Here is a 461,373-nt window from a genome sequence, read left to right on the forward strand (position 1 = left end):
AGCGGGGCATAGGATAATTCCAGACGATCGAAGGTGCGTAGCCCGCGATACAGGAGATAAAATACGATTAACTCACCACCAATCATGAATAACGATGGGTAAGGAGCTAACAGGCTGCCTAGCACAACGGATACAGCTACAGGCAGCATCAGATCACGCCGAAGGAACGTAATGACTGCAAAATAAGCGAGGGCAAAAGGAGAAAGCTCGTCCAAAATAGTGGCGCGTCCCAATAGAACTCCCATAGCTGACAATAGCAGCATCCATCTTTGCGCGGTTACCCATTGCACCATTTTATGTGAATCGAGCCGTTTCTTGAGTCTGGAAGGCCAACCTTCCGTACGCTCTTTGGATTTGGACTTTCTAGATTTTAACCCCGGAAAATGTACCACGTTCCATTTCTCCATCATGCGTCAGGCACCCCATTCATCAATTTGATGTTCCCATCTTAAACCGGAACGATTGAGAAAGTTTGTCAGAACCTCACGTCTTATTCCAAGAAATTTCCGACAAAAAAACGTTCCGCGCGAAAGGACAGAGCATTCCCCTGTACTTCAAGCTACGCCCGTATGGAAGCAGATGGAAGTTGTCTCTCTCTACGCTTTGGACGACCTCTCTATGTCAGTCATCCTGATACCAAATCTAGCGATTTGCACAGAAGATAGACGGAAAACCGTTGGAGTTTGTCGGACGATTATGTCCACACGACAAAAAAAACATCCTACATTTCAGTAGATGCTTCTTCTCTTCTTCATAAAACTACTAATCTTAAAAATGTGCCCGTACAACTCCACCCAAATGTATTGCCTGTAGCCACGGCTTGTCGCATCTCTTGTCGGTAGAACGCAAAAAAAACCGTAGCAGTCTTTCGACTGTACGGTTTTCCGTGTATGGTTGATACGGTTGTCAAAGTGAATTAAACACGCTTCGCGCCGCGTCCTCCGCGTTTACCTTCGGTGTTCTTTTTCAGCGACGAAATGCGTTCCTCACTATCTTTCAGGAAGCGTGACATTTTATCCTCAAATGAAGGTTTACCCGGTGCAGGCTTGAAAGAACGGCCTCCACGATCGCGGTTGAAACCACCACCGCGTCCCTGACTTGGACCTGAACCTCCGCCGCCAAAACGGTCTCCTCCGCCTGGTCCTCCTGTACGCTCCGGTCTTGGAGCTCTTGGGGGACGGGCTTCACTTGCCGGCTTATCAATCGTTTGCTTAATGGAAAGTCCGATTTTGCCATCTTTGTCAACATTAATGACTTTCACCGTCACAACATCATTAATCTTCAGGTGGTCGTTAACATCCTTAACATAATTATCGGCGATTTCCGAGATGTGAACGAGACCCGTGACACCTCCAGACAAATCCACAAATGCTCCAAAATGCGTGATGCCTGTCACTTTGCCCTCTAACTTGGTGCCCACTTCAATTGCCATAGAATAAAATGATCCTCCCTTAAAATATACAACCGATTTTTTTGCAAAAAAATCCCGCTGTGGTGATTTGATTATACAAAATGGCGGAACCAAGGTCAACTAAGCATTGGCCCGATAATACTTCTATTTTTGATCTCCGATGATTGGCGTCTCTTCCGGTTTGTAAAGACCGTACTTGCTTCTAGCAATTTCTCCAATGTACTCAGGGTCCTTGAGACGATTCACTTCGGTTTGAAGCTGTTGTTCCGTTTGTGTAGCAGCTTGCTTCTGTTTTTCCTTCTGGGTGAGCTGTTCATTTCGATCGGCCATGATCATGCCTTGAGAAAAAAAGGTGAATATGGCCCAACTACCAAAGGCGGCAAGCGATAGCAACCAAATCATGATTCGCCTGCGCCCGCCCGCATTGGACTTGGACGTAGGAGATGAATAGCGATCTACAGACGAATTACGCATGATACTACCCCCTTCCAAACCATCGTTTTGCTGTATTTTTCAGTCTGATACCCAGCTTTACGAGCGGATCTGGCGTCTTCCAACGCGCTATAAGCGGACGGATCGACCAAAGAATCGGCTTCCAAACCGGCATCAGGATGTATATCAGCATCCTTCCTAGGAACACAATAAGTGCCCATGTCCATCCGACCAGCTTGCGTAACAGCCGATACAGCGCTAACACCGGAAGAACAATCAGGATGCGCAGTATGCTGTTCACGATCAACGTCAGTCTGCGAACGATCTCTATTAACATTACCACAAAACGTTGGGTTGTAACACTAAAGGCCCAAAAATAGAGCCAAACCCCCAAAAGTAGTCCTAAAAAGACATAAAACCGCAGCTCACCGCGATTACTCGCGTACAGCACACGGAAAATAAACAAAGCCGAGGCCACCCAATACAGCACGTCCAACAAATGAACACTCCAACGGGCAAAATGAAAGCGGATTGACAGCACCCGGTAGCTGTCAAATACCACTCCCATGGTTATGCCCGACAATAGCATCCACGTCAATGTCAGCCATTGTGTGTAAGGGTTCATTTGAAGAGCTTGCCGAATAGGCTTTTTCCGTTTTTGGCCGGGGCCCCAGGCTCCAGGTAGACGAGGGAAGTAATCAGACCTTCAATGGACAGTAGGCCCTCTTCCAGACTGAGGTTTTTGATATGTAAATGTTGTCCGCGAATGGTGAGATGGCCCAGCTCGGTCTGAAGCAAAAACTCTTCACTGTCAAAGCTCTCCACATTGCTGACGCCTGAAATGTCGAGCTGCTTGCGGCTTTGCATGCGCAGATCATGGTGCTTGGACTTCCCTTGTTCAATCATGGCATGTACCCCTCCTTCTGTTCTTAGCTTATGAAGGGGTGGGCATGATTTAGAACCGCTTTGGCTCTTCACGAGCATTTATTAGACAATTAGACAAAAGCTCCTCATATAAAAGAAAAAGCATCCCTTCATACAATATGAAGGAATGCTTCTATGTACAACGTTATGAGAAAATCAGATGTCTGGTTACCAGTTCAAACCGTTGTCCCTGGCAATAGGCTCTTCCTTTACCAAAGTGTACATACTTGCAGCCTCGTCCTTGCGTGTAGTGTCGGCGAGCCGTTCCACTCGCACGGTCACCAGCTTCTGGCCAAATTGGACGGTAATTTCATCGCCTACTTTGACCGCACTGCTCGGCTTGGCTTCGCGTCCATTCACCACGACTCTCCCTTGTTCAGAGACGTCCTTAGCTACTGTACGACGCTTAATCAGCCGCGAGACTTTCAAGAATTTATCAAGACGCATTAGTTAACGGCTTCTTTAAGCTTATTACCAGCTTTAAAAGCAGGAACGGTCGATTCTGGAATTTCAATCGTGTTGCCGGTTTGTGGATTGCGACCTGTACGGCTGGAACGTTTGCGCGTTTCGAAAGTACCAAAGCCGATCAGTTGTACTTTGTCACCACTAGCAAGTGCATCTGTAATTTCACCAAGAACGCCATTCAATACAGCTTCAACGTCACGTTTGCTCAAACCGCTTTTGCTGGAAATATTGTTGATCAGATCTGTCTTGTTCATAAGATAAAAGCCTCCTAAATGTCAAAAAATAATCATCACGCTACATGTCCTTAAATGGAGCATACGTGAGGTCCAACTGTGGCCGAAGCCCTTCCTGAATACCACTGTAACATGTTCAACTATTAGCTACAGTTATTTTCAGAATTACTACAAGTTATTCGGGCTTGTCCTTAAAAATCCTGCAATGACAGGCGTTTTTTATTCGACCCCCAGTTAAGCCAACATCCTACTACAAAACTCTGCCCATTGGCAAGTCTGCTCAAGCTGGGCGTGTTTTCAACCCTGCTTATGTCTCATTTTACTGGCCCATACAGCCAAAGATCAAATCTATGGAATCAATCTCTATCAAGGAGCTTTTTCGCTTCCTGCCAGTAGGTCTCCATTTCATCTACACTGCTGTCTTCAGGACGACGTCCCTGCTCGCGTAATTTCTGCTCAATATACTGGAAACGGCTCACAAATTTGCGATTAGTGGCTGACAGCGCCTCCTCTGGATCTACTTCCATGAACCGGGCTGCATTCACGGCAACAAATAACACATCGCCCAACTCCAGCAACTGAGCTTCCACGGAATGCCCTTCCCGAACCGCTTCCTTCAACTCAGCCACTTCTTCGTCCAGTTTATCAAATACGCCTTCAATGCTATCCCAGTTAAAGCCTACTTTAGCTGCCTTTTTCTGGAGCTTGTACGATTTCATAAGAGCAGGTAGATCACGGGGAATCCCATCCAGCACAGAAGAGTCTGCTGCCGTTGTACCTTTAAGTCGTTTTTCCTCAGCCTTCATCTGTTCCCAGTTTTGCAGCGCCTCTTCCGCATCATTCGCCTGATTATCACCGAACACATGCGGGTGACGGAAAATAAGCTTATCGTTCAGCCCTTGGATCACATCATACACATTGAAGGTTCCGACTTCCTCTTCCATTTGGGCATGCAGCAAAATTTGTAACAACAGATCGCCGAGCTCTTCCTTCATGTGCTCAGGATCATCCTCATCTATAGTTTCAATGACCTCATACGTTTCCTCGATCAGATTTTTGCGGATCGATTGATGTGTCTGTTCGCGATCCCATGGACAGCCTTCTGGACTGCGCAAAATATCGACAATCTCATGTAGACGGTCAAAAGAACGCCGTTTCAGCGCCTCATCCTCACTGCGAGGTATGTACACCAAGGATAGGTTCCCGTAGCCCTCTACTCGATCCAGCTCGTACAGCGGCACCTTGTGGACCGCTTCCTCACCTTCTACCCCAAGCGCGTGGCCGACATACACCTCATAATCGTCAGGATACCGCTCCATCAAGCACAGCTTCACATCGGAAGCCGTAAAGGTGTCATATACCTGTCCGATCAGCGTGTGCAACTGAGGCTGGAGCCAGCTTGCATCCAGTGTACCTGCATCCAACAGCTGGAAACCCTCAATCGGATCAAAACCAAGACGCACAAAAGCCTCATCCAGGAAACTTTCGCCCCCCAAGATGTTTAGTTCAATCCCTTGCGCAGGACAACGCTCCTTGAGCAACTGCACCGCTGCTTCCGCCACCATCGGGTGACCGGGAACCGCATAGACGATTTCGCTTCCGTCTGCCGCCTTAGCAGCTGTTGCCATCAATTGACTGGTAATTTCCTCGTATACCTCTGGAAAAGATTCCCTTGTCTCATATACCGCATCAAATGACTCAAAGGCCACTTCAAACTCATCCAGCACTTGAACCGCCGGATGTTCCTTGGTTCGCAGATATAGCGCTGAAGCCCCCCGCATTTTGTTCAATATCCCTATCGTAAGCTGATCGGGATCTCCCGAGCCCAGACCTACGATCGTTAATGTTACGCTCATATCCAATCCTCCGTTCCGCAAAAGCAGGATTCATGCTCGGAAAAAACACCCGGCGCAATCCAATCCAGCTTCCGCTTCCTTTGCTTTGGCATTTACTATACCACAAAGTTGTATAGGCTCATAAAATGGCTTGCGCAGCTGTCGCGCGGCAAGTCGTATAACCCCGGCTAAGCCAGTACACGCAGTCTGCGCAGCACGGCTGCCAGCGGGCGTCCGAGCTTGGGCACTGCCACAAGCTCAGCTTCCGTGATCAACCTCAAGCGTGCGAGGCCGATCACGAACACCACGGCGCCTGCTGCTACTCCCAGCAGGCTCTCCGCCGCTGCCGTGGCACGACCTCCGGCAGCCCATCCCAAGGCACCCAGCACAGCACTGGTGCCCCACATCGCCGCCCCGGCTACACCAGCCAAGGCGACAAGCAATGCCGCCGGTTTGAGTACACTGGCGGACCAGCTCCCGCGCAGCCCCACCAAGCGGGCCAGCAGCGCGATGTTGATCACTGCCGCCAGCAGATAGGCGACAGCCCCCGCAATGGCGGCACCAGCCGTGCCTAGCTGCGGCACGAGCAGCCAGTTTAGCAGCGCCTTGGCTGCTGCGGCCGCGAGCATCGCCAGAGCTGGCGCACGAACCGCGCCAAGCCCTTGCAGTAGCGCAGCCGAGATGATGCTGAGCGTGCCTCCTACGGCGGTCAGCGCCATCCAGCGCATCACCGTGCTGCCGGTGTCGTCTGCATACAGCATCACATTGACGGGCACGGCCAGCACGATCAAACCTGTCGCAGCGGCTAGTCCCAACAGCCAAAACCAGCGCAGCGATTGCTCGCACTGACGACGTGCCAGCTCCGTACCTCCGGTTACCCGAGCCTCAGCCAGCGAGGGTATGAACAATGCCGACAATGTGGTGGCAAACATCATGACCAGCTGTACTAGCGGAAGCCCCCGGTTATACACGCCGAAGGCCACCATAACCGCCGTATCGTCCAAGCCCTCCTGCTTTAACAAGCGAGGGACGGTAAATGTATCTACCAGGTTAATTAACGGAACGGCTAGCGCTCCAAGGCAAACAGGTAAGGCATAACGTAGCAGCGCCTTTAGCAAAGCGCCGTTGCTTTCCGCTGGGTAAAGCTCACCAGTCTGGGCTTGCACTGTTGTCATTGCCGTCTCTTGCCGCCTAAGTCTCTTTCTGTGACCTCGCCAATACAACAGCATGATCACCAAGCCCGCTGCTCCGCCTGCTGCTGAGCCAAACACTGCTCCAGCGGCTATCATATCCGCCCCTGCTCCTTGTGACAGCATGAACAGCAACAATATGATCATCACGCTTACCCGTATCGCCTGCTCCGTCACTTGGGAGACCGCCGTTGGAATCATATTTTGCAAACCTTGAAAATAGCCTCTCAGTCCCGCCATAACCGGCACGAACAAAAAGGCAACCGCTGCCGCCCTCACCGATGGAATGACGTGAGCATTGTCGATCCACTGGCCGATTAGCGGCGCACACGTATACATCAGCAGCCCCAGAATCAGTCCGAAGATGCCCAATACAAGCGAAGATAGCAGGGCAACACGTTGCCCTGCTGCCCGGTTTCCCACAGCCTCATACTCAGCTACAAATTTGGATACGGCAACCGGGAATCCAGCAGCTGCAATGGTAATAAACAGCGTATAAAAAGGATAAACCGTATTATAAATGCCAAACACGCCGTCGCCGCCAATATTTTGCAGCGGGATTTTTTGCAATGTGCCGATCAGCTTGCTTGCTACCGCTGCCATTGTCAAAATGACAGCACCCCGTAGCAGCCGCGAAGCGGCGCGATTTTCCTGCATTCTCCGTCTCCACTCCCACCTGGATAAGCATTTTTACGAGTCCTATTATACCGTCTCTTCTTCCGGAAAGAAAAAAATCCCTGTACAACGTTGAACGGCTTTATCCGTTCTGTACGTCATACAGGGGTGAAACGGGGTGTTACTGTTCCATTTGTTTGCCCAGGAAGCCAGCGGCTGTTTCAGCCATCTTGACCTCCATTTCGGACATTTTTACATTTTCATCCTTGTTCAACAATATAACAGAGCCGATGGGATCACCACCCGAAACAATGGGAGCCGTCACAAAGGACGAGAGTGTTTCTTCGTGGTCTCGCGTCAGCTCATAAGAGCCGCTGGCTGTCTCCAGCACAGTCTTGCGATTATCCATGCTACCTTCGATAATGCTACCGATTTGCTTGTCCAGAAACTCTTTTTTCGAGCCTCCAGCCACCGTAATAATGGTGTCACGATCGGTAATCATCGTAATATGGCCTGTGCTTTCAAACAGGGACTCAGCATATTCTTTGGCGAAATCACCAAGTTCACCAATAGGTGAATACTTTTTCAAAATGACTTCTCCGTCACGATCCACAAAAATCTCAAGCGGATCTCCTTCACGAATTCTCAAGGTGCGGCGAATCTCCTTTGGAATAACTACCCGCCCAAGATCATCAATACGGCGAACTATACCAGTAGCTTTCATTTCACATGTTGCCCCACTTTCTCAAGAAGAATTTAGTAAACTACTGACGGTATCGAAAGACGCTTCCACTCCCCCAGAAGCGGTCACGAAGAACGTCGCGGTCATGGTGTTTATGGTGATATCTGACCATAGTATTCATCTGTTCCCAATTCCTTATGCATGTTCAGTTATTTACCTTCGTTTGCAACTCCATCTTTGGCTGTTCCAGCCTTGCTATCGCCCGTACCGCTTGTTGTTCCGCTCGGTGTAGTTGTGCTGCCCGCACCGGACGTTGCACCACTTTTCTCTTGCGTAGCAGGTGCCTTCGGCAGATTGATTTTCAAATCAAGCTTCGCCAAATCATTTTCGGTAAAGTTTTGGATACTTTCTCCAGCCAATTTATTTTTCAGGGCAGCCTTCTCGTTGTCCTTCAATTTATCAAATGTTGGATCATTGCGGGACTCCACTTTGATCACGTGATATCCGTATTCTGTTTCCACAGGCTCACCAATTTTGTTAATCGGTTGAGTCTCGGCAGCCTCTTTAAAAGCAGGTACCCATTGTGCTACGGACGCATTCTCATACAGCCCCCCATTAGATGCGGAACCTGGGTCTTCCGAATACTTCTTGGCAATCGTCGCAAAATCCGCTCCACCGTCCAGCTTCGCCTTTACTTCTTTGGCCAGCTTGAGAGTAGCCTCTTTTGTACGCTGTTTCTTTGTTTTTGGATCTTCGAAATTAATCAATACATGGCGCACGGTTGCTGTCGTGAATTGATCTTTATTTTTCTCAAATTCCTGTTTCAGCTGATCATCCGTTACTTTATTGGTTTCGCTATTGATTACCGTCATGACACGCGTGAAGTAATCTTTCACACCTTGTTCGGTCAGCTTCTGATCGCTCAGAAATGTCTTAAACTTATCTTCGCCGACCGACTTTTTATACTGCTCCAACTGCTCGTTTCCTTGTTTGGCGCCCTCTTCCTTGGCTTTATCGTCCGCTTTGGCCGCCAAAAGCTTGTACACTACTTCCTGCTTTACAATTTGCTCACGTACCTGATCAGAAGCTAAAGCAGCCTCATACTCTGGGTACAGAAATTTCATCATGCTGATTTCTTGGTTGAACTCATTTTCGGTAATCGTTCCACCCTTATAGGTCACGACAACCTTGCTGTTGTCTTTCGGCTCATCCTTGACCTTATTCTCATCCGCTTGCTTTGTACATGCTGCCAGCACCGATATAGCTAGCAACGCTGCCATGCCCAAGGAGAGCATTCTCCAAGGTTTTCTTTTATTTAGTTGTGGCATTTTGCAGTTCCTCCTTCAATGTGAATGCTTCTTTCAATGCACTCAAAAATTGCTCCAGCAGTTCTAGCAACTGTGAATCATTTAGACCTTTGCCCTTTATGCGTGCGCTCATAGAAGTGCCCTGTTCAAATTGTACACGTCTTTCAAAGCGATTGCCAATCTCGGCAAGTTTGGCCGTCTGAACCGCGTGCTGACGACCTTCATGGAATTTCAGCACTATATTGTCATCCCGCTGCACAATGGACTCGATTCCATACATCCGTCCATATACTTTAAGACGAGCCACGGCAAGCAAATGACGAACAGCCTCTGGCAGATCGCCAAATCGGTCGACCAGTTCGTCCTCCAGTTCGGAAGCCTCATCAAAGGTACTGACCGCTGCAACCTTCTTATAAATCTCAATCTTCTGGATGCTGTCATAAATATAGTCTCCCGGCAGGTAAGCATCGACACCCAAATCAATCGATGTACTCCAATTCCGGTTGGATTGATCCTCTTCTCCAAGCACACTGACTTTACGTTTGTTGATTTCCTCAGCCAGCATTTGCGAGTAAAGGTCAAAACCAACGGAAGCGATGAATCCGTGCTGCTCGGCGCCAAGTAAGTTACCCGCTCCACGAATGGACAAATCACGCATTGCAATCTTGAACCCAGAACCCAACTCCGTAAATTCTTTGATAGACTGAAGCCGCTTCTCCGCCACCTCTGTAAGCACCTTATCTCGCTGGTACGTGAAATAAGCATAGGCAATCCGATTGGAACGGCCTACACGCCCACGCAGCTGATAAAGCTGGGAGAGCCCCATTTTATCAGCATCATGCACAATGAGTGTATTCACATTGGGGATATCCACACCGGTTTCGATAATGCTCGTGCTAACCAGTACATCATATTCACCATCTAGGAAATCCAAAATGGTTTTCTCCAGTTCCGTTTCAGACATCTGTCCGTGACCTACGCCCACCTTGGCGTCTGGGACAAGTGCATTGATCTCGGCAGCCATCTCCTGAATCCCCTGTACGCGATTATACAGGTAGTACACCTGTCCTCCACGTGCCATCTCGCGTTCAATGGCCTCGCGAACTAGAGTCTGGCTATGCTCAACTACATAGGTCTGCACTGGAAAACGGTTTTCTGGTGGCGTCTCAATAACTGACAAATCACGTACACCCAGCATGGACATATGCAGCGTACGGGGAATAGGTGTAGCCGTTAGTGTCAACACGTCTACATTCGTTTTCAGTTTTTTCAGCTTTTCTTTGTGCGTTACGCCAAAACGTTGCTCTTCATCGACAATAAGCAGCCCCAGATCCTTGAACACCAGATCCTGGGAAAGTAGACGGTGAGTACCAATGACAATATCCACCGTACCTTGTCGAACTCCCTTGGTCGTCTCATTCTGCTCTTTGCGCGAGCGGAAACGGCTCAATACCTGAATATTGAACGGATACCCGGAAAAGCGCTCACGGAAAGTCTCATAGTGCTGTTGTGCCAAAATCGTCGTCGGTACCAACACAGCCACTTGTTTGCCCTCAATAGCAGACTTAAAAGCAGCACGAATAGCCACCTCAGTCTTGCCGTAGCCTACGTCACCGCACAGCAAACGATCCATCGGACGACTCTGCTCCATGTCCTTTTTAATTTCTTCAATAGCCCGAATCTGGTCACGTGTCTCATCATACGGGAACATATCCTCAAATTCCTGCTGTTCTGGTGAATCCTTTTCAAAAGCAAAGCCTGGTGCTGACTGTCTTTCCGCATATAGCTTGATCAAGTCATCTGCGATGTCCTGAACCGAGCTGCGCACCTTACTTTTAACACGTGTCCACTCATTGCCGCCCAGTTTGTAAATCTTGGGTTCTTTGTCCTCTGAGCCCACATACTTCTGAATCAGATCAATTTGTTCAATCGGTACAGACAGCTTATCTCCGCCTGCATAGAGGATATGCATGTAATCCTTATGGATACCGCCAACCTCCAGCGTACCGATTCCCATATACTTCCCGATTCCGTGATTTTGGTGTACGACATAGTCGCCCACCTTCAGCTCGCTATAGCTCTTAATCCGCTCTGCATTGTCTACATGTCGGCCCTGCTTACGTGCTTTCCGCTGCTTCTGGGAGAACATCTCACCCTCGGTAATCACCGCCAGATGAATAGACGGCATCTCAAAACCGCTTTGCAGATTACCAATCGCCATAGTCGGCTCATCAATACCGTAGTCTTGAAGCACTCGCCGCATCCGATCCAGACGTTCATCTCCACTCGCCAGCATCATAACCTGTGTGCCTGCCTTGCGCCAACGATCCATCTCTGCCTTGAGTACATTCATTTGACCGTGGAAATCCTGCATGCCCCGGCAAATGAAGTTCAAAATATTTTGCGGCTGCGTATGCGGAACCTGACGAAGGAAGATCGACAGAAACAGGGTTTGAAATCTCCGATTATACAGCAGATTATCCGAGTTATCCGATAGCTCCAGTTGCGGTAGAGTTTTACCGTTTTGAAGCAAATGCAAATTCCACTCAGACTCATCCCGCTCTAGCTGCCTGGCTGTTTCTAGCATCCGTGCTGGTTCATCAATGATCAGAATCGTATCTGCCGGCATATAATCAGCCAAGGTTTTACGTTCAGGATATAGCAGGGAGATATATTTATAGATTTCGTCAAAATACACATGCTCCCGCAACAGCTCAATTTCACGATGAATTTCCTCTTTCAGATGCTGTTTAGCCTGACGATCTGTCATTTTGTCCAGCTGTTCCTCCAACAACATAGCAGCGGCATCGGCAGCTTGGTCCATACGCTGGTGGCTTGCAATAACTTCCTTACATGGCGTTACAGTAACTTCCTGTACCTTTTCCACCGAACGCTGATCTTGCGGATCAAACATACGGATGGAGTCAATTTCATCGTCAAACAACTCCACACGATAGCCCCAACGGGTTGTCATTGGGTAAAAGTCGATAATTCCCCCGCGTACACTCATCTCCCCGCGGGATTCAACACGTTCTACACGCTGGTATCCCATCTCAACCATATGCAGCAAAAATGCCTCCAGCTGAATCGTTTCTCCCTCTTTCAGCTCAACACGAGCCTCACGCCATGTTTCCGGGATTGGTAGTAGACGCCGGACCCCAGAAAACGGCACGACAACAACCCCACGAAAACCCTGGGCGCATCGTATCAATACATCAATTCGTTGGGATAATGTCTCTGGACTGGATATGGCAGCTTCAGCAGCTACCAACTCGTTGGCTGGATACAACAAAACCTGATCAGGAGAAAGCGCTTCCTGCAAATCATCTGCTATTTTTTGAGCGGCAAACATATTGTGCGTCATGACCATTAACGGTCGTCCAGTATCTTCAGCAAGTGCGGCCATCAGTACCTGTCTTGAAGAGCCTGACAAGCCTGATATCAGCTGTTCCTTCATGCCTGAGGATATACCTGCCGCAATGGATGCATAATCAGCATCCTTCGTAAAAGCCTGAATAAGTGCTTGTAACAAAAAAGGCACCCCTTTATGCTTATAAATAGTTACATGTAAACCGAAAAAGAAGCCTCAGCAATGCTGCCAAGGCTCCATAAGCGGAACTACCGCTTCACCTCTCAAGCTGGTACATCAGACCAGTTGAATACCTGTTATTGGAGCGGGTTTACGAGCAGACTCAACTCCGGATTATTCTCCAGTGCCTGACTGCAATGCTCGCAAATGACTTTAACAGTCACTTCACCACCCGAATTATACGCTATTATATCTCTACGTTCAGCAGGGGTCAAGGAATGGAAGCCCAACCTTTCTTCGGTTATTACAGCGGAGTCAATTCGCCCTAAGAAAGTTCGACAATGTCTGCATACATAATTAACAACCATGTAATGTATATGCCTCCTGAAAGTTTTCTATACCTTTCAGTATGTCCAACAATCTTCCATTTAAGCCCGTCTACCTGCGTCAGAGCTTACTTGTTGAATTCAGCCATCGTCCGCTCAAACGGATGATTCAAGCTGTATTCTAAAGCGTTGCACGTATCTTCTATCATTCCAGTCAATAGTTCCTTTTCCTTCTTTGGAAAGGTGCCCAGAACATAATCGACAATAGCATGTCCAGGCTCTGGACGGGAAATGCCCATACGAATCCGGTTGAAAGACTGCGTCCCTGTATGCTGAATGATCGATTTAATGCCATTATGACCGCCTGCGCTACCTTGATAACGCAGTCTTATTTTACCGACCTCTGTATCCAGATCATCGTACACGACAATCAGATCTTCCATATCGGCCTTATAGTAGTCCATATATGCACGTAGAGACTCGCCTGAGAGATTCATATATGTCATAGGCTTAATCAGTACCGTTTTTACGCCACCAATGTGACCCTCACCAATCAACGCCTTACATTTGCTTTGGGTAATCTGGATATTATGACGTGAGGCAAGTGCATCTAAGGCCATAAATCCGACATTATGTCTCGTTTTCTCGTATTGGGGACCGGGGTTGCCCAATCCTACAATCCACTTCATTAACCTTGACACCCTCTTTCGAAGTCTTGATTTTTTGGTAAAATAGTTGTAGTGAACAGGAAGGTGCGTGCCGATATGCTCAATCAAGGTGATATCCTCTTATATGACAGCCATTTTCTATATCATTTAAAACATTCCGTTCCTGTCCAAATTTATGACGGGAATGTACATGTTCAAATTGGCATCGTTGCACGTTTTAATGAGCATTTCGTCGAAATCGAGGACACACTATACAATCGTCAACGCTTCACATTCATATCTCGGCCAGGCTTTTAGCCTGACATGCTGATAGGGGTTACCTTTTCCATATGGAAAAAGCAACCCCTTTTTTAATGAGCCAGTGCTTATTCGATTTCAAACAATTTGCTGATCGACAATTCTTCATGCACACGGATGATGGCTTCTCCCATTAATGGAGCCACAGACAGTACCTTCAGCTTGCTTGTCGGATTTGGGTGAACGATCGGGATTGTATCCGTCACAACCACCTCTTTTAATGGTGAATTCTCCAGTCTTTCCATCGCAGGACCAGACAGCACGGCATGTGTGCAACATGCATACACATCTTTTACGCCGCCTTCTTTAAGCGCATTTGCACCCAATACAATCGTTCCGGCTGTATCAATGATATCATCAATTAAAATAGCCGTCTTACCCTCAATGTTCCCGATGATATTCATCACTTCACTGACATTCGGCTCTGGACGACGCTTATCAATAATAGCGAGCGGAGCACTCAGGAAGTCCGCCAGCTTGCGCGCGCGAACAACCCCACCATGATCGGGTGAAACAACAATCGGGTTCTCAATTTGCTTGGAACGGAAATATTGGGCCAGAATTGGTGCTCCCAGCATATGATCCACTGGAATATCAAAGAATCCCTGAATCTGCATCGCATGCAAATCCATACTGATTACGCGGTGAGCTCCCGCCTTTTCAATCAAGTTAGCGACAAGTTTCGCTGTAATCGGATCACGTGAACGAGCCTTACGATCCTGACGAGCATAACCGTAATATGGCATAACAACATTGATACTTTTGGCAGAAGCACGTTTAAGTGCATCAATCATAACCAATAACTCCATCAAGTTGTCGTTAACTGGCAGACAAGTGGACTGTACAATATACACATGGCAGCCGCGAACACTTTCCGACAGCTTAACCTGAATTTCACCGTCACTAAACGATGTGGTATGGGATTCCCCCATTGGGATTCCGATGTAGTCCGCAATCTGGTGGGCTAACTTCGGATTGGAGTTACAAGTAAATATTTTGAGTTTGGAATCGCAATAAGTCATTAATAGAAACCCTCCGTGCTGGTTCATTCATTACAGATTCAACAGCTTGCTGATTAAGGTCATTCCGATCTTTTTTTCTTTGCTTTGGCACGCGCGCGGATTTTGTCCGCATATCCGGCTTTGTTCTCTTGACGTGGTCTGGCAATGGCCAGATCGTTATCAGGGACAGCATGTGTTACAGTGGAGCCTGCGACAACATAGGCACCTTTTCCAATCTTAATTGGGGCAATCAGATTCACATTGCTGCCAACAAAGGCATCATCTTCAATTTCTGTAATGGATTTATTATATCCATCATAATTGACCGTTATTGCCCCGCAGCCAATATTTACGTTTGTACCCACCTTGGCATCACCGACATAGCTCAAATGAGACACCTTGGAATGATCTCCAATAGTCGCATTTTTCACCTCTACAAAATCACCAATCTTCACATGTTCGCCAAGCTTCGCGCCTGGACGCAGATAAGCAAACGGCCCTACAGATGTACTGCTTCCCACTTCCGCTTCGTTCAACACCGAATGTTTCACTATCGCTCCTGAGTGGATAACCGTATTCTGGATCTCTGCCTGCGGGCCAATCACACAATCTTCTCCGATTTGTGTTTGACCATGCAGCCATGTATTTGGGTACAATACTGTATCGGAACCAATGACAACATCGCTCCCGATGTAGGTAGAAGACGGATCAATGACGGTGACACCATTCAGCATATGTTTGCGAACAATGCGCTCACGCATATAACCCTCAGCAACTGACAAAGCAACTCTGTCGTTTACACCGATAGATTCCGACACGTCATTGGTCAAATACGCCTCAACCTGCTCACCTTCGCCATGCAAAATACCAATGACATCGGTCAGGTAGTATTCCTGCTGTGCATTGGTGTTCGTTACCTTGTCCAGCGCTGCAAATAACTTGGCATTGTCAAAGCAATACGTGCCTGTGTTAATCTCACGGACAGCATCTTCCTCAGGTGAACAATCCTTCTGTTCCACGATCTTAAGCACGGCCCCGGAAGTATCACGGATAACTCGTCCATATCCTTTCGGGTTGTCCAACTCAGCGGTCAGAATTGTTGCAGCCGCTCCGCGGCTTTCGTGCAGTTGCACCAAACCTTCCAGCGTTTCCGCTGTGATCAACGGAGTATCTCCACAAATGACAATTGTGGTGCCCTGTTCCTGGCCGAGCAGGTCCTTGGCTTGCTTGACAGCATGACCCGTTCCCAGCTGCTCTGCCTGAAGCGCATATTCTGCCGACGGTCCCAAATAAGACTGTACCGCCTCTGCTCCGTGACCCACGACGACTACACTTCGGGACACACCGATTTCACGAACCGTGTCGAGTACATGTCCGACCATCGGTTTTCCGCATACCGGATGCAGAACTTTATATAATTTGGATTTCATACGTTTTCCCTGCCCTGCGGCAAGAATGACTGCCAACCTTTCCAACAAGTCCAACCTCCTATCCTGAAAATAACAGTTACCCCTTGGCTAAAACGTTAATTCCCAGATCAGATTTTGCTTAACTTTTCACAATCCTCCTGAAAAATAACGGCGAACCTTTGGTTAATGGCTATTTTTTCAGGCCAGCTTGTGCTGGACGTTCATCCCCGGGACGCATCGCTGCCTAGTCCCTGTCTTATGAAAAAGCCGCTTCGGCAGCCCGGATGGCTCCAAGTTGCCTTAAAACTGACTGTTAACTCACTAAAGAATATATCTCATTCCAGACAAAAAGAAAAGAGAGCCACAGTTAGTGGCTCTCTTTTTCTTTTGTACCCCAATCCTGCTTTAGGCGAATTAAGCGCCTTCTTCAATAGCAACTTCTTCATCAACAGCTGCACGTTCGTACTCAGTCAATACAGCAGCTTGAATCTTTTCACGGGTTCCTGAAGATATCGGGTGAGCGATATCGCGAAACTCTCCGTCAGGGGTTCGTTTGCTTGGCATAGCTACGAACATCCCGTTATTACCGTCGATAACTCGGATGTCATGGACAACAAACTCGTTATCAATTGTAATGGATGCAATCGCCTTCATTCTTCCTTCTGAGTTCACTCGGCGGAGTCTAACATCCGTAATCTGCATGTGTGTTTCACCACCTTTTTCCAAATAGGACTTGGTGTATACATTCCACACAGCATTTCGAATTCCTTCTTTTTTTGGACAATTCGTATCCTAAATTCAGGTAATTTTTTTGAAAAGATTTCTTTTCGACATATTTAGGTATTTTATGATGAATTGTGACAATTTACTGCCCTGTTAACTCATCAAAATAATTACCCAGCTTGACTGTAATTTGCTTGCTTCGAGAATCGACTGCAGTCAGATTTGCCAGTGAAATATAATCGTGCAACAGGCGCTCTTCATTCTCCACCTCGCCCGACTCTACCAGCACACCGACACCAGCTACCTCAGCATCAAACTCTGCTAACAAGTCGACCATTCCTTGTATCGTGCCGCCAGCCTTCATAAAGTCATCTACGATGAGCACACGCGATTTCTCACGCATTGCACGTCTGGATAAAGACATCGTATGCAGGCTCTTTTGTGATCCAGAAACATAATTAATACTTACAGCTGAGCCTTCTGTCACCTGATGGTCACGCCGTACAAGCACGACTGGCAAATTAAGCTGTGCTCCGGTTGCATATGCGAGCGGAATGCCCTTCGTCTCCACGGTCATAACCACATCAATCTGACGATCGGCAAAAGCGGTCGCAAATATTTTACCCGCTTCGTTCATCATCGCTGGTTGGCCCAGCAAATCGGACAGATACAGGTACCCTCCCGGTAATATGCGATCAGGCTGCTCCAGCTGCGCGCACAAGTCGTTCGCAAACGCAAGCGCATGTTGTTTGGAGAGCCTAGGGATCAGCTTGACGCCCCCTGCCGCTCCCGCCAGTGTCAGAAGCTCGCCAGTACCCTCGTCCTCAAATACTTCTTTGATAATAGCCAGATCCTCGCTTATCGACGACTTAGCTGCCCCGTATCGATCTGCAAAATGAGTAAGAGGCACCAATGTATGCGGCCGTGACAATAAAAATTGCGTCATTTCCACCAATCGTGAGCTTCTTTTAAGTTTTTTCACAACAATTCCTCGCGATCTATTCTCCTGCCGCCCGCTTCGTACAATAAAGCACCGGCGGACTGGCCGGTTGCTGGCGGAATGTAAGTGATATAGTAAAATCCGAATATTTAATAGTAAATATATCATCTTCGTACGTATTTGTACAACAATTGCCACTATAATATGAAGAAAATATCTAAAATCAGGTCAAAAGTCGTACTGCGTAAACATCTTTGCAAAAGCCTCTTAGTCCGTTATAGATCCGTGGCACTTTGGCTTCCTTCGATACCAGTCCGAACACTGTAGGTCCGCTACCTGACATCAGCACCCCATCAGCTCCTAAACGGATCATGGAGTTTTTAAGATGCTCCACCTCTGGATACAGCTTTAATGTCACATCCTCCAGTACATTCCCCAGGGCATTGCATACATCGGTAAAAGAAGCATTACGAATCGCCTGCTCCATCTGCCGGGCAGACGGGTGGTACGTAATCTGATCCGCTTTGACACGACCATACACTTCAGCTGTCGATACATTAATCGGCGGCTTGGCGAGGATCACCCAGCATTGTGGCGGATTCGGCAGTGGCTTAAGCAGTTCTCCACGTCCGCTCGCTAAAGCTGTGCCCCCTGTAATACAGAAAGGTACGTCTGAACCCAATTCAGCACCCAGTACTCTTAATTCCGCATCCGAGATACCAAGTCTCCACAGCTTGTTCAGCCCACGCAATGCTGCGGCAGCATCGCTGCTTCCGCCTGCTAATCCTGCAGCCACCGGGATATGCTTATCCAGATGGATATGGACGCCTGTAGACACGTTATAACGTTCTTTGATCAGACGCGCAGCCTGAAAAGCCAAGTTCTTTTCATCTAACGGTATGTACCCGGCTTGGCTTGAAATAATAATGGTATCACGCGGTAACTCGGACATCGTCAATCGGTCGGATAGATCGACCATAGTCATAATCATTTCGACCTCGTGATAACCATCGTCCCGCTTACGTAGAACATCAAGCATTAAATTAATTTTCGCCGGTGCTTTTTCATATATTTTCAAGGCGTTCACCCACCTTCAACTTTTCCCTCAAGACAGCTTAACATATTATATCAGACTCAGCCTGTCAAGTCATGAGGTTCAAAAAAGCGGAGATGCCCCGGTATGACCCCGGATATCCCCGCTTTTTATCAGCACCACCGATGGCTACGATTTGCGAGAAGCCGCCTGCTCTGCAAGCTGAATGGCCCGCTTGACCATATTGCCCGCATCCTTGGCTTTAATGCCTCCCCAGCCTTCTTCCTTAACCGTGTCGTAAAACCCAAGATCTTTGGCCAGTTCATACTTCAGCTCTTCCGACATAACACTCCGTCTTCTTCGGCTCATGCATACGCCTCCTTCGGCAATGGAATAAGGAAGATCATTCCCGCCTTAGTATGTGCAGAGATATCATGCTTCATCCTGCTCTGTAAATACAAAACGACCCCGCCATTAAAAATGACGAGGTCGCCGTTAAACCTGCAAAGCTGGTATAAATCACGTAAAAAAGAATTAAGGTGTTTCGAAATATTCGACTACACTTGTGTGGGAGTCGGGATCATATACACTGACCTCCACCGACTCGGTAAGAATGTCAGCATAGCTGTAGGAGACACGTTTAAACGTCTGTTGCTCCTGATCCAGCTTGACAATAAAAACAGAAGGGTACGTTTCTTCCAAGACACCAGTTCGTTCGACGGTCTTACGGCGTCCGCCGTTAGCCCGCAGCAAAATTTTTTGCCCTACATGTGCGTCGAGACTGCGTTTGATTTCCAACAGCGTATTTTTAGCCATTGCCTAACGACCACCTCTTTCCTTGTCCATTATAACGAATTTTAGAGGGATTGTCAATTCAAGCTAAATATTATAACAACACGAAAAATAAGTTGTCAATTTAATTTTTTGCGAACAGGAATAATATGCATAAAAAATGACAAAAAGCCTCTAAAAAGAGGCTTTTGTTCAGATATATCCTATCAGGCACATTTGAATTTCAGATCGCTGAAGGCGTTACTTTAAGCGTTGACAAATTTTCAAGCTTCGGCAAACCGATGCGGTAGCTTCCCCTTGTTTCAATTCCACCCACTCCGCGGCTGCCACTGATGGTCTGATGAAACAAGTCTCCCATATTGACTGTATCACGGATTGAAGTAAATGCGGCCTTGGCAGCCACGTAAACGGGGTCCAGAGCATGAATCAGGATACGCCCTGGGGAGCTGGCAAAATTGGCTCCCGCACGTAGCAGCGCCTCAAAATGGGACTGGCACGCCCCCGCTACAATTGTCAGTGAATCCAGATGACGCTCATATTGTCTGGCTACCTGAATCGCTGCCACAAAATTTTGCGAATTCTTGTAGCTTTTCAAGCTGTACAAATCGTAAGGTTGCGGCTGCTTCAGCACACCATCATGTCCAGTGATGACTACAATATCAGGACGAATGCGGGGAAGCAGTCGATATAACGTATCCGCCATTGCCGATTCGTGAACGTGATGTCCCTCAGCGGGAACACGGAGCTGTTCATATAAACTGAGACATTTTCTTAAATAGCCAGGATCTCCATCCAGATGAAGAACCTTTCCTGGCATTTCAAAATACGTCGACTCTACCGGATCACTCCACTCTCCAATCAGAGCCGCCTGGCTACGGGCAGCTTGCTGCTGGCGTGCCCGTTGCAAAAGATTAAGCGACTCCCCGGCCTTAATGTGGGCCTGTTGAGTCTTACCGCTAATCTGGTCTGCAGGCACTCTGACCAGATCGTTCACCGGGGAATCGGCCAGTAGCCGAAATTCCGTCCCCTTAATGATCGCTTTATCCCGCTGGATGTCTTCAACGCGAAACGTGACATCACCGCCGTACGATTTCCGAACGACCAAGTCTCCTAAACTCATCACACTGTATCACCCCTCCTATATCGTATGGGTGAATGCACAGTTTGGTTCCAACTTAGGATATACCGGCCTCCAACAGCACGGCGCTCAGACGCGCAAATTCCTCGATACTCAGCGTTTCCCCTCGACGGGAGGGCTCAATATCAGCTTGTTGCAACAACGGCTCCAGCGTGTCCCTGTTCTCTTTGGTGAAGAAGCGGCTTTTTAGGTTATTTGAAATGGTTTTACGGCGTTGGGCAAAAGCGGCATGAACCACTTCAAAAAAGTGCTTCTCGTCCACCACTTCCACCGGAGGGACTTCTCGTACACGCAGCCGAATAACTGCCGAATCAACATTCGGCTGAGGAATAAATACTGTATTCGGCACCGTACAGACTAACTCAGGCTCGCTGTAATATTGCACGGCTATGCTTAAGCTGCCGTAATCCTTCGTACCAGGAGACGCAGCCATGCGCTCAGCCACCTCTTTTTGAATCATAACGACGATATTCTCCAAAGGAAGCTTGTCCTCCAGTAGACGCATCAGAATCGGTGTAGTGACGTAATACGGCAGATTAGCGACGACACTCACTTTGCTCACGTCTGCAAAGTCAGCTGCAAACACTTCACGCAAATCCAGCTTTAACACGTCTCCATGGCGAACCTTTACATGCTCGTAAGGGGCCAGCACTTCTTCAAGAATGGGCAACAGCCGCTGGTCAATCTCAACAGCGGTAACTGCCTTAGCGGATTGCGCCAACTTCTCGGTCAAAGCTCCAATGCCCGGACCGATCTCAAGCGCGCCCTTTGTATCATCCAATCCGGCAGCATTTACGATCTTGCTCAGAATATTTTGATCAATTAGAAAGTTTTGTCCCAGACTCTTTTTGAACGAAAAACCGTGCCTTTGAATAATTTCCTTCGTACGCCGCGGTGTTGCTATATCTTGAATCCCTGTCATACGGATATCACAATCCTTCACTTTCGATTTGTGCCAGCGCACTGGCAAATTCCTCACGACTGATCTGAAATACAGAGAGCCGCTTATGTAGCTGCTTTCCGTTACAATAGCCAATACCCAGTACATTCCCCAAGGCCATACGGCGTGCAGCAGCATTGGGGTGGGTAATAAGTCCAGCGTCAATCAGGTCCGCCATTTCAATCAGCGGTTCGGCGCCTTCCACTGTCGTATGTACCCGCGCGAGAGCGTGTCTGATGGCTTCCGGGGAGGCATTCTCCACGCCAATATCCCCTTTGCGTGTCGCCTCTGCCTCAGGTATAAAAGCCTGCTTGCAGCCGGGGACCTTGGAGGCGATAATTTTACGGATACGCTCCCCTGCATGATCGGGATCAGTTAAAATAATGACCCCCCGCCGTTCCTGTGCCAATGCAATTTTCCGCAGCGTCATTTTATTAATGGCTGAACCACCAGTTTCTATCGTATCTGCTTCGACAGCACGGCGAATGGCTACTGTATCATCCCGGCCTTCCACCACGATCACTTCCTTGATCATCTTCGTTTCCCTCCACTGCTACACAGCAACATATATTATCTTTCCCTGCTTTTGAAAACAAAATAAGAAGAGGATATCCTCTTCTTAGCATGGCATTACTATGTTGTTAATACTATCGCATTGTCCTCAACATACACAACCTGTTTTAGTTGATTTCCGGCTTTACAGGTCCGATAACATATACGGTTTTACCGTGCTTACGACCAAATTGGTTAGCCCGGCTTAAACTCTCATAATACACATCGATTTTGTGGCCTTTAATCGCGCCACCGGTATCCTCCGCACGGCGGAAGCCTACCCCTTCAATATACACCCACCATCCGATTGGAATTACACTCGGATCGACAGCGATGGTGCGTCCTTCCGTGACACGCGTGCCGGAGGCGGTACGTGTACCGATACCTGGCTCCTGGGCGGAGTACGCCGTCATGGAGACATTTTGTAAAACTTTTTTATAATTAAAATTAATACCTGCTTTACGGACAGCACTGCCCGAACTAACCTTTGTAGCCTTAACCGCATCTTTAGGGCTGATGGAAGCAGCTAGAACGACCGGTTTTTTCTTCGTTCCTACCGCAATTACCTTATCCACACGATTTTGTGCGACTTCCTTGTTGACCAGCTGTTTGGACACCAATTTTCCATCATGGTATACCTTTTGAACATGCTGGACTACCACACCCGATTTGCCACTTTGAATGACTCGATTATCGCCTTTATAGAGACTTGGATCTGCCGTTTTGATGACCTGATAAGGCACTTGTTTTTTCTGTTCGACCTGCTGTTTCTTCACACGGACGATTTTTATGTCCATGTTAGCTGAAACAGAGGCATCCAACGCAGGGTAAACTTTATCCGTTGATGATAATTTATAGCCCGAAGTGCGAATGGCACCCTCTACTGTATTTTCTGTTGTGTACAGCTTTTTCGTCTCATTGCCTGAGGATACTTTAACCTGATTGGCACGTTTAATGACTACGCGATCCCCATCCTGTACTGCCCCGTTTAGCGGCATGGAAATTGTATCATGCGGCTGAAGTGAAATAGAATGCTCATTGAGCAAATCTTGGAGCTTGGATTCCCGGGTTTCTACCGCAGATGCCTTACCATCGATGACAAAAAAGACTTGTTTTTTAGATTGCGTGTACATCAGAATTGAAATCATAATCGTTAGTGCGATTAGAAAAATAGCAACCAAAGCAGCCTGGCGCACATTCTCTTGCTTCCAACGTAATACGTAAGACATGCTGGATGAGCGTGACTCATGGGTCTCCTCTTTTCGGAAAATGCCCATTTCCTCCGTCCTCCTTACATAGCCCGCCGTCTGGAGTAAGACATAGTTGATCGTTGACGTGACTATAACAGATTTTCTACAAGACAAGCCCGTACTGCGACTGTCCTGCACCATGTACCCGTCTTCGCGGCATGCTGTCCTCCCCTGTTTAACCACAGTATGATGACAGATTTTCTTTTATTCACAACAAAAAAAGCCAAAGAAAGAGACTAGAGAGCTCTTTCGTGGCTTCCGACATGTGTGAATATGCGGGAAAACTCATGCACGAGATGGCTTCTCTCTTGTTACGCTTACGGGGTTAGCTGTCGGGTTCGGACGTAGAGAGTCGCCCTAGCTTAGGTCAACCGCTCATGGCGGTCGCCTTCACATTCACCCCGAAGACCCAGAAAGAAATCGAAATACGGCTTCTCTACCTGTTCAATCCCATCCAGGAAATGAATTTCGGTCGAGCCGGCTACTGAAGAGATAATATCTCTTGCACATACGCCGGACGTACTGTAAGCCATATCGGTTCCCCCGTTCCCTGTAAAAGGGACTCAGCGAGACTGGTTCATGAAATGATTTGTTGATGTTTACACTCAACAACAATTCACTGAAAAGATGATATCCTGTTTCCATGCATGTTGTAAAGCAGGTTTCAAGTACATTTTTCAAAATATTCGGTTAAAAAATTGTAATATTCTTGAGTTTCCTGCAACAAAATCATAATTAGCTCCGTCTATCTCTTTATTTTGATTGATTTCTTCGCTTTTTCACTGAATGTCAAATCGTTCCAAGGCATTTTGGGTCGTAATGGATACCAATTCCTCCACCGTAATTCCCTTAATTTGGGCGGCTGCCTCTGCCACCAATCTCACATATGCCGACTCATTTCGCTTCCCACGAAACGGATGAGGCGTCAAGTAAGGCGCGTCCGTTTCAATAAGCAGACGGTCCAACGGTACCTGGGCCAGCACCTCTTTTGGCTGCTTGGCATTTTTGAACGTTATGGGCCCGCCGAAGGAAAGGTGGAAACCCATATCCAGCACCATTTTAGCTGTCTCCCAACTCCCAGAAAAGGAGTGCATGACTCCGCCAATCTCGCCCGCCTTTTCCTCACGTAAAATCCTCACAATATCTTCATGTGCATCCCGGTTATGGATAACAATTGGCATGTTGAGCTCACGTGCCAGGCCAATTTGATTTCGAAGTACCCGCTGCTGCACATCCTTTGGTGATGTATCCCAATAATAATCCAGACCGATCTCTCCGATCGCTACAACCTTTTTATGACTGCATAACGATGCAATCCATTCTAAATCACCCTCCTGCATTGTAATGGCATCCTGCGGATGCCATCCAACGGCTGCATAAATAAAATCATACGTCTCAGCCAGCTTCATGGTGGATGGAATGGTCTCACGATTAAATCCGATATTGATCATCCGTGTTACTCCTGATTCGACAGCACGTGCTATAACTTCTTCACGGTCTTCGTCAAATTGTGGCGCATCTAGGTGAGTATGAGTGTCGAATAAATCCAAGGTTTTCATCTCCTTTTCTTACTTACATTTCTATATATTTGTCTATTGTTTGACAAAATAATTCCTTATTTCGGCAGGAAGCCTTTCTTTTACCCCGTTCAATTTATTCTGGGGAAAATACATGTGATATTTTCCTCGGTGAATGCCACTTATTGAGCGTACAATTTCTGAAACTTCGGATATTTCCCGCACCTCGCCCTGACGTCCAAGCAGTAAAATCTGGTTGTCCGTTGAACCGCCCTGCCGAAACACATCATAAGGAAGATCTGTCGGAAAATCAATTTCAAGATCATATTCAGGATGCAAGCCAGCCTTTTCCAAAGCCTCTCGAATATGGTCAACGGTATCTGTATCCATATTTTCAATCTCTACATATTTATACAATCTACGATCCATAAAACGGCTGCTCAAATCACTTAAAATTTCGTCCTTTTCTCGTTTCCATTGGCTAAATACCGTCTGAATCAAAGACTCATCCAGCATCAAATACTGCTCCACTGTTAGCTCTCCTTTTAATAGATCTGGCAGCGGATCTAGCAGAAAACCAAACTCATATCCGTTTTTGAACAATTCCTTAGCTCTCTTGAAAATTTTACGTAACAGGATTTCTGAGCTGCGTGTTACAGGATGGAAATAAATTTGCCAGTACATCTGGTAGCGTGACATTAGATAATCCTCTACTGCATGCATACCCGACTCTTTTACGACAATTCTCCCATTGTGAGGGCGCAGCAAACGTAAAATACGATCCAAATCAATTGTTCCGTAGTTAACACCTGTTGAATGAGCATCCCGCAACAAATAATCCATACGGTCAGCATCCAGCGGGCTTGTTACCAAGTTGACAACAATCGGCTTATCATACGTTTTGGCTATAACCGCCGCGACCTTGTGGGGCAACATCTCATCAACTTGCCGTAGCACAGCGTTGATCTTCGTGTCCCCCAGTACAATGCGGCATGTCCAATCCTCATGGTTCATATGAAAGGCTTCTTCAATTGAATGAGAAAATGGACCGTGCCCCACATCGTGCAACAAAGCGGCACACAGAGCAATCAGTCTTTCTTCCTTGGGCCAGTCGGGAAAATCTCCACGTTCAAATTGAGAAATAATACGTCTCGTAATCTCATATACGCCCAGTGAATGTGAAAACCGGCTGTGCTCCGCTCCATGAAACGTAAGATAAGATGTGCCTAACTGCCGAATGCGTCGTAACCGTTGGAACTCCGGCGTATTGATCAATCGCCATATCACAGTATCCTGAACATGGATGTAATTATGTACCGGGTCCTTAAAAACTTTTTCTTCACTGAGTGGCTGGTGCAAGATATCAGCTCCTTTAATATTCGGAATAATGGATTAAAATACAATAAAATCCTAAACATCTTCCCTTATTCGACATTGTTTGTCGTATTTTGTCGAATTATCACTTTTCGACATTTCCAAATCTACAATAAGGCAAATCATCCGTAAAATAAGGTAAGGTACATGAATAAAGCTCTTTGTTCTAAATACTTTTGCATAATTAGGCTGTTACTACTTTTTTTAGGTTGACTGTTTTGGGAATCGTTGGTATAGTAAATATCAGAAAAGAGAAAATTTTGTCGAATCATGACACTTATATTATTTTAAACGGCGAGAGGAGCCTGATTTATTATGATGAAATCCACTGGTATTGTAAGAAAAGTTGACGAGCTCGGACGTGTTGTTATTCCAATCGAATTGCGCCGTACCCTGGGAATCGGAGAGAAAGACGCTTTGGAAATTTACGTTGATGGCGAGCGCATCATGCTTAAAAAATACGAGCCTGCTTGTATCTTCTGCGGCAATGCTGAGAACGTAATTTACTTCAAAGGGAAAATTGTTTGCCAAGATTGCATTTCTGAAATCCCAACACCTGTGACAAACTGAGAATTTTAGTATATAATAGACTTATCAGAGATTGTTAATTCTAACCTTTTTCATATATACTCCTTGTTGCCTTCCACGGTTTGAACCCAACCGTTGGAAGGCCCTTTTTTGTTTAGACACGTATTCATAAGAGTGCGTTGTACACGTCCCTCTTGGAAATTGAACGGTCTGTGGCTGTACGTTTCATGGCATCCTTGCGAGTAAGCCCCTCTGACTCGTAATGCGCGACATGAGACTCCAAAGATAAGTCCTGCCACCATGCCTGCCGCTCCTGTTCTTCTTCCTCTTCGTTTTTCCCCTCAACGACCAGACAGTATTCACCAAGCGGCGGATTTTCCTCTAATTTTGCAAGACACTGCTCCACCGTTCCACGCACCCATTCCTCATGCAGCTTGGTCAGCTCACGGGCAAGCACCACTTTGCGTGATCCTAATGTTTCCTTTAATACCGTCAATGTCTTTACAATACGGTGAGGCGATTCATAAAAAAGAATTGTGCCATGGGATACCTGAAATGATTGCAATAACTTCTCTAGATCCTTTTTTTCCCTTGGAGGAAAACCAGCGAAGGTAAACCTCTCTGTATCCAGTCCTGAGGCAATTAAAGCCGATAGTGCCGCATTTGCCCCTGGGATAGGAATAACACTGATTTCTGCCTCAAGTGCCAGCTTGACCAGATCCGAACCAGGATCAGAAATGGCCGGTAGACCTGCATCGCTAACCAGTGCCAAATTTTTTCCTTCTATTATATAACGTATCAGTTCAGGCCCACTGGCAGCCTTATTATGTTCATGATAACTGAAGAGCATTTCCGGCGTGATGTCGAAATGTGTGAGCAGTTTGCGTGTCTGTCGCGTATCCTCGGCAGCGATAATATTACATGACTTTAGGGTGTTAATTGCCCTAAAGGTCATATCGTCCAGATTGCCAATCGGTGTGGCAACGAGATATAACTTTCCCCGTTCCTCTTCACGGTTACTAAAGCTTTTTTGTACAGCTGCTGTCACACTGAATCCTCCTTACTTACTTCTCCATAGATTTCTCTTATTTCCTGAGTATAGTTCCCATCTTCCTGATATACAATGAGTGGGGGTAATAGGCGAACCTCCGGTTTGCCGTCACGCATCGCTTCAACAAGTACCATATTCGCTTCCATATGAATCCGTGGGTGAACAAAACGTATCCGCTTGGGTTCCAGGCTATAACTGCGCATCAAGGATATAATCTCAGCCAGCCGCTGTGGGCGGTGAACCATTGATACTTTCCCCCCATTTCGGACAAGCCGAGAACATGCCTGAATGACTTCTTCCAGTGTACAGTTCACTTCATGACGCGCAATGGCCTGGTGAGGGTTCAGCTTGATATCGCTACCATTTAACGGCATATAGGGAGGATTCACGGTAATCGCATCATACACACCATGTCCCGTGATTTGAACCAGTTCACGCAAGTCTCCTTCCCGGATCTCAATCGCTGCTTCTAATCCATTCAAACTGACGCTCCGTCTAGCCATATCTGCCAGGCGTGGTTGAATCTCAATTCCTTCAATAGATGCTTTGGTGCGTGTCGTCAGCAGTATGGGAACAACCCCATTGCCCGTACACAAATCGAGAATCTTCCCACGCTGAAGCGGAATACCTGCAAACCGTGCCAGCAAGACCGCATCCATCGAAAAGCTGAACACTTCATCACTTTGGATAATACGCAGATTATGTGAAAGCAGATCATCAATTCGTTCAGACTTCTTTTCATTTTCGTACATAATGCTCTCCCATCCTATAACCTAAATCGCTTTTTACTCATACTTCCTTACAAAAAAGCCGTAGGCATCTTGCTCCTACGGCTTGTTTTTATTTATTCAAAAATGACAGACAGAAGAGGCAATCGCCTTCTGTTCGCAAATGTCCGTAATACACGTTGCATATATGAAATCCTTCATGATACAGCCTTGCCAGATTGTCGTAGCCTTCGCCCACGACCTCACCCGTTTCCTCTTCATCCTTAACGACGATCGGAGGAGGAAGTTTCGGCTTGCTTGCCGTCTTTTCTTCTCCAGAGGTCTCACGTTTGAGCATCTTGCGCACCTGTTCGTTTTCAATCGTTAGTCGTTGATTTTCCTCCAGCAGCTCTTTTACTGCCAGTTTCAATTCACCCAGATCGCTATGCAACTGTCCCATTTGGGTTTCCATTTCGTGAATACGCGCAAAAACATTTAATTTATCCAAGTTTCCACCCCGAAGCAACCTAATGGTTTACTTGACGACTACATCGTCCATTGGAAGTTCCTTGACCTTACTGATCTCAAACAGTTGAACATGTACCGTACGATGGCCTGCATTGACACCTACCACTTTTCCTTCTCCCAGAGAAGTGATAACCATCTTACCTACCTGAGGTAGCTCTTCTCGCATGCTCTCGTAGTTATCATGTTCAAATTTGAGACAGCACATCAATCTTCCGCACAACCCGGAAATTTTCGTCGGATTCAGCGACAAGCTCTGATCCTTCGCCATCTTAATAGATACCGGGTCAAAATCCCCCAGCCATGAGGAACAACACAGAATACGTCCGCAAGGTCCGATTCCACCAAGCATTTTAGCCTCATCCCGTACTCCGATCTGCCGCAGCTCAATTCGTGTACGAAAAATGCTGGCCAAATCCTTTACAAGCTCTCGAAAATCAACTCGACCCTCTGCCGTAAAATAAAAAATGATCTTATTGCGGTCAAATGTAAATTCCACATCTACCAGCTTCATTTTAAGGTTATGGTCTTTAATTTTATTTAAACACGTACCGAATGCATCCTTGGCCGCCAATTTATTCTCTTCTACAACAAGAGCGTCATCATCTCCGGCAATACGAATGACTTTTTTTAAGGGTAGGACAACATCCGAATCATTTACTTCTTTTTTGCCCACCACAACCTTGCCATATTCAATCCCGCGTGCGGTCTCTACTATGACGCAGTTTTCTTTCTCCACTGGAAGGTCCAGCGGATCAAAATAATAAGTCTTGCCCGCCTTCTTGAAACGGACACCCACTACACTATACAAAAATTAACCCCCTTGTATGCCACTAAACCTCATTTGTAGCCGACATTGTACGAATGGCCGCAATTGAAGTCTCACTGTCGCACAAACCGGGAACCTGGCGTCGCGGATTGTGCAGAGTGGAACAAGCGCGCCTTCCTGTTAGCCGGTGATAGAACCGCTTGTATCGGACAACCCAATCAGAAGCTGCTCCACGCATAATTGTCCGTTGACGTGAAAACGGAGCTTCTTCCTGCAATTCGCGGCCAAATCCATATAAGAGACCCATTGTTCCGTGCTGCGGGTGATTGCCAATTTGGAGACGGACTCCAAATGATCTATGAAAACAATGCTTTCGTGCCTTCCGTAACGGAAATGAAGCATATCTTTGAACCACAAATGAAACAGATGAAACAGAATATCCAGGTGATCAGAAAGTCCAGTTTTAAAAATCTTCTGTTGAGCCAGAATAATTGACGAACTCCCCCGGCTCATGGACTCCTTCACTAATTGTAACACTACGTTTCTAATTTCTGCAAACCAATTCTGCTGGAGAATTTCTCTACATGATTCCAGTCCGGAAGCCATATGAACCACTGACCGGACAAGTCCTGCCGTATAGCCTTCCCCAATTAACGCCTGCATCATCATTTCCGGCTGTAAAGCGTGGAAAGGTACCTGCTGTGTCCGCGATTGAATCGTAGGCAGCAACGCCTGTCCATTTTCAGAAATGAGTATACCGACCACAGGAATCTGAGGCTCCTCCAAAAATTTAAGCAGGCTGTTAGCAGCTTGCACTGTCATGGTATCCGCCTGCCGAATGATATATACCTTAGGGTTGGAGCTTTCAGATTTGTATGAAAATATTCGTTGAAGCCCACGAATCTGATCAATTTTAATCGTTGCCCCATCAGGCTCTACAATGTGCAAGTCCGGGTGATTCCCGTGCTCTACCTTGCGGCATGACAAGCACTCCCCACATGCATCATCCGTCTGTTTCTCACAGAATAAAGCCTTGGCAAAGGTCTGTGCCATGTTCATCTGTCCGCTTCCCTGCGGTCCGCTAAAAACATAAGCATGGCTGACTGTGTGATTCCGCAATGCACTCTGCAGCATTTTTTTGGCTACATCCTGCCCCAATATATGTTGGAAAGACATATTTCCTCACTTTCTCCACTGAAAACAACGATGAACCATCAGCTAACCGTTATTTCCCCGGGCGAGTTTGTTGCTGGTCCGATGATCTCACCCTCAAATCATGGTTCTTCAGTATAACTGTACTGCTGTTTGCATACTACGTTTGCCCACATGTACATAGTCAAAAATAATCTGCCAGCATGATCAGCAAGCAGATTATTTCATCGTGGCAACAGCCCATCTGTATTCATTTATAACATAAGACTGCATTTTAAAATGAAAGATTAATCAACAAACCTCTAATCTCACCGACTCCTTGTAAAAGCTCAATCTTCCCTTGCTCGGTATCAAGCAGCTCATCTGCCATTTTGAGCAATAGCTCATCCACTTCATCAATGAGCTTATAACGCTTGCTGCGTCCCCGACGATCCCATCCCTTTGTGTCCTTCATAGACACGCCACGCCGAACTGTATCTTCCAAAAACCGTTTGACCAGCATCTTATAGGCCTTCAACTCACGAATCGTCATTGAGCGAGCAAGACGATCTCCCTGCATTTGAATTTCCTTAAAGCGCCGGTTTAATTCCTCCTTCGAAGCCTGCTCCCCATTTTGCTGCATAACATCGGAGAAGCTTTTCGGTTGAATTGGCTTAGCACTCGTTTCATTTGTAGACAATGTACTGTGTAAAGGGCGGTAGCCCGGATTTATTTTCATATAAACCTGCTTTCTCCCCGGATGCTTCCCTTTTCCCTCAACGAACAGTTCAATAAAGAACTCGGGAGTCTCTTCGGCTTTCCGGGGGCTGCGCTGTAGCGCTGCCGTTTTAGTGGATCTGCTCCTCATTCCCATCATGAGCGAGAAACAGTCATTTCCACTTTCATATCGGCAAAATAGGTTCTATTGTGTAGATTCAGAAATGCTCGAAACGGTCTACAGGCATCACGAAAACTGTCGCTCCACCCACCTGCACTTCAACAGGCAACGGCAGATAGGAGTCCGTCGTCCCACTCATAGGGGTAACGGGTGTGACCAGCTGTTCACGTACCTTGCAACTGCTGCGAATGACATTCATCAACGAGTCTACCTGATTGTCATCAACACCAATCATAAATGTCGTATTGCCTGCACGCAGAAATCCTCCTGTACTGGCCAATTTGGTAGCACGGAAGTTAGCCTTCACCAGTCCGCTGGATAATCTATTACTGTCCTTATCCTGTACAATCGCAATAATCAGCTTCATCCTGTATTCCTCCTTCAAGTCATACTAGGGACACCTTGTCCCTAGCTCAATTTTACCGTATATCCTTCGACAATTATACGCTAAAATTCTGAATAAACCGCTTTTTCAGCAAATCCTTCAATACTTGCTCTACCTGCTCTGGTGCGGGAGATGCGTCCACAATCGTAATTCGTTCCGGAAATTTGCGAGCCAGCTCCAGATAAGCCTCTCGCACCTTATGGTGAAACGATATGCTCTCCATATCGAGGCGATCCATTTCCTCTCCTCGTGACGCATTAATTCTTGCCAACCCCAATTCGGGCTCAATATCCAGATAGAACGTGGCATCTGGCTCCCAATCATCTACCGCAAAGCGATTAATCGAAGCTACCTCTTCAATTCCGATTCCTCTTGCAAACCCTTGATAGACCAGGCTACTGTCCACAAAACGGTCACACAATACGATAGCTCCTTGTTCAATAGCCGGCTTTACCTTCTCCACCAAATGTTGGCGCCGCGCCGCCGCATATAAAAGTGCCTCTGTTCGGGCATCCATACTGGTATGAGTAGGGTCCAGAATGATAGAACGAATCTTTTCAGAAATCTCGATGCCGCCCGGTTCCCTCGTCGTGACGACTGGATGGCCTTCTTCCTCCATATACTTTGCCAGTCGTTGGATCATGGTTGTTTTACCGGAGCCGTCTCCCCCCTCCAGCGTAATAAAAATGCCTTTGCGATTCATGTTATTCCCTGCTTTCCTGCCTGAAAAATAAAAGTCACCCACAGGCTACGTATGCTTCTTTTATCCAGTCTTCTGTATTTGTTAATTCTCTAGTATTAATCTTTATTGTAAACGGAATACCCGAATCGTAAGCATACTTTCATCTGCTACCCCTTGCCATTTAGCTCCCAGCTCACGTAGACGAACCATCCGCAGAGCAATCGCTTCTGTGATCATTTCCCCTACATATAGCAGTGGGATACCTGGAGGATACGGGATAATCATTTCAGCAGCTGTCCTACCAGCTGATTCCTCTACAGGCACGATCTCCATCTGACCCGGATTAATCGGTTGAAGCCCAAACTGCACCGGACTGGAGTAAGCCTTCACTCCATCATTGTTCCACGTGGAAAAATCTAATTCTGGCCTCTGCTGCTCTTTCCCCGCTAACTCCGGCTCATCAGCCGTCCCCTTAAATCTTATATCATTATTTATATGCACAAGAGCCTGCAACAGGTGACTCGCATCCCTAGCTATAGAGCCTAACGTAAACAATAAAACCACATGTTTCTCGTCACTCATCTCTGGAATACATCCGTAAGTCTCCAACTCACGTTTTAACCCAAACCCATCTAGTACACCCCATGTATCATACAGCACCATTTTAAAAGGGTCCTGAGTTGAGTACCCATTTGTCCTCTCCTCAGCCCTTTCCAGGGCCTCAGAGATCCCCTTCTGAGCGTCACACTCTTCACTTGCCTGCTGTGTAGGCTCTACCAAGCGAAAGCGTGGGAGCTGCGCCAGGCCCTTTCTAAAAGCGTCTGCTGCCGCTAAGCCCTCTGTAAAGGCATCCGTGCCATAAGCATCAATATACCATCTTGCCAAATCCAGCGAGGCCATTAATGGATATGAAGGGCTGGAGCTTTGCACCATAGCCAGCCGCTGACGGAGCAGTTCCCGGTGAATTCTCCGTCCTTGCACATGTAGCACGGCGCCCATAGTCATAGCTGGAAGCATTTTATGTGTCGATTGGACGACTACATCAGCCCCACAGGAAAGAGCAGAGACTGGCAAACGAGGATGCAGCCCATAATGAGCACCATGTGCTTCATCTACCATCAACGGCACATCGGCTGCATGACAAGCTTTAGCTGTAGCAGTCAGATCATGCCCCATCCCATAATAGTTAGGCAACGTAAGTAACACTCCTTTAGCCGAAGGATAGTCCTTGAGTGCAGCCTTTATCGTGTCTGTCGATGGAGCAACCGCCAGCCCGCTTAGTGTATCTATTTCTGGATCTAGGAATACGGCCTTGGCCCCTGATAGCATGAGACCGTTCAGTACAGATTTGTGTACATTTCGCTGTACCAATAGTACATCTCCTGGCTTCGTGCATACGGTCAAAATCATAGCCAAATTACCGACTGTGCTGCCTCCAATAAGCCAAAAACTCTCTTCTGCACCGAAGCACTTCGCAGCCAGCTCCTGACCTTCACGGATTACGTCTTCTGGGTGATGCAAATCGTCCAGTCCGGTAATTTCCGTCGCATCAATAGACATCACCTCTTGCAACAGAGACGCCATATCTTCATGCCTATAGACTTGTCCATTTTTATGACCGGGTACATGGAAAGAAGCATTTCCCTGAGAACTGTAACGTATTAGAGCTTCCACTAATGGTGCATGAACCGCCTTTTTCCCCATCATTCTGCAATCCTTCCAAACAAAGCTTTATATCTACCCTATTTTATCGTAAAATCAAGCGGAATCCTACTTTTACTCACAGAAAAAAAGGCCCGTATCGACAGACCTTGGAATGCCCATCCTTCAAACACTAGCTAGCGAAGGATATTATGCATTTTTCTGTACCCAAATTTGCTTTAGTTGATCAATAAAAAAATGATATTTGGCGTCAGTTGCATCCGTGTGCACCATTTCCGCTTCACACGTATCACAGATAAACTCGGAAACGATAAAAATGCCTTCATGTTTGTGTTGTCCGCATATGATGCAGCGGTGGTCACCTTGATCATGCATATCCATCCCACCTTGTTTCTTTTACTATTAGTATGGGTCACTTTCTACTATTTTAAACCTTTTCATAGCCCAGTTCGACGATATACTCTATATATATTCTCCTTGGGCTATTATGGTGTTTGTACCCCGTATGTTTAAAAAAACAGCCGCATATGCCGATATAATAAGAAAAGCTTCTATGTATGGATGCCCTTTCATCGAAGCCTTTGTAAACTTCATCAGTGAGAGCTTTTCCTGTAATTATAGAATAGGTTAGCTAACGCTAGATGTCGTCGTTCTATACTCTTACAAAAAATAATTGATGCTTATTAAAGCGGCATGAGCGAAGTACCGTCCCTTTTTCCGGCTGTGGACGGGAAGCCACTTGTGATGCAGTAGATTAATGAAAGGACTGTTCGCATGACAGAGGAAACCGGAACCAAAGCTACCTACTATCACTACAAGCTCATCAAAAAAATCAATATACCGCGTCAGCTGATATGGAGTCACCTCACACTGCCTGTTATTATGCTTCTCTTTCTGCTTCTTGCCTTTTCCTGGACTAGTGTATTTTTGTTTGCTCTTGCCTTTTTCCTAACCTTATGGGTACACTTCGTAATCTCGCGATCTGTCCTATATATAGGTGGTGGGACAGCCTTCCGCAAACGCTGGGCATTCCAGCGCAGGTTGCCTTGGCTAGGCTATATGACAGACCAGTACATAGGCTATAGGATTTTTCGTCGTGTGCACATACATACACTCTGGATTGGTATCTGCTTGTCTGCCGTATTCATTCTCTGGTCTCCACCAGCCTTTACCGTATCCTTACTCTTCTGGCACTTATGGCTCATTGCACCGCGTTTATACGTCTTGAGTCGGCTTACAGGGGAGAGAAAAGACGGCATGTTGAAGTTAACCGATGAAGAAGCCTCCTACTATCAACAGTAAATCAATTCACCTCCTATCTGTACAGATCGAAACTTCAACTAATGTATCTCCAACGCTTCAGCCTAAGAATAATAAAAAGGAGCAACCCGACCCGGGTTGCTCCTTTTTTGTAATTTAACAATTATAATCCCTTTATTCTCTCACTAAATAGACTTTATCCACATTATATATGTCGTTAAAGTAGTAAATCAATCTATACACAAATATATAAAAGGAAGCCACTCTCTACACAACGGCAGTTTCAAGTGCTTCCCCATCTTATCATTCATCATTATCCGTACAGCAACCAATACACTATGAGTTAACTATGACCCCACAATACATCTTGTGTTGCATACTTAAGTGAAAATCGCACTCTTAATTAAGGTCTACACTTTTACTCTTCACGGTAGCTTTTCTGTCTTTTGGAACCAATACGGTAAAAGAACCATCATGCACAGACAAATGCACCATGTGTTTATTTTTCTGGAACACCTTCTGATTCGAGGTAGATAAATTCGGTTCCTCAGTCCAGCCCCAGGCTGCAATCTCCTCCAGATAAGGAGCAGGTAGACTATCGCTTTCCTTCAACGCTGGAAGTGCATAGCGTACATAGTCCATATCCGAATTGCTGCTGGCCCGATCAGTTTTACTAGCTTCTTTGGGAACCGGAAACGTCTTCTCGTTAGCAGCGCCCTCAAACGATGTCCAAGAAGGCTCCTCTTCCACGCACCCGGTAAGAATCGCGACAGCGACACTGAATAGCACCAATAGAGCAAGCCATTTATTTCGCCGCATGATCTTCCCTCCTTACCAGCCTGATTGACTATACAAAATCCTATAATGGAGTTTGCATAATTCTGCAATATAGCAGCGTATGTGTATGGGATTCAATACCTATATTATACAGGGTTTGCTCTTACATTCCGTAACAAAAATGTTACCTTCCTTTTGTAAGGATATTTCCAAATTACATCTATATGCAAAAAAAACCATAATCTTAGTAAGATCATGGTTCTCTACTTGTTGCTTGGCAACGTCCTACTCTCCCAGGACCCTGCGGTCCAAGTACCATCGGCGCTGGAGGACTTAACGGTCGTGTTCGGGATGGGTACGTGTGGAACCCCTCCGCTATCGCCACCAAACATGAATTTGCCTCGCAAATTCTAACTTCAAGATTACACCCTGAAAACTGGATCCGAAACTTCCTTGCGTCTTATCTTAGGATAAGCCCTCGACCGATTAGTATTGGTCAGCTCCATGCATTACTGCACTTCCACCCCCAACCTATCTACCTCGTCGTCTTCAAGGGGTCTTACATACTGGGAAATCTCATCTTGAGGGGGGCTTCACGCTTAGATGCTTTCAGCGCTTATCCCTTCCGTACATAGCTACCCAGCGGTGCTCCTGGCGGAACAACTGGTACACCAGCGGTACGTCCATCCCGGTCCTCTCGTACTAAGGACAGCTCCTCTCAAATTTCCTACGCCCACGACAGATAGGGACCGAACTGTCTCACGACGTTCTGAACCCAGCTCGCGTACCGCTTTAATGGGCGAACAGCCCAACCCTTGGGACCTACTTCAGCCCCAGGATGCGATGAGCCGACATCGAGGTGCCAAACCTCCCCGTCGATGTGGACTCTTGGGGGAGATAAGCCTGTTATCCCCAGGGTAGCTTTTATCCGTTGAGCGATGGCCCTTCCATGCGGTACCACCGGATCACTAAGCCCGACTTTCGTCCCTGCTCGACTTGTAGGTCTCGCAGTCAAGCTCCCTTCTGCCTTTGCACTCTTCGAATGATTTCCAACCATTCTGAGGGAACCTTGGGGCGCCTCCGTTACTCTTTAGGAGGCGACCGCCCCAGTCAAACTGCCCACCTGACACTGTCCTCGCACCGGATCACGGTACCAAGTTAGAACCTAGATACGATCAGGGTGGTATCCCAAGGATGCCTCCTCTCAAGCTGGCGCTCAAGATTCAACGGCTCCCACCTATCCTGTACAGATCGTACCCAAATTCAATATCAAGCTGCAGTAAAGCTCCATGGGGTCTTTCCGTCTTGTCGCGGGTAACCTGCATCTTCACAGGTATTAAAATTTCACCGGATCTCTCGTTGAGACAGCGCCCAAGTCGTTACGCCATTCGTGCGGGTCAGAATTTACCTGACAAGGAATTTCGCTACCTTAGGACCGTTATAGTTACGGCCGCCGTTTACTGGGGCTTCGGTTCATAGCTTCGCCCGAAGGCTTACCACTCCCCTTAACCTTCCAGCACCGGGCAGGCGTCAGCCCGTATACTTCGCCTTGCGGCTTCGCACAGACCTGTGTTTTTGCTAAACAGTCGCTTGGGCCTTTTCACTGCGGCCCCCTCGGGCTATTCACCCTACCGAGGCACCCCTTCTCCCGAAGTTACGGGGTCATTTTGCCGAGTTCCTTAACGAGAGTTCTTCCGCGCGCCTTAGAATTCTCTTCTCGCCTACCTGTGTCGGTTTGCGGTACGGGCACCTTCTCCTGGCTAGAGGCTTTTCTTGGCAGTCTGAGATCATGACCTTCGCTACTCCAATTTTCGCTCCCCATCACAGCCCAGCCTTACGATGTGCGGATTTGCCTACACATCAGCCTCACTGCTTAGACGGACATCCATCAGTCCGCGTCACTACCCTACTGCGTCACCCCATCGCTCATAACGGATTACGGTGGTACAGGAATTTCGACCTGTTGTCCTTCGACTACGCCTATCGGCCTCGCCTTAGGTCCCGACTTACCCTGAGCGGACGAACCTTCCTCAGGAACCCTTAGGCTTTCGGCGGATCTGATTCTCACAGATCTTTTCGTTACTCATACCGGCATTCTCACTTGAATGCAGTCCAGCGCTCCTTCCGGTACACCTTCAACCCGCATTCAACGCTCCCCTACCCCTGATGCAAGCATCAAGCCATAGCTTCGGTGGTGTGTTTAGCCCCGTTACATTTTCGGCGCAGAGTCACTCGACCAGTGAGCTATTACGCACTCTTTCAATGGTGGCTGCTTCTAAGCCAACATCCTGGTTGTCTGTGCAACTCCACATCCTTTCCCACTTAACACACACTTGGGGACCTTAGCTGATGGTCTGGGCTGTTTCCCTTTCGACAATGGATCTTAGCACTCACTGTCTGACTCCCGGAACTAAATCTATGGCATTCGGAGTTTGACTGAGCTTGGTAACCCTTGCGGGCCCCGCACCCAATCAGTGCTCTACCTCCACGATTCTTTTTTCCGAGGCTAGCCCTAAAGCTATTTCGGGGAGAACCAGCTATCTCCGGGTTCGATTGGAATTTCTCCGCTACCCCCACCTCATCCCCGCATTTTTCAACATGCGTGGGTTCGGGCCTCCAGTGCGTGTTACCGCACCTTCACCCTGGACAGGGGTAGATCACCCGGTTTCGGGTCTACGTCCACGTACTCATTCGCCCTATTCAGACTCGCTTTCGCTGCGGCTTCAGCTCTTCACCTTAACCTTGCACGGGAACGTAACTCGCCGGTTCATTCTACAAAAGGCACGCCATCACCCATCGATCGGGCTCTGACTTCTTGTAAGCACACGGTTTCAGGATCTATTTCACTCCCCTTCCGGGGTGCTTTTCACCTTTCCCTCACGGTACTGCTTCACTATCGGTCGCCAGGGAGTATTTAGCCTTGGCAGATGGTCCTGCCGGATTCATACGGGGTTTCACGTGCCCCGCACTACTCGGGATCCGTCTCGGAGGGAACAAGTTTTGAACTACAGGGCTTTTACCTTCTCTGGCGGGCCTTTCCAGACCTCTTCATCTAACCGGTTCCTTTGTAACTCCATGTGAGACGTCCCACAACCCCAAGGAGCAAGCTCCTTGGTTTGGGCTAATCCGCGTTCGCTCGCCGCTACTGACGGAATCACTATTGTTTTCTCTTCCTCAGGGTACTTAGATGTTTCAGTTCCCCTGGTCTGCCTCTCACTCACCTATGAATTCAGTGAGTAGCGACTGTCGATGAAGACAGCCGGGTTTCCCCATTCGGACATCCCCGGATCAAAGCTTGCTTACAGCTCCCCGAGGCCTTATCGTTGTTCGCCACGTCCTTCGTCGGCTCCTGGCGCCTAGGCATCCTCCGTGTGCTCTTTGTAGCTTAACCTAGACTTTTCTTTCGCAGAAAGAAAATGTCGATGTTTAATAAGAAAATGATTTTTGCTACAAGCAAAATATCTTTCCTTATTGGCTACCTTTATTTCACTTGTTTACACAAGATCAGCTTAAAGGAATATTCTAAAACGCAATTTCGTTTCGGTATCCAGTTTTCAAGGTGCAATTCGAGAGTTTGAACTCTCAAAACTGAGCAACGAGTGAGTAACAGGCCTAAACCTGAGTTTTGAAGCTTACGCTTCATATTTGAATGTTTCCATCGCAGGAAACGATTCTCCATAGAAAGGAGGTGATCCAGCCGCACCTTCCGATACGGCTACCTTGTTACGACTTCACCCCAATCATCTACCCCACCTTCGGCGGCTGGCTCCTTGCGGTTACCTCACCGACTTCGGGTGTTGTAAACTCTCGTGGTGTGACGGGCGGTGTGTACAAGACCCGGGAACGTATTCACCGCGGCATGCTGATCCGCGATTACTAGCAATTCCGACTTCATGTAGGCGAGTTGCAGCCTACAATCCGAACTGAGACCGGCTTTTCTAGGATTGGCTCCACCTCGCGGCTTCGCTTCCCGTTGTACCGGCCATTGTAGTACGTGTGTAGCCCAGGTCATAAGGGGCATGATGATTTGACGTCATCCCCACCTTCCTCCGGTTTGTCACCGGCAGTCTGCTTAGAGTGCCCAGCTTGACCTGCTGGCAACTAAGCATAAGGGTTGCGCTCGTTGCGGGACTTAACCCAACATCTCACGACACGAGCTGACGACAACCATGCACCACCTGTCTCCTCTGTCCCGAAGGAAAGGTCTATCTCTAGACCGGTCAGAGGGATGTCAAGACCTGGTAAGGTTCTTCGCGTTGCTTCGAATTAAACCACATACTCCACTGCTTGTGCGGGTCCCCGTCAATTCCTTTGAGTTTCAGTCTTGCGACCGTACTCCCCAGGCGGAATGCTTAATGTGTTAACTTCGGCACCAAGGGTATCGAAACCCCTAACACCTAGCATTCATCGTTTACGGCGTGGACTACCAGGGTATCTAATCCTGTTTGCTCCCCACGCTTTCGCGCCTCAGCGTCAGTTACAGCCCAGAGAGTCGCCTTCGCCACTGGTGTTCCTCCACATCTCTACGCATTTCACCGCTACACGTGGAATTCCACTCTCCTCTTCTGCACTCAAGCTCTCCAGTTTCCAGTGCGACCCGAAGTTGAGCCTCGGGATTAAACACCAGACTTAAAGAGCCGCCTGCGCGCGCTTTACGCCCAATAATTCCGGACAACGCTTGCCCCCTACGTATTACCGCGGCTGCTGGCACGTAGTTAGCCGGGGCTTTCTTCTCAGGTACCGTCACTCTTGTAGCAGTTACTCTACAAGACGTTCTTCCCTGGCAACAGAGCTTTACGATCCGAAAACCTTCATCACTCACGCGGCGTTGCTCCGTCAGGCTTTCGCCCATTGCGGAAGATTCCCTACTGCTGCCTCCCGTAGGAGTCTGGGCCGTGTCTCAGTCCCAGTGTGGCCGATCACCCTCTCAGGTCGGCTACGCATCGTCGCCTTGGTAGGCCATTACCCCACCAACTAGCTAATGCGCCGCAGGCCCATCCACAAGTGACAGATTGCTCCGTCTTTCCTCCTTCTCCCATGCAGGAAAAGGATGTATCGGGTATTAGCTACCGTTTCCGGTAGTTATCCCTGTCTTGTGGGCAGGTTGCCTACGTGTTACTCACCCGTCCGCCGCTAGATTATTTAGAAGCAAGCTTCTAAATAATCCCGCTCGACTTGCATGTATTAGGCACGCCGCCAGCGTTCGTCCTGAGCCAGGATCAAACTCTCCATTAAAGACCAACCGAAGTTGGTTTATCGAAAGAGCGATTAGCTCATTTGAAACTGACGAGATAAAACATCTCATTGTTTGATTTTGCGAACAAAATCAGTTTACTCACTCGTTGTTCAGTTTTCAAAGATCAAACATTCTTTGTTTGCTTTAGGATTTCTTTCGTTCCCCTCAGCAACTTTTATAGTATATCATGTTGTTCAGGTTTGTGTCAACACTTTTTTTCAAGAGTGTTTTCTGCTTCTTTTATTTCAACACTTGAAGCGACAAGAAAGAATATATCATAAATCCACTATATTGTGCAACTGTTTTTTTAAAAAAACTCAGTTAAGTAACAATACACTCGATATAAAGCTCTCTTTGAAGCATCAGGTTAATGATCTCGCCATCTACTTGAATCAACGGACGAGTCGGGTGGTCTCGATCAGCAAATATAATTTCCCCTGTACGGTTATCATTGAGACGCACCTTGGTCCCATTATTAAATTGGGTTAGCTTTTGAATGAAGACTTGCACGACACTTGGGTCCAGCTTTCCAAATGATTCTGATTTGATTTGCTCTAGAACCAGATACGGTGATTGGGCAGGTCGGTATGTTTTCTCCAGAGTCATGGCATGGAATACATCAGCCACCCCTACGATTTTAGCGTATATGTGGAGTTGCTCCCCTTTAAGACGCAATGGATATCCAGTACCGTCCACTTTCTCGTGATGCTGAAGAGCTGCCAAACGCACACCTTCGTTAATAGCCTTCACATTTTTAAGCAATTGGTATCCTAGTGATGTATGGCGGCGTACTTCTTCTTGCTCTTCCCGCGTTAGTTGGGAGGGCTTGTACAGAATGGACGGGTCCATCTTAGCATTCCCTATATCATGAAGCAACCCGGCAAAAGCCACCTGCATCCAATCCTTTTGAGGCAACCCAATCCATTGTGCAATGGAGTAAGAGGTAAGGGAGGTTAGCACGGCATTGTGAAAAATATAGTCCACTTCGATCATACCAGGCGGAGTATAGGTCATTACATTATAGCGTTGGATATGCGCCAGCAAGGAATCTAGTTGTCCCCGCAACTCATATATAGATAAATTAGAGACGAGCACTGATTGAAACGCATTCTTAACAAGCATCACCATTTTGTCATACTCATCCTGGAATTGTTCAGATTCATCTCGCCCATCTAACGAAGCTCCCTGCGATTCAGCTGTCCCAGATCGAACAGTGGTAGGCTCGCTACCGGATTTTGCAATATCATCCGTCCCTACCTCTACTTGTTGAATCAGGAACGCCTCTAAAATCTCTAAGTCACGTGGTAGCAGAATTCGCCCTTTCGGTAGTAGCAAGCTGCCCATTTCAGTAAAAACGTCGCTTTGCAATTTAAGTCCTGCTTTTAATTCGGATACGGGTACAGTTGTCATGGTCAACCTCTCTGTTCTCACAACAGCTGCTCCAGCTGCCAGTTATGATGTCATTATATTACTTGGAAATGATCCTGTACATTCATTTTATGCCATTTAAAACGTACTGGTCTGAATTGATCAGCCTGAACAAGAAAAAAAAGACTCTCTTGACCAAATAGCCAGAGAGTCTCTTCAATCTAAATTTGTTGTTTCTATATTCAGGGCTTATTCGTTCTCAAGATTCTGAATCGTTACCTTCCGTATCTTCTGTATTCACTTCAAGAGTTGGTTCAGCAGATGATAGAGTTGGCTCCTCACCAGTTCCTCCATCCTCTAATAAATCCTCAAGCAGTTCATCTTGCTCCTCATTCTTGTTCGCACGACAAACCGTTGCAACCGAATCATCATCGCGAATATTAATCAGTCTTACCCCTTGCGTATTCCGACCCATCGTGGAGATTTCCCCCATGCTAGTCCGGATCAAGGTGCCACTAGCTGTAATAATCATCAAGTCCTCTTCGGCTTTTACAACCTTGAGGCCGACAACTGGGCCATTTTTATCGGTAACGTTAATCGTCTTGATCCCCTTGCCTCCGCGGCTCTGGATACGATAATCCACAGCAGGGGTACGTTTGCCATAACCCTTGGCCGTTACGATCAGAATATCCAGGTCGGTATTGACGATATCCATGCCGATTACAGCATCACTTTCATCAAGACTAATCCCTTTAACTCCTGTAGCACTACGTCCCATAGATCGTACATCACTTTCAGGGAAACGGATAGACATCCCTTGTGCTGTGCCGATAATCATTTCCTGCTGTCCATCAGTCAGCTTCACTTCGATCAGGGCGTCATCTTCGCGCAAGTTAATGGCAATCAGGCCGCCTTTGCGGATATTCGCATAGTCATCAAGAGGTGTTTTCTTAATAATCCCATGTTGGGTCGCAAAGAATAGATAACTGTCCTCCACAAATTCCTCAATTGGAATTACCGCATTGATCGACTCACCCTGTTCAATCTGAATCAGGTTAATAATCGGTGTCCCCCGAGCTGTCCGGCTTAAGTCTGGAATCTCATAAGCCTTAATCCGGTAGACCTTGCCCTTGTCCGTAAAGAATAACAAATGATGATGTGAATTCGTAATGAACAGATGCTCTACGAAGTCCTCATCTTTGGTATCCATACCTACTACACCACGACCACCGCGTTTTTGACTGCGATACGTAGTAACAGGAAGGCGTTTGATATATCCAGTATGGGTTACAGTAATAATAACGTCTTCACGCGGAATGAGATCCTCGTCAAGAATACTTTCTTCACCCACTGTAATCTCAGTGCGACGATCATCGGCGAAGCGTCCTTTCAGCTCATTCAGCTCTTCGCTAATGATGTTGAGTACCAGATGCTCATTCGCCAAAATTTCACGGTATTCCATTATCTTTTGAATCAGCTCGTTATATTCGTTCTCGATCTTCTCACGTTCCAAACCGGTTAAGCGTTGCAGACGCATATCGAGAATAGCCTGAGCCTGCTCAAGAGTCAGCGAGAAACGCTCAATCAGTCCTTCACGGGCTGCTTCTGCAGTTTGGGAAGAACGAATCAAGGAAATAACTTCGTCCAGATGGTCAAGAGCAATACGCAAGCCTTCCAGAATGTGTGCTCTAGCTTCGGCTTTTTTCAGATCGAATTCTGTCCGACGACGAATAACCTCAACCTGATGCTTGAGATAATAATACAAGACATCTTTCAGGTTCAAAATCTTCGGCTCATTGTTTACAATCGCAAGCATATTGATACCGAAATTGGACTGCATGGCTGTATGTTTAAACAGATTATTCAGAACGACGTTCGGGTTCACATCTCTACGCAACTCGATAACGATACGCATACCCGTACGGTCGGATTCATCTCGAAGATCCGTAATGCCTTCAATACGCTTGTCACGCACTAATTCAGCAATTTTCTCGACCAGACGAGCCTTGTTCACTTGGTAAGGCAGCTCATGCACGATAATCCGTGCTTTATTGCCAATCTCTTCTATGGTGGTCTTCGCACGCATGGTCACAGATCCGCGGCCAGTCTGATACGCCTGGCGAATGCCTGAGCGACCTAAGATATAACCTGCTGTCGGGAAATCCGGCCCTTGAATGTAATCCATAAGTTCCATCGGCGTAATGTCAGGGTTTTCGATCAGCGCTTGTACACCATCGATAACCTCTCCCAAGTTATGCGGAGGAATATTGGTTGCCATACCAACTGCAATCCCGCCGACACCGTTAACCAGCAAGTTAGGATAACGTGCAGGCAATACGACAGGCTCGTTCTCTTCACCATCGTAGTTAGGCATAAAATCAACGGTCTCTTTGTTCAAATCACGGAGCATTTCCATGGCTATCTTGGACAGCCGTGCTTCAGTGTAACGCATTGCTGCTGCCATATCTCCATCCACGGAGCCAAAGTTACCGTGTCCATCCACCAACATATAACGCAAGGAAAAATCCTGCGCCATCCGCACCATCGTATCATACACAGCCGTATCACCATGAGGGTGGTACTTACCGATAACTTCACCGACGATTCTTGCCGATTTTTTATAAGGCTTATCTGGCGACATGCCTAGCTCGGACATCGCGTACAGAATACGACGGTGTACCGGCTTCAGTCCGTCCCGCACATCAGGCAAGGCACGGCTAACAATAATACTCATGGCATAATCCATAAAGGATTCGCGCATTTCCACTCCGATATCCCTATTGATGATTTGCGAGTTATTTTGATCCGCCATGCTGGTCCTCCTTCTCATCCTTCAATACAGCGCTCTCTATGTGAAAAGCCTAACAAGACACTGCCTATATACTCCGCTCCTTGCGCAGGATTTTGGCTGAAATCCTCATCTGTATAATTATATTACTTTCACAAAAAGAGCACAATTAAACGCATTTGTCCTCTTTACAGCGTAAAACCCTCGTCATTCCCCTTCTGCCTGTAGCAGATTGCTATTTTCTTGTACAACTTACAAGCCCTGATTATAACAAATTCCCCTGAACTGGGGATTAGCCCCCACCCTAAGGGCCTTTTCCACATACAATACGTATACGGTCAGGGTTCTACTTAGCAAAATTCCGAAAAACGCCGTATTTCTCTATTATATCATTGTTTTACGCGCTTGTCCTTTAGTTTCCCTTGTTTTGTTAAAGGGTGTGAATTCCAGGTACATGACTCATATTTCGAAAAGAAAGGGATGAGAATACTTGTCTATTCAGCGAGTATCCAGTAAGTGGGCCAAAACAAATGCCATTCTTCCCCATCCGACATTGGCCGCTTATATACCGGAAACACGTTTGTACACGTTTGAGCACCTGAATGAAATGTTGGCGGTGTATGGAACTGTCTATATTAAGCCGGATAATGGTACTTATGGTAAAGGGGTTATGCGCGCAGAAAGGCAGACAGAGCAGCTTCCGCCGACAGAAGAAGGAATCATCGAGGAGAGAACTTGGTATGTGCTTCGCTATGAAGTAGATATCCTCACCTTTGAAAGTCTGGATGAGTTGCATAGGGTGGTTTCTTCTCGTATAAAGAAACGTCAATATCTAATCCAACGCGGAATTCCTCTTCTTCAGCATGAAGCCCGTCCCTTCGATCTGAGGGTATTAACCCAGATGAACTTGAGACATCACTGGGAAACAACGCTTATTGTAGGGCGTGTAGCTGCTCCTGACAAAGTCGTCACCAATCATCACAGCGGTGGGACAACGCGCTTTTTCAATGAACTGGTGGCTCCATATATGGATGTAAAGGAAGCCGTTCGACTGGAGCAAAAATTATCGAAAATGGGCGAGCGAGTAGCTTGGCAGCTACAAAAAAGATACCCTCGTTTAAGGGAAATCGGGTTAGATGTAGGATTGGATCAGCAAAACTATCCGTGGATTTTGGAGGTCAATACAAGACCAGCCATCAAAGTGTTCGCTTCCCTCCCAAACAAAAGCCTCTATCATAAAATATTCAGATATGCAGTAGGCTACGGCCGGTATACGGCATCCACAGGTAAACCTGTACGCTCTAAGAAAAAGGCCTAAAACATTGAAATTAAATATTCAAATCCATCCGGGCTGGTTAATGACAAGAAAAGGGACGCCCCATTTGGGCGCCCCTTGTGCACTCTTTCCTATACAATCCTAAATGAACAGATAACATAGCCATCAGGATGGAATAACACACATTAGAAATCTAGGTTTTTCACGTACTTCGCATGTTCTTGGATAAAGTCACGGCGAGGTTCTACATTGTCACCCATTAAGGTATTGAACAGCGTATCAGCCAGCATCGCGTCACTGACAGTTACCTGCAGCATTGTACGGCTCTCTGGGTCCATCGTGGTTTCCCAAAGTTGGGTCGCATTCATCTCACCCAAACCTTTATAGCGCTGTACATTGTACTTCGCGTTTTCTCCAAATTCCTTAATGATCTCGTCACGTTCCGCCTCAGAGTTCGCATAACGAACAACTTTGTTACGCTCAACTTTGAATAGTGGTGGCTGAGCAATGTATATATAGCCCGCATCAATGATTTTGCGCATGTAGCGATAGAAGAACGTCAGCAACAATGTGCGAATATGAGCACCATCGACATCGGCATCTGTCATGATAATGACCTTGTGGTAACGGGCTTTGGTGATGTCAAAATCATCTCCGATCCCTGTACCCATTGCTGTTACCATCGAACGTATTTCATCACTGGACAAAATACGGTCCAAGCGTGCCTTTTCAACATTCAGGATTTTACCGCGAATTGGCAAAATCGCTTGAAAGTGACGATCACGCCCCTGCTTGGCCGATCCCCCTGCTGAGTCACCTTCGACGATGTACAATTCACTGATCGAAGCGTCCTTAGAGGAGCAATCCGCCAGCTTACCTGGGAGCGAACTAATTTCCAACGCACTTTTGCGACGTGTAAGTTCACGCGCTTTGCGCGCTGCTTCCCGGGCTCGAGCTGCTTGTAATGATTTATCAACCACACGGCGGGAGACGGACGGGTTTTCCTCCAGGAATTCCTGGAGTTTCTCTGCGAACAGAGACTCGACAATTCCTCGCACTTCACTGTTGCCGAGCTTTGTTTTAGTCTGACCCTCAAACTGTGGTTCTGGGATTTTGACGGAGATGATCGCTGTCAAACCTTCACGTACATCGTCACCGGTCAAATTGGCGTTGTTATCCTTAATCAAGCCATTTTTGCGTGCATAATCGTTAATAATCCGGGTTAATGCACTCTTGAAACCTGATTCATGAGTTCCGCCCTCATGGGTGTTGATATTGTTGGCAAAAGAATAAATATTCTCGGTATAGCTGTCGTTATATTGCAATGCAACTTCGACCTGAATCATGTCACGAGAGCCTTCGACATAAATCGGCTGTTCATGCAGTGCTTCTCTTTTTTGATTCAGAAACTGCACATATTCACTGATTCCACCCTCATAGTGGAATGTATCGCTGGCGCCTGTCCGTTCATCGGTCAAGCTAATTGCAATGCCTTTGTTCAGGAAAGCCAGCTCACGAATCCGCGTCTGCAGCGTATCATAGTCATATACGGTCGTTTCGGTAAAGATTTGTTCGTCCGGATAGAAGGTCGTTTGGGTACCTGTCTCTTCTGTATCACCGATGACTCTGACATCATACTGTGGAGCACCACGATGGTATTCCTGCTCATATACATGTCCATCCCGTTTGACATGAACGATCATTTTGCTGGAGAGCGCGTTCACCACGGATACACCAACCCCGTGCAGACCACCAGACACCTTGTACCCTCCGCCTCCGAATTTACCACCTGCGTGAAGTACGGTCATTACGACTTCCAGCGCTGATTTTTTCATTTTGGCGTGTTCACTTACCGGAATACCGCGGCCGTTATCTGTAACGGTAATGCTATTATCTTTGTGAACGACAACTTGAATGCTGTTACAATAACCCGCCAGCGCTTCGTCAATACTGTTGTCCACAACTTCCCAGACCAGATGATGGAGCCCCTTGACGCTCGTGGAGCCAATATACATCCCGGGACGTTTCCGAACCGCTTCCAGGCCTTCGAGGACCTGAATCTCGCCCGCATCATAAGACGGTTGATTCATAGACATGCCTTTCACCTACTTCTATAGATTTCTATGGTTAAGCATTGGCAACAAACTGGTTTGCCCGCTTTTTGAGTGTTGTTGAGGAGATGGGGGAATAATACACCGTATTCTGAGTCACTACGATGGACTTGGCTTCCTCTTCGCCAATCATCTCGACATGCTTTTGCTGTTGGGCGTGGTTCACGTATTGTTTGGAGATTTTAGAGGATTTTTCAATCGAGATATCGAAAATAGCCACAAGCTCTGACGAGCGGATGATCTTTTCTCCACCCAGATGAATATACATACCGGTCACTCACTCCTTAGTGTTCCACATGCCCGTCGTGGACGTGATAAATATGGGCACCCTTAAGTCGTTCTGCGTTCAACGTCTCAATCCCGGTTGCCGTGATAAAGGTCTGTACCTTGCTTTGGAAAGTCTCGATCAGCTGAGTCTGACGATAGGGGTCCAGCTCGGACAACACATCATCCAGCAGCAGGATAGGATACTCCCCAATTTCCTCATGAATTAATTCTATTTCGGCCAGCTTCAAAGACAGGGCCGTCGTTCGCTGCTGCCCCTGAGAGCCATACGTATGCACTTCTCTGCCGTTAATGGCAAAGGCCAAATCATCACGATGGGGTCCCGCCAAAGTCATGCCACGGCGGATTTCCTGTTCCCTCATTTGGGATAACTTTATCATAAATCGCTCCAATAAGACAGCTTCATCTTCTTCCTCTGGCTCACCGAAAGAGGGAACATAGGTTAATTTTAACTCTTCTGTCCCACCTGCAATCCCTTCATGAATGGCCTGGGCCCACTTTTGTAGCTTTGTTATAAATTGTTTCCGCTTTTTTACAATTTTAACACCATGCTCAACAAGTTGCTCATTCCATACCTCCAGCATCAGCTGCACGGACGCCATATCTTTACCCCAAGCTTGCTTGAGCAGGTTATTCCGCTGAACCAGCACTTTCTGATATTGCTGCAAATGATACAAATATCCTGGCGCAACTTGTCCAATTTCCATGTCAAGAAACCGGCGGCGAACCCCCGGTGTTCCTTTGACAATTTCCAGATCCTCGGGCGCAAACATGACCACGTTTAACGAACCGATAAAATCGCTCAGCTTTCGCTGCTCTAGCCCGTTGATCTTTGCTTTTTTGCCTTGTGTGGATAACGAGAGATCCAATCTGATTTTCCCGTATTTCTTATCCACATCGGCAGCTAGATGGGTGGAAGTAGCCCCGAAAGAAATTAATTCCTTGTCGCGGGACGTTCGGTGACTTTTAGTTAAAGCCAATACAAAAATCGCCTCAACCAGATTCGTTTTGCCTTGCGCATTTTGTCCGATCAGCAAATTAACGGGCCCGAATTCATTCAGCTCCAGCTGTTCATAGTTCCGGTACTGCTGCAAAACAATGTTGTTCACAAACACATAGGGTCCCCCTTGTTATTCCGCACCTAAAAGGAGTCCTTGCCGTTCAGGCGATCATGCTCCTGCCGTAACCTCGAAACGTCCAATGTCCTCTACTTCTACGGTATCGCCTGGGTACAATTTTCTTCCGCGACGTTCTTCTGGCTCACCATTAACGCGGACTTGCCCCTCCTGCAGTAGGGCTTTAGCCATGCCTCCTGTGGATACACAATCGGCTAATTTCAAAAATTGATCGAGCTTGATGTATTCGGTCTGTATAGATATTGCTTTCAAGGCCTGTTCATCCTTTCGCTTGTTCGGGTGGGTGACGCTAGTTGGTTGTGCGATATGGCAGGATGATATACAGCGCATTGCTGGAATCTGCCGGTTTTAAAATAATGGGGCTCATAATGCCGGTAAAAGCAATCGTCAGCTGCTCGCTGTCAATTACCTTCAGCACGTCGAGCATATATTTGGAGTTGAACGAGATTTTGAGTGGTTCTCCCTCAAATTTGGATACATTTACTTCCTCACGCACTTTACCAAGTTCAGATGAGCTGGAGGAAATCTCTAGATCACCGTTTTCCAACGATTGCATTTTTACAATATTCGTTTTTTCCTCACGGGACAGCAAATAAGCACGGTCAATAGACTCGCTCAAACTTTTTGTGTCCACAATCAGTTCTGTTTTGTAAGAAGTCGGAATAATTCTAGAAGTATCAGGATAGGTGCCGTCCAAGATGCGGGAGTAAAATAACACGCGATCCACCTTAAATAATACCTGATTGTCCGCTACGACAATATCCACAAGCATATTTTGATCCGGAATAATTCTGCTCAGCTCATTGAGCGTTTTGCCTGCAATGACAACATTGCTAAAACGCAAGCCTTCAGACGTCTCCAAATGAGCGCTACGGGTGGCAAGGCGGTGGCGGTCCGTTGCGACAAATTTCAATTCGCCCTCAGCCAGATTCCACAATACACCAGTCAAAATAGGTGTCGTTTCATGGGTAGAGATGGAGAATACCGTCTGTTTAATCATATTTTTAAGCAAATCACCTGGCACAGAGATCACTTGATTTTCCTCAATGTTGGGAAGCACCGGAAATTCTTCAGGGTCCAAACCAACGATCTGAATTTCAGTAGCACCGGATGAGATAAAGGTTTGGAATTGGTCTTTTACCTCCATACGGATCTCCTGAGACGGCAACTTTTTGATAATTTCAACAAAGAATTTAGCGGGTAGCACTACACTGCCGGGTTGTTCGATCTGAACGACCGTTTGGTCACCATCCTCCATCGGAATAAAGGATTGAATAGAGATATCTGTATCGCTAGCGGTCAGTGTGACTCCCTGGTGATTCACATCCAGCTTAATACCACTCAAAATTGGAATTGTCGTCCGACTGGATATCGCTTTGGATACATGTTGTATGGCCTCGTTCAAAACGTTTTTCAGAATGCTAATCTTCATAAGTTCCTCCTACGGGTTTTAATCCTTCAAGCACGCGTTGACGCGGGCCTTATATAGGTGATGTATATATTTAAAATATATTAGTAATAGTAATAGGCGCACTGAATATGTGGATAACTATCTGTAACCCTAATAAAATCAAGCCTATCCACATGTGTATAAATTGTGTATAGGCTCTGAACTTGTTCAGGTTGGATTTTTGATTTTTTCTATTAGGTTGTTGATAACTTTAAATAGATCCTGATCCACTTGAATGGATTTGGAGATTTTTTCGTGCGCATGAATGACAGTCGTATGATCACGTCCGCCGAAAGCTTCACCGATTTTCGGCAAAGAATAGTCGGTTAGCTCACGGGAAAGATACATGGCAATCTGCCGTGGGAAAGCCACAGCCTTCGTCCGTTTACGCGCTTTGAAATCTTCCAGCCGTAGATTATAAAATTCCCCGACTTGATGCTGTATATCCTGAATCGTGATCATTTTTGGACGGCTGGATGGGATAATATCCTTTAACGCCTCAGCCGCGAGATGGCTTGATACATCCTGATTGGTTAAGGAAGAATAAGCGACAACGCGAATGAGCGCTCCTTCCAGCTCACGGATGTTTGTATCAATTTGATTCGCGATATACATCATGGCCTCATTAGGAATATCCAGGTTTTCCGCCCGCGCCTTTTTCCGAAGAATAGCAATTCTCGTCTCCAGATCCGGCGGTTGAATATCCGTAATCAGTCCCCACTCGAAGCGAGAGCGCAGCCGTTCTTCCAGCGTTGGAATTTCTTTAGGCGGCCGATCGCTTGAGATTATAATCTGCTTGCGTTCCTCATGAAGCGCATTGAACGTATGGAAAAATTCCTCTTGCGTCGATTCCTTGCCCGCAATGAATTGAATATCATCAATGAGCAAAATATCAATGTTGCGATATTTATTCCGGAAACTTTCCCCACGGTTGTCGCGGATGGCATTAATGAATTCGTTCGTAAACTTCTCCGACGATAAATAAACGACCTTGCTGGTCGGATTGTGCTCCAAAATATAGTGTCCGATAGCATGCATCAGATGCGTTTTCCCCAGACCTACACCACCGTATAGAAACAGCGGATTGTAAGCTTTGGCCGGCGCCTCGGCGACGGCCAGCGATGCCGCATGGGCAAAACGGTTCCCCGATCCGATGACAAATGTATCGAATGTATATTTGGGATTCAGCATATGGGACACAGCTTCTTCTTGAACGACCGGCTGCTGCTGAGGTTGTTGCTGAAGGTCGACCTCGGCGGGCTTGTTCTCTTCAATAACGAACTTGACCTCTAAATGCTTGCCCAAAATCTCATAAACCGTTGCTCCGACTAACTTGGTATAGCGGCTTTCAAGCCATTCCACGGCAAAAGTTGTCGGTGCAGAAATCACAATGGAGTGGTCATTTAGTTTCGCTGCCTTGGTAGCCTTAAACCAAGTATCGTAACTCGGCTTACTCAGCTTGGTTTGTATAATGGATAGAATTTGCTGCCATAGTTCAGAGGTATGGCTGTCCACAGACGTCACTCCTTTTAAATCCTGACATTTTACCGAATTAAGCTGCAGAGAGCTGCTCTCGGCGCTTCGGCAAAACGCCTAAAATCACAAAAATATTGTTGAAGGCCATAAAAAGACATACCGCCGCCTAAATCATGCGGCAGTGTAGTGAGAGAACGCAGCACAAAATGCCCTGAAAAATAGTAATGGAAAATTCCACTGCTGATCAGCAGAAGAAGGGCGATATTTCTCAGGAGGGAATGTGCGGCACGATCCGTTCTCTTGATCCCGCAGGCCAAAACGGGACTGCAATATGTCGAAATCAAATGAAAAATGTAGAATATATCCCCAGAATCCCGAATCCGCACAAAAATAAAAAGATGGATAAATTGAACTTGTTCACAACTTTATCCACAGGGTGTTGATAATATGGAGGGTAAAACAACATATTCACATTCAAAAGTAATATCATCATAGCAAAAGAAGCCTTGTATTTCAATGACTCGTGGTTATTTATCCACAAATTCAATCTGTTGTGTACAATTTTTATTCACAACACAAGATATTGTTTATAATTTGTTCAGTTTTCGACAATAACTCTTTTTCACTCTAAAATGTTATGCACAGGTTATGACCATTTAAATCACAATTCCATTCTTTTTGTGGATCTGTGTATAACACCTGTTGCCTTTTGGTTACAGCGGCTTGTTTTTGTGTTGAAAATTTCCGGTAACGTTTCCGACATTATTTTTGGCAAATCAGATGGTGGGGATCTGAAACGATGTGGGTTCAAATGCGGAACTAAATAAATGAAAAAAAGAGCAGTTAAAAGAGCAGTATATGTGAGGGACGAAATTCACAGTAAAATGTTGATGAATCTTGAGCATGGAGAAGAAGCGAAAAAATCAGGAATAAAGGGGAAGAAAAGAGTAGAGTGAATGATGGGGGAAGACGGAGAGGGTTACTGAATGTGAAAAAGAGGGAGAGAATTCAGAAGTACATTGACTTTGGCCGCTATTTGTGGTTAAATGTACAAAGGTGTTTTTTGTGGAGATTGCTATGTTAGGTATATTCCATATAAAACGTATTCCTTGTAAGGAGGTGCAGCACAATGAGACCGACTTTCAGACCGAATGTCAGCAAACGTAAAAAAGTTCACGGCTTCCGTAAAAGAATGAGCACGAAGAATGGCCGTAAAGTTTTGGCAGCTCGTCGCCAAAAAGGTAGAAAAGTATTGAGTGCGTAATGCGTGCATAAAGACCACTACGGTGGTCTTTTTTTTCATAATTGAAGTATTTATGGATCGGATTGCTTCTTCTAATTGTAGAAAGGTAGTGTCAAAAGAGGGACAAGCCCTGCATCCTGCTCTATATTAGATGAAGTTTTTGAAAACGGATATAAAATAAGCGAGATTACCATGTTGGAATATTGTCCATACTTCTTACTATATAAGAGGTAAGGGTTGCTTACCGATATGTGTAAAAGAGATGAGCAAGGAGAAGCGCCGTGCAAAAAAAATTGCGTCTACGAAACCGGGCGGACTTTGGGCGCGTATACCGCCATGGCAAATCTTTTGCCAACCATCAGTTTGTGGTGTACTGGTTCCGCCGCAGAGAGGTAGAGCAGTTCCGCGTCGGAATTTCGGCTAGCAAGAAGATCGGCAATGCAGTTGTCCGCAACCGGATGCGCAGGATCGTTAAGGAAATCGTGCGCCATCATGAGCAGGAATTGGTGGAGCAGATTGACCTGATTTTTATCGTTCGTAAGGGTGCGGTTACAAAGTCGTATCAAGAGCTGGAGAAAAGCGTGCTGCACGTTTTGCGCAAAGCCTCGCTGCTCAAGTCTACGCGCCGATAATCAGTATCTTTGTCCTACAGGATATGGTATGATTTACGTTGGAATGGATTGGTTAAGAAAGGGGTTATGAAGTGTCGCGTTTGAAGACTCAACGGGGAAAATGGTTCCTCCTGATTGCCTTATTGGCACTTGTTGCTGTGCTGTCCGGATGTACCCAGGCGGCTCACAATTCTTACACGACGGCAGACTTGGCCAATGGATCTTGGTGGCAAAGATATGTCGTTTACTGGTTTTCGTATGCGCTGGATACATTTGCCCAATGGTTCTCTGGAGAATATGGCCTGGCCGTACTGATTCTGGTGATCATCGTGCGTACCATTATTTTGCCGCTTACACTCAAGCAAGTACGCAGTTCTAGAGCAATGCAGGCTATTCAGCCGCAATTAAAAGAAATTCAAGCGAAATACAAGGATACACCTGAGCGAGTTCAGCAAGAAACGATGAAATTGTTTCAAGAAAACAAGGTTAACCCAATGGCGGGCTGTCTGCCTTTGTTAGTACAGATGCCCATTTTTATCGCGCTTTATAATGCCATTTATTATAACTCGGCATTGCGGGATCATGACTTTTTGTGGCTCCAGTTAGGTAAACCGGATCACTTCTTTATCCTGCCGATTCTAGCAGCGATTACGACTTTTATCCAAACTTGGATGATGATGAAAATGAATCCGACACCGCAGCAAGGACCAATGCAATTTTTGCTGTATGTCTATCCGGTGCTGATTCTATTCATGTCGTATAACTTCCCGTCTGCTTTGCCGTTGTACTGGTTTTTCAGTAATATTTACACGATTGTTCAAAACTATTTCCTTTATCGGAATAATGATAAGGACGCAGCATTGGCTAATGTGAAAACAGCCAGTCTCACGAAAACAGGTTCCTCTAATGGTAAGAAAAAAAGTGGTAAAAACACGAAGGGGGCTAAAAAGTCGAGATGACCAAAGTCGTGACATCAGGAAAAACCGTTGAAGATGCTGTAAGACAAGGACTCTCCCAGCTGGGAGTAAGCCGTGAACGGGTAACCGTAAACGTGTTGGAACAGCCGTCAAAAGGATTCCTGGGGTGGCTAGGGGTCAAAAAGGCGAAGGTGGAGCTTACGCTGCTTTCTGAGCCGTCTCCTGAAACCACACACACGGCTGAAACTCATGTATCGGCTCAAGCACCTTCTGACGTGGGACAGGCTGTATCACAAGCTGGGTCTGTTGCGCAGGAAGCGCAGAGGAACATGGAAGCATCCAGGGGACATATAGATCCTTATGAAGAGGCGGTGCGTTTCATCCGTGAAACTGCTGCAGGCATGGGACTGGACGTCGAAGTCGATGTCCGTCATCGCAAGGATGAAAGTACTCTGGATATCTCCGGTCCATCGCTCGGTATGCTAATTGGCCGCAGAGGACAGACATTAGATGCCTTGCAGTACCTGACGAATATTGTTGCTAACCGTCATTCTGATAAATTTATCCGAATTGTGCTGGATGCCGAGCAATTTCGTGCACGTCGGCGGAAAACGCTGGAGGATTTGGCGGAACGATTAGCGAACCAAGCTGTTCGCTATGGCAAGGAAGTGGTACTGGAGCCAATGCCGTCCCAGGAGCGGAAGCTGATTCACGCCAAGCTCCAGCAGCATGCGCTGGTTAGAACATACAGCAAGGGGGACGAGCCTAATCGGCGCGTTGTCATTGCCAAGAAATAATCCGACGCAATGGCTCTCTGCAAGCTGCAGAAGCCATTGCTTTTTTTCTTATATTTCACACTGAAACGGGTGCCGTCCTTGATGAAGGGCGGCAATGCCGTTTTTACTTGATAGGAGGTAGAAACGATATGCTGAGCGATACCATAGCTGCCATTGCAACGGCTGTCGGCGAGGGCGGCATTGCAGTTGTGCGGGTCAGCGGTCCAGAAGCGGTCACGGAAGTGGAGGCTTTGTTCCGTAGTAAAACGCCCTTAAGTAAGGTTCCGACGCACACGGTACACTATGGACATATTATAGATCCTCAAAGCCAAGAGAAGGTGGAGGAAGTTTTAGTTACAGTGATGCGGGCACCACGCTCTTTTACAACAGAAGATGTGGTAGAGATCAGCACTCATGGCGGGGTGGTAGCCGTTAAACGAGTGATGGATTTGTTACTGCTGCAAAATATACGTCTGGCTGAGCCAGGTGAATTTACGAAACGTGCTTTTTTGAATGGTCGTATTGATCTGAGTCAAGCGGAGGGCGTCATTGACTTAATTCGCTCCAAATCGGATAAAGCCTTTTCGATGGCTTTGAAGCAGGTGGATGGGCAACTGTCCCAGAATATTCGTCGTTTGCGTCATGTTTTGGTCGAGACACTTGCTCATATCGAAGTAAACATTGATTACCCTGAGCATGATGTAGAATCCTTTACGTCTGAGTTAATCAAGGATAAAAGCAGCCAGGTCATGGCGGAAATTGATCGGCTGTTGCATACAGCGGAGCAGGGGAAAATTTTGCGTGAAGGGCTTACTACAGCGATTGTCGGAAGGCCGAATGTAGGCAAATCGTCACTGCTAAACACATTAGCTCAGGGCGAACGGGCGATTGTGACCGATATTCCGGGTACGACCCGTGACGTTATTGAGGAGTATGTGACGATTAATAATATTCCGCTCAAGTTGCTGGATACAGCTGGAATCCGGGAAACGATGGACGTCGTGGAACGGATCGGGGTAGAGCGTTCGAGAACGGCAGTGAGTGAAGCAGATCTGCTGCTCATCGTCATTAATGCCAACGAACCACTGCACGAGGATGAAATGGCATTAATGGAACAAATCCGCGGTAGACAAGCGATTGTTATTATGAATAAAATGGACTTACCGGCCCAAATAGACCGGGATTTGTTGCTGCGCTATGTTCCTGAAGAGCTTATTGTGCCGATGTCTGTGAAGGAAAATGAGGGAGCAGATCGGCTGGAGCAGGCTATATCGAATTTATTCTTTAGCGGCAAGCTGGAATCAGCGGATATGACGTATGTCAGCAATGTACGGCATATTGCTTTGCTGAAGAAAGCGCGCCAATCATTGGTAGATGCCTATGAAGCCGCTGATCAATTAGTTCCGATTGATATGATCCAGATTGATGTAAGGCTGGCATGGGAGCAGTTGGGTGAGATTGTAGGCGATACTGCGCATGATGCGTTAATAGATCAAATATTTTCACAATTCTGTCTGGGTAAGTAGAACATTCAAGCATGGCTGTTTTAAGCCTGCTATCGTTATAGATACACAAGAACATATTCGGGGTGAAGACTCGAATGTATAAGGAGGTAAGAGAGGTATGGGATATCAAGGAGGCGACTATGATGTGATTATCGTCGGTGCGGGCCATGCGGGCGTAGAATCCGCCTTGGCAGCAGCACGGATGGGCTGTCGTACATTGATGATCACAATTAACCTGGATATGGTCGCATTCATGCCCTGCAACCCGTCTATTGGTGGTCCCGCAAAGGGTCATGTAGTACGGGAAATTGATGCATTGGGCGGCGAAATGGGTCGGAATATCGACAAGACATTTATCCAAATGAGAATGTTAAATACTGGCAAGGGTCCTGCCGTGCATGCCTTGCGTGCGCAAGCAGACAAGTTTTCTTATCAGCATGCGATGAAGGAAACGATGGAGAAGGAACCGAATCTGACCTTACGCCAAGGTATGGTTGAAGAACTGATTATAGAAGACGGTAAATGCGTAGGTGTAATTACGAAGACGGGCACAGAGTATCGTAGTAAAGCAGTTGTCCTGACTACTGGCACCTATCTGCGCGGGAAAATCATTATGGGTGAGCTGATGTATGAGAGTGGTCCGAACAATCAGCAGCCTTCGTTGAGACTTTCTGAACATTTGAGAGAGCTTGGTTTTGATCTAGTTCGGTTTAAGACAGGAACACCACCACGTGTCCATAAGGATACAATTGATTTTAGTAAAACAGAAATACAGCCAGGCGATGATCAGCCGAAGTTCTTCTCCTATGAAACGAAGTCCTCGGATAATGAGCAGCTTCCTTGCTGGCTGACGTATACTTCAGTGGAAACACATCAGATTATTAATGATAATTTGCATCGTGCACCGATGTTCTCTGGTCTGATTGAAGGAACGGGACCACGTTATTGCCCATCTATTGAAGATAAAGTGGTGCGTTTCAGTGATAAGCCGAAGCACCAAATCTTTTTGGAGCCTGAGGGTAAAAACACATCTGAATACTATGTTCAAGGCTTGTCGACAAGCTTGCCAGAGGATGTGCAATTAGCAGTACTGCGTACCATTCCAGGGATGGAAAAGGTAGAAATGATGCGTAATGGTTACGCTATTGAATATGATGCGATGGTACCTACTCAGTTGTGGCCTACTTTGGAAACGAAAAAAGTACCTGGCTTATTCACGGCAGGTCAAATTAACGGGACATCTGGTTATGAAGAAGCTGCGGGTCAAGGAATTATGGCTGGTATTAATGCAGCTCGTAAGGTGCAGGGCAAAGAGCCTGTCGTACTGGATCGTTCTCAAGGCTACATTGGGGTTCTGATTGACGATCTGGTGACGAAGGGTACAAATGAGCCATATCGCTTGCTGACCTCCCGTGCAGAATACCGTCTGTTGCTCCGGCATGATAACGCGGATCTGCGATTGACTCCGATTGGGCATGATATTGGCCTGATTACAGATGAACGATACGAGCGCTTTTTGGATAAAAAACAAAAGGTAGAGCAAGAAATTGAGCGTTTGCGTTTAGCTAAAGTTCGTCCAGTTGATGTAAATGAGATGCTGGAGCAAGGTGGATCTGCACCGATACAGGACGGCAGTAATTTGTTAACGGTACTGCGTCGACCTGAGATTAGCTATGCACAAGTGGCACAAATTTCACCTTCACCTGTAGCCCTTACTGAGGAAGAGCAAGAACAGGTGGAGATCCAAATTAAGTATGCGGGCTACATTGAAAAGCAGTTGATGCATGTAGAACGCCTGCAAAAGATGGAGAAGAAGAAGCTTCCAGAGGATATCGCATACAATGAAGTTCAAGGCTTGGCCATTGAAGCCAAGCAGAAACTTGAGAAGATTCGTCCGATGTCCATTGGTCAGGCATCCCGTATCTCCGGTGTAACTCCTGCAGATATTTCCATTTTGCTGGTTTATCTGGAGCACTATAACCGTGTAACGGCAGCGAGGGGATCTTAATGGACGCGATACAACAGCAGTTCAAGCAGCGGCTGGCAGAGCATAGCATTGTGATTAATGACAGTCAGTTAGAGCAGTTTGAAACATATTACCGTGTGCTGGTTGAATGGAATGAAAAAATGAACCTGACGGGTATTACTGAGCGAGAAGCGGTGTACACCAAGCATTTTTACGATTCTGTTTCACTTGCCTTTTATGTTCCGTTAAATGATGTGGAGAGCCTGGCTGACATTGGGTCAGGCGCAGGTTTCCCTGGTATCCCTTTGAAAATATGTTTTCCACATATTCAATTGACCATTGTAGACTCATTGAACAAACGGATACAATTCTTAGCACATGTTGTAGAGCAGTTGGGACTGGAAAATGTCGAACTGATTCACAGCAGGGCAGAGGAATTGGGACGCAAAGCAGGATATCGTGATAGCTATGATCTGGTCACAGCCCGAGCCGTTGCCCGTCTCGCGGTACTAAATGAATTTTGTCTGCCTTTTGTCCGTGAAGGTGGGCACTTTGCAGCGATGAAGGGTAGCGATCCAACCGAAGAAATCAAGGAAGCTTCCTACAGTTTGAAAGAGCTGAAGGGGAGAATTAAGCATGTTCAGGCCTTCCAGCTACCTGTTGAGGATGCAGCTAGACATATGATTATTATTGAAAAAAGAGCAGCTACACCACGGAAATACCCGCGTAAGCCAGGTACTCCTTTGAAGGCTCCGTTAGTGTAAATGTTTGAAAGAAAGTGAATGTTTCACGTGAAACATTCACTTTTTTTATGGTTTATAGATCTTTGCTTAAGAAGACTCCTTGCGTAATACCCTCTACATAATTTTATTCTTTTATCCTTTCGAAAAGCTGGTAGAGACGATAGGATTATGACTGGAAAAGTGATAGAATAGAGATAATCGTTTTAGTGTAAGTTGGCTGCTTCCCGTACTCATGATTTCAGATATACATATAGGGAAGTGGGACAACAAATGTCAGGGGAGTACGTGGAGTGTACCCGCTTACGGCGCTGTCTCATATAGAAGGGTCTACAATCCCCGTAAGGAACTGTTTTTCACGAAGCGCTGTTTGTATGGTGCTATTATGAAATTAGGTGGTATTATACGGAATGAAAGAACAATTTTCCAAGCTATTTGGTTTGACGGAGCGATCCAATGGGGACGAAATAAAACAAATTCCAGTTCGGGATATTGTCAGCAGTCCTTATCAGCCCCGCACCATATTTGACGACGAGAAGATTGATGAGCTATGCCAAACTATTAAGACGCATGGTGTAATTCAACCGATTGTCGTTCGTTTCCGTAATGGACAATATGAAATTATAGCAGGGGAACGTCGTTGGAGAGCTGTCACCAAGCTGGGTATGGAGACGATTCCAGCCATTGTTCGTGAGTTTAATGATTCACAAGCTGCATCCATCGCGTTGATTGAGAATCTTCAGCGTGAGGGTCTAACTGCGATTGAAGAGGCTGTAGCTTATCAAAAGCTGATTGACCTGCATCAACTTACCCAGGAAAGCCTCGCTCAGCGACTTGGCAAAAGCCAATCCACTATTGCTAATAAAATACGGCTGCTTCATTTGCCGGAGAGAGTGAAAGAGGCCCTAATGGAACGGAAGGTGTCCGAGCGTCACGCCCGTGCATTATTGTCGTTAGAGACCGAAGAACTACAGTACAAGGTTTTAGATGAAGTAATTGCTAAGGAACTCAATGTGAAGCAGACAGAGGCACGAGTTGCCTTTTATAAACAAGTATCCACGATTAAGAAATCAAAGCGGATTTCCTTTACTAAGGATGTCCGGCTTGCGCTGAATACGATTCGTCAATCCATTGATATGGTGTCTGGCTCAGGGTTGGATATCAAAACAAAGGAATCTGATCATGAGGATCACTATGAGATTGTCATTCAAATTCCCAAACGTAAGTAAGGGATGAAGCGTACAGCGGCAGCAATTGCCGCTTTTTCTGTCTAACGCCAACATAAAACCGCAGCATACTCGTATTCTATTTTGAAAATTGCCGTTATCCGTAAGTTAAGGACTAAGTAACGTCTTCATAGAGCTTTTGCAATCATGGAACGTAGCAGGATTCCGATTAAATTATGAGGTGAATGAAGTGTCAAAAATAATAGCCGTAGCCAATCAAAAGGGCGGAGTAGGCAAAACGACTACTTCCGTGAATTTGGGCGCCGGACTTGCTTCCCTCGGCAAAAGGGTATTGCTCGTGGATATCGACCCGCAAGGTAATACAACCAGCGGTGTGGGTATCAATAAGGCGGATGTGGCAAATTGTATTTATGATGTACTCATTAACGAGGTTGACCCTAGCGAGGCGATTATCAGTACACAGGTCGAGGGATTGGATATTATCCCGGCAACCATTCAATTAGCAGGTGCTGAAATCGAACTGGTACCAACTATTTCTCGCGAATTGAGATTAAAAAGATCACTTCAGCTCGTCAAGCATAATTATGATTATATATTAATAGATTGCCCTCCATCGCTGGGTATTTTGACGCTCAATTCATTGACGGCTTCCGATTCAGTCATTATTCCGATCCAGTGTGAATATTACGCGCTGGAAGGATTAAGCCAATTGTTGAATACCGTGCGATTAGTACAAAAACATTTAAATACCTCTTTGCAAATTGAGGGTGTGTTGCTAACCATGTTTGACGCCCGCACGAACTTGGGTATTCAGGTGATTGAAGAAGTGAAAAAATATTTTCAAAGCAAAGTTTATCAGACGATTATTCCACGCAACGTGAGACTCAGCGAAGCACCATCACATGGCCAGTCCATTATTACGTATGATCCCCGGTCTCGTGGGGCAGAGGTATATATTGAGTTGGCAAAGGAAGTGGTATCTTATGAGTAAACGGTTGGGAAAGGGACTGGACGCACTTATTCCCTCCCTTACAGTCAGTGACGAGGATAAGGTTGTTGACATTCCGCTCAGTCAGTTACGGGCGAACCCATACCAGCCTCGGAAAACGTTTGATGAGGAGTCTATTAAGGAATTAGCGGAATCCATTCGTCAGCACGGTGTTATCCAACCCATTATTGCGCGTAGTGTCTTGAGAGGATATGAGATTATAGCCGGGGAAAGGCGGTTTCGGGCATCTCAATTTTGTGGGAATCCGACCATACCTGTGGTTGTTCGCAATTTTACAGATCAGCAGGTAATGGAGATTGCCTTGATTGAGAATTTGCAGCGTGAAAACTTAAATGCAATGGAAGTGGCAGTAGCTTATCAGGGGTTAATGGATCAATTCTCCTTAACTCAGGAAGAGTTGTCCATGAAAGTGGGAAAATCACGTTCACACATTGCCAATTTCCTTCGCTTGCTTGGATTGCCTGAGGAGGTTAAAGATCATGTTTCACGTGGAACATTGTCTATGGGGCATGCTAGAGCAATTGTTGGGCTCAAAGATCCAGACATGGTAAAACAACTAGCCTTGCAATGCATTGAGCAACAGTGGAGTGTTCGTGAACTCGAGGAAGCCGTACAGCAGTTGGATCATAAGCCTGGAGAAACAAAAGCTAAAGCAAAGGTACGAAAAAAGGACCCCTATATTGACCATATGGAAGAGTCCCTACGCGAGCGTTTTAAAACAACTGTGAAGATCAAGCACAATAAAGATAAAGGCAAAATCGAATTGAATTATTACAGCCAGCAGGATTTAGAAAGATTACTGGAGCTATTACAGTAGTCTGTAAAAATATGGACATGTCTCCTTGAGTGAAATGGAAAGTGAGATATGTCTTTGCTTTGTCTGGAATTGCAGGAATCAGAATGGTTTTGATGGATAAACTAATAGCCTTGTGTTATTTGTCTCGCTGTTCTCAAACGTTTAAAATAAAAGGTAAGCAAAGCAGTAACATGATTTTTGAGGTAGAGGGGTAGAAACAAACATATGGCTGAATTGAATGGACTAATCATGGAGCAGCTTGCTGGAATTGTTGCAGGGATCGTGCTTATTTTGCTTATCCTGTTGATTGTTATTATTGTACAGGGATCAAAGCTGAAGAAGATGCGGCGAAAGTATGAAACCATGATGGCAGGCAGCGGGGTTGAGAATTTGGAAACGCTGCTGATTGATTTAAAGGTGCAGATGGATACGATTGAAGATGAGCAGGAAGCCCACCGTGCAAGTATGAAATCACTACGTAGCAAACTGACTGGCTTGAAGGGACATATAGGCATCAAACGTTATAATGCCTTTGGTGAGAGAGGGAGCGATTTAAGCTTCTCCCTGGCTATTGTAGACGATAATCAGGACGGGATAGTATTGACCGGTATTTATAACCGGGATGGCTCATATGTGTATGCCAAGCCTCTGGAAGCGGGACAATCCACTTATTCCTTATCACCTGAAGAGAAAGAAGCTATTACTCTTGCGCAGCAAGTAGGACAGACCGGTAATGCCACTCCCTAATTGCGGAGTATAAGCTACTAGCTATGATATCTGATAATTTCATGACCAAATTTAGTCTCGTATTTTGCAACACAAAGTATTCCATGAAGCCGCCGACGTTAACGATACCAGTCAAATGGATATCGCCGACCGGCGGTAATTCTTTATTTACACCTGCTCCAGGCTTGAGAGGACCCTCTGCAACCTGAATGCATCCAACACTGGAGGTTTGTCCAAGACATGCGTCTATGCCAATGATATAAGGCTGTTCGTATCGGTCATGTATGCCGTTCAGTGTGGTTTGCAGGTTCATAGCATGTACAGGCTCATCTAATGTTCCATACAGATTAAATAGGGGGCTTTTGTAGCGGGACAAATGGGTACCCACAAGCGGGCCAAGGCAATCTCCAGTAGAACGGTCGGTGCCGATGCAAATGATGACGATATTTTGTAGACTCCGTGCCTGATGCAGATGGAACATCAAACGATGGATGATGGCTGATTGGATCCCGGGATCGGTGTGTGATATTTTTAAGCTTAGGGGTTCTTGCCCCGGAATGAAGTCAGATGGATAAGTCATGGAATCTTCCTTTCGTCCTGTAATGGAGTGTGCAGGTTATGCTCGCCTACCTTTAAGAATATACTTGGCCTGCGGGTAACAATTATTCTCAAGATAGTAGCTAGTATATGGATAAACTTGTGCTTTTATACTCGGGAAAAGTAGATTATTCATAGCCATTTGTTTGAAGTCGGGAGATATGCTTATATAGATAGGAAATAGAATGTGGGAAATAGAAAGAGTAGTTCCCTGGTTTGAGGAGGAGTACAGCATGACCTTTATACATTGGTTGGCCGGTAATTTAGACACGGATGACGTAGTGCAAGGTGCGATTCATTGGAAGGATGCTGTATGGAAATGGCTTACAGATAGTGCGATGTGGTCGACCTTTTTGTTTGTGATTTTGAAAATTGTAATTATTTTCATCATTACACGTATCTTTATTCGAGTTATTAATAAAATTATAGATAAGTCGATGGAGCAAAAGGGAGATAACGGCAGATTCCGATTGAATACCAGACGGTTAACGACTGTTGGGGAACTGCTAAAAAATGTAACAAATATTGTATTCAATTTCATCTTAATCATGCTGGTGCTATCGCAAATGGGTATAAATCTAGGCCCTCTGATTGCTGGAGCTGGAGTGCTTGGGTTGGCTGTAGGTTTTGGGGCACAGAGCTTGGTTAAGGATGTAATTACCGGATTCTTCATTATATTTGAGGATCAATTTGCCGTAGGAGACGTCATTCAGACGGGGACTTTCAAGGGGACGGTAGAAATGATTGGGCTACGTACAACCAGGTTGGTGAGCTGGAAAGGTGAGGTGTACATTTTACCGAACGGCTCCATTACGACAGTAACGAACTTCTCCATGTCCAACGCGTTGGCGGTGGTAGATGTGCCAATGAAGGCGGAGCGTAGTCTGGAGGAAGCCGTCAGCTTGGTAAAACAGGCGATCCAAGGCATCGAAGAGTCCAATGCGCAGATACTTAATATGCCGGATGTGTTAGGCGTTCAGTCCATGACTACATCAGAGTATATCGTACGTGTTGTGGCGGAATGTATGCCGAACACAGGGGCCTTGGTAGAGCGTGATATTCAGAATAATATCAAGAGGGCTCTGGAGGACGAGGAACATCGTCAGGCCGCACTGGAAACGGCGATCACCCTTGAAAAAGAAGATGAGCCAGGAAGAAAAGGGGGAGAGAAGGGTGGAGCGTAAGTCGTTTGAACTAGGGGATATTGTGCAGATGAAGAAGCCTCATCCATGTGGGACGAACGAGATGGAAATTATTCGGATGGGGATGGATATTCGAATCAAATGTGTCGGATGCCAGCATAGTGTGCTGATTCCGCGTGCCAAGTTCGAAAAGAACATGAAAAAAGTGCTGCGCTCAAAGTCCAGCGCTGGCGAGCAGAATTCGGAAACCATTTGAGTAGAGAAGGTGGATCATGGTGAACAAGAATCAGCTTGCGTCATGGTAGCAATGATGATATAATTATCCTTGCTGCGGAAAGGTACCCAAGAGGTCCAAGGGGGCTGACTCGAAATCAGTTAGGCGTCGCAAGGCGTGCGTGGGTTCGAATCCCACTCTTTCCGCCACTAACTTCATGAACTAAATCAATCTCTTACGTCTGCTGACGTGGGGGATTTTTTGTTTTATGGCAATAAATAAATCAGATTACTAAAAATGAATGTAACGATATTGAAGAAATGATTAAGAATCTATTGGTGAATGAATAAGGCGTTAGAGCAAAAGAAAGCTCCTAACAGCATTTGAAATAATTGCTGTCAGGAGCTTTCTTTTGTTATAGCTGATTTGGCGGGTAATGATAGCGTTTTGTTCTCTTTGAGCCAGAGATCATCAGAAGGATGGCTGCAATCAAATGGAGTGCCCAGCCAACAAAAGGAATCCAGGCTAGCAAGGAAGTGAGTACTCCCCAGACAGAACCGTAGATCGCTTCCTGATTGCGTAACGACAGGATAAGTGTTACTGCATGTAGGACAAGCATAAACCCTAGAGCTGAGTAGCCAGTCCCCATGACAATAGCTCCTCCCACAATCGGTACAGCCAGCACCAATTCGAATATACCTGATATCCACTTTAATATACGAGAATAGCTCATCTTTAAACCTCCGTAGATAGTAGGTCTTTGTACTTGGATATATTCTAGCAGAAGGAGCTGAATTAATCTGCATTTTACCAGTATATGCAAAAAGTCCGATAATGCAACAAAGGAGGACCACAAAGGTCCTCCATCGTAGGCGATACATTTTTAACAGGATACGATCTGTCCAATCACATCATGAAACTCGGTGTACTGACTAGCAATACCGTGTTGAAAAGACAGTGTCCTTTTACACAAACCTAACGCTTCTAATGCCCGGAATGGATCTCCTAACAGTTTGTAAGGCTACGTCGTCCAACGGAACCACACCTCTCTGTTGTATCGCCTAATCATAATATGGCCAGGATTCCGAAGAAATATACATTAGTGGACACGAGCTTTCGTTTTTTTCTTCCACTTGCGATTATGGTTGGTGGTCTTCGGAAAAGAATCGCCTCTTTCCAGCGTTATTTGCTGCGGGTTTTGGATTTCAGTATGAAAGCTTTTTTCTCCTACCTCCATATATACGCCGTCGTTTGGGACCTTATCCCCGGGTACGAACTCAGTCTTTTCACCCATACGGTTGTGCCTCCTTAGAAATGAATTTGGACTGCAACGGTTATTGTGCGCTGTCTTAAGCAGAAACATGCGAAATCAGGGCATACAGATAGTAGTTAATCAAAAATGATTTCCTTTATATATGCAAAAATTTGTAGTGTGATATAAAATTGTATAAAACCAGTGATATGATGTGTGTGAGCAGTTTTTAGCCTTATGCTCGAAATTGCAGGTTGCATTCAGGTGCTCGATTTGGTAAACTGTTTTAGTGCGAGTTTAGGCTCGTTCCTTGCTCTCAACTGAGATTGAGGGCCTTATGTCCATAAGGAGGTGTAAAGAATGCGCAAATATGAAGTGATGTACATTATTCGTCCTGACATTGAACAAGAAGCTGTTCAAGCGACAGTCGACAAATTCCAAGGTATCATCTCTAACGGCGGTGGCGAAATTACGAATCACGATGTAACTAAACGCCGTCTTGCGTATGAGATCAAGAAATTCCGTGATGGTTCTTTCGTTCTGGTAAACTTCACAGCAGAACCTGCTGTTGTTACTGAGCTTGAGCGTATCATGAAAATTTCTGACGAAGTAATTCGTTATCTCATTACGAACGACGTAGCTTAATTATTGTACGTGATTATGTAATGAACAACGCTCAAAGGAGGGGATTGGATTGTTGAACCGTGTCATTCTGATCGGTCGTTTGACCAAAGATCCAGAGCTGCGCTATACACCGTCTGGTGTAGCAGTAACCCAGTTCACCCTGGCTGTAGACCGTCCGTTTACAAGTCAAGGCGGCGAACGGGAAGCGGATTTCTTGCCGATCGTAACCTGGCGTCAGCTTGCTGAAACATGCGCTAACTATCTTCGTAAAGGTCGTTTGACGGCTGTTGAAGGCCGTGTACAAGTGCGTAATTATGAGAACAATGAAGGAAAACGTGTATACGTGACTGAAATTGTTGCTGATAATGTACGTTTCTTGGAATCTAACCGCGATAGCGGCAACGGTGGCGGCAATAGCGGTGGAGGTATGCGTGAGGAGTCTCCTTTCGGAGGCGGTAACAGCAATAGTGGGCGCGGGAATAATAACTCGCGAAACAATCAGGATCCTTTTTCCGATGACGGAAAACCGATCGATATTTCGGATGATGATCTACCATTTTAATTGGGAAAGGACTGACAAAGAATGGGCTTCAGACAAAGAGAAGGCGGAGACGATAACAAAAGACCAGCTCGTCGTGGTGGTCGCAACAAACGTCGTAAAGTATGTTTCTTCACTGTGAACAAAATTACTCACATTGACTATAAAGATACAGACCTGCTTAAAAAATTCATCAGCGAACGTGGAAAAATTCTTCCTCGTCGTGTGACTGGAACAAGCGCGAAATATCAACGTATGTTGACAATCGCTGTTAAACGTTCCCGTCAAATCGCATTGCTTCCTTACACTACTGAATAGTAGTGGGTGGAAAAAAAGGATGTCCCAATTCTGGGGACATCCTTTTTTATGATTTTTTTTATTGACAACAAGTGCCATCTATTGTAACTTACTAATAATACAATCCATGTTTACCCATTAAGTATAAATCACCTTTTAGTGGCTTAAGAAATTACAAGCTCCCCAACTCGCCAGAGTACACATTTCGGTCATTCGAAATGTTATTTTATATTACATAACACTCAGTTTTCTGTCATTTTCCACAAGTAAATTTCATAAACTTTACAAAAATAGATGTTTTGCAATTGCATTTTACATAAAAAAAGATATTGACGTGATATTATTTTACACTTAAGATAAACCTTAATAAAAATGTAATGGTTGTCAGTGCACAAAATTGACCAAGGGTCTAAAACCTGTGTTCTACACTATCATTAGGAACAGTAAGGAGGGTGTGCAAAACTTCATTTTTGAACCTCAAGCTTTAACGAATCACCGCAGGAATGAGACAGGCTGTTAAATAAAGAACCGACAAGGGGGATTAACAGGATGGTGCAAACGAAGAAATGGGTTTCTTTGCTTATGGTGCTTACGATCGTTGGTGTTCTGTTTGCAGGATGTAGTGGAGGTGCTAATGAGGCACAGCCGCAGCAAGGCAATGCGGATAATAAAACAGAGGGAAATGAAGCAAGCGCACCAGTTACAGAGGGTGTTATTAAAGCGACAGATTTGTCGCAAAATCCTCCAGGAGCAACGAATCGGAAAGATAACATTGTAGTAGGTATGACGTCACCTAAAGGGGTATTTAACCCGCTATTCTGGCAAACAACTTACGATTTATATGTAGTCAGAACAGTATTTGATTCCTTCTTACAGGTGAAGGCAGATGGTACATATGAAAATAGTTTGGCTGAAAAGGTTGATGTATCGCCGGATGGTCTAAAATACACATTCCATCTGAAACCAGGTGTGAAGTATAGTGACGGCACTCCAGTAACCGTAAAGGATTATGCTTTTGTTCTCAAAGTGCTGCATGATCCGAATTATGATGGAGAAAGCGATATATTATCTTTTAAGATTAAAGGCGGTAAGGAATACCACGATGGCAAGGCGAATGATATCTCGGGTATCAAGGTCATTGATGATAACACAGTAGAGGTAACCGTTACAGAAGCAACAGCTTATACGAAGGATTATCTGGGTGAGCAATACTTCATGCCAGAAGCTTATTACGGAAAAGGGTTCAAGAAGGGTAACCTGGACAGCATCAAGGCGCTTAATAATAAACCAATCGGCTCCGGGCAGTATGTGCTGAAGAGCTTTTCCCCAGGTCAACAAGTCGTACTTGAAGCGAATCCAAACTACTTCAAAGGTGCACCAAAGGTGAAATCAGTTATTTTCAAAACGACAACAGAAGAAACAAACCTGTCTATGCTGCAAACAGGCGAAACGGACATGGACAATATCACAGTTACGGAAGACAATGTAGAGGAATTAAAGGCTTTAGGCTTCTTGGACGTGAATATTATGCCGACCAATGGCTATGGATATATTGCGTTTAATCACAAGGAAAAGAAATTCCAGGACCCTAAAGTACGTCAAGCTTTAACTATTGGTTTAAACCGTAAAGAGATTGTGCAGGGCGTGTATGGGCCATATGCGAATGTCATTAATATTCCACAGTCTACAGAATCTTGGTCTTACACGGATGAAGGTATCAATAAATATGAGTTTGATACAGCGAAGGCGAAGGCTTTGCTGGATGAGGCAGGCTGGAAGGTTGGGGCTGACGGAATTCGCGAAAAGGACGGCGAAAAGCTGACCATTAACTTCTCTGCGACTGCTGATAATCCAGTAGTAGAGGCCTTGCTACCGATCATGTCCAATAACTATAAGGAGCTAGGCATCAAGCTGACTTCCGAAACTTTAGATTTTAACGCTATTATGGATAAAAAGGATACAGGCAAGTTTGATATGTTCTTCGCGGCTTGGGGCTTAACTCCAGACCCGGACACAACGACTTTTATTACGAATGGTGCACAAAATGATATCGGCTATTCCAATAAAAAGGTTGATGAATTAACACTTGCTGGTAAGCATGAACTGGATCAAGAAAAACGCAAACAGATTTACAAACAGCTCTATCAAGAGCTGAACAAAGATCTGCCAACTATCTTTTTGTACCAACGCAGAGATATGTGGCCAGTGAATGGACGTGTATCCGGCTTAGAAATTACACCATACAAAGATTTTGAGTTCACTCTGCATAACGCTCAAATCGCTCAATAAGGGTTGCCAATTGTATGCTCAGCTCTCACGAGCTGGGCATATCACTTTATTCGTCTGGAGGAATGAATATGAAGCAGTACATTATTCGAAGACTGCTGCAACTCATCCCCACACTTATTGGCATTTCCATTATCGTTTTTGCGATTTCAGCCATGGTGCCGGGTGATTATATTACAGCCAAGCAGAACCCGAATATGACCGCCGAGAAGGCGCAGCAGCTACGACATATCTACGGGCTGGATAAACCGGAATACCAACGTTATTTTATATGGGCCGGTAATATGTTAAAGGGAAATATGGGGGATTCATTGCAGCATAAGCAGCCAGTAACGAAGGTCATTGGCAATTATGTATGGAACTCTTTTATTATCGCTTTTTTTAGTCTTATTTTTAGCTGGCTAATTGCAGTTGTTGCAGGGGTATTTTCAGCTAAGTTTCAATATTCGTTATTCGATAAGTTCGTTACGTTATTCATTTTCTTATGTATGTCGCTGCCTTCATTTTTTATTGGTTTATTGGTCATCAAAATATTTGCCCTTGAATGGGGGATTCTTCCGGTTGGGGGCATGACCACAGCAGGGATGGAAGCAGGCTCGTGGGCTTATATGGTGGATGTCCTCAAGCATATGTTTTTGCCGACACTCGTACTTACGATGCTGAGTACAGGAAGCCTGACTCGTTATTTCCGTACAGGCATGTTGGAGGTCATCCGTCAGGATTATATCCGTACCGCACGCGCCAAGGGTTTAAAGGAACGGACGGTTATTTTCAAACATGCACTGCGCAATGCTCTGATTCCAGCAATCACACTGCTCGGGTTCGAGCTTCCAGCCTTATTTGGTGGGGCGATGATCCTGGAAAAGGTATTTGTATGGCCAGGTGTGGGGCAGGTTTATCTGGAGTCGATTAGTATGCGGGATTATCCGTTTATGCTGGGCTTCACCATTTTTCTGGCCGTTCTTACGCTCATCGGTAATCTACTGTCTGATGTATTGTATGGCATGGCAGATCCAAGAATTCGCTTGAAGTAGGAGGGATACTATTGTCCGCAGAAACAGTCACGATTGAAACGAATCAAAAGGCGGCGATCCGTCCTGAAGCGTCTCCATGGAGAATCGCCATTCGTCGTTTTAACCAAAACCGCCTGGCTTTGGCAGGTCTCGTTATATTAATTCTCATGGTTATCATTTGTGTATTTGGCCCCATGATTTCACCTTATCATTTAGATGATTACAAGCTATCTGACAAAAATTTATCCCCTAATGCGAAGTACTGGCTTGGTACGGATAAGTTTGGTAGAGATATTTTACTGCGTACGATGCTGGCCGGCCGTATTTCTTTGACAGTGGGACTGGTCGCCACGTTTATTTCGGTCATGATCGGGGCGACGTTGGGTGCGCTGGCAGGGTTTTATCGTAAAGGCGTGGATACGGTTATTATGCGGATTGCCGATATTTTCATGGCGCTGCCTACATTGCCGCTGCTTATTATTTTAGGTGCTGTTCTGTCGGATTTGAAGGTTGATCCGTCGAACCGTATTTATTTTCTGATGCTTATTATCGGAATCCTGAGCTGGACGAGCTTGTCCCGTCTGGTCAGAGGGCAGATTCTTACACTGCGTGAACAGGAGTTCATGCAGGCGACGGAAGCGTTGGGGTTGAGAGACCGCCGTAAAATATTCCGACATCTGCTGCCGAACACGATTCCTACTATTATTGTTACGGCTACACTTGGAGTGGCTGGCGCGATTATTACAGAATCTGCGCTCAGTTACTTGGGGATTGGCGTTGTGCCGCCCACACCTTCGTGGGGGAACATGATATCGGCTGCGAATAACCTGATTGACTTCCGCAAACGGCCCTGGATATGGGTACCACCGGGAATGTGTATTCTAATTACTGTTGTAGCCATTAATCTGATTGGCGACGGTTTACGGGACGCGCTGGACCCTAAAATGAAGAAGTAGGAGACGAACGTTTATGGAAAATGCTTTGATTGAATTTCGTAACCTGAAAACCCACTTTCATACCTCTAACGGAACTGTCAAAGCGGTCAATGACGTCAGTTTTAAAATTCGTGAGGGTGAAACGCTCTGTGTGGTAGGAGAATCTGGCTGTGGTAAGAGTGTAACTGCAATGACGATGATGCGGTTGATTGATTCTCCCCATACCTCAGACGGACAAATCTGGTTTGAGGGCAAAGACCTCTTAAAACTCAATAAAGGTCAAATGCAGCAAATTCGCGGCAATGACATTTCGATTATTTTTCAGGAACCGATGTCTTCGCTGAATCCAGTGCTTACGATTGGGGAACAGATTACGGAGCCGTTGCTAATGCATACATTAATGAGTAAAAAAGAAGCACGCGCCCGGGCAATTGAACTGATTAATTTGGTGGGCATTTCGCGATCGGAGGAAATATTCCATTCTTATCCTCATGAATTGAGTGGCGGTATGCGCCAGCGGATTATGATTGCTATTGCTTTAAGCTGCAATCCGAAGCTGTTGATTGCGGATGAACCGACAACGGCACTGGATGTAACAATTCAGGCGCAGATTCTTGATTTAATGCGGGATTTGAAGGATAAGCTTAAAACGTCCATTATGCTGATTACGCACGACTTGGGTGTCGTGGCAGAAATGGCGGATTATGTGGTGGTTATGTATGCCGGGAACGTTATTGAAGAGGCTCCTGTCATTGAGCTGTTCAAAAATCCGCAGCATCCGTATACTCAAGGGCTATTAAAGGCTAAACCTGTCATTAATCAGAAAATGGATCGGCTGTATTCCATCCCAGGACAGGTGCCAAACCCCATTGAGCTGGGTGAAAATTGCCATTTTCATGATCGGTGCGCACATTGCATGCAAATATGCAAGGATCAGGCTCCTCCCTTGAATGAAAAGGAAAATGGTCATAAGGTTGCCTGCTGGCTATATGAGAAAGAAGGGGGGCAACGGGTATGAGCGAGCCTTTGATTCAAGTGGAAGGGCTGAAAAAGTATTTCCCGATCACAGGCGGGGTGTTTCAGCGTACGGTCGGACATGTAAAGGCGGTCGATGATGTATCCTTTCACATACATAAGGGTGAGTCCTTTGGTCTGGTAGGAGAATCTGGCTGCGGTAAAAGTACGATTGGGCGCACGATTCTCAGATTAATGGATAAGACAGAGGGATCAGTACGGTACAAGGGCGAAGACTTGCACGCGTTAAACAAGGAGCAGATTCGTGCGCTTCGTCCAAAGCTGCAAATCGTCTTTCAGGACCCCTTTAGCTCACTGAACCCGAGAATTAAGGTTGGTGAGGCGATCGGAGAGGCTTTGCTGGATCACGGGTTGATTGATCGTAATGAGCTGCGGCAAAAGGTCAACGAAACGCTGAATATTTGCGGTCTATCCTCGTATCACTATGATCGTTATCCGCATGAGTTCTCTGGCGGTCAGCGGCAGCGGATCGGGATTGCACGGGCCTTGATTTTGAATCCTGATTTTATTGTGGCTGACGAGCCGGTATCTGCCCTGGATGTATCGATTCAGGCCCAGATCATTAACTTGTTAAGCGATTTGCAGCAGGAACGCCAACTGACGTACCTGTTCATCTCACATGATCTGAGTGTGGTCGAGCATCTGTGTAGCCGGATTGGTGTGATGTATCTGGGCTCAATGGTAGAGTTGGCCTCCAAGGAGGAGCTGTTCAGCAATCCGCTTCACCCGTACACCAAGGCTTTGCTATCAGCAGTACCGATTCCAGACCCGACGATCAAAAGACAGCGGATTGTGTTAAAAGGGGACATCCCATCTCCGGCTAATCCGCCGTCAGGATGCAAGTTTCATACACGCTGTCCTATGGCAGAAGCACGCTGTAAAACAGAGGCTCCGGTATATCGAGATGCGGGCGACCAGCATTTTGTAGCCTGTCATTTTGCTTAATACGTCATACTGAAGAAGCAAAATATCCCCCTTCCTGTAACAGGGGTTGGCGGGTATTTTGTTGTGAAATAAAAAAAGGTAAAAAAATTGTATCTTTTTTTCGAAAAATTGCAGACAAAATGGATTTTTCATCGTCTAATAAGGTATGGAGGTTATTACGATGATGAAAAAACATTGGTTACGTTGGGCTATTGTCGTCCCGGTACTTATTATATTGATTTTTATTACACTTGGACCCCGCTTGTTGATCGGAAAGCCGAATGTAGATGCAGACGCTGCGGTGCTAATGGACATGCATACCGGGGAATTACTAATGGATGTGAATGGCGATAAGCCTATGCCCTCCGCAAATATGTCCAAGCTCATGACCGAGCTACTGGTACTGGAGGATATTCGGACCGGACGGTTAGGCTGGAATGATGAGGTGCGCATTAGTCGTTATGCCAGTACGGTGGGTGGTGTGAATCTATCCCTCCGGTATGGAGAAAGAATGACCGTATCTGAATTGTTTCAAAGTATGGTAGTGTATTCAGCGAATGACGCAGCTGTGGCACTGGCGGAACGTTCATCAGGGAATGAGTCCGCTTTTGTAAAGCGCATGAATGAAAAAGCTGCCCAAATTGGGTTGTCGCCCGATAGTCGCTTTAGTAATGCCTCTGGGGCAGGTCAGAGTGAATTAGGGCCGAACCATCCTAAGGACATTCGCGGAGAAACGAAGATGACGGCAAGCGACACTGCAAAGTTGGCCTCTTACTTGATTACATCACATCCTGAGATTCTCAGAACGTCCAGCCGTACACAGATGGAATTGAAGGATAAGGGCATTTACATCAGCAATACGAACTGGATGTTGCCTTCCTTGGCTGGACCGTACTCTTATGCGGGCACGGACGGATTGAAAGCAGGATACACAAGCGATGCTGGATATTGTTTCACGGGTACAGCTGAGCAGCATGGCAAACGGTTAGTTGCTGTAGTACTGGGTGCACCGAGCAAGGAGGAGCGTTTCGAGCAGACACGGAAGTTGTTCGATTATGGTTTTTCTCTGTCCACCTCTTTCCCTGTGCGTTTGCAAAATTTGGTGAAATTGGCTCCGCATTAAAAATAAAAGATAACTTTGAAGGCTACATAGAATACTTATATATACATTACTGAGGGCTTTGACCGTAAGGGCGAAGCCTTTTTTGTCATGAATTGAGGAACTGACCATGCCATGGCACTTTTGACAACAAGGTAGCTGACCTTTTATGCTTTGAGGGGAAGTTTCCGCTTCATGAGGGACCCATCCGGTTTAATGAAGAGATGGGATTTGTGGACGAAAGAAGGAAGGAAGCCATTATGGAGAGAAGACATAAGAGAAGGACCCGTGGAAAGCCCAAAAAGAAAAAGAGGTTTACCGCTCTATATATTTCATGTATTGTCTTGCTTTTAGTTGCAGTGGGAGGCTATCTATTCCGCAAACAGCTGACGCTCGTGGCTTTCGACTGGTTTGTGTCGCCGACGCTGGAAAGCAAACTGGAGAAATCCTACCAGCCTCGTCAATCCGCGGAACAGCAGCCGCAAGAGAAGGTGGCTTACCAAAAGGAGCCTTTTTCGGTGTTGCTACTGGGAACGGATCAAAGGCCAAACGAAAAGGCACGTGGTCGCTCAGATACGGTGATATATGCTGCTGTACGGCCCGCAGAATCGCGTGTGCTCTTGGTCTCCATTCCAAGGGATACGTATGTACAGATTGCCGGACATGACTCCAATCGAGATGGCGAGGATGATTTTGATAAGTTAGGGCATGCTTATGCGTTCGGAGGCGAGGATATGTCCATGGCCACCGTAGAGAAGCTGATGGAGCATAAGGTCGATTATTATGCTACGATTAATTTCCAGGGTATTCAGGATGCCGTGAATGCAGTGGGTGGAGTTGTGCTTCCTATCGATCAGCCCATCGAGAATAAAAACCCGCTGCATATCAAGTTCCGTATTGAGGCGGGCAAGCCGCTTTATAATGGTGAAGAAGCCATGTATTATGTTAGGTATCGGGAAGATAGCGACTTCAACCGTACAAAACGTCAGCAAATTTTTTTGAACGCTATGGCCGATAGGCTGCTGAATATCGATGGAATCACCAAGATCCCGGAGTTGCTCGATATTATGGGGGCCAATTTCACAACGGATATGGAACCTGCCTTTATTACTGGGCTTGGCAAGCAAGCTATTTCACAGGGGAATCCACAAATTTTAAGTTTTACGATTACGGGGGAAGGGTTCAAGAAAAAGGGTCTGTACTATGACCGGGCTAATGAACAGGAGCTTGAATATGCCAGACTTATGATTGCGAACTGGCTAGACTCTGATACAACCCCGCAGACGCTGAGGCTTCCCGACAAGCAGAACATTCAGTGAGTAATCAATTGATTTATATTTGATTTTGAGGGGGATTCGTTTCTCATGAATATCGCTTTTTTCTTGCTTCCCAAACAAGAGGTCGCTTGTGTAACGGCGGATGCTACTCTACGGCAAACATTGGAACGAATGGAATATCACCGGTTCACGGCGGTCCCTATTTTGGATAAGGAAGGTAGATATACGGGTACGGTTACAGAGGGTGACCTATTGTGGCATATGAAAGAGTCTGAGGGGAAAATCACCTTTGAAAACGCTTCTAAGTTTATGCTCAAGGACGTTCCGCTACGGGTTTCGATGAAACCTGTATCCATTGATGCCAACATGGAGGATCTGATTAATTTGGCGAAGGTACAAAACTTTGTGCCTGTCGTGGATGATATGGAGCGGTTTATCGGTATCGTGCGCCGCAGCCAAATTATTGAGTATTGTGAGAAATTTGTGTCTAAGGAATCGCTTAATACTTCAAGCTAAAATAAGCAGCAGAGCTGCTATGAAATAACGATTTACCCTATGGGGTAACAGTTATTTTCAAAATAGGATATGCTATAATGGAGAATAAAGCTTTTTCAGAGGGGTGTGACTCTTCATCATATGCCTAAAGAAATGGATGTAGTTAAACGAGCCAAGGTTATTGAATGGCTTAAAACAGAGGTGCTTGACCAAGTCTCCCGTCTGTTTAAGGCGATGTGGGAAGGCAGTACAGTCCGTATTGGTGACTGTTTGGCCAGCCTGGTGATGAGTAGTTATATTCTGGGGAGGCGTCTTGGGGTGTCTTACCGTGAATTGGATGATCTACTCATCGACAAGCTAAGAAAGCACAGAAAAGAAGGACACCAGTTGGAGGATTGGTACCAAGACATTTCCGCACTGGAAGAACATATGCGTAAGAGGTGAAAACGTTGAAATTCCGCTTGGCCACTGTAGCATGGAGCGTTATTTATTTGCTTCTGCTGCTGACTCTATTGACACCATTTAGAATTATTACCGTATTTTTTCTGATTGTGCCTGGCGCTGTATTGTTTTCATCGCTGCCTTTCAAAGGATTTCTGGTTCACGTCATACCGGTGCTTTTCATTATAGCGCTACTCGATGTGTATTCGCTGCTTCCTGCGATTTACTTTCTGATTCCTTCTATATTGATGGGACGGATATATAAAAAGGGAGGATCTGCTTTTCAGGCGTTGATGACCGGAACGGGCATTATTTTAGCCGAATTGTTGTTTGTACTGTTTATCGCTACGTATTCCTTCGGGTTTGATCTTTCGCAGTCCCTTCGGAATCAGGCTGAGATATCGGCCAGTATTGTACAGCAGATTTTGAGTGCGAATCCGATGTTTGCGAATATGAGCTGGACAGCTGAAGATACGCAGAAACTCGGTACAATGCTGATTGGTAAAGTTCCATATGTGATGATTGTCAGCTCGTTCATACTGGCAGTGATCACACATGCTTTGGCACGTCCAGCGTTGAGTAGTCTCGATGTGCCGGTACGTAAAATGAAGCCTGCCCGCGAGTGGATGCTACCGCGTACGCTGATCTGGTACTATCTGCTGGCAATTGTAATTGGATGGATAGCGGATTCTTCCGATAGCAGCTGGATTCAAACGGTCTCCATTAGTATGCTACCGCTGATCCATGCATGTTTTATTATCCAGACAATTGGTTTTGTATACTTCTGGACGCATAGCCGTAAAAAGAGCCCGGTGATTGCGTTGCTGCTGTCGCTCGTCGTTCTGGTGTTCCAGCCGCTCCGCATTATAGGTATTATTGATTTGGCCTTTCCGCTGCGTGAAGCTATTACAAGATCAAAGAAATAGGGTGAACAGTCATGCCTAAATTTCTACAAAAACGCTGGCACGGCTATCAGACGGTCTGGGCGTTTTTACTGCTGCTGGTGCTTGTCATATGTATTTCCATGTACAACTGGGAACTGGGTGTGATAGGACTGCTGCTATCATTCTTGCTCGGCGGACTGATGCTGAAGACGGAGCTGGATTTTCGTCGGGAACTGAATCAATATATCAGTGGTCTTTCCTTCCGGATTAAGCGGGTGGAGGGAGAAGCGATCAGTACACTGCCGTTCGGTATCATTTTATACAGTGAAAATCGAACCGTAGAATGGCACAATCGCTTTGCCAGTGAGATGTTCGAGGAGCAATCATTGATTGGAGAGCCTCTTCAAGATTTGTTTCCTCAACTCGCAAATGCTCTAAGCACTAAAAAAGAAACGAAAGAACCTGCTCGTGAACTAAAGGTGGAATTACAGCATGATGAGCGTCATTATCAGTTTCTAATCGTGCCTGATGAGCGTCTGATATATTTGTATGAAGTGACGGAGCTTGCGGTATTGCGCAAGCAGTATGAGAACGAGCGGTTGGCGCTTGGTATCGTCATGCTTGATAATATGGACGAGGCTGCTCAGGGAATGGACGATCAGCAACGCACCGCGCTTATTGCGAAGGTTTCCAGCGAGATTACATCTTGGGCCAATCAGTACAATATTTATTTGCGCCGGTTGTCATCTGAGCGTTATCTTATTATGCTGAATCATAAAGCACTCCAGGAGCTGGAGCAAAGTCGATTTGTCATTTTGGATACCGTGAGGGAAATGACGGCGGATTTGAAAGTACCGATGACATTGAGCATTGGCTTGTCTTTTGGCGCAGAGAGTATCAAGGAACTGGGCGAGTTGGCCCAATCCAGTCTAGATATGGCGCTTGGACGTGGGGGAGATCAGGCAGCAGTGAAAGCGGGACAGCGCCTGTCCTTTTACGGAGGCAAGTCCAATGCTGTCGAGAAGCGTACCAGGGTGCGTGCCCGAGTCATTGCACATGCGCTGCGTGATCTGATGCAGGAGAGCGACCGTGTGCTGATTATGGGACACAAAATACCGGACATGGATGCAATCGGAGCAGCTATCGGTGTGTGGAAGGCCGCGGCACTTTACAATGTAGAGGCCCATATCGTACTGGACAAATCCAATCCGTCTATTGACCGAATGATGGAGCAGGTAAACAAGGATGAGAAGCTGTCGCAAGCGCTCATGACACCGGAGCAGTCGCTTCAGGTGATGACCGAGCACAGCCTGCTGGTTGTGGTGGATACGCACAAGGCGTCAATGACGATTGAGCCGCGTCTGGTGCAGACGGCCAGCCGGGTGGTGGTGGTGGATCATCACCGTCGGGGCGAGGAATTTATTAATGATTCTGTTCTGATCTATTTGGAGCCATACGCGTCATCGGCCTGTGAACTGGTGACTGAGCTGCTGCAATATATCCATGAAAAGGTCCAGCTGACACCGCTGGAGGCAACATCATTGCTGGCGGGGATTACGGTGGATACCAAGCATTTCTCCCTGCATACAGGCTCACGCACATTCGAGGCAGCTGGCTTCTTAAGACGTAGTGGAGCGGATACAGTGATGATCCAGCGCATGTTAAAAGAGGACCTGGATGAATATATTGCTAAGGCGGAAATTATTAAGCATGCTAAAATGATATATGGGCATATCGCAATTGCGGTGACCGAGCCCGGACAAAAAATACCGCAGCTCCTGATTGCTCAGGTGGCGGATTCATTACTCAATATGACGGATGTACTGGCCTCCTTTGTGGTCAGTGAACGTCCTGACGGCCTGGTGGGGATCAGCGCCCGTTCACTCGGACGCATGAACGTACAGGTTGTCATGGAACGGCTAGGCGGCGGAGGACATCTGACGAACGCGGCGGTTCAGCTGGAATGCTCGCTGGAGGAAGCTAGACGCAGAGTGGTCGACGTTCTGGCCGAAATTGATGGGGAAGAGGGGTTATTTGAATGAAAGTAATATTCATTAAAGATATGAAGGGCCAAGGTAAGAAGGGGCAGGTTAAGGAAGTATCCGACGGTTATGCAGCGAATTTTTTGTTGCCGCGTGGGATTGCCCGTCCAGCAACGGAAGGAAATATGAAGACGCTGGAAAACCAAAACGCTGCTGAGGAAAAACGCAAACAAGAGGAAAAGGAAGAGGCGCAAGTACTCGGCAAAAAGCTGGAAGAGACTACAATTCAGCTCAAAGCGAAGGCTGGAGAAGGCGGACGTCTGTTCGGTGCGATTACAAGCAAGCAAATCGCAGAGGCTGTTGCTAAAACAGGCATCAAGCTGGACAAACGCAAAATCGAGCTGGAAGAACCGATTCGTACGTTGGGCGTGACTCAAATGACCGTCAAGCTTCATCCTGAGGTCAAAGCTACGCTGAAAGTACAGGTGACTGAAGAATAATTATGGGCGGCGAATTTTTTGATCGGATTCCTCCGCAAAATCTGGAGGCTGAACAGGCGGTTATCGGGTCTATTTTGCTTCAGTCCGAAGCACTGATTACCGCAATGGAGCGGGTGCAGACCGAGGACTTTTACGATAAAGCTCATCAGATGATTTACGAAGCAATGATTGAGCTGGGTGAATCCGGACAGCCGATTGACTTGGTTACGCTGACCTCGAAAATTCAAGACAAGGGACAGCTAGAGGATATCGGTGGTGTCAGTTATCTGGCGAAGTTGGCTCACGGGGTGCCAACAGCGGCTAACGTGGATTACTATGCCCAGATCATTGAAGAAAAAGCGATGCTTCGTCGCTTGATTCGTGCAGCTACACAGATTGTGAGCGAAGGCTATAGCAGTGGCGAGGATGTCGCCGGCATGCTGAGCGATGCCGAGCGCAAGATTATGGAAATCTCCAACGGGCGCTCAGGCAGTGGCTTTATTGCCATCCGCGATGTCGTGATGGAAGTGTTTGACCGCGTTGAATTGCTGCATCAGAACAAGGGCAACACGACCGGAATTCCGTCCGGCTTTGTTGATTTGGATAAGATGACAGCGGGTTTCCAGCGCAATGACTTGATCATTGTGGCTGCTCGTCCATCTGTAGGTAAAACGGCATTTGCCCTGAATATTGCACAAAACGTTGCAGTACGGGCAAAAGAGACGGTTGCCATCTTCAGTCTGGAAATGTCGGCGGCTCAGCTCGTGCAGCGGATGATCTGTGCCGAGGCTAACTTGGACGCGAACGTCATGCGGACAGGTGAATTTAAGGGCGATGACGATTGGGCGAAGCTGACGATGGGCATTGCAGCCTTGTCAGAGGCGGAAATTTATATCGATGATACGCCCGGCATCACTGTGGCTGATATCCGAGCCAAATGCCGCCGTCTCAAGGCGGAAAAGGGACTGGGCATGATCGTTATTGACTACTTGCAGCTCATTCACGGACGCGGCAAAGCGGGCGAGAACCGGCAGCAGGAGGTATCCGAAATTTCACGGACATTGAAACAAATCGCCCGTGAACTTGAAGTGCCTGTAATCGCCCTTTCCCAGCTGAGTCGGGGTGTAGAGCAGCGTCAAGATAAGCGGCCAATGATGAGTGACTTGCGGGAATCGGGTTCCATCGAGCAGGATGCTGACATCGTTGCGTTTCTGTACCGGGATGATTACTATAATCAGGAAACAGAAAAGAAAAATATTATTGAAATTATTATTGCCAAGCAGCGTAACGGCCCGGTCGGTACGGTAGAGTTGGTATTTCTTAAAAATTATAATAAATTCGCTAATTACGAGCGTGCCCATTCGGATGCGTTCGCCGGTTAATATATTAGTATGTTTAGAAAAGGCTCTTTCGACGCGGGTATCGCGGTTTCGAGAGAGTCTTTTTTATAGAATTCATATATTTTCATAGAACGATTGAAACTCTCAATTACGAACAATACTATTTTCATGTAATATAATGTTCGCTTTTTATTTGACTTTGAAAAATGGTACTGGTACACTTATAGTGCTGCTTCAACGTAGCGGGAGATCATTACGCCCGGGGCTTTCCGAACTTGTGGAATGTCTGCGACGGACGTTTTTTCCTGCTGTCCGAGAACGCTTCATATCTGCCCGCTGAGGCGGCTGAAGCCAGATATGTGTTAGCGCGTCAGCTCAAAATCAGAGTGTCTGTGGGCACTCCACGGAGGAATGAAACATGTCAACTGTAGTCGTTGTGGGAACACAATGGGGAGACGAAGGCAAAGGTAAAATCACGGACTATCTGGCGGAAAGCGCTGAAGTGGTGGCCCGTTACCAAGGCGGAAACAATGCTGGTCATACGATTCTCATTGACGGTAAAAAGTATAAGCTGAGCCTGATTCCATCCGGCGTTTTTTATGAAGATAAAAAGTGTGTTATTGGCAACGGCATGGTAGTGAATCCAGCCGCTCTTATTGAAGAAATTACTTATATTCATGATAATGGATTTTCCACAAAAAATTTGGTCATTAGTGACCGCGCACATGTCATTATGCCTTACCATATGACGTTGGATGTGCTGGAAGAAGACCGCAAAGGTCCTAACAAAATTGGTACTACCCGTAAAGGGATCGGTCCTGCTTATATGGATAAAGCTGCACGTAACGGTATTCGTATTGCTGATTTGCTGGATGCAGAGGAATTCGAAAAGAAACTGCGCCATCTAACGAAGGAAAAGAATCAAGTGATTGAGCAAGTATACGGCGGCGAGCCGCTGGATGTTGAAGAAATATTGAAACAGTACCTGGAATATGCTGAGTTTATCCGTCCTTATGTAGCGGACACGTCTGTTGTGCTGAACGATGCAATCGACGCTAATCGTAAGGTGTTGTTTGAAGGTGCGCAAGGCGTTATGCTCGATATCGACCAAGGTACGTATCCATATGTTACGTCCTCTAACCCGTCGGCTGGCGGCGTATGTATCGGTTCCGGTGTAGGCCCGTCCAAAATTCAACAAGTGATCGGTGTAGCTAAATCATACACAACTCGTGTAGGTGATGGACCTTTCCCAACGGAGTTGAACGATGAAGTTGGCGATTACATTCGTGAAACAGGTCATGAGTACGGTACGGTTACAGGACGTGCTCGTCGTGTTGGCTGGTTTGACAGCGTCGTTGTGCGTCATGCCCGTCGTGTCAGTGGATTAACGGGTCTTTCCCTGAACTCGTTGGACGTTTTGACAGGTCTGAAAACAGTCAAAATCTGTACAGGCTACAAATATCGCGGTGAGATCATCACGCATTATCCAGCTAGCTTGAAAATGCTGGCGGAATGCGAAGCGGTATATGAGGAATTGCCAGGTTGGAGCGAAGATATTACTGGCGTAAAAACGTTGGAGGAACTGCCTGAAAATACACGCAATTACGTACAACGCGTATCCGAGCTGACAGGCATTCCAATCGCTATTTTCTCGGTTGGTCGTAACCGCGATCAAACGAACCAAGTGCTTCCAATTTATTTGTAAGACATCTATAGGATTCTATGAAGGCGTCATGCCTGTTCTAAAATATAGCTATTCCTGCACGATTAGGAGAGAGAGGTGGTTAATTCCTTTCTCTCCTTTTTTCTGTGTAGTTGTGTTTGTGCTAGTTTTACATATTCCAAGGGTTAAAAATCGTCATATCTCGTCAATACTGGTCTATATGCACTTCATGATGTACACATGGCAAGATGCGTATAAGGAGGTAACGGGATATGAGGTGGCTTGGATGGCTACTTAAAAAAGGAATGACGGTGGTGCTGGTCAGCGCGCTGACACTGGCAGTGACCGGTGTGGTCGTGAATGCCTATGTTCAATCACTGCTGCGGCAGTTTAACATTCAGCTTGATCACCAGCCGACATGGGGATGGAGTTGGCTAAAAGGCAGCGCTGGTACTGACCAAAGTACAGGCACAGGGAAGAGCAAGACGACAGGGAGCGACTCTGGAGGTGTAACACCGCCTGATAATGCTTTGCCTGTCATGGGACAGGGCTTAGAGGAAAGCGGACGTGAAGCTGGAGGCTCATCCAATGGAACGGTATCCCAGGAAGGGGCCACGTCGGCGGGAACATCAGGCAGCGAGTCGCGTCAGCAGGCAGAAGGTACAGCTACTCCCGAAACGAGTATCGAAGGTCATGATTTGGTCATTACGCCCGACCATCTGACAGAGAAAAAGAACAATTTACCGGCGGCTCAGAAGCAGGAGATTTTTACGATTCTCATGAGTAAACTACCGCCGGAGGAGATGCAGAAAATATCAGCCGCGATGGAAGGCGGCCTCACCGAGCAGGAGCTGCAAGATATTCAGCAGGTGCTTGCGAAGTATTTGACCAAAGAGGAATATAACAAGCTGATGGGTATGCTTAAATAATGCATGAATAAAACACAAGAATGTATGGGCAGTGTTAATGCTCAAAACAGGACTGTAGAATCCGCGCTAGGCGCGGATTTTTTTGCGTTCAAGGAAGTAATTGGGGTGTAGTTGAATTCTTTGTAAAAGCTATGTTAAAGTAAACTGTGTTGTGAAAAGGTTAAATTTTTGAAACCTTTTACGTAACTATGCAATGCTAGATAGCGACTATTATCATAGATAAGCTTGTAAAAGGGCTACTTTTATCATGTAAAAAAACAATAATGAACGCATTTAATAGAGATAGGATATGCTGAAAAGGAGAGAACCATGGAGGTTTCTAAGGGGAAGTTATCACCAGACCACAGGAGTGGAAATTCAAGTGTTGAGGGCAATTCTGCTGATAAAGCAGGGAAAATAGCAACATGGTGGAGCGGACGGAAAAGATGGTTAAGTTGGACGGCAGGCGGCATTGTGATTGTTGGCGGTCTTATTTTTGCTAGCAATCAGTATGTTGGAGCCAATATGGTTCCTTATTATAAAGTGTATGTTAAAGGCGTTGAGGTCGGCGGTATCCTGAATGAGCAGCAGCTTAAGCAGCTGTATTCAACGAAGAGCAAGCAGTATAAAGACAAGTATCCTGACGTGGAAATGGTGCTCAATACGAGCGCGGTCACGACGAGCACGGAAAAGGCATATAAGGCGGATATCGATAGCGCAGCCACGCTGAAGAAGCTGGACGGCATGCTGACTGCCTATGCCAAAGCAGTAGAAGTGAAGGTCAACGGACAGATGGTTGGCATTGTAAAGGATAAAGCGACGGCACAAGCAGCTTTAAAGCAAGTGCAGAAGAAGTACACACCTGCGGGTGAAGGTACGGCTTCTGGCATCAAGGGGCTAGTTCGCAAAACATCCGTGGGGAGTAGTCATGCTAGCGCAAGCACGAAGGCGCCTAAAGCATGGCTGGAGTCTGCTGGTATCCGTGAAAAGATTGCGTATGAGCCTGTGAAAGCAGATCCGAACAAGGTGCTGACGGAGGAAGAAGCGGTTAAAGTATTGACCGAGGGACGTGAAGCTCCTACAACGTATACGGTGCAGGAAGGTGATTCATTGTCGTCGATTGCCACCAAGTTCAATACGACGGCTTGGGAGATTAAGCAAAACAATCCCGGTCTGCGTGAGTTGTATTTGCAAATTGGGGACGAGTTAAAGGTCACGGCTCCCAAGGTACCTGTTACGGTACGAACGGTAGAAAAGGTCGTCGAGCAGATCGCCATCGAGCCTGAAATAGAGATTCGCCAGAGCGATGAATTGAAGGCAGGAGTTACGAAAGTCGTCAGACCGGGACAAGCAGGTCTTAAAGAGATGGACTATCGTTTGACCAAGGAGAACGGTGAGGTCGTGCAAGAGGAATGGCTTGGTCAAAAGGTGTTACAGCCTTCTGTTACCGAGGTGGTTCTGAGAGGGACGAAGGTCGTGGGAGAAGGTTCCGGACAGTTCGCTTGGCCAGTGTCCGGTGCTACGATGTCGAGCAGCTTTGGCGCACGTTGGGGACGTATGCACGAGGGGGTCGACTTAGTCGGCAGTCCTGACATTCACGCATCTGATGAAGGTGTGGTGTCATTTGCAGGTCAGCAGAATGGATACGGCAATGTCATTATGATCGATCATGGCAACGGCTACCAGACGGTGTACGGGCATTTGAGCAGCATTGGCGTTCATGTAGGACAGGTTGTTCAACAAGGCGAGTCGATCGGAGTTATGGGGAGCACAGGACGCTCAACAGGAACGCATCTGCATTTTGAAATTCGCAAAGATAATACGGCACGCAATCCAATGACGTATTTAAGATAGATTTGATGCTTATATCGTTAGCTACATGATTGACGAAGAACAAGGAGAAAGGCCATGTTTTTCTGCATGCTTAACAGCAGGTGCAGGCATGGTTTTTTTCTGCGTAAAGAAAAAAGGGTCTGGAAAAGTAATGGAATAGCGTACGGGTATGATAGAATAGAATAAGCATCTTATGGGCGCTAACAAACGAAAAGTTAATGATAGATGATGATCCGTGAGAAGAGGTGAACGCTGTATGCAGGGGACGATTCTAGTAGTGGATGATGAACAACCTATCGCTGATATTTTGAAATTTAATTTGGAAAAAGAGGGCTACGAGGTCATTTGCGCCTTCGATGGAATCAGTGCAGTGGATATTGCGGTTAAGCAACAGCCAGACCTGATTTTGCTGGACCTGATGCTGCCGGGCATGGATGGTATGGATGTATGCCGCGAGGTACGCGGACATCAGCTTCAGACGCCAATTATTATGCTGACTGCCAAGGACGGGGAAATCGACAAAGTGCTAGGGCTGGAGCTGGGCGCGGACGATTATGTGACGAAGCCGTTCAGCACACGGGAATTGCTGGCACGGGTGAAGGCACAGATGCGTAGACAGCAACGCGGCGTGGCGGGCACGCCGGAAAGCCGCCCACAGGAGGATAAGCAGGGGCTGCGCGTAGGCGATCTCTTTTTTGATGCGGATATGTATACAGCCTATAAAAACGGAACTCCACTTGACCTGACGCATCGCGAGTATGAACTTCTATATTATATGGCGAAAAATGCAGGCAAGGTCATGACTCGCGAGCATTTGCTTCAAGCGGTATGGGGATTTGAATACTACGGGGATGTGCGGACGGTAGACGTGACGATCCGGCGGCTACGCGAGAAGATTGAGGAAAACCCGAGCAAGCCGGAGACCATCCTGACACGCCGTGGCCTCGGATATATCGTTAGCGGGGGCAAAGGTGGCCTGCGGGCATGAGATGGCTGTCTTTCTTTCGCACCATTCATGCCAAGTTGATTATTATCTATGTACTACTTATTTTGGTGGCCATGCAGTTGATTGGAGTCTATTTTGTCAGCTCGATGAAGAACTCTTTGACGAGTAATTTTACGCAGGATTTGCAAGCACGGGCGGAGATGCTGTCCGTGCTGGCGGAGCAGGATCTGAGCGGCAGTGATGGCAAAATGGAAGAAGATAGCGTCGAAAGTCTGCGTGCACGCGTAAATAACTTGTTTGATTTCAGCGGCGCGGAAATTCAGGTGCTGGATGCCAGCGGCAAAGTACTGATTACTTCTCAAGGCTCCCACGCTGACTATGTCGGACGTAAAAATACGCAGACAGTGGTTAGCCGCGCACTTCAAGGAATCCGTGATAACGAGGAATATATGGTGGACGAGGATAACGTGCGCAAGAAGGTCGTCGCCAAGCCTGTCATCAGCCAAGGCAAAATCGTCGGTGCGGTGTACATCGCTGCTTCGATGGCTGAGCTGTACGATACGATGAAACGCATTAACAATGTGTTTCTCTCAGGTATGCTGATTGCGCTCGCATTAACGGCTGTGCTGGGCGTGGTATTGGCCCACACGATTACGCATCCGATCAAAGTGATGACACGTCATGCAACAGAGGTCGCTGAGGGCAAATTTGACCAGCAGATGCCGGTGTTTGGCGAAGATGAAATCGGTAGGCTGAGCGTGGCCTTTAACTATATGACAGGACGTCTGCGTGAGGCATTGTCGCAGAATGAGGAGGAGAAGGAAAAGCTCTCCTCCATCTTGACCAATATGAGCGACGGTGTGGTCGCTACTGACGATCATGGCCGGGTCATTCTGGTCAATCGCCGCGCCAGCGCCATGCTGGGCGTGAACGAGAATGAAATGACTGGCAGACATATTGCGGTACTACTGGGGATCGACCCCGAGGAAACTGAGGCTCTGTACAGCGGCTCGTCCGCTTCTACGCTCTTGCAGCTGGAGCCAGCCGGTCAGGATGAACCCATCGTCATCCGTGTGACCTTTACGCCGATTCATCGGCGTGAATTTGGCATTACGGGTACGATTGCCGTGCTCCAAGACGTGACAGAGCAGGAGGAAATGGAGACGACGCGGCGTGAATTTGTCGCTAATGTATCCCATGAGCTGCGCACACCGCTGACGACGATCCGCAGCTACGCTGAAGCGCTGGATGACGGCGCGATGGCTGAGCCGCAGCTCGCAGAGCGTTTTGTGGGTGTTATACGCAATGAGACGGAGCGTATGATCCGGTTGGTTACAGATTTGCTGCATCTGTCGCGGCTCGATTCCAATGAAGCGCCTTTGCGGATGCAGCCTGCCGATGTGATGGAGATGCTGGACGAGGTCGCGGATCGGTTTTCTTTTCAGATGAAGGAAAATCACATTCGCTCAGGCATGTTCGTAGAGCAGGGGATTGGCAAGGTCGTAATCGACCGCGATCAGATTGATCAGGTGCTGGACAATCTGATGTCCAATGCATTGAAATATACGCCAGAAGGTGGAAGTATTCGGATCGAAGCTCGCCGCAACAATGAGGGCATGCTGGCTATTTCGGTGCAGGATACTGGAATTGGCATACCAAAAAAAGATTTGGACCGGATTTTTGAACGGTTTTATCGTGTGGACAAGGCGAGATCGCGCAATATGGGTGGCACGGGACTGGGGCTGTCGATTGCCCGGGAAATTGTAAAGGCCCATGGAGGTCAGATTTTCCTGGAGTCCGAATATGGTCAGGGAACTTGTACGACTTTTACGCTGCCTATGTCGGGTGAAGGGAGGGAAGCACAGTGAAGGAACGTTTGAAGTCCTGGACGCTTGTTTTGCTGGTGGCTTCCAGCCTGGTTCAGACTTATTTTTTGATCTACCGTCTTCCGGGCAGTGATTCTGTAATCACCTCAGAAACGAACTATGTCAAAACCGAAAGCATGGGGCAGGAGAAAAAGATTGAAAATCTTGTATTCCCTGATAGGATGCTAATTCATCAAGGTGAGAAGAAACATACCGTTTTTTATCCGGGGGTTACTTTTTACGATTTAATTTATACACGGCTGGAAAGCCGAAGTTTTAACAATTTCCAACGTCGGAGTATCCAATCAGCGGACTGGGCACGGATTCGCAGTGAGAATGAGGGGATCGAACTATCATTTTCAGGCGGAGTTCCGGTTTCATTACTGGAACGGGTTATGCGTCTGACGCCGGATTCGGTGTTTCAGGGAGAGACGATTAACCGCATCTGGATCTATATCGACGAAAAGAATGCCAAGCCGCACGCGCTCTTTTTTAGTGCTAGAGGCGATGTGGTGTATGAGGCGAACCAGTTCGATATGACGGTAGAAGACATTCGGCAGCATGTGAATTTTGGGAAAAATGCTCCGTTGTACAAGCTGGTGAATAATCAGTACTACATTCCCGTGAATGACCTGGAGACTGTACAGCCTGTGGTATATGCCGGGTTGTTTACGACGGAACAGATGCAGCGAAATTTATTTTTCGATCCAGGCATTACGCGCAATATTCAGGAAAAAGATGGTTCCCAAATTTATACAGATAGCAAGCGTAGTCTACAGATCAAGCAGGATCAACGTTGGATGAGCTATACCGATCCCAGTGCACCAGGGGCAGATGGAAGCAGTCCGATTAGGGACGTATTGGCCGCAGTTGATTTTGTAAATCAGCATGGCGGTTGGGATGCTTCATATCAGATGAAATTGAGGAGCAGCGATGAAAATCGCACAAGTGTGATGTTCCAGCAGTATTATGGTGCTTACCCGGTGCTGGACACGCCATCGTTCCGCTTTGGTACGATTTCATTGCAAATCCAGCAGGAGACGGCATCTGTCTATGATCGTTCGCTGCTATATCTCAAGGGCGGGGAGCAATCCTCGAGAAAGGTGTTGCTGCCAGGTGGCGAAGCCTTGGAGAAGCAACTGCAAATGGTAGGCGATGGCAAGTCGATTAGGGATCTGACTCCTGTATATCAGCCGGAGCTGATCAATGACGGATTGAAGCTTGTCCCTGAGTGGCGTGTTACGTTCAGCGATGGTTCTGCGGCAGAGATTCATGCTGTTCCTGTAACGACAGCATCCAATACAACACCAACGAAATCAGACCAAGAGACAAAGCGATGATAGGAAGGGGGAACGGGAATGGATTGGAGCCGCGCTAAAAACGTACTGATCTGTACATTTTTGCTGCTCAATGTGGTATTGGGTTATCAACTGTGGCATGATGCGCAGGAAACGGCCGGGCCGAATCTGGATTTTACTTCACTGGATGAAAACACGCAGCGTTTAATGGAAGAGAAAAGCATTCAGGTGTTGGCTCCGATTCCCGGAGATACCCCGCAGCTGCCCAAGCTGTCTTACACCTATGTCCATAGTGGAGAGAAGGATGAACTTGTGCAGTTGCTGAGACCGGTGGACAGCAAGCTGGTATTCACTCATGATGCGCTAGTGGAGGCACTGGAGCCGCAAATCAAGGACATCGATAGCTACCAGTACGATCCGCTGGATGTTCAGGAGGAGCTCGTATCTGGACAGGCAGATGCTTTTGTGCTACATCCGTTGGTACAGGGCAAGTGGCCGCTCTTTAATGTGAAGCTGGCTCTGTTTTACAGCAATCAGAAGATTACAGGGTATCGCAAAATTCAGGTGGAGCTCCAGCCCTCGGATGAGGCAAAGAAAATGCTGCCTGCGTCCAAAGCATTGGCGAGGTTGATCGACGGCTATTTGCCGCGTGACTCCGTAGTGAAGGATATCCGGCTAGGGTATTACGGACAGACCTTTAACTCCGATAGCCAGGTGGCTGCCCCGGTGTGGCGGTTTATGCTGGACAACGGAAAAGGTGTGTATTATGTACAGATGAACGGAGATGTCATTAGTCCAAAGACAGAACATACAGAAGGGTCTTGAACAGATATGGGGATTTCTTTTACCGTGCTGTCGAGCGGTTCGACCGGCAACGCTACCGTTGTGCGGAACGAAGACACGACATTGCTCATCGATGCAGGTCTCAGCGCAAAGCGTATTGACGAATTGCTGAAAGAACGCGATCTGAGCGGAGAAGAGTTGGATGGTATTTTGGTCACACATGAGCATTCCGATCATGTTAAAGGACTAGGCGCCATGGCGCGTAAATATAATTTACCTATATATGCTAACGAGAAGACATGGTTTGCCATTAGCAACGCTGTTGGGCAAATTGCGGATGATAACCGCAGAATATTGGAGACAGGCGCGACAAGGGAATTTGAGTCATTGCGTGTAGAGTCTTTTGGCATCTCCCATGATGCGGCTGAGCCCGTAGGGTACAGCTTTTATGATGGGGCAGAGAAGCTTAGCGTAGCAACCGATCTCGGCTATGTCAGTGATAAGGTAAAACAAGCGATATCAGACGCAGATGTATTGGTGCTGGAGGCTAATCATGATGTAGAAATGCTGCGTATGGGTCGTTATCCTTGGAACATCAAGCGCCGTATTCTCAGTGATATCGGCCATTTATCCAATGAGATGGCAGGAGCGATTCTTAGCGAGCTGTTGACCGGACGGACAAAGCGAACGTATCTGGCACACTTGAGCCGCGACCACAATATGATGGAACTTGCGAAGATGACTGTACGCGATGCGATGGAAGACCGCGGCTGTTTTTACAAGGATAGTGAGTTTCGATTGTGTGATACGTATTATGATCGTCCTACACCTTGGGATAAGGTAAGTGAGCCATAAAGCTGTCCAGCTCGGCGGCTTTGCGCTCGACCTCTTCACGGGTCACTATGCCTTTGTCCACCAGTAGTTCAATCAATGTACTTAGCGCCAGTGTATTCCGGTAGTGCTCGTCTTTCAAATCCGCAAGCTTGGCTGCCATGCGAACTTCATCCATAGCGGAACGATGGGAGTTCATCTTATATTCCTCCTGTAAAAATATTTTTAAAATGGCGTGCAATAAGCTTGGTTCTGCCTGTGGTTTTGCCAGGTGCTGTGATACAATAAAGCTAACAACAGAAAGCTTTCTGAAGGAAGGCTCTCATCGAAAGTATAGGCTGCTTTAAGCGGACGGGAACAAGCCAGAACGTCTCTATGAGACGATCATTTTGTAATAGAATAGAAGACTTGTTACTATTGTAGTCCATTGGTTTGGAAATCATTCCTCTTTTTCCCTCTATTCGGGGTCAAATTTGGCGTGTATGCTAATTTATGAGATTTGGTTGCTTAGGAAAGTGCTATTTGTGGTGATTAATAAGTAGACCGAAACGATTAGTTGCTGAATTCCGATGGTGGGGGATATTCAATCCATTTGTGATGTTCAACGGAGCAGGTTCTCTGTAGCATAGGTTGGCGCAAGCCCGAATAGCCCTAATTTTTTAGTGAGTGTCGGTGCATGACAACGAAGGGGAGAGGATTAGCATGGGCTTGTTTGAAGATGATTTTTATTCAACGAAGGTGTCCACACGTGCGGCTAAAAAAACAGCATTTAAAGCACGTCGCGGAGGACGGGGACGTTGGCCGCACAGGAATCGCCGGGTAAGTCCGGTGCAGGCTGCTGTCATCAGCGGTGCGGTTAGTGCAGTGGTTGCAGTGCTGCTGTTCAGCTTTATTACAGGTCTCCCCTCCACTACAGCAGTAACCGGAGCAAGTCATTATCCCTTGCGGCAAGCAGCGGGCGATCCGTATGACCGGATTGTGCAAGCGGCAGCCAAGATACGCCCAGCTGTCGTCAGCATCGTAAACCTGAAAGGGGAAGACGGTAACAGTACGGAACAATCAGCGCTTGGATCGGGCGTCATTTTCCGTGTGAGCTCAGGCAAAGCCTTTATTATGACGAACAACCATGTCATCGAGGGATCGGATGATCTGGATATTGTAACCGTAGACGGTGTCAGAAAAGAGGCGAAGCTGGTCGGAAAGGATCGCATTAGTGATATCGCTGTACTGGCCGTTGATGATAAAGGCATTAGCACAGTAGCGGATATCGGGGACTCCAGCAAACTTCGTCTGGGCGAGACGGTCATTGCGATTGGCAATCCACTCGGATTGGGAGACACGCTGACCTCTGGCATTGTGAGCTATACGAATCGAATTATTCCGATTTCCATCAATCAGGATGGTGTATATGATTGGGAGCAGCATGTGATTCAGACCGATGCAGCGATTAATGAAGGAAACAGCGGTGGAGCGCTGGTCGATCTGGACGGACGCGTGATTGGCATCAATACGATGAAAATCGCCGATACAGGTGTGGAAGGATTGGGCTTTGCCATTCCCGCCAATGAAGTAATGAAGACGGTGAATGAACTGGTTGAGGACGGCAAGATCACCCGCCCTTATCTGGGGGTGTACACGGTGGATCTTAATAATGAATATGCACCGCTGGATGAAACTCAGCGCAAGGAACTCAAGCTGCCTGACAGCGTGAAAGATGGGGCCGTTGTTCTGGAGGCCCATGGTCCTGCCAAGGAGGGCGGCTTGAAGCTGAACGATGTCATTACGGCGTTTGATGGCGAACCGATTAACTCTACGCTTGATTTGCGTCGCTACCTGTACGATAACAAGAAGATTGGCGATGAGCTGAAAGTTACCTTTTACCGGGCAGGCAAGGAAGAGTCGGTGACGTTAAAATTAACAGATAAGCCGGAAGGCTAAGGTTGAATGATAGGCTTAACTATAAAGAAGGCGCTCTCCGGCTTATTTCCGGGAACGCCTTTTTTCGATTTCTGCTGTGCCTTAGATTAAGACGTCACGCCTGTCACACGGGTTCCGCTCTTGGTGATTTTGTATGTCACCACATCTCCGCTCCAGAAGTGGAACTTCAGTGTGACTTCGCCATCTTTCACACTGTTGAAGAATTCAGGCAGCAGCTTGATGCCATGGGTATCATAGGCAGGGGCAAAAGTATTGCCAAATTCTTTATAAGGTGTCCAATCCTGTGGACCGGCATTTCCACCATTCGTATACACGGCTTCCATCGTCGCAAGCTGGCTACCACGGAAGTCTGTTGAAATGGTAAAGGCTCGAGTTGTCCCTTCGACAGCACTTAATTTTGGTGTATCATACACAACGACTCTAAAATTCCAATCCGCCCCCTTATTAAACTTGGCGGTCATTACGGCATTCTCACCATATTTACCGGAAGTTATTAGGCTGGTGAGCAAGCTGGCTTTGAAGGTTAATGTGTCTTCACTCAGCGTGTAGTCGGTCCCCTGTTTCAGTTGCTTGCTGTTGGCATGGAGTGATTTTAACTGGTTGCCATTCAGGTTTAGAGTGACCTTGGTTTCCTGAACAGGAGAGCCTTTCTTCAAATGAATGAGATCACTAGCTGCATTGGAGGAACGTCCTTTCAGGCTGGCCTTAATAACATTAAAGAGTTCAGGATCAGACCACTTGTACGTTGTCCGGTTTAGGTGCTGGCCGTTATCCCAGAGCATACCTGTTACTTTCTTCTCTTTCATGTAATGGGTCACAAACTCAAAAAATTTTAGCTTTTCGCCCTGTTCAATAACACCTGTATGCTTATCGAAGCCGAGCAGGCCATATTCACCGACAATAACCGGAATTCCCTTGGCTACAAAGGTGTTATAGACATTATCAAATGTTTGAATAATATCATCTTGGGCAACTTTATCAAATGTTGTATTCCCGGCAATGTTTACACTGAAAGGCCAAAAGCCATAATAGTGAACGGTCGCAATCAGATTGGGATCGTTCAGCCCAGTAATTGTGTTGTAAAGCTGGCTAATCTTGGCTTGGGCAGGTGAAGCATCCAGACCGGATAGAACAAGAGGACGAGTGGCATTCTTACCACCGGAGGCACGAACGATTTTGTGGAAGGATACATTTAGCTCATGAAGCATCTGATTCATTTTCGCTTCATCCGTTGTTCCCCCTTCAGAAAACCGGGGCTCGTTAATACTTTCGAACATCAACTTGTGAGGCTGATTTTTAAAGCGGTCGGCAATTTGTGTCCATAATGCGTTATAGCGAGCTAACACTTCATCATGCTTGGGCTCCATACTGCTTACCCACGTCCATGAATCATGATGGACATTAATCATGACATACAGATTGGCATCCAGTGCCCAGCGAACTACCTCTTCCACACGGTTCATGTAGGCAGACTCAACCGTATAGTTTGGTGCGGCTCCAATATGCTTATCCCAGGTGACGGGAATGCGAATACTTTTGTACCCTTGGGCAGCAATTTGCTGAATCAAAGCTTGGGTAATGCGCGGATTGCCCCAGGCGGTCTCGTCCGCCCCGACAGCATCCAGCGAATTTCCTAAATTCCATCCGGGCTGCATGGCTTCCACATATGACTGCATATTGCCGGTGGCAGCGGCTGGCTGTGCTTGTCCGTCCGTTTCAGCAGCAGCAACGGATGCGAACGAGGTTAACAATAAGGTAATGGCAAGCGTCAACGACAGCAATGAAATGGGTCTTCGTTTTAACATAACAGGCCCCTTTACAAAGTTATTTTTGAGAGCGCTTTCCATTAAACACTATCATATTATTTTAATATGGAATACCTGTATAATTCATGTAAAAATCATGTGCTAATTAGATATTTTAATTTTGTAAGCGTTATTATTGAAAAAATACAGAAATGAGTGTAGAATCTATGGCCCCCTCAAATACCAAAAGAAAGAAGGAGATGAATATGAATAAGTGGAACACCGAAGAGGCCATTCGACGCTGGAACATGCATGCAGAAAACTTTACTGCCAAGTACACCGAAGAAGGGGATCGGTCTCGTGAAGTGCTGCTAAATCCTGCTTTGCAAGAGTGTATGGGACTGATCGCAGGTAAAAAAGTGCTTGATGCCGGGTGTGGCGAAGGTTACCTGAGCCGGAAAATGGTTCAGGAGGGCGCGTTGGTGGAAGCTGTCGATTACTCGACAGAGATGCTGAAGCTTGCAAGAGAGCGGACACCGTCAGCAATGGGAATTACATATCACCACGGCAATCTAGAGAGGCTGGAGATGTTCGAAGACCAGAGTTTTGATCTGATCGTATCCAATATGGTCATTCAGGATTTGGCTCATTATGAGCTGGCGATTGCCGAAATGCGGCGGTTATTAGTTCCAGGGGGCAACTTTATTTTTTCTATTCTGCATCCGTGCTTTCTGACACCGCAGAGTGGATGGGTGAAGGATGAGACAGGGAAAAAGCTGTATTGGAAAGTGGATCAGTATTTCAACGAAGGTCCCCTGGAGCAAGCGATTCCTTATGATCAGGAGGAAAAACTTTTGTATTTTCACCGTACGCTGGGCAGCTATGTACAGACCATTGTGGAGGCGGGTTTGTTGTTGGAAGGGATGATCGAACCGAAGCCGTCTGCTGGTATGCTGGAGAAATATCCCCATTTCCGTGAAGACCTGAACGTCAGTAATTTCCTCATTTTTAAGACCAAACGTCAGGGATAGTGGGCAAGCCCTTTCCTTTCCGCGTCAAGTGTGGTAGAACAAAAGAAGGCGGTTTTGACACACCTACAACAGGAAGAGCTTCAAACGGAAAGGGATGCAACTGGAATGTACGTGGTATGTAAAGAGCATGTGGAACTGGCAATTGATATGTTCGTCGATGAATACGAGGATGCACCGGATGTCGTCGATCTCAAAGAAACGAAATTTTCGGATTGGGACCCTCCAGTGAAGTGCAAGGAATGTGAGAAGAAAGCAGAGTTTTTGGTCGTCTAAAAAACAAGCACGGGCGTTTCGGGGAGAAACGTCCTTTTTGTATTTATTCCTACCACATCTGAGACAGGAGTGAACGATGGATGGACCCTTTGCTGCATTCACTGTTTCGTCCGCTTCAAGTCAATGGAAGTGACCCCTATACATATTATATTGAGCAAAAACCGTCTGCTGCGCTGAGAGCCTACGTAGCCTGTTATTGGGAGTCTGGCCCGGTTACTAAAGAAGTCCCTGAAGGGAATATGAGAGTATCGGGTAGAGAGGCAGTGGACCGTGTATTACCTGACGGTTGTACGGATATTCTATTAGAATACGACCCGGTGAGTAAGCATCAGGAACTCTCATATTGCGGGACATTTACGCATCCGTTCGTGTCTACCAGACAAGCAGGGTCCGAGACACGTATTTTTGCAGTAAGATTTTTCCCCGGTGGAGCACATTATTTTCATGGGATGCCGACTCACTTGTTTACAGGCGGTAATTATCGCTTGGAAGAGATATGGCCCGAGAATGTCGAGATCATAGGTGAGCGCATTTTGGAGGCACGAGACTTTAATGAACGGGTGCGCCTAATGGATCAATATCTCAACCAGCTTCTACTGCGTCGTAGGACAAGCGATTGTGACCTGATGAAAAACCTGCTGCATCGCATCTTTGTGAGCGGCGGAAGTGTGGGGGTTAAGGAGCTCGCGGAGCGTGAGGCAATCAGTGAAAGACAGCTCAACCGCAAATTTGGGCAATGGATCGGGATCAGCCCCAAAAAGCTCAGTGAAGTCGTCCGCTTCCAGAGCGTTCTGCACAGTATTCAGAATGGTGATTCTGTCGATTCGATGGAGTTGGCATTGAAGCATAACTTTTTTGACCAAGCGCATCTAATCCGCGATTTTCGCAGATTTTATGGAGATTCCCCGCTTACCGCGGCTAAGGATTTACGGAAGTTGTCCGATTTTTACAATACACGTTCGGAACCCTCGGCTATACTCAAAATATGAATAAGAATGGCAAAGGAGAGATGAGAATATGAGTGGAACGCTGCAAGTTCGCGATCATTTGCTGAATGAGCTGGAGACCGGAGTACGGACGGGGGGAGCTTTGATTCGTAAAATACGCCCAGAGGATTGGAGCTTTCGCCCACAGGACAATTTCCGCTCGTTGCTGGAGTTAGTGCATCATTTTGTGCTTATTCCGGCTTCGGATCTTGCGATTATGCAGGAGAAGTCCGAGGCAGAAGTGGGAAGCATCGAAAATAGCCTGTCTGGAATGGAAGATCCCGAGCGTTTAGCTGCGACCTTCAGGCAGAATTTTGAGGCTTATAAGGCTTACATTCTTTCGCTCAGCGAGGACGATTATCTGAATCGTTCGACGAAGGCCTTTTATATGGAGCATGGGCATTTACAGGTTCAATGGCAGATTGAGACCGTGACCCACGTATTCCATCACCGCTCGCAGATCTACAATTATCTGAAGCAGCTGGGGCATGAAGTGAGCTTTTTTATGTTGTATGCGTGAGTTTTTATATAAAAGGTTTGGAGGGCACCTGTGTGGTGCTCTTTTTGGTTTTATTCAAGGCTTTTTAGGGTGGAATGACTTAGTCGAACGCGCGTGAAACTTCTTTACTAACACGTCTAAGAATCCCGATTTGGTCTTCATTCAATCTGCTGGTGAGCGCAACAAACTCATCTATTGCCTCTTGCCTAATCATTTCGTCTGTAGTCATATGTTCCTTGGAAAACATCAATTCACTGATAGACACGTTTAAGGCGGTTAGCACTTTCTCCAGAGTATCAATCGAAAAGTTCCCTTCGCCACGCTCTACCGATCCGATATATGCATCATCTAATCCTGAAAGTTCTGCAAGTTGTTGCTGTGTTAATCCCTTAGCCTTCCGAATTGCTCTAATTCTTTCTCCAACCGAATTCCGTAATTTTGTCATATTAACCACCTTAACAAGCTTATAGAAGAGGAAGTGTAAAAATTAGAAGGGAATAGTTCAGTTCTTTTTTTGCTGAAGCTCAATTAAACCAACAATATTTTTAGTTATAGTAGTCAGAATTTCGAGTTCAGTTGTTTCTCTTGAATTTATGAGTAACATAAGTTCATTTATAATTTGTTTTCGATCCGTAGTTTCATCGAATTGGAAAAGTTCAAAAGGCGGAACTTTTAACGCTAGAATTATTTTTTCCAACGTCTCCAATGAAATATTTCGATCCCCACGTTCTACTCCACCAATATAACTGTAATGAAGTCCTGCGGCTTCTGCCAGTTGTTCCTGTGTCCATCCTTTAGCCTTTCTTAGCTCCCGTATCCGATTTCCAACACTTTCTGGTAAACTCATGTAATCACCTCCACTTAAGGTTAGAAGAGGAGAGAATATGGTTACAGACCATTTTATGCAAAATAAAAACACGCAAAACTGTACTTTTAAGTACCTTTTATATTGACCTCCTTTTTCACTTTCTATACAATTGGATGTAAATGGAAATATAAGGAGAGGCTACTCTTGGAAACTTCTATCCTGGAATCACTCTCAAACCGGATATCATTGTTGAAATGTTGGAGATGGCTGTGGCTTTTGAAAATTGGAAAAAGGTAATGGAGACGGCGGATATTTTGTACCAATGTGTCCAGCGTATCTACGAAGAACGGCAGTATCATAAAGCAATGAAATTATCCATCCCGCATGTCAATTTAGAACGTCCGTTGGTATATTATTTTGGGCTCAGTCACCTGATGTGTGGAATGGCTCACCAGCACCAGGGTGCATATGAACAGGCAAGGGAGTGCATCTATAAGTATGCTGAGCTAGGGTGGATGGAGGATTTAGAGGAAGAAGACAATCAGGTTGTCGAGGAGTTCAGGTTTTTAGCTAAGACTAATTTATATGCAGTGAATATTTTGTCTGGCAATATAGAGCTGATTGAGGAATATGTAGCCTTTTTGCAGGATAATCTAGAGGAAATATTACCGGCGCTCAATACCATATTACAGGCAGCGCTTATGTATCATTTGGATGTGGCAGATATCTTACATACGTTTGCAGAGCAGATTGATAAATTCGAGAGTTATGAAGACGCAGAGAACATATCTTACTATTATAGCTACTGCTATCACTTGGCTTTGTACTATCGGAAGTACGATAGATTACAGGATGCAGTGGGACTTACTTTACAGGCGATGCAACTAGCTGATCAGTCGGGTAACGATCGTAATTTCAAGAAATGTACAGCATTGTTTGAATCATTACGGGAGTCAGCGACAGCGGAGCAAATCAGCGAATATCGACAGATGCTAATGCAGTGTCTTGATGAATACTGAACTGATAGCATTTCATTGTAAAGAGCGTAAATGTATGATCCGCTATGATCTGGACAAGGGATAGGCTCGTAACGGCGAGGAAATAGATAGGTAAGAGGCGTTTCAGGTGCTAAAATAACTATGTTACAGGTATGTTTTTAAGTTAGGAATCGTAAATACGATTTTACATTATCATTCGATATAGATAGGGGTATGGAATTTGTTTATTCAACTTATAGGTGTTGGCAAGTTAAAAGAGAAGTATTTGGTCATGGGCATTCAGGAATACGCTAAACGACTGGGGCCATACATCAAGTTCCAAATGATCGAAGTAGCCGATGAAAAGGCTCCTGACACACTGAGCGAGGCGGAGGTTCGGCAGGTCAAGGAGCGAGAGGGAGAGCGCATTCTTGCTCACGTGAAAAGTGAAGCACATGTCATTGTACTCGCCATCGACGGAAAATTGTGGAGTTCAGAAGAACTCGCAGAGGAATTGGACAAGCTCGGCACCTACGGTACAAGCCATGTTGTCTTCGTCATTGGCGGCAGCCATGGTCTCTCTGACGAAGTTCTCCGCCGTGCCCAGCAGAAGCTGAGCTTCGGAAGAATGACCTTGCCACATCAGCTGATGCGATTGGTACTGGTGGAACAGATTTATCGGGCGGTGAAGATTAATCGGGGGGAACCGTACCATAAGTAGGGCGAAATTTGGCTGCAGTAATTTAACTGTGCACATCTGAACTATCTGTAAAGTAGTCAATTAAAATGTAGTTATTCAGCATTTCCTGCTCGATATTGGGCGGTGTATCAGGGGTTAGATCGAATCTGAATTATATTCTAAATATTAGGTTGACTGGTTGATGAGAAACAGTTTAGAATAAAAGTAACAATATGGTAAGTGGTTAACTGTATGTCCTTGACGGGACAGAACAACCTACGCTGACTAGAAACGATCGGAAACAGTCTACTATCGACCTTATTTTGGTTGCTGGGTGTATTGTCCGCATTTTTCTACTTAGGTAGGGGTGCGGACTTTTCATGTTGTTAATACAAAATGAGGTGATTTACGAGTGAAAAATTTAAATCTAATGTCTGAAAACGGACTGCTTTTTTTAAGCCCAGATGTGCGAACAATTGAAAAAGTTGGATCAACTGGATCGGGTAAGACTTATGGAGATCTACTATTTACAACTCAAGAAGCATTCAAGGTGCTTTCTTTATCCTCTGGTGAGGGAAGCGCCAGTTTAGGAGATCAAACCAAGGTATATACAGATAGGCTTATTGATCAAATTGTTGTAGCTGCTAAGTTAAGTGACGAAATTTATACATGGGCTCAGTTAATAGAAATGTATTTGAAAGTACTGACTAAAGTCGTAAAGACTTACTACAAGGATAATCATATTGAGAAATCAGAGCAAATGGAAAAGGAACTCGTTGGTGGATTTATTGAAGCCTTGAACAGTACGAGAAATACAGAAGCCCAACCTAGATTATTAAGTGAAGGCCAGCGCAGCGAGATTGCAATGCAAATTACAGCATATTCACTCCCCTTTCTTAATCAAAAAACACAAACTATTTACTATGAGGCAAAAAATTCGCTTAGGGAAATTGAGGCGAAACCGACTTCGCGTAAATTGGACGAGGCGATTAATCAACGGCTACAGATCGCTATTGACTTCGAGACATTGTTAGTCGAAAAGCTTAGGGCTACGCACGGATTTATTAATTCCCTTCTGAAACAGCATTTTTTTGGATATTTTTCTGAAAATGAAATTTCTAATGATGACTATTATTATTACATTATTGACTTAAAACAAACTGAGGAGAGTATTGATTTCATTGAGGCAATGTTCTCAAATAACGACTTGAGTAGCGGGAAAAAACTATCTATTGAAGTGTTATGCTCTGATGTTGTAATCTACGCTCCAATGAATGAAGGGACTAAGCGTCTAATTAGAAGTAACCGGAAGATGGAAATGGTTTTTCAAGGAATGGACGGCTCTCTCTCTTTGGGTAGTAGGGACACAAGAGGAATGTATCATGAAAGCGCAGACCAAAAGAAGGAGTTCGATTATTTACAGGAATTACTATATGATCGGTCTTATGATGCATTAATGTTAGTGTGTCCTGTATTTGGTGACAATAACCATTCAAAGTTGCGTGAGGATATTAAAGCAGGGCTGGGAAATTACAGTAAGCAAACGCCAATAATTATACTTAACAACAAGGTTGATTTGCTAATAGATGATCGATCTAAGGAATCTAATCAGTTAATTGATTTGTTTGAGCTGGATGATTTCCAACGCACGTCAGAGATTTCCTTTGATGAAATAAAAGCTGAAATAAATGAACGTGTAGGTAGCATACACCAAGAGTTTCAATTAGCCCAACAGAAACGTGGTAATAGTCTACTAGTGACAATACCTTGTTACTTAAAACCACCAAGCACAATGAAGATTACTCATGAGATACATGAGGCATATGGCCCTAAAAAGGCACTTCAATTAATCTTAACTGTACTTTCAGACGCCTTGGTGTCATCAAGTGAGAAAGTTGATTTTTCTCTTAATAGTACACTTGAAAGTGGGTTACCTTTTGAGATTAATAGGATGAAAATACGTGAACTAATAATTGAAGCATGGAATAATCCACAAAGTGCTAAAAGAGTACAACAACCGGCTTTGATTAATATTAAAGATAACTTAGGAAAGACACCGCATGGTAGGGGTTATAATGCACTTGGTTATAATTATCTTCCCAAAGGAAATGGTTGGACTTCAAATATCGATGAGAGTTATTTCACTAACTGTCAGTCATTCTCTGTTACGTTTCCTGCTAATCTTAGGAACTTTATTACATCTGAATTGATTGGAAATATTATTGATAAAGCAGTTTCCTATCCCAATGGTAAGTTTAAAACAGTCGAAGGACAAAATAAAATCAAGGATATCGTACAGATGCGAACATTTAGAAGTAATATCTTTGTAGCAAATGTACTCTTTGATAACGCATTTAAAGAAGCAGAAAAAGCTGGGTTTAGTTATTATGTTCGATTTAATAAGTTTCTCGAAATTTGTCACAATTATTTTAAGGAACAAAATACGGCTATTGAAATTTATACAGATGCATTATCAAGAGAGCTTGAGCACGCATTCGGTCTAGCATTCCGATTACACGTATATCTTAAGTGATAATCTGATCAATTTAAACTTCGATGAGAGGGATTCCGCAAGGAGTCTCTTTTTCTTATACCTAATTAAAACTAGGATAAGTGACTCCCTAATCATAGGCTTTTTATACATTGGATTAGCTTATCTGTATGCGGTTAGCCTTTTCTGAAACAGCCCAATCTTTCTTACCCATACGTGATTAGATGAGTTGATCATATAAGTCATAGTCATTTGTAACGTCAAATATGTTAGATGATGAGAATTAGCTTGTTATTAAGTTTTGGGACTTTTCCAGACACAGGAAAAACCCCTTCCGCCATATTGTCAGCAGAAGGGGCCACGCTAAAAAAATGTTTTTCGGTATCCTTATTGAAGGCGAGTTCAACGTTGCCAATACGCTTTTTGTCATCCAGCGTAATCTTCTTTACGATTAAGTGCAGCAGGGTTTTGCGTTGCTGAAACGGAGAATGACGTAGCAGGGCATCGAACTTCGTCATCAGGGAACGCACAAGTTCGTAGGATACGGGATCAGCCTGATCATCCCGAAGCTCTAATTCCAGTTTTGATCTGCGGGTTAGCTCGGTATCCAGCTCCATGTTTAATACACTCAGGCGCTCAGAAAACATATCGCGGTCAATATCGTTTATTTCATACAATTCGAGGTACTTACGTTTTTTATCCTCTAAATTAGTGATGCGTGTCTGTACTGCTGTTAACTCGTCCCGGAGCGGCTTGATGCGACCGGAACGCTTTTCGTTCACACTGCGGACAACCCTTTGCAAAATCTCTGGATTTACCACGGCTTGTCTGATGCGATCAGTTACCGCTTGTTCTGCTTCTACCTTTCGGACGCTGTTGGCGTGGCACACGGCGCTTCCCTGGCTTCGAAATCGTCCGCACGAGTAGTACATCCGAGTGATCTTCTCGTCATCCTTTGACCGATTGACAGTGCGGCTGGCGGTCATTGCTGCGCCACACTCAGGACAACGAATCAGTCCAGTCAGCAGGTATTCCCCCTCGAAGCGCTTCTTCGGCAGCGCCCCTTTCTTCTTTCGTAGTAACTGAACCTTGTCCCACAATTCCTTGCTAATAATCGGTGGATGATGACCGTCAGCTAGAATTGCCTCCGAGCTTTTCCCCTTACGCCGCCTCTCTGCCCAGTTCTCGTAACGATTATAACGAATTTTGCCTACGAACATCGGGTTATCCAGCAAATCACGAATAGCGGTAGTGGAAAAAGGGTTTCCGTTTTGGGTGTTGTACCCTCGATGATTCAAGTCATTGGCAATGGTTTTGAGTCCATGTCCAGCGGCGTACCGCTCAAAAATGTAGCGAACTATAATGGCATCCTCTTCTACAATGACAACTTCGGATTTGTTTTCCCTTGAGTTCCCCTTACCTTCAACGATTTTGTAGCCGAGTGGCACCTTTCCATTATGAAATCCCATCTTGGCTCGCTGACGATGGCCCATCTTCACGTTATCTACGATGGTATTCCGCTCCAGCTCGCCTACGGCACCCATCATTTGCAATGCGAAGCGTCCCATAGGTGTGCTGGTGTCAAAATTTTCAGAGAAGGAACGAAATGCGATGTTGTTTTTCTCCAGCAAGTCTACGATATGAAGTAAGTCGATATTCTTCCGGGCCATACGGTTGAATTTCCACACGATGACCTCGTTAAACTTCGATTCCTCGGCATCTTTCAAAAGCCGTTGAAGCTCATAGCGTCCTTTCATGCTTTTGCCACTGACGCCTCGATCCACATACTCACCGATAATTTCCCCTCCATATAACTCGCAGTATTTTCTCAAGGTGTCGAGCTGAGCATCAATGGAATAGCCGTGTTCGGCCTGCTCCTCTGTACTGACGCGTGCGTAGATGGCGACTTTTCTTGATGATTCTTGATTCATTTCTAACCTTCTCCTTTCTTAATTTGTTGGTATCTCCAGATTGAGCAATGCTGTCGATCCTTGAATGGTCATTCGGGTAATGTCCCTGTCAGCCGGAAGGGTTACTTTAGCAAGCATACTTCTGAACAATGCCTTTTGTTGCGTAGGTGCTGCATGTTGCAGGACTGGCTTAAAGTCAGCAAGCACGCGGCGAATGTGTTCGAGTGGAATAGGCTGCGCTGGTTCCTCAGCTATCTTTTGCTCCAGTTTTTGTCGCTCCTGCTCCAATGAAGCCATCTCTGATTGAAGTCTTCCGAGCTTGATCTTTAACTCCTTGCTATTTATGTGACCATCCTCGAAAAGTTCGTAACAGCGTAGATTCCGCTTCTTTAATGAAGCTATCTGTGTTTCATTTTCTTTCAATTGTTGTCGAAAGGGCTGAAGTTTCTTGTCTCTTCTATCATTGAGCTTCATCACCAACTGTTCAGCAATGACAGGATTAGCAAAGAATCGCTGTACATGCTTCCGTACCCTATTCTCGGCTTGATCTGCCCGAATATGATAAGGCTGACAAGCTGAATATCCTTTAGAAGCGTATAGACTGCATATATAGTAGTAAGAGATGGTTCGAGCCTTGTTTTTCCGCTTGCGTGAGACATGGGATGCAATCATGCTGCTCCCACAGGCTGGACATTTCAGCAAACCAGTGAGCAGAAACGTATGATTAATACGCTTTGAAGGTGGGCGGGAGCGGAGAGCCAACTGCTGCTGTACCTTGTCCCACAACTCTTTTGAAACAATCGGTTCATGCTCACCGTCCACGATTTTCTTGTGTTCCGGGATAACCTTATCGGTGTAGGATATCTTACCGATATAATTAACATTCGTTAGGATGCCTCGCACCGATACGCTTTGAAACATTTTCCCTTTCTTGGTTCGCTGTCCATTTTTGTTTAGGTGATTTGTGATTGCTTTTAGACCGAGACCGCTGGCATACCATGTGAAAATGGTACGAACTAGCTCTGCCTCGTCAGGAATATTCTCAACATAGGAAAGATGACGGTTTACAGGATTTGGAATACAGCGATACCCAAGCACCTGATTGCCGCTATTCCATTTGCCGAGCCGGTTACGGCGCTGCATACCCAGAGAGGTATTCTGTGCGCTCTGCTGGCGTTCATGCTCGGCAATGGAGCCGAGCATCTGAAGCGAAAATTTCCCCATAGGAGAATCGGTTTGAAGATTTTCCGTCAGGCTGTGAAGGGTAATACCATATTGTTCAAATAACTCAGTGATGTGTAATAAGTCATTTAAGTTTCGTGAGAGCCGATTTAAGCGGAGACAGATGACCTGCTGGAAGTGCCCTTTGCGGGCATCCTCCAGCATTTCAGTTAGGGATGGTCTGCCGGAAATGGACTTGCCTGAACGTCCAGCATCGACATAGAGCTTGTAAATGTCCAACTTCCTTATTTGGCAGTAATCATAGAGTGCGGCTTTCTGTGCTTCCAGACTAAACCCTTGTACTTGTTCTTCCGTTGATACGCGAATATATAAAGCAATAACCTGTTTATCAATCATTTGTATCCCCCCTAGGCGGCGTCTGGTTGTGACTGAGGAACGAGCTTGTCCGCTTCATTGGCAGTTTCGCTAGTTTGAAGGTAGCGGTAGATCATGTCGGCCAAGATGTCTATAAAAAGTGAGATATCAGTATTTCTAGTCAAACTCTCCATAGTAGTTCCCCCTTGTAGTGATTGGTTTACAACGGCATATAGAATTGATGATGTAGTTCTTCAGCTGGAATTTGATTGTAGTCATCGGCGATCATGAGCGCAGAGCCAAGATCACCATAATTTATAATCCAGACCTCCAATTCGTTAACTGGTAGATTGAACCCTACAAAGATATGCTCCTCACGCCTTTCAGGGTGACATTGGCTGTGAATCACCTGAATTCGATTAGCATTTATCCGATGAAGCTGAAAAAACTGCCAGTGGTCCATGACCAATCCGAGTTTAATTTGTGAATCAATCAGGTGGAAAAGCTGAAATTGAAGTTCAGGCGATATTAAGTGATTTGCTTCTCTTGTCGTAAATTGCATAGTCATGGTTTATACTCCTTTTTAATGTAAGCCGGGACCTAATCGTTTTGATCCATTGCAATCATCTGTAACGCGAATCTCTGATGGGAACACTTCACATCATTCTCTTTCCCTTCATGCTGATGAAATTTCCTTCACCAAGAATGATGTGATCCAGGAAATCAATGCCGAGCAAGTCTCCGCCGTCTCTCAGGCGCTCCGTCAATTCACATCTTCCTGGCTTGGTTCAGGTCGACCAGAAGGGTGATTGTGACAGGCAATGATCGCTGCCGAATTTGCCAGAATTGCCAGCTTGAACGTCTCGCGAGGATGAACCAAGGAAGCGTTCAGCGACCCCTAAGATACTTAGTACAGCGCTGTGGGTTCATTCTTTGTGTTCAGGCAAAGAATGCAAAAGGGTTCCCTGTCGTAATCACCAATGAACTGTCGAAACAAATCGGCAGCGTCCTTGGGTACTCGAATCACTCGATCAGGGTAGAGTAACGATGTTTTTTCGCGTACCATGCGCAATGTAACGATTTCGATCCTCTTAGCCGGTTTTTTAATATGGTCATCCATTATTCGCTCTCTTTGGGAAGTTATCACTGTTTACTTGGATACGAAGGACCTGAATAGATGTAATGCCGCCGCCCTTTCACCGGGGCGTTCCAAACGCTGCTCGGTAAAAAGCCCTTGCGACTCATGGCATGGGAGGAGCGCCCCCGATGCCCCAGAAAAAGGGGGAGAGATCCGTCTTCTCTCATTTTTTTGTCAAAGGAAATGATGTATTTTTTTCTACGGGGGCAACGGGGGCGCACCCTCCAAAGGTTCTTGTCCAGCCTGGTATTTTTGGGCCCCATCCATGCATTTTTAAGAGGGCTTTGCACCCGGTCAGGGGGCGGAATGCTTACTGCGCCTCTGTAGAAATCTTTTTTGCCGTCAGTGTGATTAAATGGCATCCTGCTCCTGTAGGGCTTCCCTCCTCACCCAGAGCAATCTTTTACGCTGCTTTTTGATTGTCTTTTTCGGTAGCATGTGCCGCCGTTCCTTACTACCCTCTTTTGAGGTTTCGGTGTGAATCATGCCTGCATCGGCCATCTCCTTCCATAGCGTTGAAGTAGAAATCGGAAACTGCTCTCCTTGTCTAGAGAAGAAGAGGTTTACTTGGTTATACAGAACTTCCGGAAGAAAATAATAATAGTCTTGGTCATGCCAGCCGACATGAATGCTGCTTGTCGGTACAGTTTCGGGCAAGGGCTCATGACGGGTAATCTCGGTATGAATGCTCCGGTTAGCCAGCAATTGTGAAACGATAACTGTAAACCGTACGGAGGGTTTGATCTCGGTAACTTTCTCTCCTTGCTCGCTAGCCGTATCCAGAAATATGTTCCAAGCCTCTTTAAGAAGCTGCTGTCTTCTTGGAGATTCAAGCGCTCCGACGCTTACGGCGTACTTCAGCCCGAAATGAAGGCCAAGATAAAGCCAAGTAGATGCTTCAATCAGTCTGCCGTGAACACCCAGGGCGGCGGCCTCATTTCTCTTCTGAATGAAAAGGTCTTTTATAGAGCTATACTCTTTAGATGCGTTCATCATTTGTTCGACCCATCCTATGTAACCTGTCATCGCTTCTCTTAGTCTTTCAGCTTCGTGCTGTGCTTTCGTCAGCAGATTAAGATCAACGTCTGTTTTCAGGAGCTCGGTAGGAAACAAACGTGCAGCACTGGAACCTCCACTCACTAAATCTTCGGCTGTTACAATCGCCATGCCACGTGGAGGATAGTCCTGCCTCAGTGTAGTGTCTTGCTTCATCCTTCCTCGTCCAACTCTGTCGCCGTAGCCTCTCAGAATTTGCTGTGCTAGTTGCTCCATGGCTCGCTTTTCCTGAGGCGAGCTCGTCGGATGGTAATCATCAATTAGAAGGAGTGAGTCCTTGGTATCGAACCCGCGCTTTTCCACGGAGTTTGCCGTGTCTTTGAAGCTAGCGGGAGGATGCTCCAGCAGCTCGCCGAAGTGACTGAGGAACAGCTTCGCAAGGGTTGTTTTACGCGAACCAGTGTACCCGTGAAGCCAAACTAGGAATTTCGGTTCCAGGTTCACTTTTCGCAGTACTTCACATAGAGGTGTAAGAAATGTCAAACTCCACAACACGAGCGTCACACGAGTCGGAGCCAAGTTCAACAGTTTGAGGCTCGTCTTCATTGCTTTAACGGGATCGGGCGATGTTTCGGGAAGTACGTAGTTTTTGAGTCGCGTATCCATTTCAACCTTGACATGGGGCACACCCAAGGCTCCATTTGCATGGAGATATGTCCACTTTCCGTCGATAATTACCCAGCCAAGGTGAGCGAAAATCCGCTCATTTACCACTCCTATCGCCGTCGATTGAATGGCATGGCGAATGGTGTCCCGCATTGTATGGCCAGGAAGAATATTCGGTTCAGGTCCCCACATCGAGGGCCATTTCAGGCTCTCAAAATCACTTGCTGGGACTAGTACGGCCGGCAGTTTTTTTCCTGAATTAATGATAACTCCGTCGATTTCGTACAGAGTCGTCTGTTCTGCGCCATCGTCCTTCGTAATCGTTTTGGATATTCGGGCTACAAAGTTGGCAATCGGTATGTAATCCGCATCACCATCAATTTTGATCTTAACCAGACACAGATTGCCTTTGTGTATGCTGTACCTGGAGGGAAGCAACTTCGAATACGATGCAACTGTCTTTTGGTTCGCAGTACGTTGTGAGCCTGTTGTCGATTTTTTACCAAAACGTTGTTTAGGTCTTGGAAGCTTGGAGCGCTGGGCCATGGCATTTGTGGCTTCGCTGGTTGACATATTATTATCGTCATTTGCCGACGAGGGTTTGTTTATCGGTTTCATAAAGATTCCTCCAATTTACTGAGTTATTTGCGGGCGGGAGTACATCCCACCCAACAAGCAATGGGTTCAGATACTCAATCAGTTGATTAATCTTGATTGAAATCTATGGAAGCAAGGGTATGACCCATGTACTGTACATAGGAGACATTTTGATAGGAGATACATGTTTTTTCTGAGAAATCCAGGTTGAATGCATCGGTTATCTCCTTTACAAGTTGACTAGAATAAATAACCTTTTTATTGGCGGCGTCTTTTAATTGAAAGTAATTTTCTGCAATACTTTGCCCTATAACGATCCCTTTATCGTTTAGAGCCACATGTATTTGAGTTGGGTTGCCCATTCTTTTGATAACATCAGATGCGATTAAGATCCTCTTACCATTTGCTTTTGTATTAACAATAGTGAGTACACCTTTCTGTACGACTGATCTATTGATCTGCTTGCTGTTAGAGGGACGAAAGTCTGCTCCAAAGATGGATTGTAGTTCTTCGTCGATTCCTACGAGTTGTTCATTTTTGATTTCTGTCATGAAGGACTCTCCTGTTCTTTTTAAGGATTTTCGTACGGACATGTAGTAGCTTAACAGAAGTCCATATTTCCTCTTTGCACATGATTCGGCTTTCCGCAGGCATGTGCTCGCGGAAAAGAATATGTTTTTTTAAAAGTCAGTATTCATAAGGCATATCTTAATTATTTCAAAACCAAATAAATATGTCGCAAATTATAAGCAAATAAGCTGAGCACTTTATTTAGCACTCAGCTTTTCGATAATTTCTTTTAGTTTTTCTAGTTCTGCTTGAGTAAGTACTTCTTTGTTGTACTTTTTTCTAATTGCATTGGCATGCTTTCGAACTTTTTGTGAGTTCTTCAACTCATCTATGACCTCATTTTTTACGTCTTGAACGGTATCAAAGTGAGAGAGTCCATGAGGAAGAAAGTCAATAGAGAGGTCTTTCTTACTAGTGTTTCTAAAGCGTGAAACGACGAATTTTGTATATTGTGATTTCGGTAAATAGAAATTCAGCTTTTGCGTTTTAGCTTTTTCCAGCGTTGCCTTAAGCAGATCCTCCCACTCTTCTTTTTTATCTCGGGAAGGGTTAACAAGATGACAAATTGTTCCTAATCCATTGTATTGCTTTGCACATAAAACAATCGCACGCTTTCCTCTGTGTCGTATTAGAACTTTCTCTATTGGTCTGTATCCCACATAGAATTGATCAAATATCCATACATCTGAACCGGAGTTGGAAAGATCCTTGATTACATTTTTGAATTCTTTTCTCGCCTTCTTCAGAGACAAATGGTTCAATGGTTCGCTAGTCGAATCATTCTTAAGGTGATTAATTAGGAAAGTCCTGCACCATTCCATGGACATAGTTAACTCAAACTTTTTTTGTAAATGCATAGCCAAGGTAGGAGGTGACCAGCTTGAAATAGGATATCCGAAGTCTCGGGGGGATTTCTTCAGATCACGAATCACTTCTGCTCTTTGTTTGGTGGTGAGTGAATTGTGATTACCGGGTGATTGTTTGCTGAGGAGACCCTTTATACCTGTTTCCTTATAATCCTTTATGTAACGTTGTATACTCCGTAATGAAATCCCGATCTCGTTGGAGATTTCAGCAGGAGTATATCCTTTAAGGTAGTATTCTATTGTCTTCAAGCGATTTTGCTTGTATTGGGGGATATACTCTTTCAAAAGCTCTTTTTCAATACACTTAGAAACGTCCACTTTTCTATCTCCTTGTTATGTAAACTATACACATCATAATTCAGAATATTTCCTAAATTCAATTTGAAAAACACTTATTGAAGATAATTTTCTAAAAAGAGAGGATGAAACGATCAGCGTAATTTACACATTTGTATGGCTAGTATGAGCATATATTTTGGTACGGACCAGATTTTGCATGTTCCTTTTATGATCCTACGTGCCGCACGCTGAGCGTCTCAGCGTCATACAAGATTATAATATACATTTATTTACAATTTTGTGTCGTGGAAGTATGGATTTTTTTGATCATGACCATGAAATGAAAAAAAGAAGAGCCTTCGGAAATTACCGATAGCTCTTCGTATTTGATTAATAGAACATAGTGGACGAATGGAGTCTCAACTCATACATATATTCAAGAGCGCGACAGTCTCCGAGGGAAATATAGTTTACATTCATTGTGTTCTTTCTAGGCTTACTCCATAAATATTTCTGATTTCCGTGTGGTAGGTAAAGGTGTTATCTTCTCCAGCAACAACCTCAAAGTTCACGATGCTACTTTTGTCGCCTTGTCCTTTGGTCTGAATGCTTTGTACGCCTGGCGAAAGATAGAGATCAGCCGAATTGGTTTGATTATTTTTCACCTTCATCACTTGCTCATCATCAACATAGACCGTAACCTTACCAATTCCATTTAAGAGCCCGCCTGTACGTTTCACGTTTATTACAACAAGTTCTTGATTTTTATCTGTTGTGTTTAAAGTATTGTTGTTGCAACTTGTGAGCAATGATAGCCCAAGTATGAGTAAAATGAGAACACTGAAATCTTTTCCAAGATGTTTCATAGTTAAATCCTTTCAAAATAATTAGATAAAAACAGAACTTGTTAAATGTTTTTTTCTTCATTACTTCCCTCAAAACGGTGTTGTTCTGACTGTTTTCCAAATTTTCTTTTTACAATAATGATTAGTGTGGTCAATAGGATTGCTCCAGCAAGAAACCAACCAAAATGATTAATAATGAAAGTGAGTGCTTGAGCTAGGATAAAAGCAGAAATTGCAGCACAACCAATCCACAAAGCCAGAATACCTTTGAAACCAAAATACACAATATTAAAGATTCGATTTATTACCCAATAGAGAAAGGTTGCTGAAATTAAAACCAAGATTAAGAAAACGATATCCATGTTCCCCTCCTAATAATTTATGCAGTAGTTTAGTCCTATCAAGTGTTACTATTAGTAAAATTGTACCATAAAAATATACTTTAGAATAGATTATATAAAATTTATATCCTATAGACTATTGGTTGTGGTAATTCATGTAGATATGTTTGAAATAAGGTGATTACATTGGATAACATAGTCGTCCTTATTGGACAAACCATAAGAAGCTATCGGAAGAAGCGCGGTTGGAGCCAAGAAGAACTTGGTCATCAAGCAGGTTTGCACACAACCTATATTGGGAAAATTGAAAGAGCTGAGAAAGTGTGCAGTGTAGAGGTTCTTACCAAAATTACAAATGCGTTTCAGATTACTCTTGAAGAGTTTTTTCGGTATATTCAACCTGCTGAGTATGACGAAATGGATGGAAGACTTCTAAAGGTAATCAATGATATTCGGCATCGAGATAAGAATGAGCAGGAGAGAATACTGAAAATCATAGAATTAGTATTGGAAGGTTACTGAACCTTCCAATTTTTTTTGACCTAACAACAGGTAATTTCTGAATTAGATATTCAAGTACCTATCATTTATATGGATTTTTGAGTTAGAAAAACGAAGGTAAAAGTGCATATCCCTTGTCGAACTGTTAGCCTGTTCAGTAAAGGATTTGCTAATGGACTCATCCTCGAAAACAAAGTAGTCTCTCCCTTTCTGATTACCGAACATAGAAATTAGAGCATAGTTATAGCTGGCTGGATTACATATTCCTGCCGTACCTAACGGTATCAAATTCAAAATATCTTGAATGATGAACTTGTCAGGAATATTCGGCATTGTTTCCAATGCGAGCAGGAGGCAGGCGAACAGAATATCAGCGTTTGCTCTTTCAGAAATCAGGTCCAAGTTAAAGCGTTTACTATCAATTGTTTCCCAGTCAAGTGCGGTTACAATCGGCTCAAGATTGTTTGACGTGCGCTCGGCCACTTTGCCCAGAACATCTCGGTATCCGTAAGCAAACAAAAAGCGACTGAGCTTTAAGGAAGCCTGGTCGCCAAGGGTGGATTGTGTCTTGGGCAGGACTTGACGGTAAAATTCGCTGTATTGCTCTACAGAGGCAACAACATCTTCAAGCTCTGCACACTCGTCCGGGAGCTCAGCCTCTTTGAGCAAGTCATTCATGCCTTTGACGCGGCGGGAATCTGCAAGCTCGACCTGCTCGGCACATAGAAGATGGGCGAGAAAGGTGACAGTATTGTATACGTATTCTCCTTTTCCAAGCAACTCCATCCAGTAGGAGATGACGAGGGACGGTTCAGGTTTATATTGCTCCACAAAGTTTTTCCAGTTGCTAATGACAATCAGATGAAGCTTTTTGTATGGATAGGAAATGCTTTGCTGTTGCCACTTGCCACAAGACCATGACAGGGCAGCACGTAGTGTATGGACTTCGATGGTGGCAGGATCAGTGAATTGCTTCTTCCAGACCTCCAACGGCTCAACGGGATATTTAGCAAAAGGAAATCGGCTAAGATGCTGTTCATGATGTGTCTTGATAAGCGCAGCCAGTAATTTTTTCTTGGCGTCAGTCAATTGCATGGACATTTGAAAGATGCTCCTTTTGGTGATTTAATAGGCTTGATCGGCGTTGGCGAGGAGCCACTGTTCCGCCTCAGTGGAATGAATACCTTGTAACGTAAAAAACGTCATGCTGCATTCGTTGTCCAGCATGACGTAGATTTTATAGAAGGTGTGGCCATTATCAAAAGTATATCGTTCGATGTATTCAGGGTAATACGTACCCGCCGAGCATGAGAAGGCTGTTTGGTCGTGAAGGATTGGAATAAGTTGATCAGCGTTTTCCAGAATGAAGAACCATTGGCCGGGTGGCGGGCAGACTTCGTTTTCAAATGCGCAACGGAGTTGTTGCATGTAATCGTGGATGAATGTAAGGCACTCGTTAGGGAGTGCGCTGTTCTGGAGTAGGGTTGCGAATTGTGCATCAGATGTCAGGTCGATCACTTTTCTGATTCCTCCTGATGGTTATTGACTTGTGGGCATTACCGTAGCGGGGATGGTTGTTAGCTTTTGCTACTGCAAGAGCTTCAGGCGAAACATAGAATGGTTCGGCCAGTTCCGATACCCAGCCCAACGCGAACTCAATGGGACTTCCTTCGATAGCTGGAGGTCCATCTACCCAATCTTTTTCCAGCGTGAATTGGATGTTTTCCTTTCCCATGGTCACGAACAAATCTGTACCGTCATAATAAGGATTTACTGTGTCTCCTTCCTGAAAAGTAAGAGCGACCCGCACTTGGTGTACGGGCCGCTCTTTTTCGTGGACTTGGATTTGTTTTTCTGAGATGGCTAAGAATTGGATGTCGCCCTCGGGGTTGAGGGTTGACTCCAACAGTGCTAAGAGTTTTCTGTGTGTGTTGTTCATTTGTATACCTCCATGAATTGTATTCATAAGTATGATATAAAAATGAAACTTTCTTTATTACATAAAATAAGTTACTAACCTTAATTCACCATTGGACAAGACTTAGAAGCATACCTCATCTACAATTAGGTCAATCATTTGTTGGTCAGGTAAGATATCCGTATATCTTGATCCTAATTCCATTAATTGCTCATACGAAGGATATCTAATCATTCGCAAATCTGTAGCATTTACCTGTGTATTTCCACTAAATTGTCTAAAGTACCTGTCAACAAGCGTAGAGTTTAAATATAGGGAGAGTCCTTTGGCCAAAATAAAATCAAATCCTGCTCCATTTGTGTGATAGAAATTTATTTTATTTTCAAAAGCAATCATCGGAGTAGCATCACTCTCCTGATATACAGCTGCAACCACTCGCCGAAGTTCTTCTTTTGATGTCATCCGCTTTACTACTACATAATTTCCATTTGGTCGTAATCGCCTAAAATTTGCATCTGTGGTTATCAGACAGTTATATTTTTTCACATGTTCTTTGGGCCATTTAACGAAACCTTGGCCTTGACTAAAGTGCTCGGGATATATTAGAGGCACACTGTTGTTACTAGATTCTTTTATTAATGTTTCCTTTGGTTCCCTAAAATCAACAACCGGCCCTGTTGATAAAGTAAGTTGAAGATCATTAAGCGTGGACGGCAGAGAATGCATCTTGGTTTTAATCTCATCGTCTTCATTGTTTCTTACTAGTCTAAAGATAGACAATGGATCATCAGGATGAACTAACTCGCTATAGAGTACCTGATTAACCTGAATATCTTCGAGATTTAGACTTTGACTAAAAGTTAATGTAACTCTATCTTTTACCTTCGGTGGTTGCTTAATCGCATGGTAAATGACACTCTCTTGTAATACTTCCTCCCCTGAGAACACTTTTGTACGGGAATCAAAGAGGTGGAAATGTTTGATTGTTGTATCACTAGTCAAATCACTTCTAAAATTTCTAAAGTATTGTCCGTTGCAAAAGCTCCTTGGTGTAATAGCTACAAATTCTCCTTTTGGTACCAACCAGCGTTTTACCAAAGAAACAAAGGCCGCATATTGATTGGAAACATCTACTCCGATGGAGAGAAGCAAACGATTTTCTTCTGAATCACTGCTAATTTTCTTGTAGGGTGGATTTAGAATTGCTAAATCGAATTTGTTTGCCTTTCGAGCGGCAGGAAGAGCTTGAACACTTGAAGATATAAAATTTTCTCTAATTATTTGGAAATTTAATTTAATTCCGTTTAAAGAACATAGTTGCTCGCATATATATAACGTTTCTTGCAGTGATGCAATGAGACTTTTATCTATTTCATAAGCAACTAAAGTGATTTCTTCAGGTTTGTTTTCCCAAGAGCATATTTCATTAATTACAGCTGCACCTAAAACACCTATTCCGGCTCCAGCATCTAAAAGTTTGATTTTTTTATTTTTACGAGATTTAAATAAACTGGCCATGAAGGTTGCGGTAGATACATCGGTAAAAAATTGTTCGAAAGCTTCCTTATCTTCGGTTTGTATAAGTTTTCTTGTAGCAGTCATGATGTCATTTATTAGTTGAGGAAAACTATTGGGGGATATAGTTTCTTGGTTAAAGACCAGTTCCCCTCCTTGAATTAGGAAAGCCACTTTAGATACAACTCCTTAGAGGATAATATTGACAATGGTAAAGTAGTATGAGATGATACATCTGCAACGTTGCAGACTAAATTTCTCAAGGAGCTCAAATAATGCTAACTATTGGTATCGCAAAAGAGATTCTTCAAAGAGTTGGATTTCCTGAACAAAATTGTACAGACACAACCGCTATATGTGTAATTGCCTTACAGGATAGAAAACCTCGCCAAGGACTTATATTAGGACATCAGTGTCTAGCCGAAGGAGCAAGAATTACAGATATTCTAGAGTTTGCACGAAATGATCTCGGAAAAAATTATGCAGAGAATACACGTGAGACTGTAAGAAAACATAGTTTGAAGTATCTTGTAGATTTTGGTTTGGTCCATGTAAACAAAGATGACCCAACCAGACCTGTTAATTCAGGTAATACTAATTATACACTTGTAGAAGAGTTTGATGGTTTACTAAAAACATATGATGATCCATCTCTATTCTCGAATAAAATACAAGGCTTTGTCAACGAAGCAACTATTAATAGAAAAAAGTACCTTGAGAGCTTGGAAAATCATAAAGTACAAATTGAAGTGCCGTTTAAGTCACATCCACTATTATTATTATCACCCGGTGATCATAATATTATTGAAAAACTAATTGTTGATGAATTATTTATTGAAGAGGGGCGAAGAACATACCTTGTATATTTAGGTGATACGAGAAATAAAAAGAAATATATTGACGAGGAATTAGTTGAGAGAATACGTATTTCCGTAGACGAGCATGCTAAATTGCCAGATGTTATAGGCTTCGATGAATCCAATAATGAAGTTATGATCTTTGAAGCAGTTGCATCATCTGGTCCGGTTGATTTTCTAAGAAAGAAAGAGTTGGAAGTTCTTTTTGCTAGATGTCCATATTCTCTAAGAATGAGCACAGTTTTTTTGAAACGCAGCGTGTTCCAGAAGTTCTCAAACAATATCGCTCCTGGGACAAGCGCTTATATTGCAGAGACAAAAATGAAAGCAGTATACGAGACTTTTTAATTTTTGTATAACACTTAAGGGAGAAACAAAGTATGCGACTAGTAAACGTCACACTAAGCGGAATTAGAAAGTATAATAGGACTGTAAGTTTTGAATTTAATGACAGCACCTCCATTAATACGTTAAGTGGTAGAAATGGTGCTGGAAAGACAACTGTTTTTTCTTCAATTATGCAAATACAAAAGGCTTATTTTATTACTCGAATGCAGCACTTGATTTCAGAAACAGAATATGAAAGATTAGTTACTGATTTTGGAAAAGAGTTGTACAATTCTTCCTTTGAAAAAGGTGCGTATGCAGAGGTTACTTTTGAATTTGATAACAAGGATCGTGCATTACTGCCACCATCTATTAGTCTTTGGGATGAAAAATTCAGTATATACTGGCCAATAAATAAAGAAGGGAATGAAACATTTAAAGTAACGGTCAGGTTGAGAGTGGATGGCGTCAGCAGAGATACGGCACAATGGAACATATTCATTATGGATAGAGATGACACAATTTTAGGTGCCTTTTGGAATGTGGAAACTCCTCGAAACATAGTTGCTTTTATAAATTCAAGTAAAAATATAATAGAGAAAGATGTAATGTTTGATAATGTAAAACTAAGACCTAGTAGAAAAGTGATTGACTCTGTTTCTAGTATCGTCTATTTTGCGATTGAACCAGAAAGCGCATTCGAAAAATTATATGAGTTAATGGTTAACGATTATCTGTATGAAAAAATAAACCCAACTAATCGAAAAGGGAATACACCAAGGAATGACATATATTATCACGTCACAAAAATTCTTTTCGATTATTTATCTCCCCATCTCATGCTTAAAAACTTGTCATTTATTCAAAAGGAAGATCAATTCGTTATCACTGCTCAGCAAAAAGGACCTAATAAGTCAAAGCAATATGATATGCGTGGATTTAGCGCAGGAGAGAAATTGCTTTGGTATTCACTTCTTTTTATAAATTATACAAAAAGCATGGGAATACTTATAATTGATGAACCAGAAAATCACTTACATGAAGAGCTGGCAAGTAAATTAGTCGCACTTTTGCAGAGCCTTGTTGAGTCAGAAGATTATAAAAAATTTGTTAATTCATTAGGTACTGAAAGTAATGCTAAATTGCCAACTTTAGAAAGAGAACTTGAGAAAGAGTATAATTTTTTTAGACTTAGCCAAGTTTTTCTTCTCACACATTCTAAAAGTTTAATTTACCAAAATTTCACTAATGGATCTAACTTCGTCCTACGTGATACCAGAGCAGCTCTCGTCGACTATGAGTCCTGTGAAAAAGTATTAAGAGAGATAGGCTTAAGTTATGTTAACGATAAAGTTCTTTTTGTTGAGGGTAAGACAGATGTGGAGATACTAGAAAAGTCAGTAAGCCAATACAATATCCAAGTTAAGACGCTTGATAACTGCCATGAAGTAATTAGAGTATTTCAGTCTTTGCAAAAGATAAAGAGATATCTTAACGACCCTAAATTTATTTTTTTGATTGACAGAGATACCCGAAGTAACCAAGAAATAGAGGTTTTGCGAAACAATGACCAATCTTATTTTGATGAACACTTTATAGTTCTTGAAAAACATGAGTTGGAGAATTACTTTTTAGAACCATCTGTAATAAGAGTTGCTTTGAAGAATTTTGAAGACTCAAACTATAATGCTCCCCAAAAAGAAGAAATTGAAAAAATCATACGTGAAGAAGCAGATGAACAGCTACCACACACCAAAAGAAAATATATGAATCATGTTCTTAATAACACAATGGGGAAAATGAATGGTCTTATAAAACAAAGTGAGTTACAAGTGGATACTAAAGAAGGTCATGAAGCATATATTAAAGACATATTATCAACAGGGAAGATTAGAGAGTTGGAGAAGGAACTTATTGAACACTTTAACTCTATGGAAGAGAAATTTTCTTCAGCCAACTGGGATAAAAATTGGAAAGAACTAATGGATGGTAAGTCTGTATATAATAAAGTAATGAGCAAATTAGCTTCAGGTGCGGGTGTAAGGAATGACAAATTAAAAACAAAAATGACTGAGATACTATTGTCTTCTCGACCAACGCAGTTCAAGAAGCTTATTAGACAACTTTACAGAATGTTCGAGATCGAAGTGGCTACACTCTCAGATGTCGATCTGAAAAATGGAGCTTCGTAACACAGGAAAACTATACAGGTCAAAACCCAGAGCATCAAACATATCAAAACATATAGCATCCATAGACTGACGTCTGTATCAATAGACGTCAGCTTTATTTATGTTTTTATTTTTACCTAATATAAAATATATACCGAAGAATAAATCTTGGGAGGGTTTCTAATGGAGAAATGGTGGATGGTTAGGGCAGGAGATAATAATGAGTTGGTACCCGAGTGGCTTAAAAAGCAGGTTGCAACAATTGGCTGGAGTTCTCTTGGTAACCCCATGGAATTTCTAAATAGAGATAATCTAATTGAAAAGGCACATGAGGTATACTCTAAGGAAAGGCCTAAAGCACGTATTGGATGGGGACACCAAGTATGGAAGTTCAGCAGAGAGATATCTGTAAATGATAATATAATTACCTATTCAAAAGAAAAACGTGAATACATAATAGGGAAAATAAACAAGCCATACTTTTATGACCCAAAGGTAATCCATGATTACTATCCAAATGTGATTGGAGTTAAATGGGAATCCAAACGCATCTCTCGGGATCAATTAACTCAAGGAGCTAAAAATTCACTTGGGGGAATATCTACAGTGTTTCGTGTTGATACCTGGGGGGATGAGTTTGAGCGTTTATTGTCGAGAGGTGAAGAGAGTCCATCTTTTCCAACAGCTTTACAGAATTCAGTAGATGACGAGAGCGTTGATAATACAGATTTTATCCAACAAGCAATAACCTTGCTAGAAGATGCAATAGATAAACTTGATGAGTGGCAAATTCAAGATTTGATTGGAGGGTTACTTGAGAGTATGGGGTATAAAGTTGCAATTAGCCCTAAGGGCCCGGACGGTGGTGTTGATATTATTGCACACCGAGATGCGTTTGGGTTTGAAAAACCGATAATAAAAGTTCAAGTGAAACATCGTAAGGCCACTGCCGGGAGCCCAGAAATCCAACAGCTATTAGGTTCCAATCCTATGGGAGCAAATTGTTTATTTGTATCTACCGGTGGCTTTACCTCACAAGCTAAGAATGTTGCCAAACAACATGGTGTAAAACTTGTAGACCTATCTGAATTGGTTCAGTTGGTGGAGGAGTGGTATGAAAAAATGCCAGTAGAGCGACAGTCTTTATTATCTTTAAAAAAGGTGTATATCCCAAATGCACAATAATGATGTATTGAAATAGACAAAGAAGTTGGCACCTTCTCTTAAATGGTGAGCGAAGGTACCTATACATAAGAGAATTTTAGCTCGCTTGACATTTTCTTAATTCGGCCATATGATGTATTACAATGTATTTCGTTGTAATACAATGGAGGTGTTTGAGATGAAGTCAATTAGTCTACGAGTTAATGAAGAGATGTTAGAGCAATTGGAAAGCTTAAAAAGCATACTTCCAAAAAATCAAACTGAGGAGTTAAGTACTTCAGAGATAATTCGAGTGTGTGTTAATTTCACAAATTTAAATTACGGTAAGGGCAATATAGAATGGACTGAAGTGATGGAATTGATAAATGCATACGTAAAAACGGCGCTTATAACACAAATGGTTGGTATAGATTTCGATTTCTTGGATCGAATATTAGATGCGATTGAAAAGGTTAATGAAGAAAATTACACAGAGGAAGTTAAAGAAAACAACAGATTGTTCAATGATGAGAACCCAATTACACTAGGAGAATTGTTAAGGTTTGAGTATCGATTGTTGCCAGAGACTTTTTTGGAAGCGATGGGTATTGATGGAGAACATTATAAAGATTTAACGGATAATGAACTTGCGGACTACATTCTTGAACTATTTAAAGATAAAGAGTTTTCAGATAAGGCGGAGTCTCATGTTAGGGTTCAAAATTAGATAATGTTCCTAGTGAGTTGAAAATACTAAGGCACAGTAAAGTATAATTTAAATCAATAAATGTTCTAATAATTAATATTCTGGACGGGAATTTATGAAAATTAGATCAAGACCAATTAATGCTAATAAAGAGGAACAGAATTAATCGTCAAAAAGAACGAATGAATTCCTTGACAAACTTCATTAATACAAACACTGGTAATTTAAATGGTAAAAATGTTAATTATTTACACAACAATCAAGAAGCCATAGACCTGATGTACTAAAAGATTGTTTTAAAGAAGCTGAAAAGAACGGAGTGGCTTCAAAAATGATCAATTGTTTCCAATGTGTCACTTGTATTGATATAGATAAATTGGTAGCAACGGATAGGATTGATATAATGAAAACAGCCCAATCAATGCACAGAGAATTCTGGAATACTGATGAAGTATTCAAATTGAATTCATTAGATCATAGGCAATTATTAGGCTGTAGTCTATCTATTACAGTATTCCCATTTGTTGAGTCACTCATTATCGACATCTTATAGGCACGAAATTTTACATTAGTACAATCAATGTGAGAGAACTAATTAGTTACATGAACAGTAGAGGATGGGAAGTAATTGAAACAACAAAAATTCTTGGAATTGATGAATTAGAAAAGCTGGATTTTCCTGTTTTTGTTTTAAAAAGTGGAAACGATCCACACCAAAATTTCAGATTTCATATTGATTTCATGGTATCATGTATGATGGAATTAATTGAGATGAGATGGTTATATAGAAATAGCCAAAAGTATCGTCAGCTTTGAAGATGAAGAAACTTACTACATACCTTTCTATGAAAAAGAAGAGAAGATTTAGAATTAGGATATACATTAATTTGTATGTTACTTTGATTAGGCATTTTGAAAGGATAAAAGCACCCATTTCTTTGGGTGCTTTTTGATTTCGCTCTACAAATGTTACGGTGAACCGTACCATAAATAAGGGCAAGTTTATGTGGAGGTATTAAGAACGGTTTGTAATCCAAAATAAAAATTAGCTGTTAACGAAAGAAAAGGCGCGCTATGGCGCGTTTTCTTCCTTAAACAGTCTCCAAAATGGTTTAAACTGATTTTTTATATACATCTGCAAAAACCTTTGCAAAGTCTCCAATCTTGACTTTGCCGAGGTGGTAGTCGGTGGCACGGAGGCTGGCGTAGAATTCGTCGGCGCTTTCACCCGCGCGGTACAATTGGGCGAAGCCGTTGGCGGTATTTTCATGGAAGCCGATTTTCTTCATATTTTCAGCGAGAGCTTCGACGGGAATTTGTTGGAATTTGGCTTCGACATCATTTTCAGCAAGAGCATTTAGCCAGTCGTTGCTTGTGGCCCAATCGCTTACTACGAATTTCGTGCTTTTTCCCGCTGGGGTGTGAGAAATCAGAGCGTAAGCGACGTCCGCGATATCAACTGGGCTGACCCACCCTTGCGGGATGTCGGCTGAAATTGGACTGAAGAGGATTCGCTGGGCTTTGAGGCTTTGCATGTCGGCAAAAAGATTGCTGTAAAAGCCGACAGGGCGGATATGAACAACGTTCACGCCTTCGAGCGAGTTGAGCGCGTCTTCTGCAAAATGATAGCTGTAAAGGATGCCGGCGTTGGGGTTGTCAGCGCCGACTGAGCTGAGGTTGATGACGTTTTTCACGCCTGAGTTTAGAACGGCAGTCTTGTAATCTTCAGAAAGCTCGATGGCGGTCTGCCACATATCGGTGCCAGTGGCAAAATTGATGCCAGAAATCATGAGGTAAACGACGTCGCTGCCTGTGAAAGCCTTGGTGAGGAAGTCGACGTCACGGTTTGAGCCGACAGCAGCCTTGGCGCCGAGCGCCTCGATGTCGGCGATCCGATCTTTGGAGCTTGTGATGACGGTGACATCGTGACCATCTGCGATGAGGCGTGGAAGGTAGACACGATTGATATTGCCGAGTGAGCCGAGAACTGTGATTTTCATTGTGTTCTCTCCTTCTTTTTGATAAAGTGGTGTCAGTGACTGACATTGGAGTTCATTATGCGCTTGCTGAATACTGTTGTCAAGAAAAAATGTCAGTTACTGACCTTTTTGATAAGTTGTAAAAAATTACAAAAACGGGAATGGTAAAATGAATAGTAAAGAGAAACTGCAGGCGGCGGCCACGAAATTATTTATGGAAAAAGGCTATGAAAATACGACGGTGCAAGAGATTGCAAGCCTTGTAGGTGTGACGGAGAGAACCTTTTTCCGGCAATTCAAGGACAAGTCTGACGTGCTTTTTGACACAAGAAATGAGATGGGGCAACAAGTCGCGGCTTTTATCACGGACCATTTTGACGTCGAGCAAAAGCCGCTGAAGCTTGCGGTTGATGGCTTTGCCTCGGTTTTTAGTTTCTTTGATGGCGAGCGGGAGAGGGTGCTGGCGCGGAATCAAATTATTCAAAGTAACCCTGATTTGCAGGAGCGTGAGCTGCTAAAAAGCCAGGCGCTGATTGAGTCTGTCACAAACGTCTTGTCTGTCAAATATGATAGCGAGCTGTCAGAGCTTGCCGCACGATTTGCGGTTGAAATTTTTCACATGGCTTTTATCAAATGGATTGAAAGTGCCGAGAAAGGCTTTGTGGAGCAGGTGCTCGCAGTTTATGAGGTGTATCAAAAACTCTGTCAGTACTGACAGAGTTTTTGATTATTGCGGCGCCGAAATTCAGGTGACAAGAACATTGCCCAAATGAAGTCCTCATATCGAAGGCTTTTTAATTATCGAATCAAATTCTTGTCATGTCCGCCGTGCAGCTGGATAACCCCGAGGAATAAGAGAGACAAAAAACTTGCCGTTACAGAGAGTGCGGAGAACCCTATCACAAATGACGCAAATTTGCTTCACATTCGACCTCATACTGTGACGGAGTAGGTTGGTGTGAACTTGGTGAATAAATGGCAGAAAATATGGCTAGCCATAGCCAACCATATTTTTAAAAGCATTTTTTGATTCTAGACACAATCGGGTTTCCTTTAAAGCGAACCTAAATCCCTTCTAGGATCTCTTCCGTTGTGCGAATCCGGCCAATCCTCGGAAAAATAACGTTCCGTACATGCTCATGTTCGGCCTTGGTGAACCCAGTCATGGCGTCAATTGCAAAAATAAGTTGATAGCCGTGCTGGAATGCCTCTCTTGCGGTTGTATCGACTCCGATACCTGAGGATATACCGCATAAAACGATCGTATCAATATTTCGGCGGCGCAGCTGCAGATCAAGGTCTGTTCCATGGAAAGCCCCCCATTGTTTTTTGGAGATGATATGGTCTGTCTCGGTCACTCCGAGCTCGGGAACAAATTCATCCCAGCCCTCTATCAGGTTCAGTCTAGGTACCGTGGTATCGAGCTTGGGAGAAGGTATATCCTTGAAGTCTTTACTGGATACGTGTACAAGATTCACAAAAGCCCCCTTGTTACGAAAAAGATTGGCCAGCTTAGCTGAATTTGCAATGACCATCTCGGCAGAATAAGGAGCATACTGACTGCTAATCCATTTTTGGAGGTCAATGACGACCAGAGAAGTCTTGTTCCAATCCAATAACGGTGCTCGTTCCTCACCCTTCAAATGATTGCCATTTAGTTGATTCATATAGAATCTCCTCCTAACCTTATCTTTTAATAAAATGATGACTACGTCAGTATATAATCGATGATATAGAATAACGAGAGAGGGAATTAACCTAGGAGCGTTACTCCCAGAATACAAAGAAATACTGGAGGGATGAGATGAAATGCAGGAGGAACGCGGAAAGACCGGAGAATTAGCTGAATTTCTCCGTACCCGACGGGCCCGTCTGACTCCGGAGCAGGTAGGTTTGCCTTCCGGTGAAAGACGGCGGACACCTGGTCTTAGAAGGGCAGAGGTTGCCATACTCGCTGGTATCAGTGTGGATTGGTATACATGGCTGGAGCAGGGTAGAGACATTCAGGTATCCATCCAGGTGCTTGATAGCTTGTCCCGTGCGCTGCGAATGAACGACATTGAGCGAAAACATCTCTTCTTGCTCGCTGCAGGACACTTACCCCCGAGTAATCAAGCGCCACAGAACAAGGTAAGCCGGCTACTGCAGGATTTTTTGGACAGACAGGGGGAAAGCCCTGCCTTTGTGGTAAATTCAAGGTGGGATGTCGTAGCCTGGAACCAGGCCGCGATTCTTGTTTTTGGAGATTACGAAGCAATGTCGGCAAGAGACAGAAATTCGATATGGCGCCTATTCACTACGAATAATGCGAAGCGGATGCTGGGTGACAGTTGGGAAGCGAACGCCAAACATCGGTTAGCCCAGTTTCGGGCCAACTATGCAAATACAGTCGGGGATCCTTGGTGGGGAGAGTTTATTGAGGACCTGCACCAGCAAAGTAAGGAGTTCCAGGAATGGTGGCCGTTGCATCAAGTTATAAATGTGCCGGAAGGTGAAAAGCTGCTTAATCATCCTGTTGTCGGTTCCCTTCGTTTTGGTCATCTTTCCTTCCAGGCTATGGACTCCGTTGACCTCCAGGTTACAGTTAATATTCCTTTGGATACCCCAACAATTGAAAGAATGAGAAAACTTCTTTCTGCGGTTAATCGATAATTCAGCATTTGCCACGTCCGTTGAAGTTATTCCATTTTGGCAGGTGACCTTTCTTTAGCGGGATGGAATAATGAACGAACATCGTGATGTTAGTATGATTCCAATTTGTAAAAAAATTCAAGTGGGTGAGTTGGGGATATGGCTAAAATCGTCAGCGCATGGACCTAGCCAAACGTAACGGTCGTCTCATCGTTCGGATTAATGACTCACAGGATTGCTCTAAAGTGGTTGTTTAAGCGAGACACTGTAAAGAGAAACAGTTAGGGCACATTGACCAGCCTTAACTATCCTTTTATTCATGACTCCAAACAGATTGTAGAAATCGTTAGAAATGACGCCAGCCGCTGTTGACAGCGCCTTGCAAAGAGCCAGAGAACGATAGGGCGAAACTCCGTTCAGAAGAATAATGGATACGATAGCTAACCAGAACTTTCATACAACAGGTCTGCACCGGATGGCATACAGGATGTTTATTCGTGCACCTGCGAAATTTTACCAAAGCGATGGAGAGTGAGTTTTTTTGATTTCGCCGTTGAATTCGAAAATAATATTATGGAATGGTTTGAAGGTAAAAAAATATAAAAGTACCGTAATCAGCTCTTGCGTAGTCTGAAATTTCAAATCTCTATGTTTGTCTCCAAAAACTCAAGATATTTTGGGTCGTCTTCCATAAAAATCTCAATACCGGCGCCCATGTAAGCCCGGGTTAACTCGTCAACCGCCTTTTCAAAGTTTTCCTGTTCATAATATAATTGCCCCAGCCGAAGGTGAATATACGGATTACCCAACCCCTTCGGACACTGTACGGCATTAAAAAAGCACTTGAAGGCCTTATCGTAATTCTTCATACGATAGTGGACATCCCCAATAGCTACATATATCCAAGTAGCGGCCTCCCATTCTTGATGATTTTCAGGCAATAAACGGAGGGCGGCAATATAATTTTGCTTGGCGGCATCAAGATCGCCTGCCTTCACTAAGTCATCGCCTTGTTTACATAGAGCCCTAATTGCGGAATAAGTGGAATCTGAGAGCTGCAAAGTGATCTCTCCTGTTCTATTGGATTAAGGAGTTTTAGCCAATGATCGTTTGTTGGCTTTCATCAAAAATGGTGGCGTCCAGTATTGCCGATAAATAGCCTATCGCCCAAATGATATGATCTGTAAATTCTTCTCCATGATCAGGCGGGAATATGAAGCGAATGCGCTCGACACAGTCTTTGACTTCAGGCAATCATATGAAGAGTCTACCAAATTTTTAGGCCTATTCATAGATTGAAAGCGCGTTCTAGTTTATGTGAGTACTATTTTCAAAGGGGCCATGCATGGCATGTAGTATTTTAAATGGCTTGATATAATTTAGAAGAAAGGATGATAGAGATGCCAAATGATAAACAACAGCTTCACAAGGAATCGATTAAGTACCTAACGACTGCCCCCCTTCGCGAAAATGATCCTAAGTTTAGCTGCGTAATAAGTGATGTAGCCTATGAGCTTTTAACCACAGATGAAGTAGGTCTGATAGAGCAACTGTATTTTAAAATGAAGAATATTGCCCTACGAAATAAGATTCTGTATGGTTTAATCCGGTGCAGGAATTTGGAACTGAAGGATTTCTTTCAGAAAGCCTATAAAAAAGAACGATATTTGGATATGAGGCTGCTCGCGATCCATGGATTAGTACAGTATGCGCCAGAAGAAGAGATCGAAAAGGTCACGGACCATTTTCTTAAGATCTTGATAAAGAGGCCGGAGACTACTCCTTATAACTACTATGAATATGAGTTTCTAAGGTCTGCTTTCGGGTTTCCTCTTCTAATTAAAAAATACGGGTATTCCTGTTTTGAAAAGGTATATCAACAAGTCGAGAAACAATATCAGGATATGCCAGAAGCATTTAAGGGGCATTTGACCTTTGATGAAGATGGGAAGCAAGTTTCGTTGAGAACTCCGATGAAAATAAAGCAAATGATAGATCGTTTTTATGAATCACGAAATCTTCGATAAGCTGAGTCCAAGAAGTTGAAAAGCAGCGACGACTATAACAATGATGAGGTTTGTTGAAAGGAGAATAGAGATGACCGTAAAGTTTACTTTGAATTATACGGATGGAGATTTCATCGAAACCATAGAAGTTCCAATTTATAAAGCGTATCGTGAGGGTACTTCTTTTCAACTGTATCATTTAAATCGCAACCCTACTCGTATTGAACACAAGGAATTGTTGGTTATCGATGAATCGGGGATTGCTCCAGAGTGTATGTTTAAAAGTGTTACAGAATTTTGTGAAAAAATTATCCCCTATTTATTGAATAGGAAAAATGAGTCATTGTTTTTATTCGGGGAATATTATGATGCAGAGAAAGATAAGATGATGGACATTGATGATATTGAGATTCCCTGTTTAATAGGCGGGGCAGCCGCCTTACAAGAAGAGAAAAAGTAGTCTGGAACCTACAGAGGTAGTCGCTGAGGAACCTGAATCAATAGATTTATTGAAAAAAATGATTGATAAACGTTTGCAGGAAGATCCGGATTTAGCGGATGAAATCTATGTGATCACCCCATTTAGAAATGTGGCTTATAAGCTTGTTCAGGTTTTAGACGAAATTAAATTCACAAAACGAGAAAACGGGAAGACAACGAATATTGGTACAGTTCATACTTTTCAAGGGAAAGAAGCCAAGGTCGTCTACTTTGTTCTTGGCGCGGACTCTGATAGCAGTGGGGCAGCAAGATGGGCTGTCTCTGATCCCAATATGATGAATGTTGCAGCGACGCGAGCTAAAGAAGAATTTTATGTGATTGGCGATAAGAAATTGTATGCCTCACTCGGTAGTGAAGTGGCAAATAAAACGATGTCAATTATTGACGACTATAACAATAATAAGGTCGGGAATGATGGTTAGGCGAAGTTCTCCAAGTTGGAGTAGATTCGAAGGGTAGTTTCCTTTAATAGTATATTAATTATATTTTAATCTGGAGAAATCGTTCAGTATAAATGCAATTCGTTATTTTTATCTTCCGTCTATGAAAAAAGACCCTATCTCAAAACCAACTCCTACCCACTCTCCCGATTTCTATGCTTTAATAAAATGAGCAGTATCAACAAGAAGCGTTGAAAGTGGGATTCTATGAAGCGACTAACGATTGGCCTGTTCGCCCATGTGGATGCAGGCAAAACAACTTTTGCGGAACAGCTGCTGTACCATACGAACAGTATCCGGTCGCGGGGGCGGGTGGATCATCAGGATGCGTTTCTGGATAGCCACGACATCGAGCGGGCAAGAGGTATTACGGTGTTCGCAGATCAGGCGGTAATAGAATATAAGGGAGATAGCTATTACATAATAGACACGCCCGGACACGTCGATTTCTCCCCGGAGATGGAGCGGGCGATTCAGGTCATTGATTATGCCATCCTGATTGTAAGCGCAGTTGAAGGTGTCCAGGGTCATACGGAGACGGTCTGGCAGCTGCTGCGCAAGCATCGGATTCCGACGTTCTTCTTTATCAACAAGACAGATCGGATCGGCGCGGATGCAGGCAGAACCGAGGCGGATATCCGTCAGCAATTGACGGGGGAAGTATGCTGCATTACACAGAGCTTCGCTGACGGCATAGTCGGCGAGCCGCTGCGGGAGGCCATGGCGGAGCGGGACGAAGCCCTGCTGGAAGCATTCCTGGAGGGGAGAGAGGATTCCGGCTTCTGGTTGGAGGCTTTGCAGAGGATGATAGCGGCGGGTCTTCTCTTCCCCTGTGCTTACGGCTCTGCGCTTCAAGATACGGGCGTCATTGAATTTCTGGATCAACTGCATCTGCTGGCGACAACCACTTATGATGAGAATGCTTCGTTCCAGGGGCGGGTTTATAAAATTCGGCACGATGCAGGCGGAGCGAGACTCACATTCATTAAGGCGCTGGGGGGTCGGCTGAAGGTGAGAGAACAGCTTAGTTACGAGAGCGGCGGGGTTCAGTATGACGAAAAAATTACGCGGCTCTTCTTGTTTAACGGCCTTAAATCGCAGCCGGTGGAACAAGTGGAGGCCGGCGATTTGTTTGCGGTTGCCGGATTGTCCGCCGCCGAGGCCGGACAAGGTCTGGGGTCGATATCAGACAAGTTAGCTTACGATTCGGAGCCGACGTTACAATCTAAGGTATTATTCGACAATTCGATACATGTACAGAAGGTGCTTGGTGCTTTTCGCACACTGGAGGCGGAGGAGCCGTCTCTAAACGTCGTTTGGGATGAGAAATTGCAGGAGATTTCTATCCGCGTCATGGGATTGATTCAACTGGAAGTGCTGGAGCAGCTTGTTAGAGAGCGGTTTGGCCTTGCTATCTCTTTTGGACAACCGGAAATCTTGTATAAGGAAACGATTCAATCGGCTGTGAAAGGGTACGGCCACTTCGAACCGCTCAGGCATTATGCGGAAGTGCATCTGCTGATTGAACCGGGAGAAAGGGGCAGCGGCATTATGTTCGATAGCAGATGTCATGCCGATGATCTGAATGTCAGCTATCAGAATCTGATTCGGAATCATCTCTATGAACGGGAGCATCACGGACTGCTGACCGGCATGCCGGTCACCGACGTGAACATTACGCTGCTGAGGGGGCGCGCGCATAAAGAACATACCCATGGTGGTGATTTTCGTGAGGCTGCCTTTCGAGCACTACGGCAGGGGCTGGAGAAGGCGGACAATGTGCTGCTGGAGCCCTATTACGATTTCAAAATCAAGGTCGCTATCGATGAAATGGGCAGGGTGCTGTCCGATATTCAGCGTGCTTCAGGTATTTTTAATCCGCCGCAGACAATCGGAACGCAATCGGTGGTCACGGGCAGGGTTCCCGTGTCGACTTTCATGAACTACAGTGCCGAATTTGCATCCTTTACGCATGGACGAGGCAGTATCCGTTGCGTGTTCAGCGGCTACGATCGCTGTCATAATACGGAGGAAGTCATAGAACGGATGGGCTACCGCAAAGAGGCAGACCCACTGTATACATCCTCCTCTATCTTTTGCGCCAAAGGGGCGGGTTACTCGGTGCCATGGGATGAGGCGGAAGCCAAGATGCACCTTGAATTAGAACCTTGAATGATCTTTATTAGGAAACTAAGCAACTAAGAAATTATCGTGAGCAGTACATTTAATAATGTACTACTTTTACGCCTCAAACTGGGCAGTTGCCGTTACTAGGACAGGTGTCGCTACATAGAAGTAAGCTGATGAGAAAGGCTTATGTCATGAGCGGGGATGGTGTAAAGTAGATGGCACAAAAGTTGCAAAAGAAAAGTACACGATTAACCGGAAGGATCGTACTTCCGGGCAATTGCTTGGCGGTGCAGAGGAGCTGCGTCGATTGATTAGACCGCTCTTGCGAGCAGGCACTCCGGTGAAGGTGATGGTGAAGACAGTACCTTTTATTGAAGCAACCCATTTTTTTGCCGAATCGGACCTGAATTTAGAACCAAAGTTTAAAATAACCGGGGCCTACGGATTCCAACCTTTGCCGCCTGAAGGAGTACGAATTATACGCGACTTTTTAGCCAAAGCACCCAACCGGCATTCTAGCGTGTGGAGTCAGAGCTTAGGTGGTGCAGGAAGCGCGGTAAGTCGAGTATCGCCTACTGCAACGGCCTATCCTCATCGGAAGGCTGAGATAATCTACGAACTGTCAGCCCGCTGGAGAAACAACGGGGAGCAGGAGCGGAATATTCAGTGGGTGGAAAGGTTCCGCAGAGCGTTGTGTCCCTTTGTTAAAGGGGATTATGTGAATTTCCCCGATCTGCAGATTAAGAACTGGCCCAAGGCGTATTATGGCGAGAACTTTGGCAGATTGAAGCAGGTGAAACGAAAGTACGATCCTCATAATGTGTTTCGTTTTGCTCAGAGTATTCCGGTGGGTAAACAGGTCAGAAAATAACAATACGCACACCAGATCGAATTAAAACAAGGAGCTGCCGGCGGCAGCTCCTTTAGCAATTTAGCTGATAGCGACGATAAGCTGAACCGTTCCTAAGAGACGCCGAAAAAGTTGAACTTTCGCAAGCGATTTTAGACTCCTTTGGTATGTGAAAAAGTAATTTCCCAATACACTTACCAACTTAGAAGGAAGATTACATAGTTTGTATATGATAAATATATTTATGTTTTATTTACAGATTTTTTGAATGAGGACTCTTAGGTCAAGAGTATTACTTTTAGCCAATGAAAGGATCCTTGAACTTAAAAATATTAAATTTTAATTAATAAAAATCCGATAAATAGGAATGGTCAATCTTACCATACGCAGTCTATTAAAAATCTCATAGTACTGGTGGATGCAGCATCAGAGGGAGGTAATATGAGAAATGAAGAAGGGAGGAATCCATGTCTAGCTTACTATGTATAGTTCCTTAGACTTGTATCAAATCGGGTCTAAAGTCTGGCAATTGTTTAGAATTTGTCTAGGTCTCTATATTATAATGATCGGACACGCCATATAAATATGGCGAATTTGGTAACTTTCTGTTGTAAGCGGCGAAGATGACCAAAGATGAAGGGAAAAAGTTACTGGCCGCTCCCAAAAAAATTTAGAAATGGAGGAGATTTTCGTATTGAAACAAAAAAGCAGTTTAGGTAAAACTATGCTATCTTTCTGCCTGGCAGTTTTGCTTGTCTTGCAGACAGTGGTATTCCCTGCTGCTGCATATGCGGATGACGAATCCGGCTCGCAGAATGCGGCTGAATCGCCTTCGGTATCTGAGGCGGTGTACGGCGCGCCAGACCAACCGTCGTCAGCACCTGAGGCGGTGTACGCTCCGCTGTTCACTTTCGCGGCGATGACGGCAAATCTGACGGACAAAACGGCGGTGCTGGCGAACGCCAATCCGACGTTCAAGCTCACAGTGAAGCAGGGTAACCCTGAAGCTGTGGTTCCTGCAGGGGGCGAGATTAACGGCCGGGAGAATTTTACCCTTGAACTGGATAGTATCGCTGTGCCGACCAAGGGCGACGATCTCAATGCTCCGCCCGAAAGTGTGATTCAGCAGGGGGATTATGCCGTCCTGGATAAGGCGACCTACTTCCCTGGTGTGAATTTGGCGCCTACAGCTCCTATGCCAATCAATCAGGGCGGACTGAAAATTGCTACCGTCCAATTTTTTGCCGATTCAATCAAAATTACGTTTGACGGCACAGGAGTATATGACGGCAGTAGACGCGACGTCAAAATCGGCTTTTCCGCTGCTGCTAGAGCAGCAGATCAGACCCCTGGCGGTGGCGGGGATACGACCATTTTCGGAGATGGCTATAAGTTTAAAAACTCTGATTTGGTGCCCGAGTATACCATTACTGTAAGCTCCTTAAGCAACGGCGGCTATGACAGTGGGATTAACAGCCCTTCTTTTCAAGAGGGTACCATTACGTGGCGAGCGGTAGTAACTGCCACTGACACGGACGATAAGACCATCCCCATGCGGCTGGATGGGTTGACTTTCTCTGATGAGCTTGCGAACGTCGGTGTATATGTACCTGGGTCCCTCACTGTGGATGGAAATGTGGCAGATCCTGATTATGCTGCTGATCGTACACTTTTCTACAAGTTCCCAGACGTATCCACTGTAGATAACGTCAAAAGCACGGCGACTATTACTTTCAAAACGTGGATTCCTAAGAGTAGTTATTACTATGAAAAGAACGGCAATTTTGCTGATCAGTATGGATGGAACCGCATTGATAATACCGCAAAGCTTTTGGGTGACGCTACCGATGTGAAGGCTTCATCAAATACCCATCGGATTGCTATACGCCCCAACTGGATTGCGGCGAGCGGCAAGCCGGGCAAGAGTGGAAACGATACGCTCATCACGTGGACGGTTGAGGTCAACAAAAGGATTAACAATAACGGTGTACTGTCCAGAACCGGCTTGCAGAACGTTAAGATTACAGACGTCCTGCCCGACGGGACGGAGTTTGTTTCCGCAACCTATAAGAATGGGGACAGCGGTACGGATACCCCAATTACCCGTAACGCCGCAGGGGAGTACGAGATCGGAACCGCCATCGGCGGGAATCTGGACGGGCCCCTCTATATGACAGTTGTGACGAAGGTGACAGACAGCAGCAAGTCAATCTTCGATTACAAAGCGCGCGCAAACTGGGAATTGGATGTGAAGGATGGAGGAACTGCCATCCAGAACAACGATGCAACCGGCTGGGTCGCTCCTGCTGCCGTTGTGGACACTGCACAGGTTAGAATTGGCGCACATGCCTTCACAAAAAGTGCGACCACAACCACCGCGCTGCACAACGTCGCAGGCACCAAGTGGACGATAAACTTGACGCTGCAGTACAATCTGGATGCTCCAGTCGTCTATGATTTGCTGGTTCACGGCGATTCTCTCGATGTACTGAATAATCTGGATGCCAATCCTAAGGTAACGTCGACAACTCTAGAAGCAATCAAGAGCCAGATCGACACCAAGCAGCTTTGGCAAAAATACCGCGAGAATACGTTGACTGTGAGCAATGGGTTGAATGGTGAAGTGATCCCCTTGACGGTGAACGGCGAGCGGGTGGCGGACCTTATCAAAGTTACCGGGTACAAAGGAGATGTACCAGGGAGCGTTTCCTTTGAGTCTGTCACTACCAACCCGGATAACCTGTTCCGCCAGGATAACGCTGGAAACACATGGAGCAACCGGGGACTGCTCTTCGACGGTGACGATTATGTGAGTCGCGCCGAAGCCAACACCTCGAACCTTGTGCGGATGCTGAACAAGGAGATGCTGTATGCGAACACGGCGGGTTTAGAGGGGGTTGCAGCCGATTGGAACCGAAACTATTCAGGCCAATGGAGCGACAGCATATGGAAAAGAACGCCCGTGGCCAGCGACCCGAATTGGTATATGGACAACTCCCGTCCTGACAATTACGTCCTGGCAGGCTATGACCGCAAGGATAGAACGGTCACCTTCCGACTGGCAGTAAACATGCCAGGCTTCAATACGGAGGAGATGGCCAAGGATGGCGGCACCCGTGTAGCCAGCGACATCAAGCTGGTGGATGTATTGCCGGAAGGCTGGGAGTTTGTAGATTATGCTCCGGGCGAGGCTTATAGACTTTATAAAGGTGGTACCGGCTATAGAACCGATGGTAAAGGCGGAAGTGGTAGATATGCACAGGCCATTTCAGTCATTGCGCCGGGTACGCCTCAGCATGTGGTGAGCTTTACCAAGGATGGCAATGAAGGAACCTTCACCTTTTCCAAGCTGGAGAGCCCCTACGTCATTCTGGTGAAGGCGCGTCCAACCAATGCTGCGCTTGCCTCCTACAAGCTAGGCAACAATAACGCCGGGGAGAATCAGGCTATGTTCTCCATGAAATGGGGAGACAAGCCGTATAGTGCTACCGAAGCTCACAGAATCATTGTACCTGTGCAGTCTCTGAGCAAGACGGTGCAAAAGCCTGTTTCTGGTGTACAGGAATGGACGGTGAATTACACACCTCCGTTCGAGATGAAGCCGGGTGTTTATCTGCTGGATACTCTCGCCAAAGGTCTGAAGCTGCGCCAAAATGCGGAGGGTGGCCTATCCCTCGAACCTTCCGACATCGCTGTCTATCCCGGCAAGTTGAAGCCGGATGGCACTTTAGAGCGTAACGGAGGACCGCTGAATCTTGCGGATCCGAATAGTGAGGTGAAAGTCACCGCAGGCACAGACCCGGCAACCGGGGGATCGACGCTTAGGTTTGATTTTGTCGATCCGAACAAGTTCTATCAGATCGTTTACCAGACCGAATCCCAGGGCATGCAGCCGGGAACGGCTGGGAATTCCATCAAGCTGATGGGTGATGATTCCCTTCCGCCGATCGGAGCGCAGAGCAGTATTATGCTGGACGCGAACGATGTAGCGGGAAGTGCCAATGAAAACGGCCTGCTCTTCCTCAAGAAGGTCGGTCCCGACGGTACAACACCGCTGAAGGATGTAAAGTTTCAGTTGCTCAATCCTGACGGTACACCGGCCAGGGATAAAGAAAATAATGTAATGGTGGAAAAAATGACGGGCACGGACGGCAAGACGAATTTCATTATTCAGGTGCCAGGGGATTATTTGCTCAAACAGACATATATTGATCTCCTCACTTACTTGCCTACGACTACGATATACCGGGTACGTGTCATCGATGCGCCCGGCAAGCCTGTCCTTGTTGATGGACAGAAGGTGGAATCGAACAATCCGCTGATCGTGCCTACACCGGCCGAAGGCAAGCTGACTATCACCAATAAGGTGGAAGGCAACGGCAGCGACCCGGACAAAGAGTTTGAGTACACCGTGACCTTCAACGGCGAAGGCAAGGATGGAGAGTACACCTATAAGAAGCCAGATAATACGTATGACAAGATCAAAAGCGGTGACAAGATTACCCTCAAGCACGGACAAACTGCGATGCTGCCGATATTGCCTGCGGGTCTGGTTTATACCGTAACCGAGGGCGATTATACGACCGTTGACGGTTACACGACTGATCCGGAGACGAGAGAATGGTCCGGAACAATTGTGAATAAAGGCGACCACAAGGCGGACTTTATTAATGAACGAATTGTCAACAAGCTGACCATCAGCAATACGGTCATGGGCAACGGCGGCGACAAGGCAAAAGAGTTCGAATACACCGTCAGCTTTGCGGGTGCAGGTAAGGATGGAAGCTATTCTTACGTGAAGTCGGACGGCGACAAAGGTTCGATCAAGTCCGGCGGTACCCTCCGGCTCAAGGATGGAGAGACACTGGATGTTTTGGACCTGCCTAAGAATCTAAATTACACAGTTACCCAGAAAGACTACACAACCGATGAATACATGACTACTCCTGGGGAGCGGTACTATACCGGAGTCATGAAGGGTAAGGATGAAGTTGCCCCATTCAAAAACATGCGAGTCATGACCGGAAGCCTGCTAATTGGCAACAAGGTTCAAGGTAATGGCGGTAACAAAACGAAGGCGTTCAAGTACAAGGTCACCTTCACAGGCGAGGGAGCGAACGGCTCCTACTCCTATGAGAAGTCGGACGGCAGTAAGGGCACCATCAAAAGTGGGGATACCTTTGAGCTTAAAGATGAGGAACTGTTCATTGTGGAGGGACTTCCTACGTATCTCCAATATACGGTGACCGAAGATAATTACACGGACGACGGTTATGTGACAGATCCTGCTAGTCTCATTCGCACGGGTACCATTCCGGTGAAAAGCGCGGCTGAAGCACACTTTGTGAATACCCGCCAGCTTCCAGTTCTGGAAGGCGTGCTGCGTGACAACAACACAAGAGAAGTCATTCCGAATGCGTCCATCACAGTGACCAATCTGAAGACAGGCGAGAAGCAGACGATTCAGACGAATGAGAAGGGTGAGTATTCGGTCATTGCCGAGGCAGCTACCGACTACACGATCACATTTACGAAGTGGTATCCGGTAGGCGGAAAGGATGTGCCTGTCGAGTTCACGCAAAAAGCAAATGTGGACAGCAGTGTGACGGACGAGACCGTTCCGGCTGATATTACGGCGGTAGGTATTGTGCTTCTGAAGCAGCCTGAAGGGCAGACTTCGCTGCTGGACAGCAAGCTTGCTGGCAAGATGCACATTTACTTGCGGGATGCCAGCAACCAGTATGTAGTGGATAAGAATGGCGCTCCCAAAGCGTTCAACCTAGAGTCGAACGGCGTCTTCTCAGCGGACGGTTTAGCCGCGAAGACTTACAAAATGGAAGTGCGCTACGAAGTGACGCCAGGTCAAGAATTAACGGTCCTTCAAGCGGATCTGGATGTGAAGGCCAACGGGGAATTGAATATTTCCCAGGGGCTCGTTGACCCGTATGGCATCATTACGGATGCAACAACCGGCATGGTGATTGAAGGCGCTGAAGTGACGCTATATTATGCTGATACGCCAGGGAACACAGCGAGCGGCATCGTGCCGGGCACGAAAGTAACGCTGCCAGCGATTCCGGGCTTTGCACCGAATGATAACGCCAGCCCAAGTCAGAACAGTGACGTAAACGGCGCATATGCATACATGGTATTCCCGAACACGGATTACTACCTGGTTGTAACCAAAGCCGGGTATGATGCGTATACAAGCCCAACTATCTCGGTCGGAAGCGACATCGTACGCCACGATATACAGTTGAAGCCGATAAGTTCCGGCGGCGGTGGTGGCGGCAATAGCGGCGGCAGTGGCGGCGGAACTGGGTCCGGCAGTGGCAGTAGCGGTACCGATAACAGCGACGACGGAGCAGGCAACGTGAACAACGGGGCAAGCAACGTGAACAACGGAGCGAGCAACGTCGACAACGGAGCAAGCAACGTCGACAACGGAGCAAGCAACGTGAACAACGGAACAAGCAACGTGAACAACGGAACAAGCAACGTGAACAACGGAGCAAGCAACGTGAACAACGGAGCAAGCAACGTGAACAACGGAGCAAGCGACGTCAACAACGGAACAAGCGACGTTAATAACGGAGCAGGCAACGTGAACAACGAAATCAACAAAGGCAACAACGTAAGCGGTAGCGTCGACAATGAAGTCGCCAATGGCGATTACGAGCTGGACGATGCTCCGAAAACAGGGGATAGCAGTCCATCGCCAATCTTCTATATGGTTTTGGCGCTGATATCCTTGATTACGATTGGTTTCTGTTTACTCAGCGGCAAGAAGAAAAGGCATATTCAGTAACCGGAAAGGCGGTAAGAAAATGAGTAAAACTAAAAAAGTTCTTATCGCCGTTTCCTTCCTTGTATTGGTATTCTCTCTCGCCAATATAGCGAGAATTTTCCTGTGGGGTTATGCCGATCAAGTGAAAATCGAAGAGTTAGCAAAAGTTTGGGAGGAACAATCGGACAAAGGAGGAGGGGAGACGATCCCCTCCCCTTTGATTACGAAAGCGAATGAGCCGGTCATGCTTCCCGAATTTCGAGAGCTTTACGAGAGAAACCCGGACATCGTCGGTTGGCTGAAGATTAACGGCACCCGAATTGAGTACCCGGTTATGCAGAATCCACAAGATGAGCAGTACTATCTCGATCATGATTTCGATAAAAAGAAGAGCAAACTCGGTCTCCCCTTTTTGGACGAGCACAGCCGAATCAACGGTTCCGATATTTTACTGATTCACGGACATCATATGAAAAACGGCTGGATGTTCAAAGATTTGATGAAGTATAAGCAAGAAAGCTTCTATAAGGAGCATGCTACGTTCCAGTTCAGTACACTTTATGAAAAGGAAGAGTATGAGGTTGTTGCCGTTATTCTGTCACAGGTTTATCGCAAATCAGATGATGTATTTAAATACTACCAGATTGAGAAAGTAAGTACGCCCGTCGAGTTCGATTCGTATGTTCAGAACATCCAAAAACTTGCTCTATATGAAACGGGTATAACCCCCCGTTATGGCGACAAGCTTATTGTACTGTCTACGTGTGAGTACTCGACCGAAAACGGTCGGTTAGCGGTGGTTGCCCGAAAGCTTAAATGACGATGTTGAAACATGGAGCCAAGCCTGGTTTATATCGCGTTCTCCCCTGGAGGACGCGATTTTTTTTACGCTTCTTTTGATCCAGTTTAGGTGCCCTTACTTTTTCCGATGGACCCGTTATGCTGAACCTTAGGCAAATTTTTGCTTGAGGTGGGCATAATAGATTCATTGTGTGTGAAAGGAAGGGGCTACACGACAAGGAAATGGATCTTCCCTATGTAATTTTACCTGAAGAACAAGCACCCAATGGTATAGAGCATTGTGAAATTTGCGAGCTATCCAAGCAGCGGAATCGTGTCATCTGGGGTGAAGGAAATCCGAAAGCTCCACTTATGATGATTCTGGATAATCCCGGAGCCCGGGAGGATCGGGAAGGAAATTCGTTTTTATGCGGTACCCGAGAAACACTACAATACGGCATGAGAGAGGCTGGGATAGACGTAAATGATGTTTATGTCACCTATTTGCTAAAATGCCGACCGATGCGTGCCTATAATAAACCCGAGGCTAGAGCGGCGTGTCTCCCTCATCTACAGATACAGCTTTTTCAGAAGCAGCCGCTTGTATTATTTGGATTTGGTAATGTCGTAGCGGGAGCCATATTTACAAATAAGGAGGGTGCCAGTGTCAAGGAGTTACGAGGCAGCTGGTATGAGTTGCAGGGTACGCCCATCAGCTTCACCTATCACCCGCTTGCAGTAAGAAGACGACCCAATTTATTTAGGTTCTTCGTAAAAGATTTAAAAGCTTTGAAGGAGAAGTGGAAAGAGATTCAGCTCAAGCAGGATATAGATTGACGAGAGCATTATAGAAGAGGGGCTGGTTGTGCCAGCCCCTCTTTCATTTCCTTTTCTCCAACTCTGTTTTTAAGCGCTTATTTCTAGGATTCAGGCAAGAAGTAGGTAGATTTAGGACAAACAATTTTTATAATGGAAATAAGATATATATTTTATGGGGCTAAGGGGCGAATGTCATGAAACCGAAGCAAGAGATAGAGGCGCTGACGGCAGAGATTGCCGATGTGGCTAGGACGTCCTTTCGCACTCTGTTTGAAAATGGCGAACGTTACTATTACTGCACGCTATTTACGACTGGAGAGGGACATGCGCCAAGCATCTCCGCCTGGTCATGGGAGGCCTTGGAGAGGGAAGCGGCCAGACAAGGAGAAGAAAGCGGCACGCCGGGATCAACGATTGCGGAACTCATCAAATGGTCCTATGCCGATTCACCCTACTGTTGTTTCAGGGATGAGAACTTCGATGATGTTAAACAATTGTTTATGGAGCGTCCTTCCATTGCGGAACTTGAAGCTGACGAATGGAATCGTGAATTTGATTCGAGGCTGAAGGCCATGGAGTTGGCGATGAAAAGGCTCGATGATGAAGGCATATTTGCCTTGAATCAACCGCGAGAGTCTGTATGCGTCCTTGTCGAGGTCATGCCGCCAGATGAGATCAATACCGAAATCGCCTTACGTTTGAATCGGGCGGAGTCTCCGGCTATGCAAGCATGGCTGGCGGAAGCGGCAGAGTAAGGGTATTCGCATTTAAGCACCTTGTTAAGTTTCTTGAGGGAGAGTTGTAAAATGCCTAATGAAAATCAAATGAATATTTTAGTTGAGAGAACAGACTGTATTCTTTATTATGCGGGATCGGATCTATCGAACGAACATAGTGCAGGCTGGATCGGTGGGAATGCACCTGAATGCTTTGATGATCAAGAAGACCTCATTCACGAAGGTAACCAAAAATATGTTTTTTACTTGAGCCTCGTCCATCCCTTTAAACCTGAGAGCATGATTTCGATCTTCATCCCTGAAGACTATGAGGAGTATTTGGAAAATAACATTTATCCTAATTGCTCGATCAAGGTGATTGAGCATCCCATTTCGACTGAAAGCGTTAAAGATATGTTTACTAACCCGGGACTTATAAAGCATACAATTTCAAACGGGGAACTAAGCCATGACGAAAAATCGATGGATCAGCCTTTTTTGATCAAAGTAGGCGGAAACCCGAGACTTATTCAAAATGAAGACTATTATTTTGCAAAGCTGAAGGAGGAATCATTCTCTTTTTTATTTCAGGTAGATGAAGATGGTTACCCCGAAACGTTGCTTCAAGAGGATTACAATTATCCTTTTGGTTTTGGATCACTATATATTTTCGCCAAAATGGGGATGACTGAGATACAATATCCAGTAGCAGGTTTTTGGCAATTCTCTTGATATAGCGTGGGGACCCTCGGGAGGACTTGAACGGCGGTGAGCCCATCAAACGATTTTCGGCGTGCGTATGCCCCATTCGCACAAGCAGGCAGCCCGCCCCTGGCGTAAACTGGATTATAATCAGTGAGCGAGGTGAACTTCCATGGCACAATCGAAAGAGATGCGTGCACGGGCTAAGAAGTTTCAGGGCCGTCCGGTCTGTGTCACCCTGCACAGCGGAGAGACTTACGTCGGCTACATCACTGACGTTAATCGTGGTGGGTTGGTACTTGCGAGTGCTGGAGCTCCCCCACGTGCTTCTTCCGGAAAGCAAGATTCCCGATCTCTCAAACGCAGAGCTGGTGCGCATGCCCCAGGCATCCGTCTCGGCAATCGGAGAAGCGGCGCAAGCAAACCATCTGGCCGTTCGCGCTCCCGCAAGCCGGATGCCAAGGTGTCGGCATTCCTACCGATGATGGGCTCGCTGTTCGGCGGACTTGGTGGACTTGGCGGTGCAACTGCGGGAGGGCTTGGAGGTATGCTCGGCGGCGGCCTACGGCTGTTCGGTATGATCCAGAAATTTGTCCCGGTTGTGAAGATGGGCTACGGTATGATCAAGTCCATTCGCCCGTTTCTCGGCGCCGTTAAAGGCTTGATGCCCTCGGCTAGTCCGACCACGCCGAATAACGAATAATCGTTAACCTGTGGACTTTAAGCTCCCTTTGAATGGTCAAAGGGGGCTAGTCCACAAACCATTATCACTACCACTGTCTAATCCAAATCGGTTTTAACTCGGAATAGCCCATTTCCTTTAGTGAATCCCAGGCATGATCCAGAACGTGAGGCTTCCCCTGGCCCCAAAGTTCTTGTCGTTTTGCTATCAAGTAAGAGATGATTTCAGCGATATGCTTGGGTTTACCCAGATGAATAACAGTTTCCATTCCATTAATTTGTGCTGAAATGTCATAAAAGGACCAAGAAGTGTGAGGCTCTTCTTCAGGAGGGTCTGCCTGGAAGATTAACGTAATCTTGATGTTTTTATTTTCTTTCGGAGATAGGTTTAAGATGAAGCTAGACCCGCCTGTATACCAATAAACGAATGCATAACCGTCAACCGTAATATTTCTTAATTGGCTTTTCATTATTTTCCCCCTCACTATATGTTGGTTAAAAGATGATCGGCACCTGCGAGCTCACCTTTGATTTAATTATGGCGTGGCAGAGCCTGAACATTACGAAATCGGATTTACGAGGAATCCGAAAAATGTAAAACGCTACTGATGTTCCGTTGTCAGTAGCGTTTTTGTATATTAGGAGTATTATTTTACTTTTTCTATTTAATCTTTTGAATTAGTGACTGATTGGCAACGTATAGTAATTAAATGCTTGATCCAACAAGGCACTGGCTTCTTGACGCTTCAAAAGCTGTTTGGAGCGGAAGTCTATGGAGCCGTCTACATTGATCTTGGTATTCGGGTCCATGATACCTTGGGAAACCAAAGCTGTGACTGCTTTAACTGCCCAAGCATCCGTTTCGCCACTCAATTTAACCTTAATTCCAGGCTCAACCTGTTTCAGGTTCTGGATCATTACCGCCGCCATTTGTCTAGTGATAGGAGAATTAGGCTGATAATTACGTAGTCCGGCCATCATCTGCTTCTTATTCGGTTCAATCATGAAAGGTTGTTTATACCACCCGTGGGCGCGCAGTAGCACTTCTGAGAATTCTCCCTGAGTCATCGTTCCTTTCGGATCGAAGAGGTTGGCTGACTTTCCGCTCATGACTTCCAAAGCATTAAGGTTGTTTATATATGAAATATATTTACTATCCGCAGGTACATCAGAAAATGGTGAATCAATGTTTACTTTTTGCGCATAAGCAACGAGGTCTGGGAGCTGCATGTAATACAAATATGCAATATGGCCTGCTTCATTTTTATTAAACGTCAATTTATTACCTGATTCATCTTCAAATAATAAAGGGTGGATCATTTTTAGTGTATGTTTGCCTGATGTTCCTGTCTCCATTATTAGTTTCCCGTCCGAATACGAAACCTTCGTCCTTAAGGCAGCGATACGCGTGTTTTGGTATAATCCCACGTAGTCTTGGGCCTGCTGCTTACTTAATGTCGCGTAGGTTGACTTTGGAACCTCTGATTTTCTCGGATAATAATGATTCATAAATTCTTCATATACGTCAAGACTCATCATGGAGTCGTTATTGTAGGACATGTACATCGCTGTATTCTTCTCGGGCAGAATAACAATCAAGGAAGAATGCCCTGTAACATTCCCTCCTTTTAGAATCACATGCTGATTATTCATCTTCTCTTTGAAGTAGCCTTCGAATCCAATTGTTGTAACCGGGAACTCCTTGTCAGGGAATAATTGGTATGTGTGCATTTGCTCTATGCTCTTTGGACTCACCACTTCTTTACCTTTGTACTTGCCTTTGTTCAGGTGCATAATGAGGTACTTTGCCATGTCATCTGCGGTTGAGACGATACCGCCTTCAGGTTTTTCCGTTGGTTTAAACCCGTCCAAGGGAATCAGTTCACCTGTTGGTCCATAGTGAGCAGCCATTCTGCTTAACAATTGGGGTGTAAACCGCACACTCGTCGAATTCATGCCTAACGGTTTGAAAATATTCTTTTCCATATATTTGGAATATGACATACCCGTTACGTTTGCTACTGCATATCCCGCTAGCATGAAACCAAAATTGTCATAAGTGTACGCTTCTCCTGGAGGCCTGACCACAGTTGGCATATTTGATGCAATGTACTTCTTCATTGGAAAATATTTGTCCGCGTATTCTGGATGCATCTCCATGAGAATATCTGGTTCATCAAATCCACTTGAATATGTAAGTAGATCAAACATCGTCAGTTTTTTTCCTGTTTTATTCGGAATCTTTATTCCTCCTAAATACTCTTGGATATCGTGTTTTAAATCCATTTTTCCTTTATCAACCAACTGCATAGCTGCCAATGCAGTGAATGACTTTGTAACAGAGCCGATTTGAAAAACGGTATTTTTATCAACAGGGATTTTTTTGCCTTTGTCGGCATACCCGTAACCTTTGCTTAGTATCACTTTCCCACCTGCGACGACCACAAAATTAGAACCCACGGTATTAAACTTTTTCATCTTGTCCGCAAAAACACCATCTGCAAAAGCCTCTAGTTCCTTGGCATCTCGCGGCCCCTCCAAGCTAGCCTTTTCAGATGCAACTGGTATGTTAACGGGTGCGGCAACTGACGCGCCGTTGGGTGCCATACATGCGGTAGTTATCGTAGTAGATAATAGTAGAACCGCGAGAATGGTGTAAATCATTTTTTCCATGAATGGTTTCTCCTTGAAATGTATTTTTGCCTTATTGTCCGGCAAAACCCAGTATGGCAAAGGATTTGTCATACCAACAAGTTACATTTCGTCACCCACCATACCAAATCACTCCAAAGTGTCATATGACAATTAGGCACTAGGTTTAAAGGGGCTATGAACCCCTTCAATTCAGTTTCTTCTTTACTGTCTCTCCTTCGATTAACACGGGCTGGTAATAGGTGTTGTTGCTTAGATCCTTTTTCCCTTGCAGTTTCTTAATTACCCAATCGGCGGCATCACGGCCCATTTGTTCCTGTGGGTGTGTCAATGTCGTGAGTTTGATGTTCGCATTTTTGGAAATATAGGAATTATCTTGACCAATAATGGACAAATCTTCGGGAACGGATATTCCAAGTTGTCTGCATACATGTACAACTTCTAATCCGACCTCGTCGTTATAGCAGACAATTGCGGTTAAATCGTCCCTTTGTTCGGTCAGGAATTTCTTCAAGTTGGTGGATAGGTCCTGCTTTGTCTCTGTATAGAATGAGAGCACTTGCTCTGGGTGAAACCGTAATTTGGCTTCTCCAAGCGCTTTGATATAGCCCTTCATTCGATACTTTCCTTGTAAATCGTCCATTTTGGCAATGATGCCAATCTGTGTGTGTCCGTTAGCGATCAATTCTTTGGTTGCCAGATAGCTGGACTGTACGTCATCAAGACAAAAGAAGGGCACTTCCAACTCTTCATAATAAGCATTAATCATGATGAATGGAACATCCTGTTCCTTGAACGTCAGGTAGTAAGCGATATTGGGATTATATAGATTGCTCTTTGTAGGCTCAATGATCAAACCGTCTACACCAAAGGACAACATCATCTCCAAAGCTTTCTTTTCCTGTGCGACATCATTATTGGTGCTCGCTAATAGTAATGAATAATTATCTTCATTTAATCTGGCTTCAATCCCGCGAATAATAGAGGGGAAGATGTAATCAGAGATGTAAGTCGTGATGACTCCAATGGTTTTATTACTGGAATTCCCACCGGTTTTTGATCGGAATTGGTTGCTGACATAGGTGCCAGATCCCTTTTCACTTCTTAAAAAACCCTCGTTGGATAGTTCTAAAATAGCCTTGCGAACCGTCTGGCGACTAACTTTATACTTATCCTGCAAAGCCAATTCCGTTGGAATTTGTTCTCCTACGCTGTATGCTCCTGAAAGAATGTTGCTTTTTATATCCTCAAGGATAACCTGATACTTTGGTTTCACTTTATTCCTTCTTTCCAAGTTGTTCTAATACTAATTGATGCATCCATAATATTTGTATGTACATATTCTAGCATAATTATGAGTTTATTATAATCTATTGTCCTATCTGTATAAATACTAAAGATAAAATAGAAAAATACTCGGTTCATCATACTATTTGTAGGCATAACTATGTTTTCGTGTTGACAAATGTACGCACAAAAAATATACTAAGGCTGTAAACAAAAGAAAGCGCCTTCTTTCATTATTGCAGTTATAACAGTTGTTCAGAGAGAGGAGTAACGTGAGCATGGATCAAGACATTAAACAAGCGATTACTAAGGGAGAAACCTCACTTGGTATCGAATTTGGATCCACACGTATCAAGGCAGTGCTGATTGATCATCGTTTTGAAACAATCGCATCTGGAAGCTATGAGTGGGAAAACCTCTTGGTAGACGGATATTGGACGTACAACTTAGAGACTATCATTACGGGTCTGCAAGAGGCTTATAGTGAAATGAAACAAGAGGTTGAACAAAAATATGGAGTCACCCTTCATACGGTTGGTTCTATAGGATTCTCTGCAATGATGCACGGATATATGGCTTTTGACAGCAAGGGTGAGTTGCTTGTTCCGTTCCGGACTTGGCGGAATGCGACAACCGGGGCTGCAGCAAAAGCTTTAACTGATAAATTCCAATTCAACATTCCTGAGCGATGGAGTATTGCTCACTTGTATCAAGCGATATTGAACGAAGAACAACACGTTCCTCATATTGATTTTATGACGACGTTGGCTGGATATATCCACTGGCTGCTGACTGGCAACAAAGCAATTGGTATCGGAGACGCTTCGGGTATTTTCCCTATTGATGAGACTACACATGATTATAACGAGTCGATGGTTAAGCAGTTTGATGAACTCATTGCAGCCAAAGGCTACGATTGGAAATTACAAGACATTATTCCTAAAGTTCATATCTCGGGCGAGCAGGCAGGTGTACTAACCGCAGCGGGAGCCAAAATCTTAGATAAATCTGGCGATTTACAACCAGGTATTCCGCTTTGTCCTCCAGAAGGTGATGCGGGAACAGGAATGGTCGCTACGAATAGTGTGAGAAAACGTACTGGCAACGTGTCTGTGGGAACCTCGGTTTTTGCGATGATTGTATTAGAGAAGGACCTTTCAGCGGTATATCCGGAGATTGATCTGGTGACCACACCGAATGGTAATCCAGTCGGAATGGTTCATGCCAACAACTGCTCAAGTGATCTCAATGCTTGGCTGGGCTTGTTCCGTGAATTCTATGAGGCCATGGGGCAAAAGGCAGATCCGAATCAATTATTCAGCGTGTTGCTGAACAAGGCCCTGGAAGCAGATCCAGATGGCGGCGGCTTACTTAGCTACGGCTATTTGTCAGGAGAAAACATCACCGGAATAGAGAAAGGCCGGCCATTGTTTGTCCGTTCTCCTGAGAGCCGTTTCAATTTGGCCAATTTCATGCGCACTCATCTGTTCACTGCGTTTGCTGCTTTGAAAATCGGGATGGATATTTTGACGAAGAAAGAAAATGTCGCAATTGACAGCATTCTGGCCCACGGTGGTTTATTCAAAACCCCTATCGTTGGACAAAAAATTGTCGCGGCAGCTATGGATGTTCCGGTATCCGTGATGGCAACAGCTGGAGAAGGCGGAGCGTGGGGTATGGCTATTCTGGCTTCTTACATGATGAACAAGGATCAGCAAGAAAGTCTGGAAGACTTCCTCGACCAAAAAGTATTCAGAGATGTTGAGGGACAAGAAATTCATCCCAACGGTTCCGATGTTAAGGGATTCGAAACATTCCTAGAACGCTACACACAAGGCCTGGCGATTGAGCAGGCTGCAGTAGATAATCTAGTGGAAAACTGGAGGAATTGACGTGTTAGAGCAGCTGAAAGAAGAAGTATTTCAAGCCAATCTGGATTTGCCTAAACATGGACTCGTGAAATACACCTGGGGTAACGTAAGCGCGGTTGATCGTGAGCGTAGCTTATTCGTTATCAAACCGAGTGGTGTTAGTTATGACACGATGAAACCTAGCGATATGGTAGTTGTTGATTTTGAAGGCAATGTTGTTGAAGGAGAGATGAGACCTTCATCGGATACACCGACTCATGCCGTACTTTACAAGCACTACGCAGAGATCGGCGGTATTGTGCATACGCATTCGACTTGGGCGACGATTTGGGCTCAAGCAGGCCTGGATGTACCTGTAATGGGGACTACTCATGCAGACACCTTCTATGGTTCTGTTCCCTGTGCTCGTTTCCTGACACAAGAGGAGATTGATCGTGGCTATGAAGCCGAAACCGGCCGTGTCATCATCGAAACTTTTGAGCAGCGCGGGCTGGATATTTTAGCAGTGCCAGGTGTCCTGCTTAAGGGTCACGCTCCCTTCACTTGGGGGAAAGATGCGAAATCCGCAGTTATGAATAGTGTCGTGTTGGAAGAAGTTTCGAAAATGAACTTATTCGCACGGGAATTGAATCATTTTGCTGAAGAATTGCCGCAGCGTATTCTAGATAAACACTATTTGCGCAAACATGGGAAAGACGCTTACTACGGACAAAAATGAGACCAACTAAACTAACAAACGAAGAAAAGAGGATGAATGTTATGTCGACAGTAGGTACAAAACAGTTCTGGTTTGTCGTAGGTTCACAACATCTGTATGGAGAAGAAGCATTAGCAGAAGTCAAAGCACACGCACAAGAAATGACCGATGCCCTAAATAGAAGCGGCGTTCTGCCTTATCCGCTAGTATTGCAGGATCTGGCGGTTAGTGCAGACAAAATCACCAGCCTTATGAAAGAAGTCAACTATCGCGACGAGGTTGCTGGTGTCATCACGTGGATGCATACCTTCTCACCTGCAAAAATGTGGATTCGTGGTACTAAATTGCTGCAAAAGCCGCTGCTTCATTTGGCTACACAGTATAATGAAAGCATTCCTTGGGCTACGATTGATATGGACTTCATGAATCTCAATCAGGCAGCTCATGGTGACCGTGAATATGGATTTATCAACGCCCGCTTGAAGAAACAGAATAAAGTGGTTGTAGGTTACTGGGAACGCGCAGAAGTGCAAAAGCAAATCGCAGAGTGGATGGATGTAGCGGTTGCTTATAATGAAAGCTTCAATATCAAAGTTGCCCGCTTCGGCGACAACATGCGTAACGTTGGTGTTACGGAAGGTGATAAGGTTGAAGCCCAAATTCAATTTGGATGGACCGTTGACTATTTCGGAATTGGCGACCTTGTTCAGTACGTCAATGCTGTGAAGGAAGAAGAAATTGATGCTTTGTTCGCGGAATACTCCGAACTCTATGAATTTGATTATGGTACTTATAGCAAGGAAGCTTGGGAATCCAGCGTAAAAGTGCAAGCAAGCTATGAAATTGCTATTAAGCGATTCCTGGATGATGGCGGCTATACTGCCTTCACTACGAACTTTGAAGACCTTTATGGTATGAAACAGCTTCCTGGTCTTGCCGTTCAACGTCTGATGGCACAAGGATACGGATTTGCTGGTGAAGGCGACTGGAAGACTGCAGCGCTCGATCGCTTGCTTAAAGTCATGAGCCATAACCAATCCACTGGCTTTATGGAAGACTACACCTATGAATTAGCAGCTGGTCAGGAATCGATCCTTCAATCCCATATGCTTGAAGTTGACCCAACGTTGGCAAGCAACAAGCCTAAAATCATCGTGTCTCCGTTAGGTATCGGCGATCGTGAAGATCCAGCCCGTCTGGTATTTGACGGTAAGGCAGGAGACGGTGTAGTTGTTTCCATGGCTGACTTTGGCACCCATTATAAACTGCTGATCAATGAGGTTACTGCATTTGAACCAACAGTTCCTGCTCCAAAACTTCCAGTGGCTCGTGTACTGTGGAACGTGAAGCCAAACTTCCAAGATGGAGTTAAAGCATGGATTGAGAACGGTGGCGGTCACCATACCGTGGTTTCCTTGAATCTAACCACAGACCAAATTGTTACTTATGCAAAACTGGTTAACCTGGAATACGTAATAATTAAATAATTATAGTTCATCGATAAAAGCATTGGGTCAGTCCTCAAGACCCAATGCTTTTTATTGTTTCTCAGAGGATTTTTAATTCATAAGGATGTGATACTATGGCGAATTTACCAGCTACGGAAACGAAATTGGTTATCGTTGAAGGCAACCTCACATCCGTGAGACGATTGAGCGAGTGAAAACGATGAGGTCTCCAGAGTGGCTGGATTTTGTGATTTGGTACCATACAGAGCATAATTATGGAAAGAATAAAGGGCTGCACGGATATGAAGGATATATTCAGTTCCTTGAGCATCGACGTGAGCTAGAATTGCGCATTATTGAGCAACTTCCTTTTCAATCCTTTATACTGGATAACTCCAGTTGTGACTGGGAAAATCAACAACAGACCGTTTCAAACATCATGATGAAGTATTTATAATTACGGGAAACGATCGTTTAATTAGAGAGGGCCATCCTATAAGGGATGGCTCTAAACTTGCTATAGGTTTTTCACAACTTCAATCGAACAAAGTAACCATTTGCAGCAATACCGGCACTTATATATAGAATTTGCATACAGAGGAGGTGCAAGAGGTGCAGTGTTGGATTGAGGAAGCTCGGCTAGGCGATCAAAATGCTTGGAAGCAGATCGTGCAGCATTTCAGTGGGATGGCTTTTTCAGTAGCATATACGAGGTTGGGGGACTGGAGTCTGGTAGAGGATACAGTTCAGGAGGCGTTCGCTGAGGCTTTTGCCAATCTCCATAAATTACAGGAGGCAGAGGCGTTCCCTGGATGGTTCAAGATCATTGTCGACCGTCAATGTCATCGTCTTCTGCGCCGCAAGAAGCCCACGATGATGCCGTTGGACGAAACTATAGTAATGGATGTAGAGAAATATGATGTGGAACTCATCGCAGAGAGAAGGGAATGGCATCAAAAGCTCCATCAATCCGTCGAGGGTTTATCTAACAAGTTAAAACTGGCAGTTCAGCTATACTATTTTCAGGGGTATTCGATCGGTGAAATATCAAGCTATCTAAGCGTATCTCCATCCGTGCTGAAAAAACGGTTGTTTGATGCCCGCAATAAGCTGAGAGCTTCGCTACTTGTCACCGACTTTGTATCCATGTTTAACGATATTTATGAAGGAGGAGAGTCAGTGCTACATATAGTTAACGGAGATCATGTCGGTGACAAGCTGAGGAAAGGGAACATTCGTGGAGATATCTTGGTCTGGAGAGAAGTGTATCCGGTAGGTCCAGTTTCCCTTGAAATGAGTGAGCACTCATCGAGAGCAGCTAGAGTGGAATATTTAGAGAAAACTCTCGGTATCCCAGGGGAAGACTATGTGTCCAATTGCAAGACTCAGGAGCAGGTTCTGCATAACTTTCATAAGTATGACGAAGTCGTGCTATGGTTCGAGCACGATTTGTTCGACCAGCTTATGCTAAGCTACTTGCTGTACTGGTTTTCGACGCAGACCTTAGGTCAAACCAAACTAAGCTTGCTGTGTATTGGCAACTACCCAGGTATTGATCCGTTTAGGGGCCTGGGACAGCTTACAACAGAGCAACTAGAAAAATTGTCAGGCACGTGGCAGCAGATCGGTCAGCAGGAGCTTGAGACGGGCAAAAGAATCTGGGAAGCATATGCCTCCCCGGATATAACGCGGCATATTGATATTTTGCATGAAGACACATCTGCGCTGCCTTTTGCTCATGCGGCACTTGAACTGCACCTATCTCGTCTACCTTCCACCATCAATGGGCTGGGTATCGTAGAGCAGACAACTCTGGAACTCATCCAGCAAGGAGTAAATACTCCACAAGAGTTGTTTAAGCAGATCGGAAACCGAATAGGTGATCTAGGAATGGGTGATTTGGAATTTTGGTATCGTTTAAGGAGTATGTCGGAACGACCACATGCACTATTAGAGGTTCAAGGGCCACATTCATTTCCTGATAATCAAAAGAAATTAACGTCTTCCTTTGACCAATGTGTTATTGCCTTAACGAAGGTAGGGAGGAATACAGCGGCGGGAGCACATGACTGGGTGAAGATGAAGGGAATAGACGAGTGGTACGGTGGTCTGTGGCTGCAAGGTGATTTGCCATGGCGCTGGGATTCAGGGAGAAAGCAGTTGGTGTATACGGACACCTTATTGTAAATGACAGCAGGTTCTGGATGTGGAGCGGGCTTAGTTTATATCAAAAGCCCAGCCACATCCTGATACCCCATACTAACCAACAATTCATTACCATTTAGCTCATGCACTTTCTTTACTGTCACATCTAACTCCATACCAAGTATATATTGCAACACTTCAGCAACATACTTAGGTTGGTTAAGATTAATAGAATATTGTTTACCCTCTTTCATCACCCGTAATCCCTCATTCAAAGGGCTACCAGTGACAATTGTATCTTTAGTAGTAAACAGAATTATAAATTTTATATCTTTATTTTCAGAAATAATAGTCAACTTGGATCTACAGTAAATATCTCTGACCGTTCTATAATTCCACAAATACGTATTTCCACTAACTACTATTCTCCTCATAGCACTCTAGTCTCCATTCCTACAAGGATGGCAGAATCATTGCGGATTCTGCTTCTTTAGCATTTCAGTCCGGAAGCCGTTCTACCTGACAAAAAGAAAATGTTTCAAAAATAGTCCAGGTCATGGGGTATCTTCGCCACCTGTCCCTTATTTTACTTGATTTCTACGCATTGTACAGTTGGCGTACGGGTCCTAGATGAATCACGTGTTAATTCTTGAAATCCCACATAACAATTCCTGGTTATTCATATACATAAACTGTTGATTTAATTATTGGGAAGCTGTAATCCACGGGAGTAACAAAAACAGCTAGGTTTCTTATAAAAAAACTGAGTTCAATTCTTATTTTCGCGAAGAAAATTCTCACTTTTTAGCAGAAATGATTTATAATTATCAGATAAAAGTAGATATAATTTTTAAATGATTATATTTAAGTTATAATGGAGATAGAAAAGGTATGTTCCTGAGTGGAGCCTTGCTTCTTGAGTCAGTTAAGCAGGAGGGCCTGCTCTTTTTTGCAAATATAAGAGATAAGGAAGGTTTTTATGAATAGTATTCAGAAAAATACAGACGTTATCTTAATTGGTGCCGGGGTCATGAGCGCGACTCTGGGATCATTGCTGAAAGAGTTAGCACCGGAATGGGAAATTAAAGTGTTTGAGAAACTGGCAAGTGCAGGAGAAGAAAGCTCTAACGAATGGAATAATGCAGGCACGGGTCATGCTGCACTGTGCGAGCTGAACTACACATCCGAAAAATCAGACGGATCTGTAGATATTCGTAAAGCGGTTAATATCAACGAACAGTTTCAGCTCTCAAGACAGTTTTGGTCTTTTCTTGTCAACAGTAATTTGATTCGTAATCCACAGGACTTTATCAGGCCAATACCCCATATGAGTTTGGTAATGGGTGAAAAAAACGTATCTTTTTTAAAAAAGCGCTTTAAAGCGCTTTCAAGTGTTTCCCTGTTTCAAGGCATGGAATTTTCCGATGACCCTGAAAAGCTAAAGGAATGGATTCCGCTGATTATGGAAGGTCGTACATTGAATGAACCAATTGCGGCAACCAAAATCGACTCTGGAACAGATGTCAACTTTGGTGCTTTAACACGCATGTTGTTTGACCATTTAAAAAGCAAAAATGTCGAGATTAAATACAAGCATAGTGTAAAGGATATTAAACGTGCGAGCGACGGCTCGTGGAGAGTCAAAGTGCATAATCTGGATAACGGAAAAATCGAATATCATACTGCCAAATTCGTTTTTATCGGTGGTGGTGGCGGAAGTCTACCTTTACTGCAAAGAACCGGCATTCCTGAGTCCAAATATATCGGGGGATTCCCGGTAAGTGGACTATTTATGGTATGTAACAATCCTAAAGTGGTCGCCCAACATCATGCAAAAGTATACGGTAAAGCGAAGGTTGGTGCTCCTCCCATGTCTGTCCCGCATCTGGATACAAGATACATCGGTAACCAAAAAGCACTGCTGTTTGGACCATTTGCCGGCTTCTCACCAAAGTTCTTGAAAACGGGTTCAAACTTGGACCTGATTGGTTCCGTAAAACCCAATAACCTCATTACGATGTTGGCGGCAGGGGCAAAAGAGATGGCATTGACCAAATACCTGATCCAGCAAGTGATGTTATCGAATGAAAAGCGTTTGGAGGAACTACGCGAGTTTATTCCCAACGCCAAAATCGAGGACTGGGGGATCGTGGTAGCAGGCCAACGTGTGCAGGTGATCAAAGATACGGAGGGCGGTAAAGGAACTCTTCAATTTGGTACGGAAGTGGTTAGTTCCGCTGACGGCTCGGTGGCTGCATTGCTTGGAGCTTCTCCGGGTGCCTCTACTGCTGTTCACGTTATGCTGGAGGTATTAGAGAAATGCTTCCCACAGCATATGGAAGAGTGGGAACCAAAAATAAAAGAGATGATCCCTTCTTATGGGATGTCACTAGCGGAAAACCCAGAGCTTTACCAAGAAATTTATAATACCACAACAGAAGTGCTGGGTCTGGGCGAAAAAGAACCGCTGCATCGTTAATTTTTACATGGCTAGTAAATTCGACCATCCAAATATTTTTAATAAAATACACAGTAATCTTACGATACGTATTCAAGTCGTATAAGCGACAACGCAAGCGGTGGGAAGCTCCCCACCGCTAAAATGATTGTTTACGAGTGCAAAACTTTGTAATGCTTCTGTGTTTATCGGTGTCTGCTATAGTGACTGCAGTAATTATGGAACGGGTTATAAAGGGAAAAACAAATAATTCTTTACCGATCGTTCCCAATATGTTAGGATAAAGCCAGACAGAGAAGAAAAACATATGCGATGACCAATGTAGAACGATCGTTTCCAAAAGGTCGATCCATTTAATCCAGACATATTCTAAGTGGTCAGGGGGTAGATAGAATGGCCAGAAGCAAAGAATTTGAAGAAAACGTTGTTCTGGAAAAGGCGATGAAGCTGTTCTGGGAGCAAGGGTATGAGAAAACCTCGATGAATGATCTTGTCGAACATATGGGGATTCATCGAAGAAGTATCTATGATACCTTTACCGACAAGCATACCTTGTTCCTCAAAGTGATGGACCGATTCGGAGAGCGTATTAACGGTAGGTGGGCAGTAGGCATCAAGCAATCTCGGACGGCTAAGCAGGCACTTCAGTTCATTTTTGACTCCATCATTAACGGTGAAGAGGACGTACCGCCCGGCTGCATGTTCGTGAATTCGGCTGTTGAATTAGCGATTCGGGATGAGGACATTGACGAGATAGCGACGAAGGCCTTTGCAAAATCGGAGAAAATGCTTGCAGAAATCGTAACGTGGGGACAGCAAAACGGCGAGTTTACACAACAGTACGAAGTGAAGGAGTTGGCTGAGTATCTGCAAAATGCCTTAGCGGGGCTCAGGGTTATGGTGCGGACTTCCGTTCCGAAAGAAAAGCTGCAACGGATAGCTGAGTTAAATCTACGCATTTTAGAGACATAGACGATAACCGAAGACAAATTTTTTTTATGGTTTTAGAACGATCGTTCTCATAAACTTTGAAATAACAAAGGAGAGTTAGTATGAAAACATTAATCATTGTTGCACATCCAGATTTGCAAAGTTCCCGAATGAATCGAGCCTGGACGGAAATCATGAGGCAGCAGCCTGAAACGACCGTACATGTGCTGTATGAAGCCTATCCTGACCAGCAGATTAATGTCAGCCGTGAACAAGCTTTGTTGGACAGCCATGATCGAATCATTTTCCAGTACCCGCTCTATTGGTATAGTACGCCGCCATTATTGAAGCAGTGGTTTGATGAAGTGCTGACTTTCGGATGGGCTTTTGGACCCGGCGGGGAGCACTTGAAGGGCAAGGAAATTGGCATCGCCATCTCGACGGCAGGAACTGCAGCCTCGTATCAGCCCGGCGGCTACAACCTGTTCACGATTCGGGACATCGCGAAGCCGATGGAGGCGCTGGCCAACTATGTGAGTGCCCACTATCTGCCGCCTTTTGCTATCCATAATGCGAACCATGTGACGGATGAGCAGATTACCGCGAGCCAGGCTGCATATGTCCAGCATCTGGCGACCGTGCGTCATGTCCAAACATCTGATTTGATCACAATCAATAAATAAAAATCGAGGAGGAAATGAATCGTGACAAATAAAATCGCATTAATTACCGGAGCAAGCAAAGGAATCGGACTGGAGGTTGCTAGACAACTGGGGCAGCAAGGTATAACGGTATTAGTCGCTGCACGTACCAAAACAGCAGCAGATGAAGCAGCCGCCGGGTTGTTGCAAGAAGGCATTCAGGCAGTCGGCGTGAAGCTCGAGGTGACGAATTCTGCACATATCGCAGAATTGGCCCAATTCATCGAAGATACTTACGGACGGCTGGACATATTGGTCAACAATGCGGGCATTTTGGCAGAAAAAGCGGGTTATGACGGGGATGCTTTCAGAGATACTTTTGAGGTGAACACGTTCGCACCCTATTTGATTACAGAAGCACTGTTGCCGTTACTGCTAAAGAGCAAAGCAGGCAGAATAGTCAACCAAAGCAGCGCTATAGGCTCGATTCAGTTCCAGTTGACCAATGAACGGGTGCAGCGTCTTGCTACCCCGGCTTATGCGGCATCTAAAGCAGCTTTGAATATGCTGACGGCCTACTGGGCGCAAAAAAATAGCGGGACACATCTGAAGGTCAATTCCGTACACCCCGGCTTAGTCAAAACACAAATGGGTGGGGAAAAGGCGGAGCTGTCGGTGGAGGATGGAGCAAAAACGGCGGTCCGACTGGCAACCCTGCCGGAAGAGGGTCCAACAGGCGGATTCTATTACATGGATGATCAGCTTCCGTGGTAAAGCTTTATGTATTGAAAGAAAAAGATTTATATGACATCGTAACAGCAATTATCAATTCGTGTATGGTGAGTGCAGACTGATTGGTCATACCGAAAGATTTGCTCTAGAATTATAATTAATGGGAGGTTTCAGGAATTACGAGAACAAAATGATATCCTTTAAGGAGGCTATTTTGGAAACTTTCATTTACATGGTGAGACATGGCGAGTCACCAAAGACGGAAGGAAATGAAAGAACAAGAGGTTTAACGGATAAAGGTAAATCAGATGCTTATCGAATAACTGAATTATTGAAGGGAGAGGGGATCGAGGTTTTCGTTTCAAGTCCATATCAACGAGCAATTCTGACCATTCAAGAGCTGGCTCGGCGTTCAGGACAAGAAGTTTTGGTATTCGAAGATCTTAAAGAAAGGATCTTTTTGAATGAAGACCACCGAATGCCCGATGCGGAATTATTTCCTTTGTTAGATAAGTCATTTTCTGATCCAAACTTTGCTTTACAGGGAGGAGAGTCTAATACGGTTTGTCAGAACCGAAGTATAGCAGTTCTAAAAGAATTGTTAAAAACCTATCGAGGACAGAAAGTTGCATTAGGCACTCATGGGGCTGTAATGGCTTTAATGATGGGGTATTATGACAAGCAGTACGACTTGAAATTTCTACTACACACATCCAAACCAGATGTATACAGAATGAAGTTCAACGGTCAGGAGTTAATAGAAGTTAAAAGATTGTGGTATACGCCGTAATGTTACGAGAGAAATAGGTACGAAAACGTTGCTCAAAGAGAGACCGTCCTTAGTACAGGATAGTCTCTCTTCAAAACCTTTCTGTAACATCTATTACGATGAAGCATTAAGCAAATCCTCAGCTATTTTAACCAAATCATCTTTGGTCAGCGGGCTGTCCTGGTTATCGGATATGTTGTAGTGTAAATGTCTTTTTTCATCGAGCCATCCCAGTCGGTTTTTTCCTGCTTCCAAGGGCCTGCTTGCTTCACTTGCCCTGATGTAATAGACCTTGGTTCCTTTGATTGTCAATTGCTCAGCCGAATCCTGTTCATTTTGCATGATGGTTGTCTTTGTGACTTCAGGAGTGTATTTGGTGACGGTAATGTTTACATAGTCGTTTCCTCTCGCATACCGGGCAAAGGAGGAGTCTGATTTGTTCCATCTCAGCTTTTGAATAAACAGATTTTCACCCTTCGGTGCAGCTTTGGCCTGTTGCATCAGTTTATCGGTTAAAGCTCGATATTCCTTTTTATCCATCATCCCAGGATATGCAGCGATTGGATAGACGTATCCGAATTCAAACTGATAGCCATCCGGTAGATGAGTGAGGTTGCTGAATAATGGAGCCTCAGTACGCTTGATTTCATCTTGTAAGCTGTTGAAACTTGAAAGTTCTGCCGGTTTGTACGCAAACAGGGCCAGATTAGATAGGTTGTTTTGATTCATAGAATCGTCTTTGACGTAATAAGCGGCATACTCTCCTGGTTGCAAACGGTTCTTCACCTCTTCGTTCCACCGTGTGTAGGTGGAGGAATACGTTTTGGAGGCGTCCGTTTCGGCAGGTGTTTTGGCGGTATTTAATACAACGTCGCCCTTACTGTTGCGGAATTCAAGATATTGTGAAGCTGCGTATCCGGTCACAGAGGCACCTACAACAAAAAGCAAAATCATGATGGGGACGGTGATGCGAGGCTGGAAATGGATTTTTCCTATATTCCCCTTTTTGAGCGTCGCCTTTTGGTAGACCTGTTCCATCACTTTGTCAGAGACGTCAAAAGCCTGGATTTTTAAGGCATTCTCTGGCTCGGTTAGCTTGTCCATATTTTTGAATCCCCTGTCTTGCAGATCGGTGTATTTCAGGCTTTGTTTTTGAGTTCTGTTTTGTAACTCACGCATTTGTGATCCTCCTTTAGGGGCTCCATTATTTTTTTGAGCTTTATTTTTGTTCTGCCGTATTTTTTCTTGATAGCCTCCTCGCTTTTGTTCATGATTTCCCCGATTTCTCCAAACGTTCTCTCTTCAAAAATGCGCAGCACCAGCAGGTTACGCTCCTCCGCGCTCAGTTGGTCCAACGCTCGGCTCAGTGGTTCACTGAAAAGCTGACGTTCCATAACCTGTGCTGCACTGTCTGAAGCCATGTTAGTTGAGGTGAACAGGCTAAGTTTAAATTTGCGCTGTAGATTCTTCCTGCGAATCAGGTTCAGGCAGTGATGATAGGCCATTTTATACAGCCAGGAGGAGAAGCCCACTGTCGGCTTGTACCTGCTAATTTTCTCAAAAGCATTGACGAAAATATCCTGCACAGCCTCTTCCGCCTCCTGCTCACTTCCTAATAGCCTCCAGCAGTACACAAAAATCTGACGCTGATACTCCTTTACAATGTAGGCGTAATCCTGGATCTCGCCAGCTTGAACTTGTTTGATTCTGTATTCGATTTCCTCATTCAAAGATGTAGGCACCCCCTCTGATCAAAAAGAAAATTATATCTGTATAACAAACGAAGATGACCGAAAGGGACACTTTGTCTAAAAATTTTTTAAGTGTTCTATCAACTCTCTAAGAGAATACGATAAAGCAGAACAATTATCACCCACGTGGTTAGTTTTATAGAGTTAAAGGTATATTGTGGAAGTGAGGGGATGGTAAAATGAAATTAAGATATTCCAGTAATAGTAGGCCCATCTCGTAAATAAATAGGAGAGGACACAGTTTCTAATGAATGAAAATGCTAAGAAATATAATTTTGATAATGTGATGCTTTACCTTCATGATCAAATGAAGCTGCTACCTAACTTAGAATCAAAATATATTGGATTAACCATGCCATTTCCTCGACAAGCTGCGCTACGAAGTAGGATTATTGAAAGTATTGAGACATTGAAAGCATACGATGAGGACGTTTGTATTGCTGTTCATTTTAATCAATCTGATGCTGGGACTATTGAATATAAGAAAATAGTTTTTATAGGAACGGATTATTTGCATCTAAAGAAAATCGCTGATTTTATGAAAAGACAAGACATTAAACTGGATATCAAAGACACCTGTATACTCTATAGAGAATGTACTGCTGACTTGAATATAAATTTAAAAGGCAATCATTCCAGAATAACAAGTTTAAATGACTTATTTGCTGGAGTTGAAATTCATATTGATCATTTAGAGGCTGGAATGGGATATCAATATGAAAATAAACAAGTGAAAGAAGATATTATTCATTATTGCTGTCATAAAGACGATGAGGAAGGTAAGGAGCTTGGATACCAATTATTTGTAAAATCGTTGAATTACTTCTCCAGGAGATTATTAGCTGAAGGATTTGTATTAGGGTATCCTGCTGTAGATTCAAAAATTAAAATAATGAAGGCCTCTTGTTCAATGTGTTTTTATCGAGATTATTATTACATTAATGGAGCACATGTATCGCTCAAAACCGCTATGCTTGAGGCAGATTGGCAAATATGCGAACCATTGATGCAGGTCCATATGACCTGTAACAAGCTATATTTCGAAGGGAACTCCTTTTTTAGAGAGGTAGAAAATCTATATATACTCAAAGACGAAGATGATTGTAAGCTGTCTTTTAAATCTAGACTTTCCACAATCATAGGTGTTCTAGAAGAGATGTATGATCACAAACAGGATGTTTTGGACTTCCATATGGAATTGGACAGCTATGTGCCAGTTGAAGATGTTACTCAGTTAAAAGAGAAATTCAAAGTGATTAATAATATCGATAAATGGAAAGATGAATTAGAGGAGCAAGAGATGAACTCGGCCATCCCGCCTGTATAGCTTACGAAAGCCATCGGCCGTACTGAACGGGATTGCCTCACTCTTTTTTATACAGCGTACCTTCTACTTATGACCTTTGCGTACCTTTAAAAGCTTGCCCTTTACGGTAGTATTCTTCATAATCTCAAGCACCAGTGGGCCCTTGCCATTCAGAATCTCAACATCTGTCACATTATCCAGAATCGTAATGATCCCGATATCATCTGCCGTTACCCCATCCAGCTTAGCGATGGTGCCCACAAAGTCGACAGCTCTAAGTTTTTTCTTCTTACCGCCATTAAAATTGAGCTTCATAATTTGTTGGTTTAATTGCTCGCGCTTGTCGTTTTTGAGTACAGTTTTTACATGTAGTTTCCGCTCAAAATCTTCTCTGTGAAGATCAACAGCCTCTTCTGAGGGAGCCTTTATTTGCGGAATTGCAAATCCAATATATGCTTCGATATCAGCTAATCGCTTGCTATCTTTAGGAGTGATTAGAGTAATGGCTTTCCCCGTTTTGCCAGCTCGTCCTGTACGTCCTGTACGATGAACATAGCTTTCTTTTTCAAGGGGAATATCGTAGTTGATGACATGGGTGATATTCGTGATATCAATCCCTCTGGCGGCTACATCAGTTGCGATCAAGTAACGGAATTGTCCCCTTCTGAATGCGTTCATTACCTCAAATCGCTCATCTTGCTCCATGCCGCCATGGATGCGATCACATGGATATTCGAGGTCAGCCAATGCTCTGAATAGTGTATCTACATGCTCCTGCGTACGACAGAAAATGATGCAGCTGTCAGGGTTCTCAACAATGAGCAGATCCTGTAGCAGAGCCAGCTTGTCCGCCTCCCGCACCTGAATAAGAGAGTGATCAATCGTGGCTGTGGTTACACCTGTCGCCTTAATCTCAATTTCCACAGGATCGTTCATATATTTACGTGACAGTTTGGCTACATCTTCGGGAAAAGTAGCGGAAAACAACATCGTAACCCGGTCATTAGGCAGTGCCTGAATAATCGACTGAACCTGCTCAATGAAGCCCATATTCAGCATCTCGTCAGCTTCATCAATCACGAGATAGGCAATTCGATTTAAGGATAGCGTGCCTCGTTCAATATGGTCTAGTACACGTCCGGGCGTACCTACAGCCACATGTGTCCTTTGTTTTAGCTCGGCCTTTTGTATATGAAAAGGATGTTTCCCATAAAGAGGCGTTGCTTTTATCCGCTTAAAGCGTCCAATATTCGTGATGTCTTCAGTAACCTGTAATGCGAGTTCACGGGTTGGTGTCAGGATTAAAGCTTGGGGTTTATTCTCATTCCAATCTACTAGCTCACACAGTGGAATACCATATGCTGCTGTTTTGCCGCTGCCTGTTTGCGATTTGGCCACAAGATCCTTCTTCTCAAGCGCAACGGGAATAACCTCCGTTTGGATTTCTGTTGGCGTCTCATAGCCCAGGCTATTCAGAGCCCTCACAATTTCTTCACTTAATGGGTAATCTGCAAAATGCTTCTGACTCATTCTCAACCTCTTCTGCACTGTATTTAAGTACCATTACATATATCATGTCATCGTGTATCGAACTTATACTCAACCAGTATACTCTATTCCAGCTACACTCTAATACATATCAGCGATTAACTTGCTGTTTTCCAGTAAGGCAACTATACTTTTTCTGAGACGAAAAAACACAGTCTGGTTGGTAGTCCAGGCGCATGGACGACTCTATAATTGAAGAGTGCCATGTCAGTAACCTTCCCCCTCGGGATGTCCATCGTTTCGATTTAAAATGAGGGGGATTCAAATGAAGCTTACGATTTATCATGATGGACAGTATTGGGTTGGAGTCGTGGAGGAGCAGGACCAAGGGAAATTGAAGGCAGCCAGGTACATTTTTGGGACAGAGCCTAAAGACGAAGAAATTCTCCATTTTATCCGTGAGGAAATGTGGGAACTTGTTAGTCGGCTTTCACAAGAGGTGGCTATAAAGTGGTCCGAAACGAAGAAGGTCAATCCGAAGCGGCTAGCAAGGCAGGCAGCGTATGAATTAAGGCGGAAGGGAGTCTCTTCCAACGCACAAGAGGCTTTAAAGTTAGAGTATGAGAAGCGCAAGTTGGAGAAACGTACCTACTCTAAACAGCAAAGGGAATCTATGAAGGCACGGATAAGGGAATTAAAGGAGAAAAAAGCGAAGGAAAAACATCGCGGACATTAATAAAACCTCCATCCTTATCCGCAATTGTAACGCATGTTTTATCTCGGCATATGTGAAAACATGTGTTACACACAAAGGGCACCCGACTGGGTGCCCTTTAAACTGTCGTATAGAGATTGGTATCCGCTAAAATGAATGACTCCAAATTACTTAAGCAGTGTCAGTGTTACTTCTATTGTATTATCAATAAATGATCGCTCTGGACGAGACTTTATCATGACGGTCAGACCAATTAACGATACAACTAATGCCTGTGATACAGCCTTTGCATCTAGTCCGATCTCAAGCTCACCTGATTGTATCCCTCGTTCAATGGTTTCTTGAAAAATGACTGCTAGGTACATTTGATGCTCCCTTGTAAGAATTTCAAACTTCTCATCATGGGGCGCAAGTTCAACCATTGTATTAATGCAAAAGCATCCTTTTCTAGGATTTTCCGCATACTCCTCTTCAACCACACCCTCAAAAAAAGTACGAAATGCTTCTTTTACAGATGGAATGCTTTGAAGTTTGGTTCGGATCAGAGAAGCACGGGACATCGTGTATTTGCGTAGCGCGGCTTCGAACAATTCTTTTTTGCCCCCAAAAGTGGAATATATACTGGGGCGTTGAATTTCCATTCTGGAAGTTAAATCACTTAATGAGGTGGCTTCATATCCCTTTTCCCAAAATATTTGCATAGCTGCATCTAAAACTTTCTCTTCGTCAAATTCGCGGATTCGTCCCATAACAATACCTCTCGTTACTCATGATTTTATTCTTAATGGCTCCATGTATCTGATTATAATGTTCAGTGACATTCATTTGATTACCAATTGGTACGTTATTATCTTATAATTAGTCCTTAAAATTGTCAAATGAAGGTTGGTCTTTCCCGAAAAGAGGAGGTGAATATGAAAGAATAATCAAAGTGGATTTACTATGATTGTTGACAGTATTCTTTTTTGTGAGTTATATTAACTGGGGAAAATAACATACCGGTTGGTATGATATTTTATTGTTATTCAATTGGCACACAAAGAAAGCTATTAGAACGGGAGAGATAGACCATGGAGATAGGTATTACCTCGTTTGTAGAGACAAAGCCTGATGTTCAGACAGGCGAAGTGATAAGTCACGCACAGCGGTTGCGTGAAGTTGTCGAGGAAATTATCCTTGCTGATCAAGTGGGACTTGATGTGTTTGGTGTAGGTGAGCATCATCGAAAGGATTATTCGGCATCTTCACCAGCAATGGTGCTGTCCGCGGCTGCAGCGCAGACACAACGGATTCGGCTAACCAGTGCAGTGACGGTGCTTTCTTCAGCTGATCCGGTGCGCGTTTTTCAAGACTTTGCTACGCTGGATGGTATTTCAAATGGACGTGCCGAGATTATGGCGGGTCGGGGTTCTTTTATTGAGTCTTTTCCTCTGTTCGGCTATGACTTGGATGACTATGATGAGCTGTTTGAACAACATTTGGAACTTCTCCTTAAAATACGGGAGTCCGAAAAGGTAATCTGGAAGGGCGGTCATCGGCCAGCCATTAACAATTTGGGCGTGTATCCACGGCCAGTTCAGAACCCTTTACCAATATGGGTAGGCAGCGGGGGAAGGCAGGATTCTGCTATTCGTGCAGGTCTGTTAGGACTGCCCTTGATGCTGGCGATCATTGGAGGAAACCCGATAAATTTTGCACCGCTTGTCCAGCTTTATAAGAAAGCAGCAGCGCACGCTGGTCATGATGAATCGCAGCTTAGGGTTGGGTCGCACTCGATAGGATTTGTCGGAGAGAATAATGAGCAAGCGGCAGATACATATTTCCCTTCTACGATGGCAGGTATGAATAGATTGGGTAGGGAGCGAGGCTGGGCGCATTATGATCGTTCCAGCTACGATGCCGCGCGCAGCTTTGAAGGTGCGCTGTATGTTGGCGATCCCGAGACGGTTGCCCAGAAGATCATTCATCTTCGCAAGCATGTAGGTGTTACACGCTTTATGCTGTATGTTCCGTTAAGCACGATGCCGCATGCCGAGGTGATGAGAGCCATTGAGCTACTTGGAACAGAGGTAGCACCCCGAGTGCGGAAGGAAATAGCCAAGTGGGAAGCGGAGACGGAAAAAAGACTATAAAATAACCTAACATAGGAGTGATTCGCATGGATTTTGAAAATCGTTTATTACCAGAACTAAGGTCAGTAATTGCACAATTCCCCGGTTTCCAACTGGAGGAGAATTTAGAACTGAGCAGAAGTTATTTGTCGAGTCCGCCTATTGAGCAGTCGGAACACGTACGCACGACAAGCCGGATGATTCCGAGCGTTGCAGGCGAGATATTAGTCAAAATCTACGAACCTGCCCAGCGAACTGATGTTAAGCTTCCGGCCATGCTGTGGATTCACGGGGGAGGCTATGTAATGGGGCATCCTGATATGGACGATGCTTTGTGCGAACGCTTCGTGCAGGCGGCTAATTGCGTCGTCGTATCGGTCGATTATCGACTTGCTCCCGAGCACCCCTACCCAGCTGCCATCGATGACTGTTATGCCGCTTTGACGTGGATGACCGATGAAGCTGAGCTGCTGGGCATCGACTTGGACCGGGTCGCAATTGCTGGTGCAAGCGGGGGTGGCGGTCTAACCGCAGCACTTGCTTTAATGGCTCGTGACAAAGGCGGACCAGCCCTTATCTTCCAAATGCCGCTATATCCGATGATCGACGACCGCAATGTTACGGCATCAAGTCATGAAATTACGGCCGATAATGCACCATGGAGCCGGAAGAACAACTTGACGGCCTGGAACATGTACTTGGGTAATCGTACCGAAGATAGCGAGGTTTCCCCATATGCGGTGCCGTCGAGAGCAGAAAGCTTGGCTGGTCTGCCGCCGACCTACACGTGCGTAGGGCAGCTCGATCTATTCCGAGATGAGACGATCGAATATGTGGCACGCCTTGCCCAAGCGGGCGTTGACGTCGAATTTCATCTGTATCCCGGCACATTCCACAATTTTGAAGGGATGGTTCCTCAAGCAGAAGTAAGTCAACGCGCCAGCCAAAGTTATGTAGACGCGATTGCAAGAGCGCTTAATCCTTAAATAATTAAGGAGCGGTCTTCAGGTGATATGCTCCCAAGAAGATAGACAGGTTGAATAATAAAACCTACTACTGTGAAGGGAGTATATCACTTTTCGCAGCAGCCTTTTGTTATCGTTTCAGAGTTGTTTGGGATTCGTGTTGTGGCTGTTCTGCAATGATGTAAGATTTTTCGGGTAAAATCTATACTTTCACATGTAGCAGAAAACAACTATACATTCTTATAATTGGAAATGTAAGCGCTTAAATTATTGAGGAAGAGTATTATCAAATTATACGTGTGAGGAGGAGATTTTATGTTAAGAACTAAAGTGGGCAAGCTGGTGAGCAGTTTGGCGTTGGCGGGTGTGTTGTTATCATCTGTTCTGGTCAACCAGGCTGATGCTGGCCTGGCAAATGGAAGTAAATTTCTGGGGAATATCATTGCGGGCAGTGTCCCTCCTAGTTACGGGACATACTGGAATCAAGTGACGCCGGAGAACTCGACTAAGTGGGAATCGGTTGAAGGCAGTCGTAACAACATGAACTGGTCGCAGGCGGATACCGCCTACAATTATGCCCGTAGCAATGGTTTCCCGTTCAAGTTCCATACGTTGGTATGGGGTGCCCAGGAGCCAGGATGGGTTAAAGGACTGTCGGCTGCTGATCAGAAAGCGGAAGTGACTCAGTGGATTAAAGCAGCAGGTCAGCGCTATCCGAATGCGGCGTTTGTAGATGTGGTGAATGAGCCGTTGCATCAGAAGCCGTCCTACCGCAATGCCATTGGTGGTGACGGGTCGACCGGATGGGATTGGGTCATATGGTCGTTTCAACAGGCTAGACAAGCTTTCCCGAATGCCAAACTGCATATAAATGATTATGGTATTATCAACGACCCTTCTTTAGCCGACCAATATGTCAATATTATTAATCAGCTCAAGAGTAGAGGCCTGATTGACGGTATTGGCATTCAATGCCACCATTTCAGTATGGACAACGTCTCAGTCAACACGATGAATACTGTACTAAATAAGCTGTCGGCGACCGGGTTACCGATCTATGTGTCGGAACTGGATATAACTGGGGATGATAATACTCAACTTGCCAGATACAAAGAGAAGTTTCCAGTCCTTTGGCAAAACCCCTCAGTGAAGGGAGTTACGCTTTGGGGGTATATCCAAGGACAAACTTGGAAAGATGGTACACATCTGCTGAACTCTAACGGCACGGAACGTCCTGCGCTCCAATGGTTGAGACAGTATCTGAAGAGATAAGCTATAGGTGGCACTTAAAACCCAACAGATGCGGACTTTTGCTAAATATCCGGGCTGGGTAGTTGTTTATTTGAAGAAGTCTTGGCTGAAATGTTACACGCCCAAGGCTTCTTTTTATTTAGCTTAAACGTATCTTTTACTTGAAATAAAACCGTCTGGACGGTATAGTAAAATGGGTGGTGATCAGAATGAATACAACTAAAAAAACATTAAAAAGAGAATTAATCCTTAAAGCGGCTTCTATAATTGTACAAGAAGAAGGAGTAGAAAAATTAACATTAGAAGCGGTGGCTAAGAAAGCGGGAATAAGTAAGGGAGGGTTGCTTTACCATTTTCCGAATAAAGATGAATTGATTCTGGGAATGGTTGAACAGCTATCGACCAGCTTTATCACCGAATTTAATGAAAGGGCAGAAAACGATACACATTCCCAAGGTAGATGGACTCGCGCTTATATGAATACGTCATTTTCCGGGGATCAGGATGCAAGTGACCTGTATACCGCTCTCTCGGCAGCACAATTTACGAACCCTCAAATGCTCAAGCTGCTTCAGGATGAGTATGCGAATATCCAAAATAAAATCGAAAACGACGAATTAAATCCGGTTCGTTCTACGATTGTCCGATTAGCTATAGACGGTTTGTGGTTTGCCGAAATGTTCGGACTCGCTCTTCCCAATGAAGAATTGAAGCAAAAAATTATAGAAGAATTAAAGACATATATAAAGGAGAATGAATGATGGCTTATTTTTTCTTGGCAATCTCTATTGCTAGTGAGCTTATTGGTACTTCAATGCTTAAAGCTTCAGAAGGTTTTACGAGACTGTATCCCACTCTATTCACGATTGTCGCGTTTGTAATCTCTTTCTTCTTTATTTCACTAACCCTCAAGACACTTCCTCTTAATATGACCTATGCCATCTGGTCAGGGGTGGGGGCTGTTGCTACAACGGTGATTTCAGTATTGATTTGGAAGGAGAAAATCAATACAGGGAGTATCGTAGGGATTGCTTTAATTGTTATTGGCGTGGTGGTATTGAACCTATTTGGTGCAGGACATGATGAGGCCAAAGGAACAACAGAAGCAACCAGTTCAATCGTCCAAAAATGAAAAAATATAATATCACTCCAGTTTGTAAAGAGGTGGTAGATCCTCACTTATCGACTTAGAGATTCTAAGAAAGATAAGTGGGGGATCTACCGCCCGGAAATCATGGTTTATACGAATAAACTTAGTACTAAGATGAATCCTAATCCGGATACAGAAATAATGGTCTCAAGCAATGTCCATGTGGCAAAGGTTTCTTTCATGCTTAAACCAAAATACTCTTTAAACATCCAGAACCCGGCATCGTTAACATGTGAGGCTATTAAGCTACCCGCTCCTGTGGCAAGCACGACTAAAGCAAGATTAACGTCGGATTGTCCTAACATCGGAATTACTAAACCAGCGGTTGTTAAAGCTGCTACAGTTGCAGAACCCAGGGAAATACGTAAGATTGCAGCGATGATCCAGGCTAGCAGGATGGGTGATAATGTAGTTCCATTGAATAAATCGGCTACATAGTCACCTACGCCGCCATTAATGAGTACTTGTTTGAAGGCTCCGCCTCCCCCAATGATCAAGAGCATCATCCCAATATGAGTAATAGCAGTTGTACAAGATGCCATTACATCTTTGATTGGAATTTTTCTTGCGATTCCCATGGTGTAGACGGCAACCAGTAAGGAAATCAACATGGATGTTGATGCATCACCAATAAAACGGATCGCTGCCAGTAAACTATTATCCTCAAATCCCATTGTTTTTTGAAGCAAAGTAATAATCGTAGCAATCGACATTAAAATGACAGGAAGCATTGCAGTAAATACACTGATTCCGAATCCAGGAGTTTCCTCAGACTTAAATACTTTCTGTTCACCTAAAGAAGCAATATTACCGGTTTTCGTAAATGAAGCAGGTACGAGTTTTTTGGCAAGCTTCGTAAATACAGGACCAGCCAAAATAACGGTTGGGATAGCAATAATGAAGCCATAAAGTAAAACCTCACCAAGGTTCGCGCCATATTCACCAGCAATCACGGTTGGTCCTGGATGTGGAGGTAAGAAACCGTGTGTGACGGATAAAGCAGCGACCATCGGAATACCGAGATATAAGATAGAAACCTTTAATTCTTTTGAAATGGCAAATACGATTGGAATTAACAATACTAATCCTACTTCAAAAAATAAAGCAATTCCGATAATGAATGAAGCGGCTACGACCGCCCATTGAATATTTTTTTTACCAAATTTGTCAACGAGGGTCATGGCAATTCTTTGGGCCCCCCCAGAATCAGCGATTAACTTCCCTAACATCGCCCCAAGTCCAAAGATTAACGCTAAGTGGCCCAGTGTTCCGCCTAATCCGGCTTCAATGGTTTTGACAATTTCCTCTAAGGGCATTCCAAGTGCTAAGGCCACGCCGAACGATACAATGATTAGGGAAATAAAGGTGTTTAATTTGAAGCCCATGATTAAAACAAGTAATGCTAAAATTCCAATCGCTACAACGACTAATGGCATTGTAATTACCCCCTGTATTTATCCTTTTAGTGTTTAATTAAGCTTCTTTGATAATTTGCAATCCGTGTATAATCGTCTTCCAGTACTCTGGATAGGTTAATGAAAATCGGCAGCAACTTCCTATATTCCTTGGTTGCTTCTTCTTTGGGTGCATGTTTGTTGGTACTGCCAATCATTTCAGAGACGACTTCAAATGATTGGATTTTTCCGGTGGCGTACAAGCCTAAAATACAAGCTCCTAGACAAGAACTTTCGTAGCTTTCCGGAACGACGACTTCAGATGCGAATATATCAGACATCATTTGCCGCCAAACATCTGACCTTGCGAAGCCTCCTGTAGCTTGGATTCGGGTTACGGGCCCGTCCATGCATTCGGTTAAGGCCAAAAATACGGTGTATAAATTGTAAATGACTCCTTCTAAGGCTGCGCGAATCATATGTTCCTTTTTATGTGACATCGTTAAACCGAAGAATGAACCACGTACGTCTGGATTCCATAAGGGTGCACGTTCACCAGCGAGGTAGGGGTGGAATAACAATCCATCAGATCCTGGCCTTACGCGTTCAGCAATTTTAGTCAACACATCATATGGATCAATGCCTAGTCGTTTCGCTGTTTCTACTTCAGATGAGGCAAGCTCGTCACGAATCCAGCGAAGAACCATTCCGCCATTGTTTACCGGTCCGCCAATGACCCAGTGTTTTTCGGTTAAGGCATAACAAAATATTCTTCCTTTTTCGTCCGTTTGCGGCTTGTCTATAATGGTTCGTATGGCGCCGCTTGTCCCAATGGTGACGGCAACTTCGCCTTTTTGTATCGCGTTTACACCAAGATTAGAAAGGACTCCATCGCTGGCCCCAATGACAAAGGGTGTTTGTGGATCGATCCCCATCTCTTTTGCTAAAACTGAATTACAGTCGGTAAATATTTTGGTTGTGGGTACGAGCTCAGATAGTTGGGAACGGGTTATCCCCGCAATTTTTAAGGCCTCTTCATCCCAATCCAGCTTTTCGAGATTCATCATGCCCATGGCTGAAGCCAGGGAATAATCAACAACATATAAATCAAAGAGCTTTTTGAAAATATATTCTTTAATCCCGATATATTTTTTAACCTTGATAGCGATTTCAGGAAGATCATTCACAATCCAAGCTATTTTAGTTAAGGGTGACATGGGGTGAATGGGTGTTCCTGTTCGTCTATAGACTTCTTGGCCATTCAACTCATCTTTTATATGATGTGCCCACGCTTCGCTGCGATTATCTGCCCAAGTGATACAAGGTGTAAGTGGACGGTCGTGTTCATCCATTGCAATGACACTATGCATGGCACTGCTAAATGAAACAAACGATAGCTTTTTTTGTGAGTGATGTTTCATGATATTGGAAGTCGCTTGTAGGACTGCCTGAAAAATCTCCTCGGGATTTTGTTCAGCTGTCGCTATATCTGGTGTATAAAGCGGGTACCCGATATTTTCTTGTTGGATAACTTCGCCCTTTTCACTAAATAAAACGGCTTTCGTACTGGTGGTTCCGATATCTATACCTAACATATAGTTAGTCATTTTGTGGCACGACTCCTTTGGACAGCAGTTGTTGGGACATCCATAAGTCTTCTACTTTACCTTGAACATCATCAAAGTTTACATGTAAAGACTTAATCATAAGGTCTCTATCTTTTGCCTGGATTGCTTCAATATAAAGCTCATGATTTTTTACAATCCGCGTAAAGTCTTCATACTTTTCTTTGAAACGCATACGCATCGACAACAGAATAAGGCTTTCCATCACGGGCTTTAAATTATTCCAGATCATCAGGATGTATGAATGATTAACTGCACGAATAATCGTTTCATGGAACAAGACATCTTGATATGAAAATTCATCGGCATCACTGTATTTGACCGCGACTTTCATCATTTCGAGTATTTTACTAAGTTCCTTTGCTAAATCATGAGTGTCCATCTTTATAAGACGTTCAAATACGAAGGATTCTATAAGTAGACGAACATCATAAATTTCTTCTATTTCTTTCTCTGATAGCCCCATAACAACGGCACCCATTCTTTCTAAGCGGATGATATTTTCGGAAGCCAGTATTTTTAACGCTTCACGAATAGGTGAGCGACTTACAGCAAAATCAGCAGCCAATTTATTTTCAGATAATATGGTACCGCTTTCAATTGCACCAGAAATGATGCGCATTCTAAGCTCGGATGTTACACGATCACCAGCAGAGGCTTTTAGAAGCCATTTGGAGGGATATAAGAATTCACTGGACTGAACCATAAATTCACCTTCTCATCAATCAAGTATACTTGTATACAAGTATTATAATCTAAAATTTTAAATTTGCAAGCGTATTCATTAGATTATTTTTGTAAGCCAGTTCGGACTTTTTTGTGCAAATGCACAATCAATTTCGTCTGTTCTTCAATATAATTCACACTCTGCAATCGATATAATGAAAGCGTAATCAAAAATTGCCCGGGGGGTTAGACAGATGGAAGGGTTAACGATCAGTTGGATAGGAGCTCTGGCAGGGCTGGCTATTGCAATTATTTTGATATTGAGAAAGCTGAATCCGGTTTACGCCTTATTTTTGGGAGCTATTGTAGGCGCTTTATTGGGCGGAGCCAATCTGGAGCAAACGATCAGCGTGTTAATTAGTGGTACGCAAAGTGTGATGGGGACGGTCATTCGTGTGCTCGCGGCCGGTGTATTAGCAGGCGTGATGATGGAGTCTGGGGCAGCGGAGACAATTGCACAGGCTATTGTAAAGAAGTTTGGCGGCAGTAAAGCGATCCTTGCCCTAGCGTTAGCGACGATGATTATTACAGCAGTAGGCGTATTTATTCCCGTCGCAGTGCTAATCGTGGCACCTATTGCTTTGTCGGTTGGGAACAAAATGGGGATTTCCAAGCTGGCTCTCCTGCTGGCCTTGTCTGGAGGCGGAAAGGCGGGAAATATTATCTCTCCAAATCCCAATACGATTGCGGCAGCACGCGGGTTTAATCTGGATTTAAGCCACGTTATGTTGGCGGGTGTGGTGCCCGCGATATGCGGATTAATCATGACTGTTCTGGTGGCGTCTATGTTAAAAAACAAGGGCGTGAAGGTATCCGAACAGGATATTATGGATAGTGATGTCGATACGTCGAAGTACCCGGCATTGGGACGGGCGATTGTAGCTCCGGTGGTAGCCGTTATTTTGCTGATGATTAACCCGATTGGTTCCATCTCTGGCATCGAAGCACTGTCGAATTTCAAGGTCGACGCAATGTACATTCTGCCGATTGCCGGGATTGTGGGTATGCTGGCCATGGGACAAGGGCGCAATATTCTGAAGTATTCGGCTTCCGGTTTGAATAAAATGACGGCAACCGTGCTTATCTTGATCGGTGCAGGCGGGATTGCGGGTCTGATCTCTGCCTCCAATTTATCTGCTCAGGTAGTTGGCTTAATTGAAGCTTCGGGAGTTTCTGGCACATTTTTGGCACCGCTTGCAGGGATTCTGATGGCGGCTGCCACAGCATCGACCTCGACGGGCGTTATTTTGGCGACTGGCTCGTTTGGGGAAGCCATTTTGAACATGGGGACTGCCCCGTTAGCCGCCGCTGTAATGGTGCATACAGGAGCTACCGTCATTGATTCCTTACCACAGGGCAACTATTTTCACGTTACGGCAGACAGCATGAAAATGAGCATTAAACAACGTATGGTATTGATCCCTTATGAGGCTATTGTGGGCGGAACTATGGCGATTGTAGCAACAATCATATATGGGTTTATACTTTAATATTCACGATGGGGTGACAAAATGAGAGAGAAAACATTTGTACTGGCACCGGACTCTTTTAAAGAAAGCATGACGGCAAAGGAAGTGTGCATCGCAATGGAGAAAGGGCTGCGCAAGGTCTATCCGACAGCCCATTATGTCCACGTTCCGATGGCAGACGGCGGTGAAGGAACGGTACAATCACTGGTGGATGCGACAGGCGGACAGCTTCGTTACATGGAGGTGACCGGACCGCTTGGAGAACCTGTAAATGCGGCATACGGCTTGCTGGGAGACGGCACCACTGCGGCAATCGAGATGGCATCTGCCAGCGGAATCCATCTGGTTAATAAGGACAACAAAAACCCGTTAAAGACAACAACCTATGGTACAGGCGAGTTAATTCGGGAGTGTCTGAACCAGGGAATTCGAAAAATTATCATTGGCATTGGCGGAAGTGCGACGAATGATGGCGGTACAGGTATGGCAGAAGCGCTGGGCGCTAGATTTCTGGATGCAGCAGGCAATCCTCTTCCACGCGGCGGCGGCAGTCTGGGGGAGCTGGCCAGTATTGATATTTCATCACTGGATGACCGCTTGCAGCAGGTGCAATTAATTGTAGCCTGTGATGTGACAAATCCGCTCTGCGGAGAGCATGGGGCATCCCGTGTATTCGGCCCGCAAAAAGGGGCAACGCCAGAAATGGTGCAGCAATTGGATGCCAATCTTGCCCATTATGCGGATATGGTGAAGCAGCAGCTGGGCAAGGATGTACGCGATCTTCCGGGCGCAGGTGCAGCAGGTGGCTTGGGTGCGGGCTTATTGATTTTTACTCAGGCGACGCTGCAAAAAGGCATTGAAATCGTGATTGAATACACTGGCTTAAAGCAGAAGCTAGCCACGGCCGATATCGTATTGACGGGGGAAGGCGGCATTGATTTTCAGACCAAATTCGGTAAAACTCCGTACGGAGTAGCTCAGGCAGCCAAACAATCCGGCAAAAAGGTCATTGCGGTCGCAGGTTATATCGGGGAAGGGATCGACACGCTGTACAAGGAAGGAATAGATGCAGTGTTTGGCATCGTGCCGGGAGCCTCGGAGCTGGGTAAGCTGCTGGCCGAAGGACCGCAAAATGTAGAGCGTACGTGCGAGAATATCGCAAGAGTACTTCAATTCAATGAGAAATGAACGGATTCTCGCGTGATCCGGCAGTTTATTGATACAGCGCCAATAAGCCGTGCGTAAGCTCAAAAAGCTGAAGGAGATTCCGGGGATCTTTGCCAGTTAAGGTATGGATGCGCTTCAGGCGGTATTGCAGTGTATTTCGGTGAATGTTTAATTCATCTGCGGTGAAGGAGACACTGCCGTTATGGTTAATAAAGCTTCGCAGCGTATCCAGCAAATCCACGGTATCTTCCAGCTTGCTAACCAGATGAATCGTGTTGGTCAGGTTGGTTTGGCTTAATTTGACCAGAAATTCGACTTCAACAAAAGAAACGATCTGCACAGGCGGACGCAGTGCTAGTAAAACATTCATAGCGGACTTGGCTTGCATATAAACATTGGCAATGCTGTGTTCTTGTCTGCTGATGGCAAGCAGCACATCGGGATGGCTGCGTACAAGTGGTTCCAACAGTTTGGCGGTTGGTTCCTGATTTTGTATCAGGATGAGATAACTGTCTTCCTCCATCCGAAAGGATGGGTGCTGCATCAATATATTGGATAACTCGGCCAAATGAGCAGGATCTGAAGGAAGATGCTTTACATATACAGCCGAAGTTTTGAGAAGCAAATCAATGTGATATTGAGCAGCTTCTTTTTTTATTTTTTGGGTGTAGGCTCCCTGATGATTTAACAGCATTTCCAGTACGGATTTTTTACGGTTAGCCTCGTGGGCCAAATGCTCCAAGGAAATGCGCTGTTCAATCAGAAGAGACACCGTAGTTTTAACAATATTGCAAAAAGGACGCACTTCGTCAGGATTGCCTGAAATACCAATGACACCGACTAGTTCATGATGAATGACAATTGGTTCATTGGTTCCCTTTTTCTCGTAATGTCCGTCCTGCCACACTTCAATCATTTTCCCGGTTTCGAGCGCCTGAACAGCCCCCTGGTGAATGGTTCCGATTCGTTCACTCTCGCCGCTGCCAATGATGATGCCTCGTTCATTCATAATATTGATGTTGTATGGAATATCCTTCATCATTTTGTCTACGATGTCTTGGGCTTGTCTTTCGGAGAGCGGAAACAAATCAGGACTCCTCCTTTATCTAGTGATGTAAGGTGTTTTACTATATCGCATTTTTGAAAGGGTTTTCAATTTGTTGTGCATCTGAACAATATAATAGAGCAGGGCGCTGAACGTGTCAGCCTATTTTATCATAGATATCAAGAGTAGTTGTATGCAAAAAAACAGGGCTCCAAGGAGCGCCCGTTTTTTGCGTCGTATTCTCTCATTGCTAGTCATGTTGCCTATGGTCGAACCTCACGAAAGCTATAGGTAATGTCATGAAGTTCTTTCTTTAAACGGCTATATTTTGATGCAGGTGTATAACCGATGATCTGATAGAAATTATTTTCAGTTTCAATAATAGCTACATGGGTGACATAACGGTCTACATCTTTCTGTCCTTTAATCGTGAACTGAGTGGCAGGATATCCTTGAATCGTGGTGTTGGATGAAGGTCCTACCGTAGAGAGATTAAACTCTTTGGTTATATTGTTTTGAATTTTCTTTGTGTAGTACTGGCGCGTTACATTACCCAATTTCTCCTTCGAATTGGATCGTACGATAACAGACTTTTGAATGTAGGGATTGAATATCGCAATATCTGCTTTTCCTTCCCAGTCCGGGTCTGTTGACCAGTCTAACGGGGCTGAGATTTGAAATCTTCCATCTCTACTTACATAGCTCTGTTCCTGCTTGCTTACCGGAGCTTCATTGGACTCGTAACTGTTTGCCAGTACAAAAATAGCATTTACAAACGAGGCTCCCAAAATCACCATTGCGGTAAAAAATATAAAGAGCGACCATCTCATTACCTTTTTGCTAATCGGCTCTAAATCCCGTACCTTTACCACATATGTACCTGCGGCTAAATCACCAATTCGTTGTCTTGATGCAGTTACTAACACGCTGATACCAGCAGGTAGTGAACCCATTAGCAATGGATTGGTATCTATTAACCTGAGCAGCGTGCGAATGAGTGATTTAAGAAAACCAGGAGGGTTTCCTTCTCCGTTAACCACCTTAATACGAAAAACGAATTTGCCAAGCGTATAGCCTGTGTAACCTTCCAAAAGCAAATAATAGCAGAAGAAAGCTATAATCAGAATGCAACGGGAAGCAATCGCTAAAGGCAACAACCATCTGTCTGTTACCTGAATGACCGAGATGAAAAAACAAATATAACCAATTATAAAAAATATGAAATCAAAAATCGTTGCTCCCCAACGTCTAAACAAAATAGACGAACCGTAGGTTTTTGATATTTCGGCCATTCTGTTTGTTTCTCCATAGTTTTGCCCATGCCGAATGTACCTCTCTCTTGCTGTTGCCTGTGAATTCTGTGATATGTGCTGGTCTTCCAAATCGTACACCTCATTTTAATATTCCATAATTTAAGACACACTCCATATATAACGGTCTTTTTATCATCCATGTTTAGGAAAACATTCTATAAACAAAGAACTAATTATAAATATCCCTTTAGAGGTATTCTTTCAATTACTTTATAATTGGAAGAAGAAAGTAATGAAATCGAATATTGAACTAGGAGGCGTAGGTATGAATGGAAAGCTGGCGAAAGTGAACAAGGGGACAGGGGTGAGAATATGAAAGGTGAGTTTCCGGTTATAACAACCGAACGTCTTGTATTACGGAAAATGGTAGCGACGGACAGCAAGGACATGTTGGAATACTTTTCAGATGAGCAGGTGATGAAGTTTTATGGAGTGAGCCCATTTAAGTCTGAAGAAGAGGCACTGGAAGAGATCCGTTGGTATGATCGGATTTTTGAGGAACAGATCAGGGAATTCGCTGGGCTCTTCAAACGAAGGACGGTAAAATCATCGGTTCTTGCGGATTTCATAACTGGGATCAACGTCATCACCGAGCAGAAATGGGTTATGAATTGTCCAGAGCCTGTTGGGGCCAAGGGTTAATGTCAGAGGTACTTGCAGCTGTAATCGACTATGGGTTTAATACCCTCCTCTTGAACCGCATTCAGGCACTAGTAGAGCCGGAGAATACGCAATCCTTGCGTTTGCTTGAAAAAGCAGGCTTTCGGCAGGAAGGAATCCTGTCCCAGTATGAATTTACGTTGGGGAAATATGATGATCTTTGCATGTGCGCACTCGTTAAATCAGAATATATCAATTATCTATGAAGGGGTATATACATTTCATACTGCTCAATAGGGTCCTTAGAGAAGCCTACCTTTTGGATAAAGCCTTCAAGAGAGTTATTGTCGGACAGGCAGATATATACCTTCTCGACCTTTTGGGTTTCTGCCGCTTTATGAAGTAGGGTACGTCCAAGGCCTTGGTTTCGATGTTTGGGATCGACCCAAAGAAAGTTGATTTTACCTTGAGCACCCATAGCAATCATGCCGAGTCGGGTTTGATCGACTGCATAGATGCCGAGAAAAACTTCTTGTGTGCTGTTGGCGTAATAAGGTGCGTCACTTTGCCAATGGATGTGACAGTCGGTGAGGGTTGTACGGAAATCTGCGACATCATCAAACATAAGTTTTTTAAGAGTGTACGAAGATGAAGGAGCGGGAGAGACCGATGGGAGCATAGCGTTATAATATTTTAGCGTATAGCGTGCCTGATAGCCGTGCTTTTTATAGAATTGGAAACGGGGGCTCCATCAATCTCCTGGTTAAAATGGAAATAACCCCTTTGAAAAGGGGTTATTATTATAAGTTTTCCTTCATTGTAGGGTTGCAATTAGTGTCGGTAAGATCAGGGTTGGTAGAGAGGTCACGATAATGATTGAGTTTATATTCAATAATTTTTTGGGTTTCCATCAGTCTGGAGATTTCTCCTTGAATCTTCTGATTATGTTTTTCAAGTAAGGAATGTCTGATCGGGATGGTGCTGTTACCTTGCATCGAAAGTTCTTGATAATGTTTCATTTCTTCTATGGTCATCCCAGTAGCTTTTAATCGGGTTAGAAAGATAATCCCTAGAATCTGATCTCTACTGTAGAACCTGTGTCCGTTAGCCTTTCGTTCTGCATAAGGTAGCAAGCCAATTCGCTCATAGTAACGTATGGTATCCTCTGTTAAACCTGTTAGTTCAGCAGCTTGACTAATAGAGGTTACAGTCTCTGGAATTTCCTGCAAAGTATCCCACTCCTTAATTGTAACAATTACCAAGGTACTTCTCCACTCGCATCGAAAAACCCTCCTGTCGGCCCATCATCGTGTAAAGTTGCTAAACGAACAATGATAGCAGCAGCTTGTTGTACCGAACCCGGTCCTGTAAAGCCGTTTAAGTCGGTGGCGGTAAAGCCGGGGTCAGCCGAATTAATTTTGAGAGGTGAGTCCTTGAATTCCTTGGCAAGTGTGACGGTTAGCATATTAACCGCTGCTTTGCTGCTATTGTAGGCAAGTAAATTAAATTGGGCATGCTCGTGCTCAGGATCGCTATTATAGGTTAACGAACCAAGGCCACTTGATAAGTTAACAATTCTGCCGCGTGGAGCTTTTTTCAATAAAGGAAGTAAGGCTTGAGTCACCGCGACCAAACCGAAAAAGTTGGTTTCATACGTTTCTTTTAAATCGGTTAAAGGGAATTGACTTGGAGGAGTGGCCCCCCCAAGAGATACTCCAGCATTGTTGATGAGTACATCAAGGGAACTGAATTCTTGTTTGATCTGATGGACTGCGGAATCAATCGTACTTTGATTCGTCACGTCTAACAAAATCAATCGGGCTTCTACTCCCTCATTAGCCAACTTAGCCACCGCTTCCCGGCCACTCTGCTCATTCCGTGAGCCAATCAGAACTGTAAAACCTGTGTCCCCCAATTGCTTGGCCGTTTCATATCCGATTCCTTTGTTGGCCCCCGTAATAAGCACTGTTTTTCCAATATTCATGAGCAATCCTCTTTTCATCATTCTTAAATTTGGCGGCCACCATGCTTTAAATGTACTACTTGGAGTATACTTAAAGTCAACACAAAACCAACGAATTATTGCCCGATATGCCTGAACATTCTTTATTTTGGAAGATAGGAGATTGGAATGAACAAAAGGCAAGTAGAAATTTTCCGTAAGTTGTTAATTGAATCGAACCGACTGTGGTTAGTTCAGGATCTGGCCGATCAGACGGATTGCTCAGAAAAGACGATTCGAAACGATCTAAAAGTAATTGAAGAATACCTAGTCAAGCACTCCAATGCCAATCTGGTGAGAAGACCGGGACGCGGTATTTATTTGGAGATAAGTGAAGCGGAGCAGGCTGATTTATTTCACCGCCTGTATGCAGGCGAGAGTACAGCCCAGCATGAATCGGATGAGGAGAGGGTGTTACATCTCGCCTATCGGCTCTTGATGGATGCCAAGCCTGTAACGATACAAGATCTGGCCTCCCAGTATTATGTGAACAAGACGGTGATCCGTAGAGATATGGAAAAGATTGATGACTGGCTGCACAGCTTTGATCTTGCCTTGGTTACCAAGCAGCGCGTAGGCTTGACCATTCAAGGCACAGAGAAAAACAAGCGGATCGCTTTGGCGCGGATGAATCAGCTGATTGATAGTCCTGAGTTAACAGGACAGATGATGCGCAAGCAGTTTGAGCCGCACGAGATTGCAACCATCAATTATGAATTAAAAGCATTTCAAAAGCATCATGAACTCAGCTTTACGGATGAAGCTTTTGAGGGTTTAATGCTCCATATTCTCTTAATGGTCAAACGAACCAAGCTGGGACAGCCCATCTCTCTCTCCGAGAAAGACATTGCCTTTTTGCAGGAGAAGGCCGAATTTACATGGGCTACTTCGTTTTTACGGCAGCTGCAAAAACTGTTTTCCGTACCTTTTTCCAAGGAAGAAACGGCCTATCTAACCCTGCATTTGCTGGGCGGAAAGTTCCGTTACCAGCAAGAGGATAGAAAGGGCAAACAAAGCGATCTGGCAGACAGCCATCCGCTTTTGCCTAAACTGATTGAGCAGTTAGTCCGGCGGATGTCGGAGCTGAATATGATTGACTTTTCCAAGGATAAGATGTTGCTGAAAGGGTTGAAGGTCCATTTATATACGACCCTGAACCGGCTTCAATATGGTTTGACGGTGTCCAATCCTATGCTGACTGAGATTAAGAAGATGTATCCTTACATGTTCGACCGGGTTATTATTACGCTGGAAGAGGTAGGGGATTTGGTCCGGTTATCGTTCCCTGAGGAGGAAGCGGCGTATTTAACGCTACATTTTCAGGCTTCTGTGGAGCGACTTCACCAGAAAGAGAGTCATCCTCAGAGAGCCATCATCGTGTGTCACATGGGTATCGGTATGTCCCAGCTACTGCGCACAAAGGTGGAACGTAAGTTTCCGGCTGTACATGTGGAGACAACCCTTTCGAAGGCTGAAGTTCAGGACTATCTGGCAACCCAAGAGGTAGATCTCATCATTACAACCGTAGCTCTTCCAGAGCTGAGCGTTCCGCACATTCTCGTCTCTCCATTGCTGGATGCCAAGGATGAGCGTCAACTGGAACAAGTGATCAGACGAATGGATGAGCCCGAACCTAGAGTCGCAGATGAATCTGTATTTTTCAAGTATACAACACCTTTTTTAGTCTTTCCCCAGCAAGAAGTGCAGCGTCCGGAACAATTGATTTCCAAGCTGGCGCAAATACTGGAGGACAAAGGATATGCGGAGACAGGATATGTGGACAGCGTATTGGCGCGAGAAAAAATGTCAGCTACGACGATTGGGGGAGGCATAGCCATCCCGCATGGCGGCTCAGAGTGGATAAGGCAGTCCTCCATTGTAGTCGCTACTTTAAAGAAGCCACTTACTTGGGGAACCGAGAAAGTAGAGCTTGTGTTCTTGCTTGCGGTAAAACAGGATGGGCGGGAAGAAATGCGGCAGTTATTTAAGGAATTGTCCCTAATCAGTGAGCAGCCAGCTCTAGTTCATGCTTTATCTAAGGAGACCGATGCGATGAGACTATTAGGGAAGCTAAAGGGATAAACTAAAATTAAAAGCCGTGCTTAGGAGCAGGACTTATCTATAAGTCCTGTTTTTTTGTCCGTATTATTCTATTTTTCCGAAAGTTCCGGTAAAAAGTTCGCCCGATAACAGCAAAAAAGGCGGTTATACTATCAATGTAAGCGGAAACATCAGAGAGAAGGGGAATGACTATGAAGATATTAGCGATTACCTCATGTCCTAACGGAATTGCACATACGTATATGGCAGCTGAGAATCTGCAAAAGGCAGCAGCCAAGCTGGGTATCGAGATGAAGGTCGAGACACAAGGCTCCATTGAAGTAGAAAATCAACTAACGGAGCAGGAGATCCGTGAAGCGGATGGCATTATTATTGCAGCGGATAAGACGGTGGTCAAAGACCGCTTCGTCGGCAAGAAACTGCTGGTCGTTGGAGTACAGGATGGGATTCGCCGTCCGGAAGAATTGATCCAGCGGGTGATGAAGGGGAATGTGCCTATGTACCAGGCAGAGTCACGTGCCTCCGAGGCTAGCTCACAGGAGAATAAACCGAAGCAAAATCCTATCTACCGCCACTTGATGAATGGTGTATCCTATATGGTGCCCTTTATCGTCATTGGGGGATTGCTCATTGCCATTGCGTTGACGATTGGCGGTGAGAAGACACCAGGCGGTCTGGTTATACCGGACGGTTCATTTTGGAAGACGGTTCAGGATATCGGTTCGGCTTCGTTTACCTTTATGATACCAATCCTCGCTGGATTCATCGCGATGAGTATTGCGGATAGACCGGGGCTTGCACCGGGTATGGTTGGCGGATTCATTGCTGCGAACGGCAGTTTTTATGGAAGTGAGGCGGGAGCCGGATTTATCGGCGGAATTATCGCTGGTTTCCTGGCGGGTTATGTTGCACTGGGTATTCGGAAAATGAAGGTTGGGCGAGCGTTACAGCCGATCATGCCTATTATTATTATCCCTGTGTTGTCATCTTTAATTGTAGGATTAATCTTTGTCTTTATAATCGGTTCTCCAGTCGCACAATTGTTTGAAGCCTTGACGGGTTGGCTTGCAGGTATGCAAGGTACAAGTTCAATTCTATTGGCACTGATTTTAGGTGCGATGATCTCCTTCGATATGGGTGGTCCAGTCAATAAAGTAGCATTTTTATTCGGCTCGGCCATGATTGGTGAAGGAAATTACGAAATTATGGGACCGATCGCCGTTGCGATTTGTATTCCACCGATTGGAATGGGACTTGCAGCAATGATCAACAAGCGTAAATTTGCACCAGCAGAACGCGAAGCCGGAAAAGCGACATTCACGATGGGATTATTCGGTATTACTGAAGGAGCGATTCCCTTCGCTGCACAAGATCCATTGCGTGTTATTCCTAGTATCATGGCAGGATCTATGGTCGGTTCAGTCATTGCGATGTTGGGAAATGTAGGGGATAAGGTAGCTCATGGTGGACCGATTGTAGCCATTCTTGGTGCAGTGGACAATGTGTTCATGTTCTTCATTGCTGTTATTGTCGGAGCAGCCGTCTCTGTTATCCTGGTGAGTCTGCTGAAAAGGGATATTGCAACTGCAAATCCGGCTGTTGCTGGAGAAGAGACATCTGGAAATTCTGCCGCAGTAACGGAACAATCTACGATGACTACGACTGCCGCCGAGTCATCAGCTTCAGCGATTGCAAATAACGAGCCCGAAGTATCTTCGCAAGCCATTCACATTGAGAAGTTGACAGATATTGTAACGATGGATCTGATTAATCTGGATCTGGAAGGAACGACACAGGATGCCGTGATTGATGAAATGATCGGAGCACTTGAGAGAAATGGAGCCGTAAGTTCTGCCAGTGGTTTTAAACAGGCTATATTGGACCGAGAGAAGGAAAGCTCCACAGGCATTGGAATGAATATTGCCATTCCTCACGGTAAATCGGAAGCTGTTCTGAAGCCAAGCGTGGTCTTTGGGGTGAAGCGAAGCGGAGTGGATTGGAAAAGTCTGGACGGAAGTGAAGCGAAACTGATCTTCATGATTGCTGTTCCGCGTAATAGTAAGGACAATGCCCATCTGAAGGTGCTGCAAATGCTGTCTCGTAAGCTGATGGACGACCATTTTAGAGAAGCGCTTCTGGCGGTTACGACCAAGAAAGATGCATATCAATTACTGACTCAGGTGCATTAATTCCATGCGCTAAGCAGAACATATTGTTAATCACTAGCGGAACACACTGCAACGATAGTAAACGCAAGAGCAGTCTATCCTCATCTAAGGATAGACTGCTCTTTTATAGTAAAATATTGTTTTTAATCAATTAAGTATTTCTACGAGGATTGAGCTACGCGTACGAGCATATGAGCAAGCGCGTGCTGCTGCTCTTTATCCCCTACCTTCCACAATTCCTGAAGAAGCTTCTCCTCGCTATTGCGCGGTTCTTCCTTGGCTGCCAGATAGCCTGCAATCTTCTCAGCTGCTTTTGCCATCACTTCTTCATTCAAGCCGATTTTTTGAGCCATTTCAATTTTGTCGCTCAAATAACTTTTGAATGAATCAAAGCTGCCCAAAATGTCATCCTTTTTGCTGTCGTCTATCCGATTTAACGCGTCATCTACTTTGTTCAGGGCCACTTCGCCTTCCTTATTTACAACATGATTGTGCTCTGCCATTTCTAACGCCTCCTCAAGATTGTTTTCTAGGATAAGGACTGCTTGCGGTACAGTAGTACTTACCCCGGCTAACTAAAATGAAAACGGCGAGAAGCAAGCAGAGTATCGTGGAGCGATGAAGAAAAACATATTGTTACATAAAGTCGAAAAAATAACGAATCACGTGAAAAAAGACGGGCGAGGTGTAGGTCAAGCTATCCACTCGGCTTAAGTAGCTTTTTTTCAAAGCATCGAACTTATTATCATCGCCGATTAATAAATCTCGTTTCAGCACGGAAACCGTTAAGCTCCCGAAGAAACCGCTCAAGCTAATCAACATGCCCATAATAATCCCAAATTTCAGATCAAACGGCGTCAGGTACGGATAGATTAGATACGAAGCCGCTATGGTTACGGGAAAAGCGAATGCAAAGCCTTCCCAAGTTATATTGGGATTGGATGTCGGGACGATTTTCCGCTTGCCGAAATAGAGTGATGCCAGATAATGTGCGACATCATTGAGCTGTGTCAGTACCACTAGAAAAAGTACAAGTTTTGCTCCGTATTGTGGCGTAGCAAACTGAAAATAAGCCAGGTGACTCAGTCCAAAAACCATCAGCATGAGTCCCCATTGAGTCGAGCTGACACTACGTAGGAAACCCACGGTTCCTTTATTGATCAATCGCGGGAGCGGTAGCAGCAAGAATACATAGATAGGGATAAAGACGATAAACATCCCATACCACCCGATATAAATCCAATAAAACTGTACAGGAATCGCCAAGTATGCCCATAAAAACAACCTGCGGTCAGCTTTTCTGGATCTAATCATGGAGAAGTATTCTTTTAGCGCAAAGAAAGTAAGCACCATCAAGGAAAGCAGTGAAACGATCGGATTGAAAAGTGTTGCCAGGCAAAAGATAAAGAACATGCCCCACCAGGTCTTAATGCGAAGTCCAATAGCTGCATAGTCTTTGTTTGGCTGTGTTTTGACTACCACTATATAAATTAGATGGATGATTAATAAGGCTATACAAATAAGGGTTAACGTTAATAACGAACTGTCCATTGCGACTCACCAACTTATAGCGAAATAGGATTCCCTGAAGGGGGTCCTATGTTATTATGAAGGAATAATTCAAACTTGATAAGGGGAAGTTTCGTAAATGGTAGCTGATCAATCGGTTTTTATCTTGCTTACGAATACGGGAACGTTTCTGACGAGAGTCATTAAAAGCTATACAAGAGCACCATACAATCACGCCTCCATTTCCTTCAACCGAGAACTTTCGGAGTTATACAGCTTCGGGAGAAAGACCCCCAGTAACCCTCTGGATGGTGGTTTCGTGAAAGAGGATATTAAGACAGGTACATACAGCAGATTTCCGAATACAACATGTGTCATCTACGAGCTTCAAGTAACCGACCGTGAAGTCGAGAAAATGAAGAGAGTTTTACATGTATTTATCCGAAGTCGGCAAAAATATATGTATAACTTACTGGGATTAATTGGCGTTGCACTCAAAGAACCAGTTGAGTTCAGTAATTCTTATTTTTGTTCGCAATTCGTCGCGGAAATTTTACAGCGATCCGGCATCAAAATATGGAACAAGTTGCCCGCCCTTATTACACCAGACGATTTTCGGCAAAGTGACCGATTCCATCTGATCTACGAGGGGAAATTGAGCGAGTATGAGCCTCAAGCCTGAGGATAAGCACTTTATTACTTAGACTCCCCAGGCACAATCACCTCGATGTGACGCGCTAGAATACCAAGCTCGATAGGCAAAGAGGGTCCTTCCTCACCATCTACATTCGTACTGACCGGTTCTGCAGAGCTGACACTTACATGCTTTGCAGTAAAGTAAACGATATCACTATGATCTTTCAGGTTGCCTAAAAATAAGCTTATGCTGGCCGTCACCGTGTTCAATATATTAAGGTTTTTGAAAATAAAGCAGTGAAGCAGACCATCATCAACAGCCGCCCCGGGCGCCAGTTTCTCAAATCCGCCAACTGAGTTGGTTAAAGCAGCAAGAAAGAGTGGGGATTCGCCTTCCCAAGTCCTGTCATCATAGCGGACGATAAGCGGATGGACAGGATGATTGATAAGTTCTTTCAAACCTTCTTTAAAGTAGGCAAATGTACCAAACATGGATTTATCGTCTGACGACACAGCGGATAGCGATTCGGCAAGCGAGCCAGTGGCAACAACATTGGCAAACATTCGACCGTTTAAGAGACCCATATCTACGGCTTTCACGCGAGCAGAAGTGAGTGTACGGATCGCCAGTTCAGGACTTAGCGGAATTTGTAAGGCACGGGCAAAATCATTGACGGTCCCAAGCGGGATGACCCCTAGTTTTGGACGATGGGCTTGATCCATGAAACCATTAATGGTTTCGTGAAGCGTGCCATCTCCACCGAGGGAAACGACTAGATCATAAGTCTCCTGACATGCAGTGACGCAAAAACGGGTGGCATCAAGTTCTTGTGCCGTTTCTTCGACTGTAACGGCGTATCCTTGCTCACGTAGAATTTCTTCTACGTTTCTGACATGTTGGAGGGATTCCTCTTTGCCAGAAGAGGGATTTACAATGACCATAGCTTTCTTCATATACATATTCCTCTCTTTGGGGAAAGTCGGGGTTACCAACCCTTACCCGAAAAGCATACCTTTAGACTCTAAATTAGACATGTGTCATATTTTTAGTTACTATATAAAAGTAAATAAAATCTGAATGGAGGATTTCGTATGAAAATCGCATTAACAGGAGCAACGGGGCAACTGGGTTCCATTGTGGTAGATACATTGCTTGCATCCGTCCCGGCAAAAGACCTTATTGTTAGCGTAAGAAATCCGGAAAAAGCAGAGGGGTTACGTAATCGTGGCGTTGACGTTCGTCATGGCGATTTTGACAAGCCAGAAACGCTGGATCAGGCATTTGCTGGTGTAGATCGATTGTTGATTATATCCGCAGACGGGGATAATGATACTAGAATTCGTCAGCATAAAGCGGCTGTTGATGCTGCTGTGCGTGCGGGAGTAGGGTTCATCGCGTATACCAGTGCGGCCAATGCCGCTGACAGCACTCTATTCCTTGCACCCGTACATCGTATTACGGAGGAGTTCATTCGTGAGTCAGGTATTCCTTACTCCTTCTTGCGTAATAATTGGTATCTTGAGAATGAAGCAGGCACGATCCAATCCGTACTCGCGGGAGCTCCATGGTTAACCTCAGCAGGGTCCGGTAGAGTAGGTTGGGCTGCCCGCGCTGATTACGCGCAAGCGGCTGCAGCCGTGTTGTCTGGCGAAGGACATGAGAATACAATCTACGAGCTCTCTGGTAAGCCGATTACCCAAGAAGAGTTGGCAGCGATACTTGCTGAGGTCCTGGGTAAGGACGTTCCTGTACAGCAGGTAGACGATGCTGCGTATGCCGAGATCATGCTCGGTGCGGGAGTACCGGAAGGTGCCATCCCTATTGTGGTAGGCATTCAACAAGCGATTCGTGAAGGAGCTTTGGATGTCGTAAGCAACGATTTTGAGAAGCTGTTGAAGCGTCCCCTGACGCCGCTTAAGCAAGGAATTAGTGAACTGGTCAAACAAATCCAAGCATAATAAATATGTCGTACAAAACGGATGCTGCCTAGGAAGGTTAGCATCCGTTTTAGTTACATTCATAACTGGAACCGCGACTGATTATCCAATATACTTGTAGGGAACTCCAAGGTAGCTTGGAATAGAAATAAAAATGAATGGAGTACATAATACCATGTCTAATTTGCCAAATTGTCCTGAGTGTAATTCAGAGTACACTTATGAGGACCGTAGTCTGTTCATTTGCCCGGAATGCGCCCATGAGTGGTCTGCCGAGTCAGAAACTGAAAGCAGTGAAGACGTAAAAGTCGTCAAAGATGCGAATGGTAACATTCTGAAGGATGGTGACTCTGTAACTGTCATTAAAGACCTTAAAGTGAAGGGAAGCTCTTCCGTCTTGAAAATTGGCACCAAAGTAAAAAACATCCGTCTGGTGGAAGGCGACCACGATATTGATTGCAAAATTGATGGTTTTGGAGCAATGAAGCTAAAATCAGAGTTTGTTAAAAAGAATTAGAGTATATAGCAGAGAAACTGTTCAGTTCCATGAGGATAAAAAGGAGAAGCCGAGGCTTCTCCTTTTTTATTAGCATTGGGCATCATTGGGCTTCCAATGCTCATGCCCATATAGATGTCATAGTGGTGCCAGCCACACGGTTCCTGTTCCCCTGTATACATTAACCAGCCCTTCGCCGGAAGCGGCTGAGCCCATTTTGGTTTTCCCCGATTTTTCAACGGTGAACTGTAGGGTGTTGGACCACATAAGGGCAAAGTTGCCATCCACCTTAAGCACATCATTTTGCAATTCTATAACGACTGCTTCATCAGAAGGGATCGGCGCTTGAAGTGCCAGTACTCCTTTTCCACGGGCGCTTAAATTAAATAACCCTTCTCCGCCCAGTGCAGCAGAGGAAAGATTACTACGTGCAACGACGGATATGTCCAGTGTGGTGTCGCAAGCTAAAAACAATCCGTCTTCGATGGCAATGTCATCATTATCGACATCAATAAGCCAAATATATTGATAGGTAGGCTCCAGCATGATGGTTCCCGTGCCTTTATAGTGCGGCTTAATGGCACCTGTCCCTGTTACAGCACCGGATACCAAGTTTCGCATTAAGCCTCCCACGCCTTTTACACCGGTAGTCATTTCCATGCTACCTACAATATATTGCATGGCACCTGCCCTCATCATAATCTCACTATTATTGATTTCGATCATGAGCTGCTTGCGGCGCATGTTACTTTTGCTCATATAGTAATTGTCTTTCGCAGCCGCAACCGAGGTGCAACTCAAATCTGTTATGTATTCCAGTACCGTAAATCCACCTAATTGGTCAGTGATGGCAACATTGCTGTTATCCTTTAAATTATTAATAACAAAAGCCATAAATGTATGCGCCTCCTTGTTGTTTTCATGGTGTGGGGATGGAAATCTTATTTACTCCATACCATAATTCGACAAAGAGACTGCTTTTCCTGCGCAGATCTCGGCACTTCTCTCGCCTGATTTTCAAACTCAGAAAAGGAGAGCTTGAAAAAGATATAAAAAAGGTTCAATATAAAGATATCGGTTTTTAAAATGATTGCTTCGAAAGCAACCGAATGAAAAATGAAACATACAATAGGGGGTAAGACAAGTGGAGATAGGTATAAGTACGTTTGTAGAAACAACACCGGATCCCCAAACCGGTGAGGTTATCAGTCACGCACAACGGATACGTGAAGTGGTCGAGGAAATTGTACTTGCTGATCAGGTAGGACTGGATGTGTACGGCGTGGGAGAGCATCATCGTAAAGATTATGCGGCATCTGCTCCGGCTGTTATACTGGCTGCTGCTGCGGCACAGACCCAACGAATTCGCCTAACCAGTGCGGTTACGGTGCTTTCATCGGATGATCCGGTGCGTGTGTTTCAGGATTTTGCTACGCTGGACGGTATTTCGAATGGACGAGCTGAAATTATGGCAGGCCGAGGTTCTTTTATCGAATCGTTTCCGTTGTTTGGGTATGACCTGGATAACTACGATGAGTTGTTTGATGAAAAACTGGAACTTCTATTGAAAATACGTGAATCCGAAAAAGTGACCTGGAAAGGCGGACATCGGCCTGCGATCAACAATTTAGGCGTGTATCCGCGTCCGGTGCAAAATCCTTTGCCTGTATGGATCGGGAGTGGAGGCAATCAGGAATCTGTGGTTCGTGCGGGCTTGCTTGGATTGCCGTTGGTGCTTGCCATTATCGGAGGCAGCCCTATGCAGTTTGCACCATTGGTGGAGTTGTACAAAAAGGCAGCTAAGCACGCAGGTCATGATGCATCGCTGCTTCCAGTTGCATCCCACTCGCATGGTTTTATCGCGGAGACCACCGAGCTTGCAGCTGAAAAGTTTTTCCCTTCCACTCAGCAGAGCATGAATGTGCTTGGGCGTGAACGCGGTTGGGGTCCTTATACTCGTTCCAGCTTCGATGCCGCGCGCAGCTTTGAAGGAGCATTGTATGTAGGCGATCCCGATACAGTTGCCAAGAAAATCATTCATCTCCGTAAACAGGTAGGCATTACACGTTTTCTGTTGCATGTGCCCGTCGGCACGATGCCGCATGATGATGTCATGAGAGCTATTGAGTTATTGGGAACAGAGGTAGCGCCACGGGTGCGTGAAGAGATATCCAAGTGGGAATCTGAGAGCAAATAAGCGGATTGACCTCAGTATAGAGAAAAGAGAAAGGAGCAGACCGTGTAAGGAGGTCGCTCCTTTTTGGTTCTAAATAGTCTATATTGTTTCTAATTAATCTGTATAGGTGAGTTCAGATCATTCTTTATTTTGTCCGTTTTTTATGAGTGATGCGTTTCTGTAATTGAAGTTTCCCTTGTTGTAATCTCTTAGGTTTGGCAGGAACTCTGCGCAAGATAGGTTTCTCTTGGGTTGCTTTGGAAGGCAGCGTCATGCGGAGTGTGGTTGAGGCAGGTTTTCTTTGACTGCTGCTTCTTATAAAGTCGATAGTATAGTTCAAGACGAACGGGCTAACCGCAATTCTCCGCAGTCCCACGTTTCTACAAGTGGTACAGCCTGTATCCCAGCACCAATCGAAGGCATTCTCAGGAACTTGAGTGAAGTAAGAACCCTGCCATGTACGTCCAAAATCATCCTCGGCGTAATAGAAAAACGTATTACCTCCGGCGAAGCCGCTCCATACTTGAATAGTTTGACCGGGGTTCACGCGATACCAGCCTGCTTTGGAGTAGTTAACAGGAGTACAGCTGAAGTCCGGATAGGCAAAAACTACAAAGATAGCCGCATTGGTGCTGTTGCGAAAATTGAGACCCATTGTCGCCCCTTCTTTCCTCATATAGTAATCTTACAGTGTAGCTTATGAGTATTTTGAAAGAAGGAAACAGACAAGAGTCTCTTAATTGCTAAAGTTGAACCATTTGCTGATGTCCATTTTGTTATGTTCATTCATAGATCGCCACTCGTTGGATTCCGGTTGATAGGTATAATCTTTTTGCCAGGTTGTTATGTTTTCCACGATAGCCCGTATGGAAGAGACAATATAGGAGACTTCCTGATTGGTCATCATGGGATGAAGCGACAGACGCACCCAGCCCGGCTTTCGAGATAAGTTTCCCGCATGAATCAGGTCTGTCATTTGCTTAGATGCTTGCTGGTCGATGCCCAGCAAATAATGTCCATAGGGGCCTGCACATGAACAGCCGCCCCGGGCCTGAATGCCAAATCGATCATTGAGTAGTTTTACAATCAGGTTATAGTGAATATGACCAACAACGAAAGAAACGATTCCCAGCCGATCTTGGCTGCTCCCTCCCAAAATGTGTAGACCTGGTATGATGCTCAAGCCTTTTAGCAATAATGAGGTCAGCTCCTTTTTACGCTCCCACATGCGGTTGTATCCCATTTGTTCCTTCAACTGAATACAGAGCGCGGTTCGAACAGCCTGTAGAAAAGGAGGAGTGCCTCCATCCTCGCGGGCCTCAATACTATTTTTATACTCGTATCCACCCCAAGGATTGGTCCAACTTACCGTGCCGCCTCCGGGCTGATCGGGAGCACAATGGAGACACAGCCGCGAATCCATAATGAGAACGCCGCTTGTGCCGGGGCCACCAAGAAATTTGTGAGGAGAAAATACAATCCCGTCCAGTTTCTCAAGGGGATCTGTAGGATGCATGTCGATCTCCGCATAAGGTGCGCTTGCCGAAAAATCAATGAAACATACGCCACCATGTTCATGCATTTTGCGGGATAGTTGGTGAATTGGCACTTCGAACCCTGTAACATTGGAGCAGGCGGTAAAAGCGCCAATCTTGATCGGGCGATGCCGAAATTGATGCAGCAGTCGTTCGAGATGAGCTGGATCGACCATTCCTCCGGGGCCCGGAGGGAGACACACAACGTCTCCAATGGTTTCTGCCCAGGAAATATGATTGGAATGATGCTCCATGTGTGTAACAAAAATAACGGGGCGGTCTTTTTCGGCGATGGGGTAGAGAGGCTTTAATTTTTCATGTATTTTTAATCCTAATAGTCGCTGAAGCTTATTCACCGCACCTGTCATCCCAGACCCGGCGAATAGAATGATATCATGTTCGTTGGCATGAACGTGGTTCTTAATGATTTGCTTTGCTTTTTCATAGGCTTGGGTCATCAGAGTTCCTGTCAAATTAGACTCCGTATGCGTGTTCGCCACAAATGGACCTAATTCATTAGCTATTTTCGACTCGATGGGTCCATATAGACGACCGCTGGCTGCCCAATCCGCATAAATCAGCTTTTTAAGCCCATATGGAGATTCAAAGGTCTGGTGATAACCGATTGTATTTTCGCGATACTTTTGGAAATGAGCCTCGTTAGAAGGCTGATACCTACAGTTACTACTTCCGATTCGAGCCATGAGCATACGGCGCCTCCCAAGTCGTTCTGTCTTCTTAGGGTACGTAGGTAGGCGAGGATAGGTTAAAATAATTAGGCGAATGTCATCATTTAGTCAAATTAAAAAGCCTCATCCAATAGCAGGATAAGGCATGAGTATATATTAGATAAAAAGCTGCATATCCGACTCGAGGGCGTCTTTTAGATACGTTTTGGCCTCGATAATTTCCAGTTCAGGGATGAATTCTTCCGGTTTAAAACCCATAATATCCACCGATAGCTTGCAGGCATAGAATTTGACGTTTTTCTTCCGGGCTCCCTTCAGGAAATGGATCAACTTCGGTGCCTCATTATCTTCCAGCATTTCCGTCAGCATCAGCTTGCCCAGACCGCTAAAATTCATATGGGACAGCGGCAAGGCCTCAGGTCCTTTGGGCGTCATCAAATCCATAAGTTTCTCGTAAATGGTCTTGTCCTCAAGCGTCATTTTATCGGGATCACGAACCAATGATAATCCCCAGAATGCAAAAAACATCGTAACTTCGACATCCAGCTCCCGAGCTGTATTGGCCAAAATCAGTCCAGCCATTGCCTTATCATAATCGCCGCTGAACATAAGCAGATTCATCCTTTTGTTCACGATCTTCCGCCTCCATTACCAACAGATATATTCAGTATGGATTTGGAAATGAGAACTATGCCCAGTTCACATATTGATCACAATTGTAGAGGGGATGTAAATATTGAAAACTGGTATTTTATAAAAAACCATTCCAGTTGCTAGTAACCAGTATTAATGTACCCATTTCTCGTCAACAGACGAATGATTTGAGGGCAGGAAGAGAATAATTTAAAGGCAACATTGTTTTCAATCCTAAATGACTATAAAGGTTTTGTTCAATATACAGGTTAAACTTTAAAAAAAACAGAAAAAATCATTTCCTTAAGCTCGAATTTCGATTAAAATGTAGGTATTCTTCATACCTATGAATCGGAGCGATGGATATGGATATGGATAAATTCAAATTTAATTCCAAACACAATAAAATGATTGTTGATGCTATCGTAGATGGATACCGCGATTATATTGAGCATCGTAAAGATCGAAAAGCAAAAATGAAGATCAGTTCAGCTTTTGCCTGGACCAAGGGTAACTTTATCGAAAGTAAGATCGCAGAAGAGTGCGTTGATTACGGTTTTACATATAAAAAATCGAAGGCTGGATTAACGTGGGACTATCTCCAATTTATCCACGGAGATTCTAAAATTCTTTTTCTTATTAAGAATGCGGCTTATTTCAATGAGCAATGCTTTTCACAGGCAAAGCTACCTAACAATTACGGGAGGAAAGGTCCACGTCGTACCTATCTTCATGAACTTTCAAAAATTAACAAAGATTTATTGTTTTCCTCTACTCAGCAATCCTCGAAAACAGGGGAAATACCGGAACAACTTTCCTTTCTGATTTTAGAGAGCCAGGTAAAAGATGAACTCGAAAGCTTTAAATCATCCTATAATGAGTTCCATATACTCACATACGCACTTGATGAGGCATATCAGATATCTGAAGTAATGCATTATTTACCCAATCCCAATGATAATATCGCTTACCTGATAGAAGACCTCTCAAGCCTTATTTCTGGAGCTGATTTAACTGAAGAAGATCGCGAAGTAGTGGCGCCAGAAATGAATGAAGATATTATGGACCCAGCAGCTTTCGATATCGGGATATTGGAAGAAGAGCAACACAACTAGATAAACAAGACGGGGTTAGTCAAAATAAGGGGGGAGCAGCATGTTCATAGGTGAAAATTTGATCAATCTACGGATCATGCATGGGTATTCAAGAAAACAGCTCTCTGAAATGTTGGGTGTTACAGAACAAGCAGTCTGGCAGTACGAGAATGCATATACATCTCCTAAAATGCAAATTGTGAATGAGCTAAAGCGGATTTTTAAGGTGAAAAGCAAATATTTTTATACTAAAGACATGCTCGCACGGAATACGACACCTGCTAACGTAAACGTAATGAACATCGCTTATCGTTCAAAAGTTTTGAATGTTATCTCTAAGACGCAGGCGGAAGCGAAGCATGTTGAATATTTAGATGCTTTTATTAACTATATTACAGCCAGAATTAGCCTTCCTACCCTCAAAATTATTAGTTTAAGGGATGAAGTTATCGAATATCTGAACCATTCAGATGACGATAGATCGACTCAAATCGATAAAGTTGCTCATTTGGCACGTAAAAGACTAGGCCTAGCGCAAGATACAAATGACGATCTTATGTTTCTAGTCGAAAAAAGTGGAGTATTCGCCTTTGAGAAGGCAATGGGTGAGGAGACTGATGCTTATAGTCTCTGGACTCGAAACGATCGTCCTTATATCATATTAGGGAATATGAAACGATCAGCTGTTCGGAGAAATTTTGATATAGCACATGAACTGGGGCATCTACTGCTTCATTATCGTCTTGAATTTGCTAATTTAGATAGAAAAGAACACAAAATTATTGAGAATGAAGCGAATATGTTTGCTGGAGCATTCTTGTTACCTGAAGATGAATTTACACTTGATATGCAAAATGTGACCCATATCACAAATCCGGATAATTACTTGGATTTGAAAAAAAAATGGAAAACTTCACTGCAAGTGTTGGGATACAGGGCAGCCCATTTGGGACATCTTAAACCAAAAGATCATCGAAACTTCTACGCAGCTTTGCATCGAAAAGGTTATTTGAAGATTGAACCGCTCGATGAATTAATTCCGATTCAGAAACCAACGAAAATCAAAACAATTATCGATCTTGTTTCTAAAAAGGGTGTCGTGAACATTCATCAAATGGTTGAGAATGATTGGAAAACTGAAGTATCATTCTTTTATCATATGACCGGAATTGTCCCTGATTTTTTTAATAAATATTTGGCGAAAAGTCTTGATTTCGGTCTGCAAAATGTCACGGATATATCCAAGCGTATCTCAGATGTAGCTAAGCAAGTGTAACTATAATTTTAAAAAACATACATTTAAGGCTTTTAAGACTGTCGAGAAACCTATTTTTTTAGATGCAGGTTTCTTTTTTGTATTAATTCAAAATGTCGGAACTCCATTTTCACCGTTACCAATGTCATATCTACAAACCCCTCTCATTCTGTATAATCTCAAGGGAATTCAAGACACAAGCCTGAGATCGGGAGGATTATAAGAAATTGAGTATAGAGAACAAATATAAAGCACTTGAACTGGAAAAGCCGGGCATCTACGAGCTGGAGGGACTGGAAGTCGGGGTCACCTCTAATTGCAACTTCAAGTGTGATTACTGCTGCGCATATCAGCGGAACGACGGACAATGCATCAGCAGCAAAGAGGTCATAGGTATTATTGATGACATTCCAACGTTAAAACGTGTGCGACTGTCCGGGGGCGAAGTAACCTTAAAGTATGACGATTGTCTGGACATCGTGGCTCACTGTTCGAGCAAGGGAATTGCAACCCAGCTTAATACCAATGCGAGCTTGCTTAGCCCTGAACGAATTGAGAAACTGCGTGACGCAGGGCTTTCCAATATTCATATCTCCTTTAACTTCACGGATGCCGATAAATATGCAGCCTATTATCATGTTCACCCTCGTATGTATGAGAAAATCGTTCAAAATATCTGTTTGTGTACCGAAGCCAAGCTGGAAACGGTGCTGGAGACATTGTTATTTGAAGAGACGCAGAACAACATGCCAGCGATCAGTGAAAAGGTTTACGAACTCGGTGTACGCATCCATGAAATCCAAAACAGCATCGTGATGGATCATACGAATTGGAACGCGATCTCCACCAAGGAAGCACTTGTCCGTTCCGTTCATGACCTGATTGCGCATAAAAAAGACGATACTGTGTTGTATTTTACCTGTATGGACCGTTTTGCTGAGGCGCTGGGCTTCAAGGAGCAACCGGGGGTATACTTTTCCAACTGTGTTGATGGTAAGAAGCAGCTCCATCTACACGGGAACGGGGACATCCTGATCTGTGAACTTTGTCATCCTGTGGTTATCGGTAATATCTATAACGGAACGTCCTTAAAGGATATTTACAAAAATAAGCCCAAGCAGCTTCAGGAGTTTCTCGACAAACTGCCTTGTCCTGCATTTGATGCGCTTTTTCCTGAAGGAAGCATGTAGTAGATATGATTTGAGATGATGAGGCGATAAGCATCTACTACCCTAACAAGTAGGGTGGTAGATGTTCTTCATGTAACTCCACGAGTCCTTTATTATTTGTTTTAATGAAAGGGTTTACATGTTAAGATATATAAAAATGCAAGCTTCTTATGAAAGAAGGAGTAGATATGAGATATAGAAATGTAGGCAACAGCGGTCTTAAAATTAGTGAAATCGGACTGGGGAGCTGGTTAACGTACGGTACGGCCGCCGAACAGGAAGCAGCTCATACCTGTATTGCCAAGGCCTTTGAACTTGGGATTAATTTCTTTGATACCGCGAACGCGTATAACCGTGGAGAAGGCGAGAAGGCTATGGGAGCCGCATTGAAGCCTTATCGGAGAGAGAGCTATGTGCTTTCTACTAAGGTGTTCTTTCCTATGGATTCCGGTCCCAATGACAGAGGGCTGTCACGCAAGCATATTATGGAGCAATGTGAGGCGAGTTTGAAGCGGCTCGGCACGGATTATATCGACATGTACTTCTGCCATCGTTATGATCCAGATACTCCGTTGGAAGAGACACTGCGGGCACTAGATGATCTTCAGGCTCAAGGCAAGATCTTGTATGCTGCGGTCAGTGAATGGAGTGCCGCCCAGCTCACGGATGCCTATGGTATCGGAAAAAGGCTGAATCTGCGGCCGCTGATTGCCAATCAGCCGATCTATAATATGTTCGAGCGTTATATCGAGCATGAGGTCCTTCCCGTATCCGGGCAGGTAGGCATCGGCCAAATTGTATTTTCACCTCTAGCCCAAGGCATCCTCACGGGTAAATACAAACCGGGACAACCTATACCGACGGGTAGCCGCGGGGCTGATGCTTCTGTCAATAATGTCATCAGCAGTTATATGAACGATACCGTTCTCAACTGCGTTCAGGAGCTGGATCAGCTGGCGAAGGACTTGGGTATCACCCTGTCACAACTCGCGCTTGCCTGGATTCTGAGAGAACCGGGGATCAGCGCTGCACTGATTGGGGCTACTAAACCGACACAAATTGAAGAAAATGTGAAGGCAGTCGAGGTGACTTTGCAACCGGAGACCTGCGCGAAAATTGAGCAGATTCTGAAGCAAGCAGAGGGATTTGAGCCTTTGCGCTAAGCATTCACATGAGCCTCTCTAGAGGGAAGCCATCAATAACAAAGTCTCGCTCTTCCTGTTCCTTAACAGAGAAGGGCGAGATTTTTAACTTGCTTCAAGCATCGCATAGATGCCTGAAATCATACTAAGTGCAATCCCGCTCACTAAAACAAGGATTTGCTTCTTACTGAGATCCAGCGGATCAAAAAAGATGGGCAACAGCCATTTTAGACTGATGACAGCCCATAGACCTTCCACCAACCCCAATATCAATACCTTTTGCCCCCAGTGAAGCTTCATCTGCGGTGTTAGCGGACCTTCAAGAAACAGGTCACCTGAAGTATGAATATTCCAAGAAACGATAACTACGAATATCACAAGCGTTAATAATGTTGACATAATATAAGTGATATCTTTTTTAGCCTTTTTCGTGAGTTTGGGCGATTTTTTAAACTCAGGGAAGCCGATCAGGAAAAAGACGATTCCTACGATAATAGCCACCCCTACAGAGGAACCGAGTATAATATTCGCTATAATGCCGATGCCATTGATGAGTAATAATAAAATAGGCTCTCCCCCTTTGGGGCTACGATGATAGTTATTTTATTGTACACGCAGGAACGGAAATGCTCAAATATTTGGAAAAGCCCCGGGCACTTTTTTGCCAGAGACTTTTGGGCGTATGACTGATTATAAAGCTGCTTTAATGACTTTTTTATAGTACAGAATGGATAGAACTCCAAAAATGGAATATAGGGCAGTGTATAGTACCATTACGATGATCATAGGCATCCAAACTTCGGTTCCAAACAAGAACCAGCCGGATTGGACGGCGAAATAGCTGTGTGATAGGCCAATCACTAACGGAATGCCGAAGTTAAAGAGTTGTTTTATTTTAATGCCTCGCAGCAGGTCACTTTGGGTGAAGCCTAACTTTCTCAATACAGTATAATTGGCCTTTTCGTCTTCGCTCTCATCCATCTGCTTAAAATAAAGGATACAGCCTGATGTAATGAGAAAGGTCAGTCCCAAAAAGCCAACAACAAACATGATCACTCCCATATTTCTCTTCTGATTGCTGCTCATTTCAAGGCGAGATGATTGTTGATCATTAAAATTCGCAGCTGCAAAGAGGCGATCAGCTTCTTCAATCTGTGCTCCATTAAGTATATCAATTCCAATATACAAGGATGACTTCTTTTGAATCTCTGGATTTACATCTTTCTTTAACCGCTCAAAGATGGTTTCGTCTACAATGGCAGTGGGTAGTCCCCCGGCTGCAAAATAGTAAGGAATTACATAATCCTTTTTTAGACCCACATATTGTTGAGGTATGACTTCTGTTTTTCCCTTCAAATCCAAGGGTCCAAAGTCTTTCAAGGACATGAATTTCTGTAACATATCATTATAGCCCGTTAAAACCGTTTGGCCTGGAGATACATCCGTACCCTTCACAGATTGGTCGCTTACGACAGGCAGTGTCATGGAATCCGTACCATCATTTAATGGTTCCATAGGAGTCTCCATAATTTGTGCTGTCTTCACACTGACTTGAATCACTTCAATTTTCTTTTCACGATACTGTATATCATGCTGATGAAGTAACGCTTTGAATTTCTCCGCATCCGGCACATTCGTCATGGCAAAATGGGAAGGTACATTGTCCTCAGCTGCTTGATCCGCAGAATAATAGGCGATATAGCTTAAGGATAGTAAACCGATAGCAAGTGCCGATACTGTCGTAATAATGGTTAACAACAAAGCATTGGATTTCATGCGGAACATAATGGATGAGAGGGACAGCACCTCATGGATGTTTAAATATCCGCCTTTGCTTTTTCTAATGATATTGGAAATAAAGCGGATGGATCCTTTATAAAAAAGAAATGTTCCGATGATGACAGAGCCCAAAATAAACACCATCGCCATAAATAGTTCATTTAAGGATGTAAAATCTCCACCAAATAATCTGGAGGAAACATAGTAACCTAAGGCGATAAGCGAGATGCCAATGATCCCGATGATCATCTCAAAGATCGTTATTTTCTTGATTTTCCCTTCGGTGGTTGAGGTCACTCGGAACAAAGACAAAATACTTTGTCTTTTGATAAAAGAATAATTCATGATCATGATCAGTAAGTAGATGACAACAAAAACGATGAGTGTTTGAGTCAGTGCTTGGTTAGAGAAATATAGAGTGGCAATGGCTTCGACACCCGTCGTCTTAAATAAGATCATGATCACTAGTTTGGAAAAGGAGAATCCAACCCCTATTCCGACGAAAAGCGAACCGAAGTATAAAATTAAGTTTTCAGCACTTAGAATGCGAAAAATTTTGTTTTTAGTCATTCCAATCAATTGAAATAAGCCAATTTCTTTACTGCGTCTTTTTATAAAAATATTATTAGCATACATAAGGAAAATGCAGACAATAGCGACCAGTAAAACAGAAGCTGCCCGTATGGAGGCTGCACCTTTAACAGAACCCTTCACTTCGTCCATGGAGGGATCGTACTGTAATGTGACGAAGGAGAAATAGAGCGCAACACTGAAAATGAGAGCAAAAACATAGAGATAATAATTGCTCAGGTTTTTTTTCAGATTTTTTAGAATGAGTAGATTAATGTTCATGTTGAACCCCGCCTAAGACCGCTTGGGTTTTCATGATATCCTGGAAGAAGCTTTGTCTCTCCTGCACGCCTTTATGAAGCTGCGTGTACATTTGCCCATCCTTGATAAAAATAACGCGACTGCAATGGCTGGCTGCAACCGGATCGTGCGTGACCATAATAATGGTTGCCTTGCGCTTTTGGTTCAGCTGACCCAGCTTGTTTAATAGATCGGAAGCTGATTTCGAATCCAGCGCACCCGTAGGTTCATCGGCAAAAATAATCGTAGGCTCATGGATAAACGCTCTAGCCGCAGAGGTACGCTGTTTCTGCCCGCCTGAGATTTCATTGGGGTATTTGTCCTTGAGCTCATAAATCCCCAGTTCTGTAGCGACTTCCTGAAATCTTCGGTTAGCCTCTTTTTTAGGCGTTTTGGTGATAGATAGCGGCAAGAGGATGTTTTCCTTCACGGTGAGCGTATCCAGCAGATTATACTCCTGAAAAATAAAGCCTAAATGCTTTTTGCGGAATTCAGCCAGTTGCTTTTCTTTCATTTTCGTCATTTCGATATCATTGATCTTAATGGAACCGTGGCTCACTTTATCAATGGAGGAGAGGACATTTAGCAGTGTGGTTTTACCTGAACCGGAGGCTCCCATAATACTGACAAATTCACCTTCTTCAATAACGATATCTATTCCCTTCAAAACCTCCTGCATATTTAGCTTATTACCATAGCTTTTGTGAATCTTATGGGCTTCTAAAATATTCACTTCGATGCACTCCTTATTGTTCTTGTAGCCTTATTATAAAAATCGTGCCGATGATTTTCCTTTGATTGGGCGAACAGTATATAAAAGCATGTGACATCTCTGTCACATGCTCAGCATACTTACGAAATCATTTCGTTTGGGGAAAATTAAAGTGAAGGTAGTACCCATGTTCGGTTTGGAGTGCACATCTATATGTATGAGCAGGGACTGCGCTGCCTTTTTCGTTAAATATAACCCCATGCCCGTCGAAGTATGATCAGAATGTTGGGTCGTGGATGTAAAACCTTTCTCGAAAATACGAGGTATATCCTTCGGATCAATACCGCGCCCAAAGTCTTGGACCTCAAGCTGTATTCGATCCCTTTGTTCATAGCTGTGAATGATAATATCGCTGGCATCGCTATATTTGATGGCATTGGTTAAGAGCTGTCTGATGATAAAAGCCAGCCATTTGGCATCACTTAGCACTTCCATTTGCTCAAGTCGGATGTCAAAACCGATCCCTTTTTGGATGCACCATGACTGTAATGCTTTGATTTCTTTAAAAACCAGAGATTTTAAATCCACTTGCTCGACATATAGATCATTTTCAATAAAAGATATGCGTTTGTGATGGAGCTGTTGATCCAGCAGTAAGTGAATTCGTAGCCATTCATAGGTTAACTGAGCTTTTAGGGACTTGTCGTCCAACCGCTCAATCATCAAATGCATGGTGGTTAAAGGTGTTTTTACCTCATGAATCCAGGTTAGTAGTTCATCTTTTTCATGTTCAAGTGTCAGTTGATTTTGCGAGATGATCTGTTGTAACCGTTCGGTCTGGTCAGTGATTTTTTGTTCAATGATTTGCTCAAACGGACTCTCCGGTTGGCCTATACCCGTTAGTTCTAGAGGGCTCTCCCATTCTTCTAATGTGGTATAGAATTTAGTTTCCTTGAGATAGCGAATGATTAAAAAAACCAGGAAAATCATCATAGATAAGAAGACGATATAAAGGATCGGCATTAATGGAATTGCTGCATCCACATAAGCGATGAACAGGATCAGGAATTGCTGACACACAAACAGTAGAATCCAGCTCAACCTTTCCCTCAGATATTTTTTAATCATAGGCAGGTGCCTCTTCTGTAGCCATATAGCCTTGCCCCACTTTCGTTTCAATGAAACGGCCCAAATCCAGCTCGTCCAATTTTTTACGCAGGCGGTTCAAGTTGACGGTCAGGGTATTGTCGCTGACAAAACGTTCATCATCCCAGAGGCTTTTAATTAATTCCTCTCGTGCGACAATTTTATTTTTTTGTTCAATCAGCAGCTTCAAAATAAAAATCTCGTTCTTGGTTAATTCGATGGAGCCAGCCTCATTGGCTACTACATTTTTTTCATAATCGACCGTCGCTCCACGCCATGTTTTCAGGGAAACAGGTTCTGTATTGTAATTGTATACACGGCGAAGTGTGGCCTGTATTTTTGCAATCAGTACGTCAAAATGGAAGGGTTTTTGGATAAAATCATCCGCTCCAAGCTGCATCGACATCACCATATCCGTAGGGTGATCCCGCGATGATAAGAAGATGATCGGGACGTTAGAGTGGGATCGAATCATTCGACACCAATGAAAACCATCAAATTTCGGCAATTGAATATCAATCACGACCAGATCAGGCTTTATCGTTGTGAATTCTTGAATGACTTTACTAAAATCCTGTATACCGTACACATCATAGGCCCATTGAGTTAACCTGTCCTTTATTTCATGGAACAAAGTTTCATCATCTTCAATCAGCAAGATTTTAAACAACGATTTCACCACTTTTTAATTTTTTTATATAAAGTGTATAGCAAAATTTGTTTATGTGCTATATGGGGTTGAATCAACTTGATATTGCGATAATCTGCTGTTAATAGTTGAGGTTTATAGTTGGTTTATATCTACAATCTCATACCGTTAAAAGGATGGATGCATGGATGGGGATTCACACCTATTTTCGATCGCTAAATGAGTTGGAAAGAATTATCCGTTGTCCGGGCAAGTTTAAATTTGAGGAACATAGTGTATCGGCTCATTCCTGGAAAGTAGTACAATATGCCAAAACGCTAGCTGATATTGAAGAGAGAAACGGTGTCTGCATTGACTGGAAAAAGCTATACGAGATTACCAGCAGTCACGATTATGGGGAGATTTTTATTGGAGACATTAAGACGCCTGTTAAGCATTCCTCCAAGGAACTCCGGCTATTAATCCAGCAGGTCGAAGAAGGTATGATTGAGTATTTTATTGAAGAGAATATTCCCGAGGATTTTAAAGCGATTTTCCGCAAACAGCTAAGAGAAGGTAAAGATGATTCTGTTGAAGGTTTAATTTTAGAAGTAGCGGATAAAATGGATCAGGTGTATGAAGCATTTGCCGAGCTTCAGCGGGGAAATACGGAAAAAGAATTTATCGTGATGTATCGCAATGCGCTTGTAAAAATCAAAAATATTAAATTGAAATGCGTTGAATATTTTTTGGAAAATATCCTACCAGATATGGTAAAGGAAGAAACGCCTTCATCCATTGATATCAAAAAGATTACGGAAGAGGCTTTAGCTCTGTAAAAGAATTTCCTTACTATCTTTCAGAGGCTGTGAAGCGCTTCTGTTCATACATAATCATAGGCTTATTTGTAATAAGCAGCTCCTAAGTAAAATTAAAGAGCCAAAGCAGCAGTTGATTGAACTGCTACTTTGGCTTCTTTTAGATTGAGAAGCACGGAAGAGCTATGCTTATTTTGAAAATGGATTCGGGAAGTTGGTTTTAGTGGCTGCATTTTGTTGCTTGGTATTGCCAATTCCCAGTTCACCATTTCTATTAAATCCCCAGGACCAGACCGTCCCATCGGCTGTCAAAGCATGGGAGTGGGTTCCTGCTGCACTGAATGCTACTACATCGGTTAGTGGCGTGTTTGTGTCATCTACAACTTGGGATGGGACTTTAACAGAAAATACATCGGTCCCGTCACCTACCTGTCCTTCATTATTAGTTCCCCAACCCCAAAGAGTTCCGTCATTTTTCAGCGCGAAAGTTTGGGTTTTGCCTGCCTTCAGTCTATTTACGTCGGAAATGTTGATCAATACAGGTGATCTTCTAAAGGTAGAGGTTCCATCCCCCAGCTTACCAGAAGTATTGCTACCCGAAGCGTATACTTCCCCGCTGTTCGTTAATACATAAATACGGTCAGCTCCAGCGGTAAAGGTTTTGATATCATCAATTCGGTATTGAACAGGGGTAAGCTGGTTTTCTTTATCGTCCTGTCCCAGAGCGCCATCATAACCACGCCCCCATACCCATAACTGATTATTTTTGTCTAGAGCTGCGCCAAAACTGTCACCAGCGTCAATGGCTACAATATCTTCTAAGCCTTGTACCTGGACAGGCTTAACGGAAAAGGCGGAAACTCCTTTGGTGCCAATGCCCAGTTGCCCAAAGTTGTTTTCTCCATAAGCCCACACCGTACCGTCATTTTTGAGGGCAAGTGTAAATTGACCTCCTGCTCTCACTTCCTTAACATTATCAATATATTTGTTTTTAACAGGGACTTTTGCCGTATCCCGCTTGTTCCCCGTTCCTAGTTCGCCGTAACTTGCAAACCCCCAAGACCAGATCGTTCCGTCTTTTTTGAGCAAGGTTGAGTGCAAATCACCAGCATCAATCATAGCGATGTCAGATACATCTGCTTGTATCGGGCTTGTTTTATTATTCCCTCCGCCAGCGCCCACGCCGAGCTTGCCATTGCCGTTACTTCCCGTTGCGTAAAATGAAGATCCATCTTCCATAGCCAAGTAAGCGTTAGTGGTCCCTGCTGAAAGCAAATGGTCGTAATTCACGGTAGAATCGGCGCTTGCCGTAATGGAGCTCCCCACTAGAAGTGTTGATGCGGCAAGAGCGGTTAGAGCGAGTTTTTTTAACATATAAACTACACACCTTTCGAAATAGTAATGGATGAATACATGATGAAAGCAACCAAATTGTTCCTGTTACGTCTTATTAGTAATTCGCAAATGATAAACCAGATTAGGGAGGATCACTGATGAAAAAAAGAGTTTCTGTCCTTGTCTTACTTATGGCAACATCATTGTCCGCATGCGCTAAAACCGAATCGGCGCCGCCAGTTAAACAACCTCATAAAAATGAAGTGGTGGTTCAATCCATTTTTGATCTAGAGCGCCTAGAAAGCACAATGGTGTATACGGGGCGTGCTAAAATTAAAAGCATCGAAAAAATGGATAAAGAAATCGAGCAACCATTGGCCGCTCCCAGCATGAACTACTTGATCCGATTTGAACAGCCAGTTCAATTTGCTCAAGAACTACCCCAAAGTGACGATCCAACGGAGAAGCCTATTCAATCGGTCTATATATCCGTTCCAGATACACATATTTATAAGCAGATGGATGGTCAGCGGAGGCAATTAATCCGTCCAGCAAAATTACAGGCAGGGCAATCCATTGAAATCTCCTACGTGTACCCTGCAACACCTGTTTTCCTGGCATTGGAAATTACCGTATTGGATGATTTGTAGAGGAGGCCGGTAGGGCCTCCTTACACCTATGAAAGCACGTCATAAGGCTTAGGTGATATTAATGAGTTTTACCATGTTGTAGATATAACGTGTTTGCTCATATTTGACCATAGTGCCTGCAGAATTTTTGACCTGAATGCCGGACGAGCCTCCACCATCCAGAAGAATGGCTTCGAAACAATCCTGCTTGATAAAATAGTTGCGAAGTTGTTTCAGTGTTGCATTTTCATGAACAACCAGATAGACCTGCCAAATGTTATTGACAACTTTGAAGCCCAAGCCTGTCCGTCCGATGGATTCGGTGTATCGCAGGGTTCCGTTCAAGTCGAAATTTTCAATCTCTTTCAGCTCCTTGAGCCATACATCTTCCTCATTTTTCAGTGATAGACTACCGCCGCTAATAATGGATTTGTACTTAATTGCCGTTCCCATTTGTTTTTTGAGATCCGTCACACTTGAAGTACGGGTAATCCCTATTTTTGTTTTGTTGCTTTCCGTAAAAATAAATGCAGTACCCCGACTATTCTCTTTGGCATTTGCCTTAATATCGTGAGTATTATTAGGTGTCACCGCAATGGATAAACCTTGAGTCGGCGGCGTTGTAGTGCTGATAGGGTAAAAGAAGCCCCCATTAATCCCGTAGTCGGTTTGCTGTGTGATCCGGCTTCGAATATTTTTATTTTGAATATTCGAGGCTGGCGTAATGATCACATGGAAACCATCAGACGTTTTGGTGTAAGAGTAGTTTGCTGGCATGGGAAACCTCCAATTAGATGATTTTGAAACAGAATCTCGCGCGATAATTCGTTTCTCATATATATAGGAAATTTACAGCAGCCTTTTACAACCCTGAAATCAAATTTTTTAAAAAAAATTTGAACATCATATACGACACCACTTGACTTAAAGTTAACTTTAAGTAGTAACATACGGGGTGTAACGTGGTGATTAGGAAATACGTAACTATTCTGACAATTTAGGAGTGATAGAATTGAGAAAGAAACAACTGGGTAACAGCGACCTTCAAGTATCTGCTCTAGGGCTGGGCTGCATGGGGATGTCTGAGTTTTATGGTGAGTTGAATGATCAGGAATCGATCAAAACACTTCATCGTGCGTTAGAGCTGGGGATCAACTTTTGGGATACTGCCGACACCTACGGTGTGGGGAAAAATGAAAAACTGATCAGCCAAATCCTGCGGAGCCACCGGGATGAGGTGGTGTTGGCTACCAAATTCTCCATTATGCGCGGAGAGGATGGGGGATTCCTGGGTGTTAGTGGCCGTCCTGAATATGTAAAACAGGCATGTGATCGCAGCTTGCAAAGATTGGGTGTAGATGTGATTGATTTGTACTACCAGCACCGGGTCGATCCGAATGTGCCTATTGAAGAGACAGTAGGGGCGATGAGTGATCTGGTCCAAGCGGGAAAAGTCCGCTATCTGGGGCTATCTGAAGCGTCTCCTGCACTGATCAGACGTGCTCATAAGGTACACCCGATTACAGCGTTGCAGACAGAATACTCCTTATGGAGCCGGGAAGCAGAAGATGAAGTGATACCGACATGTAAGGAGCTGGGCATCGAATTTGTGGCCTACAGTCCACTGGGACGCGGATTTTTGAGCGGGCAAATTCAGAAGTTTGATGATTTCGCAGAAGATGATTTCCGTCGCACGGTGCCGCGTTTTCAGCCTGAGAATTTCCAAAAGAATCTGGATCTCGTGCAGCATGTTAAGGATCTTGCGGCTCAAAAAGGAGTCAAGCCTTCTCAGCTTGCTTTGGCCTGGCTACTTGCACAAGAGGGAATTGTACCAATCCCCGGCACCAAACGGGTCACGTATTTAGAGGAAAATGCAGGAGCAGTTGATGTGGGCTTGTCCGCAGAAGAAATGGAGACGATTAACGCCATCATCCCTAAAGGAATGGCAGCCGGCCTTCGTTACCCGGCAGAGCGGATGCCAAATTGGCAAGCGGAATAATAAGAATCACGAGATAACCCCTTAAGCCGTCTTTAACACGAATCGGCGTGAAAGACGGCTTAAGGACTTTATATATAAGCAGGAACGTGCTTCGTATAATGCCGAAGGCATCCTTTTACAAAACAGGAGCTTGCAATGCAGTATTGATATTTTGCAGATCCACCGACAGCTGCTCTTTTACGTTCCAGGGGTGATACCAGCCACGTTCGATCATGTACGTTGAAATTTGCTCATGCATATCGATAGCTTCATCCAGTTGTTTTGTAAGCATAGCTTTAATTTCTGGAGTTCCCGCTTCCGTTACGGCCATAGCGTAATTTCTCACACCGCTTTTGGCGGTGTTTAAAAAATCAGCAGCAATCACTTGGTCGGTTAACGTATTGAGTCCGGTCAAATACTCCAAGAGTATATTCATTGCTCCACCTCCTGTGATGACGAGGCTTGATTTAAAACATTACTCAGCTCTTGCAATTGTCGTGTTGTTAGGTCAACGTCCTTTTGCAAAATAGCTTTGAGGGCCGGATCTGAGATCAATGCTTGCATTGTTTTAGATTTAGTAAGACACACTGTTTTGAATGCTGACAATTCATGGACTTCAAGTGTTTCGTGCAGGCCATACACCATATAACATTTGCCTCCAGTCCAATATATAGTTAAGGTTTAAGTACAACTTTGATGCAATTGTCTTGTCTGGTATCGAAAATTTCATATCCGCGCTTGGCATCGCTTAGTGGAATGACGTGTGTGACAACGTCGCCAGGGTCAACCTTACCCGTATCTATCAGCTCATACATGTAAGGCATATAGTGAATAACGGGGGCCTGTCCAGTTCGTAAATTAACATTTCGCTGAAAAATGTCTCCCATCGGAAAACCGTTATATCGACCGCCGTATACCCCGGTAACTTGAATGGTGCCGCCTTTGCGGACAGCCTGTGTAGCTATGACTAAGCCTCCCAAAGCTCCACCGTGAAGTTTAAGACCTGAAGCCAAGGATTCCAGCGGAGACATTTTGCCGCTCATGCCGGAGCAGTCAATAACTACGTCTGCGCCTCCTTTGGTCATCTCCTTCAGATAGTTGCCGACGTTTTCTTGCGATTCCACATTCACGATCTCCACATGATTGGTGCGCTTTGCGTGTTGCAGACGATAATCCAGATAGTCTGCCGCAATGACTCGTTTTGCCCCTTTGAACCAGGCGAATTTTTGCGCTAATAGACCTACTGGTCCACAGCCAATAACAATGACAGTATCCCCAGCCTTCACTCCGGCATTATCGACGCTCCAAAATGCAGTAGTCATAGCATCAGCAATCAGGCAAAGCTTCTCATCAGAATGTTCGCAACTCTCCGGAATTTTGAAATGAGTGAAGTTGGCAAAAGGCACACGTAAATATTCAGCTTGTCCACCTGGATATCCACCGGTTGTTCCGGAATAGCCAAAAAAACCGCCCATCTCTCCATTTTCATTCGAATGATCACATTGGCTTTCCAATTGGTTTTTACAGTAAAAGCATTCACCACACGCGATGTTGAACGGAATGATCACGCGATCTCCCTTTTTCAAGTTAGTCACGCCGCTGCCGACTTCTTCTACAACCCCCATCGGCTCATGCCCAATTACATAATTCTCTTGTAGATTCGGAATCATTCCATGAATGAGATGCAGATCTGAACCGCAAATAGCGGTTGTTGTCAGTCTGACAATCGCATCATCGGCTTTTTGAATACGTGGGTCCGGAACGTCTTTAACGACAACATTTTTGATACCTTGGTAGGTCACTGCCTTCATGCCTGCTTCCCTCCAATATGTTCGTCCGGCGTGCGGTCAAACATACCTTTGCGTGTGGTATCGTCTGGGAACAGTTTCATCTTGCTAATGTCCACCGTCTTATTGGCTGACAGTTGATCCAATTGATATTGCTTTTGCAAATCATAGGGATGAAACCATTTTTTTCGTACCATCAGTTCAGTAATTTCCTGATGAAGCGCGATACCTTGATGCAGTTGATGGCGCAATAGGGTTCTGGCATCGGTAGAGACGGTTTCTGTTAAAGCTACTGCTGTGTTCCGAACCCCTTCCTTGACGCGAACCAGAAAATCCATTGCAAGTGTCGTGTCTGCCATTTCGGGCATATTTAATGAGTTTTTTGGGTCCACATAATCCATTTTGGCGGACTGGGTCTGGCTAGGTGTCACATCATTCACCTCAATTTAAAATTGGTGTTGGACGGGAGTCAGGAACAGGTGCTTGAAACGGTGCTTTAGCGTAGATTGCTTGCAAATCAGCAATAGCCTGAATAGATTGCTGAACATCTTTTTCCATTAAATCCTTTAGCTCTTGATCGAATACTAAGCCCTGCATTAATTTGGACTTGGCTAAACATAACGTTTTGAAGTTAAGCACTTCATGGATCTCTAGGGACTCATGCGCCGCTAATGTAGGCTGTTGGCTTATCATAGGATCACCTTTCTTTTATGATTCTCGAAGGTATGTTGTCCAGCATAACTAGGTTTATTCCGAAAGGATCGTTCTATTCGGCTTCAACCTTGCCAAGTGCTTTTTTAGCGGGTCCCTCAATTACTTCGCCTTGATATGAAAAGCGAGAGCCATGACATGGGCAATCCCATGTTCTTTCCGCCTCGTTCCAGTCAACTTCGCAGCCCATATGGGTGCACGTTGTGTCCACTAGGTGCAGTGTCCCCTGTAAATCTCGGTAAGCGCCTGCCCTTTTGCCATTCAGCCGAATGACTGCCCCTTCGTCTTGCTGGAGTTCTTCGGCTTTTTTGTGGCTGATTCCCAGCTTCCCGGCAATCAAGTGTTTAGCTACATTCGCATTTTGTGTCACAAATGTTTTAATGTCGGGGTCCGCATGAAATCTTGAAGGGGAGAAAAGATCCTGATACGGGCTTTCCTTTCTGGTAATCAGATTCGTATTTAATAAAGCCGCTGCGACACTTGTGGTCATCCCCCATTTTCTATAACCCGTAGCCAAGAGGATGTTAGGAACATCGGCTAATTCCTGCCCGATATAAGGGAGCTTGTCTAACGAATACAGGTCCTGGGCCGACCAGCGATAGACGATTTCCTTTAATCCAAATGTTTGCTCTGCGAACTTTTCTAAGGCTTCATAGTATTGAAATGTGCAGATTCCTTGACCCGTTTTGTGGCCTTCGCCACCGACGATGACCATCGGTTCATCGTTTATTAGTACAGATCGAAGCGAACGTTTGGGGGTTTCTGCACTTAGGTACATACCACCCGGATAGGTTTTGTCCGTCTTGACCGCTAGTACATAAGAACGTTCGGCATGCAATCGCGCAAAATAAAGACTATTGGGATCATTAAACGGAAAATGAGAGGAGGATACGACATGGTTGCAGGTAATTTTATGCCCGTCGCTTGTTTTAATGATGGCAGGGTTTCCTTTATCCACACCCACAACGGTAGTCTGTTCATAGATTTTCCCGCCTTGCCGAATGACTTGATTTGCCAAATACCTTAAGAAAGGAACCGGATTAAACTGAGCCTGGTTTTCCATCATAATAGCTGCTTTAGTTGAGAAAGGCAGAGGTGTTTGTTCGACATAACTTCCCGGGATGCCAAGTTCCTTGTAAGCTTTATATTCATCGGATATTTTTTCCACATGTGTATCTGAACTTGTATAAACATAGGCATCTTCTTTTGTAAATTGACAATCAATATGATACTCTTCTACCGTTTGTCTGATGAATTCAAGAGCATCACGGTTGGCTTCGTAATAGAGCCGGGTTTTCTCCTTGCCAAAATGTGAAAGAAACTCGCTGTAGATCAAATCATGCTGTGCGGTAATTTTGGCGGTCGTATGGCCTGTCGTTCCATGAAGTATCCGCCCTGCGTCGACGACTGCGACGTTTAGTCCTTTTTTGGACAGTAAATAAGCAGTGGTAATACCAGTGATCCCCGCACCTACAATAGCAACATCCACCTGAATATCTTCACTGAGCTTGGGAAAACTGGGGATGTCAGTTGAAGCTAACCAATACGATTCTGGAAATTGCGGAAAGGCGACATGATTTTCATCTTGTTTCATTTTCACAAGCACCCCTTTGACTACAATTATTGTATACATTGTTATCATTGTATGATTTTATATACCCTAAAAAGGGATACTTTCAGCCAGCCTTCATCTTGTTTTCAGCCTGACTGGGTACAATCAAGGCAATTTTCCCGGGGAGGATGCATAACTAATGAAAACAAAGACGAAAAAGACGGTTTGGATTCCGGCAATCATTGCAGTTACGGTAGCGGCTCTACTCGTAATCTACTATTACTACATGTCCTCGGTTTCCGGTGGCAAGCCTGGCATGCGACCTCCGGGAGGCGGCAATGTACCAGGGCACATGGGCGGAAGTCCCGGAGGAAAAGGTGGTGGGGGAAACGGAGAAATATTTAACACCTTGGGAACGATCTCCGTTTTTCTTGGGGCGGCCTCTTTCTGTTGGTTCTGGTTTAAGAAGAAACTGAGATCACCGTCAATGTTGGTTCAAAAGGCCGGAAAGTTGTTTCACTCCTTGCATAAACTGCTGGGTTGGGCGACCTTGATTCTTATTGCCGTTCATGGTGTCTATTTCCTGATTACCAAATTTCAAGATCACAAAACCTACTCCGGCCTAGCAGCCTTTGCTATTATACTGGCTATCTCCGGGTACGGTTTCTATATTAATAAAGTACGTAACAAGTGGATGCGAACCATCCATCGTATACTTGGACTGCTGTGGGTTCCCGTGCTGCTACTGCATGTCGGCGGAACAGCAATTATGGCGGTCATCGCCACTCTTGCCGTGGGGGGACTAGTCTGGACAATCGACAGAATGGCGGAGAAAACGATGAAGCCTGTCGGAGGGGACACTCTATAATTTTATGGGATGGTGTTACCTTCATCCGGGGGAGAACAAGATGCTGGCGGAGGCGGTTGATATATTGGTTGCGGTTACATTCTTTCCATTGTACTAGAAACTCCTACGTTCTTAATAGGACGTAGGAGTTTGTTTTATTTAATGAGTATGAAATAAAACAAGCTAGTTACCTAATTCGAGTGCGAATTGTCCTAGTATATGAAAAGTAGCAGAACAGAAGTTTATGCTCTTCCGTTAACCAGAATAACGTTAGCTTGAGTTCCTGTTTGACGCAGCTTAATTAAGGGCGCGTAGTCATCGGAATAATAGAACTGCTTGGCAGCCTCGTAAGTCGGGAATTCGTGAACTACGACTATTGACGGCTTCCATGTGCCTTCCAGTGTCTCGGGCTGTGGATCTAGCGTAAGGTTGCGGAATCCCGGAACTTCCTGCAGCAGCGCATCTGCTAGCTCTGCGTATTGTTTGAAAACAGCTTCTTCCTCTACTTTTATATCTACGATAACATATGCGCTCATATCCATTCTCCTCTGTATGTCGGACGGTGATCATACGTCCTAGGATTTCGCCGGCGAGCATCTTTAGCTTAATCCGACACGCGGAGATTGTAAATTAGGCACTTTTTTTATCCTCAGTTTCATTTATTACACCGGTTCGTTATTTCAGGTTTGAAAAGTCGGAGAGATGATGCTCGGCCTGAAACCGTTCTCCCCAAGCCTTCATTTGGGTGAGTATTGACTCAAGCGAAGCTCCGAGCGGGGTTAGCGAGTATTCCACTTTAGGCGGAACAAGGTGATGAACTTCACGGAGAATGAGATTGTCTGCTTCTAACTCTCGTAGTTGGAGGGTCAGCATTTTTTGAGTGGCCGTGGGAAGTGCCCGCCGCAGTTCTTGAAACCGCTTAGTTCCACCCAGCAATTCGTACAGAATGATTCCTTTCCACTTTCCGCCGATAATGCTCAAGGTTACTTCCACCGGACAGCCTTTAGTCGGCGTGCAATTAACTCCATTGTTCAGCCGTTTTCTCAACGATATCATCCCCTTTCACTTTGTTATTATACCAATATTATACTTGGCAGTTTAGTTCAGATACAACGATCCAAGGCAGCACTTGACTTCAAGTTAACTTTAATAAGCAGCATCTAGTAGAAAGCCGAGTAATTCCAGCCTTATATCCCCAAAGCCGTCCTTAACGCGGATCGGCGCGAAAGGCGGCTTTGGAGATATACATATGCAACTAAGGACGTGGTTTGAAAATGCCGAATGGCCGTCCTACAGGCAGGAATGTACGGCCAAAATGTGCATTCAGAACAGCAGCTCCTGTACCGTACAGCGAGAGTAGACCAATGCCCATTTCAGCATAAGCAGCGATGGTGTGGAACACCTCTGGGGCGAGGCCGAATGCATCGAAGCTAAGGCCGAGGAACAGAAAATCAATCAACACAAAAATAAAAAATAGAACCTTGTGCGTCTCCATTGCTCCAATGGTCATGAAGAGCGTAAAGATGAGATAGCCGGCAAAGGCAACGCCGAGCTGCCTACCATCCACCGCTGATGCCAGCTCTGAGCCGAATACGCCCATTTTAATCATCCAGCTACTAGCTACGGCTAACCAGAAGAAGGCGTAAGCGCCAAATGCCGTCATGCCAAAGGTGTTGTTATGCTTTGCATCCTGAATGCAGGCAAACAGCTGTGCAAAGGCACCAAGGAAAATAGCCCAAGGAATAATAAAGCTCAAGCCTTCAGTGAGACCAAGCTTTTGGGATGAAGCTACAAGCGTAACAATGGCCAAGCCAAACAGGCCGATCGCGCTCGGATCGGCCGTTATGATTTTTACGTTAGAATGAGATTCATTTTGCATGAAAAAATAGAAGCCTCCAATAATATTTAAGTACGTGTCAATCTGCCGATGCCAGAATCACACTGACATATTGTAATGGAAACCAACCTACTTCGCATAGTAGGGAAATCATAAAATTCCTCCCGATCTGTTAGTAATGGGGCAAGAATTTATGGAATGGTGTTACCTTCATCTTTGTGGTAATATTTACACCTATATAGAATGAGGAAGTGACATAGTGATTAATATAACGATTCCAACTCCGGATATCACAATTACCAAACAGGTTAACCCTGAGCTCAGCCATATTTATGGATTTACAGATTTCCACCTGATTCCTAGAGATAAGGCTGGTATCTTTATGTTCTACAATGCACAGGAGGAATTACTGTTCGTTGGTAAAGCAAGAAAGTTAAGACCCAGAATCAAAAAGCATTTTGAAGATAACGTATCGCCGATCAAGGCTAATCGGAACGAAGTGGCGATTATTGAGGTCTGTATTGTGGAAGATGCGGTAGATCGTGAAATTTATGAAACCTACATCATCAATTCGCAAAAGGCTAAATATAACGTTGAAAAAGTGTTTTTTAAGTAAAGAAGCAACTACGTCTTATAAAAAAAGAGCAATAAGCCGCAGTCGTGCACTGCCCTTATTGCTCTTTTAAATTCGTGCATTTAGATCCTCTCAAGGACGGGGCGATATAGTATGAACAAAACCGACCGCTTGCTGGCTATCTTGCTAGAGTTACAACGTAAGGATATTATACGGGCCGAGGATTTAGCGGCGATTTTCGAAACGAGTGTGAGAACGATCTATCGGGATATTCAGGCTCTCAGCGAATCGGGCGTACCGATTGTAGGAGCACCGGGTATTGGATATTCTTTGATGGAGGGATACTTCCTGCCTCCTGTAAGCTTTACTGTAGAAGAGGCTGTAGCGCTGCTAATCGGAACAGATTTTGTCGAACAAAAATTTGATACAGATTATGGCATGAAGGCGCAAACTTCACGCAGAAAAATCGAAGCTATTTTACCAGAGAGCGTTCGCAGGGAAGTTGCCCAGGTGCGAACGACCATCAGACTGCTGGCGGTGAGTAAAGGGACAAACCATAGAGAGAAAACGTATTTGGAAACGTTGCGCATCGCTGTATTGGCTAAACAGAAGGTTCGGTTTGGTTACTCCAAAAAAATGCCAGAGGCTGACGGGAATCGCCAAAGTGTGCGTGTGGTCGCTCCTTATGGTCTTGTACTGCTGCATGGTTCGTGGGTTTTGATTGGACAATGCGAATTGCGGCAACAGCTGCGCCATTTCCGTTTGTCGCGTATGAACGATCTGATCATGCTGGAGGACGGTTATCAGTTGCCTATTGATTTTAATTTGCAGGATTATAAGCAAACTGATGACCGCCACATAAATGTTCACATACAAATCCGTTCGGATATTGTAGATAAAGTGAAGGAAGCGAACCATTTTTACATGGAGTCCATGGAGGAGCGTGAGGATGGAATCCATGTATTTTTCCGTGTTAGACACCCAGAGGAATTACTATCATGGATACTTGGTTGGGGCGCAGATGTGGTAGTGCTGGAGCCTGAATCGCTTCGCGAGCGTGTCCGGACAGAAGTGGAAAAAATGTTGAAATGCTACTGACATAATGCTGTCAGTAGCATTCTTGTATAGTAAAGCTACTTTGATAGAGAGGGGCATTTACTATATGAATACAAGCGAAACATTACAGCGTTTTGAAGAAACGGTACAGCACTATCTTCTTGAATTGGACAGCTTTAGCCTGGAGCAATTGCAGTACACACCGCAGGAGGGACAATGGTCGCTTGGACAAATGTATCTTCATTTGGTGAACTCTGCTCTTTATATGCATCTTAGGAACATAGATCTTTGTCTACAGTCTAATGGGGAAAAAGGGACTAAAACGGAGGCGGGCACAGCCGCATTTAACTTGGGAAGCTATCCACCCATACGTATCCAAGTCCCACCATCTCCGCAGTATACTCCCCCCCAACCGACGAGCAAAGAAGAGATTGCAGAAGGATTGAATGTGGTGATCCGTAAAATGAGAGAGATTGAGCCGACTGTTGAGAAATCAACAGGATCGTCTACCGTCTCTCATCCTGGATTTGGCGCGTTGAATGCGGGAGAGTGGTTTAGACTCATCGAGATGCATTATCGTCATCATCTTTTGCAGATGGAGCGCTTGAAGCACGCAATAGCCGGTTAATTGTCTCCCGGCGTAGCCCGATGAACTGTCCGATTTCCTCCTGCGTCAGTACGTCTGTTAACGTAGCGGGTGCGATGTAGGAGTGGAACCAGCGTTGAAGCTTCCGAAGCTTCTCGGCAGGCGATACCTCCGTGAGCTGGTCAATTCGTTGCTGCATCATGCGCAGCTTATCCTGTAGCTGCAAAGCGATGGCTCGACATTGAGCCGGGTCCTGCTCCAGCTTCAGGTACCATTCTTTTTGCGACAGAACCTCAATCTCTGAGGTGACCAGCGCCATCGCGGTACCATAATAGGGATTGGGACTGATGAGGGAGTGGTGCGGGATGATTTCATCGGGCACAATTACATTAACTAAAATTTGCGAGCCGTCTTCATGGACTCGGATAATTTTTAACAGGCCGCTTTTTAAGTGATATAAAGGGCCAGTTTCCCCTTGTCGAAATAAGGTCTCGCCTTTGTGTAATATCATGAACGTGTATAGCCTCCATTTCATGTATTCCAGCTTTTAGATGAACCCGCCATTGACGCGGATGGTCTGTCCGGTAACCCACTGCGATTTAGCGCTGACCAGAAACTCAATCACATCAGCGATATCTTCCGGTTCACCGAGACGACCCATAGCATTCATTTTCTTCATGCCTTCGATCTGCTGCTCTGTTTTTCCTGCTTGAAAAAGCTCTGTGTTGACAGGGCCGGGAGCCACGGCATTGATCGTAATTTGCCTGCTTCCGAACTCCTTGGCTAGCTGACGGGTAAATTGCTCCACCGCGCCTTTCGTACCCGCGTATACGCTATAAGCCGGAAACATTTGTCCGATCACGGATGTGGAGAGGTTTACGATTCTCCCGTAATTCTCCATGTATTTCATCGCTTGCTGACAGGCAAAGAAGGTACCTTTTACATTCAGCGCGAATTGTTGGTCAAAATCAGCTTCGGTCACCTCAGCCAGAGGTTTGGTAATCATCAGCCCGGCATTGTTAACCAGAATATCCACTTTGCCGAATTCAGCAATCGTATTGGTAAATAAGGCTTCAATATCGCTCATCTTGCCCAGATCAGCGTGGAGAGCTATGGCTTTTCCGCCTTTTTGAATAATGCCTGCTACAACTTCTTTAGCTCTATCCGGACTGTTGGCATAATTGACAACTACAGCAGCACCTAGATCAGCCAGCTGCTCAGCAATGGCACGTCCAATTCCCCTGGATGAGCCAGTGATAATTGCTATTTTCCCATCCAAATGCTTCATATGTGTTTGGCCTTCTTTCTATATAGTTAAAGATATCCCTTTTTCTAAAAGCATCCACACTTCCGAAAACTCCCGCTCAATCGCCGGACTCTTCCATTCGTAAGCATGTGCGGGATGATGGAAACGGGTTGTGGCATAGAAAAGCGTACGTGCCAGTTGGGTGGGTTGATCCACTGTGATGCCCCCGCGCGCAATAATGTCAGCGAGCTGATCCACAATGTGGGCGATATGCTGGTCGATTAAATCCGCGGCTTGCTCGGTGACCCGAGTATACATCCCGAACATTTCCTCGTCATCGCGGGCATAATACTGCTTAAGCTCGATCAAGGTCTGTATATATCGTTTTAAGTGCGGTATTCCTAGCACAGATGAATCCTGGCATATCTTCGTTAACGGATCGATTATCTTTTCATTTAGCCATTTTTCGGTCACGCCTTCAAGAAGCTCGGCTTTACTTTTAAAGTGTCGGTAAATAGTGCCGTGACTTACTCCTAATACTTTGGCAACATCCGTCACGGAGCTTTTAGCTACACCAAAACGCCTAAGTGTGTCTTCTGTAGCAATGAGAATCTGTTCCTTGGTCAGTATATCTGAGGATTTTTCCATAGAGACACGGTTAACTTACCGTGTGAGTCACCTCCTTGAAGTCAGGATAACACAATGAGTATCAAATGACAAATATTTGTTTTTGTCATTTGATACTCATTTTTTAAAAGAATCCAAAGAAGTGACCAGAAAAACTACAATAGCGATTCGATGACAGGATCAATAGCACAGGGCGCTGTTGTTACTTCAAATCTGCCTTTTACATGGCCATCGCGGTTAATCAGGAATTTGGAAAAATTCCACTTGATACCGTCGCCGACGTATATTTCTGGATATTTATCCCGTAGGAATTCCTCCATCCATTGACCGTCTTTGGTCTGGGTATCGAAGCCCTGAAACGGTGCCTGTTGGGTCAGATATTGAAATAAAGGATGAGCAGATAAGCCTCTTACATCCGTCTTCTCAAATAGCGGGAAGGTTAATCCATGGTTATTTTGGCAGAATGCCTGAACCTCCGAATTGCTACCCGGCTCTTTTTCATTGAATTGGTTACAAGGAAACGCAAGGATTTCAAAACCTTGTTCCCTCCGTCTTTCATAAAGCTTTTGCAGATCAGCGAATTGACTGGAGAAGCTACACATGCTGGCAGTGTTTACAATAAGGAGAACCTTACCTCTATAGTTTGAAAATTCAAACGGTTTCCCGTTAATTAAGGTTGCTTGAAAATCATAAACAGACATGTTAACATTCCTCCTCACGTTACTTTTTAATACATATCGTATATCCAGAATTGCTATTGGTCTAATATATTATTGGAATCAACTTTATAGGTATTTACAATAACCCCGTCATGTAAAGATACATTGTCCATCTATCTTTTGAAATCAAAGAAGGCTCGACATAGAAAATAGGAGATTCGCTTCTTACATAGCAAACTGTGGCATTCGCCGTTACCAAGATAGAATATAGATGCATATTCATGTAGTGTGTGCAAAAACCCAACAGAATCGAGGGATATTCGTGCCCATTGGAAAGATGATTCAATACAAGGAAATGCAACAACATCCCATTTTACGCTCGCACTTGCCCGAAACCCGCTGGATTACGAATGCAAGGACTTTACGGATGCTGGATACCTATCGCACAGTCTTCATCAAGCCTAATTATGGGAGTGGGGGAACCGGCATCATACGCGCGAAAAAGGTAGGGAGGAGATATGAAGTTCGTTGCGGCTCCAGTCGCAGAGTCGTTAGATCCCACGCCGTAAGAAGAGCAATTAGAAGCTACCGAAGACCTCATCGTCGTTATTTGGTACAGCAAGGACTCAAGTTAGCCAAGTACAAAGGTTCAATTTTTGATGCCAGAGTGTATATGCAAAAGCCAGACTCGGAATGGGTTATCTCAGGGGTAACTGGTCGTGTCGCTGCACCCCGAAAAGTGGTTACCAATTATCGGAAGGGAGGACATGCGGCGCCGTTATCCAAAGTGCTTTTAAGGGTTTTTAAAAATGACAGAGCAAAAATGAAAGAGATTTTGGACCAGATCATCGAGCTTTCTAGAATTATTGCCGACACGATTGACAAAAACCATCCGGTTCGCGAGCTGGGCATCGATCTTGCTGTTGAGAAGAGCGGCCAAATCTGGATTATCGAGGCCAATCCGCATCCCGGACATATGTTATTCAGGCAGCTCCCTAATCATAAGATGATTCGCAACATTTTGAGAAACAAACGTCGTATTCATCATCATTAGGATAAAGTGTTTTAAATCATTTATGAATAAGATAAGGAGGAGAACGCCCAAGCAGAGGTGCGGGAGCGTTCTCCTCCTTTTGTTGTATGACTGATCGATCTTAGCCAAAGCTTTTATGTTAAAATGTGCCCGCCATCCACATGGAGGACTGTCCCGGTCACAAACTGATTTTCAATCAAATAAAGTACGCCTCGTGCCACATCCTCCGCAAGTCCAACTCGTTTCACAGGAAGCCTATTCGCCACCGTACCATAGAATTGATTACGCGTGTTTTCAGACATTTTACTGCGGGAAGGTGTATCAATAATGCCAGGGGAGACGACATTCACGCGAATAGGAGCAAGCTCTAACGCCAAAGTCTGACCAAGATTCGAAACTGCTGCATTCACAGCCCCAAGTGCTGAGGACCCGACCATCGGTTTGTATGCCACCACTCCTGAAAATAAGGTAATGGAACCCTGGGTTGAGAGTTGGGAAGACCCATATTTAGCTGCATAATACTGGCCCCAGAACTTATTTTCGAATAGTTTGCGGGCATCTGTCGTTTCCGATTGAAGGAATGATCCACCTGATGTTTCTGCCGCGCTCACTACAAGATGGTCATAGGAGCCCACTTTTTCGAAGAAAGACTTTACCTGCTGCTCATCTGTCGTGTCCAGCACATATATTGTTGCACGAGGGCCCAGCATCTCTTTGGCCTTGTGCAATTTATCTTCAGAGCGGCTGGCAATAATCACTTCTCCTCCTAACGAAATGATTTGCTTAGCTGTTTCTAAACCAATACCTGAACTTCCACCTATAATCACAATCTTTTGGTTTTGCAAATGAATCCCTCCTATAGTTTAGCTGGATTTGTTACTCATGGAATACGTCTTTCAAATGAACTGCGAGATCAGTAATAAACTGATATATATTCGGGTTTTTAATGACGTCGTAGCATGCAAAGCTTTTTAAGGGCTCCATACCGAGAAATGCATGTGCAGAATGCAAATGACGGAGTGCTGCCTCTAGGCCATTGCCCTTAAAAAATTGAGTTGGATCATTAAAGGCTTTTTCTGGAGCATTCCAGGTCGTCGAGAACATATATTTCTTATTGGTTAATAAACCTCCGCCCCCATATGTGCGAGAACCCGTGAAGAATACACCGTAGGCATAGACCTCATCCATATAGGTTTTTAATAATCCAGGAACACTGAACCAATAGATAGGTGTTTGGTAAATGACTACATCCGCCCAGATAAATTTTTCCTGTTCCTCGCTGATGGTATAACCATTCTGAACAGACGTTGTCTTAATTTTGTTCTCTTCGCTTAAGAGACGCACCATATGGTCCATCAATGTTTGGTTCAGATTTCCTTCAGAAGAGTCATACTTTTGGTGACCATTAATGATTAATATATTTTTCAACTCTTCACCTCCTCGTAGTAGAGAAAACATTATTGGCTACGACGATATTGTATATGTAGTAAGTTCATTTATGGAAGTAGTGATATTTAATTCATATAGTTTCCTAAAGGAAACTATTGTGATACCATTGGGTTTAGCAGATTTTTTTGTGGAGGGAGTTCCTATGCATGTCCCAGAACCTATTGAATTGACGAAAGGAATACCAGGCCAGCCGTGCCCTATTGCCCAAACGCTTGATTTAATCGGAACCAAATGGACTTTTTTAATTATTCGTGACCTTCTGATCGAAGGAACACTGAGATTCAGCCAGCTTCAGAAATCCATGAAAGGAATTAGTCCCAAGACGCTTTCTCTGCGCCTAAGGGAACTCGAAGACAACGGTCTATTAGAAAGAAAGGTTTATCCGGAGGTTCCCCCGCGGGTTGAATATTCGTTAACGGAAAAAGGGAAGCGCCTGGAAGGTATTTTTATTGAGCTGAAGAGATTTGGCTTAGATTTAAAAGTAGATCATTGAGGATTTAACTGAAACATGCAAGGTATCGTTGAGATGAACGATGCCTTTTTTGTGTTCTAAAAAAGAGTGTCTATCGAATTGTTCACAAAATGTTCACTTATGTGAGAGTTTCGACTATTTATATAATTAGCAAAGCAAAAGAAGGGATGATGGAATTGCCAACAACGAAGAAAGAAAATTTTTATTTTGGTTTAATGATGTGCTTGGGGATGGTCGTATTCATGACATTGTATAATCTATATACAAATGGCTTGATTGGCACCATGTCTCTAAAGGCAATGCTTCTTCAATTTATTTTATGTTTTATCACTGCTTTCGTATTGGAATTATGTATTGTCGGTCCAGTAGCAAAGAAAATAGCCTTCTCATTACCGTACGACAAATCCAAAAAGCTATTTGTAATTCTATCCCTTTCATGTTGTGTGGTCATTGGCATGGTTCTCTGTATGTCACTTTATGGTTTGGGGACGGCTTACTTTTTTAATAGTCTTTCAGAAGGCTCATTATTTAAAAATTACTTGTCTTTAGTTGTTAAGAATTTTGCGTTTGCTTTTCCTCTACAGCTCTGCATTGTAGGGCCGCTTGTTCGCTATTTATTTGTTAGATTCGTGAAAGGTACAAGTATGGGGATGCCATTAGGCAAAAACGTAGTTAACGACGGTATTCGATAGCTCAACAGCCGCCTTCTGTCTGAGAAGGCGGCTTGTTTTTTTACCCAGAAACTCAGTACCTTATAGCGTTTGTCCGCTGTCTACTGTAATCATCTGGCCTGTCATGGCTTCCTGTTCCAAAGCAGAGCAGACCATGCTGGCAATATCCTCAGGTGTGGAAATGCGCTGTAGCAGCAGATGAGGAGCCAATTGTTTCATTTGTTCTTCCCTACCTGCCCACCATCTTGTCGCCACCGCTCCTGGTACGATGCAATTGACTCGAATATCAGGGGCCAGGGATCGTGCTAACGATTTGGTCAGCCCGTGGACGGCTGCTTTGGATACTGCATAGGGTAGTGAGGAACCTAGCCCTGTTTGTCCAGCTATACTTCCCAGATTGACGATAGCTCCTTGTTGACTATGCTTCATACTAGGAGCTACGGATCTAGCACAGTAAAACATGCCTTTCACATTGACATCCAAGAGATCATTCCACACCTCTTCCGTAACGGCTTCTAGATCTTCCATCAGAATATGATGTGTAATGCTGGCGTTATTCACCAATACATCAATCGTGCCGTATTGCTGAACAATCTGCTCGACCATATCCCGTACTTCCCGATCTTGGGAAACATCTGCCTGTAATGCAATTGCACTTCCTCCCTGTTCAAGTATCATACGTACGGTTTCCTCTGCATCGTCTTTAGAACGGGAATAGTTTACGACTACCGTAGCCTTTCGATCTGCTAATTCTATACATATCGCTCTCCCAATTCCTGTACCGCCGCCTGTAACTAGGGCTACTTTTTGATGTAAATCCATGTATATCCGCTCCTTAGCAAACTCGTTAGTGTTGTGTGAGAAAAGTAATATAATCTGTTATGGATCATTGTAGAGGATGTATTATATTTTGTATAATTGAATTAACTGAACTTTTAATTCAATAAACTTGAATTAAACAAGCGACTTGGGAGTAGGAGAATGGATATTAAAGCACTCAAAACATTTCAGATGATTGTGAATTACGGGAGTTTTATGCGTGCGGCGGAAGCGTTGAATTATGCGCAATCCACTGTGACGATGCAAATACAGAAGCTGGAATCCGATCTAGGAGTTCAACTAATTGAGCGGGGCAAGAAAATAAAGTTAACTGAAGCTGGCAGGATGTTTTATGAGCAAAGTTTGCCCATTGTAAAAGACATGGAGCAACTGCAGGAAAATATGGAGAACCTGCAAAGGGGAACCGCAGGTGACATTCGTATAGGAGTGACTGAACCGACCGCCAGTTACCGACTGCCCGAAATTTTAAAACGATTCTTAAACCATTACCCTCACATTCGGGTTTCTGTTGAGTTTGGTAATACACCTACATTAAGCGAGCGTATTCTCCAAGGGGATGTGGACATCGCATTATGCTCTGCCCCGGATTTGGGTACAGAGCTATATTTTGAACCTTTATTTAAGGAGAATTTTGTAGTTTTGATGCCTGAACATCACCCTCTTGCAGAAAAGGAGTGCATTGGACCCGCAGATTTACAGGGGCATCGCCTACTTATTACGTCGTCCATCTGTCCTTATCGGCGCAAACTTGAAATGGTCATGAAAGAACATGGAATAACTACGTTAGACACGATGGAAATTGGCAGCATGACGGCTCTAAAATCTTATGTGGAATGTGAATTAGGGATTGCCCTTGTGCCCCAGATACTAGTCCATCCTGTCCCGGCAGGAACAGCAGTGAGGCAATTAAGCGGCAGCTTGATCGATATGACCTTTGGTCTTCTTTGTAAAGCAAACGAGGCACCGCTGAAGCTGGCAAGCTCAAGGCTATATTCTGTGTTAAAGCAGGAGCTTGGGCAATTGTCGTGAGCATACGATATCAAACCGACTGCAATAGGCAGCCGGTTCGTTTGGTTATTTTTTCGTAATGGGAATCCATACTTCACTTCGGTATTCCTCAGCATGAGTATCTCCCATGGTATATACTTCTAGCTCAGGCCCGCCTGAGTGCTCATAGTTGCTGGCAGGGAACCATTCCTGGTAAATTCTTTGCCATACCTTCTGGATCGAGTGAGGCATAGGGCCGATGGATGTAAACACGGCCCAGGTTGCAGCCGGGATGGTTCTGGCTTCTAATCCGTTCGAGGCTGCTACGTCTTCACTGCCCTCTGCGGCGATAAGGTAGCTAAACGTTTCCTCACCGTGCTTCATGTCCAGACATATACCGAGGATATCATCGCCTGTCCCCAAGGCATGAATGCGATCCGATGTGCCATCTGCGTTAAGTTGATCCCAGAATTTTGGGATTTCCCGAAGGTTTTCACCATTTTTAGTAGTAACTTGAATGGACTTCCCAATGACCGTAAAGGGCGCCTTCTCTACAATTTTATAATCCATTTCCTGATCTCCCTTCAGTGATAGATGGAAGGTGATGCGCGGAAAGGCCTTCAGGTTCACCCCCGGGTTTCTGGCCTCAGAGGGAGAAATACCGTGTACCTTTCGGAACGCTTTAGAAAAAGATTCGGGGGAATCATATCCGTACTTGAACGCAACATCCAGTACTTTGGTGGTAGAAAGACTCAATTCCTGAGCAGCCAGGGTCAATCGACGTTTGCGCACATATTCTGCTACCGTAACGCCAGTCAGCATATAAAACATCCGTTGAAAATGAAAGGGCGACGAGTAGGCCGCCTTTGCAATTTCATCAATATCGAGGGGCTGCTGCATTCTTTCTTCCATTAGATCGAGTGCGTTCTTGATCCGAAGCAACCATTCCAACCACATCACCTTCCTTGGTTGTAATCATATCATTCACGGTGTCCGTCATCCTGTCTTTGCGTGCTTTTGTCGAACAGGATATCATCAGCCTGCCCCTTGTGTTCATAATTAAAATTTGGGACAATACAAGAAGTGTTTGAATAGCGCAGAGCGCTCAAACATGCTATGATGCAATGATAGTTGAGACGAGTCGTGATGGCTAGGGTTTATATATAGAAATACGAATTTTAACGTTTGAAAAGAGGATCGAACATGAAAAAGGAATCCATTTATGGATTAACGCTAGACCAATTGACAGCATGGCTCTTGGAGCATGGACATAAAAAATTTCGGGCATTGCAGGTATGGGACGCATTGTACCGGAAACGGATTACTGATTTTGCTGCGATGACAGAGGTTCATGAGAATTGTACTCGCCTGTTGGCAGAGAACTTCTCTATTGAAACCCTGGAAGAACATGTGAAGCAACAATCAGCAGACGGGACGGTCAAGTTTTTGTTCCGTTTGCAGGATGGTAATTTGATTGAGACGGTATTAATGCGGCATAAGTTTGGATTATCCGTATGTGTGACGACGCAGGTGGGATGCAACATTGGATGTAGCTTCTGTGCAAGTGGGCTGTTGAAGAAGAGCCGTGACCTTTCCAGTGGTGAAATCGTAGGACAAATTATGAAGGTGCAGTTGTATCTGGACCAGGAACGTCCGGGCGACCGGGTCAGTCACGTTGTGGTAATGGGAATTGGCGAACCGTTTGATAACTTTGTGAACCTGTCCGATTTCATTCGGGTCATTAAGGATCATAAAGGGCTGGCGATTGGGCCGCGGCATATTACCGTGTCCACAAGTGGCCTTGCCGATAAAATCATTGAATTTGCTGATTCCGATCTGCACGTTAATCTTGCGATCTCCCTCCACGCTCCGAATAATGAGATCCGTACCCGCATTATGAAGATCAACCGGGCGATCCCGATTGAGAAGCTCATGCAGGCGATTGATTATTACTTGGACAAAACCAATCGTCGGATTACGCTGGAGTACATCTTGCTGAAGGATGTTAATGACGGTAAGGAGCATGCGCTCGAACTGGCTGAGCTGGTGGGCCATCGTCGCAATCTGGCGAACGTGAACCTGATTCCATACAATCCGGTGGATGAGCATAGTCAATACCAGCGGAGTGAATCGGAGTCGATTACTGGCTTCTATGATGTTCTGAAAAAACAAGGTATTAGCTGTAGTGTTCGGCTGGAGCACGGAGTCGACATTGATGCGGCCTGCGGACAGCTACGCAGCAAGCAAATTCGCAAGGACGCGAGCGGCAGCCGCAATGCGGAGCGCGAAGCGATTAGTTAAAATGTACGAGCGTACTCTCTAACAGGAGTACGCTTTTTTTATACATGAGCCATCGAACAAAACGTCAACTATAAATGTGAAAATAGTCACGTAATAGTTGCTGCTTTTACGTTATAGTGAGTGGTTAGTGGAGGGGTTATATGGCTAACGTAATTTCAAATGTGGCGCTCGTTCCGGGCATTTATGTGATGAAGATAGAGGGGAAATTTAAGGGGAAGATGGGTCAGTTCTACATGCTGCGAAGCGGGAATGGTTACCCACTGCTGCCCAGACCCATCAGCATTTATGATATTGGGGAAGAGAGCATTTCCTTTTTGTACCGGGTTGTTGGAGAGGGGACCCATCTATTTTCCCAATTACAGCCTGGTCAGGAGATTCAATTGGAAGGACCCTTTGGAAACGGGTTTCCGCAGGTTGAGGGCAGTTTGGCTTTAATCGGTGGTGGCATGGGTACAGCACCATTGTTATTGGCTGCAAAATATTACCCGCATGCAGACGTTTATCTGGGGTTTGCACAGCAGGCCTTCGGGGTTGAAGCGTTCGAGGCTGCGGCAGCATTTGTAGAGGTCAAGGTAGGGGGGAGCATCGTCGAGCAGGTCGATCCGGCTTGCTATGCGAATATGTTTTCCTGCGGGCCAACTCCGATGTTGCAAGCACTCGCGCTGAAAACGGCGGGTACAGCGTCCCGCTTATATATTTCAACAGAAAGACATATGGCCTGTGGTATTGGCGCATGTTTGGGCTGCACCATGCGTACCCGTGGAGGCAATCGGAGGGTATGTAAGGAAGGGCCTGTATTCCCGGTGGAGGAGGTGGAGTTCGATGATCTCCATGGCGTGTAATATAGCAGGTGTATCGTTCAAAAACCCGATTATCATGGCATCCGGTACGTTTGGGTTCGGGCGTGAGTATGCGGAATTCTATTCTCCTGAACTACTCGGCGGTATCGTCGGCAAGGGGTTAACCCTTCATCCGAAGGCGGGGAATACAGGGCAACGAATACATGAGACAGCATCAGGCATGCTGAATAGTGTAGGATTGGAAAATCCGGGTGTGGCGGCTTTTTTGAAGGATGAACTGGATGACATGACTCGCTGGAATACAGCTGTTATTGCCAATGTGGGCGGCTCCAATCTGGAGGAATACGTTCAGGCTGTAGCCATGATTACGGAAAACGCGCAAAAACGCCGTACAATGAACCGTAGAGGCGTTGACATGCTGGAATTGAACATTTCATGTCCCAATGTGAAGCAGGGTGGGATGCAATTTGGTATCCAGACAGAGGTAGCGCGGGAGGTGGTGCGTCAGGTGCGCAATGTGACGGCGCTTCCGCTAGTTGTCAAGCTGTCTCCAAATGCAGAGAACATCACGCAGATGGCGATTATGTGCGAGGAAGAAGGCGCCGACGGCGTTTCGCTGATCAATACATTTTCTGCAATGAAAATAGATATACGCCGGCGCCGCAGTGTGTTCGCCAACACGTATGCAGGCCTTTCCGGACCGGCAATCAAGCCGATTGCCTTGCGCATGGTTCACCAGGTGGCGCAGGCGGTATCCATTCCCGTGATCGGGATGGGCGGGATCAGCTCTGTGGAGGACATTATTGAATTCACCATGGCAGGGGCCGCCGCCATTCAGGTGGGAACGTATAATTTTGTCCATTTACATGCAGGAGCTGAGTTGGTATATGGACTAGAACAATGGATGCAGCAGGAAAAGGTGCAGTCGTTGGATGAGATACGAGGAATTTTGTAAATTTAGCACTCATATGTGTATAAACTTGAGCATACAAAACCGGCTTGTCTTCTAAGGCAAGCCGGTTTTGTATTTTATTTTACCGAACCAGCCAGACTTGACTAATGGTTAATATCGCATTTGTTCAAGATGAACGAAATTTGATTTTCCAGCCGGTGAATGGCTTCCTTGGATGCCTGGTCATTGGCACCTTGTGCCTGAAGCGTAGCGAGCTCCTGCTTGAGTTGATGAAGGTCTTCTCCTGCATGAGCGCAGTCGTAATTGCTCTCGAGATTGTCAATCATCCGTTATCCTCCCTTTCGTCAGGTATACGTCCTTATTATGGAGAATTGACCTTTCCTTATTCAGCATATTGTTTTATTTCAGATAAAGGCTGCGTTATCCACTAATGGGGCGCGTAAAGCTTGTAAAATAAGAAGGGATTTTGTCAAACAATGTCGAATAAAAAGGGATTATAGGGGCAAGATAGGCTCTTCTTCCCATTGGAGAGCTTGATAAAGAAGCTGGGTGATAGGGTTGCGGTTAAAAGGTAAGTTGAAACCGAGAAGACAATTCAAAGTTTCGCTACAATTCATGATTATTATTTTGGTTGTTTTAGTTATTATTATTTCCTTGATTATATCCTTGCTTCTCATTCGTAATTTCGTGATTAACAAGCATTTTGATAATACGAAGGAAAAACTTTCAGGTATTGCCAAGGTGGTTGCCAGTGACAACGATGTTATTCGTAATGTTGAGCAGGGAGTCCCTGTGAAGCAGATCCAAGACTATTCGCTTGGAGTAATGCATAACGTTAATGTGGATTTTGTAGTCATACTGAACCACGATTTAATTCGGCTTTCCCATCCGAATGAAACCATGATTGGCAAGCCATTCTCTGATTTGGACGATGCCAGAAAAGCACTATCCGGTCAGGGACATTTTTCTGAAAATATCGGTGTTTTAGGCCAAGGCTACCGTTATTTTACGCCGATATTTAATCAACAGAAAGAGGTCATTGGCATTGTATGTGTAGGACTGACCATGAGAACGCTAAATCATGATTTGATGCAGGCGCAGTATACCATTTTTGGAGGACTGATGCTGGGACTCTTTAGTGGAGTTCTGGGCGCGATCATTCTGGCACAAAAAATCAAAACGATCTTATTTGGTCTGGAACCACAAGAGATAGCAACACGATTACGTGAAAAAGTAATTATTGAAAATGAGGTCGCTGAAGGAATTATAGCCATTTCGGCTGACAAGAAAATTATGCTTATGAACAAGGAAGCTCAGGCCAAGTACCAACTGGCGAATCAAGACAGAAAAGCCCCGATTGGCGAGCAGATCGATACCAACTTTTATAACGCGCTCTTCAAGAAAGTGTTTGATAGTAAGAAGAAGATCAAGGACCGCTCGTTTTATGTGAATGGTATAGAAGTCATTGCGACAGTAACCCCTATACATGTAGAAAATGAGTTTTTTGGGGCAGTTGCTACACTGCGCGACCAATCCGAGATGATTCATCTTAGCAATCAGTTGAGTGGCACAAAATATTATATTAACTCTCTTCGCGGACAGACGCATGAGTTTATGAACAAAATGCACGTGATCTCCGGACTGATTGAGATGAGGAAATATGAAGAAGTCAGTCAGTATATTCAGCAGCTAAATCACCGGTATCAAAATGAAGTAGGCTTTCTAACAGAGAGGATTAAGGTTCCGGCTTTAGCAGGTTTTATTATGGGGAAAATCAACGAAGCACGCGAGCAGAATATTTCAGTGTTACTGGAAGAAAGCTCGAATGTATCCAATCTAGAGATGCAGGACATTGTTCATGATGTCATACACATATTGGGCAATTTTTTTGACAACGCGATAGACTCCATTTTACAAAAAAGGCAACCCGGCAAAATTGAATTGAAATTGAATTATGAGTGTGAGGGAAATGTGTTTATTTTGAAAGTGAAGGATAATGGTATGGGAATTGACTCTGAAATGCAACAAAGAATATTCGAGCATGGCTTCTCAACCAAAGGAGAGGACAGGGGGTACGGTTTGAATCTGGTTAAGACCATGGTGGACAATCACCAGGGCATCATTGAGATTGACAGCCAACCGGGTCTAGGAACAAGTATCTATGTAGAGTTGCCCTGTACATTGGAGGTGACGAGTGAATGAAGGTACTCATTGTTGAGGATGATCCTATGGTTGCTGAGCTCAATCAACAGTTTATTGAGCGTATGGACAACTTGGATGTGGTATGTAAAGCAGATACTGTCCAGAAGGCACAGGATTGTCTTCAGAAGTTCACACCTGATCTGGTATTGCTGGACGTTTATTTACCCGGGAAAAGTGGATTAACCTTGTTATCCCATATGCAGGAGCAGCAGTACCATGCTTCGGTTATTTTAATTACGGCTGCAAAAGATATTCAAACGGTAAAGGAAGCTGTTTTCTATGGAGTGGCAGACTACCTAATTAAGCCTTTTACATTCGAACGCTTTAAGCTGGCTGTTGAGAAAATCCAGCGTTTGGCCACGGTGATGGAGGAAGGGAACGGAATTAATCAAGCTGTCATTGATCAATATTTTAATAAAGAAGAGCCTATGGGTGTAGAAAAGAAAAAACCTGCTGAACAACTTTCCCCAAATCTATCGAAAAATCTGTCTAAAAACTTGTCCAAATTGACCATGACTACCATACTGAAGAGTATCCAAGAGCTGGACGGACCTTTTTCGGTTGAAACATTAGCCAGAGAAGTGGACTTGTCCCGTATTACAGTCAAAAAATATATTCAGTTCCTGGTAGACGATGGCTTCCTGATTGAATCGATAGAATACCACAAGGTTGGAAGGCCGCTAATGCTCTATCAGATCAATTCGGATATAAAAGAACCGCCATTTCCAGTATGATCTGGAGATAGCGGTTCTTTACTGTCCAATGAGTGTGCCAAGCTTCCTACCCTATTTCATAGCGAGAACAGGAAGTGGGACCAGATTGTCCGAAGAATGAGTTGTAATGATATCATGGAAGTTTTCGTAGCTGGTTTCAATCATGTTGGATAACGCAGTAACGGTATTCGAGCCGGCATGAGGTGTGACCAACACTCTTGGATACAGCTCCACAAGCTTCTGGATCGTTGGGTCCGGGAGCATTTGCCATGGGTCAAATGCTTTAAAAAATAGTTCTTCCTCTTTAGGAAAGACATCTGTTCCGAACCCTTCCAAATGATTGCTGAGCAAAGCATCCAGAATGGCTTGGTTATCTTGTAATTCCCCACGTGAGGTATTGATGAGAATAGACCCTTTTTTCATTTTTGCTAAAAAGCTGGCATTAATCATTTGGTCGTTCTGTCCCGGCAGGTAAGGAACATGCACACTGACGATATCACTCTCTGCCAGTAGTTCATCCAAGGTTGTGAATGGAATGACGGCCTTGGCAGCCTCCGATTGGTACACATCATAGCCGATAACAGAAGCTCCTAATCCTTTAAATAATTTGGCTTCCGTCAGGCCGATGCGACCGACCCCGATAATCCCAACTTTACAATTGTGAATCTCTTTGCTGAACGTATGCTCGTCCACAATAAAATTTTTGAAAGAGCTTTTGGTAGTCATGTAAGCAGTGTGACGGAGCAGCATCATAGCAAGCGTTAAGGAAAGCTCTGCAATGGCATTCGGAGAGTAGGATGGCACGCGTGCGACCTTCATTCCAAATTCGCTGCAGGCATCCAAATCAATATGGTTGATTCCGACGGTTCTGGTGAAAATATATTGAATGCCGTACTGATTGAATTTTGCGAGATTTTCCCGATTGGCAGCACAGTTTCCTCTTAACAAAACAGCATCGTGATGCTGGGCCAGTTCTGCATTGCTGGAGGTCAGCAGCTCTTCTACCAGCGTTAGCTGGAAGTTATATTTATTAAGCTCATGGAAATAGGGCTTCTCATATGAACGGGCACCATAGCAGATGATTTTTAACATGTTGTTTTCCCCCTGATTTAGAAAATTCCAATTTTATCGATGACATTAAGCGTAATAATCCACACCGGAATCATGACGACGGAAGTGATAGTTGATAGAAGCGATGCGTTGGAAGTTAGTACAGCTTCCTTATCAAAACTGATGGCATAGGCTGCGGCTACGGTAGCTGTAGGAGTAGCCATCATAATGACAATGGTAGATAAAGCGACAGTATCGACCGACAGAATATGAGATATAGTCAACAAAGCCAGCAAAACGATGTTCACAATAGGTACCAGCCAAACTTTAACAAGGCTGTAATACCATGATGTCTTGTCTGTAGCTGCCGACTTGAAGCTGATTTCACCCAAAGTTGAACCAATCGATAACCAGGCCAATGGAGAAGCTAGTCCGGCAAGGTAGGTCATGGGCTTGAACAACCAGACAGCGGTTTGATCAATTCTTAGAAAAGCAAACTGCTGAATGGTCCCATCCTCTGTAGCCACACTCATTTGCGGTAAATAACCCTGGAACAACCAAACAAACAAGCCTATAAAAGTCGCAATAACAATCGGATTCAAAAACATAGTTTTGAGATTTTTAAGCTCCATTTTTAAGCCGCTCATTTTGATATAGCCATAAGAATATAAGAAAATGCGGTAGCCTATATTAAAAATGGAACTGTACATCACTCCGGTAGGACCGTAAATGGCACCGACAATGGGAATTCCGAAAAAAGTAGTAGAACCGAAAATGGTTAGTACCCGTAAAACATCCTGCTTATCCTTGTTGTAGCTCAGGAAGAACGGCTTGGAGATAAAGATGAGAATGATATAAATGAGAATCCCCCAGATTAAGACATTCATGCCTTGTTTTAATATGGTAGGATTGATATCCTGCATGAAAGAATTAAAGGCTAGTGCCGGTAGAGCCACGGTGAGAACAACCTTAGATAGCATCTTTCCTACGGCTGCGGTAAAAATCCCCTTCTTGCGGCAAAAGAAGCCGAGCAGGATAATAAAAACGGTAGAAGCGATAGAACTGACAATGCTGTTATCTGTTAAGGTCGCTGTAATCATTTCTAGTAAAGACATAGATAAAACCCTCTCTTGTACCTTTTTTCACATAAATGATGATGCAAAATGTGACAATGCAATTCCCTGATCTTTTGGCCAAAGTGTTTGGTTTGCACCTTTATAGTAAAAAAACTTTGTGAAAAAAAGAACAATATCTAATTAATTTAACTTATGAAACTAATTTAAAAAATTTATACGTTACATCAGGATGTAAATGTGAGGTGCTTATCAACATACATGCTATAATATAAAAAATTAATTCCAACCTGGTTAGTGGGTTAAATGGATAAGACAAGCAGGAGGGTCCGCATGAATCCGATACAACGTATACTGAACAAATTTCAGCTAATCGTGCTGGACGGCGCAATGGCGACTGAACTAGAACGTCACGGGCATGATCTAAACGATAGCTTATGGTCAGCCAAAATCCTCTATGAACATCCAGATTCGATCAAGCGTGTACATCGAGATTACTTTGAGGCTGGGGCAGACTGTGCGATTACGGCGAGCTATCAGGCCACTGTGGAAGGCTACGTTCAACGAGGGCTGAGCGAAAATGAGGCGTTGAAGCTGATTCAGTCATCGGTACTGATTGCTGTAAAGGCACGAGATGAGTTTTGGGCCGATGTGACGGCTACTGCAAGTCAGCAGCATCGTCCCAAGCCGCTGGTTGCGGCCTCTGTCGGACCCTATGGAGCTTTTCTGGCTGATGGTTCAGAGTATCGCGGTGATTACAAGCTGAGCGAAGAGCAGCTTATGGAGTTTCACAGGCCGCGCATGAAAGCTCTGATCGAGGCGGGAGCAGACATTTTAGCTTGTGAAACGATACCCTGTCTGGTGGAAGCCAAGGCTATTGCCCGCTTGTTGAAGGAATTCCCTGGTACATATGCCTGGATCAGCTTTAGTGCAAAGGATGAGCAGCATATCAGTAATGGCGAGTCTGTCGCCGCATGTGCAAAGTGGCTGAATGAGCATGAGCAGGTGGCTGCGGTAGGGATCAATTGCACGTTGCCCAAATTCATTCCATCTCTTATTCACGAAATACACAGCCATACGGACAAGCCGGTGGTGGTATATCCCAATCTGGGGGAGGAATATGACCCGGTCACCAAAACATGGCAAGGCCATACTTGTACAGAGACGTTCGGACAGAGTGCCCGTCAGTGGTATGAAGCAGGAGCGCGTATGATTGGTGGCTGTTGTCGGACTCAGCCACAGGATATTAGAGAAATCGTGGCATGGTCGAGAGAGGTATAAACGAGAATAAACTTTCAGGGAAGGTTATCATGGAGTTTTCCTCCATTGCCGCAAAAGAACAAGCAGGCTGAACCGAGTTATACTCCAGTAATGGAGCAACCTGGTTCAGCCTGCTTTTTGTAAAGAATGAATTTCTAAAGCCTCGCTTCGTTCGCTATTTCTCTACCTCTCTACCTCTCTATCTCTTTGCCAATCCAGATCAGCTTTCCACCAAACGTTCCAGCAACGCATCTCCATTGCGGCTGACCCGAATATAGGCGTAACGAGCGTTCTGTTCAACAGTACGCCCGGTTCCTTCAGGGATGAAATAATTCTCAACACCGTACAGAATACGAGAACCATTCCATTGTCCGTTAAGAATGATTTCATGATTGGCAAGCACTTCACCATCTTGATATAGACGATCAGAGATGTATACTCCTTGGCTATCTGGTGTGAGAACGACTTTAACTTTGCCTCGGTTCCAATCCTTCTCCTGAAGAGGGTCCTTGGAAGGAGGGGTAGAAATATCGTAATTCAGTGCCACATAGTCGCCCTGCAACAGGGAACGCGGATCTATAGGAGCCAGCTTGAGCTTAACGGAGGCACCTGTGGCGAGCAGGGTTTCACTTCTCGCCGTCTGATAGCCGATAATCCCCAGCTGTAGTACGATGACGATGGCAATGAGTAACGGGCTTAAGCGCATAAAGCTAAAGCTGCGGTGGTCGGCGTCGAATGCTGCTTTGCCGCTATGAGCCATTCGTCGATCGAACCACCAGGTAATTCCGAGTGTAATGATCCCCAGCAGCGCCAGTGTAAAAGATTTATACAGCAGCGTCCACAATAAATCATAGTATTTGAAGCCGATAAAAATAAACCAGAATACGACGCTCGTAATGGCCTGCGATTTGTGTTTGTGACGAATAAAGGCAAAGACCATCCATGTAACGATAATAAAATAAAAAATATTAATGAACATATAAGAGTGTGGAATGACATCCTCAAAAAACGTCGCCCAAAACAGGAACAATAAGCCGAAGAATAATGAGCTATCCCGAAGATGTTCTTTTAACTCTGTCTTGAGCACAAAGTAGCTTACCCCATATAACACGGCATTGAGCACGAATAGGGCGAAGATGATGAATTCATAGGTCCAGTTCCAACCATACCATTCTTGATACTGCTTTAATAAAACAGTCGCCATATTCAGGTTTACAAAAGTATAGGCAAAAAATTGCTGCCTTTTCCCCTTGGAGCGAAACCATCCGGCGATGGAAACGATCAGAAATAATACTGAAAGTAACGTCTGGTCTGACCATAGAATGGCCGCCAGACCGGTAATATAGCTGATGGTCAGCAGTGTATAACGGACTACAGAATCCAGCTTGGACTCCGGTATGACAATCATCGTAATCATCAGCAGCAAAGACACACTCAGCAGTACATATTCGGTGTGATTTACGTTTGTGCTAATCACAATCAGTCCAATGAGGGATATACTGCCAATCAATACTCCAACCACTTTGATTACACGGGATACGGTTTTGCTGATCCATTCACTACTGCGGTCTTCGGAAACAGTTGTCTGCGCATCGGATTTTGCAATATCTTCTTTGTTCTCATTGGGTATTTCTCCAGCCTCCGGAGACGGTTTTCCCAAACGATTTAAATAACGGAAAAACCATACGTTACCCGTCAGTAGCAGTGCCACAAAAATCAAACCGAAAACAAAGAATAAAGATGAAGAGTACGCCTCTGCCAGCTCTATAAATTTAAAGACAGCAAAAGCCGAGAGCGCCAATGCATTCAAGGTCAATAACGTTTTATTCAGCCGAACCTTGATAAATATATAAAATCCTAAAGCAATCACAGCGATATGCGGTATATTCATGATCAGGCCATACCCATCGAATGCAAAGGAGTTGGTCATCGCCAACATAGCTATATGGAGAACAGTAAAGCTCATATATTGTAGTGGAGCCGAATGTATACGATGAAGGAACGTCAATAGAAATAGCACCAGATTGAATATTGCGAACACTCCAGCGATGGACAACGATTCCAGTTGGCTATAAGACGGGCTTTGCATCGTTGGATAGAAGTAAAGCCATACCCCTAAATGAATCAGTACATAAGACAGCATATATAAAGGATTGTAGCGAGTAATCCAGCTAAGCAGTAAAGCCGGCACTGACCAAATGAAAAACAACCCGTAGCTGTCCGCATGGGAGTTGTAAATTTGACCGAGCAACGCCACGGAAACGCCGAAGGCTACACAGCCAGCCACCAGAAATATATTGGACAGAAAAGCTTGTTGCCCGGGAACAGCACGTATACGTGCAAATACAAAAGATAAGCCATAAAACAAAACAATAAGCGCAACAGCTAGCACAATTTTGACTGTTCGATCCAGTCCGCCCCAATTGGAGGCGAAAAAATAAATAATCGCAGCCAGTATCAGTGAGATGCCCAGCAGATAACCTGTACGTATAGCATTGAATCGCAGCATGGAATTCACGTACCTTTCCTGTTGGTTTGATGCTTATTATAGCGTTGATAGCGCTCAGAACCAAGTACAAATTAGGATCAGGTCATAAAAAAGGGAGAGCCGCCGTATGATGGTGGTTCTCCTGTATCATTACTGGATCCCGACTAAGCGTTGGCAGTGCGGATCTCTTGCCGGGACTGATGCCGGAAGCGATACTCTCGAGGTGGTATTCCTGCTGTTTTCTTAAATGCCTTGGAAAAGGTGGACATATCGGTATATCCGATGGATTGGGCGATAATCGACAAATTGTAAGTAGTCTGTTCCAGCAATCTTTTGGCTTCGTTAATCTTAAGGGTTTGCAAATACTTGGCGGGGGACATGAGAAAGGTGGAATGGAATTTACGTGAAAAATGCGCACGATCCACACCTACATGCTCAGCAATTTGCTCGATTGTAACACGGTCACAATAATGCATTTCGATGTAATCTTTCCCCTGCTGGAGCCAATAATCAGAGCATACAGAGTTGCGCAGCGCGCCAGAAGTGTTGCGGGACAACTCCTCGAAGATCTGGTGTAGTGTAATTAAGCGGGCCAGATCGCTGCCCTGTCTGTTGTGGTCGTTGACGATGGAAAATAGGTTGGAGATCAGTTCGAGGATGTCCTCGCTCACTGCGTTAGCTAAAAATGGCTTAGAAGGGTTAATCCCGATCCGCTCCAGCAGCGCCAGAGATTTTGGTCCCTCAAAGGCGATCCATACCTTTTGTAATGGGTGCTCTTGGTCGGTGTAATATTCATAGGCAAGATGGGGGAAAAAACAGAACAAATCAGACTTTTGAACACGATACTTCTTTTCCTTATAAATGAACTCAGCCTGACCTTCAAGTACAAAAATAAAATAAAAATAAGGGACAGCCTTGGGGCCGACATGACAGCTTGTCTTCGAAATATCCACACCCAGTCTGACTGGCCAAATGGCACTGGATTTTTCCAGTTCGGTTGTTGTGAAATAATGGTCTTCCACGATGTCGAAGTGATCTTCATTCTTTGTTCTTCTCATCATTGTCACCTCTCCTTTGGTGGGGATAAGGGAATTTTGATTTTATTGTATATAAAGGAAAGTACAATTACAAGTTAATTCATTGGAATATGGGGTTATAAAATTAAAACGGTTTATAGAGGATACTGTTTATACCTGCTGTCGGATCGTGTCATGGGTAAAACATTCGAATCCAGTAGCATTCAGATATGCATGATAAAGGCTCCATGGCTGGTTTGAGACGAGCCGTGGAGCTTTATAGAGTCCTGCGCTATACGATTAGCCTGTGTTTATACGTTCAGGATTCCTTCTTTTGGAGTAACATTAAAGGCTTTAGCCAGATCCGACAGCTCCTGATCTGTAATCCGTTGCTGGATATCATGCTTAGCAATCAGCATATAAATTTGCGCTGCTTTTTCAATCGTTTCAATCAGGCCAAATGCTTCATCAATGGAGCTACCTGTTCCGAAAATGCCGTGATGAGGCCATAATACAGCGTGATGATCCTTCATTTTTTTCGCTGTTTCACGGCCGATTTCGCTGGAGCCTGGCACCATCCAAGGGATTACACCGATACCGTCTGGAAAGACTACGATACATTCGGTACACATTTCCCACAGCGTTTTGGTGAATTTGTTTTCGTCCAAACTATGAATAAAGGTCATGGCAATGACATGAGTGGCATGATTATGGATCACAACCCGATGGTTAGGATCGACCTTCAAGCGTTCAATGTGGCTCATAAAATGAGATGGCAATTCGCTGGTAGGAACCGCGTCATGCTTGAGGCCCCACAAAACTTCTAACTGCTCACCATCTTGGGATACACGCAGGACTCCTAAATTGGCTTCCGGATCGGCAATAACGTTTTTGAAGTACTTGCCTGATCCAGTGACAATAAAATATTTGCCTGCCAGTTCATTCACTGGGAAAGCGGGTTTAATCGTTCGAATGACTTTTTGAATATCAATATATTTGGCAACCTCGGCCTCATCCAGAATATAACTTACATTGCCTCCATTGCGTTCATCCCAGCCGAATTTCCACATGTTTTGCGTAATTTCCGCCATCTCGCGAACAAATGGGATATCCAGTCCTGATTTTCGTTCTTTTTGATTCTCCAGCACAGTAGTCATGGATGATCTCTCCCTTTGGATGATATGAATATAAAATGATCAGTGCAATAGTTACCGTTTCAGCAGGACCTGTTGTTCATAGTTTTTAGCTTCGGTTAGCCATTCCTCACGAACGGGAACGCCGTTTTGAGCGCAATAGTAATCCCATACAGCCCCAAACGGATAGGATTTAAACTCTTCGACCAAGGCAAGGCGTGTCGTGAAGTCTCTTTCCTCTTCGGCTTTTTTCAGTTCCTCAATCGGTTCCAGCATGGCGCGAAGCAGCGCTTTGATGGTATTGCGTGTTCCAATGACCCAAGCAGCCACATGGTTAATGCTTCCATCAAAGAAATCAAGGCCGATATGAGTGCGGGAGAGCAGCTCACCGCGAACCAGCTCACGGGCAATGTCCAGCAATTCGTCGTCCATCGTCACGACATGATCGCTATCCCAACGTACAGGTCTGCTGACATGGAGCAATAATTGATCGGTAAACATCAGCACAGAGGACAGTTTGTTCGAAATAACTTCTGTCGGGTGGAAGTGACCGGAATCGAGACAGATAGATTTACCCCGTGTCAGGGCGTAACCCATATAGAACTCATGAGAGCCGACGACATAGCTTTCCGAACCGATGCCGAACAGTTTACTTTCAACTGCATCGATGTTGTAATCTTGACTAATTTCCTCACTGAAAATCTCGTCCAGAGCGTCCCGCAGACGTTCTCTTGGAGCCAAGCGATCCACCGGGGTATCCTTGTAACCATCCGGCATCCAGTGGTTTGTGACACATGGCTGACCGAGTTCTTTACCGAAATGTTCTGCAATCCTGCGTGATTTTTTACAGTGTGTGATCCAGAAATCGCGAATATCCGGATCCTTGTGACTTAGTGTGAAGCCATCCTCCGCTTTGGGGTGGGAGAACAGGGTCGGATTAAAATCAAGTCCAAGCCCTTGCTGTTTGGCCCAGTCTACCCAGTTCTGAAAATGGCGTGGCTCCAGTTGATCCAAATCTACTTGTTCTGTAGTATCCGCATAGATCGCATGCAGATTAACCTTGTGTTTACCGGGGATGAGCGATAGAGCTTTTTCTAAATCCTGACGCAGCTCATTAGGCGTGCCTGCTCTACCTGGGTAGCTGCCTGTTACGGCAATTCCCCCGCTAAGCTGTTTATCTTTGAACAGGAAACCCTGCACATCGTCTCCCTGCCAGCAATGTAGTGATATTTTAATTTGTGAGAGTTTCCGTAAAACGTCATCCACCTGAATACCGTGGCGGGCATACAGCTTTTTCGCTTCGTTATAACTCGCTTCAATGGCTTCGTTCATGACTTTACTCCTTTATTGAGATATGTGAGTAGGGGATGTTGCTTGTATTTTGAGGCGTTCCCAGCGATCCAGAAGCTCTTTCATGCCTTCCACTGATTGCGGCTCATATAGCCGAGTCGGGAAGGAGTTAGCTATGGTTCGGCCAGCAGCTTTCAGATCTCCAAGAGCACCAGAGCTGATTAATTGCACGACAATATTGCCGATGGCCGTCGATTCGGAAGGTCCTGCCTGAACCTCGATTTCTAAAAGGTCGGCTGTTAGCTGACATAGTAATTCGTTGTTTGCGCCTCCGCCGACAATGTGCAATCGGGTAATCGTTTCGTCTGTTAAACGTTGTAGCTCATGTAGGGTATCCCGGTAGCTTAAGGCCAGACTGTCGAAAATACAGCGGGCAAGCGCGCCAGGTGTGTGCGGGATAGGCTGCCCGGTTTCTTCACAGAACCTCTGAATCTCAAGGGTCATACTATCTGGATTTAAGAATGAGGACTGGTTGCAGAGGACGAGACTGACAAATGGTGTCTCTGCTGAAGCCAATTCGGCCAATTCAGCAAAACTATGTGCAGAGCCTCCCTCTCTTCTAACCTCCTGAATCATCCATAAGCCCATAATATTTTTCAAAAAACGGTACGTATCGTAAGCGCCCCACTCATTGGTGTAGTTCGCCTGCATAGCTGTCTTGGTATTCAAGGGTTGGGATCGTTCCATACCCAGTAGCGACCATGTTCCACTGCTAATATAAGCCCAAGACTCTTCCCGCGGTGATGGAACACCTGCAACCGCTGAGGCGGTATCGTGCGTAGGCACAAGGATGAGTTGGCAGTCTGGAAGATCGTACTTCCGAACAAGCTCCGGCAAGATGGGGCCCAGGACGCGTCCAGGCTCAGCCAGCTCCGAAAATTGATTGCGCCGAAGCTGGAGCAGGGAGAGCAGATCCTCATCAAATTCTCGGGTGTTTACGTTGAGAAGCTGCATCGTGGATGCATTGGTCATTTCATTGACCATAATGCCAGTCAAGCGATAGTACAGATAATCGGGAACCATCAATATTTTATCTGCCTGGGCGAGTTGTTCCCGATCATGGACGAACAGCTGATACAAGGTATTAAAGTTTAGTTCCTGGATGCCCGTTTTCTCATATACATCCTCTCGGCTGATGAGCTGGTGCAGCTTATCGGGGGCTTGTAGAGTGCGTGCATCGCGGTATGCGTACACCTCATGTATGCGATGACCTTCCTTATGAAGTAACACGTAATCTACAGCCCATGTATCAATGCCGAGCGTACAGGATTCAATTCCATTTTGCTTAGCCTTTTGCAGTCCTTGAATGATCTCATCAAATAAATTGTCTATATTCCAGTAATTGTGCCCGTGCCTCTCAGTAAAGGAGTTGTTGAAACGATGAAGCTCTTGCAAGTGAATTTGTTCACCTTGTAGAGTTGCACTCACGAGTCTTCCGCTTGAAGCTCCAATATCAACAGCAAGATAGTTGTTCATATCTAATCTCCTTGCATGGTGAAGTCCTGGCAGCCTGCAAGTCTGCCTTTTGTTTCTTAACTAATTCCATACTACTTCCGTTTGTCTGTGTAGTCAACAAAAACGGAAGTAAAAATCTTGGTTTTACCTTTGAAATTAAAAATAAAATTAAAAATAAATATTGTTTTGTATTGTTTTTCGTTTTTTAATATCTGTTTTCTACTATATATATACCTCAAACAGGGATCGGTGTGTTGCTGCGATATTCAAATTGTGGAAGGTTCTCCAAATGCCGCTGTTTGTATGAAAAATAGTCTTGAAACCGCCCGTCAGAGGGTGTAGTATACAAGATATCAATTTCATATGACTCGTATAATATTGGGGATATGGCCCAAAAGTTTCTACCGGATGACCACTGTAATCGTCCGACTATGAGTGATAGCGCATCAGCTTCGGATGAATGCGGGCATTTTATTTGTGCGCCAATCCGTCAGGGATTACGACCCCAAGGACAGGCTTCACTTGAGAAACGACTCAAGGGAGCTTGTCCTTTTTTGGTTTTCGCAGGCTTTATTCTATTTTAAAGTACAGAGGAGCGATATTCGCATAATGAAAGCTTTGGAAGAACGTATTCGTCAAGAGGGACAGATTTTATCCGATACGGTGTTAAAGGTAGATTCATTTTTGAATCATCAGGTGGATACAGCATTAGCATTGGAGATTGGTAAGGAGTTCGCACGCCTGTTCGGCAATGCTCCGATTACCAAGGTACTTACCATTGAAGCTAGTGGCATTCAATTTGCGATGGCTACTGCTATTGCCTTGGGGGTACCGTTCATTTATGCGAAGAAAAAGAAGGCGATCACGCTGAATGAACAGGTATACTTCGCAGAGGTTCATTCATTCACTCGGCAGGAAACCTATCAGGTGAGCATTTCCCAAAAATATCTCGATGCTAGCGACCATGTACTGATCGTGGATGATTTCTTGGCTACTGGTGCAGCTTTGGTCGGACTTACGGATATTGTGAAGGAAGCAGGAGCGGAACTGGCCGGAGTCGGCTGTGTAATTGAAAAGAGCTTTCAGGAAGGCCGCGGGTTGTTGGAGCAAAGGGGCATTGCCGTACGTTCTCTTGCGCGTATCGCTTCCATGGCACCGGGCGAAGTCCATTTTATAGAGGAAGCTGGCATGGTGATTCCTCCCGTTAAGGAGAATGTGGGATGTTAAGTAAACAAAAATTATTTGCGCTGGGCTTCCAGCATGTCATGGCGATGTACGCCGGAGCCATTGCTGTTCCTCTGATTGTAGGGGGAGCACTTCACCTGACGCCAGCCCAGATGGCCTATCTAGTGGCTGCTGATTTATTCACTTGCGGGATTGCTACATTATTACAGATTATGGGCACACGCTTTTTTGGAAGTAGATTGCCTGTCATTTTGGGCTGTACGTTTACGGCAGTAGGACCCATTATCGCAATTGCTTCGACCTCAAATCTGGCGACAGCGTACGGTGCCATCATTTTGTCCGGTATATTTGTGGTGCTTGCGGCACCGCTATATGGCAAACTGTTACGCTTTTTCCCAACAGTGGTTACCGGCTCGGTCGTTACGATTATCGGTCTATCCCTTATTCCGGTGGCGATGAACAATGTAGCGGGTGGTCAGGGCAGCGCGGATTTTGGACAGCCGCGTAATTTGCTGCTGGCACTGGTTACACTACTGGTTATTCTGCTTGTCAATCGAGTAGCTAAGGGCTTTTTACGCTCGATTTCCGTACTTATTGGTCTGTTCGCAGGTACTGTAGTCGCCTATGCGATGGGAATGGTGCATTTTGCTCCCGTAGCGGATGCTTCATGGGTGAGTATTGCGCAGCCGTTTTATTTTGGTAAGCCAGAATTCAGCATTATGGCGGTATGCACGATGATTATCGTCAATATTGTCAGCATGGTCGAGTCTACGGGGGTTTATCTGGCAGTAGGTAAAGCGATTGATCAGAAGGTGGAACAAAAGCAAATCGTCAATGGACTTCGTTCGGAGGGGCTTGCGATTATGCTGGGCGGTATATTTAATGCGTTCCCTTACACAGCCTTCTCGCAAAATGTGGGTCTGATCTCGCTAACTCGCGTCAAATCGCGTAACGTTATTTTTGCTGCGGGCGGCATCATGGTCGTTCTCGGTTTGCTGCCTAAGCTGGCTGCCTTGACGACAGTGATTCCTAACGCTGTGCTGGGCGGGGCAATGATCGTCATGTTTGGCTCGGTTGCTGCATCAGGTATGTCTATTTTGTCAGAAGTAGATCTGCGGAAGGAAAGCAATCTGCTGATCGCAGCATGCAGTATTGCTGTAGGCCTAGGCTCAGCTGTTCTGCCGCAAATGTTTGACCAACTGCCGAGCTTTGCCAAAATGCTGCTGCAAAATGGTATTGTATCGGGCTCGATTACGGCAATTGTCTTGAACATCGTTTTGGCAAGAAAACAAGGTGAATCGGTCAAAGGTGTAAATGTCTCGGAGGTTCCACAGAAGGTTTGATGAATAGGAAATAAACCAAAATAGCCGGAGAAAGGGTGTAGCCTCTTTTCCGGCTGTTTGGCATGGGGTTACCCAGAGCGAGTTATTTATTAAGTAGCATGAAATTATTGATAAAACCCTCTTTCTGTATGAAGATCGGGGTTTGAATTTTCGAAGTGAAGTCATAATAGTACACGCCGCGTCCTTCCTCCTGATTCTTCAGGGAGGTGCTGCCTAAATAATAGACCCCCTTGCCGTCCGGGGACATATAGATGAAGCTGCGGGATGAAATGGGCAGCTCTAGTTTGGTGCGTTTTCCAGTTGTAATATCGACAAGGCTATACTCGGGGTTGCCGTGATTAATGAAACGAGCAGTCACTAGAAGTAGCTGATCATTACTGCTGGACATTGACAAGATTTGTTCATTTTTAAGTGTGATCACAGTCCGCTCTTGTTTAGCATTATTGATCTCTGTAACTTTGTAGTTTGGAGGTCTTGAAAAAGTATTTTTTTTGGAGGCAATGTTGAATTCTTTACGTTGTTCCTTATCTGAATACTGTGTATTATAAATTGCTTTTTTTGCTGGATTATAGGTTATAGACCAGGTGTGTTCATCTTGATTTTCATCGTGCAAAAACTGCATGGTATGAGTCGATTTATCGTAGAAAATTGTTTTAAGTGTACTTTCTCCTTTTTTAACTGCAGCTAGGACAAGTGGACCTTCTAGAGTAGTTGGTACTATGCGATTAATGGCAAATAAATTATTGGATAATTGTTCGGTTTTTTTTGAATTTAAATCGTATGAAAATAGTTGGTCTCCCTTATCATCCACATCAGCAGAGTAATAAATTTTGTGATCAGGTAAGTACACCACAGAAAGTGGGTATTGGGAGGTATAGGGTACGTCGGCCAGCTTGGTCATTTTCTTACTGCTCAAGTCGTAAGTCATAACTCGCATAACCATGCCTTGATCTGTGTTCTTCCCATTCACATACTCTGTATAAGTCATGGATAGATATTGACCTTGTTCGACTGGAGCTGACTTTTTGCCTGATTGGATTTGTTTGGTTGGAGTTGATGGAGTAGAAGCTGGAGAGCAGGAAGGTAACAGAGTTAGAACAACCAAGGAAAGTATAAAAATACGATAGGTGCTTGTTTTCAAAAGGAAACATCCTTTCTAAAGATGAGAGATTTACCAAATCAAATATGATAAATAAAACAGGGAAGGACAGGGCAGTAGCCCTATCCTTGTTTCATCTGAAGATATTAAAACGAATAAAAATATCTTCCGGAAAATGAGAGAGACGAGCTCCATGTTAAGCCTAAATCCTGTACGCCTGTTTTCCAAATATCAATGACTGCATCTGGAAGGCTTCCATTATCGGCCTTAGTGAAATCATGTACATTGTTGTTGTCAATATTTCTTACAGAGATTCTTGTTCCAAACTCCGGGTTATCAATAGCCCCTTTCGTTGCACAATCGCCTCTTTTGAGTGTGTTGGAATTCTCACCTGTAGAGTCCGTAAAGTTTGTTCCTCTTCCCGTGCCTTGAACCTTGCCGCTTGATGTGCCAGTGATGACAATTTCATTATTATGTGCTCCGTATGTATAAGTCCCTGGTGCTTTGCGTGTTCCGCGTGGTAGTGCCTGAAGTGTGACATTATTAGTAGTAATCGTATTTTCCTTTTGATCAGGCAAGATAATATCTTTGATGTAACCTTCACCATCATAAATTACTTTTAAACCAGGCTGGGGGTCAGGGTTGTCAATATGATATACCGGTAGTGACTTGGCTTCTTCTTTGATTTCCTTAATAAGTGCTTCTTCTTTCTCTAGCTCAATTTGTTGTTCAGCAGTAAGTGGGGCAATAGCAGCTAGAGATTTTTGTGGTTCAGGTACTGGGGTTCCCTTTTCTAGTACAACCATATTATTGTTCTCATCATATTGGATGATTGTACCGGCCAACATCTGGTCAGGAATTTTCTCTCCTTTCTCAGCATGAGAGATTGCTGGACTGACGACTCCCCAAGAAATGAGTAACGTTGCAGCCAGAAAAGCTTGTGGTAGAAACTTCACTTTCATACAAAGCGCCTCCTTGAAAAATTTGTAAATCCATAGATAGCATAAATGAGCTTACATACTATGTCAACCTTTTAATGGTATATATGAATATAACTAGCCATATTTGCATTAGCAAAAGTTCATTAGTCTGATATATACGGCATTTAATGACATAACAGCAGAATTGATCGTCCATCAGGAATAAGAAGCGGAGGGATACCTCGAATAAATATTAGAAAATTGATATTGTACTAGATGAATTTGCTAAAGCGGTAGGAAGAGGCATAATATAACCCAGACTATGGATTTTGAATAGTGGTGGATGTTTCGGACCACGGTGCAGCTTCCCGAAAGGGGAGTGAGGCAAATGGTCACCTTGTATCGTGCTACGATGTGCTGGGTCGGAAATTTCGGAACAAGCGAAAACCCACCGCGTAATTAGGTTGGCCCCTAACGGTGGGTTTCGTTCGCATTAACATTCAGTTATGCAGCGCGCCGTGGTGGTGATCCACAGCCTTTCAAATCCTAGGAGTCTTGCCGTTGGCGCGGCGAAGGCTCTTTTTAGTATACGGATACGGTAGATATCTCTATACCTAATTTTAGCACGTGAATTGCGTGCATGCAATGAATAGTCACAGCCTTGATTCTCATCGTATCATTCAAATTTAAAATATTACGCTGCATTTGTTGACAAGCCAGTAGCAACAAAATAAGATAATCCTAATTCGTAATAAAAAGGAATAAAGGAAGAAAACAGGTGTGAGCCGGACAACTCTATATACGAGGTTTTGTTGAGACGATGTAGATAGTTGTTGAGCGTGTTCACTTAAAAGGGAAGTTCGGTAGATTCCGACACGGACCCGCCACTGTATACAGGCATCAGCAGGGTACTGCTGGAGCTTTCAGAATAGCCACTGGAACTGTGAGGAACCGGGAAGGCCTGAAAGATAAGCCTGGAGTCAGGAGACCTGCCTGTTTTGACATCACTGTCAGACCCACGGGATGCTGGGGAGGTGGTTAGGCGTGCTGCATACGGAATGTCTGAAACCGATCTGATCCCTTCTATGTTTTTGGAGTTGGCTTTGAGGTGAGTTTTGACATTTTATAATGAAAGCATTTCTGACTGCTGGTCAAGTGGTTGGGAATGCTTTTTTCGCGCTTTGCGTTAGGTTTATACGATATTTTACAAGATAGAGGAGGAAATGTGGGATGATAGGCAATCGTAATAGGCGTTCATGGTTCATATGTACAGGATTGCTGCTGCTGATGGCAGTTATGGCTCTTTCGGGATGCGGCACAGCCACGAAGACGGAGGATAGCTCAGGCAAGGGTGAGAATACGCCTGCACAACAGACTCCAGCAGGTAAAAAGCTGGTGATGGCGTATACGTGGAAACCGTCAGGCGTCGATCCGCATGGAGACAATAGCTGGGATGTGATGCGTTCCGGTGCCGGTGAGACACTCATTCGTTTGAATGAAAAGTTGGAGCCTGTGGCTTGGCTAGCCAAGGAATGGAAGCACGACAGTCCTAACGTGTGGACGTTCAGCTTGCAGGATAGGGTCACTTTTCATGATGGAAAGAGTATGGATGCAGCAAGCGTAAAAGCATCTTTGCTGCGCTCTATCGAGAAAAGTCACCTGGCGAAGGATTTACTGGATGTGAAGTCCATTGATGTAAATGGCCCGCTGACGCTGAAAATCACGACAAACCAGCCGAATGCAGCGCTGGCATCCAATCTGGCTGATCCGTCAACGATCGTGCTGGATGTGGCATCCATGAAAGATGAGCAGAGCTACCCTGCAATGACAGGTGCTTTTAAAATCAAAGCCTTTAACAAGGATCAATCCTTGGTCGTAGAGCGTTATGACGGATATTGGGGCGAAAAGGCACGACTGGCTGAAGCAACGATGGAATTCATTACGGACGGTAATTCGCGCCTGATGGCGTTACAATCCGGTGAGGTGGATGTAGCGACGGATATTCCGGTAGATAACGCAGAGGTACTAAAAAAGAACGACAAGCTACAAGTGCTGTCGGCTCCGTCCTTGCGTACCCATATGATTGTGTACAACATGGAATCGCCTGTGTTCAAGGATGCGACCAACCGTAAGGTGGTGGACAGTCTGATTCCGCGCGCATCCATTGTGAGCGCCGTCATGAGGGGCTTCGGTACGGAAGCAAGCAGCCCGTTTCCGAGTATTCTTCCCTTCGGTAAGATTGAGCGTAAAGCATTGAACGGAACGACAGAGCAGTTGTTGACGAAGGATGGCTGGCAGAAGGATGCCCAAGGCACATGGTCCAAGCAGGGCAAGCCATTCGAGGTTACGCTGCTGACCTTCCCTCAGCGTCCGGAGCTATCCGTCATGGCTGAGGTGATTCAGAGCCAGTTGCTGAATGAGGGAATCCAGGTCAAGATTCGCAAGGTGGAAAATATCGACGAGGCGTTGACCAAAAACGATTGGGATTTTGCTATGTACAGCATGCTCACGGCCCATACAGGAGAACCGCAGTATTTTATGGACATGTTCTACTCCTCTACAAGTGAAGCTAATGTAAGCCGTTATGCTTCCAAACCGCTGGAGGATATTCTTCACAGCCTGAAGTTGGCAAAGGATACCGCACAGCGTAATGCGGTAACACTGCAAGCGCTGGATATCATCAATACAGACTTGCCGCAGTCGTTCATTGTACACCCTGACAATGTGTTTGGCGTGAAAAAAGGGGTAGATGGCTTTACGCCGCATCCGATCGAGTATTACTACATTACAGCGCAATCTGATATTGCGGAATAACGGGCTACGTATCCTATGATTCGTTTTATACTGGAACGTGTGGCGCAGCTGCCCATCATTGTATTCGTTGTATCCACGCTGACTTTTGTACTGATGAGGCTGGCCCCTGGTGACCCTGCCCTCATTTTGCTCACCGCGCATAATGTTCCTGCTTCTGGGGAGGCGCTGACCGCGCTGCGAAACGAACTGGGCTTGAATGAGCCGCTTCATATTCAATATGTGAACTGGCTGCGGGATGTGTTCACGGGACATTGGGGAACCTCATATGTGTCCAAGGAGTCGGTGCTAAACGAACTGTGGAGCAGACTTCCCGCTACGGTGGAGCTAGCTTTGGCGGGCTTTGCCGTCATGACGGTGCTTACGCTTGGGATGGGGCTGGCTGCCTCGCTAAAAGTCAGCGGTCCACTAGATCGTCTGGGCAGGCTGTTCGCTTTGCTGGGATCGTCGATCCCTTCTTTTTGGCTTGGTTTTCTGCTGATCTATCTATTTTCCGTTCGCTTGGGCTGGCTCCCATCCATGGGAAGGGAGGACTGGACACATTTAGTACTCCCAGCGCTGACGCTTGGTGCAGGATTGGGAACGGTGCAAGCTCGTGTATTGCGTGCTCAAATGCTGGAGCTGAGTGACCGCAATTTTGTGAAAGCAGCGAGGGCTCGTGGTTTTTCCCGTATGCATATTCTCTTTTTTGAGCTATTTAAACATGCCGTTCTGCCAATGATTACGCTGTTAGGTACGAATCTATCATTTATGCTGGCAGGTAACGTCATCGTAGAGACCATTTTTTCATGGCCAGGGTTGGGCAAGTATTTTATAGATGCAATTACGCAGCGGGATTACCCGGTGATTCAGGGATATGTTATGTTTGCCGCATTTTTAATTGTAGGTGTTCAGTGTTTGGTGGATGTGGTCCAGACGGTGATAGATCCAAGGCTGCGTTTGCGTTAAGGGGGAAGCTGAAAATGAAAAAGATACGGCTTTCCTTTAGAGGAAGCTTGCTGACAGGGGGCGCACTGTTTGGCCTGATCGTGCTGCTCGGATTGCTGGCTCCATGGGCCGCCCCTCATGATCCTCTGCATGTGGACCTTCTGAACCGTTTGGCACCACCCAGCCGCAAATATCCTTTCGGTACGGATCATCTGGGTCGGGATGTGCTGTCACGGCTCATTTACGGAATTCGGTCGAGCGTGCTAATCGCGTGTGCGATTACGGTAGCAACGCTGTGTATTAGTCTGCCTACAGGCATGCTCATTGGTTATGTGCGAGGACGCGTGGATCAGCTGATTATGCGGGGAATCGACGGCGTACTGGCTTTTCCTGATATTATTTTAACGGTAGCGATTGTGGGTATTTTGGGGCCGGGTTTCGTCAACATGACCTTAGCGATTATTGCGGTACGGTGGGCGGGCTATGTCCGCTATATCCGTAGTTTGGTTCAAAAAGCTTGCCAGGAGGACTATGTACGGTATGCCCGTTTGTCCGGTAATTCACACGTGCGCATACTAAGGCGTTATGTATTGCCACAAGTATGGCCGCAATTGTTGGTTTATACGGTATGGGATATCGGACGCGTGGTGTTAATGATCGCTGGGCTCTCCTTTCTTGGACTGGGTGTACAGCCGCCCAAGCCAGAGTGGGGTGTGATGCTGCATGATGCAACCTCGTATTTTCAGGTGGCTCCGCATGTTATGATCTTCCCGGGTTTGGCGATTATGCTATTTGTGCTTGCCTGCCAGCTTCTGGGTGATCATTTTTCGGAAAAGGGGGCGGCGAAATAATGGGGGAGCGACCAGTCACGGGGCGAAAGGACATAGAGCAAGCATACATGCAAAAACCGTTGTTACACGTGGAACATTTGGAGATTTGCCGTACAGGTGTAAGAGCCAGCGAAAGCGAAAGCAAACCGCTATTACGGGATGTGAACTTTTCCGTCTACCCAGGGGAAATTGTAGCCTTGACTGGGCCAAGTGGATGCGGCAAAAGTCTGACCGCACACGCAATCGCGGGTATGCTGGACCCAGGTGTTGGTGTTACGCAAGGGTGCATCTACTATAACGGGGAAGACATTATCCCGTTCCATGAACAGCGCTGGCAAAGACTGCGCCGTGGGGAAATTGCCCTGCTCATTCAGCAATCGCTGAGCGGGCTGAATCCGATCCGTACCGTCCGTGCCCAGCTGACGGATACGCTTAGACTGAACGGGCTGCGCCTGATGCACGCCCAGAAGGAGCTGGGGCAAGCTGATGCTGCCCTGTCCCACACTGCATCGCAGCCCCAGGGCGTGCTGTCACGGATGCGGCAGATGTTGAACCGTGTCACGGAGCTGGCTGGAGGCCGTACTATTCCAGGGCAGGAAGCCTATTTGTGTTCTCTGCTCCGCAAGGTCGGTTTTGCCGATCCTGAGCATATTCTCTCATCCTATCCTTTTGAACTAAGCGGAGGTATGTGCCAAAGGGTCCTGCTGGCTGCAATGTTAAGCTCTGGTCCGCGCCTCTTTATTGCCGACGAGCCTACTACGGCGCTGGATGTTATTAACCGCGACAAGGTTCTGGCCTTGTTTCTACAGTTGAGGGAAGATTTCGATCTCACGATTTTGTTAATTTCACATGATCGTCAGGGGATAAGCCGCATAGCAGACCGGGTGCTGGAGATGACCCCGGAAGGAAGGATGCAACCGTGATACTGGAATTGAAGAACGTCACCAAAGCTTACCCTGTCCGCAGACGGAGAAAAGGCTGGTTCAACACGAGACAGAGTCAGCAGCAGGCTATACAGAAAGTGAGTCTGGAATTACGACAGGGAGAATGCCTTGGATTGGTTGGAGAAAGCGGAAGTGGCAAAAGCACGCTGGCGCAGTGTATCCTGGGGCTGGAGTCGTTGACTTCAGGGGAAATCTGGCTGGATCACCAGCCCATACATACTAGAAGGATGAAGGATATTCATCTGTACAAACGAATCCAGTTGGTTGCGCAGGACTCGGCCTCTTCACTGCATCCCCGTATGACCATTCAAGATATTTTGATGGAGCCGATCCGTAACTATTTTCCTAAGCGAAAGGTAAGGGTGCTGGATATCTGCCTTTCCTTACTGGAATCGGTAGGGTTGGAGGCTGACAGTCTGGGAAAATACCCTGCGCAGCTAAGCGGTGGACAAAAACAGCGGGTGTGCATTGCTCGGGCGTTGGCGGTTGAACCAGAAATCATCCTGTTCGATGAATCGGTCGCCAATTTGGATACGACAACCCAGTCTTCCGTGCTAGACATGCTCAAAAGAATGCAGCTCGAACGCCAGCTGTCCTATCTTTTTATCACCCATGATCTTCAGTCCACCCGTACGTTCTGTGATCGTGTTGCCGTCATGGTTCAGGGAGAGATCGTGGAAATATTTGAGGATTGGGATGAAGAACTATTGAAGCATGAATACACGCGTGCCCTATTTCAAACATTGGCGGATTAATCCATAAATTTAATATTATACAAATTCAAAATAAATAATAGCTCTGCTTGCCGAATATTGTTGACAAAATATAATGTGGTACCTATTCTAAATATGATTATGATAATCATTATCACATATATAGAAAAGGGGAAATACATTGATGTCCGTTCGACACCGCAAGACTGCCACCTTTATGTTGGTGACGCTCCTCTTATTATCCGTTATTCTGGGCTGCGCGAAGCAGGAGAACACACCTGCATCTACCTCTACTAACGGAACTGCCAATGAAAAGTCGATCACGCTATCGTGGCCGCGGGACATTGGTACAATGAATCCTCACGTATACAACCCTTCCCAGCTATTTGCACAATCCATGATTTATGAGCCGTTAGTCAGCTACAAGCAAGGAGGCAAGCTAGAGCCTGCTTTGGCTGAATCTTGGACCATATCCAAGGACGGCAAGACATATACGTTTAAGCTGCGTAAAGGTGTGAAATTTTCCGATGGAACGCTGTTTAATGCGGCGATTGTGAAAAAGAACTTTGACGCTATTATGAAAAATGAGAAAACGCATAGCTGGCTTGGTATAGTAGGCGTTCTCGACAAAACTGAAGCAGTAGATGACAGTACGTTCCGAATGACGCTCAAAGAGCCATACTACCCAGTTATTCAGGATCTGTCTGTCGTTCGCCCGTTCCGTTTTTTGGGTGAAGCCGGGTTCCCGGATGATGGAGATACGTCCAAAGGGATTAAGAAACCTGTAGGTACAGGACCTTGGATGCTGGATGAATACAAGCAGGATGAATATGCAACCTTTAAGCGTAATCCGAATTATTGGGGTACTGCACCGAAGGTTGACAAAATTACGGTCAAAATTATTCCCGATGGTGAAACACGTGTAATGGCCTTTGAAAAAGGCGACCTGGATCTGATTTATGGAGAGGGCGTTATTAGCCTGGATGCTTTCAAACAGCTGCGCGACACGAATCAGTATGTTACCACGCTGTCCGAGCCTGTCGGCACAAGAAGCCTGTTGCTCAACTCGTCCAATCCCAAACTGGCAGACCTTCGGGTACGTCTGGCACTCCAGCATGGATTTAACAAGCAGGCGATGGTGGAAGGCGTAACCTCGGGGCTGGAGGAAACAGCGGATACGGTTTTATCCAAAAACTACCCATATACGAATGTCGACTTACAGCCAATAGGCTATGATGTGGAAAAATCCAAAGCATTGTTGGATGAGGCTGGCTGGAAGCTGCCCGCAGGCAGCACAGTACGGGAGAAAGACGGACAACAGCTGGATTTTGAGCTGATTTTCGATAAGACCGATCCGATCCAAAAGGCGATGGCTGAAACCATTCAGGCTGAATGGGGAGAGCTGGGTGTCAAAGTGAATCTGACCGGACTGGAGCTGACGGTTCAAATCAAGCGGCTTAGATCCAACCAGTTTGATCTGTATTTCTGGTACAACTATGGTGCGCCTTATGATCCGCATTCCTTTATTAATGTTATTGCCAAGAAGAGCTTCGGAATTTCTGAGGTGCTGAGCGCCCTTCCCATGAAGAAGGATCTGGATCAGCAAGTACACGAAGCACTTTCATCGACAGATGAAACCAAGCGTCAAGAACTGTATGCTTCGATTTTGAAGACGCTCCAAGAGCAATCTGCCATTGTGCCTATTTCGTATATTAAGAAAACGGCAGTGTATCAGAAAAAGATTACAAACTTTGTATTTCCAGCTAATCGGGATGAAAATCCATTTGAGGGAATTGAAATTGGAAAGTAACTGAAACGGTGAGGTAACGTTAATTTACAGGATAGGAGGACAACTTATGATTAGCTATATCGGGAAGCGAATGGTAGCGGTCATTCCTATTGTTCTCTTTGCCACCCTCGTTACTTTTGCACTCATTCACATTTCACCGGTTGATCCGGCTGAAGCTTACTTGACGGCTGCCCATATTTATCCTACCCCGGAAGTTCTGGAGCAGAAAAGACATGAGTTCGGACTGGATCAGCCATTGCTGACACAGTATATGCATACAATTCAAAGAATCAGTCGGTTGGATTTTGGTACTTCGTATCTGACCAACAAGCCAGTGTGGGATGAGGTGAAGGCTCGATTGCCTGCCACTGTTGAGTTGGCCTTAAGCAGCATGGCACTATCTATACTGGTGAGCACCCCGTTGGGTGTGTTGGCGGCTATGCGTAAAAATGGCTGGATCGACATGCTGAGTCGGGGGATTTCGTATTTCGGGGCGTCTATTCCCCAGTTCTGGCTGGGATATTTGTTAATCTTCTTTTTCTCTGTCCGATTGGACTGGCTACCTGTAGAGGGTCGGGGAACGTGGCAGCATCTGGTGTTACCGACGTTGACTCTGTCGCTGGTTCTGATTGCTTTATATACGCGCCTGCTGCGATCCAGTGTGCTGGAACAGCTTCAGGAAACGTATGTACTGTATGCCAGAACCAGAGGAATACGCGAGCGGGTGATTATGCTCAAGCACATACTCAAAATGGCTATGACTCCGCTAATAACAAGTATGGGCATGAATCTGGGCAAGTTGCTGACTGGAACGATTATTGTGGAGCAGGTGTTTTCATGGCCTGGGTTTGGCCGTTATTTTGTGGAAGCCATTTTTAACCGGGATATTCCCGTCATACAATGCTATGTGTTTCTGGCGGCATGCCTGTTCATCGTATGCAATTTGCTCGTTGATCTGGTGCAGTTGTATATGGACCCCCGAATTTCCTCGAAGGGACGAGCAGAGCAGTGATGATAAGGTTGCGTAAAATGTTCAAGGATCAAAAGGTAATCGTGGTTTGCTCAGTCGTGCTGGCAGCCCTTTTTATCATAATGGCGCTGGCTCCGTGGCTAGCTCCCCATGATCCCGTTAAGGTTAATTTACTGCATAAGCTGGAAGGCCCTTCAAAAGAGTATTGGCTGGGAACGGATCATCTGGGTCGGTGTAATCTATCCCGGCTGCTGTATGGAGCACGAATTTCGCTCGGCTTTGCGACATTAATTTTCCTGTCCTCGCTAAGCATCGGTGTTGTAATCGGATCAATTGCAGGTTATTTGGGCGGTTGGGTCGATAGTGTACTGATGCGGTTTTGCGAAGGCATTATGGCGTTTCCCAACTTGGTGCTTGTGCTCGGCATTGTCGGTATTTTTGGGCCGGGTCTCATGCAGGTGCTGTTTGCCTTGATGCTGGTGCAGTGGGTGTACTATGCCCGAATGTGCCGCAATATGGTCGTCAGTCTGAAAGAGCAGAATTTTATAGCGGCCGCAAGGATTAGCGGCTCCTCCTCAGGGGCCATTATCCGGCGGCACATCATTCCAAATGTGCTGCGGCCGATTATGGTCATTGGTACGCTGGAGATGGGCTGGGCGATTATGGACATCTCCGCGTTGTCATTCCTTGGTCTAGGTATCCAGCCGCCGACTCCTGAATGGGGAGCCATGATTCATGAGGGAACGGGATACATCCGCAGTCATCCGGAATTAATGATTTATCCGGGTATCATGATTCTGGTGGTGGTGATGGCCTTCAATATATTGGGGGAGACGCTGTCCGACCGATACGGGATTGCCAAACGTCAGTAAAACAGGAGTGGGGACAACGATGGATGACACGGCCAAGACGCAGGTGCTGGAGGTCAGCGGCTTGCAGGTAAAGCTCAAAACTGATGCAGGGGCGGTATCTCTACTAGAACCTATCCATTTTGAACTGGAAAAGGGGCAGGTTCTGGGTCTTGTCGGCGAGAGTGGGAGCGGCAAAACAGTAACCTGTAACGCGCTTCTCCAGTTACTGGATCGTCAGACGATGGATGTGGAAGGCAGTGTCCGTCTGAACGGTCGTGAGTTGAACGGAATGGCAGCTGAGGAGATGCGCCGCATTCGGGGCAAGGAAATCGCTTTTATTATGCAAAATCCGATGCGAGCTTTTACGCCAGTGTATACGATTGGGGATCAGTTTATGGAAACGATCCGCACGCATACCGGATTAACCAAACAACAGGCCCGGGATCTTGCCATAACGGCTCTGGAAAATATGAATCTGCCCAATCCAGCCAAGCTAATGAAGCGTTATTCGTTTCAGTTGAGTGGCGGGATGCTGCAACGGGTCATGATCGCCATTTCCATGTGCCTGCGACCAGCAGTGGTTATTGCGGATGAACCGACAACGGCACTCGATGTGGTCAATCAGCTACAGGTGCTGAGAGAGTTGGATCGCTTGCGTACGGAATATGACACGTCTATTTTGCTGATCTCGCATGATCTGGGTGTCATCTCCCAAATGGCGGATGAAGTGGCAGTGATGCAGCGGGGACGTATTGTTGAGCAGGCAGAGGTTTTTCAGTTGTTCGACCAGCCACAGCATGAATATACGAAAATGCTGCTGCAGGCCAGACCTAAGTTGTCCCTTCAGGGCATAAATCAGTAGGGCGATTAGTTGCCTGTTGGATACTTTCAAAAGGGGAGCGAATGCGTGTGCTGCAAGTGAAGGAAGTAACTCATAGCTATAGAAAGCGCAAATGGCTGGGCCGCTCCGAATCACGTCTCCCTGTGCTCACTGATGTGTCGCTTACCATAGAGAGCGGATTTTGTCTGGGACTGCTGGGAACTAGCGGAGCGGGGAAGAGCACGCTGGGCAAGGTTATTCTGGGGCTGGAGAAGCCGCAGGAGGGTCAGGTACTGTTTCAGGGGCAGGACATCTATAATGGGAGTCCTCAAGTACGCAGGGGATTGCGACGGGATATGCAGGTTGTATTCCAGGACTGCTATTCTGCTGTAAACCCTCGCATGACCGCCGGACAGATTATCGGAGAGCCCTTGGACAATTACGAGCGGTTATCAGTGCAGGAACAAAAAAGAACGGTAGAAGGTCTGCTGGAGCGGGTGGGTCTTAAGCCGGAGGATCGGAATAAATATCCGCATCAATTCAGCGGCGGACAATTACAGCGGATTAACATTGCACGGGCGATTGCGCTCAGACCCAAGCTGATCGTGCTGGATGAGTCCGTCAGCAGTCTGGATATGGTTCATCAGATGCGCATTTTATCCCTGTTGGAAGAGCTGAAAACTTCATTTGGATTGTCATATCTGTTTATCACGCATGATATTCGAGCGGCTTACGCCGTCTGTGATGGCATTGCTGTGATGGAACAAGGGAAATTAGTCGAGCACTGTGCTGAGAAAGATCAGATTTTTGAATCTGCTCACCCAGCTGTGCAACGTTTAATTTCGTCCATTTTACCGGAACATCCAGCAGACCGTCTTCCACTTCATAGATAACAACTGACCCGCAAGGGTCTTTTTTTGTGCAATATCTGGTTAGATAATCGAAATGAAATTTGCTAGTTGTATTATTTGAATAACTCGTTATAATATAAAATCATAGTAAATTACTTGGATTTCAAAAGGGGATATCACTTATGAAGAAATCTGCTTTAGTAGCAGCGATTGGCCTATCTCTTGTGTTATTAACGGGTGCTTTGAGTGGATGTTCCTCGAAGGAAGCGGCATCAGGGGATAAGGTACTCTATGTGGGGACACAAAATGACTACCCGCCGTTTGCTTTTACGAATGATAAAAACGAGCTGACCGGATACGATGTGGAAGTAGTCAAGGAGATCGATAAGAAGCTGGACGGCTATAAGATTGAATTTGTACCTTCGGGTTGGGATGCGATATTCCTTGCGCTGGATGCGAATAAAGTTCAGATCATCGCAGATGAAGTTGCCAAAAATCCGGAGCGTGAGAAGAAGTATCTGTTCTCGGATGAGTCCTATTTCTCCGCTCAGTCGGTTATTATTGTGAAAAAGGGTAGAACGGATATCCATTCTCTCAAGGATTTGGAAGGCAAGAAGGTAGCCGCCTCGGTAGGGGATTCCTATACGCAGTTGCTAGAGCAGTATAATGCGAAGAACGGGAACAAAATTATTTTAAAGTATAACGATACAGGCACTTCGTCCGATAACCTCCAAGACGTGCAAAATGGCCGAGTGGATGCTTATGTGAATGATCCAGTGATGGCCGCAGCAACGATCAAGAAGGAAGGCTTGCAGGTGGAAGCTGTGGGCGAGCCTGTGCAAAGCGATAATATCAATCTGGTGTTCAAAAAGGATAAGCAGGGTGAGGAGCTGAAAGCTAAAATCGACCCGATTATTAAAGAGCTTAAAGCGGACGGAACACTGAAAAAATTGTCTGAACAGTGGACAGGTGGAGAATTTATTCCTCAGTAATCACAATGTAAAGAATAGAGTGGGGTTCCTATGGAAAAGCTGTTTGATTTAGATTATATGCTGAAAAGCCTTCCCCAGATCGTGGAGTATCTCCCCGTTACCTTATGGATTGCGTTTGTCTCCATGCTGCTGGGTGCGATCATCGGGTTAGCTACGGCCTTAATCCGGATATACAAGGTGCCTGTCTTGGCACCATTGTCTACTTTGTATGTCTCGTACATCCGGGGAACACCGCTTATTGTGCAGCTGTTTCTCGTATATTACGGAATACCTAAGTTTCTGTATTATTTTCAGAGCGAATATGGCTTCTTGCAACAATTCAATGTCTACGTCATTCCGCCCGAGCTGTTTGCGTTGCTCTCATTTTCGTTGAACCTTGGGGGATATTTGTCGGAGACGTTCCGGGCAGCGATTCATTCAGTCGATCGGGGACAATTTGAGGCTGCCAATTCCATCGGCATGAGCCAAACACAGATTATGCTCAAAATTGTATTGCCGCAGGCGCTAACGGTGGCTTTGCCCAATTTGGGAAACACACTGATCAGTACAGTGAAGGATACATCTTTTATTTTTATGATTGGTGTCGTCGATATGATGGGACAGGCCAAAATTATGGGCGCGCGAGCATTGGCTTTTTTTGAGGTCTATGTTGCGGTGTCTTTGATCTACTGGCTGGTGTGCATCATTATTGAGCGTGGGCTTGTTGTGCTGGAGAAACGTATTCGAATTTACGAAAGAAGTGAGTAAGGGCATGATTCAACTTCATCAAATTCATAAGCATTTTGGGCAGCATCATGTGTTAAAGGGCATAGACCTGACAGTAGGCAAGGGAGAAGTCGTGGTCATTCTGGGGCCAAGCGGATCGGGGAAGTCTACACTGCTGCGCAGCATTAATTTTTTGGAACAGCCGACCAGCGGTACCATTGAAATTGACGGCCTGAGGGTAGATGCGGCCAAGGCCGGAAAAAAGGACATTCTCGGACTGCGGATGGCAACGGCAATGGTATTTCAGCAATATCAGCTGTTTAAAAATTTGAATGCACTCCACAATGTGATGATTGGTCTGACCAGTGTGAAAAAGATGGATCGCAAGCAGGCAAGGGAGATCAGTGAAGGCATTTTGGAAAAGGTCGGGTTAAAGGATCGTATGACCTATTATCCTGCCCAGCTTTCGGGTGGACAACAGCAGCGTGTTGCGATTGCCCGCGCTTTGGCGCTGAATCCGCAGGTGTTGTTGTTCGATGAGCCAACCTCCTCACTCGATCCTGAGCTGGTGGATGAAGTGCTGTCCGTAATTCAAAAGGTGGCGAGTGAAGGCAATACGATGATTATTGTCACGCATGAGCTTGGTTTTGCAAGGGATGTAGCGGATCGGGTCGTGCTGATGGAGCATGGTGCGATTGTAGAACAGGGGCCGGTGGAGCAGTTTTTCAATCATCCGAAGGAAGAACGGACACGGCAATTCCTGGGCAAAGCTTTGGGGCAAAGAACGTTACAGGACCAGCCAGCATCGCCATAAAAGTACGTGAATGGGTTAAAGGTATGTGCAGTGCTGTAGATTCATTGCAACTATCGTAAAAAGCACGCTAAACAAGTCGCGGGAGGCAGGAAAGTCGGCGCTTGTTTTGCCGTGCTTTTTTAGCTTTACATTCGAAATTATTTTCCGTTGCAAAGTAGCTAATCACCCTTATTCATGATAAATTCTAAGAACAATAAAGTGAAGTTGTAATCGGGAAGGAACATTGGCAAATGAAAAGGGTTCTGTTCATTAATACCGGAGGAACAATTTCTTCCTCCTATCAGGAAAACGGCCTGACTCCAACCCAATCGGCTGAAAGTATTTTGGCTGAGATTCCGGAGCTCCAGGAAATTTGCGAGATTGATGCCTACAATCTGATGAGCATTGATAGCACCAATACACAGCCAGAGGATTGGGCTTCCATCGCCCGGATGGTACATCGTTCGCTCGATCAATACGACGGCATTGTTATTGCCCATGGCACAGATACAATGGCTTATACGGCTTCAGCCCTGAGCTTCATGTTGGGGACTGTGGACAAACCCGTTGTGGTGACAGGTTCGCAGGTATCCATATTGGCGGAGCACAGTGATTCCAAAAAAAATGTAATTGACTCATTCCTGACTGCATGTGGCGAGGTGGCAGGGGTTTTTGTCGTGTTTAATGGCAAAATTATCAACGGTAGTCGCAGCTCGAAAATCAGAACACGCAGCTATAACGCTTTTGAGAGTATTAACTATCCGTACATAGGTCTCGTGGAGAACGGGAAGGTGGTCTATACGGAGGGTGTATTTGCAAATCGTGATACCGTTCGTCACCCATACAATGACGGGTATGCTGCTGAAGTATTTCTGCTCAGGCTGATTCCAGGTACGAATCCCGCGATTTTCGATGCTATTCAGAGTTTGGGCTATAAAGGTATCGTCATTGAGGGCTTTGGCATGGGGGGCGTGCCTTTTAAAGAAAGAAGCCTCATTAGCAAAATTGAGGAGCTGATGAAGGACGGTATGAGTATTGTCGTCACAACTCAATGTCCTTATGAGGGCGGGGACCTGACGATTTATGAGGTAGGTCAGAAGGTACTGGAGAAGGGTGTTATTCCGGGGTATGACATGACAACGGAAGCGCTGGTGACGAAAATGATGTGGGCGTTGGGACAGACGACAGACCCGGCCGGGGTAGCCAAGATTATGGCAACGAACTACGCGGACGAAGTGTCCTTGCCTGCGGATACAGCTTCCTGATAGGAAGCCGATTTCCGTAGGTGCCAGCTACATACCGGCTAACGCCGAGCCTGCTCCAGCCTGTTTTTAATCTCAATGGCCATTTCCAGTGCTTGTACGGCCGACTCCAGGGGAATGAGGCATTCCGCATGTCCGCCAAAGCATTCAAGTGCATGATCCCAAATTTTTTCGTATGGATTGGCAGATTCGAGATTGATTTTTTGCTGTCCTGATGCGGTATACTCAAATAATGCGGTGGGTATGGGATCGTTTTCGTCACTCTCATGAAATACCAGCTTGGCTTTTTCGAAATAAGCTTCATAGGCCACCGTGAAAGGATAGCTTTTCGGCATATGGGAAGAAGCGATGACTTCTGTGAAGGCATCCCGGTGCTGAAAATAAGCCCGAACCTGTGCCTGTTCGGGATGGACTACCTCTGTACCCCACACTGTATATGGATCACAGGGACCCCATAACCAGGTGAATAAATCCAGTTCATGAATCATGAACTGCGTAGGGATGGAACTTAGTCCAAGGTCTCCCCACAGGGGAGGAGTTTCTCTTTTCAAGGACAAAGAAATGAGTTTTCCGTATTTTTGTTGGCGATAAGCCTCGTACAGATAGGTATAGGCAGGATCAAACTTAATGAACTGGTTGACCAGAATTTTTTTGCCATATTGCTTCTCAGCTTGTTGCATAAGAAGAGCGTCTTCGAGATGAAAGCAAACCGGTGTTTCACAAAATACATGCTTCCCGTGCTTTAGCGCATCAATGGTATGTGACCTATGCAGGTGGGAGGGCAGGCATAGATCGACGATATCCACGTCCGGATCCAGCAGAATATCCTCTATATTTTGTGTGACTTCTACGTTTAGCTCCTCTTTCAATTTTTGCAGCTTGGTTTCGTTCCTTCCAAATACAATGAGTCTGTTTACCTTGGGATGGTTGTTTAACAGTGAGGCATGATACGCGCCGAATCCCGCCCCCAAAATTCCAATATTCATCATCCATTACACCCCTTTACTTCTATGATACACACCTATTGTTGCCAACAGGGTGTCAACAATCTTTGCATCATCTTTTCATTTCGGGTTAACCATCTATTGTGGAGGTATGATTGTGAGACTGCATCGTTTAATCGCGATTTTATTATGTATCGAATCTAGAGGGAGAATGAAAGCCAGGGAATTGGCGTTGGCATTGGAAACCTCTGTACGCTCCATTTACAGGGATATCGACCTTCTGGCTGAAGCCGGAGTTCCGATTGTTACCGCATCCGGCCCGAAGGGCGGAATTTATTTAATGGACGGTTATACAGCGAATCTGAAACAGTTGAATGGCGGGGATGTCATTCAGTTGTATTTAACGGGGATGGGCATTTATACGGGCGGGTCCACAGAATCGGGTTTGAAGTTAAAGAATACTTTGCTCAAACTGGAACAGACGATGCCGGCCCCATATCAGTCCGATATTCAAAAAGCCAAAGCGCGGTTTTATTTTGATGATACACCGTGGTGGACGGAACGTGTAACGATTCCTTGCCTGGAAGCCGTGAGAGCGGCAGTGTGGGGGTCCTATAAAGTAACTATTCAGTATGAGAAAGCTGACGGCTCTTGTTCTTCTCGCGATGTACATCCCTATGGACTTGTGGTGAAAAAGGGAGATTGGTATCTTATTGCCTTTTGTGAAGTCGGGCAGGAGATTCGGACCTTTAAGTGTGAGCGAATTATAGAGATTCAGCCGTCTGCCGAAGTCTTTGAGGTTCCTGGAGATTTCTCACTGGAACATTATTGGATGAGGCAAGAAAGCACGTTTAAGCAGCTTTGTAGAGAGAAAGAATACTATCCTGTTCTGATCCGAACGACTAAGAAGCAAGCTGGAATATTAGCGAAAAGGATGGAAATCATTCAGTCTGTGCAGGAGGGCAGTCACTTCATTGTAACCGTTAACATGTATAGCTATGAAGCGGCTTGCCGCGATGCGATGGATTGGATCGGCCGGGTTGAAATCGTGGAGCCTGCAATACTCCGACAGTTTGTGAAGGAGGAAATTAGCCGACTCCAGAGGATCTACGGTTAAATCATCAAAAAAACATCTGCCGATAGCAGATGCTTTTGCTTGTTAAGTCCAGGCCCAGAGGAATGCATCACGATCCCAGGCGATTCGGCCACCATGTAGCTTGCGAAATGCCTTTTTGATTTCTTTTTCCAAAGAGACATGACCATGCTCGCTTATAAACACATACTGCTCTCCATATTCAGAGCGTACATATGCAATGGCATCTTCTTGTTTCAAAGTGCCCACTTCACGGATCTGCGCGACCATCCATTGTGCAATTTGTTGTTCTATAGTTGGGGTGTTGTCCATTTGTCGTATCCTTTCCTGCGACCGATTGGGTGTAGCTGTTCAGCTCGCCTCCTGTAGTATACGGCAATTCGGAGAATTATTGAATTTTTTGATATAAATGTACTTATGCAGTTGGCTAAGTGGGCTTTCTTTTGTATAATTAAGGGAATATTCACGGGAATTTTCTTTTTTTGTATTGAAATCATGCAAGTTATCCCTGGGGGTGCCTGATTTGAAGGAAACAACCACTATTCGCGCAGAGCTGGAGCAGTACATCAGACGAGAAGGAATTACGATTAGTAAGTTTGGGGAGAAGACAGGTATTAATGCAGGTACGATTAGTGCCATTATCAACGGTAACCGGCCAATTGCGATGCTGTTGCTGGATCGGATTGCTGCAGGCATGGGGCTTGAAGAGGGGAGCCTCTATGAGCTCTACATTGATGAATTCATACGGAATACGGCGCCGAATTGGCGAAGGGTTCGTCCCTTTTTGCATCGCTGTGCAGAGCTGAATAAATTGGAATGTATTAAGCAAGTCGTGGAGTTTATGATGGACTATCTCATATACGCCCCGGCTTTGTTTGAGACAGCGGAGGAATTATTCAGCGAAGGCAGGTTCGAGGCTGCGGCCATTATTTATAAGAATGTCGCGGAAAGTGAGAAGTATCAACATTCGGAGCGGCTGGCGCTTTGCCAATACCGTTTGTTTACGATTGCCATTGGCGATGATCAGGATGAAAATTTATGGGCAGCCACACATTTTGAAAGCTTTGTGGAGCGGTTGAGTGAGGCAGACCAATTGGATGCCTTAAGAGATTTGGCTAATACGTATGCTTCCTTGCGGCGTTGGGATAAAGTAGAATGGTTTGCTGAAAAAATGGCTCAAAAAGCCAAAGTACAATACGAGCAAAAATACGGAAATACCAGAAAATCAGAGCGTGGCAAGGAACCTAAGGGTCCTTTGTTTATGTATATTGTATACTCTTACGTGCTCCGTGCCGGGGTGTGGGATGAGCGCGGGGATTATCAGAAGGCACTGGAATATGTATCCCTATACTCGGATTTGAGCTGGGTGCAAGAGGATACGGAGGAAGCTCGGCATTTGAAGGCCCTTTGTAGCAACTGGGCTGAGGCCAACGGATATTTGTATCAGTTGATGTCCGGTAGCCTGGATGTGATTCCGCAGTACGTGGATTATTTAGAAAAAAATGAGGGTGAAATTCTGGTCGGGTTACATAAAATAATGGTAGCAGCCAACCGCTATGATTTTAATGTAGATCATGTACTGAAACACTTTGAAAAACAAATTGAGGCATTTGCAGATCAGCATACCAAGGTAGGCACTTATACGGAGCAAATGTCAGCAGATCTTTATGCACGATTTTTGGCAGAGATGGCTTGTTACGATCTCAACAAACATCGGTATTCCAAGGGTATGAAATTTTTGCTCGAAAGCCTTTCCTATTCTGTCGTGCTGAATGGTAATCCTGTCACCATCAAATGTGTAGGACTATTTGAAAAGTATCGGCATACTGCCACTTCTGAGGACAAAGAGGAGTATAAAAACTTACTTGGAGAGGTAGAGTACATCCATGATAAAAAAGATCGTTTTTTCTCTGCTCGCATTTAATGTTTTTATCCTATTGCATTTTCCACCCGTCACCCCTCCTATAGAAGACCCAAGCGATGTCCACAGTCATGGGCTGGGAGGATGGGCATTGTCATCTCCTGAACCATTCGCATAGAGGGTCTAGTATAACATTAAAAAAGGTATTCTCTTATGGGACTGACCCCCGTTTGTGAGACAGGGATCAAAACACCTTCCAAGTTTAAGCAGCCAGTTGTCGGAAATGAACCGGCGACTGGTTGTTTAGTTTTGTTTGAATGCGAATTGAGTTATAGTAAAGGATGTACTCTCGAACGGTCTGCTCGACGATTGCCGTCGTCGTACAGGTTAAACTTTCGAGATAGAACGTTTCAGACTTTAGTGTGGAATGAAACGATTCGATGGGGGCATTATCAGCAGGCGTTCCCTTACGGGACATGCTCATGGTAATGCCTTTTCCTTTTACCGCTTCCTGGTAGGCCAAGGATGTGTAGACGCTGCCTTGATCGCTATGAAGTATTGCACCTGGTAGAGATGGCAACTGACGAAGGGTATCGAGCACAAAGGCGGTGTCCTGCTTGTCAGCTATACTGTATGCCACAATCTCTCCGTTAAACAAGTCTAAAATACTCGACAGATACAACATTCTTCCTCCAAATGGCAAATACGTAATGTCCGTTACAAGTTTTTGCATAGGCGTATCTGCTTCAAACTGTCGCTTTAGTAGATGCTCCGCGATATGAATGGGTTGCCCAGTAGGTTTCCGTTTCTTCGCTTTGACACGACATTGCAGCCCTTCACGCTGCATAATCCGTTGCACGCGTTTGTGGTTTACCGCATACTCCCTCCGAAGCAAGGCGGTGATTTTCCGGTATCCATAACGATATTTATGCTGGATACAGAGTTCACGGATTTTCTCTACCAAGTGATCCTCAAGTTTGCTCGCATACTCCGCCTTCCAGCGATAGTACGTGGCGCGAGAGATTCCTATCCATGCACAAGCTTGCTTCACACTCACTTCCCCTCGGATCGACTCTATCCACTCCATTACGATCTTTGACGATACCTCCTCTCCATTACGCTGTACTTTTTTAGCAACTCTAGTTGTTGTCTCAAAAACCTGTTCTCAGCCTGGACCTTCTCTAATTCCGAAGTGTATTCGGGCCCTTTGCCGTAGCTGTATTGTTTGCCTACAGGCTGCTCTAAACGGTTCTGCTCGCCATTACGGTACCATCTCATCCAAGTTTCCACTTGTGTCTTGTTTCGTATGTTTAATTGCTCCATGATTTCTTTGACCGGTATACCAGCCATTCTCATTTCAATCGCCTTCATTTTAACTTCTAATGGATAACTGACTCTTGTTGCCAACGAAAAAACACCTCCAAGGTTGTCTCCATATCTTACGACATGGTTGCATTCTCTTGAAGGTGTTTTGATTTGTCTCACGTTAAGGGGTCAGTCCCTATGAAGAAGAGGATACCTTTTTTATTTGGAAGTGCATTTGAAGGAGCGTCCTTGCCGTCAAGTGAGAGGAGTTGGGAGCTGGGCAGGCGGAAACCATACATGACGCAGATCTACCCAGCCCTGGCTGTTAAAGGATACGCCGCGTACAGTAGGAAGATATGCCGTCTGAACGGGCTTTTCATATAAGATATGCAGCTGGTGCTCATCCATGAGCCGAGTTTCGATATGTTCAAATTGCTGCGCTCTGACGGTATGATCAGCTTCCCGTGCAATTTCGCGCAGCAGTCTTTCGATATCCACGCGGCTATGCGGCTCCACATGTCCGGATACATTAAGATACAGATCAAACAGGCGCAATTGCTCATCACGGTCACGAAACAGAGAAAAGATGATTAAGTCTGACTCCATACGAATCGATGAACTTTTAAATTCATTCATGGATGCGGCTACGATGTTACAGGTATATCCACAGGATTCGAGCTGGGCCGCGACCCGTTCTGCATCCGCTCTATACTCAGGAATGGTGGCAATTTGCAACGCCGCCAGTGGTTCACATGAATCGTTAGCGTTAGATGAATCCACTGCTGAAGGAAGGGGGCGATGATCCAGACATGCTACAATCCGAGCACGTATTTCCGGGTTGCGCAGCGGTCCGTCCTTGTGTGTGTTACATGTGATAAATTTGCGCACCGAAGCTGCCGAGTGAATCTGGCTCCATGCGGTATCCGTGTCTCTTGCCAGGATAGGATTATGGATAATGTGAAAAGAGGAAGCGGTGTCTTCCATATCCGACGATTCTAGCTTAGTTGCCCACGGGAGTTGGACGATTTCCACCCGATCTAGATGAGCACGACCTTGAAAATAGGGCGAAAAAGCCTCAAGTAGGCACAGGCTTTCGTTCATTTCCGTGACCTTGAAAGCCCCTGTACCGATAGGACGGACGCCAAATGCGGCTTCACCCACCTGATTAAGCTCACGCGGTACAATTGCAGCCCGGCTGGTACACAGGAAGGATAGAAATAGCTCGTTCGGCTCCTTTAGTACAAAGCGTACCATCGTCGGACTCAACGCCTGAACGTGCTGAATTTGCCGGACGATAAAATGGTAAAGTCTCCTTCCCGGCGCCAGGCTCAGTCGCTCAAAGGTATAAACGACGTCTTCCGCGGTCAGTATTTTGCCGTTATGAAACAGCACTTCTTTACGCAGGAAAAAAGTCCACTGCGTACGAGTAGTGTCCACTTCCCAAGCGTGCGCCAGTCCCGGCAAAATCTCGCCGCTCTCGTTCGCCCGGCGGGCCAGCCCGTCAAAAACATGGCTGGATACGAAGGACTCGGCGAGCCAGTTCAAGTACAACGGGTCCAGCGTATAGAGCTGCTGGCGAATAGGCAGACGCAGCGTGTCGATCTGCTGCTGATCACTGCGCACCTCTGCGTGATGCCCGAAATAATTCAGCAGCCAGCCTTGTAAATGCTCCTGCATGGTGGAGGAGCGTGAATGAGCTCGGATTTCATCCAGTGCGCGTTTGATATCATGGCGGTCTATGGCTTGCATCATGGATTGCACGGCAATGTCTTCCGGCTGAATGAGGAAGCGTAGACTGGAACGGCGGCCTCTGCCTCGGCGGGGAGTCCATTGTATCCAGTCGTGCTGCTCCATTTTCTGAATGATCATCAAGGCGTTGCGGTGGGTGCAGTCAAAAATAGCCGCCAGCTCATCCAGCGTAGTCTCTATGGTATGGTTCTCGTCCCTGTCGTCAGCTGCGTGGGAGTGAAGCCGTAAAAATTGGGCGTGAAGTTTCATTCAGGAATGCTCCGTTTCCCCTATCCCTTGAGTAAAAGCGTAACTGCTTTTATAAAATAGGAAATTTTATTTCGATTAATTTCTCTTTATCTTCTTATTTTATCATCTACAATAAGGGTTATAAAGCATAGTTGTGGAGGTATTTACCATGCATGACAAGATGAGTGGATCGTCTTTACCGAAAGCGTCATTGTTGTCCGCCTTTGCTGGCGCTATTGTGTTGGCGCTGGTTCATCAATATCTGTTCTTCGGACATGGGCTGGGCGTGTCTATGCCTATTTTTGTTATTGTATTTTACGTGTATATGTATTCCTTTAATCGAGATCGTTGCCAGCCCCTTTCATGGATAGGACGTCTGTTGTTTGTAGTCATTATGATGCTGGCACTGACATATGTGCTGTTCGATAACCCGATCTTCTATGTGTTAAATGCTCTGGCTATAGCTGCTCTGATTAGCGTGCATATGGTGTTGCTGTTCGGGGAAAAAAGGCATGGCTGGTCGGAAGTCGGTATTATCGGTCAGGCGCTAAGCCATTGGTTTTATCAAAATTTTCGCCATATCGTGACCCCGTTTCGGATGTTTAAGACGGCAGCCTTTCGGAATGTAAAGGATGAGCGTAAGCGTGTATTGGGTAAAGTGATAATCGGTCTACTTATTGCCTTGCCGTTGCTACTCATTATTATATCTTTGCTGGCTTCCGCAGACGGGATGTTCGAAAAGTTGTTATCAGGCATACCCGCATGGATTGGTACATTGACCTTTGGGAGTGGTTTGCCGCGGCTGATTTGGACCTGCTTTTTTACCTTCTGTTTTTTCTGTTACTTGTGGGGATTTGTACAGCCTGCTCCGCGGAATACGGAGAGAGAGGCTCAGCCAGCAGCAGCAGCACCTTACCACGAACCGGTCGCGATCAAGTTTGATCCTGTCATTACCGCTACAGTGCTGATTGTCATGAATCTGGTGTATGTTGTGTTCGTTGTGCTGCAGTTCGGATATCTGTTTGGTGCATGGGAAGGGGCTTTGCCAGAAGGAACCTCGTATGCTGAATATGCGAGAAGAGGATTCGGGGAGCTGGTTATGGTAACAGGTATCAACTTTGTGCTGATGATCAGTGTATTGAAGTGGACTGAATTCGGCTCAGGTATAGTACAAAGATTGAACAGCGGCCTGCTGTACATACTCGTTGGTTGTTCGGGTGTGATGCTGTACTCGGGATATACCCGGCTGGTCATGTACGAAGAAGCATACGGCTATACGTATATCCGCTATCTGGTACACGCATTTATGATTTTTCTAGGCTTGCTGCTGCTCGTTGCAGCTGTGCGCATTCATGTCCGCCAGCTTCCGCTGGCGAAATATTATATTGTACTCACTCTAATCGCCTATGTCGTCGTGAACTATGTGGGCATTGATGTACGGATAGCTGAAAATAATCTCGAACGGTATCGTACAACATCGGTGATAGACAAGGAATACTTGAGTGAGCTGTCAGCGGACGCGATTCCACTGCTGATTGATTTTAGCCGTAAGGAACATGGAGCGCTGGATGAGTTTTTACAAACCCGTTTGATGAGCATGACGAGAGAAGAATCGAATTGGCCAGAATTCAATTGGGCTAAGTATCGAGCGCAACAGGAATTGCACGACTATATTTTGGAATGAGAGGTGTTTGGGAATGATCGGAACAGATACGACACAGGATATGGTATTGGAGCTACAGGATGAAATGTCACAATATCAGTATCAATTTGGTGTAAGGCGGAATGATTTTCTCGTGGAGGCTATGTCCTACGGGATGAGTGAGGAGGAAGCCCGTGCTTATGCTATCCAGCGTATTGGCCCGGTCGTTCCCGTCACCTGCATCCCTACGTTGGCTCTAGGCAAAGTGAGACCGCTCAGTCCAATGTTGGCAGCGCGGTACCAATATGCAGGGGATTGGAAGGACATCCATGAGCATCTGCTCCTTCCTGATGAAGTGCTGCGAATCGTAGGTACACAGCATTTTCGCAGCTGGATCAGCGATATGCGAAATTACTGGGTAGAATCGGCCCCTTACCGATTCGGGGATGATCGTCTTTCGCTGCTGTCGGTTGCAAGCGAGAAAGAAGGTCACTTTTCCATGCTCGTCTGGAGGGAACCTGGTGAAGAGCCAGAGGTATGGACGTATGCTTCCCAGCATGAATACCGATTCAGTCATTTGCTCCACTGGTTCAAGTGGCTGAACGGGCGCAGTGAAGAATGAGAGGTACAGATGATGAAAAAGAATCGTAATTGGATCGTCCTGTTTATTGGCATTGCTGTAATGGTGGGGGTTGCAGACTATTTTACACCCGCTAAGCCTGCGACTACTTCTGAGCTTATCGTTCCAACCGTAATCAGTGAAGAAAGTCTTCAACTAAGTGATGATTAATCAAGCAAAAGCCCTGGTTATCACTGTGAATGGAATCTGAATAGGAAATATAAAAAGAGTTCATTTTCTGTGGTATTGCGTTGTTAAAGTAAGCCGGAAATCACCCTAATAGTTGAGAGGGAATTGAAGCCAACATCAATTGAATGTGGAGCCATTCAGATGTTCAAGCGACTCCGTCATTTCCTCTACAACTTATATTCAGGGGGAATTTTCAATGGCTAGAAGTGCAAGCACATACGCATCTGTAATCGATGGCTTTAAGGTAGAAACGAACAAAAAGTATTCACCAGTAGGTGGAACAAAATGTAATATTTTCGCGCAAGATGTGATGGCTGCGATGTCGGCTTCCTTGCCAGGTGGCTTAGCCAATCAAATGGCTGATGCTTTACTGAATAAAAAGGCGCCAGGCTGGTCCTCTGTAACTTTTCAGGATGCTCAAAAAAGAGCAAATCTCGGGTACCCTACGATTGGGATCAAAAAAGCGGACGGACATGGTCATGTCGTAGTCGTCAGACCGAAGGGATCATCGATTACGATCTTGAAGGAAGTACAGATCGCTCAGGCGGGGACCAAAAATTACAACAGTAATACTATTAATTATTCTTGGGTGGCAGCTGATCTGCCTGGCGTAAAATTCTATACACACGACTAAGTGGTTTGAGATATTGGCAATCTAAACAACCCTGGAAGCAGATCCATTCGATCTGCCTCCAGGGTTGTTTTTTATTTTGAAACAGAATGTTTAGATACAATGAAGGCTTTGCCTGGCTTGATAAAAGCAACAGCATAACCATTAGAGAAGGAAGAAGATTCCGATCTGTATTCAAGCTTGGTCAGCAGTTGACCTTGGCGATTGATGTATCCGAATTTTCCGTCCGAAACGGATGAGTTTGCTTGTTTACCGACTAAAGCAATGCCTTCCTTGAATGGAGATGTAACGTCATATTTTTGTTGATATTTAATGACCAATGTTCCGGTTCTATCAATAAACCCAACCTCATTTTTCGCATTTTTCACACTGGCCAGGCCCTCGCTAAAATCCTGTGCATCCGTAAATTTAAAGGGAATCACGACTTTTCCCTGTTTATTGATGAATCCCCATTTACCCTTGGCATTTTGTACTGGAGCTAATCCTTCCGAGAAGTCTCCGCCGGATTTGTATTGAGGTGGAATGACTTCTTTGCCTGCCGTATTGATATAACCGTATAGCCCCTTGCTATTTTGAACAATAGCCAAGCCATTCGAGAAACTACGGCTGTATTTATATTGATAAGGAATCGCTAGTTTACCGGAAGCATTCACAAAACCAATCTTCCCAGTGTTAGGGGCATAGGCAAGAGCCAGACCGTCTGTAAATACATATTCTGAATCCACATTTTCTTTAAAATGAGAAAGGATTTTCCCCGTTCGATCTATAATTGCATTTTCTTTGGTGTCTGCTATTGTGACCTTGGCTTTGCCTTCGGAAAAGACATTGGCTTCGGTATATTGGCAAGGAATAACCAGTGTCCCTTTGGTATTAATGTATCCATAGAGATTGGTTTTTGTATTTTTGACTACAGCTCGTTGCTCTTGAAAATCACCAATAGGTTTAAGCTCGGCGGGAAGAGAGAAAGCTTTTTGTCCTTTGGTATTGTAATACACAAGGTTTCCGGCAGATGTTTCAGCGGCCAATAAGCCATCATGGAAAGCACCATCGCTTGAAGGACGAGCAATGTTGTAATCTACAGCGGTTTTAGAGACTTCAATGGTTGTTGTACTGGATGCGGCCCAACCTGTTCCCATAACGGAGAGGCTAGTCACCAGAATCAATGCAGCTAATCCTAACTTTTTCAACATGCATAAGCTCCTTTGTGAGTTGATTTTAACTTCGGGCTTCAAAGAATTCTGCCCTCATACGTAAGGCCTTCCATAATATAGACGATAAAAATGTAGGAATGTTTCTTGATATTCAAATTTTTTCTAATTTTCAGTGTGTGAAAGCTCTAAACCTGACCTACATCTTTCGGATGCTCAACAGAGAGTTGCCGTTACGCATAAACTCATACGGGACCTTGGCCTCCGTCACCCGTAAGCCTTCTGCCTCCAGCTCAAGAATCAAACGATCTAGCAGATCGTAACGAGTGCCTGTTAAATCGGTCAGAGGAAAAATGCGGACTTCCTCTGAAGCCACTCTTAGCAGTTCGTGTACCGTATTTTTATGAAACTCATAGTCGAGTCGATCACTATACCTAAACAGAAAATGGGCAGACAGCACGATATTAAACTGTTCATCCTCAAAGCGAAGCTCCGGTAGTACCGCAGCAACGTAGCGTTCTGGGTGCTTCCTCATATATCCTGCGTGCAATCCTGAAGTGCTTGATGCCGCTGCTCGCTAAGCCTCGCACATCTCTTATAGTGAGAATCGATTATTATTGAGAGATTTAAGATAATATCAGTTCATTTTTCAAAAAAAGAAGAAAATGTGTCATTTTAAAAAAAGTCTATACATATATGTTAAATGTATAGACAAATGCGAAAAGCGGATTTATAATTACGCTGTAAACGTTTTCTAGTAGTTATCATCCAATCAGACCTTGAAGGGAAGGAATAATCATGAAGAAAATTTTACTGGCGTGCAGCTCAGGTATGTCTACAAGTTTGCTGGTTACCAAGATGCAGGAATATGCTAAGTCCATTGGAGATGAGGCTGAAATTTGGGCAGTAGGTCAAGATCAGGCGGCAGAAGATATGGCTAAGGCTGACGCGGTATTGATTGGCCCGCAAATGAGTTTTCTTAAAGGACAACTGGAAAAGGAAGCATCTCAATATGGTATTCATGTAGAAGTGATCGACATGATGGCCTACGGAATGGTTGACGGTAAGAAAGCCTATGAACAGGCCGTAAAGCTGGTGGAACGCAAAAATGGATAAGATCAATATAGCTGAACTGACGGAAGAGCAAATTAGTTTCCAACTTATTCTTCACAGTGGAAGCGCTCGCAGTAAAGTAATTCAAGCGCTGACTGAATACCGAAATGAAAATGTAGAAGGTGCGGACGAACTGCTCAAAGAAGCCAAGCAAGATTTACGTGCTGCACATGATATCCATTTTCAAATGGTTAAGAAGGAAGCGGGAGGTACTCAAACTCCCTTCTCGCTCCTTCTGATGCATGCCGAGGATCATCTGATGTCCACGGTTACCATGAAGGATCTGGTTAAAGAACTGCTGGAGCTGTTCAAATCCAGAAGTTTATAGCAGGACCTGTAAAATTGTGAATTTTGGGACATGAAATGCTTGCAACTCTATTGATGCAAGTCACTTCGCGGGGAGGAATAGGCTTTGTTTGAGAAATTAAGCCGGATACTGATACCTATTGCCGGTAAACTGAACAACAACCGCTATCTTACTGTACTGCGTGATGCATTTATGTTGTCATTTCCATTAACAGTTTTTGGCTCCATCATTGTCGTTATTATCAATCTGCCGTTTCTCAAAGGTTGGATGGGTGACGGTAATTATGCGACTTTTAACAGTCTGCTGAACATTGCGCCGAGTGCCACCCTGAACATCATGACCTTATTCGTAGTTGTCGGGATCGGCTATTATTTATCCCGAAGTTATAAGGTCGAGCCCATATTCGGCGGCATGATCGCGTTGGTCAGCTTCTTGATGCTCACCCCATTTGTGCTGACACAAGAAAGCGGTGCCACGATTGCTGGTGTCATTCCGTTGGATCGAATTGGGGCCAAAGGCATGTTCCTTGGCATGATCGTTGCTTTTATAGCTGCTGAAATTTATCGAAGAGTGACACAGCGGAACATTGTTATCAAAATGCCTCCAGGCGTTCCGCCAGCTGTTGCCAAATCGTTTGCCGCTTTGCTTCCAGCGTGTATCACATTGGGCATATTTTTGATCATTAATGTTGTAGTTACACTGACTCTTCATAATAACTTGCATGATCTGATATATCATGCTGTACAGGCACCTCTGGTGCATTTGGGCAGTGGTATTGTACCTACATTAATTGCTATTTTCTTTGTTCAGCTTTTATGGTTCTTTGGGCTTCATGGTCAGATTATTATCAACTCAGTCATGGAACCGATCTGGAATACGCTGGCACTTGAAAACTACGAAGCGTACTCCAAAGGAGCAGAACTGCCGCATATTATCACCAAGCAGTTTGTGGATATTTATACCGTAGGTATCGGTGGTACAGGTATGACATTGGCAGTCGTGCTCACGATTCTGATCTTCCTAAAGAGCAAGCAATTGAAGCAGGTCAGTAAGTTGGCCATTGGACCAGGTCTATTCAATGTCAATGAACCCGTCATTTTCGGTTTGCCGATTGTGATGAATCCGCTTATTTTTGTCCCATGGGTCATTGCTCCAATGATCGTTACGCTGATTACTTACTTCGCGATGTCCACCGGGCTTGTACCACCGCCTAACGGAATACAGGTCCCTTGGACGATGCCGTTGTTCTTTAGTGGAATGATGGCTACGGGATCTCTAATGGGAGGCGTACTGCAGTTGTTTAATATGGCTGTCGTTTTTGTCATTTGGTTCCCATTCCTGAAATTTATTGATCGAATGAACGTCCGTAAAGAGCAGGAAGAGGAGATTAACCAAGCAGCCATTGCAGGTAAGGATCAAACTGTTGGAATGTAGTGTGAATGAGCCTGAACTAGCGGCTTATTCATTGCAAAAGAGAGAGGAGTAGAGCTGTGAATCATACCGAAATGAAAGATACAGAGCAGCAAGCCATTCAATACTGTTTTCCATCCGACTTCTGGTGGGGGTCATCAGCCTCGGCGACCCAGACAGAAGGAACCGTGGAGGGAGACGGCAAAGGACCGAACATCTGGGATTATTGGTTTGAACAGGAGCCAAACCGTTTTTATGACGGGGTGGGACCTGGCGATACATCCCGCTTCTATACTCGTTACAAAGAAGATATTGCACTCATGAAAGAGCTTGGCCATAACTCCTTCCGGTTCTCCATTTCCTGGTCACGCCTGTTTCCAGCAGGAAGAGGTGAATTGAACCAGAAGGCGGTTCAATTCTATAATGCCGTCATTGCAGAGTTGCATGAGGCGGGGATTGAGCCGTTTGTGAATCTGTATCATTTTGATTTGCCGATGGCTTTACAGGAAAAAGGAGGCTGGGTAAACCGGGAGACGGTCGAAGCTTACGTGGATTACACTAACACTTGCTTTGAGCTATTCGGGGATCGTGTAGCCAAATGGTTTACACATAACGAGCCGATTGTCCCGGTGGAAGGCGGCTATCTGTACGATTTCCACTATCCAAATGAAGTGGATTTCGGGAAAGCTGTACAGGTGGGATATCATACCTTGCTATCGAGCGCGAGTGCCATTAAGGCTTACAGAGAAGGCGGTTACAAGGGCAAAATTGGTATTATTTTGAACCTGACGCCAACTTATCCGCGTAGCCAGCACCCGGCAGACGTGCAGGCTGCTGAAATATGCGACGCATTCTTTAACCGTTCCTTTTTAGACCCATCTGTGACGGGAGAATTTAATCCTTTGCTCGTGGAGTTGTTACGCCAAGAGGGATTCGTACCAAACATGGAAGACGGAGACCGGGAGATTATACGTCAAGGCACTGTGGACCTGCTGGGGATTAACTATTATCAGCCGCGCAGAGTCAAGGCTCGCGAAAGTCTTCCGAATCCAGATGCGCCTTTTGTGCCGGAACGATTCTTCGATTATTACGCCATGCCTGGTCGTAAGATGAATGAGATGCGAGGCTGGGAGATTTATGAGAAGGGCATTTACGACATTCTGACCAACGTCAGGGAGAATTATGGAAACATTGAATGCTTCATATCAGAAAACGGAATGGGTGTTCAAGGCGAGGAAAAATTCAGGGATGAGAACGGCATGATCCATGATGACTATCGCATTGATTTTATCCGTGAGCATCTCAAATGGGTCCAACGTGCCATCTCAGAAGGCTCCAATGTGAAAGGCTATCACTTATGGACATTTATGGACAACTGGTCCTGGACGAACGCTTATAAAAATCGTTATGGCTTCGTATCTGTCGACCTTCAGAACGAAGGCAAAAGATCCGTTAAACAGAGTGGGCACTGGTTCAAACAAGTGATCGAAAATAACGGATTCTAAGGTGGTGGGTGGTCCTCTGGACCACCTTTTTTTATCACCAAGCCAAGTTACCCTGTATACTGCTGGTGAGAAAGTATATTGTTCGGTATACTTACTTATACCATAATACCTCGATGTCCCCGCCTGCAGAACCAAAAGAACCAGCGCTACCGATATTTTTGGTAAAATGCTGACATAAAACAAATTTTAGTACAGGTGGTAGACAGATGAATAAATACCAACGGATTGCACAAGAGGTCAAGAAGCGCATTATAGATAAGACCTATAGCAGTGATGATCCGATCCCCGACGAAATTTCACTGGCCAGTGAGTTCCGGGTAAGTCGGATGACGATTAAGAGGGCATTGGATACGTTGGTGTCGGAAGGGCTGTTGAATCGTAAAAGAGGGCACGGAACCTTTATCGTCAAATCGGTCTATAATGGTCCGGTTAATGTCGTTGTGAATGAAATGCTGGGGCTGACCAACGTACTGCGCGGGAAAGAAATCAAAAGTAAAATCATAGCCTTTGACGTTCAATTTCCATCTGAAGAGGTAGCGGCGCATCTATTTATTGATGCCAATTCTCCTGTGTATCATGTAGTCCGTCTGCGTATTGTAGAAGGAGAGCCGTATGTGATAGAGCGCACATACATGCCTACCAAGCTGATCAGCGGTATTACCGAGCAGGTGTTGCACGGCTCAGTGTACAAACATATTAAGGAGGAGCTGGGCCTTAATATTGTCAGTTCACATCGTACCATCCGTGCGTCCAAGTCGACCGAGCTAGATTGGGAACATTTGGATTGCGGTGCGGATGATCCAGTTTTAGAAATTGAGCAGGTAGGTTATCTGGATACGGGTATACCGTTTGAATACTCATTCTCACGGCATCGGTATGATAAATTTGTGTTTACCACAGTAAATCGGATACGTTGAGCGAATGAGTACGAAACAGGTGGTAAAGCAAACATGGCAGAAGAAGCCTATCTAATATGGGATTCTCCTGCCTGTTCTTTTTTAATGAAGCAAGTTAATGACCAAGCAACCTGACTTCATGCACCGTTGGGGTGTACCAGTTGTTTGGATTATTAAATAACACCGCATTAACAAGATTGATGCGCACGTAACGGGCTTGGAAGTTAACTTTGTCACTGGTAAAGCCATATGTGGTATTGCTTGTGCGGTCAATGGTGGAATAATGAACACCATCCGTACTATATTCGATTTTATACTTGTAATATGCCTCAGATCCTTTGTACATAAACCATGAAATATCCACTTCGCTAATCGTCTTGGTACTGCCCAAATCGACCTGCCACCATGCAGGCCAGGATGCAGATGTAGCCTTCCATGAAGTTTGAGGGTTACCATCGTTCGCCAGTGAAGCCGGAGAAGCGGAGGCGGCTGAGCTGGCAGTTGCTGTTTTGCCTTGCGCGTGATTCACAAGAGAAGGCAGGATGACTGTGCCTGTGGCAGCATCCAAATCCCAACTACTGTACCAATTGAGGGTTGCCGTTTTATTAGCATCATTCAAGGTCAGTGGCAACCAAATAAATTTGTGATCGCTCAGATTGAGCGGGTTCCAGCGGTCGCCCATATAGATGTAGCTGGTTCCAGCGTTGCCTGTAATTGTGGCGATGGAGTGGATTTGTGAGCCATAAGCCGCCGGATCGCCGAAAGGCGACAAAGCAGACCAGCTTCCAGTCATGGAGCTGGCGGTTGCATAAGCACCCTGATTCGGATACCAGCCGGATGCCTGTGAGGTAAACAGGTAGTAGGTGTTATTCTTTTTCACAACAGCGGGGGCTTCACGATAGCCATTTTCAAAAATCCAGCCAACGAACGACTGCACACCTGTATAATCGGCCGTCAGCTTGAAGATTGCCATCGTATCGTTGGCGCCGCCATTTTTACGGGAAGCTGTAATGAGGTAGCCGCTACCGTCAGTATCCGTAAATACCGTCATATCACGAGACTCATAATTCAGCGGGCGGAAGCTGCCTTGGTAAGTAAAATTCCCGTCGGGTGTATCGCTGGTAGCGACAGCTACGCGACCGAGTGAGTAGTCCGTGCCATTTTCATAGTGTGCCCATAATACATATTTTCCGGTGGATTTGTTGTAAATGACTTTGGGACGCTCAATTTTGCTTGAATTCAGCTCAGGGGCGGAATCTTTGGTGAGAATACTACTGCGGAAGGACCAATTTTTCAAATCGGTCGAGGTGTATACGTTCACTTTTTCAAATTTCCAGTTTTCGGCATGCTCGCCGTACCAATAATAAGTGGAGCCTACTTTTAGGATATTTCCGCTGTTTGCCTGAATCGGGTTACCTGCGGTGTCTTTCCAATCTGTTCCGTTCGTAATGGCTGTGCTTGCTATTGCACTCAAGGAAAGTTCTGCATTAGCGGCGTCTATACCATTCAGCGATGGGTTCATCTCGCTCCCATAGGTTGCTTGCGTAACGCCTGTAGTATTGGCATGTACCGCATTAGGTTGAAGACCTGCACCGACCACTGCGAGTATAATACAAATCCATGCGGCTAACGATTTGCTGTTGCTGATCCACTTCACGATATCATCTGCCTCCTTTAACACGGATAGGATGGGCCAGAAGGGCTTGTCCGGCACCTCATCTTTGATTTTATCTTAACTGGAAGCGTTTACAAGTGGAATAAATTGAAGTCTTTAGAATGGTAAACTGCTGTTAGAAGAAAGAGCAAATTTGATCATTACATACGAAATAGGTATATAGGGAAGCTCGTCACTTATATCAGAATTGTTTGTGATTGTGCGCTTTGTCATTGACACGTTCATGAATTATTTCAAATTTAAAGTGACTGGAATCACATAAACGATTGCTTTATGTGGGTATACTTGCTTTAATTAAGGGTTAACAAAAGGGAACTATGTTAATAACAACTATTGTTCATCTTATTTTGGAGAGAAGAGGGATACTACGATGTTAAGTGAGCAAACCATTGCAACGATTAAATCGACTGTACCTGTTTTGGAGGTACACGGAACTACGATCACCAAGCGTTTTTACCAGATGATGTTCGAGGCCCATCCCGAGCTTCTCAATATATTTAATCACGCGAATCAGAAGCAAGGACGTCAACAAGGTGCGTTGGCCAATGCTGTATATGCGGCCGCACAGCACATTGACCGTCTGGAGGAAATTCTTCCGGTGGTACGTCAGATTGCACATAAGCATCGTAGTTTGGGGATTAAGCCAGAGCATTATCCTATCGTCGGGAAATATCTGCTCGCTGCGATCAAGGACGTGCTAGGGGATGCAGCAACAGATGAGATCATCAACGCATGGGCCGAAGCCTATGGTGTGATTGCGAATGTATTTATAGATGTGGAAGCTGAAATGTACAAGAACGCTGAACAGCAGCAGGGAGGCTGGTCAGACTTTAAGAACTTTGTTGTGCAGAAAAAGGTTAAGGAAAGCGACCAGATTACGTCCTTTTATCTGGTGCCGCAGGATGGACAGGTGCTGCCTGCATTCGAGCCTGGGCAATATATCAGTCTGCAGATGCAGATTCCGGGTGAACATAACACCCACATCCGTCAATATAGCCTTTCAGATGCACCGGGCCAACCTTACTACCGGATATCCGTAAAACGCGAGGACGCCGTCGGGTCTCGCCCAGCGGGTAAAGTATCTGTGTATCTGCATGAGCAGGTGCAGGAGGGCGATGTGCTGCGGGTGTCTGCACCTGCGGGTGATTTTACGCTGGATCAGACAGATCGCAGACCTGTTGTATTGATTAGCGGTGGAGTCGGGCTAACCCCGATGGTCAGTATGTTGGCTTCCTTGGTGAAGTCTACTCCAGGTCGGCCCGTCACCTTTGTCCACGCAGCGGTCAACGGAGATAACCATGCTCTGCGTAATGAGGTGGAAAAGTTGGTCGCCACACATGCACAGGCGGACGTTCGGTGGTGCTACAGCAGACCAACCGAGCAGGATCGTCTAGCCCAGGCTTTTCACAAGGAAGGACGTTTGGATCTGGCTTGGCTGCAATCCGTAATACCGGAACGTAATGCCCAATATTACTTTTGCGGCCCTGTGGGATTCATGCAATCGGTATACGGCCTGTTGAAGGAGTGGAATATCCCTGCATCGGATATCCACTATGAATTTTTTGGTCCTGCCAGTGCATGGGAAGCAGAAGCGCAGTGAGACATTAAAAAAGACGAAGGATCGTTGTCCTTCGTCTTTTTTGTGTTTATTACTGTGAGGAAATCCTACTCATTTGTCTCTACGCTTCTTCAGAGTGTGCCCATATTTTCATGACGTGGGCACACGCAAAAAATCCATATGCTGCGGCATATACTGGCGTAAAGCTTCTGGAATGCGGATCGAACCGTCCTCTTGTTGGTGATGCTCTAGCAGCGGGATCAAGATCCGAGGCGAAGCGACCGCTGTATTGTTGAGTGTGTAACAATATTGAAGCTTGCCGTCCGCGTTACGGTACCGGATGTTGGAACGACGCGCCTGAAAATCAAGCAGCTGGGACGACGAGTGTGTTTCGCCGTAAGCCTGTCGACTAGGCATCCATGTCTCAATGTCCACCTGCTTGTAGGTTTTTTGCGACATATCGCCTGTACAGACAGCCATCTTGCGGTAAGGCAGCTCCAACAGTTGAAGCAGATCTTCCGCATTACGCGTAATTTCCTGAAACATCTGCTCTGAAGCGTCCAAGCTCGCCTCACAGATGATGACCTGCTCCACCTTGGCAAACTGGTGCACACGATACAGTCCGTGAACGTCCCTTCCGGCCGAGCCGACCTCGTTGCGGAAGCATACGGATACCGCCGCCAGCCGAATCGGGTCTGTAACGTCCACAATTTCTCCGCTGTAATACGAGACCAGCGGAACTTCCGAGGTGCCTACAAGCCATTGATCCTCCCCTGCGATACGGTACGTCTGATCCAATCCAAGCGGGAAAAAGCCAGTGCTGCGCATTGCCTCGGAGCGTACCATTAATGGAACGTCCAGCAGCTGAAATCCTCGTTTGCTTAGCAGATCAACAGCAAGCTGCTGCACAGCCCGGTGCAACGCCACCCCAGCTCCCGTCAGATAGTAGTTACGGGTACCGGCTGTTTTGACACCGCGAGGCACGTCGATCAGGTTGTGAAGCTGGCCGAGCGTCATGTGATCCTTGGGTTCAAATCCAAAGTCAGGTATCGCCCCGACCCTCTCCAATTCTATATTATCTTGATCCGACTGGCCTCGCGGCGTATCTGGGGATACGATATTAGGCATTAGAAGCAAAAGCTGTTGAAATTGTTCCTCTACTTCCTGTTGCGGAACTTCCAGAAGATCTAGTCGTCCGTTAATTTCTTTAACCTGCCGCTTAGCCCGTTCCGCCTGTTCATTCTTTCCGGCATGAATCAGTGCCCCAATATCCTGACTGCACTGATTGCGTGTCTGACGAAGCTGTTCTACTTCCTGAAGCAACTGCTTTCTCCGATCATCCAGGGTTAACAATTCTGCGACCGATACCTGTATTCCTTTGTCGTCTGCTGCTCTCTGAACTTGCTCTTGATGCTCTCTGATCCATTTGATATCCAACATGACACCGCACTCCTTCTTTGGATAAAAATACAAAAAGCGCCCTCATCCACATGGGACGAGGAGCGCTTTGATCTCGCGGTGCCACCCAAATTGACCGGACAGCATGACTGATGTCATGACTCTCCAATCCACTTTGCTCCGCTTTAACGGGCGGGTCCGGTTTACTTAGGAACATATCGCCATATCGTACACTAACGTATAATCCTTGGCGTAAACGCCTCCGAGTTGGATGCTCTTCATAGGCATAATGTCGTTTGCTTTTTTGTTAGTATACGGATTTTTGGCAAGTTAATCAAGGGCGTGAGTCTGTACATTGGATTACTTCCGTTTTTCAACATGATCTTTCCAATAAAAATAAATACACAGTGTAAATAATTCGGATTTCATGTTTGCGAAGAGGAAAGGTAGGCTTTATTTCTTATGTATATCCATTCTGCTTCATCTGCGATGATGAAACTGGAAGAATATTTAAGTAATAGCCTCAATTCAGCGTCCAAAATGGGCTATAGTCTCTATAATGCTATTTTAATTTCATGTAAAATGTATTGATTACCAAAACGAACAGCGATGGAGGAGAACATGGAGGATTTTAAAGATCGTTTACATACGATCCGCCAAGAACAGAATAAGCTGCTCAAGGAGTATCAAACATTAATTACAGATTACGAAGCTTCAGATATCATTCTGGAGAATGAGGTGCTGCAAAAAAAGTTCGAGGATTATCAGGCTCGCTGCATTCATTTGGAAGAGCGGGTACGACATATTGAGCAGGAAAATGGTAAGCTGCGTACTGCGCTGACAGAGCAAATGCTGAGCGAAAAGGCGAATATGATTCGCATTTCGCGGGAAAAGCTGGAGACCTATTTTGCTTCCAGAACCGCAGAAGGGGAAAATCGGCTGACATCCATTGAGTATGGGGCTAAAAACCGGGTGGACCAGCTTATTCAGCAAACCACTCATGAGCTTAAAGAGGATCAGGACGAGATCGTCGCTAGACTGAGACTATTCTCAGAGGAGATTCGTGACCGGATCATGGAGCAACGCAGGCGGTTTCAGGAGGCAGAGCGCAAATTGCTTCATCAGACGGCACACGAGCTCCATCAACTCGGGGAAGAAGAGATCAGCGAAGAAACGATGCAGAAGCGTATGAAGCAGAATCAGTTTGAAATGATGCTGGGATTGAACTGGATTAACAAGCTAGGGATTTTGCTCATTATCTTGGGTGTGGGAGCCGCTTTTAAATACTCATACTCAAACTGGTTTACAGGAAATATGAAGGGCGTTGCCTTCTTTTTGCTAGGAGCGCTAATGCTGGGCGGCGGCGAGTGGTTGTATCGCAAGCAGAAGCAGACCTTTGCGCTCGGTATTTTGGGCGGCGGTATTTCTGTACTGTACGGGTCCATATTTTATAGCTACTTTTTGCTAGAAATCATAGGAATGTACACAGGCATAGGCTTGTCTGTTCTCGTTACGGTGACCGCTGTGCTGTTGTCATTAAGATATGAATCTCGAACAATATGTTCTTTTGGTTTAGTAGGGGGCTATCTCCCGTTATTCTCTTATATGGCAGCAAACGGGCTGGAAGGAAACTCTGTGTATATTGCGATGGGTTATCTATTCCTGCTGAACCTGTTGATCCTGCTCGTATCCTTCCGCAAACGGTGGGTCATCGTGCAATATATCAGCTTTCTACTCAATACCCCATTAATGGTTGTACTCACGTGGTTATCAGACAGCACCATAGCCAGCATGCTGTATGCAATCATTACATTTGCAATGTATCTCGGGATGACACTGTGGGTGCCGTTCCGATTCAAAACAAAACTATCATGGCTGGATTTCTCTCTGTTGGCTCTGAATACAGTCGTGAGCTGTTCCGTTCTGTATTCTCTGTTCGGTGATGCAGGCCTGGATGATTACAAAGGATTGCTGGCACTCGTCTTTTGCTTGGTGTATGGGGGCTTGGGCCAATGGGTTCGTCGATATATTCCAGAGGAGAAACAAACCAAAATACTATTTTATGCGACATCATTGACCTTTGCCATTCTCATGATTCCGTTCCAGTTTGGAGTCAGATGGTTGTCCATGGGCTGGTTAATCGAGGCAGTGCTCCTCACATTATATGGACATCGCTATCGCTTGAAGGAATTAGAGCGTGCAGGCTGGGGCATTCTAGGACTGTGTCTGGGCGCATTCTTTTTCATCGATTTCCCTATATATCTGTTATCAGGCTTTGAGACGGATTATTTTGGGCTCAAATATACGCTCATTACATTGGGAATGTTGATCGTTACTGTCTTTTATGCGATTGAATTTAGCCGTCCGAATGCTTTCAAAAACAATCGTTTGTACGAAATGCATATCATGCAAGGATTTAAGTATGTAGCTTTGGTGAACGTGTACTTCTATCTTTTGTATGAAGCTGGTCATTGGTATAACATCGTCGTATCCGATGAGTTTGCACATTACACCTTGTACAAGGTGTTGTTGTTCACCTGCGTATCTCTGGTGTTAGCTTATTTCCTGCCTAAAGTGAAGCTACTGTACGATCGGGTGATTAAATACTATAGCTTGACATTGTACGTCATAGGCTACGCTCTGGCATTGGTGGTTACCGTAGCGATTCCAACCCTGCATGAGGATTACGCGCAGAATACGGCTGCTGATTACGTGGCGTTAATTGTACTGGCAGCCTTTAATGTACTGGTATTCTTCAGCAGCAGGGACTTCCTAAACGCACTGATGACTCGACAGTATAGAAGTAATGAGCTGTATCCGGTCATTATAGGAGTATATTTGTTGGGTATCATTACCGCCTTTCTCGGAGTTCAGTTCCGTCTGGGAGACGCAGGTCTTGTGTTCAGTCTGGTGTATCTGCTGCTGGCTATTTTGTATATTGTATACGGCTTCCTCAAACGAGTGGTCTACATCCGCCGATTTGGATTGGGTTTGACCCTGCTATCGACAGGTAAGCTGCTTTTGTACGATCTACATTTGTTAACGTCAGGAAGCACTATTGTAGCCTATTTCTCCTTTGGGGTTGTATTGCTGGCCATTTCGTATATTTACCAAAAAGTATCCAATCGTATGGGAGAGACCATTATTAAGAAGGATACTGAAGAAAAAATGTAGTTTTTTGTTGTATTGTGTAGATACCGAACATTATGAAAATAAATCCGGTAATAGTGAAAAATTATGCATGACCTTACATCCTACTTACGCTATAATGAGAAAAAATTATTTATGTACGCATGCTCAAGTTTATGCGTAAGTAGAGAGAATGAGGGGGATACCATGAATTTGGGCAAGGGGAAGAATAACCTGTCTGATAAGAATGAACGCTTCTCGTCGGCTGGATTCATTTTGGCAGCGATCGGGAGTGCGGCAGGACTAGGTAACATCTGGAAATTTCCGTATATTACCGGACAATATGGCGGAGCTGCATTTTTCTTGTTGTTTATTGTCTGCTTGTTGCTTGTTGGTTTGCCTGTGCTTTTAGCAGAGCTTGCGCTTGGTCGTGCAGGTCGAGGAAGTGCTGCCTCTGCAATGGTGAAAGTAGGCGGACATCCAATTTGGGGCAAGATGAGCATTATGTTTGTTATCGTGCCGTTTGTTATTTTGTCGTTCTATGCCATTGTAGGAGGATGGACACTGCATTATGCTGTAGAGGCATTTAGCGGAAGTCTGTTTTCTAATAATGATTTTGCTGGCCAGTTCGCTTCATTTTCTTCCGGCTATGCACCGTTGGTGTGGTTGTTAATTGTTTTTGCATTTACAGCAGTCGTGGTTACCCTTGGGGTATCGAACGGAATTGAAAAGTTCAATAAAATTTTGATTCCTGCTAAGGTCATCCTGTTGCTCGTGCTGATGATTAACGCTCTCATGCTGCCAGGCTCTGGTGCGGGTGTATCCTTCTTTTTGAATCCTGATTTTTCTAAGTTAAGTATAGAGTCTGCATTGGTTGCTTTGGGACATGCCTTCTTCTCCCTCTCACTGGGGATGGGGATCATGGTCACTTATGGTGCTTATGTGGATCGTCGACAATCGCTGGGTGGAGCCATGCTGGCAGTTGGTGGCGGGGATTTAATTTATGCGTTTATCGCAGGTATGATCATTTTCCCTACAACCTTTTCCTTTGGTATTAACCCTGCCCAAGGACCGTCTTTGGTCTTTATTGCTTTACCGGCTGCATTCTCTGCCATGCCTTTCGGAGCTTTCTTCGGCGGTTTGTTCTTCGTATTGCTGGCGGTCGCAGCATTAGGCTCTATGGTATCCCTGCTGGAGGTACCCGTAGCTTATGTTATGGAGCGGTTCCGTTGGGGCCGGGTTCGCTCGGTTGTCATCGTATCGATCCTGTGTCTGTTGCTGGGTGTCCCTTCTGCATTGTCTATGGGGTTGGTTCCAGAGTTAAAGGTGGGCGACAAATCCTTCTTTGACTTTGTTGACTTCACAGCGTCCAACATCTTCTTGCCACTTGGTGGCTTACTGATTGTTATATTCACAGGGTACTACTGGAAAACTGCTGGCGAGCATGCCAATCTCAAGCCTATCTGGTTCCGTGTATGGTTGTTCGGCCTTCGCTATGTTGCACCGATCCTGATGTTGTTGGTATTCCTTCATACCTCAGGGATCATCAAATTTTAATAGATACGAATTTAAAAAAAAGGTATTTTCTTCCTAAGGGAAGAGATGCCTTTTTTTGTATATCTATCAGCAGTTACCTAACTGTGGAAAGAAATGATATAATAAAAACATTGTCATTAATTTTAACTTCAATGAAATCATTACGATTATGAAGTTTTATATAATGAATGAAAAGGCTACAGGGCATCGCACAGACGATGTGCAGGAGAGGGAAAGGGCAGAAGAGCATTGAAACAGACAGAGAGTTCGAATTTGCAAGAAGGACGGCGGCTGAAATGAAGTCTAATCGGTTGTCGTCACAACGTCGTTATATGCCAGGTTTGGATGGATTAAGAGCACTGGCGGTCATCGCAGTCATTGTGTATCATCTGAATCCGGATTGGTTGCCGGGTGGTTTGTTGGGTGTAGGCGTCTTTTTTACTTTGTCGGGGTATCTGATTACAGATATTCTAGTCAGTCAGTGGGATACATATCATAGTTTTAAAATGAAAGATTTCTGGGTGCGTCGTGCCAGAAGGTTGCTGCCTGCCATGCTGACGGTTGTGGCTGTCATTGTCCTGTGCTCGTTGCTTTTCGATCCGTCACGGCTTACGGCCTTGCGCGGAGATGTACCTGCCGCATTGGTGTATATGAGCAATTGGTGGTTTATTTTCCATCAGGTTTCGTATTTTGAAACTTTCGGCCCTCCTTCTCCCCTTGGGCATCTGTGGTCGCTTGCGGTGGAGGAGCAGTTTTATATCCTGTGGCCTTTACTGCTGGCGCTTGGGCTAAAGTACATGCCCAAGCGTATTGTACTGGCCGGATGGGTGATTTGTCTGGCGTTAATATCCGCGCTCCTCATGGCCGTGATTTACGTACCGGGAAGCGATCCGAGCCGGGTATATTATGGCACGGATACACGTGGCTTCGCTCTATTGATAGGTGCGGCGCTGGCCTTGGTATGGCCAAGCGGCAAGCTGAAAGAGCATGCTTCTGCGAAGGCGCGCCTGCTTCTCGATGGCATCGGTGCAATCAGCTTGCTGCTGCTATGCCACTGGGCGTGGGCCTCGAATGAATATGATCCATCTCTGTACCGCGGCGGCTTGCTGGGGATTGCTGTGGTCACTGCTATTGTGGTCGCAGCGTTGGCACACCCAGTGAGCCATCTCGGTCGCCTGCTTGGACGCAAGCCGCTACGCTGGATAGGCGCCCGTTCCTACGGATTGTATCTATGGCATTTTCCAGTTATCACGCTAACTACACCTCAGGTGGACACCGATGGTGTGCATGTGATGCGTATCGTTATACAATTGCTAGCTACCATACTGCTGGCGTCTCTCTCGTTTAAATATGTCGAGGAACCGATTCGGCACGATGGATTCCGGCACTGGATTGCAGGAATTCGTTCAGCGGTTCGTCGACAGGTGCGGTGGAGATGGATCTCTACAACCGCAACAGCAATGTTTTGTATAGGTATTGGTGTGGGTACAGTTCACCTGTACGTGGTATCTCCTGACGCAACATTGCAGGCAGCATCTAGTGATGAGAAGCCAATTGCAAAGGCAAAGGCGATGCCGCCTCTTCACGGAACGGTGTCCGTAGCTTCCAAGGAGCCTACAGCCATCAAGCCACAAGGAGTCCAGGACAGTAAAGCTCCGTCTCAAGCCCAGACGCCTAAAAACACGACAGTCAAGGCTGGTACTGCGGATGGCGTTACGACGAAGACGGAACCTTCGACTACATCCAAACAGGCTAAGTCTATGACAGGCGATGGTTCGAGCGTGACCGCCATTGGAGACTCTGTCATGCTCGATGTACAGTCGTACATTGAGGAATACTTCCCGGGGGCCGTTGTGGATGGACGGATCGGCCGTCAAATGACGGAAGCGCCTGCTGTACTGGAGCAACTGAGACAAAACGGACAGCTGGGTAAGACGGTGATTATTGAACTGGGTACGAACGGCGCTTTTACCAAGGACCAGTTATCTGATCTGCTCGCCAGCCTGAAGGATACGAAGCGTATTATACTTGTGAATACCCGTGTACCACGGCCCTGGGAGAGCATTGTGAACAAGCATCTTGCCGAAGCTGCATCCCAAGATCCGCGAATTACAATGATTGACTGGTATGCAGCAAGTTCTGGTAAAAACTCATATTTTGAGCATGATGGAGTACATTTAAAACCTAAAGGCGCTAAAGCCTATGCATCTTTGCTGGCTGAGGCCCTAACGAAGCAATCTTAATGAGCAGAACCGCAATGATATTCATAAATTATGCAAATGCAAGATAAGAAACCACCGGGAAGTAGGTTGTCCGTCCCCTGGTTGAAGTGCACCCTTAAACTTTCATTGGCTAAACCTCAGAGTTTTGCAATGTTCGTTGTAAGGTGCCCTTTCACCCTGCTCCGGTGGTTTTTCTTATTTTGGTGTGGAGGTACATAATCTAATGGAAAAGGGTTATTCACATAGTAGAACAAGTGAGCACCGCTTGAAGAGGAACAGAAGAAGGCTGATACTGATTGCTATTATATTATTTGTGGCAGGCTGTATTACTTTTATTGCGATAAAGGTCTCGGATAGCAAGCCACACGCGCCGACCCAGGAGCTTGCTAAAAAAATGGATTCCGGCTCATCAAATATTAAATCCAGCGCAGGGGCAAAGGGTAAAGCGGCCTCTCCAAAAAACGATCCCGATGTAGAAGACGGTGCCTTTGTCGAAAAATATTTAAATCAGCAAATGCTAGGACAAATGCCCGATGGAGCTGATGGTAAAAAAGTGGCTTACTTATCCTTTGATGACGGACCATCCGTGACGGTCACACCTCAGATATTAGATATTCTGAAAAAGCAGAAGGTCAAGGCAACCTTTTTTATTGTAGGTAAAGAAGCCAATGAAAATGAGCATACCAGGAACCTTATCAAAAGAATTGCCAAAGAGGGTCACGCGATAGGGAACCATACGTACTCACATAATTATAAATATTTATATCCGAACAGACGAGTAAATACGGATCATGTTATGCAGGAGATCGAGAAGAACAATCAGGTTCTAAAAAGCATTCTGGGGCCAGAATTCTCCACCAGAATGATCCGCTTCCCTGGGGGCCACATGACATGGAACAGAAGAGATCCACAGGGAATGGCTGCTCTGGATAAGGTTTTGCGTCAAAAGGATTACCATCAGGTGGACTGGAATGTATTAACGAAGGATGCAGAGGGAAGATCCAAGAAAGCACCGGCACTAATCAACCAGTTTATAAGGTCAGTCAAAGGTCGAGAAAAAGCAATCATACTCATGCATGACACCTATGGTAAAGAAGAAACGGCCAAAGCATTGCCACAAATCATAGAATATCTGAAGAAACAGGGATATGAATTTAAAGTTATGAAGTAAGTAAGGTAGGCATAAATGAGGAAAGGACGGGGCTGATCGCCACCGTCCTTTGTGCTATCTAAGAGTATATAGTCCGCATCGTTTAGATGCGCTCCGCTTCACCCATCGCCTGAATGAAAGCGCCAATACCTTTGGGATCGTTAGTTATAATCGGCTCACTGATATAGTAAGCGAAGGTACCATCCCGGCGATCCTTACCTCCCAGACCGCTTACTTGTACTGTTTTGTTCAGATTCACAAGTCCTTCTTCAGTAATCGTGATAAACTCATCAATAATACCTTTACGGATGATTTCCGCTTCTTGACGATAATGCTCTGGCAGATAGCCTTTGCGAACACCTTTAGCAATAGCATATAGAATCATGCAGGAAGCAGATGCTTCCAGATAGTTGCCTTTCACATGGCCCAGATTGAGCACCTGATAAAAGACGCCGCTTTCCTTATCACGCACTTTCAGCAAGGCCTCCAGTGTTTCGTTCAGCATATCGATCAAGACGGGACGATCTGCATGATCTTCTGGGATGTAGTCCAGCACGTCGACGAGTGCCATGACAAACCAGCCCATTGAGCGGCCCCAGAAATTTTTGGAACAGCCTGTTTCCGGGTTGCACCAAGGCTGCTCCAGCTTCTCATCCCAAGCGTGATAGAGCAGACCTGTTTCAGGATCACGCGTATGCTTGTAGCATAGCTTGAATTGCAGGGTCACATCGTCAAACTCTGATGGATCTCCGAATTCGCGAATAAACTCAGCATAGAACGGGGCACCCATGTACAAGCCGTCAAGCCAAATTTGATACGGATAAATTTGCTTATGCCAGAATGCGCCCTCGCTTGTGCGTGGATGTTTTTCCAGCTGACTGCGTAATTGGAAGGCTGCCTTTTTATAGCGTTCATCTCCTGTGGCACGATACAGAGTGAAGAGCAGCTTACCGTTATTTACGTGGTCAATATTGTACTCATCTACTTTATAGCGCTGAATCACGCCATTTTCGTCAACAAAGTGATCCATATGTTTTTTTATATATTCCATATACTTGGGATCACCTGTCAGTTCGCCAACCCATTCCAGACCTCTGTAAATCACGCCATGGTCATATTCCCATTTCTCATAACGTTCTGGACTCCGTTTAAGCACGGATTCGCTCATACGTACAGCCCAGGATTCTGTTTTTGTAGGATTGGTTGTTGGTTGCGAAGTTGAATTTGCCATGATACAGTCACCTCTTCAGTAAAGTTTAATCTGTAATTGTTATTGCTGATTACATAGACGGAGTGTGTGTCTTAGGGTCAACGGGTCTGCTCTTGAAGCCCACATTGTTGTTGCCCCAGCACCGCTCGTAGCTGAAGCCTGTCAGCTGTTCGAACACTTTGCGAGCCTCTGGCTTGGCTGATTTCATCGAGCCGCCGTTTTTGAGGCGGTCAATCTCGGCGATTAGCTTCTTGTGGCTGTCAATATCCAGCTTCATTACGACAGAAGCAATCATCCCGATGATCGCGAGAACGATCGTACCCACCACGAGTACATAAAAGATAGCGTGCTGAGCAGAGACTGGCTGACTTTCAGCTCCGGATACAAAGCCAAAGTGCTGTAACACCCAGCCGAGAATGAAAACGACAACGGCCCGCACCATTTTTCCGGCAAAAGTCATCATACCCGCATAAATACCTTCCCGGCGACGACCAGTTAACGCTTCATCCACATCGGCAAGGAACGTGTATTGATTCCAAGGGATGTAGTAGACGCCACCCGTACCAAGTCCCATGAACAGTGTGATGACATATAGCCACATCATTGTATTAGAGGCTCCCGTCATATAGAGCAGGCCATAACCTGCTACGCTAAAGCAAACGACGACGAGTGCGGCGATGAAAGGCATACGAAACCCTTTACGCACACAGAATTGGATGAAGAAATAGGTAGAAATTAATTGAATGACAGAGTTAAAGCTGTTCAGATTGGATACCATCTCCGAGCTTTGGAACAAGGAGAAGACAATAAAGTACGTAAAAGCTGAAGTAAACAGCCACTCAGCTGAAAATCCGCCCAGGTACATCCCAAGATGATGACGGAACGTCTTGACCCGAAAAGTAGAGGAAATGTCGATAAACAACTTTTTCATGGAATCTATAAAGGAAAGCGGAGCTTCACCTTCCAGTTCCTTTTGCAGTTCTTCACTTGGACGTTCCCAAGAGTTTTTGTACAAGAAAGCCATGGCAATCAGCAGAATTGCTGCAAAAACGAGACCGGTATACAAGAAAGGCAATGGAGAGTCTTTGCCGTAAGCAGCAATAAAGCGACCAGGGATAAAAGCGGCAGCAAAATTGGCGATTTTACCAAACATGGCCTTCCATCCAGTCAATCTGGAGCGTGCGCCGAAGTCTCGGGTCATCTCGGACGCTAGTGCTTCATACGGCACCATGACAGAGGTGTACACCAGTTCAAACAGCACGTACGTACTCAGGTAATACCAGAAGCCCAGCCCATCTATCCAAAGCATCGGATACACGAGCATCAGCGGGATACCCATCATGATGAAAAAACGGCGTCTGCCGAATTTACGGCCTAAGCGGGTTCGGTGAAAGTTATCGCTGATAAAGCCCATGATCGGATTGCTGACCGCATCTATGATGCTGGCAACAGAGAAAATGGCTGCGGCCTGAACAGGAGACAGTCCGCAAAAGGTTGTATAAAAGTACATTAACCATGCACCGCTAATAGCAAGTGCGCCACTTCCCAGCATGTTACCGCTTCCATAGGCAAGTGTATGTTTCAGTGTGATTTTTCGTTCCATGATCTGTTCACCTCATATTTTGTCTGGTTATGAGGACAATCACCGGTCGCTATATTATGCAGAATTGTCTAGGTTGGTAGATGGGCCAGGCGTCCTGATTAGGTAGAGCTTTTACCGTGCCCCTATATTTCCGCTCGGAGTACCCGAGCCAATCAGATCGCTTCCTTTGGCCAGCTTAAGGAAATCACCCAGCTGGATGGAACCGTCTGCGCCTCGAGTGATGGAAGGCACGAGACTGACAAAGTCGTCTGCACTGGCTGCGAGACCTTTGGCATTCGTCGTTTTTTTGTTTTTCCACCAAACGTTTGAGTTATCTTGATCTGTGCCACTTGTTTTATCACTTGCTGTTCCTTCAAAAGAGAGATTGTTAATGAACACGTGTTCACCCTTATCAAAGGCGAAATTGCTTTGTCCATTGTCCCATGAAGTATTGTTGGTCAAAGTAATTGTGCCAGGGTTGCTATTGTAGGTGAATCCGTGTTTTTTGTTCTGGAAAGCAATACTGTTTTTTACAATATGGTTGACTTTGATTTTGTCTCCACCCAGCTTAAAGCCGTTGCCGTCACTGTTCGCAGTAGACGTTCCATCAGAGGTTTGCCCGTTGTGATGGGCCACACTGTTCAAAATGGTTACGGCACCGATAGGGCCTGTTTCCGTTTTGCTGTACAGATCCCAGCCATCGTCTACGTTGTACGCTGCCAAGCAGTTATCGAACACATTGCCTGATCCTACAGTCAGCTTGGCTGCGAAGCCATCGGCATCCTCACCATTATCGGGATCGGCATTATCGTGAGAGTAGGAATTCAAGATCAAATTGTTCGCAGGCCACTCACTGGTGGAAGCGTTAGGGGAATAACGCCCGAGTTGAAGTCCGGTGTCCCGATTGTGGTGGGTTTCCACATTTTCAATTCGGTTATTACTGCCGCCGATATAGATACCGTTATCTCCGGCACCTTTGACTTCAAGACCTTTGACCAGCCAGAAGTCTCCGTTAAGCTGAAGTCCCCGATTGGCTGAACCAAAGGCCTGAGCAGAAAAATCAAGTACAGGCTTTTCGCTACCGTAAGCGACTAACCCCTTGAGTGAGCCGTTACTGCCGTTATTTCCACGCTGAATTGTAATCGTTGAAGAGTAGGCGTAGTTACCACCGCGCAGGTAGATGGTTTTACCAGGAGCAATTTGTGTCAGTGCTGCTTCGAGGGTGGTAGGACTAGATATCGTGCCTGGATTGGACACGTTACCATTAGGATCCACATACAAATCACCTGCCGCTAACGTGGTGGAAACAGCTGCTGAATCGGTTGCGCTGACGGCCTCCTCTGTGAGTGTGGTAGAGGGGAGGTTGTTGGATGGAACATCTGCGTAAGCGGTTCCAATAAAGAAAGAAGAAGCAAAAACAAAAGAAACACCGAGTCTTAGAGCGTTAAAGCCGTTTTTTGAACGATCATTCCGTTTAAACATGTAAATTCCTCCTTATCTGAGCTCATATTTTAAAAGAAGATAGCACATATAAAAGTGGATCATGCTGTCTTTCCATTAAAAAACAGGACACCTCCTGGGGGGACAGATTGATCTATCATAAGTCCAAAACGCTCTAAGAAGTATATGCACAGTGTAATATATGTTAACGTTTGCATCAACAGTTTTTTGTTGTTTTTTTGATATTGTGAAAAAAAGTTCACACTTTTGTTTCAACTAAAAATATGGTTTTGCAAGGCTGGGAAAATTTGATTATACTTAAACATTATACATATAATAGAAATGAAAACTGTTGAAAAGGTGGGTTTAGCGCATGGAGAGCGGGAAGCATTTGACGAGTTCAACTTCCGAACCATTGCAGGAAAAGCGACCGCGAATGAACAATGAGATGATCGATTGGCTTAAGGCAATTATTGTTGCCATTGTGCTCGTGTTCATTATACGTTGGCTGTTATTTGCGCCATTTATTGTTGAGGGAGCATCCATGGAACCGAATTTCAAAACAGATGAACGAGTGGTCGTGAATAAGGTAATTTACGATTTTCGTGACCCCAAGGCAAGCGAGGTTGTTGTATTCCATGTAAAAAAGGAACAAAAGGACTTTATTAAGCGTGTTATTGGAGTGGCTGGAGATACCATTCAGTATCAAGGTGATCATCTTTATGTGAACGGTAAGAAAGTAGAGGAGCCATACATTCAAGGAGCTATCCAAGATGCTCACGCCAAGGGAGAATTATATAATAATGTGGACTTCCCAAACGGATCCATAACCGATTCCAAGGTTCCTGAGGGGTATATTTTTGTGATGGGTGACCACCGCAATAATAGTAGGGATAGCCGTGCTATTGGTTTTGTTTCCATCAAGGACATTGTTGGACGTGCGGATGTGATCTTTTGGCCGATGGATAGCGCGCAATGGGTTAAGCATAAATAATGTCAGAGTACGGGCATGGACATCACGAAGACAAGAGGACTTGCGTAAACTTTACGCAAGTCCTCTTTGGGCCATCTGTAAGGGATAGTTGTCTCAGCCTTTGACGGCCCCGGCCACTACGCCCTTAACAATATATTTTTGCAGAAAGATAAATACGATAATGGAGGGCAGCACAGCCATTACCATCGCGGTCATGGCATATTGCCAGTCTGATGTATATTGCCCAACGAAGGTATAGGCAGCCAGCGTAAGTGTTTTGGTGCTGGGTGAGCCGTTAACCATGAGAAGTGGAAGTAGAAAATCGTTCCATATCCACATCACGTCGATAATAACAATAGTGGCGGTGACCGATTTCAGCAGAGGAAAGATGACGGAAAAGAAAAGCCGAAAGCCTGAGGCTCCATCAATCTTGGCGCTTTCGTCAATCTCGACCGGAATGCCTTTCACGAAGCCGTGATAGATAAACACTGCCAACGGGGCTCCAAAACCCCAGTACAGCAGGCCAAGCCCCCAAGTGCTGTCTGCCAAATTCAAGTCTTTCGCCAGGCGCAAGACGGTCAGCATAATAGACTGAAATGGGATCAGCATCGGCATAATGCATAGCATGTAAATCACGGAGCTCCATTTGCTTTTGGTTCTTGCCAGCTTGTAGGCCGCGATGGAGGATATCAGTACGATACCTGCCAGGCCGACGACGGTGATAATCGTGTTATTCAGAAATAAGCGTGGATAGTCAATGAACTTCCATACATATACGTAGTTATCCAGCGAAAGCTGCTTAGGCAGCGCAATGACGTCGGTCATGACCTCAGCGAAGCTTTTGAACGAATTGTTAATGGCGAGAAACAGCGGATACAAGAATAACAGCGATAATACAATCATGCCCGCTTCCAGCAAAATACGTCCTGTACGGCTGCGTTGCATCAGGCTTCAACCTCCCTGCGTTTGAAAATAGACAATTGAATAATCGTAATGATCAGTACTGCAACGAATAAAATCAAGGCTTTGGCTGTTCCGTAGCCATACAGATTGTTCTGGAACGTATCTCGGTAAATATCATACGCAATGCTGTATGTCGTACCTCCTGGTCCACCGCCAGTCAGAGATAAAATGACGTCAAACACCTTGATCGAGTTGGTCAGTGCCATGAAGACCGAGATCGTAATCGAGGGTGCGAGCATTGGCAAAATAATACTGAAAAATCTCCGGATCGGCCCTGCTCCGTCAACGATGGCAGCCTCTTTTAGATCCTCAGGTACAGATTGCAAACCTGCAATATAAATGACCATGTAAAAGCCAATGGATTGCCAGATGGATACCGCCAAAATGGAAATAAACGCGAGCCCTTCCTCGCCTAGCCAACTGAGCTGGAAGATGCCCCAGCCTGTACTGTGGTCCAGTGACTCAAAGCCTTGCATAAAGATGAATTTCCATATAAAGCCGACAATAACGAGGCTGAGGATATAAGGTATAAAGAAAGCCGCGCGTAGCCAGGCCGAGCTTTTGAGCTTCATGTCGAGGACGAGTGCCAGCAAAATGGCCAGCACGTTTACCAGCACAATGTACAAAATGGCGTATTTGATTGTAAACCAGGCTGCATGTGCAAAGTTAGCGTCTCCGAGCAGGATTTGCTTGAAGTTATCTAGACCCACGAATTTCGGATGTTTGGATATGCCGTTCCACTTGGTCAGGGAATAGCGTATCGTCATCAAAAACGGAATATAAAATGCAATTGTAATGCACAAGATTACGGGCAGTGTGAATAAACCAAATTCCAGCTTGCTGCCCTTGTCGCCCCATGTTCCCCTTTTTTTCAGCATAACGCACCTCTTTTTCTCAGCATTTTCCGGTCTTTCGCTCCAAGCTGTTTAAGATATAATGAAAGTATAGGATAGCCCCTAGGGCCGGACCAATGGATTTAAGAAAACAGTTGAGGGTAAAAATGTGTACGCTTTCAAAAGGGGCGGTTATCATGATGTCAGGGCGTGTAGGGACAATTCTTCGATCCATGTGGAAGCGGATTACGCAAAAATTAGTGAACAAGCTCATTCTGCTTTTTACGTCGGTCATTATTCTGGTGGTGGGCTCACTCACGATTATTTCCTATCAGATGATTGAAAAGGAGTCAGTCAACCATAGCATCGCCAGCACGACGAATAATCTGCTGCTGGTCAATCAGAATTTGGAGGATTACTTGGAGGGGATGCAGCAGCTGGCTCTGCCACAGCTTCGCTATAACGATATCATGAACGCGATTGCTAATGAGAATCGGGACTATGCTGCACGAATGGTCATTGAAAATTACTTGCGCAACATGTTTTATTCCCGCAATGATCTGGAAGCGATCTATCTATATGTGGCGGACCGCCATCAATACTACGTAGTGACTAGGGAGACGTATAACATAACGGTACGCAAAGGAATAAACACGGATCTTCCCAAGCTTCCCTGGTATAAAGAGGCGATGGCCAGCACTGCAAACGAATCTTTTCAATCTTTTGTGGAATCCCGCTCTGATATGGGCTATGTGGCGCCGCAAGCCAGTTTTATGGCTTACCATCGAGTGCTGAGATCGATTGCATCCCGTCACCCGCAGGCAGTGTTGTCCTTTTATTACAACACGAGCGCTGTAGATGAAATCATGCGGAATATTCCACTGGGTAAAGGGGATCAACTGATGCTGATCAGCCCCGAACGGGTTCCCTTTTATGTGAACAGTCTTCCGCTGTATGAACGAATGCGTGATTCTGGAGTATTAGCTCAGATCGGAGAGGGAGGAAGCGGACAAGTAACGTGGTCAGACAGCAACAGCAACCAGGAGTATTTGGTCGTTTATGATGCAGGCCAAAAGGACGGGTGGCAGCTCATCAAGCCGATTCCATACCGCCAAATTTATGAAGCCGCTACGACCACACGGAATTGGAGTTATGTCATCGGGGCTTTATTTTTAGGTGTGTCTATTATTTTGGTGACATTGACCTCGAACGCGATTACCCGACCTTTACATAAGCTATCTACCCAGATGAAACGGTTCAGCACCGGAGATTTTGAGGCAAGGGCTCCTGTGAAGGGGCACGATGAGATTGCCTATTTGTCGCTGCATTTTAACGAAATGGTCCAAAGAACCGAAGAACTTATTAATGAGCGCTATCGTATGAAGCTGGTCGAAAAGAATGCCATACTCAAGGCGCTGGAGGCTGAGATTAATCCCCATTTTCTGTACAATGCCTTACAAGCCATATCCACACAGGCATTAAAGCGGGAGATGTTCGACATGGCGGATATGGTGGATGCATTGGCCCAAACTCTGCGCTATTCCATCAACGGCAAGGATATTGTAGCTGCCCGCGAGGAGCTCAGGCATATTGAACGGTATATAGGTCTGCAAAAGGCAAGATTCGGGGCGAGACTCCGAGTCGAAGTGGTATGGGAGGACACGCTGATGGAACTGCCGATTCCGAGGTTATCCGTGCAGACGTTGGTAGAAAACTCTATCAAGCATGCGTTGGAAAAAGTATCAAGCGACATTCTGATCGACATTTCGGCCGAATCAGGTGCTACAGACGCTACAATTGCAGTCAGGGACAACGGACCTGGAATTTCAGAGGACAAGCTGAAAGTAGTGCTGGATTCGTTCGATGAAAAATGGGAAGACCGGGAGAGCGAGCATATTGGCCTGAAAAATCTGAACACACGGTTGAAGCTTTTGTATGGAGATCAGGCAGGGTTATTCATACTTACGGATGAAACAGGAACAGAAATGAGAATGCAAATTCCCCGGGGAGGAGTCAGCCATGTATAACGTATTGATTATTGACGATGAAGAACCGTTACGCGAAGCCATTCGTATTGTTGGAGACTGGGATCGTCTGGGTATCGAACATATTTATGAGGCGACGAATGGAAAGTTGGGAATGGAGCTGCTGGGTCAGCACCCTATCGATGTGGTGATGGTCGATATGAAAATGCCGGAGATGAATGGCATCGAATTTCTTCGTGTTATCGAGAAGGCGTATCCCCATCTGCTGACGATTGTCATTAGTGGCTACAACGACTTTGAATTTACACGACAAGCGATTCAATCGCGGGTGGTAGATTATCTGCTTAAACCTATCAACCGCCAGGATCTGAATCAGGCACTGCGCAAGGCGGTGGACATTCTGGAAAGCCGTAAGCAAAGCCAAGACGAGTTCATTAATCAGAGCATTACGCTAAATATGTCACTACCGAAGCTGAAAGAAAAGCTCTATATGTCCATTTTGGACGGTAGCTTTAAAAAGCAGGCCAATACCGCGTTGCTGCCATTGATTGGAGCAGATCAGCAGGAGAACCGCTTTGGCGTGATCGTGCTGCGGCTGCTGAACAGGGATGAGATTCGCAGGACACGTTTTCATGGCGATGCCGATCTGATGGATTTTGCTGTAACGAATGTATTAGCGCAGACATCAGATGAACGGTTGCGTTGTTTTAGCTTCCCCCATCCGCGAAGAGAGCGTGAGGTCGTTTCTATCTGTACCCTGGCCTCAGGACAACAAGAACATATGTCCCTCCTACTGGCACAGGTGGCACAGAAGGCGGTTGCGAACCTGCATGGGCTGTTCAATATGGTGGTAGCAGCCGGCGTGGGCAAGCTCTGTACAGACGTGGTGGAGTTGGCTTCTGCTTATAGGGATGCCAAGACGCTCATTCGCAGCACGGATGTGTTGAAGTTGGAAGGAGAATCTATTCTCCATACGGTGCCCCGGCAAGTGGGTGCGTCAGAGGAAGTGCCATGGACGGATCGACTGTTGTCGATCCAAAAGGATGCTCAGACCGGTCAAGCAAACCGGGCAAAGGTACTACTGAGCGATCTGTTGAAGCAATTGGCAGCAGGCTCTGTTTTCCGTTTGCAGGATGCGGACCGATTGCTGCGGGAGTTCCATTTTTTACTGAGAGAAGCAACGATTGAGCTGGGTACGCCTGTGTCTGCGCCTAATCAGGAGGAAACCTTAGGAGAACTGGGGCGCGTGGTTGAAGGCAATCTGTCTGCTGATTTTACGAGCCTTGCCGACTATAGTCAGAGATTACACCGCATGCTGGAGCTTTACATTGCCGGGGTCCAACATGCACAAGCGGGAAACCAGCCCTTTGATATTACAGAAATCAAAAGGTATATCGACCGTTACTATTTTGAAGATATCAAAATCTCATTTTTTGCCGAAACCTATTTTTTGAGCCGGGAATATCTGATGAAATTGTTCAAACAGCAGTTTGGTTACGGCATTCACGAATATGTACAGAAGGTCAGAATGGACAAGGCAAAGGAACTGCTGGGTGATTCCAGTCTGAAAATTCAGGAAATTTCCGATATGCTCGGTTACAAGGATAAAAACTATTTCAGTAAGGCTTTTCGCAATTATTATCAGGTGTCACCGTCGGAGTATCGCGTGAGCCTGCAATAAACCACTTTTTTACCCTTAACGCTTCACTAATCTGCCTTTTTAAATTGGACTATATTTTTTAGAATGAGCGCATGGACGTTGATCACAAACAAATGGGGGAGTATCCATGTTAAAGAAGATGATGGCGTTATCCGGCAGTTTGCTTTTGACGGTCGGTTTGTTGAGCGGATGTGGAGGCAGCGGCGGCACAGATGCGGCTAAAGAAAGCACTGGCGGCAAAGGAGATTTGAAAACGGTTACAATAAATATGTTTACAGCCTCACCGGAGTATACCGATGCTTTTAACGCGTATATCGAGGAGTATAAGAAGGTCAAACCTAATGTGAAGATCAATCTGGAGATCATGCAGGCAGACTACAACACCATTCTCAAGTCAAAAATAGCTTCAGGTAGTACACCGGATGTGTTCCAGACCACAGCCGGAGGCGACATCGACACCTATGCTGATTATAGTGCCGATCTGACCAATGAACCGCTGGCAGCAGCCATGACGGATGCTGTCCGGGCGAATATGAGTTCCAGTGACGGCAAAGTGTTGGGATTCCCAGTCAAGGGGAACCTGTTTGCGTTGATTTACAACAAAGATTTGCTTACCAAGGCTGGGATAACCTCCCCACCGAAGACAATTGCGGAGATGCAGGATGCTGTTACTAAGCTAGAGGCGAAAGGTATTACTCCATTTGCTAATGCGTATAAAGAGTGGTGGGTATGGAAGCATATCTTCCAACACTATGTAGATGCTGCTGCGCAGGATGCTGGCGTAGAGCCGAAGCAACTTGTTAATGATTTTATTGCAGGTAAAGCGAAAATCAAGGACTACCCCGTGCTGTACAACAACTTCTTTAGCTTCATCGATCTGACGGTGAAGCATGGTACAGATAAGCCGCTGGAACGGGACAGCAATGCAGAAGTGAGCGATTTTGCCTCTGGTAAAGCTGCGTTTATGACGGGCAAAGGTGCATGGGACGAGGAAGCAATCAAGAAAATTAATCCTGATCTCAAGATAGGCATCATGGGATATCCGGTGAGTGACAAAGCGGATCAATCAGTCATCATTACGGGTGCGGATCAGGCGCTGCGTATCAACAAGGATTCCGAAGTATCCAAGGAAACGATTGAATTCTTCAACTGGCTGTACACTTCGGAATACGGTAAGAACTGGTTCTCCCAAGTAGCGAAGGTAATCCCTCCAATCAAGGATGCGCCGCTTCCTGATCTGGAAATGCCTAAGGAAATGGAGAGCATTTTGAAAACATCCAAGTCTGGTGATCTGTCTGTCAACTACTCGCTGGATACATTCCACCAAAAGTTTGGCGAGCTGATGCAAGCTTATATTAGCGGCAACATGAACAAGGATCAGGCGGTTGCAGAGATTGAGAAGGCATGGGTTCAATTAGGCTCAGCGCAATAAGACTAGTTTTCGCAGAGGTGCCCGTAAGGGCGCCTTTTTGTGTTATGGCTAAGAGTCTGGAAAAATGCAGACAAAAAAATACTTAATAATATTTAAATATTTACTTGCAAAAAGTTATTAAGTTGTGGATAATAGATTGTGTGCAATATATCTACAACATACGATATACATAATGACTGCACGGTGCAAATATGAGGGATACTCCAGTTGGGGAATCTCTTTGTTTCGTTTGGACTGTGCCGATTATGCTTATAATAGACCGTGTAATTTGGAACGTATTTTCATTTATGTGGTAGAGATAAAAAGGAGATGAACGCTTTGAATAATTCGTTGTTTACACCGTACACTCTGAAGGATTTGGAATTGAAAAACCGGGTGGTTATGGCGCCGATGTGTCAATACTCGGTGACAGACAAGGACGGAATTCCGAATGATTGGCATCATGTCCACTACCTGAGTCGGGCTATTGGAGGCACGGGCCTGATTATTATAGAAATGACGGACGTGGAACCGGATGGACGGATTACGGATTACGATCTGGGGCTTTGGTCAGATGAACATATTCCGGCGTATAAAAAGCTGGTTGACGGTATTCATGCGCACGGGGCCAAGGTTGGCATACAGCTTGCCCATGCAGGCCGTAAAGCTGAGGATGCAGCAGAGCCGGTGGCTCCTTCGGCCATTGCATATCCGGATGTGAATTATAAACAGCCGCGTGCATTGACCACGGAGGAAGTGCGTGGCATGGTGCAAAAATTCGCAGACGCCGCCCGTCGGGCAGTTCAAGCAGGCGTGGATACGATTGAGCTTCACGGTGCACACGGTTACCTGATTCACCAATTCCATTCGCCAGTTACGAACAAGCGAGATGACGAGTATGGAAAGGATCTATCCCGTTTCGGCGTAGAAGTCATTCAGGCTGTGCGCAAGGAAATGCCTGCGGGTATGCCGTTAATCTTACGCATCAGTGCGGTGGAATACGTAGATGGTGGATACGATGTGGATCATGCCATTGAGCTGAGCCGAGCATATCAGGCTGCAGGCGTAGATATGATCCATGTCAGCTCGGGCGGAGAAGGCCCGGCTGGAGCCAGAAAGCCAGGCAACTATCCGGGCTATCAAGTGCCGTTTGCTCGCCAAATCCGCGAGGCGCTGAACATCCCAGTAATCGCCGTCGGCGTACTGGATGACCCAGCCTTGGCGCAGTCTGTAATCGGCAATGAGGATGCCGATCTGGTCGCTGTGGGACGCGGATTGCTGCGCGATCCTTATTGGGCGATTCATGCAGCGGTGGCGCTGCGTGGCGAAAAGCCTTCCGTACCTGAACAATATCAACGTGGCTACTGAGGCCTAAGTAATCCCACGTTGTTTATATATAAACAGGCACCTGCAACGAAGTGTACGCTTCGTCGGGTGCCTGTTTTGTTTTTATCGGGATAATGATTGGTAAATGAATAATTGTGATGTTTTTTACATTTTGTGGATAGTACAGTCTGTATAATAATTATATTTGGTGTGTATAGGAGTAGGAGGAAGAAAAAAATGCAGTATGTTATAGAAACAAAAAAGCTTCGCAAACAGTTTGGGATGTCGATAGCTGTAGACGATATTTCCTTACATGTAGAACAGGGCAGTATCTACGGTTTTCTAGGTGAAAATGGAGCTGGAAAGACGACAACCATCCGCATGCTGATGAGGCTGGTTGAGCCTACAAATGGGGAGGTTTTTTTATTTGGCGAGCGGTTGGAGAAAAGCTATCCTTCTATTTTCTCAAAAATAGGTACGATTATCGAAACACCAGGTTTATACGAAAATCTGAGTGCACGAGATAATCTGAGAATCTGCTGTACGTACATGGGGGTGAAGGATGATGGGAGAATTGAACGAACCTTAACTACGGTGGGGTTAGAGCATACGGGGAAGAAGAAGTTTAAGGATTTTTCCCTAGGAATGAAGCAACGATTAGGAATTGCCAGGGCACTTGTTCATGATCCTGAGTTGCTTATATTGGATGAGCCGACGAACGGACTGGACCCATCTGGAATTAAGGAAATTCGCCAGCTATTGAAGCGATTGTGCGAGGAAGAAGGAAAAACGATTCTTATCTCCAGCCACATCTTGAGCGAAATTCAGCAGTTAGCTACACACATCGGGATTATACATAATGGAAAACTGTTAGCGGAAGATCGACTGAGTCAGTTGGAGGAAGGTTTTGAGCAATATACAGATCTAAAGGTAGAGGATGCAAAAGCAGTACAAGCGTTTCTACAAGAGCACATAAAGCAGCTTCAATCTAATGTGATATCCCCACAACAACTAAGAATTCATAGTCAGATTGAGAATACAGCTGCGTTGAATAGACAGTTAATAGATCATCAGTTTTCAGTCTATGAGATACACACCACAAAGCAGACGCTAGAGGAATATTTTTTGACTCTCATTTCAGGAGAGGGTGGGCGACGTGATTAGAGCTGAACTTATTAAGCTTAAAGGCTCTAAAGCTTTGTTGTTAAGTTTTATAATATTGTTGGCTGTTGTACTGTTGGAATTCGCTTTAAGCGCTGTTTTTTATAGATATTCAATTGATAAAAGGGGTTGGACCTACTATTTCGAGGGCATAGTTCTCTTCGTCAATGTCGCAGCTGGATTTATCAGCTATTACATTTTAACTGGTTATATTTTTGCAAGAGAGTATCAGGAAAATACGCATCTGTTTATGTTTACCACGCCTGTCACTAGGGTTAAATTTTATTTTAGTAAATTGACCGTTGTTTATGGATTTATTATTGTATCCTTATTTTTCGTTCTGTTTTTATCCGCCTTATTAGGCATGTGCATTACAGATCGACCTTTAACGATGGCTATCTGGGTATACCAAATCCAAGTATTTGCTAAAATGTGTGTGATGCATGTGATGTTAATCCCGATCGCCTCTTTTTTTGCTATACGTTGGAAGAGCATCATGGTGGTTGTGCTCGTAGTTTGTACTGCTATATTTTTGAATTTTATATACAAAAGTGAATGGTACCCTTGGATTGTGCCCTATCTTTTGTCGCCCAATGAAGGAAGTGCGATCATACACGTCAATACTCTCATAGCGTGGTTGAGTTTATCCTTAACTTTTCTTCTTGGATTGTTTCTATCTATATGGACATATCAAAGAAAAGACTAATGGAGAATTTTTTGAAAGGAGGGTTAATATGCTTGCCCTGTTCAAAGCAGAATGCTTGAAGCTGAAAGGAACCAAAATTCTTTTTCTAAGTGTGTTTATCTTAATTGTAACCGTATCTTTAACTTTTAGTACTTTCGCTGTAAGTCCCAAGTTTTCCTTGGAGCGTAACGGGTGGAATGATTACTTTATGGATTTGGTATCCTCCATTAATTTAATAACTGGGTATATGAGTTACTACATTTTGACCTGCTATATCTATGCGAGAGAATATCAAGAGAAGACCCATATTGCCCTGTTCGCAAACCCGGTTCGACGAACTCGGATTTACTTCAGTAAGTTGCTCGTTATTTACATGTATATCGCTGTTAGCCTGTTGTTGGCATTTGTACTATCTGCTCTATTGGGTATGTTAATTACGACCAGACCGCTAACCTTTGAAATCGTTATGTATCAGCTTGGAATCTTCACTAAAATGATTATTATGCATGCTATGCTCATTCCGACCATCACGTTCTTCGCCATTCGCTGGAAAAAATTTGTGCCTGCTATTATGGGAATGTGTACGGTTATGTGTTTAAACTTTGTTTTGGTTAATACACCGGGGAATACCTTTTATCCATGGACCGTACCCGTATTGTTTTCTCCGCATGGCACGCTTGGGAGAACATACACGAATGTCTCTGGAGGGCTCATCAGTATTTGTTTCATTTTTGTGCTGGGACTTTTTTTGGCGTTGAGAAGCTATACCCGTATAGAGACACAGTAGAATGTGTAAGCAGCAAAGAACGATGAGTGTCCATATAAGATTAGCTGGATGAAGCTGTAAAATGTTGTCGCTTAAGGACGGATTTACGTGCTATAATTCCAGTAACAACAGAATGGCTTAGGTGGGCGGTCGGCTAAGTCTCCCGGAAGGGAGGTGATGCCTGTGGAGGTTAAGGATGCTCTGACATTAATGATGATGTTCGGCACGCTACTAGTAGCGTTGATCGGATTAATCGTTACCATTGTTATTGCGCTGAACCAAAACAAAAAGAAATAGACCGCCCTGGAGAGGGGAACACGGTCTATTTCTAATAGCTAGCCCTTTTCAGCCGACCGCTCTTCAAAGCGGCTGTTGCCAAAGAGTAGGGATGTTACCAGCATCCTTGCTCTTTTTTAGTATATCCTTCTATAAAATATTTTAGCACATCTGAATAACCAATGTAACTGAATGCCACTGTTTACTTGGTGAAAATTTTAACTTCCTTTGGAGCAAGAGTCACAGTTATCGAACCGTTGTTAATCTGAACGGAGTCGTTGCTCAGCTGGTTAGTCAGGCGGGTTCCGTTGGACAGATTATCGAAGTTGCCAATCGTGCGGGTTTGACTATTCCAGGAGTTGTTGATAAATACGATGGCCTCGTCGCCATTTTTAGAGCGCTGAAAACTGTAAAAGGAGTCGTCGACCCATTTTTCCTTTTGGCTGCCGTTTTGTAGAGCAGGGTGGTTGTTGCGCACAGAGTTCAGCTTAGCGATGTACTGATACAGGTCATGGTTGGCGTTGAAATTCATATTCTCCCGATTGGCGGGATCATCTCCGCCATTAAAGCCTTGCTCAGTGCCTTGGTAGATGATTGGAATTCCGCGTGACGTCAGAGTAAAGCCCAAAGCAGTTTTGAGCTGTGGCCATTTGTCATAGTTAGCACCCGGCTTGCCAGAGGCGTCATTCAGGAAACGTTTTACATCATGATTGTCGATAAATACACCGTTGGTCTGAGCATCGCGATAGTAACGATCATCGGAGTAGCGATCCTTGATTTTTCTCATGGATTGATCGTGTCCGAACACGTCCTTGATTGTATAATACATCGGAAAATCTAATGCGGCATCGAGATATCGGGTATAATCCCCCACATAAGCAGGTTCGCCATGGAAAATTTCACCCATGGTGAAGGTATTGGCGGCTTGGTCAAAATCCTTTAGAAAACCCTTCGGTACATGCTTGGCGGTATCCAACCGCAGTCCGTCAATGCCTGTCTCATTAAGCAGCCATTTGATCCAGTTTTTAAGCTCATTTGCGGTAGCGGGGTTTTCATGATTTAGGTCATCCAGTCCAGCCACATCACCATTTTCAATTTTCCATTGGTTGTTGGAGTTGTAGTCCCCCCCTGTAATGTCACCATTGTGATGGTACCAATCTGCTTTGTCAAAAGGAGCCTTGGCGAACCCGTTCCCCGGCTGAAAATCACCTGTGTGATTCACTACTACGTCTAGCATCACAGCAATATTTTTGTCATGTGCCTTGCGAACCAGCTCTTGGAGCTTGTCCATGTCTCCGAGATGTCCGTCAACCGCATAAAAATCATACGTATGATAGCCGTGGTAAGCGTATTCACTCTTTTGCATCGTTACCGGGGTAATCCAGATTGCGGTAAACCCCATATTTTTAATGTAATCGAGTTTATCAATAATACCTTGAAAATCGCCACCATGCCACTTGCGTTGATCGCTGTTGTTGGAATTGAAGCCACCGTAGTTATCGTTGGATGGGTCTCCGTTGCTGAAGCGGTCTGTCATGATAAAATAAATGCTTTGTTTGCTCCAGTCTGTGCCAAGGGGAGTGGGCTTGGAGAGGGTACCCATATCTGTAGAGGTGAAGGCGCTCGAAAGCGCCTCCGTTTGATCAGTTACTTCAAGTCCGTTGACGTTGGGTGTGTAGGTAGAAGTGCTTACGTTTAAGGATACACCCGAAAGTTTTTCGGTTTGGATAGGTCCTGCCACTTCGTTGAGGTTGGTTGCATAGGTGGAAGTCACTACGCTGATTGTACTTCCTGAAGGTGCCCCCGTTCGGATAGATCCTGCAGCTCCGTTCAAGCCGGGTGTGTAGGTAGAAGTTCCAGTGCTGAATAAGTAGTTTTTAGTATTGTTGCTATCCCAGTTGTTATTGCCGTCATTAAAAGCAGCTTCCAATTGGGAGGCAGTGCCGATATCGACGGTAATTTTAGCATAGCCGCTAATCTCGGCGTCTTGCATCTTCACGCCAGGCACAGCCGTCCAGTTACCTCCAGTCGGACGGTAGTGAATGTAAGGTGAGTTGAAGCCTTTTTTGTAGTATACCGTTACTTTGTTAGTTGTACCGCCGCCATCCCCAGGATTCGCGCCCGATGGAGCGCCTGAAGTGATTGTTCCTGCGTTGCCGCTATTACCAGGCGTGTACGTAGAAGTGCCCGTGCTGAACGAGTAGTTTTTGGTGTTGTTGCTGTCCCAGTTGTTATTGCCGTCATTAAAGGCGGCTTCCAATTGGGAAGCAGAACCGATGTCGACAGTAATTTTAGCATAGCCGCTAATTTCGGCATCCTGCATTTTCACACCGGGTGCAGCAGTCCAGTTACTGCCAGCCGGACGATAGTGAATGTAAGGCGAGTTGAAGCCTTTTTTATAGTATATCGTTACTTTGTTGCCTATACCGCCATTGTTGTCAGGCTTGGCTTTGCTGATGATATATTGTTTGAATCCACTCAACTCACCGGTTGGTGAGCCGTCATTGTTGACGAGATTGTTGATGCGTAATAACGTAAACCCGTGATAACCGAACTTCGTGATTTTCTCCTCGATTTTTTGGAAGCCGCTGCCGCCTGTCGGGAGTGCATTTTCACCATTCAGGCGAACACCCTTGGCATTCGCGATGGAGGAGACGGTATCAACCAGGGTGGACGGCAACGAATAATTCGGTGCTGTGCCACTGTCACTCATCTCTAGGCAAGTAAATGTCAAGTCTAGATCGGCATCCTTGAATTTCTGAATGAGACGGTTGTAATCATAATATCCACCCGCTTGTTCTGTGCTGTGCGGCATGGCAGGATTGTTCATTTGCCAGTGCAAACCGGAAACTTTGGCCCCGATCCGGACACCGAACACAGAATCGAAGTTTTTATGGGCAGCTGCCCCGATGACACCTAGATGCTTCTCAAGTACGCTTTGGTACCACGACAGAAAATCCTTTCCATACACGGAATTATACCCGCCATTCGTGTAAAATCCATCCCCGTCGGTCGGTGGATTGATTTGGCTAAGGCTGGTAATTTTGGTGCCCCAAGCAGCATTAATCTTGTCCAATGATCCGTACTTGTCATTCATAGCTGTGCGGAATGCATTTTTGGCTGTTTCAGTATAAGCTTGGAACTTGCCTCGTCCCGGGTAGCTCCACCCTGCTGCTGGATAGTAGGACGGATAGCGTAGTTCCCCAGAAGGACCGCCGCTCAAATAAATTTTGGGAATGATACTTTTATACCCGGCAAAGTTTTCAGCGAATGAGGCATACAGTTCGTCATATTGTTTACCGGTTCCGCTCCACAATGGGGAAAGGGCTTCGCTATTGGAATAGCCGTTTTCGTCCTTGAACTGCATTTCATCTGCACTGCCCTTGCTCGACAGCCAGCTTGGCAGTGGGATGTTGCAGTCATCTCCCACATTTCCTCCACACTTATGCGTTGAGATGATAGGGACCCACTTCAGCCCCGCTTCTTTCACGGCATTTGCATAGGTCTTGTAGTAGCTCCAATCGAACTGGTTATCTCCTGCGCTTTCTACATAGCCCCACCAGACGTCAGTAGTGATGGCATACACGCCATTGTTTTTCAATGTTTGTAGCTGTTTTTTGAAGGAACCCCAGTCGTTAATTTTCGCCAGCGGTCCCATGACGGAAGCCTGAAAATCCTCTGCAACCGCAGCGCTCGCCGTATTAGAGGGTGAGCCAATGAAGGCGGTCAGAGACAGCACAAGGCTTAGTAGAAGCATACACCCTTTTTTCCATAGACTTCGATACAAGGTCAAACCGATCATCCTCCCCAAAGCATAGTCTAATTCGACAACATTTTGTAAACGTCTACAAAAATAGTATAAAGCAAGCGGTTGCACAAAATAGAAGAATTTATTGCACATTAAAGGTGGACAAATATGACATTTATCGTTAGCAACCGTGTGCATAAATTAGGCCGTGCAAAAAAAGACACGGATCTGAGTAAGACTTGTGTCTTTTATGGATTGCTATAATAGGGAAGGCAAATCCCGGTGTGTATACAAGCAAACATGAACTACCTGCTTAATAGATAGGGCGATTTTTTTCGTCAGGAATACCACTTTTGCGATAAAAATACGTATTGATTCGATCCCGCCATTCCTCGGCGTGCTCAGCCTGATGTTCAAGCCGTGTCAGCACCTGTTCGTAGATTGTCTCATGTAGTTGCTCTCGCAGACTAACCCATGTGTCTCGGAGATGGGCCGCACGTTCTGCACCTTCAAAATGAGTATCATAAATATGCTGTATGACCGTTTGGCCAGAGTGGAGCATGTGCGTATAAGGGACGTGATGAAAGAATAAGAGCAGTTCATCCGGACAGGTGTCTGTAGATTCGTAGATCTCGGCAACAGGAGGAAAATATTGTCCTGCATAGCCCGTTCCAGTTGCAGTCGTCCGATCTACCCCGATCCCCCAGCAATCGGCAAAATGGTAGGTGCCCCACATCGAATATTCATATCCATCAACATCCGGCCCATAGTGGTGATTGGGACTGACCATCCAGCCGACCCCCAGAGGGGCGGTGTAGGACTCATAGATATTCCATGAATTGAGCAGCATCTGCTTAATGGTATGAATCAACTCAGGATCACCGTCATCTTTGCCTTGATTGCTAAATGTCAGCCGAACCCATTCATCTGCGATTTCATCTGCGGATAGATCCGGGTCCCATGCCAACCGGCCGTAGCCGTAAAGATTGGACTGGGCGAGCAAATGTCCGGTCCAATTGGTGTCTGCACCAATATTGGAAACAGCGGCTATTCCAAAGTTGGTGGGCTTGGGAACATGATTCGTTGGCCCCTCCTGGAAACTGCCGCTGCCTGCATGGACAGTAGCCTTCCTGCGACGAGAACCAGATTCGCTGTTGCTATGCAAAGCGCCACTCATGATGCGCTTGATGGCGGAGCCTTTTCCCTGTGCGTAGGTGTCAAAGTCGAGCATTTCCTTCCATTGCGGAACCAGGTAGCATAGATGCTTTTGTTGTCCGGTATACTCCTGCGCAATTTGAAATTCCAGCAGTACCTGAGTGGCTTCCAGCGCGCCGAACAGGGGGGAGACAGGCTCGCGCACCTGAAAATCCATAGGGCCATTTTTAATCTGTAAAATGACATTATCCCGGAACAGTCCATCCAGCGGTTTGAAATGGTCGAAGGCCGCGCGAGCCCGATCCGTCTTGCGGTCACGCCAGTCCTGTTTGCAGTCGTAGACAAAGCAACGCCAAATCACACGTCCGCCATAGGGCCGTAGTGCATCCGCCAGCATATTGGCTCCATCGGCGTGATGGCGTCCATAGCTGAAGGGCCCGGGCCGATTTTCAGAGTCGGCCTTGACCACAAAACCACCCAGATCGGGAACGGCTGCGTAAATCTCCCGGGCCTTGGTCTGCCACCATTCAGCGACATCCGGGTCTAGAGGATCGGCTGTGGTTAACCCGCCAAGCTGAATGGGGCTGGCATAGTTAATGCTCAAGTAGATTTGGATACCATAGGCGCGAAAGATGGCAGCTACCTTGGCCACATCGGGTAAAAACCGATCCGTAATCAGCTCGGTTTCTACCTGATGGACATTCACATTATTAATGGATAGCGCCTGAATGCCTACAGAAGCGAGTAGACGGGCATAGTCTCGGAGGCGCTCCATATTTGTAGTAAAGGCATTGTTGTTGTAGAAAATAGAAGCCCCGGCATATCCACGTTCAACACTCCCATCCATGTTATCCCAGTGGTTAATCATGCGTATGGGATTAGCTGGATTGGACAATAGGTCTAAACTGGGAGCATGCAATGATTGTCTGGCAGTGGACTTCAGCGTGCCGTCTAGTCCGCCTTGCAGATAGCGCAGCAAATGAAAGACTCCGTACAATACCCCTTTGGAGGTCTGACCCGCGACTGTAACGCACCGTCCTTTGATATCAGCGTGATCTTGCCCAGTTAAACCTGCAAGCTCCGACACCTCTACCCCGCGAATCCGGTAGCCTTCTGCGCTCACTTCTGCCTGTTCCTCTGCGCTAAAACGTTCTGCTACGCATGGGTGATCCTGGAACGTACCCAGCGCAACAAAGGGTTCATGGGCAGGAACGGTACTCATCTTCGGCTGCTGTCCGAACATGGAGGCCAATCCTTGCTGAAGCTCACTCGCAGCCGTCTGGAGCACTTCATCATCTGTTTCATGAACCACGATGACTCTGCACCAAGCCGGTATGTGTTCTACATGACGATCGCGGTGGTAGTGCAGCCAGGCGTCATAGCCGCTCCCTTTGGGCATATCCATACGCTTGCTCATATTATTTGAGCCTCCTTTGGGCGAGTGAGGTTCATTCGTCTTAGGCATGCTGCTTCTCATCTTGACTCATATGCTGAGGGAGGATCAGTCGATTCCCTTTGCCTTCATACAGCCACAAAATAGCGGTAACCCCGCGTGGGTAATATTTGCTGCCGTGGGCAATGCCGGAGAGCATTTGGTCGCTCCAGCACCAATAGGATTCTTCAGGATGGAGGAGCCATGAAACATGGGCTGCGTCAGCCGCCTGCCCAGTTTCCTGCCAAGGCAGTTCCAGCAGCTCACGGGCAATAAACTGAGACAGATAGATTTTGCTCAACCAGGAGTTGTTACTGGTCGAGGATAGCTTCCAGCCTCCGTCTTCAAATAGACAAACTCCTGGTACCAGTACGGTTTGCAAATGGCGTCGAAGTGCTTGGATATATTCACCGAACCGCCCATCAGGCTCAAGCGCATCCTCGCATCCTGTAAAATAGGGGAAGATCAGCCCTTCAATGGCAGGAATAATCTGTGAGTCGTTGCCTTCCTTAATGACTGCAGGGATATAGCCCTTGTCTGTCATGTGAGCGGTGATCGATGCTGCGCATTTGTCTGCCTGTGAGCCAGCTTCCTGTGAAAGGGAGTTAAGCCCCTTTGAGGCAAATATCTTTTCAAGCGCAACATATACCGCCCAGCATTTGCTGCCTAAATAAATGTTATTGCGGGACTGACCCAAGGATACATCTAGACTATCGTAAGTCGTAATTTCTGCGCCTCCCTGGGTTCTTGAGCTATCCAGGCCCATTAAGCCGTTTCGTTGTGCCGGATCTGGATGATCCCGCCGCAGCATGCTTTCGAAGCAGTCGCACAAGACAGGCAGCATACGTGTCGTAAATGACTGATCCTGTGTCTGCTCGATATATACCGTGGCGCAGCAAAGCCAGTTCACCAGTTCCTCGTGGCTCATGTAAGAGAAGCAGTCGTCAATCCCTGCCAGTTCATAACAGGAGTACCCCTGCCGGGAGAACACATTGGCCACGCCCATATCATGCGTAAACGTGATCCCCCCCGGATAGTATTGTTCCTCTCCCGGGAAGCGCACCTCATCCCGATAGCTGTACCTTTGGACAAACCATTCCAGTTCGTTGCGTACCGTCCATGGATTCAAAATCAATTCATAATAAAGCTGATCCGCCGTCAGATCGAGTGTATTCATCATCCGGTACTCGCCTTCATTCACGATCCAGATCGGTTCGCCATCCTCTTGCTGACTGAGCAATTGGGTACTGCCGTAATAGCTGTGGATCGCCTGAGCGAGCATAAACTCCTGATCTGGGCTCAGGCTGGCTGATTCGATCCAGTCATTCCCCTGAACACAGGCTGCGGTCAGGTCGTTAAAATGCTTCAACGCATAGCTTCCCACGTCTTCAATATCCTTGAACAGCCGGGTATAGTAATACGATGCTTCGATGCCTGTTGTCACAATGCCGCCGCGATAAAAGCATATGGCGAAGGTATATGTGCGCTTCTCTCCTGCGGGAACGTCCATCAGAAGTGCACCCGTTGTGCCCAGGCCAAAGGATAAGTTATCGACCATGGCCTCCCCAAGCAGCTTCTCCATTGCAAATCCGCTGGCAGGTACCGCCTCGCTGCTGTTGGTCACAATAGCTGTGCTTCGTCCTTGACCGATGCCTGTGAGTCTTTCCTCCAATGGAGGAGAATCCATAGTGTCTCTGCGTGGGTCTTCCCCTATAATGCGTATGCCACTATACGGATCACTGCCCTGATAGCCGAAAAAGGCTCTCCGTGCAGCAGCACCCTGTGTATTATCGATCGTTAGCTCGGCAAATACGGCCGGAACCAATGCTGCCCGCAGCTCATCTATGCCTGCAATTCCCGGTTCGGGCACCGGGCGAACGGGAGAGTACAGCCGGAACGTCAAATCACCTGCCTGCCATGTATCTGTACCTGCTTTTAGCTCACGGGTGATGTCCTGATCGGCAAAGGCAACGAGCAAAGGCTCTGTTTTTTTATCCTTTTTCTCCACATCGTAGCGAGTACTTTCGTCCTGTATGGATGCGAAAAAGGGAAGTGCCTCATACGATCCGCCATCCCTGGATTGCAGCCCGATGTATACATTTTCATCAGCAGGCTTGCCCAGCTCCAAGCCAAGTCCGCCGCGATTCCCCTTAAACCCCAGTGTAAAGCTGGAGAATGAACCGATAGGTGCATGCTGCGTGTTATAAAATATGTTTTTCGACATATATTGAAACCCCTTTCACGATAAAATATAACGTTGACTAACTTCAATTAGAGCCTAGCATGTCATGTGCCGAGGAACCATTGTCAAATCGCTCAACTATTTATCCAAATCGCGCTGAAAGCGATATACTGGAGATATCGATGTAAATGAGCCAGGAGGGAAAACATGTCGTCACCACGTTTACCGAAGCTTCCCCATGATCCAGACCTTACGGTCGCCGGAGAGGAATTCTTTTTTCCCGATGTACGGACTACGGTCAATCTATTTGCCATCCATACACGAAGTGTCGGAAGAGACTGGAATTATCCGCCACATGAACATCCGCAATATGAAATTAACATCGTGCTTGCGGGAGAGCAGGTCATGGTTGTGGATGGTCACAGCTTTATTCAGCGACAGGATGATCTGATGCTTTTGCGCCCGGGAATGGTCCACTCCAGCCGCAGTAGCGGGCAGGGGTTTACGTATTTTTGCATGCATTTCGATATTGATGATAAATTGTTTCTTTCGCTCCTGAGTCGTTTGGAGCAAGTACTTTTTCCAGCTGATGGCGCGGTGGCGAAGCAGATGGGGTCAGCGCTGAGTAAGCTGCTTGACCTTTCCGCGCTTGAAGACATGGGGATAAATGGTGATTCGGTGGCAAAGCGTATGCGGATTCAATCTGCTGTATTTGAACTGTTCGCAACGCTGTGGGAGGCGGTATCCAGTGAAGCTGCTCATCTACCAGGGCGTGGATATGTGCAGGCAGAGCTTGCCCATCAGATTGCCAGTCGGCTTCAGGGCAGGGTCAATCAGCCATATAGGCAGGCTGGCTCGGTGGAAAAACAGGATGGGATTGAGGGAATTTCATCCGAACTTGGTATTAGCGTGTCCCATTGCAATCGTGTATTCCGTAGTGTTTTCGGCGTATCTCCGCGAGTGTATCTCTCCGAGCTTGTCTTGCATGAGGCCAAGCTGCTGCTGGCTGATCCGCAATGGTCCGTGCAGCAAATTGCTGAACTGCTCGGCTATGGGGATATTGCACACTTTAGCAGGCAATTTAAACGCTGGTCCGGTCAGTCGCCGACATCCTACCGTAAGAGCGTAGCTCCTGAAAGCTCATCTGAATAAACGTGCTGTTCCCAGATGGCAGTTATACGCTGATCTAATTGCTGGAAGCTGACGTGTGCATATCCACCAGTCCAATACACACTTACAATGTGTTGAACTAGTTTTCTTTTTACAGAAGATGTAGCGAGATGCAAAAAAACATCGTATTTATCGGAATAATACTCCAGGAAAGTGTCGCATTTCGTTTTACAATTTGTATTGAAAAAATTTTAGGAGGAAACAGCATGTTGGGAATCGATATAAAAAAGGAGAGTAATAATTTAGTTATTACTTGGCAGTTATCTAGGATAGAAGTATCTCTTGAGGATATTGAAGATGTTTCGTTCGATAATACTTATGCTGGACAAGAGAAAGATGCAATAAGAATAGGTACTCCTTATGCAACAACGGACAGAATTGTAATTAAAACCAATTCAAAGACATATATTTTGTTTACTACAAATGGTCAAAATATTCTTAAAAAAATACAGTCCTATCTTTAATTAGCTATCCATAAAGATACAGCATGATGTACACGGAGAATGATATTGCATTACTTCATGGACATATATGATCTGAATTGTACCCCATTGCTCAAAATGAGGAATGGGGTATGTACCGTGTTTGTACAGCTTATTTATTTTTAGCGAGTTTCAATTTCTTAATCAAACGATCGATAACATATCCTATGAGATACCAGAAACTTATTGTAGTGAAGTAAACAAGGGATATAGGGATATGTGTTTTTTGCGCACAAATTGAAAAGATTCATGCATCCAAACCAACGGGCTAATCATAGCCAAAAGTATATTATAGTCGTCATATCCCGTAATATTTACAGCAGTAACTATACATGAGACTAGGAATAACCAAAAGCGAAAGGACTTCATGGTCTACACCTCCATTCCTTTTAAAAAAGAAGCCGCGAGACGATTACCAGCATCCTGAGATCGTGGCGGCTTCTAGGGATTTTTTTATTACACTTTTTTCACAGGACGTAACACTGCGTAGCCGTATCCTTCAGGGAAATGCCGTTGATAATCCTGCTTCGTTTCCTCATCCCATTCATACCCCATACTGTGTGGGTCGAAGTTCCAGGCTTTTTCCTCCACCACTCTCATAACATCTCCATTGTTTTTTAAATAGTTAAAGGGTGGATGGAAAAACACTAGATAATCTGATTCGGGGATGTTTCGGCACTCCATACCTGCTGGAATCTCTCCAGTGTAGTCAGCAGCAACCGGTATTCCATACAGATAGCCCTTCTGACCATTCTGATAGAACCAGCCTGCGGTTTGACCCAATTGTCCGGGAAGCTTAAGGTGAGACATGCTTTCCAGAGTTCCACAAATTTCATCACAATTATGACCGTTTCTCCAGAAATCACCGTAGTTTCGAGAAGAGATATCCCAGATCCCAATAAATTTGTGTGCTGGTATATGCTCGATTTTGACTTCAGCTTCTTGTAAATGCTCCTTAACCATCTTATCCCGCTCCTTCAAATGGTAATGGTAAGGAGAGAACACCTCAGCGTGAATGGCTAATGGAATAGGCCGGGGGTTCTTCCGGTATACAGCCGGGGATACCTCGAACGCTTTTACAAATGCTCGTGTAAAAGCTTCCTGTGAAGAAAACCCATACTTTACGGCAACATCGAGGATGCGGACATTGCTGTCCCGGAGTTCAAGGGCTGCCCGGCTAATCCTGCGCATCCATACATAATCCCTTAACGTCATTCCTGTCAGAGAATGAAATTGCTTTGTACAGTAATAAGGTGAATAGCCTAGCTGGTCGGACATTCTCAACAACGATGGCGCTGAGGTAAGATTATTATCAATCCAATCAATCATAAGCTGGACCATTTCGTTCCATTCGTACACGAGGGTCCCCTCCTTTCGACTCCATCTTAACAGCCGGAATGCAGGAATATTTGACTTGAGTTGCATGAACAACACTTTTGTTTTGTTCTGTTTACTCCTCTACATAACAGATATATGGGTGTTGAAAGTACTTTTGATCAGACACAAAATAATATTGTTTTCCTACAACCAGAGGAGGGATTATAGACTGTGAGGAAATATATAATTCTTTATATCCGCCTCCGTTAGAAGCATCTCTCTGTACAACTAAGTAATCGTCTGTAATTTTAACTAATTTGGCAGTTTCAGCATGGTGAACTCCTGAATAAAAATAAAGCCAGCTAAAAATCAGTGAAAAAAATATAACACTTAAAATAGATGCAGCTATTTTATTCTTTGTAATCAACATTCGTGCACCCCCATAATTCATGTATAAGTCAGGTGACATAAGAAAAAGAATCTACATTATTCCGTTCTTTCATCCGCAATAAAATATGTATGATTGGTTATTTATCCTGTATATGTATATTGTAAGATGTATGGTCGGATGAAGAAAGTAGTTTTCACACAAAAAGCCTACCTACCGGAACACCGGCAGATAGGCTTTTATAACATAAACATTCACTATACTTCATAACCGTATGCAGTCTGTGCCTTACATTGCAATCGCACCGACAGCATATTTTTGGTCTATCGTTAGTTATTTTTACGCTGACGGGCGCGGGCCTCGCCGCCTTTGCGGCCTGCTTCTTCTCTGCTCATTTTCCCGTCGCTATCACTTTGGTCTGAATTGCCACGGGCTTCACCGCCCTTGCGACCGATTTCCTGATAGAACTCCTTGCCATGGTTTTTGGAAGTGGCTTCGCCGCCTTTTTCACCAATCTCCTGATAGAAGTCCTTGCCATGACTTTTGGAAGTGGCCTCGCCACCTTTTTCGCCGATCTCTTGGTAAAATTCTTTGTCGTGATTTTTAGCAGTAGCTTCTCCACCTAAACGTCCTGCCTCTTCGCGACTCATTTTGCCATTTTGGTTGTTGTTAGCCATGTTCAATCACTCCTCATCGAATTTTAGTAAAGCGTCTACGTGTATCTATTAACCCTCGTGTCAGGAATTAAACATGTCTATTTAATTTTGATAAATGGAAATTGGTTGGTAAATAACTGGGTATACCCGTCTCTATCAGACTTCCCAGGACTCTGTACGCAGTTGTTGCTGGCGGGTAAATAATGTCGGGTAAATGAACAGGCTGAGCAGCACGCTGGTCAAAATGGCAGAGGTCATGGTAGTGAATACGATGAGCAATTGCAAACGCACGGCGACAATTGGATTGGCGCCTGCAATGATTTGTCCGGTCATCATGCCGGGAAGCTGAACAAGCCCGAGTGTTTTCTGCCCCTCAATGGTTGGAATCATACTGGAACGTATGCAATTTTTCAGTATAGGGAAGATGGCTTGTCTCGGGGTTCCCCCTAGTGCGAGAATGAGCATGATTTCAGGCTTGCGCAGCAGGACTTCCGACTTGAGCCGTGATACCAGCAGGCTGGACAAAATCATGGAGCTGCCAATGATCATGCCGCTAATCGGAATCATGTACCGGGCTGTCGCCGGAATGATATGCAGGCCAATCAGGAATGCCTGTGTAACGATTTCCACACACAGCAACGTCAGGAATGACTTCCACATGAGACGAGGGATAAACCGTCCTTTGCGTGCAACATTTTGAGAAGCTACAGTGATCATGAGCAGAATGAATAATACGATAAATCCGTAGCTTTGCATCCCGAAAATCAAATGCAATACATATCCAATCGCCAGTAGCTGAACGGATGCTCTGATCGTGGCAATAATAATGTCTCGGTCCAAACCGAGTTTGAAGGACTTGGACATGACGATGGCGATAAATACAAAACCGAGAGAGAGAATCAAGGCAACAATCGTCATACCCATTCTCCTGCTACAAACCTGCGGGTTTCACTATGCTGTGGAGCATTAAAAAATGTCTCTGTATCTGCTTGCTCTACCAGTCTTCCGTTGATCATCAGCCATGTTTCGTGGCCTACTCGGCGGGCTTGTTCCATATGATGTGTAATCCAGATCATTGTTGTTCCCTCTTCTTTGTTCATTTGAAGCAACAGTTCCTCAACCTCTTTGACTGAGGCGGGGTCCAGTGCAGAAGTAATCTCATCCAGTAGTAAAATATCCGGGCGGTTCGCGAGCGTCCGTGCCAGGGCCAAGCGCTGTCTTTGTCCACCTGACAGCTCCTGCGCCTTCTGTTCCAGCAGGTCACGGGTGAGTCCTACGCGCTCTAACAGGCCAACCGGATCTTCCAGTACCGTACCATGCAGCCGCTCTACCGTCTGGAGATTGTAGAGGACCGTCCCCTGAAGCATGGGGGCATCTTGAAAAACCAATGCTACTTTCCGTCTCAGTTCAGGGATTTCCCACTCGGTTATAGGCTTGCCGAGGACGTTGATTTCTCCTTCATCCGATGCTAGCAAAAGATTGCATAGTGAAAGCAGTGTGCTTTTACCAGATCCTGACGGACCGACCAGTGTCGTGATTTTTCCGCGCGGGACCTTTGCCGTAACTCCGTTCAGGACAGCACGTTGTTGTCCCGACCCGGTGAAATATTTAGTGACACGATTAAACTCAATAGCTGGAAGTGGATTGGGTTCCATAGATATAGCTAGCTCCTTTGCAGGGAATCGGAAAAGATATCGAATCTGCTCTATAATCTCTTTGTATTATAGCAGTAATATCCTAACGGCTCTTCTTCTAAAAAAGAGTTAGTGTATGGAGCTGTTGCAAACGGTACTTTCTTTGTATAAACTAACGGGATTAGTTAAGATGAAATAAGAATTTAGTCTGTATATGTATACGAAATTAACCTTACATAGGAATTTAACGAAAGGGGACCGGATGATGTCACCTAGAAATGGAGTAAAGCTACAAGATATCCTGGAGGCTGCCGAGGATGTTGCCAATGAACGAGGGATGGGAGAGGTCACGCTCACTACATTGGCGCAAAAGCTACATATTCGCCCCCCATCCTTGTACAACCATGTGGACGGATTGAACGGATTGCGTCAAGCGCTGGCATTACATAGCCTCGAAAAATTAGAGGAAGCATTGATGAGTGCAGCCATAGGCCGAGCAGGCGAAGATGCGCTGACTGCTATGGGGAGAGCGTATATGCAGTATGCACGCGAGCGGCCTGGTTTGTATGAAGCGATGGTGTATGCAACCGACCGAAATGATACCGAGCTGGGACAAGCTGCAGATCGCGTAGCGGAGCTCGTCATTACCGTGCTATCCAGTGGCTACGGCTTCAACGAAGCAGATTGCATTCATGCAGCGAGAGGATTCCGCAGTCTTCTTCATGGTTTTGCCTCGCTTGAACAAAAGGGCGGTTTTGGATTACCTGTAGATGTGGATCAGAGTGTTGAAGTGATGATGGACACCTTTTGCGCAGGTCTTCGCGTGTTGCAGCAAAAGCGAGGGGGAGAGCCTTCAGTTAAAAACTGAGTTCAACCTGATTAGCCATGTGATTGTGTCCTAGACTCAAAGGGTAAAATATAACAGTACACTGTAGACGAGGGAGCGTAAATACAGGAGGGATTTGAGTGAACGTACTGGTGATTGGTGCTAATGGAAAAGTAGGCAAACATCTCGTTCGCCTACTGGGGCAACATGCAGCACATCGCGTAAAGGCACTGATCCGCAAACCGGATCAGGCCGAAGCGCTTGAACGTTTGGGTGCAGAAACGGTAGTAGCTGACCTTGAAGGGACGGTAGGTGAAATTGCCGCAGCTATACAAGGCAGCGACGCTGTCGTGTTTACGGCAGGCTCCGGTGGCAACACAGGAGCGGATAAAACGCTGCTCATCGACCTTGATGGAGCAGTCAAGGCGATGGAAGCCGCTGAACAAGCGGGTATCCGGCGCTTCATTATGGTCAGCGCTCTATATGCGGAGAACCGGGAGCAATGGCCTGAATCGATTAAGCCATATTACGTGGCAAAGCATTATGCAGATCGCTTGCTGGAAGCGAGCAATCTGGATTACACGATTCTTCGTCCGGGCGGGTTGACAGATGATGCGGGTACTGGCAAGGTTGCTACCGGTGAAGATCTCACCAGCCATACTATCTCACGTGAAGATGTAGCGGCAACGGTGGTAGCAGCACTAGAGGAAAAGCAGACGTATCATCGAGCGATTGATTTGGTGTCCGGCAGTACGCCTATTGCTGAGGCCATCCGGTAGAGCTGATGAATTGAAAGACATATGCATAAATATGGATAAAGGCAGACCCAGAGGCAGGATTCCGGGTCTGCTTTTTGCTTTTTGTATAACGTTCCGACAGGTATTTACGAAAAAATTTGCTTAAAACTAATTATATTATTTATAATACTAACATAATTAGTTTATGATCAAGACAAGGAGATGAGATAAAATGCGTATCGTTCAGGTGCAGCATGTGTATCAATTAACGTTTATGCCCCGGCTGTTCCCAGTGAACTGTTATTTGGTGGAGGAGAAAGAGGGGCTTACCCTGATCGATGCCGGATTGCCATACAGTGCTCAGCGTATTGAACAGGCTGCGGCGCGGATTGGGCAGCCGATTATACGAATTGTACTTACCCATGCGCATGGAGATCATGTGGGTGCGTTGGATAAGCTGAAGGCAAAGTATCCTGAGGCGCAAGTATTCATTTCAAGGCGGGATGCTCGGCTACTGAAGGGTGATGTATCGTTGGAGGCAGGCGAACCAGACACTCCTATTCGGGGCAGCGTGCCGAAGAATATCCTTACCCAGCCTGACGTTTTACTGGAGGATGGAGATAACGTGGGTTCGCTGCTGGCGATCAGCGCACCGGGACATACGCCGGGCTCGATGGGATTTTTGGATACCCGTACCCATGCATTGATTGCAGGCGATGCCTTCCAGACTCGGGGTGGTGTTGCGGTGGCGGGAAGGCTCAAGCCACTGTTTCCTTTTCCAGCACTAGCTACATGGAACAAGGAAATTTCGCTGCAAAGCGCCAAAAAACTGGCATCTTACAATCCGTCTCTATTAGCAGCCGGTCATGGCAACATGCTGAAGCATCCACAATTTCAGCTAGAAAGAGCGATTATGGAGTTGGAACAGCAATGTTCAGTGTGATGATTACGTATTCAGCCAACATTCAGCCAGAACTCACAAAGTCCTAAGCTAAGGCAGATACAATATGAGGAAAATAGAAACAGAGAGAGGTGCATCGGATTTGAACGTTTGGAAAGCGAACGGTCTGAAATATATACTTCTATTTAGTCTCATATTGTGTGCTGCCGTTAGTATCGTTTCGTTATGGAGTTATTCAGGTAGTTCCGCGTCTCAGTCTGCGGCTGTTAGGCAGGGGCCATCCGGCGGGTTCGGAGGGGGAGCAGGCGGAGGCATGGGAGGGCCGGGGCAACGTCCCTCTGACGGTCAGACCGCAGGGAACCTGGGAACAGGAAGTGTAGGACAAGATCAGCAGAATTCTCCCCCAACATCTACGGATGCGGCGAGCAGCTCTGACAGCAAGAATCAGGGGACGACGGGCCAGACGACCAACTCCTCTAGTGAGAATTCGTCGACATCGGGTGACAAAGGTACAACGGCCGGGAATGATACGTCTGCCTCGGACGGCAGTGGTGTTGCTAGAGACGGACAGCACAGAGGCCCCGGTGGCATGTCTGGTAACGGATCTGGAATGGGCATGGGCGGTCCTGGCGGTGGTATGGGTGGGGGGAGAAATGGAAATTCTTCATCTGCTTATGCTACTCCGATGGCGATTTTCGCTGCTTTGTTCTTCGGTGTGTTCGTGTTTATTGCGTATCGTTTTCGGGCTCAAGAATGGAAGCTCGGGGAACGTAACCGGGGACTGATGCTGTGGACTGTGCTGGGTGTGGGATTCTTTTTAAGAATGGCGATCGCCCCATGGATCTCGGGCCACATGGATTTAATGCTATTTCGAAACTGGGCTACGACAGCAGCGGATAGCTTGTCAGGCTTTTACACGAATGGTTCCAGTGATTATCCACCGTTCTATATTTATATTTTATATGTAATCGGTAAAATCGGCTCTACGGATGCTTTCAGTCCTTATATGTCCGTATTGCTGCGGCTTCCGAATATTTTAGCTGATATCGTGACAGCGTACATGCTGTACCGGTTGGCAAGCAAACGGGTCGGCTATGGAGTGAGCCTTGGATTGGCTATATTCTATGTGTTTAACCCAGCTGTATTTATCAATTCGACCTTCTGGGGGCAGGTAGATTCATTTTTTACCATGCTGATTGTGGGCATGATTGTGCTGCTGGTGGAAAACCGGATCGGCTGGTCCGCTGTACTGTTTACGATAGCGGTATTGATGAAGCCACAGGGGATTATTTATGCGCCGGTTCTGTTCTTCGAGCTGCTGAGACAGCGCAAAATACAGCCTTGGCTGTTGTCCATTGGTGGTGCCGTTGTGACAACCATTCTGGTCATATTGCCATTTTCATGGGGGCAGGAGCCATTATGGCTGCTTGATTTATACAAGGGGACAGTTGGCGAATATCCATATGCTTCGGTGAACGCGTATAACTTCTTCGCACTAATTGGTGGCAATTATACGCAGGATACTACAACGCTGTTCCTGTTCAGTTACCATACATGGGGGATGATCTGCATTGTGCTGGTGACTCTGTTTACATGGTGGATGTATATCCGTAGTCGGAAACCACAATTTGCAGCAGCAGCTGCACTGGTACTCATTGCAGGTGTATTTACCTTCGCTTCCAGCATGCATGAACGGTATCTGTTCCCTGCGGCGGCGTTAGCTGTACTGGCGTACCTGTATTTGAAAGATCGCAGATTTTTGTGGCTTGCGGGTGGATTCAGTCTTACGATTTTCCTGAACACCTTTGATATTTTCTATAGCTCCAATTCTCAGGATCATTACGGTATTATTTTGTGTGTGACATCATTGCTAAATGTGTTGTTGTTTGGGTATTTGGTCAAAGTAGTGTGGGATTGCTCCAGGCCGGCTACAATTCAGACTGCGCTTCCCAAGGCCACCAATATAGCTCCTTTATCCGCAGAATGAGTGATGGGCGGTCACCACACAGGTGATCGCCCATCTTCCAGTACTCGCTACAGCGCAAGAAGTGGCACATAATTACTGGGTTTTTCTCATTGCCAGCACAAACAATGGTGCCTTCAAACTTTTTTAGCTGTATTTCGCCAAAAGGTCCGCATTCTTCGCGGGCCTTTTTTGCCCATGGCGTCTTATTCCTCTATATTGAGGGCTGACGTGAGCCACGGATTGCGTCACTGGATGAGGGCACAGCCCTAATACGACGCCAATATCCTTCCATTTCACTGCGGCAAGGAAATGTTCCTCTCCACCATAAGAGGGATCAATTTGCGGAATGCTATCGTGCTTGCGTTCATAAACTTTGTATTACTACGCAAAAACAGGCCTACGGTTTCTATTGTTATTTTACAGAATAGCTAATGGCCAAATGCACAGAATAAAAGAAACCGCCCTTTAACAACATGGAAGTGGTTGATAAGTCAACTACAATCCATAAGTTAAAGAAGCGGTTTTCTTGTCCTCATGCCAGAGTAACCTGGTATATATCAATCCATATATTCGTTCAGTTTCTGTACATCGCAGATGGTAATCTCACGTGTACCCTTGATATGAATAATCCCCAGCTGTTCAAACTTTCCGAATTTTCGGCTGATCGTTTCACGTGTGACACCCACATAATTAGCCATTTCTTCGCGTGAAAGGGGGAGATTTATTTTAATATAGGAGCCGTCCGGCTTGCCGTATTTGTGTCCGAGTTCGAGAATCATGTAGGCGATACGAATTTCCGGGTCTTTGGTAGCCAGGCTTTGAGCCAGGTTTTCGGTATGTGCCAAGCGTTTGGTAATCGTTTTGAGCAGCCTCAAAGAGATATCGGGATTGTTGCGGATCAACTCCTCCATATCATCTTTGGTGAGCATACAAATATCAGTATCCTTTAAGGCGTACGCACTAAAATTGCTCAACTCGTCGTTATTAAATATATTCAACTCACCAAAAAAATCGCCAGTTGTCAGAATGTGCAGAATTTGTTCTTTGCCCTGAGGTGTCATCTTCAGCAGCTTAACATGCCCGCTTTTAATAATGTACAGCGTATCGGAAGCCTGTTCCTCGACAATCAAGGCCTCGCCTTTCTGATATTTTCGGTGCCGGATCATAGAGCTAACCTTACACAAATCTTCGCAGGACAAAGAGGAAAAGATAGGCACTTTGCGGGCACAGGGCTCCTGTTCACACTGGCAGGGGCAGGACATCTCATTCACATTCATTCACTCCATTCATCAACCGGAAACTAGAAAGTATAGCGTGTTCTTGTTATTCTGTATCATCTATAGGGGCAAAATGGCTTTGATCCTCACCGCAGACTGGACAAACCCAGTCTTCCGGAAGGTCTTCGAACGCTGTACCTGGCATAACGTCTTCATCAGGGTCACCCATAGCAGGATCATAAACGTATCCACAGGGCTGACATACATATTTTTTCATCTTTAGTTCTCCTTGTCATCCAAAATTTTTGTAAGCTCTGGTGCATCCGGACTGAGTCCTTGGATAATGGCTGCTTTATATGGAAGTGAAGCGAGAGCATCTCCAAAGCCGATCACACCGCAGATAGAGCCGTTTTGTATGAACATACGTGTATAAGAAACTTGATTTTCACGGGTCAGGCTGGTGTCACAGACTTGTTCGTCTACCAGACCGATGGAAAACAAGGGGCTTTCATAGCTGTTGGACAGGGTGACAGGAAGAGGACGCTGGTAAGCTGTGGAGGTACCCGCCATATTAGTGCCTGCTATTTTCCCTTGCTCCATAGCACTTTCCCATAATCCATCTACTCTATTGTGGAACTCGGCTACATCACCTGCCGCATATATATTGGCGGAGCTGGTCTCCATCTGCGCATTTACCAGAATGCCTTGTCCAATATCAAGGCCGATTTGGCGAGCAAGCTCCGTATTAGGTACAATTCCGATAGAGTACACGACATGTTCGCAGGGAATAACAGTGCCGTCCTGCAGTTCTACGCCCTCTACATGATCTGTGCCTGTAATACGCTTTACGCCTTGTCCAAGGCATACCTGGGTACCCTGTTCGATAACTCGGCGGGTCAAAATAGCGGATGCCTTTTCATCTAGCTGGCGGGGCATGAGCCGTTGCGAAGCTTCCAGAATGGTAACGGCATATCCGGCTTGCTGAAAGGACCAGGCAGTTTCTACACCCTGAATACCACCGCCGATGATACATATCCGGTCTCCTTGTCGCAATTCCGTTTTAAGTCTGTCTGCATCTTGTCGAAAACGAATATTGTGAACGTTCCTTAGTGAAGCCCCGTCCAGCACAAGCTTACGGTTGTGGGCTCCTGTACACAGCAGCAGCTTGTCGTAAACAACGGTTTGCCCCTTGGCTGTTTCGATGGTGCAGTCCTCTGCGTGTATTGCCGTGATCTTTACGCCAGAATACACATGAATTCGTTGACTGGCAAACCACTTTTCCTTTTTGATCAGGATTTTGTCGCTGTGCAAGTCAGTGAATAGTGCCTTCGAAAGCTTGACTCTGTTATATGGAAGGGAGGACTCTTCCCCGTAAATAGAAATTTCAGCTAGCTCATCATGATCTCTAATCGCTTTTGCCGCGTTGACAGCGGCCACGCCCCCTCCGATGATAACGTAATGTTGATTATCCATTCGGCATCTCTCCTATTCCCTCTAAGCTTCCTGTGCTCAAATAACACTAAGCAGCAGATCTGAGACGAATTCAGCGGCATTTTTAATTTTTTTCACTTTTTCATCTTCTGTAGGAGAGAAGCGAATGCGTACCGGGAATTCCACATGCGTCATACCTGTTGACTTGATTACATCTGAAGTGCTCTGGACTTTCATATTAGTACCGTTCAAGTAATCCTGTACGACTTCAATGGCTTCACCGCTCCAGCCGTAGGAACCAAAGGCGGCAGCAAGCTTACCTTCCAAATTCATCTTTTGCATTTTTTGCAGCAGATCTTCCAATTTGCCTGTCATGTCGGCATATTTGGTAGAGCTGCCGACGAAAACAGCATCCGCTGAGGTAATACTATTTAATATCTTGGTTTCATCCGCTTTATCTACATCCCATAGCTCCACCTTGATTTGGTTCTCCAAAAAGCAATCTCTCAGGATGTTTGCCATTTTTTTAGTATTATTTTTTAAGGTGGCATAAACAATCGCTACTTTTTTATCATCCTTGGTTTCGGTGCTCATCGATGCGTACAAATCAATAAATTTGGCAATATCATGTCGGATCGCGAAGCCGTGGGAAGGAGCAATCATCTCAATATCCAAGTCAGATACAGCTTCGATTAATGTACGCACATATCTGCGATGAGGATGAATGATAGCCTGATAATATCCGATAAAATCCTCGGTGATATCAAAGCCGGCCTCATCGGCAAATAGATGCTCTACAGCCACGTGTGTGCTGAAAATATCGCAAGGGAACAAGATTTTGTCTTCGATGCAATACGTAATCATAGTTTCTTCTGTATGGAGATAAGGTGTTTCCTTGAACAGCAGTGTCTTGCCTCCAATATCCAGTTGATCCCCGTCCTTGATGACGAGGAAATTCCGATGCTGGAGCTTGTACATCTGCTGAATTTCCGGAACGGCAATCTCCGTGCAGACAATTGTGGCGTTTGCTGCTTTGGAAGCAAGTGCCGCTAACCCGCCGGAGTGATCTGGTTCCGTGTGATTGACGATTATATATTGAATATCCAACGGGTCGATTAATTCCGCTACAGCTTCCGCAAATTCTCTGCCGAACGCCATATCTACGGTATCTATAATGGTTGGTTTTCCAGTTTTCAGTAAGTATGCATTATAGGTTGTACCCTTTGATAATAGAAGACGATGAAAGGGGACCTCACGATTATCAATTTTTCCTACCCAATAAATATCCTTTGCCAGCTTAAATCCTGGTTTCATAGGAATAACCTCCTGCTTTTTTGGTTTGTCTGACACAATTCGATTTTAGTTGGATGGGATAATGAAAAAGATGATTGAAATCAAATTTTTGAATATTTCAAAGTATTTATGACTTAAATTTATGTTTGTGATCGCAATCACAAGACGAGCGTAATAATCAAATACAATAAGACTATATAGGCCCAATCCAATTACAAACAGGAGAGTGAATCTACATGAAAAAATCAAACCTCATTCAATTTCAGGAATATAAAGAAGCTGCATTTACAAAACGAATTGTGCATAAGGAAGCCGACAATGTCATTTTTATTCTCAACTTCACCCCTAATGCTGAGCTACCAACACATAATCATCCAGGAGCGAATGTATATTTGCTTGTTCTGGAAGGAAGCGGTACTGTAACTGTAAATGGTGAAGAAACGGAAGTTGTCCAAGGGGATATGATCCATATGACCGGAGATGAGCACTTTTCCTATCGTGGTAGTGCGGAAGCGAATTCCAGCCTGCATGTGGTGTTGACCAAAACGCCAAGTGAAAGCTATGCACAAAATATATAAAGTATAGAAATTGCAAGAAGAGGAACTGCAGTCCAAACATACAAAAGCCGCTTGGTCATTTAGACCAGGCGGCTTTTGTATTGGAGAGTCACACCCCGGAATACGCTATAAACCGGCTGTCTAGCGGGATTACTGTACCTGTGACAGCGCTGAATGTCTAAGCCACAGTAGGTCACGGTTGTGTTCAGTGAGGAAGAAGCTGGGGGCAATAGTTTTCACGCTTTGGAGCGACCTTATGATGAAATCCCGTCTGTACAAATAGCTTCCGAAGTGCCACAATACGTTTTAAAGGCCATTTTTCTCCAGCTGGAATATCGTGCAAGGCTCGTGAAGTAGTTAACCCCAATAAAATGACGTTTCATCGAAAGGAGGAAGCAGGTTATGAAGCTGCATCGAGCCATTGTAGTGGATGATGAAATTTTCACCCGCAAAGGGCTGATTCAACTTGTCGATTGGGAAATCTGTGGCTTTGAAATCGTGGGTGAAGCTGATAACGGTGAGGATGCGCTGGAGCTAATCAGTCGTCTTCACCCAGACCTGATCATTACCGATATTCGTATGCCTGTGCTGGATGGATTAGAGCTGATTCGATCTGTACTCGAACGGAGTACCCAACATCCTGCTTTTATTATCATGAGCGGCTACAGTGATTTTGCTTATGCGCAGCAGGCACTCCGCTATGGAGTTCATGATTTTATACTTAAGCCGGTTGATGATGAGGACTTTTCGGCTACACTGCGCAAGCTGAGTGAAAGATTGCACCGAGAACAACAGAACGCGCAGCGATATCAGAACCACCTTACAGGCGGGCTGCTAGAGACGATGATGATGAACCCAGTGGATGATGCAGTGGTGACACATTGGGAGCAACAGTTGCGGCTTGGAGAAGCCACGTATATGTACTATGTACTCGTCGAGCTGAACGATCAGCATCCTTGGCACTCCGGTGACGATGGCGTCATGCTATCACTTTTCCAGTTCAGGGAGCTTATAGAGCAAGCGCTTCATCGTTTAATGGACGGCAAGTACCCTCTCTATGTCCATGAGCATCGTAACCGGATTGGTCTTATCGTACCGGACTTCTTTTTAGAGTGTTTTGAAGCCAAGGTGGAAGTTTTTATGAAAGCGCTACAACAGGAGATAGAGGGGATGGAGTCACTAAAAGACCGGTTGGGAAGTCGGGTGTTCGTTTATGCGGGAAGTCCTGTGAATCAGTTGCGAGATATCCAGCAGTCCTATGCCAGTGCAAAAGAAGCAGTGCTCCATAAATACATTCATGACCATAGTGGTATTGTTGTCTATCTGCCGGGGGAAATGCCACCCCTCCACTATAGGACCATTCGTCAGGACGTGCTGGATGGCTTGACAGAGCAGGTCGAGGAACTCCAATTGGAAGAGCTGCGTGCGACTATAGGTTATTTATTTAGCAGCTTTCGGGAAGAGCATTATGCTCCTGAGGCTATGAAAATGAGTCTGCATCAATGCGTTCTTAGTATCGTGCGGGTCATTCAAAACATGCAGGGAAATGAGCGCTCAATTCAGTCGCTGGAACCGATGATCAACTGGCAGGATATGAATTTGTCGCTGGGTGAACTCCAGCGATTGTTTACAGCCTTTGCCGAGGAAAGTGGAAAATATATTGGGACGCTGCGCAAGGAATGTCAGCAGGGAGGAATCCAGCATATCCGTGCTTACATTGAGCAGCATGCTGACGAGAATATAAGTCTGAAAAGTATTGCGGCCCGCTTTTACATGAATCCGGTATACCTCGGTCAATTGTTCAGAAAAACATACGGTGTGTACTTTAACGAATTCCTGCTGAAATTACGCATTCAGGAGGCGAAACGCCTGCTACGGCAGACGGATCTGCGTATATATGAAATTGCGGAGCGCGTGGGCTTCGGCAGTTCAGACTATTTTGTGACTCAGTTTGAAAAGCTGGCGCACGTCACGCCAAGTGAATACCGCAATAGCCTGAGTGTTGGGTACGAGCCAGAGAGGTCCGGCGAATGAAGAGGCTGAGAACTATCCTGGATCATATACGGCTGCGAGATAAAATGCTGCTGCTTTATTTCCTCTGTGTTTTTACACCTATAGTGCTGACCAATCTGATCTTTTACCATGTTACCTCGCAAAATGTGAAGGAACAGCGTATTCAGGATATTACGCGCGCACTGGAACAAATTAAAATTGAATTTCACCGGGAATTTGAAGATGCGATGGAAATCTCGTCTATCTTTTATACCGATTATCGACTCAATGAGGTGTTGGAAGAAACATATCCCCACCCTGCTGACTATATTGCTGTTTATGACTCTTATTTACGTCGTATCTTAAACAATACGTACAGCCCTGTGTACCAATCCGTAGGTGGAATTACGATCTACACTGATAATTCAACGCTGCTGAATTCCGGGGGAATCAGCTTTATAGATGAGAGGGTCAAAAGCTTCCCCTGGTATACCCAAATCCCGCCTGGACGCCAGTCCAAGCCTATATTTGTCCGTACCGACGACAGTACCGACGAGCAGACACACCCCTTCAGCCTGATTCGACGGATGAACTACTTTTATTCCCCAAGTGGTCGTGAAAAAATACTAAAAATAGAGCTGCGAATGTCGTCCATTCGGGAGATTTTCAATAACCTGAATTTACAGGGGAGTCTCTTCCTGCTTAACGAACGGGGAGAAATTGAATACACAAATGATCCCAAGGTGGATATAAACCATAAAAGCGTTGCCTATAGTACCCTCAAGCTGCCCGAGAACACCATGGAGTTCAAGACTAGTTATGTGCTTACAAATAATCTGAACGGTTGGAGCATTGTGGCCGCAGTATCAAGGGATGAAGTGCTGTATGAAATGCAGGAACCTCGCAATTTTGCGCTCTTGTTAACCTGTGTGAATATGCTGCTGCCCACCTTGATCATTATTTGGATTACACGTTCGCTGAACGTGCGGCTTCATCGCATTTTGAAACATGTGAAAAAGGTGAAAAATCAGCATTTTGAACTCATTCCAGGTATGGAGTCGAGTGATGAAATCGGACAGCTAACAGGTGAATTTAATCGGATGACGCTGAGAATCAAACGACTGATTAACGATGTTTATATGGCCGATATTCAGCGAAAAAATCTGGAGATTCAGCGTAGACATGCCCAGCTGAATGCACTTCACAGCCAGATCAACCCCCATTTTCTGTTCAATGCGCTGGAGACGATTCGCATGCGAAGCCTGATGAAGCATGAGGATGAGACAGCCCGCATTATTCATAACATGGCACGGATTTTCCGCAATTCGCTGGTGTGGAACAAGGATCGAGTTACTTTGCGGGACGAGTTGGAGTTGATCCGTTGTTTTCTGGAAATCCAACAATATCGCTTTGGTGAGCGAATACAGTACGATGTACAGGCGCGCTCTGAAGACTTGGATAATCTGATTCCCAAAATGGTCGTACTGACGCTGGTTGAAAATGCAAGTATCCACGGCATTGAGCCGCTAAAGCATGGGGGACGAATTGAGATTCTTTTTGAGCATGAGGAAGGACGACTGATTCTAACGGTTCGGGATGATGGGGTTGGCATGTCTGCGGAACAGGTGCAGCGCTTATATGGTTACATGCAAAGGCAGGAAGAAATGGGTGAGCGTATAGGTCTGCAAAATGTCATCTATCGTCTAAAACTTTACTACGGGAAACGCTTTGAGCTCGCCATTCGCAGTGCACCCGGCGAAGGTACGGAGATTCGTATAATGATTCCTGCGGATCGGGACCTATAGTTTCCTAAGTAACACCTTTAGATTGACAGGTGAACAAACTGAACGGCATTTTATAAAATGAAAGTGCTTACAATTTAGGGTGCGCGGGATTCTCGTTGTTCAAGGGGCGTGCGCATGATATTCACACATAATTGACAAAAGAGGCCGAAAGGGGAAGGTCTGGCATGACAAGCAAAAGGTTCGGAATCATCAGTCTGGTAATGGTTATGATGGCATCTATGATCGCTGCTTGCTCAGGGAGCTCGGATAAGGAGCCTGCGTCGGGAGATAGCAAGGAGAAGGTCACATTCACGTATTTTAATGCCACGGCGGGAAGAGACATTAATACCAATGAAACGCGGATCGGAAAAGTTTTGGAAGATCAGACCGGCGTGAACTGGAAGCTGGAGCATTTGGTAGGGGATTCGAATACGAAGATTGGCACGTTTATTGCAAGCAACGATTACCCGGACGTAATTGTACCGGATGGGACGATTGATAAACTGCTGGATGCCGGGGCTTTTATTCCCCTGAATGATTTGATCGACAAATATGGGCCAAATATCAAGCGTGTATACGGACCCTACTACAACCTGATGAAAGCGGAGGATGGGAATATCTATTTCCTGCCGTTTAGCGCGGTGGTCGGCGATTATTTGTCTGCTCCTAACATAGAGCAGGGAGCTTTTTGGATACAGCGCAGAGTGTTGAAGGAGGCGGGATATCCAAAAATAAAAACGTTAGATGAGTACTTGACTCTGATTCGGAACTATACGAAAAAGCATGCAGACGAGGGATTAACCGGGTACTTGGCGCTAACCACGCAGGATAGGTTTTATGCGCTTACGAATGCGCCGATGCATCTGGCAGGCTATCCCAACGATGGCGGCACAATTATTGATATGAAAACACACCAGGCGACGGATTATGGAGATAAGGACATCACTAAACGGTACCTGAAAGAGCTAAATCAGCTTAACGCAGAGGGCCTGTTCGATAAATCGTCCTTTGTGGACAATTACGATCAATATTTGGCGAAGCTGACCTCGGGCAAGGTGCTGGGCTTTTTCGATTACCGCTGGCAGGCAGGGCAGGCTCTAAATAACCTGCAGGAGGCTTCCAAGCGATCGGGTAATGATGATCTGGAATATGTAGGGCTGCCTGTTGTATACGACCGGAATATAAAGGATCAGTATCTTGATCCGTCGTCATTTGTTAATAACCGAGGCATTGGAATTACGGTCAGTGCCAAGGACCCGGTACGTATCATCAAATTTTTCAACAATCTGCTGACCGACGAAAACCAAGTGTTATCCAACTGGGGGATCAAAGGTGAAACCTATGATGTAGATAAAAATGGGCGCTTTTATCGGACCAAGGAGCAAATTAAAAAGACGGGTGAGGATGCGTTCCGTGACTCATTTGGGTTCAAATATTTTGAATACAGCTGGCCGCGATACGGTAACGGTTCTTCCTTGCCTGACGGCAACTCGGCTAGCCCCGGACGGCAGCCTGAGGTTGCACGTATGTCGTATACCGAAGGTGATAAAAAGCTGCTAAAAGCAAACGGTGTAGAGTCCTTCTCGCAGATGTTTTCCGCACCTGACGAACGTCCATGGTTCCCAGCCTGGAGCATTCAGGTTGCCCAAGGCTCACCAGCGCAGATCTTTCAGCAAAAGAAAGGTGACCTGCAGCGCAAATATTTCCCGCGCTTGGTGCTGTCTGCACCGGCACAGTTTGATGCCATTTGGAATGAATACACCACCGAGTTTAACAAGCTGGATGTGAAGGCTTTTGAGGAACTGATCACGAAGGAGGTTGCCAAAAAAGTCAAGACGGTCGGGAAAAAATAAAGGAGGAAACAGCTATGAGCTACACGTCACCGCCACCTGTTACGACCTCCTCGGGTCGTTTGCCGTCCTCACGGCGGACCGGTTTTAGGGGATTTATACACAAGCTGAACCAGCAGCGTGCACTCGTATGGATGTCCGTCCCTTTTTTAATCTGGCTGTTTATTTTTAAATATTTACCTCTGTGGGGCTGGACGATTGCTTTCCAGGATTTTAAGCCTGCCCGCAAGCTGCTTGACCAGCATTGGGTCGGGTTGAAGCATTTCCGTTTTCTGTTTCAGGATGAACACTTTCTGCGGGTGATGCGCAATACGCTGGCGATGAGCTTTATTAACCTGGTGCTGGGCTTTGTCACCGCTATAGCATTGGCGATTTTGCTGAATGAGCTTCGCCAGCTCGTATTTAAACGGGTGGTTCAGACGATCAGCTATTTGCCACACTTTATTTCTTGGGTGGTCGCGGCCAGCATCATTAGTACTGCACTGTCTGCGGACGGCGGTATCATCAATGAGGTGCTGATGTGGCTTGGGCTGATTAAGGAACCTATTCTGTGGTTAGGTGAGGGAAGCTACTTTTGGGGCATTCTCGGTGCGTCGGAGGTATGGAAAAATGTCGGCTGGAATACCATCATTTATTTGGCCGCGATGACGATGATTGATCCCTCGCAGTATGAAGCGGCCGAGATGGACGGAGCAGGGCGGTTTCAGCGGATTTGGCATGTGACATTACCAGGATTAAAGCCTGTATTTATCATCCTGCTCATTATGAACATTGGCAACCTGCTCGAATCAGGCTTTGAACCTCAATATTTACTGGGCAACGGCATGAACGTGGATTACTCGGAAAATTTGGATATTTTCGTACTGAAATATGGTATCCAGATGGGGAACTTTTCGCTTTCCATTGCTGCCGGAATGTTCAAAACGGTGGTTAGCTTCATTCTGTTGTTTAGCGCCAATTATATTGCGAAGCGGTTAGGGGAGGAGAGGTTGTTCTAAAAAAAGAGTGAGTTTCTGGGGAGGGTTCGTTGTCGCTTCGCGTGCGGATTGTTTTTCCGATCGCTGTTATCCCCGGATTCCTTTTTTGGTAAAGATTAGAGGTTGGAATCCGGGGATAAAGGCGAACGCTCCGCTTCTTCAGAACAATTCCACCCGCTCCGCTACTACCCGCCGTAAAGTCACTTTTTTTAAAAACTGAGGGTAGTGGCAGGGAAGAGCTTAAGAAAGGCGCGTGACTCGCGCCTCCTTGTAATAACTGCGTCATGATGGTTGGCTCAGCTTCGCTATCGCCATTAGAGGATGTCTTTGGGAATGGGCTATTCGAGGCGATAGCAGGAGTGCGTGCTTATGCATACTACAGGTGCAAGTCTGTGGATTTTTAACAGGCCGCTTCGCGGACCTCAACAAGACCCCATCAAACAGCTAAAATATGACTTCTTATATTACTAATAATAATCCACATAATTCACTCCAATTGCCACTGATATAAACACTCAAAATGACTGTTCCAAGCAACAGCACCAACAAGATAAGAATAATCAATCGGATTTAAGTGCTGGGCTAGGCGATGTTTTAGAAAGGAGAGGAAGTCATGGGCAAAGGGAAGGCCGTACATGGGCGATTTCGGGCGCCCTCGGATCGGATTTTTGATGCGTGCAATGTTGTGTTTATGCTATGCCTAATGGTGTTCACGCTGTATCCATTTTTAAATACGTTGGCGGTTTCATTAAATGAAGCGAATGACTCCATTCGGGGTGGAATTTATTTGTGGCCGCGTGAATTTACGTGGAGTAATTATGAATTTGTATTCAAGGAAGCGACGATTTTCCATGCTACGTTGATTTCTGTATTACGTACGGTCGCGGGTACAGTGACCTCGGTGTTTTGCTGCGCGATGGTGGCGTATACGATCAGCCGGCCGGAATATGTGCTGCGCAAATTTGTTTCGATTGCCTTTATTTTGACGATGTATTTTAGCGGTGGCTTGATCCCCAATTTTCTCTTAATTCGTGAGCTTGGGATGTTGGGGACCTTTTGGGTGTATATCGTGCCGGGGTTGATCGGGGTGTTTAATGTCATAGTCATTCGCTCCTTTATTGAGGGCTTGCCAGAGGGGATTTTGGAGTCGGCGCGTATTGACGGTGCTGGGGAGTTTGCTACTTTTATGCGTATCGTTTTGCCACTGTGTGTGCCGGTGCTGGCAACGGTGTCGTTGTTCACGGCGGTCTCGCAATGGAATTCATGGTTCGATGTATTTTTGTACAATTCGTCGTATGAGCAGTGGAGCACACTCCAATATGAGCTGATGAAAATTTTGCAAAATTCCAATACGTCCGTTAACGCTCAGGATTATGCCAGCCAGTTTTCAGGGTCAGAAAATCTGGCGAAGGCGGTTACGCCTACCTCTATTCGTGCCACGATGACGATTGTCGCCTCAGTTCCTATTATTTTAGTCTATCCGTTTTTACAAAAATACTTTGTGAAGGGTATGACCTTGGGAGGCGTGAAAGGATAGTAGACATTTTACATTTATTCTAGGAGCCACTTTTAATCCGCAAGTAACTGAAATCCAAGGGTGCCAAATACGAATTCAAAAATTTGAGTGCAGGAGGGATTGCTTTGCGGTCAGGTTGGTATACGCCTTTTTGTCTGGTGCTGGCTGGAGTGCTGTTGTTATCGCCTATCGGATGGTGGGGAATGTCTGTAGCGAAGGCAGCTCCATCTGTGGAACATTCTCCGTCGGTTTCGAACACGGTACTATCGGCAGGGAAGATCATTGGAGCGTATGGATTTGAGCAAGGAAACAGTGACGGCTGGAAGCCACGGGGAGCTTATACCCAAATTGCATCCGTCACGGAAGCGGCATATGGCGGCACGCACAGTCTGAAGGCAACCGCTCGTACGGCGGCTTGGAATGGAGCAGAGTTAGATGTGAAGCCACTGTTGCTGCCGGATGTGGAGTATGAAATTAGCGGATATGTGAAACTGGACGGCAATGCAGCAATTCCAAGCGTGCTTAAGTTTACGATGGAGCAGCAGCCGACAGGCGGGACTACAGAATGGAAGACCGTAGCTCAGACGGAGACAACAGATACATCGTGGATCAAACTCCAGGGGAGATATACGTTTACCGGGGAGATGAATGCATTGAAGCTGTATGTGGAGAACTCGAATTCTGCTCAGGCTTACTACGTGGATGAGGTGGAAATCAGGCAGGTTTCAGTAACACCAACAAATCCTACAAGTGGGGTCGTATCCGGATTCGAAGACGGTACAGCCCAAGGATGGGTATCCCGTTTGGGAGACGAGACCGTGCAGGTCTCGAATGCCGATGCACGGACCGGCTCATACAGTCTGCTGACAACGGGCAGACAAAAGGCATATGCCGGACCCAAGCTGGACGTGACTGCCACAATGCAAAAAGGCAACCGATATACGGTCAGTGCCTGGGTGAAGCTGGCTCCGGGTGAGCAGCCTGCTAAGGTGAGGCTCAGTGCACAGCGTGATTACCAAGGCCAAAGTGCATATGAAACGGTTGTAGGCGATACGGCTGTCACGACAGGGGGATGGGTGCATTTGTCTGGTACGTATACGCTCGCACATGATGCAGATACCGTTTCTATGTACCTGGAATCGCCAGAAGGGACGTCTTCCTTTTATATGGATGATTTCGAATTGTCGCTGGTGCCGCCGCTGGCAATTGAGAAGGACATACCTGCTTTGCATGGATTATATCAGGGACAGTTCAGCATCGGCACAGCGATTGAGGCTTTCCAGACCGAAGGGGCTTACGGAGAACTGGTACAAAAGCATTTTAACAGCGTCGTTGCAGGGAATGCGATGAAGCCTGTCTCCTTGCAACCATCTGAGGGGCAGTTTCATTGGGAGGAAGCAGATCAAATTGTGCAATTTGCCAGACAGCACGGATTGGAAATTCGTTTCCATACCTTAGTGTGGCATAACCAGACCGGAGATTGGATGTTTAAGGACAAAAATGGACAGCCGATGACGCCGACTGCTGAGAATAAAAAGCTTTTGCTGGACCGCCTGGAGACGCATATTCGCGCCGTTGCGGCCCGGTATAAAAATGTCATTACCGATTGGGATGTGGTAAATGAGGTCATTGATCCTGATCAGCCGGACGGCATGCGCCGCAGCAAGTGGTATCAGATTACAGGAACCGATTATATTGAAAAAGCGTTCCGTGTCACGAGGGAAGTGGCAGGGCCGAACGCGCGATTGTTCATTAACGATTACAATACCCATGAACCGAAGAAACGCGATTTTCTGTACAATCTGGTGCGTGATTTGCTTGCCAAAGGCGTACCGATTGACGGCGTAGGTCACCAATCGCATATCCGCTTGGAGTTTCCTACCATAGTCGAAATTGAGCAATCCATCGAAAAGTTTGCTTCACTTGGGCTGGATAATCAGATCACGGAGCTGGATATGGGCCTTTACTCTAATGATACGGATCGCTACGAAACGATTCCTGAAGCCATGCTGATTCGGCAGGCTCATCGTTATCAGGCGCTGTTCGATATGTTTACACGACAGCAGGACCATATCAGCAATGTGACCATTTGGGGGACAGATGATGGCAATACGTGGCTCAGTACGTTCCCGATTGCCCGGTTGGATAAGCCGCTGCTGTTCGATGAACGGTTAAAGGCCAAATATGCATATTGGGCGCTGGTGGATCCATCCAAAGTGCCGCCGCTACCAGCAGGGAGTAACGAATAAATGATTTGAGACAGAGGAGTAGAGCTGTTCAAAAGGAGAGCTGAAGCTATGGCTACCTTGCGCTATACGAATCCGGTTGTCCCCGGATTTTATCCTGATCCGAGCGTGATACGTGTCGGAGAGGATTATTACATGGCGACAAGCTCATTTGAATACATGCCGGGGTTGCCGATTTTTCATAGCCGAAACCTGACCGATTGGCGGCAGATCGGGCATGCATTAAATCGGCGCAGTCAGATTGATTTGTCCACACGGAAGAGCTCAGAAGGTATATATGCGCCCACATTGCGCTATCATCAGGGTGTATTCTACCTGATTACGACAGATGTGATGGGGATAGGCAATTTTTATATTACGTCTGTGAACCCTGTGGGACCTTGGTCTGATCCGATCCGTATTCCTTACGGAAATATAGATCCGTCCCTGCTATTTGATGACGACGGGAAAGTGTATGTTACCGTACAATCCGGGGCAGATGCCGAGTCGCATATTATTCAGTATGAGCTGGATATTGCTACAGGCCAGGCATTGACCGAGCCTGTGGCTATTGCTCATGGAGATGGCGGCGTATGGACCGAAGGGCCGCATCTGTATCACATCGGCAGTCGTTATTACCTGCTGTGCGCCTGTGGCGGCACGGGGCGTGATCATCGTACGATCGTGTATCGGGCCAATAGCCCGTATGGTCCGTTTGAACGGATGAAAGAGCCCATGCTCACGCATAATGCTCTCCCTGCGCATCCGATTCAGAACACAGGCCATGCCGAACTGGTTGAGGACACTCGGGGGGACTGGTGGGCTTTTTTCCTGGGCGTCCGTCCGGTGGTGGATGCCCGGCCTGTGGATGATCGCATAGAGGTCATGCTTCAGACCGAAACAGCTGCTCAGTCGTATAGCGTGCTCGGACGCGAAACCTTTCTGGCACCTGTCCGCTGGACAACGGACGGGTGGCCTATGGCTGACAACAATGCAGGCATGGTGCAATTGCACATGTCTGTAGACCGTCAGCCGTTCGGTCTAGCGGAGCAGGCTTGCTCGCCTGCTTCTACGCTGCTCGCGTCTGCCAAGCGTCATAGCTGGCGCGATGACTTTGATGGTCAGCGGCTGGACTGCCGCTGGGCTGCTCCGCGCAGGCTGTGCGAAGCCTGCATCAGCTTGGAGGCACGTCCCGGCTGGCTGACGCTCGCCGGCAATCGCCATACGCTGCTGGACGAGGCGCCGAGCGTCTTCCTCGGTACCCGGCTGCGGCATCATCAGGTGGCCGTCCGCAGTCGGCTTTATTTTCAACCACAGCAGAAAGATGAAGAAGCCGGCCTTGCAGTACGGCTTAATGAGCGCGGTCACTTTACGCTGGGTATTCGCCGGGCTGGCGAAGGCGATTTGCTTACTGTAGTGGTCTCGGTCGTAGATCAGGGGAAATCAACTGAATGGGCCTCCGTGCCTCTGTTGGCAGCTCCAGATATACAAAGCGGTGAAGGTGTGGAGCTTCGAATCCTATCCGATACGTATCATTTTGCCTTATCCTATGCAGTACGTCCCGGCAATTGGGTATCACTCGCCAGGATTCCGGCCTATGTGGTTTCACCTGAACGCAATGGCGGATTTACTGGAGCTTTGGTCGGCATGTATGCTACATCGAATGGGGCCGTGAAGGAAGCAGCATCCTTTGCCGCGACTCCCGCATACTTTCAATATTTCTGCTACGATGGCCTATAAGCCGAACTTGAAGAATAAATATCCAAACTTGTGCAGACAAGAGAATCACCTCATTTAATACAAAAAAAAGCAGGCTGCTTACATGCTCGGACATGTAAGCAGCCTGCCTTGTTATCGCAAAGGAAAAAGCAGTTTTATTCCAAGTTGGCGTGTTGACCATACATGGATTCGGAGGTCAGCTTGCGCAGCTGCATCGTTCTGAGCACCAACGCATCGCCATACAGCAGCAGAGTTTGCTCAAACAGTGAGCCCATGGGCTGAATGGTCTGGTAATCCTTGCTGGACGGGTCCTTGGGCGCGCCGGGCAGCTTGACGATGATATCGGCCAGTTTGCCGATGGTAGACTCGGGGGCAGTGGTAAGCACCGCCAGTGAGGCCCCGAGTTTCTTCGCTTTGTCTGCCATGGAGACTAAGCTTTTGGTTTCACCAGAGCCTGAACCGATAATCAGCAGATCTCCCTCGCTCAAGCCAGGGGTTACGGTTTCCCCAACTACGTAAGCTTGAACCCCCATATGCATCAACCGCATGGCCAGCGAGCGAATCATGAACCCTGAGCGCCCCGCTCCTGCTACGAATACCTTATTCGCAGCAGCGATGGAGTGGATCAACTGTTCTGATTCGGTATCGCTGATTAGCTGTGGAACGAATTGCAGCTCCTTGATGACCTCAGATAAATATTGAGAGGTTTCCATTGGATTAACCTTGTTTGATGAGCTGCTGCATTTGCGAAGCTACAGCCTTTTTGTCGTCTTCGCCAGTGATACCGCCGCCTACGATAACCAGATCCGGTTGAGCTTTTACCACTTCAGCCAATGTACTCAGCTTGATGCCGCCAGCTACGGCTGTTTTGGAGTTTTTTACGACTTTTTTGACGGTTTGCAGTGCTTCGAACGGACTTTGACCTTCCGCTTGCAGATCGTAGCCTGTATGCACACAGATGTAGTCAACGCCTAAAGCGTCGATTTCTTTTGCACGTTGCTCCAGGTTTTTAACACCGATCATGTCCACCAGGATTTTTTTGCCGCCTTGTTTCTTAGCTTCTTCTACAGCACCTTTGATCGTTGCATCTTCAGCTACAGCCAAAATCGTCACGATATCTGCACCAGCCTCGGAAGCTTTTAGCACTTCATAGCCCCCTGCGTCCATAACTTTCAGGTCAGCCAGTACTTTTAGATTGGGAAATGCTTCTTTCATTGCTTTTACAGCATGAAGTCCTTCATTGATGACAATCGGCGTACCGATTTCTACGATATCAATATACGATTCTACTTCTTTTACCAATGCGATACCTTGCGGGATATCTACCAAGTCTAAAGCCAATTGAAGTTCCATGTTATTAACTTCACTCCTTAAGTGAATTTGTATTTTAGTGAACAGGTACATGCTTTGTTGAGTCGTACTTATACTTTGTTTTCATGCACAGGTTTGATTGTAAGGCCCCGGTATTCGGTTGAAAAGTACGCACTAATTCGTAACGTAGTTACCCTGACGATACTATAGACCATGAAAACCACCCATATGAGAGCCAATATTTTGTCTTCTTTAGCATTATTTCGATAATGAAAATCATCTATTCATAACCAGTAAAATATACACATCCATGTCAGGTTGCAAAAGTATGAATGTACCGATGATTGAATTGACTTCAAGTTAGGTTTTGACTATATTTGTAATATACTGGTATGCAAAAAAAGGGAGTCTAACAGCATAACTACCCTGAAGAATAGCCACTAGGCTAGGGGTGACTTTAATTTTCAGGATAGGGAGGCGGGGTTTAGTGGAAGAGGTCCTGAACCAAAGGGAAGCTATTTATTTGTTGTCGGACAGCCACGCGCTCGATAAAGCTTGCGAGTTGTTTAGAATCAGCTATACGTGTAATGATTGGGATGAAGCGAACAAGGTTGCGGATTATCTGCATTCGTTGGCTGAAAGCCTGTATCACACCCAACTGAGAAATGCTGCGGACGGCAAGTACGAGACATTGAACACCAAACACCCGCTGGTGTTTTATTATGCTTACAGCTATCTGGCAAAATCAATTTATTATCAGAATATGGGCCAGTATGAGGAAGCCAGAGATTATATTATGAAGTATAGCGAAATGGGTTGGTTTATGGGGCTGGATCAAAGCGGTCACGAAGAAGTAGAGAGATTCCGTTTTCTCGCCAAGGCCAATTTATATACGATTGATTTACTTTCGGGGAAGAAGGAACTTTTACCAGAATATGTTCAGTTTCTTCACGACAATGACGAGGAGCTACTCCCGGGATTGGTTGGTATTGCTGAAGCAGCTAACTTGAACAATTGGGACATTGACGACCTGCTGAACGAGTTTGCCGATGATATTGAGATATTTGAAGGTTATGAAGATAGAGCCAACCGCGTATATTATTTAAAACTGGTCAACCAATTAGCTATTTACCAGTTGAAAAAGAAACAGTACATCGTTGCCTTGAATTATATCCTTGTTTCCCTGCAATTCTCTATTGGTGTAGAAGCCAATACTGATTTTAGGACACTGGTTGCACTGTTCGAGACTTATCGAGATTTGGCAACCCTGTCGCAGCAAGAGCAATACCAAACCATTTTATTAAGGGGGCTTCATAATGAAAAAGGCATTAATCTCGATAACTATGGTCTTAGCGTTTCTTAGTGTTGCTCTTCCGGTAGGAAATACATTGGGACAGTTAGACCCCGTGTATCCTTCGAATCATGGTGTTTTTTCTTATACTGCTTGAGTTTAGATTTGGATTGTTAGACCCAGTAGGGATTTTGTAAATAAGGGGAACGCACTTTTACGCCATTTGCGGATCAGTGCGCTCCCCTTTCTCATGCCAATAAACAATATTAATTATTTTACAATATAGGAAGTCAGGTTATCGGCCAGATGTTGCATCGTTTCGCTCGCCTTTCGCATACGCTCCATGACTTCGGTGAAAGAGCCTACCAGAGTCGCCTGCTCTTGAGAAGAAGCAACAATTTGCTCTATTTCCTGCTCCATCTGACGAATGGAGTTCTGTACATCCTTAAGGGCTCCCTCAATATCGACTGTCGCTTTTTTGGACTCTACAGATAGCTTGCGTACTTCTTGAGCAACGACACCAAAGCCTGCTCCTGCTTCTCCGACACGTGCGGCTTCAATCGCGGCATTCAATCCAAGCAGGTTGGTTTGGTCGGAAATTTCCTTGATAAATACAGCGACCTGATTAATTTTACCCGAGTTTTGTACGGCAAATTGGGTGTTCTTTAAAATGTGTTCACTGGTAGCTTGTAGCTCCTCTGAATGTGCTGTTACATGCTGCACCATTTCAATGAGCTGCTCGGTAATGGAGTGGTTTTCAGATACGATTTGATCCAGCTGATTTCTGTTGGTCAAATTATAGGAAGCGGCAAACGCTGCAATGACGTTCCCATTATCATCAAACACAGGAATACTGATCATATCGAGAGGATATCCCAGCAATTCAGCCGGAATGTGGGTCAAGCTGGCCTCGCATCCATTTTTAAGCATGGCGAAATTTTTGTAGTCCTCAAGCAGCTCCGAGCCGGTTTCAAAGCCAAGATTCATATCCTCTGATTGGGTATAAGCCAGAACGTGAGTACGGTCGAAAAGAGCAAGGGTTACTTTCTCCCGCATAATCTGTTGTATGTAGGGAATGGCTGCAATTAATGCATCTATTGTATTCAAGTGGATTGCCTACCTTTCTTTACTAAATATATTTTTTATAGTCCTATATAATTGTCGGTCTAAAGACGGATAAAAGTTATAAAAGTATTGAGAATTTAAAGAAAATTCAGAAAAAAAGGCATATCGTTTCGTAATAGAAACGATATGCCTTCGGATTTAATTTGAACGTGTCAGTGCTGTGTATAAGCGGCTTACTTGCCACGCTGCTCGAACAATTGTGCAATCCCCACAATAACCTTGGTTGCAAGCACCATGTTATCCACCGACACATACTCGTACTTACCGTGGTAGTTCTCCCCGCCTGTGAAAATATTCGGTGTAGGCAGTCCCATGTAAGACAGCTGTGAACCGTCTGTGCCTCCACGAATCGGCTTGATAATGGGTTCAATATTCAGCTTCGTCATTGCTTCATGAGCGATATCGACGATATGCTTGACAGGCTCAATTTTCTCTTTCATGTTGTAATACTGGTCTCTCAGCTCCAGCGTAATACGGTTGTCTCCATAGGCAGCCTGGAGCTCTTTTACGATATTTGTCAAATAAGCTTTCCGGTTCTCAAAGCTCTCACGATCAAAATCGCGGATAATATAGTATAGTTTGGCTTGTTCTGCTGTGCCAGTAGACTCCAACAGATGATAGAAGCCATCGTACCCGTCTGTATATTCCGGGGCTTCATTCACAGGTAATCTACTGTGCAGTTCCATAGCGATTTTGGCAGCGTGGATCATTTTGTTTTTAGCCGTACCGGGATGTACATTTACACCATGAATGGTAATATGAGCAGCCGCGGCGTTGAAGCTCTCATACTCCAGCTCTCCGAGCGGTCCGCCGTCTACCGTATAAGCATATTCAGCGCCAAAGGCGGCTACATCAAAGCGCTCAGGTCCTCTTCCAATCTCTTCATCCGGTGTAAAAGCAACACGAATTTTGCCATGTTGAATTTCGGGATGATCAATCAGATAGTGAATCGCTGTCATGATTTCTGCGATACCGGCTTTGTTGTCTGCACCGAGCAGAGTGGTGCCATCTGTTGTGATCAGGGTGTGGCCTTTATATTGAGTCAATTCGGGAAACTCACGTGGAGAAAGGACTACACCAAGCGAGGCATTCAGCGTGATATCGCCTCCATCATAGTTTTCCGTCAACTGTGGCTTCACTCCTGCGCCAGTTAGCTCAGTAGCCGTATCGAGGTGTGCCAGAAAACCAATGACGGGCACTTCTTTATCCGTATTAGAGGGAAGGGTTGCCATCACATAACCATCATCATCAATGGTTACGTCTGTCATACCGATGGCTTTCAGTTCGTCTACCAGGAGGTTGCCCAATGTGAGCTGTCCGGGTGTGGTGGGGCATGTGTGGCTGCTTTCGTCGGATTGGGTATCTACCTGTACATATGTAGTCAGGCGGTCAATCAGTTCCTGTTTCATGTGGTTATCCTCCTTGGGTCATTTCCATTATGGTACGTATTTTATCATGATTAGGCTTACGATATGAAAAAAATGGTTTAACCTTTCAGAATGACAGGTTGTTTGTAGCACATATAGAGAAATGTTAATCTATGAGTCTTTTAAATTGTGTCTTATTACTGAGTCACTTAACGTTACGTTCATAGATTGGAAGCATAGAATACACTATCAAATGCAAGGGAGGTGAGTTCTATGGCGATCCTTTTACCTTCGCAAATTTACAATCTTGCTGCTGGTGTAGGTAAGTCCTTTTTTGAAAACCTGAGAGGCGGTAGTGATGCTACAATTACCGTTAATAATTTCGGTGCCAATCCGGTGAATCTTGTGGTTACCCGTGTCAATGCTCCTGTGATCACTTATGTAATTCCGGCGGCTAACAGTCTGACGCTAGAAGTTGCTTTGTTGCTGGTAGCCGCTCTCCAAGCTACTCCAGCTGGAGCAGCAACAGGTAGCATCCAAATTGCTACTGCAGATTTTTAATCTGTAACGACTTGACCCTCTAACTCTAGCTTTGCCGAAAGGCAAGGTTAGAGTTTTTTTATTGTTTGAAATTTTCTGAAACTTTTCTCAGGTTGTACCGATATATACATATGGCATCGTAAATAACACATCGAAAAGGAGTACCCTGTATGAGCTTTAGCAACCCGGTTTTACGTGATGACATCTTTTTGCGTGAAGATGAAAGAGAAGCTAGCGAACAACGTATGACTATCGGAGGAACGGTGAACAAAACGTTGCTTCTGCTAGTCCTGCTCATCGTCTCTGCCAGTATTACCTGGTATATGACCTATCAAGGAACCATAGAGGTGCTATCGTTGATGACGGCAGGCTTTATTGGGATGGCAGGCATAGCACTTTCGATATCCTTTTTTCCCAAAACGGCTCCATTGCTCTCTCCTGTATATGCGATTCTGAGTGGCTTTGCTTTGGGTGGCGTTTCCGCTTTTATGGAATATGAGTACCCTGGAATTGTAGTTAATGCCATTTTGCTGACAGTGGGTATCTTGTTCTTGATGCTCTTTATGTATACACAACGAATCATCAAGGTGACACGTGGCTTTATCTCATTTGTTGTCCTATGTACGATGGCGATTTTTCTAGTGACGTTGGTTGATTTTATTTTGAATTTTTTCGGTATGAATGTTCCGTACATCCATGAAACGGGCTGGGTGGGTATTGGTATTAGTTTATTTATCGTCATCATTGCCGCTTTGAATCTGCTCGTAGATTTTAATTTCGTTGAGGAACAAGCTGATCAAGGTGCACCCAAATATATGGAATGGTATGGCGCTTTTGCATTGCTGGTAACGTTAGTGTGGCTATATGTACGAATATTGGATTTGTTAGCTAAGCTTAGCAATAGGGACTAAGGTCTGCGACTATTTCATATGGTTCAAGTAGGACGAAGACAAGGACGGCTGAATGTCGTCCTTTTTTGTATGAAAGAGGCGGTTTAAAAAGTGCATTTTACGTTAAATACATAGAAGTTGGGTAAAACATAGAGGATAGATAGGTGAGGAGTGAGGTATATGTATCAAGTGGTGCTGGTGAGGCATGGAGAAAGCGTATATAACCGCCAAAACTTGTTCACAGGCTGGACGGATGTCGATCTGACTGAACAGGGAACTCATGAGGCTATCGAGGCAGGACGTATCCTCAAGGAGGCTGGGTATACGTTTGATCTGGCATTTGCTTCTGTGCTCAAACGTTCTATCCGCACGTTGTATCATATCTTGGATGAGCTGGATCATCTGTGGATACCCGTGCAGAAGTCATGGAAGCTGAATGAACGCCACTATGGTGCGCTTCAGGGGCTTAGCAAACTAGATTCCGCCGTGCAATACGGAGAGGAACAGGTTCATATTTGGCGACGTAGCTTGACGGTGCGACCTCCTATGTTGGATGCGCAGGATGAACGGAGTCCACATCGGGAAGAGCGTTATCGCCATATTAAGCCGGAGGAGCTACCGCTTGGGGAGAGTCTGGAAGACACGGTGCATCGGGTTGGTGAGTTTTGGAAGCAACGGATCGTGCCGTTGATTCTTAAAAAGGAGCGGGTTATCATTTCCGCACACGGTAATACCTTAAGGGCCCTGATCAAGTATATGGAAAATTTGGATGAAGCTACTCTGCTGGATTTAAACATTCCGACGGGCATTCCACTGGTGTATGAGCTGGATGAGCATATCGATCCTATTCGGCGCTTCTATCTTGGTGATCCGAGTCATGTAGAGGCAAAGAAACAGGCTGTGGCCAACCAAAGCAAGGTGACGGAATGACTTTCCATACAACAAAGAGGACAGGGCGCCTTCTTGCATCCTGTCCTCTTTGTGTTGATATACATTAAGCGTTCGCAGTATCCTCTGCATCCAGGCTGTCTTCCTCAGTAGGAAGTGCCCATACCGATACACTGCCAGCACGAACGGGAAATATGCCATAGCCATCCTGTTCGATCTTTACGGTATGATCGTGATGCCCGGTCAAATCGGTCCATTTTTCTCCTGCACGTTGTTTACCCACGAACATGCGCTTTTCCCCGTCATTTGCGTTAGTGATCACCACAGCACATCCAGAGCCGTGTAGCTCAGGAATGCCCTGACGAACCCATCCAATCGTATGGGGATCATCAAAATAATCTTTTTGCTCACCATAAGCTTTGTGGTACCGGGCATATAAGAGCGGGTCTAGCTCAGCCTGCTTGCCTTTCACAGGCGTTTGTCCCTGGATACCGTAGTAATCACCGTAGAATACGCAGGGATAACCATCTTTGCGCAGTAGGATGAGTGCATAGGCACTTGGCTTAAACCAGTCCTCTACCCAAGATTCGAGCGCTTCGTGCGGCTGGGAATCATGATTATCGACAAAAGTAACCGAGTTCAGGGGATGGGTATGAACCAGCGTATCCTCGAAAATGGTGCTTAAATCGAAATCCTTACCACCCAAGGAAGCGCTATGTAGTTTGTAGTGGAGGGATACGTCAAACAGGTCGATTTTATAATCGATGGTATCCAGAAACTTTTGGCAAGATTCTAGATCCGGTTTCCAAAATTCTCCTACCATATAAAAATCCTGCCCACGCTTTTTAATCATTTCTGTAGCAAACTCTCGTACAAATTCATGATTAATATGCTTGATCGCATCCAGACGGAATCCGTTGCATTGTAGAGTATCCACCAGCCATTTGCCCCAGCGGATCATTTCCTTGCGCACATCCTGATGATTATAGTCAATATTGGCGAACATTAAATAATCATAATTGCCGAATTCATCATCTACATTATCGCTCCAGTTTTTGTTTTTACCTAAAATACGATAGATTCCTGTCCGGTCCTGACTTGCATCGTAATCCGTTCCATTAAAATGTTCGAAGTTCCATTGAAATGTGGAATATTTACCTTGTCGGCCGGGGAATGTAAATTTAGTCCAGCCTTCGATATCAAAGGGCTCGGAAATGACCTCATTACGATTATCCGGGTTGACCTCGACGACTTTGAATACTTCGGTTTCATCCGCACCAGCCTTATGGTTCATGACCAGATCGACATAGACGGCTACGCCGTGGCGAACGCAGGATGCGACAGCTTCCAGCAGGTCTTCCCTGGTTCCGTATTTGGTGCGCACTGCACCTTTTTGGTCAAATTCGCCCAGATCGTAAAGGTCATAGACGCCGTAACCCGTATCCTCAGGAGATTGGCCTTTGGTGACAGGTGGAATCCATATCGCGTCAATTCCTTTGGCCTTCAGTTCCGGTGCCAGGCGGGCAAGCTTTTTCCAGTGTGAACCGTCAGCTTTGACATTCCACTCGAAAAATTGCATCATCGTATGGTTCCTTTTCATGTGCGTCCCTCCTTCATATATAACAAGTTACCCACCAAGTGAGGGGGGCTAAACGTCTGATGGCCAATATGATGTTGATGAAGAACATGGATCGCTGTATAACGTATGCTAAATCATTAAAATTTGTTATACATGAGTGATCACAACGACTCGATGGCTAGAAAAGGAAACGTGAAAACGGTAAAATGAATCTAACTTAGCAATAGTTCGGATTTCGGGCAAACCATAAGCTCGACCAAGAGAGGGGAGGAGGGATGAACGTGACAGACCCGCAGCAGGATAAGGATGAAGCGAGAGAACCGCTGATGAAAAAATGTACGTATTGTCAGGAGACAAAACCATTAACGGACTTTCAGCGCAGAACCGGTCGCCGGGCTGGGCCTTATTCCCGGCGTGGTCCTTGCCGTTCCTGCCGGGGGTTAGCCCCGCAAGAACGGGTGGTTACGTCCGCTCCTTCCCATGAGGAAACGAAGCCCTTGGCTGCTCCTGTAGAGCGGCATGGCTCCGAAGCAGATACGGCTGCGTATCGTCTGGAAGCGTCCGCGCAGCCTTCTAATGATTCTCAACGCCCCCGTAGGAAGCACGTCACGGACAAAGCGCGTGAGCGCCATCGGCAACGGGTTCGCCATTTGCTTAGCAGGCTGAAGCCTGCGGATACCCGTGCGTTGCGGCTTAATCGCAATGGCATGATTCGGCTAAGAGGCAAAACCGACCAAGGGAGACGCTGGCATCAGGAGATTGAGCTTGATTTGGCGATGACTCTGGTCAGAGAACGCATGGCGGTGATTGTAAATCCGTACACGGTCCGCAGACTTTATAGCAACAAGGAATTCCGCCAATATGTGCTTAAACGTGACCGCTATACCTGCTTTTTTTGCGGTGGCTATGGTGACACGATTGATCATTTACTTCCTCGGGCTAAAGGTGGACACACCACGCCAGTAAATTGTGTATGCGCCTGCAACGAGTGCAATCAAGTTAAAGCTGCCCGTGATGTAGAGGAGTTCATCGAGTCTGGTGTGCCATTGCCGATTCCGAATGATTTTGAACCTCCCGATACTTCTGAGGACACCTTACGTACCTAGGACGATCTGGGGAGTCGGCAACATTCCCTTAGTACAGTTCTACTTCAAAGCCGGATTCCTTCCAGGCTGTTGTACCGCCTTTGATAAAGGCTACATTGGTAAAGCCCATCTGTTGGAGTATATAAGCTGCCAGTGCGGCTTGTCCGCCTGCCCCGCAGGTGGTGATAATCGGGCGGTTGCGGTCACGTAAGCGTTCATCACGCAAATCTTGTGGCACGTCCAGGTCAGCGCGGATGGGCAGCATGCCTAGTGAAATATTGGCACTTCCGCGAATTAGGCCGCAAGCACCTGCATCATGAGAATCCTGTACGTCGATAACGAATGTATCTGGATTTGATTCAATTCGCTGACGTCCCTCCTGTGAAGTAATGCCCTGAACGTGCTGCCTCGCTTCTTGAACCATATCTGCAAATGTTTTAGCCATCGTTCAACCCTCCGTAGGAATATGTTTTGTATTGGTTTTCATATTAATGAACAGAAACTCACTCTCTGTATTACCCATCTCTAGTATAAAATGCCCCTCTTTTAAGGTAAAATTAGACAAAAATCGTGCTTATTCTAATTTTTATCTAAAATAACAATAAAAAATTTGCAGAAATTTGTGCAAATTTAAAATTTCTTCGACGATTGGGTTGTGAAAGGTGTAATATAGAGGTATAGGGTTCCGTTTCGTCCTGTTGTAGTCACGAGGGAGCGCTTCGTGAGATATTCCGCAGCAGTAACAACAACAGAATAACGTCCAAGCAATATACAATTGGCATCTGCGATCATCAGTCTTGCCCTTTAGGGTATAGGCCGGTTTAAGCTGTGCTTCTTGCATGTTTAAGGGCGAATTCATTGAACGTTTTATTGCTAGAGTTTATGATACAGGTTACGAGAAAGGAATGGACTTCTATTTTCACAGTAAAGGAGGACGTTCACGCATGTCTGAAAACCAACAAGAGGTGGCCGTAACACAAGAAGCTACCAAAGAGTCTCGGGATGTATTGGACCAATTGATGAAACCGGAGGTTCAGCAATCGCTGACCGTACTGGTAGAGAATCTGCCAAAGTTGACTGAGATGGTTACTTTTATGACCGATGCTTATGATGTAGCACGCAGTCTGGCAACTGACCCTGTCTTTATCGGAGATATGAAAAACTCCATGGGAGAGTTTGTGAAGCCTGTTACAGATTCGGCTAAAGGATTGGCTTCTGCTGCAATTGAAGCAAATGACCGTGTACAAACTACGGACGGCAGTGTAGGTCTGTTTGGCCTGCTCAAAATGCTTAAAGATCCTAATGTACAAAAAACGCTGCGTTTCAGCCAGGCTTTCCTGGATATTCTGAATGAGCGCCAACGCGAAAGCAAATAATTACCTGATCGAGAACGGAGGATGGACATGTCGAAGCAAATTTTGATCTTGGGCGGCGGATACGGCGGATTGCTGGCCGCTCTCACAGCACGCCAGCATATGGACGCTAGCCAAGCAACCATTACAGTGGTAAACCGCTTTGCGTCGCACCAAATTATTACGGAACTGCACCGTTTGGCGGCAGGTACTATTGCCGAAAAAGCTGTGGCGCTTCCTTTGGAAAAACTGCTGCGCAACAAAGATATTATCCTGAAAGTGGATACAGTTTCCGAAATCAAGCCGGACGATAAGAAAGTAACCTTGGCCAGTGGTGCTACGTTGAGCTATGACGCTCTCGTTATTTCCCTGGGCAGTGAAACGGCATACTTCGGTATTCCAGGGCTGCAAGAGCATAGCTTCACGCTGAAATCAGTAGCAGAAGCTAATCGCATCCGCGCACATGTGGAAGCTCGTCTGGATGCTTACAAGCAATCCGGTAACAAAGCGGACGCTACAATCGTTATCGGTGGTGGCGGTCTGACTGGTGTTGAGCTGGTGGGCGAATATGCCGACAAACTGCCTGCAGTTTGCCGTGAAAAAGGCATCAACTACGAAGATATCAACTTGTATTGCGTAGAAGCTGGACCATCTATTTTGGCAGGCTTCCCTCAACCATTGGTTGATCGTGCAGTAACAAGCCTTGAAAAACGTGGCGTTCAAATCGTAGCGGGTGTTCCGATTACAGAAATGAAAGCTGACGAAGTTCTCCTGAAAGACGGACGTTCGATCAAAACGAACACACTGATCTGGACAGGCGGCGTACAAGGTAATGCACTGGTTGGCGCATCTGGTATCGAAGTAAACCGTGGTCGCGCAACTGTGAATAGTGCACTGCAATCGACTTCTCACGAAGACATCTTCCTCGCTGGCGACAGCGCAGTGGTGTTCCCGGCTGAAGGCGAGCGTCCATACCCTCCAACTGCACAGTTGGCTTGGCAAATGGGCGAATTAGTTGGTTACAACATCTTCGCTTATTTCAACGGAGCGAAAATGGAAAGCTTTACACCAGTATTCTCCGGTACACTGGGCAGCTTGGGCAGAACAGACGCGATCGGTACTGTAGGCGCGAATGGCACCCAACTGAAAGGCGCTGTAGCCACCTTGATGAAGGAAGGCAGTAACATCCGTTACTTGTCCCACATCAAAGGACTTTTTGCATTGGCCTACTAATATTTATTGGTTTATTAAAAGAGAGCGCTGTTCAGCGCTCTCTTTTTTCATTCTTTGACACTAGTGATGCTCACCATTCACAGATAGTTTTAATTCACTTCATCTGGGCTAACTCTTCCACCTGTGCAGGAGGGAGCGCGCCTTCAAAAATACTCAGCTCATCCATAGAACCATTGAACGCAGGGTCCCACCAGTTGACCCCTAAGCTGAATGTTCCAGCTTTAGAGGTAAAGACATCCGGAAACCCTGACCCTGTAAACTGAATTTTCCCATTCACATACACCTCTAGCACTCCATGATCTACAGTAAAGGCGAGATGTGTCCATTCATTGGCTTTGATCTTCCGGCCAGTACTGCCGGTATACCAAGTTGAGCTGCCGGACCAGACCATGGTGTTATCCTTCTCAGGTCCTCTGGGCAGAAGGCTAACCCAGTGGTTGCTATCCATAGCTCCAAAAAAAGTTGGTGTATGCACAGTCAATTCGCTAGGTTTCACCCACAGTGACACAGAATAGGCTGAACTGGATATGAGTCCTTCAGGCAGAGCAATACCTGACTGTCCATCAAGGACTACAGCTTGGCCTCTTACGCCTTCAGCGTAGGATATACTTCCTCCCTGACGATCGATTCGGTCACCAATAACCTTACCATTGGCAAAAGCATCATTCTGATCCTTTAGATTATTTTCAAATGGGTATGAAGCAGTCAATGTTGCCTTCTCATAAGGAGCTACCGTAATGTTAAAAGCTTTGTCCCGACTGCTGTCCCCTTTGGTAATGGTAGCTGTCAAAGTGGCGGATACAGCCTTTTCTCCGATCCCGGGGCGCTTGATTTCACCAGTATCGGAAATGACGCCTGGGTCTGAAGTTTTCCAGGTAATGGAAGATTGCCGACTGCCTTCCTTTGGAAGCGTCAGATTAGCCGTCACCCGGCTCGTATCGCCAAGATCTAATTCACGATATACACTGTCAACGACTGTCGTATCCGTCATATCAGGGAGCTTACTGCCCCAGGCCATTTCACCTTTATTCGATAGAACTGTAAACGCAAGGATGTATTGATTTGTAACCTGGTCCCATTGTCTCAGTAATACTCCATCATATACAGCACCATCCAGTGTTAGTTGGACATTCGCATCCCCCGACTTGCGCCATGTTCCTTGCACATCGCCTTTAATCGTATGGTCTGCTCTCAGCTGAATGAACTGTGTATTTTTGACCGTCGCCGAAGAATCACTGCCATGGTTAATATATTGATAATCACCAATGAATTGTTTCTCATCCAGCTTTGTAAGCGTCTCGCCACCGTAACGGTAAGGAGCTACCACAGGCCAGTCATCCTGATTCATGAACATTTGGTGTACACGCAGCTCATGAGTCTCCCCTTGCTGAGGGAATCGGGTATGAAAGACAACAAACATTTGTCCGGTAGCAGGATCGGTGTATACCGAGTTATGCCCAGGAGATACATAGCCGTAGCCCACACCTGTACCTGGATCGCCTATTTTGCTATCGAACAAGAAGTTACCCATTAATTTGTTGCCATAGGCTACATTTTTGGTGTTTGCTGGTAGAACGGCATTCTGTCCTTTGGCATCCTTATAAGGCCCTGCTGGACTCTTGGAACGGAATAACCTCATGTTATACCCACCGTCCGCTGCAAGTCCGCCATAGGTTACATACAGATAGTAGTAACCTGTCTTTGAGTTGTATTCAATATATGGACCTTCCCCGGACTCACCGTATCCACCTGCGATCTTGGTGCCAAAATAGCGATCAATCAGACGGCCATCCTCTGTAGTTCCATCTTGGCCTGGATAGATCGGTTTGCCAGTTGCTTTATCCAGCTCCAGTAGAAATATTCCTCCGGACCATGACCCGTACGTCATCCATAAGCGCCCGTCTGTATCATAAAAGACTGCTGCATCAATTGCATTCGGGAACACCCGATTCGCATAAGAACCATCGGCGTTAAACCATCCTGCTCTAGGCCCCTTCAGCTTGCCTTCATTAATGAGTTGAGAAATCGGCGTATTTGTCCACTTTTTATCCACTTTGCTATCTTTATCGAATGCAGTCTCCTTTGTAAAACCAGTGTTCACAATAGTATCCACATATTGATAGGGGCCCTCAATGTTGGGTGCAACGGCAATACCGATCGCGGAACGTATATAGGTGGAGGAGGCACTATAATAAATCATGTAGGCCCCTTTTGAGCCATCCTTATTGACATAATGCTCATTCCAAAATACATCCGGCGCCCATACTGAGAATCCTCCCTTGCTATCCGCATCATTCTCGCCCGCCCAAGCGAAAGATCCGGCCAGATTCTTCGATAGATCCCCGTAAAGAGTATTTCCAGGCGTTGTGTAACCGTTTGCAAAAGAAGTCCAGTTTGTGAGATCTTTGGATTTCGCTGCGGAGATATGCGACCCAAACACATAATAAGTGTCACCGTCTTTGACAATCGAAGGATCATGAACCGATACATTAGAGAAGGTCGGCACATTCTGCTTATTATTCTGGTTCGGATCAGCTTCGGCGGCATCCATTGTACCTGAAGGTACGGCTGCAATTGCCAATAATAAAGTCATTGTTAATGCAATGCTCGACCTGGCTCTACGTTTAACAAAACTTCTCATCGTATACATTTACCCCTTTCTAAATTGGAATACAGTGATACATTCTGCTTTCATGCTAAAATACCTTTATGTTTATAAATATTATTAATGTATTTATGAATTAAATGACTGTAGAGAAGGTGCCATATTCTATAATTAGGTAGAGGTTATAAATTATGGTTGACTATATGTATTGGTGGAGGTACGTTATATATGAAAAAAAACAGTTATATTTGTGAGTTGTTTATCAATAAAGGAGGGTATTATGAAAATCAGGTTGCTAGTATGCCTTATAATTTTATTTAGTGTTGCTACTGTACACTCGAATTCGACATCAGCCCAAGCTCAGACCCCTATACACCTGAAGGTAAATAATCATTACGTTTTATACACCTATCCTGCATCACCTTTTATGGATACGAAGGGCAGACTGCTTATACCGCTTCAAGCTGCTGAAGATATACTGGGCGGCAAAGTAACTTATAATGCAGCGAACAAAACGGCTTCTGTTGATTTGCTAGGCCGTAATGTAACGGCTACGATCGGATCACCCGAAATATCGGTTAACGGTGAGCCGGTGACAATGGACACAGTCCCCATCATGAAAAGTAACGCGATGTTTTTACCAGTATCCATTTTGTTGAAAGATACAGATGCGCAGATGGAGTGGGATTCCAAGCGTGGCTTATTGAAGCTAAGACATGATAGCTTTACGGAAAGCCCAGTTCTTATGAGGTTCAAGGGACAAGACTTGGCCCAAGTCATTGATGCAAATGCATTTGATCTTACTTCTTTTAACTGGGATCAAACGCAGGGTGTATTGAATATTCATGCTACGTATAAGAGCGACTTATCGCCCGTATTCAAGCAAATTGACTTTAATCCTATGATTGTGTATAGCAAAGGGACCTATAGTGTAGATCCTTATTCTAAACCCGGTTCATTTCACAAAGTCAAAATAACCAGCGCAGGTCATTTGGTTTATACAAAAAATATCGGTACAACTAATGCGGATAGTGATTATATAAAATACATTACTTCTGTAGGCAGAATGATTCAATAATTGAATGTAGGATGTTTGTACATCATAAAAAAAGCGACAAGGGCTATAAAGCCTTTGTCGCTTTTGTATACTTAGAAGTTAGTAATTAGGTTGCGGTTGTCCTTGTTGCGTACAGTTCCATTGATTCTGTCAATGGACTCTCTGTTTTTAAGGAAATCAATAACGCCATCTGTCAGGTTGCTTCTTTGCAAACTTGAGAGTTTATTCCAGTCATCCAAACCTACATAAACATCCACGTCAGCTGTACTACTGTCGCCTCTTACACTGAAATCAAAGCCGACTCCGGCGTAGTTGCTATATCTGTTGAACAAATCACGTTGGATCGTGTTTGCATCGAAGGATGAAGCTACATCCCTCAAAGAAACCTTGCCTCTGCTGTTGATTGTAAAGGTTGCCATTTTATCTCTATTACTAGAGTTTTTAACCGTACCCTCTATATCGGCATCTTTATACTCTTTCAAAATATCTTCACCGATGTCTTCAAGGAAGGTTTCCTTTCTGCTGCTGGTTAGGTCAGTCCATCTGGATTTCGTCATTTCGATGGTCACTGAAATATCCTTTTTGTTACCATCCAGCGTGATATCCGAGTTGGTGTTGTAGTCATCCCGGTGATCATCATTCAGCTTACGTTGGAGATCTTTCAAAGAGTCTGAACTATTTTTGCTCGCTTCATCTTTCAGCGTCTGATTGTCTTTTTGCAATTGAGCAATGGTAGCATCTTTCGTAGTGTTCGCTGCTTTTGCTGTGTTCAGTTCTTGAGTCAGCGTTGTAATCTGATTGTTCAGTGCTGTAACTGTAGATTGATCAATAGGAACGCCGTTGTCAGCAATGACTACGCGTTTGTTTGTGCCATCCCATGTTACTTTTTTATCCAAAGCAGTACCTGCCAGCTTCAGCGGGATATACGTCACGCCATCCAGCAGAAATGGTTCTGTTTTAGCATCAGCAGGAACCTCAGTTCCGTTATAGATAATTTTAATATTGTTATATACTGCTTGGATCGGCTTAGTTACTTGTGCAGCATATGTAGATTGGCTGAACAGAGCCCCGGAGATGGCCAAGGCCGACACGGCAGTGATGATGACTGGTTTCTTCATGGACTTCAATGATTTCATTCGTTGGTCTACCCCTTTATTTAAGAATTATAGCTTGATACATAGACTAGAGTAACATTAATACATACAAAATCCAACAGGTTGGAAGGGTTGTTATTGGTTGTGCTTATATTAGTTAGACGCAAAAGCGACTGTAAAAGTTGCCCTGTTTGCGTAAATATTTTTCCAAAAGTAACTGAATAAAATAAAACAGTCCGCTGTACAAGACAGCGGACTTGTTTGGAGTACAGTGCGTTAGGGTATCAAAAGTTGGATTATTTGTGGTCCTTCAGTTTGCCTGCTGTTTCCTGAAGATGGCCTTTGGCTTTATCCAATTTACCTTCGGCTTGAAGTGACTTATTATCTGTAGCGTTCCCGATTTGATCCTTGATTTCGCCTTTAGCTTTATTTACATTACCTTTGATTTTATCGCTAATTCCGTTATCCTTCATGGTATAGCCCTCCTCATATAATCAAACTTTCTTTCAGCATGCTGTAGTTACTCATTACCCGAGCGAGGGTAATACGAAACGTGAGGCTGTAGATCACAGACAGGGGCATAATGTTAGATATGGGTTAATTAGATCGTGGAATGGGGAGTGAGCATATGTTCAGAATTTTATTGTTTATTCTCGTTATTCAACTTATCTATGTATCGGCGTATACACTACGCATGATTTTGACGCTGAAAGGACAGAAGTACATTGCTGCACTCATTAGCACCGTGGAAGTTACGGTCTATGTGTTGGGCTTGAATGTCGTGCTTAGATATCTGGATCAAGTGGCAAGTCTTGCGGTATACGCCATCGGCTACGCAGTAGGTATTCTTATTGGGGCATGGATTGAGGAAAAAATAGCGCTCGGTTATGTCACCGTGAAGGTGATCAGTAATGAAATCAATGGAGGGATTGCCAATGCGCTGCGAGACAAAGGCTACGGCGTTACAGCCTGGCTGGGCAGTGGACGTGATGGAGAACGTTTGGTGATGGAGATATTGGCCAAGCGAAAAAACCAGAATAAGCTGTATCAATCCATTCTGGAGCTGGACCCCAAGGCTTTTGTCATTACAGTGGAGCCAAAGCAATTTCACGGCGGTTTCTGGACCAAGGCTATCCGCAAATAAGGATTTTGGTAAAATACGCATATTTTCCGTAGGTTGGAGCATATTAATACCCGCACAGGAGGGAATTAACAGTATGCCGACAGGGGATGTTCCCCTATAACAACCAAGGGGGGATATAGATGTACAGACGCCAGGCCCCGGAAATCATTCCAGAGGAAAATACGGCGATTTGGTCGTGTACCAACGAGGGTTGCAACGGATGGATGAGAACGGATTTTACCTTTTTGAGCGAGCCAGCTTGTCCACTTTGCCAAGCCACGATGGGACAGGAAATGCGGATGCTGCCGATTCTCAATCGGACGGGCAATTCCTTTGTCGCCCAGCGCTCTTAATTGAAGGTAAGCCTATGATTACGCTGCAAAGATTCTAAACGTCAAAAGCCGCTTCAGCGACATGCTGAGCGGCTTTTGGTTGTGGAAAATTCACTGATCATGATCACTCAAGGGGCTGCACGGAATCACGATATACAATATGACCCTGTACAAGGACTCGACCAAAACGACTGCCGGGATGGCTTATTTTTTTCATCATTGAATCCACCGCGGTACGTGCCATTTGCTCAATGTCTACTCCGACCGTGGTCAGTTGCGGAACAATAAGCGTGGCGTATACATCGTTATCAAAGCCGACTACAGAGCAATCCTCGGGTACGCGGTATCCCAGACCAATCAGCTGGTGCACCAGATTGTGAGCAACCTGATCGCAGTTGCATACAAAGGCGGTCGGTAGTGGCTGAGGCAGCTCCATTTCAACATAGGACCCTTCGTCGTCCCGGTCACTGAGTACCCACTCGTTACGGAGGGGCAACCTGTGCTCCAGCAAGGATTTATAGTAGCCGAGGAAACGATCCTGAATACTACTGGTGGAATAGATATTTCCCACATAAGCAATATCCCGGTGCCCCTGGGCGATCAAGTAGTTGGTCAGCTCATAGGCTCCGTAAAAATTATCCGTCACCACAGAGTCGATATCGGCATGCTCATCATAAAAGTCGAGAAACATTTTAGGTTGGTCCATGGTTTGTACCAGCTCAATATATGGCTTGCTCACCTGGCCCAGAAGAATGAAGCCGTCCACCTTACGGTCGTAATAGATACGTGGCAGATTAAGCTGTTCTTCGTCCTCGCGATGGAGGATGTGAAGGATCCCATAGTAGCCGTATGGCTCCAGTGCTCGTGAAATTTGCTGGTAAATATGCAGATAAAACGATTGGCCAGGACCGGTAAAACGTTCAGGGATGACAACACCAATGTTATAGGTGAGCCCTTCCTTCATGGACTTGGCAACGGTATTGAAACGATAACCCATTTCGCCCGCGAGCGTTTTAATACGTTCTTTTAGCTCCTCGCTAACCCCATCCTTGTCATTGAGCGCCTTCGACACGGTCACGCTGCTTATTCCCAGCTTATCTGCAATATCCCGCATCGTTACGTTGCTCTTCATTCCTGTTCCGCCTTCCAATTTTAAAAAGATAAGCATTTTGCCTACATTCAGATAAGAGTTGCAAAATGCTGGGGTGAATATGGATAGCTTATCCGCTTGTAGAAATTCAATTAGCTTAGCGGTGCAGCTGCTCTGTAAAGATACAAGGACTGGCAGCCATAGCTGCCCATAGAACAACAATTAGCCTGCGGGTAACAGTTGTTCTATGGATAGTATACATGGTTCCACAAGCAGGATAAAGCTTACGGCTTAGATCTGCTGGGAAGGACGGTTGCTTGCTTGCAATAGCGCTTCATTGCGATGGATCAGCTCACGGCGGATAGCGGCGCTGCCGAGAGAACGCAATGGGTCGGACGGTGTATTGAAGGTGTAGTCTTCTAGACGGGCAATGGTGGTCGTCGCTACGTGGATACGGGTATCACTGGACGCGTAGTATATGAAGACTTCATCTCGTTCATTAACGACTGCCCCATTGCAGAAAATAACATTCGAAACATCACCCACGCGTTCCTCATCATAAGGAGCCAGAAAATGCCCGCCAGGCTTGGCAATGACACGCGTAGGGTCTTCCAGACTGGTGGCAAAGGTATACAGCACATATCGCAGCCCGGCGGCTGTATTGCGTACCCCGTGAGCGATATGAATCCAGCCGCGACTCGTTTTGATCGGAGCAGGACCTTGCCCGTTCTTGACTTCGTATACCGTATGATAGTAGCGCTCGTCAATGACTGTCTCATGTTCAATCACGGGCTGCGTAATATCTTTGCAGAGACCGAACGCAATGCCTCCGCCTGAGCCGGTGGAAATAAACCCATCTTGGGGACGAGTATAGAAAGCATATTGACCGTCCACAAATTCGGGGTGCAGGACAACGTTGCGTTGCTGCGGGGACTGGGTAGTGATGTTGGGAAGCCGGGTCCATGTGCGGAGATCACGAGTGCGGACCAGTCCAGCCTGAGCGACAGCGCTGGAGGTATCGTGGGCTGGCGCGTCAGGGTCCTTTTTCTCCGAGCAATAAATACCGTAAATCCAGCCGTCCTCATGCTTCACCAGCCGCATATCGTACATATTGGTTTCATCCGGGTCGATATCATCCCATACTAAGGGAGCATCAATGAACCGAAACTGATCAATACCGTTATCGCTCTCTGCCAAGGCAAAAAACGACTTTCGATCCAGTCCCTCGGTGCGTGAAACAAGAATGTATTTTCCTTCATGATAGATCGCTCCAGGATTCAATGCCGCATTCACACCCAGTCGTTCCATGAAAAAGGGGTTGGTTTGTGCATCCAGGTCAAACCGCCAGTGAATGGGAACATGATGGCGTGTGAGCACCGGATAGAGGTAGCGTTCATAGATACCATTGTAAAAGGAGGTTTTAACCTCATTGGGGCGCGTAATCAGTTCTTCTTGCTGCGCTAGCAGCTCATCGTATTTGTTATGAATCATTGTTTATCCATCCTTTCCAGCATTTCAATGCAAAATCGGCTGTTATGATATGGGCACTTCCAAGGGCCTGCAATCTCTCTCGCGTCAGGCTTACCGTCGGCTTGAACCGACCAAAACCATTCGCCTCCGGCGCGCGGGTCGATGATATATTGGCGGGTATAAGTCCATAGATTTCTTACGATTTGCAAAAATCGTTCATCCTGTGTCCGCTGAAACGCATTGTAAAAACCAACCATTGCTTCGGCCTGTACCCACCAGATACGTGAAGTGTCTACCCGCTCTCCCTCCCGCTCGTTGATGAGCGATCCGTCTGGCTGAATAGCCCGCTCAGCTACCGCGCCGGCAATATCCACCACCATGTTCACATACTCGGATGGATGATAACCCAGTACATTCATTGCGTCCTCCATCAACCAGCTGGCTTCGATGTCGTGACCATATGAGGTCAGATCGAGCAGTGAGCGCCATTCGCGGTCGAAGAAGACTCCCAAGCGCCGGGCGGAAGCATCGTAAACACGATGGTATAAAATGTCCAGCACGTTCTTCAGTGCGTCCCGAACCTCTTCGTTTGGGTAGGCACGCAGCAATTGGGTATACGCTTCCAAAACATGAATATGCGTATTCATGGTAATATGCGCGGTAACTCCATTTTCGCTGAGTAGCTCATTAGGCTGCGCGTTCCACGAACGATCATATTGTTCACCGTATGCCTGTAGAGCAGGATCATATCCTTTCTGCTCCACAAGGTGAAACAGTTCCATTGCCAGTGGCAATGCATTCGGGTCATCCGTAGCTCGTGCATATTCTGCCAGCGCATAGATGGCAAATGCCTGCGCGTAGATATGCTTACACGTATCCACAGGTTGCCCGGTGTAGTCCACCATCCAGTACATTCCTCCATGTAACGGGTCAAGCAGGTGATCTTGCAGAAATGTAAAGGCATGTCGTGCCGCGTCTGCATAGGCGCGTTCCCCAGTTACACGGGCTGCTGCTGAGAAAGACCAAAGTAGTCGCGCAGTGGCGATGCCACCTTTGTCCGCTTGTTTATGGATGTGCAGATCCACGTCTACCTCTCCATAAAATCCGCCATGCGTTTCATCTTTCAAGCCTAACCAGAATGGGAGTATGTGTTCCTTCCATTCCTGTCTAATTTCGTGTACTAGTGTTTCCAAGAGACAAAGCCTCCTTCGGAAAATTATTTATTAGTTTATCGTTAACCTTACAGAAGTATCATATCTAGGTGTTTATAAACTGTCAACCATGCTAGATTCGTGTTTTTTACAAGAAGAGGACCACGATATTTTACAAAAAAATATTGTAATTGACACAGTAAGCGCTAACATAATAAAATGATTTTGTTAGTTTAACGATAACCTTATTAAAAACAACAGGAGGGGTCGTCTCATGAAGTTGTCCAAGGTTTTGATGTCATTACTATCCGTGCTTTTGATAGCGGGGCTGTTTACTGGCTGTAGCTCAAAGAAAGATGCGCCAGCTGCCGGTTCTGATCCGAAGGGTCCGGAAGGGGAAATTACGGTGATCACACAGCGGACAGATATTGTGGATACCGTATTTCAGGATTACGCCAAGGAATTTAACAAACTTTATCCGAACGTGAAGGTCAATTTTCAGGCATTGGCCGATTATGATGGTCAAATTAAAATTCGGATGGGAACCCGGGATTACGGAGATGTGTTGCTGATTCCTGGCAGCATTCCGATTGAGGAGCTTCCTAATTTTTTTGAGCCACTAGGTACTTATGACGAGATGAAAAACAAGTATACCGGCATTGAAGAACGTACAGTGGATGGTAACAGCTACGGTATTCCGATTGCGATGGTTTACTCTGGCGTGATTTATAACAAAAAAGTGTTCAAGGAAGCAGGAATCACACAAATTCCTAAAACACCGGATCAATTCCTGAAAGCGTTACAGCAAATTAAGAACAAAACCAAGGCAGTACCGCTGTTTACGAACTATGCCTCTGGTTGGGCACTGACCCAGTGGGAGTCTAGCCTGGCGACAGTAGCGGGTACGAAGGAATACGTGAATGTCACACAACCGAATTCAGATGACAATTTCACGAAGGGTCAGCCCCACTATGAGTTGTACAAGGTCCTGTACGATGCAGCTAAAAATGGTCTGATTGAGAAAGATCCAACGACTACCGATTGGGAGACCTCCAAGGCGGATCTTGCTCAAGGCAAAATCGGTACGATGGTGCTTGGCTCTTGGGCAATTGATCAAATCAAAAGCGTAGCTTCTAACAAGGATGATATCGGTTTTATGCCTTTCCCGACGAATGCTTCCAAGGTACTTGTACCGCTGGCAGGTGACTTTAACCTCGCTATTAACGTAAACAGTGAAAATAAAGAGGCGGCCCGTGCCTGGGTGGATTGGTTTACCGAAAAATCCAACTATGCCGTAGAGCAGGCAGGCAGCATTAGTCCGCTGAAAGGTGCCGAAATGCCTGCCATTTTAAAGCAGTATGAGAAAGAGGGAGTTGTTTTTGAGCCTCTCACTCCGTCTCCGAAGGGGCAGGAAGGAATTGTCGATAAAATCGATAAAACGGGAGAAATCGGCTTGTGGCAGCCTGATTTCAAGAAACGCATTATTGAGGCAGCGGTGGGTAACCGCCCGGAATCGTACGACACCATTATGAAGGATCTGAACGATGCATGGGTGAAGGCGCGTGCTGAAGTGGCAGCCAAGGAAGCAAAATAGCCATCTGAACTGACCATAAGAAGAGATTGAAGTGGCAGTTGATGGACGGATAGCCAGGAGGTGCAGCATGTTTAAATTTTCGAATCTCAGCTACTCCAAACAAAGATTAGCGATTATTGTTGCCTTTTCATTTATTCCGTTGGCGCTGCTGGTCACTTTTGCGTACTTGCCGGTGATCAATATGTTTAAATACAGCTTTTCGGACTGGAACGGCTATAGTAAGCGTCTGGAATATGTGGGCTTTGAAAACTATATCAAAATCTTTACCGACCCCGAGTATTTCTCGGTGTTTAAGGTCAGTCTGTATTACTTTGTAGCCACGTTTGTACAGATGGGTTTGGCCCTTTATTTTGCAACCATTCTCAGCTTTCAAACCTGGTTTAAAAATTTCTTTAAAGGCATTTTGTTCTTTCCTTCCCTGATGAACGGGGTGGCGATTGGTTTTATTTTTCTATTCTTTTTTAAACCGGACGGTACCCTCGATACTCTGCTTCAGGCAGTGGGGCTGGGTTCGTATGTCAAGCTGTGGCTGGGCAACCCGGAGATTATTAATATTTCGCTGGCTGGTACGTCGATCTGGAGATACATGGGCTTTAACTTTATTGTGTTTCTAGGTGCGATTTCTTCTATATCCAGTGATCTGTATGAAGCAGCCGATATCGACGGAGCCAACCGCTGGCATCAGTTCCGCTCTATCATTTTGCCGACTATCAAGCGAATTTTGCAGCTGAACCTGATCCTGGCAATTAGCGGTGCGATCAGTGCATTCGATATTCCTTACATTATGACCGGTGGCTCCAACGGTAGTAAAACGTTCGTCATTCAGACGATTGATGTGGCATTCAAATACAGCAAGGTTGGTTTGGCCTCGGCGATGGCGGTTGTTCTGCTGTTGATCGTAATTGCTGTTACGTTGCTTCAGCGGTTGCTGATTCGGGGGGAGGAGGACTAATCATGTATAAGCTAAAAAGATTGCTGGCAAACAGCATCAAGTATGCCGCGCTATTGCTAGGTGCGTTCATTGCTCTACTGCCGATTGTTGTGATTTTGTTTGCATCTTTGAAGACGAAGGCTGAATATGCGGCAAGCAGTCCTCTGACTCCCCCGGTGAACTGGCTGAACTGGGCGAACTACGCCAAAGCCTTTGTGGATGGAAATATGCTAACCGGATTTTTGAACACAGCCTTTATTTTGCTGATCTCCATCATCGGGGCTACGTTGACCGGTTCCATGATTGCGTATATTTTGAATCGTTTTAAATTTAAAGGTAAAAGTCTCATGCTGGGTGCGTTCTTACTCGCCACGCTCATTCCGGGGGTGACGACACAGGTATCGACATTCCAGATCATTAACAAACTGGAACTGTTTAACACACCTTGGGCAGCCATTTTACTTTATTTGGGGACCGATATTATTGCGGTGTATATTTTCCTTCAGTTTCTGGATTCCATCGCAGTGGCGCTGGATGAGTCGGCCATGTTGGATGGGGCTTCCTATCTGACCATCTACTGGCGCATTATTTTGCCGCTGCTGAAGCCTGCCATTGTGACGGTAATCATCATCAAGGGTGTTAATATTTACAATGATTTTTACACCCCGTTCCTGTATATGCCCAAAACAAGTCTTCAGGTTATATCGACGGCACTGTTTAAGTTTAAAGGGCCATACGGATCGCAATGGGAGGTCATTAGTGCAGGCATCATCATTGCGATTATTCCGACGCTGGTTGCGTTTTTATCATTACAAAAGTATATCTATAACGGATTTGCACAGGGTTCAGTCAAATAGAAAAATTAAAATTTAGTGTCTAGGTGAGAGGAGAGTCAAGTATGAGTAAATTGAATGTGGATTTGGATGTAGGTAACGTACGAATTGTAGGAGATAGCCTGTCGAAAATGCCGTGGCAGGATAAGCCCGAAGGTAGCGAGGCTCCGGTGTGGAGGCATACTGAAAACCCGGTCATTGGACGGAATCCGGTACCCGGCATTGCCCGTATTTTCAACAGTGCAGTAGCTCCGTATGAAGGACGGTTTGTAGGAATATTTCGTGCTGAAACGATTAATGGACGTCCGCATTTGCATCTCGGCTGGAGTGACGATGGGCTGGCTTGGGACATTGAGACAGAGCGTCTGCATTTGGTCGATGAGGAAGGGAATGAGTATCAGCCTAATTATGCTTACGATCCGCGTCTGGTTCGAGTGGAAGATACGTATTATATCATCTGGTGCACAGATTTTTATGGAGCAGCGCTGGGGATCGCACAAACGAAGGATTTCAAAAGCTTTGTGCGATTGGAAAATCCGTTCTTGCCGTTTAATCGCAACGGAGTGCTGTTACCTCGCAAGCTAAATGGAAACTTTATGTTGCTATCCCGTCCGAGCGACAGTGGTCATACGCCATTTGGGGATATTTTCCTTAGCGAAAGTCCTGACTTGGTCTATTGGGGCAAGCACCGTCATGTAATGAGCAAGGGCGGTCAGGGCTGGTGGCAATCGGTGAAGATTGGCGGCGGACCGGCACCGATTGAGACGACAGAGGGCTGGCTGATGTTCTATCACGGGGTGACAGGCACGTGCAATGGACTGGTATACAGCATGGGAGTAGCTGTTCTTGATCTGGATGATCCGTCCAAAGTTAAATATCGTTCCTCCAATTTCGTGTTGACCCCGGAGGAATGGTACGAAGAGCGTGGCTTTGTGCCGAATGTGGTGTTCCCGTGTGCTACACTGCACGATGCGGACACCGGAAGAATTGCAATTTATTATGGAGCCGCTGATACGTATGTAGGTATCGCATACACGACAGTATCTGACATTATGGAGTATGTCATCGCAACGGATGAAGTAGTTGCAGATGACCGTGAGTCAGGCCGGATGTAGGAGGGAATTTACATGCCGGAGGATATGTCTTTACAGCAGCTACAATCCTATATGGGAAGTAATCCAAAGCCGCAGGATTTTGATATGTACTGGGAACGGGCGCTACAGGAGCTGGAACGACAGCCACTGGAATATACACTGGAGCCTGCCGATTTTGTCTCTCCGCTGGTGGAGTGTTACCATCTGTATTTTACTGGAGTGGGCGGGGCAAGGGTACATGGGAAGCTGGCTCGTCCCAAGCATCTTACGGAACAAGGTCCAGCCTTGGCGATGTTCCATGGGTATTCCTGCGATAGTGGCGACTGGTTCGACAAGGTGAGCTATGCGGCACACGGATTCACTGTGCTGGCTATGGATTGCCGAGGACAAGGTGGACTGTCCGAGGACAATTTGCAGGTTCAGGGAACGACGGTTCGCGGCCATATTATCCGCGGGATTGACGACCCGGACCCGGATCGGTTGTATTACCGCAACGTATTTTTGGATACGGTACAGACGGTGCGCATTCTAATGTCTATGGAGCAGGTTGACCCTGAACGGATCGGTGCATTTGGCTGCTCCCAAGGCGGGGCACTAACGGTTGCCTGCGCTGCATTGGAGCCGCGTGTCCGTGTGGCGGTCCCGGTATATCCGTTCCTGTCGGATTATAAAAGAGCTTGGGCGCTGGATGCAACGACATCGGCCTATGAGGAACTGGTTTATTATTTTCGCTGGTTTGATCCCAATCATGTACGTGAGAGCGAAGTGTTTCACCGCTTAGGCTACATCGACATTCAACATTTAGCAGACCGTATTCGAGGACGGGTGCTATTCGTGACAGGGCTATCCGATGTGATTTGCCCACCTTCCACACAGTTCGCAGTGTACAATAAAATCGTATCGGACAAGGAATTGCTTGTGTATCACGAATATGGTCATGAGTATTTACCCTATCTGTCAGATCGTTCCATGAGCGAATTTTTGCGGCTGTAGGGGTTGAACTTAACCAGAGGCTCCTTTATAGTAATAGCTATAACCTTCGTGAAGCGTAATAAATGAATGCCCCATTTGTATAACCTCAATAATATGGTTTGAGGGTCTCTACCAGGAACCGATAAATCCTGATTACAAAAAGTGTACGTCTTGTACATTTCTTGTGGTCAGGATTTTTTTGCGTGATGCGAGGGAATTACATGACAGCAAAGGAGCTAATGTAATGAACTTCAAAGTAGTTATTTTAACCATTGCGACCTTTACGGTAGGTCTGGTGGAGTTGATTATTGGTGGCGTGCTGCCCCAGATTGCACAGGATTTGAATGTCTCTGTAAGCACGGCAGGACAGCTTATCATGATCTATGCGCTTGTGTACGCTATTGCCGGGCCGACTTTGTTGGCGTTGACCGCCAAAATTGAACGAAAACGACTGTATTTGTGGTCGATGTTTATCTTTATCCTGGGAAGTCTGCTGGCTTTCTGGAGTCCGAACTATGCTGTGTTGTTTATATCTCGTATCGTTACTGCTGCAAGTGGGTCGTTGATCGTGACATTGTCACTAACCATTGCGGTTAAAGTGGTGTCCAAAGCTTATCAGGCCCGCGTTCTCGGTGTGATCTCCATGGGGGTCAGCTCCTCTATCGTGCTAGGCATCCCAGCCGGGGTGCTGATTGGAAATGCGTTTGGCTGGCGGGTGCTATTTCTGATTATTGCCTTGCTGACCGTAGTTTCTATGATCATTATGAACTTGTTTATGGAACGGATTCCGACAGAGCATGTTGTGCCTATGCGTGAGCAATTGAAGTCCTTGAAAAATGTTAAAGTGATCAGTGCCCATCTGGTCACTACGCTGACACTGGCGGGACACTACACGTTGTATGCGTACTTCACTCCGTTTTTGGAAAACCTGATGGGCTTGAACGCTTCATGGGTGAGTGTCGCCTATTTTGTCTTTGGATTGGCGGCAGTGAGCGGCGGCTTTATTGGCGGCTCTTTGGCCGACCGATTCGGCACAGCGAAAAGTATTCTCATTGTCGTAGGTGTGTTTATCGCTGTGATGTTCCTGCTGCCGTTCTCGATTCACTCGATGTATGTGTTTGTGCCGCTTCTGATCATCTGGGGAATCCTGAGCTGGGCCTTGTCGCCCCCAATGCAAAGTTATCTTATTGAAAATGCACCCGAATCAGGCAGTATTCAGCAAAGCTTTAATTTCTCTGCACTCCAGGTCGGGATCGCCCTCGGTTCTGCCTTGGGAGGGGTAGTGATTGATAATAGTACTTCTGTTGCCACGAACGCCTGGGTGGGCGGGGCATTTGTGATTGTTGCTTTTGTCTGCGGCGTATTTTCGATTACCAGAGCCGGGACATCGCAGACAGTCAGAGGACACCACTCCGTCTCATAGCCCAGTAGGATATTTCTCCCTTTTATTATTCGAAAAAACATGTTATACTACTTCCAATTATGAAGAAGGGGGTGAGGTAGGTGAATCACGAGATGCTGAACAACCGTATTAGCCAGCTGCCGATTGCTATGGCTGGCATTGTTCATGCTTTTCCATACAACGGGAGAAGTCTGTCCAATTTTAATCATACGGTTGTAAACATCGCGAGAAGACGCCTACCTTAACTCGAACGGATTGCTGTACCTTCCGAAGAGTCGCGGGCTTGCTCCTGCGGCTCTTTTTGTGTTACCTGGGTAAGGGTCTTCCTAAATAAAGGAGAGCCTGAACATGTATATTGTAAACGGTCAACAATTGAAAAAATACCACGCTGCCAATCTGATTTTAGATGGTGTAACGTTTGATATCCATAAGGGAGAAAAGGTGGGGCTCATCGGCCGCAACGGAAGCGGTAAAACCACCCTTTTACGTCTGATTGCACGTTTGTCCCGCCCGGATGAAGGGCAGCTTGTCATTGCCAAAGATACGAAAATCGGCTACTTGCCGCAAATCCCGGCGGAGTTTGAGAGCTTCACCGTATACGAAACGCTGGCTTACGCCTATCGTGAACTGATGGATTGCCGCAATCAGATGAGCACGCTCGAACGGGAAATGTCAGATCCGGTTGTGGCAGCGAATCCGGAGCTGTTGGAGAAGATGCTGCAAACGTATGCTTCCCTACAGGAGCAGTTTGAGCGTAACGGCGGCTATGAAATGGATGCAAATATGGATCAGGTAGCGGATGGGCTAGGTATTCCCAAAGCTATGTATACGCGCAACTTCGGATCACTGTCAGGCGGAGAAAAAACCAAAATAGCGCTGGCATCACAGCTCATTGGTCGGCCGGATTTGCTGCTGCTGGATGAGCCAACCAACCATCTGGATTTGAAAGGGCTGGAATGGCTAGAGCAATTTTTGCAGAGCTACACCGGGGCCTGTGTGGTTGTATCCCATGACCGCTATTTTCTGGATCGAGTTGCTGGCAAGATGATCGAACTGGAGGATGGCGAGGCCTTTACGTACTATACGAATTACAGCGGCTACGTTAAGGAAAAGGAAGAACGTCTGCTGCTGCAATTTGAGGATTATAAGGAACAGCAAAAGCGGATCAAAAAGATGAAGGAGACCATTCGGCGTTTGGAAGAGTGGGGACGCAATGGCGACAACGAAAAGTTTTTCAAAAAGGCAGCCTCAATTCGCAAGGCGCTGGAACGAATGGAACTGGTGAAGCGACCTGTATTGGACCCTCAAGGTGCGGAGTTTCACTTAAAGTTGGAGGATCGCTCCGGTCGCCGGGTGCTTCAATTCGAGGAAATCACCAAAGCCTATGGAGAACGTCAGATCTTAAACGGGGCAACGGGCAGCCTGGAATTCGGTGAAAAGGTAGCTTTGTTAGGCGATAACGGCGCGGGCAAAACGACGCTGCTCAAGCTGTTGCTTGGTCAGGAAAGCGTAGATGCAGGCACGGTCCAATGGGGCGCGCGCGTCGAGTACGGATATTTGGCGCAGCAAGAGAGAGAACGGGATAGCCGGGCGACGGTGCTTGCTTACTTCAAGGAGGAAGCAGGGCTGGAAGAAGGCGAGGCGCGTGGGCTGCTGGCGAAGTATTTATTTTACGGCGCGGATGTGTTTAAGCCCGTGAGAATGCTGTCCGGTGGGGAGTGGTCCCGCCTGCGGCTGGCGCTGCTGGTTATGAAAAAGCCGAATTTGTTGGTGCTGGATGAGCCGACGAACCATCTGGACATCGATTCCCGTGAGGCCTTGGAGGAAGCGCTGGGCACCTACACGGGAACGGTGCTGGCGATTTCACATGACCGCTACTTTGTGAACAAGCTGGCAGGGCGCGTGTGGGAGCTGGAGAACGGGAAGCTGTTCTTTTATCTGGGCGGCTTCGATGAATACCGCGCGAAGAAGCGGGAGCTGGAAAACGCTCGCTTGCAACGTGGGGCGGATGCAGGGGGACGATCGGCATCTGCAAGTAGAGCCGCATCTGGTGGCGGCTCAGGCTCGGGCCTAGCTACGCCTGCTGGCGCAGCAAGCAATGATGCGGGAACGGCTTCGCGGACAGGAGCGACCACCGGAGCCGATGCGAGCCGTGCTCGCTCCGGGTCGGCAGGTCGCTTGGGGGCGCCCGATGCCCGGGGTGGGGCACGCGGAGCGAAGGCGGCGAAGCCATCCCGCTCACCCGCTGCGTCCCGCGAGCGCTTGGAGCGGGCGATTGCCGCCAAGGAAGCAGAATTGGCGGCGACAGATGCCGAGCTGGAGCTGCTCGGTACTGGTAGTGACACGGCGCGCATGGCGGAGCTGTGGGACGTGCGTGAGCAGCTGCAAGCGGAGCTGGACACGTTGCTCGGCGAGTGGATTGAACTAGAGTAAGTGATAGGCTGGTTGTTGGATATGTAGTGTATATTTATATAAAGGATAGCCCTGAGGTAGCACGCCTACTCAGGGCCTATTTTTGTATGGTAAAGAGAATGAGAGAGTGGCAATAGAATAACCATATATTAAAATAAATTGGTATTAATGATTTTTTATATTTTTATTTTACATATAAAGTAATTCGTTTACATTTCGCAACATATGATACTTTCTAATTTGTGTACGCGATGTTAACCAATATTAAATGGGCTTATCCATATTAATATCATGCCTATCAATTATACGATGGAGGGAACGATATGTCGGACTTCTTGCTGGAGGTCAATCAGGTAACAAAAAAAATGGGGAAAAGAAATTTATTAAATAATATTTCATTCAAGCTTCAGAAAGGGAAGATTTATGGATTCATCGGACCCAATGGAGCGGGCAAAACAACAATGATGCGTATTATGACTGGATTAATGAAGCCAACCAGCGGCTCTGTACAGATAGCTTCATATAATGTACATACGGACCGGGAAAAAGCGCTGTCCAAGGTGGGGGCCATTATTGAATCTCCGGTCTTTTTTGATTATATGACGGGCAGGCAGGTTTTACGTAATTTATCACGGCTGCACTCTGAAATTGCATCCTCAGATCGGGAGGCACATATCGAAGAGTTGCTTACAAAGGTGAGATTAGAAACGCGGGGCGACGACAAGGTAAAAACCTATTCGCTTGGAATGAAGCAAAGACTAGGTATTGCACAGTCCATGCTGGGTACTCCGGAGCTTTTGTTGTTGGATGAACCGTCTAATGGTCTTGATCCCATGGGGATGAGAGAACTGCGTGATATTGTGCTTGGTTTGCGTAACTCGGCCAATTATGCCTTTTTTATCTCCAGTCATCTGCTGGACGAATTGCAACAGATGTGCGATGAACTTATCGTAATTAAAGAGGGCAGGCTAGTTTGGCAGGGGCCTACTGATCAGCTGATAAAGGAAGGCCAACGTCTGGAGGATGCCTTTATGGGGTTAATGGGATTATGAAGCGATTGATACACAGTGAATTCGAACGATTGTGGAAGCGAAAGTGGTTCTGGCTTATGGTTTTATGCACACCTGTGCTAGCCTATTCGACAGGATTATACTATTTGCGTACTCGGAATGTTCCAATAGAGGTGCTACACCAGAATTTTATCGTCACCAGTCTGCAGGAGAATTTATATTTATTTTGCAACAGTGCTGTGGCTGCTTTAGCTGCTGCTGTGTTTACTGAGGAATTTCAAAGTGGACGGCTGCGGCTATTATTCATGCGTCGATTTACCCGTGGTCAGATTTTTTGGAGCAAGCTGCTGGTTTTGAATGTTTCTATCTTACTTCTTCTCATGGTATATGCCCTATCTTCACAAGTGATCGCTGAAGTATGGAAATTTTCATATGATTTAAGTGATATAGGTCTGTCTGGAGTTCGATTGCTGCGCATCCTTGAATACTATGGCTGGGCATTTGCTTCACTATTAGCTATAAGTTCCTTGTATTGCTTTTTTGCTATGTATAGCAAGAGTGTTACATATGCTATCGGTATTTGCATGTTATACAATTTGGCTTCTCTGTTATTTGATCCGCTGTATCTAAAATTGGCATCCTTTGTTTCTCATATTCCATACCTATATGATGTGGTCGCATTTATGATTATTCCATATCTGCAGCATACGGGATTGAATAATTCTTTAATCGGAAGTTTATCTGTGAATGGGGCCATCATTACCGTTGTAAGTGTATATCTTGCCTTGTTTACATGGGGTGCATATCGCCGCTTTGTAGCCGATGATTATTTGTGTTAGGGGGATTGCTTGATGCTGGGAATCTGGCACAGTGAAATGGAACGAATTTGGAAGCGGAAGTCCACTTATTCGTTGTACGTAGCCTATATATTAATAATTGTAGCGATTATATGGAGCTATAAAATGACGGGGACAAAGATCTTCCGTTTTGGCGAAGGAAGCATGCTCGTCAATAATTTAAACCTGCCATGGCTAATGATGAGTGAGGTTGCTTTATTTCTAACTTTGGCGATGTTACCTATCCTATATGTGGATCAGTTGAGTGGTGATCTTTATTCAGGGGCGTATAGGCTTTACATGTTGCGTCCGTATCGTCGTTTATGGTTCTGGCTTGCCAAGATGCTCGCACTATCGATCACAACAGTCATTTTCGTTGGGACAGGTTTGTTTATAAGTGTGCTTGCAGGATGGTTTCTTTTCCCGCATAGCTCTACTTTCTTGAAATATGGTGCATCAACACCTTCTACCTTGTCTGATGCCATAACCTACATACTCACATTTTATCTTATACTGCTTATGGTGTGCTTGGTGAAGCTCATGTTGAGCAGCGCTGTATGCTTATTTGTATCTCGACCCCTGTTTGCTTATCTATCAATTCTGGTTTTATCTGTATTCCTGTTTAAATTGGCTAGACCGCTTATTATGTTAATGGACCCGTTTCGCGAAATATTGCTTGCTCTAAGGATTGACAACTCATTTGAATTTTGGATGTGTACAGGGGGAATGTTGGTAGTGGGCATTATTGTTAGTTGTGTACGGTGGCAAAAAAGAGTTTTTTAACATAAATTTTATAGTTAATACTATACAATTAGAAAAGATCCAAGCGACCGTTTGAAGGTTAGCTGGATCTTTTTTTAATACGAACGGTGTTGGACTTCGTGGCGGTAATTGCTTCCACTGTATCGTTTCTTTTCTGCAAGGGACGGGTATTAATTGTCTAGTCCCGCATAGATTGACATAGGGGAAAAGGAGGTATGAGGATGTGGAATGGGGTCAAAAGACTGTCTACACTAACGGCGATTCTGCTGCTAGCGATCATTGTAAGCGCATGCAATAGGAGTGACGATTCAGGCAAGGTGCAAATTGAGTTTTTCCAAAACAAGCCGGAGGCCAAGGGTTCGTTCGATAAGCTGATCGCTCAATTCAATCAGGAACATCCCGGAATTGAAGTGACACAGGTCAATCCGCCAGAGGCAGAAACGGTGTTATTGACCCGGGTTGTCAAAAACGATGTACCTGACATTGTGGGGCTTGGGGCCACAGATACCTACTCCATTTTGGCGCAGAGCGGTATTTTTACGGATCTTGCGAATACAGAATTACCACGTACGGTGGACCCGATTTACCTCAAAATGCTTAAGGATGTGACTGGGGTCGATCCTGTGTATGGAATTCCTTATGCTGCGAATGCGAATGGTGTGATGTATAACAAGACACTTTTTAAGGAAATGGGATTACAGGTGCCCAAAACGTGGGATGAACTGATTGCAACGGCGCAAAAGATCAAGGCTGCTGGTAAAATCCCATTTTATTTTACATATAAAGATGATTGGCAAACGAACCTTCCTTTTAATGCACTGGGTCCGAATTTGGTGGGCATTGATTTTTTCCTGCAAAGGCGTGAGAATCAGGTCACCTTTCAGGACAAGTACCGCGAGGTTGCGGAAAAGCAGCTGGAGCTGCTGAAATACGGACATAGTGATAATTTTGGCAAAAACTATGCTGACGGTAACCGTGCTTTCGCTAACGGGCAGGGACTGATGTACATCCAGGGCTCGTGGGCTATATCTGAAATTCGCAAAGCTAACCCGAAAGTGGAACTCGGATTTTTCCCGTTACCCACAGGGGATGACGCAAAGGCGGTCAAGCTGGTGTCTGGTATAGATACGCTGTTAGCTGTTTCGGAAAGCACGCCGCATAAAAAGGAGGCGGAGGAGTTCATTGCCTTCTTATTAAAACCGGAGAACAGCAAGCAATACATTACGGAACAAACGTTGTTTTCGGCGGTGAAGGGAGTCACGCAGGATGATCCAAGTGTGGCGGAGCTGTTGCCGTATTTTAAATCAGGCCGTGTCATTGATTTTGCCGATCACTATATTCCCAAAGCGGTCCAATTGAATTCAATTGTGCAGGCTTTCCTGCAAAATGGAGACATCGATGCCTATCTAGCCAAGCTCGACCGGGAGTGGAATAAGGTAGCTAACCGCCGATAGGGGAGGAGGACGAGACATGAATAAGCGACTAACGACTTTTTACTGGATGACGGTGCCGGCGGTGCTATTATTTTTTATATTTTTGACCTTACCTGCCTTGCAGGGATTTTATTACTCGCTTACCAATTGGAACGGATTTGGCCATCAGTATCACTTTGTCGGGTTTAAGAACTATATTAATTTGTTTCAGGACGACAATGTGGGCAATGCTTACTGGTTTACTTTCAAATTTGCGATTGTGGTTACCATTGCGATTAATATTTTCAGCTTGCTGATTGCCATGGGGCTGAACGCTAAAATACGTTTTCGTAATTTCTTTCGCGGGATTTATTTCTTACCTAATATTTTGAGCGTGTTGATCGTAGGTTACATATTCAATTACCTGTTCTCGAACGTGTTTACGATCTGGGGACAGAACTTAGGTATTGGCTTACTATCGACGAACATCTTAGGCAGTGAGCAGTTGGCTTGGGTAGGAGTGGTCATTGTAGCTGTATGGCAGGGCATCGCCTTTAATACGATTCTCTATCTGGCAGGGCTACAAACGATTCCGACCAGTCTGTATGAGGCATCCAATCTGGATGGTGCAGGTAAATGGCGTGAATTCTGGAGCATTACCTTTCCGTTGATTGCTCCGTTTTTTACGATCAATATGGTATTGGCGATGAAAAATTCCCTGATGGTATTTGATCAGATCGTGGCCTTGACGAACGGCGGACCGGGACGGGCCACGCAGTCGATTTCCCATCTGATATACACCGGGGGCTTTAGAGGTGGGGAATTTGCATATCAGTCGGCTAACTCTGTGATTTACTTTATTGTGATCGCGATCATTTCCATCTTACAGCTGCGATTCCTCCAGAGAAGGGAGATGGACAACTGATGAAAACAAGCAGACGTACCAACTGGCCTGTGCTGATTCTGGTAGCGTTGGGGACAATATTTATCCTGTTTCCCCTCTATATGACGGTGACGATTGCACTTAAAAATCCCGAGCAGATGGCGCATTCCGCCTTTGCCTTTCCGACGGAGCTGCATTGGGAAAATTTTAGTCGTGCAGTGGAAATGACCAACTTTTTCAGTGCTTTTCAGAATAGTGTGATGGTGACAACATCGACAGTTATCCTCACTTTGCTCACCAATTCCATGGTTGCTTATGCCATTGCTCGTAATATGCAGCGGCATTTCTTCAAGGGGTTATATTTTTACTTTGTGAGCGCCATGTTCATTCCGTTCCCGATCATCATGCTGCCGATTGTGAAGCTGGCCTCGGGCCTCCATATGACCAATCTGTTGGGTCTTATCGTGCTGCATACGGTATATGGCTTGGCGTTTAATGTCTTCGTGTATGTCGGTTATATTCACTCCATACCGGTGGCATTGGAAGAGGCAGCTACGGTAGATGGCGCGACGACATGGGGGACATTTTGGCGCATTATATTTCCGCTGATGGCGCCGATTAGTGCTACGGTGGGGATCCTCACTTGTCTGTCCACATATAATGACTTTTTACTGCCGCTCATTATTATCAGCGATGCGGAACAATATACACTGCCGCTCGTTCAGTATGTATTTCAGGGACAGTTCAATACGGATTTTAATCTGGCCTTTGCCTCGTACCTGATGGCCTTGCTGCCGATGATTATCGTCTACCTGATTGCACAAAAATGGATTATCAATGGTGTTACGCAAGGTTCTGTGAAGTAAAGCGGAGCTACAACAGCTTCACGCAGACTGTGCCTTGTTAGACAAATAAAAAAGGGGGTTCCTATACTGTGAATCACACAGGTATAGAGAACCCTCCTTTTATAGCATTGTTATTTAGATACTTTGCTGTTGCTTGTCAGTGGCTGCAAGGGTACGGTCGTCTCTGCTTCCGGGTCGTCTGTTGTATAGTAGAACATATAAATAGAAGCTTCCTTTCCCTTGAAGTTCTTGTAGACATCCACTGCCTTATTATTGCCATCTCCGGCGAAGTTGGCCGTGATCGGCTTGCCAATAATCCTTTCTTTCCCCAGGCCAATATGCGTCTGGTTAATCCCCCCAAAGTGAGTGTCCTCACTTTCGGTTTCTACGAACAAGTCCGAGCCTTGCTTGTAGTAGGTCCACTTCACAGGATAGCCACCGATTTGCGTCGTTAGCGTCTGTTTTTGCTCAGAAATATCAGCTAAACGCTGTGGCGTTTTGTCATCCGAATGGGTCGTAACCTTGTATTTGCCTGTAAAAGTAATGGGAGTGTCCTTGGTAATCACAAGATTGGCCGGTCGCTCAAAACGGATCGTGTTCAGATCGTGTTCCTGATCAGGTAAAGACCAACGGCTACCCTCTAACGTTGTACCGTTCACAGAAAGAAAATATTTTTGATAAGGTAACATGGCGAATTTCTCCTTGCTTCTGATCGTGACACGGATTTGTGTCGGTGTGACAATCATTTGTTCCAGCATAAAATTCGGATTGCCGTTCTCTAATGGGGTATTCAGCACGCTTTTTATTGTACCGCTCTCCATTTTCTTCTTGCTTAACTGCAGGTCAAAATTTAGGGGCTCATGTATACTTTTCTCGGTTTGTGCATATTGCAGTTTAAAAGTAGTTTGCCCTTCTGGTATATTCTCTTTAGTAAAATACTGCTGGGCTGTGTATTCTCCGTTCTCACCGGGTGTACCAAATGTCCCTCCAGATTGAGGATTCACAGGCTTCCCATCTTTGTAGGCAATAATTTGCGGATTGTCCCATTCCTTTGGTATGGACGAATCGAAGGTAATTGCTGAGGACAGCATCAGCTTGTCCTTACCTTGTTCAAATACTTGTACCTTCATATCTTGTAAGCCGTTACGATCCAGTTTGAACGTCTGTATTTGAGGCGACCGAATATCGAGCGGCAAATCCAGTTCCTGAACGCTGGTGAGCTCTATATGATCTACGGTCAGCCGCACGTTCTCTGTTTCTTGCTGCGGTGTCCAATCACTTTCAAAGTAACCGTTATAGCGTTGATTTTTCTCGTCCCATTGCTGAAAGCTATACTCCCCTTCGCTGCTTTTCCCCGCAGCATTTTTAAGTGATACGCCTTTGACATTCCAAAACTCGTTGTCTGCCCGTTTTCCGACCTCCAAGCTGTACAGAATCACAGTCCGATTCTCATCGACAATAGCGGTATGCAACGTCAGCTTCACTCCGTCTCTGGTGACAGATTGCTCCAGCGGCTGTCCAAGGTCTTGATTTAGTGCCGTCCGAATGCCGCTTCTTCCGTGCAGCAGATTGCCCCAGTTATAATGGATGGCGGCATAGACGGGAACGGCAACGAGAAGTGCGCTCAGGGAAGCAGCGATGGCTATTTTGCGCCAATTACTATGTCGGTGTGGAGTGAATGAATCGGAAGCATCGGTTAGCGTAGGGGCAGTATGCCCTGTCTGTTCCATCCGGTTCCACATCTCATCGAAGTCAGGATAGGCCATTTTCGAATCATCATTTAACTTGTGCTTCAATGCCTTTTCTACGTTGTTCATAGTTCTCTCCTTCCAGCTCGGGAATCTGTGCGCCAGCCTCCCGCAGTATTTGTTCCATTAACTTTAGCCCTTTGTGTGTCCTGGATTTGACGGTTCCCAGCGGAATTTCCAGCAGTTTGGATATTTCTGCCAGCGTGAAATCATGCATATAGCGAAGTGTCAGCACAGCGCGGATTTTGGCCGGTAGGCGATTCATATAAACAGCCCATTCCTCAGCCGACTCGCGCTCTTCCACCTGCCTGTCCACAGGCTTGTTTTCTGTTCCAGTAAAAAGATGGGGATTGGCCGATACTTTCAGATGCAGGCTTTTTCGGCGTTTAAGATGGTTCAGACAATGATTGACCGTAACTTTCATAATCCAGGCTTTTAGTTGCTCGATGTGCTCACGATTGCTGCGAAACAAGGTAATAAACACTTCCTGTGTTAAATCCTCTGCATCCGAGGCGTTATGGACCATGTAGTAGCAGGTTCGATATACATCCCGCTGATACAGATCAAACAGTTCTCGATTACTCTCCAAAGACGGTTCTCCTTTCTCGTGCAGTTTACCTATATAACAACTGGAGTCCCCAAAAGGTTCATTTGGTTGTGAAAAATAGATCGTACGCTCTGAATGTGTCCACTTTTTCTCCAATGTACCACACAAAAAAAGAAGCCTGTAAATCTCAAAACTGCAGATTTACAGGCTTCTTATATAGACCCTACGGGATGAACACACCTTCGCGTAAAAACCCGTCAACGAATAGCTTATGGACAACCTTCCGCTTAATCAGCCAGCCGTACAATCGTTCTACCCTGTGAGCGGGCTGCCAGGATGTCTTCAAGCGCGCTTGGCAGGTCACCCAAGCCAATTTCGCGCTCAACGAGCTGTTCTAGCTGTTTCGGCTTCCAGTCACTGCCGAGGTGTTTCCAGATCGCTACGCGGGTATCATAGGGGCAGAAGACAGAGTCTATGCCCAGTAGATTTACGCCGCGCAAAATAAACGGCAGCACCGTCGTAGGCAGCTTGGTGCCTGCCGTCAGGCCGCTCACGGCAACAGAGCCGTTGTAGGCGATCTGGCTGAGCAGCGAAGCGAGCGGCTTTCCGCCTACAGGGTCTACAGCCGCTTGCCAAAGCTGCTTGGCTAGCGGTCGAATGCTCTCGGCACCGTCGTAAACCTCCTCACGCGAAATAACATCGGCTGCTCCGAGCGCCTTGAGGTAATCATGGGATTCGACTTTGCCACTGCTGGCTACGACATGGTAGCCCCTCTTGTGCAGCAAGGCAATGGCTGCACCGCCTACGCCACCCGTCGCACCGGTGACGAGCACCTTACCCTTCTCCGGCGCAACGTCGTTTTGCTCCAGCCGATATAACGACAGGGCTGCGGTGAATCCGGCTGTCCCAAAAATCATCGCCTCTCTCAGCGTGAGTCCGTCGGGAAGTGGAACCACCCAGTCCGCAGGCACGCGCGCATATTGGCTGAATCCTCCGAATTGAGACACACCCAGCCCGTACCCGGTAACGAGTACCGCTTGTCCTTCGCTAAAACGGCTATCCTCGGAAGAAACGACGGTTCCCGAACAATCTATGCCGGGTACGAACGGATAGGATTTGACAATATTGCCATCCTTGCGGGCGGCAAGCCCGTCTTTATAATTGATGCTGGAATAAGCGACACGAATCAATACTTCTCCAGCAGGTAAACTGTCAGTTTCCAAAGAACGTACTTCTGCTTGAACCTCTCCGTCCTGCGTCTGATCGACGACAAGGGCTTGAAATGATTGAGTCATCTGTAAAAGCCTCCTTTATTACCGTTTAAGTCTATGAATGACCTATATAATCCATTTCTAAATTACAAATTATGCTTGGGAAGCATACAACAATCTGCACGTCCTGTCAGCGGCAATGCTCACAAGCTCTTAATCTATTATACCCTTTAGCTCATCAAGACATCGAGCGGACCGGATTATGGCTATATTCTTGCAACAGCTTGTTTCAATAAAGTTCGATAATCAAATATAAAGAAGGTGATAAATGAATTCTTACGTATTTTTCAAATCATTTTACGTAAACGGGATGTATTTTCCAGAATGACTGTGCTAACATACCCTTTGATCATTAAATATTCTATGAAGAAAGGTGAATGAATGACAACCAGAGCACTAAAAAATGGTTCGGTATTGTCCGAAGCCAAGGAACTGAATTTGTTCCGTTTGACATGGCCTATTTTCCTTGAATTGTTCCTGTTTATGCTAATGGGAAGCGTCGATACATTCATGCTCAGTTCTGTATCTGATAATGCAGTGTCGGGTGTGGGCGCGTCCAATCAAATTATTTCAATCGCTATCCTTGTACTGGAGGTTATCGGCAACGGCGCTGCTATCGTCGTAGCTCAATATATCGGTTCTAAGAAACTTGTCGAAGCGGCTCAGGTGACGGGTACGGCCATTACTCTGAATTTAATGGTAGGTCTTTTGCTAAGCGTGATTTTTCTTGTGTTTGGTACTCATATGTTGCAATGGCTAAATGTCCAGGGGGATATTCTGACTTACGCAGAATCCTATATGAGTATTGTCGGGGGGGCCATTTTCCTTCAGGCATTGATTAACTCGCTGGCGGCGACCATTCGTACGCATGGTTTTACCAAAGAAACGATGTATGTATCGGTTTTTATGAACGTGATCCACGTGGTCGGCAACTATGTTTTGATTTTGGGGCATTGGGGAATGCCTGCACTCGGTGTAGAAGGTGCTGCTATTTCTACAGTAGGTAGCCGCTTTATTTGTCTCTTGATCTTCTTCTGGCTGATGTACCGGGTAACTGAGGTCCGTGTCGAGTGGAAATATTACGTCCATTTATCCAGAAAATTCATCACAAAAATATTGCGTATTGGTGTACCATCCGCGCTGGAGTCCATCATGTATCAGTCGTGTCAGCTCATATTTACACTGTATGTGACTTACCTGGGCGCTGAAGCGATGGCGACACGTCAATATGCCAATAATATTTCGAGCTATATTTATTTGTTCAGTATGGCAGTTGGTATGGGAACGGCTATTGTAGTGGGGAGGCTCGTGGGAGCCAGGGAGAAGGATACGGCTTATAAACGTGTATTGAGCAGTGTGAAATGGGCGCTGCTCGTGACTGTGATCATTGATGCAGTGGTTATCTTTTTCCGTGTACCCTTACTCGGTTTGTTTACGGAAAACCCTGAAATTATTCGTTTGGGTGCGCAGGTTATTTTACTTAGCATTCTGCTAGAAACTGGACGGACGACGAATATCGTCATTATCAACTCGTTGCGTGCTGCTGGAGATGCCAAGTTCCCAGTCTTTATGGGCCTGATCTCCATGGTCTGCATGAGCTTGCCGCTGGGTTATCTGCTGGTGTTCAAGCTGGATATGGGACTCGCTGGTGTGTGGCTGGCGATTGCTGCTGATGAATGGACTCGTGCTGTCATCATGTATGCCCGCTGGAGAAGCCGGTTATGGGAAAAGCATTCGCTGGTCGAGCACGATACACCGGATCAACCTGCAACGCCTGTTCCGGCACACTAATCCAAGTAGTCATTCGGGTTAACTGGAACCTAGCTTTTTGATAGAGTTGTATACGTGGAGGTAGTTCAAGAAAACATCTTGAACTACCTCTTTTTCCTGCATAGAGGGGAAATAGCAGTGAGCCAAAAATTGTATATGAAAATGGAGTTGGCGAAGTGGCACCACAGGTAAGTTTTAAGCTCAGAATATATCATAATGGCATTCATAAATAGAAGTATGGTAAATTTACTAAAAGAAAGATATACTTTTGTTGCACTAACGCAGTACATGAAAGACAAGGAGTGTACCGATGAAGAAGCCAACGATTGAAGATGTTGCCCAGAAGGCGGGAGTGTCTAAAAGCACGGTCTCGCAATTTCTGAACAAACGATATAAATATATGAGCGACCAAACCAAGGACCGGATCGCCGAGGTTATTCAAGAGCTGAACTATCAGCCTAACGGGCTGGCCCGCAGCTTGAAGCAAAACCGGACGTTTATGGTGGGAGTCATTGTGGCCAACATTGATTATACGCTGTCGATTCAGTCTATCCGTGCGATTGAGGAGGAATTGCAGCGCTTTGGCATTCAGGTGATCATTTGCAACGCCGATGAAAACCCTGACAAGGAAAGCCAGTATATTGAGATGCTCAAGGCCCGTCAAGTGGACGGCTTAATCATCTTCCCGACAGGAAAGCATGCAGACATTTACAACCAACTCATTCGGGGAAAATATCCATTGGTGTTTTTGGACCGCCTGGTGGACGGTGTCAATACACGCAGCCTGCTGCTGGATAACGAAATGGCGATTAAGCTGGCGATTCAGGAACTTGTGGCTCACAAGCATGAACGAATTGCGTTGATTACTTTGCCCCTTGGCTTGAATCGGATTACTCCACGAGTGGAGCGGCTCAGCGGATATAAGAAGGCGCTTGAGGAGCATGGCTTGTCATTTCGTGAAGAATATATGCACAGTGTACCAAGAGAAGAAATCCAGCAGACATTGAAGGAACTGTTCCAACTGCCGGAGCCGCCGACTGCACTGTTGGCCGGGAATGATATCGTGTTGGCTGAGGTGTTGAAGTATGTGAATGCCCGCCGTATACGTATTCCGGCAGAATTGTCCATTATCGGGATTGACGATGCGGAGTTTGCCCATATTTACAATCCGCCCATTACGACCATTACACAACCGATTGCGGATATGGGGAAGCAGGCGGCAAAAACGCTGCTGTCCAGCATTGAGGAAGGCGGCGAATCGGTCCCGATTATTTATCGATTTGTGCCGGATATCCATCGGGGAGAATCCGTCAAAACGCTGTAGACGAGTATATGTCATATATATAAAAATAGCCCGTATTCCTTTGTACGACCTAAGTATGCGTATGCTGCTCAGATCGTACAAATGCGAATACGGGCTATTGGAAGTTAAGGCTGACTTAGGATTCGGCCTTGTTGAGCTTGCGCTCATAGCGGTAAAGGTTATGCGGGGAATGAACCCAAACTAATTGGTGCTGGCGCTGAGCAAAAAAGATTCCAATTCGGCTCGCGTCGGATAGCCGTCCATGTCTCCGGCTGACATGACAGCCAGCGCACCAAGTGCATTACCGCGCTTGACTGCTTCAGCCAGGGGTAATCCTTCCAGCAGTGCGCTGATAACACCTGCGGCAAAGCCGTCACCTGCGCCGACGGTATCCACGACATGATCTACGCGGAAACGCTTGACATATCCCTCTGCATCTGCGGATTTGTAATAGGCGCCTTCGGTTCCCAACTTGATGATCACCAGCGAGGTGCCGCGATCGAGGTAGAACGAAGCGATATCTTCAGGCGAAGTATAGCCTGTTAGTATTTTACCTTCATGAATGCCTGGCAGCAGCCAGTCGCAACCCTCGGACGCTTCGTTAATCGCCTCCACCATCGTTTGTGTGTCAGGCCATAACTTGGGTCTGAGGTTGGGATCGAAGGATACGGTTTTGCCTGCCTTTTTCATAAACTGCTTCGCATGTCGGGCGAAGTCGCGGCATTCAGGGGAAAGTGCGACAGAAATACCTGTAAAGTGCAGGTGGCGAGCCCCGGCAAAGTAAGCTTCGTTAAAATCAGCAATGCTCAGTGTGGAAGCGGCGGAATGCCTGCGAAAATATTCGACCTCAGGATCGCCGCTGGTAACTTTGGATTTAATCAGCATCCCGGTAGAGTGGTCTTTGGTAAACATGACATTTTGGGTGTCAATCTTCTCCTGACGCAGTGCATCGGCAATGAACTTGCCGAACGTATCCTCGCCGAGTTTGGTCACGAGTCCGGCTCGTAGTCCCAAACGCGACAAACCGGCCGAAACATTCGTCTCCGCTCCGGCCAGCGCTTTGGTGAATGAACGCACCTCATCCAGAGAGCCTGCTTCATTGGCGTAAAACATGGCCATGGGTTCTCCGAAGGTAACAGCATCCAATGTTGCGGTCATTTGAATTCCTCCTTATGTTTAGTAAACTAAATCTGTAAGCGTATGCACCACTTGAATAAAATGAAATTATCACATAAATCGGTTTTTCACAATGAGTAAGTTGATATATTTGCTAAAAACTTTTTGGGTAATATAGATAAAAAAATATGTTCTTGTTTATCAAAAGGTAAAAAGTATGTAAAAATTCGCGAATATTAAGGCTTTTTCTAGGAATAATGAAGTTTTGGGTTGACACCCTCTTAGATAATTATTACAATTCTAGCTAAGAAGTAGAGTTAGAAACCGCTTTTATAACAATTCCGTTGATAAAAAAGTTTATCTAAACAGGAGGAATGTTTTTATGGAAATGCGTTATTCAACTCATCCCGAACATGCCAAGCATTTTACGACTGAAGAGTTGCGTCAGCACTATCTGATCCAGGAGCTTTTTGTACCTGAGAAAGTAAAGCTGGTCTATACGCATGAAGATCGTGTCATTATCGGGGGCATTCACCCCGTGAATAAATCTGTTGCACTGGAAGGTAACGATCAAATCAAAGCGGAAACTTTCCTGGAGCGCCGTGAACTGGGTGTTTTTAATGTCGGCGGCAGTGGTACGGTCAAGGTGGATGGTGAAACTTACGAGCTGGCCACAAAAGACTGTCTTTACGTAGGTAAAGGTGCCAAGGAGTTGATCTTTGAAAGCGATTCCAGCGAAAAACCTGCGAAGTTCTATATCGTTTCAGCCTTGGCTCATACCACGTATCCGACGACGAAGCAGTCTTTTGCCGATGTGCCGTCTGAAAGTTTGGGTTCGCAGGAAACAGCCAATAACCGCACGTTACGTCGCTTTATCCATGATGAAGGCATTCAAAGTTGCCAACTGGTTATGGGTATGACCACATTAGAGAACGGCAGTGTGTGGAACTCTATGCCAACACATGTTCATGACCGTCGCATGGAAGTGTATTTCTACTTTGAGCTGGATGAGAACGCCAGAATGTTCCATCTGATGGGTGAGCCGAACGAAACGCGCCATCTGGTCATGAAAAATGATGAAGCCGTTATTTCTCCACCTTGGTCTATCCACTGCGGTGCGGCTACGGGTAGCTATACCTTCATTTGGGGCATGGCCGGTGAAAATAAAACATACAAGGACATGGATCAGGTAGCCATGAGCGAGCTGCGTTAATCCGGTCATTGCATTGGAGCGTAGACCTGCAAGCGGCTGAGGAACCATGGTCATCCCATTCGTGGAAAGGATCAGGAACATGACGAAAAAGAAAGTTTTGGAACATATCACTTCGGTTGGTGTTGTCGCAGTCATTCGGGGAAACACAGCGGAGGAAGCGTATCAAATGTCCAAAGCCTGTATTGAAGGCGGCTTGGATAATATTGAGCTTACGTTTACCACACCGGATGCGGATCAGGTCATTCGAAGATTGAGAGACGAATTTAAGGACCGGGCCGTTATTGGTGCAGGAACTGTACTGGAGTCACTGACGGCGAGAATTGCTATTCTGGCCGGAGCAGAATTTGTTGTGAGTCCTTCTTTTGAAGAAGAAACAGCGAAGCTATGCAATTTGTACGCGATTCCTTATATGCCTGGCTGTATGACGCTGAATGAGATCAAGGAAGCCATGAAATTGGGCAGTGATGTCGTGAAGTTGTTCCCAGGCAATACGATGGGGGCGGACTTTGTTAAGGCCGTGAGAGGACCAATGCCTCACGTGCAGATTATGCCAACGGGTGGCGTTGATCTGGATAATATGGAAACCTGGCTGCGTAACGGATGTGTGGCTGTGGGAATTGGAGGCAATTTAACGGCTCCAGCCAAGGAAGGTCGCTACGACTTGATCACAGAAAATGCAGCGCGTTATGTAGCTAAATATAAAGAAGTACGTGCAGCGTTGTAGGCTTCAGGAAATATAGGTTTTTATACTAATTTGTGATGGAGGCGTAGGCATGGGTCTGGACAATTTTTCGTTGGATTTTTTCAGTCTAAAAGGTAAAACGGCGATTGTAACAGGGGGCAACAGTGGATTAGGTCAAGGATATTCCGTGGCTTTAGCCAAAGCAGGCGCAAACCTGTTCATTGTAGCTAACAATGATGATTATGAAGAAACAAGACTTCTGCTGGAGCCAACGGGTGTAAAGTTTGCCTTTTACCAGGCTGACCTGACTGAAAAAGCATCCATTAAAAAACTTGTAGAAGAGTGCGTCAAGGAATTTGGCAAAATTGATATCCTTGTTAATAATGCGGGTACGATCCGCCGCGCTCCTTTGCTGGATTATAAAGATGAAGATTGGGACGCTGTTATGGAAATCAATCTGAATGCTGTATACCATTTGAGCCAGGAAGTGGCGAAGATAATGGTAGAGCAAAAAAGCGGAAAGATTATCAATGTTGCTTCTATGCTTGCTTTCCAAGGCGGCAAGTTCGTTCCGCCGTATACAGCAAGTAAGCATGCAGTGGCTGGCTTGACCAAGGCATTTGCAAACGAGCTGGCGGTTCATAACGTTCAGATTAATGCGATTGCCCCTGGTTATATTGCTACGGCGAACACAGCTCCAATTCGTGCGGATGAAAATCGCAATCAAGAAATATTGTCGCGTATTCCTGCTGGTCGTTGGGGTGATCCGTCTGATCTGATGGGAGTTGTTGTTTTCCTCGCCAGTCAGGGTTCGGACTACATGAACGGCCATATCTTGGCGGTGGATGGCGGCTGGCTGGTACGTTAAGCAGCGCTACTCACATCGAAGTGATGAACTGAAAGCTGCCTCAAAAGGAAATCATCCTTTCAGGCAGCTTTTATTTGTTTGATGAAGCGGTAAGCTGAACTTGAGATTGAGGACGCTGTGTCGATCTGTCCTATGCATATGACACGAATGCCTTTATAATTTAATGAGATAAAAATTGCCTAGGCTCCAGCCGTTACACTTGGTTGGAGCCTTTGAGCATAATACAGAATGGATTGGAGAATGGAGAGATGAGTTCACAGCAACACCAACGAGCTTTGGTATACAAATCTTTGTGGCATGCAGGTCCTTGGGTGCTAGCCGTAGGGATCATCCTGGTAGGTGCCAATTTGCGCGCCGCTATTACTTCGGTAGGACCCCTTATCGGTTTGATTAAGGATTCTTTGCATATTTCAAATACACTAAGTGGTCTGTTAACGACATTACCGCTGCTTGCTTTTGCGCTGTTGTCGCCTTTTGTAGCCCAACTGTCGCGCCGCTTCGGGTCTTCCTTTATTATTTTTGCAGCCTTGCTGCTGTTGACCGCAGGTATTGTGGTGCGCTCGACGCTAGGAGTGACTGCATTATTTGTCGGGACTGCGATGCTGGGACTGGCTATTGCTGTATGCAATGTTTTGCTGCCCAGCCTAATCAAAGAGGAGTTCCCCCGCAACAGCGGACTGATGACCGGCGTATATTCCGTATCCATGAATGTGGTCGCTGCAACAGCATCCGGTCTGAGTATACCGCTGGCTCTGAATGGAGGAATGGGCTGGCGCGGTGCTTTAGGGATTTGGGCGATTATTGGCGTCGTAGGTATTTTACTCTGGGTGCCCCAGCTTCTTAAGGTGCGCCGAACGGCTAATCAAGCAGCGGTGTCTGCCCGAACAGTGAATGTGTATAAATCGTCTTTGGCATGGAAGGTGACGCTGTTCATGGGGCTGCAATCTGCCCTCTTCTATGTTCCTGCTGCCTGGTTTCCCGAAATGATGAGCGGACAGGGAATGGATTCAGAGACTGCGGGATGGATGCTGTCTGTGCTGCAATTTTCACAAATGCCATTTACTTTTATTGTTCCTATTTGGGCGGCGCGAGTGAAGGATCAGCGGCTATTGGTTCTGATTATGGCAGTGCTCTATTTTATCGGTCTGGGTGGATTTCTGCTCGGGGCTACACAGTGGAGTGTAGTTTGGGTTATTTGTATTGGAATAGCAGGTGGTTTTGCTTTCCCGCTAGTCATGATGTTCTTTAATTTGCGGACCCGGACACCGCAGCAGGCCGCAGAACTGTCAGGTATGGCGCAATCCTTTGGTTATTTGCTGGCAGCGACAGGACCGACACTATTCGGTTATTTGCATGATGCGACACAGGGCTGGACAATTCCGCTGCTTTTACTCTTGTGCCTGAGTGTGCTGCTTATGTTTATAGGCCTGGGTGCAGCCAAGAAACGATATGTCGGAGGCGAGGTGGATGATCAGGCTGCAATTTGATGCAGATGGCTATAGCGTGGTCTATAATGCAGATCGTGTTATGTTGTTGGCTAAAGAGTTTGCGTTGCTGCGCTTCCTATACGATAACCGGAATCAGGTGTTCACCCGGGAACAACTGCTGGATCGTGTGTGGCCGCTGGAATATCCAGTGGAGCGTACCGTGGATGATCATATCTACAGATTGCGCAAAAAACTTAAGGCATGGACTGAACTTCGTATTCATACGGTTAGAGGGTATGGCTACAGCTTGACCCTGACTGACGTGCAGCAACAGAACCATCCGTCCTTGCACGATCAGGAGGTGCAAGACGCCGTACATGGACTATTCCGCAAATACCAGCTGTTGGGACAGGGAAATTCCATCGTAGCACTGGCTGCCCAGCAGGAGCAGATGGGTTTTCAAATGTCCTCCTTTTATCAAATGTATACCCGTTTTGTACAGGCAGATGTGGCTTGGTTCTTGAAGCAGGAGGATTTTGCACCCGCGGACCGTTTGTATTGGATGCTGCTGCTATATACGGGCACAGCAGGGGTAACGGATGAGGGGCTTGCTCTATGTGAGCGTGCGCTTGTCAGTGGATTGCTGTCCAGTGACCAAGAGCGCGAATTACGCATCCTCAATATCCTGGAGGCTTATGTGGAAAATGGACAACCTGAACGTGCACAGGAAGGTCTACCACTGACCTTAATGGTAATGGAGCGGGATGATCTCGATAAATTTGTGATGCCGGTTGCGCTCATGGAGATGTACATGCATCTGGTTGCCAATCACATGGAAAAGGCTGCTGAACTTTCTGATCGTCTGGAAGGCATGCTGTCGAAAGCTCCGTATTTGCGTGAACTGGGTCGTTATCGCATGATGCGCGGACTTATGCTGCTGCGTACTGGAGATGTGGACAACGCCGAGCGGCTCATGGATGAGGGGCTAGTTACCCTTGATATGGCGAAACAGGAACTGCTAAAAATCAAGGCGGTTTGCCAAATTCGCGGTTTTTTGAAGCTCTGCGGCTCTTATCCCATGTTGGAAGAGAAATACGCGGCTCAATATAATCGGCTTGATCGGGACAATAATTTAACATTGCATCGTCCGGCGCTAAGACGCTGGCTGGAGCAGATCCTTTCTGGGGCCTGACTTTTTTTTAGCTGTCTGATTTTCCTCTGATATAGGCCCGCTAGAATGTTCTTATTGCTAAAGAAGCAGAAAATGAGAGCAGGGTGAGTAGAAATGAAGGAAAATAAAGAATTGCAATCCACGCCCGGCATTTGGCGTAACAGTCGTTTTCGGCGGATGTTTGCGGCCCATACGGCTGCTTCCTTTGGCGATTGGTTTGATGCTATCGCCATTCAGGTGCTTGTTGCTTACCACTGGGAAGCCGATCCCATGCTGATTGCGCTGATTCCGGTAGTCATGGCACTACCGGGTCTACTACTCGGTTCCATTGCAGGCACGTTAGCCGATCGGGTGCATAAGGCCCGACTGATGATCATCTGCGATGCAGCTATCGCCTTATTGACGCTGGCGATTCTCGCCGTCCCAGGTCCGGCGTGGCTGTTGCCTTTGCTTGGTTTGCGCGCGGCGGCTGGCGTATTTCAAATGCCTTCACAGCAAGGCTTGACCCGCACGGTAGTCGCCAGCGACGACCTGTTTCGGGCGACGTCGCTGAATGGGCTGGTCAATCAGGCCTCCAAAGTGGCGGGGCCATTACTGGGCGCTATGACCTTGACTGTGTTGTCCCCCCAGGCATGCATTATTCTCAATGCATTGCTGCGTCTCTGCTCCGGCCTGCTGCTCTGGCCGCTGCGTGGCATCGGTCCGGCGCTGGCCAGCACAGACCAGCAAGCGGTTGCTGGTGCTGACGCGCAGCTAAGGAAGTCGGCATCGCTTACAGCGGATGAGGCAGATGATGCCAAGATGCAGGGAGGGCCTGCTCACGCATCCCGTTTTTTCAGCCAGTGGCGGGAGGGTTGGGCGTTCCTCTGGCGCAGTCGAATGCTTTTGCATACGCTCATATTCGGCCTGTTCGGTTTGATCGCCATTCTTATGATCGACTACCAGTTCCCTACATTGCTGCGAGTGCTCGCTCCGGGCAACGAATCGCTGCTCGGTTGGCTGGTTTCAGCTATAGGTGCTGGCGCCGTCGGCTGCATGCTTGTGCTTAATCGCTTGAATCGTATAAGCGCAGGCTGGGGGCTCGGTGGAGGGTATGTGCTGGTTGGCGGAGCTATTGCCGCTTTGGGCTGGGCGCAACCCGGGACAGGACTCCCTGTTCTGCTTACGATCGGGGCTATGCTAGGTGTGGGGAATGGCCTGTACATTATCACCCAGAATTACATATTACAAGCCAAAACCCCTGCTGATATGGTGGGGCGTGTCTTTGGTATCCAAAGTACCGTGATTGGAGCGATCATGGTCATTTCACCGCTTGCTGGGGGAGTATTGATCCGAATAGCAGGGGCGGGGACGGCTTTTGTCTGGATCGGGATGACTGTAGGAATCCTAGGTTTGGCAGGACTACTGCTTCAATCCGTAATTTGGCGCGAGTCTCTCGCTAATCCTACCCCTTCTACTGAACAAAATGTTGATCTAGCGTAATCGTTTGCTTCCATTCTAGCAATTTATATTTTTAGCATAGGAGAGATCATGTTGACTCAAAATTCTTCAATTACAACGCCAGTGGCACGACTACTTGAAGGCTTGCGGGTGTACTTGCGCCCCATTAACGTGGAGGACACCGAGCTATACTATAATACATTGTTCCATCAGGAAGTGCGGAGACTGACGGGCACACAGCGAAGCTTTACCAAAGAGCAAATTGCCCGTTACATTGAAGGTAAAGGGCAGGATTCCTCAAGCTTGCTGCTTCTCATTGCACTTCAGGAGGATGATCGTGTCATCGGCGATATTGCATTACAGGATATGGATAGCCTGAATCGCAGCGCCAACATCCGTATTGCGATCAATGAGCAGGGCGATCAAGGCAAAGGCTACGGCACCGAAGCGCTTGTGTTAATGCTGGACTATGGGTTCGGCATTTGTAACCTGCATCGGATTGAGCTGAATGTATTTGATTTTAATGAAAAGGCCATCCGCTGCTATGAAAAAGTAGGCTTTAAGCGTGAAGGTGTGCAGCGGGATGCTTTATTTTACAATCATCAATACCATGATTCGATTTTGATGAGTATGCTGCAGCATGAATATCGCGACAGATATGTGAAACAAGCAGAAAATTAATTTAATACGTTTACACGGGTTTGCAGAAGAGATATAATTAAAAGATAAAGTTACTTGTTTGCGCAAGGATAACCGACAACATCAAATGAATATATGAATTACCGGAGGAGCCTGTCACCAAGGCTCCTTTATGTCTTTTTAGGGGAACCTGTGCTGTATGTTGGGTTTCCCTTTTTATTTTGCGAGTTGTTGGTCTGTTTAAGGTCAGACACATATTTTGGACGATTGTTCTGCATTTTATGATTATCCGTTTTCTTTAATGTTGTAGATGATGCGCAAATGAGGTCAAGGATTAAATAAAAGGAGGTTATTAACCTATGCAATTTATATTGTATCTTCTGTTGATTCTGTTGTTTACAAAAGTAGCCGGTCATCTATCGGTTAAGCTCGGTCAACCAGCGGTATTGGGGAAGCTGATCGCTGGTATCGTACTGGGCCCGGCAGTTTTGGGATGGGTGCAAAATGATTCTCTGATTCATGATATGTCTGAAATCGGCGTGTTGCTGTTGATGTTCATTGCCGGGCTGGAGACGGATCTGGATCAGCTTCGGCGCAACTGGAAGCCTGCGGTAGCAGTGGCGGTCGGGGGGATTATTTTGCCGTTGCTCTGTGGTTTTGCAGTCGGTGAAGCCTTTGGATTTTCAGTACATGAAGGATGGTTTTTGGGGATTGTCTTGAGCGCTACTTCCGTAAGCATTACAGTGCAGGTGCTCAAGGATATGAACAAGCTGAATACTCGAGAAGGCTCGACCATTTTAGGTGCAGCCGTACTGGATGATGTGCTTGTCGTAGTGCTGCTTGCGGTAGTGATGAGTATATTCGGCATGGGTGGGCAAACCTCGCTGGGACTTCTTGTTGGCAAGAAGCTGATCTTCTTCGTGGGGGCTATTCTGGGTGGCTGGTTCGTTGTTCCATGGATTATGAAAATACTTGCCCCCCTCAAAGTGACAGAAGCTGTGATTACTGCTGCTATGGTTATTTGCTTCGGTTTTGCATATTTTGCAGATTTGATGGGTATGGCGGGTATTATCGGAGCTTTTGCTGCCGGGATTGCCATTTCGCAAACAAGTTTTAAGCATGTCGTAGAAGAAAAGGTAGAGCCCATCGCTTATTCCATCTTTGTTCCTGTATTTTTTGTCAGCACTGGCTTAAATGTATCTTTTGAGGGAGTGGGGCAGCAGCTTGGGTTTGTTGTTGTTTTGACACTGATAGCGCTGGTGACGAAGTTAGTCGGAGGAGGCATCGGCGCGCGGCTGACAGGTTTTAATACCCGTTCCTCGCTTGCGATTGGTTCTGGCATGATATCTCGTGGCGAAGTTGCCCTTATTATCGCAGCCACCGGGTTGCAAACGGGTCTGCTGGCACAGCAGTATTTTACCTCAGTTATCATTGCCGTTATTTTGACGACGTTGGCTGCACCTCCAATTCTTAAGCTTTGTTTTAGTGATAGCAAGACTGTAAGCCAGATTGAGAAGTAAGAGGTTGGACAGACTAGACATACAATAAGACCCTTCTGGTTCATTTTCCAAGCAGGATGGAAAGTGACCGAAGGGTCTTTTTATGTTGGAATGTTCGGTTCAGCTGCAGAATTAGGACTCGGATACGACAGTGAAGCGTTGATTCAGATGTTGTGGTTTTTCAATTTCGTCTACTACGGCAACAGCATAATCTTCATAGCTGACATAGCTTGCACCTTTGGAATTAACCAGCAGGGTGTCTTTGCCCACTTGGTAAGAGCCTGTACGTTTGCCGAGAGCAAATTCTGCAGAAGGACTAATGAAAGTCCAGTTTAGGTCACTGGTACCGCGTAGAATTTCAAGGTTTTTCCCCTGGTTATGAGCTGTTGGATATACAAAATCAGGGAAGTCAGGAGTATCCTTTACCAAGAGTGTCTGGGATTCATCCGTAAACAAGCTGCCTGCACCACCTACAACAATCAGGCGAGTACCGGATACATGGCGGAGAGCCTCAATCAATACATTACCTGCATCTACATGCAGATGCTCTTGTCCAAACGGAGCGGCAAAAGCATTAACAACGACGTCAAAACCCTTCAGATCATCTGTTTTCAGGTCAAAAACGTCTTTTTGTACTACAGCAGCACGATTGTCCGTTACTTTAGCTGGGTCACGCACGATGGCGGCTACTTCATGCCCTCTGTCTAATGCTTCTTTTACGATATTACTTCCTGCTTTACCGCCTGCACCAATAACTGCAATTTTCATAATAGAATAGCCTCCTAAAGAATGATTTGGATGATTTAATTGCTTGATTCATGCGTTGCATGATGTTCATACTTGAACTCTAATATGTAACTATTATAGTTACAATACAAATTAAAAGTCAAGCTCTTCTGTTGGGCAAGATAGAGTCCTCCGATTGGAAAGAGAGGAACTCGTTTAAATATAAGATGATACTGGATAAGTAAATGTAAACCATATTGAATGCATGGAGACCGCAGAACAGAAAGGAAGAGTGAAACGATATGAGTAAAAAAGTACAGCTGGAGCCCGCAGCGCAAAAATTTGCAGACGATAATGCCAAGCCTCCGTTTCTGTATGATTTGGGTCCTGAAAAAGGACGTGAAACGGTCAATGAAGTTCAATCCGGTCCAGCAGATAAACCTGCCGCAGACCTGGAGGACCTGTCGATTCCAGGTGGCCCTGGCGGTGAGGTGAAGGTCAAAATTGTTCGTCCACAACAGGCGACAGGCGATCTCCCGGTCATTGTATATATCCACGGAGCAGGCTGGGTATTCGGTAATGCTCATACGCATGACCGTCTGATTCGTGAACTGGCGGTAGGCTCACAGGCAGCCGTTGTATTCCCGGAATACAGCTTGTCGCCTGAAGCCAAATATCCGACGGCGATTGAGGAAATTTACGCGGTCGTTCAATGGGTGGCACAGCATGGGCGCGAGCATGGGCTGAAGCCCGATACGCTGACGATCGCCGGAGATAGTGTCGGTGGTAACATGACTGCAGCTGTAACTCTGCTGGCCAAAGAACGCAGTGGTCCTACCATTCGGCAGCAGTTGCTGTTCTATCCAGTGACGGACGCTTCTTTTGATACGGAGTCGTACCATGAGTTCGCCACAGGATATTTCCTGAGCCGCGAAGGGATGCAATGGTTCTGGGATCAATATACGACAGATCCTAACGAGCGAGCGCAGATCACGGCGTCTCCGTTACGTGCTACCACTGACCAGCTCAAAGGGCTACCGCGTGCGCTGGTTATTACAGGCGAGGCCGATGTGTTGCGTGATGAAGGGGAGGCCTATGCGAACAAGTTGCGTGAAGCTGGGGTAGATGTAACCGCTGCGCGCTTTCAGGGCATCATACACGACTTCGTGATGCTGAACCCATTGTCGGAAACCGCGGCCAAGCGCGGTGCGATCACGCTTGCTACCTCGTGGCTGCGCCAAGGGTTTGAGGGCTAGTTTTATAGACGAGTGAAGGAATACACAGTTAGTATGTAAGGAAGCACCTCCCAGCTCATGGCTGGGAGGCTTCTTTTGGTTCTGTTTATATCATTCTATTTGCGTTTACCATATAGTGGTTTTCTAGTCTTGCCTAGTTTACCTACTTTTCCAGGTGTTTTTATAAAGCTGAACTTCCCTAATTTAAAATTGGTTTTTCTTTTTTTCGCTACTAGAGTACGTCTTGACTTAGATGCACCTTGGGTACTATCTACAAGGTTTAGTGTGTAGTTTTCGAAATTGCCAACATTGATCTCATCGAACCCCACATTTCTACAGCCCTGGCCTTGGCAACCTGCTATCCAGCATCTTGTGAAAGCCTCTCTAGGAACATCTGTGTAGAAATCACCACCCCACCAATTACCGAAACTGTCATGTCCGTAGACATAAAACGTTTGGTTTGCGGCTGACCCAGCTACAAGAAATGCGCGTCTACCGGGTTCTATACGGTACCAGCCTCTCTTAGCATAGGTGATAGGACTACAACCAGAATCATAATATCCAACAGCAACTGAAATAGGGTTAGACGTACTGTTACGAACATAAAAACCCATTCTATTCACTCCATTCTTTGAAAGATTAATATCAATCTATGCGAATTTTTTGAAAAAGTAATAGATATATGGATGATCAAAAAGTACAAAAAAGAACGCAATATCTCAATGTTTTTGTGGTAGGGAAGTAAAAGAGGTGGGAGTAGTCGAGCGCACAATTGGCATATGGGGAGTTCGCGGTTTATAAATAAGAGACCGCTTCACGTTCGTCGAACAGAGTGATAATATAAAATTTGAACGAGTTTGACCGACTTCGGCCTAAGGGGGATATCCATGCCATTTCAGGGACAACGCATTTTACCTGCAGCTAAGCACATGAAGCAGTTGGAGGATATTTTGGACAGCTCTTATGAGTATGCTGTTTTTCTGGATACGCATGTAGCGCAGTTGCGCAACCTATATCAGATGGCAAGGAGCCGCAATAAGCAGATGCTTCTGCATGCCGACCTGGTGCAAGGTTTGAAGAATGACGAGTATGCCGCTGAGTATTTGTGTCAGGAAATTAAGCCATTTGGGATTATCTCGACCCGTTCCGGGGTGATTGCAACTGCTAAAAAAAAGGGGATTCTTGCTGTACAGCGAGTGTTCCTGCTGGATACGATTGCGCTGGAAAAAAGCTACGCACTGGTGGAAAAAACGCGCCCCGATTATATTGAGGTGCTGCCCGGTGTTGTGCCGCCGATGATTGCGGAGGTCAGTGAACGTACGGGTATTCCTATTTTGGCTGGCGGACTTATTCGTACCCCTGAGGATGTGGAAGCGGCGTTGGCAGCAGGAGCTGCAGCAGTTACGACCTCCAATAAACAACTGTTTGAGCACTATAAGCGATAGCTTTTTTTGAATCCAGTGGGCTACCTACATAATAGCAAGGAGCGCGACCTTTGGCTTGGCGCGGGGAACGACCTGCTGTAAATGCAGGCAGATTCCCCTTTTCATCGTGTACTGTGTATGCTACGATATAGATAAGTTAATACTCGTCAGGAGACTTGGAGAGACCATGAACCGCTCGGCATCCGCCGCAGCGATGTTCGTGGTCTTTTTTTGTACCTTTGATGATTCGGTGTCAGATTGATAGCAGACATGTACAAAGTTGGAGGGATAGATGATGGGAGAACAGGGATTTGCTGCACAGGAGAGAACGGCCGTTTTGGAGCGTATGGGGAGTGAGCATTTTGATATTTTAATTATTGGCGGCGGCATTACAGGGGCGGGAATTGCACTGGACGCAGCGGATCGTGGTTTGAAAACGGCTCTGGTGGAAATGCAGGATTTTGCAGCAGGTACATCCAGTCGTTCTACCAAGCTAGTGCATGGTGGTCTTCGTTATTTGAAGCAATTTGAGGTTAAAATGGTAGCCGAGGTCGGGAAGGAACGAGCCATCGTATTCGAAAATGGTCCTCATGTGACCATTCCGGAGCGTATGCTGCTTCCTTTTCACCAAGGTGGCACATTTAATGCTTTCACCACTTCTATCGGGCTATTGGTGTATGATTTCCTCGCTGGCGTGAAGCGTAGTGAGCGCCGCCGCATGCTGGACATCCAGGCTACGCTGGAGCGCGAGCCTTTGCTGAAGAGGGAAGGGCTAAAGGGAAGCGGTAGTTATGTGGAGTACCGCACAGACGATGCTCGCCTAACGATTGAGGTGATGAAGGAAGCCGTTACACGAGGGGCGCTGGCCGTGAACTATGCCAAGGCTGACAAGCTGCTGTATGACAGCGGACGAATAAGCGGCGCTAGTGTAACCGATCGGGTAACGGGAAAGTCATACGAAATCAGGGCTTCGCTGGTCATTAACGCTGCCGGACCATGGGTAGATACGTTGCGGGAAATGGATCGCTCCAAAGAGGGTAAGGTGCTTCGCCTGACGAAGGGTATCCACCTGGTATTCGATGCTGGGCGCTTCCCGCTTCAACAGGCAGTGTACTTCGATACACCGGATGGACGCATGGTATTCGCGATCCCGCGTGACGGCAAAACCTATGCAGGTACAACCGATACGGTGTATGAGGGGGATACGGCGCATCCCCGGATGACCGCCGAAGACCGGGCGTATGTGCTTCAAGCGATCAACGGGATGTTCCCGGATGTGAAGCTGACGGTTACAGACGTGGAATCCAGTTGGGCAGGGGTACGGCCGCTCATTTATGAAGACGGTAAAAGCCCTTCAGAAATCTCACGTAAGGACGAAATTTGGGAATCCCGTTCAGGTCTGATCACGATTGCAGGCGGCAAGCTGACAGGTTACCGGAAAATGTCCGAACTCGTCGTGGATCGTGCGGTACGGGAATTAGGCCGCTTGCATGGGCAGAGCTTTCGGGCATGCCGCACAAGGCATATCCCAATTTCGGGTGGCAGTGTAGGCGGCTCGGCGGGTTGGGACACTTTCGTGAGCAAGCAAGCCATAGCGGGCGCTGCGCTCGGTCTGCCGCCAGAGACCGCCAGAGCATGGGCTGTTCGCTATGGTTCAAATGTGGAGCGACTGTTTGCTATAGCGACACAGAGCATGAAGAACGCCACCGAGACGGAAGCGACGCTACCTGTGGAAGTGCGTGTTCCGCTTCTGTACGCGATGGAACAGGAAATGGCCGTGACACCGTCTGATTTTTTCATACGTCGCACTGGAGCATTGTTCTTCCAAATTGACGAGGTGAAGCGCTGGAAACAGGCTGTCATTGCATGGATGTCCGAGCATGCAGGCTGGAGCGCCGAGCAAGAACGACAATATACGACTGAGCTGAATGCTTACCTGTATGAAGCTGTGACACCTGTAGAGATAGAAGCCGAACCCGGCGCCATTAAAGTCATCTGATACAGTGTGAGGGATGTGTATCCTTGACCGCTCCGCTTCTCTACAATTGTTTCGTTCGCATCACTGCTTTCAGCGAAAAAGGGGCCTACAAAACAAAAGCAGCGATTCTCTATTCATAAGAGAATCGCTGCTTCTTTGTATACAGATGGCTTACAGCATCAAGTGGAACAGGAAGGGCGCAGCCGCCAAGGTAAAGAGAGCGGCGAGCACCATCGAGATGCTGGAAATCGTGCCTGTCAGCGAACTGAATTCGAATGCTTTGGAAGTACCCGTACCATGAGCACCGGTACCGAGCAATACCCCGCGTGAAACTTCATTTTCGATACGGAACAGTTTGACGATCATCGGGCCGATAATAAGACCGCTCAATCCGGTCAGAATAACGAATACCGCCGTGACTGTCGGGTTACCGCCAATCGTTTGCGATACATTCATCGCAATAGGTGTCGTAATCGAGCGAGGAATCAGGCTGCTCAGCAGCGAGGAGTCCAGGTGCATCCACTTGGCGAGCGCCATGGAGGACAGCACGGCTACGACAGATCCAGATAACACGCTAAGCACGATTTGGGCCGCGTGTTTTTTTAACACAGGGAAATATCGGTACAAAGGGACAGCAAATGCAATCGTAGCTGGCTGTAGCAGCATGGATAGAAAATGAGCGCCTGAATTATAAGAACGGTAGTTCACACCCGTCAGCGTCAAAATCAAAATGATAACCACAGGTGTAATGAGCAATGGGGACAAATACACCTTGGGCAATGTGCGGTACATGCGTTTGGCCATCCAGTAAATAGCAAGTGTTAATACAATACATAGAAGACCGGTCATGATGATTTATGCTCCTTTCGTTTACCAAGCAGACTGGCGATCATACCTGTGCAGGCCATCACCAGAAAGGTGCCGAGCAGCACGACCAGCATAATGCTCATGCCATCGTGTTCCAGCATCGGCCAATAATTCATAACGCCAACAGCGGAGGGAATAAAGAATAATAGCAACTCGGCCAGCAACCAGTTTGCGCCAACCTCGATCCAGCTTAGTCGGACCACACGGGTTTGCAGCAGAATAAAGAGAATTAGCATACCGACGATACTACCGGGTATAGGCAGGTGGAGCCAGGAGACCACCGCGTTCAGGATGAGCGAAAAGGCCATCAGGACGGCGATCTGAAGGACACCGCGTATGAAGCTTTTCATATATAAAGTCTCCTATCTTTGAGATCCGTTATTTTCAAACTGTAATGAAATTTTACATCACAAGCTTTCATGAGTAAAATGCATATAAAGAATGAAGTCTATTCCGTTTGTCTATGGAAGAAGGTGTAGCTTTGGATATCCGACATTTGCAATATTTTCTGGAAGTCGCGCGGTTACGCAGCTTTACGAAGGCAGCACAGAGCATGTTTATTACTCAGCCGACGATTAGTAAGACGATTAAAAGCCTGGAAGAAGAACTGGGAGTTACTTTGTTCGATCGTATTGGCAAAAGAATCGAACTGACGGATGCGGGCAAGATCATTGAGCTTCAAGCACAAGCGATTGTGAAGTCCTTTCAGAGCCTGTCCTCGGAGCTGAGTGATTTGATGAACCTGAAAAAAGGACATATCCGCATTGGTCTGCCTCCTATGGTCGGATCGAGCTTTTTTCCGCGTGTCATTGGAGAGTTCCACAAGGCCTTTCCCGATGTGACCATTCAATTGTTCGAGGATGGAGCGAAGAAAGTGGAGCAGGACGTAGAAGCTGGGGCACTGGATATCGGGGTGATTGTGCTGCCTCCGGTTGGAGATATGTTTGAGACATTTCTATTTGTGGAGGAAAAGCTGAATTTGCTCGTTCATCCCACGCATGCATTGGCCGACTGCAAGGAGGTGCCGCTATCTGCGTTAGCAGAGGAGGCGTTTGTGCTGTTCCGTGAGGATTTTACGCTACACGACCGTATCATTGCCGAATGTGTTCGTGCTGGCTTTCAGCCGCGTGTAGTCTATGAAAGCTCTCAATGGGATTTGATCAGCGAAATGGTTGCTGCCAACCTAGGAGTAGCGTTATTGCCGGAGGCGATATGCCGGGATTTGGATTCCGAACGCTTGCGTATTCTTCCATTGGTCGATCCTGTCATTCCTTGGCATTTGGGGATGATCTGGCGGAACGATCGGTATCTGTCCTTTGCTGCCAGAGAGTGGATATCTTTCACACAGCGATTGTTGCGGACAGAATATGGCGGAAGTCGTCGGTGAGAAGGATGGATGTGGCTTACATCATAAAAAAGCTGCCCTGAGGGGCAGCGAAGTAGCTTGCTTCTATGAGTGTGTTTGGTTTATTGCGCGCTTGGTGTGAAGGTACTTGTCCATAATACGGTCAAGCCTGGAGGATTTGTCCAATACACGTTCATCTCTTAATCCGTGTAAGTCAGCCATGCGATTCAGTTCACGGCGTTCTTTTTCCATGAGTTTTTCCAATTGTTCGAGGTTCACAAAGCCCACCCCCCATGTCGATTGTAAGGCATGTCTCCACTAGCGGCAGCAGTTTTTTTGATAACGATGTTATTTCCATTTTACCACTTTTTATTAACATTAATCCAGCTTTCCTGACATTTAGCGACTAGTAATTATGATTTTGCCAACTCTACCCGATTGCGTCCTGATCGTTTAGCTTCATATAACGCTTCGTCTGCCTTTTCCAATAAACGTCTCGATACAATAGCAGGAGAGCTGCCTGCTCCGATGGATACGGTTAAGGAGATTATGGTTCCGTCATTCAAGAGAAAACATTCATTTTCCACAGCTTTTCGAATCTTCTCGGCAAAGCTTGCCGCCTTTTCGGTATCACAATCTCCGAGTAGAATTGCGAATTCCTCTCCGCCTTTACGGGAGGGGTATGCTCTCGTTGTAGATTCCCGATTTAACAAAATCCCCAGTTGGCTTAAGACGGCGTCTCCGTTCAAATGGCCATACGTATCATTAATTTTTTTAAAGTGGTCAATATCTAGCATCACAAGTCCAAAGGGTTTTTTTGTAGTCTTGGAAGCATGAAGTACCTCTTCGAACAGTGCATCAAAAGCACGCGGACTGTATAACCCGGTTAAATGATCGCGGTTCGCAGCTTCTTCCAGCAGATGAATAGCCCGTTCTGTTTTTTTGATATGAGACATCATAAAATAAGTGAACAAGCCGCCAAGCATCTTCACGGTTGTGATTATTATAATAGATTCCGAATTGGGAGGATTAGCTACAAAGAAAGTAGATAACAGCGACACAACGACAGCTCCAAGCACAGCTGACATCCATTTGCTGAGTGTTAGCTTTTTTTCTCGAATAAAGATAAGTGAAACGACTAATGTCATGAAGCAATTGACAGTAGCAGTCAGAGAAACATCTGTCCAACCACCTGTGATGTAAATACGGTACAGACTTATGATCAGGGTGGTCAGTAGTCCGGATACCGATCCTCCCATATAAACAGATATGATAATCGCCAATTGGCGCAGATCCACCACAAAATGCCCATGGATCCATAAACCGGTCATCATTAACAGAATGCCAAACAGGCCCAGCATTAAACCGTTCATTACCTGATGAATGAGTGCGTGGTTTGTCAGGTAACGTTCATATTTCCGGGATAATAAATTTCCAAAGAATAAGAAGCTTGTTAATAACGCAAAATTGTTAATTAATTCTTTTAACATGTCCCTGTCCTTTATGCTGTAATGTGAGTTGTAGTATCGTTGGGAATAAAGTAAAAGGCCTCGTTTCTATATTTCGGTAAAAAGTAGATCTGAATGAATACCAATCGACCACAAACGATGCTTATGTCCCTTACGTTTCGTTGATCTACGTGGTACAGTGTAAGGACTATGACCGGAACGGGTGATCGTATGAAGGAACCAATTCACATTTCGGTGCGTCCACTTGTGGAATATGTACATCGAAGTGGCAGCATTCAGAGCGGCTTTCGTTCGAATAGCAGTATGCAGGAAGGAACTCGCGTGCATCAGGTTATCCAAAAGGGTTACAAGGAGCATGAACGCAAAGAGGTACATTTACGTACAGAAATTTCATATGAGGGCAAATTGTTTATCATCGAAGGCCGCTGTGACGGACTGATTGAGCTGGATGGCGTATGGACGGTTGATGAAATTAAGTCGATCTCTCAGCCCCTCGAAGATATTCAGGGGGACGGCCAACCCGTGCACTGGGCACAAGCATTTCTGTATGCCTATATGATTGCTCGTGAGGAGCAGCATCATTCCGTGCAGATTCAACTTACTTATGTACAAGCACACAGTGAAGACATTCGCCGCTTCAGACGGATGCTATCTTTTGCAGAACTGGAAGCTTTCGCTCAGGAGATGATTGCTGGTTATGCACCGTATGCATTCCTCCTGAGAGCACATGCGGAGAAGAGGGATGCCAGTATTGCTATATTGGACTTTCCTTTTGACACATATCGTTCAGGTCAGCGAACTCTAGCGGGTTCGGTGTACAAGACGATTGCCGAAGGGGTTAACCTGTTTGCCAAAGCACCCACAGGTATCGGTAAAACGGTATCCACCTTATTTCCTGCGATTAAGGCGATCGGCGAAGGACTGGCTAGGCGAGTATATTATGTAACGGCTCGTACCACCACTCGGGCAGCAGCTGAAGAAGCTTATGCCCGAATGAAGGCTCAAGGGCTGCACATGCATGTGGTAACGTTGACGGCGAAGGATAAAATTTGCTTTAAGGATGAACATGATTGTGATGCTGGATCATGCAGCATGTGCGAGGGCTATTACGACCGGATCAACGGTGCAGTATCCGATATTTTGGCGAATGAGACGTTAATGACGCGGGCGGTGATTGAGCATTATGCGCGCAAGCATAAGGTATGTCCCTTTGAATTTTCGCTAGATGTGGCGTATGCCTCGGATGGTATAATCAGTGATTATAATTATGTTTTTGATCCACGGATTTCTTTGAAGAGATTGCTGGAAGAGCACAAGCGAAAAGGTGTTGTGCTGGTGGATGAGGCGCATAATCTGGTGGAACGCGGTCGGGACATGTTTTCGGCGGAAATCCTGAAATCTTCTTTTTTGGAACTGAAAAGAGAATTTAAGTTGCTAAGCCCGGAGGTTGCTACGACTGCGAGTGCAGTGAACGCACATATGATTACGCTGCGCAAGCTGCATGCAGATACAGGAAAAGCAGTGGAAACAGCAGCACCGCAAGAGGTGCTGGAGCTGTTGGTGCCTTTTGTGGAGGCCGCTGAACGTGAACTGGTGACAGGGAGCAGTACAAGCCGCGCAAGCAGTGAAAGTACGGCCTACGCATTGCTTTTGGATACGTATTTTACCGCTCAAAATATGCTGCGAATCGCTGCTTTATACGATGAACGTTACGTTACTTATATTGAAGCAGGGCGCAGTGAGGTGAGGATCAAACTGTTCTGCCTCGATCCTTCGCACTTGCTGGGACAGGCTGTAAAGAACTACCGCTCGACTATTTATTTTTCGGCGACGTTGACACCGCTTGCTTATTACCGGGACATGCTTGGAGCAAGCGAGGAAGACTATACGTTACAGGTCCCTTCCCCTTTCCATCAGGAGCAATGGGATGTACGTCTGCTGCCGCTCTCCATCCGTTATCGGGATCGTGAGCGTTCTAAAGGGGCGATTGCGGATATGCTGGCTGGATTGGTTGCGGAGCGGAAAGGGAACATCCTCGTGTTTTTTCCGTCTTATCCGTATCTGCGAGAGGTATACGAGGAGTTCATGCTTCAGGACGTGTCTGCAGATACATTGGTACAAAGTCCGGGTATGACCGAACCGGAGCGTGATCGGTTCCTAGAGGCCTTCCAACCTGGGCAAGAGCGCACCCTGCTCGGCTTTGCCGTACTAGGTGGTGTCTTTGCTGAAGGTGTCGATTTACCTGGGGATCGCTTGAACGGGGTAGTGGTCGTCGGCGTCGGCTTGCCGCAAATTGGAGCGGAGCGGGATGTGCTGCGGGATTATTTTTCGGAACAGGGACGAAATGGTTTCAACTATGCGTATGTATATCCGGGGATGAACAAGGTTCTTCAGGCAGGTGGCAGACTTATTCGCACAGAGCATGACGAGGGGCTGCTGGTCCTGGTAGATGATCGTTTTGCCAAGGAGCCATATGCCTCTTTGCTGCCAGATGAGTGGAAAAGCTACCGTTTGACGGAACAAGCGGGATTAAGGAAGGAATGGATGGACTATGAATTTTAATTTTCATAATGATTCCATACGCGGGGTGCTGCGTAGCTTTGGACATGAGGATGCCGAAGTAGATAATATAGAGACATTTGTGACATTTGCGCGCTTGGCTAATGGTATTTTCAGAGAAATGGATACAGATTTGACCAAACTGGGGGCTTCTCAGGGTCGGATTATCGTTCTTAGCTTGTTGCATTGCCATGCGCCGCATCGCATGACACCATCGGAGTTAGCGGAAAAAGCGGATGTCACGCGTGGGACCATGACAGGACTGATCGACGGTTTGGAGCGAGATGGAATGATAGAACGTGTGGCTCACGAGAGTGACGGACGGATGGTGACTGTCGGATTAAAAGAGGCAGGACGAGAACTGTTAAGCAAAATAGTTCCTTATTATACGAAGCTGATTCGGTCATGCATGTCTGAGTTTACGCCACAGGATCATAAGATGATGAAGGGTTTACTGGGGAAAATGAAAGGCGGTTTTGAGCGGTCGTTGCCGAAAAGCTGAATCCTTGATGTCGGGAATAAGGAATAGGAGAGAGAACATGTTCTTTTATACAGATGAGGTCTATGAAGGCCGTGATTTTGGCTCAATGGATGCCAGAGAAGGCGAGTGGAGAAATTGCGAGTTTACCCGATGTCGCTTTCGGGGTGTGGAGATGAATGAGTCCCTTGTGGAAGACTGTACTTTTGTGGACTGTGATTTTACCGGAGCCATTCTGAATGCATCTCACTACAAGGAGTCCGCTTTTACCAATTGTCTATTCACCAGCGCGAATCTGTTTGTAGTCCGGTTTGATAACTGTAAGCTGGTAGGCTCAGACTTTGCAGGGGCAAATATGGATGGGATCACGATTACGGGCGGAGACTGGTCTTATACGAACTTACGTCATGCAGATTTAAGAAAACAGGATTTGCGAAAAATACGCTTCAAGGAAGCTGATTTATCCGAATGCCATCTGGAAAAGGCAGATTTGCGCGAGGCGGATCTTACCCGGGTAAGGCTGCACAAAGCCCACCTTCAAGGAACCGACCTGCGCGGTGCGAAGATGGATGGCGTGAATTTTAAAGATCTGGACATTACCGGAGCCAAGTTGGATATCGAACTGGCAGTAGCAGTGGCCCGCTCTTATGGTGCCAAGATAGATGGTTAAAAGCACGGAGATACAGGAGCTGTCTCGACCTGTGTTACCCCGTGCTGGAGAATTGGAGGAATACTAAATCTGAAAGATTAATCTTTATGGGATGCTGGCAGTAGCGGAATCGCTGCTTCTGGATTCTGATTTGGTAACTTATCGACACCTACAGGATCTAGAGGTTGCTGTGGTACCGTCCAGTTGCGTGCCGTATCTGCGGCAGTTTGCTGCTCCAGCAGGCGTTTAGCCACTTCGTAGCACTCATCGATATGCCGATTGCCAATGGTCCGCATCGCAGTAAAGCCAATCGCTGCGGCTAGTCCTTGCCCCAGTAGAGGGACAAACTTGCTAACCTGCTTGGTGGCGATGCGAATGCCCATTTTCTGCAAAATCTTCACGATGGCTTCTCGGGTGATGAGTCGCCCGATCAGCTTGCTGCCAATTGAAGTGATAAAGCCATACACCATCGACTTGGTTTCTGCATCCAGACCATCTAGCTGCTGCTCAGATAATCCGAATTTTTCATTAATGGCAGGCAGCAGCTGCATCAAAATGCCGACATCAGCAAGAACGTCAGCCCCCGGAATCGGGACCAATACAGCTCCTCCCGAAGCTGCAGCCCTTCTCGTTACCATGGATTTGCACTCTTTGCGGATCTGCTCCAACTCTTCTATTGTTCGGGCTGTCATATGCATCTCTCCTTCCTACGCTTCCGATTAGGACCCATGATTCTACCCTGTTATTACACACATTTCTACCTTGATTAAGCACGGAGCAAACAAAAAAATCCCTCATTCAGACGCTATCGCACATTTACTCCTGTGAAGCGATCAGGCATAATGAAGGATGGTTGCTGATAAGAACAAGCCTGTTTTACGGGGATAAAGGAAGGAAGAGACAGATGAGTCAGACAAACGTTTATTTTAATCATGATGGTGGCGTGGATGATTTAGTATCCCTGTTTATGCTGCTTCAGATGGAGCAAGTTCATTTGACCGGAGTATCGGTTATTCCAGCAGATGGTTACCTGGAGCCGGCGACGGATGCCAGCCGAAAAATTATTGATCGTTTTGGACAAAATAAAGGGCCTGTTGAAGTCGCCAAGTCTAATTCACGCGGTAAAAATCCGTTCCCTGCCGCTTGGCGTTTACATTCATTCTATGTAGATGCATTACCTGTGCTGAATGAATCGGGACGAATGGAAGCGCCGCTTTCATCTCTGCCAGCTCATCAGCATCTGATCGAAAAGGTACGCGGAGCTGAAGGTAAAACGCTGTTGCTATTCACTGGACCGCTAACCGATCTGGCACGGGCGCTGGATGAAGCACCGGATATTGAAGCCATGATTGAAAAGCTGGTATGGATGGGCGGCACCTTTGAAAAAGGGAATGTGGAGGAGCCGGAGCATGACGGTACCGCAGAGTGGAATGTGTTCTGGGACCCGGAAGCGGCCTATCGGGTGTGGCAAAGCGGCATCACGATTGATCTGGTGGCGCTGGAAAGCACAAGCAAAGTGCCGTTAACTCCAGCCGTACGCAATCGTTGGGCTGCCGAGCGCCGTTATGAAGGCGTTGATTTCCTGGGCAATTGCTACGCTGGATGTCCTCCGCTCGTGTACAGCGAGACGAACTCTACCTACTACCTGTGGGATGTACTGACCACTGCATCCGTAGGACGCCCGGACATTGTCAAGAAAAAGACGGTGCATTGCAGCGTTATTGCAGAAGGCCCAAGTCAGGGCAGAACGGTGGAACAGGCGGATGGACGCCCTGTGAATCTGGTATATGATACAGACCCGGAAGCTTTCTTTACGTATATGGCGGATTTGGCCAAGCAGGCTGCTCCCAAACGTTACTAAACCCAACTGTGTACAAATGTGTGGCATAAAGTGATCACACTGCCTAGTGCGTATTCATAGCAAAACCCGTGACGTTATCCGTCACGGGTTTTATTACTGTAATTGGCCCCACATGATTGCAAGCCTACCGTTTATTCAGGCTGACTCCTGATATGTTTTTAGGGTAAATTGGAGCGTTATCTCCGTCCCGTTACCAGGTTCGCTAACCCCTGTCATTGTACCATTCATTCGTTTCAACAGCTGTTTGGTAATCTGCCAACCCAAGCCGGGATTGCCATAGGAGGGAGAGGGCCCGAAGTCATGCTCCAGCCACATTTTTAGTTTATTTGGAGATATACCAATCCCCGTATCCTTTACCCTTACTTCCAATTCAGCCTTAGGCGCATTGGTCACGAACTGGGTATTTGCAGATAAGGTGACTGATCCTGTGCTTGTAAATTTCACTGCATTATCTACCAAATTGATCAGCATACGGCGAATTTTAGCCTCATCCCCGATAAAAATAGGCGAGCTTGCAAGATTCCAATCCAACCTCAATTCCAAATTCCGTTGCGCAGCTACCTCTGTGTACAAGCTCAACACATTTTCCATCATCGTTCTCAGATCAAATGGATCTTCAATGTCATCGATTTGCCCGGATTCAATTTTGCTGTAATCCAGAATATTATTCAACAGCATCATAAGCGAGCGACTGCTAGCTTCCATAATACTCATATATTGCTGTTGTTCCTCTGTTAACTCCGTGGTCATCATTAGATCCGTAGCTCCCCATATTTCAGTGAGCGAAAAACGAATTTTGTTACTCAGGGAAGAAATCAAATCCAGCTTGCTCATGGAAGAAGCTTCTGCATCGATCTTGTCTTTTTCCAGTTCAACCACATAACCCAGAAATACAGCCATAGCCTTGAGAGCCTTCATTTCTGTTTCAGTCAATTGTGCAGATGGCGCATCCAAAATACAAATGGTTCCATACCCCTGGCCATTTTTCATACGTATGGGTATTCCCGTAAATGAGTGATTTCCAATGGTTTTAGTCACATCTAAATCACGTGTTTGCGGATGAGTAGACGTTTCCGAAATGGTGAGGTGATCCGCGGAATGGTTCAGCACCAGACTGCAATAGCTAAGCTCAAAAGGAAGCTCCTCTCCATTACGAACCAGCACTTCTTCCCGGTTAAATGAATCTACAATTACATTGGTAACCCCGTCATTAGCGGCAATAAAAATGGTATTAACATGTAGAATATCACTCAACACATCAATGACATGTGCGGTAGCCTCTTGAATACTATTATAAAAACCTGTAGGTGAAGTAGTCATATGTCTCCAATCTTGATGCAAAGTGGTGGTGATCAAAACTCTAATAGTTTGTGTACCCCATTCCTGTTCCTCTGAATGTATTGTTGGAGCGTATCCTTAATTATACATCATTATTTCGTTATAAACCTGAGTCTAACTACTTCCAATTACCTATTCGTTTGCACAAAACTTCATGTCGTAGGCCGAATGCTAGCCTTTCTGGGAAGATTTTTGTTTGTATATTACACATTCACGAAAAAATATGATTATTTTCATTCTGTTTTCATAAATTCATATGTAATCTCATGATATGAAAATTGTGTAATAAAATAGGAGGATGGAACCAGTAATATCATGTAAATATTCTATATAATAGGTTCAGAGGTGGGATTATGAATAGACGGGAAGCCCTAGAACACTTCCATAAGACCTATGCAGAAGATATGTTGCATGAGAAATTATATCAGGTAGCGGTCTTGTATGAGCATAGAAAAGAGGAACTTATCTTCTCTTTTATCCAATCTTTTCAATCGATTTGCTTACAAGCCATTTCTGCAGAAGCGGACAAGACAACAATTGGATACATTACCTATTCTATGAGGCGTACGTATCTAAGGGAGCGCATTTATAACTATGTCATTGAGGTCTATGGTGCGAACTGGTACTTTGATCCTCTACCTTATCGTGGAACCTATGATGCAGGCTGGGCGTTCGGACTGTTGGCAGAACTGGAGGATGAATTGAGTCAGCTTCGAAAACCTTATATGAATAAGGTTATTCAGCCGGATGTCGAGCGATATGTGCTTCAGGCTGCGTGGGAATTTCATCACTACATTTTGAAATTAGCCAAGGACGCTATGCAGCAGGCTGTACAACTGCCTGAGTTCAAGGCGTTGAAATGCGAGGATGATTTGGAAATAAGAATAGGAGAGTACAAAGGGATCAGTGAGGCGGTGTATTCAACGGCTTATGGAGTATTACATGATTCAACACGATAATCGAATAACAGAGTATATGTTTCCAGTGGAGATACATCGTGGACAATTACGGGAATGGGCCGAAGGCTCACTATATACTGATGAAGAGTCTGTTTTGCAATGCTATGTATCGGGCGATGCAGACTATATTGATTTTATAGAGCAACCGGTAGCCATTGTTTCTGAACAACTAAAGGAAATCTTTGATATATATCAAGCCGGATTAAGCTGGAGGCTGATTGTTTTTGCCGATATGCAGCGTATGCAGCAAACGAGGTATTGGCTGGCTCATCCGCCTAGTCTGATGTGTTTATCACCACTTACTGAATATCATAGAGACGGTACACTGAAGAAAATCATTTTAGATGAATATGCAGTGGAGAATCATAAGATATTCAGGGTTCAGCATGGCAGTCAGCATATCATTGTGGATCTAGATGTGGCTGAATGTATTTTGAAGTTTAATCTGGCTGGCTTGAAATTACAAAAGGTCGATACGGAGAGGCCGTCTATATAAAGGAGAGTCCGATCATGAGTGAGAGCTATGTAGTGGATGGGGCGCAGATACACTGTACCTATGGAAGTCATTCGGGCAGGTTTAGTGTTTCAGCTAACAGGGGGATTAGTATTGGTGATAAATTGCAGGGAAATATTCAGGATTTTCACCCGCAGACGCATATCCCATCTTTCGGCATGTGCCGTAGTATGCACAATCCTGCAGTTTCTTCTGCTAGCAAGGGCAATGCTGGGAGAATCATTCCGCAGCCCTGCAAACCGAGCGTATCTATGCCTTGGTTGAATGGAAAGAAGGATGTATACGTAGATCAGTCTCCGGCTCTGATGAGCTGCTCCACGAATCTATGCATGTGGTGCGGGAAAATTTCATTCATGACAGATGGGCAGGAATAGCTAGCAGCTTACAAGGATTTGCATCACGTGAAGAGAAAACGGGGGGAAGAAGATGGGACTGGCTGGAACTGTGCTGACTTATGGAAATATTAGAGTAAATGCACCCTATGAAATTGTCCGGCTGCTGGATATTCAATTGACACAGAAGGTAAATGAGCACGGCAAAGTGTACATCACTGCTCTCATACCGGACGAAGATCATGCGAAATATGATGGTTTAGCGCATGATGAGGATGTGCTAGAGGTATACGAGATGGATGAAGATCGAGGCACAGTAAGCATCTTTAAAGGAATCGTCACCAATATTAGCATTGGATTCAAAAATGGTGTATATCACATGTACATAGAGGCGGCCTCTTTTACATATATACTGGATCGACAACGGAAAAATCGTTCGTTTCAAAACAGCAACTTGACGTATTATCAATTGTTTCGGGAGCTTATAGATAGCTATCCACACGGCGATTTTATTGACATGACGGACAGTAACCAAAAGCTCGGCGGCTTTACTATTCAGTATGGGGAGAGTGATTGGGAGTTTCTGAAAAGAATGGCCTCTCATTTGCACACTGGACTGATTGCCGAGATTACTTCTGTATTTCCAAGACTATGGTTAGGTACCTCGAAAGAACAGGTGAAAGGTGAACTACGCAGCATTAACTTTTCCCTCCAAAAAACAAAGTCAGGCCCCCGGTATACATATGCTGAAGTGGAGGATACGAAACGTTTTGAACTTGGAGATGTGGTCTCGTTTCGACGAAAGCATTGGGTTATTGATCAGGTTCATGCAGAGATGAAGCAAGGTATTATGACCTATGACTATGTTCTCGTTCCTGAAGAGGGTAATCCGAGGGAGGTTATACATAATCAGTTTATTAAAGGTACCTCTATTGAAGGGAAAGTTATTGATTTAAATAGTGAAAACGAATCCGTTAAACTTCACTTGTCCGTGGATTCTATGCAGTCCAAAGTCGAAGGGTGCTGGTTTTCTTATCCCACCATGTATACCGGGGATGGGATCGGTTGGCATTGTATGCCTGAGTTGGGGGATCATGTCCATTTGTATTTTCCATCCAACAATGAAAAGGAAGCCCGTGTAGTTCAATCCCTACGTAAGAGAGACTACAAAGGAGATGAAATCAGCCAGCCGTCAAGAAAGCTGTTTCATACCAAAACACAAAAAGTGGCGAGATTCGATGATAAGGAATTAGCCCTCTCCACCCAGAAAGAAAAAATACTTGTACGCTTAAACCCTGCATCCGGTATTCACGTGTATAGTCACCATGATCTCACCTTTCACGCCGATACAGACTTGGTGCTGCATGGCAAAAAGGTACAGATGAACGCTACTCGCGAAATATCCCTGACGTGCAAAACTAGCTATATCCGAACCGATGGGACACTTCATATCAAGGCTAGTAAGTTCATGAAAAATCAGGTGCCTGATGCGGAACTGAAAGCTTATCAATCCCTGATTCAAGAATTGAAGGGAAAGGGGTACCCGCAATGGGTGCAGGACTTGCTGCTTCAATATAAAACCGACTACTACAAAGCCGTAGCAGCAGGTGACAAAAAGGCTGCCAAGGAAGCAGCGGCCAAGGCCAAGCAATTACGTCAACAGGTGGCAGAAATAGATCGTATGCCTGCCTGGGCCAGAGCGCAAATGCATGAATACACGTCCCAGTGGTGGGAAGCGCACAGCACAAATGACAAGGCCAAGCAGAATCAGATGCATCTGCTCGCCAACCAACTGCGTGACAATGTGCTAATTAACGAGCTGATTCGTGGTCATTCAGCCAAATCCTACCTGGATGCGAATCGGCTGGAGGAGCTTTCCGGGCAATACGCCGATGCGGCTAACAAGCTGACTGTTGCCGATCAAAAGGCTATGGCTAAGGAAGCGGCGGCCCTGCGGAGTAAGTATGGCGTGAACAGTCAGCTTGCCAGAGAGAACTTGAACAAGCTTGCCCAAAAGTATCCGGACAGCTTCTCGTACAAGCTACCAACTACAGGCTATTGGGATCAGGAGCTTAATGCCGCTTTGCATGATTTTGCGAAAAAATACGGCCTGGAAAATAAGGGCTATGGTCGTGATGTGCTGGCCGTATACCTGCATCAAGTAGCCAATGGTATCCTTCCATGGCCTAAGGTTATCAAGGCTGCAACACCAACAGTTTCAACAACCACGACAACAACGAAAACGGAACCGGGTAAGAAGCCACCGACTACTCCTGAAAAGCCAGCGAAGGACAAAGCAAATGAGGAAATAAAGCCCACACCATCCAACAGTTCTGCTGAGCAGAAAAGGAAAGCCATTGTAGAATTCGCTAAGAAGTTTGAAGGTAGAATTCCTTATTGTATTGATACGGTAATTAGAACAATGATACTTGATGTGGATAATCCACCACCGTATATGGATTGCTCAGACTTCACCTCATCTGTCTATTTAACTGTACTTAATGAGCAAATAGGAGGTAACACTAAAGTTCAAATACACAGTGGCAAAGGGGTTAGCCACCAGAGCTTGAGATCCAGTGGAGATCTTAAGAATCTTAAACCAGGAGATCTGATTTTGTATAACTGGGGAAAAGATGACTATCCCAAAGTACAACCAGTACATGTAGGACTTTATATAGGTAATGGACAAGTTATTCATGAATCGGGTAGGAACCCAAATCCCAAAAAAGCAGATAAGAAAAATAAGAAGCAAAATGTGAGAATCAATACTCTTTCATCAAATTGGATAAATTCTAAACCTATGTATTCTTTTGTTATTTCAATTAGACGAATTATCCAAGATTAGTATCCTGAGGTTTAAACCTTAGTTTTTATAGAAAGTGGTGGAGAAGTGAAACTTATAAGATTTTTAATGACTATTGTTCTGGCAGTTATTATATCTTCATGTAGCCAGGTTGGAGAAAAAGGAACTGTTGCCACATTATCTAGGTCCCAAAAACCATCATCAGTCGAAAGTATTACTACGATGCAAAACGAGGCAAAAACTGAAAGAAAAGCACGGTGGCTTTTAAATGGGGAAGAAGATCCGGAACCTACTCAATTTTTGACCAATTTAGATGATCCTACAGGAAAGACCTATATACGAATCGATGATTTGGTAGATGCTATGCAAACTAAGGAAGAACGAATAAAATATCGCGGCTCCCAAGTAACTGTCAATAGAGTGTCTAGTGATGGGAGTCGAATGGCGATCGTAAGGACAATCTCTGATGTGGAAGAAGGGGATCGAAACCACATTCTTGAGGTATATGATCTGAACTCAGGAAGAAAGGAGTCCGAGTTTGAATTGCCTCCAACGTCTTACCCTATAGCCTCCCCTGATTTAAGTAAATATCTTTATGAGCTGAATGGGCAGGTATATTTATATGATGTACTAAAAATGAAAACGACAAAACTAAACCTTGGGAGATATAAACTAGATTTAAGTATGATTAGCTCAGGATTATTTTCTCCAGATGGTACTAGATTCTGTTTTGAAGAACATGACCAACCAGGCATCATTATGATAAATCTATCTGGTATTAGTGGAGCAAAACGTTTACTTGTAGATTCTAAGGCTTCGCTTTTGCAATGGGACCAAGAGGATAAATTGATTTATGAAGTTTCAGAAGAGGACGAAAATTATACACAAGATGTTTATTCACTGGATATAGAGAGCGGAGAAAAAAAGTGGATAACTAAATGCTCGGAACCATTTATACTATCACCTGACCAGAAGTTAGTGCTATCAGCAGAATACGAAGCTCCAAAAATGTATCTGGTTCATGTGAGCGATGGAAGAAAAGAAGATATATCCTCTTTTACCGAGAATCAGGGAGTACTCACTGTTCCAATACAATGGATCGATACAAAAATCAATTATATGAAGTTTGCCAACAAGGTCAAAGTGAAAAAAATTACGGCCTCTTCCACACTTCCTAATCGGAATAATTATTCTTTTAGCGTGAGCAATTTAACGGACGGTAATAATTTAACCCCTTGGTGTGAAGGGACGACGAAGGGAGGCGGAGTAGGAGAAACCGTAACTATAGATTTGGGCTCAATTCAAGAGGTCAGAGGTATAGAGATGATTGATGGAATTATGTGGGTTAACAATAAGTATATAGACATGAATACCATCCAGAGGATGAAACTTGATTTCTCGGATGGACAATCGACAGCGCTTGAGAACAATGACACACGTTTTAAGTTCGATGAACCTATACGAACTTCTTTCGTTAAGATTACCATCCTGAAAGTGAAAAAAGGCGCGGACTTCCCAAATACATGTATAGGTGAGCTGAAGTTATTGTGATGAATTGTAGAAAATGAGGAAAATCTATGATGCAGATAAATAAAATTGCGTTGCTCGTCTTGATCTTTTCTATACTAGGCGGGTGTATACAATCGAATGAGGGTCAAAAAGCGCAGGAGCAGAATGAAAATCATGCTGCTGTCTCTCAGCCCAAGAAACTTCCTCCAGCAAAAAGGCCCATAAATTGGTTGTTGTTTGAAGCGGAAAATGGAAACATGCCTATGGATTTTTTAGCTGACATGGATGATTCTACAGGCAATACCTATATTGATTTAGACGACATTATAGGTAAATTACATGCAAGTGAAGGTGAAACGTATCCTGAATCTGAGTTGTATCTGGATAGGTTCTCGGATGATGGCAGGCGTATTGCCTTGTGTAGAGAGTCAACCGAATTGAATTATTTAGTGATCAAAATCTTTGATCTATCTACCACAAAGAAATTATATGAATTTAAGGTGCCGAATAGGGACTACGCTATTATGTCTCCTGACTTACGCAAATGTGTTTACACAGATGATGATGCCGTTTTTTATTATATGAACCGAGGGCAGAAAACTGAAGCATTGGGGCGTTTAAATGATGGTCACTATCTCCATTTTCCAGTACTTTCACCTGAAGGTAGCCAATTTGCCCTTGTAGATCGTAAACATAATATATTGATCTATGACTTGTCTAAGAAAAAGCAAATTCAACAAATCAAGCTAGGGATAGACGGCATACAGATTGAACAGTGGCTTTATAACGATAGTCTACTGCTCTCTTCTTACGATCTTGATAAGACGTATTTACTCAATATCAGAACAGGAGAGAAGAGGTTATTAATGAAAGCCACAAACTCTCCTGTTATAACCTCGGATAACCACAGGGTTGCTTATTTGAACTCGAAGGGTGAAATGCAACAACGAGACATCCAAACAGATCTGCCTATAGAATACTCCAATGTGTTCCACAGGATAGGCTATAACGTGTCCCCTACACAATGGATACAAACTACAACGGATTTGATGAAATATCGGAAAAGCATTCCGGCACAGAAAATTGTTGCTTCATCTACACTTCCAGATCAGGCAGGGAACTCCTATGCTGCCCGTAATATCATGGATGGAGATGCGAGCACAGCCTGGTGCGAAGGAGTTAAGGGAGACGGGATCGGGGAGTGGATCAAAATTGATTTCGGCTCTATGCAAGAACTGAAGGGGTTTGAACTTATTAATGGTTTAGCTAAGTCATCCAAAGCTTTCCGAGCAAATAATAGAGTTAAACGAATGAAACTGGAGTTTTCAAACGGGCAGACCATGATGATAGATAATGATTTTATAAGCAACCAATTTCTTGATACCCCCATTCATACCTCTTTCGTGAAAATAACGATTGAGGCCGTAGAGAGAGGAAGCAAATATCACGATACCTGTATGTCAGAGATACGATTCTTTTAGTATTCGTAAAAAAGGAGAAGACATATGAAATGGAAAGAGCCAACGTTTGGTGCAACTCCTATGTTGAAAGCTTTAACAACTGCTAATGCACACAGGAAAGCACAGGCATTTGATCTTGCAGCAGAACAGAAAAAACAAAAACTAAATTACCCCGACTGGGCCCAAACCTGGATGCGTAAATACAAAGAAGATTGGTATATTGCTCAAGCCAATGGTGACGAGGTTGGTATGCGTAAAGCGCAAAAGCTGGCAGAGGGGCTGCGAAGCAAATTACGTGAAATAGCTACGTTCCCCAAATGGGCTCAAGAGCAAATGCAAAAAGAAACCGTTCGTTGGATGACTGCGGAGGCAAGCGGAGATATCAGGGAAAGGCTGGCTGCTGAGGGCACGGGACGAGCTATTCGCAAGAAGCTAGGTTTGATCGATACGAGTACTAAAGCGCCATCACCATCTGACGATACTAAGAAGACAGAAGGTGTTAAATCTTTAAATACACAGAAAACGAACGAAATTGAAACAGTAAAAGGTGATAAAAGTAGCTTTTCAACAGTTGCTGAATTCAAAAAAAAGTATGGGGATGTTATTAAGAAAATAGGAGCAGAGTTAAATGTAGATCCCAACATACTTGGAGGAGTAGTTCTTGTTGAGTCAGGAGGTTCTGGTTTTGAAAACGGTAAACTGAAAATAAGATTTGAAGTGCATCATTTTGTGAAACAATCAACATCACTATTTTTATTTGGTAGACCGAGATCCAAAGGGCACAAATATAGAGAAAGTGCTGGATTACCGTGGAAGGAAGTTCACACAAAAAATCAAAGTAGCGAATATGATGCTCTGGACTTGGCTATTACTCAAAATGAAGAAAAGGCGTATAGTGCTATTAGTATGGGCTTAACGCAAATTATGGGCTTTAACCACAAAGCGTTAGGATATAAATCGGCTAAAGAGATGTTTCAAAAATTTAGTACAGGGCACGAGGTACAAATTAGGGGGTTTGTTTCTTTTATAAAACATAAAAATTTAATAAAGGCGCTACAAAAGGAGGATTTTAATGCTTTCGTCTCAGCATACAATGGCAAAGGCAACGTGGAACAATATACAAAAAAACTAAGGAAAAACATTATTTTGTATAGAAATAGCTGAATGCATTTAATAGATATGTACTTAGAGGTTAAATTTGAATTTGAGGTGCTGTAATGAATAGAGTAGTTTTTGTTTTTTTCTTGACCTGCATTCTTCTCGGTATTTCTACAAATAAAAACTTATCTGATATTAAGAACTTCAGCAATTATACAAAAACAACAACTCAGAGTTTATTAGTGAATAATAAAATCAATCATAATCTAAAAAAATTGGATACAGAAAAGTATAACATCGATGAGGGCCAGTCGTTTGAAACCAGCTTTGAAGGGTGGGGGCGTGCCAAGTTTGTTTCAACTGATGCAATGATCGAAGAGACACCAGGGAATTATTTCTTTTTATTAGATGAGCAAAATTACATTTTATACTCTTTCCCTAAATTTTATGGTAATAATTGGTCTGGAAGTAATGGATTGGCAGCTGTAGCTTTTAAGGATGTAAATAAAGATGGACTAAAAGACGTCATTATTATCGCTTACGTCGACGCAGGGGCAGGGCCAAGTATAATTGAGCCTTTCCCCATTGCAGGTATCTACTTCCAGAAGGAAAATAAGACCTTTACTACACTCCCTGAACTTGATCAGGCCATCAATGATAAGGGGCATAATCAAACCATCAAGGATATCATTCAATACGTAAGCAAACAACGGATAAACGTGCGATAGGCAATACGAAAAGGGAGCTTTTTTTGAAATGAACTTTATAAAACAAGATATAATACTACTTTTAATCATGTTAATCGCCCTGCTACTAAATGGATGTTCCGAAAAATCTACGAATGAGAAGCAGCAGGCAGTTGCCCCCACGAAACCAAGCACTCAAGTGATAGGGCAAAAAGTTGAGACTGAGCCAGAGTCTGCTGCTCAAAAACAAGATCGAATTAGCAATAGTGTAAATCCGAAAAATAAAAGAAATGGAAATTACGTCGCAGATTCTAACACATTAGATCAGTTTATAAAGGAAATCCAACCCCCAAATGAGCAGCTTCAGAAAATGTTAAAAGAAGATTTGGACTTTGATGGAAAGCCGGAGTACGTGCTTGCTTTTGGATTAGAAAAAGAAGAAATTTACAATATATTTGTAGTCCGGGAGGAGAAACATGGCTATCACATCATTGATAAACTAGAGGACCCCGTTATAGTTGTGCATCTAAATACTGATGTGAAGATCATGAAACTGGATCAAACAGATCAAAAATTTATCGTTGTATACTCTATAGGCGACGGAGGGGCTTACTCAGAAGGATTCTCCATATATACTTTGGAGAATAATCATATAAAGAGCATAAATTCTGATTTTCCTAATGCTACTGGACAAGGAATTCGAACGTTAAGAGATACCGATCATGACGGTATATTTGAAAGTGTAGATTATTATGAATTTAGCGATACTCAGGAACATACCATCGTGGTCTATCAAAAATATGATGGAACAGGACCGGAAAAAAAGGAGATTTTGTATACAAATAAAAGTAAAAAATTTGTATATCCAACCGATCCTAAGGCTGTGATATTGAACTACTTGGAAGTTGATTATCTTATGAAGTGGTTTGATTTACCTTTTCCTGAAATGGATCAGCTCACCGATCCGGCAGCAAGGCAAACATATGATTTTGAGGATGCCATCGATTTATCCGGTTTAGCATATTTATCTTACCCGGTGTTGGAACTGAGTATTAATGAGGTTAGTAGCGATGATAACCGAAAAATATTTTTGGTAAAAGACGATTCATTAGAAGAAGGAGCGAAAAAGGAAATTACGTTTACGTTAGAAAAGCAGTCAGGCAAGTGGAGAATTATGAGTATAGAGATGAACGATAAATTGTAGAAAGCGTGATCTCCAGCATGAGTTACTTGAAGTATGCGCGAATTTGTTACGTGCTGTTATTACTCATTTCCTGTGTAGTGCTGAATGGATGCATGAAGGGACAGGATTCTCCAGCAACAGAAACAAATCATACACTTTCTCTCCAAAATGACGATAAAACGACTTCCTATTCGAAAAAGCTGGACACGCTTGTGAAAAAACTCCATATAGTCAACGATGAAAATAAGGATTCTGATATCAGACAAAACAAGCTTGAGGAGTTCACACAGGAACTTAATTTGTTGTTAAACGAGCTAGAAAGTGTAGAGATGAAGGATGAAGAATTAGTAGAAAAGTTCGATAACAATCTCACTATCTTAACAAAATCGTTTCAGTTAAAAAGTGGGCAGCTAAACGTTAGGGTTATGAATTATAGAGCACCTAAAACGCTGACAGGTACGATCGGAGATAAATACACATTTATTCAGTGGTGGAGTTCGAAGCAACTTGTACACGCCCAGATGATTGAGGATGGCGGGCCAGAATTGACTACAGACTTTGTGGTTCGAGATTCAGACCAAGGAGTAAAGTTGTGGTTAGGGGGGCATGTCTCCCTATATCATCCAGATCCCGTATTTGTTGATTTGTGGGAGTTGTCTGGACAAAAGTGGACGCAGAAAAGTATAGATGTAGGTAAGATGAAGCTCCCGAATGCGTGGGAACTGAACAAGGATATGAATGAGCCTATTATTATCGAGAATCGACAACATGATAGCATGAGTATCGAAGTTTTAGACCACGGCGATGGTTTCTTAATAAACAGTGATGATTCTGAACAGAACCTTATCATTGAGTTCTCCAAAAGTGGAGAAGTCCGTATTGATTCCGAATATAGCATCGCCTCGGATGCTCATAATGAACCGCAAAGCTATGGGCTCATTCAAGAGAAATATTCAAAAAATGGGATCGTGATTAAATACCCTCAAATTACAAAACTCAAGGATATTGCAAAGCAAAAATCTTTAAACCAAATTCTTAAGACTGATGCTTTAGAAGGATTACAAAACTATGCGGATTCCAATGCTGGAGTCCATGTCGAAATTGATTATGAGATCAAACGACAAAGTGAACGATTCTTGAGTGTTCAATATACGGGTATTCATTATATGAAGGACGCAGCCTATCCTACTCATATGTTTTATACGACGAACCTGGACATGAAGCAGGCTTCAAGAATAAGATTGAGGGATCTGGTAAAGGTCGAGAAACCTTTTATTGAGCTTATAAAAAGCGGGAAGATTACAGCTGTTCAGCCGGAGCAACAAGGATTAATCGGTGATTTCACAAAAGATGATTTGATTCAATTGTTAGCAAACGCGGATGTAACCAAAGGTTCGCTTGCGGAAGTAGAAATGGAATCGTTTAGTTATCTCACAAATGATTCGTTGGGGATGAGTGTACCTATGGCTCATGTAGTAGGGGACCATGCGGAGTATGAAATTCGTTTGGCACAAATTCCAGAGAATATCAGGCAGAATGAGGAACTATGGAGTGAACTAAGTTCTGTTGAAGATCAGTCTGTTTCCACAGTTGGCGGTGAAAAGTTGAATACCGACCAATATGAAATTGAAGAGTCGCAGTCTTTTCAAACTACTCTCGAAGGTTTTGGAAAAGTACGGTTTGTATCGACTAAAACAAGGGAAAATGAAATTCCTAAAAACTACTTTTTCCTATTAGATGACCGAGAACGTATTATATATTCATTTCCAGATATGTATGGAAATGAATGGTGGTATGCTGATGAGGGTATAGAAGCGGTAGCCTTTAGGGATGTAAATAAGGATGGTTTAAAAGACATTATCATTATTGCTTATTATGAAACGGGCACTGGACCAGATGGTGCAAAACCATTCCCTATAGCGGACATATATTTTCAGAAAAAAAATAAAACTTTTACCACAATCCCTGCATTAGATGAGACTCTTAACGATCAGGGACATAATCGAACCATTAAAGATGTCATTCAATACGTAAGCAAACAACGGATAAACGTAAACTAACCGACATAGAGGAGCGGTAACATGGGATATCCAATCATCAAGTATAATGGAACAGTTTTATCTCTTAACAATCCAAAAATTAAAGTTGTACAGAAAATGAATGAGCATGTGAAGGTCTTCTTGACAGGTGTGTTAACGGGTGCTCAAATGGAAGAATATACAGATCATATGGAAGCAGGGGCGAAGTTAGTTGTTTCTTATATGAATGACGGTCATAAACAGAGTGTGCTATTTCGAGGGCCAGTCACGCAGTTCAGAATCAAGATGGTATCCAATGTAGCTCATTTGGTTGTCGAAGCTCTTTCTTATACAAGCCAGATGGATGAAATACCTCATAGACAATCTTTTCAAAATGTAAAGATGAAGCTGCAAGCATTGCTTGAACACGTGCTCAAATCCTATCCCAAAGCCAATTGTACGAGTCGGTTGAAGGATCAACTTTTACAGGAATTTACGATGCAATTTGATGAGACGGACTGGTTGTTTCTGAAACGTATAGCGTCTCGGCTCGGTTGGGGACTAATACCTGATCCGGTTGGTGAAAAACCTCAGTTTTATTTTGGATTACCGGATGGTGTCAATCAGGGTGACCTCAGGCAGTATAACTACTCTATGACCAGAAAAACCAAACCAGGGGCCGGCAAGGACGACAACCTTTTGTATTATAAAGTGCAGACGACAGGGGCCAAAGATGTCCTGCTACAAATTGGGGCTGAGGTTAAATTTAAAGGGAAAGCTTTGTACGTCCTGCAGTCTGTTGCGTTTATACGACATAGTGCTTTGTGGCATGAATATGTGCTGACTACAGCAGATGGAATGAAGCAGGATTTGATTGTAAATGAAAGCATTCGTGGTATCTCGTTAAAATCGAAGGTTATTGGAATCGAGCAGGACCACGTGAAGGTTTTCTTTTATGAAATGGATAAGGTCAAGCCGAATGTCAAGGAAACCTACGCTTTCCCAACGGCTACATTTTATACATCGGAAGGGAATACAGGATGGTACTGCATGCCGGAGCTGTTTGACTTTGTAGACATTTACTTCCCGACCGCTAAGGAAAAGGACGCCATTGTAACTCATTCAATCCGCAAGAGATCCAAAGGGGGCGACTTTATTAAGGACCCGTCCACGAAGATCTTTATGACCAAGTACCGCAAAGCCATTATTTTTGAGAAAAATGAAATTTTAATCACGGGGAACGACGATGAAGTGGTGATTCGACTGCTGGATGACCATGGCATCGAATTGCGGAGTAAAAAGGACATCCGTGTTAAGGCTGATGGAAACCTAGTACTCAATGCGGGTAATACCATACAAGTCACAGCCAAAGATGCCATCGGTTTAAAATGTAAAACGAGTTTGGTCGAAATGGACGGAAACATCAAAATGACTGGAGAAAAGATAAAGACGCAGTAAATAAAACCACCAAGAGAGGGGAGAAAGCATGGCTAAAGTAACTATAGGAGCAATCGTGAATGAGAAACCGTCGACCCAGGAAGATATGGTCCAAGAATGGAAACGTAAAATAAGCAAAGGCGAATATCCTTTTATTCATATAAATCAGCCTCGCACCCAAAGTGAAAAACGGTAAATGTGTCAGGCAACGAGGGAATAAGGCTCCTAAGGAGCCTTATTTGTTCATCTATGCAATTTTCTCCTAACATACAGTTACAAAGACCTATTCCGCCTAAGCTATGTACTATGACCAGAAATACTGAATCCAATGACTTTATACTTATTTTTCCTCTCGGCTATATTGCTCGTAAATAGGATGCACTATAATTATACTACTTCTTAATTTGGGAAAAATTAGACGGTGAAATTTATAATAGCCCTTCTCAGGAAGAAGGGGTCTTGTATTTGGGAACTTCGCTGTCGATAAACCAATCTGGTCCAGAGACGTCGATTACTTCTTTGGTTTTATAACTGTAATAAATGGTAATTTTGCTGTCTTCGTGACCTTTAATGTACCCATACAGATATATTCTTGAGTGGACAGCAGGATCATCCACAGTATAATCCTTTAGTATAAAATCGGCATTATAGTGTTCTTTAATAAACTCCACGCCGATGGGAGTGGCAACGGTTATTAATTCTTTTTCTTGAGATACTGAGGACCCGCATCCTGCTAGAATAAGTGGCCCCATAAAAAGTATTAGACATAACTTAAAAGGTATGTTCATTTATGTAATCTTCTCCTAACATACAGTTACAAAGTCCCAATCGTTATTAGGTATGAACCACGACCAGAAATGCAGTAACCAACGACTTTATACTTATTTTTACTTATAACTATATCACAACTAAATGGGAAGTATTATAATGATTTCACTTCCTTAGATTGGAAAAATATATTCTTGAACTGGAATGAATCATATATGCTTTTTTTTGCATACAAATCTTGATTTTTAAAATGGTGGAACATTCTTTTTAGGGTATCGACTGTCAATGAACCAATCCGGTCCGGTTACACTAAGCACTTCTTTTTTTTCAAAATCGTAAGCAATAGATATCGATTGACCTTCATGTCCTTTTATATAGCCGATTAGATGAACTGTATTATTAACATAGCTACCTATATAGTCATAACTCTTAAATATGAAATCAGCCCTATAGTATTTTTTGATGTATTCTTTTCCAATAGGTATACCTGTTCTAACAGCTTCTTCTTTTTTTACATTTGATGCGTACTGCATGTAATAGAGAGCTCCTACTAGGATGAAGAATAAGATAAGAGCAGTAACCCAAAATTTTTTCTTTTTCAATTTTTAGATGCTCCTTTTTTTAAAGTATCAACTTTTTCTAACTTTATAATATATTAGGTGATTAGACAAGGTGGGGAATTAATTGCAGTATATTAGCGAAAAAACGTACTGGAAGATAGCAGATGAGGCTTACCAATTGGATATTGATCCAAAGACTTATAAGAATGAAGATATTCCTGGTTGGAGGGTTGTTGATTTAGACGAGAAACTAATACATGACACAAATGGTTCTGGATTCGATGCTACCGTTTTTCATAATGAGGATAGCAATCAGGTGATCATAGGGTATAGGGGTACAGAGCCAGGAGGAAGACCACTATGGAGTAGAATGATGGACATAGGAACAGACATCAACGATGTCATGGGTGGACGAGCAAAAAATCTAAATCAACTTCACGATTATTATGTAAATAATCAAGAAGAGATAGAAAAGCTCCCATTACAGGTACAAAGTTCATTTCATCAGTATGAAGCACAGTATCAGGATAATCAATTTACGAAAGCTCAAACACTGTACGACGAAGTGAAGAAGAAGTACCCCGCTGCCGAAATATCTACAACAGGTCATTCTTTAGGCGGTGCAGAAGCAGAATATGTTGCAGTGAAGAATGGTTTATCATCCGTAAGTTTTGCTGCTCCGAGCATTGTACATTTATTACCTGAAGATCTTCAAAAGAGAGTAAAAGCAGGAGAATTCAAGAAGACTAATGTGGCTTTTGCCCATCCCGGAGATAGCGTTGGTGGGGGAGCCACTAAGGCTAACCAACATGTGGGGGAAACGTACCATATTGGGAGTGATTATAAGACTGCCAATGTAGCCAAGTTTACTATTCCTGTTTCAATTCCCTTGGAAAGAAAAACCGAATTGGAAAGACTTTTTCTTGGCCCCAAGTGGACTCCCATTGTTTATGTTCCGATTACATTACCTATGATGCAGCAAGATGCATTCACCAAATTCTATAATTCTGTATTAGGTGGAGAGAAAACTCATGGCATGGAGCATTTCACATTTGATGAGAACGGCAATATCAGCAATCCGCTGTACACTATGGACGGACAATTGGTAGAAGGTAATCCGCGGGTGCAGGCGTACGAGCAAATGCTGGCCGCACAGGCAGAGCTTAAGCAAGTCATGGGCAATTTGGTCGAACGCTACGGGGGACAATTAGGTGCCTTCGGGCAGTTTGCTGCTAATGCACTCGGTGTGAATTTGATGGGAGCAGGCCAAAATGACCGCGCTAATGGTGGAGCTTATTTTGTAGGCAACAAAAATGGGGGCACAATTCAATTAACACCCGAAGAGCTAAAGCATGCGGCAAATCAGATGCGTTCTAGTTTACATGGATTTTCCAGTGATACCCGTGCGTCCATTCAGTTATTTCAGGCTCATATCGGGACAAGTGAAAGTCAGTCTTTGACCCCGCTTGCGCATAGTGCTACGGCGACACTGGATCGAATTAATCGCTGGTATCAGGAGTCGATCACAGAGATAGCAGAGTATATCGATCGTAAGGGCCAGGAATTTACGATGGTGGATCAATAAGAAAGAGCAGCTGGAAGAACACAACAGGAGGCGAAAGAGATGAGCAGAATATCTTTGAGCCTGGGGGATCTGCGGAGAGCTGTACAGCAGTGCGAGCAGCTAAGGCAAAGACTTCAGCATCAGGAGCAGCAGATGAAAAATATATATAGTCGTCTGCAAGACTGGCGAGGCGAATCGGCTGCTGAATTAACACGCAAAATGGAGGCGTTTCTCCAAGGAACCACATTACGGATTCACGAGTTGGATGAGCATAAAGAGCAGTTGAAACGTTATATTCGCAAAATGGAAGAAGCTGATCGACGGGAAGAAAAGCGTAAACGAGCAGCACAATGGTGACAGGCGTATATCATAGCTAACTTTATGCTGTTGTGGCCAGCTACATAACTTACAAGAACCGTACTATCGCTAGGAGACTTCTGCGGGGTACGGTTTAATTGTGTGTACATAAAAACTACATATATACTACATATATAGTAGAAGGAAAAAAATATCTCACGGAATGCGGCGATAGTAATCTTGAAGTCTGCATCTTAAGGTTGCTGTTATTTTGGAGCATTGTTGTACGAGCTACAGTTAATGTAAGTTTCATCTGATCGATTGAAATAGTAAATTGTTTCCTTTCGTTGTTATCGTCCCTTTGGTAGGATGGATCTAAACCGAGATTTTTGAGATCAGTGAGTATAAAAATGTCGCAAAGCTACAAACTTCGACATATTGTTCGCTTTTTCGCGATATACGTTATTGAATCAGGGATTTTTGTTTGCTATTTAGCGTATATTTATGTATAATCTATCGTGTTGAAAGATTGATTGTACGTAATATGCTGATGAGGGTGGGTTCATGACGCTGCTCGACAGTAACGAAAGCAAAAAGCGGATGTGCCAGATTTACAATGAAGTTTCAAAGGAACTGTTCGGCTTCGGGACCACGCTGTTGCGGGCCACCGTTGAGAACAACATTGTTACCTTTGTAGCGAAGCACCGGCGTTCTCCACGCTCGGCGGCATTGGAAGTGGAAGCCCCTGGCTTGAAGCTGGAAGTGGATTTCCGAATGTCCATGCTGTATAAGAAGAGACTTCGCGAGAAGCTGATTGAGGATATGGAGCTCGATATAGAAGCTTTACTGCGCGATTATGATTCAGCAACGCAGTGGGCCATTACGAACATCATACTGAAAGAGTCCTAATAAAATTGGATATTCGGCTTTTCGCTTCGGATCTATCTGAGGGGAGAACCTGTTATAACGCGCAGCGGGATCAACTTATTCTTTGTTTACGAAGAAAAGTATTCTTGTTTTACAAGAGTACTTTTCTTTTTTGTGTCATAAGGTGTGCAGAATAAAAAAACAGGGGGAGTTTCATATGAAAAAGTGGTTTAAAGGATTTATGGCTGTGACCTTGGCATCTGTGGTACTGGCAGGTTGCGGCAGCAATGCTACTAGTGGTCAGACAGATGGAAAAGATGGCTCAGCTGATGGGAAAAAGAAACTAGTTATTTCCACATGGGGCTTCTCCGAGGACTTTTTTAATAAAGAAGTGTACGAGCCTTTTGAAAAGGAACATAACGTTGATATTGTTGTAGAAATCGGAAATAATGCGGAACGATTGAACAAAATCAGTCAAGGCAGCACTGATGTCGATCTGATTTATCTGTCTGATTATTATGCCCAACAGGGAATTCAACAGGGGCTATTCGAGAAGTTGGATCGCAGTAAAGTGCCAAACTTGAACCAAATTTATGATATTGCCAAAGCACCACTGGGTGAGGAATATGGTCCTGCTTATACAGTTGGACGTCTTGGTATTGCCTATAATCCAGAGCTGGTGAAAAAAGATGTGACCTCCTGGGCCGATCTGTGGGACACGGAATTCAAAGGAAACGTGACTCTGCCGAATATTACGGCAACGGCTGGCCCGATGATGGTAGACGCGGCTTCCAAGGTAGCGGGTAGCAAGGAATTTAATGAAGACCAAGCCTTTGGGAAGCTGAAGGAGCTGAGTCCGAATATTGTTAAGTTTTATAGTAAAACGTCCGAGTTCGTAAACATGTTTAGCCAGCAGGAAATTGCAGGCGGTCCGATTATGGAAATGTATTTCAAAGATTTGCAGGCTGCCGTGCCAGGTGCGAAATTTGTAGCTCCTAGTGAGGGTGCTTATGCAGTCATGAACACGATTAATGTAGTGAAAGGCTCCGACCAGAAGGAGCTGGCTGAGGAATTTATCAACTGGCAGCTGAGCAAGGAAGTTCAAGAAAAATCCGCCAAAGCAAAGGTTGATTCTCCGGTGAACACGCAGGTGGTACTGTCCGGTGCGGATACAGAGGGAATTACGTACGGTGCAGATGTAGTGAATAAGCTGACCAAGCTGGATATGAAATTCGTTAACGATCATATCAAGGCATGGACAGATCGCTGGAACCGGGAAGTTGCACAATAATGAAAAAGATCATATTAGATGTAGATACAGGCATTGATGATGCGTTGGGTATTTTACTTGCGGCCAAAAGTGGTCAGCTGGATATCCAAGCGATTACTACGGTATGCGGGAATGTTTCACTTAAACAAGCAACACTGAATACATGCAAAATCCTCAACCTGCTGGATAGACCGGATATTCCGGTCTATCGGGGGGCAGAGGCTCCATTAATACGCAAAGGCCTGCACGAGCACCGTGTTCATGGAGAAGACGGCATCGGAGGTGCATTGAGTGGAATAGTCCCAGCCATCTCTGCATCCGAAGGTTTTGCACCGGATATCATCATTGAGACCGTGATGGCTCACTCGGGGGAAATAACGCTGGTTTGCACCGGACCACTCACCAATCTGGCGTTGGCGCTGTTGAAGTGTCCCGATCTGACGGATCACGTCCATGAGGTCATTTTTATGGGCGGCGTTATTCACGGATGCGGCAATATCACACCTGTAGCGGAGTATAACATGTACGCTGATCCTGAAGCCGCACGGATCGTATTTCACGCGGGGTTTGGTCGATTGATACAAGTGGGGCTGGATGTAACACGCAAGGCGCTGCTGACTGCCGATCATGTTGCTCGTCTGACTCGTCCAGAGATTCGTAATTATGTAGCTGAAAGCACAGCCGTGTATACCAAGCGTTATGAAGAACGCAACGGGGTAAAAGCGTGTGCACTTCATGACCCGCTTGCCGTGGGTGTGGCTTTGAATTCGAGGTTAGTAGATACCTCGTTGTTATATGTCGACGTGGAAACCTCCAGTCGCATATGTGACGGACAAACGGTAGGCGATGTGCAGAACCGCCTCAATCACAGTCCTAATATGAATGTGTGCGAACAGGTGGACAGCGAAGCTTTTCTGGAGCTGTTTATCCAGGTGCTGAACAAGGAATAACATTTTGATAACCGCAAGGAGCTACCCATGAAGAAAACATACTTGTATTGGCTGCTGCTGCCAGGTCTGCTCTTTCTGGCGGTGTTCATGGTCATTCCGATTGTGTTGACGATCGGTTCGACCTTCGTACAGAACAGCTCATTCACCTTAGAAGGCTATCTCCATTTCTTCAAGGACCCTTATTTTCTGAAAATATTGCTGACTACGCTGGAGGTCAGTGTCGTAACGACTCTCGTATGCGTATTGCTCGGTTTTCCGACGGCTTACTATATTTCACGAAAGGCCCCGCGTCATAAAGGGATTTTGCTGGCGCTGGCTATCTTTCCCTTGTTGACGAGTCCGGTGGTGCGGTCATTCAGCTGGATGGTCATTTTGGGTCGCAAGGGGTTATTAAACAACGTGCTAATGAGTTTAGGACTCGTGGATGAGCCGCTAAATATTTTGTACACTCCGGCAGCGATGATTATTGGTCTGGTCCATTTGTTTTTACCGCTGATGATTATTTCATTGATTGGTGTGCTTGAAAATATTGACGGTGATCTTGTCCATGCTGCTCAGAGTCTTGGAGCCTCCAGATTCAGCGCATTTCGTAAAATTGTATTCCCGCTGTCTGTTCCGGGTCTGATCATTGGAAGCATTCTTGTTTTCGTAGGCAGCCTGACAGCTTATACGACCCCAGCACTGCTGGGAGGGAAACAGCGGGTTATCGCTACATTTTTGTACCAAAATGCGATGACGCTTAACGACTGGTTTTTAGCCTCTGTTATCGCAACAATTATGATTGCTATTACATTTATCGTGGTCGGTCTCTTAAATAAGGCGGCCCATAAACTCAATCCGAAGGGGTAGGTGGATATGCGGGAGAAACATTACGGACTAGGCTTCTTTAGCCTGCTGGTCTTCATCTTTCTGCTCGGTCCGCTGTTGATCATATCGGTCACTTCTTTCGAGCCGGGCACGGTATTAAAATTTCCTCCGCAGGGCTTTTCCTTGCGCTGGTATGAAAATATTTTTGAAGTGGATTTGTTTATGTCCACGTTCAAAACGTCGATTGTTGTCTCTCTGCTAGGCAATATCCTGGCGTTGTTAATCGGTATGCCAGCCGCTTATGCGCTTAGTCGGTTTTCGTTTCGCGGGAAGGATGCACTGAATGCCTTGTTCCTTTCCCCGTTGCTTATACCGGGTATTGTGCTTGGATTTACACTGCTGCGTTATCTGATCATTGTGTACCATTTACCGGTATACGCTGGACTTTTGATCGGACATACGGTGATTATGCTGCCGTTCATTATTAGAGTCATTGCATCCAGCTTGTCTAACTTTGATTTTGCGATTGAGGAAGCAGCGCTTAGTTTGGGAGCTGGACGGCTGGAAACCTTTTTCAAGGTGGTTCTACCCAACATCCGCTCAGGCATTATTGCGGCTATCCTGATTGCCTTTCTGGAATCATTCAACAATGTCGACATTTCCGTCTTCATGACAGGACCGGGCTTCAGCACCCTGCCTATTCAAATGCTGACTTACGTCGAAAATTATTTTGATCCGACGATTGCAGCGATTTCGGTTATGCTGATGATTTTAACGGGTATCCTGATGTTCTTGATTGAACGACTGATGGGATTGTCTTACTTCACTAAAAGGTAATGGAGGCTTCAACCTTATGGCACTGCTTACTCTGGATCGCGTTTCGGTCGCTTATGACAACCAACTGATCTTGCAGGATTTCGATTTGCAGCTCGAACGAGGGCAATTGCTTTCGTTGCTCGGACCGAGTGGTTGTGGCAAAACGACTACACTTCGTCTTATTGCAGGATTTCTCGAAGCTAAACAAGGAACATTTTTGTTTGGTGATAAGGATTATACCCGGGTTCCAGTGAATAAACGGAACTTCGGTTTTGTATTCCAAAGTTATGCGCTTTTCCCGCACTTGTCGGTTTTTGATAATGTTGCCTTTGGTTTGCGGTTACGTAAAGTAAAAGAAGATGATGTGAAACGACGCGTTATGACTATGCTGGATACGGTTAGCTTGGGGGGATTCGAAAAACGTTTCCCTGGCGAATTATCAGGCGGGCAGCGTCAACGTGTCGCGATTGCGCGAGCGCTTGTAATTGAACCTGATCTGCTGCTGTTTGATGAACCTCTGAGTAACCTGGATGCTAACCTGCGTGTAAATATGCGCGTAGAAATCCGCCGTATTCAACAGGAGCTAGGCATCACCACCGTGTATGTATCGCACGATCAGGAGGAATGTTTTTCGATTTCTGACCAGGTTGCGATTATGAATAAGGGGAACATCGAGCAATTAGACGCTCCATCGACCATTTTTAAATATCCGACGACCGAATTTGTTGCCCGCTTTATTGGGTTTAATAATTTTCTAAGCTTTGACGAGCGCACTGAAGAAGGAGAACGTATTCGACTGAATACAGGCGACCTTTCGTTTAGCGTAGTGCGTAATCAGGGCACAATCCAGCCAGGGGCTCGCCAAGGCGCTATTCGCCCGGATGATTTGGTCATTCGAACAGAAGGCAACGAGACAGGAGAAAATGAGCTTCCCGGTGTCATTAAGGTAAGTACTTACCTAGGGCGTAGCTATCAGTATGTGGTAGAGACAGCGAAGGGAAACTTTACGGCTAATCAGGAAATGGACACGCCTTACTTGAGTGGTCAACGGGTTACCCTGCATTTTCCGGCAGACAAAATGGTGCTGGTCCAATAATCAGCGGGTTCGATGAAGGAGATACATCATGCGTGCAGACAAAATGATTTTACAAGTTAAGGTGTATAACAGTTACTACAAGACGTTCGAGGTAGGCAATGTTGCTATACTTGACGGCAAGTTTATGTATATCGGTCAGCGTGGTCTGGAATCTTTCGAGGCTGCTGAAATTGTGGAGGGGCACGGGAAATATATGATTCCCGGCCTGATCGATATCCATTTGCATATCGAAAGTACAATGGTGACACCAGCAACCTTTTCCTATGGACTCATTCGCAATGGGGTCACGACGATTGTACCGGAACCGCACGAAATGGCGAATGTTTTCGGATTGGAAGGTATTCAGGAAATGATGGAGGCCAGCAAAGATTGCGTGGCTGATATGTTTTACGGGATTCCTAGCTCTGTCCCAGCGACACCATTGGAAACCTCAGGGGGCGAGATTGACATCCCTGAGATTGATACTTTGTTGCAAACGAGTGAGATGATCTGCCTGGGTGAAATTATGAATTATGTAGATGTCATTCGTGATCCGGAGAGCAAGACGAACCGCATCTTACGCCATGTTCGTGAGCACTACCCAGAGCTGATCATTGAAGGCCATACGCCGCAGTTGCTTGATCTGGATTTGCATCAGTTGATCTATGCAGGAATAGGCTCAGACCATACCCACCAAAGCATTGAAGGTATGAAGGCAAGAATGGCAGCCGGGATGTTTATTGAGATCCAGGAAAAATCCATGACCCCTGAGGTGATGGACTATCTCATTCAGGAGGACGTGGCACAACATTTTTGCTTCGTAACGGATGATGTAATGCCGGATTCTTTCGTAGAGCGGGGACATCTGAACCATATTGTAAGTAAAGCGATCGGAATGGGCATGAAGCCTGAGGATGCGATTTATGCAGCTACGTTTACTCCTGCTGCCCGGATGCGCATGCATGATCGCGGAACCATTGCGCCAGGGAAAATAGCTGACTTTGTGCTACTATCGGATCTGGAGCAGTTTGATGTGGAGCAAGTCTATAAGGACGGTCATAAGGTATTTGATAAATTTGAGGAGTACCATCAGGCACAGGTAAAGTGCCAGTTCCCTGCCCACTTTTATCAAAGTGTAAAGCTCAATCCACTCACAGAGCAGGATTTTACTGTGAAGTTGGATGTAGCTGATGGCACACATCAATGCCGTATTATGATGGTCAAGGATGGATCAACTTTTACAAGCGAACGAATTGCACCTGCCCAAGTAGAGCAGGGTGAACTGGTATGGGAACATGGTGAACATGGACTCATTGCTACGTTTGAGCGGTATGGCAAGAACGGCAAACGTGCTTACGGTTTGATCGGGGGAGATACGATTAAACGCGGGGCCGTGGCAACCACCTATTCGCACGATAACCATAACTTGTTGGTCGTGGGGCATAACAAGCAAGATATGATTTTGGCTGCGAATACGGTTCTATCCAGCCAAGGGGGCTTTTGCGTAGTTGAAAATGGCAAGGTGCTGTCCCATTTACCGTTAACAGTGGGCGGAATTTTAACAGAAGGACCGCTAGAAATGGTTGCTGCCCACGTAAAGGAACTGCGTTCAGCATTACTGTCGCTAGGCTATCGCCATTACAATCCAATCATGTCTTTAAGTACTCATTCTTTGCCAGTCAGCCCAGCTTTGAAAATTACCGATCACGGCTTGATTGATGTAAACGCAGGCAAAGTTGTACCCTTGATTGTAAGCCCTTCGGAAATGCAAGAATAAAAAAAGAGTCGACCCTTTACGGGGCGGCTCTTTTTTGCTGTGTTTAGTTAATGAGGTGGGTTGCGATTTGTATGAAGCGTTTGCCTGTCCATCAATTCACGTAATCTTCATGATTTAACCATAATAAGGCCTTGCAAAACACATAGATAGTGTTATAATTAAAACAGGATTTAGATTAAGTCTAAATTAATTGCTGAATATTTTTTAGTTTCACGCATGGGATTTAGAAGAAAATCAGACACTACTGCTAGCGAGTATCACTCCAACTATATTAATGATAATAACGAGAGGGGATTTTACACATGAGTACATTAAATCATACGAACGCACCTACACAAGAGGCTATTCAAGAGCTGCACAAAGCTTTAAACCGTCACGTGGCTACCTGGTCTGTACTGTACACAAAACTGCATTATTTTCACTGGTATGTAAAAGGACCTAAATTCTTCACACTGCATGCTAAATTCGAGGAGCTTTATAATGAAGCAACAGCTAATCTGGATACGATTGCTGAACGTTTGTTGGCTATTGGCGGTCGTCCTGCTGCGACCTTGAAGGAGCATTTGCAACTGTCAGCTATTCAGGAGTCCGCAGGCGAGCAGACAGCTGAAGATATGGTGAAGGCTGTTGTAGCTGATTTTAAAACGATTACTGTTGAATTGGCTAATGGTATGGAAGCAGCAGAAGCGGCACAGGACAAAGCAACAGAGGATCTTCTGAATGGCTTGAGAGAAGAAATGGATAAACATATCTGGATGCTTACCGCATATTTAGGATAAATTTCCGGGAGTGATTTCCACGGATATGGAGATCAGGTGAACAAGCTATACATTCCGTTGGTTCCAGCCTGCCGCTGGAGTATAATGACGAATAGGCATGGAAGACCATAGGCTCATAAGGAAGTGAGCTACCGGGATGGGGTGTAGGTTGTGGAAGTGAAACAACAGCTTTTGCATGAAGCGGAGCAGTTTATATATACATGTTATGAGGAGCTGGGCCGAAGCCGCGATGATGCGGAAGCCCGGCTTCTTGATATTCGTCACGACATAGAGACTATTGGAACGTACGATCATACTTACGAAGAGCTGGAACACGGGGCGCTTATGGCTTGGCGGAATAGCAATCGTTGTATCGGTCGCTTGTTTTGGGACAAGCTTTTGGTCAGGGATGCACGTGGAGCGTCAGATGCGACGCAAGTAGTACACGAGCTATTGGAGCATATCCGCATAGGGACGAATGGCGGTAAAATTAAGCCTACGCTTACTGTGTTCCGCGCCTCCCAGCCGGGCCAGCCGAATATTCGTATTTGGAACCATCAACTCATTCGTTATGCTGGATATGAAACGGATCAAGGGGTCATCGGGGACCCGATCTCGGTGGATTTTACGAATGCTTGTAGGGATTTGGGGTGGCAAGGAGCAATGACTGCTTTTGATATATTGCCGCTAGTTGTGGAAGCGGGAGGCCAACCTCCCAAGCTCTTTGATATTCCTGAACATTTGGTGATGGAGGTGCCCATTGAGCATCCGGAACTCTCGTATATAGCCTCTCTGGGGTTGCGCTGGTATGCTGTGCCTATGATTTCAGATATGACACTGGAGATTGGCGGTATCATCTATACAGCAGCTCCGTTTAACGGCTGGTATATGGGGACAGAAATCGGTGCCCGTAATTTTGCGGATACCTTCCGTTATAATATGTTGCCACAGGTGGCCAAACTGATGGAGCTGGATACGACGAGTGAAACAACGCTTTGGCGTGATCGGGCGCTGGTCGAGTTGAACATTGCTGTGCTGCATTCTTTTAAAAAAGCGGGGGTTAGCATTGTCGACCATCATACCGCAGCGGCACAATTCAAGTTGTTTGAGGAACGGGAAGCCAAGGCTGGTCGCGCGCTGACAGGTAATTGGACGTGGCTGATCCCACCATTATCCCCAGCAACCACGCATATTTTTCATAGTTCTTATGATAATCGGCTTGTGAAGCCGAATTTCGGAGTTCAGGAAAAACCCTATATGACGAGACAGGCTAAACCAACAACAGATGTACCGCTGCCGCAGAAGCCGCAAGGCTGTCCTTTTCATTCTGGATAATCTAACGGGAGACTGATTGCTGGATCAGGACTCCGGTTTATCCCATACAACGATCAATAGGGTCGCGATCGGCCCTATGAGCAGTGAGAGCATAAACCAGTTAAGCCTGCTCCGATTTTTGGACTGTGCCAAGCCAGCATTAATAAGGGCAAGCGTTGCCCAGCCTAAATAATAATCTTCCGGCATGGTATTCTCCTTTGTAAAAAGGTATAATATCGTACTGTGTATTGTATGAGTACATTCATAATTTCATAAGTTATATCGTAAATATAACTTTATATATCTTGGTTTGAGGAGCGAAGCTAAGTTGGAGAGAGATCAGGCAGAGCGCATTGTCGCTGAGCTTTTGGAACGAGCTGCTATAGGCGTAACAGTTAAGCTGGAGAAACGTTTTCCTGGTGGACGGCTGATTGGGGGCAAATATGCCATGCATGCTCACGCCATTACCATGTATACGGATGTTATCGAAACACAATGTTTACAGATGTTCGGCAGCGCAGATCGAGTTGAGGAATATTTTACGGTTGTGCTTGCGCATGAGATCGGGCACGCCGCCGATACTGAATTAGAGGGCCTCTCCGATGCGATGGAGCAAGAGAACAGGATCGGGACCCGGCAACGGCTTGCGCTGCAAATTGAGGAAAACGCATGGAACTATGCGCTTAGACTGGTGCCTGAAATAGAAGCAACGTTTATTTCTGCCGTAATAGACGAGTCCCTGCTTGCCTATCGAGTCCCGATTATGGAGCAGTCTGACATTGCGTAATGATGAATGATCCAAGAGCCGTTAGGCTCTTTTTTTATTTGTTTTTAACAAACGAGGTGGACAGACAGATTCAAAGGAGCAGCTTTTTAAGCTGTGACACGCGACCTTGAGACAACTCCAGCATTTCGGCTAATTCTTTTTGAGAGACATTAGGGTATTCCTCCATGAGTTGCTTTAGTTTATTCAGGAGCTCATTCTGATTCCTGTAGCTTCTTCTTTTCTTCGGCTGGACAGGACGTGCTTCACTCAAATGACTGGAGGGATTATCGCTCTTCAGGTTTTCAATACAACTCTTGCAGATCAGATGATCTCTGAAATAGCTTAAATGATCAACGGCGCCACAAAAATAACAAGAAACCCCCGTATATTTGCGAATCATCAGTCCCTCTGGTGTAATAAAAAAATCGAGGGCATCTCCAATATTAATATTCATAGAAGTGCGCAGTTCTTTGGGTAGCACAATACGTCCCAAATGGTCTAGTGGTCGTGTCATTCCTGTGTTCTTCATCATTTTTCCCCTTTCTTGGAATGCGCTTATGGTTGCAGGAATTGTATGTTATGTATGCTGGAAGTACAAAGCGCTTATATTAAAGTTTGTTTTGGTATAGCTATCCTAAAAAAAGCTCCGGCATGACGAACAATTACGTCTGCCGGAGCTTGGTGCAGCCAATGAATCTAAGATGTCATGTCGAATTACTGTGGGTTGGTTGTCCAAATGCCGGCTACTTTTAATTGAACCCGTGGCGGCAGCTTCAATGCAGCTAACGTGAGATCGGCCAAATCCTGCGGCTGAAGCATGCGGTCCTCGTCACCAATAGGCAATCCCGCATTTACAGCCAATTCTGTATTGACCGTGCTTGGTGTCAGCGCGGTAACCCGAATGTTGGATTTGCGAACTTCCTGCATCAGTGCTTCCGTGAATCCCATCAAAGCAAATTTGGATGCGCAATATGCAGAGCCTGTTGCAAAACCTCGTTCTCCTGCTGTGGAGGAAATGTTAATAATATTTCCGCTCTGTTGCGCCAGCATGCTTGGAAGAGCGGCGTGTGTCACATAATAGGTTCCCATCAGGTTTACGCGAATAATACGTTCCCACTCTTCGGGGTCCATATCTGCGACTGTGCCGAAGGTGGCGATGCCTGCATTGTTGATCAAAATATCGACGGCCCCCAGCTCATGCTCCAGTGAAGCTACAGCGGCAGCGGCCTGTGTGCGATCGGATATATCCGCAACAGCACTCACCACTTTCACACCGTATGTACTCCCCAGTGAATCCTGCAGCTTTTGTAGGTCGGTCAATGTGCGTGAGATTAACCCCAGATTAACGCCTTCCTTGGCCAAGGTTTCGGCAATTGCCTTACCGATTCCTTTGCTGGCTCCTGTAATAATGGCTGTTTTGTTCTTAAGTTCCATCCAGTCTCCTCCTTATCACTATATAACGTGGTTGTGCATCTGAGCACATGGTTTCATTATACTAGGTTGAACCCCTTGAACCAAACTTCGCCTCTAATGAGGCATTCATTTAGAGGTCTCTATTTGGAAATATCAATATCCCCTGAAGTGGTTTCGACCTTAATCACGTTCACACTACCGGGAACAGATTCGGGAGTATTGATACTCCCAGAGTCAGAGCGGACATTATAAACACCTTTAAAATCGGGAGCTTGCTTAATCTTCACGTCACCAGAATCAGCATTCACTTCCAAGTTGGCTACGGCACGTTGTGTAATATTTGTCTCCCCTGAGGTTAGGGAGAGAAGACCATTACCGCTATAATCGCGAATGGTGACATCTCCTGAAGTAAGCTTTAGCTCCATATCTGCAGTAAGCTGACTGGCTATAAAGTTACCGGACGTTAGATTTGCGATCAGGTGGGTACTTTGGAGGTTTGTAATCTCGGCAGTGCCTGAAGTAGCGGTGATAGAAGTATTTTTCACAGAGGCATCTTGAAGTTTTACATTCCCTGAATGTGCATCTACCTGCAGATCAGTTAGTGTTTCGCCAGAGGGCATCTCTACGGTAATCGTTTGATCCAAATCAGGAGTGATCGAAAAGAATGACAAGGAAGGGGCCGGCTCCGATTGAATGGTAAGCTTACCGTTCTCAATTCGGGCATTATGAATTTGGTCGGCGACTTTTGTCTGAACTTCTCCGCTGATGCGTATCGTACCTTGGTCGCCAGAGCCAGGAGTGAACAAAATAGAAACATCATCAGAACTGTCCACTTTCAGGTTTTGTAGCTGACCACGTGTGAATGTCCACCTTTTATTTATAGCTGTTGTTTCTTTCATTACTTGTTGATTCCATGGAGCACCGTAGGCCACCATTCCGGCTGCACCGATGACAATGCACAGACCTGCTGCAATAAACCACTTTTTATTCATGTTTTTAGTAAGCTCCCCTCAGGGTAGTCTGATTCCATTTCCAGTATCGTACTGTGCTCTTGACCATAAGGAGTAAGAGATAACGTACTCTAGGCAGCAGCAATAGACCTATACCCGTCAACGTAATAGAGAAAAAGAATTTGGCCGGGTAAAAGGTGCTGTTAAGCGCATAATCAGTAACAGCGAGAAGGGGGGCTACAATGAAGCTGATCGATACCACAGCCAATGAAGCCCATACTGCCCATAGGGTAGCCATAATCGGGATGGAGATTAGCAAATTGAGAAACAACAGCCCTAGGAAAGTAAAAATATTGCGAGCAAAGCTGCCCTGGCGAAGCGGAGGAGAAGCGTTCCAGGCTGCATTGGGAACATCCAACGCTTCTCGAGCAATATCTTCTGGGTTACCCAGCTCATGGGCAATCTCACTTTCGCTTTTGCCATTAACCAACCCGTAGTCAAAATGCTGGCTCAAATCACTAAGCAGCTCATGGCGTACCTCTGCAGGGAGAGGAGAAAGACGCTGTTCCACCTCTGTAAGAAACTGTTTTCTATTCATCGGAATTTCCTTCCTCCAGTAGGCTTGCGACATGATGGACAAAATCATTCCATTCCCGTGTAAGTAGTCTTGTATAATGGCTACCGGTATCGGTTAGCCGATAATATTTACGGGGCGGACCCTCGGTCGATTCCTGTAAATACGTCGTGCAGTATCCCTCTGATACCAGACGGCGAAGCAGTGGATATAGGGCTCCCTCTGCTACTTCGATATGACGGGAGACGGCTTGAGCCAATTCGTAGCCATAGCGGTCTCTACGTCCAATTAGAACTAGAACGCATAGTTCCAGTACCCCTTTTTTGAATTGGATGTTCACATTCACGAGCGATGCTCCCTTCCTGATGTAATCATAATTCATAGGTGTCGTTCGGAATAAGGGGAAGAAACGTGTGTTTGTGCATAATTTGTCACGGGTACTGATTATAAATCAGTAGTCAGGTATAATTTAACATCATGTACTGATTAATGCAAGGTACTAAATTTTTAATAATAAAATCTTCGGGTCAAAATGGGCTGGTTTTCTTTCTTGAAGGCTTACATGAATAGCGAATCTTGTAGAATAAAGTAGTTTCATTTGGAAAATTCTCGATTTCTGGCTGGGTGCACCCATAGGATGTTACTTTAATTTCATTCATTAAAATGATAGATTGTAAAGTGTTCAATAGAGTTAAAGATTACCTATGATGAAGAGGTGGATAAAGGATGGACTGGAAACACTGGTATAGGGAATTGGAACAGGATGATGAGACTTGGGATGTGTCGGAGGAGGTTGTACTACGTGGTGTGGTACATCTTGATTTTTGCGGGCAGCCATCGGAGGTAGAAGCTGAATTTATCGTGGGAGCCGACTCTGAAGAACAGGCACAGACTATAGAAGAACCTACAGAGCTGCAAAAAAAGACATGGGAGACGTATATGGCATGTTCGTCAGAGATCCATCCTCAAGTGTTGGAGTCCATACACCATTATTATGTAGACATAGTGGAAAAGTATCGGAAGGCATACAGCTCATGGGGAGAGGACCCTAATGAATATGCGCCTTATGTGGAGCGACCAGAGCAATTGCTGGATCGAATGCAGCTTATATCTATACTGATTTCCGACTCATCGGAAAAGGATGAACTATATTTGAATTTTAGTTGCTCCTGGGATCGAGAGCATGGCTTAGGTGTACATCTGAAGCAGATAAAAATCGAGCATATTCAAGGTGCATATACATTATATGACTTGGAATAAATAAAACCCCCTTCCGGTCTCTAATAGAAAGACCGAAAGGGAATAGGATATGGTGGACATGATGACGCGATTGGATACGGTAAAAATATTAGTTGGATACAGACAGCACGGCACGGGCTGCTTGAGCCGCCTGTACCATTTGCCGCAATGCGGCAACAGATTCTTCCTTGGTACGGGTTTTCAGCCCACAGTCTGGATTAACCCAGAACAAATCTGATGGCAGTACGCGCAAGGTACGCTGAATCATGCTTAGCATTTCTGATACATCAGGAATGCGCGGACTGTGGATATCGTATACACCCAGACCGATGCCTTTGTCGTAAACCTGATCCTCAAAGCTAACAATCAGTTCTCCGTGGCTACGAGAGGTTTCAATAGAAATCACGTCGGCATCCATGTCTGAAATGGACTGGATCATATCCTGGAATTCGGAATAGCACATGTGTGTATGGATTTGGGTCGCAGGCTGAGCGGTGGCCGTGGTCACAAGGAAGGCTTGAACAGCCCAATCCAGATAGGCCTGCTGTTGTTCTTTTTTCAACGGAAGCCCTTCACGAATTGCGGGTTCATCCACCTGAATCATGCTAATACCCGCTTGTTCGAGTGCCTCTACCTCTGCCCGTAATGCCAGAGCTAACTGCAAAGCTACTTGCCTGCGTGGAATATCATTACGTTCAAAGGACCAGTTCAAAATGGTCACAGGGCCTGTAAGCATCCCTTTAACTGGCTTGGAGGTTAACGACTGAGCAAATGCCGTCTCTTCCACGGTCATAGGTTGATCGAACGACACATCTCCGTAAATGATCGGCGGTTTAACACAGCGGGAGCCGTAGGACTGCACCCACCCGTTTTGTGTAAAAGCAAAGCCTTTCAGCTTTTCGCCAAAAAATTCAACCATGTCGGTCCGTTCAAATTCCCCATGTACAAGCACATCTATGCCAATGTCCTCTTGGATATCAATCCATTCCTTGATCTGCTGTTGGATGAATGTCCGATATTGCTCGGCAGACCATTCTCCTTTGCGATAGTGCAGACGGGCCTTGCGGACCTCAGCAGTTTGCGGGAAGCTGCCGATGGTCGTCGTAGGTAGTGGGGGCAACTTCAGCCTATTTTGCTGAATCACCCGGCGCTCGGCGAAAGGAACGCTGCGTGACAGTGGCTCTTTTGCCAGCAGGTCGGCCAAATCGGCAGCTGTCTGTACCCTTGCCGCGGAGCGGTTGAAGCGGGCTACCGCATCCGAACTTTGCTCAAGCTTGGCAAGTGCGGATGGATCGTGCTTGCCAAGTGCAGCCGTCAAGCCTGCGATTTCATCCAGCTTTTCATCGGCAAAGGCTAGTGCATGCACCAGTTCTTGGTCCAGCTTATGCTCTGCGTCCAGACTGACCGGCACATGCAGCAGACTGCACGATGGCTGTACGATAAGCTGTGCGGCAGTGGTCTGTTCTGCTAACTGGTCCAACAGTGCAGCCACGGCATTCAGGTCGCTGCGCCAGATATTGCGTCCGTCAATGACACCAGCACCCAGCGTTTTCCCTTTAGGGAAGCCATGCTGGCATATATGCTGAAGATTTTCGCCATCATCGTATACAAAATCAAGACCCAGTCCCTGTACCGGAAGTTCAGTCAGACGCTCATAATGGTCCAGGCTGCCAAAGTAGGTTTGCAGCATGATGTTCAACGAGGGTGCAGCTTGGGTCAAAGCTTCATAGACCTCCTGAATAATCTCCAGATCCTCTGCCGGGAATGAGGTGGTCAGGACAGGTTCATCGATTTGGACCCATTGAACGCCTTCTGCTGCTAGCTCTGACAAGACTCGGGCGTATAAAGGCTGGAAGGTTCGTATAATAGAAGCGAGATCCTTACGATCATAGCCTTTGGATAAAACAACAAATGAATAGGGACCGATGAGAACCGGTTTACCTTCAATGCCTAGCTCCTGCTTTGCTTCACGATAAGCTAGTAATGGTTTGTTTTCAGTGAGCACCGGAGCCGCGTTCGCCAATTCGGGAACGATGTAGTGGTAATTGGTATTCATCCATTTGGTCATTTCACTGGCAGTAGCTCCCTTCTGCCCACGTGCGATCCCGAAATACACAGATAGAGGAACTGGACCTGTAAAACGATAGTTGAAGCGTTCGGGGACGAGACCAAACATCACGGATGTATCCAGCACGTGATCGTAATAGGAGAAGTCTCCGACAGGAATGCGATCAATCCCTTTGTCACGTTGCTTGCTCAGATGCTCCAGACGCAATCTTTTCATCTCACTATGCAGTTCGCTTTCGTCAATACTACCCTGCCAGAAGCGCTCCAGTGCTTTCTTCCATTCCCGGTTCCCACCAATACGCGGATAACCCAGATTACTGCTAATCAAACCCGACAATGCAGATCGTTCGTTAATGGACATGTAGGTTTCCTCCTAACTGGTAGCCAGTTTATTTTTACGTACCAAAAAAGGCATTCTGTCCCCAAGGCTAAAAATGAGTAGGGGAAAGAATGCCTCCGCGATTAAAATTCAAAAATACGGCGACTGCTCTTAACACCTCCCTATCTTCCGTAGGTACTGCGATGTTGTTAAAATAGGCAGGTCTCCTGACTTGCGGATCATGACGTTCAGCATCCCTTCCCGGTCTTTGGACCAGTGGGTGTATGAGTAGCTGAACATTCCCCGTTTACAGTGGCGGGACCGTCCCGGATTTGCACCGGCTTCCCTTTTAAGTCTGATCTGAATAGAACAGACACCTATTTCCAGGCTATGCGATTAAGGTATGACGAATAATTATGCACTCGTATACTTGTTCACCATCATAAGTGAAACTCACAGGATGTGCAATAGAAACAGTAATAGAAACTGGAGTGGAATCTGTTAGTTATATGCAAAAAAGACAATCCCAACCCATCGTGGGGGACTTGTCTTTTGTATAGCATCTTGCTAAGTAGAACATCGCCTTTAAGTCAATGAAACGGTGTAACCTGCTCGAGTACTGGCTTTGACATCTACCAGGCGCTGATTACGGCTGCCCCGAAAGGGGAGGGTCAGATCTTTTTGCTGTTCAACAAAACGGCCATCTACAATCACGTCACACAAAAGAGCTAGCTCCTGTCGTTCCGGATCCATGAGCAGATCCTCGTAAACAAAGCCTGTATAGGCCCATACGGTTCGGTCGGGACAAGCCGCGCGGAAGTCACGTACAAATTGCGAGCATTCTGCTGCTGAGAAAAAAGGGTCTCCCCCGCAGAGAGTCAGTCCGTCCAACAGCGGGTTATCCATGATATCACGGATAACCTCCTGTTGACGCTCAGGCGTGAATGGCTCCCCTGCGCGGAAGTTCCACGAAGCTGGATTAAAACAGCCGGGACAGGCATGGCGGCAACCGCTAATGAATACGACGGTGCGCAGGCCGTATCCTTCATTCAGAGATTCCGGAATATAGCCGCACAAATTCACTTATGCTTCACCCGGTCGCGAACTTCGGCTTGCTTGGCAGCATTAAAACGAACGGTATAATCTCCTGTCAGATATCCGGTTACCCGACGTAAACGCTGAAAGTGCGTGTGCTCCTCATCTGTGCCGCATTGAGGACAGCTTGTCCCGATAATTCCTTCATAGCCGCATTCCGTACAACGATCTACCGGATGGTTGATGGAAAAGTAGCCGATGTTCTGTTGAAGTGCGTACTGAACAATTTTAAGAAATGCATCCGGGTTATTCCGTGCATTACCGTCCAGCTCAATGTATGAAATTGCACCCGCATTACATAGATTATGGAACGGAGCCTCCAAGCTGATTTTACGTGCAGCGGGAAGCTTGTAATACACCGGAATATGAAAGGAATTCGTGTAATATTCCCGGTCATTTACTTCAGGAATAACTCCGAAGTCACGTTGATCCAGCAATGTGAACTTGCCCGACAGACCTTCGGCAGGCGTCGCGAACAGTGTAATATTTAGATTGTAGTGCTCACTCATTCGATCACAATACATGCGCATGGAAGTGATGATTCGCTGTGCTTCACGGTATACAGCATCATCTTCCCCGTGGTGTTTTCCATATAATGCTTTCATGCACTCAGCCAGCCCGATAAAACCAATCGAAAGTGTACCGTGCTTTAGGAGGCTTCCTACCTTCTCATCAGGTTCCAGTTTTTCTCCGCCTTCCCATACCCCTTCGCGCATCATAAAGTCCGAGGCTTTGGCTGGCTGGCTGGTCTGGATATGATAGCGATGGATTAGACCGTCTACTGCAATTCGCATAACCTCTTCCAATCTCGCGTCAAAGCGATCACGGTCAGGTGTCAGACGCTTGCCTGTGCAAATACCGTATTCAATCCCGAGCCGTACCAGATTAATGGTATTAAATGAGAGATTACCCTTGCCGCTCTGGCGGTTTCTGCCGAAACGGTCAGAAATGGTGCGGGTACGGCAGCCCATCGTGGCAATGATGGTATCGGGGTCATCTGCGCGGTAATAGGGCAGGTTGAAGGTAGCATCCACATTCACAAAATTAGGATACATCCGCTTGCTGGAGCACTCTACCGCCTTTAAGAACAAGTCATAGTTGATATCGCCCTCTGCCTGGTTGACTCCTTTTTTACATTGGAAAATATGTTGTGGAAAAATAGGAGTTTCCCCGCTGCCGAGTCCGCGAATTGTGGCTTCCAGCAGTGATTGCGAAACAAGTCGACCTTCAGCAGACGTACACATCCCGTAATTCAGTGAAGTGAACGGAATTTGCCCCCCTGCCCGACTGCTCATCGTGTTCAGGTTATGAATGAGCGATTCAGCGGCCTGCCGGGTTTCTGTCTCCGTCTCTTCGCGTGCGAATGAGTATGAACGAGGACAGATTTCTTGCAAGTGGGTATTGGCTAGATGCAGTTCTTCGTCAGACCAACGGGAGTCTAGCTCTTCCTCGAACAGCCGGAGTCCTTTGCGCAGATGCTTGCGGAAGGAACGAGCAACGTATGGAGCAAGGTCCCAATCTATTTTATTGGCAGAGACACCACCAAATTGGCTATTTTGTTGAGACTGAAATATGATGGCGACCAGTGCCATCGCAGACATAATTGTTTGCGGTGTGCGTACAGAGCCATTGCCTGTATTGAAACCGTCTTGTAGCAAACGACCAAATGGGATAAAGATACAATTTGTAGTTCCGAGCGCATATTGGTCCAAATCGTGAACATATACATACCCGTGGTCAATGGCGTCTGTCAATTCAGGCGGAAGTACACGCAAGCGCGCATACCATTTGGCATATTCCGAGCCAAGCTTGCTCATTTTGCCACTGAACGATTCTCCATTTAAATTTGCATTCTCCCGCAGCATGTCCAGATCTTGTGCCCCAATGACTCGCTCGCCGATGTCGTATAATTGATGTTCCTCCAGCACCTTCATCGTAAAACCCTCCATATAGTAAAAAATATATATTTTTCACAAAAACAACATATTGATGATATCTAGTGATAACCAATTGTTTCGATCTATATATTGTATATACGTAGACATGGAGAGTATGTGACTATTGTCACATTGATGGGAGCAGGAAGCACAAAAAGGCCAGGTATAGAATAAGAGACACATCCACAGATATGCGCCTTACTCTATACCTGGCCACCGCAGTTGCAACGAAATAAGTAGGTTTGCAAGTACATCGTATATGATATTGGGAAATAAACTTTTAGAAGGTTTAGAGCAGCTTTTTCAGTTGGGACACACGGCCTTGGGAAATATCGAGCATTTCTGCATACACTTTTTGTGGCAGGTTCGGATGTTCCTGAATCAGCTTGCGGAGCTTTTTTACCATTTCACCTTGCTGTACTCTGGATTGCTTGGGCTGCCAGGTTGTGTTGGCTTGGATCGGTTTGGTGCGTTCTTGAGCCTGGATGGCATCATTGCTTGTGGCATGTACATGTTCATCGTTCTTTAATAACTGAATGCAATCAGCGCAAATAAAGCTGTCCCGAAAATAAGTTAAATGATCCACTGCGCCGCAAAATTTGCAGGAGACACCCGTGTATTTCCTTAATACAAATCCTTCTTCATCTACGAAGAATTCAAGCGAATCACCGATATTGATATCCATTGTGGTACGCATTTCCTTTGGGAGTACGATTCGCCCCAACTGGTCCAGAGGCCGTGTCATTCCGGTATTTTTCATCAGCGCTTCCTCCTTCAATGATATATCCTGATTATACCAAAAAATATCATTTTTAGCTTTATATATGAAAGGGAAAATGTAACTTTTTTTCTCGTATGCCGCAGTCTGACTTTCATCCAATTTAGGATGATTTCGGTATTGTTGCCGGTGTACTCCTTTTCCGCTATGATATATTAAAGCGCTTTCGTGAAAGGACTTTTTATCATCTTAATGAAGCTAAGGAGATGACGGATTTGAGTCATGAAACAACGGGTATCGAATATTTATTTCAAGATCCGAAAATTCACCTGGACGAGCGTGTACGGGATCTCGTGTCGCGACTAACCTTAGAGGAAAAGATCGAATCTATGCTGCAATACCAGCCGGCCATTGACCGTTTGGGAGTTGCAGCTTACAAGCACGGTACGGAAGCGGCACACGGAATCGCCTGGTTGGGGGAGGCAACTTCATTTCCTCAGCCTGTGGGATTGGCCTGTACTTGGGATACGGAGTTAATGCGGCAGATCGGCTCTGTTATTGCAGATGAGGCGCGTGTCTACTATCGTCGTGACCCAAAATTGAACGGTCTGACCCTGTGGGCACCTACAGTGGATATGGAGCGTGACCCAAGATGGGGACGTAACGAGGAAGCCTACGGCGAAGACCCGTATTTGACGGGAGAATTGTCGAAGGAGTTAGTCAAGGGGATACAGGGTGATCATCCGGTATATTTGAAAGCGGTTGCGACACTGAAACATTTTCTCGGTAACAATAATGAAGTGGACCGGGGAGTCGGCTCCTCCAGCATAGACCCCCGAAACCTGCGGGAATATTATCTAAGAGCTTTCGAGAAGCCTTTTACGGAAGGCGGAGCCCAGTCGATGATGACTTCCTACAACTTGATTAACGGAACGCCTGCCACGTTGTACCATGGTGTTAACGATATTGTCAGAGGCGAATGGGGAATGGACGGCTTTGTCGTAAGTGATGCGGGTGATGTTATGGGGATTGTAAACGACCATCAATATTACGATTCCCATACGCCGGGCGTGGCTGAATCTATTCGCGCAGGAATTGACAGCATTACGGATGATGCGGAGCTCTCCAAGCAGGCAATTCGAGAAGCTTTGGAGCAAGGATTGCTACAAGAAGAAGACTTGGATCGGGCATTGTTCCATACGTTCCGTGTTCGTTTTCGTTTGGGGGAATTTGATCCGGCGGCAGACAATCCCTATACCTCCATCGGTGAGGAGGCTTTAATGACAGAGCAAGCCCGTGAATTGTCGTTGCGTGCGTCGAGGGAGCAGATCGTACTGCTCAAAAATGAGCAAGAACTTCTGCCATTAAACCCTGCCCAGTGCGGCAAAGTAGCGGTCATTGGTTCGCATGGCAATGAGGTGTTTCGCGACTGGTATTCCGGTACGCTGCCTTACCGGATTACCCCGCTGGAGGCGATTCGTGCCAAGCTGGGAAGCGGGAGCGCGGAAGAACGTGTCGTGTACTCCGATGCCAAAGATCGTGTGACCTTGACGGCGGCGACTGATGGCGCGAAGCTCACAGTTAATTCTTCAGGCGATATGCGCCTGTCCCAGAATGGAGAGCCAACGGTATTGACCATAACAGATTGGGGCTATGGTAGCGTGACGCTGCATGATGAACATCTGGGTACCTATGTGACGAGCGACGAGGAGACGCTTCGCGTGACAGCTGATGAAGCGTATGGCTGGTATGTTAAAGAGGTCTTTGGACTGACTCCTGTGGAACAAGGAGAGCATCTGTGGACCACATGGAACGGTAAGCCGGTGATCGCAGGAACGGAGGGCTTATTAAAGGTGATGGAATCCGCAAGTCCTGCACCTAACGCCTCAGACTTCAACCATACGACTTTCCGTATAGAGACGGTATCGGATGGCTTAGCGGAAGCGATAGCCGCTGCGCAAGCGGCAGATACAGCGATTGTATTCGTTGGAAATCACCCGCTTATTAACGGAAAGGAAGAGAATGATCGCCCAGGCTTGGAACTGGCTGCTTCCCAGCAACGACTTATCGAGGAAGTATATCGTGTCAATCCGAATACGATTGTGGTTCTGACGGGCAGTTATCCATTTGCGATTCCTTGGCTTCAAGAGCATATTCCAGCGATCGTATACACATCTCATGCGGGACAAGAGCATGGTACAGCCATAGCGGATGTATTGTTTGGAGATTACGCACCCGCAGGGCGTCTGAACATGACCTGGGTTCAGAACGAGGATCAATTGGGTGATATCAGGGATTATGATATTATTCGTGGCGGTCGTACCTATCAATATTTTGAAGGTGAACCGTTATATCCATTTGGACACGGGCTAACGTATTCGCCATTTGAATATAGTGATCTGCATACAGACGCCCATAAGGATAACGTTAAATCTATGGCTACACTTGACGCCGCAGATACTATCCAGGTGTGGGTAGATGTGACGAATCGGGGGGAAGCTGCTGGCGAAGAGGTTGTACAACTGTATGTACGCTCTGAAGCCTCGCGTGTAAAGCGACCATTGAAGACGTTGTGTGGATTTCAACGCATTCGCTTGGAGCCAGGTGAGACGCGAACAATTACTTTTAAGGTTCGAGTGAAAGATTGGGCGATTTGGGATGTAACACGGGATGACTATTGCGTGGAATCAGGTGAATATACCCTGCTGGCAGGCGCCTCCTCAGCAGATATTCGATTGGAGCATCCTGTGTACGTTCGGGGTGAAGTTATTCCACCACGACAAGCTGGACCTAGGATTCGAGCTGAAAATTTTGATGATTGCTTCGACATCCTGCTGGATGAAAGCAAGGAGCAAAAGGAGGCCTGTGTACGTCCCCATTCACCGCAACGTTCTGGTTGGATCGCTTTTCATGGCGTAGACATGAATACGGTGAGTGTGGTCGAGCTCCAGTGCCGCGTGTCAGGCAACAGCAGTGATGCAGCAATCGAGTTGCATTTGGATGCGCCGGACAGCCCTGCTGTGGCGCGCATCAACGTGGGCAATACAGGAGGGGCACAAGCATGGGTGACACTCTCGGAAAAGGTACGATCAGCCTCCGGCATCCGTGATGTATATCTGTCGCTCAGTGGGGAAGTGCGACTGGGTCATTTTACTTTGGGCGCTAGGGATCCAGAGGGTTCCGGCTTTCAGGCTTGAACTTACATCTGACATCACGTACAATGCATTCATCGAAGTTTCTACAGCTTAGGGGTGTCATCTCATTTGAATAGTGAAAAAAGACTACGCACCGCAACGCCCAAATGGCTTGGAATTGCGTTAAAGGCGCTTGTCTATTTGGAAAAACACGGGGAGCTTTGTGCCAGCGGTTCTATTGCCCGCTCGATTGATTGCGAGGTTACTTTGGTGCGCAGAGTGCTAACGCGGCTTGTGCAGGCCAATTTGATTGCAGCACGTGAAGGGCGTGAGGGAGGCTATGTGCTTACCCGTTCGGCGGATCATATTACACTTGCTGATATATACCACGCCATTGAAATATGTGATCCCATATTCCCGGGTATGATGCATGAACCGGAGACGAACCCTTTTTGCGGGGAGTTGGCGATAGCCGTATCTGAGATTTTAGCTGAGAGTGAACGTCGTATGCTGGAGGTATGGGAATCTCATACGCTTGCTTCGCTCGCCAAGCGTACATCGCTTGTGGTAGGGAATTGCAATCATACTGAAGATAAGGATGCCAAGTCATCTTCCCAAAGGGAGTAACATCTTTTCATTTAAAAGGATAATAGCCGATACGATCCTCAAGAGAGGGTTGTATCGGCTATTTCCGTGTAAGGGTTATGCCTCAAATTATATTTCATATGAGCAAACCCGGTTACGTCCTGCTTTTTTAGCTTCGTATAGTGCTTTGTCTGCCTGTTCCAGCAGGGCTGCCCCGGACATATCTTCCCCGGTACCAGGAAAGGTGGTCACGCCGATGGACACCGTGACTTTAAGAATAAGCCCGTCCGCTAAAACAAACTCATACTGATTTACTCCGCTAAGAATCTGATTAGCTATGCGTAGTGCTTGCCGAAAAGCACAATTCGGCAAGAGTACGGTGAATTCTTCTCCCCCGCTGCGGGTGACTACATCATTAGCACGGCACTTTTCCATTAAAATCTGTCCAAGCTGACGCAGCACGGCATCGCCTGCAGCATGTCCGTAGGTATCGTTTACTTCCTTGAAGTGGTCAATATCCAACACCAGTACAGATAAGTGCTCATGCCGTTGACGGGCTTGGGGAAGCTCCTCTTCCAATGAAAATTCAAGCTGCCTTCTGTTGCTTAAATTGGTGAGATGGTCCGTATAGGAGGTACGCTCCAGACGGAGTAATAGCTCATTGGAGGTATTGATAGATTCAGCAATGAGGTACAGAAGACATCCGCCGACCATCGAAATGAAGAATTGGAGCGGATACACGTGCAGAACATCATCGAGATTTTTCAAATTAATCATAAGAGGACAGAATATAATGCCCAAAGCAAAAACATTCATAATCATCAGCTTGGGTAAACGTGACCAGGACAAATGTGACAGTACAGTACACCCCAGACCGGCAAGCAGCATAAAAACGGCGCCTACGATAGCTTGATTGTTGATACCAAACAGCAAAAGTCTGCCTAGACATATAAAAAGCGTTGCCATGAGCGCAGCCGGGCCGCCGATATAAGTTGCGGTAGCTACGATAGCCAGATGACGAAGATCAGCAATGGTATTAAATCCTACTGGAATAGAGTAGTACATGATGACAATGCCGTAGCACCCAAAAAGAGCGCCTCCAATCCAGTGCACCTTTCGCGTTAAGGTGTGTAGACGGATTTTATATCTCTGCGAAATAAGACCGGTTATGTACAAAAAGGTGACTAGGATACAGGTGTTTACAAAAAACGTACTGAACAAGATGATAACCCTCCCGAGAGGCATATTCCTTCATTTTATCAAAAAGAACTGACATTAGGCTTAAAAAAGAAAAATTTATTAAAATTTATTACGTTAGGTTGACTTATAATGTTTCGATCCTGTGCTTGGTGCATAACTGGGAATAGATTGAGCATACTCCAAAGATACAATAATTAGGAAATAGGTAGTGTACTGCTACCATTTTGGAGATGAGGTTTGCTCATGATTCGCTATCCCTATCGCAAACATAATAGAAAATCGGGTGTGGATAAGAAGAATGGAAATTCTCCGCGCTTTTTAAAAATAGAGACTTGCTTGGAAACTAATCTGCAGCAAATTAAGGAATTGACGTCAGATAGCCCGGACTTTCTGATTCGCCGCTTTAAAGTGGGGATTAGAGAGGATGTTCCCGCCGCTATTGTGTTTCTGGATAGTATGGCCAAGACGGATACGGTGAATGAACTCATCATGAAATCCATGCTTAGCAGCCCATCTGCTGAAGTGGCTGCTGAGGTCGAGAGCGCAGAAGTGCTGTACACAAAAATACAGAGTCACGCGCTTACGCTGGGAGAAGTGAAGGATTGCGATGATTGGAGTTCCATGATGAAACAACTACTAATGGGGGACACGATCATCCTATTAGAAGGCTGTGAAAAAGCGATTGCATGCGGTACGCGTGGAGGAGAGACACGCGCGGTCAGTGAGCCAACCACCCAGACAGTCGTCAGAGGACCAAAAGATGGTTTTGTGGAATCCCTGTTCACGAATATTTCTCTGGTTCGGCGACGGATTAAAAGCTCCGATCTTACACTGGAGATGTTCCAAGTGGGAAGCACGTCCCTCACAAATGTGGCCATGCTGTACATGAAGAATATTGCAAATCCACGCGTCGTAGATGAGGTTCGTAAACGGGTAGAAAGCATCAATATTGACGCAATTTTTGAGTCTGGCATGGTTGAGGAGATGATACAGGAAAATCATTTCACTCCATTTCCGACGATCTTTAACACGGAAAGACCCGACACCATCAGCAGCAATATTATGGAGGGCCGAGTGGCGCTCATTATAGACGGAAATCCGTTTGTATTGGTGATGCCCACAATATTTGCCCAATTTTTTCAGAATTCTTCGGATTATG

The 461,373-nt window shown here is 45.5% G+C and carries 426 protein-coding genes, 1 tRNA gene, 3 rRNA genes, 5 pseudogenes and 5 riboswitches (2 of these 440 cut by a window edge); of the genes and pseudogenes, 242 read left to right on the forward strand and 193 right to left on the reverse strand.

The features are described 5' to 3' along the window. From spoIIE to pth, 14 genes are all read right to left on the reverse strand, one after another. Window positions 1-410, reverse strand: partial view of a stage II sporulation protein E gene (spoIIE, locus tag ACXHJ2_RS23650; protein ID WP_165083893.1) — the 5' portion only. Its footprint begins 2,098 nt before the window's first position; only the first 410 of its 2,508 coding nucleotides appear in the window; its start codon is at window positions 408-410; its stop codon lies off the left edge, out of view. A 506-nt stretch (window positions 411-916) separates the two neighbouring features. Beyond that, the gene (locus ACXHJ2_RS23655) at window positions 917-1,432 is read right to left on the reverse strand and encodes a S1 domain-containing RNA-binding protein (protein WP_013368688.1); all 516 of its coding nucleotides are present in this window, start codon (window positions 1,430-1,432) and stop codon (window positions 917-919) included. 123 nt (window positions 1,433-1,555) lie between these two features. Next, window positions 1,556-1,885 (reverse strand): FtsB family cell division protein, encoded by a 330-nt coding sequence (locus ACXHJ2_RS23660; RefSeq protein ID WP_165083895.1) that lies wholly within the window; start codon window positions 1,883-1,885, stop codon window positions 1,556-1,558. 4 nt (window positions 1,886-1,889) lie between these two features. Then, window positions 1,890-2,468 (reverse strand): spore cortex biosynthesis protein YabQ, encoded by a 579-nt coding sequence (gene yabQ / locus ACXHJ2_RS23665; protein ID WP_058831394.1) that lies wholly within the window; start codon window positions 2,466-2,468, stop codon window positions 1,890-1,892. Then, window positions 2,465-2,749: a sporulation protein YabP gene (gene yabP / locus ACXHJ2_RS23670; RefSeq protein ID WP_013368685.1), complete on the reverse strand. Its 285-nt coding sequence runs from the start codon at window positions 2,747-2,749 to the stop codon at window positions 2,465-2,467. The genes yabQ and yabP overlap by 4 nt, the downstream gene beginning before the upstream one ends. A gap of 186 nt (window positions 2,750-2,935) precedes the next feature. Continuing rightward, entirely contained in the window at window positions 2,936-3,214 is a 279-nt protein-coding gene (locus ACXHJ2_RS23675) for an RNA-binding S4 domain-containing protein (RefSeq protein WP_014599342.1), read from the reverse strand. Then, a complete protein-coding gene (locus ACXHJ2_RS23680) occupies window positions 3,214-3,486 on the reverse strand; it encodes an HU family DNA-binding protein (RefSeq protein WP_007428028.1) in 273 nt (90 codons plus the stop codon). The genes ACXHJ2_RS23675 and ACXHJ2_RS23680 overlap by 1 nt, the downstream gene beginning before the upstream one ends. Window positions 3,487-3,821: 335 nt before the next feature. Next, complete coding sequence (gene yabN / locus ACXHJ2_RS23685) at window positions 3,822-5,321, reverse strand: bifunctional methyltransferase/pyrophosphohydrolase YabN (RefSeq protein ID WP_165083897.1); 1,500 nt, start codon at window positions 5,319-5,321, stop codon at window positions 3,822-3,824. 167 nt (window positions 5,322-5,488) lie between these two features. Beyond that, window positions 5,489-7,147 (reverse strand): putative polysaccharide biosynthesis protein, encoded by a 1,659-nt coding sequence (locus ACXHJ2_RS23690; protein ID WP_165083899.1) that lies wholly within the window; start codon window positions 7,145-7,147, stop codon window positions 5,489-5,491. Window positions 7,148-7,286: 139 nt separating this feature from the next. Beyond that, complete coding sequence (gene spoVT, locus ACXHJ2_RS23695; protein ID WP_013368681.1) at window positions 7,287-7,829, reverse strand: stage V sporulation protein T; 543 nt, start codon at window positions 7,827-7,829, stop codon at window positions 7,287-7,289. Window positions 7,830-7,996: 167 nt separating this feature from the next. Further along, entirely contained in the window at window positions 7,997-9,115 is a 1,119-nt protein-coding gene (locus ACXHJ2_RS23700) for a peptidylprolyl isomerase (RefSeq protein ID WP_019685736.1), read from the reverse strand. Next, complete coding sequence (gene mfd, locus ACXHJ2_RS23705; protein WP_165083901.1) at window positions 9,099-12,626, reverse strand: transcription-repair coupling factor; 3,528 nt, start codon at window positions 12,624-12,626, stop codon at window positions 9,099-9,101. Before mfd ends, ACXHJ2_RS23700 begins: the two co-directional genes overlap by 17 nt. 134 nt (window positions 12,627-12,760) lie before the next feature. Then, complete coding sequence (locus ACXHJ2_RS23710; RefSeq protein WP_014599341.1) at window positions 12,761-12,991, reverse strand: anti-sigma-F factor Fin family protein; 231 nt, start codon at window positions 12,989-12,991, stop codon at window positions 12,761-12,763. A gap of 86 nt (window positions 12,992-13,077) precedes the next feature. Then, window positions 13,078-13,638, reverse strand: a complete 561-nt coding sequence (gene pth, locus ACXHJ2_RS23715; protein WP_016818918.1) for an aminoacyl-tRNA hydrolase — start codon at window positions 13,636-13,638, stop codon at window positions 13,078-13,080. Between the two features lie 75 nt (window positions 13,639-13,713). Here pth and ACXHJ2_RS23720 point away from each other — a divergent pair, with 75 nt between their 5' ends. Next, the gene (locus ACXHJ2_RS23720) at window positions 13,714-13,914 is read left to right on the forward strand and encodes a hypothetical protein (RefSeq protein ID WP_013368676.1); all 201 of its coding nucleotides are present in this window, start codon (window positions 13,714-13,716) and stop codon (window positions 13,912-13,914) included. 68 nt (window positions 13,915-13,982) lie between these two features. Here the strand turns inward: ACXHJ2_RS23720 and ACXHJ2_RS23725 are convergent, their stop codons facing one another. The 13 genes from ACXHJ2_RS23725 to ACXHJ2_RS23785 form a co-directional block, all read right to left on the reverse strand. After that, window positions 13,983-14,936, reverse strand: a complete 954-nt coding sequence (locus ACXHJ2_RS23725) for a ribose-phosphate diphosphokinase (RefSeq protein ID WP_013308125.1) — start codon at window positions 14,934-14,936, stop codon at window positions 13,983-13,985. A gap of 59 nt (window positions 14,937-14,995) precedes the next feature. Next, the gene (gene glmU / locus ACXHJ2_RS23730) at window positions 14,996-16,393 is read right to left on the reverse strand and encodes a bifunctional UDP-N-acetylglucosamine diphosphorylase/glucosamine-1-phosphate N-acetyltransferase GlmU (protein WP_165083903.1); all 1,398 of its coding nucleotides are present in this window, start codon (window positions 16,391-16,393) and stop codon (window positions 14,996-14,998) included. 345 nt (window positions 16,394-16,738) lie between these two features. Beyond that, window positions 16,739-17,026: a septation regulator SpoVG gene (gene spoVG / locus ACXHJ2_RS23735; protein WP_007428016.1), complete on the reverse strand. Its 288-nt coding sequence runs from the start codon at window positions 17,024-17,026 to the stop codon at window positions 16,739-16,741. Between the two features lie 163 nt (window positions 17,027-17,189). After that, window positions 17,190-18,029, reverse strand: coding sequence for a pur operon repressor (gene purR, locus ACXHJ2_RS23740; RefSeq protein WP_013368673.1), 840 nt, complete (start codon window positions 18,027-18,029; stop codon window positions 17,190-17,192). Between the two features lie 181 nt (window positions 18,030-18,210). Further along, complete coding sequence (ispE, locus tag ACXHJ2_RS23745; protein WP_165083905.1) at window positions 18,211-19,065, reverse strand: 4-(cytidine 5'-diphospho)-2-C-methyl-D-erythritol kinase; 855 nt, start codon at window positions 19,063-19,065, stop codon at window positions 18,211-18,213. Window positions 19,066-19,209: 144 nt separating this feature from the next. Next, on the reverse strand, window positions 19,210-19,389 hold the full coding sequence (locus ACXHJ2_RS23750) for a small, acid-soluble spore protein, alpha/beta type (protein ID WP_007428013.1): 180 nt from the start codon (window positions 19,387-19,389) through the stop codon (window positions 19,210-19,212). Between the two features lie 165 nt (window positions 19,390-19,554). Beyond that, window positions 19,555-19,836, reverse strand: coding sequence for a biofilm formation stimulator Veg (gene veg, locus ACXHJ2_RS23755; protein ID WP_013308120.1), 282 nt, complete (start codon window positions 19,834-19,836; stop codon window positions 19,555-19,557). Between the two features lie 199 nt (window positions 19,837-20,035). After that, window positions 20,036-20,932: a sporulation peptidase YabG gene (gene yabG / locus ACXHJ2_RS23760; RefSeq protein WP_014599339.1), complete on the reverse strand. Its 897-nt coding sequence runs from the start codon at window positions 20,930-20,932 to the stop codon at window positions 20,036-20,038. Between the two features lie 55 nt (window positions 20,933-20,987). Further along, a complete protein-coding gene (gene rsmA / locus ACXHJ2_RS23765) occupies window positions 20,988-21,872 on the reverse strand; it encodes a 16S rRNA (adenine(1518)-N(6)/adenine(1519)-N(6))-dimethyltransferase RsmA (protein WP_013368670.1) in 885 nt (294 codons plus the stop codon). Window positions 21,873-21,879: 7 nt separating this feature from the next. Continuing rightward, the gene (gene rnmV, locus ACXHJ2_RS23770) at window positions 21,880-22,425 is read right to left on the reverse strand and encodes a ribonuclease M5 (protein ID WP_013368669.1); all 546 of its coding nucleotides are present in this window, start codon (window positions 22,423-22,425) and stop codon (window positions 21,880-21,882) included. A 145-nt stretch (window positions 22,426-22,570) separates the two neighbouring features. Continuing rightward, window positions 22,571-23,719, reverse strand: coding sequence for a 3D domain-containing protein (locus tag ACXHJ2_RS23775; RefSeq protein ID WP_165083907.1), 1,149 nt, complete (start codon window positions 23,717-23,719; stop codon window positions 22,571-22,573). Between the two features lie 271 nt (window positions 23,720-23,990). Further along, window positions 23,991-24,271, reverse strand: a riboswitch (cyclic di-AMP (ydaO/yuaA leader). A 200-nt stretch (window positions 24,272-24,471) separates the two neighbouring features. After that, window positions 24,472-25,242 (reverse strand): TatD family hydrolase, encoded by a 771-nt coding sequence (locus ACXHJ2_RS23780; RefSeq protein ID WP_185156553.1) that lies wholly within the window; start codon window positions 25,240-25,242, stop codon window positions 24,472-24,474. Window positions 25,243-25,284: 42 nt separating this feature from the next. Further along, entirely contained in the window at window positions 25,285-26,568 is a 1,284-nt protein-coding gene (locus tag ACXHJ2_RS23785) for an HD domain-containing protein (protein ID WP_025676582.1), read from the reverse strand. Between the two features lie 330 nt (window positions 26,569-26,898). Here ACXHJ2_RS23785 and ACXHJ2_RS23790 point away from each other — a divergent pair, with 330 nt between their 5' ends. Further along, window positions 26,899-27,153: an AbrB/MazE/SpoVT family DNA-binding domain-containing protein gene (locus ACXHJ2_RS23790; RefSeq protein ID WP_007428005.1), complete on the forward strand. Its 255-nt coding sequence runs from the start codon at window positions 26,899-26,901 to the stop codon at window positions 27,151-27,153. 124 nt (window positions 27,154-27,277) lie between these two features. On the opposite strand, the gene rsmI is transcribed toward ACXHJ2_RS23790, so the two are convergent. From rsmI to ACXHJ2_RS23840, 10 genes are all read right to left on the reverse strand, one after another. Then, on the reverse strand, window positions 27,278-28,159 hold the full coding sequence (gene rsmI, locus ACXHJ2_RS23795; protein ID WP_137077551.1) for a 16S rRNA (cytidine(1402)-2'-O)-methyltransferase: 882 nt from the start codon (window positions 28,157-28,159) through the stop codon (window positions 27,278-27,280). Then, window positions 28,156-28,914, reverse strand: a complete 759-nt coding sequence (locus ACXHJ2_RS23800) for a tRNA1(Val) (adenine(37)-N6)-methyltransferase (protein WP_165083911.1) — start codon at window positions 28,912-28,914, stop codon at window positions 28,156-28,158. Before ACXHJ2_RS23800 ends, rsmI begins: the two co-directional genes overlap by 4 nt. An 88-nt stretch (window positions 28,915-29,002) precedes the next feature. Continuing rightward, a complete protein-coding gene (yabA, locus tag ACXHJ2_RS23805) occupies window positions 29,003-29,377 on the reverse strand; it encodes a DNA replication initiation control protein YabA (RefSeq protein WP_013368663.1) in 375 nt (124 codons plus the stop codon). A 27-nt stretch (window positions 29,378-29,404) separates the two neighbouring features. After that, on the reverse strand, window positions 29,405-30,205 hold the full coding sequence (locus ACXHJ2_RS23810) for a PSP1 domain-containing protein (RefSeq protein WP_013368662.1): 801 nt from the start codon (window positions 30,203-30,205) through the stop codon (window positions 29,405-29,407). Window positions 30,206-30,343: 138 nt separating this feature from the next. Then, on the reverse strand, window positions 30,344-31,339 hold the full coding sequence (gene holB / locus ACXHJ2_RS23815) for a DNA polymerase III subunit delta' (protein WP_013368661.1): 996 nt from the start codon (window positions 31,337-31,339) through the stop codon (window positions 30,344-30,346). Between the two features lie 250 nt (window positions 31,340-31,589). Beyond that, window positions 31,590-32,033 (reverse strand): YaaR family protein, encoded by a 444-nt coding sequence (locus ACXHJ2_RS23820; RefSeq protein ID WP_013368659.1) that lies wholly within the window; start codon window positions 32,031-32,033, stop codon window positions 31,590-31,592. A gap of 196 nt (window positions 32,034-32,229) precedes the next feature. Next, window positions 32,230-32,559, reverse strand: a complete 330-nt coding sequence (locus ACXHJ2_RS23825; RefSeq protein WP_007427998.1) for a cyclic-di-AMP receptor — start codon at window positions 32,557-32,559, stop codon at window positions 32,230-32,232. 73 nt (window positions 32,560-32,632) lie between these two features. Further along, complete coding sequence (gene tmk, locus ACXHJ2_RS23830; RefSeq protein ID WP_165083913.1) at window positions 32,633-33,280, reverse strand: dTMP kinase; 648 nt, start codon at window positions 33,278-33,280, stop codon at window positions 32,633-32,635. Between the two features lie 102 nt (window positions 33,281-33,382). After that, complete coding sequence (locus ACXHJ2_RS23835; RefSeq protein ID WP_165083915.1) at window positions 33,383-34,966, reverse strand: aminotransferase class I/II-fold pyridoxal phosphate-dependent enzyme; 1,584 nt, start codon at window positions 34,964-34,966, stop codon at window positions 33,383-33,385. Between the two features lie 144 nt (window positions 34,967-35,110). Then, window positions 35,111-35,296: a sigma factor G inhibitor Gin gene (locus ACXHJ2_RS23840; RefSeq protein ID WP_013368656.1), complete on the reverse strand. Its 186-nt coding sequence runs from the start codon at window positions 35,294-35,296 to the stop codon at window positions 35,111-35,113. A 399-nt stretch (window positions 35,297-35,695) separates the two neighbouring features. Here ACXHJ2_RS23840 and ACXHJ2_RS23845 point away from each other — a divergent pair, with 399 nt between their 5' ends. After that, window positions 35,696-36,223, forward strand: coding sequence for a hypothetical protein (locus tag ACXHJ2_RS23845; RefSeq protein WP_165083917.1), 528 nt, complete (start codon window positions 35,696-35,698; stop codon window positions 36,221-36,223). Between the two features lie 357 nt (window positions 36,224-36,580). On the opposite strand, the gene ACXHJ2_RS23850 is transcribed toward ACXHJ2_RS23845, so the two are convergent. The 6 genes from ACXHJ2_RS23850 to gyrA all read right to left on the reverse strand — a co-directional run bounded on the left by ACXHJ2_RS23850 (window position 36,581) and on the right by gyrA (window position 46,374). Further along, complete coding sequence (locus ACXHJ2_RS23850) at window positions 36,581-37,000, reverse strand: hypothetical protein (protein ID WP_013368653.1); 420 nt, start codon at window positions 36,998-37,000, stop codon at window positions 36,581-36,583. Between the two features lie 230 nt (window positions 37,001-37,230). Next, window positions 37,231-37,347, reverse strand: a 5S ribosomal RNA gene (gene rrf, locus ACXHJ2_RS23855). Between the two features lie 77 nt (window positions 37,348-37,424). Next, a 23S ribosomal RNA gene (locus tag ACXHJ2_RS23860) occupies window positions 37,425-40,349 on the reverse strand. A gap of 290 nt (window positions 40,350-40,639) precedes the next feature. Then, window positions 40,640-42,193, reverse strand: a 16S ribosomal RNA gene (locus tag ACXHJ2_RS23865). Together the 16S, 23S and 5S rRNA genes form the textbook arrangement of a ribosomal RNA operon. A gap of 322 nt (window positions 42,194-42,515) precedes the next feature. After that, window positions 42,516-43,604 (reverse strand): HD-GYP domain-containing protein, encoded by a 1,089-nt coding sequence (locus tag ACXHJ2_RS23870; RefSeq protein ID WP_165082286.1) that lies wholly within the window; start codon window positions 43,602-43,604, stop codon window positions 42,516-42,518. Between the two features lie 217 nt (window positions 43,605-43,821). Then, window positions 43,822-46,374: a DNA gyrase subunit A gene (gene gyrA / locus ACXHJ2_RS23875; protein WP_165082272.1), complete on the reverse strand. Its 2,553-nt coding sequence runs from the start codon at window positions 46,372-46,374 to the stop codon at window positions 43,822-43,824. A gap of 466 nt (window positions 46,375-46,840) precedes the next feature. On the opposite strand from gyrA, the gene ACXHJ2_RS23880 reads away from it, so the two are divergent. After that, window positions 46,841-47,668 carry a YheC/YheD family protein gene (locus tag ACXHJ2_RS23880; RefSeq protein WP_165082270.1) on the forward strand — a complete coding sequence of 276 codons (828 nt, stop codon included), beginning with the start codon at window positions 46,841-46,843 and terminating at the stop codon, window positions 47,666-47,668. 143 nt (window positions 47,669-47,811) lie between these two features. On the opposite strand, the gene gyrB is transcribed toward ACXHJ2_RS23880, so the two are convergent. From gyrB to dnaA, 6 genes are all read right to left on the reverse strand, one after another. Further along, on the reverse strand, window positions 47,812-49,722 hold the full coding sequence (gene gyrB, locus ACXHJ2_RS23885) for a DNA topoisomerase (ATP-hydrolyzing) subunit B (protein ID WP_013368648.1): 1,911 nt from the start codon (window positions 49,720-49,722) through the stop codon (window positions 47,812-47,814). 31 nt (window positions 49,723-49,753) lie between these two features. Next, the gene (gene remB / locus ACXHJ2_RS23890) at window positions 49,754-50,005 is read right to left on the reverse strand and encodes an extracellular matrix regulator RemB (RefSeq protein ID WP_007433255.1); all 252 of its coding nucleotides are present in this window, start codon (window positions 50,003-50,005) and stop codon (window positions 49,754-49,756) included. 16 nt (window positions 50,006-50,021) lie between these two features. Further along, window positions 50,022-51,137 (reverse strand): DNA replication/repair protein RecF, encoded by a 1,116-nt coding sequence (recF, locus tag ACXHJ2_RS23895; RefSeq protein ID WP_013368647.1) that lies wholly within the window; start codon window positions 51,135-51,137, stop codon window positions 50,022-50,024. Window positions 51,138-51,191: 54 nt separating this feature from the next. Beyond that, window positions 51,192-51,410: a S4 domain-containing protein YaaA gene (yaaA, locus tag ACXHJ2_RS23900; RefSeq protein WP_013368646.1), complete on the reverse strand. Its 219-nt coding sequence runs from the start codon at window positions 51,408-51,410 to the stop codon at window positions 51,192-51,194. A gap of 37 nt (window positions 51,411-51,447) precedes the next feature. Next, window positions 51,448-52,590 (reverse strand): DNA polymerase III subunit beta, encoded by a 1,143-nt coding sequence (gene dnaN, locus ACXHJ2_RS23905; RefSeq protein WP_013368645.1) that lies wholly within the window; start codon window positions 52,588-52,590, stop codon window positions 51,448-51,450. A gap of 186 nt (window positions 52,591-52,776) precedes the next feature. Continuing rightward, on the reverse strand, window positions 52,777-54,123 hold the full coding sequence (dnaA, locus tag ACXHJ2_RS23910; protein ID WP_013368644.1) for a chromosomal replication initiator protein DnaA: 1,347 nt from the start codon (window positions 54,121-54,123) through the stop codon (window positions 52,777-52,779). Between the two features lie 788 nt (window positions 54,124-54,911). Between dnaA and ACXHJ2_RS23915 the strand changes: the two genes are divergently transcribed. The 12 genes from ACXHJ2_RS23915 to ACXHJ2_RS23970 all read left to right on the forward strand — a co-directional run bounded on the left by ACXHJ2_RS23915 (window position 54,912) and on the right by ACXHJ2_RS23970 (window position 65,581). After that, window positions 54,912-55,040 (forward strand): hypothetical protein, encoded by a 129-nt coding sequence (locus ACXHJ2_RS23915; RefSeq protein ID WP_274597489.1) that lies wholly within the window; start codon window positions 54,912-54,914, stop codon window positions 55,038-55,040. Window positions 55,041-55,213: 173 nt separating this feature from the next. Next, window positions 55,214-55,348 carry a 50S ribosomal protein L34 gene (rpmH, locus tag ACXHJ2_RS23920; RefSeq protein WP_007433250.1) on the forward strand — a complete coding sequence of 45 codons (135 nt, stop codon included), beginning with the start codon at window positions 55,214-55,216 and terminating at the stop codon, window positions 55,346-55,348. Between the two features lie 260 nt (window positions 55,349-55,608). Next, entirely contained in the window at window positions 55,609-55,959 is a 351-nt protein-coding gene (gene rnpA, locus ACXHJ2_RS23925; protein WP_013373922.1) for a ribonuclease P protein component, read from the forward strand. A 71-nt stretch (window positions 55,960-56,030) separates the two neighbouring features. After that, a complete protein-coding gene (locus ACXHJ2_RS23930; RefSeq protein WP_129548491.1) occupies window positions 56,031-56,897 on the forward strand; it encodes a YidC/Oxa1 family membrane protein insertase in 867 nt (288 codons plus the stop codon). Further along, entirely contained in the window at window positions 56,894-57,652 is a 759-nt protein-coding gene (jag, locus tag ACXHJ2_RS23935) for an RNA-binding cell elongation regulator Jag/EloR (RefSeq protein ID WP_165082268.1), read from the forward strand. Before ACXHJ2_RS23930 ends, jag begins: the two co-directional genes overlap by 4 nt. A gap of 128 nt (window positions 57,653-57,780) precedes the next feature. After that, window positions 57,781-59,157: a tRNA uridine-5-carboxymethylaminomethyl(34) synthesis GTPase MnmE gene (gene mnmE / locus ACXHJ2_RS23940; protein WP_013373919.1), complete on the forward strand. Its 1,377-nt coding sequence runs from the start codon at window positions 57,781-57,783 to the stop codon at window positions 59,155-59,157. A gap of 97 nt (window positions 59,158-59,254) precedes the next feature. Next, entirely contained in the window at window positions 59,255-61,144 is a 1,890-nt protein-coding gene (mnmG, locus tag ACXHJ2_RS23945) for a tRNA uridine-5-carboxymethylaminomethyl(34) synthesis enzyme MnmG (RefSeq protein ID WP_013373918.1), read from the forward strand. Beyond that, entirely contained in the window at window positions 61,144-61,866 is a 723-nt protein-coding gene (gene rsmG / locus ACXHJ2_RS23950; protein WP_040102455.1) for a 16S rRNA (guanine(527)-N(7))-methyltransferase RsmG, read from the forward strand. Before mnmG ends, rsmG begins: the two co-directional genes overlap by 1 nt. Window positions 61,867-62,252: 386 nt before the next feature. Next, window positions 62,253-63,071 (forward strand): nucleoid occlusion protein, encoded by an 819-nt coding sequence (gene noc / locus ACXHJ2_RS23955; protein WP_013373916.1) that lies wholly within the window; start codon window positions 62,253-62,255, stop codon window positions 63,069-63,071. 187 nt (window positions 63,072-63,258) lie between these two features. Beyond that, a complete protein-coding gene (locus tag ACXHJ2_RS23960) occupies window positions 63,259-64,020 on the forward strand; it encodes a ParA family protein (RefSeq protein ID WP_013373915.1) in 762 nt (253 codons plus the stop codon). After that, a complete protein-coding gene (locus ACXHJ2_RS23965; RefSeq protein ID WP_165082266.1) occupies window positions 64,013-64,855 on the forward strand; it encodes a ParB/RepB/Spo0J family partition protein in 843 nt (280 codons plus the stop codon). Before ACXHJ2_RS23960 ends, ACXHJ2_RS23965 begins: the two co-directional genes overlap by 8 nt. Window positions 64,856-65,059: 204 nt before the next feature. Continuing rightward, the gene (locus tag ACXHJ2_RS23970) at window positions 65,060-65,581 is read left to right on the forward strand and encodes a DUF4446 family protein (protein ID WP_165082264.1); all 522 of its coding nucleotides are present in this window, start codon (window positions 65,060-65,062) and stop codon (window positions 65,579-65,581) included. Here the strand turns inward: ACXHJ2_RS23970 and yyaC are convergent. Continuing rightward, a complete protein-coding gene (yyaC, locus tag ACXHJ2_RS23975; RefSeq protein ID WP_165082262.1) occupies window positions 65,535-66,140 on the reverse strand; it encodes a spore protease YyaC in 606 nt (201 codons plus the stop codon). The two genes, ACXHJ2_RS23970 and yyaC, sit on opposite strands and share 47 nt — an antisense overlap. A 250-nt stretch (window positions 66,141-66,390) precedes the next feature. Here yyaC and ACXHJ2_RS23980 point away from each other — a divergent pair, with 250 nt between their 5' ends. The 3 genes from ACXHJ2_RS23980 (at window position 66,391) to ACXHJ2_RS23990 (ending at window position 67,722) form a co-directional block, all read left to right on the forward strand. Then, a complete protein-coding gene (locus ACXHJ2_RS23980) occupies window positions 66,391-67,341 on the forward strand; it encodes a mechanosensitive ion channel family protein (protein WP_013373910.1) in 951 nt (316 codons plus the stop codon). Beyond that, on the forward strand, window positions 67,331-67,555 hold the full coding sequence (locus tag ACXHJ2_RS23985; protein ID WP_016822452.1) for a DUF951 domain-containing protein: 225 nt from the start codon (window positions 67,331-67,333) through the stop codon (window positions 67,553-67,555). Before ACXHJ2_RS23980 ends, ACXHJ2_RS23985 begins: the two co-directional genes overlap by 11 nt. 76 nt (window positions 67,556-67,631) lie before the next feature. Then, window positions 67,632-67,722: transfer RNA gene (locus ACXHJ2_RS23990), tRNA-Ser, on the forward strand. A gap of 206 nt (window positions 67,723-67,928) precedes the next feature. Here ACXHJ2_RS23990 and ACXHJ2_RS23995 read toward each other — a convergent pair. Together ACXHJ2_RS23995 and ACXHJ2_RS24000 are read right to left on the reverse strand one after the other, a co-directional pair. Further along, window positions 67,929-68,246 carry a hypothetical protein gene (locus ACXHJ2_RS23995; RefSeq protein ID WP_016822453.1) on the reverse strand — a complete coding sequence of 106 codons (318 nt, stop codon included), beginning with the start codon at window positions 68,244-68,246 and terminating at the stop codon, window positions 67,929-67,931. A gap of 366 nt (window positions 68,247-68,612) precedes the next feature. After that, the gene (locus tag ACXHJ2_RS24000) at window positions 68,613-68,807 is read right to left on the reverse strand and encodes a YjzC family protein (RefSeq protein WP_013373906.1); all 195 of its coding nucleotides are present in this window, start codon (window positions 68,805-68,807) and stop codon (window positions 68,613-68,615) included. A gap of 318 nt (window positions 68,808-69,125) precedes the next feature. Here ACXHJ2_RS24000 and rpsF point away from each other — a divergent pair, with 318 nt between their 5' ends. The 24 genes and pseudogenes from rpsF to ACXHJ2_RS24120 all read left to right on the forward strand — a co-directional run bounded on the left by rpsF (window position 69,126) and on the right by ACXHJ2_RS24120 (window position 94,565). Then, window positions 69,126-69,410: a 30S ribosomal protein S6 gene (gene rpsF / locus ACXHJ2_RS24005; protein WP_007433230.1), complete on the forward strand. Its 285-nt coding sequence runs from the start codon at window positions 69,126-69,128 to the stop codon at window positions 69,408-69,410. 49 nt (window positions 69,411-69,459) lie between these two features. Then, complete coding sequence (ssb, locus tag ACXHJ2_RS24010) at window positions 69,460-69,951, forward strand: single-stranded DNA-binding protein (protein ID WP_010346813.1); 492 nt, start codon at window positions 69,460-69,462, stop codon at window positions 69,949-69,951. Between the two features lie 21 nt (window positions 69,952-69,972). Beyond that, on the forward strand, window positions 69,973-70,245 hold the full coding sequence (gene rpsR / locus ACXHJ2_RS24015; RefSeq protein ID WP_013312800.1) for a 30S ribosomal protein S18: 273 nt from the start codon (window positions 69,973-69,975) through the stop codon (window positions 70,243-70,245). 528 nt (window positions 70,246-70,773) lie between these two features. Continuing rightward, window positions 70,774-72,513 carry an ABC transporter substrate-binding protein gene (locus ACXHJ2_RS24020; RefSeq protein ID WP_013373905.1) on the forward strand — a complete coding sequence of 580 codons (1,740 nt, stop codon included), beginning with the start codon at window positions 70,774-70,776 and terminating at the stop codon, window positions 72,511-72,513. A gap of 68 nt (window positions 72,514-72,581) precedes the next feature. Then, entirely contained in the window at window positions 72,582-73,544 is a 963-nt protein-coding gene (locus ACXHJ2_RS24025) for an ABC transporter permease (protein WP_016822455.1), read from the forward strand. An 11-nt stretch (window positions 73,545-73,555) separates the two neighbouring features. After that, entirely contained in the window at window positions 73,556-74,479 is a 924-nt protein-coding gene (gene opp4C, locus ACXHJ2_RS24030) for an oligopeptide ABC transporter permease (RefSeq protein WP_013373903.1), read from the forward strand. Window positions 74,480-74,492: 13 nt separating this feature from the next. Beyond that, window positions 74,493-75,476, forward strand: a complete 984-nt coding sequence (locus tag ACXHJ2_RS24035) for an ABC transporter ATP-binding protein (protein ID WP_013373902.1) — start codon at window positions 74,493-74,495, stop codon at window positions 75,474-75,476. Beyond that, complete coding sequence (locus ACXHJ2_RS24040; RefSeq protein ID WP_025679381.1) at window positions 75,473-76,438, forward strand: ABC transporter ATP-binding protein; 966 nt, start codon at window positions 75,473-75,475, stop codon at window positions 76,436-76,438. The genes ACXHJ2_RS24035 and ACXHJ2_RS24040 overlap by 4 nt, the downstream gene beginning before the upstream one ends. Before the next feature lie 160 nt (window positions 76,439-76,598). After that, window positions 76,599-77,540 carry a D-alanyl-D-alanine carboxypeptidase family protein gene (locus ACXHJ2_RS24045; RefSeq protein ID WP_090737523.1) on the forward strand — a complete coding sequence of 314 codons (942 nt, stop codon included), beginning with the start codon at window positions 76,599-76,601 and terminating at the stop codon, window positions 77,538-77,540. Window positions 77,541-77,776: 236 nt separating this feature from the next. Then, complete coding sequence (locus tag ACXHJ2_RS24050; protein ID WP_165082284.1) at window positions 77,777-78,835, forward strand: LCP family protein; 1,059 nt, start codon at window positions 77,777-77,779, stop codon at window positions 78,833-78,835. Between the two features lie 45 nt (window positions 78,836-78,880). Continuing rightward, window positions 78,881-79,309, forward strand: coding sequence for a CBS domain-containing protein (locus ACXHJ2_RS24055; protein ID WP_013373897.1), 429 nt, complete (start codon window positions 78,881-78,883; stop codon window positions 79,307-79,309). 120 nt (window positions 79,310-79,429) lie between these two features. After that, on the forward strand, window positions 79,430-79,732 hold the full coding sequence (locus tag ACXHJ2_RS24060; RefSeq protein WP_013373896.1) for a MazG-like family protein: 303 nt from the start codon (window positions 79,430-79,432) through the stop codon (window positions 79,730-79,732). Window positions 79,733-79,737: 5 nt separating this feature from the next. Then, on the forward strand, window positions 79,738-80,655 hold the full coding sequence (locus ACXHJ2_RS24065; RefSeq protein WP_165082260.1) for a DUF2232 domain-containing protein: 918 nt from the start codon (window positions 79,738-79,740) through the stop codon (window positions 80,653-80,655). An 11-nt stretch (window positions 80,656-80,666) separates the two neighbouring features. Beyond that, a complete protein-coding gene (locus ACXHJ2_RS24070; RefSeq protein WP_165082258.1) occupies window positions 80,667-82,655 on the forward strand; it encodes a DHH family phosphoesterase in 1,989 nt (662 codons plus the stop codon). Continuing rightward, window positions 82,652-83,095: a 50S ribosomal protein L9 gene (rplI, locus tag ACXHJ2_RS24075; protein WP_016822463.1), complete on the forward strand. Its 444-nt coding sequence runs from the start codon at window positions 82,652-82,654 to the stop codon at window positions 83,093-83,095. Before ACXHJ2_RS24070 ends, rplI begins: the two co-directional genes overlap by 4 nt. A 2-nt stretch (window positions 83,096-83,097) precedes the next feature. After that, window positions 83,098-84,456 carry a replicative DNA helicase gene (gene dnaB, locus ACXHJ2_RS24080; protein ID WP_013373892.1) on the forward strand — a complete coding sequence of 453 codons (1,359 nt, stop codon included), beginning with the start codon at window positions 83,098-83,100 and terminating at the stop codon, window positions 84,454-84,456. Between the two features lie 376 nt (window positions 84,457-84,832). Beyond that, on the forward strand, window positions 84,833-86,119 hold the full coding sequence (locus tag ACXHJ2_RS24085) for an adenylosuccinate synthase (protein WP_040102464.1): 1,287 nt from the start codon (window positions 84,833-84,835) through the stop codon (window positions 86,117-86,119). Window positions 86,120-86,349: 230 nt separating this feature from the next. Next, window positions 86,350-87,006 (forward strand): hypothetical protein, encoded by a 657-nt coding sequence (locus ACXHJ2_RS24090; RefSeq protein WP_013373890.1) that lies wholly within the window; start codon window positions 86,350-86,352, stop codon window positions 87,004-87,006. A gap of 309 nt (window positions 87,007-87,315) precedes the next feature. After that, the gene (locus ACXHJ2_RS24095) at window positions 87,316-88,839 is read left to right on the forward strand and encodes a M23 family metallopeptidase (RefSeq protein WP_165082256.1); all 1,524 of its coding nucleotides are present in this window, start codon (window positions 87,316-87,318) and stop codon (window positions 88,837-88,839) included. A gap of 235 nt (window positions 88,840-89,074) precedes the next feature. Further along, the gene (gene yycF, locus ACXHJ2_RS24100) at window positions 89,075-89,806 is read left to right on the forward strand and encodes a response regulator YycF (protein WP_013373888.1); all 732 of its coding nucleotides are present in this window, start codon (window positions 89,075-89,077) and stop codon (window positions 89,804-89,806) included. 71 nt (window positions 89,807-89,877) lie between these two features. Further along, window positions 89,878-91,563 (forward strand): annotated as a pseudogene (gene walK, locus ACXHJ2_RS24105) (cell wall metabolism sensor histidine kinase WalK); the annotation flags it as partial. Window positions 91,564-91,628: 65 nt separating this feature from the next. Then, on the forward strand, window positions 91,629-92,969 hold the full coding sequence (locus tag ACXHJ2_RS24110; RefSeq protein WP_040102465.1) for a YycH family regulatory protein: 1,341 nt from the start codon (window positions 91,629-91,631) through the stop codon (window positions 92,967-92,969). A gap of 18 nt (window positions 92,970-92,987) precedes the next feature. Beyond that, window positions 92,988-93,752: a two-component system regulatory protein YycI gene (gene yycI / locus ACXHJ2_RS24115; protein WP_013373885.1), complete on the forward strand. Its 765-nt coding sequence runs from the start codon at window positions 92,988-92,990 to the stop codon at window positions 93,750-93,752. Window positions 93,753-93,758: 6 nt separating this feature from the next. Beyond that, the gene (locus tag ACXHJ2_RS24120) at window positions 93,759-94,565 is read left to right on the forward strand and encodes an MBL fold metallo-hydrolase (protein ID WP_058712154.1); all 807 of its coding nucleotides are present in this window, start codon (window positions 93,759-93,761) and stop codon (window positions 94,563-94,565) included. Here the strand turns inward: ACXHJ2_RS24120 and ACXHJ2_RS24125 are convergent. Continuing rightward, window positions 94,534-94,740 carry a hypothetical protein gene (locus ACXHJ2_RS24125; RefSeq protein ID WP_013373883.1) on the reverse strand — a complete coding sequence of 69 codons (207 nt, stop codon included), beginning with the start codon at window positions 94,738-94,740 and terminating at the stop codon, window positions 94,534-94,536. The genes ACXHJ2_RS24120 and ACXHJ2_RS24125 overlap by 32 nt on opposite strands. 503 nt (window positions 94,741-95,243) lie before the next feature. Between ACXHJ2_RS24125 and ACXHJ2_RS24130 the strand changes: the two genes are divergently transcribed. Further along, window positions 95,244-96,479 carry a S1C family serine protease gene (locus ACXHJ2_RS24130; protein ID WP_013373882.1) on the forward strand — a complete coding sequence of 412 codons (1,236 nt, stop codon included), beginning with the start codon at window positions 95,244-95,246 and terminating at the stop codon, window positions 96,477-96,479. An 86-nt stretch (window positions 96,480-96,565) separates the two neighbouring features. Here the strand turns inward: ACXHJ2_RS24130 and ACXHJ2_RS24135 are convergent, their stop codons facing one another. Then, window positions 96,566-98,284: a cellulase family glycosylhydrolase gene (locus tag ACXHJ2_RS24135; protein ID WP_165082255.1), complete on the reverse strand. Its 1,719-nt coding sequence runs from the start codon at window positions 98,282-98,284 to the stop codon at window positions 96,566-96,568. Between the two features lie 206 nt (window positions 98,285-98,490). Here ACXHJ2_RS24135 and ACXHJ2_RS24140 point away from each other — a divergent pair, with 206 nt between their 5' ends. From ACXHJ2_RS24140 to ACXHJ2_RS24155, 4 genes are all read left to right on the forward strand, one after another. Next, window positions 98,491-99,255: a class I SAM-dependent methyltransferase gene (locus ACXHJ2_RS24140; RefSeq protein WP_165082253.1), complete on the forward strand. Its 765-nt coding sequence runs from the start codon at window positions 98,491-98,493 to the stop codon at window positions 99,253-99,255. Between the two features lie 105 nt (window positions 99,256-99,360). Continuing rightward, window positions 99,361-99,528, forward strand: a complete 168-nt coding sequence (locus ACXHJ2_RS24145; protein ID WP_013373879.1) for a CxxH/CxxC protein — start codon at window positions 99,361-99,363, stop codon at window positions 99,526-99,528. A gap of 80 nt (window positions 99,529-99,608) precedes the next feature. Continuing rightward, window positions 99,609-100,517 carry a helix-turn-helix domain-containing protein gene (locus ACXHJ2_RS24150; protein ID WP_165082251.1) on the forward strand — a complete coding sequence of 303 codons (909 nt, stop codon included), beginning with the start codon at window positions 99,609-99,611 and terminating at the stop codon, window positions 100,515-100,517. A gap of 28 nt (window positions 100,518-100,545) precedes the next feature. Further along, complete coding sequence (locus tag ACXHJ2_RS24155) at window positions 100,546-101,034, forward strand: DinB family protein (protein WP_165082249.1); 489 nt, start codon at window positions 100,546-100,548, stop codon at window positions 101,032-101,034. 79 nt (window positions 101,035-101,113) lie between these two features. Here the strand turns inward: ACXHJ2_RS24155 and ACXHJ2_RS24160 are convergent, their stop codons facing one another. Continuing rightward, window positions 101,114-101,458 carry a helix-turn-helix domain-containing protein gene (locus ACXHJ2_RS24160; protein ID WP_165082247.1) on the reverse strand — a complete coding sequence of 115 codons (345 nt, stop codon included), beginning with the start codon at window positions 101,456-101,458 and terminating at the stop codon, window positions 101,114-101,116. A gap of 57 nt (window positions 101,459-101,515) precedes the next feature. After that, window positions 101,516-101,860, reverse strand: coding sequence for a helix-turn-helix domain-containing protein (locus ACXHJ2_RS24165; RefSeq protein WP_013373875.1), 345 nt, complete (start codon window positions 101,858-101,860; stop codon window positions 101,516-101,518). A 165-nt stretch (window positions 101,861-102,025) separates the two neighbouring features. Here ACXHJ2_RS24165 and ACXHJ2_RS24170 point away from each other — a divergent pair. The 3 genes and pseudogenes from ACXHJ2_RS24170 (at window position 102,026) to ACXHJ2_RS24180 (ending at window position 106,010) form a co-directional block, all read left to right on the forward strand. Beyond that, window positions 102,026-102,840 (forward strand): annotated as a pseudogene (locus ACXHJ2_RS24170) (DNA-binding protein). A gap of 199 nt (window positions 102,841-103,039) precedes the next feature. Continuing rightward, on the forward strand, window positions 103,040-103,519 hold the full coding sequence (gene rlmH, locus ACXHJ2_RS24175; protein ID WP_013312768.1) for a 23S rRNA (pseudouridine(1915)-N(3))-methyltransferase RlmH: 480 nt from the start codon (window positions 103,040-103,042) through the stop codon (window positions 103,517-103,519). 370 nt (window positions 103,520-103,889) lie between these two features. Beyond that, window positions 103,890-106,010, forward strand: a complete 2,121-nt coding sequence (locus ACXHJ2_RS24180) for a hypothetical protein (protein ID WP_165082243.1) — start codon at window positions 103,890-103,892, stop codon at window positions 106,008-106,010. A gap of 227 nt (window positions 106,011-106,237) precedes the next feature. On the opposite strand, the gene ACXHJ2_RS24185 is transcribed toward ACXHJ2_RS24180, so the two are convergent. The 10 genes and pseudogenes from ACXHJ2_RS24185 to ACXHJ2_RS24230 all read right to left on the reverse strand — a co-directional run bounded on the left by ACXHJ2_RS24185 (window position 106,238) and on the right by ACXHJ2_RS24230 (window position 115,733). Further along, window positions 106,238-107,899: a recombinase family protein gene (locus ACXHJ2_RS24185; protein WP_165082241.1), complete on the reverse strand. Its 1,662-nt coding sequence runs from the start codon at window positions 107,897-107,899 to the stop codon at window positions 106,238-106,240. A gap of 18 nt (window positions 107,900-107,917) precedes the next feature. Then, entirely contained in the window at window positions 107,918-109,456 is a 1,539-nt protein-coding gene (locus ACXHJ2_RS24190; RefSeq protein ID WP_165082239.1) for a recombinase family protein, read from the reverse strand. Window positions 109,457-109,467: 11 nt separating this feature from the next. After that, window positions 109,468-109,608, reverse strand: a complete 141-nt coding sequence (locus ACXHJ2_RS24195; protein WP_165082237.1) for a hypothetical protein — start codon at window positions 109,606-109,608, stop codon at window positions 109,468-109,470. A 26-nt stretch (window positions 109,609-109,634) separates the two neighbouring features. Continuing rightward, window positions 109,635-109,982, reverse strand: coding sequence for a DUF960 family protein (locus tag ACXHJ2_RS24200; RefSeq protein ID WP_165082235.1), 348 nt, complete (start codon window positions 109,980-109,982; stop codon window positions 109,635-109,637). An 88-nt stretch (window positions 109,983-110,070) separates the two neighbouring features. Further along, window positions 110,071-110,534: pseudogene (locus ACXHJ2_RS24205) on the reverse strand (JAB domain-containing protein). A 369-nt stretch (window positions 110,535-110,903) separates the two neighbouring features. Continuing rightward, the gene (locus ACXHJ2_RS24210; protein WP_165082233.1) at window positions 110,904-112,832 is read right to left on the reverse strand and encodes a hypothetical protein; all 1,929 of its coding nucleotides are present in this window, start codon (window positions 112,830-112,832) and stop codon (window positions 110,904-110,906) included. A gap of 86 nt (window positions 112,833-112,918) precedes the next feature. Then, a complete protein-coding gene (locus ACXHJ2_RS24215; protein ID WP_165082231.1) occupies window positions 112,919-113,362 on the reverse strand; it encodes a hypothetical protein in 444 nt (147 codons plus the stop codon). Between the two features lie 216 nt (window positions 113,363-113,578). Then, window positions 113,579-114,565: a helix-turn-helix domain-containing protein gene (locus ACXHJ2_RS24220; protein ID WP_165082229.1), complete on the reverse strand. Its 987-nt coding sequence runs from the start codon at window positions 114,563-114,565 to the stop codon at window positions 113,579-113,581. 437 nt (window positions 114,566-115,002) lie between these two features. Further along, the gene (locus ACXHJ2_RS24225) at window positions 115,003-115,392 is read right to left on the reverse strand and encodes a hypothetical protein (protein WP_165082227.1); all 390 of its coding nucleotides are present in this window, start codon (window positions 115,390-115,392) and stop codon (window positions 115,003-115,005) included. A 41-nt stretch (window positions 115,393-115,433) separates the two neighbouring features. Beyond that, complete coding sequence (locus ACXHJ2_RS24230) at window positions 115,434-115,733, reverse strand: hypothetical protein (RefSeq protein ID WP_165082225.1); 300 nt, start codon at window positions 115,731-115,733, stop codon at window positions 115,434-115,436. Between the two features lie 156 nt (window positions 115,734-115,889). On the opposite strand from ACXHJ2_RS24230, the gene ACXHJ2_RS24235 reads away from it, so the two are divergent. Further along, on the forward strand, window positions 115,890-116,234 hold the full coding sequence (locus tag ACXHJ2_RS24235; RefSeq protein WP_457874400.1) for a helix-turn-helix domain-containing protein: 345 nt from the start codon (window positions 115,890-115,892) through the stop codon (window positions 116,232-116,234). Between the two features lie 42 nt (window positions 116,235-116,276). On the opposite strand, the gene ACXHJ2_RS24240 is transcribed toward ACXHJ2_RS24235, so the two are convergent. The 4 genes from ACXHJ2_RS24240 to ACXHJ2_RS24255 form a co-directional block, all read right to left on the reverse strand. Further along, complete coding sequence (locus tag ACXHJ2_RS24240) at window positions 116,277-117,314, reverse strand: hypothetical protein (RefSeq protein ID WP_165082223.1); 1,038 nt, start codon at window positions 117,312-117,314, stop codon at window positions 116,277-116,279. A gap of 24 nt (window positions 117,315-117,338) precedes the next feature. After that, window positions 117,339-117,731 (reverse strand): hypothetical protein, encoded by a 393-nt coding sequence (locus ACXHJ2_RS24245; RefSeq protein WP_064963792.1) that lies wholly within the window; start codon window positions 117,729-117,731, stop codon window positions 117,339-117,341. Then, entirely contained in the window at window positions 117,712-118,152 is a 441-nt protein-coding gene (locus ACXHJ2_RS24250; RefSeq protein WP_165082221.1) for a hypothetical protein, read from the reverse strand. Before ACXHJ2_RS24250 ends, ACXHJ2_RS24245 begins: the two co-directional genes overlap by 20 nt. Window positions 118,153-118,254: 102 nt before the next feature. After that, a complete protein-coding gene (locus ACXHJ2_RS24255; protein ID WP_165082219.1) occupies window positions 118,255-119,820 on the reverse strand; it encodes an Eco57I restriction-modification methylase domain-containing protein in 1,566 nt (521 codons plus the stop codon). Window positions 119,821-119,921: 101 nt separating this feature from the next. Here ACXHJ2_RS24255 and ACXHJ2_RS24260 point away from each other — a divergent pair, with 101 nt between their 5' ends. From ACXHJ2_RS24260 to ACXHJ2_RS24280, 5 genes are all read left to right on the forward strand, one after another. Continuing rightward, window positions 119,922-120,851, forward strand: a complete 930-nt coding sequence (locus tag ACXHJ2_RS24260; RefSeq protein ID WP_165082217.1) for a BsuBI/PstI family type II restriction endonuclease — start codon at window positions 119,922-119,924, stop codon at window positions 120,849-120,851. A gap of 32 nt (window positions 120,852-120,883) precedes the next feature. Then, a complete protein-coding gene (locus ACXHJ2_RS24265) occupies window positions 120,884-123,022 on the forward strand; it encodes an AAA family ATPase (RefSeq protein ID WP_064963788.1) in 2,139 nt (712 codons plus the stop codon). Window positions 123,023-123,184: 162 nt separating this feature from the next. Then, a complete protein-coding gene (locus tag ACXHJ2_RS24270; RefSeq protein ID WP_165082215.1) occupies window positions 123,185-124,186 on the forward strand; it encodes a restriction endonuclease in 1,002 nt (333 codons plus the stop codon). Window positions 124,187-124,343: 157 nt separating this feature from the next. Next, window positions 124,344-124,871, forward strand: coding sequence for a hypothetical protein (locus ACXHJ2_RS24275; RefSeq protein WP_165082213.1), 528 nt, complete (start codon window positions 124,344-124,346; stop codon window positions 124,869-124,871). A 582-nt stretch (window positions 124,872-125,453) separates the two neighbouring features. Further along, window positions 125,454-125,666 carry a hypothetical protein gene (locus ACXHJ2_RS24280; RefSeq protein WP_165082211.1) on the forward strand — a complete coding sequence of 71 codons (213 nt, stop codon included), beginning with the start codon at window positions 125,454-125,456 and terminating at the stop codon, window positions 125,664-125,666. A gap of 296 nt (window positions 125,667-125,962) precedes the next feature. On the opposite strand, the gene ACXHJ2_RS24285 is transcribed toward ACXHJ2_RS24280, so the two are convergent. Beyond that, entirely contained in the window at window positions 125,963-126,850 is an 888-nt protein-coding gene (locus tag ACXHJ2_RS24285; RefSeq protein WP_165082209.1) for an NAD(P)H-binding protein, read from the reverse strand. A gap of 148 nt (window positions 126,851-126,998) precedes the next feature. Here ACXHJ2_RS24285 and ACXHJ2_RS24290 point away from each other — a divergent pair, with 148 nt between their 5' ends. Further along, window positions 126,999-127,544, forward strand: coding sequence for a TetR/AcrR family transcriptional regulator (locus ACXHJ2_RS24290; protein WP_064797525.1), 546 nt, complete (start codon window positions 126,999-127,001; stop codon window positions 127,542-127,544). 349 nt (window positions 127,545-127,893) lie between these two features. Here the strand turns inward: ACXHJ2_RS24290 and ACXHJ2_RS24295 are convergent, their stop codons facing one another. After that, window positions 127,894-128,496 carry an isochorismatase family protein gene (locus tag ACXHJ2_RS24295; RefSeq protein ID WP_025679346.1) on the reverse strand — a complete coding sequence of 201 codons (603 nt, stop codon included), beginning with the start codon at window positions 128,494-128,496 and terminating at the stop codon, window positions 127,894-127,896. A 142-nt stretch (window positions 128,497-128,638) separates the two neighbouring features. On the opposite strand from ACXHJ2_RS24295, the gene ACXHJ2_RS24300 reads away from it, so the two are divergent. Further along, window positions 128,639-129,481 carry a helix-turn-helix transcriptional regulator gene (locus ACXHJ2_RS24300; protein ID WP_129548476.1) on the forward strand — a complete coding sequence of 281 codons (843 nt, stop codon included), beginning with the start codon at window positions 128,639-128,641 and terminating at the stop codon, window positions 129,479-129,481. Between the two features lie 617 nt (window positions 129,482-130,098). Here ACXHJ2_RS24300 and ACXHJ2_RS24305 read toward each other — a convergent pair. Further along, on the reverse strand, window positions 130,099-130,521 hold the full coding sequence (locus ACXHJ2_RS24305; protein WP_090737553.1) for a tetratricopeptide repeat protein: 423 nt from the start codon (window positions 130,519-130,521) through the stop codon (window positions 130,099-130,101). A 34-nt stretch (window positions 130,522-130,555) separates the two neighbouring features. Next, window positions 130,556-130,714: a hypothetical protein gene (locus ACXHJ2_RS24310; protein ID WP_165082207.1), complete on the reverse strand. Its 159-nt coding sequence runs from the start codon at window positions 130,712-130,714 to the stop codon at window positions 130,556-130,558. A gap of 146 nt (window positions 130,715-130,860) precedes the next feature. Between ACXHJ2_RS24310 and ACXHJ2_RS24315 the strand changes: the two genes are divergently transcribed. The 11 genes and pseudogenes from ACXHJ2_RS24315 (at window position 130,861) to ACXHJ2_RS24365 (ending at window position 145,894) form a co-directional block, all read left to right on the forward strand. After that, entirely contained in the window at window positions 130,861-131,487 is a 627-nt protein-coding gene (locus ACXHJ2_RS24315; protein WP_129548475.1) for a hypothetical protein, read from the forward strand. A gap of 70 nt (window positions 131,488-131,557) precedes the next feature. After that, complete coding sequence (locus ACXHJ2_RS24320) at window positions 131,558-131,926, forward strand: hypothetical protein (RefSeq protein ID WP_165082063.1); 369 nt, start codon at window positions 131,558-131,560, stop codon at window positions 131,924-131,926. 49 nt (window positions 131,927-131,975) lie between these two features. Beyond that, the gene (locus ACXHJ2_RS24325) at window positions 131,976-132,389 is read left to right on the forward strand and encodes an AAA domain-containing protein (protein WP_274597488.1); all 414 of its coding nucleotides are present in this window, start codon (window positions 131,976-131,978) and stop codon (window positions 132,387-132,389) included. Window positions 132,390-132,614: 225 nt separating this feature from the next. After that, on the forward strand, window positions 132,615-134,579 hold the full coding sequence (locus tag ACXHJ2_RS24330; RefSeq protein ID WP_165082205.1) for an elongation factor G: 1,965 nt from the start codon (window positions 132,615-132,617) through the stop codon (window positions 134,577-134,579). A gap of 223 nt (window positions 134,580-134,802) precedes the next feature. Beyond that, window positions 134,803-135,408, forward strand: a pseudogene (locus ACXHJ2_RS24335) (BBE domain-containing protein); the annotation flags it as partial. A gap of 673 nt (window positions 135,409-136,081) precedes the next feature. Next, window positions 136,082-142,195, forward strand: a complete 6,114-nt coding sequence (locus ACXHJ2_RS24340; RefSeq protein ID WP_342212795.1) for a DUF7601 domain-containing protein — start codon at window positions 136,082-136,084, stop codon at window positions 142,193-142,195. Between the two features lie 19 nt (window positions 142,196-142,214). Further along, entirely contained in the window at window positions 142,215-142,994 is a 780-nt protein-coding gene (locus ACXHJ2_RS24345; protein ID WP_165082203.1) for a class B sortase, read from the forward strand. A gap of 203 nt (window positions 142,995-143,197) precedes the next feature. Beyond that, window positions 143,198-143,791, forward strand: coding sequence for a uracil-DNA glycosylase (locus tag ACXHJ2_RS24350; protein WP_165082201.1), 594 nt, complete (start codon window positions 143,198-143,200; stop codon window positions 143,789-143,791). 176 nt (window positions 143,792-143,967) lie between these two features. Beyond that, complete coding sequence (locus ACXHJ2_RS24355; RefSeq protein ID WP_165082199.1) at window positions 143,968-144,528, forward strand: DUF4303 domain-containing protein; 561 nt, start codon at window positions 143,968-143,970, stop codon at window positions 144,526-144,528. A 51-nt stretch (window positions 144,529-144,579) separates the two neighbouring features. Beyond that, window positions 144,580-145,221 (forward strand): hypothetical protein, encoded by a 642-nt coding sequence (locus tag ACXHJ2_RS24360; RefSeq protein ID WP_165082197.1) that lies wholly within the window; start codon window positions 144,580-144,582, stop codon window positions 145,219-145,221. A gap of 142 nt (window positions 145,222-145,363) precedes the next feature. Further along, the gene (locus ACXHJ2_RS24365; protein WP_165082195.1) at window positions 145,364-145,894 is read left to right on the forward strand and encodes a hypothetical protein; all 531 of its coding nucleotides are present in this window, start codon (window positions 145,364-145,366) and stop codon (window positions 145,892-145,894) included. Window positions 145,895-145,961: 67 nt separating this feature from the next. Here the strand turns inward: ACXHJ2_RS24365 and ACXHJ2_RS24370 are convergent, their stop codons facing one another. From ACXHJ2_RS24370 to ACXHJ2_RS24380, 3 genes are all read right to left on the reverse strand, one after another. After that, on the reverse strand, window positions 145,962-146,342 hold the full coding sequence (locus ACXHJ2_RS24370; RefSeq protein WP_165082193.1) for a hypothetical protein: 381 nt from the start codon (window positions 146,340-146,342) through the stop codon (window positions 145,962-145,964). 208 nt (window positions 146,343-146,550) lie between these two features. Then, window positions 146,551-148,545, reverse strand: coding sequence for a serine hydrolase (locus ACXHJ2_RS24375; RefSeq protein ID WP_165082191.1), 1,995 nt, complete (start codon window positions 148,543-148,545; stop codon window positions 146,551-146,553). 166 nt (window positions 148,546-148,711) lie between these two features. Then, window positions 148,712-149,800, reverse strand: coding sequence for a GntR family transcriptional regulator (locus tag ACXHJ2_RS24380; RefSeq protein ID WP_013373855.1), 1,089 nt, complete (start codon window positions 149,798-149,800; stop codon window positions 148,712-148,714). 289 nt (window positions 149,801-150,089) lie between these two features. On the opposite strand from ACXHJ2_RS24380, the gene ACXHJ2_RS24385 reads away from it, so the two are divergent. The 5 genes from ACXHJ2_RS24385 (at window position 150,090) to ACXHJ2_RS24405 (ending at window position 156,014) form a co-directional block, all read left to right on the forward strand. Next, window positions 150,090-151,703 carry a xylulokinase gene (locus tag ACXHJ2_RS24385; RefSeq protein WP_165082189.1) on the forward strand — a complete coding sequence of 538 codons (1,614 nt, stop codon included), beginning with the start codon at window positions 150,090-150,092 and terminating at the stop codon, window positions 151,701-151,703. 1 nt (window position 151,704) lies between these two features. Continuing rightward, window positions 151,705-152,400, forward strand: a complete 696-nt coding sequence (locus ACXHJ2_RS24390) for an L-ribulose-5-phosphate 4-epimerase (protein WP_165082187.1) — start codon at window positions 151,705-151,707, stop codon at window positions 152,398-152,400. Window positions 152,401-152,441: 41 nt separating this feature from the next. Further along, window positions 152,442-153,866 carry an L-arabinose isomerase gene (araA, locus tag ACXHJ2_RS24395; RefSeq protein WP_165082185.1) on the forward strand — a complete coding sequence of 475 codons (1,425 nt, stop codon included), beginning with the start codon at window positions 152,442-152,444 and terminating at the stop codon, window positions 153,864-153,866. Between the two features lie 172 nt (window positions 153,867-154,038). Next, window positions 154,039-154,284, forward strand: coding sequence for a P-loop NTPase family protein (locus ACXHJ2_RS24400; protein ID WP_238791071.1), 246 nt, complete (start codon window positions 154,039-154,041; stop codon window positions 154,282-154,284). A 155-nt stretch (window positions 154,285-154,439) separates the two neighbouring features. Continuing rightward, entirely contained in the window at window positions 154,440-156,014 is a 1,575-nt protein-coding gene (locus ACXHJ2_RS24405; RefSeq protein ID WP_165082183.1) for a sigma-70 family RNA polymerase sigma factor, read from the forward strand. A 35-nt stretch (window positions 156,015-156,049) separates the two neighbouring features. Here ACXHJ2_RS24405 and ACXHJ2_RS24410 read toward each other — a convergent pair whose 3' ends face one another. Further along, window positions 156,050-156,328, reverse strand: a complete 279-nt coding sequence (locus ACXHJ2_RS24410; RefSeq protein ID WP_457874405.1) for a hypothetical protein — start codon at window positions 156,326-156,328, stop codon at window positions 156,050-156,052. 623 nt (window positions 156,329-156,951) lie between these two features. On the opposite strand from ACXHJ2_RS24410, the gene ACXHJ2_RS24415 reads away from it, so the two are divergent. From ACXHJ2_RS24415 to ACXHJ2_RS24435, 5 genes are all read left to right on the forward strand, one after another. After that, entirely contained in the window at window positions 156,952-158,451 is a 1,500-nt protein-coding gene (locus tag ACXHJ2_RS24415; RefSeq protein ID WP_165082179.1) for a malate:quinone oxidoreductase, read from the forward strand. Between the two features lie 372 nt (window positions 158,452-158,823). Further along, complete coding sequence (locus tag ACXHJ2_RS24420; RefSeq protein ID WP_137079558.1) at window positions 158,824-159,402, forward strand: TetR/AcrR family transcriptional regulator; 579 nt, start codon at window positions 158,824-158,826, stop codon at window positions 159,400-159,402. Window positions 159,403-159,482: 80 nt separating this feature from the next. Further along, window positions 159,483-160,043 carry an NAD(P)H-dependent oxidoreductase gene (locus ACXHJ2_RS24425; RefSeq protein ID WP_165082177.1) on the forward strand — a complete coding sequence of 187 codons (561 nt, stop codon included), beginning with the start codon at window positions 159,483-159,485 and terminating at the stop codon, window positions 160,041-160,043. Between the two features lie 21 nt (window positions 160,044-160,064). Beyond that, complete coding sequence (locus ACXHJ2_RS24430) at window positions 160,065-160,775, forward strand: SDR family oxidoreductase (RefSeq protein ID WP_142612689.1); 711 nt, start codon at window positions 160,065-160,067, stop codon at window positions 160,773-160,775. Between the two features lie 172 nt (window positions 160,776-160,947). Then, window positions 160,948-161,523 (forward strand): histidine phosphatase family protein, encoded by a 576-nt coding sequence (locus ACXHJ2_RS24435; RefSeq protein ID WP_165082175.1) that lies wholly within the window; start codon window positions 160,948-160,950, stop codon window positions 161,521-161,523. Between the two features lie 93 nt (window positions 161,524-161,616). On the opposite strand, the gene ACXHJ2_RS24440 is transcribed toward ACXHJ2_RS24435, so the two are convergent. Both ACXHJ2_RS24440 and ACXHJ2_RS24445 read right to left on the reverse strand, forming a co-directional pair. Then, window positions 161,617-162,681, reverse strand: coding sequence for a DUF4367 domain-containing protein (locus ACXHJ2_RS24440; RefSeq protein WP_165082173.1), 1,065 nt, complete (start codon window positions 162,679-162,681; stop codon window positions 161,617-161,619). Next, window positions 162,642-163,232 carry an RNA polymerase sigma factor gene (locus ACXHJ2_RS24445; protein WP_165082171.1) on the reverse strand — a complete coding sequence of 197 codons (591 nt, stop codon included), beginning with the start codon at window positions 163,230-163,232 and terminating at the stop codon, window positions 162,642-162,644. The genes ACXHJ2_RS24440 and ACXHJ2_RS24445 overlap by 40 nt, the downstream gene beginning before the upstream one ends. 268 nt (window positions 163,233-163,500) lie before the next feature. Between ACXHJ2_RS24445 and ACXHJ2_RS24450 the strand changes: the two genes are divergently transcribed. Then, window positions 163,501-164,580 (forward strand): elongation factor G, encoded by a 1,080-nt coding sequence (locus tag ACXHJ2_RS24450; RefSeq protein ID WP_238791070.1) that lies wholly within the window; start codon window positions 163,501-163,503, stop codon window positions 164,578-164,580. Between the two features lie 63 nt (window positions 164,581-164,643). Here ACXHJ2_RS24450 and ACXHJ2_RS24455 read toward each other — a convergent pair whose 3' ends face one another. After that, window positions 164,644-166,089 (reverse strand): DEAD/DEAH box helicase, encoded by a 1,446-nt coding sequence (locus tag ACXHJ2_RS24455; RefSeq protein WP_165082169.1) that lies wholly within the window; start codon window positions 166,087-166,089, stop codon window positions 164,644-164,646. A 283-nt stretch (window positions 166,090-166,372) separates the two neighbouring features. Between ACXHJ2_RS24455 and ACXHJ2_RS24460 the strand changes: the two genes are divergently transcribed. Further along, complete coding sequence (locus ACXHJ2_RS24460; RefSeq protein ID WP_019689041.1) at window positions 166,373-166,783, forward strand: YjdF family protein; 411 nt, start codon at window positions 166,373-166,375, stop codon at window positions 166,781-166,783. Window positions 166,784-166,929: 146 nt separating this feature from the next. Here ACXHJ2_RS24460 and ACXHJ2_RS24465 read toward each other — a convergent pair whose 3' ends face one another. Then, the gene (locus tag ACXHJ2_RS24465) at window positions 166,930-167,511 is read right to left on the reverse strand and encodes a TetR/AcrR family transcriptional regulator (protein ID WP_016324915.1); all 582 of its coding nucleotides are present in this window, start codon (window positions 167,509-167,511) and stop codon (window positions 166,930-166,932) included. A gap of 321 nt (window positions 167,512-167,832) precedes the next feature. Between ACXHJ2_RS24465 and ACXHJ2_RS24470 the strand changes: the two genes are divergently transcribed. From ACXHJ2_RS24470 to ACXHJ2_RS24490, 5 genes are all read left to right on the forward strand, one after another. Beyond that, window positions 167,833-168,894, forward strand: coding sequence for an LLM class flavin-dependent oxidoreductase (locus tag ACXHJ2_RS24470; RefSeq protein ID WP_013373836.1), 1,062 nt, complete (start codon window positions 167,833-167,835; stop codon window positions 168,892-168,894). A gap of 26 nt (window positions 168,895-168,920) precedes the next feature. Further along, window positions 168,921-169,859, forward strand: a complete 939-nt coding sequence (locus tag ACXHJ2_RS24475; RefSeq protein ID WP_016324913.1) for an alpha/beta hydrolase — start codon at window positions 168,921-168,923, stop codon at window positions 169,857-169,859. Between the two features lie 294 nt (window positions 169,860-170,153). Beyond that, the gene (locus tag ACXHJ2_RS24480) at window positions 170,154-171,110 is read left to right on the forward strand and encodes an endo-1,4-beta-xylanase (RefSeq protein WP_013373834.1); all 957 of its coding nucleotides are present in this window, start codon (window positions 170,154-170,156) and stop codon (window positions 171,108-171,110) included. Between the two features lie 188 nt (window positions 171,111-171,298). Next, window positions 171,299-171,850, forward strand: coding sequence for a TetR/AcrR family transcriptional regulator (locus ACXHJ2_RS24485; protein WP_165082167.1), 552 nt, complete (start codon window positions 171,299-171,301; stop codon window positions 171,848-171,850). Beyond that, window positions 171,850-172,221 carry a DMT family transporter gene (locus ACXHJ2_RS24490; RefSeq protein WP_165082278.1) on the forward strand — a complete coding sequence of 124 codons (372 nt, stop codon included), beginning with the start codon at window positions 171,850-171,852 and terminating at the stop codon, window positions 172,219-172,221. The genes ACXHJ2_RS24485 and ACXHJ2_RS24490 overlap by 1 nt, the downstream gene beginning before the upstream one ends. A gap of 107 nt (window positions 172,222-172,328) precedes the next feature. On the opposite strand, the gene ACXHJ2_RS24495 is transcribed toward ACXHJ2_RS24490, so the two are convergent. From ACXHJ2_RS24495 to ACXHJ2_RS24505, 3 genes are read right to left on the reverse strand one after another with little or no spacing between them, the layout of a single operon-like run. After that, a complete protein-coding gene (locus ACXHJ2_RS24495) occupies window positions 172,329-173,675 on the reverse strand; it encodes a GntP family permease (RefSeq protein ID WP_165082165.1) in 1,347 nt (448 codons plus the stop codon). 26 nt (window positions 173,676-173,701) lie between these two features. Beyond that, window positions 173,702-175,240, reverse strand: a complete 1,539-nt coding sequence (gntK, locus tag ACXHJ2_RS24500; RefSeq protein ID WP_165082163.1) for a gluconokinase — start codon at window positions 175,238-175,240, stop codon at window positions 173,702-173,704. Then, window positions 175,233-175,964 carry a GntR family transcriptional regulator gene (locus tag ACXHJ2_RS24505; protein ID WP_165082161.1) on the reverse strand — a complete coding sequence of 244 codons (732 nt, stop codon included), beginning with the start codon at window positions 175,962-175,964 and terminating at the stop codon, window positions 175,233-175,235. The genes gntK and ACXHJ2_RS24505 overlap by 8 nt, the downstream gene beginning before the upstream one ends. 214 nt (window positions 175,965-176,178) lie before the next feature. On the opposite strand from ACXHJ2_RS24505, the gene ACXHJ2_RS24510 reads away from it, so the two are divergent. Together ACXHJ2_RS24510 and ACXHJ2_RS24515 are read left to right on the forward strand one after the other, a co-directional pair. Beyond that, a complete protein-coding gene (locus ACXHJ2_RS24510) occupies window positions 176,179-177,474 on the forward strand; it encodes a GntP family permease (RefSeq protein WP_165082160.1) in 1,296 nt (431 codons plus the stop codon). A 21-nt stretch (window positions 177,475-177,495) separates the two neighbouring features. Beyond that, entirely contained in the window at window positions 177,496-178,641 is a 1,146-nt protein-coding gene (locus ACXHJ2_RS24515) for a glycerate kinase family protein (RefSeq protein ID WP_165082158.1), read from the forward strand. A 25-nt stretch (window positions 178,642-178,666) separates the two neighbouring features. Here ACXHJ2_RS24515 and ACXHJ2_RS24520 read toward each other — a convergent pair whose 3' ends face one another. Then, a complete protein-coding gene (locus ACXHJ2_RS24520; RefSeq protein WP_137079550.1) occupies window positions 178,667-179,707 on the reverse strand; it encodes a CdaR family transcriptional regulator in 1,041 nt (346 codons plus the stop codon). A 221-nt stretch (window positions 179,708-179,928) separates the two neighbouring features. Then, on the reverse strand, window positions 179,929-181,047 hold the full coding sequence (locus ACXHJ2_RS24525; protein WP_043886074.1) for an RDD family protein: 1,119 nt from the start codon (window positions 181,045-181,047) through the stop codon (window positions 179,929-179,931). Window positions 181,048-181,290: 243 nt separating this feature from the next. Here ACXHJ2_RS24525 and ACXHJ2_RS24530 point away from each other — a divergent pair. After that, a pseudogene (locus ACXHJ2_RS24530) lies at window positions 181,291-181,844 on the forward strand (GNAT family N-acetyltransferase). Here ACXHJ2_RS24530 and ACXHJ2_RS24535 read toward each other — a convergent pair. The 3 genes from ACXHJ2_RS24535 to ACXHJ2_RS24545 all read right to left on the reverse strand — a co-directional run bounded on the left by ACXHJ2_RS24535 (window position 181,835) and on the right by ACXHJ2_RS24545 (window position 183,562). Next, window positions 181,835-182,203, reverse strand: coding sequence for a GNAT family N-acetyltransferase (locus tag ACXHJ2_RS24535; protein WP_238791069.1), 369 nt, complete (start codon window positions 182,201-182,203; stop codon window positions 181,835-181,837). The pseudogene ACXHJ2_RS24530 and the gene ACXHJ2_RS24535 overlap by 10 nt on opposite strands. 175 nt (window positions 182,204-182,378) lie before the next feature. Further along, window positions 182,379-182,840, reverse strand: coding sequence for a MerR family transcriptional regulator (locus tag ACXHJ2_RS24540; RefSeq protein ID WP_238791068.1), 462 nt, complete (start codon window positions 182,838-182,840; stop codon window positions 182,379-182,381). Further along, window positions 182,834-183,562 carry an SDR family oxidoreductase gene (locus ACXHJ2_RS24545; protein ID WP_165082156.1) on the reverse strand — a complete coding sequence of 243 codons (729 nt, stop codon included), beginning with the start codon at window positions 183,560-183,562 and terminating at the stop codon, window positions 182,834-182,836. The genes ACXHJ2_RS24540 and ACXHJ2_RS24545 overlap by 7 nt, the downstream gene beginning before the upstream one ends. Window positions 183,563-183,709: 147 nt before the next feature. On the opposite strand from ACXHJ2_RS24545, the gene ACXHJ2_RS24550 reads away from it, so the two are divergent. Next, on the forward strand, window positions 183,710-185,662 hold the full coding sequence (locus tag ACXHJ2_RS24550; protein WP_165082154.1) for a BglG family transcription antiterminator: 1,953 nt from the start codon (window positions 183,710-183,712) through the stop codon (window positions 185,660-185,662). A 170-nt stretch (window positions 185,663-185,832) separates the two neighbouring features. After that, a complete protein-coding gene (locus ACXHJ2_RS24555) occupies window positions 185,833-187,830 on the forward strand; it encodes a PTS fructose transporter subunit IIABC (RefSeq protein ID WP_165082152.1) in 1,998 nt (665 codons plus the stop codon). 140 nt (window positions 187,831-187,970) lie between these two features. On the opposite strand, the gene ACXHJ2_RS24560 is transcribed toward ACXHJ2_RS24555, so the two are convergent. Then, window positions 187,971-188,312: a DUF3243 domain-containing protein gene (locus ACXHJ2_RS24560; RefSeq protein WP_013373818.1), complete on the reverse strand. Its 342-nt coding sequence runs from the start codon at window positions 188,310-188,312 to the stop codon at window positions 187,971-187,973. A 133-nt stretch (window positions 188,313-188,445) separates the two neighbouring features. Next, window positions 188,446-189,360 carry a phosphatidate cytidylyltransferase gene (locus tag ACXHJ2_RS24565; protein ID WP_165082150.1) on the reverse strand — a complete coding sequence of 305 codons (915 nt, stop codon included), beginning with the start codon at window positions 189,358-189,360 and terminating at the stop codon, window positions 188,446-188,448. Window positions 189,361-189,457: 97 nt separating this feature from the next. Between ACXHJ2_RS24565 and ACXHJ2_RS24570 the strand changes: the two genes are divergently transcribed. Continuing rightward, the gene (locus ACXHJ2_RS24570; protein WP_040102510.1) at window positions 189,458-190,000 is read left to right on the forward strand and encodes a hypothetical protein; all 543 of its coding nucleotides are present in this window, start codon (window positions 189,458-189,460) and stop codon (window positions 189,998-190,000) included. A gap of 14 nt (window positions 190,001-190,014) precedes the next feature. Here the strand turns inward: ACXHJ2_RS24570 and ACXHJ2_RS24575 are convergent, their stop codons facing one another. Beyond that, entirely contained in the window at window positions 190,015-190,908 is an 894-nt protein-coding gene (locus ACXHJ2_RS24575; RefSeq protein WP_165082274.1) for a diacylglycerol/lipid kinase family protein, read from the reverse strand. Between the two features lie 138 nt (window positions 190,909-191,046). Between ACXHJ2_RS24575 and ACXHJ2_RS24580 the strand changes: the two genes are divergently transcribed. Both ACXHJ2_RS24580 and ACXHJ2_RS24585 read left to right on the forward strand, forming a co-directional pair. Further along, a complete protein-coding gene (locus tag ACXHJ2_RS24580) occupies window positions 191,047-191,913 on the forward strand; it encodes an SDR family oxidoreductase (RefSeq protein WP_013373814.1) in 867 nt (288 codons plus the stop codon). 154 nt (window positions 191,914-192,067) lie between these two features. Beyond that, a complete protein-coding gene (locus ACXHJ2_RS24585; RefSeq protein ID WP_013373813.1) occupies window positions 192,068-192,409 on the forward strand; it encodes a zinc ribbon domain-containing protein YjdM in 342 nt (113 codons plus the stop codon). A 117-nt stretch (window positions 192,410-192,526) separates the two neighbouring features. Here the strand turns inward: ACXHJ2_RS24585 and ACXHJ2_RS24590 are convergent, their stop codons facing one another. After that, the gene (locus ACXHJ2_RS24590; protein ID WP_165082148.1) at window positions 192,527-193,282 is read right to left on the reverse strand and encodes an AIM24 family protein; all 756 of its coding nucleotides are present in this window, start codon (window positions 193,280-193,282) and stop codon (window positions 192,527-192,529) included. 250 nt (window positions 193,283-193,532) lie between these two features. Here ACXHJ2_RS24590 and ACXHJ2_RS24595 point away from each other — a divergent pair, with 250 nt between their 5' ends. Beyond that, a complete protein-coding gene (locus tag ACXHJ2_RS24595; RefSeq protein WP_058830946.1) occupies window positions 193,533-194,585 on the forward strand; it encodes an LLM class flavin-dependent oxidoreductase in 1,053 nt (350 codons plus the stop codon). Window positions 194,586-194,709: 124 nt separating this feature from the next. On the opposite strand, the gene ACXHJ2_RS24600 is transcribed toward ACXHJ2_RS24595, so the two are convergent. The 3 genes from ACXHJ2_RS24600 to ACXHJ2_RS24610 all read right to left on the reverse strand — a co-directional run bounded on the left by ACXHJ2_RS24600 (window position 194,710) and on the right by ACXHJ2_RS24610 (window position 197,421). Continuing rightward, the gene (locus tag ACXHJ2_RS24600) at window positions 194,710-195,219 is read right to left on the reverse strand and encodes a DUF1036 domain-containing protein (RefSeq protein WP_058830947.1); all 510 of its coding nucleotides are present in this window, start codon (window positions 195,217-195,219) and stop codon (window positions 194,710-194,712) included. 81 nt (window positions 195,220-195,300) lie between these two features. Beyond that, complete coding sequence (locus tag ACXHJ2_RS24605) at window positions 195,301-196,809, reverse strand: aminotransferase class V-fold PLP-dependent enzyme (protein WP_165082146.1); 1,509 nt, start codon at window positions 196,807-196,809, stop codon at window positions 195,301-195,303. A 135-nt stretch (window positions 196,810-196,944) separates the two neighbouring features. Beyond that, window positions 196,945-197,421 carry a DsrE/DsrF/DrsH-like family protein gene (locus ACXHJ2_RS24610; RefSeq protein WP_013373806.1) on the reverse strand — a complete coding sequence of 159 codons (477 nt, stop codon included), beginning with the start codon at window positions 197,419-197,421 and terminating at the stop codon, window positions 196,945-196,947. Between the two features lie 371 nt (window positions 197,422-197,792). On the opposite strand from ACXHJ2_RS24610, the gene ACXHJ2_RS24615 reads away from it, so the two are divergent. The 4 genes from ACXHJ2_RS24615 to ACXHJ2_RS24630 all read left to right on the forward strand — a co-directional run bounded on the left by ACXHJ2_RS24615 (window position 197,793) and on the right by ACXHJ2_RS24630 (window position 202,102). Continuing rightward, entirely contained in the window at window positions 197,793-198,536 is a 744-nt protein-coding gene (locus tag ACXHJ2_RS24615; protein ID WP_064962866.1) for a spr1630 family ClpXP-sensitive toxin, read from the forward strand. A gap of 40 nt (window positions 198,537-198,576) precedes the next feature. Next, complete coding sequence (locus ACXHJ2_RS24620) at window positions 198,577-199,791, forward strand: spr1629 family repressor/antitoxin (protein WP_165082144.1); 1,215 nt, start codon at window positions 198,577-198,579, stop codon at window positions 199,789-199,791. Window positions 199,792-199,997: 206 nt separating this feature from the next. Further along, window positions 199,998-200,960, forward strand: a complete 963-nt coding sequence (locus ACXHJ2_RS24625) for a radical SAM protein (protein ID WP_165082142.1) — start codon at window positions 199,998-200,000, stop codon at window positions 200,958-200,960. Window positions 200,961-201,127: 167 nt separating this feature from the next. After that, the gene (locus tag ACXHJ2_RS24630; RefSeq protein ID WP_165082140.1) at window positions 201,128-202,102 is read left to right on the forward strand and encodes an aldo/keto reductase family protein; all 975 of its coding nucleotides are present in this window, start codon (window positions 201,128-201,130) and stop codon (window positions 202,100-202,102) included. 84 nt (window positions 202,103-202,186) lie between these two features. On the opposite strand, the gene ACXHJ2_RS24635 is transcribed toward ACXHJ2_RS24630, so the two are convergent. The 5 genes from ACXHJ2_RS24635 to ACXHJ2_RS24655 form a co-directional block, all read right to left on the reverse strand. Beyond that, on the reverse strand, window positions 202,187-202,582 hold the full coding sequence (locus ACXHJ2_RS24635) for a hypothetical protein (protein ID WP_013373802.1): 396 nt from the start codon (window positions 202,580-202,582) through the stop codon (window positions 202,187-202,189). 189 nt (window positions 202,583-202,771) lie between these two features. After that, the gene (locus ACXHJ2_RS24640) at window positions 202,772-204,712 is read right to left on the reverse strand and encodes an ABC transporter permease (protein ID WP_165082138.1); all 1,941 of its coding nucleotides are present in this window, start codon (window positions 204,710-204,712) and stop codon (window positions 202,772-202,774) included. After that, entirely contained in the window at window positions 204,702-205,463 is a 762-nt protein-coding gene (locus tag ACXHJ2_RS24645; RefSeq protein WP_013373800.1) for an ABC transporter ATP-binding protein, read from the reverse strand. The genes ACXHJ2_RS24640 and ACXHJ2_RS24645 overlap by 11 nt, the downstream gene beginning before the upstream one ends. Before the next feature lie 102 nt (window positions 205,464-205,565). Beyond that, window positions 205,566-206,570, reverse strand: coding sequence for a sensor histidine kinase (locus ACXHJ2_RS24650; RefSeq protein WP_165082136.1), 1,005 nt, complete (start codon window positions 206,568-206,570; stop codon window positions 205,566-205,568). Next, a complete protein-coding gene (locus ACXHJ2_RS24655; protein WP_013373798.1) occupies window positions 206,563-207,258 on the reverse strand; it encodes a response regulator transcription factor in 696 nt (231 codons plus the stop codon). Before ACXHJ2_RS24655 ends, ACXHJ2_RS24650 begins: the two co-directional genes overlap by 8 nt. 167 nt (window positions 207,259-207,425) lie before the next feature. Here ACXHJ2_RS24655 and ACXHJ2_RS24660 point away from each other — a divergent pair, with 167 nt between their 5' ends. Beyond that, on the forward strand, window positions 207,426-208,055 hold the full coding sequence (locus tag ACXHJ2_RS24660) for a YfbR-like 5'-deoxynucleotidase (RefSeq protein WP_025675722.1): 630 nt from the start codon (window positions 207,426-207,428) through the stop codon (window positions 208,053-208,055). A 168-nt stretch (window positions 208,056-208,223) separates the two neighbouring features. Here the strand turns inward: ACXHJ2_RS24660 and ACXHJ2_RS24665 are convergent, their stop codons facing one another. After that, window positions 208,224-209,408, reverse strand: a complete 1,185-nt coding sequence (locus tag ACXHJ2_RS24665) for an RCC1 domain-containing protein (protein ID WP_165082134.1) — start codon at window positions 209,406-209,408, stop codon at window positions 208,224-208,226. Window positions 209,409-209,527: 119 nt separating this feature from the next. Here ACXHJ2_RS24665 and ACXHJ2_RS24670 point away from each other — a divergent pair, with 119 nt between their 5' ends. Beyond that, entirely contained in the window at window positions 209,528-210,019 is a 492-nt protein-coding gene (locus ACXHJ2_RS24670; RefSeq protein ID WP_090889118.1) for a hypothetical protein, read from the forward strand. Between the two features lie 48 nt (window positions 210,020-210,067). Here the strand turns inward: ACXHJ2_RS24670 and ACXHJ2_RS24675 are convergent, their stop codons facing one another. Further along, window positions 210,068-210,775 (reverse strand): phosphodiester glycosidase family protein, encoded by a 708-nt coding sequence (locus ACXHJ2_RS24675; RefSeq protein ID WP_174821028.1) that lies wholly within the window; start codon window positions 210,773-210,775, stop codon window positions 210,068-210,070. Window positions 210,776-211,010: 235 nt separating this feature from the next. Between ACXHJ2_RS24675 and ACXHJ2_RS24680 the strand changes: the two genes are divergently transcribed. Further along, window positions 211,011-211,997 (forward strand): aldo/keto reductase, encoded by a 987-nt coding sequence (locus tag ACXHJ2_RS24680; protein WP_165082132.1) that lies wholly within the window; start codon window positions 211,011-211,013, stop codon window positions 211,995-211,997. Between the two features lie 115 nt (window positions 211,998-212,112). Here ACXHJ2_RS24680 and ACXHJ2_RS24685 read toward each other — a convergent pair whose 3' ends face one another. From ACXHJ2_RS24685 to ACXHJ2_RS24710, 6 genes are all read right to left on the reverse strand, one after another. Next, window positions 212,113-212,412: a spore coat protein gene (locus tag ACXHJ2_RS24685; protein WP_016822558.1), complete on the reverse strand. Its 300-nt coding sequence runs from the start codon at window positions 212,410-212,412 to the stop codon at window positions 212,113-212,115. After that, window positions 212,409-212,621, reverse strand: a complete 213-nt coding sequence (locus ACXHJ2_RS24690; RefSeq protein ID WP_025366193.1) for a hypothetical protein — start codon at window positions 212,619-212,621, stop codon at window positions 212,409-212,411. Before ACXHJ2_RS24690 ends, ACXHJ2_RS24685 begins: the two co-directional genes overlap by 4 nt. A 29-nt stretch (window positions 212,622-212,650) precedes the next feature. Further along, window positions 212,651-213,787, reverse strand: a complete 1,137-nt coding sequence (locus tag ACXHJ2_RS24695) for a zinc-dependent alcohol dehydrogenase (protein ID WP_107733684.1) — start codon at window positions 213,785-213,787, stop codon at window positions 212,651-212,653. Then, window positions 213,784-214,164 carry a spore coat protein gene (locus ACXHJ2_RS24700; RefSeq protein ID WP_090889294.1) on the reverse strand — a complete coding sequence of 127 codons (381 nt, stop codon included), beginning with the start codon at window positions 214,162-214,164 and terminating at the stop codon, window positions 213,784-213,786. The genes ACXHJ2_RS24695 and ACXHJ2_RS24700 overlap by 4 nt, the downstream gene beginning before the upstream one ends. Window positions 214,165-214,204: 40 nt before the next feature. Beyond that, complete coding sequence (locus ACXHJ2_RS24705) at window positions 214,205-214,456, reverse strand: hypothetical protein (protein WP_016822564.1); 252 nt, start codon at window positions 214,454-214,456, stop codon at window positions 214,205-214,207. A 73-nt stretch (window positions 214,457-214,529) separates the two neighbouring features. Then, complete coding sequence (locus ACXHJ2_RS24710) at window positions 214,530-216,068, reverse strand: FAD-dependent oxidoreductase (protein WP_165082130.1); 1,539 nt, start codon at window positions 216,066-216,068, stop codon at window positions 214,530-214,532. A 157-nt stretch (window positions 216,069-216,225) separates the two neighbouring features. On the opposite strand from ACXHJ2_RS24710, the gene ACXHJ2_RS24715 reads away from it, so the two are divergent. Continuing rightward, complete coding sequence (locus tag ACXHJ2_RS24715) at window positions 216,226-216,894, forward strand: hypothetical protein (protein ID WP_165082128.1); 669 nt, start codon at window positions 216,226-216,228, stop codon at window positions 216,892-216,894. A 221-nt stretch (window positions 216,895-217,115) separates the two neighbouring features. Here ACXHJ2_RS24715 and ACXHJ2_RS24720 read toward each other — a convergent pair whose 3' ends face one another. The 3 genes from ACXHJ2_RS24720 to ACXHJ2_RS24730 all read right to left on the reverse strand — a co-directional run bounded on the left by ACXHJ2_RS24720 (window position 217,116) and on the right by ACXHJ2_RS24730 (window position 218,752). Then, window positions 217,116-217,409, reverse strand: a complete 294-nt coding sequence (locus ACXHJ2_RS24720; RefSeq protein WP_165082126.1) for a DUF1330 domain-containing protein — start codon at window positions 217,407-217,409, stop codon at window positions 217,116-217,118. 139 nt (window positions 217,410-217,548) lie between these two features. Further along, entirely contained in the window at window positions 217,549-217,920 is a 372-nt protein-coding gene (locus ACXHJ2_RS24725) for a winged helix-turn-helix transcriptional regulator (protein ID WP_185156521.1), read from the reverse strand. 208 nt (window positions 217,921-218,128) lie between these two features. After that, a complete protein-coding gene (locus ACXHJ2_RS24730; protein ID WP_165082122.1) occupies window positions 218,129-218,752 on the reverse strand; it encodes an acetate uptake transporter in 624 nt (207 codons plus the stop codon). A gap of 217 nt (window positions 218,753-218,969) precedes the next feature. Here ACXHJ2_RS24730 and ACXHJ2_RS24735 point away from each other — a divergent pair, with 217 nt between their 5' ends. The 3 genes from ACXHJ2_RS24735 to ACXHJ2_RS24745 all read left to right on the forward strand — a co-directional run bounded on the left by ACXHJ2_RS24735 (window position 218,970) and on the right by ACXHJ2_RS24745 (window position 220,968). Then, window positions 218,970-219,326 (forward strand): nucleotide excision repair endonuclease, encoded by a 357-nt coding sequence (locus ACXHJ2_RS24735; RefSeq protein ID WP_016822573.1) that lies wholly within the window; start codon window positions 218,970-218,972, stop codon window positions 219,324-219,326. A 111-nt stretch (window positions 219,327-219,437) separates the two neighbouring features. Further along, a complete protein-coding gene (locus tag ACXHJ2_RS24740; RefSeq protein ID WP_165082120.1) occupies window positions 219,438-220,382 on the forward strand; it encodes a helix-turn-helix transcriptional regulator in 945 nt (314 codons plus the stop codon). Window positions 220,383-220,446: 64 nt separating this feature from the next. Continuing rightward, entirely contained in the window at window positions 220,447-220,968 is a 522-nt protein-coding gene (locus ACXHJ2_RS24745) for a DinB family protein (RefSeq protein WP_165082118.1), read from the forward strand. Here ACXHJ2_RS24745 and ACXHJ2_RS24750 read toward each other — a convergent pair. From ACXHJ2_RS24750 to ACXHJ2_RS24765, 4 genes are all read right to left on the reverse strand, one after another. Next, window positions 220,901-221,437, reverse strand: coding sequence for a Crp/Fnr family transcriptional regulator (locus ACXHJ2_RS24750; RefSeq protein WP_064962810.1), 537 nt, complete (start codon window positions 221,435-221,437; stop codon window positions 220,901-220,903). The genes ACXHJ2_RS24745 and ACXHJ2_RS24750 overlap by 68 nt on opposite strands. 36 nt (window positions 221,438-221,473) lie before the next feature. Further along, window positions 221,474-222,214, reverse strand: a complete 741-nt coding sequence (locus ACXHJ2_RS24755; protein WP_013373776.1) for an SDR family oxidoreductase — start codon at window positions 222,212-222,214, stop codon at window positions 221,474-221,476. Between the two features lie 18 nt (window positions 222,215-222,232). Then, window positions 222,233-222,820, reverse strand: coding sequence for a TetR/AcrR family transcriptional regulator (locus tag ACXHJ2_RS24760; protein WP_165082116.1), 588 nt, complete (start codon window positions 222,818-222,820; stop codon window positions 222,233-222,235). Between the two features lie 134 nt (window positions 222,821-222,954). Then, the gene (locus tag ACXHJ2_RS24765) at window positions 222,955-223,500 is read right to left on the reverse strand and encodes a glutathione peroxidase (RefSeq protein ID WP_165082114.1); all 546 of its coding nucleotides are present in this window, start codon (window positions 223,498-223,500) and stop codon (window positions 222,955-222,957) included. A gap of 229 nt (window positions 223,501-223,729) precedes the next feature. Here ACXHJ2_RS24765 and ACXHJ2_RS24770 point away from each other — a divergent pair, with 229 nt between their 5' ends. Beyond that, window positions 223,730-224,512: a YheC/YheD family protein gene (locus tag ACXHJ2_RS24770; protein WP_043886073.1), complete on the forward strand. Its 783-nt coding sequence runs from the start codon at window positions 223,730-223,732 to the stop codon at window positions 224,510-224,512. Between the two features lie 113 nt (window positions 224,513-224,625). Here ACXHJ2_RS24770 and ACXHJ2_RS24775 read toward each other — a convergent pair whose 3' ends face one another. Together ACXHJ2_RS24775 and ACXHJ2_RS24780 are read right to left on the reverse strand one after the other, a co-directional pair. Beyond that, window positions 224,626-225,336 (reverse strand): SDR family oxidoreductase, encoded by a 711-nt coding sequence (locus ACXHJ2_RS24775; RefSeq protein WP_064962806.1) that lies wholly within the window; start codon window positions 225,334-225,336, stop codon window positions 224,626-224,628. Window positions 225,337-225,367: 31 nt separating this feature from the next. After that, window positions 225,368-225,919 carry an NAD(P)H-dependent oxidoreductase gene (locus tag ACXHJ2_RS24780; protein WP_165082112.1) on the reverse strand — a complete coding sequence of 184 codons (552 nt, stop codon included), beginning with the start codon at window positions 225,917-225,919 and terminating at the stop codon, window positions 225,368-225,370. Between the two features lie 163 nt (window positions 225,920-226,082). Between ACXHJ2_RS24780 and ACXHJ2_RS24785 the strand changes: the two genes are divergently transcribed. Both ACXHJ2_RS24785 and ACXHJ2_RS24790 read left to right on the forward strand, forming a co-directional pair. Beyond that, window positions 226,083-226,433: a winged helix-turn-helix transcriptional regulator gene (locus tag ACXHJ2_RS24785; protein ID WP_107733890.1), complete on the forward strand. Its 351-nt coding sequence runs from the start codon at window positions 226,083-226,085 to the stop codon at window positions 226,431-226,433. A gap of 155 nt (window positions 226,434-226,588) precedes the next feature. Continuing rightward, window positions 226,589-227,104: a hypothetical protein gene (locus ACXHJ2_RS24790; RefSeq protein ID WP_165082110.1), complete on the forward strand. Its 516-nt coding sequence runs from the start codon at window positions 226,589-226,591 to the stop codon at window positions 227,102-227,104. A 60-nt stretch (window positions 227,105-227,164) separates the two neighbouring features. Here ACXHJ2_RS24790 and ACXHJ2_RS24795 read toward each other — a convergent pair whose 3' ends face one another. Next, window positions 227,165-227,905: an SDR family NAD(P)-dependent oxidoreductase gene (locus tag ACXHJ2_RS24795; protein ID WP_165082108.1), complete on the reverse strand. Its 741-nt coding sequence runs from the start codon at window positions 227,903-227,905 to the stop codon at window positions 227,165-227,167. Window positions 227,906-228,064: 159 nt separating this feature from the next. Here ACXHJ2_RS24795 and ACXHJ2_RS24800 point away from each other — a divergent pair, with 159 nt between their 5' ends. Continuing rightward, window positions 228,065-228,952, forward strand: coding sequence for a LysR family transcriptional regulator (locus ACXHJ2_RS24800; protein WP_040102536.1), 888 nt, complete (start codon window positions 228,065-228,067; stop codon window positions 228,950-228,952). Window positions 228,953-228,997: 45 nt separating this feature from the next. On the opposite strand, the gene ACXHJ2_RS24805 is transcribed toward ACXHJ2_RS24800, so the two are convergent. After that, on the reverse strand, window positions 228,998-229,867 hold the full coding sequence (locus ACXHJ2_RS24805; protein ID WP_165082106.1) for an AraC family transcriptional regulator: 870 nt from the start codon (window positions 229,865-229,867) through the stop codon (window positions 228,998-229,000). Between the two features lie 246 nt (window positions 229,868-230,113). Here ACXHJ2_RS24805 and rlmN point away from each other — a divergent pair, with 246 nt between their 5' ends. The 3 genes from rlmN (at window position 230,114) to ACXHJ2_RS24820 (ending at window position 232,966) form a co-directional block, all read left to right on the forward strand. Further along, entirely contained in the window at window positions 230,114-231,211 is a 1,098-nt protein-coding gene (gene rlmN, locus ACXHJ2_RS24810; protein ID WP_165082104.1) for a 23S rRNA (adenine(2503)-C(2))-methyltransferase RlmN, read from the forward strand. A gap of 140 nt (window positions 231,212-231,351) precedes the next feature. After that, on the forward strand, window positions 231,352-232,053 hold the full coding sequence (locus ACXHJ2_RS24815; RefSeq protein ID WP_165082102.1) for a dihydroorotate dehydrogenase electron transfer subunit: 702 nt from the start codon (window positions 231,352-231,354) through the stop codon (window positions 232,051-232,053). Continuing rightward, window positions 232,034-232,966, forward strand: a complete 933-nt coding sequence (locus tag ACXHJ2_RS24820) for a dihydroorotate dehydrogenase (RefSeq protein ID WP_165082100.1) — start codon at window positions 232,034-232,036, stop codon at window positions 232,964-232,966. Before ACXHJ2_RS24815 ends, ACXHJ2_RS24820 begins: the two co-directional genes overlap by 20 nt. Before the next feature lie 101 nt (window positions 232,967-233,067). Here ACXHJ2_RS24820 and ACXHJ2_RS24825 read toward each other — a convergent pair whose 3' ends face one another. Next, window positions 233,068-233,250 carry a hypothetical protein gene (locus ACXHJ2_RS24825; protein ID WP_013373763.1) on the reverse strand — a complete coding sequence of 61 codons (183 nt, stop codon included), beginning with the start codon at window positions 233,248-233,250 and terminating at the stop codon, window positions 233,068-233,070. Between the two features lie 289 nt (window positions 233,251-233,539). Here ACXHJ2_RS24825 and ACXHJ2_RS24830 point away from each other — a divergent pair, with 289 nt between their 5' ends. Continuing rightward, the gene (locus ACXHJ2_RS24830) at window positions 233,540-235,126 is read left to right on the forward strand and encodes an ATP-binding protein (RefSeq protein WP_013373762.1); all 1,587 of its coding nucleotides are present in this window, start codon (window positions 233,540-233,542) and stop codon (window positions 235,124-235,126) included. After that, entirely contained in the window at window positions 235,123-235,860 is a 738-nt protein-coding gene (locus tag ACXHJ2_RS24835; protein ID WP_090737663.1) for a response regulator, read from the forward strand. The genes ACXHJ2_RS24830 and ACXHJ2_RS24835 overlap by 4 nt, the downstream gene beginning before the upstream one ends. 51 nt (window positions 235,861-235,911) lie before the next feature. Here ACXHJ2_RS24835 and ACXHJ2_RS24840 read toward each other — a convergent pair whose 3' ends face one another. Together ACXHJ2_RS24840 and ACXHJ2_RS24845 are read right to left on the reverse strand one after the other, a co-directional pair. Beyond that, the gene (locus ACXHJ2_RS24840; protein ID WP_129550243.1) at window positions 235,912-236,931 is read right to left on the reverse strand and encodes a 2-hydroxyacid dehydrogenase; all 1,020 of its coding nucleotides are present in this window, start codon (window positions 236,929-236,931) and stop codon (window positions 235,912-235,914) included. A 17-nt stretch (window positions 236,932-236,948) separates the two neighbouring features. Beyond that, the gene (locus tag ACXHJ2_RS24845) at window positions 236,949-238,004 is read right to left on the reverse strand and encodes an AEC family transporter (RefSeq protein ID WP_013373759.1); all 1,056 of its coding nucleotides are present in this window, start codon (window positions 238,002-238,004) and stop codon (window positions 236,949-236,951) included. 291 nt (window positions 238,005-238,295) lie between these two features. On the opposite strand from ACXHJ2_RS24845, the gene mmuM reads away from it, so the two are divergent. Continuing rightward, window positions 238,296-239,243 carry a homocysteine S-methyltransferase gene (gene mmuM, locus ACXHJ2_RS24850; protein WP_165082098.1) on the forward strand — a complete coding sequence of 316 codons (948 nt, stop codon included), beginning with the start codon at window positions 238,296-238,298 and terminating at the stop codon, window positions 239,241-239,243. Window positions 239,244-239,442: 199 nt separating this feature from the next. Here the strand turns inward: mmuM and ACXHJ2_RS24855 are convergent, their stop codons facing one another. The 5 genes from ACXHJ2_RS24855 to rhaB form a co-directional block, all read right to left on the reverse strand. Continuing rightward, entirely contained in the window at window positions 239,443-241,731 is a 2,289-nt protein-coding gene (locus ACXHJ2_RS24855) for a GDYXXLXY domain-containing protein (protein WP_185156522.1), read from the reverse strand. Window positions 241,732-241,874: 143 nt separating this feature from the next. Then, window positions 241,875-242,771, reverse strand: a complete 897-nt coding sequence (locus ACXHJ2_RS24860) for a helix-turn-helix domain-containing protein (RefSeq protein WP_165082096.1) — start codon at window positions 242,769-242,771, stop codon at window positions 241,875-241,877. A 266-nt stretch (window positions 242,772-243,037) separates the two neighbouring features. Then, window positions 243,038-243,883: a rhamnulose-1-phosphate aldolase gene (gene rhaD, locus ACXHJ2_RS24865; protein ID WP_165082095.1), complete on the reverse strand. Its 846-nt coding sequence runs from the start codon at window positions 243,881-243,883 to the stop codon at window positions 243,038-243,040. A gap of 51 nt (window positions 243,884-243,934) precedes the next feature. Then, window positions 243,935-245,191, reverse strand: a complete 1,257-nt coding sequence (gene rhaA / locus ACXHJ2_RS24870; RefSeq protein WP_165082093.1) for an L-rhamnose isomerase — start codon at window positions 245,189-245,191, stop codon at window positions 243,935-243,937. 12 nt (window positions 245,192-245,203) lie between these two features. Further along, window positions 245,204-246,685, reverse strand: a complete 1,482-nt coding sequence (gene rhaB, locus ACXHJ2_RS24875) for a rhamnulokinase (RefSeq protein ID WP_165082091.1) — start codon at window positions 246,683-246,685, stop codon at window positions 245,204-245,206. A 327-nt stretch (window positions 246,686-247,012) separates the two neighbouring features. Then, window positions 247,013-247,116, forward strand: a riboswitch (purine riboswitch). 157 nt (window positions 247,117-247,273) lie between these two features. Here rhaB and ACXHJ2_RS24880 point away from each other — a divergent pair. Next, the gene (locus ACXHJ2_RS24880; protein ID WP_025675736.1) at window positions 247,274-247,891 is read left to right on the forward strand and encodes a xanthine phosphoribosyltransferase; all 618 of its coding nucleotides are present in this window, start codon (window positions 247,274-247,276) and stop codon (window positions 247,889-247,891) included. Then, window positions 247,885-249,192, forward strand: coding sequence for a nucleobase:cation symporter-2 family protein (locus ACXHJ2_RS24885; RefSeq protein WP_016822599.1), 1,308 nt, complete (start codon window positions 247,885-247,887; stop codon window positions 249,190-249,192). Before ACXHJ2_RS24880 ends, ACXHJ2_RS24885 begins: the two co-directional genes overlap by 7 nt. Before the next feature lie 82 nt (window positions 249,193-249,274). On the opposite strand, the gene ACXHJ2_RS24890 is transcribed toward ACXHJ2_RS24885, so the two are convergent. Beyond that, window positions 249,275-250,333 carry a hypothetical protein gene (locus tag ACXHJ2_RS24890; protein WP_165082061.1) on the reverse strand — a complete coding sequence of 353 codons (1,059 nt, stop codon included), beginning with the start codon at window positions 250,331-250,333 and terminating at the stop codon, window positions 249,275-249,277. 104 nt (window positions 250,334-250,437) lie between these two features. Continuing rightward, the gene (locus ACXHJ2_RS24895) at window positions 250,438-251,253 is read right to left on the reverse strand and encodes a hypothetical protein (protein ID WP_238791067.1); all 816 of its coding nucleotides are present in this window, start codon (window positions 251,251-251,253) and stop codon (window positions 250,438-250,440) included. A gap of 765 nt (window positions 251,254-252,018) precedes the next feature. Then, window positions 252,019-252,222: riboswitch (cobalamin riboswitch) on the forward strand. 219 nt (window positions 252,223-252,441) lie between these two features. On the opposite strand from ACXHJ2_RS24895, the gene ACXHJ2_RS24900 reads away from it, so the two are divergent. The 14 genes from ACXHJ2_RS24900 (at window position 252,442) to ACXHJ2_RS24965 (ending at window position 266,472) form a co-directional block, all read left to right on the forward strand. Further along, window positions 252,442-254,025 carry an ABC transporter substrate-binding protein gene (locus tag ACXHJ2_RS24900; protein ID WP_165082089.1) on the forward strand — a complete coding sequence of 528 codons (1,584 nt, stop codon included), beginning with the start codon at window positions 252,442-252,444 and terminating at the stop codon, window positions 254,023-254,025. Window positions 254,026-254,040: 15 nt separating this feature from the next. Next, on the forward strand, window positions 254,041-254,970 hold the full coding sequence (gene nikB / locus ACXHJ2_RS24905) for a nickel ABC transporter permease (RefSeq protein WP_129550236.1): 930 nt from the start codon (window positions 254,041-254,043) through the stop codon (window positions 254,968-254,970). Between the two features lie 14 nt (window positions 254,971-254,984). Next, complete coding sequence (gene nikC / locus ACXHJ2_RS24910; RefSeq protein WP_165082087.1) at window positions 254,985-255,800, forward strand: nickel transporter permease; 816 nt, start codon at window positions 254,985-254,987, stop codon at window positions 255,798-255,800. Then, the gene (locus ACXHJ2_RS24915) at window positions 255,800-256,702 is read left to right on the forward strand and encodes an ATP-binding cassette domain-containing protein (protein ID WP_165082085.1); all 903 of its coding nucleotides are present in this window, start codon (window positions 255,800-255,802) and stop codon (window positions 256,700-256,702) included. The genes nikC (ACXHJ2_RS24910) and ACXHJ2_RS24915 overlap by 1 nt, the downstream gene beginning before the upstream one ends. Continuing rightward, a complete protein-coding gene (locus ACXHJ2_RS24920) occupies window positions 256,699-257,478 on the forward strand; it encodes an ABC transporter ATP-binding protein (RefSeq protein ID WP_165082083.1) in 780 nt (259 codons plus the stop codon). Before ACXHJ2_RS24915 ends, ACXHJ2_RS24920 begins: the two co-directional genes overlap by 4 nt. Before the next feature lie 142 nt (window positions 257,479-257,620). Then, on the forward strand, window positions 257,621-259,246 hold the full coding sequence (gene nikA / locus ACXHJ2_RS24925; RefSeq protein ID WP_165082081.1) for a nickel ABC transporter substrate-binding protein: 1,626 nt from the start codon (window positions 257,621-257,623) through the stop codon (window positions 259,244-259,246). Window positions 259,247-259,292: 46 nt separating this feature from the next. After that, complete coding sequence (gene nikB, locus ACXHJ2_RS24930) at window positions 259,293-260,237, forward strand: nickel ABC transporter permease subunit NikB (protein WP_165082079.1); 945 nt, start codon at window positions 259,293-259,295, stop codon at window positions 260,235-260,237. After that, window positions 260,237-261,067, forward strand: a complete 831-nt coding sequence (nikC, locus tag ACXHJ2_RS24935) for a nickel ABC transporter permease subunit NikC (protein WP_040102553.1) — start codon at window positions 260,237-260,239, stop codon at window positions 261,065-261,067. The genes nikB (ACXHJ2_RS24930) and nikC (ACXHJ2_RS24935) overlap by 1 nt, the downstream gene beginning before the upstream one ends. 19 nt (window positions 261,068-261,086) lie before the next feature. Beyond that, window positions 261,087-261,908 carry an ABC transporter ATP-binding protein gene (locus ACXHJ2_RS24940; RefSeq protein ID WP_165082077.1) on the forward strand — a complete coding sequence of 274 codons (822 nt, stop codon included), beginning with the start codon at window positions 261,087-261,089 and terminating at the stop codon, window positions 261,906-261,908. 41 nt (window positions 261,909-261,949) lie between these two features. Next, entirely contained in the window at window positions 261,950-262,759 is an 810-nt protein-coding gene (gene nikE, locus ACXHJ2_RS24945; protein ID WP_165082075.1) for a nickel import ATP-binding protein NikE, read from the forward strand. A gap of 140 nt (window positions 262,760-262,899) precedes the next feature. After that, a complete protein-coding gene (locus ACXHJ2_RS24950) occupies window positions 262,900-263,709 on the forward strand; it encodes a transporter substrate-binding domain-containing protein (protein ID WP_013373735.1) in 810 nt (269 codons plus the stop codon). Window positions 263,710-263,766: 57 nt separating this feature from the next. After that, a complete protein-coding gene (locus ACXHJ2_RS24955; RefSeq protein ID WP_235193606.1) occupies window positions 263,767-264,456 on the forward strand; it encodes an amino acid ABC transporter permease in 690 nt (229 codons plus the stop codon). 4 nt (window positions 264,457-264,460) lie between these two features. Continuing rightward, complete coding sequence (locus tag ACXHJ2_RS24960; RefSeq protein ID WP_165082073.1) at window positions 264,461-265,228, forward strand: amino acid ABC transporter ATP-binding protein; 768 nt, start codon at window positions 264,461-264,463, stop codon at window positions 265,226-265,228. A 230-nt stretch (window positions 265,229-265,458) separates the two neighbouring features. Then, window positions 265,459-266,472 (forward strand): asparaginase, encoded by a 1,014-nt coding sequence (locus ACXHJ2_RS24965; RefSeq protein ID WP_165082071.1) that lies wholly within the window; start codon window positions 265,459-265,461, stop codon window positions 266,470-266,472. Window positions 266,473-266,510: 38 nt separating this feature from the next. Here ACXHJ2_RS24965 and ACXHJ2_RS24970 read toward each other — a convergent pair whose 3' ends face one another. Next, the gene (locus tag ACXHJ2_RS24970; RefSeq protein WP_165082069.1) at window positions 266,511-267,458 is read right to left on the reverse strand and encodes a Gfo/Idh/MocA family protein; all 948 of its coding nucleotides are present in this window, start codon (window positions 267,456-267,458) and stop codon (window positions 266,511-266,513) included. 106 nt (window positions 267,459-267,564) lie between these two features. On the opposite strand from ACXHJ2_RS24970, the gene ACXHJ2_RS24975 reads away from it, so the two are divergent. Further along, entirely contained in the window at window positions 267,565-268,530 is a 966-nt protein-coding gene (locus tag ACXHJ2_RS24975) for a helix-turn-helix transcriptional regulator (RefSeq protein WP_457874420.1), read from the forward strand. A gap of 42 nt (window positions 268,531-268,572) precedes the next feature. On the opposite strand, the gene ACXHJ2_RS24980 is transcribed toward ACXHJ2_RS24975, so the two are convergent. Further along, the gene (locus tag ACXHJ2_RS24980; protein ID WP_013373729.1) at window positions 268,573-268,818 is read right to left on the reverse strand and encodes a DUF6953 family protein; all 246 of its coding nucleotides are present in this window, start codon (window positions 268,816-268,818) and stop codon (window positions 268,573-268,575) included. Window positions 268,819-269,029: 211 nt separating this feature from the next. On the opposite strand from ACXHJ2_RS24980, the gene ACXHJ2_RS24985 reads away from it, so the two are divergent. Beyond that, complete coding sequence (locus ACXHJ2_RS24985) at window positions 269,030-270,430, forward strand: helix-turn-helix domain-containing protein (RefSeq protein ID WP_165082065.1); 1,401 nt, start codon at window positions 269,030-269,032, stop codon at window positions 270,428-270,430. 199 nt (window positions 270,431-270,629) lie between these two features. On the opposite strand, the gene ACXHJ2_RS24990 is transcribed toward ACXHJ2_RS24985, so the two are convergent. Further along, a protein-coding gene (locus ACXHJ2_RS24990; protein ID WP_457874148.1) for an IS3 family transposase occupies window positions 270,630-271,774 on the reverse strand; the annotation gives its coding sequence in 2 pieces (ribosomal slippage) (window positions 270,630-271,501 and window positions 271,501-271,774; 1,146 coding nt in all). Between the two features lie 153 nt (window positions 271,775-271,927). Then, window positions 271,928-273,670, reverse strand: a complete 1,743-nt coding sequence (locus ACXHJ2_RS24995) for an ABC transporter substrate-binding protein (RefSeq protein ID WP_165079899.1) — start codon at window positions 273,668-273,670, stop codon at window positions 271,928-271,930. Window positions 273,671-273,818: 148 nt separating this feature from the next. On the opposite strand from ACXHJ2_RS24995, the gene ACXHJ2_RS25000 reads away from it, so the two are divergent. From ACXHJ2_RS25000 to ACXHJ2_RS25015, 4 genes are all read left to right on the forward strand, one after another. Further along, window positions 273,819-275,333, forward strand: coding sequence for a DUF4153 domain-containing protein (locus ACXHJ2_RS25000; RefSeq protein WP_165079898.1), 1,515 nt, complete (start codon window positions 273,819-273,821; stop codon window positions 275,331-275,333). A gap of 13 nt (window positions 275,334-275,346) precedes the next feature. Beyond that, on the forward strand, window positions 275,347-275,913 hold the full coding sequence (locus ACXHJ2_RS25005) for a hypothetical protein (protein WP_025675743.1): 567 nt from the start codon (window positions 275,347-275,349) through the stop codon (window positions 275,911-275,913). Between the two features lie 9 nt (window positions 275,914-275,922). Beyond that, window positions 275,923-276,081: a hypothetical protein gene (locus tag ACXHJ2_RS25010; RefSeq protein WP_165079700.1), complete on the forward strand. Its 159-nt coding sequence runs from the start codon at window positions 275,923-275,925 to the stop codon at window positions 276,079-276,081. 214 nt (window positions 276,082-276,295) lie between these two features. Beyond that, on the forward strand, window positions 276,296-276,733 hold the full coding sequence (locus ACXHJ2_RS25015; RefSeq protein ID WP_040102563.1) for a hypothetical protein: 438 nt from the start codon (window positions 276,296-276,298) through the stop codon (window positions 276,731-276,733). Window positions 276,734-276,804: 71 nt separating this feature from the next. Here the strand turns inward: ACXHJ2_RS25015 and ACXHJ2_RS25020 are convergent, their stop codons facing one another. Then, entirely contained in the window at window positions 276,805-277,920 is a 1,116-nt protein-coding gene (locus tag ACXHJ2_RS25020) for a WG repeat-containing protein (RefSeq protein WP_165079897.1), read from the reverse strand. Window positions 277,921-278,077: 157 nt separating this feature from the next. After that, entirely contained in the window at window positions 278,078-278,413 is a 336-nt protein-coding gene (locus ACXHJ2_RS25025; protein WP_238791003.1) for a hypothetical protein, read from the reverse strand. A 263-nt stretch (window positions 278,414-278,676) separates the two neighbouring features. Between ACXHJ2_RS25025 and ACXHJ2_RS25030 the strand changes: the two genes are divergently transcribed. From ACXHJ2_RS25030 to ACXHJ2_RS25050, 5 genes are all read left to right on the forward strand, one after another. Beyond that, complete coding sequence (locus ACXHJ2_RS25030; RefSeq protein ID WP_013373718.1) at window positions 278,677-278,994, forward strand: PTS sugar transporter subunit IIB; 318 nt, start codon at window positions 278,677-278,679, stop codon at window positions 278,992-278,994. Beyond that, complete coding sequence (locus tag ACXHJ2_RS25035; RefSeq protein ID WP_013373717.1) at window positions 278,987-279,319, forward strand: PTS lactose/cellobiose transporter subunit IIA; 333 nt, start codon at window positions 278,987-278,989, stop codon at window positions 279,317-279,319. The genes ACXHJ2_RS25030 and ACXHJ2_RS25035 overlap by 8 nt, the downstream gene beginning before the upstream one ends. Before the next feature lie 84 nt (window positions 279,320-279,403). After that, on the forward strand, window positions 279,404-280,732 hold the full coding sequence (gene celB, locus ACXHJ2_RS25040; protein ID WP_165079896.1) for a PTS cellobiose transporter subunit IIC: 1,329 nt from the start codon (window positions 279,404-279,406) through the stop codon (window positions 280,730-280,732). A gap of 71 nt (window positions 280,733-280,803) precedes the next feature. After that, a complete protein-coding gene (locus ACXHJ2_RS25045; protein ID WP_044786772.1) occupies window positions 280,804-282,213 on the forward strand; it encodes a glycoside hydrolase family 1 protein in 1,410 nt (469 codons plus the stop codon). 206 nt (window positions 282,214-282,419) lie between these two features. Continuing rightward, window positions 282,420-283,130: a GntR family transcriptional regulator gene (locus ACXHJ2_RS25050; RefSeq protein ID WP_013373714.1), complete on the forward strand. Its 711-nt coding sequence runs from the start codon at window positions 282,420-282,422 to the stop codon at window positions 283,128-283,130. A gap of 94 nt (window positions 283,131-283,224) precedes the next feature. Here the strand turns inward: ACXHJ2_RS25050 and ACXHJ2_RS25055 are convergent, their stop codons facing one another. Next, window positions 283,225-284,766 (reverse strand): family 43 glycosylhydrolase, encoded by a 1,542-nt coding sequence (locus ACXHJ2_RS25055; protein WP_165079895.1) that lies wholly within the window; start codon window positions 284,764-284,766, stop codon window positions 283,225-283,227. Between the two features lie 388 nt (window positions 284,767-285,154). Between ACXHJ2_RS25055 and hmpA the strand changes: the two genes are divergently transcribed. Continuing rightward, the gene (gene hmpA, locus ACXHJ2_RS25060) at window positions 285,155-286,384 is read left to right on the forward strand and encodes an NO-inducible flavohemoprotein (RefSeq protein ID WP_165079894.1); all 1,230 of its coding nucleotides are present in this window, start codon (window positions 285,155-285,157) and stop codon (window positions 286,382-286,384) included. A 108-nt stretch (window positions 286,385-286,492) separates the two neighbouring features. Here the strand turns inward: hmpA and serS are convergent, their stop codons facing one another. After that, the gene (gene serS, locus ACXHJ2_RS25065) at window positions 286,493-287,782 is read right to left on the reverse strand and encodes a serine--tRNA ligase (protein WP_165079893.1); all 1,290 of its coding nucleotides are present in this window, start codon (window positions 287,780-287,782) and stop codon (window positions 286,493-286,495) included. 579 nt (window positions 287,783-288,361) lie between these two features. Between serS and ACXHJ2_RS25070 the strand changes: the two genes are divergently transcribed. The 4 genes from ACXHJ2_RS25070 to ACXHJ2_RS25085 all read left to right on the forward strand — a co-directional run bounded on the left by ACXHJ2_RS25070 (window position 288,362) and on the right by ACXHJ2_RS25085 (window position 295,798). Further along, on the forward strand, window positions 288,362-290,914 hold the full coding sequence (locus ACXHJ2_RS25070) for a DUF2339 domain-containing protein (protein ID WP_165079892.1): 2,553 nt from the start codon (window positions 288,362-288,364) through the stop codon (window positions 290,912-290,914). A gap of 162 nt (window positions 290,915-291,076) precedes the next feature. Further along, on the forward strand, window positions 291,077-292,426 hold the full coding sequence (locus ACXHJ2_RS25075; RefSeq protein ID WP_025675755.1) for a sodium-dependent transporter: 1,350 nt from the start codon (window positions 291,077-291,079) through the stop codon (window positions 292,424-292,426). A gap of 275 nt (window positions 292,427-292,701) precedes the next feature. Next, a complete protein-coding gene (locus ACXHJ2_RS25080) occupies window positions 292,702-294,648 on the forward strand; it encodes an acyltransferase family protein (protein ID WP_457874904.1) in 1,947 nt (648 codons plus the stop codon). A 202-nt stretch (window positions 294,649-294,850) separates the two neighbouring features. Beyond that, window positions 294,851-295,798: a polysaccharide deacetylase family protein gene (locus ACXHJ2_RS25085; protein ID WP_165079890.1), complete on the forward strand. Its 948-nt coding sequence runs from the start codon at window positions 294,851-294,853 to the stop codon at window positions 295,796-295,798. An 82-nt stretch (window positions 295,799-295,880) separates the two neighbouring features. On the opposite strand, the gene ACXHJ2_RS25090 is transcribed toward ACXHJ2_RS25085, so the two are convergent. The 3 genes from ACXHJ2_RS25090 to ACXHJ2_RS25100 form a co-directional block, all read right to left on the reverse strand. Further along, complete coding sequence (locus tag ACXHJ2_RS25090; RefSeq protein WP_013373705.1) at window positions 295,881-297,008, reverse strand: glycoside hydrolase family 88/105 protein; 1,128 nt, start codon at window positions 297,006-297,008, stop codon at window positions 295,881-295,883. 49 nt (window positions 297,009-297,057) lie between these two features. Beyond that, window positions 297,058-298,590: an MFS transporter gene (locus ACXHJ2_RS25095; RefSeq protein WP_064962769.1), complete on the reverse strand. Its 1,533-nt coding sequence runs from the start codon at window positions 298,588-298,590 to the stop codon at window positions 297,058-297,060. 111 nt (window positions 298,591-298,701) lie between these two features. After that, on the reverse strand, window positions 298,702-300,051 hold the full coding sequence (locus ACXHJ2_RS25100; RefSeq protein ID WP_165079889.1) for a right-handed parallel beta-helix repeat-containing protein: 1,350 nt from the start codon (window positions 300,049-300,051) through the stop codon (window positions 298,702-298,704). A 331-nt stretch (window positions 300,052-300,382) separates the two neighbouring features. Here ACXHJ2_RS25100 and lepB point away from each other — a divergent pair, with 331 nt between their 5' ends. Continuing rightward, on the forward strand, window positions 300,383-301,003 hold the full coding sequence (gene lepB, locus ACXHJ2_RS25105; protein ID WP_165079888.1) for a signal peptidase I: 621 nt from the start codon (window positions 300,383-300,385) through the stop codon (window positions 301,001-301,003). A gap of 93 nt (window positions 301,004-301,096) precedes the next feature. Here lepB and ACXHJ2_RS25110 read toward each other — a convergent pair whose 3' ends face one another. Together ACXHJ2_RS25110 and ACXHJ2_RS25115 are read right to left on the reverse strand one after the other, a co-directional pair. Then, a complete protein-coding gene (locus ACXHJ2_RS25110; RefSeq protein ID WP_039271872.1) occupies window positions 301,097-301,927 on the reverse strand; it encodes a carbohydrate ABC transporter permease in 831 nt (276 codons plus the stop codon). Then, on the reverse strand, window positions 301,927-302,823 hold the full coding sequence (locus ACXHJ2_RS25115; protein ID WP_013373700.1) for a carbohydrate ABC transporter permease: 897 nt from the start codon (window positions 302,821-302,823) through the stop codon (window positions 301,927-301,929). The genes ACXHJ2_RS25110 and ACXHJ2_RS25115 overlap by 1 nt, the downstream gene beginning before the upstream one ends. 122 nt (window positions 302,824-302,945) lie before the next feature. Here ACXHJ2_RS25115 and ACXHJ2_RS25120 point away from each other — a divergent pair, with 122 nt between their 5' ends. From ACXHJ2_RS25120 to ACXHJ2_RS25155, 8 genes are all read left to right on the forward strand, one after another. Beyond that, window positions 302,946-304,805: a sensor histidine kinase gene (locus ACXHJ2_RS25120; protein ID WP_165079907.1), complete on the forward strand. Its 1,860-nt coding sequence runs from the start codon at window positions 302,946-302,948 to the stop codon at window positions 304,803-304,805. Further along, window positions 304,798-306,444 (forward strand): response regulator transcription factor, encoded by a 1,647-nt coding sequence (locus ACXHJ2_RS25125; RefSeq protein ID WP_165079887.1) that lies wholly within the window; start codon window positions 304,798-304,800, stop codon window positions 306,442-306,444. The genes ACXHJ2_RS25120 and ACXHJ2_RS25125 overlap by 8 nt, the downstream gene beginning before the upstream one ends. A 106-nt stretch (window positions 306,445-306,550) precedes the next feature. Further along, window positions 306,551-307,855, forward strand: a complete 1,305-nt coding sequence (locus ACXHJ2_RS25130) for an extracellular solute-binding protein (RefSeq protein WP_165079886.1) — start codon at window positions 306,551-306,553, stop codon at window positions 307,853-307,855. 318 nt (window positions 307,856-308,173) lie between these two features. Next, window positions 308,174-309,202: an NADH:flavin oxidoreductase/NADH oxidase gene (locus ACXHJ2_RS25135; protein ID WP_185156501.1), complete on the forward strand. Its 1,029-nt coding sequence runs from the start codon at window positions 308,174-308,176 to the stop codon at window positions 309,200-309,202. A gap of 195 nt (window positions 309,203-309,397) precedes the next feature. Continuing rightward, complete coding sequence (locus ACXHJ2_RS25140) at window positions 309,398-310,324, forward strand: ABC transporter ATP-binding protein (protein WP_165079884.1); 927 nt, start codon at window positions 309,398-309,400, stop codon at window positions 310,322-310,324. Continuing rightward, the gene (locus ACXHJ2_RS25145; protein WP_165079883.1) at window positions 310,317-311,027 is read left to right on the forward strand and encodes an ABC transporter permease; all 711 of its coding nucleotides are present in this window, start codon (window positions 310,317-310,319) and stop codon (window positions 311,025-311,027) included. The genes ACXHJ2_RS25140 and ACXHJ2_RS25145 overlap by 8 nt, the downstream gene beginning before the upstream one ends. Window positions 311,028-311,055: 28 nt before the next feature. Next, complete coding sequence (locus tag ACXHJ2_RS25150) at window positions 311,056-311,793, forward strand: ABC transporter permease (RefSeq protein ID WP_165079882.1); 738 nt, start codon at window positions 311,056-311,058, stop codon at window positions 311,791-311,793. 162 nt (window positions 311,794-311,955) lie between these two features. Further along, on the forward strand, window positions 311,956-312,069 hold the full coding sequence (locus tag ACXHJ2_RS25155; protein ID WP_010347020.1) for a putative holin-like toxin: 114 nt from the start codon (window positions 311,956-311,958) through the stop codon (window positions 312,067-312,069). Window positions 312,070-312,250: 181 nt separating this feature from the next. On the opposite strand, the gene ACXHJ2_RS25160 is transcribed toward ACXHJ2_RS25155, so the two are convergent. The 3 genes from ACXHJ2_RS25160 to ACXHJ2_RS25170 form a co-directional block, all read right to left on the reverse strand. Continuing rightward, complete coding sequence (locus ACXHJ2_RS25160; protein WP_165079881.1) at window positions 312,251-315,841, reverse strand: family 14 glycosylhydrolase; 3,591 nt, start codon at window positions 315,839-315,841, stop codon at window positions 312,251-312,253. 268 nt (window positions 315,842-316,109) lie between these two features. After that, window positions 316,110-318,368 (reverse strand): alpha-glucuronidase family glycosyl hydrolase, encoded by a 2,259-nt coding sequence (locus ACXHJ2_RS25165; protein WP_165079880.1) that lies wholly within the window; start codon window positions 318,366-318,368, stop codon window positions 316,110-316,112. A gap of 40 nt (window positions 318,369-318,408) precedes the next feature. Next, a complete protein-coding gene (locus ACXHJ2_RS25170) occupies window positions 318,409-320,607 on the reverse strand; it encodes a glycoside hydrolase family 52 protein (RefSeq protein WP_165079879.1) in 2,199 nt (732 codons plus the stop codon). Window positions 320,608-320,772: 165 nt separating this feature from the next. Between ACXHJ2_RS25170 and ACXHJ2_RS25175 the strand changes: the two genes are divergently transcribed. Together ACXHJ2_RS25175 and ACXHJ2_RS25180 are read left to right on the forward strand one after the other, a co-directional pair. Next, on the forward strand, window positions 320,773-321,717 hold the full coding sequence (locus tag ACXHJ2_RS25175; RefSeq protein WP_165079878.1) for an AraC family transcriptional regulator: 945 nt from the start codon (window positions 320,773-320,775) through the stop codon (window positions 321,715-321,717). A 224-nt stretch (window positions 321,718-321,941) separates the two neighbouring features. Then, on the forward strand, window positions 321,942-322,199 hold the full coding sequence (locus ACXHJ2_RS25180) for a SunI/YnzG family protein (RefSeq protein WP_025676639.1): 258 nt from the start codon (window positions 321,942-321,944) through the stop codon (window positions 322,197-322,199). A gap of 474 nt (window positions 322,200-322,673) precedes the next feature. On the opposite strand, the gene ACXHJ2_RS25185 is transcribed toward ACXHJ2_RS25180, so the two are convergent. From ACXHJ2_RS25185 to ACXHJ2_RS25205, 5 genes are all read right to left on the reverse strand, one after another. Then, a complete protein-coding gene (locus ACXHJ2_RS25185) occupies window positions 322,674-323,576 on the reverse strand; it encodes an AraC family transcriptional regulator (protein WP_165079877.1) in 903 nt (300 codons plus the stop codon). A gap of 91 nt (window positions 323,577-323,667) precedes the next feature. Further along, complete coding sequence (locus ACXHJ2_RS25190; RefSeq protein ID WP_165079876.1) at window positions 323,668-323,964, reverse strand: hypothetical protein; 297 nt, start codon at window positions 323,962-323,964, stop codon at window positions 323,668-323,670. A 287-nt stretch (window positions 323,965-324,251) separates the two neighbouring features. Continuing rightward, on the reverse strand, window positions 324,252-324,599 hold the full coding sequence (locus tag ACXHJ2_RS25195; RefSeq protein WP_013373683.1) for a KGG domain-containing protein: 348 nt from the start codon (window positions 324,597-324,599) through the stop codon (window positions 324,252-324,254). 135 nt (window positions 324,600-324,734) lie between these two features. Then, on the reverse strand, window positions 324,735-325,496 hold the full coding sequence (locus ACXHJ2_RS25200) for an ABC transporter permease (RefSeq protein ID WP_016822665.1): 762 nt from the start codon (window positions 325,494-325,496) through the stop codon (window positions 324,735-324,737). Then, window positions 325,493-326,233: an ABC transporter ATP-binding protein gene (locus ACXHJ2_RS25205; protein ID WP_165079875.1), complete on the reverse strand. Its 741-nt coding sequence runs from the start codon at window positions 326,231-326,233 to the stop codon at window positions 325,493-325,495. The genes ACXHJ2_RS25200 and ACXHJ2_RS25205 overlap by 4 nt, the downstream gene beginning before the upstream one ends. 244 nt (window positions 326,234-326,477) lie before the next feature. On the opposite strand from ACXHJ2_RS25205, the gene ACXHJ2_RS25210 reads away from it, so the two are divergent. From ACXHJ2_RS25210 to ACXHJ2_RS25225, 4 genes are all read left to right on the forward strand, one after another. Further along, entirely contained in the window at window positions 326,478-327,080 is a 603-nt protein-coding gene (locus ACXHJ2_RS25210; RefSeq protein ID WP_165079906.1) for a TetR/AcrR family transcriptional regulator, read from the forward strand. A gap of 98 nt (window positions 327,081-327,178) precedes the next feature. After that, on the forward strand, window positions 327,179-327,817 hold the full coding sequence (locus tag ACXHJ2_RS25215) for an SDR family oxidoreductase (RefSeq protein ID WP_090737743.1): 639 nt from the start codon (window positions 327,179-327,181) through the stop codon (window positions 327,815-327,817). A gap of 190 nt (window positions 327,818-328,007) precedes the next feature. Continuing rightward, window positions 328,008-328,718 carry an MBL fold metallo-hydrolase gene (locus ACXHJ2_RS25220; RefSeq protein ID WP_165079874.1) on the forward strand — a complete coding sequence of 237 codons (711 nt, stop codon included), beginning with the start codon at window positions 328,008-328,010 and terminating at the stop codon, window positions 328,716-328,718. 271 nt (window positions 328,719-328,989) lie between these two features. Continuing rightward, complete coding sequence (locus tag ACXHJ2_RS25225; protein WP_165079905.1) at window positions 328,990-330,663, forward strand: glycosyltransferase 87 family protein; 1,674 nt, start codon at window positions 328,990-328,992, stop codon at window positions 330,661-330,663. A gap of 536 nt (window positions 330,664-331,199) precedes the next feature. On the opposite strand, the gene ACXHJ2_RS25230 is transcribed toward ACXHJ2_RS25225, so the two are convergent. The 4 genes from ACXHJ2_RS25230 to ACXHJ2_RS25245 all read right to left on the reverse strand — a co-directional run bounded on the left by ACXHJ2_RS25230 (window position 331,200) and on the right by ACXHJ2_RS25245 (window position 334,604). Further along, window positions 331,200-331,904, reverse strand: coding sequence for a Crp/Fnr family transcriptional regulator (locus tag ACXHJ2_RS25230; protein WP_031462455.1), 705 nt, complete (start codon window positions 331,902-331,904; stop codon window positions 331,200-331,202). A 61-nt stretch (window positions 331,905-331,965) separates the two neighbouring features. After that, window positions 331,966-332,136 carry a rubredoxin gene (gene rd / locus ACXHJ2_RS25235; RefSeq protein ID WP_064797632.1) on the reverse strand — a complete coding sequence of 57 codons (171 nt, stop codon included), beginning with the start codon at window positions 332,134-332,136 and terminating at the stop codon, window positions 331,966-331,968. Window positions 332,137-332,138: 2 nt separating this feature from the next. Then, entirely contained in the window at window positions 332,139-333,332 is a 1,194-nt protein-coding gene (locus ACXHJ2_RS25240; RefSeq protein WP_165079873.1) for an NAD(P)/FAD-dependent oxidoreductase, read from the reverse strand. Window positions 333,333-333,368: 36 nt separating this feature from the next. Continuing rightward, a complete protein-coding gene (locus tag ACXHJ2_RS25245) occupies window positions 333,369-334,604 on the reverse strand; it encodes an FprA family A-type flavoprotein (RefSeq protein ID WP_165079872.1) in 1,236 nt (411 codons plus the stop codon). A 215-nt stretch (window positions 334,605-334,819) separates the two neighbouring features. Here ACXHJ2_RS25245 and ACXHJ2_RS25250 point away from each other — a divergent pair, with 215 nt between their 5' ends. From ACXHJ2_RS25250 to ACXHJ2_RS25285, 8 genes are all read left to right on the forward strand, one after another. Then, window positions 334,820-335,161, forward strand: coding sequence for a cupin domain-containing protein (locus ACXHJ2_RS25250; protein ID WP_165079871.1), 342 nt, complete (start codon window positions 334,820-334,822; stop codon window positions 335,159-335,161). A 381-nt stretch (window positions 335,162-335,542) separates the two neighbouring features. After that, window positions 335,543-337,174: a response regulator gene (locus tag ACXHJ2_RS25255; protein ID WP_165079870.1), complete on the forward strand. Its 1,632-nt coding sequence runs from the start codon at window positions 335,543-335,545 to the stop codon at window positions 337,172-337,174. Then, entirely contained in the window at window positions 337,171-338,937 is a 1,767-nt protein-coding gene (locus tag ACXHJ2_RS25260) for a sensor histidine kinase (protein WP_165079869.1), read from the forward strand. Before ACXHJ2_RS25255 ends, ACXHJ2_RS25260 begins: the two co-directional genes overlap by 4 nt. A gap of 164 nt (window positions 338,938-339,101) precedes the next feature. Further along, on the forward strand, window positions 339,102-340,769 hold the full coding sequence (locus ACXHJ2_RS25265) for an ABC transporter substrate-binding protein (protein ID WP_165079868.1): 1,668 nt from the start codon (window positions 339,102-339,104) through the stop codon (window positions 340,767-340,769). 14 nt (window positions 340,770-340,783) lie between these two features. Then, the gene (locus tag ACXHJ2_RS25270; RefSeq protein ID WP_013373662.1) at window positions 340,784-341,764 is read left to right on the forward strand and encodes an ABC transporter permease; all 981 of its coding nucleotides are present in this window, start codon (window positions 340,784-340,786) and stop codon (window positions 341,762-341,764) included. A gap of 592 nt (window positions 341,765-342,356) precedes the next feature. After that, the gene (locus ACXHJ2_RS25275; protein WP_013373661.1) at window positions 342,357-343,280 is read left to right on the forward strand and encodes a carbohydrate ABC transporter permease; all 924 of its coding nucleotides are present in this window, start codon (window positions 342,357-342,359) and stop codon (window positions 343,278-343,280) included. Window positions 343,281-343,384: 104 nt separating this feature from the next. Further along, window positions 343,385-345,508, forward strand: coding sequence for an endo-1,4-beta-xylanase (locus ACXHJ2_RS25280; protein ID WP_165079867.1), 2,124 nt, complete (start codon window positions 343,385-343,387; stop codon window positions 345,506-345,508). Window positions 345,509-345,556: 48 nt separating this feature from the next. Next, window positions 345,557-347,224, forward strand: a complete 1,668-nt coding sequence (locus tag ACXHJ2_RS25285; RefSeq protein ID WP_165079866.1) for a glycoside hydrolase family 43 protein — start codon at window positions 345,557-345,559, stop codon at window positions 347,222-347,224. 134 nt (window positions 347,225-347,358) lie between these two features. Here the strand turns inward: ACXHJ2_RS25285 and hxlB are convergent, their stop codons facing one another. Both hxlB and hxlA read right to left on the reverse strand, forming a co-directional pair. Next, complete coding sequence (gene hxlB, locus ACXHJ2_RS25290; protein ID WP_165079865.1) at window positions 347,359-347,916, reverse strand: 6-phospho-3-hexuloisomerase; 558 nt, start codon at window positions 347,914-347,916, stop codon at window positions 347,359-347,361. Window positions 347,917-347,920: 4 nt separating this feature from the next. Beyond that, entirely contained in the window at window positions 347,921-348,556 is a 636-nt protein-coding gene (gene hxlA / locus ACXHJ2_RS25295; protein WP_013312540.1) for a 3-hexulose-6-phosphate synthase, read from the reverse strand. Between the two features lie 445 nt (window positions 348,557-349,001). Here hxlA and ACXHJ2_RS25300 point away from each other — a divergent pair, with 445 nt between their 5' ends. Next, on the forward strand, window positions 349,002-349,877 hold the full coding sequence (locus tag ACXHJ2_RS25300) for a DNA-binding protein (protein WP_165079864.1): 876 nt from the start codon (window positions 349,002-349,004) through the stop codon (window positions 349,875-349,877). Window positions 349,878-350,075: 198 nt separating this feature from the next. Here ACXHJ2_RS25300 and ACXHJ2_RS25305 read toward each other — a convergent pair whose 3' ends face one another. Next, window positions 350,076-350,912, reverse strand: coding sequence for a methyl-accepting chemotaxis protein (locus ACXHJ2_RS25305; protein WP_058830325.1), 837 nt, complete (start codon window positions 350,910-350,912; stop codon window positions 350,076-350,078). Between the two features lie 191 nt (window positions 350,913-351,103). Beyond that, window positions 351,104-352,339 (reverse strand): peptidase T, encoded by a 1,236-nt coding sequence (pepT, locus tag ACXHJ2_RS25310; protein ID WP_165079863.1) that lies wholly within the window; start codon window positions 352,337-352,339, stop codon window positions 351,104-351,106. A 231-nt stretch (window positions 352,340-352,570) separates the two neighbouring features. Between pepT and ACXHJ2_RS25315 the strand changes: the two genes are divergently transcribed. From ACXHJ2_RS25315 to gpmA, 3 genes are all read left to right on the forward strand, one after another. Further along, window positions 352,571-352,858 carry a hypothetical protein gene (locus ACXHJ2_RS25315; protein WP_165079862.1) on the forward strand — a complete coding sequence of 96 codons (288 nt, stop codon included), beginning with the start codon at window positions 352,571-352,573 and terminating at the stop codon, window positions 352,856-352,858. A gap of 149 nt (window positions 352,859-353,007) precedes the next feature. After that, on the forward strand, window positions 353,008-353,748 hold the full coding sequence (locus tag ACXHJ2_RS25320; RefSeq protein WP_013373654.1) for a Bax inhibitor-1/YccA family protein: 741 nt from the start codon (window positions 353,008-353,010) through the stop codon (window positions 353,746-353,748). Window positions 353,749-353,907: 159 nt separating this feature from the next. After that, window positions 353,908-354,657, forward strand: a complete 750-nt coding sequence (gene gpmA / locus ACXHJ2_RS25325; RefSeq protein ID WP_165079861.1) for a 2,3-diphosphoglycerate-dependent phosphoglycerate mutase — start codon at window positions 353,908-353,910, stop codon at window positions 354,655-354,657. Window positions 354,658-354,721: 64 nt separating this feature from the next. Here gpmA and ACXHJ2_RS25330 read toward each other — a convergent pair whose 3' ends face one another. Continuing rightward, a complete protein-coding gene (locus tag ACXHJ2_RS25330; protein ID WP_040102601.1) occupies window positions 354,722-356,215 on the reverse strand; it encodes an alpha-amylase in 1,494 nt (497 codons plus the stop codon). Window positions 356,216-356,475: 260 nt separating this feature from the next. On the opposite strand from ACXHJ2_RS25330, the gene ACXHJ2_RS25335 reads away from it, so the two are divergent. Further along, window positions 356,476-357,300, forward strand: a complete 825-nt coding sequence (locus ACXHJ2_RS25335; protein WP_165079860.1) for an HNH endonuclease — start codon at window positions 356,476-356,478, stop codon at window positions 357,298-357,300. 28 nt (window positions 357,301-357,328) lie between these two features. Here ACXHJ2_RS25335 and ACXHJ2_RS25340 read toward each other — a convergent pair whose 3' ends face one another. After that, entirely contained in the window at window positions 357,329-357,724 is a 396-nt protein-coding gene (locus ACXHJ2_RS25340) for a rhodanese-like domain-containing protein (protein ID WP_165079859.1), read from the reverse strand. 499 nt (window positions 357,725-358,223) lie between these two features. Here ACXHJ2_RS25340 and ACXHJ2_RS25345 point away from each other — a divergent pair, with 499 nt between their 5' ends. After that, window positions 358,224-358,655, forward strand: coding sequence for a DUF1641 domain-containing protein (locus ACXHJ2_RS25345; protein ID WP_013373648.1), 432 nt, complete (start codon window positions 358,224-358,226; stop codon window positions 358,653-358,655). A gap of 27 nt (window positions 358,656-358,682) precedes the next feature. After that, entirely contained in the window at window positions 358,683-359,864 is a 1,182-nt protein-coding gene (locus ACXHJ2_RS25350; RefSeq protein ID WP_165079858.1) for an NAD(P)/FAD-dependent oxidoreductase, read from the forward strand. Between the two features lie 94 nt (window positions 359,865-359,958). Here the strand turns inward: ACXHJ2_RS25350 and ACXHJ2_RS25355 are convergent, their stop codons facing one another. After that, the gene (locus tag ACXHJ2_RS25355) at window positions 359,959-362,505 is read right to left on the reverse strand and encodes a LamG-like jellyroll fold domain-containing protein (RefSeq protein WP_165079857.1); all 2,547 of its coding nucleotides are present in this window, start codon (window positions 362,503-362,505) and stop codon (window positions 359,959-359,961) included. Window positions 362,506-362,749: 244 nt separating this feature from the next. Here ACXHJ2_RS25355 and ACXHJ2_RS25360 point away from each other — a divergent pair, with 244 nt between their 5' ends. Further along, window positions 362,750-363,547 (forward strand): copper amine oxidase N-terminal domain-containing protein, encoded by a 798-nt coding sequence (locus tag ACXHJ2_RS25360; RefSeq protein ID WP_165079856.1) that lies wholly within the window; start codon window positions 362,750-362,752, stop codon window positions 363,545-363,547. 71 nt (window positions 363,548-363,618) lie between these two features. Here ACXHJ2_RS25360 and ACXHJ2_RS25365 read toward each other — a convergent pair whose 3' ends face one another. Further along, window positions 363,619-364,662, reverse strand: coding sequence for a stalk domain-containing protein (locus ACXHJ2_RS25365; RefSeq protein WP_165079855.1), 1,044 nt, complete (start codon window positions 364,660-364,662; stop codon window positions 363,619-363,621). A gap of 254 nt (window positions 364,663-364,916) precedes the next feature. Continuing rightward, window positions 364,917-365,093, reverse strand: coding sequence for a CsbD family protein (locus ACXHJ2_RS25370; protein ID WP_013373642.1), 177 nt, complete (start codon window positions 365,091-365,093; stop codon window positions 364,917-364,919). 155 nt (window positions 365,094-365,248) lie between these two features. Here ACXHJ2_RS25370 and ACXHJ2_RS25375 point away from each other — a divergent pair, with 155 nt between their 5' ends. Both ACXHJ2_RS25375 and ACXHJ2_RS25380 read left to right on the forward strand, forming a co-directional pair. Beyond that, window positions 365,249-365,764: a DUF2179 domain-containing protein gene (locus tag ACXHJ2_RS25375; RefSeq protein WP_165079854.1), complete on the forward strand. Its 516-nt coding sequence runs from the start codon at window positions 365,249-365,251 to the stop codon at window positions 365,762-365,764. 119 nt (window positions 365,765-365,883) lie between these two features. After that, window positions 365,884-366,096: a cold-shock protein gene (locus ACXHJ2_RS25380; RefSeq protein WP_016822696.1), complete on the forward strand. Its 213-nt coding sequence runs from the start codon at window positions 365,884-365,886 to the stop codon at window positions 366,094-366,096. A gap of 103 nt (window positions 366,097-366,199) precedes the next feature. Here the strand turns inward: ACXHJ2_RS25380 and ACXHJ2_RS25385 are convergent, their stop codons facing one another. The 3 genes from ACXHJ2_RS25385 to ACXHJ2_RS25395 form a co-directional block, all read right to left on the reverse strand. Then, a complete protein-coding gene (locus ACXHJ2_RS25385; protein ID WP_040103815.1) occupies window positions 366,200-367,207 on the reverse strand; it encodes a substrate-binding domain-containing protein in 1,008 nt (335 codons plus the stop codon). Window positions 367,208-367,456: 249 nt separating this feature from the next. Continuing rightward, the gene (locus tag ACXHJ2_RS25390; protein WP_165079853.1) at window positions 367,457-368,656 is read right to left on the reverse strand and encodes a glycoside hydrolase family 130 protein; all 1,200 of its coding nucleotides are present in this window, start codon (window positions 368,654-368,656) and stop codon (window positions 367,457-367,459) included. Next, entirely contained in the window at window positions 368,653-369,828 is a 1,176-nt protein-coding gene (locus ACXHJ2_RS25395; RefSeq protein ID WP_165079852.1) for an AGE family epimerase/isomerase, read from the reverse strand. Before ACXHJ2_RS25395 ends, ACXHJ2_RS25390 begins: the two co-directional genes overlap by 4 nt. A gap of 232 nt (window positions 369,829-370,060) precedes the next feature. On the opposite strand from ACXHJ2_RS25395, the gene ACXHJ2_RS25400 reads away from it, so the two are divergent. From ACXHJ2_RS25400 to ACXHJ2_RS25465, 14 genes are all read left to right on the forward strand, one after another. Then, on the forward strand, window positions 370,061-371,380 hold the full coding sequence (locus tag ACXHJ2_RS25400; RefSeq protein ID WP_165079851.1) for an ABC transporter substrate-binding protein: 1,320 nt from the start codon (window positions 370,061-370,063) through the stop codon (window positions 371,378-371,380). A 67-nt stretch (window positions 371,381-371,447) separates the two neighbouring features. Further along, window positions 371,448-372,332 carry a carbohydrate ABC transporter permease gene (locus ACXHJ2_RS25405; protein WP_013373635.1) on the forward strand — a complete coding sequence of 295 codons (885 nt, stop codon included), beginning with the start codon at window positions 371,448-371,450 and terminating at the stop codon, window positions 372,330-372,332. 2 nt (window positions 372,333-372,334) lie between these two features. Beyond that, complete coding sequence (locus ACXHJ2_RS25410; RefSeq protein WP_025676717.1) at window positions 372,335-373,168, forward strand: carbohydrate ABC transporter permease; 834 nt, start codon at window positions 372,335-372,337, stop codon at window positions 373,166-373,168. Window positions 373,169-373,209: 41 nt separating this feature from the next. After that, the gene (locus ACXHJ2_RS25415; RefSeq protein ID WP_013373633.1) at window positions 373,210-374,259 is read left to right on the forward strand and encodes a glycoside hydrolase family 130 protein; all 1,050 of its coding nucleotides are present in this window, start codon (window positions 373,210-373,212) and stop codon (window positions 374,257-374,259) included. A 12-nt stretch (window positions 374,260-374,271) separates the two neighbouring features. After that, the gene (locus tag ACXHJ2_RS25420) at window positions 374,272-375,231 is read left to right on the forward strand and encodes an acetylxylan esterase (RefSeq protein WP_165079850.1); all 960 of its coding nucleotides are present in this window, start codon (window positions 374,272-374,274) and stop codon (window positions 375,229-375,231) included. A gap of 55 nt (window positions 375,232-375,286) precedes the next feature. Then, window positions 375,287-375,386, forward strand: a riboswitch (purine riboswitch). A 68-nt stretch (window positions 375,387-375,454) separates the two neighbouring features. Then, window positions 375,455-376,633, forward strand: coding sequence for an MFS transporter (locus ACXHJ2_RS25425; protein ID WP_013373631.1), 1,179 nt, complete (start codon window positions 375,455-375,457; stop codon window positions 376,631-376,633). Window positions 376,634-376,713: 80 nt separating this feature from the next. Beyond that, entirely contained in the window at window positions 376,714-376,857 is a 144-nt protein-coding gene (locus ACXHJ2_RS25430; protein WP_016822706.1) for an RAxF-45 family protein, read from the forward strand. Window positions 376,858-376,960: 103 nt separating this feature from the next. Beyond that, window positions 376,961-379,045, forward strand: coding sequence for a ribosomal protection-like ABC-F family protein (gene abc-f / locus ACXHJ2_RS25435; protein WP_165079849.1), 2,085 nt, complete (start codon window positions 376,961-376,963; stop codon window positions 379,043-379,045). 302 nt (window positions 379,046-379,347) lie between these two features. After that, window positions 379,348-380,076: an ABC transporter ATP-binding protein gene (locus ACXHJ2_RS25440; protein WP_013373628.1), complete on the forward strand. Its 729-nt coding sequence runs from the start codon at window positions 379,348-379,350 to the stop codon at window positions 380,074-380,076. Then, window positions 380,073-380,873, forward strand: coding sequence for an ABC transporter permease (locus tag ACXHJ2_RS25445; protein WP_165079848.1), 801 nt, complete (start codon window positions 380,073-380,075; stop codon window positions 380,871-380,873). The genes ACXHJ2_RS25440 and ACXHJ2_RS25445 overlap by 4 nt, the downstream gene beginning before the upstream one ends. Window positions 380,874-380,885: 12 nt before the next feature. Beyond that, window positions 380,886-381,653, forward strand: a complete 768-nt coding sequence (locus ACXHJ2_RS25450; RefSeq protein WP_149034675.1) for an ABC transporter permease — start codon at window positions 380,886-380,888, stop codon at window positions 381,651-381,653. A gap of 200 nt (window positions 381,654-381,853) precedes the next feature. After that, window positions 381,854-383,086, forward strand: coding sequence for an ABC transporter substrate-binding protein (locus ACXHJ2_RS25455; RefSeq protein ID WP_165079847.1), 1,233 nt, complete (start codon window positions 381,854-381,856; stop codon window positions 383,084-383,086). Between the two features lie 16 nt (window positions 383,087-383,102). Further along, window positions 383,103-383,969 (forward strand): carbohydrate ABC transporter permease, encoded by an 867-nt coding sequence (locus ACXHJ2_RS25460; RefSeq protein ID WP_165079846.1) that lies wholly within the window; start codon window positions 383,103-383,105, stop codon window positions 383,967-383,969. Continuing rightward, window positions 383,969-384,793 carry a carbohydrate ABC transporter permease gene (locus ACXHJ2_RS25465; RefSeq protein ID WP_165079845.1) on the forward strand — a complete coding sequence of 275 codons (825 nt, stop codon included), beginning with the start codon at window positions 383,969-383,971 and terminating at the stop codon, window positions 384,791-384,793. The genes ACXHJ2_RS25460 and ACXHJ2_RS25465 overlap by 1 nt, the downstream gene beginning before the upstream one ends. 110 nt (window positions 384,794-384,903) lie before the next feature. On the opposite strand, the gene ACXHJ2_RS25470 is transcribed toward ACXHJ2_RS25465, so the two are convergent. The 3 genes from ACXHJ2_RS25470 to ACXHJ2_RS25480 form a co-directional block, all read right to left on the reverse strand. Then, window positions 384,904-386,589: a DUF4179 domain-containing protein gene (locus ACXHJ2_RS25470; RefSeq protein WP_165079844.1), complete on the reverse strand. Its 1,686-nt coding sequence runs from the start codon at window positions 386,587-386,589 to the stop codon at window positions 384,904-384,906. Next, the gene (locus ACXHJ2_RS25475; RefSeq protein ID WP_165079843.1) at window positions 386,549-387,109 is read right to left on the reverse strand and encodes an RNA polymerase sigma factor; all 561 of its coding nucleotides are present in this window, start codon (window positions 387,107-387,109) and stop codon (window positions 386,549-386,551) included. Before ACXHJ2_RS25475 ends, ACXHJ2_RS25470 begins: the two co-directional genes overlap by 41 nt. A 245-nt stretch (window positions 387,110-387,354) precedes the next feature. Next, window positions 387,355-388,362: an acrylyl-CoA reductase family protein gene (locus ACXHJ2_RS25480; protein WP_058711064.1), complete on the reverse strand. Its 1,008-nt coding sequence runs from the start codon at window positions 388,360-388,362 to the stop codon at window positions 387,355-387,357. A 357-nt stretch (window positions 388,363-388,719) separates the two neighbouring features. On the opposite strand from ACXHJ2_RS25480, the gene ACXHJ2_RS25485 reads away from it, so the two are divergent. Both ACXHJ2_RS25485 and ACXHJ2_RS25490 read left to right on the forward strand, forming a co-directional pair. Next, a complete protein-coding gene (locus ACXHJ2_RS25485) occupies window positions 388,720-390,129 on the forward strand; it encodes an MATE family efflux transporter (protein ID WP_064961582.1) in 1,410 nt (469 codons plus the stop codon). Between the two features lie 289 nt (window positions 390,130-390,418). After that, the gene (locus ACXHJ2_RS25490; RefSeq protein ID WP_165079842.1) at window positions 390,419-391,432 is read left to right on the forward strand and encodes a LacI family DNA-binding transcriptional regulator; all 1,014 of its coding nucleotides are present in this window, start codon (window positions 390,419-390,421) and stop codon (window positions 391,430-391,432) included. Between the two features lie 180 nt (window positions 391,433-391,612). Here ACXHJ2_RS25490 and ACXHJ2_RS25495 read toward each other — a convergent pair whose 3' ends face one another. Then, window positions 391,613-392,569: a sugar kinase gene (locus tag ACXHJ2_RS25495; protein WP_013373616.1), complete on the reverse strand. Its 957-nt coding sequence runs from the start codon at window positions 392,567-392,569 to the stop codon at window positions 391,613-391,615. 340 nt (window positions 392,570-392,909) lie between these two features. Here ACXHJ2_RS25495 and kduI point away from each other — a divergent pair, with 340 nt between their 5' ends. From kduI to ACXHJ2_RS25535, 8 genes are all read left to right on the forward strand, one after another. After that, window positions 392,910-393,740 carry a 5-dehydro-4-deoxy-D-glucuronate isomerase gene (kduI, locus tag ACXHJ2_RS25500; RefSeq protein ID WP_165079841.1) on the forward strand — a complete coding sequence of 277 codons (831 nt, stop codon included), beginning with the start codon at window positions 392,910-392,912 and terminating at the stop codon, window positions 393,738-393,740. Between the two features lie 79 nt (window positions 393,741-393,819). After that, complete coding sequence (locus ACXHJ2_RS25505) at window positions 393,820-394,464, forward strand: bifunctional 2-keto-4-hydroxyglutarate aldolase/2-keto-3-deoxy-6-phosphogluconate aldolase (protein WP_013373614.1); 645 nt, start codon at window positions 393,820-393,822, stop codon at window positions 394,462-394,464. A 49-nt stretch (window positions 394,465-394,513) separates the two neighbouring features. After that, window positions 394,514-395,290, forward strand: coding sequence for a 2-dehydro-3-deoxy-D-gluconate 5-dehydrogenase KduD (gene kduD / locus ACXHJ2_RS25510; RefSeq protein ID WP_165079840.1), 777 nt, complete (start codon window positions 394,514-394,516; stop codon window positions 395,288-395,290). 248 nt (window positions 395,291-395,538) lie between these two features. Further along, entirely contained in the window at window positions 395,539-396,777 is a 1,239-nt protein-coding gene (locus tag ACXHJ2_RS25515) for a CynX/NimT family MFS transporter (RefSeq protein ID WP_165079839.1), read from the forward strand. Next, the gene (locus ACXHJ2_RS25520) at window positions 396,758-397,909 is read left to right on the forward strand and encodes a winged helix-turn-helix domain-containing protein (RefSeq protein ID WP_129550187.1); all 1,152 of its coding nucleotides are present in this window, start codon (window positions 396,758-396,760) and stop codon (window positions 397,907-397,909) included. The genes ACXHJ2_RS25515 and ACXHJ2_RS25520 overlap by 20 nt, the downstream gene beginning before the upstream one ends. 93 nt (window positions 397,910-398,002) lie before the next feature. Continuing rightward, on the forward strand, window positions 398,003-399,370 hold the full coding sequence (locus tag ACXHJ2_RS25525) for an MFS transporter (protein ID WP_165079838.1): 1,368 nt from the start codon (window positions 398,003-398,005) through the stop codon (window positions 399,368-399,370). 48 nt (window positions 399,371-399,418) lie between these two features. Continuing rightward, on the forward strand, window positions 399,419-400,009 hold the full coding sequence (locus ACXHJ2_RS25530; RefSeq protein ID WP_165079837.1) for a GNAT family N-acetyltransferase: 591 nt from the start codon (window positions 399,419-399,421) through the stop codon (window positions 400,007-400,009). 317 nt (window positions 400,010-400,326) lie between these two features. After that, a complete protein-coding gene (locus tag ACXHJ2_RS25535; protein WP_165079836.1) occupies window positions 400,327-401,487 on the forward strand; it encodes a cation:proton antiporter in 1,161 nt (386 codons plus the stop codon). 111 nt (window positions 401,488-401,598) lie between these two features. Here ACXHJ2_RS25535 and ACXHJ2_RS25540 read toward each other — a convergent pair whose 3' ends face one another. Next, on the reverse strand, window positions 401,599-402,234 hold the full coding sequence (locus ACXHJ2_RS25540; RefSeq protein ID WP_165079835.1) for an NAD(P)-dependent oxidoreductase: 636 nt from the start codon (window positions 402,232-402,234) through the stop codon (window positions 401,599-401,601). A 260-nt stretch (window positions 402,235-402,494) separates the two neighbouring features. Here ACXHJ2_RS25540 and ACXHJ2_RS25545 point away from each other — a divergent pair, with 260 nt between their 5' ends. Then, window positions 402,495-403,448, forward strand: a complete 954-nt coding sequence (locus tag ACXHJ2_RS25545) for an alpha/beta hydrolase (RefSeq protein WP_165079834.1) — start codon at window positions 402,495-402,497, stop codon at window positions 403,446-403,448. A 95-nt stretch (window positions 403,449-403,543) separates the two neighbouring features. On the opposite strand, the gene ACXHJ2_RS25550 is transcribed toward ACXHJ2_RS25545, so the two are convergent. Beyond that, on the reverse strand, window positions 403,544-404,041 hold the full coding sequence (locus ACXHJ2_RS25550) for a DUF1036 domain-containing protein (protein ID WP_165079833.1): 498 nt from the start codon (window positions 404,039-404,041) through the stop codon (window positions 403,544-403,546). A gap of 273 nt (window positions 404,042-404,314) precedes the next feature. On the opposite strand from ACXHJ2_RS25550, the gene ACXHJ2_RS25555 reads away from it, so the two are divergent. Further along, complete coding sequence (locus ACXHJ2_RS25555) at window positions 404,315-404,872, forward strand: glycerol-3-phosphate responsive antiterminator (RefSeq protein WP_019688909.1); 558 nt, start codon at window positions 404,315-404,317, stop codon at window positions 404,870-404,872. Between the two features lie 274 nt (window positions 404,873-405,146). Next, window positions 405,147-406,850 carry a glycerol-3-phosphate dehydrogenase/oxidase gene (locus ACXHJ2_RS25560; RefSeq protein WP_165079904.1) on the forward strand — a complete coding sequence of 568 codons (1,704 nt, stop codon included), beginning with the start codon at window positions 405,147-405,149 and terminating at the stop codon, window positions 406,848-406,850. 150 nt (window positions 406,851-407,000) lie between these two features. On the opposite strand, the gene ACXHJ2_RS25565 is transcribed toward ACXHJ2_RS25560, so the two are convergent. Together ACXHJ2_RS25565 and ACXHJ2_RS25570 are read right to left on the reverse strand one after the other, a co-directional pair. Then, the gene (locus ACXHJ2_RS25565) at window positions 407,001-407,678 is read right to left on the reverse strand and encodes a CidB/LrgB family autolysis modulator (protein WP_013373600.1); all 678 of its coding nucleotides are present in this window, start codon (window positions 407,676-407,678) and stop codon (window positions 407,001-407,003) included. Then, window positions 407,675-408,046: a CidA/LrgA family protein gene (locus ACXHJ2_RS25570; RefSeq protein WP_013373599.1), complete on the reverse strand. Its 372-nt coding sequence runs from the start codon at window positions 408,044-408,046 to the stop codon at window positions 407,675-407,677. The genes ACXHJ2_RS25565 and ACXHJ2_RS25570 overlap by 4 nt, the downstream gene beginning before the upstream one ends. 131 nt (window positions 408,047-408,177) lie before the next feature. Between ACXHJ2_RS25570 and cidR the strand changes: the two genes are divergently transcribed. Further along, a complete protein-coding gene (cidR, locus tag ACXHJ2_RS25575) occupies window positions 408,178-409,083 on the forward strand; it encodes a cidABC operon transcriptional activator CidR (protein WP_342212792.1) in 906 nt (301 codons plus the stop codon). Between the two features lie 63 nt (window positions 409,084-409,146). Here cidR and ACXHJ2_RS25580 read toward each other — a convergent pair whose 3' ends face one another. Next, the gene (locus tag ACXHJ2_RS25580) at window positions 409,147-409,320 is read right to left on the reverse strand and encodes an aspartyl-phosphate phosphatase Spo0E family protein (protein ID WP_013373596.1); all 174 of its coding nucleotides are present in this window, start codon (window positions 409,318-409,320) and stop codon (window positions 409,147-409,149) included. Between the two features lie 134 nt (window positions 409,321-409,454). Next, window positions 409,455-410,531, reverse strand: a complete 1,077-nt coding sequence (locus ACXHJ2_RS25585; RefSeq protein WP_165079831.1) for a diguanylate cyclase — start codon at window positions 410,529-410,531, stop codon at window positions 409,455-409,457. A 168-nt stretch (window positions 410,532-410,699) separates the two neighbouring features. Here ACXHJ2_RS25585 and ACXHJ2_RS25590 point away from each other — a divergent pair, with 168 nt between their 5' ends. The 3 genes from ACXHJ2_RS25590 to ACXHJ2_RS25600 are packed head-to-tail and all read left to right on the forward strand — an operon-like array spanning window position 410,700 to window position 414,217. Then, entirely contained in the window at window positions 410,700-413,072 is a 2,373-nt protein-coding gene (locus ACXHJ2_RS25590) for an ATP-dependent DNA helicase (protein WP_165079830.1), read from the forward strand. Further along, a complete protein-coding gene (locus tag ACXHJ2_RS25595; protein ID WP_040102632.1) occupies window positions 413,062-413,571 on the forward strand; it encodes a MarR family winged helix-turn-helix transcriptional regulator in 510 nt (169 codons plus the stop codon). The genes ACXHJ2_RS25590 and ACXHJ2_RS25595 overlap by 11 nt, the downstream gene beginning before the upstream one ends. A 37-nt stretch (window positions 413,572-413,608) precedes the next feature. Beyond that, a complete protein-coding gene (locus ACXHJ2_RS25600; protein WP_025676762.1) occupies window positions 413,609-414,217 on the forward strand; it encodes a pentapeptide repeat-containing protein in 609 nt (202 codons plus the stop codon). Between the two features lie 77 nt (window positions 414,218-414,294). Here the strand turns inward: ACXHJ2_RS25600 and ACXHJ2_RS25605 are convergent, their stop codons facing one another. Next, the gene (locus ACXHJ2_RS25605) at window positions 414,295-414,888 is read right to left on the reverse strand and encodes a hypothetical protein (RefSeq protein WP_025676764.1); all 594 of its coding nucleotides are present in this window, start codon (window positions 414,886-414,888) and stop codon (window positions 414,295-414,297) included. 212 nt (window positions 414,889-415,100) lie between these two features. On the opposite strand from ACXHJ2_RS25605, the gene ACXHJ2_RS25610 reads away from it, so the two are divergent. Beyond that, complete coding sequence (locus tag ACXHJ2_RS25610) at window positions 415,101-416,057, forward strand: nucleoside hydrolase (protein WP_165079829.1); 957 nt, start codon at window positions 415,101-415,103, stop codon at window positions 416,055-416,057. A 135-nt stretch (window positions 416,058-416,192) separates the two neighbouring features. Here ACXHJ2_RS25610 and ACXHJ2_RS25615 read toward each other — a convergent pair whose 3' ends face one another. Further along, entirely contained in the window at window positions 416,193-417,377 is a 1,185-nt protein-coding gene (locus ACXHJ2_RS25615) for a sensor histidine kinase (RefSeq protein ID WP_165079828.1), read from the reverse strand. 371 nt (window positions 417,378-417,748) lie between these two features. Between ACXHJ2_RS25615 and ACXHJ2_RS25620 the strand changes: the two genes are divergently transcribed. The 12 genes from ACXHJ2_RS25620 to ACXHJ2_RS25675 are packed head-to-tail and all read left to right on the forward strand — an operon-like array spanning window position 417,749 to window position 431,590. Beyond that, window positions 417,749-418,354, forward strand: coding sequence for a hypothetical protein (locus ACXHJ2_RS25620; protein ID WP_137079450.1), 606 nt, complete (start codon window positions 417,749-417,751; stop codon window positions 418,352-418,354). Continuing rightward, window positions 418,338-418,850, forward strand: a complete 513-nt coding sequence (locus ACXHJ2_RS25625; RefSeq protein ID WP_090737809.1) for a hypothetical protein — start codon at window positions 418,338-418,340, stop codon at window positions 418,848-418,850. Before ACXHJ2_RS25620 ends, ACXHJ2_RS25625 begins: the two co-directional genes overlap by 17 nt. Window positions 418,851-418,864: 14 nt before the next feature. Beyond that, window positions 418,865-419,242 carry a DUF4280 domain-containing protein gene (locus ACXHJ2_RS25630; protein ID WP_165079827.1) on the forward strand — a complete coding sequence of 126 codons (378 nt, stop codon included), beginning with the start codon at window positions 418,865-418,867 and terminating at the stop codon, window positions 419,240-419,242. Between the two features lie 52 nt (window positions 419,243-419,294). Then, a complete protein-coding gene (locus ACXHJ2_RS25635; RefSeq protein ID WP_165079826.1) occupies window positions 419,295-422,045 on the forward strand; it encodes an NlpC/P60 family protein in 2,751 nt (916 codons plus the stop codon). A gap of 45 nt (window positions 422,046-422,090) precedes the next feature. Continuing rightward, window positions 422,091-423,554 carry a discoidin domain-containing protein gene (locus ACXHJ2_RS25640; RefSeq protein ID WP_238791001.1) on the forward strand — a complete coding sequence of 488 codons (1,464 nt, stop codon included), beginning with the start codon at window positions 422,091-422,093 and terminating at the stop codon, window positions 423,552-423,554. 26 nt (window positions 423,555-423,580) lie between these two features. Beyond that, a complete protein-coding gene (locus ACXHJ2_RS25645; RefSeq protein WP_058830284.1) occupies window positions 423,581-424,993 on the forward strand; it encodes an NADase-type glycan-binding domain-containing protein in 1,413 nt (470 codons plus the stop codon). 24 nt (window positions 424,994-425,017) lie between these two features. Next, on the forward strand, window positions 425,018-426,136 hold the full coding sequence (locus ACXHJ2_RS25650; RefSeq protein WP_058830283.1) for an N-acetylmuramidase domain-containing protein: 1,119 nt from the start codon (window positions 425,018-425,020) through the stop codon (window positions 426,134-426,136). A 53-nt stretch (window positions 426,137-426,189) separates the two neighbouring features. Continuing rightward, window positions 426,190-426,798 (forward strand): hypothetical protein, encoded by a 609-nt coding sequence (locus ACXHJ2_RS25655; protein ID WP_165079825.1) that lies wholly within the window; start codon window positions 426,190-426,192, stop codon window positions 426,796-426,798. A 28-nt stretch (window positions 426,799-426,826) separates the two neighbouring features. Continuing rightward, window positions 426,827-427,960, forward strand: a complete 1,134-nt coding sequence (locus ACXHJ2_RS25660; RefSeq protein WP_165079824.1) for a hypothetical protein — start codon at window positions 426,827-426,829, stop codon at window positions 427,958-427,960. 17 nt (window positions 427,961-427,977) lie between these two features. Continuing rightward, window positions 427,978-429,999: a DUF4163 domain-containing protein gene (locus ACXHJ2_RS25665; protein ID WP_165079823.1), complete on the forward strand. Its 2,022-nt coding sequence runs from the start codon at window positions 427,978-427,980 to the stop codon at window positions 429,997-429,999. Window positions 430,000-430,020: 21 nt separating this feature from the next. Next, on the forward strand, window positions 430,021-431,415 hold the full coding sequence (locus tag ACXHJ2_RS25670) for a hypothetical protein (RefSeq protein WP_165079822.1): 1,395 nt from the start codon (window positions 430,021-430,023) through the stop codon (window positions 431,413-431,415). Window positions 431,416-431,443: 28 nt separating this feature from the next. Continuing rightward, window positions 431,444-431,590, forward strand: coding sequence for a hypothetical protein (locus ACXHJ2_RS25675; RefSeq protein ID WP_165079821.1), 147 nt, complete (start codon window positions 431,444-431,446; stop codon window positions 431,588-431,590). A gap of 247 nt (window positions 431,591-431,837) precedes the next feature. Here ACXHJ2_RS25675 and ACXHJ2_RS25680 read toward each other — a convergent pair whose 3' ends face one another. Together ACXHJ2_RS25680 and ACXHJ2_RS25685 are read right to left on the reverse strand one after the other, a co-directional pair. Beyond that, window positions 431,838-432,146 carry a hypothetical protein gene (locus ACXHJ2_RS25680; RefSeq protein WP_230493804.1) on the reverse strand — a complete coding sequence of 103 codons (309 nt, stop codon included), beginning with the start codon at window positions 432,144-432,146 and terminating at the stop codon, window positions 431,838-431,840. A gap of 261 nt (window positions 432,147-432,407) precedes the next feature. Beyond that, window positions 432,408-432,764 (reverse strand): hypothetical protein, encoded by a 357-nt coding sequence (locus ACXHJ2_RS25685; protein ID WP_016324872.1) that lies wholly within the window; start codon window positions 432,762-432,764, stop codon window positions 432,408-432,410. An 82-nt stretch (window positions 432,765-432,846) separates the two neighbouring features. Between ACXHJ2_RS25685 and ACXHJ2_RS25690 the strand changes: the two genes are divergently transcribed. The 11 genes from ACXHJ2_RS25690 to ACXHJ2_RS25740 all read left to right on the forward strand — a co-directional run bounded on the left by ACXHJ2_RS25690 (window position 432,847) and on the right by ACXHJ2_RS25740 (window position 444,238). Continuing rightward, the gene (locus ACXHJ2_RS25690; RefSeq protein WP_165079820.1) at window positions 432,847-434,307 is read left to right on the forward strand and encodes a lipase family protein; all 1,461 of its coding nucleotides are present in this window, start codon (window positions 432,847-432,849) and stop codon (window positions 434,305-434,307) included. A 39-nt stretch (window positions 434,308-434,346) separates the two neighbouring features. Then, window positions 434,347-434,643, forward strand: coding sequence for a WXG100 family type VII secretion target (locus tag ACXHJ2_RS25695; protein WP_013373572.1), 297 nt, complete (start codon window positions 434,347-434,349; stop codon window positions 434,641-434,643). 504 nt (window positions 434,644-435,147) lie between these two features. After that, window positions 435,148-435,492, forward strand: a complete 345-nt coding sequence (locus tag ACXHJ2_RS25700) for a hypothetical protein (protein ID WP_013373571.1) — start codon at window positions 435,148-435,150, stop codon at window positions 435,490-435,492. 175 nt (window positions 435,493-435,667) lie between these two features. Beyond that, window positions 435,668-436,741, forward strand: coding sequence for an ABC transporter substrate-binding protein (locus tag ACXHJ2_RS25705; RefSeq protein ID WP_165079819.1), 1,074 nt, complete (start codon window positions 435,668-435,670; stop codon window positions 436,739-436,741). After that, window positions 436,741-437,670: a nucleoside hydrolase gene (locus ACXHJ2_RS25710; protein WP_165079818.1), complete on the forward strand. Its 930-nt coding sequence runs from the start codon at window positions 436,741-436,743 to the stop codon at window positions 437,668-437,670. Before ACXHJ2_RS25705 ends, ACXHJ2_RS25710 begins: the two co-directional genes overlap by 1 nt. Before the next feature lie 27 nt (window positions 437,671-437,697). Continuing rightward, a complete protein-coding gene (locus ACXHJ2_RS25715) occupies window positions 437,698-438,519 on the forward strand; it encodes an ABC transporter permease (protein WP_165079817.1) in 822 nt (273 codons plus the stop codon). 6 nt (window positions 438,520-438,525) lie between these two features. Then, window positions 438,526-439,314 (forward strand): ABC transporter permease, encoded by a 789-nt coding sequence (locus tag ACXHJ2_RS25720; protein ID WP_013312456.1) that lies wholly within the window; start codon window positions 438,526-438,528, stop codon window positions 439,312-439,314. A 16-nt stretch (window positions 439,315-439,330) separates the two neighbouring features. Further along, entirely contained in the window at window positions 439,331-440,389 is a 1,059-nt protein-coding gene (locus tag ACXHJ2_RS25725) for an ABC transporter ATP-binding protein (protein WP_165079816.1), read from the forward strand. A 28-nt stretch (window positions 440,390-440,417) separates the two neighbouring features. Continuing rightward, window positions 440,418-442,145: an adenine deaminase C-terminal domain-containing protein gene (locus ACXHJ2_RS25730; protein ID WP_165079815.1), complete on the forward strand. Its 1,728-nt coding sequence runs from the start codon at window positions 440,418-440,420 to the stop codon at window positions 442,143-442,145. Between the two features lie 302 nt (window positions 442,146-442,447). Continuing rightward, entirely contained in the window at window positions 442,448-442,924 is a 477-nt protein-coding gene (locus ACXHJ2_RS25735; RefSeq protein ID WP_040102650.1) for a Dps family protein, read from the forward strand. Window positions 442,925-443,074: 150 nt separating this feature from the next. Then, window positions 443,075-444,238, forward strand: coding sequence for a nitric oxide synthase oxygenase (locus ACXHJ2_RS25740; protein WP_165079814.1), 1,164 nt, complete (start codon window positions 443,075-443,077; stop codon window positions 444,236-444,238). Between the two features lie 24 nt (window positions 444,239-444,262). Here the strand turns inward: ACXHJ2_RS25740 and ACXHJ2_RS25745 are convergent, their stop codons facing one another. Then, entirely contained in the window at window positions 444,263-444,424 is a 162-nt protein-coding gene (locus ACXHJ2_RS25745; RefSeq protein ID WP_165079813.1) for a hypothetical protein, read from the reverse strand. 121 nt (window positions 444,425-444,545) lie between these two features. Here ACXHJ2_RS25745 and ACXHJ2_RS25750 point away from each other — a divergent pair, with 121 nt between their 5' ends. Further along, window positions 444,546-445,004, forward strand: coding sequence for a hypothetical protein (locus ACXHJ2_RS25750; protein ID WP_165079812.1), 459 nt, complete (start codon window positions 444,546-444,548; stop codon window positions 445,002-445,004). A 70-nt stretch (window positions 445,005-445,074) separates the two neighbouring features. Here ACXHJ2_RS25750 and ACXHJ2_RS25755 read toward each other — a convergent pair whose 3' ends face one another. The 5 genes from ACXHJ2_RS25755 to ACXHJ2_RS25775 all read right to left on the reverse strand — a co-directional run bounded on the left by ACXHJ2_RS25755 (window position 445,075) and on the right by ACXHJ2_RS25775 (window position 448,266). Beyond that, window positions 445,075-445,512 carry an AbrB/MazE/SpoVT family DNA-binding domain-containing protein gene (locus ACXHJ2_RS25755; protein WP_013373561.1) on the reverse strand — a complete coding sequence of 146 codons (438 nt, stop codon included), beginning with the start codon at window positions 445,510-445,512 and terminating at the stop codon, window positions 445,075-445,077. A gap of 185 nt (window positions 445,513-445,697) precedes the next feature. Beyond that, complete coding sequence (locus ACXHJ2_RS25760) at window positions 445,698-446,417, reverse strand: 3-ketoacyl-ACP reductase (protein ID WP_013373559.1); 720 nt, start codon at window positions 446,415-446,417, stop codon at window positions 445,698-445,700. A 119-nt stretch (window positions 446,418-446,536) separates the two neighbouring features. Further along, window positions 446,537-447,388 carry a DUF4097 family beta strand repeat-containing protein gene (locus ACXHJ2_RS25765; protein ID WP_165079811.1) on the reverse strand — a complete coding sequence of 284 codons (852 nt, stop codon included), beginning with the start codon at window positions 447,386-447,388 and terminating at the stop codon, window positions 446,537-446,539. A gap of 4 nt (window positions 447,389-447,392) precedes the next feature. After that, complete coding sequence (locus ACXHJ2_RS25770; protein ID WP_165079810.1) at window positions 447,393-447,944, reverse strand: DUF1700 domain-containing protein; 552 nt, start codon at window positions 447,942-447,944, stop codon at window positions 447,393-447,395. Then, a complete protein-coding gene (locus ACXHJ2_RS25775; RefSeq protein ID WP_013373556.1) occupies window positions 447,937-448,266 on the reverse strand; it encodes a PadR family transcriptional regulator in 330 nt (109 codons plus the stop codon). Before ACXHJ2_RS25775 ends, ACXHJ2_RS25770 begins: the two co-directional genes overlap by 8 nt. 380 nt (window positions 448,267-448,646) lie before the next feature. On the opposite strand from ACXHJ2_RS25775, the gene ACXHJ2_RS25780 reads away from it, so the two are divergent. Next, a complete protein-coding gene (locus ACXHJ2_RS25780) occupies window positions 448,647-449,180 on the forward strand; it encodes a DUF6985 domain-containing protein (protein ID WP_165079809.1) in 534 nt (177 codons plus the stop codon). An 88-nt stretch (window positions 449,181-449,268) separates the two neighbouring features. Here ACXHJ2_RS25780 and metE read toward each other — a convergent pair whose 3' ends face one another. The 4 genes from metE to ACXHJ2_RS25800 form a co-directional block, all read right to left on the reverse strand. After that, window positions 449,269-451,587, reverse strand: coding sequence for a 5-methyltetrahydropteroyltriglutamate--homocysteine S-methyltransferase (gene metE, locus ACXHJ2_RS25785; protein WP_165079808.1), 2,319 nt, complete (start codon window positions 451,585-451,587; stop codon window positions 449,269-449,271). A 158-nt stretch (window positions 451,588-451,745) separates the two neighbouring features. Beyond that, window positions 451,746-451,941, reverse strand: a riboswitch (cobalamin riboswitch). Between the two features lie 189 nt (window positions 451,942-452,130). Next, window positions 452,131-452,628, reverse strand: a complete 498-nt coding sequence (gene nrdG / locus ACXHJ2_RS25790) for an anaerobic ribonucleoside-triphosphate reductase activating protein (protein ID WP_090737846.1) — start codon at window positions 452,626-452,628, stop codon at window positions 452,131-452,133. After that, on the reverse strand, window positions 452,625-454,574 hold the full coding sequence (locus ACXHJ2_RS25795) for an anaerobic ribonucleoside triphosphate reductase (RefSeq protein ID WP_165079807.1): 1,950 nt from the start codon (window positions 454,572-454,574) through the stop codon (window positions 452,625-452,627). The genes nrdG and ACXHJ2_RS25795 overlap by 4 nt, the downstream gene beginning before the upstream one ends. A gap of 292 nt (window positions 454,575-454,866) precedes the next feature. After that, the gene (locus ACXHJ2_RS25800; RefSeq protein ID WP_013373551.1) at window positions 454,867-455,337 is read right to left on the reverse strand and encodes an AbrB/MazE/SpoVT family DNA-binding domain-containing protein; all 471 of its coding nucleotides are present in this window, start codon (window positions 455,335-455,337) and stop codon (window positions 454,867-454,869) included. A 233-nt stretch (window positions 455,338-455,570) separates the two neighbouring features. Here ACXHJ2_RS25800 and ACXHJ2_RS25805 point away from each other — a divergent pair, with 233 nt between their 5' ends. Next, the gene (locus tag ACXHJ2_RS25805) at window positions 455,571-458,492 is read left to right on the forward strand and encodes a glycoside hydrolase family 3 protein (protein WP_165079806.1); all 2,922 of its coding nucleotides are present in this window, start codon (window positions 455,571-455,573) and stop codon (window positions 458,490-458,492) included. Between the two features lie 66 nt (window positions 458,493-458,558). Then, a complete protein-coding gene (locus ACXHJ2_RS25810) occupies window positions 458,559-459,056 on the forward strand; it encodes an Rrf2 family transcriptional regulator (protein ID WP_165079805.1) in 498 nt (165 codons plus the stop codon). Between the two features lie 87 nt (window positions 459,057-459,143). On the opposite strand, the gene ACXHJ2_RS25815 is transcribed toward ACXHJ2_RS25810, so the two are convergent. Beyond that, window positions 459,144-460,235, reverse strand: a complete 1,092-nt coding sequence (locus ACXHJ2_RS25815) for a diguanylate cyclase (RefSeq protein ID WP_165079804.1) — start codon at window positions 460,233-460,235, stop codon at window positions 459,144-459,146. 222 nt (window positions 460,236-460,457) lie between these two features. Between ACXHJ2_RS25815 and ACXHJ2_RS25820 the strand changes: the two genes are divergently transcribed. After that, window positions 460,458-461,373 carry the 5' portion of a spore germination protein gene (locus ACXHJ2_RS25820; protein WP_165079803.1) on the forward strand. 719 nt of this gene lie beyond the right edge of the window, so the window shows 916 of its 1,635 coding nt (coding positions 1-916); its start codon is at window positions 460,458-460,460; its stop codon lies off the right edge, out of view.

This window comes from Paenibacillus sp. ALE3 (assembly GCF_054113405.1).

Coding starts and splice junctions, on each gene's coding strand:
- rhaD (WP_165082095.1), bottom strand. CDS start 243,883: ATGACTACTGTGCTGGAGAATCAAAAAGAACGAAAATCAGGACTGGAT.
- ACXHJ2_RS24280 (WP_165082211.1), top strand. CDS start 125,454: ATGAACAGTAGAGGATGGGAAGTAATTGAAACAACAAAAATTCTTGGA.
- ACXHJ2_RS24550 (WP_165082154.1), top strand. CDS start 183,710: ATGAACAAAAGGCAAGTAGAAATTTTCCGTAAGTTGTTAATTGAATCG.
- ACXHJ2_RS25755 (WP_013373561.1), bottom strand. CDS start 445,512: ATGAAGAACACAGGAATGACACGACCACTAGACCATTTGGGACGTATT.
- ACXHJ2_RS25250 (WP_165079871.1), top strand. CDS start 334,820: ATGAAAAAATCAAACCTCATTCAATTTCAGGAATATAAAGAAGCTGCA.
- ACXHJ2_RS24440 (WP_165082173.1), bottom strand. CDS start 162,681: ATGCGTGAGTTACAAAACAGAACTCAAAAACAAAGCCTGAAATACACC.
- ACXHJ2_RS24470 (WP_013373836.1), top strand. CDS start 167,833: ATGGAGATAGGTATTACCTCGTTTGTAGAGACAAAGCCTGATGTTCAG.
- ACXHJ2_RS24495 (WP_165082165.1), bottom strand. CDS start 173,675: ATGCCATTAGTCGTTGTAGCGATTGGAATTTTAGCATTACTTGTTTTA.
- ACXHJ2_RS25725 (WP_165079816.1), top strand. CDS start 439,331: ATGGCACTGCTTACTCTGGATCGCGTTTCGGTCGCTTATGACAACCAA.
- ACXHJ2_RS24270 (WP_165082215.1), top strand. CDS start 123,185: ATGGAGAAATGGTGGATGGTTAGGGCAGGAGATAATAATGAGTTGGTA.
- ACXHJ2_RS25200 (WP_016822665.1), bottom strand. CDS start 325,496: ATGACGATTGTTGCCTTGATTCTCTCTCTCGGTTTTGTATTTATCGCC.
- ACXHJ2_RS23850 (WP_013368653.1), bottom strand. CDS start 37,000: ATGCGGCGAAATAAATGGCTTGCTCTATTGGTGCTATTCAGTGTCGCT.
- ACXHJ2_RS24185 (WP_165082241.1), bottom strand. CDS start 107,899: ATGAATCAAGAATCATCAAGAAAAGTCGCCATCTACGCACGCGTCAGT.
- ACXHJ2_RS25800 (WP_013373551.1), bottom strand. CDS start 455,337: ATGAAAAATACCGGAATGACACGGCCTCTGGACCAGTTGGGGCGAATC.
- ACXHJ2_RS25710 (WP_165079818.1), top strand. CDS start 436,741: ATGAAAAAGATCATATTAGATGTAGATACAGGCATTGATGATGCGTTG.
- ACXHJ2_RS24700 (WP_090889294.1), bottom strand. CDS start 214,164: ATGGATTATGTGGACCCAAAAAACTCATTAAATATGCCCGAAATGGCA.
- ACXHJ2_RS24215 (WP_165082231.1), bottom strand. CDS start 113,362: ATGACAGAAATCAAAAATGAACAACTCGTAGGAATCGACGAAGAACTA.
- ACXHJ2_RS24720 (WP_165082126.1), bottom strand. CDS start 217,409: ATGAGCGCATATGTTATCGTAGATATAAAAGTAGAGGAAGAAGCTGTT.
- rpmH (WP_007433250.1), top strand. CDS start 55,214: ATGAGACCGACTTTCAGACCGAATGTCAGCAAACGTAAAAAAGTTCAC.
- abc-f (WP_165079849.1), top strand. CDS start 376,961: ATGTATATTGTAAACGGTCAACAATTGAAAAAATACCACGCTGCCAAT.
- ACXHJ2_RS23915 (WP_274597489.1), top strand. CDS start 54,912: ATGAAAAAAAGAGCAGTTAAAAGAGCAGTATATGTGAGGGACGAAATT.
- ACXHJ2_RS25605 (WP_025676764.1), bottom strand. CDS start 414,888: ATGACAGCCCGAACAATAGAAGAGTTGGAGCAGATCCGCAAAGAGTGC.
- ACXHJ2_RS25125 (WP_165079887.1), top strand. CDS start 304,798: ATGTATAACGTATTGATTATTGACGATGAAGAACCGTTACGCGAAGCC.
- ACXHJ2_RS25360 (WP_165079856.1), top strand. CDS start 362,750: ATGAAAATCAGGTTGCTAGTATGCCTTATAATTTTATTTAGTGTTGCT.
- ACXHJ2_RS24640 (WP_165082138.1), bottom strand. CDS start 204,712: ATGAACATTAATCTACTCATTCTAAAAAATCTGAAAAAAAACCTGAGC.
- ACXHJ2_RS25620 (WP_137079450.1), top strand. CDS start 417,749: ATGAATAGACGGGAAGCCCTAGAACACTTCCATAAGACCTATGCAGAA.
- ACXHJ2_RS24290 (WP_064797525.1), top strand. CDS start 126,999: ATGAATAGTAAAGAGAAACTGCAGGCGGCGGCCACGAAATTATTTATG.
- yabN (WP_165083897.1), bottom strand. CDS start 5,321: ATGAGCGTAACATTAACGATCGTAGGTCTGGGCTCGGGAGATCCCGAT.
- pth (WP_016818918.1), bottom strand. CDS start 13,638: ATGAAGTGGATTGTAGGATTGGGCAACCCCGGTCCCCAATACGAGAAA.
- ACXHJ2_RS24060 (WP_013373896.1), top strand. CDS start 79,430: ATGCCTAAAGAAATGGATGTAGTTAAACGAGCCAAGGTTATTGAATGG.
- ACXHJ2_RS25465 (WP_165079845.1), top strand. CDS start 383,969: ATGAAAACAAGCAGACGTACCAACTGGCCTGTGCTGATTCTGGTAGCG.
- ACXHJ2_RS25315 (WP_165079862.1), top strand. CDS start 352,571: ATGGCGATCCTTTTACCTTCGCAAATTTACAATCTTGCTGCTGGTGTA.
- dnaB (WP_013373892.1), top strand. CDS start 83,098: ATGGGCGGCGAATTTTTTGATCGGATTCCTCCGCAAAATCTGGAGGCT.
- ACXHJ2_RS23710 (WP_014599341.1), bottom strand. CDS start 12,991: ATGGTTGTTAATTATGTATGCAGACATTGTCGAACTTTCTTAGGGCGA.
- ACXHJ2_RS24045 (WP_090737523.1), top strand. CDS start 76,599: ATGATGAAAAAACATTGGTTACGTTGGGCTATTGTCGTCCCGGTACTT.
- ACXHJ2_RS25720 (WP_013312456.1), top strand. CDS start 438,526: ATGCGGGAGAAACATTACGGACTAGGCTTCTTTAGCCTGCTGGTCTTC.
- ACXHJ2_RS24360 (WP_165082197.1), top strand. CDS start 144,580: ATGCCTAATGAAAATCAAATGAATATTTTAGTTGAGAGAACAGACTGT.
- ACXHJ2_RS25405 (WP_013373635.1), top strand. CDS start 371,448: ATGTTTAAATTTTCGAATCTCAGCTACTCCAAACAAAGATTAGCGATT.
- rhaA (WP_165082093.1), bottom strand. CDS start 245,191: ATGAACGAAGCCATTGAAGCGAGTTATAACGAAGCGAAAAAGCTGTAT.
- ACXHJ2_RS24895 (WP_238791067.1), bottom strand. CDS start 251,253: ATGAAAGTGAAGTTTCTACCACAAGCTTTTCTGGCTGCAACGTTACTC.
- ACXHJ2_RS24040 (WP_025679381.1), top strand. CDS start 75,473: ATGAGCGAGCCTTTGATTCAAGTGGAAGGGCTGAAAAAGTATTTCCCG.
- ACXHJ2_RS23750 (WP_007428013.1), bottom strand. CDS start 19,389: ATGAGCCGAAGAAGACGGAGTGTTATGTCGGAAGAGCTGAAGTATGAA.
- ACXHJ2_RS24965 (WP_165082071.1), top strand. CDS start 265,459: ATGAAAAGGGTTCTGTTCATTAATACCGGAGGAACAATTTCTTCCTCC.
- hmpA (WP_165079894.1), top strand. CDS start 285,155: ATGTTAAGTGAGCAAACCATTGCAACGATTAAATCGACTGTACCTGTT.
- ACXHJ2_RS24830 (WP_013373762.1), top strand. CDS start 233,540: ATGATTATTATTTTGGTTGTTTTAGTTATTATTATTTCCTTGATTATA.
- ACXHJ2_RS25440 (WP_013373628.1), top strand. CDS start 379,348: ATGTCGGACTTCTTGCTGGAGGTCAATCAGGTAACAAAAAAAATGGGG.
- ACXHJ2_RS24980 (WP_013373729.1), bottom strand. CDS start 268,818: ATGGACAACACCCCAACTATAGAACAACAAATTGCACAATGGATGGTC.
- ACXHJ2_RS24200 (WP_165082235.1), bottom strand. CDS start 109,982: ATGACTATGCAATTTACGACAAGAGAAGCAAATCACTTAATATCGCCT.
- ACXHJ2_RS25370 (WP_013373642.1), bottom strand. CDS start 365,093: ATGAAGGATAACGGAATTAGCGATAAAATCAAAGGTAATGTAAATAAA.
- ACXHJ2_RS25525 (WP_165079838.1), top strand. CDS start 398,003: ATGAAGGAAAATAAAGAATTGCAATCCACGCCCGGCATTTGGCGTAAC.
- ACXHJ2_RS24295 (WP_025679346.1), bottom strand. CDS start 128,496: ATGAATCAACTAAATGGCAATCATTTGAAGGGTGAGGAACGAGCACCG.
- ACXHJ2_RS24160 (WP_165082247.1), bottom strand. CDS start 101,458: ATGACAAAATTACGGAATTCGGTTGGAGAAAGAATTAGAGCAATTCGG.
- ACXHJ2_RS24130 (WP_013373882.1), top strand. CDS start 95,244: ATGGGCTTGTTTGAAGATGATTTTTATTCAACGAAGGTGTCCACACGT.
- ACXHJ2_RS23725 (WP_013308125.1), bottom strand. CDS start 14,936: ATGACTTATTGCGATTCCAAACTCAAAATATTTACTTGTAACTCCAAT.
- ACXHJ2_RS24420 (WP_137079558.1), top strand. CDS start 158,824: ATGGCCAGAAGCAAAGAATTTGAAGAAAACGTTGTTCTGGAAAAGGCG.
- ACXHJ2_RS25205 (WP_165079875.1), bottom strand. CDS start 326,233: ATGGAACCCAATCCACTTCCAGCTATTGAGTTTAATCGTGTCACTAAA.
- ACXHJ2_RS24125 (WP_013373883.1), bottom strand. CDS start 94,740: ATGAACTCCCATCGTTCCGCTATGGATGAAGTTCGCATGGCAGCCAAG.
- ACXHJ2_RS25535 (WP_165079836.1), top strand. CDS start 400,327: ATGCAATTTATATTGTATCTTCTGTTGATTCTGTTGTTTACAAAAGTA.
- ACXHJ2_RS25570 (WP_013373599.1), bottom strand. CDS start 408,046: ATGAAAAGCTTCATACGCGGTGTCCTTCAGATCGCCGTCCTGATGGCC.
- ACXHJ2_RS25730 (WP_165079815.1), top strand. CDS start 440,418: ATGCGTGCAGACAAAATGATTTTACAAGTTAAGGTGTATAACAGTTAC.
- rsmA (WP_013368670.1), bottom strand. CDS start 21,872: ATGACAGGGATTCAAGATATAGCAACACCGCGGCGTACGAAGGAAATT.
- ACXHJ2_RS24455 (WP_165082169.1), bottom strand. CDS start 166,089: ATGAGTCAGAAGCATTTTGCAGATTACCCATTAAGTGAAGAAATTGTG.
- ACXHJ2_RS24165 (WP_013373875.1), bottom strand. CDS start 101,860: ATGAGTTTACCAGAAAGTGTTGGAAATCGGATACGGGAGCTAAGAAAG.
- ACXHJ2_RS24770 (WP_043886073.1), top strand. CDS start 223,730: ATGCATATTCATGTAGTGTGTGCAAAAACCCAACAGAATCGAGGGATA.
- ACXHJ2_RS25665 (WP_165079823.1), top strand. CDS start 427,978: ATGAGTTACTTGAAGTATGCGCGAATTTGTTACGTGCTGTTATTACTC.
- ACXHJ2_RS25765 (WP_165079811.1), bottom strand. CDS start 447,388: ATGAATAAAAAGTGGTTTATTGCAGCAGGTCTGTGCATTGTCATCGGT.
- ACXHJ2_RS24480 (WP_013373834.1), top strand. CDS start 170,154: ATGTTAAGAACTAAAGTGGGCAAGCTGGTGAGCAGTTTGGCGTTGGCG.
- ACXHJ2_RS25115 (WP_013373700.1), bottom strand. CDS start 302,823: ATGCTGAAAAAAAGGGGAACATGGGGCGACAAGGGCAGCAAGCTGGAA.
- ACXHJ2_RS23790 (WP_007428005.1), top strand. CDS start 26,899: ATGATGAAATCCACTGGTATTGTAAGAAAAGTTGACGAGCTCGGACGT.
- ACXHJ2_RS23995 (WP_016822453.1), bottom strand. CDS start 68,246: ATGAGCTATTCTCGTATATTAAAGTGGATATCAGGTATATTCGAATTG.
- ACXHJ2_RS25330 (WP_040102601.1), bottom strand. CDS start 356,215: ATGAAAAGGAACCATACGATGATGCAATTTTTCGAGTGGAATGTCAAA.
- hxlB (WP_165079865.1), bottom strand. CDS start 347,916: ATGGAAACCTCTCAATATTTATCTGAGGTCATCAAGGAGCTGCAATTC.
- noc (WP_013373916.1), top strand. CDS start 62,253: ATGAAAGAACAATTTTCCAAGCTATTTGGTTTGACGGAGCGATCCAAT.
- ACXHJ2_RS25745 (WP_165079813.1), bottom strand. CDS start 444,424: ATGCCGGAAGATTATTATTTAGGCTGGGCAACGCTTGCCCTTATTAAT.
- ACXHJ2_RS24140 (WP_165082253.1), top strand. CDS start 98,491: ATGAATAAGTGGAACACCGAAGAGGCCATTCGACGCTGGAACATGCAT.
- ACXHJ2_RS24210 (WP_165082233.1), bottom strand. CDS start 112,832: ATGAAACCGATAAACAAACCCTCGTCGGCAAATGACGATAATAATATG.
- remB (WP_007433255.1), bottom strand. CDS start 50,005: ATGTATATTCATCTGGGTGGAGAAAAGATCATCCGCTCGTCAGAGCTT.
- gntK (WP_165082163.1), bottom strand. CDS start 175,240: ATGACTAACTATATGTTAGGTATAGATATCGGAACCACCAGTACGAAA.
- ACXHJ2_RS25345 (WP_013373648.1), top strand. CDS start 358,224: ATGTCTGAAAACCAACAAGAGGTGGCCGTAACACAAGAAGCTACCAAA.
- ACXHJ2_RS24955 (WP_235193606.1), top strand. CDS start 263,767: ATGCTGAAAAGCCTTCCCCAGATCGTGGAGTATCTCCCCGTTACCTTA.
- ACXHJ2_RS25650 (WP_058830283.1), top strand. CDS start 425,018: ATGAAATGGAAAGAGCCAACGTTTGGTGCAACTCCTATGTTGAAAGCT.
- ACXHJ2_RS24120 (WP_058712154.1), top strand. CDS start 93,759: ATGGGGATTTCTTTTACCGTGCTGTCGAGCGGTTCGACCGGCAACGCT.
- ACXHJ2_RS24820 (WP_165082100.1), top strand. CDS start 232,034: ATGATCTCCATGGCGTGTAATATAGCAGGTGTATCGTTCAAAAACCCG.
- ACXHJ2_RS24940 (WP_165082077.1), top strand. CDS start 261,087: ATGGATGACACGGCCAAGACGCAGGTGCTGGAGGTCAGCGGCTTGCAG.
- ACXHJ2_RS24710 (WP_165082130.1), bottom strand. CDS start 216,068: ATGAAACAAGATGAAAATCATGTCGCCTTTCCGCAATTTCCAGAATCG.
- ACXHJ2_RS24575 (WP_165082274.1), bottom strand. CDS start 190,908: ATGAAGAAAGCTATGGTCATTGTAAATCCCTCTTCTGGCAAAGAGGAA.
- ACXHJ2_RS25170 (WP_165079879.1), bottom strand. CDS start 320,607: ATGTCGAAAAACATATTTTATAACACGCAGCATGCACCTATCGGTTCA.
- ACXHJ2_RS25090 (WP_013373705.1), bottom strand. CDS start 297,008: ATGGCAAATTCAACTTCGCAACCAACAACCAATCCTACAAAAACAGAA.
- ACXHJ2_RS24755 (WP_013373776.1), bottom strand. CDS start 222,214: ATGAAGCATTTGGATGGGAAAATAGCAATTATCACTGGCTCATCCAGG.
- ACXHJ2_RS24315 (WP_129548475.1), top strand. CDS start 130,861: ATGCCAAATGATAAACAACAGCTTCACAAGGAATCGATTAAGTACCTA.
- ACXHJ2_RS24485 (WP_165082167.1), top strand. CDS start 171,299: ATGAATACAACTAAAAAAACATTAAAAAGAGAATTAATCCTTAAAGCG.
- ACXHJ2_RS25660 (WP_165079824.1), top strand. CDS start 426,827: ATGAACTTTATAAAACAAGATATAATACTACTTTTAATCATGTTAATC.
- ACXHJ2_RS24715 (WP_165082128.1), top strand. CDS start 216,226: ATGAAAACAAAGACGAAAAAGACGGTTTGGATTCCGGCAATCATTGCA.
- ACXHJ2_RS23700 (WP_019685736.1), bottom strand. CDS start 9,115: ATGCCACAACTAAATAAAAGAAAACCTTGGAGAATGCTCTCCTTGGGC.
- ACXHJ2_RS25190 (WP_165079876.1), bottom strand. CDS start 323,964: ATGTTGATTACAAAGAATAAAATAGCTGCATCTATTTTAAGTGTTATA.
- ACXHJ2_RS24675 (WP_174821028.1), bottom strand. CDS start 210,775: ATGCCAGCAAACTACTCTTACACCAAAACGTCTGATGGTTTCCATGTG.
- ACXHJ2_RS24515 (WP_165082158.1), top strand. CDS start 177,496: ATGAGAGAGAAAACATTTGTACTGGCACCGGACTCTTTTAAAGAAAGC.
- nikB (WP_129550236.1), top strand. CDS start 254,041: ATGATTCGTTTTATACTGGAACGTGTGGCGCAGCTGCCCATCATTGTA.
- gyrA (WP_165082272.1), bottom strand. CDS start 46,374: ATGGCGGATCAAAATAACTCGCAAATCATCAATAGGGATATCGGAGTG.
- ACXHJ2_RS24750 (WP_064962810.1), bottom strand. CDS start 221,437: ATGATATTACACAAAGGCGAGACCTTATTTCGACAAGGGGAAACTGGC.
- ACXHJ2_RS23655 (WP_013368688.1), bottom strand. CDS start 1,432: ATGGCAATTGAAGTGGGCACCAAGTTAGAGGGCAAAGTGACAGGCATC.
- ACXHJ2_RS25270 (WP_013373662.1), top strand. CDS start 340,784: ATGAGCTACACGTCACCGCCACCTGTTACGACCTCCTCGGGTCGTTTG.
- ACXHJ2_RS24690 (WP_025366193.1), bottom strand. CDS start 212,621: ATGGTGTATGGCCTGCACGAAACACTTGAAGTCCATGAATTGTCAGCA.
- ACXHJ2_RS24785 (WP_107733890.1), top strand. CDS start 226,083: ATGCATGTCCCAGAACCTATTGAATTGACGAAAGGAATACCAGGCCAG.
- ACXHJ2_RS24885 (WP_016822599.1), top strand. CDS start 247,885: ATGTTAAGTAAACAAAAATTATTTGCGCTGGGCTTCCAGCATGTCATG.
- ACXHJ2_RS24835 (WP_090737663.1), top strand. CDS start 235,123: ATGAAGGTACTCATTGTTGAGGATGATCCTATGGTTGCTGAGCTCAAT.
- ACXHJ2_RS24415 (WP_165082179.1), top strand. CDS start 156,952: ATGAATAGTATTCAGAAAAATACAGACGTTATCTTAATTGGTGCCGGG.
- ACXHJ2_RS25080 (WP_457874904.1), top strand. CDS start 292,702: ATGAAGTCTAATCGGTTGTCGTCACAACGTCGTTATATGCCAGGTTTG.
- ACXHJ2_RS25550 (WP_165079833.1), bottom strand. CDS start 404,041: ATGGGTTTTTATGTTCGTAACAGTACGTCTAACCCTATTTCAGTTGCT.
- ACXHJ2_RS24765 (WP_165082114.1), bottom strand. CDS start 223,500: ATGTCTGTTTATGATTTTCAAGCAACCTTAATTAACGGGAAACCGTTT.
- ACXHJ2_RS24150 (WP_165082251.1), top strand. CDS start 99,609: ATGGACCCTTTGCTGCATTCACTGTTTCGTCCGCTTCAAGTCAATGGA.
- rsmG (WP_040102455.1), top strand. CDS start 61,144: ATGGACGCGATACAACAGCAGTTCAAGCAGCGGCTGGCAGAGCATAGC.
- ACXHJ2_RS25420 (WP_165079850.1), top strand. CDS start 374,272: ATGCCGGAGGATATGTCTTTACAGCAGCTACAATCCTATATGGGAAGT.
- ACXHJ2_RS24995 (WP_165079899.1), bottom strand. CDS start 273,670: ATGAAACTTCACGCCCAATTTTTACGGCTTCACTCCCACGCAGCTGAC.
- ACXHJ2_RS25265 (WP_165079868.1), top strand. CDS start 339,102: ATGACAAGCAAAAGGTTCGGAATCATCAGTCTGGTAATGGTTATGATG.
- metE (WP_165079808.1), bottom strand. CDS start 451,587: ATGTCCATTAACGAACGATCTGCATTGTCGGGTTTGATTAGCAGTAAT.
- ACXHJ2_RS24555 (WP_165082152.1), top strand. CDS start 185,833: ATGAAGATATTAGCGATTACCTCATGTCCTAACGGAATTGCACATACG.
- ACXHJ2_RS25670 (WP_165079822.1), top strand. CDS start 430,021: ATGGGATATCCAATCATCAAGTATAATGGAACAGTTTTATCTCTTAAC.
- ACXHJ2_RS25320 (WP_013373654.1), top strand. CDS start 353,008: ATGAGCTTTAGCAACCCGGTTTTACGTGATGACATCTTTTTGCGTGAA.
- ACXHJ2_RS25455 (WP_165079847.1), top strand. CDS start 381,854: ATGTGGAATGGGGTCAAAAGACTGTCTACACTAACGGCGATTCTGCTG.
- spoVT (WP_013368681.1), bottom strand. CDS start 7,829: ATGAAAGCTACTGGTATAGTTCGCCGTATTGATGATCTTGGGCGGGTA.
- ACXHJ2_RS25590 (WP_165079830.1), top strand. CDS start 410,700: ATGACCGGAACGGGTGATCGTATGAAGGAACCAATTCACATTTCGGTG.
- ACXHJ2_RS24740 (WP_165082120.1), top strand. CDS start 219,438: ATGAACAAAACCGACCGCTTGCTGGCTATCTTGCTAGAGTTACAACGT.
- ACXHJ2_RS23690 (WP_165083899.1), bottom strand. CDS start 7,147: ATGCAGGAAAATCGCGCCGCTTCGCGGCTGCTACGGGGTGCTGTCATT.
- ACXHJ2_RS24915 (WP_165082085.1), top strand. CDS start 255,800: ATGGGGGAGCGACCAGTCACGGGGCGAAAGGACATAGAGCAAGCATAC.
- ACXHJ2_RS23870 (WP_165082286.1), bottom strand. CDS start 43,604: ATGACAACTGTACCCGTATCCGAATTAAAAGCAGGACTTAAATTGCAA.
- ACXHJ2_RS25365 (WP_165079855.1), bottom strand. CDS start 364,662: ATGAAATCATTGAAGTCCATGAAGAAACCAGTCATCATCACTGCCGTG.
- ACXHJ2_RS24000 (WP_013373906.1), bottom strand. CDS start 68,807: ATGGGTGAAAAGACTGAGTTCGTACCCGGGGATAAGGTCCCAAACGAC.
- ACXHJ2_RS25615 (WP_165079828.1), bottom strand. CDS start 417,377: ATGACTACTTCACCTACAGGTTTTTATAATAGTATTCAAGAGGCTACC.
- ACXHJ2_RS24570 (WP_040102510.1), top strand. CDS start 189,458: ATGGTAGCTGATCAATCGGTTTTTATCTTGCTTACGAATACGGGAACG.
- ACXHJ2_RS25515 (WP_165079839.1), top strand. CDS start 395,539: ATGAGTTCACAGCAACACCAACGAGCTTTGGTATACAAATCTTTGTGG.
- ACXHJ2_RS25560 (WP_165079904.1), top strand. CDS start 405,147: ATGGGAGAACAGGGATTTGCTGCACAGGAGAGAACGGCCGTTTTGGAG.
- ACXHJ2_RS25645 (WP_058830284.1), top strand. CDS start 423,581: ATGATGCAGATAAATAAAATTGCGTTGCTCGTCTTGATCTTTTCTATA.
- ACXHJ2_RS25050 (WP_013373714.1), top strand. CDS start 282,420: ATGAATAAATACCAACGGATTGCACAAGAGGTCAAGAAGCGCATTATA.
- ACXHJ2_RS25000 (WP_165079898.1), top strand. CDS start 273,819: ATGCATGACAAGATGAGTGGATCGTCTTTACCGAAAGCGTCATTGTTG.
- ACXHJ2_RS25540 (WP_165079835.1), bottom strand. CDS start 402,234: ATGAAAATTGCAGTTATTGGTGCAGGCGGTAAAGCAGGAAGTAATATC.
- ACXHJ2_RS24695 (WP_107733684.1), bottom strand. CDS start 213,787: ATGAAGGCAGTGACCTACCAAGGTATCAAAAATGTTGTCGTTAAAGAC.
- serS (WP_165079893.1), bottom strand. CDS start 287,782: ATGTTGGATATCAAATGGATCAGAGAGCATCAAGAGCAAGTTCAGAGA.
- ACXHJ2_RS24860 (WP_165082096.1), bottom strand. CDS start 242,771: ATGATGAGAAGAACAAAGAATGAAGATCACTTCGACATCGTGGAAGAC.
- ACXHJ2_RS25195 (WP_013373683.1), bottom strand. CDS start 324,599: ATGGCTAACAACAACCAAAATGGCAAAATGAGTCGCGAAGAGGCAGGA.
- ACXHJ2_RS24585 (WP_013373813.1), top strand. CDS start 192,068: ATGTCTAATTTGCCAAATTGTCCTGAGTGTAATTCAGAGTACACTTAT.
- ACXHJ2_RS25585 (WP_165079831.1), bottom strand. CDS start 410,531: ATGTTAAAAGAATTAATTAACAATTTTGCGTTATTAACAAGCTTCTTA.
- ACXHJ2_RS24365 (WP_165082195.1), top strand. CDS start 145,364: ATGGCACAATCGAAAGAGATGCGTGCACGGGCTAAGAAGTTTCAGGGC.
- ACXHJ2_RS25695 (WP_013373572.1), top strand. CDS start 434,347: ATGAGCAGAATATCTTTGAGCCTGGGGGATCTGCGGAGAGCTGTACAG.
- ACXHJ2_RS25380 (WP_016822696.1), top strand. CDS start 365,884: ATGTACAGACGCCAGGCCCCGGAAATCATTCCAGAGGAAAATACGGCG.
- ACXHJ2_RS25760 (WP_013373559.1), bottom strand. CDS start 446,417: ATGGAACTTAAGAACAAAACAGCCATTATTACAGGAGCCAGCAAAGGA.
- rd (WP_064797632.1), bottom strand. CDS start 332,136: ATGAAAAAATATGTATGTCAGCCCTGTGGATACGTTTATGATCCTGCT.
- yyaC (WP_165082262.1), bottom strand. CDS start 66,140: ATGACTTATCCATCTGACTTCATTCCGGGGCAAGAACCCCTAAGCTTA.
- ACXHJ2_RS24475 (WP_016324913.1), top strand. CDS start 168,921: ATGGATTTTGAAAATCGTTTATTACCAGAACTAAGGTCAGTAATTGCA.
- ACXHJ2_RS24650 (WP_165082136.1), bottom strand. CDS start 206,570: ATGATTAAAAAATATCTGAGGGAAAGGTTGAGCTGGATTCTACTGTTT.
- holB (WP_013368661.1), bottom strand. CDS start 31,339: ATGTCTTTCCAACATATATTGGGGCAGGATGTAGCCAAAAAAATGCTG.
- ACXHJ2_RS25630 (WP_165079827.1), top strand. CDS start 418,865: ATGAGTGAGAGCTATGTAGTGGATGGGGCGCAGATACACTGTACCTAT.
- ACXHJ2_RS25390 (WP_165079853.1), bottom strand. CDS start 368,656: ATGATTCATAACAAATACGATGAGCTGCTAGCGCAGCAAGAAGAACTG.
- ACXHJ2_RS25735 (WP_040102650.1), top strand. CDS start 442,448: ATGAGTACATTAAATCATACGAACGCACCTACACAAGAGGCTATTCAA.
- ACXHJ2_RS25355 (WP_165079857.1), bottom strand. CDS start 362,505: ATGAGAAGTTTTGTTAAACGTAGAGCCAGGTCGAGCATTGCATTAACA.
- ACXHJ2_RS25035 (WP_013373717.1), top strand. CDS start 278,987: ATGGATAAGATCAATATAGCTGAACTGACGGAAGAGCAAATTAGTTTC.
- ACXHJ2_RS25005 (WP_025675743.1), top strand. CDS start 275,347: ATGATCGGAACAGATACGACACAGGATATGGTATTGGAGCTACAGGAT.
- ACXHJ2_RS25140 (WP_165079884.1), top strand. CDS start 309,398: ATGCAGTATGTTATAGAAACAAAAAAGCTTCGCAAACAGTTTGGGATG.
- ACXHJ2_RS24805 (WP_165082106.1), bottom strand. CDS start 229,867: ATGTGGTTGGAATGGTTGCTTCGGATCAAGAACGCACTCGATCTAATG.
- ACXHJ2_RS24090 (WP_013373890.1), top strand. CDS start 86,350: ATGAGGTGGCTTGGATGGCTACTTAAAAAAGGAATGACGGTGGTGCTG.
- ACXHJ2_RS25470 (WP_165079844.1), bottom strand. CDS start 386,589: ATGAACAACGTAGAAAAGGCATTGAAGCACAAGTTAAATGATGATTCG.
- ACXHJ2_RS25450 (WP_149034675.1), top strand. CDS start 380,886: ATGCTGGGAATCTGGCACAGTGAAATGGAACGAATTTGGAAGCGGAAG.
- gpmA (WP_165079861.1), top strand. CDS start 353,908: ATGTATCAAGTGGTGCTGGTGAGGCATGGAGAAAGCGTATATAACCGC.
- ACXHJ2_RS24020 (WP_013373905.1), top strand. CDS start 70,774: ATGGTGCAAACGAAGAAATGGGTTTCTTTGCTTATGGTGCTTACGATC.
- dnaN (WP_013368645.1), bottom strand. CDS start 52,590: ATGAAGATTAGCATTCTGAAAAACGTTTTGAACGAGGCCATACAACAT.
- ACXHJ2_RS23970 (WP_165082264.1), top strand. CDS start 65,060: ATGGCTGAATTGAATGGACTAATCATGGAGCAGCTTGCTGGAATTGTT.
- ACXHJ2_RS25110 (WP_039271872.1), bottom strand. CDS start 301,927: ATGCAACGCAGCCGTACAGGACGTATTTTGCTGGAAGCGGGCATGATT.
- ACXHJ2_RS24450 (WP_238791070.1), top strand. CDS start 163,501: ATGAATGAAAATGCTAAGAAATATAATTTTGATAATGTGATGCTTTAC.
- rlmN (WP_165082104.1), top strand. CDS start 230,114: ATGAAAAAGGAATCCATTTATGGATTAACGCTAGACCAATTGACAGCA.
- ACXHJ2_RS24950 (WP_013373735.1), top strand. CDS start 262,900: ATGAAGAAATCTGCTTTAGTAGCAGCGATTGGCCTATCTCTTGTGTTA.
- ACXHJ2_RS25385 (WP_040103815.1), bottom strand. CDS start 367,207: ATGAAGAGCAACGTAACGATGCGGGATATTGCAGATAAGCTGGGAATA.
- ACXHJ2_RS25350 (WP_165079858.1), top strand. CDS start 358,683: ATGTCGAAGCAAATTTTGATCTTGGGCGGCGGATACGGCGGATTGCTG.
- nikA (WP_165082081.1), top strand. CDS start 257,621: ATGTCCGTTCGACACCGCAAGACTGCCACCTTTATGTTGGTGACGCTC.
- ACXHJ2_RS24620 (WP_165082144.1), top strand. CDS start 198,577: ATGTTCATAGGTGAAAATTTGATCAATCTACGGATCATGCATGGGTAT.
- ACXHJ2_RS25180 (WP_025676639.1), top strand. CDS start 321,942: ATGTTGGGAATCGATATAAAAAAGGAGAGTAATAATTTAGTTATTACT.
- ACXHJ2_RS23675 (WP_014599342.1), bottom strand. CDS start 3,214: ATGCGTCTTGATAAATTCTTGAAAGTCTCGCGGCTGATTAAGCGTCGT.
- ACXHJ2_RS24230 (WP_165082225.1), bottom strand. CDS start 115,733: ATGGATATCGTTTTCTTAATCTTGGTTTTAATTTCAGCAACCTTTCTC.
- ACXHJ2_RS25075 (WP_025675755.1), top strand. CDS start 291,077: ATGAATTTGGGCAAGGGGAAGAATAACCTGTCTGATAAGAATGAACGC.
- ACXHJ2_RS24055 (WP_013373897.1), top strand. CDS start 78,881: ATGAATATCGCTTTTTTCTTGCTTCCCAAACAAGAGGTCGCTTGTGTA.
- ACXHJ2_RS24385 (WP_165082189.1), top strand. CDS start 150,090: ATGGATCAAGACATTAAACAAGCGATTACTAAGGGAGAAACCTCACTT.
- ACXHJ2_RS25095 (WP_064962769.1), bottom strand. CDS start 298,590: ATGGAACGAAAAATCACACTGAAACATACACTTGCCTATGGAAGCGGT.
- ACXHJ2_RS24135 (WP_165082255.1), bottom strand. CDS start 98,284: ATGTTAAAACGAAGACCCATTTCATTGCTGTCGTTGACGCTTGCCATT.
- kduI (WP_165079841.1), top strand. CDS start 392,910: ATGGAAATGCGTTATTCAACTCATCCCGAACATGCCAAGCATTTTACG.
- ACXHJ2_RS23845 (WP_165083917.1), top strand. CDS start 35,696: ATGACAGAGGAAACCGGAACCAAAGCTACCTACTATCACTACAAGCTC.
- ACXHJ2_RS24190 (WP_165082239.1), bottom strand. CDS start 109,456: ATGATTGATAAACAGGTTATTGCTTTATATATTCGCGTATCAACGGAA.
- ACXHJ2_RS25230 (WP_031462455.1), bottom strand. CDS start 331,904: ATGTCCTGCCCCTGCCAGTGTGAACAGGAGCCCTGTGCCCGCAAAGTG.
- ACXHJ2_RS23660 (WP_165083895.1), bottom strand. CDS start 1,885: ATGCGTAATTCGTCTGTAGATCGCTATTCATCTCCTACGTCCAAGTCC.
- rhaB (WP_165082091.1), bottom strand. CDS start 246,685: ATGAACAACTATCTTGCTGTTGATATTGGAGCTTCAAGCGGAAGACTC.
- nikE (WP_165082075.1), top strand. CDS start 261,950: ATGCGTGTGCTGCAAGTGAAGGAAGTAACTCATAGCTATAGAAAGCGC.
- ACXHJ2_RS25375 (WP_165079854.1), top strand. CDS start 365,249: ATGTTCAGAATTTTATTGTTTATTCTCGTTATTCAACTTATCTATGTA.
- ACXHJ2_RS24350 (WP_165082201.1), top strand. CDS start 143,198: ATGGATCTTCCCTATGTAATTTTACCTGAAGAACAAGCACCCAATGGT.
- nikC (WP_165082087.1), top strand. CDS start 254,985: ATGAAAAAGATACGGCTTTCCTTTAGAGGAAGCTTGCTGACAGGGGGC.
- ACXHJ2_RS24855 (WP_185156522.1), bottom strand. CDS start 241,731: ATGCTGCGATTCAATGCTATACGTACAGGTTATCTGCTGGGCATCTCA.
- ACXHJ2_RS24195 (WP_165082237.1), bottom strand. CDS start 109,608: ATGGAGAGTTTGACTAGAAATACTGATATCTCACTTTTTATAGACATC.
- ACXHJ2_RS24670 (WP_090889118.1), top strand. CDS start 209,528: ATGAAAAAAAGAGTTTCTGTCCTTGTCTTACTTATGGCAACATCATTG.
- lepB (WP_165079888.1), top strand. CDS start 300,383: ATGGAGAGCGGGAAGCATTTGACGAGTTCAACTTCCGAACCATTGCAG.
- ACXHJ2_RS25495 (WP_013373616.1), bottom strand. CDS start 392,569: ATGACCGCAACATTGGATGCTGTTACCTTCGGAGAACCCATGGCCATG.
- ACXHJ2_RS25010 (WP_165079700.1), top strand. CDS start 275,923: ATGATGAAAAAGAATCGTAATTGGATCGTCCTGTTTATTGGCATTGCT.
- ACXHJ2_RS23800 (WP_165083911.1), bottom strand. CDS start 28,914: ATGTACGAAAATGAAAAGAAGTCTGAACGAATTGATGATCTGCTTTCA.
- ACXHJ2_RS23840 (WP_013368656.1), bottom strand. CDS start 35,296: ATGCATGATCAAGGTGACCACCGCTGCATCATATGCGGACAACACAAA.
- ACXHJ2_RS25025 (WP_238791003.1), bottom strand. CDS start 278,413: ATGAGGAAGCACCCAGAACGCTACGTTGCTGCGGTACTACCGGAGCTT.
- ACXHJ2_RS25175 (WP_165079878.1), top strand. CDS start 320,773: ATGTCGTCACCACGTTTACCGAAGCTTCCCCATGATCCAGACCTTACG.
- hxlA (WP_013312540.1), bottom strand. CDS start 348,556: ATGGAACTTCAATTGGCTTTAGACTTGGTAGATATCCCGCAAGGTATC.
- ACXHJ2_RS25770 (WP_165079810.1), bottom strand. CDS start 447,944: ATGAATAGAAAACAGTTTCTTACAGAGGTGGAACAGCGTCTTTCTCCT.
- ACXHJ2_RS25100 (WP_165079889.1), bottom strand. CDS start 300,051: ATGTTTAAACGGAATGATCGTTCAAAAAACGGCTTTAACGCTCTAAGA.
- yabP (WP_013368685.1), bottom strand. CDS start 2,749: ATGATTGAACAAGGGAAGTCCAAGCACCATGATCTGCGCATGCAAAGC.
- ACXHJ2_RS24840 (WP_129550243.1), bottom strand. CDS start 236,931: ATGTTAAAAATCATCTGCTATGGTGCCCGTTCATATGAGAAGCCCTAT.
- ACXHJ2_RS24900 (WP_165082089.1), top strand. CDS start 252,442: ATGATAGGCAATCGTAATAGGCGTTCATGGTTCATATGTACAGGATTG.
- ACXHJ2_RS25225 (WP_165079905.1), top strand. CDS start 328,990: ATGGGAGGGCCGGGGCAACGTCCCTCTGACGGTCAGACCGCAGGGAAC.
- ACXHJ2_RS24285 (WP_165082209.1), bottom strand. CDS start 126,850: ATGAAAATCACAGTTCTCGGCTCACTCGGCAATATCAATCGTGTCTAC.
- ACXHJ2_RS24260 (WP_165082217.1), top strand. CDS start 119,922: ATGCTAACTATTGGTATCGCAAAAGAGATTCTTCAAAGAGTTGGATTT.
- ACXHJ2_RS24615 (WP_064962866.1), top strand. CDS start 197,793: ATGGATAAATTCAAATTTAATTCCAAACACAATAAAATGATTGTTGAT.
- ACXHJ2_RS24760 (WP_165082116.1), bottom strand. CDS start 222,820: ATGGAAAAATCCTCAGATATACTGACCAAGGAACAGATTCTCATTGCT.
- jag (WP_165082268.1), top strand. CDS start 56,894: ATGACCAAAGTCGTGACATCAGGAAAAACCGTTGAAGATGCTGTAAGA.
- ACXHJ2_RS25275 (WP_013373661.1), top strand. CDS start 342,357: ATGGGCAAAGGGAAGGCCGTACATGGGCGATTTCGGGCGCCCTCGGAT.
- ACXHJ2_RS24345 (WP_165082203.1), top strand. CDS start 142,215: ATGAGTAAAACTAAAAAAGTTCTTATCGCCGTTTCCTTCCTTGTATTG.
- ACXHJ2_RS24745 (WP_165082118.1), top strand. CDS start 220,447: ATGAATACAAGCGAAACATTACAGCGTTTTGAAGAAACGGTACAGCAC.
- ACXHJ2_RS25085 (WP_165079890.1), top strand. CDS start 294,851: ATGGAAAAGGGTTATTCACATAGTAGAACAAGTGAGCACCGCTTGAAG.
- ACXHJ2_RS24880 (WP_025675736.1), top strand. CDS start 247,274: ATGAAAGCTTTGGAAGAACGTATTCGTCAAGAGGGACAGATTTTATCC.
- ACXHJ2_RS25415 (WP_013373633.1), top strand. CDS start 373,210: ATGAGTAAATTGAATGTGGATTTGGATGTAGGTAACGTACGAATTGTA.
- ACXHJ2_RS25600 (WP_025676762.1), top strand. CDS start 413,609: ATGTTCTTTTATACAGATGAGGTCTATGAAGGCCGTGATTTTGGCTCA.
- rpsF (WP_007433230.1), top strand. CDS start 69,126: ATGCGCAAATATGAAGTGATGTACATTATTCGTCCTGACATTGAACAA.
- ACXHJ2_RS24320 (WP_165082063.1), top strand. CDS start 131,558: ATGACCGTAAAGTTTACTTTGAATTATACGGATGGAGATTTCATCGAA.
- ACXHJ2_RS24665 (WP_165082134.1), bottom strand. CDS start 209,408: ATGTTAAAAAAACTCGCTCTAACCGCTCTTGCCGCATCAACACTTCTA.
- ACXHJ2_RS25220 (WP_165079874.1), top strand. CDS start 328,008: ATGCGTATCGTTCAGGTGCAGCATGTGTATCAATTAACGTTTATGCCC.
- ACXHJ2_RS24035 (WP_013373902.1), top strand. CDS start 74,493: ATGGAAAATGCTTTGATTGAATTTCGTAACCTGAAAACCCACTTTCAT.
- yycI (WP_013373885.1), top strand. CDS start 92,988: ATGGATTGGAGCCGCGCTAAAAACGTACTGATCTGTACATTTTTGCTG.
- ACXHJ2_RS25530 (WP_165079837.1), top strand. CDS start 399,419: ATGTTGACTCAAAATTCTTCAATTACAACGCCAGTGGCACGACTACTT.
- spoVG (WP_007428016.1), bottom strand. CDS start 17,026: ATGCAGATTACGGATGTTAGACTCCGCCGAGTGAACTCAGAAGGAAGA.
- ACXHJ2_RS25610 (WP_165079829.1), top strand. CDS start 415,101: ATGAGTCAGACAAACGTTTATTTTAATCATGATGGTGGCGTGGATGAT.
- ACXHJ2_RS24660 (WP_025675722.1), top strand. CDS start 207,426: ATGGGGATTCACACCTATTTTCGATCGCTAAATGAGTTGGAAAGAATT.
- ACXHJ2_RS25715 (WP_165079817.1), top strand. CDS start 437,698: ATGAAGAAAACATACTTGTATTGGCTGCTGCTGCCAGGTCTGCTCTTT.
- gyrB (WP_013368648.1), bottom strand. CDS start 49,722: ATGTCTATGAATCAACCGTCTTATGATGCGGGCGAGATTCAGGTCCTC.
- ACXHJ2_RS25285 (WP_165079866.1), top strand. CDS start 345,557: ATGGCTACCTTGCGCTATACGAATCCGGTTGTCCCCGGATTTTATCCT.
- ACXHJ2_RS24560 (WP_013373818.1), bottom strand. CDS start 188,312: ATGGCAGAGCACAATCATGTTGTAAATAAGGAAGGCGAAGTGGCCCTG.
- ACXHJ2_RS25240 (WP_165079873.1), bottom strand. CDS start 333,332: ATGGATAATCAACATTACGTTATCATCGGAGGGGGCGTGGCCGCTGTC.
- ACXHJ2_RS24535 (WP_238791069.1), bottom strand. CDS start 182,203: ATGTTTGATGATGTCGCAGATTTCCGTACAACCCTCACCGACTGTCAC.
- ACXHJ2_RS23835 (WP_165083915.1), bottom strand. CDS start 34,966: ATGATGGGGAAAAAGGCGGTTCATGCACCATTAGTGGAAGCTCTAATA.
- mnmE (WP_013373919.1), top strand. CDS start 57,781: ATGCTGAGCGATACCATAGCTGCCATTGCAACGGCTGTCGGCGAGGGC.
- ACXHJ2_RS25070 (WP_165079892.1), top strand. CDS start 288,362: ATGGAGGATTTTAAAGATCGTTTACATACGATCCGCCAAGAACAGAAT.
- ACXHJ2_RS25245 (WP_165079872.1), bottom strand. CDS start 334,604: ATGAAACCAGGATTTAAGCTGGCAAAGGATATTTATTGGGTAGGAAAA.
- ACXHJ2_RS25130 (WP_165079886.1), top strand. CDS start 306,551: ATGTTAAAGAAGATGATGGCGTTATCCGGCAGTTTGCTTTTGACGGTC.
- ACXHJ2_RS24355 (WP_165082199.1), top strand. CDS start 143,968: ATGAAACCGAAGCAAGAGATAGAGGCGCTGACGGCAGAGATTGCCGAT.
- ACXHJ2_RS24425 (WP_165082177.1), top strand. CDS start 159,483: ATGAAAACATTAATCATTGTTGCACATCCAGATTTGCAAAGTTCCCGA.
- ACXHJ2_RS23680 (WP_007428028.1), bottom strand. CDS start 3,486: ATGAACAAGACAGATCTGATCAACAATATTTCCAGCAAAAGCGGTTTG.
- ACXHJ2_RS24545 (WP_165082156.1), bottom strand. CDS start 183,562: ATGAATATTGGAAAAACAGTGCTTATTACGGGGGCCAACAAAGGAATC.
- yabG (WP_014599339.1), bottom strand. CDS start 20,932: ATGAGTTTAGGAGACTTGGTCGTTCGGAAATCGTACGGCGGTGATGTC.
- ACXHJ2_RS25020 (WP_165079897.1), bottom strand. CDS start 277,920: ATGTTGAAAAAGTTAGGATTAGCTGCATTGATTCTGGTGACTAGCCTC.
- ACXHJ2_RS24510 (WP_165082160.1), top strand. CDS start 176,179: ATGGAAGGGTTAACGATCAGTTGGATAGGAGCTCTGGCAGGGCTGGCT.
- rplI (WP_016822463.1), top strand. CDS start 82,652: ATGAAAGTAATATTCATTAAAGATATGAAGGGCCAAGGTAAGAAGGGG.
- ACXHJ2_RS24465 (WP_016324915.1), bottom strand. CDS start 167,511: ATGGGACGAATCCGCGAATTTGACGAAGAGAAAGTTTTAGATGCAGCT.
- ACXHJ2_RS25795 (WP_165079807.1), bottom strand. CDS start 454,574: ATGAAGGTGCTGGAGGAACATCAATTATACGACATCGGCGAGCGAGTC.
- yycF (WP_013373888.1), top strand. CDS start 89,075: ATGCAGGGGACGATTCTAGTAGTGGATGATGAACAACCTATCGCTGAT.
- ACXHJ2_RS25490 (WP_165079842.1), top strand. CDS start 390,419: ATGAAGAAGCCAACGATTGAAGATGTTGCCCAGAAGGCGGGAGTGTCT.
- ACXHJ2_RS24825 (WP_013373763.1), bottom strand. CDS start 233,250: ATGATTGACAATCTCGAGAGCAATTACGACTGCGCTCATGCAGGAGAA.
- ACXHJ2_RS25780 (WP_165079809.1), top strand. CDS start 448,647: ATGGACTGGAAACACTGGTATAGGGAATTGGAACAGGATGATGAGACT.
- ACXHJ2_RS24590 (WP_165082148.1), bottom strand. CDS start 193,282: ATGGCTTTTGTTATTAATAATTTAAAGGATAACAGCAATGTTGCCATC.
- ACXHJ2_RS24580 (WP_013373814.1), top strand. CDS start 191,047: ATGAAAATCGCATTAACAGGAGCAACGGGGCAACTGGGTTCCATTGTG.
- ACXHJ2_RS23820 (WP_013368659.1), bottom strand. CDS start 32,033: ATGAAAATAAATCCGGGCTACCGCCCTTTACACAGTACATTGTCTACA.
- ACXHJ2_RS24460 (WP_019689041.1), top strand. CDS start 166,373: ATGAAGCTTACGATTTATCATGATGGACAGTATTGGGTTGGAGTCGTG.
- ACXHJ2_RS24685 (WP_016822558.1), bottom strand. CDS start 212,412: ATGAATATACTCTTGGAGTATTTGACCGGACTCAATACGTTAACCGAC.
- ACXHJ2_RS24630 (WP_165082140.1), top strand. CDS start 201,128: ATGAGATATAGAAATGTAGGCAACAGCGGTCTTAAAATTAGTGAAATC.
- ACXHJ2_RS24145 (WP_013373879.1), top strand. CDS start 99,361: ATGTACGTGGTATGTAAAGAGCATGTGGAACTGGCAATTGATATGTTC.
- ACXHJ2_RS24730 (WP_165082122.1), bottom strand. CDS start 218,752: ATGCAAAATGAATCTCATTCTAACGTAAAAATCATAACGGCCGATCCG.
- ACXHJ2_RS24225 (WP_165082227.1), bottom strand. CDS start 115,392: ATGAAACATCTTGGAAAAGATTTCAGTGTTCTCATTTTACTCATACTT.
- ACXHJ2_RS25675 (WP_165079821.1), top strand. CDS start 431,444: ATGGCTAAAGTAACTATAGGAGCAATCGTGAATGAGAAACCGTCGACC.
- ACXHJ2_RS25165 (WP_165079880.1), bottom strand. CDS start 318,368: ATGAGCAAGCGTATGGATATGCCCAAAGGGAGCGGCTATGACGCCTGG.
- rnmV (WP_013368669.1), bottom strand. CDS start 22,425: ATGATCAAGGAAGTGATCGTGGTGGAAGGCCGGGATGATACAGTAGCC.
- ACXHJ2_RS25505 (WP_013373614.1), top strand. CDS start 393,820: ATGACGAAAAAGAAAGTTTTGGAACATATCACTTCGGTTGGTGTTGTC.
- ACXHJ2_RS23965 (WP_165082266.1), top strand. CDS start 64,013: ATGAGTAAACGGTTGGGAAAGGGACTGGACGCACTTATTCCCTCCCTT.
- ACXHJ2_RS24275 (WP_165082213.1), top strand. CDS start 124,344: ATGAAGTCAATTAGTCTACGAGTTAATGAAGAGATGTTAGAGCAATTG.
- ACXHJ2_RS23980 (WP_013373910.1), top strand. CDS start 66,391: ATGACCTTTATACATTGGTTGGCCGGTAATTTAGACACGGATGACGTA.
- ACXHJ2_RS25120 (WP_165079907.1), top strand. CDS start 302,946: ATGTGTACGCTTTCAAAAGGGGCGGTTATCATGATGTCAGGGCGTGTA.
- kduD (WP_165079840.1), top strand. CDS start 394,514: ATGGGTCTGGACAATTTTTCGTTGGATTTTTTCAGTCTAAAAGGTAAA.
- ACXHJ2_RS24845 (WP_013373759.1), bottom strand. CDS start 238,004: ATGTCTTTACTAGAAATGATTACAGCGACCTTAACAGATAACAGCATT.
- ACXHJ2_RS24795 (WP_165082108.1), bottom strand. CDS start 227,905: ATGGATTTACATCAAAAAGTAGCCCTAGTTACAGGCGGCGGTACAGGA.
- araA (WP_165082185.1), top strand. CDS start 152,442: ATGTCGACAGTAGGTACAAAACAGTTCTGGTTTGTCGTAGGTTCACAA.
- tmk (WP_165083913.1), bottom strand. CDS start 33,280: ATGAATCGCAAAGGCATTTTTATTACGCTGGAGGGGGGAGACGGCTCC.
- ACXHJ2_RS23775 (WP_165083907.1), bottom strand. CDS start 23,719: ATGGGCATTTTCCGAAAAGAGGAGACCCATGAGTCACGCTCATCCAGC.
- ACXHJ2_RS25680 (WP_230493804.1), bottom strand. CDS start 432,146: ATGGGGCCACTTATTCTAGCAGGATGCGGGTCCTCAGTATCTCAAGAA.
- ACXHJ2_RS24375 (WP_165082191.1), bottom strand. CDS start 148,545: ATGGAAAAAATGATTTACACCATTCTCGCGGTTCTACTATTATCTACT.
- ACXHJ2_RS25425 (WP_013373631.1), top strand. CDS start 375,455: ATGAACTTCAAAGTAGTTATTTTAACCATTGCGACCTTTACGGTAGGT.
- ACXHJ2_RS25545 (WP_165079834.1), top strand. CDS start 402,495: ATGAGTAAAAAAGTACAGCTGGAGCCCGCAGCGCAAAAATTTGCAGAC.
- ACXHJ2_RS25340 (WP_165079859.1), bottom strand. CDS start 357,724: ATGGCTAAAACATTTGCAGATATGGTTCAAGAAGCGAGGCAGCACGTT.
- ACXHJ2_RS25260 (WP_165079869.1), top strand. CDS start 337,171: ATGAAGAGGCTGAGAACTATCCTGGATCATATACGGCTGCGAGATAAA.
- ACXHJ2_RS24155 (WP_165082249.1), top strand. CDS start 100,546: ATGAGTGGAACGCTGCAAGTTCGCGATCATTTGCTGAATGAGCTGGAG.
- ACXHJ2_RS25555 (WP_019688909.1), top strand. CDS start 404,315: ATGCCATTTCAGGGACAACGCATTTTACCTGCAGCTAAGCACATGAAG.
- ACXHJ2_RS25485 (WP_064961582.1), top strand. CDS start 388,720: ATGACAACCAGAGCACTAAAAAATGGTTCGGTATTGTCCGAAGCCAAG.
- ACXHJ2_RS25700 (WP_013373571.1), top strand. CDS start 435,148: ATGACGCTGCTCGACAGTAACGAAAGCAAAAAGCGGATGTGCCAGATT.
- nikB (WP_165082079.1), top strand. CDS start 259,293: ATGATTAGCTATATCGGGAAGCGAATGGTAGCGGTCATTCCTATTGTT.
- ACXHJ2_RS25595 (WP_040102632.1), top strand. CDS start 413,062: ATGAATTTTAATTTTCATAATGATTCCATACGCGGGGTGCTGCGTAGC.
- ACXHJ2_RS25655 (WP_165079825.1), top strand. CDS start 426,190: ATGAATAGAGTAGTTTTTGTTTTTTTCTTGACCTGCATTCTTCTCGGT.
- rpsR (WP_013312800.1), top strand. CDS start 69,973: ATGGGCTTCAGACAAAGAGAAGGCGGAGACGATAACAAAAGACCAGCT.
- yabQ (WP_058831394.1), bottom strand. CDS start 2,468: ATGAACCCTTACACACAATGGCTGACATTGACGTGGATGCTATTGTCG.
- ACXHJ2_RS25255 (WP_165079870.1), top strand. CDS start 335,543: ATGAAGCTGCATCGAGCCATTGTAGTGGATGATGAAATTTTCACCCGC.
- ACXHJ2_RS25625 (WP_090737809.1), top strand. CDS start 418,338: ATGATTCAACACGATAATCGAATAACAGAGTATATGTTTCCAGTGGAG.
- ACXHJ2_RS25460 (WP_165079846.1), top strand. CDS start 383,103: ATGAATAAGCGACTAACGACTTTTTACTGGATGACGGTGCCGGCGGTG.
- mmuM (WP_165082098.1), top strand. CDS start 238,296: ATGAATCCGATACAACGTATACTGAACAAATTTCAGCTAATCGTGCTG.
- ACXHJ2_RS23825 (WP_007427998.1), bottom strand. CDS start 32,559: ATGAAGCTGATTATTGCGATTGTACAGGATAAGGACAGTAATAGATTA.
- ACXHJ2_RS24330 (WP_165082205.1), top strand. CDS start 132,615: ATGAAGCGACTAACGATTGGCCTGTTCGCCCATGTGGATGCAGGCAAA.
- ACXHJ2_RS24815 (WP_165082102.1), top strand. CDS start 231,352: ATGGCTAACGTAATTTCAAATGTGGCGCTCGTTCCGGGCATTTATGTG.
- ACXHJ2_RS24970 (WP_165082069.1), bottom strand. CDS start 267,458: ATGATGAATATTGGAATTTTGGGGGCGGGATTCGGCGCGTATCATGCC.
- ACXHJ2_RS24565 (WP_165082150.1), bottom strand. CDS start 189,360: ATGGACAGTTCGTTATTAACGTTAACCCTTATTTGTATAGCCTTATTA.
- ACXHJ2_RS24250 (WP_165082221.1), bottom strand. CDS start 118,152: ATGAACAACACACACAGAAAACTCTTAGCACTGTTGGAGTCAACCCTC.
- ACXHJ2_RS24800 (WP_040102536.1), top strand. CDS start 228,065: ATGGATATTAAAGCACTCAAAACATTTCAGATGATTGTGAATTACGGG.
- ACXHJ2_RS23720 (WP_013368676.1), top strand. CDS start 13,714: ATGCTCAATCAAGGTGATATCCTCTTATATGACAGCCATTTTCTATAT.
- ACXHJ2_RS25635 (WP_165079826.1), top strand. CDS start 419,295: ATGGGACTGGCTGGAACTGTGCTGACTTATGGAAATATTAGAGTAAAT.
- ACXHJ2_RS24370 (WP_165082193.1), bottom strand. CDS start 146,342: ATGAAAAGCCAATTAAGAAATATTACGGTTGACGGTTATGCATTCGTT.
- ACXHJ2_RS25445 (WP_165079848.1), top strand. CDS start 380,073: ATGAAGCGATTGATACACAGTGAATTCGAACGATTGTGGAAGCGAAAG.
- ACXHJ2_RS24240 (WP_165082223.1), bottom strand. CDS start 117,314: ATGTCCATGCAATTGACTGACGCCAAGAAAAAATTACTGGCTGCGCTT.
- ACXHJ2_RS25150 (WP_165079882.1), top strand. CDS start 311,056: ATGCTTGCCCTGTTCAAAGCAGAATGCTTGAAGCTGAAAGGAACCAAA.
- ACXHJ2_RS24605 (WP_165082146.1), bottom strand. CDS start 196,809: ATGCTCATGGCTCGAATCGGAAGTAGTAACTGTAGGTATCAGCCTTCT.
- ACXHJ2_RS25030 (WP_013373718.1), top strand. CDS start 278,677: ATGAAGAAAATTTTACTGGCGTGCAGCTCAGGTATGTCTACAAGTTTG.
- pepT (WP_165079863.1), bottom strand. CDS start 352,339: ATGAAACAGGAACTGATTGACCGCCTGACTACATATGTACAGGTAGAT.
- ACXHJ2_RS24960 (WP_165082073.1), top strand. CDS start 264,461: ATGATTCAACTTCATCAAATTCATAAGCATTTTGGGCAGCATCATGTG.
- ACXHJ2_RS25410 (WP_025676717.1), top strand. CDS start 372,335: ATGTATAAGCTAAAAAGATTGCTGGCAAACAGCATCAAGTATGCCGCG.
- ACXHJ2_RS24600 (WP_058830947.1), bottom strand. CDS start 195,219: ATGGGTCTCAATTTTCGCAACAGCACCAATGCGGCTATCTTTGTAGTT.
- ACXHJ2_RS24975 (WP_457874420.1), top strand. CDS start 267,565: ATGATTGTGAGACTGCATCGTTTAATCGCGATTTTATTATGTATCGAA.
- nikC (WP_040102553.1), top strand. CDS start 260,237: ATGATAAGGTTGCGTAAAATGTTCAAGGATCAAAAGGTAATCGTGGTT.
- mnmG (WP_013373918.1), top strand. CDS start 59,255: ATGGGATATCAAGGAGGCGACTATGATGTGATTATCGTCGGTGCGGGC.
- ACXHJ2_RS24070 (WP_165082258.1), top strand. CDS start 80,667: ATGCCTAAATTTCTACAAAAACGCTGGCACGGCTATCAGACGGTCTGG.
- ACXHJ2_RS25015 (WP_040102563.1), top strand. CDS start 276,296: ATGGCTAGAAGTGCAAGCACATACGCATCTGTAATCGATGGCTTTAAG.
- ACXHJ2_RS24490 (WP_165082278.1), top strand. CDS start 171,850: ATGGCTTATTTTTTCTTGGCAATCTCTATTGCTAGTGAGCTTATTGGT.
- ACXHJ2_RS24265 (WP_064963788.1), top strand. CDS start 120,884: ATGCGACTAGTAAACGTCACACTAAGCGGAATTAGAAAGTATAATAGG.
- ACXHJ2_RS25705 (WP_165079819.1), top strand. CDS start 435,668: ATGAAAAAGTGGTTTAAAGGATTTATGGCTGTGACCTTGGCATCTGTG.
- ACXHJ2_RS25210 (WP_165079906.1), top strand. CDS start 326,478: ATGTCACCTAGAAATGGAGTAAAGCTACAAGATATCCTGGAGGCTGCC.
- ACXHJ2_RS25480 (WP_058711064.1), bottom strand. CDS start 388,362: ATGACTCAATCATTTCAAGCCCTTGTCGTCGATCAGACGCAGGACGGA.
- ACXHJ2_RS24050 (WP_165082284.1), top strand. CDS start 77,777: ATGGAGAGAAGACATAAGAGAAGGACCCGTGGAAAGCCCAAAAAGAAA.
- ACXHJ2_RS24095 (WP_165082256.1), top strand. CDS start 87,316: ATGGAGGTTTCTAAGGGGAAGTTATCACCAGACCACAGGAGTGGAAAT.
- ACXHJ2_RS24505 (WP_165082161.1), bottom strand. CDS start 175,964: ATGGTTCAGTCCAGTGAATTCTTATATCCCTCCAAATGGCTTCTAAAA.
- ACXHJ2_RS25045 (WP_044786772.1), top strand. CDS start 280,804: ATGAAAGATACAGAGCAGCAAGCCATTCAATACTGTTTTCCATCCGAC.
- veg (WP_013308120.1), bottom strand. CDS start 19,836: ATGGCTAAAAATACGCTGTTGGAAATCAAACGCAGTCTCGACGCACAT.
- ACXHJ2_RS24300 (WP_129548476.1), top strand. CDS start 128,639: ATGCAGGAGGAACGCGGAAAGACCGGAGAATTAGCTGAATTTCTCCGT.
- ACXHJ2_RS25520 (WP_129550187.1), top strand. CDS start 396,758: ATGATCAGGCTGCAATTTGATGCAGATGGCTATAGCGTGGTCTATAAT.
- ACXHJ2_RS24025 (WP_016822455.1), top strand. CDS start 72,582: ATGAAGCAGTACATTATTCGAAGACTGCTGCAACTCATCCCCACACTT.
- ACXHJ2_RS25565 (WP_013373600.1), bottom strand. CDS start 407,678: ATGACCGGTCTTCTATGTATTGTATTAACACTTGCTATTTACTGGATG.
- ACXHJ2_RS25400 (WP_165079851.1), top strand. CDS start 370,061: ATGAAGTTGTCCAAGGTTTTGATGTCATTACTATCCGTGCTTTTGATA.
- ACXHJ2_RS24705 (WP_016822564.1), bottom strand. CDS start 214,456: ATGATAAGCCAACAGCCTACATTAGCGGCGCATGAGTCCCTAGAGATC.
- ACXHJ2_RS24085 (WP_040102464.1), top strand. CDS start 84,833: ATGTCAACTGTAGTCGTTGTGGGAACACAATGGGGAGACGAAGGCAAA.